Below are 449,890 nucleotides of genomic sequence, written 5' to 3' on the forward strand. Positions count from 1 at the left end.
CGTCAGGAAGGGTCCGGTCGAGGAGGGCGAGGTCGAAAGACGCCATGGCGATGGCTTCGTGCGCCGCCGCCAGATGATCGGCGAGATCCACGATCATCCGCTCTCTCACCAGCGCCGACCGCAGCGTTTCGGCAAGCCAAGGTTCGTCCTCGACGATCAGCACTCTCATTCGGTTGTCTCGCAGAGGAGCTTCTGGGCCGCCTTCGGTCCGCTATGGCAAAAACGGTCGCGTATCAGACCCGGGACGGTGCAGGCCTTTGACGGTCTTGACTAGACGATCACTGGGAAACCCTCTGTTACTCATCCAGAAACACCGCAACCGCTTCAAGCCGTGGAAAGGCCATGCGGCACATGGTCGAGCAATCGGAAGATGCGGCGGCGATCGTGACGACCGAAGTCGAACTGTGTCGAGCCTAACAAGAGCCGAGTGTGCAAACTCGGCCACGCGATCTGGCGCTGCGCCCCCTCGCGGGGCGCGGCTGCTCCGTACGTTCTCCTAAATGCGTCTCGGAACGCCTGGCCCGTCCGGACTCTCTGCTCGTCGGAAACGTAGAGGCTCAGGCCCTCCCCCGACCAGGAAGGCGCGATTGGCGCATATGAAGCTGAACAGGACCGGATCGAAGAGGCGAAGCCCTTCCAGCGCCAGCATCCTGGGCGTCGATCTCACCGTCGAGCGCGGCCCATGAGAAGTTGACCGCGTTCGACAATCGCGCGACGTCGCGAGGCCCTGCAGCGACGGCTCCTTCGGCCGGTCGTCCAGGATCGCCGTGACGCCTCGCGCGGGGCGTTGACGGCTTCGGAAGACGCGAGGGGCGCCGATCTCGCAACGCAGCGTTCACGCGGACACGCCTTGTGAGCGCCACGCTCGTTTCGAAATTGTCGGGACACATCGCGGGACCCTGTCGGATGGACCGAGGCGCCCTCTGCGACCCTGCTGGAGGATCCGACCATGTCGTCACGATCGATCGATCGCATCACCGCCATTCCGCCTCTGGGACCCGGATTCGACGGGGACCACCACAGGGCCGCGCTCGTGATCGCGCCCGGCGATATGCCGCGTACCGACCCCTTCTTCCTGATGGCGGACGACCACATCACGGTCGAGGGCGGCTTCGGCGAGGCTCATCCGCATGCCGGGCTTGAGACCGTCACCTTCATGCTCAACGGGACCATGGCCGACACCGGCGGGCGCCTCGACGAAGGCGATGTGGAGTGGATGACGGCCGGCAGCGGCATCGTCCATTCCGAACAGGCCAAGGTTTCCGAGGGCATGCGGCTATTTCAGCTGTGGCTCACCCTGCCGGAGGCGCAGCGCAACATGGATCCCCGCGTTCAGATCATTCGCGGCGCCACCGCTCCGGCGCACCGGGAGGAGGGCGTCGAGGCAACGGTCTACAGCGGCCGTCTGGGCGATGCCGTTTCGCCTACCCTGAACGCCGTCCCGGTCACGTTGGCGGATATCCGGCTGGAGCCTGGCGTGGTCTGGGAGCCCGAACTGCCATCCGTCTTCAACGCCTTCGTGGTGGTGATTGAGGGGCAGGCCGCCGTGGGCGAGACTTCGGCGGAACTGAAGGTCGGAACGGTCGGCTGGTCGGGGCCGGTCGGGGACGGCGACGGCGCCCTGGCGCTGCGCGCAGGACAGGGCGGCGTGCGGCTTCTCCTCTATGCAGGCGCGCCGCAGAAAACGCCTGTAGTCTCGCAGGGCCCTTTCATCGCCGGCTCCCGTGAAGAACTGGCCGGCTATTACGCCGCCTATCGCAACGGCGCCTTTCCGCATGCGGGCAACATGAGGCCGCTTGTGTCCTGATCCCAGACGCCGGTCGGTCACGGTGGACCTTCGGGTCCGCTGCGGCTGTGCGGCCGCTTCGGAGCCATACCATGTCCAAAGCCATCCAAATCCAATCCACCGGCGGACCCGAAGTTCTCCAACTCATCTCCCGCGACGTCGATCGTCCCGGCCTCGGTCAGGTCCGGCTGGCCCAGACCGCCATCGGGCTCAACTACGTTGATGTCATGGTTCGGACGGGCCTCTTCCCTGTCGGCCTTCCGGCCATCCCCGGGTTCGAGGCGGCCGGCACGGTCGAGGCCGTCGGTCCCGGCGTTTCAGGCATCGCGCCTGGCGATCGGGTCGCCTACTTCTTTGCGGACGGCGCCTATGCCGAGGTTTCGAACGTTCCGGCCGCAGCCCTGATCCTGCTTCCGGATGACATCCCGGACGAGACGGCGGCGACATTCCTCGCCAAGGGTCTGACCGCCTGGATGGGTCTGCACGCCCTGGCGAAGCCGGCGCCTGGCGACACCATTCTTGTGCTCGGCGCGTCAGGAAACGTCGGCTCGATCCTTTCGCGCTGGGCTACCGCCGAAGGGATCAATGTGATCGGCGTGGCCGGCTCGTCGTCGAAGCTCGACAAGGTCGCGGCCGGGGCGACCCATGCTCTGCTGGCGGGCGACAACGATGTTTTCGGGGACATCCGTCAGATCGCCCCGGACGGGGTGGACGTGGTGTATGATTTCGTCGGGCAATCGACCTTCGACCTGGCTGTCGCGGCGGTTCGCGACGGCGGCGTGATCGCGACCATCGGCGCTGCATCGGGTTCGTCCACACCGCCTACCGAGGCCTTGCGCCGTCGTGGCGTGGAGGTCCGGGGCGGCGGCACGCCTCAGTATGTTCGGGACGGCACAGTCGAGATCGCCGCAACCGCGCTTTGGGATCGACTGCGCTGCGGCGTGTTCGAGGACCTCTCTGTGGAACGCTACGCATTCGAGGACGTGGCCCGGGCGCACGCGGCCATGGACAGTCGGCGCCTCGGCGGATTGCCGGTGCTGATCGTCTGAATCCCGGTCGGCTCAGATCTCGCGGGCGATGCGTTCGGTGAGGAAGTTCACCAGCGCCCGAACGCGCGCGATCCCGGAGCGGGCGGCGGGCAGGAAGAGCTGAAGGTCCGCGCCCTCGTGTGTGTAGTCTGGAAGCACGACCTCCAGCCTGCCGTCGGCCAAGGTGTCCTGGACCATGAAGCGCGGCACCAGAACCACGCCAAGCCCGGCCTTGGCGGCGGCGAGGAGCATCTGTCCGTTGTCGGCACGGAACCGCGTGTCCATGCGTACCGCCTCCCAGTCGCCGGACTGTCTGAATCGCCATCGCCCGGTATCGTGCAGATAAAGGACGGCTTCATGCTCGGCCAAGTCGTCGGGCGTTTCCGGTCGTCCTCGCGCCTCGAGGTAGGCCGGGCTGGCCAAGACCACCCAGCGCACCCGGGCCAGCTTTCGGGTAATCAGGACCGAGTCGGGCACATTGCTCGTCCAGACCGCCAAGTCGTACGCCTCACGCACCATGTCGACCTGACGATCCTCGAAGCGGACATCCAGGTGGACCTTGGGATGGAGCGCCGCGAACTCGGCCAGAAGCGGAGCCAGGCAGTATTCGCCGAAGGCGACCGGAACCTGGATGCGCAGCTGCCCGGAGATTTCCGCCGTCGACGTCGTGACCGCCTCGTGCGCGGCCTCCAGCTCCGCGAGGCCGGCGGAGGCGCGGGCGTGATAATCGCGACCGATGTCGGTCAGGGTCGTACCGCGGGGAGTGCGGGTCAGCAGCCGCGCGCCCAGTACGGTCTCGAGCCTGCTGATGCGTCGGCTGACGATCGACTTCGCGACATCAAGACGGTTTGCGGCGTTGGCGATACTGCCGGTCTCGACGACCTGGACGAAGGCGACCACGTCCAGCAGATCGACGGAGGCGGGTTTCGACATCAGCAACACTCCGTTGCAAGGGCGCGGTCTTCTGGAACACTAGGTCAGGTCTATCTTCTGGAAAAGCGACACGGTGTCGCTTGTAGATCGTTCTTCTAACGCCCGCCTTGGAGATGCTGATGATCGTCAGGGCTATCCCCGTCTCCGGCTAAGTCCCGTGGCGCCGCCATTGCGACGGCGCTCCGGGTCGCCGCCGGCCCTCCCTGTCCTTCACCTTGGCCCTGATCGCCTTGCGGCGTTGCGGCCCCGCCTCACCGATCGGATGAGCGCCCGTGCGGCCGTCGCCGCGCGGATCGTCCGGTCATGTCATGGAGACATCGATGCTCGATGGTCGAATTGCGGGTTCCGCCCCAAGCGCCGACCGCGCCGCCTGGCCTGCGGTCTATGCTCTGGCGTTCGGCGCCTTCGGCGTCGTCGCGGCGGAACTGCTCCCGGTCAGCATCCTGACGCCTATGGCGGTGGATTCGGGCGCGTCACTGGGCGCGGTCGCTCAATCCGTTGCCATGACGGCGGCGGTCGCCGCCATCACCGGCCCCCTGCTTGTGCTCGGCGCGGGACGGGTTGACCGTCGGACCCTGATTTGGATGTTGATGGCTCTCCTGATCGTATCCAGCCTTGGTGGCGCCTTCGCGCCCGACCGGGCCGAGAGCGCGGGAGCCCTGATGGCCGTCGCCTTGCAGGTGGCCATCGCCAGCGGCGCCGTTATGGGCGGCGTGCTCATCGACAATATCGGCCCGACCGGCGTGATGGCCTATGGGGCCGTCGCCGTCCTCGGCGGCGCCCTGACCATCCTGACCTTCGGTCGGGCGGAAGAGCGCAGGAGGGTCTGTGATGGCTGTCCTGCCTGACCCCGACCTCGCTTCACGCCCGGGAGCGGCCCCGCTGCTCCGGACGCAAACCAGCGCCGGACCTGACCGGCGCCGCCCCCCGATCCCGTCGCGCTCGGCCGAACTCCCGGTCTGTCAACCGCGCCTCGACCCGTCCCTAGAAAAGGAGATTCTCTCATGCCTGCAGTTCTCGTTCACGGCGTTCCCGACACCCATCGTCTGTGGGATCATGTTCGCGCCCGCCTGCAACGGCAGGACATCGTAGCCCTGTCCCTGCCGGGCTTCGACTCGCCGATCCCGGAAGGCTTCCAGTCCACCAAGGAAGAGTATCTGAACTGGCTGATCCAGCAGCTGGAAGCCTTTGGCGAGCCCGTCGATCTGGTCGGTCACGACTGGGGCTGTCTGCTGACCGCCCGCATCGCTTCGAACCGTCCCGATCTCGTCCGCACCTGGACCGGGATCAGCGGTCCGCTCGATCCCGAGTACGAGTGGCACTATCTCGCCGAGATATGGCAGAAGCCGGGTGAGGGCGAAGCTTGGATGGCCTCTCTGAATCGCGACGAGTTCGCCCAGAACCTCATCGACGCCAGGATGCCGCCGGAAGACGCCCGCGAGTCGGTCCGCCACATCGACGACCAGATGAAGGCCAGCATCCTGGCCCTGTACCGGTCGTCGATCAATGTCGGCGCGGAATGGAAGCCGGGCCTGGCCAATGTCACCGCGCCGGCCCTGGTCATCTGGGGCATCGACGACCCGTTCCTCCCAAACCGTTTCGCCGATCTGCTCGGCGAGGCCACCCGCGCTCGCGCCATCGTCAAGCTACGCGCCACGCACTGGCCCTTGCTCAATGTGCCCGGCGACGTGGCGCGCGAGCTGGAAGCCCATTGGGCGACCGTCAGCTGACCCCCTCCCGCCCCGTCGTCGGTGGACGACGGGGCGCCGACCATGAGCGCCCGGCGGCGGTCCCGTTCCCGAACCGCCGCCGTCGTTCACAATCCCAGGGACGCTCGCCGGGAACCGCTCCTCGCGACGCCGTCCGCAGACACCAAGCAGGAAAGACCTTGCGATGACCCAGACCTCCACGCTCAGCCGACGCAAGATCATGCTCGGCGCTTCCGCCAGCATGGCGGCCATGACCGCTCTCCCGGCCCTCCTGGCGCGCCCGGCGGCCGCCGCCGTTGTCCCGGCCGCTCGCGCCGCCAGTTCCGCGCCCGGCGCCAGCGCGCTCGGGGCCGGCTGGTGGTGAGCGCGAGCCCGCCCGTTCCTCCCAGGCTCACCGCGTCGCCCCGCTGCCGGACGAGGCCCCCTCCGGTTTTGACCGGAGGTCGCTCAGAGACCCGGTTTCGGAAATCCGGACGTCCCGACGTGAGAGCGGGGCGCCCCGGCCGGCAGGCCGGCCAGCATGCGAGCGCTTAACCCATGACGATCGCCGAGGTCTGCGCGACCGGCGCTCGCCGCCTGCTCCGGACATCTTTCCCAACCCTGAAAAGGAAACTGCAATGAGCCGAACTTCTTTGCCCGCCAAAGCGACCCGCGTTGGCCCCAACTATGTCGCCACCGGCGATGACGTCCTGATCCATTTCAAGGACTGGGGCCCCAGCGACGGTCCCGTCGTGACCCTCAGCCACGGCTGGCCGCTGAACGCGGACAGCTGGGAAAGCCAGGCCCTGTTTCTGGCCGACAACGGCCTGCGCGTGATCGCCCACGATCGACGCGGTCACGGTCGTTCGAGCCAGCCGTGGGACGGGAACGACATGGACCACTACGCCGACGATCTGGCGGCGGTGATCGAAGCCCTGGATCTGAAGGGCATCTCGGCCTTCGGCTTCTCGACCGGCGGCGGCGAAGTCGCCCGCTATGTCGGCCGTCACGGCACAGGCCGTATCGCGCGCCTGGGGCTCATCGCGGCCGTTCCGCCGCTGATGGTGCAGACCCCGGCCAATCCCGGCGGGCTTCCTATCGAGGTGTTCGACGGTCTCCGGTCGGGTTCGCGGGCGAACCGGTCGCAGCTTTACAAAGATATCGCCTCCGGGCCGTTCTTCGGGTTCAACCGCGATGGCGCGACCCCCAGCCAGGGTCTGATCGACAGCTTCTGGGCGCAGGGCATGCAGGCCGGGCACAAGAACACCTTCGACTCGATCAAGGCGTTCTCGGAGACCGATTTCACCGAGGATCTGGCGAAGTTCGACCGACCGACCCTGATCGTTCACGGCGACGACGACCAGATCGTTCCGATCGACGCTTCGGCGCACGCGGCGGGTCGCCTCGTGCCGCACGCCGTGCTGAAGGTCTATCCGGGCGCGCCCCACGGCCTGGCGGACACCCACAAGGACCAGCTTAACCGCGATATGCTGGAGTTCATTGGAAGCTAGCGCCCGAGGTCGACCTTTCATCCCCGGCGCCCTGACGGCGTCGCGGGGTTACGGGATGAAGGCCCGGATGACGAGCGCCACACCGCCCGCCGCAACGCCGCACAGGACGATCGTCTCCGCGAGCGATGCGGCGGGCGGTCGCCATTGCGAGGGGGCGGCGGCGACCGGCGGGGGCGGGGAGGGGGCTGCGCCCGCCTTGAGTTGCACGAGCCTGGCCCGGATGCGGATCGACAGAAGAACTCCGAGATAGACGGCGGTCGCCGTCGCCAGCATCGCCGCCAGGCGCAACGTATCCCGATAGGCGAGGACGATGGCGTCATCCGCCAGCGCCGCCTCGTGACGGGCGCGGGACCAGTCTAGGACGGTGGCGAGAAGGGCATGACCGAGCAGTGCGCCCACGGCGTTGATCAGACCGAACAGCACGATGAAGCTGATGAGCTCCCGGCTTCCGCGCTGCAACGCCTGGGTGACGCCCATCAGCAAGGCTGGTCCGAGGAAATAGGCGCCGGCGAAACCGATGACGAACTGGGAGCCGTAGAACCGCGGCAGGGCGTCCAGGTCGGCCGGCGCGCTCTCGACGAAGGCTGCGACCGCTACGACGGCGACGGCCAGCATCATGGGCCGCGCCAGCTTCTCGACATTGATGGACACCGCGCTGGCGGCGACGCCGGCGGCGGCGCCCATGAGAATGAGACCCGCCAACGCCTCCAGCTGATCCGGCCGGGCCCCCAGGGTGCGCAGCAGATCCATCGCGATCTGCTGCTCAGCCAGAACCAGCCGGGCCATCAGCACGGCCAGGGCGAACCGGGCCGCCTCGCTGCGCGCGAGCCAACGCAGGTCGATCAGAGGCTGTGGCCGCTTCAGCTCGATCCCCACGCCCAGCCCGATAAGGGGGACGGCCGCCGCGAGCGCCAGGGGGATCCAGCCGGGAGACCATCCGGACTCAAGACCCAAGCCAGCTACGGCCGCGACGAGGGCCAGCCCGCCGCCCATCAGGCCGAATGTCGCGGCGTCGAGCGTCTGGAAGACGCGGGTCCGCTCGGTGGGGGGCAGGCGAACCAGCGCGACAGCCGCCAGCGACAGAAGGGCGAGCCCCGCCTCGAACTCGAACAGGGACCGTCGCTCCGACGCCGCGAGCAGGGCGGGGGAAAGGACCATCGCCAGCGGTAGGGCGCACTGAACCACGCCGATGCCGAGGACGAGTCCCCGGATGCGCCATTTCGCGGGCAATGCCTGCGTCATATAGAATAGGCACAACGGAATCAGCGCCGCCGCGGCGATCCCGCTGGCGGCCCGAAGCGCGATGGCGTGTCCGAGATCGGTCGCGGCCAGATGACCGAACGCGAACATCGCATAGAGGCCCAGGAACAGGATGGCGAATGGCCGCAATCCGTACTGCTGACGGAATTTGATCAGAACCAGGTTGGCCGAGATGCTCGTCATCACATAGGCGGTCGGCAGCCAGGCGACCTCGACTGCGGACCAGCCCATCGCCTGCTGAATGGTCGGGGCGTTCACCAGCACGAACGCGCTTCCTAGGCCGGCGGTCAGACCGAGCAGCACCGCGATCACGGCATAGGCGGCGCGCAGCGGCGCCCCGTGCTGCGGGGACGCCGGCGACCCCGAGACAGCCGGCCGCTCTCCCGGTCCGAACAGGCGGTCCTCTTCGGCGAAGAAGCATCCGATGCGATGCGCCAGGCGTCCGGCGCGCGTGAGGGGGCGGTGACTGGACATGGGGCTCAGCTTAAGGGCGGCGCGGCGACGCTTCTCCCCCCAAATGGTTCCGCCAAAGCCAACTCAGCGTAGCGTATCACGCAATGCTCGGACTGCGGACGATGCCGCCCGGGCAGCGCCGGGTTGAGGCGGGGGAACGCCTTTCGCGCCGGCCTTTCGGGGTGATGAGGGCGCCCGCCCGGCCCCGGGAGCCAGTTGGAAAGACCCGTTTTCGGGTTTCCGGATAAGCAACGCTCCGTTCCCGCGCGACCGGCTTCAGTAACGCCGATCCTCATGTTCCTGTGAGGGCCAAGGCGTCGACAGGCGGTTCCCGCAACCCTGATGACGCCGCCCCGCCCGGGTGTCGGAGAAGGACGGCGCCCGCCAGACCCATCACCGGATCGACCGTCGCCCGCCCGGCGCGGCCGGCCCCAGACGAGAGGAGTCGTCGCATGAGCATCGCATCCCGAGCCGCAGTGGTGGATCGGAAGGACGCCCCCTTCGTGATCCGCCCGGTAGTCGTCGAGGAGCCGCGCGCCGACGAGGTGCTGGTCCGGATGGTCGCCACCGGAATCTGCGCGACTGACGCCCACGTCCAGCATCAGCTGATGCCCGCGCCGCTGCCGGCCATACTCGGCCATGAAGGCGCCGGGGTGGTGGAGCGGATCGGCTCGACCGTCACCCATGTCGAGCCCGGCGATCACGTCGTCCTGTCCTATCACTCTTGCGGCCACTGCAAATCGTGTGCGAGCGCCCACGCGGCCTATTGCGACAGGGTCTGGGACGCCAATTTCGCCGGCGCTCGCCTGGACGGGACCTCCGGGGTCCGCGGCGAGGACGGCGAAAGCCTGCACGCCCACTTCTTCGGTCAGTCGTCCTTTTCCACCTATGCGCTGGCCCATGCCCGCAACACCATCAAGGTGGCCCGCGATGTGCCGCTGGACATCCTCGGTCCGCTCGGCTGCGGCTTCCAGACCGGCGCCGGCGCGGTGCTCAAGGCCCTGGATGTCGGGGTCGGCGCCTCCATCGCGGTCTTCGGCGTCGGCGCCGTGGGCCTGGCCGCCATCATGGCGGCGCGGGTCGCCGACGCCATGACCATCGTCGCCGTGGATGTGAACCCCGACCGGCTCGCCTTGGCGCTGGAGCTGGGGGCCACCGACGTGGTCGACGCCCGCGAGGTCGCGGATGTCGCCGCGGCCATCCGGGCGATCGCTCCGCGCGGCGTCGAATATGTGCTCGACACCAGCGGTCGCAAGGAGAACCTGGATGCCGGCGTCGGCGCCCTGGCGCCCATGGGCCATTTCGGTTTCGTCGCCTTCAACGATCATTCCGGCGCCGTGCTGGACGCCTCGCGCCTGACCCTTGGTCAGAGCCTCACCGGCATTATCCAGGGCGACGCTGTCTCGACCCTGATGATCCCGGAGATGATCGACCTGTATCGCGCCGGCCGGTTCCCATTCGATCGCCTGATCAGCTTCTACGATTTCCAGGACATCAATCAGGCATTCGAGGACGCCGGCTCGGGCCGAGTCATCAAGGCCGTCCTCCGCTTCCCCGTCTCGTGACCGCCCGACCGTGTCTTCGGGCGCGGCCCCTTCCACCTCAGACAAGGACGATCGCCATGTGCGACAACCACCAGAAGCCCATCGTGGCCTCCGACACCCCGGCCTTCTTCGGCATCGACCACTACGGGTTCCCCGAAGCCGGCGAACACCCGGCCGATCCGCCGAGCTACTATCCGCCGTATTTCTTGAGCGAGCGCTTCCAGCGGCTGGGTTACCACGTCGAGGAGCTGCGCGACGGCTTCCACTGGGTGACGAGCGGCGGCTATGACGCGGCCTTCGTGGTCACTGCCGACGGGGTGATCGCGATCGACGCCCCGCCGACCCTGGGCGAGAACATGCTGGAAGCCATCCGGGACGTGACCGACAAGCCGGTCACCCATGTAATCTACAGCCACTGGCATTCGGACCATATCGGCGCCGCCGAGGTGTACGGATCGGATGTAGAGATCATCGGCCACGAGATCACCAAGGAACTGCTGGAGCGGTTTCCAGATCCGAAGCGTCCCGTCCCGACCCTGACCTTCGACAAGGCCTACACCTTGATCGTCGGCGGGGTGACCCTGGAGCTGTCCTACAAGGGCGAGAACCACTGCCCGGGGAACATCTTCATCTGGGCCCCTGCCCAGAAGGTGCTGACTGTGATCGACATCATCAGCCCCGGCAGCGCGACCTTCATGCACTGCGACGCCTCGCAGAACATCTCGGGCTGGTACGAGGCCCAGGCCCAGCTGATGGAGTACGACTTCGACTTCCTCGTCGCCGGCCACCACATGAGCTACGGCACGCCGGACACGGTGAAAGCGTCCATCGAGTATTTCGCCGATGTGCTGGAAGGCGCCCAGGCGGCCATCGACCGCTTCTCCCGGTCCGACGTCCTGATCGACATCCTGATCGAGCCGGGCCTCGACAAATTCTGGGTCGGCACCGAGAACTGGATCAACTCGATGACCAACTTCGCGACCAAGCACGTGCTTGAGAAGCGGAGCAGCAACGGACAGCTGTGGTCCGAACGTCTGGCCGGCGTCACCACCCAGACCAAATACCACGCCTACACCGTGCTGGAATCGATCCGCCTCGAGCGGAACCGGCCCAACTACCGTCTCAAGGGCGAGAACCCACCCCCGTTCTACGCCTGACCGGTCGGCCGACCCCCGTCGCGAAACATCCCCACCCGCGCGGCGGAGGCCGAACAGGGCGGGGCGCCCCGTCCCTTCCCCCCGAGCGCCCCGCCCACACCGGCCCCAAGCCCACAAGGGAGACCTCTCATGTCATCGTACAATGGACGCAACTGGATCGGCGGTCGGCACGTCTCGGCGTCGCGCCTGACGACCTCGATCGACCCGGCGACTTATCAGCCGATCGGAGATTACCCGGACGACGGAGCCAAGGCGGCCGCCGCCTCCATCTTCGCGGCGAGGACGGCCTTCGCGCGCTCGGCGTGGCGGCATGACGCCGAACTGCGCGCCCGGGTTCTGTTCCAGATGGCCGACGCCGTAGAGCGCAATCTCGATCGGTTGATCTCGGTCCTCTCCCTGGAGAACGGCAAGATCCGCGGCGAAGCCAGCTTTGAGGTCGCCGCCGTTCCTGGCAAGCTGCGCTACTGGGCGTCGATGGCCCTGACGGAGAGCGGCCGGGCGATCACACCCCGTCCCGGCAGCCTGTCGGTGATCCTGCGCCAGCCAATGGGTGTCGCGGGGGTCATCGTCCCCTGGAACTCACCCGTCATCCTGGCGGCGCGCTCCTTCGCTCCGGCGCTCGCCGCCGGCTGCACCGTCGTCATGAAGATGCCGGGGCAGACGGCGCAGACCGCCAGCGTCCTGGCCGAGGTCCTCGCCGAGGCTGGCGACCTTCCCGCCGGGGTGATGAACATGTTTGTCGAGAGCGGCGCCGAGGGCTCCGCCCTGCTCGTCGAGAGCCCCGACGTTCCCACCATCAGCTTCACGGGCAGCACCCGCACCGGCGCCGCCATCGGCGCCGTTGGGGCCCAGCGCATGAAACGGATGGGACTGGAACTCGGCGGCAAGGCGCCGATGATCGTCTTCGACGACGCGGACCTCGAGCCCATGCTGCCGGTGTTGGAGAAGGCCCTGACCATCTTCGCCGGCCAATTCTGCATGACGGGCTCGCGCCTGCTCGTCCAGGACAGTCTCTACGAGGTCGTTCGCGACCGACTGGCCGAACGGTTGCGCAAGGTCCGCGTCGGTCCGGCCTCGGATCCCGACAGCGACATGGGTCCCCTGATCGACCACCAGAACGTCGAGCGCGTCGACGGCGTGGTGCGCGCCGCGCTCGCGGCCGGGGCCGGGGCCGTCGTTCGTGGCGGGCCCATCATCGAGGGGCCGCTCGCCTCCGGCGCCTTCTTCCGACCCGCCATGCTCGAGGTCGCGGACAACAGTCTGGCCATCGTGCAGCAGGAGACCTTCGGACCGGTGATCACCGTCCAGAGGTTCGCCGACGAGGCCGAGGCCATCGCCCTGGCCAATGACAGCGTCTTCGGCCTGTCCGCCAGCGTCTGGACCCGGGACCTGGACCGCGCCCTGCGCGTCGCCCAGGCGCTCGAGGCGGGCAGCGTTTTCGTCAACGACTGGGCCAAGATTTTCGACGGCGCCGAGGAGGGTGGCTTCAAACAGTCCGGGCTCGGCCGCCTCAATGGTCACGCCGCCATCGAAGATTTCATTGAATACAAACACATCGCTCTGAAGCCTGGAGTCGCGTCATGACCGCCGTCGATTTTGAACCGGGAGACGCCGCCGGCGCGCAGGTCCCTGGCGTGGACTGCCTCTTCGACAAGGTGAAGCTTGGACCGAACCGTCTGTCCAACCGGCTCGTCATGGCGCCCATGACCCGCAATCGGGCCGAACCGGACGGGACGCCGGGCGCGCTGGCCGCCGAATATTACAGCCAGCGTGCGGGCCTGGGCCTGATCATAACCGAGAGCACCCAACCGTCCGAAAACGGTCAGGGCTATATGACCACGCCCGGCATCTACACCGACGCCCATGTGGCCGGCTGGCGCCGCGTGACCGACGCCGTGCACGATCGCGGCGGCCGAATCGTGATCCAGCTGGCCCATGCCGGCCGGATGTCGCACCCGGACAACACGCCCCACGGCCGGCCGGGTCTGGCGCCCAGCCCCGTCGGACCGGGCACGGGCATCTTCACCCCGTCGGGCATGCAGCCGATCCCGACCCCTCTGGAGATGTCCGACGATCAGGTCCGGGCGGCGGTCGAGGAGTTCCGACACGCCGCCAGACGGGCGATCAAGGCGGGAGCCGACGGCGTCGAGATCCATGGCGGCACAGGATATCTGATCCATCAGTTTCTCGGCGTGAGCTCCAACTACAGGACGGACGACTGGGGCGGCGCGATCGAACGGCGCGCTCGGTTTGCTGTCGAGGTCGCTCGCTCGGTAAGCGCCGAGATCGGCGCGGAGCGCACCGGCATCCGCCTGTCGCCCGGCGCCAACATCTTCGGGATCGACGAGGGCGTGGAGGCCGAGGCTCTCTATCAACATCTCGTCGTGGAGCTCGATCATCTGAATCTGGGCTACCTGCACATCACCCAGTTCGGCGAGGACGCCGTGGTGCGCGCCCTGCGAAGGCTCTGGGGCGGCGCCTTAATACTCAACCGGCCCGGCAGGCCGCGAGAGGCGATCGGCTCCGACGTCGAGAGCGGGCTGGCGGACTTCGAGGCCTATGGGCAGCTTGTCCTCGCAAATCCCGACTTCGAGCGCCGGCTGCGCGAAGGCGCCCCGTTCAATGACGCCGACCGCGCCACCTTCTACGGGGGCGGGGCGGCGGGCTACGTCGATTACCCACGGCTTCCGGATTGATCCTCCGAATGGGTATATCGTTGCGATCGATGGCAGGGGTCTTTAAAAATCCAGACTATGGATTTGCACGGCATCGACCTCAACCTTCTCGTGGCGTTCGACGCCCTGATTTCGGAACGGAGCGTGACGCGGGCCGGCATGCGGATCGGACGCACTCAGCCGGCGATGAGCGCCGCCCTGATGCGTCTACGACGTCTGATGGACGACGAGCTGTTCGTGCGCGGGCCGCAAGGGCTTCAGCCGACCCAAAGGGCGCTCGAGCTTGCCGAGCCCATCTCGGTGGCGCTCGGCGATATCCAGCGGACCCTGGAGTTCACCCAGGGGTTCGATCCGGCCCGCTCGGGCATGAGCTTCACACTGGGTTTATCCAGCCATGCCGAGACGGTGATCCTCCCGCGGCTCATGGCGATCCTCAGCGATCGCGCGCCGGGGGTCGATCTGCGCGTCCGATCCTTCACCGGCCGCGACGACGCCATCCGCATGCTCGACGCGGGGGAGGTGGACGTCTCGGTCGGAATTCCACCCTCGGCCACGGCGCGCATCCTGACCGCCCGACTGTTTCAGGAACGGTTCGTCTGTGTGGTGCGCAAGGATCATCCCTTCGCGCTTCGTCCTCTGGATCCGAAGACTTTTCAGGCCCTGGCCCACGTCGTGGTCTCGCCCGAGAACGAGGGAATCGATGTCGCCGATGCGGCGCTGGCCAGCAAGGGTTGGTCGCGACGGGCCGCCGCGACGGTCGGGCAGATGTCGACCGCCCTGCAACTCGTGGCCGGGTCCGACATGATCGCCACGGTGATGGAAAGCGCCGTCACCCAGTCGGCGCAGGCCGATCGTCTCGCCATGCTGGAGTTTCCGCTCGCCCTGAACGCCGTGCCTTTCGTGCTGGCTTGGCACCGGCGCAACGACGTCCATCCCGCCCAGACCTGGTTGCGAAGCTGCTTCCTGGGCGCCTTCCCCCACGTCTGGCAACCATCGCATCCGGTCTGCGCGGATCTGCGCCAGCAATACTACTGACGGCCGTTTCCGCCCACGGGGCCAGTGACGGGCTGATCATCCATCGCGTGGATGTATTGACATCCCAGATATCGATTTCCCCGACCTCGAGCGGCTCCCTAGATCGATCTGCGAGACGCGGCATCGCGCTCACCGTTCTTTCCGGAGCTGATCAATGACCAAACCGAACTTTCGTGTCGGCATCATCGGGGCGGACACCGCCGCGAGCTGGGCGGGGGCCTCTCACGTGCCCGCGCTGGCCGCCCAGCCGAACCTCGAGCTAACCGCCGTCGCCACCCGTCGGGAGGAGAGCGCCCGGGCTGCGGCCGAAGCCTTCGGCGCCGAGCGCTGGTACGCCGACCCCTATGCCCTGATCGCCGACGAGACCATCGACATCGTCACGGTATCCGTGAAGGTCCCTGCCCACCGCGATCTCGTGCTGGCCGCCCTCAAGGCCGGCAAGGCCGTCTACAGCGAATCTCCCCTGGGCGTCTCGGTCGCTGAGACGGAAGAGATGGCCGCCGCCGTCGGCGACCTGCACACCGCCATCGGTCTGCAAGGGCGGCACAATCCGGCGGTCAGGCGCGCGGCAGAACTGGTCGAGACGGGCGCGATCGGAAGACTGATGTCGGCCCGGGTTCTCGCCACCACCTTCGGCTATGGACCGCAGTCGCCGAGCGTCTACGACTATTTCAACAAGGCGGTTTCGGGGGCGAGCTTCCTGACAATCACCACGGGTCATGTGGTGGATGTAATCGAGGCGGTGCTGGGCAGGGTGACCGAGGTCGACGCTCGCACCGAGCTTCTGTGGCCCGATATCGAGATCGTCGACACCGGCGAGACGTCGCGCCGCGAAATCCCGGATCATCTCGACATGATCGCCAAGACCACGAGCGGAGCGCCTGTGTCGGTGCAGGTCCTCGCCGGCGTCCCTGCCGATCAGGCCAATTTCACCTTCGAGATCCGCGGCTCGGAGGGGTGGATTAAGCTGACGGGCTCTCATTTCGCGGGCGTCCAGGTCGGCGACCTCACCCTGGCAGCCAGTGTTCCATTCGACGCGCCGGACGCGCAGGTCGCCAATGGCGAGGGGCCGACGGCCGCCGAGTTCTGGGCCGGGGCGTCGATCAATGTGGGCGAGGTCTACGCCTCGCTCGCCAGAGACCTTCAGGCGGGGACCTATACGACCCCGGGTTTCGCCCACGCCCTGCACAACAGCCGCCTTGTCGCCGCGATCGAACGGGCGGCTCAGACCGGAGAGAGGCAGCGCATCGACAGCTGATCGCCCACCTGCGGTCGTCGCGGCGCGCGCCGTGGCGACCGGGACCGCAGTATTTTCGAAGCTTCAGGGAGACGCGCGATGAAGATGCGCAAACTGGGCGGAAGCGGACTGTTCGTGTCGGAGCTGAGCTTCGGCGCCATGACCTTCGGCGGAACCGACGGCCTGTGGGGCCAGGTCGGCCGATTGGGGCAGGACGACGCCAACACCCTCGTGCAGGCGGCGCTCGAGGCGGGGATCAATACCTTCGACACCGCCGACGTTTACGCCAACGGACGCAGAGAGGAGATTCTCGGGCGCGCGCTCACGACTATCGGCGTGTCGCGGGACGATGTCGTGATCGCCACCAAGGGCTTCAGCGCCATGGGGGAGGGCCCCAATCGTCGCGGGGCGTCCCGTCGACACCTGATCAGCGCATGCCGGGCGAGCCTGCAGCGCCTCGGTCTGGATCATATCGACCTTTATCAGGTGCACGGCTTCGATGCGTTTACGCCGATCGAGGAAACAGTAGAGGCGCTCGACACGCTCGTACGCGCCGGCGATGTTCGCTACGTCGGCCTGTCCAACTGGGCTGCCTGGCAGATCATGAAGGCGATCGGCATCTCGCAGGCGCGCGGTCTCGCTCCGGTGACTTCCCTGCAGGCTTACTACACCCTGGTCGGGCGTGATCTGGAGCGGGAGATCGTGCCGATGCTGACCGCCGAGCGGGTCGGTCTTATGGTCTGGAGCCCTCTGGCGGGCGGCTATCTGACCGGGAAATACGCCAATGGCGGCGACGCGACCGGTGGGCGGCAGACCGAGCTCGACTTCCCGCCGATAGACAGGAGTCGCGGAGAACCCCTTATCGAGACGCTCACGGGCGTCGCCGCCAAACACGAACGGCCACAGGCCCAGATCGCCATCGCCTGGCTGCTGCATCAGCCCGTGGTCTCCACCGTGATCGTCGGCGCCAAACGGGTCGAGCAGTTGCAGGACAATGTCCGGTCCACCGAGGTCAAGCTGGACGCCGAGGATTTGGCCGCGCTGGACAAGGTCAGTCGATTGCCGAGCGAGTACCCCGGCTGGCTGCTCAACCCGTCCAAATGGCCGTCGCAAGGATGAGTATGATGTCTTTCGCCGATGTCCCGCTCCGTCTGCTGGAGACGGATGTTCGATTATCACGATGTCGTCGGGATGAGCCTCGCACGTCAAATCCCCGACGGCGACCTTGTTCTGACCGCTCAGCGCCAGCTCTACGCTACGACGCGCCGGGCTGCTGCTCTTCGGCAACATGGCGGCGTACGAGTTTCACGACGATCACATCCGCATTTTTTGGGACTGTTTGCAGCCCCAGGACGTTGAAGCATTGGATGCGGAAGTATTGGCGCCGTCTGCGAACCGCCCGTTGGTGAGCCATGACCAGCCGATCCCTTAATCGAAGGAAGGACATCTCATGAAGGTCAGCAAGCTTAGGCGCGAAGACGCAGTCATGGAACGGGCGCCCGACCAGTCCGGCGACATATTCAACGGCGATCTAGTGAACGACAAGGATGGCGGGCCCATCACGATCGGGTTCGGCCGCTACGAGCCCCATCAGCGGCTGGAGATCACCTTGAAAGTCCATGACGTAATGATCGTCCAGGAAGGACGACTGACCGTCACCTTCGACGACCGTACGGAAGAGGTGGTTCCGGGTGAGATCGTCTACATGCCGACCGGGCAGACGGTGATCATCCAAACGGGGGAGGAGCGGGCTCTGACAGCCTATGTGACCCACCCGCACTGGAATACGCCGGAATGATCTGAATGATCGTTCCGCTATAAACCGCCGACCGCTCAGGGGCTCTCCAGCGGCAGACGTGGGGCGATCGCTGTTCAAGTCGGGGTTACAGCCACACCCCGGCAGAGTCATCTTTCGCCCGAGATAGGGAGTTCTCGCGCCCACATTGGGGGAACATCACGTCTCCCGAAAATGGATCAGGCGGTCGTCTGGCGAACGGCCAGCGGAAGGTGGATAGAGACATCGGCGCCTCCGCGCGGTCCCTCGCCGATGGAAACCGTTCCGCCATGCAGCTGGGCGATCTCCTTGACCAGCGCCAGCCCCAGTCCCGAACCCGTGCTGCGCGGCTTGAGACGATGGAAGGGCTCGAATACCTTACGCCGGGCTTCAGGGCGGATGCCTTGGCCCTCATCGGCGACGCTCATCGTTCCGCCCTTCACCGTGACCGTGATCGGACCGTCGCCATGCTGCAGGGCGTTCATGATGAGGTTGGACAGGGCGCGGCCGAGTGCTGGCCCATCCCCCGCAACGACGCTCGATCCGATCAACTCCAGCCCGATCTCCCGGTTGGCCGAAATCGCCAGGGGGGCCAGATCGGCGGCGCATTGGCGCGCGAGCTGTCCGAGGTCGACGGCGGTCCGCTGGCCGACGCCTTGGTTGATCCGCTGCAGATCCAGGAGTTGCTCGCATAGTAGCGCCAGCCGCGTGACGTCCTGGGTCAGGGCGGTTCGATCCATACCGGCGGAGAGGGACTCGATGCGGGTCTGTAGGATGGCCACTGGCGTGCGCAACTCATGCGCGGCGTCGGTCATGAACCGCGCCTGCGACGCATAGCCTTCCTCAAGCCGGTCGAGCGCACTGTTCACAGCCGCGATCAGCGGCGCGATCTCGCGCGGAAGGCGCCCCTCGGACAGACGGACGCCCGGCGATCGCACGTCGATGCGGCTCGCCTCATCGAGGACGACCTCGAGCGGCGCCAGGGTCCGGCGCACGGCCAGCACGATCAGGGGAGCGGCGCCCAGGGCCATGAGGATGGTCAGCGGCAGGCCATAGACCGCAAAGACCACGAGGGAACCCCTGAGGCTCTGCCAGACGGTCAGCTTTTGGCCGACGCCGATGATCAGGGCGGCCGGGCGGCCATCGACCTCCGTCTTGAGCATCCGCGCCGAGGGAAACCGGCGATCGGGGTCGGTCCAGTATGAGATGCGGTGGGCGAACTCCAGTTCGCCGATCCGAGCCTCAAGCGCGGGATATTCCGCGGGAAGGACGCCGTGCCGCAACTCCCGACCGTCCGCGTCCCGGAGCACGAACCAGAAGTCCCTGGTCGCCTTCATCGCCGCCACAGCCCGTGTTTCCCGCAGGGCGAGGCGACCGTTCGCATCGACGTGGATCGCCTTCTCGATGGCGACGATCTGTTCGGCGGACGCCTCGTCCACGACGATCCCGGAGATCGCCAGACCCGTCAGCACGACGGCCGTCATCAGGGCGGCCAGGACCACATGGATCAACACCACCCGACGGATCAGACGCCAGCCCAGCGAAGAGGATTTCAATGCGGGGTTTCCTTCACAAGATGGCCCACGCCCGCCCGACGGCCTCGAGCTTCTGTCTGAGCCGGGAGATATGGGCGTCCAGGATGTTCGAAGCGATTTGATCGTCATAGCCGTAGACCGCCGTCTTCGACGGCGGCGCGCATTAGCACCCATTCCGCCCGACGGCGATCTGGAGGCCGGCAGGATCCGCACCCTGGTGCCCGCCGACGCCGACGCTCTGGCGGATCAGCCCTATGTCGACAGCGTGACCCCGACGGTCTCGACCAACGTGACCGTCAAGCGCGCGGCCGTCGCCGTGGACGCCGCCGTGACCGGCGTCGGCGCCGACTTCTTCCGTGCGCGAGGTCTGGAACTGGCCAAGGGCCAGGCCTTCGACGCCCAGGACGTCCAGAGCTACAGCCAGAATGTCGTGATCGACGCCAACACCGCGCGCGACCTCTTCCCCGATGGTGTCGATCCCCTGGGACAGGTCATCCTGCTGGGCGCCATGCCGGCCCGCGTGGTCGGGGTGACCGAGCCGGAGAACTCGCTGGGGCCGGCCAGCGACACCCTGACCATATACGCCCCCTACACCACCGTCATGGGCCGGATGCTAGGGCGGCCGAATGTGGACGGCATCACCGTGCGGATCAGCGACGACGTTGATCCCGGGAATGTCGAGAGCGCCATCTCACGCCTGATCGAGCGACGGCACGGAGCGAAGGACTTCTTCCTCACCAACTCCGCCACCATCCGCGAGACGATCGAACAGACGACGCGGACGCTGACCCTGCTGATCTCGTCGGTGGCCGTCATCTCCCTCGTCGTCGGCGGCATTGGGGTGATGAACATCATGCTCGTCTCTGTCACCGAACGAACCAAGGAGATCGGCGTGCGGGTCGCCGTCGGCGCACGACGCAGCGACATCCTCTCCCAGTTCCTGATCGAGGCGGTTCTGGTCTGCCTGGTCGGCGGCTTCATCGGCGTGATGCTGGCGCTCGGCATCGGCTTCCTGTTCGGCCTCGTCAGCCCGGACTTCAAAATGATCTTTTCTCCCGGATCCATCATCATGGCCTTCACCTTCTCGACCCTGATCGGCGTGGTCTTCGGGTTCATGCCGGCCCGCAACGCGGCGAAACTCGATCCCATCGAAGCCCTCGCGAGGGACTGAGGTCATGACGCAGTCCTCGATCTTGTCCCTGACAGCCGTCGCCCTGACCCTGTCGGCCTGCGGAGCCTCGCGCTCGGTCTATGAAACCCCGACGCCCGTCGGTCCCGTCCAATCCAGCTGGAGCCAGCCGAGCCTTCCCGTCACGCCCGCCGACCTGTCCGGCCCTTGGTGGTCGCGCTTTGACGATCCGGCGCTGGACGCCCTGGTCGCGGACGTGCTGGAGCGCAATCAGAACCTGGCTGCGGCGGGCTGGCGTCTTCGACAGGCCAGGGCGCAGGCCGATCTGGCCGCCAGCCGTCGGACGCCGATCCTGTCAGGCGGCGCCAACGCCTCGGCCAGTCGTCCTTTCGACAGCGGACCGACCATTCGGGCTCACGATGCGAGTCTGGGCGTCGCCTATGAGGTCGATCTGTGGGGACGGCTCGCGGCCCAGACCGATGCGGCCGGCTGGGCGGCGTCGGCGACCGAGGAAGACCTGGCGGCGACACGGCTGTCCCTGATCGGTTCGACCGTCGATCTCTATTTCCAACTGGCCTACCTCAACGAGCGCCTGGCCCTCGCGGGCGCCAATCTCGCCGCCGCCGAACGCCGCCAGGGGCTGGTCGACGTTCGCTATCGGGCGGGCGAGGAATCCGGCCTGGCGGTCCAGGAAGCCCGCGAAAGTCTGCTCGCCCAGCAGACCGTCATGTCGCAGTTGACCCAGCAGCGGGTGGAGGCGCGCAACGCATTGGGCCTGTTGCTGGGCTCCGGTCACGGCGCGGCCCTGGACGACGAACCCGTTCGCGTGTCGGATCGCATCGCGCCCGTGCCGGACGCCGGGCTGCCGGCGGAGTTGCTCGCCCGTCGTCCCGATCTGCGGGCCGCCGAGGCCCGGCTTCGATCCCTGCTGGCGGAAGCCGATGCCACCCGCGCCAGCTTCTATCCGACCCTCTCCCTGACGGGCTCGGCAGGAGGATCGAGCGAGAGCCTGAGCGACCTGCTGTCCAACCCGGCTGGGACGATCGCCGGCGCCCTGACCCTGCCGTTCCTTGATGCCGCCGGCCAGCGGCTGACGAACACTTCCGCACGCGCCGGTTACGAAGCCGCGCGCCTCGAATTCCAGCAGACGCTGGTTACGGCGCTGTCGGAAGTTGAGGAAACCCTTTCCAGCAGCCGGGAACTGGCGGTGCAGGGCGCGCTTCGAGAAAAGGCGCTGGACGTCGCGCGTCGGGCCGAGGCGATCAACGAGGCGCGCTATCGCGCCGGAGAGATCGCACTAAGAGACGTCCTTGAAAGTCAGGATCGTCGCCGCGCCGCCGAGGTGGCGCTGATCGACAATCGCTTGGCGCGATTGGCGGAGGTCGTCGATCTGCAGTCGGCGCTGGGTGGAGAGGCCAGAGGGGTGGGAACTTTGGATTGAAGATGTCCTCCAACTGAACTCGAACTGAAGCCCTGCGACCGAGGTCATACATCTGCTTCGTCGCGCTTTGGAACCTGCGTTACATCCGTAGGCATGCGGGCGTCGCTGCCCGCCCACGCAAAATGCTGACGTATCGCGTAGCCTCCCGCCCGCCGGGCCGCTGGCTTACCAAGCGATACCGAACCCGCTAGCGCGATCCTCCGTTGTTCTCGCCGTTCTGAAACGGAAAAACGGCGCCTCTGGCTACACTCTCTATTGTCTCGGCAAGATCAAAGAGACGATGGTGGGTGATCACAGGTTCGAACTGTGGACCCGCTGATTAAGAGTCAGCTGCTCTACCGACTGAGCTAATCACCCACACCGATCGTCATGTCTTCGGCGGCGATTGCCCTTGCCGAAGGGCGCTCCTACTACCCAGCGGTTCGGGGGTTGGCAAGCGCTTTCGCAAACTTTCTTTCGCGGGCTATGGTCCCTGCGGAATCAGTCGCGGGGCGGCTGTGTGGGGAGTGAGCATCATGGCCTTCTGGAACCGGCGTCGATCCATCGACGCCATGCTGACGCCTCACGACGGGCCGCGACTGAAGCCGACGCTGAGCTGGCCGCACCTGCTGGCCCTGGGCGTGGGGGCCATCGTCGGCACCGGCATCCTGACGCTGATCGGGGTGGGGGCGGGGCTGGCGGGGCCGGCGGTGCTGATCAGCTTCGGCCTGGCGGGTCTGGTCTGCGCCTGCGCGGCCCTGGCCTATGCCGAGCTGTCGACCATGATGCCGACGGCGGGCAGCGCCTACACCTATTCCTATGCCGTGCTGGGCGAGATGATCGCCTGGGTCGTGGGGTGGAGCCTGATCCTGGAATATTCGCTGGTCGTCTCGGCCGTGGCGGTGGGTTGGTCCGGTTACGCCGTCGGCTTCCTGAGCGGGCTGGGGATCGACCTGCCCACGGCCCTGACCGCCGGGCCGCACGCGGGCGGGATCGTCAACCTGCCGGCCGTGGCCATCATCGGGGTGGTGACGGGCCTGCTGCTGTTGGGCACCAAGGAGAGCGCGACGCTGAACGCGGTGCTGGTGCTGATCAAGATCGCGGCCCTGGTGGTGTTCGTGGCCATCGCCCTGCCGGCGTTCAAGCCCGAGCATTTCACGCCCTTCATGCCCAACGGCTTCGGCGCGCCCTTCGTCCAGACGGGCGTGATGGCGGCGGCGGCGATCATCTTTTTCGCCTTCTATGGGTTCGACGCCATTTCGACGGCGGCCGAGGAGACCAAGCGGCCCGAGCGCGACCTGGCCATCGGCATCGTGGGATCCATGCTGGTGTGCACGGCGCTTTATCTGGTGGTGGCGGCCGCCGCCATCGGCGCGCGGCCCGTCGCGACCTTCGCCAGCAGTCCCGAGCCGCTGGCGCTGATCCTGCGCCAGATGGGGCAGGGGACGGCGGCCCAGTGGATCGCGGCGGCGGCGGTCGTGGCCCTGCCGACCGTGCTGCTGGCCTTCCTGTTCGGGCAGAGCCGCATCTTCCTGGGCATGGCGCGCGACGGCCTGCTGCCGCGTCGCCTGGCCAAGGTGTCCAGCCGGGGCGTGCCGGCGGTGGTGACGGTCTTCACCGCCATCGTGGTGGCCATCCTGGCGGGCCTGTTGCCCCTGGACGAGCTGGCGTCGCTGGCCAACGCCGGCACGCTGGCGGCCTTCTGCTCGGTCGGGGTGTGCCTGATCGTGCTGCGCATCCGCGAGCCGGGCCGCAAACGGGTGTTCAAGGCGCCGCTGTGGCCGCTGGTGGGGGCCATCAGCGTGATCGGCTGCATCGTCTTCTTCCTGAGCCTGAAGTCGGTGACGCAGATCGGCTTCGTGGTCTGGAACGTGATCGGGGTGGCGATCTATCTGCTGTGGTCGTCGCGGAACTCGCGCCTGGCCAAGGGCGAGGAGACGGCGGCCTGATGGCGTTGCGCGATCTGTCGGGCGCGGTCGATTTCGCCGTGCTGGAAGGCATGACGGGCGGCGACGACGCCATCAACGAGGAGGTGTTGGGCCTGTTCGTCAACCAGTCCGGCCTGTGGTCCGTGATGCTGGACCCCAAGGCCGAGGGCTGGCGCGACGGGGTCCACACGATCCGGGGCGCGGCGGCGGGAATCGGCGCGCGCGATCTGGCGGCGACCTGCGCCGAGGCGGAAGGCGTGGATCAGACGCTGGCCGCGCCGGCGCTGGAGCGGGTGCGCGATGCGCTGGAGGCGGCGCTGGCCGATGTGGCGGCCTATCGCCACGAACTGATGCTGCGCGGCCTGAAGGGCTGAGGCTGCCGGGCGGAAGTTGGACTCGGAAAAAACAGTCCAAGTGTCCAAGTGAGTCCAACTTCGGCAAACGAGGCGCGCAGCGATGTCAAAGACCGGACGGCCATTATAGGGCGCCTGGACAGGGTGTTGGGTCGATTGACGCTGCTGGCGCCTAAGAGGCTGAAATCACACGACGACGATACTGAGAATACGATGGCTGAGGCCTTCGAGGACATCGCGCTAAGCTGCATTCTCCGCGGCATGGCGAACGTCCAGAATGAAGACGCGCGGTCCGACGATCTTGTAGCGAAGCAGATAGGGCGGGATGTGCGTCAGTTGCCGCCGGCCGCCGGGGATGGGCGCGCCTCGTTCAGGATGTTCAGCCAGGCTCGCGCCGGCTGACATGAGACGTAGCGCCATGCGCTGACTGGCCAGCGGACTGAACTGAGCGATGTAGGTTCGGATGGCTTCGACGTTCCGAATGGCTTTCGCCGTCCAGATGACCTCAGCCATCAATGTTCCATTTGGTCGGAGGCGGACCTTCGTCAGCCGTTCCCCAGGTCTTCAGCCATTCGACCACGTCTTCGTGCGGGACGACCCTGCCGGCCGTGATGTCGGCCTCAGCCTCCGCAAGCGAACGCGCATCCGCTTCTTCGTCGTGGTCGTTGAAGATGGAGGGTTCCGGTCGAGCCATGACCGAACCTACCATTTTGCCGACCTAGCTGCGAGTCCGGTCGTAGGTGGCGAACTCGTGGGCGATGCAGCGGTCGATGAGCAGGCGCCAGACGGGTTCGGCGATATCGGGCGACAGATTGTGAGCTTCCGCTGAGACCAGCACCTTGGCCACCACGTCGTCGATGCGGGCCTGGTCGAAGACGGCGTCGCGGTCGGGCTTGATGCGGGCGGCGGCGTCCATGTAGCGCTGGCGCTCGGCCAGCAGGGCGACCAGGGCGCGGTCCAGGGCGTCGACGCCCTGACGGACGTCGGCCATCGACTGGCATTCGGCGGGATCGACGCGCGGATCGACGGCGACAAGGGCAGGCTTGGACATGGCCGTGGGTTAGCGGGTCAGACCGTTCAAGCCAAGACGTTCAACCGACGAAGGCGCGTTCCAGGACGTAGTCGGCCGGTTCGGCGTTGGAGCCTTCCTTCAGCCCGTAGGTCTCCAGCAGTTCGCCGGCTTCCTTGATCATGGCCATGGAGCCGCACAGCATGGCGCGGTCGCGGGCGGGATCGAACCCCTCGGGCAGGCCCAGGTCGCGGAAGAAGTCGCCGGACTTGATGCGGTCGGTGATCCGTCCCGGCGTTTCGAAGGCCTCGCGGGTCACGGTGGGGTAATAGGTCAGCTGGGCCTTGGCCTCGTCGCCGATCAGGGGATCGTCGTGGATCTCGCGGGTGAAGAAGTCGCGGTAGGCCAGGTCGGCGACGCTGCGGACCGTGTGGATCACATAGACATGGCCGAAGCGGGCGTAGGTGTCGGGATCGCGCGCGACGCTGAGCCAGGGCGCCAGGCCCGTGCCCGTGCCGATCAGGAACAGGCGCTCGCCGCCGGTCAGGGCGTCCAGGACCAGGGTGCCGGTCGGCTTCTTGCCCATAAGCACCGTGTCGCCGGGCTGGATCTTCTGCAGGCGCGAGGTCAGGGGGCCGTCGGCGACCTTGATGGAGAAGAACTCCAGCTCCTCGGCCCAGCAGGGGCTGGCGATGGAATAGGCGCGCAGGACCGGCTTTGCGCCGTCTTCGCCCGGCAGGCCGATCATCACGAACTCGCCCGAGCGGAAGCGGAAATCCTCGGGCCGTTTGACGCCGAAGCTGAACAGGCTGTCGGTCCAGTGGCGGACCCACAGAACCTCCAGTTCATTGAACGGGCTGGCCTTGCCAGGAACCTTGGCGGGGGCGGGGGATACGGCGGCGTCTGTCATCGTGCGGTCTCTCTAAGCTGAGAGCCGGTCGCAGGAAAGAAAAAGCGTTTCGCCCGGCGACGACATTTCCTCGTGACGGCTTGCAGAAGCGCGGTTAGCGTCCCCGGCCATGCGCACCGTCCTTCTCGCCTCGACCATCCTCCTGTCCGCCACATCGGCGCTTGCCCAGGAGACGCCCTCCAACATCCTGACGCCCGAGCGGGTGTTCGCCAGCCCCAATCTGAACGGGCCGGTGGCCAAGGGCGTCAGCCTGTCGCCGGATGGGCAGTTGGTCGCCTTCCTGCGCTCGCGGCCGGACAATGTGGATGTTCAGGACCTGTGGGCCGCGCCGACCGGGGCGGGCGAGCCCTACAAGCTGATCGACGCGCGGGCCCTGGTCCCCGACGCCGGCGAACTGTCGGAGGCCGAGAAGGCGCGGCGCGAGCGGATGCGGATCAGTGCGCGCGGCGTGGTGGAATATTCTTGGGACCAACAGGGCCGCTACATCCTGGCGCCGCTGGAAGGCGACATCTTCCTGGCGAACCGGGCGGACGGCAAGGTGCGCCGCCTGACCGAGACGCCCGCCGACGAGATCGACGCCAAGGTCTCGCCCAAGGGCAGCTATGTCTCCTATGTCCGGGATCAGAATCTGATCGTCTATGATCTGGCCAGCGGCAGGGAGACGCCGATCACCGACGACGGCGCCGGCCTGATCACCTGGGCCACCGCCGAGTTCATCGCTCAGGAGGAGATGGACCGCGATACGGGCTATTGGTGGAGCCCGGACGAACGCTACATCGCCATGACCCGCGTGGACGAAAGCCCGGTCGACGTCGTGCCGCGCTTCGAGATCACCGGCGGCGGCGCGACCATGGTCGAGCAGCGCTATCCCCGCGCGGGCCGACCCAATGCGGTGGTCGAACTGTATGTCCGCGACCTGCAGAGCGGGGCGCGGGTCAAGGTGGATTTGGGCGCCAACACCGACATCTATCTGGCGCGGGTCAACTGGTCCGGCGACGGCAGAACCCTGTATGTCCAGCGTCAGTCGCGCGACCAGAAGACGCTGGACCTCTTGAGCGTCGATCCGACCACCGGCGCCTCGCGGGTGATCCTGAGCCAGAAGGCCCAGGCCTGGGTCGATCTGAACGACGATTTCCGCGTGCTGTCGGACGGGCGCTTCATCTGGTCCAACGAGGATTCGGGCTGGCGGCACCTGTATCTGTACGATCGCAACGGCCGACGTCTGCGGGCCATCACGCGCGGCGACTATCCGGTCAAGCACCTGGACGGGGTCAACGAACAGACCGGCGACGTCTATTTCACCGCCTCGATGCGCGACGGCAAGGAACTGCAGATCGAGCAGCAGATGTTCCGCGCCAATCTGAACCGCACGGTCGATCCGGTCGCGGTGACGCCGGACGGCGGCTGGTGGACCGTGTCCGTGAACGGGCCGGCGACGGCCTATGTCGGCAACTATTCCGATCCGGCGACGCCGCCGCAGTCGGCGCTGTACCGGATCGACGGGACGCGGGTGCGCTGGATCGAGGAGAACAGGCTGGACGCCGGCCATCCCTTCGCCCCCTACGCCTCGCGCCTGCGCGCGCCCGAGTTCGGGACGATGCAGAGCCATGGCCAGACCCTGGTCTGGCGCATGACCACGCCGCCCGACTTCGATCCGTCCAAGACGTATCCGGTGGTGATGCAGGTCTATGGCGGCCCCGGCACCGGCGCGGGCGTGCAGAAGAGCTGGCAGCCCCTGACCAACCAATTGCTGACCGAGGCGGGCTATATCGTCTTCCGCGTCGACAATCGCGGCGAGGGGGATCGCTCGCAGGCGTTCGAGACCAGCATCTATCGGCGTCTGGGCATTCCGGCGGTCGAGGATCAGGCCCAGGCCGCGCAATGGCTGAAGACGCTGCCCTATGTCGATCCCGACCATATCGCGGTGATGGGCTGGAGCTTCGGCGGCTTCCTGAGCCTGCTGACCCTGACGGACAAGGACGCGAACCTGGCGGCGGCCCTGGCGGGCGCGGCGCCGACGGAGTGGAGCCTGTACGACACCCACTACACCGAACGCTATATGTCCACGCCCCAGGCCAACCCGGAAGGCTACGCCGCCACCGACATCCTGCCGCGTCTGGACGACATGACCGGGCGGCTGTTGATCCTGCACGGGATGGCCGACGACAATGTCATCTTCGGCAATGCGACCCGCGTCATCGACGCCCTGCAGGCCAAGAGCCAGCCGTTCGAGATGATGCTGTATCCCGGCCAGCGGCACGGCGTCCGCGGCGATCCGAGGCAACTGCAGCAATGGCGCACCTATCTGGACTTCCTGGACCGCACCATCGGCAAGCGGGCCGCGCCCAACGCGGACTGACGGTCGGACCCGCCGGTCGAGCATCCTTTCGCTCCGCCGCGCTTTCGGAGAGTGGGGCCGAAGGCCGCGGGTGAGGGTTCAAGGATGGCGAGACAGGGCGAAAGCACGCGGAAGGTCGCCCCATGAGCGACCTGATCGCCAATGTCGTCGGTTCGGCGGCGGCGGTGTGTTCCATCACCAGTTTCGCGCCCCAGGCGATCAAGATCTGGAAAGAGCGCGATGCGTCGTCGGTCAGTCTGAAGACCTATTCGCTGACGGTGACCTGTTTCGTGCTGTGGGTCGTCTATGGGGTGATGACCAAGGCCTGGCCGGTCACGGTCGCCAACGCCTGCGCCCTGGTGATGGCGTCGGGGGTGCTGGTCATGAAGTGGCGGTTTCGCGACGGCGACCCCGACGCCTGACGGTTTGATCCTGATCAAGGCGGCCGTGGGCGTTCGCGCGCACACGTTCGGCAAAGGAGATTTCCGATGCCCGAAGCCGCCGTTCCCTTCATCGCCGCCATCGTCGCGGCCTTCGTCTTCTTCATGGTCGCCGTGGGCGCGACGGCCCTCTATGCACGCGAGCCCGAGGAGAAGTGATCCAACCTTTCCCCGACGTGATCTTGGCGCCCCCGCCGATGCGGGCTAACCCGTAACGACAACGTCCAACAGGGAGACGCCCCAATGCCCGATCTCGCACAAGTCACCGAACACATCCGCGGCGCCGTCGGCGACAACTCCGGCCTCGGCAAGACCGTCAAGCTCGACCTGGGCGACCAGGGCAAGATATTCATCGACGGCGCCTCCACGCCGAACACGGTGACGAACGAAGACAAGCCCGCCGACGCCACCGTCTCGATCAAGTGGGATGACTTCATGGCGCTGTCGGAAGGCAAGCTGGACCCGATGATGGCCTTCATGCAGGGCAAGCTGAAGATCGCCGGCGACATGATGATCGCCCAGAAGCTGGCGCCGCTGCTGAAGCGCTGATGCCGGTCTGAACGACCATTTAGGGCGGCGCGGCTCCCGACCAGGGGCCGCGCCGTTTTCGTATCGAGCGCTCGGCAGAAGCGCGAACGGGAAGAGGAAACGACATGGACTTCAAACATTCCGACCGCGCCCTGGACTGGCACGCCCGCGTCCGCCGTTTCCTGGACGAGCAGGTGATCCCGCGCGAGCATGACTATTTCGCCCAGGTGCGCGAGGATTCGACCCGCCAGCCGCCCGTCATGGAGGCGATGAAGGCCGCCGCGCGCGAGGCGGGCCTGTGGAACATGTTCCTGCCCGGCGAACACGGGGCGGGTCTGACCAATCTGGACTATGCGCCGCTGGCCGAGATGATGGGCCGGCATCTGTGGTCGGCCGAGGTGTTCAACTGCAACGCCCCCGATACCGGCAATATGGAAGTGCTGCATATGTACGGGAATGCGGCCCAGCAGGATCGCTGGCTGAAGCCGCTGATGGCCGGCGAAATCCGTTCGGCCTTCCTGATGACCGAGCCGGAGGTCGCCTCCTCGGACGCCACGAACATCCAGACCCGGATCGAGCGCGACGGCGATCACTACGTCATCAACGGCCGCAAATGGTGGTCGACCAACATGGGCCATCCGAACGTCGCCATGACCATCGTCATGGGCAAGACCGACCCGGACGCGGCGACCCACGCCCAGCAGTCGCAGGTCATCGTGCCGGTGGATGCGCCCGGATTCCGCGTCGAGCGGATGCTGTCGGTGTTCGGCTATGACGAGAAGCCCATCGGCCATGCCGAGGTGGTGCTGGAGAATGTGCGGGTGCCAGTCGAAAACCTGATCGCCGGCGAGGGGCGGGGCTTCGAGATCGCGCAAGGGCGGCTGGGGCCGGGCCGCATCCACCACTGCATGCGCGTGATCGGGGCGGCGGAACGGGCGCTGGAGCTGATGGTGACGCGGCTCTTGAACCGCACCGCCTTTAGAAAACAGCTGGCCGAACATTCGGTGTGGGAGCAGCGCGTCGCCGACGCCCGCACCAATATCGAGATGTGCCGCCTCTTGGTGCTGAAGGCCGCGTGGATGATGGACGAGGCGGGGGCCAAGAACGCCCGCTCGGAGATCGCCCAGATCAAGGTGGCCGCGCCGAAGATGGCGCTTCAGGTCATCGACGACGCCATCCAGGCGTTTGGCGGGGCCGGCGTGTCGGGCGATACGCCTCTGGCCGAGCTGTATGCCGGGGTGCGCACCCTGCGCATCGCCGACGGCCCGGACGAGGTTCACAACCGCACCATCGCGCGGCTGGAATACGCCAAGCACGGAGGGCGTCCGGCGCGCTGAGCGAGAGCGGCCGGAAAGTCGTTTCGACCCAATCGGTTGGGAACCTTCACGGGAAAACCACGTTCGGGATTCCTGGGAACGACAGGGCGTATGGTCGGGGTCGTCGAGCGGTCTTGCCACGGAACGGCTGACATGAATGCGCGCTTTGAACCCGTTGTCGGGGCAGCGTCCGATGTGGCGCGTTACCGCGACGTGCGGGCCGCCATGGTCGATCTGGCGCAGGGTCTGTCGGTCGAGGATCTGTCGGCCCAGTCCATGCCGGATTGCAGCCCCGGCAAATGGCATCTGGCCCACACCAGCTGGTTCTTCGAGGCGATGATCCTGGGCGACGACCCGGCCTATCGGCCGGTCGATCCGCGTTTCCAGCAGCTGTTCAACTCCTACTACGAGGCGCTGGGCGAGCGGGTGGCGCGTCATCAGCGCGGCTTGATGACCCGGCCCTCGGTCGAGGAGGTGCTGGCCTATCGCCGAGAGATCGACCGGCGCATGGTTGACTGGCTGGCCCAGGCGCCGTCGGGCGGACAGCACCGCTATCTGCTGGAGCTGGGCCTGCATCACGACCAGCAGCATCAGGAGCTGTTCCTGATGGATATGCTGAACCTGATGTCGCGCTCGCCGCTGGACCCGGCCGCCTATGAGGTCGAACCGCGCGCCCGGCCGGTCGAGACCGCGCGCGGCGGCGCGGTCGCCTTCGACGGCGGCCTGGTCGCGATCGGCCACGACGAAGCGGGCTTCGCCTTCGACAACGAAGGTCCGGCGCACAAGGTCTGGCTGGAGCCGTTCGCCCTGGCCGCCGATCTGGTGACGAACGACGACTGGATGCGGTTCATGGCCGACGACGGCTATGGGCGCGCCGACCTGTGGCTGTCGGACGGCTGGGCGGTGGTGAAGGCCGAGGGCTGGACCGCGCCGCATTACTGGCGGCGCGACGGCGAGGACTGGACCGTGATGGGCCTGACGGGCCGCGCGCCCGTCGATCCGGCCGCCCCGGTGCGACACATCAGCTTCTACGAGGCCGACGCCTATGCGCGTTGGGCCGGCAAGCGTTTGCCGACCGAGGCGGAGTGGGAACACGCGGCCGCGACGAAGGGCGACGCCTTCTCCAACCTGTCGGGCGAGGTGTGGCAGTGGACCGCCAGCGCCTATGCCCCCTATCCGGGATTCCAGCCCACGCCGGGCACGGCCGCCGAATACAACGGCAAGTTCATGGCCAACCAGATGGTGCTGCGCGGCGGCGCCTTCGCCACGCCGCCCGGCCATGCGCGCCTGACCTACCGCAACTTCTACTATCCCCAGCAAAGGTGGGCCTTCATGGGTCTGAGACTAGCCGAAGACGCCGCCGGGCGTCGCGCCGCGCCCCATGCGGACGACGCCCAGACCAGGGCCTTCCGCCGCGACATGATCGACGGCCTGTCGCAGCCGCAAAAGGCCGTGCCGCCCAAATGGTTCTATGACGCCGAAGGGTCGCGCCTGTTCGAGGACATCACCGCCCTGACGGAATATTATCCGACGCGCCAGGAGACGGCTCTGCTGCGCGAACGGGCGGCGGAGCTGACCGCCGACTTCGGACCGGACGCGGTTCTGGTGGAGTTCGGTTCGGGCGCCAGCGAGAAGACGCGCATCCTGCTGGACGCCGTGCCGGACCTGGGCGCCTATGTGCCGCTGGACATCAGCGAAAGCGCCCTGGTGGACGCCGCCCATCGGATCGGCGCCGACTATCCGGGGCTGCGGGTGCAGCCGGTGCTGGGCGATTTCGAACATCTGTCGCCGCTGCCGGACGACCTGCCAAAGGGGCGGCGGATCGGCTTCTTCCCCGGATCGACCATCGGCAATCTGCAGCCGGACGAGGCGGTGCGCTTCCTGGCGGCGGCGCGTCGGATGCTGGGGGAGGGCAGCCTGTTCATCCTGGGGACCGACCTGGTCAAGGACGCCGGCGTGCTGGTGGCCGCCTATGACGATGCGCAGGGCGTGACGGCGGCGTTCAACATGAACCTGCTGGTCCGGGCCAACGCCGAGCTGGACGCCGATTTCGACCTGGACGCCTTTGCGCACCAGGCCGTCTGGAACCCGCAGGCGTCGCGCATGGAGATGCATCTTCGCGCGACCAAGCCCACCATCGCCCACATCGACGGCCGGACCTTCCGCTTCATGGAGGGCGAGACGATCCACACCGAAAGCTCGCGCAAGTTCACGCCCGAGACCATCACGGCCATGGCCGAGGCGGCGGGGTGGACGGTTTCCCGCCTGGACGTGTCGCCGGAACCCAGCGTGGCCCTGTCGCTGCTGCGCGGCTGATCGGCCGCCTCTGCGGCTGTCGCAACAAGAAAGGGCGGCTCATCCTGCGATGAGCCGCCCTTTGATGTGGAGTGGGATAGAGACCCTCAGTCCGGCTTTTCCGCCGGATCCTTTTTCACGCCATGCGACGCCTCGCCGCCCTTGCGGCCGGCCTGGGCGGCCAGGCTGCGATCCTGGGAGAAGCTGCGCTTCTCGCTGGGGACGCTGGCGCCGCCCTTGCGGGCGATCTCGCGCTGACGTTCGGGGTCCATTGAAGCAAAGCCTCGCTTGGAAACGCCTGAGGGTCGGGTGGGTTGGCTGTCCATCGGTCTTCCTTTCAGTGTCGCCGTTGCGCTTGCTGAAGTGAACCCAGTGACTCGGTGACGGTTCCGTTCGGAACCCTGTTTTACTGTCACGGCTCTGAGCATCTCTTCGCGCCTCGACTTCGGCCATCAGCCATAGGGGCGCGAATCACCTTCATCGCCGCCGCCGGGTTCCATGGGCGGAACTTCGTCGGGCGTATCCGACGGCAGGATTTCGGGTTCGGGCGAGGGGGCAGGCGGGATTTCGGGCTGCGGGGCGCCCGACGGCGTCGGCTCGATATAGGTCATGACGATCTCCTTGCGTTGAGCAGACAACGCCCGGCGCGACGCCGCGTTCGCCCGACTTGCGCGCCTTCATGCCGCAGGGGAACCTCGGGGGTCGCGGCTGGTTTGATCTGCGAACCCGGAGACCGACATGACACAGAGCCCCATCGCCGCCCCGACCCCCGACGACATCGTCATCGAAGACGACAGCCTGAACCAGCGGCTGGATCGCCAGGCGGACGCCATACTGGCCTCGGACGAAGGCGACAGCTTCGCCCCGACCACCTCCGTGCGTCAGGCGGTCAAGGACGACGCCGAGCGGGTGCGCCAAAAGGTCTCGCACCAGATCGACGATGCGCGCGACGGCATCCGCGACGAGCCGATCCGCATGACCCTCTACGCCCTGGGCGTCGGCGTCATCATCGGCCTGTGGCTGCGTCGCTGATCGTCAGGCGGGGCCGACCGGCTCTCGCCGGATCGGGGCCTGGCTGAGCGCGGCGTCCGAGACGAACGGATTGGTTCGACGTTCCTCGCCGAAGGTCGAGATCGGCCCGTGTCCCGGCACGAAGGTCACGTCGTCGCCCAGCGGCCACAGCTTTTCGACCACGGAACGGATCAGGGCGGGCGGATCGCTCATCGGGAAATCGGTGCGCCCAACTGACCCCTTGAACAGAACATCGCCGACCTGAGCGAATCGCGCCGCGCGGTTGAAGAAGACGACGTGACCGGGCGTGTGTCCGGGACAGTGGCGCACCTCCCACTGTGTCTCGCCCAGGCTGACCGTGTCGCCGTCTTCCAGCCAGCGGTCGGGGGTGAACGGGCGCGCGTCGGGCAGGCCGTACATCCGGCCGCTTTCGACGATGCGGTCGATCCAGAACTGATCGGCCTTCTGCGGTCCGACGATCTGGACGCCGCTCTTTTCCTGCATCTCGGCCGCCCCGCCCGCGTGATCCAGATGGCCGTGGGTGATCCAGATCTGGTCCAGCGTCAGGCCGCGCCGCGCGACCTCGTTCAGAATCACATTCACCGATCCGCCAGGGTCGATGACGGCGGCCTTGTTCGTGGCCGTGCACCAGACGGTCGTGCAGTTCTGCTGAAGCGGGGTGACGGGCGTGACGAAGACGCCGATGGGGGAGGCGGGCTGGCTCATCGCGCCAATATAAGGCCGGCCGATGCGCGAAACCACCGGCGGCGATCACGCTCGCGTTGACCTTTGGGGCCCTTCTCGACATAAGGGCGGGCTTCGAGGCGCCGCTCCACACGGGGCGGCCTTCTTGCTTTATCCATTCCGCGCCGGCCGTCCCGATGGCTCATGCGCCCCAGAGCGTCAGAAGTCCCGACCATGCAAGTCGTCGAAAAGTCGAACGAAGGCCTCAGCCGCGTGATCGCGGTCACCATTCCCGTCGCGGAGCTGAACGAAAAGCTCGAGGCCCGCGTCAAGGAAGTCGCCCCGCAGGTGAAGCTGAAGGGCTTCCGTCCGGGCAAGGTGCCGGTCGCCCACGTCAAGAAGACCTTCGGCCGCGAGTTCATGGGCGAGATCATCAACGCCGAGCTGAATGAAACCAGCCAGAAGGCCCTGGACGAGGCCAAGATTCGTCCGGCCGCGCCGGCCGAGATGAAGCTGACCAGCGACATGGACAAGGTCATCGCCGGTCAGGAAGACCTGGCCTATGAAATGTCGCTGGAGATCATGCCGGAGTTCGAGCCGGTCGATCCCAAGACCCTGAAGCTGGAACGCCCGACCTATGAAGCGTCGGACGCCGATCTGGACGAAGCCCTGACGGAACTGGCCGGTCAGGCCAAGACCTACGAAGACAAGAAGGGCAAGACGGTCAAGGCCGCCGAGGGCGACCAGCTGACGATCGACTTCCTGGGCAAGCTGGACGGCGAACCCTTCGAAGGCGGCGCCGCCGAGGACGCGGACCTGGTGATCGGCTCGGGCCGCTTCATCCCCGGCTTCGAGGAGCAGCTGACCGGCGCCAAGGTCGGCGAGGAAAAGACCATCGAGGTCACCTTCCCGGCCGACTATCAGGCCGCCCATCTGGCCGGCAAACTGGCCACCTTCGACATCAAGGTGAAGGCGATCAAGGCCGAGGCCGAATCCAAGATCGACGACGATTTCGCCACCCGCATCGGTCTGGAATCGCTGGACAAGCTGAAGGAACTGCTGAAGTCCAATCTGGACCAGCAATACGCCGGCGCCGCCCGCTTCAAGCTGAAGCGCGCCCTGCTGGACCAGCTGGACGAAGCCCACGACTTCCCGCTGCCGCCCAAGATGGTGGACGCCGAGTTCGACGGCATCTGGCAGCAGGTCGAGGCCGACAAGGCCGCCGGCCGTCTGCCGGAAGAGGACGCCGCCAAGTCCGACGAGGACCTGAAGGCCGAATACCGCAAGATCGCCGAGCGCCGCGTGCGCCTGGGCCTGGTGCTGGCCGAGATCGGCCGCGCCAACAACGTCCAGGTCACGGATCAGGAGCTGAACGCCGCCATCCTGCAGGAAGCCCGCAACTATCCGGGCCAGGAACAGGCCGTCCTGAACTTCTACCGCCAGAACCCCAACGCCGCCGCCCAGATGCGCGCCCCCATCTATGAAGAGAAGGTCGTCGACCTGATCGTGGGCGTCGCCGACGTGACCGACAAGCCGATCACCAAGGAAGAGCTGCTGAAGGAAGAGGACGAAGAGGGCTGAGCCCAGGATTACAATCGTTTAACTGGCGGTTGTGTCACATTCTTCTGTAAAGCTTGAAGGGTCCGCGATGCGGGCCCTTTTTGCTTTCCGAGGCTGATCCCCATGTCCCTGTCCGTCGCGTTCCTGGCCGCTCTTCTCGCATCCGGCGTCCAGGCGCAGGATCCCGCGCCCACACCCCCGCCAGTGGATCTTGAGGACATCACGGTCGAGGGGCGTTCGACACGCCAGGCGGCGCAGCAGTTCGTCCAGCGGGTCGCGGCGGCGCCGGCCGGCGCCCGATTGGGACGGTGGAATACGCCCATCTGCGTCAGCGTGGCCAATATGAAGGCGCCCTACGGCCAGATGCTGGCGGATCGGATTGGCGATATCGCCACGGAACTTGGCGTGAGCGTCGGGGCGCCGGGGTGTACGCCCAATGTGCTGGTGATCGCCGCCGACGATGGCTCGGCCGTCGCCTCCGCCTTGGTCGAAGGTTGGCGTCGTCGATTCCGGCCGCCCATCGACAACACCAACATGGGGCTGGCGGCGCTGGAACGGTTCAAGACCAGCGATGCGCCTGTGCGATGGTGGCATATTTCATTGCCCGTATCCGTCGATACAGGACAGCTGGCGGCGCGGGTCGCCGGAGAGGATCCGCCGAGCATCGGCTCAAGAACGGTCAGCCGGATGCGTTCGCCGCTTCGTTACGATCTTCGCTCGGCCACGGTCGTCATCGATATGGCCAAGGCCAACGGCGTGATGTTGCCGGCGCTGTTGGATTACACGGCCATGGTGGTGCTCGCTCAGGTCGATCCACGCTCGGATTATTCGGATCAGCCCACCATCCTGAACCTGTTCAACGCACCGGAGGGGATTACGGGGATGACGGACTGGGACCTGGCCTATCTGCATGCCCTGTACGAAGCCGAACCGGATCGCGCCTCGGCCCGCGCCCAGGAGGCGGCGGTGTCGGACAGGCTGGAAGCCCGGCGTCGCCGCTCGTCCGGCGAGCCGGAAGAGTCACAGCCGCGCTGACCGGGCGCTTGCATACGCAGGCGTCGAACGCGATATGCTGAGTGCAAAGCCGTCGCATCCACTGCGGCCGCAGTCCGTAAGACCAAAAAGGCATCCATGCGCGATCCGATCGAACTGATGAATATGAACCTCGTGCCGATGGTGGTGGAGCAATCCAGCCGGGGCGAGCGGTCCTTTGATATTTTCTCGCGTCTGCTGCGCGAGCGGATCATTTTTCTGACGGGGCCGTTCGAGGACGGCATGGCGTCGCTGATCTGCGCGCAACTGCTGTTCCTGGAATCGGAAAATCCGAAGAAGGAGATCAGCATGTACATCAACAGCCCCGGCGGTCAGGTGACCTCGGCGCTCGCGATCTACGACACCATGCAATACATCAAGTCGCCGGTGTCGACCGTGGTGATGGGCATGGCCGCCTCGGCCGGATCGTTGATCCTGACAGCGGGCGCGGCCGGCCAGCGGATCGCCCTGCCGAACGCGCGGGTCATGGTGCACCAGCCGTCGGGCGGGTTCCGGGGCCAGGCGTCGGATATCGAGCTGCACGCCGCCGACATCCGCTACACCAAGAAGCGTCTGAACGAGATTTACGTCCACCACACCGGCCGCACCTATGAGGAGGTCGAGAAGACGCTGGACCGCGACCACTTCATGTCTGCCGAGGAGGCCAAGGCCTGGGGCATCGTGGACCACGTCTATGATCGCCGCGAACAGGCCGACGCCGACGGCGTGAAGACGCCCGGCCACTGATCCGACCGGATCGAAACCGGAAGGGCGCGCCCATCGCGGCGCGCCCTTTTCATTTGTGCTATCGGAACCGTCATGCAGTTCACGCGAGATCAAACCGGCCAGGTCGAGGTCGACGGCGAGGCCTATGTGTGGGAGCTGCGTCGCCAGCCCCGGCCCAAGGGCGGCAATGTCTGGGAGGGGATGGCCGTGTCGCTGCGCCACCTGGACTACAAGCGCGAGGCGATCGTGCAGTTTCCGCCGCCGCTGCGCCCCAACGGCCGGCCGGACGTCGAGAAGCAGCGGGTCAATGTCGATGCGGTGCGCACCGCCGTCGCCTCCATCATTGCGGCGGGCTGGGACCCGACGACGCGCGGCAAGCCGATGGTGTTCGACGTCGACGCCGACGGCAACTAAGGGTCAGGGCTTCTCGCGAAAGACGCGGAAGCCGGCCTCCTGGGCCATCGCCAGCATTTCGGCGTCGCCCGAGGTGTCGCCATAGGCGGCGGCCAGCGTCATGGTGTCGCCATAGGCCGCCTTCAGCCGCCGCACCTTTTCCGCGCCGCGACAGTTGGGGCCGGCGAAGTCGCCCGTGATCCGATCCTGGGCGTCGAAGACGAACTCGGTCCCCAGCAGGGCCTCGGCGCCCAGGCGTTTCGCGAAGGGGGCGACCGTGGCGACGGGCGAGGCGGTCACGATGACGCGGTGGGCGCCGCGCCGGCCCCAGTCGTCCCAGACCTTCAGCGCATCCGGTCGCATGAAGCGGGGCCAGACCTGATCGGCGAACCGGGCGGCCTCCACCTCCAGCGTGTGGCGGTCCACGCCGTGCAGAAACTCGCGCACCGAGGCGGCCTTGATGCGTCCCCGGTCGCGGTCGCGGGCATAGGCGGCCAGGGCGGGCGCCAGCTTGACCAGGCCCAGCGCCCAGCCGCCTGGTCCGACACGCCAGCGCAGGAATTCGGTGAAACTGTCGCGAATCGTCAGTGTGCCGTCGAAATCGAAGGCCACGATCGGCTGGTCGGGGCGAGGGGACTGGCGCTCCGCACCCGCATTTCCCATGTCAGACATTCGCCTTGATCCCCGTCGACACTGATCCATCCACGCACTGCAACAATCCCCCGTCGCCTTCGGGGTTGTCGTGGAACGTGTGATGGGTGATTGTCATTTTTTGAAGACCTTCGCGTCCAGAGTGCTGGAATCAACGTGAGGGAAGCGCGTTACGGGCCATTTCGGTCCGCACCGCGGGAGTGAGATAAGGGTCTATGACCAAAGCAGCCGGCTCTGACGCCAAAAGCACCCTGTACTGCTCGTTCTGCGGAAAGAGCCAGCACGAGGTCCGCAAACTGATCGCGGGCCCGACCGTGTTCATTTGCGACGAGTGCGTCGAACTGTGCATGGACATCATCCGTGAAGAGCACAAGATCGGCTTCAAGAAGACGACCGACGGCGTGCCTTCGCCCAAGGAAATCCGCGACGTGCTGGATGACTATGTCATCGGCCAGGCCCACGCCAAGAAGGTGCTGTCGGTCGCGGTGCACAATCACTACAAGCGTCTGAACCACGCGACGAAGAACAACGACGTCGAACTGGCCAAGTCCAACATCATGCTGATCGGGCCGACCGGCTCGGGCAAGACGCTCTTGGCCCAGACGCTGGCGCGCATCATCGACGTGCCCTTCACCATGGCCGACGCCACCACCCTGACCGAAGCCGGCTATGTGGGCGAGGATGTCGAGAACATCATCCTGAAGCTGCTGCAGGCGTCGGACTACAACGTCGAACGGGCCCAGCGCGGCATCGTCTACATCGACGAGATCGACAAGATTTCGCGCAAGTCCGACAATCCCTCGATCACCCGCGACGTGTCGGGCGAGGGCGTGCAGCAGGCCCTGCTGAAGATCATGGAAGGCACCGTCGCCTCCGTGCCCCCGCAGGGCGGCCGCAAGCACCCGCAGCAGGAATTCCTGCAGGTCGACACCGCCAACATCCTGTTCATCGTCGGCGGCGCCTTCGCCGGGCTGGAGAAGGTGATCTCGGCGCGCGGCGCGGGGGCCTCCATCGGCTTCGGCGCCCAGGTCAAGGAAATCGACGAGCGGCGGACGGGCGACATCCTGAAGGGCGTCGAGCCTGACGACCTGATGCGGTTCGGCCTGATCCCCGAGTTCATCGGCCGTCTGCCGGTTCTGGCGACGCTGGAGGACCTGGACGAAGCCGCGCTGGTCACCATTCTGACCGAGCCGAAGAACGCCCTGGTCAAACAGTACAAGCGTCTGTTCGAGATGGAGAATGTCGAACTGACCTTCACCGACGACGCCCTGACCGCCGTCGCCAAGAAGGCCATCACGCGCAAGACCGGCGCGCGCGGTCTGCGCTCCATCCTGGAAGGCATTCTGCTGGAGACCATGTTCGAACTGCCGACCTTCGAAGGCGTCGAAGAGGTGGTGGTCAACGCCGAGGTCATCGACGGCAAGGCCCAGCCTCTGCTGATCTATTCGGAAGCGTCGAAGAAGAAGGCCGACGGCGCGGCCTGAACCGTCAGCCGACAACACGATGGATGAAGGCCGGAGCGTGATCGCTCCGGCCTTTTTCTTTGGGTCAGGCCGCGAGACTCGGGCCCGGCAACACCAGCAAGTGGCCGGGGTGAGCCTCGACCTCATCTCTCGCGCAGCGAACCGCACTTCTGGCGTCGATGAAGACGCCTTCGAACAGCCCATCGCTGGACGTGACGCGCCAGCGATCGCCAAGGGGTTGGATCGTCAGCGTCTCGACGGCGGGCGGGGCGGGCAGGGCGATCATTGGGTGCGCCTGTGCTGGTCGCGGTCCAGCCGGTCGACCTCGGCCTGAAGGCGTGCGGCGAGACGCTCAGCGGCGCTGCGGTCGGGCATGGGGCGGGTGGAGGCGTTGTCGATCGCCACCGCCCAGCCGCTACCACGCGGAACGACCCTGTATCGTTTGGGAAGGGCGCGGTGCGCCGCCCCACCCTCCATATAGCCCTGCATCATCGCGACGGCCCCCGGGGAATCGGCGCGCCGAACAGGGCGCCGATGAATGTCATCGCCATCTGGACGGTGGACGGCTTTGGCGCTGGACGTTTGAGGGTTTCCGCCAGCAGGTGTGAACGGCTCATGGTCATCTCCTCGGACCCGCAGAAGACGCCCGAACCCAGTAAAGCCGCCATGTCGAAAGCGCCGCGCGGCATAATGGGGGCATAAAGCGCGCGCGGAGCGGGTCACGGACCCACGCAGATGTGGGCCGTTCGCCCGTCACGCTTGAACCGCGGGTCTTTCAAACCACATACTCATCCGAACGCCGTCGGAATCGACGGGTCGTCACGCGCTGTCCGGGCCTGTTGTCCGGGCGACCGTGGCGGCGGGCCGGAGATACGCAATGGCCCGGGAGTATGTGCATCATGACTGAATCCAAGATCCTGCCCGTCCTGCCGCTGCGGGACATCGTCGTCTTCCCGCACATGGTCGTGCCGCTGTTCGTCGGCCGCGAGAAGTCGGTGAAGGCCCTCGACGAGATCATGAAGGGCGAGAAGCAGATCCTTCTGGCCACCCAGAAGAACAGCGTGGACGACGACCCGTCGCCGGACGCCATCTATCCCATCGGGGTCCTGGCCTCGGTGCTGCAACTGCTGAAACTGCCTGACGGCACCGTCAAGGTGCTGGTCGAGGGCAAGGGCCGCGCGCGCCTGACCCGCTTCACCGACCGCGAGGAGTATTTCGAGGCCGAGGCTGTCGAGATCGAGGACGAGCCGGGCGAAACCTCCCAGGCCGAGGCCATGCTGCGCGCCGTGGTCGAGCAGTTCGAAAACTATGTGAAGCTGAACAAGAAGGTGCCGCCCGAGGCCCTCAGCTCCATCCCCCAGATCACCGACGCCTCCAAGCTGGCGGACTCGGTCGCGGCCCATCTGTCGGTCAAGATCGCCGACAAACAGGGCCTGCTGGAAACTTTCGACGTGCCCAAGCGGCTGGAGAAGGTCTATGGCCTGATGGAGGGCGAGATCAGCGTCCTTCAGGTCGAGAAGAAGATCCGCTCGCGCGTGAAGCGCCAGATGGAGAAGACCCAGCGCGAATATTATCTGAACGAGCAGATGAAGGCGATCCAGCGCGAGCTGGGCGAGACGGACGACGCGCGCGACGAGATCATGGACCTGGAGAAGCGCATCCGTAAGACGCGCCTGTCCAAGGAGGCCCGCACCAAGGCCGAGGCCGAGGTCAAGAAGCTGCGCAACATGTCGCCGATGTCGGCGGAATCGACCGTGGTCCGCAACTATCTCGACTGGCTGCTGTCCGTGCCGTGGGGCAAGGCCAAGCAGAAGCCGATCGACTTGCAGAAGGCCGAGGACATCCTGGAAGAGGATCACTTCGGTCTGGAGAAGGTCAAGGAACGGATCATCGAATATCTGGCGGTCCAGGCCCGCACCGGCAGCCTTAAGGGGCCCATCCTGTGCCTGGTCGGCCCTCCCGGCGTCGGCAAGACCTCGCTGGCCAAGTCCATCGCCAAGGCGACGGGGCGTGAATACGTCCGCATGTCGCTGGGCGGCGTGCGGGACGAAAGCGAGATCCGGGGTCACCGCCGGACCTATATCGGCTCCATGCCCGGCAAGATCATCCAGTCGATGAAGAAAGCCAAGACGACCAACGCCTTCGTCCTGCTGGACGAGATCGACAAGCTGGGTTCCGATTGGCGCGGCGATCCATCTTCGGCCCTGCTGGAGGTGCTGGATCCCGCGCAGAACTCGACCTTCGGCGACCACTATCTGGAGGTGGACTACGACCTGTCGCAGGTCATGTTCGTGACGACCGCGAACAGCCTGAACATGCCGCAGCCGCTGATGGACCGGATGGAGATCATCCGGGTGTCGGGCTACACCGAGGACGAGAAGGTCGAGATCGCCAAGCGTCACGTCCTGCCCAAACAGTTGGCGGACCACGGCCTGAAGGGCGGCGAACTGATCGTGCCGGACGAGACGATCCGCGACCTGATCCGCTATTATACCCGCGAGGCCGGGGTGCGTTCGTTGGAGCGCGCTCTGGGCGGACTGGCGCGCAAGGCCGTGCGCGAAATGGCCAAGACCGGCGCCAAGTCGATCACGGTCGACGAGGCCAAGCTGGCCGACTATGCGGGCGTCAAGAAGTTCCGCTATGGCGAGACGGACGAGGAGGATCAGGTCGGCATCGTCACCGGCCTGGCCTGGACCGAGTTCGGCGGCGACATCCTGACCATCGAGGCGATAAAGATGCCCGGTCGCGGCCGCATGACGGTGACCGGCAATCTGAAGGATGTGATGAAGGAGTCGATCTCGGCGGCGGCCTCCTATGTGCGGTCGCGGGCCCTGGCCTTCGGCGTCAAGCCGCCGGTGTTCGAGAAGACCGACATCCACGTCCACGTGCCGGACGGCGCCACGCCCAAGGACGGCCCGTCCGCCGGCGTCGCCATGACGGTGGCCATGGTCTCGGTCCTGACCGGCATCCCGATCAGGAAGGATATCGCCATGACCGGCGAGATCACCCTGCGTGGTCGCGTCACCGCCATCGGCGGCTTGAAGGAGAAGCTGCTCGCGGCCTTGCGCTCGGGCGTCAAGACCGTGCTGATCCCGCAGGAGAACGAGAAGGACCTGGCCGAGGTGCCGGACAATGTGAAGTCGGCGCTGGAGATCGTGCCGATCTCCACGGCGGACGAGGCGCTGAAATGGGCCCTGGTCGGCACCCTGACCCCGGTCGAATGGGACGAGGCGGCCGAACCGCTGCCGGCCCCCGTGCCCCCGCTGGACGGACCTGCCGCGACCGTCAGTCACTGACGCCCGGTTGAAGAGGAGGCGCCGCCGGTCAGCAGCCGGCGGCGTTTTCGTTTTTGACGCAACCGCCGATCTGCCCTTTACTGATTCGGCGTGGAGGGCAGGATGACCAAGGCAGAACTGATCGGCCGCATGGCCGCAGCGGCGAACATCAGCCGCGACCAGGCGAAATCCGCGCTGGAAGCCTTCACCGACGGCGTCGCCGAGGCCCTGACCAAGGGACAGGACGTCAAGCTGATCGGCTTCGGCAGCTTCGTCGCCGTGGATCGCAAGGCGGGTGTGGCCCGCAATCCCCAGACCGGCGCGGCCGTGGCCCGGCCGGCGTCCCGCACCGCGCGCTTTCGTCCCGGCGAAGGTTTGAAAAGCGCCTTGAACGGTTGAGGCGGGAAGGGCATAAGCCCGTCTCCGATTTGAGGGCGGCTAGCTCAGCTGGTCAGAGCATCTCGTTTACACCGAGAGGGTCGGCGGTTCGAACCCGTCGCCGCCTACCATAACAAAAGGCCGCCGGATCGCTCCGGCGGCCTTTCGTGTTTCTGGCTGTGTGTCTTCCGATCAGAAGCGGAAGCTGGCCCGCAGCAGCAGCGAGTAGCGGACGTAGTCTTCCAGCAGTTCCGCGTCGCCGGTCAGCGACAGCATCCCCAGCTCGTTGCCGAAGTTCAGGCGGAAGCCCAGGATCGGCCCGCCGCCTTCGATGGCGTCCGGCGACAGGATGAAGTCCGGGCCGCCGCTGGCGAAGCGGGCGATGGTCTCGCCGGCGTCCACCGAGATGTTCTGGCGATAGCCGACGCGCAGTTCGGGCCGGATCCAGCCGTTGCGGCCGAAGCCGTAGCCGATGTTCATCGCCGCCACGGCCGAGAAGATGTGGCTGTCGCGCGAATCGATGTCCAGATCGAAGCCGTCGCCGCCGCCGCTCTCGCTGCGGGCGCCTTCCGACAGGCGGAAATACTCGCCGTACAGTTCGGGACGAATGTTCAGGCGACCGAAGTTGCGCTCGTAGCTGGCGCCGCCCGCGACGGCGGCGGTCCAGCCGTGCCAGTCGGACTTGTTGTTCAGATAGACGCCGCTGGCCACCAGGGAGCGGTCGGCGCTGAAGCTGGCGTAGCCGCCGGCCGCGCGGGCCCAGGTCGTCCAGTACTGGCCCTGGGCGCGCCAGTAGAGGCCCAGCTCCAAGAGGTTAGCGGACAGGACTTCCTCGGCCTCGGACTCGGGGTCCTTGATGTCCGAGGAGGTGAAGGCGGCCGAGATGCCGACGGCGCCGAGGCCGGTGCCCTTCTCCACGCCGCCCGCGACGCCGAACCCTTCGGAGCGGAAGCCGTAGGAATCTGTCTTGTCCTTGTCGGCGTAGAAGTTGATCTCCTGCACCCAGGCGCTGGTTTCGCCCGGGGCGGCGACGGCGTTGCGGCCGGTCAGGGCGCGGGTCACGGCGTCGACGCCGGCCGACAGCGACATCAGCGGACCGCCGGAGTGGTCGGGCAGCATCTGCTCATAGGCGTCGATGAAGCCGTCGCGCGTCGTCTGAGACAGGAACAGATTGCGCACCGTCTCATTGGACCCCAGGGCCGCATAGACGGCGTCGTAGGCGGACGCCTCGACCGGGATCAGATTGGCCTCGGCGGCCGTGCGGCGACGGGCGTCGACATAGACGGTGTTGGCCGCCTGATTGACGCCGGCCTCGACCACATAGAGGTAGGGCGAATTGTCGGTCAGCTGGCTCTGGTTGATCTGGCCCACGTTCAGCGAGCCGGCGGTGATGATGTCGAACCGCTCGGGCCCGTCCAGCAGCGAGGAGAAGCGCACGCCCAGCGTCGAGCCGGTCGCCAGGGTGGCGTTACCGCTGACGTTGAAGCCGCCGGCGCGGTCGTTGGCCGGGTCCAGATTGACCAGCAGCGAACCCTCGGCGCCGACGTTCAGGCTGGAAATGTTCACGGCGCCGGCCTGGGTCGCATTCAGCGTGCCCTTGCCGATGTTGATGTCCAGCAGGTTGTCGCCGTTCTTGATCGCGCCGGTCACCACGGCGCCGCCGCTGATGTTCAGCCTGTCCGCTCCGGCGCCGAAGTCGATGTCGCCGTTGACGACGCCGTTCTCGATATTGAGCGTGTCGGCGCCCGAGCCCAGCTTGATCGCGCCGACGATGGCCGGCTCGTTGGCGTCCGGCACGCCGTCCTTGTCGGTGTCGACCGCCGTGCTGCCGGCGGCGGCGGGAATGCCGTACTGGCGCAGGGTGACGCCGCTGGTGTTGGCCGACAGGTCGATGGCGGTGACGGTTCCGGTCACAGGGTTGGTGTCGGTTGTGTTGGGGGTCAACGAACCGATGATGGAGCCGGCGTTGTTCAACTGGGTCAGGGTGCCGGACTGGTCGAGGATGACCACGGCCGAGCCCTGATTGCCGCCGAAGGAGGCGACCAGATTGCCGGTGTTGGTCAGGGAGCCGACGTTGGCGCCCGCGCCGATCAGAATGCCCGTCGCGCTCTGGGTCTGCTTGCCCGAGGCCACGGCCTGGATGGCGCCGGTGTTGACGATGGCGGGGGCGGTCACGCCCGAACCGATCCACAGGCCGGTGGCGTTGGCGTCCACCGCGGTCGAGGACACGCCGCCCTCGTTGCGCACGCCGCCGGCGACGTTGACGGCCTGGCCGCCCGTGACGCCCAGCTGAACGGCGCGCGACTCGACGCCCGAATACAGGCCCGACGCCGTGATGGAGCCGCGATTGATCAGGCCATAGGCCGCGTCGCCCGTTCCGACGGCGCCCAGGTTCACCGCCTGGGTGGTCGAACCGACCAGCAGGGCGGGCGCGCCGCCCAGCGAGGTGATGGAGGCGGTCGTCTCGCTGGCGTCGGGGATGCCGTTGCCGTTGCGGTCGGGGTCGTCGCGGTTCTTGACGCCGTCGCCGTCGTCGTCCTCGTCGCCGTTCTTGATGCCGTCGCCGTCGTCGTCGCCCTCGATGCCGGCGGCGGAATAGGCGAGCGCCTTGTCCAGCAGGACGCCGCCCGCGACGTTCGCGCCGACGCGGACCGCCGGTCCGCCCTGCAGCAGGTCGTCGGCGTCCAGTTCGTCCAGGAACAGGGTGGTGGCGTTGTCGAATGTGCCGGTCGTCGGACGCGCGGGCGGCGGGGTCGTGTAGCGATAGCCGGTGGCGACGACGGAGGAGTGGATCTTGACCGCCCCGCCCACATCGCCCTCGATCGACACGCCGGTCGCATTGGCGCCCAGGGCCGAAATCGCGCCCGACAGCTCGACATTGCCGGAGATCGGGCCGGTCGTGCGGACGCCGGCCGTGTTGTCGCCGGTCACGCGGATGGTGCCCAGGCTCTGCAGCTTGCCGTTCAGGCCGGTCTCGACCGCCAGGCCGTAGGAGTTGTTACCCTCGACCGTGATCGCGCCGGTGCTTTCGACCAGGACGTTGCCGGTGAAGGGCGCGGGGCCGACCACGCGCACGCCATAGCGGCCGGTTCCCGTGGCGAAGGGACCGTCCAGGTCGCCGTCGCCGTCGGTGTCCTTGACATCCGCCGATTCCTGCGTGTCGTTGACGGTGATCGAGCCGCCGACGATGACCGAGCCGGTGTTGCCGCCGTTGACCAGGAGGCCGGTCGAGCCGTCGGCCGACTTGTCCATGGTGATGGAGCTGCCGCTGTCCAGATCGACGGTGTGGTTGGAGTTCAGCGTCACCGCCGCGCCGGATGTCACCGCGACGCTGCCGCCGCTGGCCAGGCGAATATTGTCAGGGCCGGTCCCGGTCGCGTTGGACGTCTGGATCGGCGTGGTGCGGGCGTTCGAGATCACGATCTCGGCCTGAGAGCCGGTGGCGACCATCAAAGGGGCGATCGCCACGGCGCTCGCGAGCAGAATACGCATTCGGTAGAAACCCCTGGTGGTCACGCACAACGGTACAGGCGACCCCTTAGCAGGGTCTGCGGCAGCCTTCCTCAAGTTTATCGAATTTGAGGCGAATACAAGGCCACAACCGCCGGATCGCCTGTCTAAGACGTGACTGACGTTTTGCGAAATCCAAGCTTTGCAGCGAATACGGAGCGATTTGGCGGGGCCGCTCTTGAGCTTTGCCACGGCCGGGTTTACGGGCGACGAAAGGCTTGGCGCCGCGTCGCGACGACGCATCCAACGAACCCCTTCGGCGTTCGACAGCCCAAGCCAGACGAGAACGCCCCATGAGCATGACCGACCTCGACGTCCAGGAAAGCGAACTCCGGTTGATTCCGGGGCTGGACGTGGAAGTCGCCGACACGTTGCGCGCCCTGAAGGCGGCGGCGATGGACGACCGACCGCGGCTGGTGGACACCACCATGCTGTATGCGCCCCGTTCGGGCGGCGTGAAACGCTATCTCCTGTCCAAGAAGGCGTGGATCGAGACCAATCGGCCGGGCGTCAGCCATTCGCTGATCGTGCCGGGCGCGCGGCACAAGGCGGGCGCGGACGGGGTGGTTCGGCTGCGCGCCACCAAGCTGCCGTTCGGCGACGGCTACCGCTGGCCGACGTCGGTCAAGCGCTGGAGCGCCTGGGTCGCGGCGATGAAGCCGTCGATCATCGAGGCGGGCGATCCCTATACGCCAGGGCAGGGCGCCCTGGAGGCCGGCCAGCGCGTCGGGTGCCCCGTCGTCGGCTTCTGTCATTCGGACCCGGCGGGTCTGGCGGCGCTGCATTTCGGCGAATGGGCCAAGAAGCCGGTCGAGAAGCGCTGGGCGCGTCTGTTCTCGCAGTTCGACCGGGTGGTGTCGCCCAGCCGCTTCATCGCCCGGCGGCTAGAAGAGGCGGGCGTGGACAATATCGTCATCCGGCCTTTGGGGGTCGAGATCGACACCTTCCGGCCCGAGCGCCGCGACCGGCAATGGCTGCTGGACCGACTGGGCCTGGACCAGGATGCGCGCCTGCTGTGCTTCGCCGGACGGCCGGCCAAGGAAAAGAACGTCGACGTGCTGATCGAGGCGGTCCAGAAGCTGGGTGCGCCCTATCATCTGGTCTTGGTCGGCGCCGGGTCGGGGATGCCGGACGAGGACCGGGTCATCTCCCTGCCTTACGAGACCGACCCCCGCGCCGTGGCCAAGATCATCGCCAGCTGCGACGCCTTCGTTCACGCCAACGACAAGGAGCCGTTCGGCCTGATCGTGCTGGAGGCCATGGCCTGCGGGCGGCCGGTCGTGGGCGTCAACGCCGGCGGCGTGGCCGAGACGGTGGACGATACGGTCGGGCAACTGGCCGCGCGCGCCGAGGCGGCGGACTACGCCGAGGCGGTCGAGGCTCTGTTCGCGCGCGACATCGAGGCCATCGGCCGGGCGGCGCGCGAAAAGGCGGTCAGCCAGTTCGCCTGGAACCGGGTGTTCGAGGATCTGTGCGCCGTCTATGGCCAGCTGACGGGCGAGGCGGCCTTCATGACGCCCGACGCGGAACTGCAGCTGCACTGAGGACGCCGTGCGACCCGCCCGCGCAGGCGGGGCGCGCCACTTCTTTATAACGATGTCTGGAAAAGAAGTGGCGCGAGTGACGGGGCTCGAACCCGCGACCTCCGGCGTGACAGGCCGGCACTCTAACCAACTGAGCTACACCCGCGTACCTGCGACGAAACTTTTGAGCTGTTTCGAAAGCTGTTTGGGAAGGCGGCGTGCGCCACTCTTTCTATCTCTAGAGAGAGTGGCGCGAGTGACGGGGCTCGAACCCGCGACCTCCGGCGTGACAGGCCGGCACTCTAACCAACTGAGCTACACCCGCGTTTCCCGGCCGAAGCGGCTGTGCGCCCCGGCGAGGGGCGTCGTTTAGGCGGCCCGACCCAGCGCGTCAAGCGACCTTTTCGGAGAAAGACGCCGGTCAGCGCGACGGGGCTGTGGACGGCGCGACGACGGCCGCCTGAGGCGGACTGTGCGGACCGGCCAGGCCGCCCGCCGCAGGCTCCTGAGCGGCGACGGCGGAGGCGGGCGGCTCATAGTGGACGCCGACGCCCGGCCCCAGCGGCAGGTCGAAGGCGACCCAGGCCGCCACCATGCAAAGCCCCGCGATCAGGAAGGCCCCGGCGTAGGGCAGCATGGTGGCCATCAGCGACCCCAGGCCGAATCGCGGGTCCCACCGCTGGGCGAAGGTCAGGATCAGCGGGAAATAGCTCATCAGCGGCGTGGCGATGTTGGTGACCGAATCGCCCATGCGATAGGCGGCGGTCGTCATCTCGGGCGAGATGCCCAGGAGCATGAACATGGGCACCACGATGGGCGCCAGCGCCGACCACTTGGCCGAGGCCGATCCGATGAACAGGTCGAAGAAGCACGAGACGAAGACCACGCAGATCAGCAGCAGCGGGGCGGGCAGGGCGATGCTCTTCAAGCCCGCCGCCGCATGGACCGCCAGGATCGGCCCCAGCCCCGACCAGTTGAACATGGCCACGAAATGGGCGGCGAAGAAGGCCAGAACGATATAGGGCGCCAGCTGGGCGATGCCGTCGCGCATCATGGCCACCAGATCGCGGTGCGACTGGATCGCGCCCGATCCCGCGCCGTAAGCCCCGCCGGCCACGAAGAAGGTGACGGCGAAGAAGGCGACCAGGGATCGGTACAGCGGATTGAAACGCTGTTCGGGATCGGCGTCGGGGTCCACGAAGGGCGAGCCGGGCAAAAAGGTGATCAGCGCCCACAGCGCGATCATGCCCAGCACCGCCAGGCCGGCGAAGGCCAGGCCGCGCTTTTCGGCGGCGGTCAGGGGCTGTTTCTCGTCGGCGGCGGGGGCGGCGACGCCCTGGGCCGGCTTCCATACCCCAAGGCGCGGCTCGATGACCCGGTCGGTCAGGAACCAGACGATGGGGGTGAAGACGAAGACGACGCCGACGATGAAGAACCAGTTGCCGGCGATGTTGACAGAATAGGACGGGTCGATCAGCCGGGCGGCCGGCTCGGTGATGCCCAGAATCAGGGCGTCGCTGGCCCCTGGAAACAGATTGCCGGCGTATCCGCCCGACACGGCGGCGAAGCCTGCCGCAAGGCCCGCCAGCGGATGACGCCCCGCCGCGGCGAAGATCACCGCCGCCAGAGGAATGACCACGACATAGGAGGCGTCCGACGCATGGTGGGACACCATGCCGGTGATGACCACGACCGGCGTCAGGATCATGCGCGGCGCATTCAGCAGGGCGCCGCGAATGGCGGTGGCGAACAGCCCTGTCCGCTCGGCGACCGAGGCCCCGTATATGATGGTGATGACGATGCCCAGCGGCGGGAAGTCGGCCAGGGTGCGCGGCATGCCGATGATCAGCCGCTCAAGATTCTCGCCCGACAGCAGGCTTTGCGCCGCCAGCCGGTCGCCGGTGACGGGATTGACCGCCGACCACCCCAGGCCCGCCCCGATCAGGCTCAGCACGATCAGCCCGCCGATCAGCCACAGGAACAGGAAGACCGGATCGGGCAGGCGGTTGCCGATCCGTTCGACGGCGTTCAGGGCGCGGCTGGCGACGCTCATTCGGATGACTTTCGGTTACGCGAGAGAGGTCGCCATAGGGCTTTGACCGCGCGGGACGCGCAAGCGCCGGGCCTGCGACATATGGCGCGCAAACTTGCGATCCATTCTCAATGAAAAGCCAATGTCCGCAGGGGTTTGAACGGCGACGTTGTTGGGTCTAAGAAGCGCCGAATCCCGCCTCTCCCCGGCGGACGAGGTTCTTCGAATGAACGCATTTCTTCTAGAATATCTGCCCGTGCTGGTGTTCGCCGGCGTCGCGGCCTTCATCGGCATTCTGTTCATCGCGCTGCCGCTGCTGCTGGCGCCGAAGAGCCCCGACAGCGAGAAGCTGTCGGCCTATGAGTGCGGGTTCAACGCCTTCGACGATGCGCGCATGAAGTTCGACATCCGCTTCTATCTGGTGTCGATCCTGTTCATCATCTTCGACCTGGAAGTGGCCTTCCTGTTCCCGTGGGCGGTGTCGATGTTCGACCTGTCGCACGCCGGCATGGTGTTCGCCTTCTGGTCGATGATGGTTTTCCTGGGCGTGCTGACCATCGGCTTCATCTACGAATGGAAGAAGGGAGCCTTGGAATGGGAGTAGTCGCCGCTTCCAAGCCCGTCGGGCTGGTGTCCGCATCGGGCGCGCCGCTGGTTCCGGCCGGCGCTGCCGCGCGTTCGACCGTCGAGGGCTATGATCCCAAGGTCCACGACAAGTTTTTCGAGGCCGTGAACATGGAGCTCGGCGAGCGCGGCTATCTGGTCGCCGCCGCCGACGACGTCATCAACTGGGCGCGCACCGGCTCCTTGATGTGGATGACTTTCGGCCTGGCCTGCTGCGCCGTCGAGATGATCCAGATGTCGATGCCGCGCTTCGATGTCGAGCGCTTCGGCATGGCGCCGCGCGCCAGCCCGCGCCAGTCGGACCTGATGATCGTCGCAGGCACCCTGACTAACAAGATGGCCCCGGCTATCCGCAAGGTCTACGACCAGATGCCCGATCCGCGCTATGTCGTGTCGATGGGCAGCTGCGCTAACGGCGGCGGCTATTATCACTACAGCTACAGCGTCGTGCGCGGTTGCGACCGCGTGGTGCCGGTGGACGTCTATGTGCCGGGCTGCCCGCCGACGGCCGAGGCGCTGCTGTACGGCCTGCTGCAACTGCAGAAGAAGATTCGTCGCACGGGGACCATCGACCGATGACCTCTTTGGCTGTTCAGGCCCAGCACGAGGCCGTTCTGACGCCGCTGGGCGCAGAAATGGTCGGCGCTTTGGGCGTCGAGGCCCAGGTGGCCTTTGGCGAACTGACGCTGGTGGCGCCGCGCGAGCGGATCGTCGAGGTGCTGACGGCGCTGCGGGATCAGTTCGGTTTCCAGCAGTTGCTGGACCTTTGCGGTGTGGACTACCCGGATCGCAAGGAGCGGTTCGAGGTGGTCTATCACCTGCTGTCGCTGACCCGGAACGCGCGCCTGCGCGTCAAGGTGTCGACCGACGAGACCCAGCCCGTGCCTTCGGTCATCTCGGCCTATCCGGCCGCCAACTGGTTCGAACGCGAAGCCTACGACATGTATGGGATGCTGTTCTCGGGCCACCCGGACCTGCGTCGCCTGCTGACGGACTATGGTTTCGAGGGGCATCCGCTCCGCAAGGACTTCCCCATGACGGGCTATGTCGAGGTTCGTTACGACGAGGAACAGCGCCGCGTGGTCTATGAGCCGGTCAAGCTGACGCAGGAATTCCGCACGTTCGACTTCCTGTCGCCGTGGGAAGGCGCCGAATACCCCGCGCCGGTCCTGCCGGGCGACGAAAAGGCGGGAGGCCAGGCGTAATGGCTGACGGAAACCCCACCGTGGCGCCGCTGGGCGTGGATGTGTTCGACGACGAACTCGACACCCGCACCGCCCACGCGCGCGAAATGGAAGACCGCAAGTTCACCATCAACTTCGGTCCGCAACACCCGGCCGCGCACGGCGTGCTGCGCCTGGTGCTGGAGCTGGACGGCGAGATCGTCGAGCGCGTCGATCCGCACATCGGCCTGCTGCATCGCGGCACCGAAAAGCTGATGGAGGCGCGCACCTATCTGCAGAACGTGCCGTATCTGGACCGGCTGGATTACGTTTCGCCGATGAACCAGGAGCATGCCTTCTGCCTGGCGATCGAGAAGCTGCTGGGCGTCGAGGTTCCATACCGGGCGCAGCTGATCCGCGTCCTGTATTCGGAAATCGGCCGCATCCTGTCGCACATGCTGAACGTGACGACCCAGGCCATGGACGTCGGCGCCCTGACGCCGCCGCTCTGGGGCTTCGAGGAACGCGAGAAGCTGATGGTGTTCTACGAGCGCGCCTGCGGCGCCCGTCTGCACGCCAACTATTTCCGTCCCGGCGGCGTCCACCAGGACCTGCCGATGGACCTGATCGACGACATCGGCCGCTGGTGCCACGAGTTCCCGCCGGCGCTGAAGGACATCGAAAGCCTCGTTACCGAGAACCGCATCTTCAAGCAGCGCAACGTCGACATCGGCGTGGTGTCCAAGCAGCAGGCCCTGGAATGGGGCTTCACCGGCGTCATGCTGCGCGGCTCGGACATCGCCTGGGACCTGCGCAAGTCGCAGCCCTATGAGTGCTACGCCGAACTCGAGTTCGACGTTGTTGTCGGCAAGAACGGCGACTGCTGGGACCGCTATCTGGTGCGCATCGAGGAGATGAAGCAGTCGGTGCGGATCATGGAGCAGTGCATCCATAAACTGCGGAACTGCCCCGGCGAGCCGGTGATGGTCGAGAACAACAAGATAGTCCCCCCGCGTCGCGGCGAGATGAAGCGGTCGATGGAATCGCTGATCCACCACTTCAAGCTCTACACCGAAGGCTTCTCGACGCCCGAGGGCGAGGTCTATGCCTCGGTCGAGGCGCCCAAGGGCGAGTTCGGCATCTATCTGGTGTCTGACGGAACCAACAAACCCTATCGCGTGAAGATTTCGGCGCCGGGCTTCCGCTCGCTGCAGGCGATGGACTGGATGAACCGGGGCCACCAGCTGGCCGACGTGTCCGCCATCCTGGGCTCGCTCGACATCGTTTTCGGAGAAGTGGACCGATGAGCGTTCGTCGTCTCGCCAAGGACCAGCCCGCCGCGTTCGCCTTCTCGGCCGACACGATGGCCAAGGCCGAATGGTGGATCAAGAAATACCCGGAAAGCCGTCGCCAGTCGGCGGTGATCCCGATCCTGTGGCTGGTGCAGAAGCAGGAAGGCTGGGTCTCCGAACCCGCCATCCGCGCCATCGGCGAACTGCTGGGCATGGCCTATATCCGGGTGCTGGAGGTCGCGACCTTCTACACCATGTTCATGCTGGAGCCGATCGGCAAGACCGCGCTGATCCAGGTGTGCGGCACCACGCCGTGCATGCTGCGCGGCGCCAATGAGCTGATGCGCGTCTGCAAGGAGAAGATCGGTCCCAAGGATCATCTGTCCGCCGACGGCCGCTTCACCTGGCAGGAGGTCGAATGCCTGGGCGCCTGCTCCAATGCGCCGATGGCCCAGATCAACGACTACTATTTCGAGGACCTGACGCCCGAGACCATCGGCCAGATCATCGACGACTTCGCCGCCGGCAAGACGCCGGAACGCGGTTCCTACATCGATCGCACCAATGCGGCGCCGGCCGGCGGGGCCAAGACCCTGCTGGACGCCAAACTGTATGACGGCTCGGCCGCCAAGCCGATCAAGAAACTGCCGAACAGCGATCCGGCCCCGGTCGAGAAGGCCCCGGCCTGATGTCGCCGCCCGATCTGAACACCGACGAGGGCCGCGCGGCCTATCGCAAGGAACTGCGGGGCGTGGGACGTCCGTTGCGCGCGGGGGGCCTGGCCATGGTCGTCGGCGCCGCCATGCTGATCCTGATCTCGCGTCAGGGCGTGGTCGGGCCGTGGGCGGTCAACGTCTCCTACTTCATGCTGGCGGCTGGCTGGGCGATGGTCATCGCCGCCATCTGGATGCGCACCCGCCACCACAAACGCCGTCTGGCGGAAGGACTCTGAGGGCCATGGTCGGCATTCTCGAAGACAAGGACCGGATCTTCACCAACCTGTACGGCTTCCATGACTGGGGCGTAGAGGGGGCGAAGCAGCGCGGGGCCTGGAACGCCACCAAGGACATGCTGGACCTTGGCCGCGACTGGATCATCAACAACGTCAAGGCCTCGGGCCTGCGCGGCCGTGGCGGCGCCGGTTTCTCGACCGGGCTGAAGTGGTCGTTCATGCCCAAGGAAGTGAAGGATCGCCCTCACTATCTGGTCATCAACGCCGACGAATCCGAGCCCGCGACCTGCAAGGACCGCGAGATCATGCGTCATGATCCGCACCTGCTGATCGAAGGCGCGCTGATCGCCAGCTTCGCGATGCAGGCCCACGCCTGCTACATCTATCTGCGCGGCGAATATGTGCTGGAGCGCGAGCGGATGGAAGCCGCCGTCAAGCAGGCCTATGAGGCCCGGCTGATCGGCGACGACAACGTCCACGGCTGGGATTTCCACGTCTATATCCACCACGGGGCAGGGGCCTATATCTGCGGTGAAGAGACGGCCCTGCTGGAGTCGCTGGAAGGCAAGAAGGGCCAGCCGCGCCTGAAGCCGCCGTTCCCGGCCGGCGCCGGCCTGTATGGCTGCCCAACCACGGTGAACAATGTCGAGTCGATCGCGGTCGTGGGCACGATCCTGCGTCGCGGCGCCGACTGGTTCGCCGGCTTCGGTCGCCCGAACAACACCGGCACCAAGCTGATGTCGCTGTCGGGGCATGTGAACACGCCCTGCGTGGTAGAAGAGGCCATGTCGATCCCGCTGCGCCAGCTGATCGAGGATCACGGCGGTGGGGTGCGCGGCGGCTGGGGCAATCTGAAGGCCATCATCCCCGGCGGCGCGTCCTGCCCGGTCATCACGCGCGAACAGGCCGAGACGGTCTTGATGGACTTCGATTCCATGCGCGAGATGCGCTCTTCGCTGGGCACCGCCGGCGTGACGGTGATGGACGAGTCGACCGACATCGTGAAGGCCATCGCTCGCATCAGCTACTTCTTCAAACATGAGAGCTGCGGCCAATGCACGCCGTGCCGCGAGGGCACCGGCTGGATGTGGCGGGTGCTGGAGCGGATGGCGGTGGGCGAGGCCGATCCGTCGGAAATCGACCTGTTGCTGGACGTCGCCGGCCAGGTCGAGGGCCACACCATCTGCGCCCTGGGCGATGCGGCTGCATGGCCGGTTCAGGGCCTGATCCGTCACTTCCGTCACGAGATCGAGGAACGCATCGCCAACTATCGCAGCCGCCGCGCGAACTTCGCCGGCCACGCCATCGCCGCGGAGTAGGGATGCGCCTTTCGCCCGCCATCGTGATCGGAGCCTTCGCTCTCGCCGCCTGCGGCGAGCGTGACGCTGCGCCCACGCCTGCGGAAAAGGTCTCGGCCGAGGTCAAGACGTCGGACGCCGTGCAGACCGCGCCCAAGGTTGTGACCGCCGGCGAACTGCGCCGCGTGTGCCGTGCGGGCCTGGCCCAGATTCACGGCCAGACGCCGTCGGCCATCACCCTCGACGGGGTGCAGGACGGGGTGGTGCGCGCCTCGTGGCGGGCGCCGGTCGATGGCGGCCGGATGCGCGCCGAGTGCCGCGTGGAAAACGATCTGATCGTGTGGAAGCCGCTCGATCTGCCCGATGCAACGCTCGTTCGCTGGATGAACCAGTCGGGCGACCCGGTGATCCGCTACGTCATGGACGGCGAGACGATCACCATCACACAGACGCTCCCGGATGGGACGACGGAACGCGCCGATCTGGCCGTTCCCGCTGAAGAAGAGGCCCGCTGATGCCAGTCGCCAAGGTCAACGGCGTCGAAACCGAGTTCGAGCCCGGCATGACCGTGCTCCAGGTCGCCGAACGCGCGGGGCAGGAAATCCCGCGCTTCTGCTATCACGAACGCCTGTCCATCGCCGGCAACTGCCGGATGTGTCTGGTCGAGGTGAAGCCTGGGCCGCCGAAGCCGCAAGCCTCTTGCGCGCTGCCGGCTGCCGATGGCCAGGAAATTTTCACCGACACGCCGATGGTCAAGAAGGCCCGCGAAGGGGTGATGGAGTTCCTGCTCATCAACCACCCGCTGGATTGCCCGATCTGCGATCAGGGCGGCGAGTGCGACCTGCAGGACCAGTCGGTCGGCTATGGCCGCGACGGCTCGCGCTATTCGGAGAACAAGCGCGCGGTCGAAGAAAAGGCGATGGGTCCGACCATCAAGACCTTCATGACGCGCTGCATTCAGTGCACGCGCTGCGTCCGCTTCATCACCGAAGTCGCCGGGGTGCCGGACATCGGCATGATCTCGCGCGGCGAGGACGCCGAGATCACGACCTATCTGGAGAAGTCGGTCGCCTCGGAATTGTCGGGCAATGTTAACGACCTGTGCCCGGTCGGCGCCCTGACGCACCGTCCGTGGCAGTACCACTATCGTCCGTGGGAACTGAAGAAGACCGAGACCATCGACGTCATGGACGCCCTGGGCTCGAACATCCGCGCCGACTACCGCGGGTCCGAGGTCATGCGCGTGCTGCCGCGCGTCAATGAGGGCATCAACGAGGAGTGGCTGTCGGACAAGAGCCGCTACGTCGTCGACGGCCTGACCGCGCGTCGTTTGGACCGTCCGTGGATCCGTGAGAACGGACGCTTGCGCGCCGCATCGTGGAACGAGGCGCTGGACGCCGTGGCCGCCAAGCTGAAGGCGGCACCGGCCGACCGCATCGGCGTGATCGCCGGCGATTTGCAGGACGCCGAGTCGATGAAGGCGACGCTGGACCTGTTCCGCGCGCTCGGCTCCAACAACACCGACTGCCGCCAGGACGGCGCGGCCGTGGGCTACGGCCCGCGTGAGGGATGGCTGTTCAACTCCGGCCTGGAAGGCATTGAAAAGGCTGACGCCATCCTGATCGTCGGGGCCAATCCCCGGATCGAGGCGCCGCTGCTGAACGCGCGCCTGCGCAAGACCTGGCTGAAGGGCGACGTCGAGATCGGCGTCATCGGCGAACAGGCCGACCTGACGTTCGACTACGCCTATCTGGGCGCCGGTTCGCAGACCCTGGGCAAGCTGCCCAAGTCGGCGATGGACTTCCTGACCAAGGCCGAGCGTCCGGCGATCATCGTCGGCTCCGGCGCTTTGAGCGGGGAGGGCGGCGCGGCCGTCCTGAACGCCCTGGGCGCCCTGGCGAAAAAGGTCGGCGTCGTCGCGGATGGCTGGAACGGCTTCAACGTCCTGCACCACGCCGCGTCGCGCGTCGCCGGTCTGGACATGGGCTTCGTGCCTGCCGAGGGCGGACTGACCGTCGCCGAGATGCTGAAGCCGGACGCGCTGGACGTTCTGTTCCTGCTGGGCGCCGACGAGGTCGATCCGACCGGCTCCAACGCCTTCCGCGTCTATCTGGGCAGCCACGGCGACCGGGGCGCGCACGGCGCCGACGTCATCCTGCCGGGCGCGGCCTATACCGAGAAGTCGGGCCTTTACGTCAATACCGAGGGCCGGGTGCAGATGGCCGAACGGGTCGTCTTCCCGAAAGGCGAGGCCAAGGAAGACTGGGCCATCATCCGCGCCCTGTCCGCCCGGGTCGATCATACCCTGCCTTACGACACGCTGGAGCAGTTGCGCACCAAGCTGATGGGCGAGCATCCGACCTTCGGCCGGATCGACTATCTGCCCGCGCCGGCGGCGTTCGACGTGGCGTCGCTGGGCGCCAAGGGCGATCTGGGCGACCGCGCCTTCGTCTCGGTCGTGGCCGACCCCTATCTTTCCAACCCGATCGCGCGCGCCAGCGCGACGATGGCCGAGTTGTCCGCCTTGCGGATCGCCCCGGTCGCTCTGGCGGCGGAGTAAACCATGGACCCCGTTTCCTTCTGGGCCACCCCGCTGGGCTGGACGCTGATCACGCTCGGTCAGGTTCTGCTGATCACGGTCGGCGTGCTGATCGCCGTCGCCTTCCTGCTGCTGGCCGACCGCAAGGTCTGGGCCGGCGTGCAGATGCGGAAAGGTCCCAACGTCGTCGGCCCCTTCGGCCTGCTTCAATCCTTTGCGGACATGATCAAGTTCGTGCTGAAGGAGGTCGTGATCCCGGCCGGCGCGGACAAGGCCGTCTTCATCATCGCCCCGATCATCACCGTGATCCTGGCCTTCATGGCCTGGGCCGTCATTCCGTTCGCGCCCGGTTGGGTGGTGTCGGACCTGAACGTCGGCATTCTGTATATCTTCGCGGTGTCGTCGCTGGGCGTTTACGGCATCATCATGGGCGGCTGGGCTTCGAACTCGAAGTATCCGTTCCTGGGCTCGCTGCGTTCGGCGGCGCAGATGGTGTCCTACGAAGTCTCGCTGGGCCTGATCATCATCAATGTGATCCTGCTGGCGGGGACCATGAACCTGTCGGCCATCGTCGAGAGCCAGAAGGGGATGTTCTGGAACTGGTACGGCTTTGGCGGCGGCGCCGACACCTGGCCGCTGGTGGTGATCCTGTTCCCGATGTCGATCATCTTCTTCATCTCGGCCCTTGCCGAAACCAACCGTCCGCCGTTCGACCTGCCCGAGGCCGAGTCCGAACTGGTCGCCGGTTATCAGGTTGAATACAGTTCGACGCCGTATCTGCTGTTCATGATGGGCGAATACGTCAACATCGTCTTCATGTCGGCGATGATCAGCCTGCTGTTCTTCGGCGGCTGGAACCCCGGCGTGCCGCAGGCCTGGATGGACGGGCTGCCGGCCTGGATCGCCTATGCGATCTACCTGCTGACTTTCATGGCCAAGACCGTCTTCTGGTTCGTCATGATCTCGATGGTGAAGGCCTTCGTGCCGCGCTATCGCTACGATCAGCTGATGCGCCTGGGCTGGAAAATCTTCCTGCCGACCTCGCTGGTGGCGGTCGTCATCGTCTCGGCCTGGCGCGTGTTCGTGGTGGGGTCGTGATGGTCGCGCCGAAGACGCCTGCTCTCAAGGATAAGTGCTGATGTTCACCCGTATCGTCCAGGCGACCAAGGGCGCGATGATGCTGGACGTCATCGGCGCCATCGGCCTGTCGCTGAAATATATGGCGCGGCCGAAGATGACCGTGAACTATCCGTTCGAGCGCAATCCGCAGTCGCCGCGCTTCCGTGGCGAGCACGCGCTGCGCCGCTATGCGAACGGCGAGGAACGCTGCATCGCCTGCAAGCTGTGCGAGGCGATCTGCCCGGCCCAGGCCATCACCATTGAGGCCGAACCGCGCGCCGACGGCAGCCGCCGCACGACCCGCTACGACATCGACATGGTCAAATGCATCTACTGCGGCCTGTGCCAGGAGGCCTGCCCGGTGGACGCCATCGTGGAGGGGCCGAACTCGGAGTTCGCCGTCGAGACGCGCGAGGAGCTGCTCTACGACAAGCAACGCCTGCTCGATAACGGCGACCGCTGGGAACGGCAGATCGCCAAGAATCTGGAACTCGACGCGCCTTACCGCTAAGGCGCTCACGCTAACGGGTCGGCGATTCCTGAACGGGGGTCGCGGCCGATACGAAAGGGGCTTCGTCCCGACATGCTGCAAGGCATAGCCTTCTATCTGCTGGCGGCGGTCGCCACGGTTTCCGGCCTTCTGGTCGTGACCGCGCGCAACCCTGTTCACAGCGTGCTGTGGTTGATCCTGGCCTTCTTCTCGTCGGCGGGTCTGTTCGTGCTGCTGGGGGCCGAGTTCCTGGCGATGCTGCTGGTCGTCGTCTATGTGGGCGCCGTCGCGGTGCTGTTCCTGTTCGTCGTCATGATGCTGGACGTGGACTTCCTGAAGCTGCGCGAGGGCTATGCGCGCTATCTGCCGCTGGGCGCCGTGATCGCCGCCGTGCTGCTGGCCGAGATGATCATCGTCTCGGTCGCCGTGGTGCAGGGCGGGGCGGCGGCGGGCCTGCCGGCGCCGGGCGCGCCGGACGCCAGCGTCACCAATGTCGAGGCCATCGGTCGCGTGCTCTACACGGACTACGTCTACTTCTTCCAGGCGGCCGGGATCGTGCTGCTGATCGCGATGATCGGCGCCATCACCCTGACGCTGCGCCACAAGCCGCACATCAAACGCCAGAACCCCGGCGATCAGGTGAACCGCGACCGTCTGAAGTCGGTCGAGATCAAGCCCGCCGCCACGGGCGAGGGCGTCAGCGCCGAGGAGCTTCTCTGATGATCGGTCTGACCCACTATCTGACGGTCGCCGCGATCCTGTTCACCATCGGGGTGTTCGGCATCTTCGTGAACCGCAAGAACGTCATCATCATCCTGATGTCGATCGAGCTGATCCTGCTGGCCGTGAACATCAACTTTGTCGCCTTCTCGACCTATCTGAACGAGATCAGCGGGCAGATCATGGCGATGTTCGTCCTGACCGTCGCCGCCGCCGAAGCCGCCGTCGGCCTGGCCATCCTGGTGACCTTCTTCCGTAACCGCGGCGACATCGCCGTCGACGACGCCTCCGTGATGAAGGGTTGAGCGTGACTTTCCATACCCTCGTCATTCTCGGGATCTTCGCCCCGCTGCTGGGCGCGGCCATCGCCGGCTTCTTCGGCCGCCGGATCGGCAATATCCCGTCGCAGGCCGTCACGACCGGCCTGCTGTTCTTCTCGTGCGCCGTGGCCTGGACGGTGTTCGGCCAATGGACCTGGGGCCATCTTGAGCCCTTCACGATCCGCCTGGCGCCCTTCATCAATGTGGGCGACTTCCAGTCGGCCTGGTCGATCCGCATCGACGCCCTGTCGGCGACCATGCTGATCGTGGTCACCAGCGTGTCGTCGCTGGTTCACCTGTATTCCTGGGGCTATATGGCCGAGGACGACAGCCGGCCGCGCTTCTTCGCCTATCTGTCGCTGTTCACCTTCATGATGCTGGCGCTGGTGACGGCGGCCGACTTCATGCAGATTTTCTTCGGCTGGGAAGGGGTGGGGCTGGCGTCCTATCTGCTGATCGGCTTCTGGTTCAAGAAGCCGACGGCCAGCGCCGCCGCCATCAAGGCCTTCGTCGTCAACCGCGTCGGCGACTTCGGCTTCGTCCTGGGGATCATGACGATCTTCTGGATGTACGGCACCATCAACTTCGCCGAACTGTTCCCGCTGATCGCGACCAAGGCCGGCACGACGTGGGAGTTCCTGGGCGTCCAATGGTCCGCGCTGGATCTGGCCGGCTTCCTGTTGTTCATCGGCGCCATGGGCAAGTCGGCCCAGTTCTTCCTGCACACCTGGTTGCCGGACGCCATGGAAGGCCCGACGCCGGTGTCGGCGCTGATCCACGCGGCGACCATGGTCACCGCCGGCGTCTATATGGTCTGCCTGCTGAGCCCCATCTATGAGTATGCGCCGGGCGCGTCGCAGATCATCGCCATCATCGGCGCGATCACGGCTTTGTTCGCCGCGACGGTCGGCCTGACCCAGAACGACATCAAGCGGGTCATCGCCTATTCGACCTGTTCGCAGCTGGGCTACATGTTCTTCGCGGCTGGCGTCGGCGCCTATCAGTCCGCCATGTTCCACCTGTTCACCCACGCCTTCTTCAAGGCCCTGCTGTTCCTGGGCGCCGGTTCGGTGATCCATGGCATGCACCACGAGCAGGACATGCGGAAGATGGGCGGTCTGTGGAGGCTGCTGCCCGTGACCTATGCGGTCATGACCATCGGCACCATCGCCATCACCGGCCTGGGCATTCCCGGGGTCGGCGGCTTCGCCGGCTTCTACTCCAAGGACTCGATCATCGAGAGCGCCTATGCCTCGGCGGCCTCGGGTCACTCGGCCATCGGCCTGTTCGCCTTCTTCGTCGGCATCATCGCCGCCGGTCTGACCGCCTACTATTCGTGGCGCCTGGTCTTCATGACCTTCCACAACAAGCCGGTGTGGAAGGAAGAGGGCGATGCGCATCACGCCGCGCATCACGCTGACGACCACGCCTCGCACGCCCAGCTGGAAACCCATTCCGAGCCGGTCACCGACGCCCACGCGCACGACGATCACGCCCATGACGACCACGGCCATCACGGCCCTCTGAAGCCGCACGAGAGCCCGCCGGTCATGCTGATCCCGCTGATCCTGCTGTCGGTCGGCGCGGTCGCCGCCGGCTTCGTCTTCGCGCCGCACTTCATCGGCCACCACGAGGGCGAGTTCTGGCGCGGGGCCATCTTCACCGGCGCGCACAACCACGTCCTGCACGAGAGCCATTCGGTCCCGACCTGGGTGAAGTGGTCGCCGCTGATCCTGACCCTGATCGGCACGGCCTTCGCCTACTGGATCTATGTCGCCCGCGAAGGCATGGGCCGTCGCATGGCCGAGCGGAACGGCGTCATCTACCGCTTCCTCTACAACAAGTGGTATTTCGACGAGCTGTACGACTTCGTCTTCGTGCGCGGCTTCCGCGCCATCGGGAACTTCTTCTGGAAGATGGTCGACGTGAAGATCATCGATGGTCTGGGCCCGAACGGCGCCGCCTGGGTGTCGCTGAAATCCGCCGCTCGACTGGCCAAGATCCAGTCCGGCTATGTCTATCACTATGCCTTCGTGATGCTGCTCGGGGTGGCTGGCCTGCTCACCTTCGCCATCCTCGCGTGGGGAGCCTGATCTCGTGCCCTACATCCTGAGCCTCGTTACATTCCTGCCCCTGGTCGGGGCCCTGGCGATCTTCGTCGCCCGGCTGACGTCAAAGTCGGCCGATGCGGCCGCGCCGGCCGCCCGCTGGATCGCGTTGATCACGACCCTGGTCGTGCTGGCGGTTTCGGTCGTGCTGGTTTCGGGCTTCGATCCGGCCAACACCGGCTATCAGTTCGTGGAGCTGGTGCCGTGGTTCGCGGGCGCCAGCTATCACCTGGGCGTCGACGGGATTTCGGTTCTGTTCGTCCTGCTGACCGCCTTCCTGATGCCGATCTGCATCCTGGCCAGCTGGAAGTCGGTCGAGACGCGCGTCGTCGAATATATGATCGCCTTCCTGGTGTTGGAGACGCTGGTCATCGGGGTGTTCACCTCGCTGGACCTGTTCCTGTTCTATATCTTCTTCGAAGGCACCCTGGTGCCGATGTTCCTGATCATCGGCATCTGGGGCGGCCAGAACCGGATCTACGCGGCCTACAAGTTCTTCCTCTACACCCTGCTGGGGTCGGTGCTGATGCTCCTGGCCATGCTGTGGATGGCGCATGAAGCAGGCACCACCAGCATTCCCGAGCTGAAGCGTTTCGCCTTCGATCCGGCCGTCCAGCCGATCCTGTGGCTGGCCTTCTTCGCCTCGTTCGCGGTCAAGATGCCGATGTGGCCGGTCCACACCTGGCTGCCCGACGCCCACGTTCAGGCGCCGACGGCCGGTTCGGTCATCCTGGCGGGCATTCTGCTGAAGCTGGGCGGCTACGGCTTCATCCTGTTCAACGTGCCGATGTTCCCGATGGCGTCGGAGATGTTCCGCCCGCTGGTCTTCACCCTGTCGGTCATCGCCATCGTCTATACGTCGCTGGTCGCCTGGCGTCAGACGGACATCAAGAAGCTGATCGCCTATTCGTCGGTCGCCCACATGGGCTTCGTGACCCTGGGCATCTTCGCCGGCAACGACGTCGGCATGCAGGGCGCCATCTTCCAGATGATCAGCCACGGCCTGATCTCCGGCGCGTTGTTCCTTTGCGTCGGCGTCGTCTATGACCGGATGCACACCCGCGAGATCGCCTTCTACGGCGGTCTGACGTCGAAGATGCCGTGGTATGCGGCCATCTTCCTGATGTTCACCATGGCCAACGTCGGCCTGCCGGGCACCTCTGGCTTCATCGGCGAAGTTCTGACCATGACGGGCGCCTATCACGCCTCGACCTGGGCGGCGCTGGTCGCGGCGTCGGGCGTGATCTTCTCGGCGGTCTACGCCCTGACCCTGTACCGCGCGGTCATGTTCGGCGAGATCACCAATCCGAAGCTTGAGACCATCACCGACATCGACAAGCGCGAACTGCTGCTGTTCGTGCCGCTGATCGTCGGCACCATCTGGCTGGGGGTCTATCCGGCCGCCGTCCTCGATTACACCGGGCCTGCCGTCGAGGCCCTGACCAGCGCGTATCGCGCCGCGATCGGCGGGTGAGACCTAAAGATGCCTGATCTATCCTCTGCCCTGCATCTCGCCGCCTCGGAAGTCACCCTTGCGGTCGGCGCCCTGGTCCTGCTGATGGTCGGCGCCTTCATCGGCGACAAGAGCGCCCGTCTGGTCTCGATCCTGTCGGTCCTGCTGCTGATCGCCGCGTCGGTCATCTCCATCGTCGGCCCGTGGGGCGTCGCCTTCAACGGCGCCTATGTCGCCGATCCGCTGGCCATCTACGCCAAGAGCCTGATCTATCTGTCGGCCGCCGTGGCGGTCGTGCTGGGCGACGGCTGGATGAAGCGCACGCGCATCGCCAAGTTCGAATATCCGGTCCTGATCGTGCTGGCGTCGGCCGGCATGGGGATGATGGCGTCCTCGGGCGACCTGATCTCCATGTATGTCGGAATCGAGCTGCATTCGCTGGCCCTGTATGTTCTGGCCGCCTTCCATCGCAACGAAATCAAGGCGTCGGAAGCGGGCCTGAAGTATTTCGTCCTGGGCGCCCTGTCGTCGGGCCTGCTGCTGTATGGCTCCAGCCTGATCTATGGTTTCGCCGGGTCGATGCGGTTCGAGGACATCGCCGCCTTCGCCGCCGACAACCCCGGCCCGGGCCTGATCTTCGGCCTGGTCTTCCTGATCTGCGGCCTGGCGTTCAAGGTTTCGGCCGCGCCGTTCCACATGTGGACGCCTGACGTCTATGAGGGCGCGCCGACGCCGGTCGTGGCCCTGTTCGCCACGGCGCCCAAGGTGGCGGCCATGGTCCTGATCGCCCGCGCGCTGGAGCATGGCTTCGGCGACGCCCACGCCCAGTGGTCGCAGGTCCTGATCGCCATTTCGCTGATCAGCTTCGTCGTCGGGGCCTTCGGCGGTCTGGCGCAGAAGGACATCCAGCGCCTGCTGGCCTATTCGTCGATCGCCAACATCGGCTACGCCCTGCTGGGCATCGCGGCGGGCACGGCCGAGGGGCTGCAGGCCATGCTGATGTTCATGACGCTGTATGTCATCGACCAACTGGGCTTCTTCGCCATCCTGCTGTCGCTGTCCAAGTCGGGCCGTCCGATCCGCCGCATCGCCGATCTGGCCGGATTGAAGAAGGATCGTCCGCTGACGGCCGTCGCGCTGACCATCCTGTCGCTGTCGGTGCTGGGGATGCCGCCGTTCTCGGGCTTCTGGGGAAAGTATTATGTGTTCGGCGCCGCCGCCGACGCGGGCCTGTGGCCGGTCGCGGCCGCCGGTCTGGTCGCCTCGGTCGTCGCCGCCTTCTACTATCTGCGCATCATCAAGCTGATGTGGTTCGATGCGCCGGTCGACGACATCGCCACCGACGCGGCGCCGGTCGAGGCCAAGTGGATCGGCTGGGCCTGCGCGGCCTTCGCCTTCCCGCTGGTGATCGTGGGCCTGACCTGGCTGGAGCCGCTGACCAAGGCCGCGAGCGCCGGCTTCGGGAACGGGTAGGGCGTTGACGCCCGCCCCCTTGGTCATTTTCGACGAGATCGACTCGACCAACGCCGAGGCGCGACGCCTGGCCGAGGCCGGAGAGACCGGGCCGCGATGGATCGTGGCGCGCCGCCAGACCGCCGGTCGTGGGCGGCGCGGTCGCAGGTGGGAGACCGAGCAGGGCAATCTGGCCGCCACGCTTCTGGTCACGACGCCGCGCTCCGCCGCCGAGGCGGCCCAGGCCACCTTCGTCGCGGCCCTGGCCGTGGCGGACCTGCTGGACGTGTTCGTGTCGCCGGCGCTGGTGGCGATCAAATGGCCCAACGACGTGCTGCTGGACGGGGTGAAGGCCTCGGGCATCCTGGTGGAGTCCGGGCGTCATGCGAATGGCGATCTGTGGCTGGCCGTCGGCATCGGCGTGAACCTGGCCCATTCGCCGGAGGGGACCGAGCGGGGGGCCACATCCGTCGCCGATCGCCTGCGCGCCGACCTGACCTATGTTCCGCCCATCGAGGCCGCCGCAGAGATCCTGGCCGAAACCTTCGCTGTCTGGTGGGGACGCTGGCAGACGCTGGGGTTCGAGCCGGTGCTGGACGCCTGGACCAGCCGGCTGACGGGGCTGAACGGCCCGTGCGTCGCGCGTCTGGACAATGAGACCCTTGAGGGGGTGGCCGAGGGTGTGGAGCCGGACGGCGCCTTGCGCCTGCGTCTGGCCGACGGTTCGGTGCGGCTGATTTCGGCCGGCGACGTCTTCTTCGGCAAGGCGAGCTGATGCTTCTGGCCATCGAGCAGGGCAACACCAATACGCTGTTCGCCGTTCACGACGGGTCTGAATGGATCGCCCAATGGCGCGCGGCCACCGAGGCCACGCGGACGGCCGACGAATACGCCGTCTGGCTGAACCAGCTGATGCTGATGAAGGGGCTGGCGGTCGCGAACCTGACCGGCTGCATCATCTCCAGCGTGGTTCCGCAGTCGATCTTCAACCTGCGCAACCTGGCGCGCCGCTATCTGAACATCGAGCCGCTGGTGATCGGCGAGAACGTCGATCTGGGCATCGACGTGCGGATCGCCAAGCCCAGCGAAGCCGGGGCCGACCGTCTGGTCAACGCCATCGGGGCCAAGCTGCTGTATTCGGGCGACCTGATCGTGATCGACAGCGGCACGGCGACGACCTTCGACATCGTGGCGGACGACGGCGCCTTCGAGGGCGGGCTGATCGCGCCGGGCATCAATCTGTCGCTGCAGGCCCTGCACGAGGCGGCGGCCAAACTGCCGCGCATCGCCATCCAGCGGCCCGAGCACGTGATCGGCCGCGGCACGGTCGAGGCCATGCAGTCCGGCGTCTTCTGGGGCTATATTTCGTTGATCGAGGGGCTGGTTGGGCGCATCAAGGCCGAGTGGGGCCGACCCATGACGGTCATCGGCACCGGCGGCGTCGCCAGCCTGTTCGAAGGCGCGACCGACAGCATCGACCACTTCGATTCCGACCTGACCATTCGCGGCCTCCTCGCAATCTGGCGTCGTAACGCCCATTTGACTGACTGAATGAAAAAGCAAAACCAAGACGAACTCGTTTTCCTGCCGCTAGGCGGCTCGGACGAGGTCGGTATGAACCTGAACGCCTACGGCTTCGGCCCAGAGGCCAACCGTGAATGGTTGATCGTCGATGTCGGCGTCACCTTCGGCGACCTGTCCACGCCCGGCGTGGACGTGATCGTGCCAGATCCCACCTATCTGCAGGGCGAGACGATCAAGGGCATCGTCCTGACCCACGCGCACGAGGACCATATCGGCGCCCTGGGCTGGCTGTGGCCGCGCATCAAGGCGCCGATCTACGCCACGCCCTTCACCGCCTATCTGATCCGCGACAAGCTGCGCGAGCGCGGCATCCTCGATCAGGTCGAGCTGATCGAGGTGCCGCTGGGCGGCACGGTCGACATCGGTTCGTTCGGCGTCACCTTCGTCAACATGACCCACTCGATCGCCGAGCCGAGCGGCCTGGCCATCGACACCCCGCTGGGGATGGTGTTCCACACCGGGGACTGGAAGATCGACGACCAGCCGGTGATCGGGACAAAGACCGACGCGGCCGCCATTCGCGCCCTGGGCGACGAGGGCGTGCTGGCCATGGTGTGCGATTCCACCAATGTCTTCGTGCCGGGCGTCGCCGGGTCCGAGGGCGATGTCGCCGTCGCCATCTCCAAACTGATCGCGAGCCTGAAGGGCCGCGTCGCCGTGGGTTGTTTCGCCTCCAACGTCGCACGGATGGACAGCGTGATCCGCGCGGCCGAGGCCTGCGGGCGTCGCGTCGCCCTGGCCGGGCGTTCGATGCACCGGATCACGGCGGCGGCCAAGCACGTCGGCATGTTGCAGGACGTGAAGCCCTTCCTTTCCGATGAAGAGGCTCGCGTCTGGCCCGCCGACCAGATCCTGTATCTGTGCACCGGCAGCCAGGGCGAGGCGAGGGCGGCCCTGTCGCGGGTCGCCGACGGCACCCACCCGACCGTCAAACTGGGCCTGGGCGACCACTGCATCTTCTCGTCGCGCCAGATTCCCGGCAACGAACTGGCCATCGGCAATCTGCAGGACAGGCTCGCGGATCGCGGCGTACGCCTCTACACCGAGAAGGATCACCCGGGCATCCACGTCTCGGGCCACCCCTGCCGTGACGAGCTGAAGCAGATGTATGAATGGGCCCGGCCGCAGATCGCGGTGCCGACCCACGGCGTGCGACGTTTCCTGCTCGAACACGCCAACTTGGCCAAGGAAGTCGGCGTTCGGGAAACGGTCACGCCGCGCAACGGCGACATGGTGCGCCTGGCGCCCGGACCGGCCCAGATCGTCGACGAGGTGCCGAACGGTCGCCTTTATGTCGATGGCGGGATGCTGGTCACCGAACAGGGCGAGGCGCTGAAGGAGCGTCGGCACGCCTCCACCAACGGCGTGCTGATCGTCAGCTTCGCCCTGGACAAGCGCGGCCGGATCGTCAGCGACATCGACATCCGCAGCGTGGGCTTGCCCGGCGATCTGCAGAAGCCGCTGGGCGATGTGCTGGACGACCTGGCCGAGCGCGTCGAGCAGGTGGTCAAGAACCTGAAGGGCGAGGCGCTGGAGGACGAGATGGTGGTCGAACAGGCCATCGCCCGCGTGCTGAAGAAGGCCAGCCAGCAGGTCTGGGATCGCCGTCCTATCGTCGAGACCGTCGTCCTGCGGGTCTGATGCAACCTTGACCGTTCGGGCGCATTTTTGCGCTCGAACCGTTGGGGCGACCGATGTCGAACAAGCCGAGGCGCGCGCGCCGTCTGTTGCAGCGGGTGCGCCACGCCCGCCATCCATTGCACGGCTGGCGGCGCTGGGCGGTGATCGCGGGGCAGGGGCTGGCCGGCTTCGTCGCCCTGTTCGCCGTGGTCAATTTGGGGCTCAGCCTGTCGACCTTCCGGGGCGAGGACCCGCTGGCGCGCACGGTTCAGGAGCTGCGCGTCCTGTGGTTCAGCCCGCCGCCCGGCCAGCCGATGTCGCCAGACGCCTTTCCCACCGTCTATGGCCGCGATCTGGGGCCGGCGCCCGACACCGCCGCCATCCATGCCTTTCTGGAGCGGGAGGCCGAGGACGGCGTCTTCCTGCTGGACCATGTGATGGTCGATCGCATCCTGGCGCTGAACGGTCGGATCGACGCCCGCAGTCTGCCGGTCGGCGTCTATGTCGGCGCCCATGCGCTGGGGCCGGACGGCCTACCCTTCGTGCCGGTGACCAAGTTCCTGGCGCAGTATCTGCTGTTTCCGCGTCACGCCTATATCCTGGTCGTGCCCGCCGAGGGGCCGGCCATCGCCTTTTCGGCCAGCCAGAACGCCAAGTTCGGCATCGCCGTGCATCCCGACCGCCTGTCGGCCGAGGTCGCGCCCTTCACCCCTGACGCCTACGACTTTCCCGGTTCGGGCGAGGCGCTGCATGAGATGACGCGCATCACCGACGATCCCGTGCGCGTCGCAGGCGCCGTCGAGGCGTTGAAGGGCGCCCAGGCGCGGCTGGCGCAGGAGGGCCTGACCTATGGTCTGCTGGCGCCCAACTCCAACACGGCGGTCGGCTGCGTGCTGCAGGGCTCGGGCGCCATCACCCAGCAGGCGCGCGCCTCCATCCTGCTGGCCCTGCGCGCGCCGGGCTTCGGGGCGACCTGCGATTAGCGGTCGCGACAGGCCGTCCGCATCGGCTATAGGCTGAGACATGGCCGAGACGCTCTTTCTGCTGAACCCCGACTGGCATGACGATCAGGGCGGGCCGTGGTTCTGCCCGCCCGGCGCCTATATCGAAGGCGTCCTGGCCTTCTATCCGCAACTGCGCGAGGCGCTGGACGTGGTCTATCTGGACCATGCCAGGCCGCGACCGCCGGTGATCGAACAGGTGGGCGAGGCGCATCAGAGCTGTCCGATCCTAATTCTGGACGGCGAACTGGACTGGCCCGACGCGCAGGTCAGCGCGGCGACCGGGCGGCGGTTCCTGCAGGATCAGGCCATCGCCCCTTATCTGGCGGCCCGCTACGGCGTCGGCCGCCCGCATCCCTGAAGCAAAGAGGCCCGTCATGCCCATCGGCCCCCTGACCATGATCGGCATCTACATCATCGTCTGGTGGACGGTGTTGTTCGCCGTCCTGCCGCTCGGCACGTCGCAGGAAACGCACGAGCCGCCGACCGACGGCGCCCAGTGGGGGGCGCCCCGCACGCCGAACCTGAAGAAGAAGTTCCTGACCACCACCTGGGTCTCGGCCATCGTCTGGGCCTTCGTCATGGTGCTGATCTTCACCGGCTGGCTGCCGCTGCCTGACTTCTCGCACGCGCCCGCGGTCTAAACCGAAACCGGGCCTAGCTTTCGCCCCGGTCCAGCGGCTAAAGCCTTGTTCCGTCTATACGCCTAGGATTCCCGATCATGCGCCTGTCGCGCTTTTTCCTGCCCACGCTGAAGGAAGCCCCTTCGGACGCCCAGATCGTCTCGCACCAGCTGATGTTGCGCGCCAGCATGATCAAGCAGGAGGCCGCCGGCATCTACGCCTGGCTGCCGCTGGGTCTGAAGGTGCTGCGCAAGATCGAGCAGATCGTGCGCGAAGAGCAGGCGCGGGCAGGGGCGGTCGAACTGCTGATGCCGACCTTGCAACTGGCCGATCTATGGCGCGAGAGCGGGCGTTACGACGCCTATGGCCCCGAGATGCTGCGCATCACCGACCGGCATGAACGCGAACTGCTGTACGGACCCACGAACGAGGAGATGGTCACCGACATCTTCCGGGCCTATGTGAAATCCTACAAGTCGCTGCCGCTGAACCTGTTTCACATCCAGTGGAAGTTCCGCGACGAGCGACGTCCGCGCTTTGGCGTGATGCGCGGACGCGAGTTCCTGATGAAGGACGCCTATTCGTTCGATCTGGACGAGGCGTCGGCCCGCGTCGCCTACAACCGGATGTTCACGGCCTATCTGAACACCTTCGCCCGGATCGGTCTGAAGGCCGTGCCGATGCGCGCCGACACCGGCCCCATCGGCGGCGACCTGAGCCACGAGTTCATCGTTCTGGCCGAAACGGGCGAGAGCGAAGTCTTCTGCGACCGCAAGCTGGTCGAGATGGCGCCGCCCGGACATGACCTGGACGCCGAGGCGCTGCAGGCCGTGTTCGACGAGCGCACGGCGCTGTACGCCGCGACCGAGGAAATGCACGACCAGGCCCAGTTCGAGGCCCAGACCGCCGAGAGCGACCGCCTGTCGGCGCGCGGCATCGAGGTCGGGCACATCTTCTATTTCGGAACGAAATACTCCGCGCCGATGAAGGCCAAGGTCGCCGGGCCGGACGGTCAGGACACCGAGGTCCATATGGGCAGCTATGGCGTCGGGGTGTCGCGTCTGCTGGGCGCCATCATCGAGGCCAGCCACGACGAGGGCGGCATCATCTGGCCTGACGCCGTGGCGCCCTTCGATGTGGTCGTCATCAATCTGCGCGCCAATGACGAAGCCGTCTCGGCCGCCTGCGAGGATGCGGTCGCGCAGCTGGAAGCCCTGGGCAAGGACGTGCTGTACGACGACACCGACGAGCGTCCGGGCGGCAAGTTCGCCACCGCCGACCTGATCGGAGTGCCTTGGCAGCTGACCATCGGGCCGAAGGGGCTGGCGGACGGCGTGGTCGAGCTGAAGCGCCGCGCCACCGGCGAGAAGGTCTCCGTTCCCCTGGCCGAAGCCATCGAAAGGCTGACCGCTTGAGCCTGCCGTCCCGCCCGTCCGGCGCCTTCTCCTCGTGGGAGATCGGCCTGGCCCTTCGCTATCTGCGCGCCAAGCGCAAGGAGGGCGGGGTGGCCACCATCGCCGTCATCAGCTTCATTGGCATCATGCTGGCCGTCGCCGTACTGATCAGCGTCATGAGCATCATGTCCGGCTTCCGCAGCGAACTGCTGGGCCGGATGCTGGCCTTCAACGGTCACATGTATGTGCAGGGGCCGGTGCTGACGTCGCCGGATCGGGATGCGGTCCTGAAGAAGATCGAGGCCATTCCCGGCGTCTATAGCGTAAATCCGCTGAACGAGGCGCAAAGCCTGATCCGCGTGGGCAGCTATACGACCGGCGTGATGGTCAAGGGCATTCGCCCAGAGGACCTGGCCAAGACCCAGTATGTGTTCGACAGCCTGTCGCCGCAGGAGCGCGAGAGCTTCGGCAAGGGCGCCTATGGCGGCGACCGCGTGTTGATCGGCGCGGCGCTGGCGAACTCGCTGGGCATCCGGGTCGGCGACGCGATCACCGTCTATTCCCCGACCGGGGCGGACAGCGCGTTCGGAAATCTGGGCGGGCTGGAGAAGACCTATTTCGTGGGCGGCCTGTTCCGCTCGGGCGCCGCCGATTACGACCGCGCCTTCATGTTCATGCCGTTGGAGCAGCAGCAACTGTTCTTCGGCAAGGAAGGCGTCTGGGACGCCATCGAGATCAAGGTGGACGACCCCGATCAGGTCGGCGCCCTGACCCCCGCCATCCGCGCCGCCGCCGGCCCCGGATCGGTCGTGAGCGACTGGCGCGAACGCCTCGCCGCCTTCTATGGCGCGCTGAAGGTCGAGCGGGTGGCCATGAGCATCATCCTGGGCCTGGTCGTGGCCATCGCCGCCATGAACATCATTTCCGGCATCGTCATGCTGGTGAAGAACAAGGGCCGCGACATCGCCATCCTGCGCACCATCGGCGCCAGCCCCTCGGCGATCCTGCGCGTCTTCTTCATGGCCGGCGCCATGATCGGCGTAGCGGGCACCCTGGCCGGACTGCTGCTGGGCCTGCTGTTCTGCTGGAACATCGGCGCGATCCAGCATTTCCTGGAGTGGGTGCTGCAGACCAAGCTGTTTGATTCCGACGTCTATATGCTGGACGCCATTCCCGCCCTGGTCGACCCGGTCGACGTGACCTGGGTCGCCTTCTGGTCGTTGCTGATGAGCTGTGTCGCCAGCCTGCCGCCGTCGTGGAATGCCTCGCGCATCGATCCCGTGGAGGCGCTCCGCTATGAGTAAGGCTCCCATCCTGTCGGTGCGCGGCCTGACCCGCACCTATCCCACAGCCCAGGGCGGTCTGACCGTTCTGAAAGGCGTCGATCTGGACGTGTTTCCGGGCGAACTGGTCGGGCTGATCGGCCCGTCGGGTTCGGGAAAGTCGTCGCTGCTGCACGCCGCCGGCCTGCTGGAGAAGCCGACCAGCGGCACGGTGGCCATTGATGGCGAACAGGTCGGCGATCTGGACGAACGCGCCCGTACGCGCCTGCGCCTGGGCCGGATCGGCTTCGTCTATCAGTTCCACCACCTGCTGCCCGAGTTCGACGCACGCGACAACGTAGCCCTGCCGATGCGGATCGCCGGCCTGGCGCAGGACGAGGCCCGCAAGCGCGCCGAGGTCACCCTGACGGCGCTGGGCCTGAGCGAACGGCTGACGCACCAGCCGGCGCAACTGTCGGGCGGCGAGCAGCAGCGCGTCGCCATCGCCCGCGCCCTGGCCAATGGTCCGCGCCTGCTGCTGGCCGACGAGCCGACAGGCAACCTGGACCCGACCACCAGCCAGTCTGTGTTCGAATCCCTGCGCGACCTGGCCAAGACAACGGGCGTCGCCGCCCTGATCGCCACGCACAATATGGAGCTGGCCGGCCATATGGACCGGGTCTTCGCCCTGCGCGACGGCCATCTGGAAGAGCGCGCGGCCGAAAGCCACGCCTATTGATCAGCTGACGGCGGCGTCGCCCCAGATGGCGCGCAGCCGTTCGGGGCGGCGGCAACCGATCCGATAGGCCTGATAGCTGGCGGCGTGGCGTTTGGCGTAGTTCTGATGCGCCTCGCCCGCCGGCCAGAAGCGTTGGACGCCCACGACCGGGGTGGTGAAGCTCTTTCTCAACACCCGCATCGCCGCATCGCGCGAGGCGACCGCGTCGGCCCGCTGCTCGCTCGTGGCGAAGACGGCCGAACGATAGGACGGACCCTGATCGCAGAACTGGCCGTTCGGATCGGTCGGGTCGATGGTGCGCCAATAGCGATCCACCAGGGCGCGATAGCTGACGACGCGCGGATCGAAGGTGACCTGCACCGCCTCCATATGGCCGGTCCCGCCACGCACGACCTGTTCATAGGTCGGATTGGCCGTATGTCCGCCGACAAAACCCGACACGGCGGATCGCACGCCGGGCACGTCGTCGAACGCCTTTTCCTCGGACCAGAAGCAGCCGCCGGCGAAGACGGCTGTCTGCAGGCCCGGCGCACGCGCTTGGGCATAGACGACCGGCGCCGCCAGCAAGGCCGCCGCCGTCAGAATGGAAACCCCGAACCGCATCGCCATGACCCTTCGTTGTCTGGTCAGGAATACGTCGGCGAAAGGAAATCGGTTTCAGGCGTCGGATCCGGCTGGTCGGTCGCCGCGCGCTCGAACGGCGACCAGGCTTCCGCCTGCACAGCCTCCGCCGAGTAAAAGCCCAGGTCCGCTTCGGTCTGGCGCAGCGCTGTCCAAGATAGAAAAGCCAGCAGGCTTTCGCCGTCTGGCGGCTCACGCCGCATCGCCGCGTCCAGCCATGCCGTCTCGCCGGGTCTTAGTCGCGGTCCGACCAGGCCCCGTTGTGCGAACAGCGGCCGTTCGACCGTCCGTTGAAGCAGAATGGCGGGGGCTAGCGTCGAACGATCTTCGATCAGCGGCTCAAAGAAGCGGGCGATATCCGCGCCGGCGCCCTCGACGCCCACCAGAGATGTCCGACCCAAGCGGACCGCGGCGCCTGACAAGCCGATTCGCCGAGCCTGGTCATGTTGCTGTTTCCGCACGGTTCGGGCAGAGCGAAGTGACAACTGTTCGACATGCGTTGTCACAATCACCGCCGCCACCCTGTGGTCGGCCATAGAGGCGGGGGCTTTGGAGGGCGGCGTCATCCGACATCGCTTAACCAAGCATAACAGTTGTTCAACTGCGTGTGACTACGAGGTTTCTCGGGGGAATAGGCGCTGTATCCTGTCGGTATGCGAAGGATGACGAACGCCATGGCGGGTTCCATGGCGCCAAAAGACAAGCCGGCCAAGCCCGACGCCGAACCGGTTTTCGCTCCAAGCAGCCACGGCGATGCGGGCTTCGAGATCGTCGTGATCGATGACGACGCCCTGATCCTGGAGATGACGCTGCTGACCTTCCGCGAGGCGGGTTACGCCGCCGTGGGATTCGCAGATCCTCTGGATGCGCTGATGTGGGCGTCCGACGCCGACCCGACCCTGGTCGTCGTCGATCTGAAACTGCCGGGCATCGAGGGGCTGGACCTGGTCAGCGCCTTTTGCGCCCTCGGTCGCCATGCCGTCATCCTGGTCAGCGCCTACGTCGATGTCCTGACGACTGTGGATGCGATGCGTTTGGGCGTCGATAATGTCCTGACCAAACCGACCTCGCCGGAGCGGCTGCTGGCGGCGGCCGAACACGCGCTGGACGCCCTTTCGCGCGCGCCGCATCAGGATATCCTGACCTTCACGCGCCGCGAGCGACAGGTCGCGGAGTTCCTGGTGGCGGGTCGAACGACGAAACAGATCGCTCAGGCCTTGAGCCTGAGCCCGCGCACGGTGGAGTTCTTCCGCGCCAGCCTGCTGCGAAAGACCCAGTCGCCGAACACCGCCGCCCTGGCCTCGGCCCTCACCCGTCTGGGCTTTGTCGCGACCGACGCTTGACGAGAACGCATAGGGAACATAGAACAGACGGAGAACAGTTGCGAGGTCAGGAAAGCCATGCCGCGTTTGATAAGGGATATGTTGTCGCTGGCCTGCTGCGGCGGCTTTGTCTGGATGGTCTGGACCCTGGCGTTCAGCGTCACCGCCGTCTGAGCGTTCAGACGTTGGATGCGACCGTCTGAATTGCGTTGGGGTAGAATCAATAGGTTGGGCGAATCTCAGACGATTCAGACTCTGTTTTTTCCAAGCGCGCGACCGTGGGTTCGCCGCTCTTCTGGGGATGATGGAGCGCCGCATCTGGTTTGCGATGGTCGTCCGGCGCAGGATGTGAGACTCGCATCAGGGTGATGACGGGCGCGGACGTCGCGCCGCCCGAGGTGGAGATTCAGTGAGCCAACCGATGAACAGCCAGGGTTTCGTCCATCTGCGGGTTCGTTCGGCCTATTCGCTGCTGGAAGGCGCGATCAAGGCTGGGAAGGTCGGCAAACTGGCGGCGGACGCGGGAATGCCCGCCGTCGCCGTGGCGGACCGCGCCAATCTGTTCGGGGCGCTGGAGTTCAGCCAGACGGCCAAGGATGCGGGCGTCCAGCCCATCGTGGCCTGCGCCCTGCCGATCGTGGGTATCGGCGGCCAGATCAATGCCCGCTGGGCCAAGACGCCGACCGTGGTGCTGCTGGCCCAGGACATGACGGGCTGGCTGAACCTGTGCGCCCTGTCGTCCTCGGCCTATCTGGACGCGGGCGAAATGGCCGAGCCGGGTGTGGCCTGGGATCAGGTCGTGGCGCGCGCCGAAGGCTTGATCCTGCTGTCCGGCGGCCCGGACGGCCCGGTCGACCCGCTGTTCGCCCAGGGCAAGACCGCCGAGGGCGTCGCGACGCTGGAGGCGATGAAGGCCGCGTTCGGCGACCGTTTCTACGTCGAGCTTCAGCGTCACGGCCTGGATGACGAACGCCGGGCCGAGCCGGGGCTTGTCGAATGGGCCTACGCCAACGACGTCCCGCTGGTGGCGACCAACGACGTCTATTACGCCAAGGCCGCTCAGGCGAAGTCGCACGACGCCCTGCTGTGCATCGCCGACGGGGCCTTCACCGGCCAGGAGGATCGTCGCCGCATCACCGGCGAACACTGGTTCAAGTCGGCCGAGGCGATGCGCGACCTGTTCGCCGACCTGCCCGAGGCCTGCGACAACACCATCGACATCGCCCGGCGCTGCGCCTTCCTGGTCCAGACCCACGCCCCGATCCTGCCGCGCTTCGACACCGGCGCCGGGCGGTCCGAGGCCGACGAACTGGCCCACCAGGCGCGCGAGGGGCTGAAGGTCCGCCTGACCCAGGTCGATCCAGCCGTGCCCGAGGAAGAGTATTGGGCGCGCTTGGAGTGGGAGGTCGGGATCATCCAGCAGATGGGGTTCCCCGGCTACTTCCTGATCGTGTCGGACTTCATCAAATGGGCCAAGACCCACGGCATTCCTGTCGGGCCGGGGCGGGGCTCCGGCGCCGGCTCGCTGGTGGCCTGGTCCCTGACCATCACCGATCTGGATCCGTTGCGGTTCGGTCTGCTGTTCGAGCGGTTCCTGAACCCCGAACGGGTCTCCATGCCCGACTTCGACATCGACTTCTGCCAGGAGCGGCGCGAAGAGGTGATCGACTATGTCCAGGCCCACTACGGCAAGGACCGGGTGGCCCAGATCATCACCTTCGGCACCCTGCAGGCGCGCGCGGTGCTGCGCGACGTCGGCCGCGTGCTGCAGATGCCGCTGGGCCAGGTGGACCGGCTCTGCAAGATGGTGCCGAACAATCCGGCCAACCCCGTCACCCTGGCCCAGGCCATCGATCTGGAGCCGCGCCTGAAGGAGGCGAGGGATGCCGAGCCGGCGGTCAAGACCCTGTTGGAAACGGCGCTGGAGCTGGAAGGGCTTTACCGCAACGCCTCGACCCACGCCGCCGGCATCGTCATCGGCGACCGGCCGCTGACCGAGCTGGTGCCGCTGTATCAGGACCCGCGTTCGACCATCCCGGCCAGCCAGTTCAACATGAAGTGGGTCGAGCCGGCGGGTCTGGTGAAGTTCGACTTCCTGGGGCTGAAGACCCTGACCGTGCTGGACCGGGCGCGGGGGTATCTGGAACGGCGCGGCGCGGCGCCGGAATGGAACCAGCTGCCGCTGGACGATGCGCGCACCTATGAGCTGATGGCGTCGGGCCAGACGGTTGGGGTGTTCCAGCTGGAATCCCAAGGGATGCGCGACACCCTGCGCAAGATGCGGTGCGGCTCCATCGAGGAGATCACCGCCCTGATCTCGCTCTATCGGCCGGGGCCGATGGAGATGATCGACACCTATATCGACCGCAAGTTCGGCCGGGCCGAGGTGGACTATCTGCACCCCAGTCTGAAGGAGGTGCTGACCGAGACCTATGGGGTCATCATCTACCAGGAACAGGTGATGAAGATCGCCCAGATCCTGGCGGGCTACAGCCTGGGCGAGGCCGACCTGCTGCGTCGCGCCATGGGCAAGAAGAAGAAGGAGGAGATGGATTTCCAGCGGGCGCGCTTCGTCAAGGGCGCGCTGGAAAAGACCGTGCCGGAAAGCCAGTCCGGCTCCATCTTCGACCTGGTGGCCAAGTTCGCGGGCTATGGCTTCAACAAGTCCCACGCCGCCGCCTATGCGCTGATCTCGTTCCAGACGGGGTGGCTGAAGGCCAATCAGCCGGTCGAATTCTTCGCCGCGTCGATGAGCCTGGACCTGTCGAACACCGACAAGCTGGCGGTCTTCTATCAGGATGCGCGCCGCTTCGAGGTGCCGGTGCTGTCGCCCGACATCAACCGCTCGTCCGCCGACTTCGACGTGGCGTGGGACGATGCGAAGGGCGCGGTCCTCTATGCCCTGGGCGCCATCCGCAACGTGGGCCTGGAGGCGATGAAACACGTCATCGAGGTGCGCGAGACCGGCGGCCGGTTCGCCGACATCTTCGACTTCCTGGAGCGGGTGGATCCGCGCAGCGTCAACAAGCGCGCGCTGGAGGGCCTGGCCAAGGCCGGCGCCTTCGACAGCATCCATCCCAATCGGCGCCAACTGGTCGAACAGGCCGATGTGCTGATGGCCTATTGCCAGAGCGTGGCGGCCGAGCGCGCCTCGTCGCAGGTGTCGTTGTTCGGCGGCGATCAGGCGCACGCGGCCCGCCCGCGCCTGAAGACGGTCGAGCCGTGGGTGGGACCGGAGCGGCTGGATCACGAACTGGCCGCCGTGGGGTTCTACCTGTCGGGCCACCCGCTGGACGAGATGACGTCGGCTCTGAAACGCAAGCGCGTCACCTTCGTCGCCGAGGCCATCCCTCTGGCCGAGGGCGGGCACGAGGCGTTCCAGATGGCCGGGGTGGTTCGTCGCAAGCAGGAGCGCGCCAGCGCTCGCACCGGCGAGAAGTTCGCCTTCGTCACCTTCTCCGATCCGACGGGCGAGTTCGAATGTCTCTTCCCGCCCGAACAGCTGCGCAAATGCCGCGAGGTTCTGGAGCCGGGGGCCTCGGTCATGGTGCGGGTTCGCGCCAAGGCGTCCGAGGGCGAGGTGCGCTTCTTCGGGGACGATGCGTCGCGCATGGACAATCTGCTGGACGACGCCAACATCGGGCTGCGCATCCATGTCTCTGCCCGATCCGCCGACGCCGACGCCCTGAAAGGCCGGCTTGAGCGCGCCCGATCCGGCGCCATCGGCAAGGGTGGCGAGATTGCCCTGATGATCGCCGGGCTGGAGCAGGGGCGGGAGGTCGAGGTCAAACTGCCCGGCCGCTATCGGCTGGACGGCGCCTTGCGCGGCGCGCTGAAGTCCGCGCCGGGCGTGGTCATGCTGGAGGATGCATAGGCGGGTTCAGGTGCCGGCTTATGGTCGCGCTATGGATTTTTCGGAACCTCACGACTGCGTGATGGGTTTCGTCAGTCCATAGGGAGACTGTTCCAATGAAATATCTCGCCATCGCCAGCGTCGCCTCGCTGGCCCTTCTCGCAGCGTGCAACCAGGGCGGCGACAGCGCCGGCCAGAACGCCAGCGAAGCCGTCAACGCCACTCAGGATGCGACCTCGGGCGTCGTCGGCCAGACCTCGGCCATGACCATGGGCGCCAACACCGTCGACGGCTTCGTGACGGGCCTGGGCACGAGCAATATGTACGAACTGGAAGCGGCAAAGATCGCCGCCGCCAAATCGACCAACGCCGACGTAAAGGCGCTGGCCGCCATGATCACCAAGGACCACACCGCCGCCGGCGAGAAGCTGGGCGCCGCGGTCGCGACCGCCGGTCCGAACGTGGCCATTCCGACCACGCTGGACGAGCGCCGCAAGGGTCTGATCGACAATCTGAACGCCGCCACGCCGGGCGATTTCGACAAGGTCTATCTGAACCAGCAGGTCGCCGCCCATAACGAGGCCCTGACCCTGCTGAACGGCTTCGCCGGCAACACCGATGCGCCGGCCCTGTCGACGCTGGCCCGCGAGCTGGTCGCGCCCGTGACCATGCACCGCGACCGCGCCCAGGCGCTGCTGGACGCGATGAAGTAGGATCACGCCTCAAGGCTGATCGGGAAAGGCGGTCTCGGCAGAGGCCGCCTTTCTGCTGCGCGCGACGCAGCGCTTGCTATTTGGGGCCATCCCGCCTACATGGCCCCCGCATTTCGCAACGCGGGTGAGGCGCGGTTCGGGGAGAAATCCCGGCACGCACCATTCCGAGGGTCGAACGACCTTTAATCCCCCGCGCCACGTTTGATCGGAAAAAGGACTGAACGATCATGGCTCTGCCTGAATTCTCGATGCGCACCCTGCTGGAAGCGGGCGCTCACTTCGGCCACCAGACGCACCGCTGGAACCCGAAGATGGACCGCTACATCTTCGGCTCGCGCTCGAACATCCACATCATCGACCTGTCGCAGACGATGCCGCTGTTCCACCAGGCTCTGGTGGCCGTGCGCGACGTCGCCGCCAAGGGCGGTCGCGTCCTGTTCGTCGGCACCAAGCGCCAGGCCTCCGAGCCGGTCGCCGAAGCCGCCAAGCGCTGCGCCCAATACTACATGAACAACCGTTGGCTGGGCGGCACGCTGACCAACTGGCGCACCGTCTCGGGCTCGATCGCTCGTCTGCGCGAACTGGAAGGCATCCTCGAGAACGGCGGCGAAGGCCGCGTCAAGAAGGAGCTGCTGACCCTGCAGCGCGAGAAGGACAAGCTGGAACTGTCGCTGGGCGGCATCAAGGACATGGGTTCCATCCCGGACATCATGTTCGTGATCGACACCAACAAGGAAGCGATCGCGATCCAGGAAGCCCGCAAGCTGAACATCCCGATCATCGCCATCCTGGACACCAACTCGGACCCGGACGGCATCACCTATCCGGTGCCCGGCAACGACGACGCCGCGCGTGCCATCCAGACCTACTGCGACCTGATCGCGGACGCGGTTCTGGACGGTCTGGCCGCCGGCGCCTCGGCCTCGGGCGTGGATCTGGGCGCTTCGGAAGCCCCGGTCGAGCCGATGCTGCGCGAAGCCTCGGCTCCGGTCGCCGCTGACGCCGCTCCGGCCGGCACGGAAGGCGCCGCCGCCGAACTGGAAGCCGCCGCTCAACCGGCCGTCGCCGACGAAGCCGCTCAGGCCGCCACCTCGGAAGCCAACGACGCGGTCGAAACCGAGAAGGCCACGGGCTGATGGCCCGCAGGGCGGCGCTCGGGCTTTCGAACGCCGCCTGACGAACTGACACACGGCCGGGCTAAGTCAGTCCGGCCGTTCCCACATACGAATCCCCCAAGGAGAAGAACATGGCCGAGATCACTGCCGCCCTCGTGAAGGAGCTTCGCGAGCGTTCGGGCGTCGGCATGATGGACTGCAAGAAGGCCTTGCAGGAAAACGACGGCAACATCGACGCCGCCATCGACTGGCTGCGCGCCAAGGGTCTGTCCAAGGCCGCCAAGAAGGCCGACCGCGTCGCCGCCGAAGGCCTGGTCGCCGTGGCGTCCAAGGAAGACGGCAAGGGTGAAGTCGCCGCCGCCATCGAATTCAACGCGGAAACCGACTTCGTCGCCCGTAACGATCTGTTCCAGAACGCCGCCAAGTCGTTCGCCCAACTGGGCCTGGAGCACCACTCGGTCGAGGCCCTGCACGGCGCCGAACTGGAATCCGGCAAGACGGTCCAGGACGAAGTGACCAACATGATCGCCACCATCGGCGAGAACATGCAACTGCGCCGCGCCGCCCGCCTGTCGGTCGAAGAGGGCGTGGTTTCCACCTACGTCCACAACGCCGTCTCGCCGGGCGTCGGCCGCATCGGCGTGCTGGTGGCCCTGGAAGGCGAGGGCGACAAGACCGCCCTGCGCGAACTGGGCCGCAAGATCGCCATGCACGTCGCCGCCACCGCGCCGCTGTCGCTGAACACGGACGACCTCGACCCCGCCGCCATCGAGAAGGAACGCGCCGTTCTGACCGAAAAGGCCAAGGAAGAAGGTCGCCCGGAAGCCATGATCGCCAAGATCGTGGAAGGCCAGATCAACAAGTTCCAGAAGGACGTGGTGCTGTCCAAGCAGCCGTTCGTCATGGACCCGGACGTGACCATCGAACAGCTGGTCGCCAACTCGGCCAAGGAACTGGGCTCCTCCAACCTGCACCTGGCCGGCTTCGTCCGCCTGGCGCTGGGTGAAGGCGTCGAGAAGGTCGAAGGCCCCGACTTCGCGTCGGAAGTCGCCTCCATGATGGGCGGCAACTAACCAGTCTTCCCCTCATTCGTGAGGGTTTTGTATCAGAAGGGCGCGTTCGGCTTTGATGGCCGGCGCGCCCTTCGTCTATAAGAAGCCGCCTGATTCAAGGGCGCAGCAGCCAACGGACCCTCCGCACATGCCCGACGCCCCCACCGCCTTCCGCTACAAGCGCGTCCTGCTGAAGGTCTCCGGCGAGGTGCTGATGGGCGATCAGTCGTTCGGCGTGGACATGAAGACCGTGGACACGGTCGCCAAGGCCGTCGCCGACGTGGCCGCCGAAGGGATCGAGATCTGCCTGGTCATCGGCGGCGGCAACATCTTCCGCGGCCTATCCAAGGCGGCGGCGGGAATGGAGCGCGCTCAGGCCGACTATATGGGCATGTTGGCCACCATCATGAACGCCCTGGCCATGCAGTCGGCGCTGGAGAAGATCGGCGTCTCGACGCGGGTGCAGAGCGCCATTCCGATGGCCGCCATCGCCGAACCCTACATCCGCCGTCGCGCCCTGCGTCACCTGGAAAAGGGCAGGGTGGTGATCTTCGCCGCCGGCGTGGGCGCGCCCTTCTTCACGACGGACTCGGGCGCCGCCCTGCGCGCCGCCGAAATGGGTTGCGACGCCCTGCTGAAGGGGACCAGCGTCGATGGCGTCTATACCGCCGACCCCAAGAAGGACCCCACCGCCACCCGCTACCAGACCCTGACCTATCAGGACGTGCTGGCCAAGGATCTGCGGGTCATGGACGCCTCGGCCATCGCCATGATGCGCGACACGGGCATCCCCATCGTGGTCTTCTCGATCCGGGAAGACAATTCGCTTCGCCGGACCCTGACCGGCGAAGGCACGTTCACGGTCATTCAGGACGTCGCCTAGGCGTCCGCGCGACCAGGAAAAACGAAGAGAGACCAAGACCATGGCAAAACCCGACCTCAAGACCTATCGCGACCGGATGGACCGTTCCGTCGCCGCCCTGAAGGAAGAGTTCAGCGGCCTGCGCACGGGCCGCGCCAACGCCGGCCTGCTGGAGCCCGTGCGGGTCGAGGCCTATGGTTCGGCCTCGCCCCTGACCGCCGTGGCCGCCATCAGCGTGCCCGAACCGCGCATGATCAGCGTCAGCGTCTGGGACAAGGGGATGGTCGTCGCCGTCGAGAAGGCGATCCGCAACGCCAACCTGGGCCTGAATCCCATCGTCGACGGCCAGACCCTGCGCATCCCCGTGCCGCCTCTGACCGAGGAGCGCCGCAAGGATCTGGTCAAGCTGGCCGGCAAATACGCCGAGCAGCAGAAGATTTCGGTCCGCAACGTTCGCCGCGACGCCAACGACGACCTGAAGAAGGCCGAGAAGGCCGGCGAGATGAGCCAGGACGAGCAGAAGAAGATGGAAACCGAGGTCCAGAAGGACACGGACGCGGCCATCAAGCGCATCGACGAGGCCTTGAAGACCAAGGAACAAGAGATCATGCAGGTCTGAGGCGAAACGGCTTGGGCCTGAAGGGATCGCACGACAGATGACGGCAGACAGCGCCGCCTCTTCAGGGCCGAGCCTCGCGGGTCCGCGCCATGTCGCCATCATCATGGACGGCAACGGCCGCTGGGCCAAGGCGCGGGGCCTGCCGCGCGCCTTGGGGCATCGCGAAGGCGTGCAGGCGTTGAAACGCACCATCCAGGCGGCGCCGGACCTGGGCATCGAATGCCTGACCGTCTTCGGCTTCTCCACCGAGAACTGGAGCCGGCCCGAGGACGAGGTGTCGGACCTGATGGGTCTGGTGCGGACCTATGTGGCCAGCGACCTGGCGCGGCTGGAGAAGGCGGGCGTCCGCCTGCGGATCCTGGGCCGGCGCGAGGGCCTGCCCGCCGACATCGCCGCCATCATCGACAAGGCCGAGGCGCAGACGGCGCACAACGATCGTTTCCTGTTGCAGGTCGCCTTCAACTATGGCGGCCGGGCCGATCTGGTGGACGCCGCGCGTCGGCATATGGCGCGTCTGGCGTCCGGCGAGACGACCGAGCCCCTGAGCGAACAGACTTTCGAGGCCGGACTGGCCACGTCGGGGTCGCCGCCGCTGGACCTGATCGTGCGGACATCGGGCGAGCAGCGGCTGTCGAACTTCCTGTTGTGGGAGGCCGCCTACGCCGAACTGGTGTTTCAGGACATCCTGTGGCCCGACTATGGGCCCAAGGCCCTGGCCGAAGCCGTGCAGGCGTTCGGCCAGCGTGACCGACGCTATGGCGGCCGCGCCGTCTCGCCTTTGCGCGAAACAGCCTGATGGCGGTCAAGGCCCGCGACATCGCCCTGCGCGGCGCTTCCGCCGTGGTCCTGGCGCCGGCCGCCGTGGCCGCGACCTGGGCCGGGGGCGTCTGGTTCCTGGCGCTGATGGTGGCGGCCAGCATCGTCCTGGCTTTCGAATGGGCGGCGATGAGCGCGCCGCACGCCCGGCGCGTCATGGGCGGGGCCGTCGGCTTCGGCGTCGTGGCGGCGGTGATCAGCGCGCATTTCGGCGTGATGTCTGTGGCCTTCATCATGCTGGTGTTCGGGGCCGCCGCCGCCGGCGTCTATGCCCGCAGCCGGGGGCAGGAGGCGTTGGATGCGGCCTATGGCGTGCTCTATCTGGGCTGGCCTTCCGTCCTGCTGATCTGGCTGCGCGGGGTGGACAGCCCCATTGGGCTGCACTGGACGGTGCTGGTCTTTGCGGTGGCCTGGTCCGCCGACATCGTGGCCTATCTGGCCGGTTCGACCTTCGGCGGCCCCAAGCTGTGGCCTCGGTTTTCGCCCAACAAGACCTGGTCCGGCTTCATCGGCGGCATAGTGGCCGGCGCGGTCGCGGGCGGCTTGATGACGGCCTGGGTCGACATGGGCGCCTTGACCGTGGTCTGGGGCGCAATCCTGGGCCTGGCGGCGGCGCTGGCGACGATGGCCGGCGACCTGTGGGAATCGGCGCTGAAGCGGCGGTTCGGCGTCAAGGACGCCGGCAACACCATTCCCGGCCACGGCGGCCTGCTGGACCGCGTGGACGGCCTGATGTTCGCCGTGGTCGTGGTGGCGGCCGGGCGACTGCTGGTCCTGATGCTGGAGCGTGGCGCGTGATCCGTCGCCGCGTCACGGTGCTGGGCGCCACCGGATCGGTCGGCTCCTCGACCCTGGACCTGATGGCGCAGGCCGAGGCGTCGGGAACCGGGGCCTTCGAGGTCGAGGCCCTGACGGGCGGCGCCAATATCGAAAAGCTGGCCGAACAGGCCCGACGCTGGACACCGAAGGTGGCGGTCACCGCCGATCCCGCGCGACTGGACGATCTGCGGGCCGCCCTGGTCGGAACCGACATCGCGGCGGCGGCCGGGGAGGCGGCCGTCGTGGAGGCGGCGACCCGCCCCGCCGACTGGATCATGGCCTCCATCGTGGGGGCCGCCGGTCTGAAGTCGGCCTGGGCGGCGGCGGGGATGGGCGCGACCCTGGCCCTGGCCAACAAGGAAAGCCTGGTCTGCTGCGGTCCCGCCCTGATCGAGCGGGTCAGGCGGGCAGGGGGACGGCTGATCCCGGTCGATTCCGAACATTCCGCCATCTTCCAGGTCTTCCCGGCCGAGGCGCCGGAGCGGGTGTCCAAGCTGGTCCTGACCGCCTCGGGCGGCCCGTTCCGCCAGACCCCGCGCGAGCGAATGGGCGCGATTACGCCGGAGCAGGCGGTGGCCCATCCGAACTGGAGCATGGGCGCCAAGATTTCGGTCGACAGCGCCACCATGGCCAACAAGGGCCTGGAGATGATCGAGGCGGCCTATCTGTTCGACATGCCGCAGGATCGGATCGACGTGGTGGTCCATCCCGAATCGATCATCCACAGCCTTGTGGAATATGTGGATGGATCGACCCTGGCGCAGATGGGGCAGCCGGATATGCGCACGCCGATCGCCTGCGCCCTAGCCTGGCCGGACCGCATCGCCTGGCCGGCGCCCCAACTGGACCTGGCCCTGCTGGGCCGACTGACGTTCGAGGCGCCCGATCTGGCGCGCTTCCCGGCCCTGGATCTGGCGCGTCAGGCGCTGAAGGCGGGGGGGGCGGCGCCGGCCGTATTCAACGCCGCCAACGAGGTCGCGGCCTTCGCCTTCCTTGACCGGAAGCTGGCCTTTCTCAATATTGCCGCAGTCGTCGCCGAAACCCTTGAACGTGCGACGAAAGCGGGGATGGTTTTCGGCTCTGGAGACGCCTGCAGCGCGGCCCTTTCGGTCGACGCCGAGGTTCGTCTGATGGCCGGTTCCATAATCGCCGGACTGGCGAACGCGGCCTGATCGGTCGGGGGAGACGATTTTCGAATGCTGGGCGTCCTGGGTCAGATCCTGATCTACATCGTGCCTTTCCTGCTGGTGCTGACCTTTATCGTCACCATCCATGAACTGGGTCACTTCCTGGTCGCGCGCGCCTTTGGCGTGAAGGTGGATCGTTTCGCGGTCGGCTTCGGCAAGGCCGTGTTCAGCCGAACGGATCGGCATGGCATCGAGTGGCGGCTGGGTTGGCTGCCGCTGGGCGGCTATGTGAAGTTCTCGGGCGATCTCGATGCGTCCAGCGTGCCGGATCAGGCGGGGCTTAACGAACTACGCCAGCGTGTCGTCGCCGAGCGTGGGCCTGGGGCCGAACGCGACTATTTCCACTTCAAGCCCGTGTGGCAGCGCGCCCTGGTCGTCGCCGCGGGACCGATCGCCAACTTCATCCTGGCCATCACCATCTTCGCCATCGTCTTCATGGCCGTGGGCGTTCAATTGCGTCCGGCGCGCGTGGCTCAGGTGCAGGCGGGATCGCCGGCCGCCGCCGCCGGTTTCCAGGTCGGCGACCTGATCACCGGCGTGAACGACAAGGCGATCAAGGACGGCAGCGCGGTGACGCGCACCGTCATGCTGTCGACCGGCGATCCCGTGCGGTTCACGGTCGAACGCGGCGCGCAGACGTTGCACCTGACGGCGGTGCCCGAGCGGCGCGAGGAGAACGACCCCGTCGCCGGCCGCGTCAAGGTCGGCCGCATCGGTCTGGGCCTGGGATCGACCGCCGCCGACGTGCGTCATGTGCGCTATGGCCCGGTGGGCGCCGTGGTCGAGGGCGTGCGCCAGACCGGCGACGTCATCGGCTCGACCCTGACCTATCTGGGGCGCCTCGCGACCGGCCGAGAGTCCGGCGATCAGTTCAGCGGCCCGCTGGGCATCGCCAAGGCCACAGGCTCGTTGACGACCGCCGCGGTCGAGGCCAGCCCGGCGCCCGGCCAGATGGCGATCAATCTGCTCCTGACGCTGACGACGCTGGCCGCCATACTTTCGATCGGAATCGGCTTTCTAAATCTGCTTCCCATTCCGATCCTCGACGGCGGGCATCTGCTTTTCTACGGCTATGAAGCCGTGGCCAGGCGACCTGTGTCGGCGCGGTTCCAGGAGATGGGCTATCGCGCAGGTCTTGCGCTTTTGGCGGGATTTATGTTGTTCGCGACGTGGAACGACCTACAGAAGCTCAACCTCTTCCAATTCCTCGGCGGGCTCGTCTCGTGAGCCGACGCCAGCCCCCGATGGTTTCCCGAATGAATGACATGACCTCTCGCGCCGCCGTTCGATTGAGCGCCCGTTCCAGCCTGCTGGCGCTGGCCGTCGCCGCCGGTCTCGGCGCGCCCGCCCTGGCCCAGACCGCGCCGGCGCAGGGTGCGCCCGCAACGCCTGCACCGGCGCCTGCCCCTGCCCCTGCCCCTGCCCCTCAGGGCGCCGCCGCCGAGCAGACCCCGCGCGTGGAAATCGCCGCGCCCCAGACGATCACGATCAACCGCATCATCGTGCAGGGCGCCCAGCGGATCGACCAGACGACGGTGCTGTCCTACCTGCCGATCCGTCCGGGCGATGCGGTTGACGCCTCGGTCCTGGACGTCGCCGTGCGCACCCTGTCGCGCACCGGCCTGTTCGCCGACGTGCAACTGGGCGTGCAGAACGGGGACCTGATCGTTCAGATCAAGGAAAACCCGATCATCAACCAGGTGGTGTTCGAGGGGAACAAGGCGCTGTCGCAGGACAAGCTGACCAAGGAGGTCACCCTGGCTCCGCGCGGCATCTACACCCGCGCCAAGGTGCAGGAAGACGTCGGCGCCATCGTCGAACTGTATCGCCTGCAGGGCCGCATCTCCGCGACCGTCACGCCCAAGCTGGTCCAGCTGGATCAGAACCGCGTGGACGTGATCTTCGAGATCAACGAAGGCCCGCAGACCGGCATCAGCGCGATCAACGTCCTGGGCAACCACGCCTTCTCCGACCGGGACGTGCGCGGGGTGATGGTGACCGAGAAGTCGACCTGGTGGAAGTTCTTCTCCAACAACGACAACTACGATCCCAATCGCCTGGAATATGACCAGGAGCAGCTGCGCAAGTTCTACACTAACCGGGGCTATTACGACTTCCGCGTCGTGTCCTCGGTCGCCGAACTGCAGCCCGACGATCAGGCGTTCCAGCTGACGCTGACGCTGAACGAAGGCGACAAATACAATTTCGGCGAGGTCAAGGTCGTCACCCAGAACGACCGTCTGAACGCCGACTTCCTGCAGCGCCTGATCCCGATCCGCTCGGGCGACCTGTACGAAAGCGACAAGATCGAACAGGCGGTCGACGCCCTGACGTTCGCGGCGGGTTCGGCCGGCTACGCCTTCGTCGAGATCAATCCGACCTATCGGGCCAATCCCGACACCGACACGGTGGACGTGACCTTCAACGTCTCAGAGGGGCAGCGGGTCTATATCGACCGCATCAATGTGGTCGGCAACACCCGCACCATCGACCCGGTAATCCGGCGCGAACTGATGCTGACGGAAGGCGACGCCTTCAATCGCGCCTTGATGGAGCGGTCGCGCAACAATCTGCGCGCCCTGGGCTTCTTCAAGGACGTGAAGGTCGAGGAGACGCGCGGCAGCGCGCCGGACCGTTCGGTGATCAACGTCAACGTTCAGGAACAGCCCACCGGCGAACTGTCGGTCGGCGCGGGCTTCAGCTCGGTCGACTCCTTCACCGTCAACCTGGGCATTTCCGAGCGGAACTTCCGTGGACGCGGCCAGAACGTGGTGGCCCGCCTGGAGTGGGGCTCGCTGCGTCAGCAGGTCGACTTCCGCTTCACCGAGCCGAAGTTCCTGGGCCGCGACCTGCGCGCCGGCTTCGACCTATTCCACTCGCGCTACGACCTCAGCCAGTATTCGTCGTACGACTACCGCTCGACCGGCGCGGGCCTGCGTCTGTCCTATCCGCTGAACGGCAATATGCTGCTCAGCACGCGCTACTTCCTGAAGTCGGACGAGATCATTGTCCCGTCCGGCTATTGCTCGGGCGTCGGCCAGGGTTCGTCGGCGCTGTGCGACCAGGTCGGCAGCTTCATCAACTCGTCCGTCGGCTATACGTTGCAGATGAACTACACCAATGACCCGGTGCGCCCGACGCGCGGCTGGGCCGGCTCGCTGCGTCAGGACCTGGCGGGTCTGGGCGGCGACGTGAACTATGTGAAGACCGAGGCGGACGCCAGCTGGTATTATGGCTTCACCCCGGCGTGGGTGGTCAGCGTGCAGGGTTCGACCGGCTATGTCAGCGGCTGGAACGGCGATCCGATCCGCATCAACGACCGCTTCTTCAAGGGCGGCAACAGCTTCCGTGGCTTCGAGACCGCCGGCATGGGGCCGCGCGATCTGAACACGACCGACGCGCTGGGCGGCAACTTCTACGCCATCGGCACGGTCGAGCTGACGGTGCCGAACTATCTGCCCGAGCAATATGGCATCAAGACCTCGCTGTTCGCCGACGTCGGGACGCTGGGCGTGCTGGACGATCGCTACAAGCTGACCTCCACCGGCACGGTGAACCCGAACATCGCCGACGAGCTGTCGCTGCGTGCGTCGGCCGGCGTCAGCATCCACTGGAAGTCGCCGATGGGTCCGATCCGCTTCGACATCTCCAAGGTCCTGTCCAAGGAAGACTACGACAAGACCGAATCCTTCCGCTTCTCGACCTCCACCCAGTTCTAATCGCGGCGTTTCGACCGCACGAGGAAATCCCATGAAAGCTCTGATCATCGCGGCGACCGCAGCCGCTTCGCTTCTCGCCACCGCAGCCTCGGCCGCCACGGCCCAGCAGGCGTCCGCCGCCCCCGCCAACCCCGGCCCGGTGATCCCCGGCGTGTGCGTCTATTACAACGCCCGTCTGCTGGCCCAATCGTCGGCTGGGCAGGCCGTCGAAGCTCGGATGCAGCAACTGGCCCAGGAAGTTCAGGGCGAGCTGCAACCCTACGCCACGGCGATCCAGAGCGAAGCCCAGCAACTGCAGACGTCGGGCGCCAGCCTGCCGGCCGATCAGCTGCAACAGCGTCGCCAGGCCCTGCAGCAGCGCGCGCAGGAAGCCCAGCAGCTGGAAGCCACCCGCGAGAACGAACTGCGCTATACCCTGGGCATGCAGCGCCAGGCGATCACCGAGGCGGTCTCGCCCATCCTGACCGCCCTGTATCAGGAAAAGGGCTGCGGCCTGCTGCTGGACCGCGAAAGCGTCTTCATGATGAACCCGGCCATGGACGTGACCGATCTGGCCATTCAGCGTCTGAACACCGCCCTGCCGACGCTCAGCTTCAACCGCATGACCGTGCCGGCTCAGACGCAGGCCCAGCCGGCCGCCGCCCGCTAAGTCTCGATGCCTGATCCCCGCTTCTTCGAGACCCTGCCGCCCCTCAGCGTCGCCGATCTGGCGGCCAGGATCGGCGGGGAGGTCGAACGGGGCGGTGATCGCATGATCGCCTCCGTCGCGCCCCTGTCCTCGGCGGACGGGGGCGCGATCGCGTTTCTGGGCGACCGCAAATTCGCCGGGGCCCTGAAGGAAACCAAGGCCGGCTGCGTGATCGTGCCGTCCGAGGCCGTGGACGCGGCGCCGGCGGACGCCGCCGTCATCGTCTGTCGCACGCCCCAGGCCGCCTGGGCCAAGGCGTCGATGCTTCTGCATCGCCCGATCCTGCTGGACGCCGCCATCGGAAGCGAGGAGGCGGCCGAGGACGACAGCGTGGTGATCGAGCCGGGCGCCGTTCTGGGCGCGGGCGTTCGCATCGGGCGCGGCTCTCGCATCGGGGCCAACAGCGTGATTGCGCCGGGCGTCCAGATCGGGCGGGACTGCGTGATCGGCGCCAACGTCAGCGTCGGCTTCGCCCTGATCGGCGACCGGGTGAAGTTGTACGCCGGCGCGCGGATCGGAGAGGCCGGCTTTGGCGCGACCGGAACCCAGGCCGGGGTGATGGACATTCCGCAGCTGGGCCGGGTCATCCTGCAGGACGGGGTGACGGTCGGCGCCAACAGCTGCATCGACCGCGGCGCCTATGACGACACCGTCATCGGCGAAAACACGAAGATCGATAATCTGGTCATGGTGGGCCACAACTGCGTCATCGGGCGCAACTGCCTGCTGGTCGCCAATACGGGCATTTCCGGCTCGGTCACGGTCGGCGACAACGTCATCTTCGGCGGCAAGGCGGGGATCGGCGACCACATCACCATCGGCGAGGGCGCGCGCGTGGCGGCGGGCGCCGGCGTGCTGGCCGATGTGCCGGCGGGCGAAACTTGGTCGGGCTATCCGGCCCGTCCGATCCGACAGTTCTTGCGCGAGACCGTCTGGCTCGCCAAACAGGCCTCATCAAAGAAGGCCCCGAAGGAATCATAGGGATGAGCGAAGACGGCAAGATCGATTACGCCGAGGTGATGCGGCGGCTGCCGCACCGCTATCCTTTCCTGCTGGTGGACAAGGCCGAGGACTTCGTGCCCCGCACCTCCATCGTGGGCGTCAAGAACGTCACCCATAACGAACCCTTCTTCCCCGGCCATTTCCCGATCGACCCGGTCATGCCGGGCGTTCTGATCGTCGAGGCCATGGCCCAGACCGGCGCCCTGCTGATGTCCAAGACGCTGGACGTCGCGGTGGCCGACAAGGTCATCATGTTCATGTCCATCGACGGCGTGCGGTTCCGCAAACCCGCCCGGCCCGGCGATCAGCTGCGCATGGAGGTCAAGGTGATCAAGGCGCGCGGCGACGCCTATAAGTTCCGGGGCGAGACCTTCATCGACGGCAAGCTGGCCGCCGAGGCCGAGTTCATGGCCATGGTGGTGACCGTGCCGGAGCCGGCCGCCTGATGACCATTCACCCGACCGCCATCGTCGATGCGTCCGCCGTGCTGGCCGACGGGGTCCAGGTCGGGCCGTGGTGTACGGTCGGGCCGAGCGTGACGCTGGGCGAGAATGTGCGGCTGGTCAGCCATGTCGTGATCCAGCAGGACACGACGGTCGGGGCGGACACGACGATCCATCCCTTCGCCGTCATCGGCGGCGACCCTCAGCACAACGGCTACAAGGGCGAGCCGGTGCGGCTGGAGATCGGGCGCAAAAACCTGATCCGCGAGCATTGCACCTTCAACCGAGGCACGCGGCAGGGGACGGGCGTCACGGTGATCGGGTCGAACAACCTGTTCATGACCGGCGCCCACGTCGGTCACGACTGCATTGTGGGCGATAACGTCGTCATGGCCAATAACGCGACCCTGGGCGGTCACGCCCAGGTCGGGGACAAGGTTTTCCTGGGCGGTCTTTGCGCGGTTCACCAGAACGGACGGGTGGGCCAGGGCGCGATCATCGGCGGTCTGGCCGCCGTGACGCGCGACGTCATTCCCTATGGCTCGGCCTGGGGTAATCATGCCCGGCTGAGAGGGCTGAATCTGATCGGCCTGAAGCGCAAGGGCTATGGCAAGGATCAGGTGCGGCGTCTGCTGGCCGCCTATCGCGAACTGTTCGAAGGCGGAGGTGAGTTCGCCGGGCGCGTCGATCAGGTCGCGGCCGACTATTCCGACCTGCCCGAGATCGTCGAAATCCTGACCTTCATCCGCGAGGGCGGCAAGCGGCCGCTGTGCCTGCCGAACGCGGAATGAGCGTCAAGCTGGGGCTGATCGCGGGCGGCGGCGACCTGCCCCAGGCTGTGGCCCAGCGGTGCGAGGCCGAGGGGCGGGCGGTCTATGTCGTGCGGCTGGAGGGGTTCGCCGATCCGCATCTGGCGCGCTGGCCCGGCGACGATTTCGGCATGGCCCAGATCGGCGCGATCCTGAAGGCGTTGAAGGCCAACGGCTGCGGCGCGGTCTGTCTGGCGGGCATCGTCAGCCGGCCGGATTTCAAGACGTTGAAGCCCGATTTCAAAGGCGCGACCCTGTTGCCCGGCATCGTGGCGGCGGCGACCAAGGGCGACGACGCCCTGCTGCGCAAGATCCTGTCTGTGTTCGAGGCCGAAGGATTTGCGGTCGAGGGCGCCGACGACATTCTGGGGGGCGAGACGCTGGGCGCCGGCGCCCTTGGCGCGTTTAGGCCGACGCCTGAACAGCTTTCGGACCTGAAGAAGGCGCTGCATATCGCTGAAAAATCAGGCGAACTGGACATTGGTCAAGGAGCTGTCGTCTGCGACGGTCTGGTGCTGGCGGTCGAGGCTCAAGAGGGCACGGACGCCATGCTGGGACGGGTCGCCAATCTCCCGGCCGACCTGCGGGGTTCGGCTGGCGACAGAAAGGGCGTCTTGGCCAAGGCGCCCAAGCCGATCCAGGATCTGCGCGTCGACATGCCGGTGATCGGGCCGCGCACGGTGGAGATGGCGGCGGCGGCGGGATTGGCGGGCATCGGCGGGGTCTCGGGCCGGCTTATCCTGATCGACAGGCCCGGCATCGTCGCGGCGGGGGACCGGCTGGGCCTGTTCGTCTGGGGCGAGGATCAATGAGCCGCCCGCTGAAGATCATGCTGGTGGCGGCCGAGGCGTCGGGCGACGCCCTGGGCGCCGGTCTGGCCCAGGCGCTGCGGGCGCGGCTGGGCGACGATGTGGCCTTCGTCGGCGTCGGCGGACCGCGCATGGCGGCAGAGGGCGTGGTCAGCCCGTTCGACATCGCCGAACTGTCGATCCTGGGCTGGATCGAGGGTCTGCGCGCCTATGGCAAGGTCAAGCGCCGGGTCGCGGAGACGGCGGCCCTGGCCGAGCGCGAAAGGCCGGACGCCGTGGTCCTGATCGACAGCTGGGGCTTCACCATCCGCGTCGCCCAGGCCATCCGCGCCGCGCGACCCGACGTGCCGCTGATCAAATATGTCGGCCCCCAGGTCTGGGCCTCTCGCCCCGGCCGGGCCAAGACGCTGGCCGGGGCGGTCGATCATCTGCTGGCGCTCTATGGCTTCGATGCGCCCTGGTTCGAGCGCGAGGGGCTGGCGACGACCGTGGTCGGCGCGTCCGCGCTGCACATCGACATGGCCCATGCGGACGGGGCGGCGTTTCGCGCGCGACGCGGCATAGCGGCGGACGCAAAACTGCTGCTGGTCTTGCCGGGCAGCCGACCCAGCGAGATTTCGCGAATGACGCCCGTCTATGAGGAGACGGTGCGCAAGCTGAAGGCCATCGATCCCGCGCTTGAGATCGCCGTGATCGCCGCAGGCACGGTCGCTGGCGACGTCGCCGGTCGCATCGCGACCTGGCCCTTCCGCGTGCATCTGGTGGACGAGGCCGAGAAATACGGCGCCATGCGCGCCGCCGACGTGGCCCTGGCCACCAGCGGCACGGTCTCGACCGAACTGGCCCTGGCCGGCGCCCCCATGGTCATCGCCTATAAGATCGACGGCCTGTCGTATCAGCTGATGAAGCGGATGGTGACGGCCAAATACATCACCCTGTTCAACGTCGCCGCCGACGACCAGATCGCGCCGGAATACATCCAGCACGAGGCCACGCCGGCCCTGCTGGCCTCCGCCGTGGGTCGGCTGCTGTCCGACCCCGAAATGGCCGGGGCGCAGGCGCGGCGCCAGACGGCGGCGCTGGACCTGATGGGGCGCGGCGGGCCCGATCCGTCGGAACTGGCCGCCGACGCCGTTTTGCGCGTCATCGCCGCCAAGGCCGGCGCGGAGCCGAGCTGACCGTGGCCCGCGCCCTTAGCCCCCGTCGTGCGGCCGAGGTGCGAGCGGCCTTGCAGATGGCGGTGGCCGCGACGGCCGCGCTGTATCTCGCCACGCTTCTGCGTCTGCCCCATCCCTATTGGAGCGTGATTTCCGCCATCGTGGTGGTGCAGGCCAGCGTCGGGGGCGGGGTGGTGGCCATCGCGCGCGACCGGGCCATCGGCACCGTGACAGGCGCGCTGGCGGGGGCGGCCTTTGCCTTCGTCCGGCCGCCGGGGATGGAGAGCCTGGCGCTCAGCATCGCCGTCTCGACGGCGGTCCTGGCCTTCCTGGGAACCGGACGCCCCTGGTTGAAGATCGCCCCGGTGACGGCGACCATCGTCATCGCCGGCGGTGCGGGATCGGAGGGGCCGGCGTCCCTGGCGCTGGACCGGGTGATGGAAATCCTGGTGGGCAGCGGCGTCGGGGTGGTGGCCATTCTGGCCCTGTTCCCTCGTCATGCGCGCCAGGCTTTCAAACTGCATGCGCGCGAAGCGGCGGGCGAGGCGGCCGTGCTGCTGGCGCTGGTCGCCAAGGGTGACGCCAGGGACGCGGCCGAGATCACCCGCCGACACGCCGATCTGAAGCGGCGGCTGGACGCCCTGGGCCAGACCGCCAAGAATGTGGTGGATTTCCCCGGCGCGCAGCGCGAGACGGCCGACCGCGCCGCCCTGGCCCGCGCCTTCTGGCGGGTGCGCAGCGACATCGTCATCCTGGGGCGTGGTTTTCACGACGAGGGGGCGGACGGGCGGCTGACGCCCTGGTCTCAAGACGCGGCGCGCGCCGTCGAACGACTGGAAGCCCTGTCGCGCGGCAAGGCCGCCGATCCCATGGGCCCGATCGACCAGAGCCTGGCCCTGTCCATCGCGGTCGAAGGCGACGACATGGCCCTGGGCGCCGCCGCCATCGGCGCGGCCCATATGCACCGCGACCTGGACGATCTGGCCGCGCGCTTCCGCGATCTGCGTCTGGTCTGATCCGCCAAACAAAAACGCCGGGGAGGTCCCCGGCGTTCTGCATTTCGTACTGGCGTTTCGATCAGCCGCGCTGATCGATGGGCACATAGTCGCGCTCGGTCGGGCCGGTGTACAGCTGACGCGGGCGGCCGATCTTTTGCGACGGGTCCGACATCATTTCCTGCCACTGGGCGATCCAGCCCACGGTGCGGGCCAGGGCGAACAGGACGGTGAACATGGTGGTCGGGAAGCCCATCGCCGACAGGGTGATGCCCGAATAGAAGTCGACGTTCGGGAACAGCTTGCGCGAGGTGAAATATTCGTCCGACAGGGCGACCTTCTCCAGCTCCTTGGCGACCTGGAACAGCGGATCGTTCTCGCGGCCTGTGGCGGCCAGCACTTCATAGGCCGACTGCTGCATGACCTTGGCGCGCGGATCGTAGTTCTTATACACGCGGTGACCGAAGCCCATCAGCTTATACTTGCGGTCCTTCACACCCTGAATGAACTCAGGAATCTTGTCGGGCGTGCCGATTTCCTTGAGCATGTTCAGCGCCTCTTCGTTGGCGCCGCCGTGCGACGGGCCCCACAGGCAGGCGATGCCGGCCGCGATACAGGCGAACGGATTGGCGCCCGACGAACCGGCCAGACGAACGGTCGAGGTAGAGGCGTTCTGTTCGTGGTCGGCGTGCAGGGTGAAGATGCGGTCCATGGCGCGAACCAAGGCCGGATCGACGTGATAGTCTTCGGCCGGCACGGCGAAGCACATCCGCAGGAAGTTCTCGGCGTACGACAGGTCGTTGCGCGGCGAGATGAAGGGCTGGCCGACGTGATACTTGTAGGCGCGGGCCGCGATGGTCGGCATCTTGGCGATCAGGCGGATGGCCGAGATGTCGCGCTGCACCGGATCATGGATGTCCAGGCTGTCGTGATAGAAGGCCGACAGGGCGCCGACCGTGCCGACCATGATCGACATCGGGTGGGCGTCGCGGCGGAAGCCCTCGAAGAAGCGGTCGAACTGGGCGTGCAGCATCGTGTGGGTGGTGATGCTGTTCTCGAACTTCTCGAACTGAGCGGCGGTCGGCAGTTCGCCGTGCAGCAGCAGGTGGCAGACTTCCAGGAAGTTCGACTTCGACGCCAGCTGGTCGATGGGATAGCCCCGGTGCAGCAGTACGCCTGCATCGCCGTCGATATAGGTCAGGGCCGATTCACAGGCCGCCGTGGAGGTGAAGCCGGGATCGAAGGTGAAGGCGCCCGTTCCCGCATAGAGCTTGCGGATGTCGATGACGTCCGGGCCGGTGGAGCCCGAAAGGACCGGCAACTCGATGGTCTTGTCCTCGAAGGACAGGGTCGCCGAGCCGGCGGTTTTGGCTTGTTCAGTCATGAATGCCCCTTTGCATCATACGTCCAGGCGCGGGGAGGCGTCGGCCGCTTTTTGGTTTGTGGGTGATCACTTAGTCTGTTGCAGCGCATCATCCAAGCGTCCGAGACTTTCGTCGCGGCCGAGAGCGGATAAAGTTCGTGCGATATCGGGCGAAGCTGACCCTGCGGTAAGCGCCGCGCGCATCGGCGGACCGATCTTTCCAAAGCCCACGCCCTCTGATTCGGCGAAGGCCTTCAGCTCCGCATCCAGGGCGAAAACGTCCCAGGACTGGAACAGGGCCAGCCGGTCGCGCAGTCGCGAGAGGCGGTCCAGCGTCTCGCCGGCCAGAAGGGCGTGGCCCTTGTCGTCGAGCGTCAGAGGGCGGGCTTTCAGCACGAATGCGGTCTGATCGGCCAGGTCCAGCACCGTCTTGGCGCGGTCCTTGACGAAGGGCATGGCGCGCTGGAGCCGGGCTTCGTCCGCCTCTGCCAGGGCGTGCCCCTTCTGCAGGTGGGCGTCCAGCGCCAGCTTGGCCAGACGCTCGTCGTCGGCCAGGCGCAGCCAGTGGGCGTTGACGTGGGCCAGTTTGTCGAAGTCCAGCCGCGCCGGGGCCTTGCCGATGCCGGCCAGGTCGAACCAGGCGATGGCCTGGGCGTCGCTGAACAGTTCGTCGTCGCCGTGCGCCCAGCCCAGGCGGGCCAGATAATTCCGCATGGCCTCGGGCAGATAGCCCATCTCGGCGTATTCATGCACCGCCTGGGCGCCGTGCCGCTTGGACAGTTTGGCGCCGTCCGGCCCGTGAATCAGCGGGATGTGGGCGAAGACAGGGCGCGCCCAGCCCAGGGCGTCGTAGATCAGGCTCTGACGTGCGGCGTTGTTCAGATGGTCGTCGCCGCGAATGACGTGGGTCACGCCCATGTCGTGATCGTCCACCACCACGGCCAGATTATAGGTCGGGGCGCCGTCCGAGCGCAGCAGGACCAGATCGTCCAGATCGTCGGTCGACCAACTGACCGCGCCTTGAACCTCGTCGGGCACCGTCACCGTGGTCGATTGCGGGCGGCGGAAACGCACGACGTGGGGCAGGGCCAGATCGTCCACGGTGGGCTCGCGGTCGCGCCACGGCGATTCGAAGCTGCGTTTCTCGGCCTTGGCTTCGTCGCGCAGACGGCCGGTCTCTTCGGCCGAGGTGAAGTCGCGATAGGCATGGCCGGTTTCGAGTAATTGATCGACCACCTCCCGGTGGCGGTCGGCGCGGCTGAATTGGAACACCGGCTCTTCGTCGGCGAACAGCTCCAGCCAGCTCAGGCCGTCGAAGATCGCCTTGACCGCTTCGTCGGTCGAGCGTTCCCGGTCGGTGTCCTCGACCCGGATCAGGAAACGTCCTGCGTGTCGCTTGGCGTACAGCCAGTTGAACAAGGCGGTTCTCGCCCCGCCGATATGCAGATAGCCTGTCGGCGAGGGGGCGAAGCGGGTGACGACAGTCGAGGAAGGTGAGGTCATGGGGGAGGGGTCCGTAGGCGAGGCCCTTATACGCCCCGACGCGGCAAAGCCTACCCCCGGCGCGCGATTGCGGATGTGGCTGGCCGATCAGGTCGCGGCCCAGGCGTTGCGATGGCGGCTGTGGGGGCCGGTGGCTTTCGGCGGCGGGTGCGCCCTCTATTTCGCCCTGCGGTTCGAGCCGCCGTTCTGGCCGCTGGGACTGGCGACGGTCGCTGCCTTCGCGGTTTGGGGCCTGGCCAAGGCGCGGGGGCGGACGCGGCGCGTCACCTGGCCCCTGCTGATGATCGCCTGTCTGGCGGGCGGCCTGGCGGCGGCTAAGGCGCGCACCGTCTTCGTCGCCGCCCCCATCGCGCCGGCGCTCGGCGAGCCAACGGTGATCGAGGCCTGGGTGGTCGATGTGGACAGCCCCGGCCAGCGCGGCGCGCGTGTGGTGATCGCGCCCGTCTGGATTCGCGGCCTGGCGCCGGATGAGACGCCGGTGCGCCTTCGCGCCACGGTGCGGGGCGAGCCGCCCGAACCCGGCCAGGCCATACGCCTGTTCGCCATCCTCAATCCGCCGCCCGCGCCGGCCAGCCCCGGCGCCTATGATTTCGGGCGCAACGCCTTCTTCCAGGGCATGGGCGGGGTCGCCTTCGCGCTGGGAGAGACGCGACAGGCCGACCTGCCGCGCCCGCCGTGGCGCCTGCGATTGGAGATGGCGGTGAACGGCGCGCGCTACGCCCTGGCGCAGCGGATCGTGACGCGGCTGGGCCAGCGGACGGGCGGCATCGCAGCCGCCATGACCACCAGCCACGAGACCTGGATCAGTCAGGCGGACATGGACGTGATGCGCGATTCCGGTTTGGCGCACATCCTGTCGGTGTCGGGTCTGCACATGGCCATCGTCGGCGGCTTCGTCTTCTTTGCGGTGCGGCTGGGCGTCGCGGCATGGCCTTGGTTGGCGCTGCGGGTTCCGGGCAAGAAGATCGCGGCTTTGGCGGGCCTGGTCGCGGTCGGGGTCTATCTGGTGGTGTCCGGTGCGCCGCCGCCGGCGGAGCGGGCCGCCATCACCGCATCCATCGCCTTTCTCGCCATCCTGCTGGATCGACAGGCGGTGACCATGCACGGTCTGGCGGTTGCCGCCTTTGTCGTGCTGGCCATCCAGCCCGAGGCTGTGGTGACGCCCGGCTTTCAGATGTCGTTCGCGGCGACGGCGGCCTTGGTGGCCCTGGTCGAGGCCTGGCCCAAGCGACCGCGCGAGATCTCCGCGCCCTGGCCGATCCTGGCCATCCAGCGGTTCGCGGGCTGGATCACGGCGGCGGTGGCCGCCAGCCTGGTCGCGGGCATGGCGACCGGCCCCTTCTCGATGCAGCATTTCAACCGCACCGCCGTCTATGGCCTGCTGGCCAATCTGGGCACATCGCCGGTGGCGGACTTCATACTGATGCCCGCCCTGGCGCTGGGCGCGGCGTTGGAGCCGCTGGGCCTGGGCGGTCCGTTCCTGGCCGTGGCGGGATGGGGTGTGGATCTGATGCTGGCGATCGGGTCGTGGACGGCCGGCTTGCCCGGCGCCGTGCGAACCATACCGAGCGCGCCCGACTTCGTTCTGCCCATCGCCTTCATCGGCGTGCTGTTCATCTGCCTGTGGCACGGGCGGCTGCGCTGGCTGGGTCTGCCGTTGGCGGCGGCGGTGCTGATCTGGCCCCGTCCTCCGGCGCCGGACCTCTGGATCGGCGACGGGGGGACGAACGCGGCCTTCCATCGGCAGGGCGAGGCAGTCGTCGTGCGGCCGGGCGTGAGAGAATTCGCCGCCGACCTGTGGTCCCGCCGAAGGGGGCTGGCCCTGATCGGGCGAGACGTGGACGGCTGGACCTGCGATCGCTTCTCGTGCCGACCTCAAAGCCCCGCCGCCGGGCCTATCGCGCTGTGGTGGGGCAGGCGCGCACCGGACTTGGAGCGTCTGGCGGCGCTGTGCGAAACGGCCGAGGTCATCGGGGTGCGCGCCGTCGTCTCGGATGTTCCCGCATCCTGCGCCGGCCGTCTGGTTCTGGACGGCGTGGATTTCGCCAGGGGCGGGGCGGTGGAGCTATGGCGCGACGACGACCGCTGGCACGCGGTCTGGACGACCGACGTGCGTGGAAACCGTCCCTGGACGCGCCAACCCGACCCCGACGTCAGTGATAGCGGCGCATGAGCCCAACCAGCTTGCCCTGAACCTCGACCTGATCGGGACCGAAGATGCGCGTCTCATAGTTGCGGTTGGCCGGCTCCAGCGCGATGGAGCCGCCCTTGCGGCGCAGGCGCTTCAGGGTGGCTTCCTCGCCCTCGACCAGGGCCACGACGATCTCGCCATTGGTCGCCGTGTCGCCGCGCCGGATCACCACCAGATCGCCATTCAGGATGCCGGCCTCGATCATCGAATCGCCCTCGATCTCCAGAACGTAGTGATCGCCCTTGCCGAGCATGGATTCAGGCACAGGCAGACGGTCCTGCTCGTGCTGAATGGCGGCGATGGGCGTGCCGGCGGCGATCTTGCCCAGCAGCGGCAGTTCGCGCGTGTCGTTGGCCGCCATCGGCGCGGCCTCGCGGACGGGTGCGCCGCCCTCGATCACGTCGGGCTTGAACCCGGCCCGGCCGCGCGGCGCGCCGGCGGTCGCCTGTTCGGGCAGTTTGGTCACTTCCAGCGCGCGGGCGCGGTGGGCCAGGCGGCGGATGAAACCGCGCTCCTCCAGCGCCGTGATCAGCCGGTGGATGCCCGACTTCGAGGCCAGATCCAGCGCCTCCTTCATCTCGTCGAACGAGGGGGAGACGCCCGTCTCCTGAATACGTTCATGGATGAACATCAGCAGTTCGTGCTGTTTGCGCGTGAGCATCGCCAAGCCCTCATGCGCCCTTTTCCGCAGAATCGGAACGGGCCGTGAACATTGACGATGTTCTGTAAGTGTTCCTTCCTAATGTCAACTTAACGGCCGCGCTGGCCTACATCGGATCAGGAAAGGCGTGTCTCAGGCCGCCAGCAACGCCCGCGTCGCCCCCTCGACGTCGGCCTGGCGCATCAGGCTCTCGCCGACCAGTATGGCCTGGGCGTGGGCGGCGGAGACGCGCGCGACATCGTCTGGCGTGAAGATGCCGCTCTCCGCGACCAGAAGCGCGCGCACGGGGCTGAGCATCGACAGGCGCTCGGTGACTTCCAGATCGACCTCGAACGTCCGCAGCGAGCGGTTGTTGACGCCCACCAGATCGCCCCCCAATGCGCAGGCGCGGGCCATCTCGTTCTCGTCGTGCGTCTCGATCAAGGCGTCCATGCCGAACCGTTCGGCCTCCGCCAGCAGTTCGGCCGCAAGCCTGTCGTCGATCATGGCCAGGATGATCAGGATGCAGTCGGCTCCCAACGCGCGGCTTTCGGCCACCTGCCACGGATCGACTAGGAAATCCTTGCGCAGGCAGGGCAGGGCGACAGCCTCGCGCGCGGCGGCCAGATAGGCGTTGTCGCCCTGGAAGCTGGGACTGTCGGTCAACACCGAAAGACAGGCGGCGCCCCCCGCCTGATAGGCGCGGGCCAGAACGGGAGGATCGAAGTCGGGGCGAATCAGGCCCTTGGACGGGCTGGCCTTCTTGATCTCGGCGATCAGGGCGGGGCGACCCGTTTCTTCTTCGACCCGCTCCAGGGCGGCGCGAAACCCGCGCGGCGCCGAGGCGGTCCTGGCCATAGCCTCGATCGCGTCCTGGGACGTGGCTGCCTTGCGGGCGGCGACGTCCTGGCGCTTATAGGCGGCGATACGGTCGAGAACGTCGGTCATGCGTCGGCTTCGGGGTCCAGCGGGGTCGTGGTGATGCGGGCCAGACGCTCCAGCGCCTGTGCGGCCCGGCCGTCGTCGATGGCGGCGGCAGCCAGCGCGGCGCCCTCTGCCAAGTCGGCCGCCTTGTCCGCCACGACCAGGGCGGCGGCGGCGTTCAGCAGGACGATGTCGCGATAGGCGCCGGCCTGACCGGCCAGCAGGGCGCGCAAGGCGGCGGCGTTCTCCTCGGCGTCGCCGCCGCGAATGGCGTCGATGGAGCTTCGGGGCAGGCCTGCGTCCTCTGGCGTGACCTGGAACCGTCGGACGTCGCCGTCCGTCCACTCGGCCACCTCGGTCGGGCCGGAGGTCGCCAGTTCATCCAAGCCCTGACCATGGACGGTCCAGGCGCGCGCCGCGCCCAGCCGCCCCAGAACCTCGGCCAAGGGCTCCAAAAGACGCGGATCATAGACGCCCATCACCTGACGTCGTGCAGACGCCGGGTTCGAAAGCGGGCCCAGGAGATTGAATACCGTGCGGAAACCGATCTCGGCCCGCACGGGTCCGACGTGACGCATGGCCCCGTGATAGGCGGGCGCGAACAGGAAGCAGATGCCCGCCTCGTCCAGCGCCTTCCGTTGCTGGGCCTGGCCCGCCATCAGGTTCACGCCCAGGATCGACAGAACGTCCGAAGAGCCTGATTTGGAAGACATGGCTCGGTTGCCGTGCTTGGCCACCTTCAAGCCCGCGCCGGCCAGCACCAGGGCGGCGGCGGTGGAGATGTTGTAGGTGTGCTGGCCGTCGCCGCCGGTGCCGCAGGTGTCGATGACGTCGTAAGGGTGATCCAGCGTCAGGGCGGCCTCGCGCATGGCCGAGGCGAAGGCGGCGATCTCGTCCACCGTCTCGCCGCGCATCCGCATGGCGGTCACGGCGGCGGCGACCTGGGACGGGGTCGGCTCCCCCCGCAGACAGGCGGCGAAGAAGTCGTGCGCCTGTTCCGACGTCAGCGGTCGGCCCTCGACCAGCCGGGCCAGGATCGGCTTGAACCCTTCCGCCATCGTCAATCCGTCACGATCAGGCGGCCGCGAGGCGCTTCACGCCGGCGATGTCGAGGAAGTTGGCCAGCATGTCGTGGCCGTGTTCGGTGGCAATCGATTCCGGGTGGAACTGCACGCCGTGGATCGGGCGGCTGCGGTGTCGCAGCCCCATGATCTCGCCGTCGGCCGTCCAGGCGGTGACCTCGAGGTCATCGGGCAAGGTCTCGCGCCTGACGGCCAGCGAATGATAGCGGGTGGCGGTGAAGGGCGAGGGCAGGCCGGCGAAGACGCTCTGGCCCTCGTGCAGGATGGGCGACGTCTTGCCGTGCATCAGCGTCTTGGCGCGGATCACCTCGCCGCCGAACGCCTGGCCGATGGCCTGATGGCCCAGACAGACGCCCAGGATCGGCATGGAGGCCGGCGCCGTCTGGATCAGCGGCAGGCAGATGCCGGCTTGGTCCGGCGCGCAGGGGCCGGGGGACAGCAGGACGGCGGCGGGGTTCAGCGCCCACGCCTGGTCCACCGTCAGGTCGTCGTTGCGCACCACATGCGTCGGCGCGCCCAACTCCGCGAGGTAGTGGACGAGGTTGTAGGTGAAGCTGTCGTAGTTATCGACGACGAGGATCATGCCTTGGCTTCTAGGCGCGACGCGCGTCCGCGCCAAGCCAGCGCGGCGGTAAAGCGCATTTTAACCCGCCCAGGCGCAGGATGTGGGCGTGAAACTGACCGCCGAAAAAGACATCGCCGCCAAGATCGCCGCCGCCAAGGCGCAACTGATCGTGGTCGAAAGCCCGCCGAGCGCGGCCGCCGCCCTGGGCGCCGCCGCCCTGGCGGCGATGGCGGCGCTGCTGATGGCCGGGGTGGTCATCGTCGGGCCTGGCGTCCAGTTCGAGGATCCGACGACGACGCTGACCCGTTAGCGGTTGCCGGTGCGAAAGCGCCAGGCTTCCTCGGCCGCCCGCATCGGCGCGCGGGCCTTGTGCTGGGTTTCGGCGTATTCGGCGGCCGGATCGCTGTCGGCGACCACGCCGGCCCCCGCCTGGACGAAGATGCGGTCGTCCGCGAACAGGGCAGTGCGCAGGGTGATGCAGATGTCCGCCTCGCCCCCGGCCGAGATATAGCCGACGCCGCCGCCGTAGCCGATGCCGCGCTTTTCGCTCTCCAACTCGTCGATGATCTCCATGGCGCGAACCTTGGGCGCGCCCGACAGGGTGCCGGCGGGCAGGGCCGCCAGCAGGGTGTCGACGGCGTCCAGACGCGGATCGGCCTTGCCCCGCACGTTCGAGACGATGTGCATGACCTGGCTGTAGCGTTCGACGACGAAGCTTTCCGTCACCTCCACCGTGCCAGGCGCGGCCACGCGGCCCACGTCGTTGCGGCCCAGGTCCAGCAGCATCAGATGCTCGGCCCGCTCCTTCGGATCGGCCAGCAGTTCGACTTCCAGCGCCTTGTCCGCCTCTGGCGTCTCGCCACGCGCCCGTGTGCCGGCCAGCGGACGAATGGTCACGTCACCGTCCTTCAGCCGAACCAGAATCTCCGGGCTGGATCCGGCCAACTGGAAACCGTCGAAGTTCAGATAGAACAGATAGGGCGACGGGTTCTGACGGCGCAACGACCGATAGAAGGCGAAGGGATCGGCCGACCAGGGCGCGGAGAAGCGGTGGCTGAGCACGACCTGAAAGATGTCGCCGGCGGCGATATAGTCCTTGGCCCGCGCCACCATTTCGCCGAATCCGGCTTCGTCCACCGGAGAAGCGAAGGCCGGCGCCTGGGTTTCCTGGGGCGCGGCGCGGACCGGCAGCGGGTCGCGCAAGGCGGCTTCGAAGGCGTCGAGCTGGCCAACCGCCGCGTCGTGGGCGGGCTGCGCGTCCAGGCCTGCGTCCGGGTAGGCGGCGGAAATCAGGACAATCTCGTGCCGCACCGAATCGAAGATGGCGACCAGGGACGGGCGGGTCAGAACGGCGTCCGGCAGGTCCAGCGGATCGGGGTTGGGCGCGCCCAGCGGCTCCAGCAGCCGCACCATGTCATAGCCGAACACCCCGAACAGGCCCGCCGCCATGGGCGGAAGGTCGTCGGGCAGGTCGAACCGCGAGGCCGCGATCAGGGCGCGCAGCGACTGAAGCGCCGGTTGGCTCTCGGGCGTGAAGGCGCCCTGGGCGATGGCGGGACCGCGCGCCAGTTCGGCCACGTTCGCCCGGCAACGCCAGACCACGTCGGGGTCCAGCGTCAGGATCGAATAGCGGCCGTTGACCGCCCCGCCTTCCACCGACTCCAGCAGGCAGGCGTAGGGGCGGTGCAGGCCCAGCTTCAGATAGGCCGAAACCGGCGTTTCCAGATCGTCGATGATCCGACGCACGATCACCTGCGGCCGACCGGCCCGAAGGCCGGCGGCGAAGGCGTCGAAGTCGGCGTCGGCGGGCGTCGCCGTGGTCATTGCGCCGGGGCGGCGGGCTTGGCGTCGGCCGACAGGCCAAGCGCCGAAAGCGCCTGGGCCGGGTCGTTCTTGGCCTTGGAACGCTGGGCGCCGGCGGTGAAGGACGACTGAACCATGGCCTGGACCAGTTCCTGGGTCAGGCGCGGACGGACCTGTTCGGCCAGCGGGCCGGCGGCGGCGGGATTTGCGGCATGGATGTTGTCCACGCGACCGACGACATAGGCGGTCTGCGACGCCGGCTGCGAGAAGGCCTGGCCCTTCGACTGGCCGAACAGACCCTGCAGCACGCCCTGTCCCAACGATTGCTGGGTTTCCTGATTGCGGACCACGCCGGTGCGCACCGTCAGGGGCGCGTTCACCGAGCGGGCCACGGCGGCGATGTCCTCGCCGTTGCGGACGCGGGCGGTCAGCTCCTCGGCCTTGGTGGACAGACGGCGCATGGTCTCGCGCTGGATCCACTGTTCGGCCAGGGGCGCGCGGACTTCGGCCAGGGTCGGCAGGGCCGAGGGGCGGATGTCGTTGACGCGGATGGCGAAATACTGGCCTTGGCCGGCGTCGACCACGTCGCTCTCGCCGCCCTTGGTCAGGCTCCAGGCCGTCTCGAAGATTTGCGGCGGGGCGTTCAACGCCTGACCGTTCGGCAGCTTGCCGTCCTTGGTGAAGGGCGGCAGGTCGACCACGCGGCCGCCGGCTTCACGCGCGGCGTCGGCCAGGTTCTTGCCGGCCGTGCGGGCGGCTTCGTACTTCTCGACCTTGGCGTAGGTCTGGGTCTTCACGTCCTCGGCGCGCAGCTCCTGGATCAGCTCCTGGCGGGCGCTTTCCAGCGAAGCCGGGGCGGCCGGCTGGATGGCCGTGACCTTGGCGACGGCGAAGCCCACGCCGGCCTGAACGGGATCGGACACCTGATTGGCCTGCAGGCCGAAAACGGCGCCGGCCGTGGCGGCGTCGCCGATGGCGGCGCGCGGCGTGGCCTCGAAGCTGGCGGGGGCGATGTTGTTGGCGCGGCCCACGTCGGCCGGCGACTGACCGGCGCGCAGGGCGGCGGCGATCTTCTGGGCCGTCTCACGGTTCGGGGCGGTCAGGGTGACGAAGGTGCGGGTCTCGGGCTTGCCCAGCGTGTCCTTCTTGAACTCGAAACGCTCGCGGATGCGATCTTCCGAGATCGGCGCATTGCCGGCGTTGTCGGGCGTGAACAGCACGACCGAGACCATGCGGAACTCGGGCGCGCGCAGACGCTCGGCATTCTCCTGAATGAAGGCGTTCAGCTGGGCGTCGGTCGGGGCGGGAACCTGGCCCGCCATGGCCGAGGTCACTTCGAACCAGCGACCGTCGCGCGTTTCAAGCGCCGAACCGGCCAGCAGGGCGCCGTAGATGCGCGGCACGCGGGCGCCGGCGAAGACGGCGGCGCCGAAATGCTCGGTGGCGTATTGGTCGCGCAGGTCCTGCTCCAGCATGGCCGGCGTCAGGTTCTGCTGGGCCAGGGCGGCCTGATAGGCCTGCTGGTCGAACTGACCCGTCACCGAGTTGAAGAAGGCCGGAATCTTGCGGATCTGTTTGACGACCAGCTCCTGACCGGGGCGGATGCCCGCCTTCCAGGCCCAGTTCAGGAACCCCAGCTGTTCGGTCTGTTCGGCCAGGAAGCGGGTGTGGATGTTCTCGGCGACCAGGTCCTGATTGGTCAGGGGGCGGCCCACCTGCTGCTGCAGCCGCTCGCGCACCTGATCGAAGGCGGTCTTGAACTCGGCCTCGTTCATCGAACGCTCGCCGGCGTCGATCACGTGTTTCGGACCCAGGTTCGAGAACACGTCCATGCGCGCGCCGACGATGACGAAACTGATCGCGATCAGGACAAGCAGGGCGGCCGCCCATTTGGATCGAGAGAAGGCGCGGAAGGCGGTGAGCATTCGAAAACCCGGGACAGGCCGATATTGGCGTCAGCTGTCGCGTATAGTCGCGCCGGGCACGCCCCCGCAAGGATGGCATGATGTCCAGATTGCGGCGCGCCTCTTGGCTTCGCGGTTTGCGCCCCCTAGACAGGCGGCCATGAAACAATCCGTGAAGATGATCGTCGGCAATTGGAAGATGAACGGCCTGGCCGGCGCCTTGGATGAAGCCCGGGCCATCGCCGAAGCCGCAAAATCCGTCGATGGCGCCTGTCGCGTCGCCCTGTGTCCGGCCGCGACGTTGGTCGAGCGCATGGCGGCTGTGCTGAAGGACGGGGCGGCGGCGGTCGGCGGTCAGGACTGCCACGCCAAGCCGTCGGGCGCCTTTACCGGATCGGTCTCGGCCGAGATGCTGGCGGACGCAGGCGCGACGCTGGTGATCCTGGGCCACTCCGAACGGCGGGCCGGATTCGGTGAAACCGACGCCGAGGTGGCGGGCAAGGTCGAGGCGGCCGTGGCGGCGGGCCTGGAACCCATCGTCTGCGTCGGCGAGACCCTGGCGCAGCGCGAGGCGGGCGACGCCATCGCCGTGGTGTCGGCCCAGGTCGAGGGTTCGCTGGCCGACAGCCTGTCGGAACGGCCGTTCGCCGTGGCCTATGAGCCGGTGTGGGCCATCGGCACGGGCCTGACGCCTACGCTGGACCAGATCGCAGAGGTTCATGCGGCCGTCCGCGCCGCCATCGTCAGGCGATTGGGGGAGGGCGCGCGCACCGCGCCGATCCTCTACGGCGGTTCGGTCAAGCCGGACAACGCCCGCGATATCCTGGCCACGCCCGAGGTCGGCGGGGCCCTGGTCGGCGGCGCCTCGCTGAAGGCGGCGGATTTCATTCCGATCATCCAGGCGGCCGTCTGAGGATGGTTTGCCCCCGGCGCGCTTCGATGATAGAGGCCGCCGCTTGATCGGCGCAGATCCGCGCCCACATGATTGACACCATGCTCCAGACCATTCTGCTCGTCGCCATTATCATCGTCGCCGTCGCCCTGACGGGGGTGGTGTTGCTTCAACGGTCCGAGGGCGGCGCCCTGGGCATGGGCGGCGGACCTTCGGGCTTCATGACGGCGCGGGGCGCGGGCAATCTGCTGACGCAGATCACCTGGATTCTGGCGGCCCTGCTGTTCGGTCTGACCATCGTGCTGACCGTGGTCGGCAACATGGATCGCGCCTCGGTTTCGGGCATCGACGCCGACGCGGTCGGATCGCTGGCCACGACGCCTCAAACCCCGGCTCAGCAGCAACCCGCGCAGCAGCAGCCCGCCGCCCCGGCGAAGCCGGCAGCGCCGTCGCTGGACGATCTGGAAGCCAGCCTTCCGTCGGCGGGCGCCCGGCCGGCGCCGGCCCCAGCCCCAGCCCAGCAACCCGCCCAGTAAGGGTCGGAAACCCGACCAGAGTTTTGGAAAGCGCGCCGCAGGGCGCGCTTTCTTCTTTTGATCAACAGTTCGATTCGCCGCGGGCCATGCGCCGTTCGCGAATCATGGAGTAAGGTGTTCGCCCATGGCTCGCTATGTGTTCATCACCGGCGGCGTGGTTTCCTCGCTAGGAAAAGGCCTCGCCTCCGCCGCTCTCGGCGCTCTTCTGCAGGCGCGCGGCTACAAGGTCCGCCTGCGCAAGCTGGACCCCTATCTGAACGTCGATCCGGGCACCATGAGCCCGTATCAGCACGGCGAGGTCTTCGTCACCGACGACGGCGCCGAGACCGACCTGGACCTGGGCCACTACGAGCGGTTCACCGGCGTGTCGGCGGCCAAGTCCGACAACATCACGACCGGCCGGATCTATTCGACCATCCTGGAAAAGGAGCGTCGCGGCGACTATCTGGGCGCGACCGTCCAGGTCATCCCGCACGTCACCGACCAGATCAAATCCTTCTGCCTGACCCCGGCCCTGACCGACGATGGCGACGACGTCGACTTCGTTCTGGTCGAGATCGGCGGCACGGTCGGCGACATCGAGGGCCTGCCCTTCTTCGAGGCCATTCGTCAGCTGGGCCAGGACCTGCCGCGCGGCCAGTCGTGCTTCGTCCATCTGACGCTGCTGCCCTTCATCAAGACCGCCGGCGAGATGAAGACCAAGCCGACGCAGCACTCGGTCAAGGAACTGCGCTCGATCGGCATCCAGCCCGACATCCTGCTGTGCCGTTGCGAACAGCCGATCCCGGCCGACGAGAAGCGCAAGATCGGCCTGTTCTGCAATGTGCGCGAAAGCGGCGTGATCCAGGCGATGGATTCGGCCGACATCTACGCCGTGCCGCTGGACTATCACCGCGAGGGTCTGGACCGCGAAGTCCTGGCCCATTTCGGCATCACGGACGCGCCGGAGCCGGACCTGACCCGCTGGCAGGAAATCTCACGCCGTCGCCTGCACCCCGATGGCGAAGTCACCATCGCCGTGGTCGGCAAATACACGGTCCTGAAGGACGCCTATAAGTCGCTGATCGAGGCGCTGCATCACGGCGGCGTGGCCAACAACGTCAAGGTCAACATCGACTGGGTCGAGGCCGACACCTTCGAAGGCGATCCCGAGGCCTGCGAGGAGCGGCTGCAGGGCGCCCACGCCGTTCTGGTGCCCGGCGGTTTCGGCGAGCGCGGATCGGAAGGCAAGATCGAGGCGGCCCGCTTCGCCCGGGAACGCAACATCCCCTATTTCGGCATCTGCTTCGGCATGCAGATGGCGGTGATCGAGGCAGCGCGGAACCTGGCGGGCTATCCCAAGGCGTCCTCGACCGAGTTCGGCCCGACGGACGAGCCTGTCGTCGGCCTGATGACCGAATGGACGCAGGGCAACCAGCGTGTCCTGCGTCAACAGGGCGGAGACCTGGGCGGCACCATGCGACTGGGCGCCTATGATTCGACCCTGACAGCAGGGTCGAAGATCGCTGAAATCTATGGCGCGACCGCCATCAGCGAACGGCACCGCCACCGCTACGAGGTCAACATCAACTATCGCGAAGCGATCGAGGCCAAGGCGGGGCTGGTCTTCGCCGGTTTGTCGCCGGACGGCGTGTTGCCCGAGACGGTGGAACGGCCCGACCACCCCTGGTTCATCGGCGTCCAGTATCACCCCGAGCTGAAGAGTCGCCCGTTCGCGCCGCATCCGCTGTTCGCCAGCTTCATCGGCGCGGCCGTGGTGCAGAGTCGCCTGATGTGACATAACGTCGTTCACGGACCTGCGATTCCATCAGGCGCGGCTTTTGCGTTAAGATGGCCGGGACGGATCGATTTGGCACGATCCGAGATGTCGCGGAGCGGTCGATGATCGGCGAGTTGCTCTATCACCTGCACCGGCACGTCCGCCTGGTGCTGATCGCCGGCGGGCTGATGTTCGTCATCGGCGCGGCGCTGCTCGGCTATGAGGCCGTGTGGCACATGGACGATCAGTCGAACCGGCCCGTGGCGTCGTCGCTGACCTAGCCGCGCTTCTTGTCCACCAACGGCATGCCTGGCGCGTCGGGCGACGCATAGGCGCCCTGGCCCAGGGGCCGCTGCATGAAGACGACATCGCGCCAGTCGTCGTGCTTCCAGCCGGCCGCCTTGAAAACGCCGGCGTCGATGAAGCCGCGGGTTCGGTGCAGGGCGATGGAGCCGACGTTTTCCGAATCGCCGATGACCGCCACCATCTGACGAAGTCCCATCGCCTCGCAGCGCTGGACCAGGACATCGAGCAGGGCGCCGGCGACGCCCTGTCCGCGCGCCCAGGGCGCGACATATATCGAATCCTCGACCATGTAGCGATAGGCCTGGCGCGTGCGGAACGGCGCGGCGTAGGCGTAGCCGGCGACCCGCCCGCCGATTTCGGCGACCAGGCCGGGCAGGCTCAGGGTTTGGACCGCCGCCAGACGCGACGCCATCTCGGCCTCGTCAGGCGGTTCCAGCTCGAACGTGCCGCGCCCGTTGGCGACGCTCTCGGCGTAGATGGCGGTGATCGCCGCGATGTCGTCGGGACGGGCGTCGCGAACCGTCTGGGCGCTCACGCCGTCTCCCACCCCTTGTCGACGGCCCAGACGGCGAAGGCGTAGTCGTGGGCGACCTCCTTCAGATAGTCGAACCGCCCCGCCGCCCCGCCGTGGCCGGCCTCCATGTTGATCTTCAGCAGCACCGGCTTGCCCGAGGTGGTGGCGGGCCGCAGCTTGGCGACCCACTTCTCCGGCTCCCAATAGGTGACGCGCGGATCGGACAGGCCGCCGGTGGCCAGCACCGCCGGATAGGCTTTCGGCGCGACCTGATCGTAGGGGCTGTAGCTGAGCATATAGTCGTAGGCCGCCGCATCCTCGATTGGGTTGCCCCATTCGGGCCATTCCGGCGGCGTCAGCGGCAGGGAGGTGTCGCTCATGGTGTTGATGACGTCCACGAACGGCACCTGACCGATCACGCCGGCCCACAGGTCGGGCCGCATATTGGTGACGGCGCCCATCAGCAGGCCGCCCGCCGATCCGCCCTGGGCCACGATATGGCCAGTCGTCGAGTATTTGCGGTCGATCAGATGTTCGGCGGCGGCGATGAAGTCGGTGAAGGTGTTCTTCTTCGTCATCTTCCGGGCGTCCAGGAACCAGCCCCAGCCCTTGTCGGAGCCGCCCCGGATGTGGGCGATGGCGTAGATCCAGCCGCGATCGACCAGCGACAGCCTGTTCGTTGAGAAGCTGGCGGGCATGGGAATGCCGTAGGATCCGTAGCCGTAAAGCAGCAGCGGCGCCGAGCCGTCGACCGGCGTCGACTTGTGGCGCAGCACCGTCACCGGCACCAACTGACCGTCGGACGCCGGGGCGTTCAGCCGTTCGACGACATAGTCCTCGATATTGTGACCGGACGGAATCTGCTGGGTCTTGCGCAGCGTCCGCTCGCGCGTCGCCATGTCGTAGTCGAAGGTCTGGGTCGGGGTGGACGGCGAGTTGTAGGCGTAGCGGGTCGTCGTCGTGTCGAACTCCGACGCGCCCGATAGCGACAGAGCGAAGGCGGGTTCATCCACCGCGATCTCATGCTCGGCGCCGGCCCGGTCGCGGATGATGATACGGGTGTTGGCGTCGGCGCGTTCTTGGCGGGCCAGATGGCCGCTCGTCAGGTCGAGACCTTCGATGAAGCGGCCGGGCGCGTGGGCGACCAGGTCGGTCCAGTTCGCCTTCGACGGCGTCGCGGTCGGGGCCTGGACGATCTTGAAGTCGTTGGCGTCGTCGGCGTTGGTGCGGATCACCCAGCGGTCGCCCCAGTGATCGGCGTCGTAGCGAATGGCGACGACGCGCGGCTCCAGAACCACCGGCTCGGCCGTGGGCGTCGCGGCGGGGATGTATCGGGCCTCTGACGTTTCCTGATTCTGGATGCCGATCAGGATGAACTGGTCGTCGGCGGTTCGGCCAACGCCGATGAACATGCCGTCGTCGGCCTCTTCATAGACCAGGGTGGTTTCGCCGCCGCGCGCCGGGCGACGGAAGATCTTGTCGGGGCGGCCGTTGTCGTCGCGGTTGGTCCAGAAGATCCACTGGCTGTCGGGCGAGAAGACGAAGTCGCCGGTGGCGCTGTCGATCACGTCGGGCAGAACCTCGCCCGTGGCGATGTCCTTGACGTAGATCTTGTGGACTTCGGACCCCTGGGCGTCCTCGGCATAGGCGAACAGGGCGTGGTCGGGGCTGTGCGAGGCGGCCGACACTTCCGAATAGGCCTTGCCTTCGGCCAGGACATTGGCGTCCAGCAGCAGTTGCGGCGTCGGGGCCATGACGAAATTCTTCGTCACCGGCTTGCCGTCCACCATCCATGTGCCCTGGCGTTCGACCCGCATGTAGCGCGGGTGCTGATCGCCGGTCTTGTATTCGACGTAGTAGTTCCAGCCGCCGTCCGGCGCGGGGACCGAGCTGTCGTCTTCCTTGATGCGGCCGCGCATCTCGGCGAACATCGTCTGCTGCAACGGAAGGGTGGAGGCCATCATGGCCTCGCGATAGGCGTTCTCGGCCGTCAGATGTTCTTTGACCTCGGCCTTGATCAGGGTCGGATCGCGTAGAACCGCCTGCCAGTTATCGTCCTTCATCCATTGATAGTCGTCGGTGCGGGTGCGGCCCAACTGTTCGATGACGACGGGAATCTTCTTGGCGACGGGCGGTTGGGGCATCGAGGCTCCGGCAGGTTGGCGGGCGAGGGCAGGGACGGCCGAGGCGGACAGGGCCGTGGCAGCCGTGGACATGATCACTTGCCGACGGTTCATCGGTCGCTCCCTGCATTTGAAGGTCGAAGGCCGCACCTTGCGGGCGACCGACGACGAAGGTCAATGAGGCGCCACGCGGTCAGCCCGCCAGCGCCTCGACCGACAGACGTTGCAGCACGGCGCCGCCTTGGCCCACGGCCGCCAGGCGGCTGGACACGTGGCCCAGCACATTGGCGGCGTAGATCTCGTAGAGGTCCAGCTTGCCCTGCAGCCAGGCCGGATCGCCGTCGTCAGCGCTCAGCCGAGCCTTGGCCGCCAGCGCGCTCTTGGCCAGCATCCAGCCGCCGACGACGTCGCCCAGCAGTTTCAGATAGGCGTCTGCGGCGGCCAGAACGTCGGCGGCCGCATTCGCATCGGCCTTCTGGTCCAGCAGCCACAGGGTCGCGTCCTCGACCGCCTCGATGGCCGTGGCGAAACGTTCGACGGGCTTGCCGGAATAGAGGGCGCCGAGATCGGCGAGGGTCGTCTTCATGTCGGCGATCAGGGCCTTGGCCGATTCGCCGCCATCCATCGACAGCTTGCGCCCGACCAGATCCATGGCCTGGATGCCATTGGTGCCTTCGTAGATCGGGGCGATGCGGGCGTCGCGATAGTATTGGGCCGCGCCGGTTTCCTCGATGAAGCCCATGCCGCCGTGAACCTGCACGCCCATCGAGGCCACCTCGCAGCCGACGTCGGTGGACCAGGCCTTGGCGATGGGGGTGAACAGGTCTTCGCGGCCCTTCCAGCGGCGGCGCTCCTCTTGCGTCGCGGCATGTCGGGCCAGATCGGCGGCGACGCCGGTGGACAGGCAGATGGCGCGAGCGGCGGAAATCTTGGCCTTCATGACGCCAAGCATCCGGCGCACGTCGGGGTGATCGAAGATCTGCGCATTGGCCTCTCCGGTCCAGACCGAACGGCCCTGACGACGGTCCAGCGCATAGGCCAGGGCGTGCTGATAGGCGCGTTCGGCGACGCCGACACCCTCCACGCCGACGGCCAGGCGCGCGGCGTTCATCATCACGAACATGTGGGCCAGGCCCTGGTTCGGTTGGCCGACCAGTTCGGCGCGGGCGCCCTCATAGCTCATGACGCAGGTGGGCGAGGCGTGGATGCCCAGCTTGTGCTCGACGCCGACCGGGCGGAAGGCGTTGCGGTCGCCCAGGCTTCCGTCGTCCTTGACCGCGAACTTGGGCGTCAGGAACAGGCTGATCCCCTTAGGCCCCTTGGGCGCGTCGGGAAGCCGGGCCAGCACCAGATGGACGATGTTGTCGGTGGCGTCGTGGTCGCCCCAGGTGATGAATATCTTCTGGCCGTTCAGCGCATAGGTTCCGTCGCCGTTCGGCGTGGCGGTGGCGGTCAGGGCGCCCAGGTCGGACCCGGCGCCGGGCTCGGTCAGAACCATGGCCCCGGTCCATTCGCCGCTGACCAGCTTGGTCAGGTATTTCGACTTCTGGTCTTCGGTGCCGACCTGCTCCAGCGCCTCGATGGCGGCCAGCGACAGCATGGGGCACAGACCGAACGCCATGTTGGCGGCGTGAACGGTCTCATAGGCGGCCAGCTCCAGCGCCTTGGGCAGGGCCTGGCCTCCGGCCTCGGTCGAGGCGGACAGGCCGGTCCAGCCGCCGGCGGCGAACTGGCGATAGGCGTCGGCAAAACCAGGCGCGGCGGTGACGGCGCCGTTGGCGTAGGTCGAGCCCTGCTGGTCGCCGATGCGGTTCAGGGGCGCCAGCACCTCTTCGGAAAACTGGCCGGCGGCCTCGATCACGGCGGCGGCGACATCGGCGTCATAGTCGGGAAAGGCGCCGGTCGCGGCGACGTCGGCCATGCCGGCGACAGCCTCCAGGGTGAAGGCCAGGTCTCGAACGGGCGCGCGGTAGGTCATGGGTTTCCTCAATCGTCTTTGCGGCCTAAGTGCCGCGTCGAGGCAGGGTGTCGCAAGCGTCTTGGCGACGCGCCCCGTCTCTGCGCAAGGTGACGTAGTGCCGTCACGGAAGGGAAGCCATGGGCGAACCGCGAAATCGATATTCGACCGTGTCCCTGGTCCTGCACTGGGGGATTGCGGCGGCGGTCCTGATCCAGGTGCTGCTGATCACGGCGCACGAGAATACCGAGGGGCCGCTGTCGGGCCAGTTCGTCATGCTGCACAAGTCGCTGGGTCTGACGATCCTGGTGGCGACGCTGGCGCGCATCGGCTGGCGTCTGGCCCATCCCGCCATCGCCCTGCCGTCCGACCTGCCGCGCTGGCAGAGGCTGGCGGCGCGGGCGACCCATGTGCTGTTCTATCTGGCGCTGATCGTGATTCCGATGACCGGATGGCTGGCGTCTTCGGCCGGCGGTCGCGCCATACAATGGTTCGGCCTGTTCGAATGGCCGTTGCTGCCCATCGGAGGAGGGCGAGAGGCCGCGCGCGGCCTGATGGCCGTCCATGGTCTGGCGGTGAAGGGGCTGTATGTACTGATCGCCCTGCACGTCCTGGCGGCGCTGAAGCATCAGTTCATCGACCGGGACAATGTGCTGCACCGGATGATCCCGCTGATCCCGCGCCGACCATGAGCGCGACGCCGCAAGAGGCTGCCGACGCCCTGAAGGCCGGGGCGCTGATCCTGCTGCCGACCGAGACGGTCTATGGCCTGGGCGCAGACGCCGGGAACCCGCAGGCGGTCGCGGCCATCTTCGAAGCCAAGGGCCGGCCGCGATTCAATCCGTTGATCTCGCATGTCGCCGATGCGGCGGCGGCGGCCGAGATCGCCGTCTTCGACGCCGCGGCTCAGGCTCTGGCCGACGCCTTCTGGCCGGGACCGCTGACCCTCGTGGCGCCTGTTCGGGATGCAGGGCGGGTCTGCGATCTGGCTCGCGCCGGGCTGGACAGCGTGGCGATCCGGGTTCCGGCCCATCCGATGGCTCGGGCGGTTCTGGCGGCCTTCGGCGGTCCGGTCGTGGCGCCGTCGGCCAACCGATCGGGACGGCCCAGCCCGACGACTTTCGACGATGCGGTGGAGGAGACCGGTTTCGCCGTCGCCGCCGCCGTCGATGGCGGGCCGTGTCAGGTGGGGCTGGAAAGCACGGTCGTGTCGGTGGTGGACGGCCGTGTCGCCTTGTTGCGGCCCGGCGCGGTGACGCGGGCCCAGATCGAGGCCGTGGTCGGACCGTTGGCGGAAAACGGGGAGGGGCGGCGCTCTCCGGGGCGATTGACGCTGCATTACGCGCCGGACGCCCCGGTGCGGATCGAGGCGGCTGCGGCGCGGCCGGGCGAAATTCTGCTGGGGTTCGGCCCCGGCGTGGGCGAGACGCGCTGGAGCCTGAGCCCCAGCGGCGACCTGGCGCAGGCGGCGGCCCGTCTGTTTCGGCTGCTGCGCGAGGCGGATCGCACCCGGCCGGTCGGCATCGCCATCTCGCCGATCCCGGCGACAGGACTGGGCGAGGCCATCAACGATCGTCTGCGCCGCGCCGCCGGCTTCGTCGGCTAACCGAAGCGGGCCTGCATATCGACGCTGGCGTGACGCCCCACGGCGCCCAGACAGCTTTCCAGCCATTCGTCGGCGGCGGCGCGACCGCGCGTCTTCAGATCGTTCAGGAAGCTCCATTCGGTGTTGAACTTGGTCCGCAGCGACAGGTCCGACAGCCAACGATCCGCCTCGATGGCGTGCATCCGAACGTGGCGATAGGGGCCCTGTCCGCCCACGTCGATCTGGCCCTGGCCGATCATCTCGCCCGCGATGGCGATGGCGCGAAGTTCCGCGACCAGGGGGGCGTTGAAGACGATCTCGTTCAGCCGATCCATGATGTCGGCGGCGCTGCGCGGCGTTTCCTCGCGGGCCATGGGGTTCAGCGTGATCAGAAGCACGTCGTCCGGCGTGTCCTCGCCCGTCAGGGGCCACAGCGGCGGATTTGTCAGATAGCCGCCGTCCCAATAGGGCTCGCCCTCGATCTCGACCGCCTGGAACAGGTGGGGCAGGCAGGCCGACGCCATCAGGACGTCGGCGTTGATCTCGCTGGCGGTGAATATCCGCGCCCTGGCCTGACGCACCGCCGTGGCGGCGACGAACAGTTTGATGTCGGACGCCTGGACGGCGCCGAAGTCGACGGCGGCCTTCAGAACCCGTTTCAGAGGATTGTGGTTCAGGGGATTGAATTCATAGGGGCTCATCGACAGGGCCAGCGTCTCGCCGGCGCGCCAGAAGGGGTTGTCCTTCATCCAGTCCGGCGGCTGGGCGGCATTCCAGATGGCGCTGTCGCCAAAGACGTTGCGACCGCCCGACTGGTTCACCTCGCGCCACAGCTTGTCCAGCGCGGCCCGGCCGTCGCCGGCGGCCAGGCCGGACACCAGGGCGGCGGCGTTCATCGCACCGGCCGAGACGCCCGATATTGCGCGAACGTCCAGCCGGTCGTCCTCAAGCAGTCGGTCCAGCACGCCCCACTGGAAGGCCCGTGGGCGCCGCCGCCCTGAAGCGCCAGGCAGATCGGTCGTTTGCCGGGCGGCTGAGCGCCCGTGTCCGCCGGTTGGGGGGTCTTGCGTCTGAAGATCGCCATGTCGCCCCCGTCGCCCCTGCCTGTCAGGCCCTTACTGGGCGGTCCAGCCGCCGTCGATGGAGAAGCTGGCGCCGTTGGCCGAGGCGCCCAGGTCGCTGACCAGATAGAGGAAGATTCCGGTCAGCTCCTCGGTCTTCACGAACCGCTTGGTCGGTTGGGCGGCCAGGATCACGTCGGTCAGCACCTGCGCCTCGCTCATGTTGCGGGTGCGGGCCTGGTCGGCGATCTGTTTCGACACGATGGGCGTCTCGACGAAGCCGGGGCAGATGGCGTTGCAGGTGATGTTGTCGCGCGCCAGCTCCAGCGCCACGGTCTTGGTGAAGCCGACGATCCCGTGCTTGGCCGCGACATAGGCGGATTTGAACGGACTGGCGACCAGGCCATGGGCCGAGGCCATGTTGACGATCCGACCGCGCCCCTGCGCCTTCATGATCGGGATGGCGGCGCGTGTGGCGTAGAAGGCCGAGGACAGGTTGATGGCGATGATCTTCTCCCACTGATCGGCAGGGAAGTTCTCGACGGATTCGACGTGCTGAATGCCGGCGTTGTTGACCAGAATGTCCAGCCGACCCAGCTCGCGATTGGCGAAGGCGACCATGTCCGCGATCTGGTCGCCCTGGGTCATGTCCGCCGGATGATAGAGGACGCGCCGTCCGGACGAAGCCTCCAGATCGGCGCGGGTGCGTTCGATCTCGGCTGGATCGCCCAGGCCGTTCAGCACCACGTCGCCGCCGGCCGCCGCCACCGCCCGCGCCAGGGCCAGGCCGATGCCGGAGGTCGAGCCGGTGACGACCGCGACCTGACCGGACATCTCGCCGATCTGGCGAACCGGCGAGGCCTGGTCTTCGGTCGAGGAGTGAGGCCGTTCTGACATGGGTCCGCCCTTTATGATCTTTCGGTCGAGACTAGCGGCATGACGCGCCGGGGATCAAGAATTTCCCGACCTGATGAATATCCAGTCGCTGTCGGTCGATGCGGCCTTGTCGAAACGATAGCCGTCGCGGTCGAAAGCCTTCAGATCCTCGACCCGTTCCACCCGCTCGTCGATGGCGAAACGGGTCATGGCGCCGCGCGCCTTCTTGGCGAAGAAGGAGACGATGCGGGTCTCGCCGTTCTTTTCCTCGCGAAACTGGGGCGTGACGACCGGCAGGTTCAGCGCCTTGGCGTCCACTGCGCCGAAATATTCCTGGCTGGCCAGGTTCACCAGGGTCGGATCGGCCTGGTCGGCCGCGTCCGCGTTCAGCTGTTTGGAGATGCGGTCGCCCCAGAAGTCGTAGAGGCTGTTGCCGCGCCCGGTCTTTAGGCGGGTGCCCATCTCCAACCGATAGGGCTGGATCCGGTCCAGCGGCCGCAACAGGCCATAGAAGCCCGACAGGATGCGGACGTGCGCCTGGGCGAAGTCCAGGGCCTCAGCGCCCAGTTCGCGCGCCTTCAGCCCCTCATAAACGTCGCCGGCGAAGGCGAAGGCGGCCTGGACGCCGTCGGTCGATTCGGACTCGAAGGCCTTGAACCGTTCGACGTTCAGGGTCGCCAGATCGTCGGAAATCCCCATCAACCGACGCAGATCCGCCTTGGTCTGGCGCCGGGCGGTCTTGGCCAGGCTGTCGGTGTCTTCCAGAAAGCGGCGGTCGGAGCCGGGCAGGGCCGGGTCGGCCGGGGTGAAGTCCAGTCGCTTGGCGGGGGAAAGAACGATCAGCAAGACAAGGCTCCGTGACGAAGCCGCCCACATAGGCCGCTTCGACGACGATTTGAACCGGGTGCGGCGACGGGGCGCCGGGCCTTCGCCCAGAGTGTGATGAAAGATTACCGTTTCGACGAAGTTCGACGCTCCGCGCGGAAGGTTGGCCTGCTGATCCTCGGGGCAAGCCCGAGGACGGGGCGTCGAGCGATGGCGGTCTTATCGCCTAACCCCATAAGCCTGCGACGGGTCGACGGGGTCTGCGAACCCCGTCCCGAGTGCGATCGAGTATCCCCCTCGATCCTCCGACACCGCTCCATGAGTCGATGTCGGCGCTGGCCGTTTCGGACCCGCTCCCGTTCCATCCGCTCCAGCCGCCGCAAGATCGCAGGCCAAACGAGCCCTCCGGTGTGACGAAACGGGGAGTAGAATACGCGCGTTTTGGAGGGGGGACATAATTCGGCAAGCGGTTGGATTCTCTGACTATGAACCAGCGGCATTGCGATGGCTGTGGCGATATCCCCCCCGCCGTCATCCTCGGCCTTGTGCCGAGGATCCATACGCTCGGTGTTCCCAGATCGTGGCGCGGCGGCTGACACCGGGATTATGGATCCTCGGCACGAGGCCGAGGATGACGAAGTGGGGTGGCGTGGCGGGGCATCGTCTCCTCCCTGCGGAGCGGGGAGGTGGCTCGAAGCGCAGCGGAGAGACGGAGGGGCTCTTGGCCGCATCACAGGCGCCTGTGGGACTTCGATACCCCCTCCACCACGCTACGCGCGGTCCCCCTCCCCATTGCATGGGGAGGAGACGGTTTGGTCAGAAAAGCACCGCGGGGTTCATGATGCGGTTGGGGTCGATGGCGCGGCGGATGGCGGCCATGGTCTCGATTTCGAGGGGGGACTTGTAGCGGCGCACTTCCTCGGTCTTCAGGCGGCCGAGGCCATGTTCGGCCGAGATCGAGCCGTCGTAGCGGGCGACGACGTCGTGGACGACCTGGGAGCCTTCCTTCCAACGGCCGATGAAGGCGGGAATGTCCTGGCCGACGCCCGGCAGGATGTCGTAGTGCAAATTGCCGTCGCCGACGTGGCCGAAGACCGAGATGCGGGCGCCGGGGTGGAAGCGGTCGACGGCGGCTGAGGCTTCGTCGATGAAGTCGGCGATGCGGCTGATGGGCACGGAGACATCGTGTTTCCAGCCGCCGCCCTCGGGCTTGAGCGCCGCCGAATGTTCTTCGCGAAGACGCCAGAAGGCCGCCCGCTGGGCGTCGTTCTGGGCGATGGCCGCGTCGTTGATCAGTCCTTCCTCGAAGGCGACCTCGAGCAGGCGTTCAAGCTGGGCCTCGGCGCCGCCGGGTGTGCCCGAAGCGATCTCGATCAGGACGTACCAGCCGGGGGTCGACTCCAGCGGCTCGCGGGTGTCGGGGATGTTCTTGAGGACAAGTTCCATGCCCAGACGCTTCATCAGTTCGAAGGCCTCCACGCCGCCGCCGGTCTCGGCCTTGGCGCGGGCCAGCAGTTCGACCGACGCGGCGGCGGTCTCCAGACCGACGATGGCCACGGCGCGCGACCGCATGATCGGAAACAGCTTCAGGGTGGCGGCGGTGACCACGCCCAGGGTGCCCTCGGCGCCGATCAGCAGCTGCTTCAGATCATAGCCGGTGTTGTCCTTGCGCAGCCGTTTCAGGCCGTTGAACACCTCGGCATTGGGCATGACCGCCTCGATCCCCAGCACCAGATCGCGCATCATGCCGTAGCGCAGAACCTGGGTGCCGCCCGCATTGGTGGAGATGACGCCCCCGATGGTGGCCGAGCCTTCGGCCGCCAGGCTGAGCGGGAAGTAGCGGCCCGCCGCCGTCGCCGCCTGCTGCGCCTCCAGCAGGGTCAGACCGGCCTCGACCGTCATGGCGTCGTCCAGCGGTGTGACGTCGCGGATGGCGCGCATCTTCTTCAGCGACAGCAGGACTTCGCCGAAAGGAACCTGACCGCCGACCAGGCCGGTGCCGCCGCCCTGGGGCGTGATGGCGACGCCCTCGCGCGCGCAGATGGCCACGGCGTGGGCGACCTCCTCCGTCGAACGGGGTGTCAGCAGGATCGGCGTATTCCCGGTCCAGCGATTGCGCCATTCGGTCAGGAAGGGCGCGACGACATCAGGGTCTTGCGTCCAGCCGCCGGAACCCATGGCGGCCTTCAGGTCGTCGAGGACGGCGGATGAGGGGGCGGTCGTGCTCATGCCCCCTTGTGTCAGGCGTCGCCGTGCGTTGGAAGGGCCGCGATGGCGTCAGACGTCCAGTTCTTCCTTCACGAACTGCGCGTTCTCCTGAATGAACTGGAAACGGGCGTCGGCGCGCTTGCCCATCAGGCGTTCGACCAGATCCTCGACGCTGGATTCGGCGTCGGGCACGGTGATGCGCGCCAGGGTCCGCTTCTTCGGGTCCATGGTGGTTTCCTTCAGCTGGGACGCCATCATTTCGCCCAGGCCCTTGAACCGGCCGATCTCGGTCTTCTTGCCCTTGAAGACGGTGGCCAGCAGTTCGTCGCGGTGGGCGTCGTCGCGGGCGTATTCGCTCAAGGGGCCGGCGGAAATCCGATAGAGCGGCGGCAGGGCCATGAAGACCCGGCCCTGACGGATCGTCTCGGGCATGACGCGATAGAAGAAGGTGATCAGCAGCGCGGCGATGTGGGCCCCGTCCACGTCGGCGTCGGTCATGATGACGATCCGCTCGTAGCGCAGGTCGTCGATGTTGAAGCGATTGCCGGGCTGGACGCCAAGGGCCAGGGCCAGGTCGGACAGTTCGACGTTCTGGCGCAGCTTGTCGGCGGTCGCGGACGCCACGTTCAGGATCTTGCCGCGCAAGGGCAGGATGGCCTGGGTCGTGCGGTCGCGCGCCTGTTTGGCCGAGCCGCCGGCCGAATCGCCTTCGACGATGAACAGTTCTGTCCCTTCGGCGGCCTGGCGGCTGCAATCCGACAGCTTGCCGGGCAGGCGCAGCTTGCGCGTGGCGGCGGCGCGCTGGACCTCCTTGTCCTTGCGGCGGCGCAGGCGATCCTCGGCGCGGTCGACGACGAAGCCCAGCAGGGCGTTGGCCTGTTTGGGGCTCTCGGTCAGCCAGTGGTCCAGGGGGTCGCGCAGCAGCTGTTCGACCAGACGGGCGCCTTCGGGCGAGGACAGGCGGTCCTTGGTCTGACCCTGGAACTCGGGGTTTCTGATGAAGACGCTGATCAGGGCGCCGGCGTTGGCGATGACGTCTTCGGCGGTGATGATGCCCGCGCGCTTTTCGTTGGTCAGTTCGCCATAAGCCTTAAGTCCCTTGACCAGGGCGGCGCGGAAGCCGGCCTCGTGCGTGCCGCCGTCCGGCGTCGAGACGGTGTTGCAGTAGGACTGGATGAAGCCGTCGGCCTCGCCAAAGCCGATGGGCGACCAGGTGACGGCCCATTCGAAGGCGCCCGCCTCGCCCTGACGCTCGGCGCGGCCGGCGAAGGTGGGTGTGACGGTCTCAAGCTGGCCGATGCGGTCGGTCAGGGCGTCGGCCAGACCGCCGGGGAAGTGCAACAGGGCCTGGGCCGGGGTGGCGTCGGTGATCCGATCCTGCGCGCAGGTCCATTTGATCTCGACGCCGCGGAACAGATAGGCCTTGGACCGCGCCATGCGGAACAGGCGCGCGGGCTTGAAGGCCGCGCCCATGCCGAAGATTTCCTCGTCCGGCTTGAACCGGATCAGAGTGCCCTTCTTCTTTGACGGCTGGACCTGCTGGATGGGGCCCAAGACGTGGCCGCGCGAGAAGGACTGCTTCCACTCGAACCCGTCGCGCCAGACGGTGACGTCGAGATGTTCCGACAGGGCGTTGACGACCGAGACGCCGACGCCGTGCAGACCGCCAGAGGTTTCATAGGCCTTGCCCGAGAACTTGCCGCCCGAGTGGAGGACGGTCATGACCACCTCCAGCGCCGACTTGCCGGGATGTTTCGGGTGGGGATCGACCGGGATGCCGCGTCCGTCGTCGCGCACGGACAGATAGCCGTCGGCGTCCAGATCGACCGTGATCAGCTTGGCGTGGCGGGCCACGGCCTCGTCCATCGCATTGTCGAGGACTTCGGCGAACAGGTGGTGCAGGGCGCGTTCGTCGGTGCCGCCGATATACATGCCGGGGCGTTTGCGGACGGGCTCCAACCCCTCCAGCACTTCGATCGATGAGGCGGAATAGCCGGTGGCGGCCGCCGTGGTGGCCGTGGCCTGAACAGGGGGCGGCGCAGGGGTCGGGACGACAGCGGGCGCAGCCGCAGGCGGCGTCATCACAGCGGGCTGCGACGCCTTTTGGGGCGGCTCGGGTTTGCGAGCTTCGGGTTCGTCGTCAAAAGCGAAGAGGTCGGCGGCCATTCACATAGTCTGAGGCGATTCGGGAGCGGGTCTGGTAGGCCCGCAACGCCGGCCGAGCAAGCGGGGCGCGCACGGGGGCCGGATCGAAGGTCACGGCCCGCGCCGCAATGGCCAACATCAGCACCCAGGGCAGGTTGGCGTGGGTCAGCAGCACGCTCTCCGACAGGCTCAGCGCGGTGAAGCCGGCCATATAGGCGATGCTCCAATAGCCTTCGCGCGCGCCAAGACCGTTCAGCCGCGCCACGATCAGCACGGCCGAGATCGCCATCAGGGCGCCGACGGCGACGGCGCCAGGCCAGCCCAACTGCACCAGAAGGTCGATCCAGCCGTTGTGGGCGCTGGGCACCGGCCATTGGGTCTCGATGCGGATTTCGCGCGCGGGAATGGAATCCACCCCCCAGAAGGCGCTGAAGCCATAGCCGGTCCAGGGGCGTTCGGCGACCTTTCGCATCAGCGCCTCCCAGATCAGGGTGCGGCCGGTCAGGGACGGATCCTTGCCCAGGGCCTCCAGGATGGCGGCGGAATCGGAGTTCCACAGCCAGGTCGCGGTGGCGACCGTGACCACGCCCAGCCAGACGCCGACGACGGTGATGACCGCGCCACCCTGTTTCAGCGCCCACCAGCCGCCCACCATGCCGACCCCCAGCATCCAGCACAGCAGCGAGGTCTTGGACTGGGTGGCCAGAACCAGCAGCGTGGTCAGGGCCAGGGCGATCAGGGCGGTCCAGACGCCGTCCCGGCGGCCCGCGATGTGATCGGCGGCCAGGGCGGCGGCGGCCGAGACGGCGCCGACCACCATGACCAGGCCCATCTGGTTCTTCTCGTACCACAGGCCGCGCCACAGGCCGGCGTTGTCGAACTGGTGCACCCCGACCTTGGGATAGGCGAAGACCATGATCAGACTGCCGACCGCCATCACCAGGCAGGTATGCATCAGAAGGCGCGGCAGAGCGGCGTCACGGAAGCGCGCGCCCAGATAGACGGCGAAGGCGCTATTTATCGCCATGGCGATGACCCGCCGTTCGGTCACGCCCGGGTCGATGGACCAGTACTGGGACGCAAAGGCCAGGGCCACCAAGCCGAACATCATCAGCCAGGCCGGCCAGGCGCGGATCACCCGATCGAAGCGGAAGACGATCAGTCCGGCGATGATCGCATAGACCGGCAGCCACATCAGGCGCAGCACGGGCGTCTCGGCCTGGTCCGGCGCGATCACGGGTGCGATCAGGGCGCCGGTCAGCATGAAGACGACGAAGCCGGCCGCCAGCTGTTCCCACAGCGGCGGCGAATCGTTCGGGACCTGGACGGGCGATGCGCGCACGGGCGGACAGTCCGTCGGGGCGCTTAAGGAAGGGTGAGCGCGGCGCGGAAGGCGGCCAGGCCGATCTCCAGATCGGCGATCAGGTCTGCCGGGTCCTCCAGTCCGATGTGCAGGCGGATCAGTTCCCCCTCCAGCGCCGGGGGATGGGCGCGATAGACCATCTGGTGCGTCTCTTGCGTGATCAGGCTTTCGAACCCGCCCCAGGAATAGCCCAGGCCGAACAGGGTCAGGGCGTCCAGGAACGTCTCGCCCGCCGCCGCGTCGCCGCCGTTCATCACGACCCCCATCAGGGAGGCGGCGCCGGTGAAGTCGCGCGTCCAGAGGGCATGACCGACGGCGCCGGGCAGGGGCGGATAGAGGACGCGCGAGACCTCGGGGCGCGCCTGAAGCCACTCGGCGACCCTCAGGGCCGAACGCGCCTGTTCGGCATAGCGCAGCGGCAGGGTGCGAAGGCCCCGCAAGGCCAGCCAGGCGTCGTCGGGCGAGACGTGCCAGCCCAAATCCTCGATGGCGTCGGCGATGGCGCGGCGATAGGCGGGGGCGTTGGCGGCGATGCTGCCCATCAGGATGTCGGAATGGCCGCCGACATATTTCGTCACGGCCTGGACGCTGACATCGACGCCGTGGGCGAGGGGACGATAGGCCAGGCCCGCCGCCCAGGTGTTGTCCATGACGGTCAGCACGCCGCGCGCGCGGCAGGCGCTCGCCACCGCCGCCACATCGACCATGTCGAAGGTCAGGGACGCGGGCGATTCCATCAGCACCAGCCGCGTCCGGTCGCCCAGCGCCGCGATGACGGCCCTCGCATCGGCGTCGGCGGGCAGGAACCGGGTCGTGACGCCCCGCGCGGCCTGATAGCGGCCGAGGAACCGGCGGGTCGGCCCATAGACGGCGTCGGTCGTCACCACCTCGTCGCCGGGGCGCAGCAGGGCCAGCAACGGAACCGTGACCGCGGCCAGGCCAGAGGGAACCAGAAAAGCCTCGTCGGCGCCTTCAAGATCGGCCAGGGCAAGACGAAGCTGCCGCGCCGCGCTGGTCCCCGAAAGGCCGTAGGTCGGCCCGTCCGTCTCGTCGCGCATGACGCCGGCGGTGTCGCTGAGCATCGTCGAGGCGCGTTCCAGCGGCGGATTGACCGGGCGGCGGCCCTGGCCCCGGCGCGTGGCGGAGGCGATCAAGCGGGTGCGGTCCGAATGCGTCGGCATGGGGAATCCATGGGTTGCGGTTCAGGGCCTAAAGGCCTCTAAAGCCTGCGTGGGCGCAAGCGGCGAGGGACCAAACGCGATGCGGTGCTGGATGATCGGGACGATGGCCCTGGCCCTGGCCCTGCTGGCCGCCGGTTGCGGACGCCAGGATGCGCCGCCCGCCACCCCCGAACCCGCCGCGACGCCCGTCGCCAACGGCCCCGCGGCCTTGCCGGAGAGCCCGACCGTGAAGGCGATCAAGCGTCGCGGGCGTCTGAACTGCGGCGTTCACCAGGGGCTGGTCGGCTTCGCCTATACGGACAACCGGGGCCAGTGGCGCGGGTTCGACGTCGACTTCTGCCGCGCCACGGCGGCGGCGGTGCTGGGCGACGCCAATGCGGTGCGGTTCGTGCCCCTGTCGGCGGCCGAGCGCTTCGCCGCCCTGAACGACGGGCGGATCGACGTGCTGTGGCGCAACTCGTCCTGGACGATGACGCGCGACGCGGGCGAAGGCTTAGTGTTCGCGGGCGTCAACTATTACGATGGTCAGGGTTTTCTGGTCCGGCGCGCGCTGAACCTGAACAGCGCCACGGAGCTGACAGGCGCGCGGGTGTGCGTGCAGTCCGGCTCGACCTCCCAGGCCAACGCGGCCGACTATTTCCGCTCGCGCGGCATCGAATACCGGCCCGTGGTCTTCGACACCGAAGAGGCGGCGCGCGACGCCTATAACCGCGAGGACTGCGACGCCTTCAGCGCGGACATCTCGGCCCTGGCGGCGGCGCGCACGGTGCTGAGCAACCCCAACGAACATGTGATCCTGTCGGACGTGGCGTCCAAGGAGCCGTTGGGGCCAGTGCTGAAGGCGGGCGACGAACGCTGGGCCGCGACCGTGCGATGGACGCTGAACGCCTTGATGCTGGCGGAGGAACTGGGCGTCACGCGCGAGGGCGCCGACGATCTGGCCAAGACCGCGACCGACCCGCGCGTGCGGCGATTGCTGGGGGCGGAGGGCGATTTCGGACCGATGCTGGGGCTGTCCAAGACCTGGGCCCGGGATGCGGTGTCGGCGGTCGGCAACTATGGTGAGATTTTCGAGCGGAATCTGGGTTCGCAATCGGCGCTCGACCTGGACCGCGGTTTGAACGCACAATGGAACGCGCGCCCGGCCGGCTTGATCTATGGCCTGCCGATCCGATAAGCGCCGAAAGCAGCATTGCTTCCTGGGGGAAAGATGACCGAGACGAAACGCGGCCTCGCGCTGCATTGGCTGATGCTGATCGGCTTTTCCGTGGGGTTGGTCGGGGGGCTTCTGGTCAATCTGGCCGTCGGCGCCGATGCCGCCTGGGTCGTCTGGCTGACGGACAATGTGACCGGACCGATCGGTCAGATCTTCCTGCGCCTGCTATTCATGATGGTGATCCCGCTGCTGTTCTCGGCCCTGGTGGTCGGGGTGGCCGAGATGGGCGACCTCAGCGCCCTGGGGCGTGCGGGCATCAAGACCCTGCTGCTGACCATCGTGGTGTCCAGCATCGCCGTGGTCATCGGCCTGGTGATGGTCAATGTCTTCCAGCCCGGTCGCGGGGTCGATCCGGCGGTGGCGCAGCAGCTGCTGGCCCAGGGCAAGGACGGCGCGGCCAGCATCGTTCAGACCGGCCGCGACAGCTCGATCCAGCTGGGCGACTTCTTCCTGGATCTGGTGCCGTCCAATGCGGTCGCGGCGGCGGCGGAGAACGCCATCTTGCCCCTGATGATCTTCGCCCTGTTCTTCGGCATCGGCCTGGTCATGGCCAAGAGCCCGGCGACGGATAGACTGCAGGAGGTGATCCAGGGGATCTTCGAGGTCTCCATGACCCTGATCAACCTGTTCATCAAACTGGCGCCGCTGGCCATCGCCTGCCTGATGTTCAACCTGGCGGCCCTGTTCGGATGGGATCTGCTGGTGCGGCTGGCGGCCTTCGTCGGCGTCGCCGTGGGCGCGATGGCGATCCATATGTTCGTGGTGTATCCGCTGGTGATCTGGCTGCTGGCCGGGCGTTCGCCCATCGCCTTCTTCAAAGGCGTGCGCGAGCCGATGGTGGTGGCCTTCTCGACCGCCTCGTCCAACGCCTCCCTGCCCGTGTCGTTGAAGGCGGCGGAAGAGCAGCTCAAGCTGCCGCGCAGGATCGCCCGTTTCGTCCTGACCGTGGGGGCGACCGCCAACCAGAACGGCACGGCCCTGTTCGAGGGGGTGACGGTGCTGTTCCTGGCGCAGTTCTTCGGCGTCGACCTGACGATCACCCAGCAGGTGGTGGTGATGCTGGTCTGTATTCTGGGCGGCGTGGGCACGGCGGGCGTGCCGGCCGGCTCCCTGCCGGTGGTGGCCATGATCCTGGTGATGGTGAAGGTGCCGCCCGAGGGCATCGGCCTGATCCTGGGCGTCGACCGCTTCCTGGACATGTGCCGCACCACGCTGAACGTGACGGGCGATCTGGTTCTGGCGACCGTGGTGTCGCGCGGGGAGGTCGACACGTCGGACGCACAGGCCCTGAGAGAAGAGGAAGGCCTGCCTGGCGCGGCTCGCCGCGGCCTGACGCACGAAACGGTCTGAAGGGATCAGCCGGTCTGGACGGGCGTGTCCGCGCGCCCGCCCCATTCCGACCAGGAGCCGTCGTAGAGGCGCGACGCTCGGCCCAGTTCGGCCAGGCCCAGCGTCAGAATGGCGGCGGTGACGCCGGAGCCGCAGGTGGTGATGGCGGGCTGGTCAAGATCCACCCCGGCGTCGACGAAGGCCCGGGCCAGGGCGTCGCCGCGCTTCATCCTGGCGTCGGGGTCGAGCAATCGGCCGAAGGGCAGGTTGACGGCGCCAGGCATATGGCCGCTGCGAACGCCAGGGCGCGGTTCGGCCGCCTGGCCCGCGAAACGGGCGGTGCCGCGCGCGTCTATGACCTGAGCGCCCCCATCCAGCGCGTGTCGAACATCGTCCAGCCCGGCGACGACGGCGGGCGTCGCGACGGCGTCGAACATGGCGGGCCGGGGGTCGGCGGCCCCTCGCTCCACCGCAAACCCCTGAGATTGCCACAGCGGAAGGCCGCCATCCAGAACGCGGACGTCGCGCGCGCCCATTGTCCTGAACATCCACCAGACGCGGGCCGCCGAAAACAGGCCGGCCGTGTCATAGACCACGATCAGATCGTCCGCCGCCACGCCCAGCGCGCCGACCGCTTCGGCGAAGTCCGCAGGGGCGGGCATCATATGGGGCAGGGGGCTGTCGGGGTCCGACACGGCGTCCAGATCGAAGAAGACGGCCCCCGGAATATGCGCCTGCTCGAAATCGGCGCGGGCGTCGCGGCCGTCCAGATGCCAGCTGGCGTCGACGACCCGCAAGTTGGGCTGGCCCAGCCGGTCCGCCAGCTCTTCGGCCGAGATCAGAAAGCTCATGCGCGCGCCAGGGTCAGTTGGATCACATCGGTGCGGGCCGAGCGAAAGCCCGCCTCGCAATAGGCCAGGTAGAAGCGCCACAGACGCCGGAAACGCTCGTCGAAACCGTTCATGCGGCTGATGTCGCCCCAGGCGGCCTGGAACCGCTCGTCCCAGAGCTTGAGCGTCTCGGCGTAATCCTGACCGAACCGCTCCACGGCCTGCCAAGTCAGGCCTGCGGCCTTCGTCACCGGCGCCAGCCGCTCTTCGGACGGCAGCATTCCGCCGGGAAAGACGTATTTCTGGATGAAGTCGGTGCGGGCGTTGTATTCGTCGAACAGGGCGTCCTGGATGGTGATGATCTGCAGGCCTGCCACGCCGCCAGGCGTCAGGACGTCGTGGATCTTGCCGAAATAGGCGGGCCAGTATTCCTTGCCCACCGCCTCGAACATCTCGATGGAGGCGACGCGGTCGAAGCGGCCCTGAACGTCGCGATAGTCGATCAACCGGATGTCGGCGCGATCCGACAGACCGGCGTTGAACAGCCGCGCCTGGGCGAAGTCGTGCTGCTCCTTTGAGATGGTGATGCCCGTGACGCGAGCGCCGATGTCGCGCGCCACGAACTCGGCGAAGCCGCCCCAGCCGCAACCGATCTCCAGCACGGTCATGCCGGGCTTGATGTCCATCATACGGATCAGCGCGGCGTATTTCTCGCGCTGGGCGGCCTCAAGCGGTTCGCCCGCACGACCGAAACGGGCCGAGGAATAGGTCATCGAGCCGTCAAGCCAGCTGGCGTAGAAGGCGTTGCCCAGGTCGTAGTGGGCGTGGATGTTCTTTTTCGAACCCGTGCGGCTGTTGCGGTTGCTGCGATGGGACAGCCAGTTGACGGCCATCATCAGCCAGTTGCCGTCGAACAGGCGGCGGATGTGGTCGTAGTTGTCGACCAGCGTCTCCAACAGGGCGGCCAGATGCGGGCTATCCCATTCGCCCGCCATATAGGCCTCGGCGAACCCGATGTCGCCGGCGGCCAGGACGCGACGGGCGAAGCGATAGTCCTTGACGTTCAGAATGCCGCACGGGCCCGGACGGTCGCCCTGCAGAACATGCACCTCGCCGTTCGGCAGTTGGACGGTCAACCGGCCGAAGGTCCAGTTCCTGGCCAGCAGGCGCAGCATCATCGCAAACACCCGAGGGGTCTGGCGGGCGACGGCTTCGAGATCGGCGCTGGCGACGCTCATGCTTGGACTTTCGGCTTGAAGGACATGTCGGTCAATCGCGATCGCTATGATCGTCGCCGCGACCGGAGACGGCTTTCAGGGCGTCGAGCGCGCGGGCGCGGGCCATTTCATGTTCGACGATGGGGCGGGGATAGTCGTGGCCCATGCGCACGCCCGCCTCGTGCAACACCTCTGCGGGCGCCGTCCAGGGGGCGTGGAGCCAGCGGTCGGGCAGGCGGGCCAATTCGGGAACCCAGCGGCGCACATAGCCCCCCTTCGGATCGAACTTCTCGCCCTGGGCGATGGGGTTGAAGATGCGGAAATAGGGCGAAGCGTCGGCGCCGGAACCCGCGACCCACTGCCAGTTCTGCACATTGCTGGCCACGTCGGCGTCCACCAGCGTGTCCCAGAACCAGGCCTCGCCTTCGCGCCAGTCGATCAGCAGATGTTTGATCAAGAAGGAGGCGACGATCATGCGCACCCGATTGTGCATCCAGCCGGTGGCCCACAGCTGGCGCATACCGGCGTCCACCAGCGGATAGCCGGTGCGGCCGCGCTTCCACGCCTGGAGCCCCTTGGGATCGTCACGCCAGGGCATGGCGTCGTATTCGGGGCGGAAGGCGTGATGGACGATGTAGGGGAACTGGTGCAGCAGGTGGGCCGAGAACTCGCGCCAGCCGATCTCGGCGACGAACTTTTCGGCCTCGGCGGGCGAGACCTTGCCGGCCTCGGCGGCCTGGCAAGCGCGTTCGATGGCGCGCCACGGACTGATCTCGCCCCAGTGCAGATGCGGGGACAGGCGGCTGGAGGCGGGGCGGTCCGGGAAGTCCCGGTCCTTTGCATAGGTCGCCAGTCCGTCGGCGAGGAAAGTCGACAGCGCCTCCAACGCGCCCGCCTCGCCGGGCGTCCAGTCGAAGCCGCCGGACCAGTCGGGGAACGCGGGATGCAGACCCCAGTCGTCCAGATCGTCGCTGGCTATCCGTCCAGGCGTCTCGATTTGCCGTGGGCCGGTCGTATGCGGCGGCGGCTCCGACATCGATAGCAGCGTCTTAAGAAAGGGCGTGAAGACCTTGTATGGATTGCCTGACCCGTTCAGCACGGCGCCCGGTCGGCACATCAGAGTTCCGTTAAAGCCCCGGCATTCGACACCGTCGGCCTTCAGGGTGTGGGCGATCTCCGCATCCTGTTCGAAGGCGCCCGGCTCGAACAGGCGGTTCAGGAAGACGGCGTCGGCGCTGGTCTCCGCGATCAGGGCCTGCAAGGCGGCCAGGGACCCGCCACGCCGCAGGATCAGTCGCGCGCCGCGATCCGTCAGCGCGGCGTCCAGGGCCCGCAGAGACTTGTCCAGCCACCATTTCGATGCCGCGCCGATGGGCCGGTCGTAATGGTCGTCCAGGATGAAGACCGGCATGATGGGCCGACCCGTCTCGACCGCATGATTCAGGGCCGGATTGTCGTGAAGCCGCAGGTCGCGCCTGAACCAGAGGATGACGGGCTTATTGGCCAAGCGGGCGAACTCCGTGATAACTTGCGCTCATCGCCGACGAGCGCCAACTGATGGCCTCAGGTTTGCGGCATCCCGCACGCCAGACCCACTAAATGCAGAAAGCCGTACCCGTGAGCCGACCCAATGCTGTCATTACGTTGTCCGAAGGTCTTCGGACGCCTGTCGTCATCGGCGGCGGCGCACGAATCGCCTTCATCGCCGGACCGTGCCAGATGGAAAGCCGCCAGCACGCGCTGGAAACGGCGCATCAGCTGAAGGAAATCGGCGAGCGGCTGAACGCGGGCATCATTTACAAGACCAGCTTCGACAAGGCCAACCGCACCAGCGCCAGCGCCGCGCGCGGGATCGGCCTGAAGGAGGCCCTGCCCATCTTCGCCGAGATTCGCGAGGTCACCGGCCTGCCGACCTTGACCGACGTCCATTCCGAGGCGCAATGCGGGCCGGTGGGCGAGGTGGTGGACGTGCTGCAGATTCCCGCCTTCCTCAGCCGCCAGACCGATCTGCTGCTGGCCGCCGCCGCCACGGGCAAGGCGATCAACATCAAGAAGGGCCAGTTCCTGGCGCCGTGGGACATGAAGAACGTCATCGCCAAGGTCGTCGGCGCGGGCAATCCGAACGTCATGGCCTGCGAACGCGGCGCCAGCTTCGGCTACAACACCCTGGTCAGCGACATGCGCGCGCTCCCGGTGCTGCGCGATATCGGTTGCCCGGTCGTGTTCGACGCGACCCACAGCGTCCAGCAGCCGGGCGGGCAGGGCACGTCGTCGGGCGGCCAGCGCGAATTCGTGCCGGTTCTGGCGCGCGCCGCCGTCTCGGTGGGCGTGGACGCGGTCTTCATCGAGACCCATCCCGACCCTGACCACGCGCCGTCGGATGGCCCGAACATGGTGCCGCTGGGTCAGTTCGAGGCCCTGGCCGCGCAACTGATCGCCTTCGACGACCTGGCCATCAAGCTGGGCGCCAAGGCGCCGGTGGCGCAGGCGGCGTGAATCCTCTAGGTCGGGCGAATGTCTGACACCCTGGATCTGGGCGCCCTGCAAAGCCTGCTGGAGCGCGTGCGCGGCCTGAAGATCGCCTGCGTCGGCGACCTGATGCTGGATCGCTACGTCTATGGCGAAGTCAGCCGTATTTCGCCCGAGGCGCCGATTCCGGTCCTGCGCGCCGCGCGCACCGTCGCCATGCCCGGCGGCGTGGGCAATGTGGCGCGCAACATCGCGGCCCTGGGGGGCGTGGCCCGGCTGGGCGCCGTGGTCGGAGACGATGCGGCGGGGGCGGAGTTGACCGCGCTGATCGCCGCCGAAGCGGGCATCGAGGATGTGCTGGTCAGGCCGGCGAGGGCGGCGACCATCGTCAAGACGCGGTTCGTGTCGTCGGGACAGCAGTTGCTGCGGCTGGACGTCGAGGCGGCGCCGGTTGCCGTCGAGGATTCGGACGCCTTTTCCGACGCTTGTGTCTATCTTCTGTCGGACTATGCGAAGGGCGTCGTCGGGGACGCCTTGATCGAGGCGGCCCTGACGGCGGCCAAGGCCTCGGGCGCGCCGGTCGTGGTTGATCCCAAGGGGCGGGATTTCGCCCGCTACGGCGCGGTGGACGTCATCAAGCCCAACGCCTCGGAGCTGGCGGCGGCGACGGGTCTGCCGGTCGGAACGGACGCAGAGGTGGAGGCGGCGCTGGAGGCCCTGCTGGCCGCCACGACCGCCAAGGCCGTTATCGTCACGCGCGCCGGCAAGGGCATGAGCCTGGCCAGACGGGGCGCGCCGGTGAAGCATTTCCCCGGCCGGGCGCGCGAGGTGTTCGACGTCTCCGGCGCCGGCGACACCGGTCTGGCGGCCATCGGCCTGGCGCTGGGCGCCGGCGCCTCGCTGGAGACGGCGGTGCAGTTCGCCATCCTGGCCTCGGGCGTGGTGGTCGGCAAGGCGGGCACCGCCGTGGTCACGCCGGCCGAGCTGATCGAGGCCGAGGTGAGCCAGCACGCCAGCGCCGCCGTCGCCAAGGTCACGCCGCTGGACGAACTGGCCGCCGAGGTCGAGACGTGGCGGCGTCAGGGGCTGAAGGTCGGCTTCACCAACGGCTGTTTCGACATTCTGCACCGGGGCCACGTCGCCTATCTGGCCCAGGCGCGCGGCTGGTGCGACCGGCTGGTGGTGGCGCTGAACACCGACGCCTCCGTCCGGCGATTGAAGGGCGAGGGGCGACCGGTCAACGATCTGGACAGTCGCGCGGTCGTCATCGGCGGCCTGGCCAGCGTGGATCGCGTGACCAGTTTCGACGATCCGACGCCGCTGGCGCTGATCGAACGTTTGCGGCCGGACGTGTTGATCAAGGGTTCGGACTATAGGCGCGAAGGCGTGGTGGGCGGCGATCTGGTGGAAAGCTGGGGCGGCGAGGTGAAGCTGGCCGATTTCAAGGACGGTTTCTCGACCACCCGGACCATCGAGAAGATGACCACCGGCGCCCCGGCCGCGCCGGCGACAGGACAACAGCAATGACCCCGCGCATGATCGTGGTGACCGGCGGCGCCGGCTTCATCGGCTCCAACATCGTGGCGCGCCTGACGGCCGAGACGGCCTATGACGTCGTGGTCTGCGATCGTCTGGAAACGGCCGATCTGGCCAAGTGGAAGAACCTGGCCAAACATCCCATCGCGGATTTCTGGGCGCCCGAAGAGCTGTTCGAACAGCTGGAACGCCACGCCGAGCGGATCGAGGCCGTGGTTCATATGGGCGCGATCTCTTCGACGACGGAGCCGGATGCGGACCTGATCCTGCGGACCAACTTCACCCTGTCGCGCGAACTGTGGGACTGGTGCGCCATCCGTGACGCGCGGATGATCTACGCCTCGTCGGCGGCGACCTATGGCGATGGAGAGACCGGCTTCAACGACGACGACGATGCGGAGTCCCTGTCTCAGCTTCGACCGCTAAACGCCTATGGCTATTCGAAGATGCTGTTCGACCAATATGCGGTGCGACAGGCGGATCGGGGGCAGGCGCCGCGCCAGTGGGCCGGGCTGAAGTTCTTCAACGTCTATGGCCCGAACGAGGGCCACAAGGGCGGGATGAAGTCGGTCGTGGCCCAAATCTGGCCCAGGGTGCAGGCGGGCGAGACCGTGACCCTGTTCCGCTCGCACAATCCGAACTACGCCGACGGCGGGCAGATGCGCGACTTCGTCTATGTCGACGACGTGGTCGACATCATCGAGTTCCTGCTGCAATCGCCCGAGGTGTCGGGCGTGTTCAACGCCGGGTCGGGACAGGCGCGGTCGTTCGCGGACCTGGCCAAGGCGACATTCGCCGCCGCGGGCAAGGATCCGTCCATCGACTATGTCGACACGCCGGTCTCGATCCGGGATCGCTACCAGTATTTCACCCAGGCGCGCATGGACCGCATTCGCGCCGCCGGCTTCCTGGGACAATCGACGCCGCTGGAAGAGGGCGTGCGCCGCTACGTCCAGAACTTCCTGTCCACGGCCGATCCGTACCGCTGATGCGCCGGCTGACCTTCAGACAATGGGTCGGCTATGCGGGGTTCGCCGCCGTCTTCGTGATGACCGCCGCTGTCGCCGTCTGGAGCGGAGATATCCTGAGGGCCGGGCTGGACCCCCAGGTGCCGTTCCAGACCTACGAGCCGCCGGCCGAGCCGGACTATCGTTCGGCCCTGTCCTGGGCGTTGCAGGACGACGGGCGGTCGGATCAGGCCTCGGTCTTCTTCGTCATGCCGACGACGTTCGACGGCGGTTCGGGCTGGAACGGGGCCATCGATGACGCGCGGGCGAACGCCTATATGCGCCGGGTCGTGCTGCCGAACTACGCCTCGCCGTTCGCGCGCGAAGCCAAGGTCAGCGCGCCGCTGTATCGACAGGCCAGCCTCTATACTCGCCTGACGCTGCGCGACGACGCGCGCGAGGCCCGGGCCTTCGCCTATGGGGACGTAAAGCGGGCCTTCGATCTGTGGCTGCAGAACCATCCGACGGGACCGATCGTCATCGCCGGGGTGGAGCAGGGGGGCGAATTGGCGGCTCGACTGGTGCGCGAGGAGTTGCAGGCGCGGCCGGCGCTGAAGGCCCGTCTGGCCGCCGCCTATCTGATCGAGACGCTGGTCAGCCGCGAGATGTTCGATGGACGGATCGCGCCGTGCGACGCCGCCGACCAGACGGGCTGTCTGGTGGCCTGGATGTCGGTGCAGGACGGCGATGATTCGGCCGCCCGCCGCGCCCTTCGTCGCGCGCTGGAATGGAACGACCGAGGCGAACTGGTGGGGCTGGAAACAGCGCCGATCTGCGTCAATCCCGTCACCGGCGCGACCGCTTACCCGCCCGCCGAGGCCCGACAGCACAGCGGCGCGACCAACGCGACCGGCCTGGAATGGGGCGCGCGGCCGGCCCTGACCGGGCGGCTGATCTCGACCGAATGTCGTGGCGGCCTGCTGTGGCACAGCGCACCGGACGCCGACTTCCTGACGGCTGGAGGAAGCTGGGCGGATCGGCGCAAGATCGAGCCCTACAACCTGTTCTATGGCGATATCGAGCGCGACGTGGCGACGCGGGTCGGCGCTTGGCGGCGGCGAAACGGCGCCTGAGACAACAGGCGCCGCCGGTTTCTGTGGCGCCGCTCGCGCGCAGCGGGTAGGCTTGACGCCTCAGGGAGGATCCGAATGGACGTGACCACCATCTTCGCCGGCGTCGTGCTGCTGCTGGCTATCGTGCTCTTGATCAGCGTGATCAAGATTGTGCCGCAAGGCTGTGAATTCACGGTCGAACGTTTCGGCAAATACACCAAGACGCTGAGCCCCGGCATCGGCTTCCTGACGCCGTTCGTGGAGCGCGTCGGCCGTCGCATGAATATGATGGAACAGGTGCTGGACGTCCCGACCCAGGAGGTCATCACCAAGGACAACGCCATGGTGAAGGTGGACGGCATCGTCTTCATCCAGGTGATGGATTCCGCCCGCGCCGCCTATCGCGTCGACGATCTGCCCTACGCCATTTCGCAGCTGTGCATGACCAATCTGCGGACCGTGGTCGGTTCGATGGAGCTGGACGAGGTGCTGAGCCAGCGCGACAGCATCAACACCCGCCTGCTGCACGTCATCGACGCCGCGACCGAACCCTGGGGCGTCAAGGTCAACCGCATCGAAATCAAGGACCTGACGCCGCCGACCGACATCACCAACGCCATGGCCCGCCAGATGAAGGCCGAGCGGGAGCGCCGCGCCGTCATCACCGAGGCCGACGGCGAGAAGTCCGCCGCCATCGCCCGCGCCGAGGGCGCCAAACAGGCCGCCATCCTTCAGGCCGAGGGGCGCAAGGAAGCCGCCTTCCGCGACGCCGAGGCGCGCGAACGCGAAGCCGAGGCCGAAGCCCGCGCCACCGCCATGGTGTCGGAGGCCATCGCGCGCGGCGACGTGAACGCCATCAACTATTTCGTGGCGCAGAAATACGTCGAAGCCTTCGCCGAACTGGCCCGCAGCCCGCAGCAGCGCACCGTCATCGTGCCCGCCGAAATGGGCGCCCTGGTCGGCACCATCGCCGGCATCGGCGAGATGGTCGGCCTGGCCAAGCAGCAGAACGGACCCACGGCCGCGCCCGCGCGTCCGGCCCCGCCGCGTCGTCCTGCGCCCGGCAGCGTCCCGCCCTCCGCCTGATCCCCTTAGGAAGCTGATCGATGACTGCGCTCGCCGATTTCTACGTCGCCCAGCCGTTCTGGATATGGCTGGCCGTGGGCGTGCTGCTGCTGGCGGTGGAGGCGATGTTCTCGACCGAATGGCTGCTGTGGCCCGCTGTCTCGGCCGGGGTCGTCGCGGTCATGACGGCGGCGGGCGTGCGGCTGGGCCTGCCCGGCGAAGTGGCGGTGTTCGCCATTTTGACTGTCATCTCAACCCTTCTGTCGCGCCGACTGATCGCCAAGGCCAATCCCGACGGTCCCGACATCAACGACCGCGACAGCCGCCTGATCGGCCAGAGGGCCAGGGTGGTCCAGGCCTTCGTTGACGGACGCGGCCGGGTCTTCGTTTCCGGCGCCGAATGGTCGGCCGAGATCGAGGGCGAGGCGCCGGGCGAGGGGCAGGACGTCGTGGTCAAGCGTGTCGACGGCTCGCGCCTGACGGTTCACGCCGGCGTCTGAACCGTTACGCTGTCGCGGCGTTGGCGTGAGATGACCAGCCAGAATGTCGCAGTCGACGGCCTGCCCACGCCCCGGCGCTATTGGGCCATCGTCTCCATCGGCCTGGGCATCACCCTGGCCGTGCTGGACGGCGCCATCGCCAACGTGGCCCTGCCATCCATCGCCCAGGACCTGAAAGCGTCTGCGGCGGCCTCGATCTGGATCGTCAACGCCTACCAGATCGCCATCGTCGTGGCCCTGTTGCCGCTGGCGTCGCTGGGGGAGATCGTGGGGTATCGCCGCGTGTCCCAGGTCGGTCTGGCGGTCTTCACCCTGGCGTCCATCGCCTGCGCCCTGTCCGATTCGATCCTGATGCTGAGCCTGGCGCGGGTGCTGCAGGGATTCGGCGCGGCCGGCATCATGAGCGTGAACGGCGCGCTGGTGCGCTTCACCTATCCGCAGCGATTGCTGGGACGGGCGGTCGGCATCAATGCGGTGATCGTGTCGATGGCCGCGGCGGCCGGCCCGACCATCGCCAGCGCGATCCTGGGCTTCGGCGAATGGCGGTGGCTGTTCGCGCTGAACATTCCGTTGGGCGTTCTGGCGGTGTCGATGGCGGGGTTCACCCTGCCGCACAATCCGCTGCAGAAGCGGCGGCTGAACATCGTCGGCGCGCTGTTGAGCGCGGCCGCCTTCGGCTTCGTCATCACCGGGATGCAGGCGCTGGCGCATGGCGAGGCGTCGATCTTCGGTTTCGGCCTGACGGGATTGGGACTGGCGGCGGGCGTCCTGCTGGTCCGGCACGAGAAGCCCAGCAAGACGCCGTTGATCCCGCTGGACCTGCTGGCGCGACCGATGTTCGCCCTGTCGGTGGCGACGTCGATCATTTCCTTCACCGCCCAGATGATGGCCTTCGTGGCCTTGCCCTTCTTCCTGCAGGGATCGCTGGGGCTGAGCGCGGTGCAAACGGGGCTTTTGATGACGCCGTGGCCGCTGGGGACCATGTTCGCCGCACCGCTGGCCGGAGCCTTGTCGGACCGATATTCGGCCGGCGTGCTGGGGGCCGTGGGGCTGACGCTGTTCGCCTGCGGGCTGATGGCGCTGAGCCTGTTGGACGCCGACGCATCGCATTTCGACATCGTCTGGCGCATGGCCCTGTGCGGGGCCGGATTCGGCTTCTTCCAGTCGCCCAACAACCGCGCCATGCTGTCGGAGGCGCCGCGCGAGCGGGCCGGGGCGGCCGGCGGCGCCCTGGGCACCGCCCGCGTCCTGGGTCAGTCGATGGGCGCCGTGGTCGTGGCCTTTCTGCTGTCGGCCGCGCCGCAGACGGGCGTGCGGCACGGATTCCAGATCGCCGCCATCGCCGCCCTGTTCGGCGCGGTCATGAGCGGATCGCGCATCCGCCGCCGCCCGTCCGAGCCGGAGAAAGAAGTCGAGGTTGTCTAGCGCGCCTTCAGCTCCGCCACGCCGCGATTCGCCAGTTGGTCCGCGCGTTCGTTAAGCTCATGGCCGGCGTGACCCTTGACCCAGCGCCATTTGACGTCGTGGCGCGCGCGGGCGGCGTCCAGTCGCTGCCACAGGTCGGCGTTCTTGACCGGCTTCTTGTCCGCCGTCAGCCAGCCGCGCACCTTCCAGCCGCGCATCCATTCGGTGATTCCCTGCATCACATATTTGCTGTCGGTGTGCAGTTCGACCTTGCAGGGCCGTTTCAGGGCCTCCAGCGCCATGATGGCGGCCATCAGCTCCATGCGGTTGTTGGTGGTGTTGGGCTCGCCGCCCCACAGTTCCTTCTCGTGACCGCCGCCCGCCTGAAGCACGGCGCCCCAGCCGCCGGGGCCGGGATTGCCCTTGCAGGCGCCGTCGGTGTGGATGATGACGTGATCGGAGGGACTCATGGTCGCGCAGGCCTACAGCCTCCCTTGGCGAGACGCCATGACTGCGCCTATATGCGGGTCGAATAAGAGTGGATGGGATCGGATGACCGATCCCCGCGAGGAGAATACGCCATGGGCTCGCTGAGCATCTGGCACTGGGCCATCGTCATCGTCGTTGTCGCGCTGCTGTTCGGCGGGCGCGGCAAGCTGTCCGGCATCATGGGCGACGCCGCCAAGGGCATCCGCGCTTTCAAGGACGGCCTGAAGGACGAGGACAAAAAAGACGGCCCGCACGAGGGCGTCAGCTCGCTGCCGCGCACCGAGGCGGAGAAGGAAGAGCTGAAGCGCTAGTCGTCATCTGTAAGGGTTGACGCATGGGCGGGCTCGCCCCCGGAGTGGGGGGTTTCGAATTAGTGGTGATCGGCATCGTGGCCCTGCTTGTCGTGGGGCCAAAGGATCTGCCGATCCTGATGCGTCGCGTCGGCCAGATGGTGGCCAAGGCGCGCGCGATGGCCAATGAGTTCCGCACCAGCTTCGACGAAATGGCGCGACAGTCCGAACTGGACGATCTGCGCAAGGAGGTCGAGGCGCTACGGACCGGGCAGGGGGCGATGTATCCGCTGGGGCCTGAGGCCGATGCGGCGTTCAAGGACATCAACGCCGGGCTGACTGGGCCGACGACATCGACGCCCCTGCCGGCGCCCGCGCCCGAAGCGCCGGTGATGACGCCAGCAGCCGACGAATGGCCCGATGTCGGCGCGTCGACGAGCGCCGAACCCGCAGTCGCGCCAGCAGCCAGGCGCACGCCGGCCGCGAGGAAGGCTGCGGCGAAGCCCGCGACTGTCGCCAAGACCAAGGCGCCGAAGACGGCCTCGGACAAACCCAAGAAGGCGGCCGGACCGGCTGCGACCAAGACCGTCAAGACCGCTGCGGCCAAGGCCGCCAAGCCCAAGGTCGCGCGCAAGAAGGCTGTCGATCTTTGACCCTGTCCGATCGTGACGAAGCCGAGATCGAGGCGTCGCGGGCGCCTTTGATGGACCACCTGATCGAGCTGCGTCGGCGGCTGCTGATCTGCGTCGTCGCCTTTGCGGTCGGCTTCATCGGCTGTTTCGCCTTTTCCGAGCCGATCTATCTGTTTCTGGTCAAGCCGTTCGTGGCGGCCCAGGCCTTCTATTCGTCGGTCGGTCCGCATGGCCACGTGTCGCCGCTGGACCTGATCCTGGGCACGGCCGGGCTGAAGGCGCTGCCGCACGTCAACGGCCACACGGTCAATCTGATCTATACGGCGCCGCTGGAAATCCTGTTCACCAAGATGAAGCTGGCCGGGTTCGGTGCGGTGTTCGTGGCCTTCCCCGTGCTGGCCTGGCAGCTGTATCGCTTTGTGGCGCCCGGGCTTTATCGCAACGAGCGGGGGGCCTTCCTGCCGTTCCTGGTGGCGGCGCCGTTGCTGTTCCTATTGGGAGCGGCGCTGGTCTATTTCGTCATGCTGCCCTTCGTGATGTGGTTCTCGCTGAGCCAGCAGATCGTCGGCGACGGGGTGGCGGCCAATCTGCTGCCCAAGGTGTCGGACTATCTGAACCTGGTGACGGCGCTGCTTCTGGCGTTCGGCCTATGCTTCCAACTGCCGGTCGTCATGACCCTGCTGGGGATGGCGGGCCTGATCAACTCAAAGCTGATGTCGTCGGGGCGCCGCTACGCCATCGTCGCGGTCGTGGTGGTCGCCGCCGTCGTGACCCCGCCCGATCCGATCAGCCAGCTGATGCTGGCCGTGCCCATGGTGCTGCTCTACGAGGTCTCCATCTGGTGCGTGCGGCTGATCGAACTGCGGCGCAGCAAGGCTGACGCGCTGGAAGCCGAGATCGCCTGAGGATCCGATAGAGAGGCGCGGGCGTCGCATTCGCCAGCCCATCCGAGACATGAAAAAGGGCCGGGGAGCGATCCCCGGCCCTTCGTCTTTCACGCCGATCCTGCGATCAGCAGCTGTAATACATGTCGAACTCGACCGGGTGCGGATGCAGTTGCAGGCGCATCACCTCTTCCATCTTCAGCTCGATATAGCTGTCGATGAAGTCGTCATCCATGACGCCGCCCTTCTTGAGGAAGGCGCGGTCCTTGTCCAGATTCTCCAGCGCTTCGCGCAGCGAGCCGCAGACCTCGGGGATCGAGCCGCGCTCTTCCGGCGGCAGGTCGTAGAGGTTCTTGTCGGCGGGCGCGCCCGGATCGATGCGGTTCTCGATCCCGTCCAGACCGGCCATCAGCAGGGCCACGAAGGTCAGATAGGGGTTGCCCATCGGATCGGGGAAGCGGGCTTCCAGACGTTTGGCCTTGGGCGACGAAACGTGCGGGATGCGGATGGAGGCCGAACGGTTGCGGGCCGAATAGGCCAGCTTCACCGGAGCTTCGTAGCCGGGCACCAGACGCTTGTAGGAGTTGGTGGTCGAGTTGGCGAAGGCGTTGATGGCCTTGGCGTGTTTGATGATGCCGCCGATGTACCACAAGCATTCCTGGCTCAGGCCGGCGTACTGGTCCCCGGCGAACTGGGGCTTGCCGTCCTTCCAGATCGACATGTGGACGTGCATGCCCGAGCCGTTGTCGGCGAACATCGGCTTGGCCATGAAGGTCGCCGACTTGCCGTAGGCGTGGGCCACGTTGTGGATGACGTACTTATAGAGCTGAAGGCGGTCGGCCATGGTCAGTAGGTCGGAGAACTTCAGACCCAGTTCGTGCTGGGCCGGGGCCACCTCGTGGTGGTGCTTCTCGGGCTGCAGGCCCAGGTCGCGCATGACGCCCAGCATCTCGCCGCGCAGGTCCTGCCCGGAATCGACCGGGTTGACCGGGAAATAGCCGCCCTTGGGTCCGGGGCGGTGGCCCATATTGCCCTCGGAGTATTCCGCGCCGGTGTTGGCGGGCAGTTCGGTCGAATCGTAGCTGTAGCCGGTGTCGTGCGGCTGGGTGGACCAGCGCACGTCGTCGAAGATGAAGAACTCGGCTTCCGGGCCGAAGAAGACCTGGTCGCCCACGCCCGACGACTGCACATAGGACAGGGCCTTTTTGGCCATCGAGCGGCTGTCGCGGTTGTAGGGTTCGTTGGTGTCCGGGTTCAGCACGTCGCAGAACAGGAACATCGTGGTCTGCTGGTAGAACGGATCGATGTAGGCCGTGGTCAGGTCCGGCTTCAGCAGCATGTCGGACTCGTTGATGGCCTTCCAGCCGGCGATGGACGAGCCGTCGAACATCGTGCCTTCGTTCAAGAAATCCTCATCGACCAGATCGACGTCGAAGGTGACGTGCTGCAGCCTGCCGCGCGTGTCGGTGAAGCGGACGTCGACATATTGGACGTCCTTTTCCTTGATCTCCTTGAGGATCTTGCTGGCGCTCATTCTCGGAAGTCCTGTTTTCTTGTCGTTTTGGGGAGGAGACCGGACCACGACCCGAGGGCCGAGGCCGGGGAGGGGTAGTCGAAGTCAGACGGCCTGTGCGCCCGTTTCGCCGGTTCGGATGCGGATCACCTCGGCGACGTCGGACACGAAGATCTTGCCGTCGCCGATCTTGCCCGTGCGGGCCGAGGTCTGAATGGCCTCGACCACGGCGGGCGCCAGGTCGTCGGCGACGACGACCTCGATCTTGATCTTGGGCAGGAAGTCGATGACGTATTCGGCGCCGCGATACAGTTCGGAATGACCCTTCTGGCGGCCATATCCCTTGGCCTCCAGCACAGTCATGCCTTGCACGCCCACATCCTGGAGCGCCTCTTTGACGTCATCCAGCTTGAAGGGCTTGATGATGGCTTCGATCTTCTTCATGGCGACCCCTGAGCGGCGCACGAAATGCAGCGGCGCTCGGGCCTGAATGGGACACACCAAGGGCGCTTAAAGCAAGCGGTTTTCGCAGAAAAGCCACGGATAATCGGAAGGCGGACAATGCAGACCAACGACCCCGCGCTGTGGCGCAGTTTTCTGCCCTGGCCGAGCGCCGAAACGCATAAACATGCTCGGGGGCGTTTAGTGGTGGTGTCGGGTCGGGCGCATCACACGGGCGCGGCGCGGCTGGCGGCGCGGGCGGGTCTGCGCATGGGCGCGGGCGTGGTGCGAATCCTTTGCCCGCCGGACGCCGCAGCGGTGATCGCTCCGGCCGTTCAGGCGATCATGCTGACGCCCTTCGCATCGGCTGAGGCGCTGGGACGCGAGGCGAGCAACGCCGATGCGGTCGTGGTCGGCCCGGCGGCCGGCGCCGACGAGGCGACCGTGGCCAACATCCATGCGCTGGCGTCCACCGGCGCGGTGCTGGTGATCGACGCCGACGGCCTGTCGGTGTTCAAGGGAGGGACGGCCGAGTTGATCGGTCTGCTGGACCGGGACGACATCCTGACGCCGCACGAAGGCGAGTTCGAACGGCTGTTTCCAGGGTTGCTGAAAAACGGGCGCGAGGCCGCCGCCGTCGAGGCGGCCCGTCGAACCCAGGCGGTGATCGTGCTGAAGGGGGCCGAAACCCTGGTCGCGTCGCCCGATGGGCGGGTGCGATCCAATCCGAACGGTTCGCCCTGGCTGGCCACGGCCGGCAGCGGCGACGTGCTGGCCGGGATGATCGGCGGGCTGACGGCGCAACGGATGGACAGCTTCGAAGCGGCCTCGGCGGCGGTCTGGATCCACAGCGATGCGGCGGATCGATTCGGGCCGGGGCTGATCGCCGACGACCTCAGCGAGATCCTGCCCCGCGCCCTGGCGGCGTTGCGCTAGATGCGGGTGTAGATGAAGCGCGGAATGTGGAAGCGGCGCATGTTGAGGATGACGCCCGCCACCGTCCCGCCCGCCGCCGCGACCCGTTCGATCAGATTGGCGGCGACAGCCGTGCGCGTCTCTTCGGCCTCGATCACCACCAGCGACAGGTCCGTCAGCGGCGCAAGCAGCAGGGCGGCGGAGGATCGGTGCAGCGAGGGCGTGTCCACGATCACGACCGGGAAGCGCGTCTTGACCCCATCGACGAAGTTGCGCCAGCGCGCCTCGGAAATGTTCGAGCCGGTGCGCGTCATCGGCGTGGTGACATACAGATTGCTGTCCTCGACCCGCAGCACATAGGGGCTGTCGGGGATGTTGGTCAGCCGCCCGCCCAGGCCGTGGATAGCCATGGCGACGCTGGCGTCCTCTCGGGGTTCGGCGTCGATCAGCAGGGTCTCGACCCCGGACCGGAAAGCCGAGGCCATGGCCAGGTCCAGCGCGATGCTGGTGACGCCCACGCCGTCCTCCGGACCGATGACCGCAAGCGCGGCCTGGCCGTCGGCGGTCTCGCGCAGACGACGCAGGATCAGCGCCGCCTGATCCGCCGTCAGTCGTGACGTCAGCGGACGCCAGCGGGGCAGGGGGCTGTCGTCGTCCTCGCCCAGCGGCACGGTGGCCAGGACCGGGGCGCGCAGACGCACCTCCGCATCGCGCGGCGTCAGAATGACCGGCGAGGCGGCGGCGGACACGATGATCACGGCCAGCGCCGCCAGGGTTCCGACGACCAGACCTGCGGCCAGGATCAGCAGGCGGCCGGTGCGGGCCCTGGTCGGCGGTTGGGCCGCCTCGATGACCCGCACATTGGCGTTGGCCCCGGCGATGGAGCTTTGCAGCCGCGAATCCTCGGCGTTCTCGGAAACGCTGCGATAGGCGGTTTCGGTCAGGGTGCGCTGGCGCGTCAGTTCGCGATAGCGCGGCCCGATCTCGACCAGGCTGGCCAAGCGTCCGCGCGCGGCGCCGAGGGCGTCGGACAGTTGGGCGCGTCCAGACTGCAGACCGGCCAGTTCGCCGCGCGTGGTGGCCAGCTGGGTCTCGATCTGCTGGCTGACGGGGTTGGGGCCGCTGCGGACCAGCGTCGTTTGCGATTGGGGCGCGGCGGCGATCTGGGTTTCGAGGTCGGCGATCTGACGATCCAGTTCGACGACGAGCGGATAGCCGTCGGCATAACGGGCGGCGGCGACCCGACGACGCTCGCGCAGCAGCATCAGATTGTCGGTCAGGGCCGTGACCTGTTGAGAGCGGGTGTCGTCGGTGTTCAGCGCGATCTGAGCCGAGGCGTTGCGCAGCTGCTGGGCCAGGCGGTCGGCGCGCGCGGCGGCGGTGGCGATCAACTGGTCCTGTGCGGCCAACTGAGCGGTCAGGGCGGTCTGCTGCGACTGGACGCCCTGGATTTCCTGATCGTAGTCGCCGATGGCGTAGCGGTTCGACAGGTCGGCGATCTGGGCCTCGGTGGCGGCCAGTTGATCGGACAGGCCGCGTTGCTGATCGTTGACGGCCGCGCTGTCGGCGCGCTGGAAGATTTCGCGTCGGCTGGCGATGTAGTTCTGGACCAGGCGATTGACGAAGTCGGCCGCCACCTTGGGATCGCGATGGCGCAGCCGCACCTCGATGGTGTTGGACTGGGGCACGTTTTCGATCGTCAGGTCGCGGCCCAGCTGTTCCAGGGCCGCATTCATGCCCGCCGGGCCGGCCTTCGCCTTGGGATAGACGCGCGTCAGGCCGATGTCAGTCAGGGTCTTCTCGCGGATCTCGCGCGAGCCCAGGATTTCCATTTCGGCATGGACGATCTGGGCGCGGTCGAAGGTTTGCGGATTGCCGGTCGCGTCCTCGCCCACGGAGCGGCGGAACACATAGTCGTCGCCCAGCAGGATCAGCAGGCGCGATTGGGCGGTATAGATCGGCTGGGCCAGGGTCGCGGCGGCCAGGGCCAGCAGAACAGGGATCAGAAAGGCGATCAACGCCTTGCGCCAGTGATAGAAGACCGGCGTCGCCAACTCGCGAATCGTGATCGCCGCCCCGGCGTTTCTGGGGCGTTGGTCGTCTTCGAGTTTCAGCGTCTGGTCGGTCAATACGCGGCTCTGAGCAGGACGATCCCGCCGACGGGGGGCGAGGCTGCCGGTCAGCCTGCCTCATAAAGCCCTGAGTCGGAGCCGCAACGCCAGTCCGGCCTTGGCATTGTCGGTGAAAAACAGAAAGATGGCGCAGGCGGCGGCGTGCGAGTCGGTCCGCGACAAGGAACCCCGATGGCCGTCTGGCGCACGATCGCGATCGCCCTGGTGCTGTTTTTGGCTGCCTGCGCCTCCGGCGGCGGCGTTCGGGGGCAGGCCCAACCCTATGATTTCGCACCCTGGGGCCAGGACGACTATCAATACCGGCTGGCGGCGGGCGACGCCCTGCGGCTGGGCTTTCTGGTCGAGGACGGGCTGAACGCCGACGTGGTGCTGGGGCCGGACGGGCAGGGCGTGTTTCCCGTGATCGGGCCGGTTCCGGTCGGCGGTATGACCGTGCGCGACGCCAGCCAGAGGCTGACGGAGGCCTATGCCGGCGTGCTGCGCAATCCGCAGGTTCAGATCAGCGTGTCGACCTATGGCGCGTCGCAGATCTATGTCGGAGGCGAGGTGAAGACGCCGGGCGTGGTTCAGATTCGCGGCGAGATGAACACGGCCCAGGCCATCTTCGCGGCCGGCGGATTCGCCGAGACGGCCGGGACGGGCAAGGTCGTGGTGCTGCGGCGCGTGGCCGACGGCCGGCTGACGTCGCGGACCGTGGACGCCAAGGCCCTGCTGAACACCGACCCGCAGCAAGACTTCCTGCTGCATCCGGGCGATCTGATCTTCGTGCCGCGCAGCGCCATCGCCGAGGTCAATCTGTTCGTCCGGCAATATTTGAACGGCATCCTGCCCTTCAACTTCGGCTTCAGCTACGACCTGAACCGCTTCCGATGAGGGCGCTGGCGGGGCGGATCGGCCGCGCGTCGCCCTATCTGACGGCCATCGTCGAACAGGGCCTGTTCTCGCTGCTGAACCTGGGCGTGGTGCTGGTCCTTGGGCGGGTGATGACGCCCGACCATTTCGGGGCCTGCGTGCTGTGGTTCTCGGTCGCCTATGTGTTGGCCAGCGTGCAGAACGCGGTCAGCGTGGCGCATCTGCAGGTTCTGCCCAACGGGCGGGGCTTGGACGCCGTGCGGTTCGAGACCGAGCGGCTGATGCTGGGCGCCACGGTGTGCTTCTGGCTGGCGGTCGCGGCCGGCGCCGCCGTGGCGGTGGGGCTGATGACCGGCGATGGGCCGTTCGGGGTGTGGACGGCGGTGCTGTTCGTGCCCGCCTATCTGTTGCAGCAATATGTGAGGTTGACTCTGTTCAGCCGAGGCGAACCGGCCGCGGCGACGGTCCAGACGGGCGCGGTGCTGGCGGTCGCGGCGGCGTTTCTGGCGCTGGGAGCCACGGTTTTTCGGCCCTTGCAGGCCGAACATGTGCTGGCCCTGATGGGCGCGGCCTATGCGGTCGTGGGGCTGGTCGGGTTGGCGCGGGCCAGCAGGGGGTTGTGGGCCGGGCTGATCAGCGCCTTGCCCGGCTATGTCGCGTATGGCCGGCAATCCGGCTGGCTGTTCCTGGGGGTGTCGAGCACCGAAGTTCTGGCGCGGTTCTATGTGTTCGCCGCAGGCGCCGCCTACGGGCCGGGCGTTCTGGCGGCCCTGTCGTTCAGCCAGACGTTTCTGCGGCCCGTTCCCCTGCTGGCCTCGTCCTGGAGCATGGCGGCGAGAAGCGATCTGGTGGCGCGGCGCGAGGCCGACGACTGGCGCGGCTATGTTCGGCTCTTGACGATGTCGGGCATGGCGGGCGCGGCCTTCGCCCTGATCTGGGCGGGCTTGGTCTGGGCGGCCTGGCCCATGATCACCGGCCTGGCGTTCGACGGCAAATACGCCGACGCCCGCTGGATGTTGCCGCTGTGGGGGCTCAGCGTGGCGTTCGGCTTCGTCCAGGTGGTGGTCAGCACGGGCCTGCAGATCCTGAAGGCGTTCAAGGCCCTGGCCATCGCCAACGCCTCGGCCTCGGCCGTCGCGGCGGTCGGGGTCCTGTGGGGCATCGGCCGGCTGGGACCGGCCGGCGCGATCCTGGGTACGGCGGCGGGACAGGCGCTGGAGGCGGCGGCCATGCTGGCGGTACTGATCGTGTTGATCCCGCGTCTCAGGCGCGGATGAAGCGCCGCTCAATCTCCACCCCCAGCAGCAACAGCACCGTGCCGAAGATGGAGTTGGCGGTGAAATAGCTGCTTTCCATGAAGTTGTGGCCGAACACCATCAGCGGAAAGACCCCCAGCAGAATGGCGGCGCCAAGTCGTCCACGATCGCCGCCCACGGCGTCGCGGATCAGGATCAGCCCGCCGAAAATCCAGCGCATGAGAACGACGACGGCCCCCGTCAGACCGATCAGGCCGGTCGTGACCGCCAGGTCCAGGAAGCCGTTGTGGGCTTCGTTGGTGTAGGCGTCGGGCTGGGCGAACCAGGCGTCGGTCTGCAGGCTGGGTTGGACGGTCGGGTCGATGTCCCAGAACGAGCCGAAACCCCAGCCCTGGATCGGCCGCTTGACGAACTCGTCCCAGACGAAGGCCCAGACTTCGGTGCGTTGGGTGAAAGTGATGCCGGCGAAGGGCGCCCAGGGATCGGCGCCGACTACGAGGCAGTAGGCCAGCCAGCCGAAGGCGACGCCCGCCACCATGAGGGCGACGACGGCGATCAGACCCCACCGCACCATACGGCGCTGAGCCATCAGGGAAACAATGACCGGCGTTGCGCAGGCCAGGGCGGCGAACAGACCCATGCTGGTCTTGGACAGGCTGGCGACCAGCAGCACCAGGGCCAGGACGGTGACGCCCCACCAGAAGGCGCCCCCCCGCCAGTCGATCCGTGACCAGGCGTAGGTTCCGCAGACGAAACCGGCCAGCAGCATGACGGCGCCCAGGGTGTTCTTGTGGGAATGGATGGCGGCCAGACCCAGCGGCGTCATCGACACGCCGGGAGCCGCGATCCAGGACAGGATGTCGACGCCGACCAGCACCGCGCACCCTGTCGCCATCGCCAGATGCAATCGCCGACTGTCGCCCATACCGACCGCTATGGCGACGCAGATCAACAGATTGATGGCATAGAGGATCAGCCGGCGCGTGGAGACGGCGGGGTCCAGGGCCCAGCGGGTCGTCAGGGCGAACCAGGCGAACAGGACCAGAAGCGGCAGCAGCTTCAACATCATGGCCGGCAGGGCCTGACGACGGAACCACAGCAGCGGCGCCGAAAGGCCGAACAGCCCGAGCCAGACGAGCCGGTTCACCGGCGACGCCTCTGCCCCGCCGGTCAGGGGATCGACGAGGATTTCGTGCTGATAGGGATTGGGGCCGATGCAGATATAGAGCAGCATCAGGACCAGCACTGCGCCGGCCCACAGGGCGATGAGGCGGTCGACCTGCACGCCGCGTCGGCGCGCGTCCTGATCCAGACGCCCCTGCCAATCCTGAAGGCGAGCGGTGTCAGTCACGCGCACTGGGGGACTTGAGCCGCAGGCGGAAGGCAAGGGAATCGATCAGACCGAGGCCCAGCCCATAGAGGCCGCGCACCAGATAGCGGCGCCACAAACGACCCGGCTCGCGCAGCAAACGATAAAGCCAGACCAGTCCGCGATCCTCCATCCACTGGGGCGCGGGCGGGGTGCGGCCGATCAGGGTGGTGATCGAACTGCCGATGCACAGGCCAAGGCCCGTCGATCGCTCGTCTTCGATGACGCGCAGACACAGCTTTTCCGACTGGGGCGGCCCCATGGCGATGAAGACGAAGCGGGCAGGGTGGGCGACGACGAATTCCACCGCCGTCTGAACCGCTGCAGCATCGTGGATGAAACCCATCGGCGGATTGTGGTGGGCGACGCGCGTCAAGCCGAACTGACGGACCAGGTCGGCGATGACCGAAGCGTCTCCGCCGATGATGGTGATGGGGTCGGCGGGGGCGATCACGGTCTTGAACAATCGCTCGACCACATGGGAGCCGGGTGCGAAGCCCAGGTCGACGCCGCCGATGGCGGCGGCCTTGCGCAACACGCGGCTATCATTGGTGCTGAGCCAGGCGCGGGCGCTGATGCGGTCGAACGCCGCGTCCTTGCGGCGCAGCCAAGCGTGTTCGGCGTTCGGCGTGATCAGGATGTCGAAGGGCAGGTCTGCCGGACGCGCCGCCAACGCCGCCACCGTCTGGTCCGTCGTCATCGGATGGAACCGCAGGCCGGCGAAGCGCAACTCGGGCTGCGGCTGAAGACGGCTGGTGGGCGACAGGCTGTTCATGATGCGACCGTTCTGCGTTGCGCCGGAGCAAACTGCAATTCGCTTGCCGCGTTAACGGCGACGCGCGGCTTGGCGTGGTTCTTGATATAGGGGCGGCATGAGCGACGCCGCCTTGCCATTGTCGAACGAAAAACCCGCCCTGCCGCGTCTGGCGGGCGGACGCGACGTGCGCCTGGGACTGGCGTTGAAGCGGCTGATGGATATCGGGATTTCCGTCGTCCTGCTGGTCGCGCTGTCGCCGTTGCTGCTGGCCATCGCCGTCCTGGTCAAGGCCACGTCGCCGGGACCGGCGCTTTATGGCGTGGACTGGGTGGGGCAGGGCGGCCGCCGTTTTCGAGGCTACAAGTTCCGAACCATGGGGATCGACGCCGACCGCCAGGAAGAGGCGCTGCAATCCCAGAACGAGATGCGTGGCCCGGCCTTCAAGATGGAGAACGACCCCCGCATCACCCCGCTTGGGCGTGTGCTGCGGCGCTATAGCTTGGACGAGTTCCCGCAGTTATGGAGCGTGCTGAAGGGTGACCTGAGCCTGGTCGGGCCGCGCCCGCCGCGCGTGCATGAATATGAGCGCTTCACCCCGTTCCAGATGAGCAAGATGGCGGTCAAGCCCGGGATCACCTGTCTGTGGCAGGTCGAGGGGCGCCATCGGATCAACGACTTCGACGAATGGGTGCGGCTGGATATCCGCTATATCGAGACCTGGTCGCTGGGTCTGGATGTCTGGATCCTGATCCGCACGGCCGGGGTGGTGCTGCGGGGGACCGGCGCATGAGCGTGGACATCAGCGTCGTCATCCTGAGCTATGACCGGGTGCATCTGCTGGAGCGTACGCTGCGCGGCTGCGTGGTTCAGGGTGGCGACTGGGGCGGATTCGAGATCATCGTCGTCGACAACCACCCCGATCAACTGGCGCGGGGGTTGGTCGAGCGGCTGACGGTCGAGACGGGCGTGGCCATGACCTATCTGGCCGATCCGCGCCGCAACATCTCCATTGTTCGCAACAAGGGGATCGCCGCCGCGCAAGGCCGCTACGTCGCCTTCATCGACGACGACGAAGAGCCGCAGACCGGCTGGCTGGCGGCCCTGACGGCCTGTCTGGATCGCACCGGCGCCGATGCGGCCTTCGGTCCCAAACTGCCTGAGTTCGAGGGCGGACGCGCGCCGGATTGGGACCCGGAAGGGTGGCGCTATACCCTCGATTTCCAGATGCTGGCGGACGAGCAAATCCATATGTTCGGACGGCTGCGCAAGCGTGGCAAGGGATTGGGCAGCGGCAACGCGGCCTTCCGGGTCGCGACGTGTCTGGAGGGGTCAGAGCCGTTCAGCGTCGCATTCGGCGACGCCAACGGCGAGGACACGCAGTTGCTCTTTCGCCTGGCGATGGCGGGGCGCCGCTTCGTCTGGTGCCCCGACGCCGTGGTGCGGGAGTTCATCGAGACCAGCCGCGCGCGGCCGGACTATATGATCACGCGCATGAAGCGCGGCTCGCAGCATTATGCCGTGTGCCGGATCGACACGAGCGACAACAAACCTCTGACCACGGCCAAGGTAGCCCTGCTCGGTCTGGCGCAGACGACGGTCCACGCCGGCCTCTATGTGGTGACGGGCGAGTTTTTGGACCGCAAGCATCGCTACGATCACCGGATCGGCATGGCCAAGGGCCTGGGCAAGCTGACCTGGCGCGCGCCCATCGGCTTCATCGCGGAGACGTCGGCGTGAGCCAGGCGGCGCCCGACCTGACGCTGGCCATACTGACCTATGATCGGCCCAAGGGGCTGGAGGCGACGCTGCGGTCGTGTCTGGCGCAGACGAACAGCCTGGGTCTGGCGATGGAAATCGTCGTGGTGGACAACCATCCGGCCGGGGCAGGGGAGAAGGTGGTCGCGGCGCTGGCCCCCGGTTCACCCTGGCCGATCCGCTACGTTTCGGACCTGACGCGCAACATGGCCGCTCTGCGCAATCGCGGCTTCAGGGAGGCGCGCGGGCGCTGGCTGGCGGTCATCGACGACGACGAGACAGCCGATCCCGACTGGACCGACGCCCTGGTCGGCGCGCTGAAGGCCACGGACGCCGACATCGCCGTGGGCCCCCGTTTCGCCGTGTTCGAGGACGGCGCGCCGCCGGCCTATGATCCGCAGGGTCGCCAGTTCGTGCGAGATCTAGGTCTGGCCGATCTGGCGGAAATCGAATTGACCGGACCGTCCGGGCGACCACGCTATGGCCTGGGCACCGGCAATTCCATCTTCGATATGAAGCGGTGTTTTCCTGACGGCCAGGCCGCCATGCGCGAGGCCTTCGGCGATGCGGGGGGCGAGGACGCCGAACTGTTCGTGCGGCTGCATCGTCAGGGGCGGCGCATCGTCTGGGCGGCCCGCGCGCGCGTCACCGAAATGGTGTTCCGAAATCGGACGGCGATCCCCTATCGGCTGATCCGCACCCGTCGCGAAACGCAACACTACGTCTCGATCTACGTCGATGGGGCGCGGCGTCCGGCGCTGGCGCGGACGGAATTATTCGTCAAAGGGTTAATCCAGACGGCCGTCGGCGGCGTCTTGTCTTGGCTGACGCTGGAGCGCGGCTCGACCTCTCGCCTCAGGTGGCGACTGCTGACCCAGCATGGATTGGGCAAGCTGACGTGGCGCCGGCCAGTCGGTTTCATCGACGAGACGAGCGGCTGACGACCATGGCGAGCCTTAACCTTTTACGTTAAGGCGGCGTCGTTTGACGGCCGATACAGTCGGCCTACGGCACGCATCTTGGACGATGCAGGGCCGAACCGTTTTCCGAAGGATTCCCCCCATGCTGACCCAGGTCGATCGCCCCATCGTCTCGAAGGCCGCGCCGATGCCGTCCATCGAGGGGCTGAAGCTGTTCGGAGATGGGGCCAGTCTGGCCGACTTCTCGCGCCTTCATGCGCAGGGGATGGTGACGGGCTTCACGACCAATCCGACCCTGATGTTCAAGGCGGGCGTCAAGGATTACGCCCAGTTCGCCGGGCAACTGATCGCGCTGATCCCCGACATGCCGTTGTCGTTCGAGGTCTTTTCCGACGATTTCGTCGAGATGGAGCGACAAGCCCGCCTGATCGCCAGCTGGGGCGACAATGTCTATGTGAAGATCCCGATCACCAACACGAAGGGCCAGTCCAGCCTGCCGATGGCCAAGGCTCTGGCCGCTGACGGCGTGAAGCTCAACATCACCGCCATGCTGACGCTGGAACAGGTGGCCGAGGCCATCGAAATCCTTGCCGACGACACCCCCGCCATCCTATCGGTCTTCGCCGGGCGGATCGCCGACACAGGCGTCGATCCCGTTCCTGTCATGCGGGCCGCCGTGGCCATGGCAGCACGCAAGCCGCTGGCCGAAGTATTGTGGGCCTCGACCCGCGAAGTGCTGAACGTCTTCCAGGCGGCCGAATGCGGTTGCCACATCATCACCGCCACGCCGGACATCCTCAAGAAACTGGATATGGCGGGCAAGGACCTGGACGCCCTGTCGCTGGACACCGTGGCCATGTTCCGCGCCGATGCGGTGGCGGCGGGATTCACCCTGTAGTCATGCCCGGTCGGCCCGCCATTTTCCTGGACCGCGACGGCGTTCTGAACGACGTGGTGTGGCGCGACGGCAAGCCGGCGTCCCCGCGCACCGTGGATGAGCTGCGGATTGCGGACGGGGCGGCCGAGGCCGTGCGGGCGCTGATGGAGGCGGGCTATCTGACCTTCGTCGTCACCAATCAGCCCGACGTGCGACGCGGCAAGATGAGCGCCGAGGCGCTGGACGCCATCCACGCCGCCCTGGTCCAGTCCGTGCCGGTGGACGAGGTGCGGGCCTGTCTGCACGACAACGCCGACCTGTGCGATTGCCGCAAGCCCAAGGCCGGAATGCTGCTGGACCTGGCCGCACGCTGGGACATCGATCTGGCCGACAGCTGGATGGTTGGGGACATGGACCGCGACATCGCCTGCGGCCGCGCCGCCGGCGCGCGAACCGTACTGCTGACGCGACCCTACAACAGCCAGGCCGGGGCCGATGTGGTCGCCGCCGATCTTCGCCAGGCCGTGGCCTGGATTCTTCAAACCACGCCGGTCGAGCCGGCGCCCGCCTTTCAGGACTGAAACCCCATGTTCGTCGATCATTTCTTCGCCGCCGCCGAAAAGGCCATGGCCGCCATCGACCGCAACGCCGTCGAAGCCATGGCCCAGCGCCTTGCCGAGGTGCGCGAGCGCGGCGGACGCCTGTTCCTGATCGGCGTCGGCGGCAGCGCGGGCCACGCCAGCCACGCCACAAACGATTTCCGCAAAATCTGCGGCTTCGAGGCCTACTGCCCGACCGACAATGTCTCGGAACTGACGGCCCGCATCAATGACGAGGGCTGGGAAGGCACCCTGTCGACCTGGCTGGAGACTAGCCGCCTGAAGCCCGAAGACGGCCTGCTGATCTTCTCGGTCGGCGGCGGCAGCATCGAACCGCCGGTCAGCGCCAACATCGTGCGCGCGATCCAGCTGGCCAAGACGCGCGGCGCCATGGTCACGGGGATCGTCGGGCGCAACGGCGGCTATACGGCCCAGGTCGCCGACGCCTGTGTCATCGTGCCGACGGTCGATCCGCAACTGATCACGCCGCTGGTCGAGGGTCTGGCCGCCGTGGTCTGGCACCTGCTGGTGTCCCATCCGGCCCTGGCGCTGCACAAGGGCCACTGGGAGCAGATCGCACCCGTCGCCGCGCCGGTCGTTTGAGCCGTCGCCCGATGATCACAACCCGCACCCCGCTGCGCGTCACCCTGGGCGGGGGCGGCACCGATCTGGAAAGCTATTACCGCAACGACGGCGGCTTCATCTTCGCCATGGCGCTGGACAAATACATCCGCGTCGTCGCCCATCGTCCGGCCTTCGACGACCGGGTGGTGGTGTATGGCCCCCAGCCCGAGGTGTCGCCGCGCGCGACCGAGGTGCAGCATGAACTGGTGCGCGCCGCCCTGATGGCGCACGGCTTTGACGACCGTCTGGAGACCGCATCCCTGGCCGACATCGCCGGCGGCACGGGACTGGGGTCGTCGTCCAGCTTTCTGGTCGGCTTCCTGAACGCCCTGCACGGCATGAAGGATCAGCAGCCGTCGCCTCAGGCCCTGGCCGAGGAAGCCTGCGATCTGGAGATCCGCGTCCTGAACAAGGGCATCGGCAAGCAGGACCAATATATGGCGGCCTTTGGCGGGCTGACCACGCTGGACATCGCGCCGGACGGGCAGGTGGCGGTCAAGCGGGTCGATCTGGACGCCGAGGTCGAGGCGGCCTTCATTGCACACACCCACATCTATTACACCGGCCTGCGCCGCGACGCCGCCGTGGTTCTGGCCGACCAACACACGGCCATGTTGTCCGAGGCCGCGCCGCGCCGCGAGACGGTCAGCGACAGCCTGGGGTTTATCAAGGATCTGGGCTACCGCATCCGCGACGCCTGGACGGCGGGTGATCTGGACGGCTGGGGCCGGATGCTGGACGAACACTGGACCCAGAAGAAGAAGCTGTCGGGCAAGATCAGCTGGTCCGCCGTCGATGACCTGTATGACCATGTGAAGCGGGACATGGGGGTGACCGGGGGCAAAGTGATCGGCGCGGGCGGCGGCGGCTTTCTGATGCTGTTCCAGCCCGGCGACGGCGCCGCGCTTGAGGCCTATATGGCCGGCCAGAACATGCCGCGTCTGCGCTACGGCATCGACCGAACCGGCTCGCGCCAGATGGTGGAAACGCCCCTGTGATGGTGCGCGCTGGGCAGACGCCGAACTGGGGCGTGCGGGCGCGTGCGCCGCTGCGGCTCGGCCTGGCCGGCGGGGGCACCGATCTGTCGCCCTATTGCGATCAGTTCGGCGGCGCGGTTCTGAACGCCACCATCGACCGTTTCGCCTTCGCGCACATCGAGCAGAACCCTGAAGGCCGCCTTGCCTTCCGCGCGCGCGACATCGGCGTCGAGGAGGTGATGGACCCGGTCTTGCCGCCAGTCGACGGGGGTGATCTGGCGCTGCACCGCGCGGTCTATCGTCACGTCGCCGAACATTGGCTGGGCGGGGCGACGCCGCCCTTGACGGTCTCCACCACTTCGGACGCACCGGCCGGTTCAGGGCTTGGGTCGTCATCGGCCCTGGTCGTGGCCTTGGTCGAGGCGTTTCGGGTGGCGTTGGATCTGCCGCTCGGCCCCTATGACGTGGCGCGTCTGGCCTATCGGATCGAGCGGGTCGAACTGGGTCTTTCCGGCGGGCGGCAGGACCAGTATGCGGCGGCCTTCGGCGGCGTGAACTACATCGAGTTTCTGGCCGAGGAACGGGTGGTCGTGAACCCGCTGCGCGTCCGTCGCGCCTATCTGAACGAGCTGGAATCCTCGCTGGTCGTCTGTTTCACCGGCCAGTCGCGGCGGTCCGAAACCATCATCAACGAGCAGGTGAGGGGGCTGACCGACCTGGACGTCGGCGTTCTGGACGGCATGCATCGCCTGAAACAGGACGCGACGGCGATGAAGGAGGCTGTGCTGGAAGGCGACATGCGCCGCGTCGCCCGCGTGCTGATGCGCTCGTGGGAGGCCAAGAAGATGACGGCCTCGGGCATCGCCACGCCCATGGTCGATCAGTTGTTCGACCTGGCGCTGCGCGAGGGCGCATGGGGCGGCAAGGTGTCGGGCGCGGGCGGCGGCGGCTTCCTGATGTTCTGCACCGATCCCGAAAACCGCTATCGGCTGACCGCGGCGCTGAACGAGGCGGGCGGGGCGGCCAGCGCCGTCAAGTTCACCCTGGACGGCGCCGAGGCGTGGAGCGTGCCGCGATGAGCGCGGGGCAGGCGGTCTTTCTGGTCGGCGGTCGGGGTTCGCGCCTGGGCGACCTGACGCTCGACACGCCCAAGCCGCTGTTGCCGGTGGCCGGACGACCCTTCATCGAACACCTGCTGGACAAGGCCGTCCGCGAAGGGTTCGACGAGTTGATCCTGTTGGCCGGCTATCGGCATCAGGCGGTCGAAGCCTATGCCGGGGCATGGCGCGGCGTTCCGTTGCAGCTTTCCATCGAGCCCGAACCGCTCGACACGGCCGGCGCCGTCGCCCACGCCGCGTCGCTGCTGCGCGACGATTTTCTGCTGGTCAACGGCGACACCTGGTTCGATTTCGACTGGTCCGGCCTGCGGCTTTCCGACGGATTTTCCAGCTTGATCGCCGCGCGCGACGTTTCGCCGGCGGATCGCTACGAAACCCTCGACATCCGTGACGGCCGCGTCGTCGCCATCCGCCCGCGCGCCGACCTGCCGTACGGCGTCATCAACGGCGGCGTCTATCGTCTGAGGCGAGGCGCCTTCGCCGATGTTCGTGGCCGCGCCTCGCTGGAAAAAGACACGCTGCCAACATTGTGCGCCGAAGGCCTGCTCGGCGCCGAAATCAAGACCGGCGCCTTCATCGACATCGGACTGCCGCAGAGCCTGAAGGCGGCGGAAACCATCTTGGGCTTGATGTAGCTAGATTTATTGCGCGACACATCGAACTGCAGTCTCGCGAGCTCAAACGAGTTTGCTCCGTCATTGAGGCGTACCGCAAGTCGGTGCGCTATCGCGATCCTACCACCCGCCGAGGACTGTGCTGCCGCAGCGGTTGTATGGGGCCAGGAGATGACTTTGAAGAGCACAGGCTGACCAAAGACGACGGCGTTCGGTGTCATGCGTCCATCATTTATTTGGAATAAGGGTGCGCTCAGTACGGTTTCTGGATGACGGCAGGGCCGAGGCGGGGCGGGCATGTCGGCGGAAAGGCGCTCCATTGGTCGGGATCGTGGGCTGACGCTGGCCTATTGCGCCGCGCATTTCGGAAAGAGCCTGTTCTGGAACTGCGGAACGCTGTTGCTGGCGTTCTTCCTGACCGAGGTCGCGGGACTGTCGCCGCTGATGATGGGAGGGGTTCTGGCGGGCAGCCTGCTGCTCAGCGCCGCGACCGACGTGGTGATAGGCCGGACCCTGCGACGCCGGTTGTCGTTTACACGCTCCGCCGCCGTCTTGCAGGTCGTGGGATGTGTGCTGGCCAGCATGGCGTTGGTGGGGCTGTTCTTGACGCCGCTGGCGCCGGGCGACGTGCGGTTGGGCTGGGTGATCGCGACCCTGTTGACGTTTCGGGCGGCCTACAGCCTTTATGACACGCCGCAAAACGCCTTGATGACCCTGGCCACGACGGACGCCTGGTCGAGGTCGCGGGTCGCGGCCCTGAGGGTGGCGACAAGCGGTCTGGCGGCGCTGCTGTTGGCTGCGGCGATCCTGCCTGTTCTCGCTTCCGAGGCGTTCTCGGGTGCGGATCGACGCGCGGCCCTGTTCGTCTGGCTGGGGGCGGCGATGACGGTCATCGGGCTGGGCACGGCGCTGTGGCTGCAGCACGCGCTTTCCCGCCAATGGTCGGACAACGCCTCTTCCTCGCCGCGCGAGACGAGGGTGCGGTCGGGCGACTGGTCCGCGATGATCGCCCTTGCGCCGCTCTACGGCATGGCGTTCGCTTTTCTTTTGGCCGTGTCGGCCTTCGCAAAGTTGGAACCCTATTACGTCGCCTATGTGCTGGGGTCGCCTGTATGGGCGGGCGCGCTGGCGATCGCCGGCGCGTGCGGGGTGATGCTGTCCCAGCCGGTGTGGGAACGGGTGATTGCAAGTCTGGAGCGGGGCAGGGCGTTAGGGATAATGAGCCTGGCCCTGATGGCCGGCGCGCTGGCTTTCGGATTGGCGGCGCGGACGCCTTGGGCCGCGACGGCGGCGGCGGGCGTCATCGGCATCGCCAGCGGAGGGCTGAACCAGTTGATCTGGTCCACGGCGGCCGAGGAGGCGGCGATGCGGCCAAGGGCCCAAGTCGGGCTGATCTATGGCGCGCTGACCGCGGTGTCCAAGACGGCGCCGGCCGTAAGCGCGCTGGGGCTGGGCGCGTTGCTGGGGCGGTTCGACTATCGGGCGGCCGATACGGACGGGCTGCTGCTGCTGATCGCGGGCTCGCCCATGTTCGGTGCGGCGATCTGCGCCCTCATCGCCGTGTCATGGCGTGCATCGAGAGCGGCGTAAGGCGCAGGCGGGGCTTTTCGCTCCACCCTTGGCCGCCTAATACCGCCCTGGTTCGCGAGCCTGCGCACTGACTTTCGGCGGAAACCATGGCGTCTGATCCCGATTTGCGTCCTTCCTCGTCGCCGCCGGCGTCGGAGCGGATGATGGAGGCGGCGCGTCGCGAGTTGGCCATGGGCGGCCTGCGCTCGATGAGCTTTCGCCGATTGGGCGAGGCGGCAGGCACGACCGCCGGCGCCCTGACCTATCACCTCGGCGCCAAGGCCCAAATCCTGTCGGATGTCGTTGAAGCCGAAAGAGCGCGGGATCGCGCCTGGCACGGGGCCTGGTTGGCGCGGTTCACGGCGCTGGATCGGCTGGATGCGACCGCGGTTGCGACACTGCTGGAGCATTATCTGGAAGCGATCTCGCGCGACGACGCGCGATTGACGCAAATGATCTGGACGGACCTGCTGTTGCGGGCGCCGCAGGATGGCGACCTCCAGGCGTTGATGCGGCCGTGGTTTCTGGAGAGACGGGCCTTCTGGTCGGACCTGTTCGAGGGCCGCATCGCGGACGCCGCGATGTGGGGGCTTGCCAGCTTGGCCTACACCGTCGACGAGGGCGTCCATAGCCTGGCCCTGGGTCACGATGCGGATTACCGGATGCTGCGTCGCCTGGCGGTGGAGCGGCTTTCTCATCGACTGGACCCTGCGCGGCGCGGCCCGCTCGCACGCGCCTTTTCCGGTCTGGTCGAGCGTCTGGATCCCGGTCTGGATCTGCCAGGACGAGACCGGGTTTCAGATCTGCAGGCGCACGGCCGCCGGCACGATATCGCCCTGGCGGCGTGCGGCCTCCTGCTGGACGAGGGTGTGGACGGCGTCACCCACAGGGCCGTTGGCGAACGGGCCGGCATTCCCGGTTCGACGGTCGCCTACCATTTTCGAGCGGCTGCGGACCTGACGCGCTCGGCGCTCGCCATGGTCTATCTGGTGGCCCAGGGCCGGGCGCCCGCGCCCGCGCCGGATTCGTTCGAGCGAAGGGGGGCCGTCGTCGTTCGCGGCACGCTCTACTTCGCCCTGGCCGCGGCGAGAAACGAGACCCTGGCGGCGCAGGCGATCGACTTGCGACGTCTGCGCGGAGAAAACTACGTCCACACTCTGCGGGAAGAAGGCTGGATTCATGTCGACGGTCTGGATGGGCAGGTGGCGGCCCTTGCCGGCATCGGCGCCGCCGCCCTGAGCAGCGTGGATGGCGAAAACAGGTTCGACGCTCTGCGATCCTGGCTGCTGGTCAATCTGAGAGGCTGAACAACCGTTCGCACTTTTCGGGTTTGTGCCGTCGTGTCGGCGTCAAGTTTCGTACAAGTGTTATGTTGGCGTCATCATCGCCCGTCATAAGCCCCCCGCGTGGTTGTCCAGCAGGGGGTTTTTCAAGTGTCGTTCCGGTTTTCTCAGGCGGCGTTCCGTCTTCTTCTCATGTGCGGCGTCAGCGGCCTGGCGGCTGAACAAGCGTTCGCTCAAGACGTCGGCGCCGGACAGGCGAGCGTCGTCGACGAGGTGATCGTCACGGCTCAAAAGCGCGAGCAGCGCTTGAAGGATGTGCCCATCTCCATCGTCGCCTTCGGCGCCGAAGCCCTGGATCGCGAGAATCTGACCGATTTCGAGCGGCTGTCTCTGCGCACGCCGGGCTTCTTCGTGCAGCAGCAGACGGACAGTTCGGCCAGTTTCGTCATGCGCGGCGTCGAGGCGGCCAGTGCGGGCGCGGCGTCGGAGCCGGGCATCTCGTTCTTTCTTAACGATGTCGACACCAGCCGGTCGCGCGGCGCGCTGAAGGAGCTGTTCGATATCGAGCGGGTCGAGATCGCCAAGGGGCCGCAAGGGGCCCTGTATGGCCGTGGATCACAGACCGGCGCCATCGCCGTCTATACCCGTCGCGCCGATCCATCGGAAACGGCTTGGTCGATGGAAGGTCAGCTCGGCAACTACAACCTCTATGGGGTGACGGGCGTTCTGAACGTGCCGATCGTCCAGGACGAGCTGGGGCTGCGTGTCGCCGTGCGCCGGCGCGAGCGTGACGGCTATGCCCGCAACATCGTCGATGGCCGGATGTTGAACGACGACGACCTGTGGGCCGCGCGGGCTTCGCTGCGTTGGCTGGCGACGCCGAACGCCTTTTTCGACCTGATTATCGATCATCAAACCGACGCCGACGCCGCGGCTATGACCAAGGCGATCAATATCGCCTCGCCCGGCGGAGACACCAATCCGTTCAGCGACGCGGCCCAGAACTATTACGACCCGCCCCAGCATCGCAGCCAGACCGGCGCGACCCTGATCGGCCAGTGGGACGTCAACGACGCCTGGAGCGTTCGCTCCATCAGCGCCTGGCGCAAGGTCGATTTCGAGGAGTCGTGGGATATCGACGGTACTTCTTATGAGTTCGCCATCGGCCGCAACCTGGCCGACGACCAGAAGATTCTCAGCCAGGAACTGCGCCTGAACTACGACGACGGTGGTCGCTTCCGCACCGCCTTCGGCGTCAGCTACTACAACGACAAGACCTATAATCTGGTCGATCTGACCTTGAACGAACAGCTGCTGCTGGCGGGTTTCCCGAAAGCCACCACGCCCGTCACCCGGCTTCAGGTGGCGCCGGCCGTGTTCCTGCCGGTGACGAAGGGCGTCACCAATCTCAACTCCACCCGCAATGACCGCGACAGTTGGTCCGCCTATGGCAATGTCAGCTATGATCTGGCGCCGCGACTGACCCTGGATGTGGGCCTGCGCTACACCTACGATCAGGCCACGGTCAGCAACTCGGCCCGGGTGTCGACGATCGACGGCGTTGCGCCCATCGCCCTGCCCAATGGTCTGGGCAATTCCTTCGGGCAGGCGTTCTCCAACACCGGCGAATACAATCTGGTCCAGCCGCGCGCCTCGGTGACGTGGCGGGTGACGGACGCAGTCAACGCCTATGCCGGCGTGTCGCGCGGACTGCGTTCAGGCTATCCGCAGGTGAGCTTCGCGGCGCCGCTCGCGGGGTCTGCACGGCCGATCTACAGCGAACTGAAGACCGAAGAGATCGTCAACTACGAGATCGGCGCCAAGGGCAATCTGGGCCGCAACCTGTATTTCGAAGCGGCCGCCTTCACCTACGACTACAACGACTTCCAGACCCGCGCGATCGACATCACGGTCGGCACCGTCAATGCGGGCAAGGCTTCGGCCTATGGGCTTGAGACCAATACGACCTGGCGGGTTTCGCCTGACCTCAAGCTGACGGCCGCCTACGCCTATCTGCACAGCCAGTATGACGAATTCTATGAAGTCGTCGGCGGGGTGCTGACCGACCGTTCGGGCAACGTCTTCAGAATGGCGCCGAAACACACCGCCTCGATAGGCGCCGATTGGCGCCGGCCGGTGGCGTCCGGCTGGGAGGTGTTCGCGAACGGCAACTACGCCTGGCGGTCCAAATTCTACATGAACAACGACAACCTCGAGACGGAGATGCAGAAGGCGTTCGGCCTGTTCGATCTGCGCGTGGGCGTGGAGCGCCAGGACGGTCTGCGCATCGAACTGTATGGCGAGAACCTGTTCGATCAGGACTGGGTCCGCGATGTGGGCAACGGCGGCAAGAGTTTCGGCGTGCCGACGGCGATCCGCGCTAATCCGCGCTTCTTCGGCCTGCGCTTCCGTATCGAGGGATGAGCGTCATGAAAGCCCTTCTGTCAGCCTCCGCCGCATTGGCGGCGATCGCCATCGCCGCCTCCGCCGCCGCGCAAACGCCGCAGCCCCGCCTGAACCAGATTCAAGTGATCGGCACGCACAACAGTTACAGCCAGCCGGCGGACCCTCGGGTCTTTTCGGTGATGAAGCCCATGCTTCAGCCCATGCTGGACCGCATATTCTCAAGCCTGCCCGCCGAGGCGATGGCGGTGCTGCGCGACGAGCACCCCAACGCGATCTTCGAGGATCTGCAGTCCGGGCTGGAATATATCCATCCGCCGATCGAGGCGCAGCTGCGGGCGGGGCTGCGCAGTCTGGAGTTCGATCTGAACGTCGACCACGAGGGGGGGCGGTTCAGCAATCCGCTGCCCTATCGCATCCTGCGCGAACAGGGCGCTAAGGATCTGGCCCCCCTTTACGATCAGGCTCTGGCCCAGCCGGGGCTGAAGGTCATGCACGCCGTGGACGTGGATTTCCGCAGCCACTGTCCGACCTTCCGACTGTGTCTGCAACAGGTCCGGGCCTGGTCGGACGCCAATCCCGGGCATTCGCCGGTGTTCATCCTGCTGGAGCCGAAGTTCCAAAGCCTGGCCGCCTTCGCGCCGGGCGCCACGCCGCTCGATCCGTTCGACGCCCGCGCCTTCGCCGAGATGGACGCCTCCATCGCGGAAATCATAGGACGCGAGCGGGTCATCACGCCCGACGACGTGCGCGGCGATCATGCGACGCTGGAAGCCGCTGCGCTTGATGGCGGCTGGCCCACGCTGGAGGCGGCGCGCGGCAAGATCGTTTTCCTGATGATCGTGCCGGGTCTGAATCTGGCGACCTTCGCGCCCTATATGGAGGGCCATCCGAACCTGGAGGGGCGAATGGCCTTCGTTCAGGGGCGGCCCGGCATGCCCCACGCCGCCTTTGTCATGATCGACAACGTCCTGACGCACAGCGACGAAATCCGCGACCTGGTTTCACGCGGCTATCTGGTGCGCACCCGTTCCGACATCGACACCGGCGAGGCGCGCACGAACGATGTGACGCGGCGCGACGCGGCCCTGGCCAGCGGCGCCCAGATCATCTCGACCGACTATCCGTTCGCCCCCAACATCTTCGCCAACGATTATGTCGTCAAACCCTTCCCCGGCGGATCAAGGGCCAACCCGGTTTCGTCGCCTCGCAGCCCCGAAGGGGGACGCGGGCGTTGACCTCGAACGTCCGTCAGGCCCTCGGAGGCGCAGCCGTTCCGACGGCGCTCGCCCCGGCTGTCGTGCGCGGTGAAAACGGCTCTCACTGAAGCCGAAAGCGTAGCAGGCGACCAAGGTCTAGGCATCCAACGGCCGGGCCGCGACCTCGATCTCGACGCCGCGAACACGGCTTTCGAGGAGCATGCCAACTCCGGTAGATCGACCAGTGTGGCGTGATCAGATGCGTCAGCCCTGCCCACGCTAAGAACGGCCGGTGGGTGCTGCTGACGCCCGGACCGATGAAGTGGGCGGTGAAGGCGTAGGTCTTCACCGCCTCCGGCCGCGTGCACTCGGCAATGGGCCTCAAGTGTTCGAGGCGATCCTATCCTGAACACAGAGACTGGTCGCGATGTAGTCGTAGCGGCTGTCTCAGACGGGCAGATAATCGGTCGAGCCTCCTTTGCTGACGGGATCGAGCAAATCGAGCGGCAAGTCAAAAAGGCCGGAACCCGTCGCCGCCTAGGCGCTACGGCGGCGCTTCGAGCACGCCAACCAGATCTATAGGGGCTGCGTTACATGCTCAGGCCGCAGTCCAATTGCTGGCTGACCTGCAGACCGAAGCCCGCCCAGGCGTCCTGCACGGTCAGGACAGACGTCTGGGTCGGTGCTGAACGGGTTTTAATGCCGCATCCTTAGAAGGACGGCCTCGGAGTTTACGCTGACGCCGTCTCACTGGCGGATAAAATGAGGCACGAAGCGGGAGGTGTTGCGGGTGATGCGCCCCACATCCTCGCGCAGGCTAATGCCGGCAGGTTCGGTTCCGACTACCCATGACCCGACGATCACATGATTGCCGTCGAAGTTCGGCGGGTTGTGCAGGGCCTGGCGGATGTAGCGGCCTTCGCCATAGCCGCCGTCAACAACCTCGGCGGCGCTTTGGCCCTGGTCGATCAGCTCGACATTGTCGCCCTCGCGCGAGAACAGGGGTTTGCGCACATAGGACGATCCCAGCGCGCTTTCGGCCGGATCGCCCTCGAAATAAGCTTCCAGTAGGTTGGGATGGCCCGCGTGGCGTTCCCACAACAGGGGCAGGATGGCCTTGTTGGACAGAATGCTCTTCCACGCCGGTTCCAACACCGTCACATCGGCGGTGGGCAAGGGGGCGGCGTATTCGTCACGCAGCATCTGCTCCCACGGATACAGTTTGAACATCGCCTGGATGATCCAGTTGTCGTGGTCCACGAACCGTCCATCGGCGTTCAGGCCGATCTGGTCGATGGCGACGAACTGGGGCTCCAGCCCGGCCTGCTGGGCCAGGTCTTCGAGGAAGCGCACGGTCTGGCGATCCTCGACGAAATCGGCGTCCGAGGCGAAATGCACGAAGCCGCCGTTCGGGAAGATGGCGCGGAACCGGTCGACCAGCTTCTCGTGCAGGCTGTTGAACTGATCCGCATCGGCGGGCAGGGCGCCGGCCTTGATCTGATCTTCCAGCCACAGCCACTGGAACACCGCCGTCTCATAGATGCTGGTCGGGGTGTCGGCGTTGTATTCATACAGCTTGGCCGGACCTGTCCCGTCATAGGCGAAGTCGAAACGGCCATAGAGGGACTGATCGCCCCGCTTCCAGCTGTCGGCCACATAGTCCCGCATGGCCTCGGGAATATCGAGCTGCTCCATCAGTCGCTCGGACTGGACGGCCTCGTCGACCAGTTTCAGGCACAGGCCGTGCAGTTCCTCGGTCGGCGCCTCGATCCCGTCCTCGATCTCGGCCAGCGAGAAGGCGTAGGCCGCCGTCTCGTCCCAGTACGGTTTGCCGTCGGTGTGGCGCCAGGTGAAGCCGAGTTCCTCGGCCTTGGCGTCCCAGTCGGTGCGGGGATCGAAGCGCAGACGCTCCATGGATCAGGCCGGGTCTTTATCGGGCGTGGATTGGCCGATGCGCGGCGTGACCACGGTTACGTCCGGCTGGCTGAGGCGGGCCAGGACGTCGTCGGCCGACGAATGGCCGGGCAGGATGCCGGCCTCGCGCAGCTTCGCGTCCAGGTCCGCGCCGGTGCGGCGATCCTCCAGCGCCTGGCTGGCGTTCAGCTTCTCTTCCTGGATCGCCTGGCGCTGCTTGATGCGCTGCAGGCTGTCAGCGGCCGAGCCGATGCGCGACTGGGCGCCGGCCGAGTTCAGGGCGACGGAGGTCTGGGCGCGCTGGACGGAATCGTTGACCTTGACGATGTCGATCTCGCGACGAAGCGTCTCGATCTTCTGGTCGGTCGAGGCGATGGCGGTGCGCAGGCGCGTCTCGGCCGTCTTCATGTCCTCGATCAGCGGACCACGGCTGTTGATTTCGACCTCCAGCTCGGCGATGCGGCCGGCGACTTCGCGCGCCAGATCGGTCTTGCCCTGACCCAGGGCGGTGCGGGCCGAGCTTTCGTATTTGGCGATCTGGTCCCTGAAAGATGCAACTTCGTTCTCGGCCATCCGGCGGCGCGCCACCAGGCCGGCCAGGTCGTCGCGCGCCTTGCCCTGAGCGTTGTCGGCGTCGCGGATTTCCTGGTCGAGAATCTTCAGCGCGTTGGCGTCGACGACGCCCTGGGCCGCGTCATGGGCCGAGCCCCGAAACAGGGCGGACAGTTTTCTGAGCATGGACATGGTCGGTCTTCCGGGATCAGGCGGCGTCGGCGCCGAAGGTTTCACGCAGTTCGGTGGCGTCGATCGCATTCTCGGCCAGGGTGCGCAATTCGATGAGGATGGTCTGCAGCGTCGTCTTGCAAGAGAGTTCGCCCATCAATTCGTACACATCCTCGCCGCCAACGTTGGTGATGGCGAAGTTGGACAGGGGCACCACACGCTGGGCCTTCAGCAGGAACTCGTTGAAGGCGTGACGGTCCGCCTGTTCCGACACGGGCCACAGAAGCACCGAACAGACGATCTGCGCCCCGCCGACGCTGAGATAGACCGGCAGGTCGCCGTATTCATGCATGGTCGCCAGCAGAACGGGCTCGGCGCCCTCGACCACGCGCAGGGTCATTTCGCCGTCGCGCAACAGGGCGGAGCCGTCCAGCGCCGCCTTGATGGCGGGCACGGTCCAGGGGGTCTCGATCACGGCGTCCATATGATGGTCGTCTCCAGAGGTGATGGAATCGGAAGTGGTGCGGCGCGGCCGGCCGGCAAGGGCGGGTCCGCGTGTGGAATCGGTAACGATGGCGCGGACGGCCGCCTTTACGTCGTCGCGGGCGGAGGCCGGCACCCAAAGCTCCAGCTTGACCAGGCCCGCCTCGCGACGCGCCTGTCGCCACGCACGGATGCGGTCGTTGGCGGCGGAGGAGGGCGATGTGTCGTTCGGCATGGCGTTACATGAAACACGTAACATGAACGCTTGACTTGACGCAAGATCGGAGGGAATGTTGCGCCATGAACCGCCTCATTCGGTCGCATCGTCGCTGTCCACTCGCCGTCGGCGTGGATCGGGCCTAGATAGTCGCCCATGTTCAAGAAGCTTTTCGGATCGTCGGAGAAGACTGGGCCCGCCAATCGGCTGGCGACGGTGCGCAACATCACCGTGGGGCGCACCGTGTCGCTGGACCCGCTGGCCTGGCGCCGGCTGGGCGGGGAGACGCAGTTCAGCCTGGATCGCGACGTGCTGGACATCTCGGCGCAAGGGTTGGTCAGTCTGGACAGCGGTCAGTTCGTTCATCGCTTCTATACCGACGACCACGTCATGCTTCAGGCCATGAGCGACGACGAGGCGGGGTTGGAAAGCTATGATTTCAGCCTGTTCGCGCCCTGGACCTCGGCCTATCCGCCGGGCGAGCGCGAACGCCGCATCTGGCGCGACCGGCTGTCGGCGCCGGTCTTTCATGGCGCGGCCGAGGACCTGCCTGACTATCCCCGCTTCTGGTTCGCCGAGAGTGACGCCATCCAGCCGCCGGTCACCTTGTGGGAGACGATCTGGGACGATCGCGCGGCGACCACGCCCTATGCCAGGATTTTCCAGACCTGCATGTTGTATGCACGGGAACTGGGCGGCGGGCGCGAACTGATGCTGGCGCTCGAGCAGCAGCCCGACGGCGGCGACACCACGCACGAAATCATGATCGGCATTCCGCTGGAATTGGCCGAGTTCCGCGCCTGAGCGCGCAATCCGAGGGGGCAAGACCGATGTTCGACTGGTTCATTTTTCAGCAGGGTGCGATCGCCTTTCTGATCGCCTTCGCCATGGCCGGCGCCTTCACCCTGGCCTTCAAGCTGATCTACCAGTGGGTCACGCCCTATCACGAACATACGCTGATCCGCCAAGGCAACACGGCCGCCGCCATCGCGCTGGGCGGCGCCCTGATCGGCTATGTCCTGCCGCTGGCCTCGGCCCTGTCGCACACCGTCAGCCTGATGGAGTTCGCCGCCTGGGCCTTGCTGGCCGGCGTGATCCAGATCGTGGTGTTCGTCACCATCAGCCGCATGGCCTTCCGCAATCTGGTCGTTCGTATCGAGGCGGGCGAGATCGCCGCAGCCGTCTATCTGGCCTCCATCTCCATCTGCGTCGGCTTGCTCAACGCTGCCTGCATGACGTCGTGAACCCATGACCGATCTTCCCAAGACCGACACCATGCGCCGGCTGAAGCGGTCGCGCGTCCTGCACGTCAGCAGCCTGATGGCGACCGCCAGCTTCTCGCTGGCCGCCTGCGGCTCGCCCCAGCGGGTCCCGGCGCCCGAGCCTGAACCGACCCTGGCCTATCAGTCGCTGGACGAATGCAAGGCCGCCAACGACATTCCCGACAACGAATGCGACGCCGCCCTGACCAAGGCTCAGCAGGAGGCCGCCAAGACCGCCCCCCGTTATGCTACGCGCGAGGAATGCGAAGGTCAGTGGGGACCGTCTCAATGCCAGCCGAACAATAACGGCGGCTCCTTCTTCACGCCGCTGCTGACCGGCTTCATCGTCGGCCAGATGCTGAACGGCGGCGGCTATCGCGGCGGCGGGCCGCTGTATCGCGACCGAGAGGGTCGGCTGTCGAACGGCTACGGCGGAGGCTACGCCTACCGCGACTATCGCACCGGCAAGACCCTGACCAATGCGCGCGAGCATGGCGATGTCGCCCGCCAGGCCCCGACGCGGGTCCAGAGCCGCACCACCGTCGTCTCGCGCGGCGGCTTCGGCGGCGGCGGCCGGGGCTACGGCGGCTGAAATAGTCGTCCCGCTTGCGGTGACTTCTCAAGCCTCCGGTCCCGGTGGAGCGTAGGCTTTTCATGTTTCGTCGACCGGCCCCGGCTTTTATATTTTCTTTATGCCCGGGCCAGGAATCCACATCGCGCCGTTACGGCCGCCCGTGATCTTTTCACGCTTCATCTGAGCTTGAGGAGGCCGGCTTGGCCGATGTGGTTTTTCTGGCGACAGGGGCGGGGGCGTTCGTCGTCTTTGCGGCCCTGGCCGTTGCGTTGAAGCGGGTATGACGATGATCGCCATGCTCTGGGGGGCGGGGGCGGTGGTCGTCGCCGTCTATATGGTCGCGGCCCTGCTGCGGCCCGAGCGGTTCTGACGGACCGGGACGAAACTCATGAACATTCAAGGATGGGGCGAGATCGCCCTGACCCTTGGGCTGGCCGTTCTGCTCGGCTGGCCCATCGGCATTTACATGTCGCGCGTCTGGAACGGCGAGCGGACCTGGCTGGACCCGGTGCTGAAGCCGGTCGAGGCTGTCTTCTATGGCGCCGCTGGCGTCGATCCGAAACGCAGCCAGGGCTGGCTGGGCTATGCCGGGGCGCTGCTGGCCTTCAACCTGGCGGGCTTTGTGCTGCTGTATGCGATCCTGCGGCTGCAGGGCATGCTGCCGATGAACCCGCAGGGGTTCGCGGGCGTCTCGCCGCACCTGGCCTTCAACACCGCCGTCAGCTTCGTGACCAACACCAACTGGCAGAGCTATGGCGGGGAGGCGACGATGTCGACCTTTACGCAGATGGTCGGTCTGACGGTGCAGAACTTCGTCTCGGCCGCGACCGGGGCGACCATCGCCGCCGCCCTGGCGCGGGCCTTCGTGGCCCATCGCGGCGAGGGGGTCGGCAACTTCTGGGCCGATCTGACGCGGAACACCCTCTATTTCCTCTTGCCCGCCGCCCTGATCCTGGCGGTCGCCCTGGCGGGGCTGGGCGTGGTTCAGAGCCTGACGGCCAATGTCCACGCCGTCGGCGTCGAGGGCGGGTCGCAGACCTTGCCGCTGTTCCCGGCCGCCAGCCAGGTGGCGATCAAACAGCTGGGCATCAACGGCGGCGGCGTCTTCAACGTCAACGGCGCCCATCCGTTCGAGAACCCGAACGCCATCACCAATCTGCTGACCGCCGTGGCGATCAACGTCATGGGTTGGGCCGCCTTCTTCGCCTTTGGTCGCACGGCGCTGGCGGGACGCGACATCAGGGCCCTGGCGACGGCGGCGCTGATCCTGCTGAGCGTCTCCTCGGCCGCCATGTATGTGATCGAGACGCAAGCACCGCCGTCCCTGGTCGCGGCCCAGGTGGACGCCTCCGTGAACATGGAGGGCAAGGAGGTTCGCTTCGGCGCCCCCGCCTCGACCGTCTGGTCCGTCGTGACGACCGGGGCCTCCAATGGCTCGGTCAACGCCATGCACGCCAGCTTCATGCCGTTGGGCGGCGGGTTGCAAATGTTCCTGATGCAGCTGGGCGAGATCCTGCCCGGCGGCGTAGGGTCGGGCATCGCCATCATGGTGGTCATGGCCCTGCTGTCGGTCTTCGTCGCCGGCCTGATGGTCGGGCGCACCCCGGAATATCTGGGCAAGAAGATCGAGGCGCGCGAGATCCAGTTCGCCATGATCGCGGTGCTGATCCTGCCGCTGGCCATACTGGGCTTCACGGCGATCGCGGCCGTCTTCCCCACCGCCCTGGCCGGTCTGCTGAACAAGGGATCGCACGGCCTGTCGGAGATGCTTTACGCCTACACCTCGGCGGCGGCGAACAATGGGTCGGCCTTCGCGGGCCTGAGCGCCAATACGCCCTGGTGGAACACGACCCTGGGCCTGGCCATGCTGTTCGGGCGGTTCATACCGGCCGTCGCCGTCCTGGCCATCGCCGGCAGTCTGGTCGCCAAGCCCAAGCTGGCGCCCAGCGTCGGCGCCCTGCCCACCGACAGCGGCCTGTTCATCGGTTTGCTGATCGGCGTGATCCTCATCCTCGGCGGACTGCAGTTCCTGCCCGCCCTCGCGCTGGGACCGATCGTCGAGCACTTCCAGGTGCTGGCGGCGGTCGCCGGCGCCTGATCCCCCGGACATCCTGACATGACACAACTCACTCTCGATCCCCGCGAGGGCGGCCGTGCGTCGCCCCTCGCGGGCGGGCTCTCCGGGGCGATGATCGGTCGCGCCGTGGGCGATGCGGTGGTCAAGCTGAACCCCGTCAAACTGATCAAGAACCCGGTCATCTTCACCACCTGGATCGTGGCGCTGCTGTCCACCATCTCGGCGGCCGCGGCCATCGCGAGCGGACAGTCGGCCGGATTTGCGGTGCAACTGGCCCTGTGGCTGTGGGCCACGGTCCTGTTCGCCAATGTCGCCGAGAGCGTCGCCGAGGGGCGGGGCAAGGCGGCGGCCGATTCCTTGCGCGCCACCCGCGTCACGACCAAGGCCAAGCTGATCGTCGACCCCGCGACCGGCACGGTGGTCCCGACCAATGCGTCGGAGCTTGAGGTCGGCTCGATCATCCTGGTCGAGGCCGGCGACGTGATCGCCTCGGACGGCGAGATCGTCGAGGGCGTCGCCTCGGTCAACGAGGCGGCCATCACCGGCGAAAGCGCCCCGGTGATCCGCGAAAGCGGCGGCGACCGCTCGGCCGTGACCGGCGGTACCACCGTCGTCTCGGACTGGATCAAGGTGCGCATCACCGCAAAGCCAGGCTCGACCTTCCTGGACCGCATGATCGCCATGGTCGAGGGCGCGGACCGTCGAAAGACGCCGAACGAACTGGCCCTGGCCGTGCTGCTGGCCGGCCTGACCCTGATCTTCCTGATCGCGGTCGTTACCCTGGTGGGCCTGGGCGCCTATTCCGGCGTCGATCTGGACCCGATGGTCCTGGGCGCCCTGTTCATCACCCTGATCCCGACCACGATCGGGGGGCTGCTGTCCGCCGTCGGCATCGCGGGCATGGACCGGCTGTTGAAGGTGAACGTCCTGGCCACCTCGGGCCGGGCGGTCGAGGCGGCGGGCGACGTCGACACCCTGCTGCTCGACAAGACCGGCACCATCACCTTCGGCAACCGCATGGCGACCGAGGTCATCCCGGTTCCGGGCGTCCGTCCCGAAGCCGCCCTGGCCGCCGCCGTCATGGCGTCCCTGGCCGACGAGACCCCGGAAGGTCGCTCCATCGTCGAACTGGGCCGCAACGCCGGCGTCTCGGTCGATCAGCCGGTCGGCGCCGTCGCCATCCCCTTCACCGCCGTCACCCGCCAGTCGGGCCTGGACGTCGGCAAGGACAGCTGGCGCAAGGGCGCGGTCGATGCGGTGCTCAAGGACCTGGGCCTGGCCGACGGCGCGGCTCCGGCCGAGTTCCGTCAGGCGGTGGACAGGATCGCCCGTTCGGGGGGCACCCCTCTGGCTGTCACCCAGAACGGCGTCCTGGCCGGCGTCATCCACCTGAAGGACGTGGTCAAGCCGGGGGTGAAGGCGCGCTTCGCCGACCTGCGCCGGATGGGGCTGCGCACCGTCATGATCACCGGCGACAATCCGGTCACGGCGGCGGCCATCGCCTCGGAAGCTGGGGTGGACGACTTCCTGGCGGAGGCCACGCCCGAGGACAAGATGCGCCTGATCAAGGCCGAACAGGCCAAGGGCCGTCTGGTCGCCATGTGCGGCGACGGCGCCAATGACGCGCCTGCGCTCGCTCAGGCCGATGTCGGCGTGGCCATGCAGACCGGGGCCCAGGCCGCGCGCGAGGCGGGCAATATGGTCGATCTGGACAGCGACCCGACCAAGGTCATCGAGATCGTCGAGGTCGGCAAGCAGTTGCTGATCACGCGCGGCGCCCTGACCACCTTCTCGGTCGCCAACGACGTGGCCAAATATTTCGCCATCATCCCGGCGATGTTCGTGGTGGCCCTGCCGTCGCTGGGCGCGCTGAACATCATGCGGCTGCACAGCCCCGAGAGCGCCATCCTGTCGGCGGTCATCTTCAACGCCCTGGTCATCGTCGCCCTGATCCCGCTGGCGCTGAAGGGCGTCAGATACCGGGCCATCGGCGCCGGCGCCCTGCTGGGTCGCAACCTGCTGATCTACGGCCTGGGCGGCCTGATCGCGCCCTTCGTCGGCATCAAGCTGATCGACCTTCTCATCTCCGCGCTCGGCCTGGCCTGATGCGCGTTTCCAAGGACATCCTCATGCGTAAACCTCTCTCAAGGGCCACGGGCCGCAACGACGCCTGGTTCGCCGCCGCCTGCATCTTGGGCCTTTCCGGCCTTGGCCTGTGCAGCGAAGCCAGGGCTCAGGACGTGTCGGCAAACGTCTCCGTCACCTCCGACTACGTTTTCCGCGGCGTCAGCCAAACGCAGGAAAAGCCCGCGATATCGGCGGGCGTCGATCTGACGAAAGAAGGATTCTACGCCGGCGCCTGGGCCTCCAACGTCGATTTCGGCGACAGCACGGACGCCGAGGTCGATCTCTACGCCGGCTATCGGCCCGAGGTCGCCGGCTATGCGCTGGACTTCGGCGTGGTCGGCTATCTCTACCCCGGTCAGCCCGAGGGCGCGGACTATGACTATGTCGAGCTGAAGGCTGCGGCCTCGCGCGCCGTCGGTCCCGCAACCCTGGGCGCCGCAGTCTATCATTCGCCGGATTTCTTCGGCGCGGCCGAGGATCAGGCGACCTATGCCGAGATCAACGGCGCCGTCCGCCCCGCCGACAAGTGGACGATATCCGGCGCGGTCGGTCGTCAGTGGGTGTCTTCGGACCTGGACTATACGACCTGGAACCTGGGCGCGGCCTATCAGCTGACCCGCAATCTGGCGCTGGACGTGCGCTATCACGACACCGACCAGCACGGCTTCGGCGAGGGCTATGGCGCGCGCGCCGCTGCCACGCTGAAAGCCGCCTTCTGAGGCGACGATCATGGTCAATCAACTTCGTCCGGCCGTCGTCATGATGGCCCTGTTCACCCTGCTGCTGGGCCTGGCCTATCCGCTGGCGGTCACCGGGATCGCACAGGCGGTCTTCCCCGATCAGGCCGACGGCAGTCTGGTGCGCGATGGACGAGGCCAGATCGTCGGCTCGGTCCTGATCGGTCAGCCCTTCGCGGGCGCCGCCTATTTGCACCCCCGCCCTTCGGCGGCGGGCAAGGGCTATGACGCCGCCGCCTCGTCCGGCTCGAACCTGGGGCCGCTGAACCCGGACCTGGCCGCCCGCGTCGCCGAAAGCGCCAGGGCGATCCGCGCCGAGGACGGGCCGGGGATCATCCCCGCCGATGCGGTGACGACCTCGGGTTCCGGTCTCGACCCGGACGTGTCCCCGGCCTACGCTCGACTTCAGGCCGCGCGGATCGCCCGCGCCAGAGGCGTTCCCGTGCAGCAGGTCCAGAGCATCATCGAGGCGCACATCGAGGGGGCCTTCCTGGGCTTCATCGGCCAGCCGCACGTCAATGTCCTGATGACCAACCGCGCGCTGGACGCCCGCTTCGGCGCGGAGGGCTGATTGCCCGAGACGTCGAGCGAAACCACGCCCGGCCCTTCAGCCGCTCCGCGCCGCAAGCGCGGGCGGCTGAAGGTGTTTCTGGGCATGTCGCCCGGCGTGGGCAAGACTTATGAGATGCTGCGCGCCGCGCGCCGCCGAAAGGCCGAGGGGCTGGATGTCGTCGTCGGCGTGGTCGAGACCCACGGCCGCAAGGAGACGATGAGCCTGCTGCGCGGGCTGGACGTCATGCCGCGCGCGCCCATCGAACACCGCGACCGCGCCTTGATGGAGTTCGACCTCGACGGCGCCCTGGCGCGGCGGCCCGAACTGCTGTTGGTGGACGAATACGCCCATTCCAACGCGCCCGGTTCGCGCCATCCCAAGCGCTGGCAGGATGTGGAGGAACTGCGCGACGCCGGCATCGACGTCTGGACCACGCTGAACATCCAGCATCTGGAAAGCTTGTCCGACGTCATTCTGCGCATCACCGGGGTTCGCCAGCGCGAGGCCGTGCCCGACAGCGTACTGACCGGCGCCGACGACATCGAGGTCATCGACATCACGCCCGAGGACCTGCGGGCGCGTCTGGCCGAGGGCAAGGTCTATGTGCCCGAGACGGCGCGGGTCGCGTCCGAGAACTTCTTCAGGATCGAGAATCTGACGGCCCTGCGCGAACTGGCCCTGCGCCGCGCGGCCCAGACGGTGGACGATCAACTGCTGTCACACCTGCGCGAGCGGGGCGTGTCGGGGCCGTGGGCGGCTAACGAGCGGATCCTGGTCCTGGTCGGCGGCGACGCGATGACCGCCTCCCTGGTGCGGACCGGGCGGCGGATGTCGGACATGATGATGGACGCCCCCTGGTCGGTGGCCCACGTCGAACGGCCCAGCGGATCGCGCGCCGACGCGCGGTCGGCAGGACGGTTGTCCGAAGCCTTCAAGCTGGCGGAGCAGTTGGGCGGACGGCCCGTCACCATCAGCGGCGACGATGTGGTGCGCGCCGTGCTGGATCACGCCCATCGCAACAACGTCACCCAGATCGTCATCGGCAAAACGCGCGGCGGGCGGTTCGCCGAATGGACCGGCCGGGCCCTGGCGACCGAACTGCTGCGCAAAGCGCAAGGAGTCGCTGTCCACGTGGTGACCGAGGGCGATCTGACCGCACCCGATCCCCCGACCCGGTCGGGCGTCCGGGCGGCGCTGGACTGGCGCGGCTATCCGGTCGGGGCGGGGTTCGTGCTGGCGGCGACAGGGGCGGCCCTGTTGCTGGACGCCCGGTTCGAGCGGGTCGATCTGGGCGTCATCTATCTGGCGGCGGTGGTGGCGGCCGGGGTGCTGAACGGGCTCAGGCCCGCTCTGGCGGCGGCGACTCTGGCCTTCCTGACCTACAACTTCCTGTTCCTCCAGCCGCGCTACAGCTTCCTGATCGGTTCGCCGACGGATGTTCTGACCCTGATCCTGTTCTGGGGCGTGGCCCTCGGCACGGGCGCCCTGGCGGGGCGGGTGCGCGAACAGGCCAGGGCGGCCCAGCGTCGCGCCGCCGCCGTTTCGGCCCTGCTGGCCGCCAGCCAGACCCTGTCGGCCGGTCAGGATCGCGCGACCACGGCCCGCAGCCTGGCCGAACAGGCCTCGGCCGCCGCCGGCGCGGGCGCCGTCGTCCTTCTTCCGGACGGCGAGGACATCGTCCTGACCGCCGCCAGCCCCGAGGGCGTAACCCTGGCCCCCGACGCCATGGCCGCCGCCCGCTGGGCCTGGACCCACGGCGAGGTCACGGGCCACGGCACCGGCACCCTGCCGCAGACCCATTGGCGGTTTCAGCCCCTTCAGGGCGTGCGCGGCCGGGCGGGCGTGGCGGGCATAGACGCCTCGGCCGTGGCGGCGGGCTCGGACGAAGAACGTCTGGCCATGGCCTTGCTGGATCAGGGCGCCGTGGCGCTGGAGCGGGCCGATCTGGCCGGGCAGGCGCTGGAGACCGAGACCCTGCGCCGCGCCGATCGTTTCCGCGCCGCCCTGATGAACTCGGTCAGCCACGACCTGCGCACGCCCCTGTCCACCGTCCTGGGCTCGGCGACGACCCTGATCGACTATGGCGCGACCCTGAAGCCCGAGGTCCGAGACGACCTGCTGCTCAGCATCCGCGAGGAGGCCGAACGCCTGTCGCGCTATGTCGGGGATTTGCTGGACATGACGCGGCTGGAGGGTGGGGGGCTGAACGTCCGCACGGACTGGACCGATGTGCGCGACATCCTGAACACTGCCGCCGACCGCGTATCGCGTCGCCTGGGCCGGCGCAAGGTCACGCGCGACTTCCCGGCCCAGCTCAGCCTGGTCGAGGCCGATCCGGGCCTGCTAGAACAGGCGGTGGTCAACATCCTCGAGAACGCCATCGCCTACAGTCCCGACGGCACGACCATCGAACTGGCGGCTTATGAGGATCGCGGCGCCGTCGTCATCTCCATCGAAGATCAGGGGCGCGGCATTCCGACCGCCGAGCTGGAACGGGTGTTCGACAAGTTCCGCCGCATGGAGGAGCCGACCGACCGCGCGAAAGGGGCGGGCCTGGGCCTGGCCATCGCCAAGGGCTTCGTCGAGGCCATGCGCGGCCGCATCGCCGCCGCCAGCCCGATCCAGGACGACGCCGACGGCAGACGCGGAACCCGCATCCTGATCCGCCTGCCCAAATCCATCGCCACCCACCCGGATCTGCTGTGATGTCCGCCGTTCGCCCCCAGGTTCTGGTCATCGACGACGAACCCCAGATCCATCGTTTCCTGGCGCCCGCCCTGGACGCCGCCGGCTACGAACCCCGCCGCGCCGACAGCGGGCAGGAGGGCCTGCGCGCCATCGCCCTGTGGAGCCCCGACGCCGTGGTTCTGGACCTGGGACTGCCCGATATGGACGGCAAGGATGTGCTGACCCGCGCGCGGGAATTCTATCCGGGGCCGATCATCGTCCTGTCCGCCCGTGACCGCGAGGCCGAGAAGATCACGGCCCTGGACCTGGGCGCCAACGACTATGTCGAAAAGCCGTTCGGCGTCGGCGAACTGCTGGCACGCATCCGTGCCGGCCTGCGCCAGGGCGCGCTGACGCCGGTTGTCGGGGGCATGATCACGGCGGGCGATGTGGTGATCGACCTGGACCGTCGCATCGTCACCCGCGCCGGCGAACGGGTGAAGCTGCGCCCCAAGGAATACGACGTCCTGGCCTACCTCGCACGCAACGCCGGCAAGGTGCTGGGCCACGCCGATCTGCTGAAGGCCATATGGGGCGCCGGCCATGCCGACGACGTGCAATATCTGCGGGTCGTCGTGGGCCAATTGCGGCATAAGCTGGAGACGGACCCGGCCCAGCCGGTCATGCTGGTGACCGAGCCCGGCATTGGGTATCGGCTCGTTCAACTTGACCAATCTTCATCTCCAACCAGTGGAGGGCCGGCCGGATAGTCGGTTTCGCTTTTGCGCAGGGGAGCAAACGAAGGCTTGTCAGGAATGGGGCTTCCGTTCGGCCTGTTCGTTTCCTAGCTAGACGGCGGATCATTGCTGAGGAGAACGAGAATGGTCACCGCCCGTGAGAAGCGCTTGGCGCCGTTGAGAACGCCCACCAGCCTGTCGGAAGAGGCGACGCGGGATATTTCCGCCGCGCTGACCGCGCTGTTGGCCGATACGTTCGCGCTCTACATCAAGACCAAGAACTTCCACTGGCACGTGTCGGGGCCGCATTTCCGGGACTATCACCTGCTGCTGGACGAGCAGTCGGCGGAAATTCTTGCCATGACGGATCCGATGGCCGAGCGGGCGCGCAAGATCGGGGGGACGACGCTGCGCTCCATCGGTCAGATCGCGAAGGAATCGCGGATCGCCGACAACGATGCGGACTATGTCGATCCGCTGGATATGCTGGCCGAGCTTCGCGACGACAATGGCGAACTGATCGGCCGGATGCGCGAGGCGCACGACCTATGCGACGAGCATAATGACATCGCCACCGCCAGCCTGCTGGAGAACTGGATCGACGAGAGCGAGAAGCGCGTCTGGTTCCTGTTCGAATCGGGCCGTCGCGGCAACGGCTGACGACGGAACCATTCCGCTTGCGCTGTCTTGTGTATCGTCGATAGTCGATGCTGGGGACAGCGCAGGAGGGACGGGTTGAAATACGGCATCTGGATCGGCGGATTGGCGCTGGCGGGCTTGGCTGCGGCGTCGACGGCCAGCGCGGGCATGTCCAACGCCTTTGGCAACACCATCGTGTCCCACTATCCCAACGGGCAGTGGGTGAAGCATTTCTTCGAGCCTGACGGGCGTTACACGTCGCAGTTTTCGGACGGGCGGCGGCTGAACGCGCGCTGGACGGCCGAGAACGGCCGAATCTGTCTCAGCGATTTCGCGCCGCGCCAGATCTTGCCCCGCTTCTGCAGCCGCATGGTCGAGGCGGACGTCGGCGACAGCTGGCAGGCGCGCGATCCGCTGGGGCGCAATATCCGCAATGAACTGGTGGCGGGGCGTCGTTGACCCTTGCCCTGACGGTCGCCAGCCTCTAGAGGCGACGGCCTACCTGAATGCGGATGTGGCGGAACTGGTAGACGCACTGGATTTAGGTTCCAGCGCCGAGAGGCGTGGAGGTTCGAGTCCTCTCATCCGCACCACAATAAAAAAGGCCCCGGATCGCTCCGGGGCCTTTCTTCTTACTTGATCGGCGGAACAGGCGGAGGCGGTGCGTCGCTGTCCGTCTCGTGAACCTCGACCAGACCGCGTCCGACGTGGCTCTTGCGATAGCCGTAGGCGAAATAGACCACCAGGCCGACGGCGCCCCAGATTGGCAAAACCAGTTTGGATTCCGTCGGCAGGTTGAAGAACAGGCCCAGGGTGCCCAGCACCGCCAGCGGGGCGATGATCCACACCAGGGGCGTCTTGAACGGGCGGTGACGGTTCGGCTGGGTCACGCGCAGGATCATCACCGCGATCGCCACCATGAAGAAGGCGAACAGGGTGCCGGAGTTGGAGATGTCCGCCAGTTGGCCGACGGGCAGGAAGGCGGCGAAGACGGCCACGGCCGCGCCGGTGATCATGGTGACGATGTGCGGCGTCTTCCACTTGGGGTGGATGGTGGCCAGGAAGCCGGGTAGCAGGCCGTCACGCGCCATCACGAAGAAGATGCGGGTCTGACCGAACAGCATGATCAGGATGACCGACGGCAGGGCCAGGAAGGCGGCGATGCCGATCAGGTCGCCGATGCGCTCATGACCGACGACGCGCAGGACGTGGGCCAGGGCTTCGCGCGAGCAGACCAGAGGCTCCTGCATCGACGAGAAGGTGGAGCACTGCGCGGCCAGGGCCGACGAACCGGCGTGCAGCACCTCGCCGTTCGGACCGAGCAGCGGTTGGGCGCCGATGGCGCCGATCGCGCCGGCGGCGACCAGCAGATAGAAGATGGTGCAGATGCCCAGCGACGCGATCAGGCCGATGGGCACGTTGCGTTGCGGGTTCTTGGTTTCTTCGGCCGCCGTCGAAACGGCGTCGAAGCCGACATAGGCGAAGAAGATCGAGGCCGCGGCGCCGACGACGCCAAGGCCCGCGCCATGGCCGTCGCCGAACCAGCCGTTCGGCGTGAAGGGCGTGAAGTTGGCGCCCTTCAGCACCGGCACGGTCAGGACGATGAAGACCGTCAGGGCCGTGACCTTGATGGCGACCAGAACGGCGTTGACGCGCGCGCTTTCGCTGGTCCCGATCATCAGCAGGCCGGTGATGAGAAGCGCGATCAGCAGGGCCGGCAGGTTCATGACGCCGCCGGCGTAGGGGCCGACGGCTATGGCCTGTGGCAAGCTTATGCCCCAACTCTGCAGGAGGCCGATGAAATAGCCGGACCAGCCGACGGACACCGCCGAGGCCGCGACGGCGTATTCAAGAATGAGCGCCCAGCCCACCATCCAGGCCAGCAACTCGCCCATCACCGCATAGGTGTAGGTGTAGGCCGAGCCGGAGACCGGCACCATCGAAGCGATTTCTGAATAGCAAAGCGCCGCCACGGCGCAGACCGCAGCGGCGATGACGAAGCTCCACATCATGCCGGGGCCGGCCTTCTGGGCGGCCTCGGAGGTCAGGACGAAGATGCCGGTGCCGATGATCGCGCCCACGCCCAGCAAGGTCAGCTGAACGGGGCCCAGGGTTCGGGTTAGCGATTTTTTCTCCGCGGATGCGAGAATCGCATCCAACGATTTGACGCGCCACATAGATTTATTCCCCACATTATAAGCCAGCCCCTCGGCTGGGTTTGGGCGGACGCTAGCGGCGGATGGGACGGCGCGCAACGCGCATGACGGCGCAGTAAAGGCCGGACGACGCTTTCGTGATCGCCCCAGGGTCGGCTACAGGCCGGATATGTTGCCGATCCACGCCGTTCTGGACCCGCTGAAGGCCGCCTTGGGCGCCGGAAACACGGCCGTGCTGGCCGCGCCGCCCGGCGCGGGCAAGACGACGGTCGTGCCGCTCGCCTTGCTGGATCAGCCGTGGCTGGGCGACGGCAAGATCCTGGTGCTGGAGCCGCGACGGCTGGCGGCGCGGGCGGCGGCGGATCGGATGGCGGCGACGCTGGGCCAACAGGCCGGGGGGACGGTCGGTTATCGCACAAGGCTGCAAAGCCGTATCGGGGCGACGACCCGGATCGAGGTCATCACCGAGGGCGTGTTCACGCGCATGATCCTGGACGATCCGGGTCTGGAGGGCGTGGGCGCGGTCCTGTTCGACGAGTTTCACGAACGCAGTCTGGACGCCGACCTGGGCCTGGCGTTGGCGCGCGAGACCCAGGGGCTGTTGCGCGACGATCTGCGGCTGCTGGTCATGTCGGCGACGCTGGATGTCGTCGGCGTCTCGCGTCTGCTGGACGGCGCGCCGGTGATCGAGGCCGAGGGGCGGGTGTTTCCGGTCGAGACCCGATACCTGGGCCGCAATCCGGCCGAGCGGTTCGAAGACGCGGTGACGCGGGCCTGCCTGACGGCCTTGGGCGAGGAGAGCGGGTCGATCCTGGTCTTCATGCCGGGGCAGGGTGAGATTCACCGCGTCGCGCGTCTGGTCAGGGAACGGCTGCGGCTGGCCGATGTGGACGTTACGCCGCTTTACGGCGGCCTGGACCGCGCCGAACAGGACCGCGCCATCGAACCGGCGGCGCAGGGACGGCGCAAACTGGTGCTGGCCACCTCGGTCGCGGAGACCAGCCTGACCATCGAGGGCGTGCGGGTGGTGATCGACGGCGGCCTGTCGCGCGTGCCGCGTTTCGAACCGTCCAGCGGCCTGACGCGACTGGCGACGGTCAAGGTCAGCCGGTCCTCGGCCGAACAGCGGCGCGGGCGGGCGGGGCGCACGGCGCCGGGCGTCTGCTACCGCCTGTGGGACGAGGAGCAGACGCGGGGGTTGGTCGCGCACCAGCGGCCCGAAATCCAGGAGGCGGACCTGACCGGCCTGGCGCTGGATCTGGCGCGATGGGGCGCGCGGTCGGTCGAGGGGCTGGCGCTGCTGGACCCGCCACCCGCCGGCGCAATGGCCGAAGCGCGCAATGTGCTGACCCGCCTGGGCGCGCTGCGGGCCGATGGCGGATTGTCGGCACATGGGATGCGGCTGACGAAAATCCCGCTGCCGCCGCGTCTGGCCCATATGGTCGCTGTCGCCTCGGATCGGGGCGACGCCCTGGCCGGCGCTCGGATCGCGGCGGTGTTGAGCGAGCCGGGGCTGGGCGGATCGGGCGTCGATCTGTCGGACCGTCTGGTCGGCCTGACGCGGGATCAGTCGCCGCGCGCGCGCGATGCGCTGAAGCTGGCGGATCGCTGGGCCAGGGCGGCGGGCGGCGGGTCGGGCGAGACGGTCCATCCGGGACTGTTGCTGGCCGAGGCTTTTCCCGAACGGATCGCGAAGGCGCGGGGCAGGTCCGGCGAGTTCCTGCTGGCCAGCGGACGCGGCGCCATGCTGGAGGCGTCGGATCATCTGGCGCGCGCGCCTTGGCTGGCGGTCGCCGAACTGGGTGGCGGCGATGTGCGCGATCGGGTGCGGCTGGCGGCGGCGTTGGATTCGGAGGCGGTGGAAACCGAGCTGGCGCGTCTTATCACCACCGAGGACCGGATGGCGCGCGAACCGTCCGGTCGGGCGGTGATCCGGCGGTCGCGAAGGATCCGCGCCATCGTTCTGGACGAGAAGGTGGTCGGCGCGCCGGACGCAAAAATGCTGAACGCCGCCCTGCGCGCCGAGGTGGAGGCCGAGGGGCTGGGCGCGCTGCGTTGGGGCGAACAGGCGGAAGGCCTCAGGGCGCGGCTGGCCTTTCTGCACGACCAGGACGTCGCCTGGCCGGATGTATCGGACGCAGCCCTGCTGGCGGCGCGCGAAGACTGGCTGTGGCCGTTGCTGGAGGGTGCGAAGGCTTTGGACGCCATCGGCGACGCGCGACTGGCGGAAGCGCTGCGCGGGCTGATCCCATGGGACCTGCAGCGTCGGCTGGACGAACTGGCGCCGGCGCGGTTGGTGACGCCGCTGGGATCGGCTGCCATCGATTATTCGGCCGAGGGCGGGCCGCGCGTGGACATTCGCGTGCAGGAACTGTTCGGGGTGACGACCCACCCGACCGTGGCGAACGGCGTGCCCCTGACCCTGGCGCTGCTGTCGCCCGCGCGCCGGCCGGTGCAGGTGACAAAGGACCTGCCGCGCTTCTGGTCGGGGTCGTGGGCGGCGGTGCGAGCCGAGATGCGGGGCCGCTATCCGCGCCACCCCTGGCCCGAGAACCCGGCCGAGGCGCAGCCGACAAACCGGGTGAAGCCGCGCGGGACCTGATCGGCTTGACGGCAGGGCCGCCTTGCGGGCATCGCAGCAGGTTGCTGGGAGCCGAAACCATGTCCGAAGTCCTGCCCAAGAACTCCACCGGCCGCGTGCTGTTCGCCAGCCTGATCGGCACGACGATCGAATTCTTCGACTTCTACATCTACGCCACGGCGGCGGTGCTGGTGTTTCCGATCCTGTTCTTCCCGGGCGACGATCCGGGCACGGCGCTGCTGTCGTCGTTCGCCACCTTCTCCATAGCCTTCTTCGCACGGCCTATCGGCGCCCTGGCGTTCGGCCATTTCGGCGACCGGGTGGGGCGCAAGGCGACGCTGGTGGCGGCCCTGATGACCATGGGGCTGTCGACCGTGGCCATCGGTCTATTGCCGACGCACCAGCAGGTCGGCCTGCTGGCGCCCCTGCTGCTGGCGGTTTGCCGCTTCGGACAGGGGCTGGGCCTGGGCGGCGAGTGGGGCGGGGCGGTCCTGCTGGCGACCGAGAATGCGCCGCCCGGCAAGAAGGCCTGGTTCGGCATGTTCCCCCAACTGGGCGCCCCCATCGGCTTCATCCTGTCCACTACCGCCTTTATCGCCCTGACCTCGACCCTGAGCGAAGCCGCATTCGAGAGCTGGGGCTGGCGCATCCCCTTCCTGGCCAGCGCCGTCCTGGTGTTCGTCGGCCTGTGGGTGCGGCTGAAGATCACCGAGACGCCCGAGTTCCAGAAGGCCGTAGACCGCGACGAGCGGGTCAAGGCGCCGGCCGTGACCCTGTTTTCGCATCACAAGGCCGCACTGGTGCTGGGCACCTTCAGCGGCGTGACGACCTTCACCCTGTTCTATCTGATGACGGTCTTCGCCCTGGGGTGGGCGACGACGGGGATGGGGCTGGCGCGGGCCGACGTGCTGCCGATCCAGTTGATCGGCGTGCTGTTCTTCGCCGCCTTCATTCCGGTGACGGCCCTGCTGGCGGATCGGTACGGGCAGGTGAGGGTGCTGATCGCGTCGTCCATCGGGATCGGCCTGTTCGGTTTTCTGTTCGCCACCCTGTTCGGGGGCGGGCTGACCGGGCTGCTGATCTTCTTCGCCCTGGGGTTCGCCCTGATGGGCTGCACCTATGGCCCCATCGGCGCGGCCATGGCCCGACCGTTCCCGACGGCGGTGCGCTATACCGGGGCGTCGATGGCCTTCAATCTGGCGGGCATTCTGGGCGCGTCGCTGGCGCCCTATATCGCGCTGAAACTGGCCGAGCGGTTCGGGCCGGCGGCGGTCGGCGGTTATCTGGCCGTGTCCGCCCTGATCACCATCGTCGCCCTGTGGGGCATGGGTCGGGTGGCGCCGGAAGAGAAGCGCTAGGCTTCGTCGGTGGCGGCATAGACCATTATGCCGGTGGCGATGGCTAGGTTCAGACTGTCGGCCCGGCCGCGCATCGGGATCTTGACGTTGACGTCGCAGGCGGCGGCCAGTTGGTCGGTCAGGCCGGCCTGTTCGTTGCCCATCAGGATCAACGACGGCTTCTGCATCACCGCCGAGCGATGGCTGACCGTGGCGTCCAAACGGGTGCCGACGACACTGCCGGGCCAAGTCTTGCGCCACGCCAGGAAGGCGTCGGGCGTGGTCTTGGTGATCGAGACAGCGAAGACCGAACCCATGGTCGCGCGCACGGCCTCGACCGAATAGGGATCGACGCAGTCGCCGATCAGGATGACGCCGCCGCAGCCCGCCGCGTCCGCCGTGCGGATGATGGTGCCCAGATTGCCGGGATCGCGCACCTGCTCCAGCGCGACCCAGCAGGGCGCCGAGGCGGGGTCCAGGCTGTCCAACGGCGCATAGGCCTGTTCGAACACGCCCAGCACCGTCTGGGGATTGTCGCGTCGGCTGATCTTTTCCAGGATGGCGTGGGTGACGATGATGATGTCGCCGCCCGCCTTGCGCGTTTCCGCCTTGGCGCGGTCCAGCAGCGGATGAGGGCGGGCGTCTTCGCCGACCAGCAGCATTCTAGGCGCGCGGCCCTGATCCAGCGCCTCGCCGATGAACTTCAGACCCTCGGCCAGGAAGGTCCCGGTCAGGTCGCGTTCCTTGCGCATATGCAGGGCGCGGACGGCCTTGATGGTGTCGTTCGTCAGCGAGGTGATGACGCGGTATTCGTCCCGCGCGCTCATCGCGACCACCGCGCGAAGAAGGACAGGCCAATGGCGCGGGCGTCCTGGCCATCTTCGGACAGGGCCAGTTCGCCCCAGTCGATGCGCCCGCCGCGATCATGGGTCGCCTCGGCCATCAGGTGCGCCAGCGACAGACCGGATACGCGCGCCGCATAGGCGTTCAGCAGCAGGAAGTCGGCGTCGTCGGCCAACAGGGCGGCGCAGTCCTTCAGCAGACCCGGCATGTCCTCGAACAGCCGCCAGACCTCGCCGGTCGGTCCACGACCGTATTTTGGCGGGTCCAGAATGATGCCGTCGTATTTGGAGCCGCGACGAACCTCGCGCGCCACATATTTGCGGGCGTCCTCGACGATCCAGCGGATCGGATGCTGAGCCAAGCCCGACTGTTCGGCGTTCTCGCGGGCGTAGGCGACGGACTTCTTGGAGGCGTCGACGTGGGTGACCTCGGCGCCGGCCGCAGCCGCGGCCAGACTGGCCACCCCGGTGTAGCCGAACAGGTTAAGCAGCTTGGGGGCACGGCCGGCTGATTGCGAGAAATCCCGCACCCGCTTGTCCAGCCATTCCCAGTTTGCGGCCTGTTCAGGGAAGAAGGCCAGGTGGCGGAAGGGGGTGAAGCGGCCCGTGAACTTCACGTCGCGCCATTTCAGCGGGAAGGCGTCGACGGGGCCGTGCTTGTCGAACTTCCAGCGGCCGGAATCCTCTTCCTCCTGCTGCGGATCGAACAGGGCGGTCGCGGCGTCGAAGGCGGCGGGATCACGCGGGGACCAGAAACACTGCGGCTCGGGCCGGACGACCGTATAACGGCCGTAGCGTTCCAGCTTCTTGCCGTCGCCGCTGTCCAGCAGGGCATAGTCGGACCAGCCGCGGGTCACGAGAGTTTCGGGTGTCTTGGAAAGAACGGGCGCCATCGTCGGGCTGATAGGCGTTCAGGCGGCCTCGCGTCCAGCGTCGTCGGCGATTACGACCAGTTCCAGCGGCTGAACCTCGCTGTCGTGCGGGGTCTTGTCCCAGACGTGCGGCTCGATGATCAGCCGCCAGGCGGCGTGAACGAAGGCCAGGCTGAGCAGCGACCAATAGGCGGGCGCCGCCAACATGTCGCCGAGGCGATAGTCCAGCCCCGCGCGCCGCGCGCCGACCGCGCATCCCATCCAGGCGGCGATCACCCCGGCCCCCAGGACGGCGATGGAGGCCAAAGGCGTCGCCGGCGCGATCCCGGCGTGCAATCCGACCAACACGGCAGAGGCCAGCCAAGCCAGGGTGGGCGCATGGGCCCCCGCCGCCAGGATGGCCGCCCCCAGGGTCATGACCAGCGACAGCAGGCCGCGCCGCCCCAGCCGGCGCGGACGTCGGGTATGGACGCCCCAGGTCTGCATATAGCCCTTCAGCCAGCGCGTACGCTGGGGCAGCCAACGGTCCAGGCCGCCGGGCGGCGTCTCCCAGGTCGGGCAGTCGATGACGTCCAGCGTCCAGCCCAGCGACCACAGGCGAAAGCCCAGGTCGGCGTCCTCGGTGACATTGTGTGCGTCCCAGCCGCCCGCCGCGCGCAGCGCCGTCATGCGGATGTGGTTGCTGGTGCCGCCCAGCGGAAAGGGCAGGCCAAGGCGCGCCATGCCTGGCAAGGTCACCTCGAACAGAGCCGCGTATTCGAAGGCGAACTGGCGGTCCAGAAAGGCCGATCCCGCTCGGCCCGAGGGCCTGATCCGCAACGGCGCCTGCAGGCAGCCCAGCCGGGGTTGGGCGACAAAACGTGCAGCGGCGCGGCGCAGTTGCTGCGGATGGGGGCGATCTTCCGCATCATAGATGGTGACAAGGTCGCCGCGCGCCTGGGCCAGCGCGTGGTTCAGCGCGCGCGGCTTGGTCAATGGATGGCCCGGCGGCACAATGCAGGTCTTCAGCCACGCCGGCTTGGGCGCCGCCTCGACCGCCGCCAGGGTCGCGGCGTCGTGGGCCTCCAGCACGATGAAGGCCTCCAGCCGATGAGCCGGATAGTCGATGCGCGCCAGATTTGCGATCAGGTCCGGTGCCACCGCCGCCTCGTCGTGCAGGGCGACCAGTATGGTGTAGCGGGGCCATTCGATGGGCACGGGCGCCGGGCTGGGGCGGCGCAGGCTGGCGATGGCGATGACCGTCTTCCATACGGCGGACAGGACGAAGGCCGCCTGGACGATCAACAGTCCGGCCATGAAGGCCGTCTCCGGCCAGCGGATCGCCGCGAAGGCGTAGCTGCCGATGAATACCGTCGCCGCCAGCACCTGAAATCCGCTGGGCGCACGCCGCCATGCACCGCTGCTGCGCGGCGTGATGCCCGGATGTGTCCAGTCCTTCGCCACCTCGCCCCCGCGCCGCGTTCAACCTGTAATCGCTATGGCAACCAACCGCGTTCGGCAAGCCGGTTGGCGCCTTGGACGGATTGTCGCTATTCAGGACGCCCGATCTGGAGCAACCGTTTGTCCGACGCCTCGACATCCTCGCGCACGACCCGAAAGCCGAAGGGCGAGGGCCATTCGCGGCGCGGCGAAATCCTGGCGGCGGCCGAACGGATTTTCGTCGAGCACGGCTATGAGGGCGCCACCATCCGCAAGATCGCGGACGAGGTCGGCCTGTCTTCGACGGCCCTCTATATGCATTTCCCCGACAAGGGCGCGATCCTGCAGGAAATCTGCCGCGACGCCTTCGCCCGCCTGATCGCCGCCAATGCTGCGGTCGCCGACGAGGATTGGCCGCCAATCCAAAGGTTGCGTCGCATGATCGACGGCTATGTCGCGTTCGGCTTCGCCCATCCCAACGCCTATCGCCTGATCTATCTGACGCGGCCGGTGGAGGCGCGCGAGGGTGCGCAGGACATGGCGCGCGAACTGGGCGCCGGTCTGTTCACGACGCTGCAGGCGACCGTGGCCGACGCGGTGACGGCGGGCGAGCTGAAGGGCGATCCGAGCGTTCTGGCCCAGGCCATATGGGCGACGGCGCATGGGGTGGTGTCGTTGATGATCACCAAGCCCTATTTTCCGTGGGCGGATCGTCAGCTGCTTGTGGATACGATGTTGGACGCCGTGTTCGCCGGTTTGCCTCGACCATGAGGCGGACCTGGGGGGCGCTGGCGGGCCTGATCCTGATCGGCGCTGCGGGCGTCACCGAGGCCCAGCCATTGCGCATCATGGCTCTTGATCAGTGTGCAGATCAATATGTGCTGGCGCTCTCGCCGGATTCGCAGCTGGCGCTGTCGCCCCGCGCCGACGATCCCGACGCCTGGCTGCGGCGCGAGGCCGCCGGGCGGTTGCGTTTACGGCCGACGCTGGAGGCGGCTGTCGGGTTTCGGCCCGATGTCGTGGTGCGCTATTGGGGCGGCGAGCCTCGGCTGTTGACAGCGCTTGAGCAGCGCGGGGTCAAGGTGATCACCATCGAGGACGCCGTGGATCTGGAGGGCGTTCGGCGCAACATTCGCACGGTGGCCGGTGGGCTGGGCCAGGTCGAGCGCGGGCGCAGGCTGGAACAGCGGATGGACGCCAAACTGGCGCGGGCCGCGCCCGCGCGACGTGCGACCCAGGCGCCGGGCGCGGTCTATCTGACCTCGGGCGGATTTACGTCGGGGCCCGGCACCTTGATGGAAGCCATGATGCGGGCGGCGGGTTTCCGCAATCTGACGACGGCGCCCGGATTCGGCGCGATCAGCGTGGAAAGGATCGCCATGAACCCGCCGGTCCGGTTCATCCTGGGCTTCTTCGATCAGTTGCGGGCCGACCTGCGCGGGCCGGGCCGGCATCCGGTGGTTCGTCGGGCGGCCGAGGGACGGACGGCGGCGCGATTGCCGGCCGCGACCCTGACCTGCCCGGCCTGGTTCGCGGCGGATGCGGTGGCGCTGATGGCCGAGGGTCGGCCATGAGCGGAACGGTGCGACTGTGCCTGATCCTGGGCTTGCTGATCGTGGCGGCCCTGGCGCTGGCGATCCTGATGGGTGAAACGCAGTTTACGGGCGCGCTGTATGGCGCCGCCTTTGGCGATCCGGCGTCTGGACCGGCGGAAGTCCTGTGGCAGGTGCGCGCGCCGCGCGCGGTCTGCGCCTTGGTCGTCGGCGCGGCTCTAGGGCTGGCGGGGGCGGTGATGCAGGGGCTGTTGCGCAATCCGCTGGCCGATCCGGGTGTGCTGGGCGTGTCGGCGACGGCGGCGCTGGGGGCGGCGTTAGCCATCGTTCTGGGCGCGGCGGCCGTGCCCGGCCTGATCGAGATGTCAGCTTTGGCGGGGGCTGCGCTGGCGGGCGGCCTTCTGATCGTCGCGTCCAGAGCGATGCGGGCGCCCGAGGCGTTGATCCTGTTCGGCGTGGCCGTGTCCAGTTTCGCCGGCGCGGCCACCGCCCTGATCTTCAACCTGTCGCCGTCGCCCATCGCGCAGGCTGAGGTCATGTCATGGTTGTTGGGATCGGTGCAGAACCGAAGCTGGATCGACGTGGCCTGGGTGACGCCGGCGGTGATCGTCGCGGGCGTGTTCGCCATCCTGTCTGGCGACGGCCTGAGAATGCTGACCCTGGGCGACGAAGGCGCGGCGGCGTCCGGCCTGAGTATGGGGCGGCTGCGGGCGTTCGCCCTGATTGCGGCGGCGGTGGCGACCGGGGCGGCGGTCGCGGCGGCAGGCGTCATCGGCTTCGTGGGTCTGGCGGCGCCCCATCTGGTGCGGGCGTTGGTGCGGGGGGATGCGAAGCGGATACTGGCGCCGTCGGCGCTGGCCGGCGGGCTGATGCTGATCGTTGCGGATCTGCTGGCGCGGCTGACGCCGACGGATCAGGAGCTGAAGCTGGGCGTGTTCACGGCCCTGATCGGTGCGCCGCTGTTCGCCTTGATCGCCTGGCGCGCGGCGCGGGAGTGGCGGCTGTGAGCCTGCTGTCGCTGGAGCGTGTTCGGGCGCTGCTGGGCCAGGCCGTCGTGCTGGATGGGATCGATCTGTCGGTTTCGGCCGGGGAGGTCGTCGCCCTGTGCGGGCCGAATGGGGCGGGCAAGAGCAGCGCCATTCGCGCGGCTGTGGGCCTGCTGGCGACCACCGGCGGTCAGGTCAGGCTGGGCGGAACGCCGATCGCGGACCTGTCCCACCGTCAGCGCGCGGAACGGGCGGCCTATCTGCCACAGGAACGACGCATCGCCTGGAACCTGCCGGCCGTCGAGGTGGCGGCCCTTGGCGCGCCCTTCCTTTCGGGCGCGGAGGCGTTGGCGCGGGCCGGCGCTGCGCTGAATGAGGTGGGCGCCGGTCATCTGGCGGATCGCGGCGTGGCGGAAATGTCGGGCGGGGAGCGGGCGCGCGTCCTGCTGGCGCGGGCGCTGGTGGTCGATGCGCCGCTGCTGCTGGCCGACGAACCCATCGCCGGTCTGGACCCGGACGCCCAGCGGCTTGTGCTGGAGCGGTTGAGGGCGCGGGCCGACAGGGGGGCGGGGGTGCTGGTCAGCCTGCACGACCTCACCCTGGCCGCGACCGTCGCCGACCGCGTGGTGGTGATGGACCGGGGCCAAATGGTCGCCGACGCTCCGCCGATGCAGGCGCTGGCGCCCGACGTCCTGCGTCGGACGTTCGGGCTGGACGGCGGCTGGGTCGAAGGGCCGAACGGACCGCTGCTGGCGGCCCGCCGCGCTCAGTAGCCCGCGTAGGGCCTGGGGCCTGCGGCCGCGCCGCGCGATATGTCGGCCGAGGGCGTCAGTGGGGCGGTGCCGCCGTTCAGGCGCGCCTTGTAGACCGCCATGTTTTCCATCACCCGCATCATATAGTTGCGCGTCTCGGTGAAGGGGGCGCATTCGATGAAGTCGATGGTCTTGATCGCATCGCCGCGCGGGTCGCCGCAGCGCGCGATCCACTGGCTGGGACGCGCCGGGCCGGCATTGTAGCCCACCGTCGCCAGCAGCATGGAGCCGTTGTTGGCGGCCATCAGCTCGCCCAGGTGATAGCTGCCCAGGGTCATGTTGTAGTCGGGGTCCCACAGCTGTTCGGCCGAATAGCTCATGCCGAGGCGACGAGCGACGCCCGAGGCGGTGGACGGCAGGAACTGCATCATGCCGCGCGCGTCGGCGCCGGAACGGGCGCGCGGATCGAAGCTGGATTCCTGGCGGGTGATGGCCTGGGTGAATTCCAGCGGGGCCGCGCCGGCGACTTGGGGCGGGATGCGCACCGGATACATACGCTCGGGCATGACGAAGCCGCGCTGGCTGGCGGCGCGTCCCACCATCATGGCGGTGAAGCCCTCGCCATAGCCGCGCGACAGGTCCATCAGCAGGGCCAGATCGTTGATTGTCGGCAGGTCGTTGTCCAACTGATAGGCGAAGACGCGCAGCAAGCTCATCTCGCCCGTCTCGCCCAGAATGCGGGTGGCGCGCACGATCTCATTGCCTTCGAAACGCGCGATATCGGCCTGGGACGGGACGGGTTCGCCCGGCAACTGGAGCGTGGTCATGCCCGCCTTCTCGGCCGCCAGTTGACCATAGAAGGTCTGCCAGTGCTGGGCGCCGTTGCGATAGTAGCCCAGCGCCGCGTCGCGTTCGCCGCGGGCCTCGGCCGCCCGCCCCAGCCAGTAGTAGGCACGGCCCTGGGTGATGGGCGTGGACGATGCAGTGCGCAGCGCCTCGAAATGGCGGGCGGCGACCTCGGGCTGGTTCAGCTTGGTCAGGGCGACCCAACCGGCGAAGAACTCGGCGTCCACCATCCGGTCGCCCGAGGTGAAGCCGTGGCCGTTCATGGCGTCATAGGCGGCGCGCCAGTTGCCTTGCTGCAGGGCGTCCAAGAAATAGTTGCGACGCTCGCTCCACAGGATGTTGTCGCCGGTCGTATGGGCCGGGGCGGGCGGCAGGTTGGCCAGCAGGGCGAAACCCTCCGACTGGCGATTCTGCGACCGCAGCAGGCGGACGCGCTCCAGCACCACGGCCGGATCGGCCGCCTGGGCGGGCGTCAGATTGGCGATGACAGCGTCAGGGCTGTAGGCCGAGCGCAGGGTCATGACCGTGTTGGCGATAGCGGCGCGCTCGGGCGACACCAGATTGACCATGCTGCGCGTCGCCGGGCCGTGCGGGCCCAGCAACAGCATGTTCAGCCGCGCCTCGTGATCCGCCGGCGTCAGCCACGCGCCCCAACGGGCCAGGATCCGCGATTGCGGCGCGTCGTCGAACGACCGCGTGCGCCACCAGTCGCGCACCAGATCGCGGGCCTGATCCTGGCGGCCGCGTTGCTCCAGCGCCGAGGCGTAGGCGATGGCGCCCTCGACCGTCGTCGGCTTGCCGTCCGACATCAGCGACAGGGCCGCGTCGGCGCCCAGGCCGGACCGGTCCAGAACCTTTTCGGCGGCTGCACGACGTGATTCGCCGCGCGGCCAGTTGGCCAGGTCGCTCTGGCCCCGCGCGAGGTCGGCGTAGGCCAGTTGCTCGCCCGAGGTGTCGATCAGCGCCCATTCGACCAGCTTGCGCGCCGAGGCGTCGCGGATCTGGGACATGGCGGATTGGGCGCCGAACACGTCGCGCGCGCGGGCGGCCGCCAGCCCCTGGCGAAACAGCGCCGTGTCCTGATCGTTCAGCACGCGGCCCTGATAGGTGGCGGAATAGCCGGGCACGGACGAGGAAGCCGACGCATAGGGCACAGGCTGGGTGGGCAGGACGTCCTGCGGGTTCGGCGCAAGGACGGCGAGGGCCGCCGCCAGACTGGTCGCGATCATGATCTGTCCTGTTCCCATTCAATCCCGGTTGCGGCGGAGCCGCTGGCGACCTAACGTCCCGCGCTCATTGCAAAGGCGATGAACATCCGTCCATCGTCGCTCCCCACGCAGGCCAGCTTAGTCTCATGAACGCCCCCTTGTTCAAGGGCGTGATCACCGCCCTGATCACACCACTTCGTGACGGAAACGTGGACGAAGCCGCATTCGCCAAACTGCTCGAGCGTCAGATCGCCGCAGGGGTTCACGGCGTCGTCCCGATGGGCACGACGGGCGAGGGCGCCAGCATGGATCTGGACGAGCACAAGCACGTCATCGAGCTGTGCGTGCGTCTGGTCGCCGGCCGGGTCAGCGTCATCGCCGGAACGGGGTCGCCCTACACCAAGGAAGCCATCGACCTGACCCGTCACGCTAAGACGGTGGGCGCAGACGGCGCTTTGATCGTGACACCCTATTATATTCGCCCATCCCAGGCGGGCATGGCGGCTCATTTCGAAGCGGTCGCCGACGCGGTGCAACTGCCGATCCTGCTTTACAACGTGCCGGGGCGGACGGGGGCCGATCTGGCAAATGAGACCGTCGCGCGCCTGGCGGCCCATCCGAACATCGTCGGCATCAAGGACGCCACCGGCGACATGAGCCGCGTCAGTTGGATGCGCGCCAACATCGCGGACCAGTTCGATCTGATCTCGGGCGATGATCCCAGCTATCTGGGCTATCACGCTCACGGCGGCGTGGGGCTGATCTCGGTGGCGTCGAACGTCGCGCCCGAGGCCATGGTCGCGCTTCACAACGCCATGACGGCCGGCGACTACGGCACGGCGCGGGAATGGCAGGGCCGGTTGATCGGCCTGTGCAAGGCGCTGTTCCTGGACAATTCGCCAGCGCCGACCAAATACGCCCTGGCCAAGTTGGGCCTGTGCAACGAGGAGGCGCGCCTGCCGCTGTCGCCGACGTCGGACGCGGTCAAGCCGATCATCGACCGCGCCATGGCGGATGCGGGCGTCGGCTGATGGCGCCTCAACCGCAATCCAAATCCAAGCTGATCGCCGAGAACCGACGCGCGCGCTTCGACTATTTCCTGGAGGACAATATCGAGGCCGGGATCCAGCTGCTGGGCACCGAGATCAAGGCGCTGCGTGACGGCCGGGCCAATATCGCCGAAAGCTATGCGGCGGTGGAGGGGCGCGAGATCGTGCTGATCAACGCCGACATTCCCCCTTACAAACAGGCGTATCGGTTCAACCACGAGCCACGCCGGCCACGTAAGCTGCTGCTGCACAGAAAGCAGATCGACCGGCTGATCGGGGCGGTTCAGCGCGACGGCCAGACGATCATTCCGCTGAGGCTGTATCTGAACGACGCCGGCAAGGCCAAGCTGGAGATCGCCTTGGCCAAGGGCAAGAAGCTGCACGACAAGCGCGAAGCCTCGGCCGAGCGCGACTGGCAGCGCGACAAGGCCCGGCTGATGCGCGACAAGGGCTGATCCGCGGAGGTCAGCTTTCGATCAAGGTGCGGACGCGCGCGAAGATGTCCTCGAACATCTCGGGCGTCAGCCGGCCGGTGTTCGTGTTCAGCCGCGAGCAGTGATAGCTGTTCAGGATGATGTAGCCGCCCGCTTCGCCCTGTGCTCCGTGGCCCGTCGGCATGGCCGACGCGGGTCGTCCGAAGGCCTTCAGGATGTTGCGGCGCGACACGTCGCCCAGGGTCACGATCACCTTCAGATTGGGCAGCAGCTTAAGCCGGTCGATCAGGAAGGGTCGGCAGGTCGTCTCCTCGATCGGCAGGGGCTTGTTGCCGGGCGGCGCGCAGCGCACGGCGTTGGTGATCATGCAATCCGTCAGCGTCAGGTCGTCGTGCCCGTTCGGGTCGTAATGGCCATGTGCGAATCCGGCCTTCTTCAGCGTGTCGTACAGCAGCCAGCCGGCATGGTCCCCGGTGAAGGGCCGGCCTGTGCGGTTGGCGCCCATGCGGCCCGGCGCCAGGCCGGCGATCAGCAGCCGCGCATTCGGATCGCCGAACGAGGCGGCCGGACCGTTCCACCAGTCGGGGTTCTGGCGCGCGTTCTCCCGGCGGTATTCGACCAGGCGCGGGCACAGGGGGCAGTCGCGGGGCGGTTCGGGCGTCAGGCTCATTGCGCGGCCTTCGGGCGGCCGAACTCTGCCATCAGATCGTTCAGGTCCAGGAAGGCGTCGGCCTGGCGACGCAGTTCGTCGGCGATGTGCGGCGGCTGGGTCTTCTGGGTCGAGATGACCGTGACCCGCACGCCCTTGGCCTGGATCGCCTGAACCACGCGGCGGAAATCGCCGTCGCCGGAAAACAGGACGGCATGATCGATGTGTGGGGCCAGCTCCATCATGTCCACCGCGATCTCGATGTCCATATTGCCCTTGATCCGGCTGTGGCCCGCGCCGTCGGTGAAGCGTTTGACCGGCTTGGTCACGACCGAAAAGCCGTTGTAGTCCAGCCAATCGACCAGCGGCTTCACCGGCGAGAACTCTTCGCCCTCGACTATGGCCGTGTAATAATAGGCGCGGGTCACGACCGATTTCTCGCGGAACCAGTCCAGCATCCGCCGGAAGTCCATGTCGTGTTGAAGCGCGCGAGCGGCGGAATAGAGGTTGGACCCGTCGATGAAGATCGCCAGGCGGTCGGTGGAATGAAACATGGTCGAAGCCGACAAAAGGAATGAAGAAAATGGCGCCCCGGCGAACGCCCGCGTCGATGTGGGAATGGACGAGACGCTGAACCTGGACCAGGCAGTCATCGTTGCGCTGGGCTGCAATGACAAGGGGGTATGGGCCTCTTGCCGCGAGGCGCTGGAGGCGGCGCTGGCGCGGTTCCGCAGCGAGGGGATCGATGTCGTCGCGTGTTCCTGCTGGTGGTCGTCGCTGGCCTGGCCCGACCCGTCCGATCCGCCGTTCCTGAACGGGGTCGCGATTGTGCGCACAGACCACGACCCGCACGCCCTGATGACGACCCTGGGCCGGATCGAGGACGCCTTCGGCCGCCGGCGTTCGGTCCGCAACGCCCCGCGCACGCTGGATCTGGACCTGATCGCCTATGGCCGGCTGAGCGGCGATCTGAACGGGCTGATCCTGCCGCATCCTCGCGCCGCAGAACGACGGTTCGTGATGGGGCCGCTATCTGAAATCGCGCCCCAATGGGTGCATCCGACTGTTGGAAGAAAAGCCCTTGATCTGGCCGCCACGGCTTCGGTCGGATCGGGCGCGCGCCCCACGACATGAGCCGGGCAGGGCGGCTGCGCCGCACTTTCGCCCCTGTGGCGTTGCAAAAAGCAGTCTCCATCTGTATTTGACGCGGTTCTCCCCCGCGTTCGAGGAATTTCATGGCCCGCGTCACCGTCGAAGACTGCATCGAGAAGGTTCCGAACCGCTTTGGCCTGGTGCTGATGGCTGGCCACCGCGCCCGCAGCATCGCCAACGGCGCCGCCCTGACCATCGACCGCGACAACGACAAGAACCCGGTCGTCGCCCTGCGCGAGATTGCTGACGACACCGTGGCGCCGGACGAACTGCGCGAGACCATCATCACCACGCTGCAGCGCGTCGATGAGCGTACGGAAGCCGAGGACGAGGCGGAAACGGTCGCCCTGCTGGCCGAACCGCAGCACATGAACATGGCCGAGGCCGAGCTGATCCGCGCGCTGCAAAGCGACCGCGACGGCGGCCAGGAGGAGCGGTACTGACGCCCGAGGGAGCCCCTGGCGTCACTATCCTGCCGGCGCGGACCGACGCGGTTCCGCCGGCGCCCCAAGCTGCAAACAAAAACGAACCCCAGACGGCGCCCGCCGATTCGGCGCCGCAGCCGAAACGCGCGCCCATTCTGCGCCAGTTCGAGCTGATCGAGGCCGTCAAGGCCTATGACCCCACCGCTGACGAAGCGCTGCTGAACCGCGCCTATGTCTATGCGATGAAGATGCACGGCTCGCAGCTGCGGGCCTCGGGCGATCCCTATTTCGCCCACCCGATCCAGGTCGCGGGCATACTGACCGACTACAAGCTCGACACCGCCACCATCGTCACCGCCCTGCTGCATGACGTGGTGGAGGACACCTCCGCGACGCGCGACGACATCGCGGGCATGTTCGGCGAGGAGGTCGCGGTCCTGGTCGAGGGCGTGACCAAGCTGTCGCGGCTGGAGCTTCAGGCCGAGCACACGCGCCAGGCCGAGAACCTGCGCAAATTCATCCTGGCCATCAGTCGGGACGTGCGGGTGCTGTTGGTCAAGCTGGCCGACCGTCTGCACAATATGCGCACGCTCCAGTACGTGAAGCCCGAGAAGCGCGAGCGGATCAGCCGCGAGACGCTAGAAGTCTATGCGCCGCTGGGCCGGTCCATCGGCATCCACTCGATCGCGTCCGAGCTGGAAGAACTGGCCTTCACCCATCTGAACCCGACCGCCAAGACCGCTATCGAACGGCGGCTGGAGGCGTTGAAGCTGGAGCATGGCCGCGCCATCGAGGGCGTGGCGGGCGAGGTCGAACGGGTGTTGTCCGAGGCCGGGCTGAAGGCCAATGTCTATGGCCGGCAGAAGACCCCCTATTCGATCTGGCGCAAGCTGCAGAGGAAGTCGGTCGGCTTTTCGTCACTGTCCGACATCTACGGCTTTCGCGTCATCGTGGAGGCCGAGGACGACTGCTACCGCGCGCTGGGCGTCATCCACCGCGAATGGCCGATGGTGCCGGAACGGTTCAAGGACTTCATCTCCACGCCGAAGTCGAACAACTATCGCTCGCTGCACACCACGGTCGTCGGCCCGCGCGGCCTGCGGATCGAGATGCAGATTCGCACCGAGGAGATGGACCGCGTCGCCGAGGATGGGGTCGCCGCCCACTGGCGCTACAAGAACCAGTCCTATGGTTTCGACCGCGAGGCGATGGAGCAGGGCGGCGGTCGCGATCCGCTGCAGAACCTGCGCCACCTGGTTCAGGTGATCGAGCACGGCGAGGGCGGCGAGGACTGGGTCGAGCACGCCAAGCTGGAAATGTATCTGGACCAGGTGTTCGTCTTCACGCCGAAAGGGCAGCTTGTCACCCTGCCGCGCGGGGGGATGCCGCTGGACTTCGCCTACGCCGTCCACACCGAGGTCGGGGACACCGCCGTCGGGGTCAAGGTCAACGGCGAGCTGAAGCCGATGCGCACCCCGCTGCAGAATGGCGACGTGGTCGAGATCATTCGCGGCTCCAAGCGCGAAGTGCCCGCCGACTGGCGCAGCCTGACCGTCACCGGCCGCGCCCGGTCCGCCATCCGTCGCCACATCCGCACGTCGGAGCGCGAGGAGTTCATCAAGCTGGGTCGGGTCGCCCTGGATCAGACCCTGGGGCGGATCGACAAGTCACTGGCCGACGTGTCGCTGAAGCCGGTGCTGGAAACCCTCGCCACGGCCAGCGAGGACGATCTGTTCGAGGGTCTGGGGCGCGGGCGTCTGTCGCCGACCGCGACAGCCGAAATCCTGTTCCCCGCGCTGAAGGGACGGCTGAAGGCCGGGCCGGAGAAACAGCGGATCGAGGGCGACAAGGCGCGTCTGTTCGTGCGCGGCGGCGGTCTGACGCCCGGGGTGTCGGTCCATTTCGGCCAATGCTGCACCCCGGTGCCGGGCGACCGGATTGTGGGTATTCTGGAGCCGGAAGCCGGGCTGACGGTGCATACCATCGACTGCCAGACCCTGGCGGCCTTCGCCGACGACGATTCGGTCTGGCACGATCTGCAGTGGACGCCTCAGGCCGAGACGGATGCTGTGGCCGCCGCCCGCATTCGCGCCACCATCCGCAACGCGCCGGGCGTGCTGGGCCAGGTGACCACCCTGATCGGGGAGGCCGGCGGCAACATCATCAATCTGTCGATGGCGCATCGCCAGCAGGACTTCTTCGACGTGGACGTGGATGTCGAGGTCGAGGACGCCAAACACGCGACCATGATCATGGCCGCCCTGCGCGCCAATCCGTCCGTCGATTCCGTGGAACGCGCGCGGGGCGAATGACCGAGACGACCAAGCCGAACGCCGCCCAGATGGCGTCGCCGTCCTATCGCATGGCGGCGATGGATCAGGATTTCCTGATGGGTGATTCCATGCGCGGCGTCCGTTTCCTGATGGAATACGCCAAGGCCGAAGAGGCGCTGAGGGCCTGGGGCGTGCGCTCCACCATCGTCGTCTTCGGCAGCGCCCGCATCCGCGAGGGCCATCGTTGGTACGAACAGGCGCGGACCTTTGGTCGGCTGGCGTCCGAACGGGGCGGCGCGTTTCGGGGATCGGTCGGCGAACCGCGCGACAACGTCATCGCCACCGGCGGCGGGCCGGGCATTATGGAGGCGGCCAATCGCGGGGCGCTCGACGCCGGCGCGCCCTCCGTCGGCTTCAACATCACCCTGCCGCATGAGCAGGAGCCGAACGCCTATTCCACGCCCGAACTGACTTTCCTTTTCCACTATTTCGCAATGCGGAAGATGCATCTGGCCATGCGCGCCAATGCTCTGGTGGTGTTTCCGGGGGGCTTCGGCACCTTCGACGAGATGTTCGAGATCCTGACCCTGCGCCAGACGGGCAAGGCGCCGCCGGTTCCCGTCGTTCTGGTGGACAGGGCCTATTGGACCTCCGTCATCGGTTTCGACGCCCTGGTCGAGCATGGGATGATTGCGGCCTCGGATCTGGACCTGATCGGTTTCGCGGAGGATGCGGAGGATGCGGAGGGCGTCTGGGCCGAACTTCTGGCGCGCGGTCTCAGGCCGAACGAAAACATCGACTGAAGCGCAGCCGGAGGGTTCATCCGGGCGCGATCCGGGTCTAGAACGGCGTCATGAACACCCAAGACGTCCTCAACGAGTTCCGCGACGCCGGCGCCCTGCGCGAAGGCCATTTCGTTTTGTCTTCCGGTCTGCACAGCCCGGTCTTCCTGCAGAAGAACCTGGTCTTCATGGACGGCGCGCGCTGCGAGCGGCTGTGCAAGGCCCTGGCCGAGAAGGTCGTGGCCACAGTCGGTCCGGTGGATGTCGCCATTTCGCCCGCCGTGGGCGGCATCATTCCCGGCTATGAGACGGCCAAACACCTGAAGGTCCGGTCGATGTATGTCGAGCGCGAAGGCGGCGCCTTCAAGCTTCGTCGCGGCTTCTCGGTCGAGCCGGGCGAGAAGGTCGTCATGGTCGAGGACATCGTCACGACCGGCCTGTCGTCTCGCGAATGCATCGCGGCCATCCAGGCGGCGGGGGGCGAGGTGATCGCGGCGGCCTGTATCGTGGATCGGTCGGGCGGAAAGGCGGATGTCGGCGTGCCGCTGATCGCCCTGGCCTCGCTCGACGTGCCGGCCTATCCGGCCGACGCCCTGCCGCCAGAACTGGCCGCGCTGCCGGTGGAAGATCCCGGCAGCCGGCGTTTGTCGAAGTGAATTCCTCTTTCCGCTCATCCCGGCGCAAGCCGGGACCCAGCACTTTGGGCGATGGGCGGAACCTAGAGGCGCAGGCCGTCGGCCAGCGCATGGTGGTGCAAAAGAACTGGGTCCCGGTTTCCGCCGGGATGAGCGGGAGTTGAGATGACCCAGCGCGTTCGCCTCGGTATCAACATCGACCACGTCGCCACCGTGCGAAACGCGCGCGGCGGCATTCATCCCGATCCTGCCCGCGCGGCCGAGGCGGCGCTGGCGGCCGGCGCCGACGGCATCACCGCCCATCTGCGCGAAGATCGTCGCCATATCACCGACGCCGACATCGACGTGCTGAGCGCTCTATGCGCCCGCGCGGGCAAGCCGCTGAACTTCGAGATGGCGGTGACGGAGGAGATGATGGCCATTGCCCTGCGCCACCGGCCGTACGCCGCCTGTCTGGTGCCCGAACGCCGCGAGGAGGTGACGACAGAGGGCGGACTGGCGGTCGCCGGTCATGAGGCCCGCATCGCCCCCGTCGTGAAGACGCTGGCCGAGGCCGACATCCGGGTCTCGCTGTTCATCGAACCGGCCGAGGCCCAGGTCGAGGCCGCCGCCGCCGTCGGCGCCCAGGTGGTCGAGTTTCACACCGGCCGCTACTGTCATCTGACCGATCCCGGCGAACGCGAGGTCGAGTTCGAACGTCTGGCAGCCGCGGCCGCCCAGGCCGACATCCTGGGGCTGGAGGTTCATGCGGGGCATGGACTGGATTACGACACGGCGCCGCGAATGCTGGCCATCCCGGAAATCCGCGAACTGAACATCGGCCATTTCCTGATCGGGGAATCGATCTTCATCGGCCTGGACGCCGCCATCCGCCGGATGCGCGCGGCGATGGACGCGGCATGATCATCGGGGTCGGCGCCGATCTTTCGGACATCCGCCGCATCCAGACCTCGCTGGATCGGTTCGGAGATCGCTTCAAGAACCGCTGCTTCACCGAGTTGGAACGCACGCGCTCTGACCGCAAACCGGACCCGGCCTGGAGCTACGCCAAGCGGTTCGCCGCCAAGGAGGCCTGCGCCAAGGCCTTGGGCACGGGGATGCGGGCCGATGTCTATTGGAAAGACATGGGGGTGGTGAACCTGCGCTCCGGCCAGCCGACGATGGCGCTGACCGGACACGCGGTCGAGCATCTGGCGCGTCTGACGCCGCCCGGACACGAGGCGAAAATCCACCTGACGCTGAGCGACGAACATCCCTATGCGCTGGCCTTCGTGGTCATCGAAGCCTTGCCGCAGTCGTAATCAGGTTATAGGCGTGCGCGATGACCGCGCGGACGCGGCGAGGATGCCTGATCGCATGAGCGAAGACCAAAAGCCCGACGACGCTGAGCGCGACGCCATCCCCGAGGAACGTTTTGCGGCGTCGGAAGCCGACGCTCCGGTCAAGTCGGTTCAGGAACCGACGACGGCGAACCAGAAGGTCTATGCCAACACGCCCGGCGAGCGCGGCAAGAAGGCGTCGGCGGCCAGCGAGACCGGCGAAATTTTCAAGACCATCGTCTTCGCCCTGCTGATCGCCATGGTGCTGCGGATATTCCTGTTCCAGCCCTTCACCATTCCGTCGGCCTCGATGGAGCCGAACCTGTACGAAGGCGACTATATCGTCGTGTCGAAATGGTCGTACGGCTTCTCGAAACACTCCATCCCGTTCAGCCCGCCGCTGTTCGACGGTCGGATCATGGGTTCGCCGCCCAAGCGCGGCGACATCGTCGTGTTCAAACTGCCGCGCGACAACAAGACCGACTTCATCAAGCGCGTGATCGGCCTGCCCGGCGACCGCATCCAGATGATCGCCAACAAGCTGTATATCAACGACAAGCCCGTGCAGGACGTGGTCGTCAGCCGCACCGAGATCGAGGACATCTTCGGTCCGCGCCCGGTCACCGAGGTCCGCGAGACCCTGCCCGAGGGCAAGAGCTTCATGACCCAGGACTTCGGCCCCGGAAACGATCTGGACGACACGCCCGTCTATGAGGTGCCGGCCGGCCATTACTTCATGATGGGCGACAACCGCGACAACTCGATCGACAGCCGCGTCGAACAGTCCAGCGGCGTGGGCATGGTCCCGGCCGAGAACCTGGTCGGCAAGGCGCAGATCATTCTGTTCTCGTGGAAGCCCGGCTCCTCGCTGTGGAACCCGGTCAGCTGGTTCAACGTGCGTCTGGACCGGTTCTTCAACGTCCTTCACTGATGGCCAATCTGCGGGCCGAGGCGGTCGTCGCGCTTGAGCGCCGGATCGGCCATGCGTTCACGGACAAGGCGCTGCTGGAGCGCGCCCTGACCCACGCCAGCGTGGGCGAGGGGGCGCCGGCGGGCGTGCATGGCCCGCGCGACAACGAGCGGCTGGAGTTCCTGGGCGACCGGGTGCTGGGACTGCTGGTGGCCGATCGGCTGTCCAGCGACTTCCCCACCGCCGACGAAGGCCAGCTGTCGTCCAGCCTGCACGCCCTGGTCGACAAGAACGCCTGCGCCCGCGTGGGCGAGGCCCTGGGCGTCGGCCCGGCGCTCAGGCTGTCGCCGGGCGAGACCAAGACCGGCGGGCGTCGCAAGGCGGGCGTCATCGCCGATGCGGTGGAAGCCCTGCTGGCGGCGGTCTATCTGGACGGCGGCCTGGACGCGGCGCGCGCCTTCTTCGAGCACGCCTGGGCCGATGAACTGTCGGCGCCGCCGTCGCGCACCGTAACCAATCCCAAGTCGGCCCTGCAGGAGTGGGCGCAAGGGCAGGGACGACCGCTTCCAACCTATCGCGTCGCCGATCGGACGGGTTCGGATCATGCACCGACATTCACCGTCGAAGTTTCGGTGCAGGACGTGCAGCCCTTGACCGCGCAAGGGCGATCGCGTCAGGAGGCGGAGAAGGCGGCCGCAACGGCTCTCCTCAAACGTGAAGGCGTCATTTGACCGATATCGAAAACCAGCGCGCGGGCTTCGCCGCCATCATCGGCGCGCCGAACGCCGGCAAGTCCACGCTGGTCAACCGGCTGACCGGGTCCAAGGTCTCCATCGTCACCCAGAAGGTGCAGACGACCCGCTTCCCCGTGCGCGGCATCGCCATGGAGGGCGACGCCCAGATCGTTCTGGTGGACACGCCTGGCATCTTCACGCCGCGCCGTCGCCTGGACCGGGCCATGGTGGCCTCGGCCTGGGGAGGGGCGGAAGACGCCGATGTGGTGGTTCACCTGATCGACGCCCAGTCGCACATCGATTCCGAAGGGCGGGAGGGCACGGCGGCCGACCGGCGCTCGGCCGAGGACACCGAGACCATCATCGCCAATCTCCAGGCCACCAAGACCAAGGTCATCCTGGCGCTGAACAAGATCGACGGGATGCGTCGCGACACCTTGTTGGCCCTGTCGCAGAAGCTGTTCGAGAGCGGCGTCTATGAAGAGGTCTATATGATCTCGGCCGCCAACGGCGACGGCGTCGAAGACCTGAAGCAGCGTCTGGCGCGCTCGATGCCCAAGGGGCCCTGGCTCTATCCCGAGGATCAGGCGGCGGACGTTCCGGTGCGGGTGCTGGCGGCCGAGATCACGCGCGAGAAGGTCTATCTGCGCGTCCATGAGGAGCTGCCCTATTCGGCGGCGGTGGAGACGACCAGTTTCGAGGACCGCGCCGACGGCTCGGCCCGCATCGAACAGACCATCTATGTCGAGCGCGAGAGCCAGCGGCCCATCGTCCTGGGCAAGGGCGGCCAGACGCTGAAATGGATCGGCCAGAAGGCGCGCGAGGAGCTGAACGAGATCCTGGGTCGCCAGGTCCATCTGTTCCTGACCGTCAAGGTCGATCCGAAATGGCAGGACAGCCGCGCCCTATACGCCCAGTTCGGTTTGGATTTCGACGTCTGAGTTCCCGTGTTTGAAGTGCCGCGTACCGCCGGAGGACATCCCCGGCTCGTTCTGGGCGTCCTCGGGGCGCTGATCCTCGGCGCGGCGGTGTGGGCGGGCGTCGCCACGACCGTCGCCCCGAAAAGCGACGCGGCCCTGATCGCGGAACGGGCGGACGCCCCGCCGCGTCCGCCCGTCGTTGTGGTCCAGGACCTGCCGCAACTGGCCGCCCGCCTGGATCGCGAAGCGGCGGCGGGGCGCTTCATGGGCGCCGTCCTGGTGGCCAAGGGCGACCGGGTTCTGTTCCGGCAGGTGTATGGCAAGGCGAACTACGAACAGGATCGGCCGCTGAAGCTGGATTCGCGCTTTCGCCTGGCCTCGATCTCCAAACAGTTCACCGCAACGGCGATCCTGAAGCTTCAGGACGAGGGCCGGCTGAACGTCTCCGATCCGGTCTGCAAATGGATCCAGCCGTGCCCGGCGGCGTGGCAGGGTGTTCGCATCGGCCATCTGCTGTCGCATACTTCCGGCATCCCCGACCTGATGGCGCGGCCCGGCTGGGGCATGCGTCGCACGACCCCGGCCACGCTGGACGAACTGACCGAGGATTCGAAACGGTTCGGCCTCCAGTTCGAACCGGGAACCAAGGTCCAATACGACAACGCCGGCTTCAATCTGGCCGCCGCCATCGTCGAGAAGGCCAGCGGCAAACCTTTTCTGACCTATATGCGGGATGCCTTCTTCAAGCCGCTGGGCATGAAGGAGACCGGGCTGGATCTGGATGGCGGCGATCACGGCGTCATCATGGGTTACGCCAACTTCCCCGGCGGTCTGGCGGCCCAGCCGAACGCAAACACCTCTATCGTGGCGGGGGCGGGCGCCGTCTATTCGACGCTGGACGACCTCTTGGTCTGGCAACGAGCGCTGCATCGTGGATCGCTGTTGAAGCCGGCCAGCTATCAGCAGATGCTGGCCGACCACGCGCCCGCAGACACCAAACCGAACGAGCGCAGCCATCCGCGCCGCGACTGGGGTTACGGCATCTTCTCGAACCGCCTGGGCGACCAGGTTCGGCCCAGCTTCCAGGACCGCCAGATCTATCACACAGGCAGCTGGGGCGGCTTCCGCAACCTGATGCTCTATCAGCCGGATCAGGACGTGACGGTGATCGTCCTGTCCAACAATTATCACCTGCGCGATCAGGTGTTCCTGATCGCCGAGCAGGCCATGGCCGAGGCCCTGGGCCGCGACTTCCCCACGACCCTGGCGCGCTAGGTCGGCTTCATCGACCCCGTTTCGATGAAGCGCTGGTGCCAGGACAGGGCCTCGTCCAGCAGATGCGGCGACTGCAGGCCGTACGATCCCTTCAGCGCCCGCGCATAATAGTCGACCAGGGCGTCGCGATAGTCGGGGTGGGCGCAGTTGGCGATGATGACCCTGGCGCGCTGCTTGGGCGACAGGCCGCGCAGATCGGCCAGACCCTGTTCTGTGACCAGCACCTGCACGTCCTGGGTGATGTGATCGACATGGCTGGCCATCGGCACGATGGCGGAAATCTTGCCGCCCTTGGCCGTCGAGGGCGTCACGAAGCACGAGATGAAGGCGTTGCGCGCGAAGTCGCCCGATCCGCCGATGCCGTTCTGGATCCGCGATCCCATCACCTGGGTCGAGTTGACGTTGCCATAGATATCGGCCTCGATCAGACCATTCATGGCGATGCAGCCCAGGCGGCGGATCAGCTCCGGGTGGTTCGAGATTTCCTGCGGGCGCAGAATGATCTTGCCTTGGAACTGCGCCATCCGACCGTTCAGGTCGGCCGCCGCCTCGGGGCTGAGCGAAAAGGCGGTGGCCGAGGCGACGGTCAGTTTGCCGGCGTCCAGCAGGTCCAGCATCCCGTCCTGGATGACTTCGGTATAGGCGGCCATCCGCTCGAACGGACTGTCCATCAGGCCCGCCAGCACCGCATTGGCGACATTGCCTACGCCGGATTGCAGCGGCAGCAGACCGGCCGGCAGCCGCCCGACCTTCACCTCGTGCTTCAGAAATTCGATCAGATGGCCTGCGATGGCGCGCGCCGTGGCGTCGGGCGCGGCGAAGGGCAGGTTGCGGTCCGGCGCATCGGTCTCGACGATGGCGACGATCTTGTCGGGGTCGCAACGCAAGCTGGGCTGGCCGATCAACTGGTCGGGCCGGGTCAGGGGAATGGGCACGCGGTCGGGCGGCAGGGCGGTGCCGTAATAGATGTCGTGCATCCCCTCCAGCGCCGCGTTCTGCCAGCGGTTGACCTCAAGGATCACGCGGTCGGCGCGGTCCAGCCAGGTCTTGTTGTTGCCGATGGACGACGACGGCGTCAGCGAACCGTCGTCGTTGATGGCCGACACCTCGATCACCGCCGTATCCAGCGGCCCCAGCACGCCCTGCCAGACGGCGGGGGCCAGCTGGCTGAGGTGCATGTCGAGATACTCCATCTGGCCCGCGTTGATCTTCTCGCGCGCGATGGGGTCGGAGTTGTAGGGCAGGCGCAGTTCGATCCCGTCGGCCTTGGCCAGGGCGCCGTCCAGCTCCGGCCCTGTCGATGCGCCGGTCCACAGGTTCAGGCGAAAGGCGTCCCCGGCGCTGTGGGCGTCTTCGATCCGCTGGGCCAGCTGGGGCGGCACGGCCTTGGGATAGCCCGATCCGGTGAAGCCGCTCATGCCGACGGTCGAGCCGGGTGGAATCAGGGCGGCGGCGTCGTGGGCCGACATGATCTTGGATTTCAGGGCCTGGCTGCGGATACGCGATGACATGGACGGCTGGGGCTGCGGCCGGGGAGGGCCTGGGGCCGCCCGGTGCTAGTCGGGGCGACGACGGTGATCCATTCGACCTTGGTCGAGGCGACGCCTCCCGTCCATGATCTCGATCAAGGCGGGAACGCCGGATGCGGCCATCGGTTAGCTGGAGGCCCATTAAAAGGACCCGCCGATGAAAGCCCTGATCCTGAACTGCACGCTGAAGCCGTCGCCCGAGACGTCCAGCACCGAGGCCCTGGCCCAGGTGGTGATCGACGAACTGAAGAAGGGCGGTGCGGAGACCGAACTGGTTCGCCTGGTCGATCTGAACCTCAAGCCCGGCGTGAAGACCGATCAGGGCGAGGGCGACGACTGGCCCGCGGTCCACGACAAGATCATGGCGGCGAACATCGTCGTCTTCGCCACGCCGACGTGGGTCGGCCAGATGTCCAGCGTCTGTATGCGCGCCCTGGAGCGGATGGACGCCCTGTTCGAGGAGACGGACGACAGCGGCCGACCCGTCGCCTTCGGAAAGGTCGGCGGCATCGTCATCACCGGCAACGAGGACGGCGCCCACCACATCGTCGCCACCGTGTCCCAGGCCCTGATCGACATGGGGTTCACCATGCCGGCGCAAAACTGGACCTACTGGCACCTGGGGCCGGGACCGGGGCCGGACTATGTGGAGACGAACCAAGGCCACGACTACGCCGACCGGGTGGGCCGCAACGCCGCGCGCAACCTGCTGGCCCTGGCCAAGGTGCTGAAACCGGAAACCTATCCCGTGCCGGAAAGCGCGGACTAGGCGCCCGATTGCGGATTGCGGCTTGCGGCAGAGCGGTGGGGGCTTCACCCGTCTGGACCAACGAAGGGAGATCGCCATGTTGACCGCCTTGATCGCCGCCCTGGCTCTGTCACAGGCCGCGACGGCCGCCCCGACCGCCGAGGCGCAAGTGGCGTCGGTGCTGGATCGCCTGAATCAGGCCTCGTCCACCGCAGACGAAGCCACCTATTTCAGCCTGTTCGCCTCCGACGCCCGCTTCGTCGGCACGGACGCCAGCGAACACTGGACGTTGGCGCAACTGCGCGCCTATGCCGAGCCCGCCTTCAAGCGCGACAGCGCCTGGTCGTTTCCAGCGACCTCTCGAACCATCACCATCGCGCCGATCGACTGTCGCTGCATCGCCTGGTTCGAGGAAAAGCTGGCCAGTCCGTCCTATGGCGAGACGCGCGGCTCGGGCGTCATGCGCCTGATCGACGACGGGTGGAAGATCGAACAATATGTGCTCAGTTTCGCGGTGCCTAACGACAAGGCCGATGCGGTCGTGGCCCTGATCAAGGGCGAGGCGGCGCCCGCGCATTGAAGCGGAACGTATGGCCAACTTCGCGGGGCCGCGCTAAGCCGTGGCGATGGATTTCCACGAAGAAGCCTTTGTTCTGTCGGCGCGCGTCCACGGCGACACGGGCGCGGTCGTCGATCTGCTGACCGAGGGGCACGGGCGGCGTTCGGCCTATGTGGCAGGCGGGGCGTCGCGCAAGATGCGGCCCTTTCTGCAGGCCGGGGCGCGGGTTGTGGCGGACTACCGGGCGCGCACATCGGACCATCTGGGCGCGGCGCGGCTGGAGCCGGTGGGCGAGGGGCCTAGCGCCTTGTTCGACGACGCCCTGGCCCTGACCGGCCTGGCCGCCGCGGCCGGCGTAGCGCAAGGAGCCCTGCCGGAGCGCGAGCCGCATCCCGGCGTCTTCCTGGCGTTCGAGGCCCTGATGGCGGCCTTCGCCCTGCCGGACGTGTGGCCGGCCATCTTCGTGCGGTTCGAGGCCGGGCTGCTGGAAGATCTGGGCTTTGGCCTGGACCTGTCGAAATGCGCGGCGACCGGCACGGCGGACGACCTGATCTATGTCAGTCCTCGCACCGGCCGGGCGGTCAGCCGCGAGGCCGGCGCCCCCTATGCCGACAAGATGCTGACCCTGCCGCCCTTCATGCTGGGCGCCCAGGCCGGTCTGATCGAGGGTGACGTTCGGGCCGGGTTCGACCTGACCGGCCATTTCCTGGAGCAGTTCGTCTTCCACCCGCAGAACCGGCCCCTGCCGCCCGCGCGCGTATGGATGCTGGACAAGCTGGCCGAGGCGGGCCGGCTCTAGCCGAAGGTGAAGGCGAAGACCTGAACGCCGGGGTCCAGGAACTCGATCTCGAAGGTGCGTTCGCGCACCGGCCCCACCTGGCGGATCAACTGATAGAGCCTTTCACCTTGGATGCGGCCCAGGCCCTGGGCGTCGATGTCCGATCCGGCGTCGATGCCCGGCGCCGCGCCGTCGATAGTGACGCGAAAGCGAGGCATGGCGCCGGTCTGGCTGGGCCCCATGACCAGATGCAGGTCGCGCGCCTTGAACCGGAAGGCGACGCGACCGCCGGCCTTCTGCAGATCGGCGTGTTCGCGCGTAACCCGCCAGTCGCCGGCCAAGCTCCAGTCGTTCAGTTGCAACGGCGCGCCCGCATAGGTCTTGACGCCGTCGCGGGCCAAGCCGCTGGGCGAGCGGAAGTTTTCGGCGCGCGCATAACCGACATAGGTTTCGGGCGAGGCGACCTGTCCCATGTCGGCGGCGGCTTCAGCCCCGCTGGCCTGAACCCTGACCACATCGTTGGCGACGCCGGCCGCCCCGGCCTCTTTCAACAGTTGCTGGATGACACGCTCGGAACCGGCATAATCGCCTTCGCCGAAGTGGTGGTGGCGGATCTGGCCCTTGGCGTCGATGAAATAGTGGGCGGGCCAGTACTGGTTCTTGAACGCGCGCCAGATGGCGAAATCATTGTCCATCGCCACCGGATAGGCGATGCCCAGCCTCTGGATGTTCTGACGCACATTGGCCTCGGACTTCTCGAAGGCGAACTCGGGCGTGTGGACGCCGATCACCACCAGCCCCTGATCCTTGTATTTCGCGGCCCAGGCGCGGACGTAGGGGATGGAGCGGATGCAGTTGATGCAGGAGTAGGTCCAGAAATCGACCACCACGACCTTGCCGCGCAACTGCTCGGTGGTCAGCGGCGGGGTGTTGATCCATGTCGTCGCGCCGGTCAGCGGCGGCATCACGCCCTCGACGGGCAGGTCGGCTAGGTCCGTCGGCGCCGCGTTCATCGGCATGCCGCGCCCTATCCCACCCAGCAGCGCCTGTTCGATCCGGCCCGTGCTGGCGGCCGAGATGCGGGTCAGCAAGCCGGTGTCGGCCCCCAGGCCGATGACGACGACGCCGATCAGGACCAGAACACCCAGGCCCCGCCGCACCCATTCGCCGACGCCCAGCGCGCCCTTCATCGCCTTGAACACCCGCCCGCCGACCAGCAGGGCCAGGGCCAGCGAGGTGGCCGCGCCCGCCGCATAGGCCAGCAGCAGGACCGTGGTGCCGACGCCCGCGCCCTGGAGCGCGGCGCCGGTCAGGATCACGCCCAGGATCGGACCCGCACACGGCGCCCACAACAGGCCCGTGGCCACGCCTAGCAACAGGGAGGCGCGCACCTCGCCCTGGTCCCCGCTATGCCGCTCAGCCTTGTCCGTCAGCCAGGACCCCGCCGCCACGAACGGGCGCATCAGCCGGTCGCCGACCGCCGGCAGAAGCAGGCTGAGGCCCAGCACAGCCATGACCGCCAGGGCGATCCAGCGCCCCACCTCATTGGCCCGCACGGCCCAGCCCCCGCCCAGGGCCGCCAGGGTGGCGACCCCGGCGAAGGTGACGGCCATGCCGACGAGCAGAGGAAAGCCGTTCCTCAAGAACGGCCGGTCCGCCCGGGCGAACACGAATGGCAGAACGGGCAGAATGCAGGGGCTGACGATCGTCAGAACGCCAGCGAGATAGGACAGCAGGAACAGGATCATCGGACGGCCTGACGCAGAGTGAGTGACTTCATACGAACGGCGCAGGCTTTCGGTCACCTTCCGCGTCGGCTTATCCCCCAAACTGCAGCCGGGCGGGCTAGACTTATCGCTTCCGATCCCCGATTCGCAGAGCCATGACGATCCACGCCCCGCCGCCGGAAGGCGGCCGCATCATCGACGAGCCGATGGAGACGGCGCTCAGCCGCCGCTATCTGGCGTACGCCCTGTCGACCATCACCAACCGCGCGCTGCCTGACGTGCGCGACGGCTTCAAGCCCGTGCACCGGCGCATCCTGTACGCCATGCACCAGATGCGGCTGAACCCGCAGGCGGCGGCGCGCAAATGCGCCAAGGTCGTCGGTGAAGTCATGGGTGGCTATCACCCGCACGGCGACGCCTCGATCTATGAGGCCCTGGTGCGTCTGGCTCAGGATTTCGCCCAGAGGTATCCGCTGGTCGACGGTCAGGGCAATTTCGGCAATATCGACGGCGATAGCGCGGCGGCCATGCGCTACACCGAGTGCAAGCTGACGCCCGCCGCCGTCCTGCTGCTGGACGGCATCGATCAGGACGCCGTCGATTTCCGCCCTACCTACGACGATCAGGACGAAGAGCCGGTCGTTCTGCCGGCCGGCTTCCCCAATCTGCTGGCCAATGGATCGTCCGGCATTGCGGTCGGCATGGCCACCTCGATCCCGCCCCACAATGTCGGCGAACTGATCGACGCCTGCCAACTGTTGCTGGAGCGGCCCGAGGCGACGACCGCCGACCTGGTGCAACTGGTGCCTGGCCCCGACTTCCCCACCGGCGGCGTGTCGGTGGAGGGCGCGGCCTCGATCCTGGACGCCTATGAGACGGGGCGGGGCGGGGTGAGGGTGCGCGCCAAATGGATCGAGGAGAAGCTGGATCGCGGCGCCTATCAGATCATCGTCACCGAGATGCCCTATCAGGTGCAGAAGTCGCGCCTGATCGAAGCCCTGGCGGACCTGATCGAGCACAAGAAAGCGCCGCTGCTGGGCGATGTGCGCGACGAATCGGCCGAAGACATCCGCCTGATCCTGGAACCCAAGAACCGCACCATCGAGCCTGAAATGCTGATGGAAAGCCTGTTCAAACTGTCCGATCTGGAGGTGCGCTTCCCGATCAACATGAACGTGCTGGACGCCAGCGGCACGCCGCGCGTCATGGGCCTGAAGGACTGCCTGCGGGCCTTCCTGGATCACCGCCGCGAAGTGCTGACCCGCCGTTCGGAATGGCGGATCGCGCGGGTCGAGAAACGGCTGCACCTGTTGGAAGGTCTGCGGATCGTCTTCCTGAACCTGGACGAGGTCATTCGTATCGTCCGTGAAGAGGAACAGCCCAAGGCCGTCCTGATCGCGCGGTTCGGTCTGACGGAGGTTCAGGCCGACTTCATCCTCGACACCCGGCTGCGTCAGTTGGCGCGTCTGGAAGAGATGACGATCGAGAAGGAATTCAAGGAGCTGTCGGAAGAGCTCGCCAACCTGAAGGCGCTGACGTCTTCGGAAGGCAAGCAGTGGAAGGCGATCTCCAAGGAGTTGGAAGCGGTCTGCAAGGCGGTGATTTCGCCCCGCCGCACCCTGATCGCCGAGGCGGTGGATGCGTCGGCCTTCGTTGCGCCCGAGGCCTTCATCCCGCGCGAGCCGATCACCGTCATCCTGTCGGAACGCGGCTGGATCCGCGCCGCCAAGGGCAAGGTCGAGGACCCGTCCGAGCTGAAATTCAAGGAAGGCGACCAACTGGCCTATCTGGTCCCGGCCTATACGACCGACAAGCTTCTGGTCGGGGCGTCGGACGGCCGCATCTTCACCATCGGCGCCGACAAGCTGGCGTCCGGTCGCGGGCATGGCGAGCCGCTGCGCCTGATGATCGATCTGGACGAGAAGGCCGAGATCATCGCCGTGCTTGCGCATCAGCCGGGCGCAAAGCTGCTGATCGCGTCCAAGGCCGGGTACGGCTTCATCGCGCCGGAAGACGACACCCTGGCCCAGAAGCGCGGCGGCAAACAGGTGCTGAACGGCGAAATGCTGGCCATGCTGCGGGTGAATGGCGATCACGTCGCCACCATCGGCGAGAACATCAAGACGCTGATCTTCCCGCTGGCCGAACTGCCCGAGATGGGGCGCGGCAAGGGCGTGCGCCTGCAGAACTTCAAACAGGGCGGCCTGGCCGATGTCGCCGTGTTCAACGCCGAACAGGGGCCGGAATGGGCGGACGGCGGCGGGCGTCGCCGCAACTGGCCCGACTGGAAAGACTGGCTGGGCAAACGCGCGGGCGCCGGTCGTCAGGGACCGCGTGGCTTGAGGAAGTTCAGGTAGGCGGCCGTCAGGTCGCCTGATCCTCCAGCGGGATCCAGCCCAGCTTGCCCAGCATCTCCATCGGGCGGAAGTCGGCCTTGTAATCCATCTTGGCCGAACCGCTGACCCAGTAGCCCAGATAGACATAGGGCAGACCCACGATGGCGGCCTGGCGGACATGATCCAGGATGGCGAACCGCCCCAGGCTGCGCCGCTCCATCGTCGGATCGTAGAAGCTGTACACCATCGACAGCCCGTCCTTCAGCAGGTCCGTCAGGGTCACGGCGACCAGATCGCCGGGCCCGCCGTCGGTCGAAGGCAGGCGATACTCGATCAGATGGGTGCGGACGGCCGTGTCCTCGACCATGGCGACATAGTCCAGCCAGCCCATGTCGCTCATCCCTCCGGTCGGGTGGCGGGTCGTCAGATAGCGACGCAGCAGTTGGAACTGCTCGGTCGTGGCCTCGGCCTCGACTAGGCTGCGCGACAGGTCGTCGTTGCGGGCCAGCACCTTGCGCTGCGACCGGCTGAAGGCGAAGTCCGGCACGGGCAATCGCACGGACACGCAGGCGTCGCAGGCCTCGCACGCCGGGCGATAGGCGATGTTCTGGCTGCGGCGAAATCCGGCCAGGGTCAGTTCGTCGTTGACGTGGGCGCCGTCGGAAAAGGGCAGGTTGGCGAACACCTTCCGCTCGGTCTTTCCGGGCAGATAGGGGCAGGGCGCCACCGAGGTCATGAAGAAGCGAAGCTGTCGTGTCGGAACGTGCTGGGTCACGGCCTCAGGTCCGCATCCGATCTTGCCGATTTTGCGACATCAGGCTCATGGCGCGATTTGCCGTCATTCGCCGGCGGGCTGCAAGCGTCGGCGTTGCCGCCGGGCGGGTCACAGCGAGGTGTCCGTGGGCAGGACCGGCGCCTCGCGCAGCAGGACGATGGCGATGCGGCGGTTGCCGGCCAGGCTGGGATCGTCAGGATACAGCGGATCGGAACCCGCCTTGCCCGCCACCGAATAGATGCGGTCGGCGTCGACCCCGGCCGATTGCAGCACCAGACGCGAGGCGTTGGCGCGCTCGGACGACAGGCTCCAGTCCGCCGGCGCGCTGGCGCGATTGGAACCGGCCGTGGCGCTGGTGTGGCCGGTGATGGAGATGCGGTTGGGCAGTTGATTGATGACCTTGGACACCGCGCGCAGCAGGACCTGGGCGCGGGCGTTGGGGCGGGCCGAGTTGTTGTCGAACATCGACCGGCCTTCCTGATCGACCAGCTGGATGCGCAACCCCTCGGGCGTCTGGTCCACGATCAGCTGTTTGGACAGTTCGGCCAGTTCCGGCATCGACTGCATCGCCTGACGCAGGGATTCGGCGGCGCTGGCGAACTCGGCGGCCTCGCGCTTCTGCATTTCGGCCTGGAGCGCGGCGTCGCTGGCCGACGACAGGTTTGCGCTTGGCCCGGTCTGGTCGGTCGCCGGCGCCTCGGGCGCCAGTTCCTGCAGCACGGATTGCGAGCCGGAGCTTTTCGGACCGTCGTCGCCCAGCGCCGTGCCGCCCAGGATGCCGCCCGAGCCGGAGGTGGTCTCCGACACGCTGGCCGGGGCGAAATATTCGGCGATGCCGCGCTTCTGTTCCGGGTCGGTCGTGTTGATCAGCCACATCAGCAGGAAGAAGGCCATCATGGCGGTCACGAAGTCCGCATAGGCCACCTTCCACGCGCCGCCGTGGTGGCCCCCGCCGGAGACCTTCTTGACCTTCTTGATGAGGATCGGACGATCGCTCACGGACATGGATGCGCATCCCGAGGAGTGGTGTCCCATTCTGGCCCGGCAAGGTTAACCGGGCGTTGACCTTGAACCCCGGCGCGACGCGGCCTAGTCGGGCGCAAACGCTTTCAGGAGCCTGACATGAAGATCGCTTTCGCCGGCCTGGGCGTCATGGGCGCCCCGATGGCGCGTCACCTAGTGAATGCGGGCCACGACGTGACCGGCTTCAATCGCACGACCGCGAAGGCTCTGGCCTGGGCCGCCGCGACCGGCGGACGGGCGGCGGCGACAGTGGCGGAGGCGGCGCAGGGCGTGGACCTGTTCATCCTGTGCGTCGGCAATGACGACGATGTGCGCGCGGTCGTGAGCGAGGCCTTGCCGCACCTGGCCGAGGGCGCCGTCATCGTCGACCACACGACCACTTCGGCCAAGCTGGCGCGCGAGATGGCCGATCTGGCGGCGGGGCAGGGGCGCCGCTTCATCGACGCCCCCGTGTCGGGCGGCCAGGCCGGAGCGGAAAACGGTCAGCTCAGCGTCATGGCGGGCGGCGACGCCGAAGCCCTGGCCAAGGCGGAGCCCGCCCTGAACGCCTATTCCAAGGCGATCAAACACATGGGGCCGGCGGGATCGGGCCAACTGACCAAGATGGTCAACCAGATCGCCATCGCCGGCGTGGTTCAGGGGCTGGCCGAGGCGGTGCATTTCGCCCAAGTCGCGGGTCTCGACACCGACGCCGCCTATGAGGCCGTATCGAAGGGCGCGGCCCAGAGCTGGCAGATGGACAACCGCTGGAAGACGGCGGCCAAGGGCGAGTTCGACTTCGGCTTCGCGGTCGACTGGATGCGCAAGGATCTGGGTCTGGTGCTGGACGAGGCGCGGTCGAACGGCGCCAAACTGGCCCTGACGGCTCTGGTCGATCAGTTCTATGCCGAGGTGCAGGGCATGGGCGGAAACCGCTGGGACACCTCCAGCCTGGCGGCGCGGTTGCAGCCGCGCGACTGACGGTTCAGAGGCGGCGATACATGACGTGCAGCCCGACCAAGCCGTGCGTCGGGTGATCGAATGCTTCGGGCGCCGTCCCGACGATGTCGAAGCCCAGCTTTCGCCACAGGGCGACGGCGACCGTATTGGTTTCCACGACCGCATTGAACTGCATGGCCTTGAAACCGGCGTCGCGGGCGAAGACCAGGGCGGCCTCGCCCAGGGCGCGGGCCACGCCGCGTCCACGCGCCTGGGGCGCGACCATGAAGCTGCCGTTGGCGACGTGGGCGCCGTTCCCCTGCTGGTTCGGGATGATCTTGGCGGCGCCCAGCACCTGGCCATTCTCAACCGCCACCAAGGTTCCGCCCGGCGCGGGCGGCGTCCACAAGTCGCGCGCCTGCACCTCGTCCATGTCCAATGGATAGGTATAGGTCTCGCCCGCGCGGGTGACAGCCTCGATGATCGGCCAGAGCCCCGGCCAGTCGGCGTCCGTGACCGGCCGAATCTCGACGGTCATCGGCCCAGCAGCCGTGCGGCCTGCGGTGCGAAATAGGTCAGCACGCCCGCGCAGCCGGCGCGCTTGAACCCGTGCAGGGTCTCCAGAATGGCGCGATCCTGATCCAGCCAGCCATGGGCGATGGAGGCCTGCATCATCGCGTACTCGCCCGACACCTGATAGGCGAAGGTGGGCACGCGGAAGGTTTCCGATACGCGCCGCACGATGTCCAGATAGGGCATGCCTGGCTTGACCATCACCGCATCGGCGCCTTCCGACAGGTCCATGGCCACCTCCTTCAGCGCCTCGTCGGAGTTGGCGTAGTCCATCTGATAGGTCTTCTTGTCGCCCTTCAGCATGGCGGACGACCCCACGGCGTCGCGATAGGGACCATAGAAGGCCGAGGCGAACTTGGCAGCGTAGGACAGGATCAGCGTGTCCTGAAATCCGTTGGCCTCCAGCGCCTCGCGCACCGCCTGGATGCGCCCGTCCATCATGTCGGAGGGCGCCACGACGTCGGCCCCGGCGTGGGCGTGGATAAAGGCCTGTTCGGCCAGGCGGTCCAGCGAAGCGTCGTTGACGATCCGCTCGCCCTCCATCACCCCGTCGTGGCCGTGGTCGGTGTAGCAGTCCAGCGCCACGTCGGTCATGACGCCGATCTCGGGCGCCGCGTCCTTGATGGCCCGGATCGCCTCGGGGATCAGGCCGTCGGGGTCGGTCGCGCCGGTTCCGACCGCATCCTTGAGGGCGCCGTCGACGTTCGGGAACAGGGCGATCATCGGAATGCTCAGGTCGCGGGCCTCCACGGCCGCGGCGGCGGCGGCCTTTGGCGACAGGCGGAACACGCCCGGCATGGAGGCGACCGGGATACGATCATCGTCTCCGTCATGCACGATCAGCGGCCAAATCAGATCGGCGGGCGTCAGGGTGGTTTCGGCGACCAGGCGGCGCACCCAGGGGCTGGCGCGCAGGCGGCGCGGCCGGGCGAGCGGGAAGGGGGCGGGCTGATACGGAAGCATGGCGTGACCTTGCGAAATCTGGCGTGGGACTAGCGCCGCAGGGCGAACGGCGCAAATCGCGAGATGCGTCGGATCGTTTCGGTCGTGATCGCGGCTTGCGCCGATCGGTGAAATGCGGGCCTATCGCCGTCAAATCCTGGGAGATGAAGATGATCAGACGTTTGGCGGCCGGCGCGGCGGTCCTGGCCTTGGCGACCGGGCTTTCGGCCTGCATCATCGTGTCTTCGGAAGGCGGATCGCGCACCGTGGTCACCAGCGATGCGGCCATGGCGACGCCATCCAATACCGCCCTTTACGCCGATGCCGTCGCCGATCCCAGGCGTCCCGCCGAAGAGGTCGCGCGCGATGCGCTGCGTCATCCGGCCGAGGTTCTGGCCTTCGCCCAGCTCGCGCCCGGCGACAAGGTCGCCGACATTCGTCCCGGCGCCGGCTATTTCACCCGCCTGTTCTCCGACGTCGTCGGCCCGACCGGCCGCGTCTACGCCTTCGTGCCAGAGCGGACGATGGCGCGCGAGAATGCGGGCGCCGACGCCCTGGCCGCCGCTTATCCGAACGTGACGCGCGTCAACGGCCTGTTGGACACCATGACCTTCGCCGAGCCGCTGGACATGATCTTCATGAGCCAGGAATACCACGACTTCCACATCCCCGGCTTCAACACCGACGTCGCCCGGATGAACGCCGCCGCCTTCGCCGCCCTGAAGCCGGGCGGCCGCTACATCCTGATCGACCACCAGGCGGCCCCGGGAACCGGAATCTCGGCGGTTCAGACCCTGCACCGGATCGAGGGCGACTATCTGAAGCGCGAGGTCCAGGCGGCCGGCTTCGTCTATGAGGGCGAAAGCACAGCCGTCGCCAACCCGGCCGACGATCACAGCCTGAACGTCTTCGACGAGAAGATTCGCGGTCGAACCGACCAGTTCGTCTATCACTTCCGCAAGCCGGGCTGATCCAGCCCAGCTACTGAGAACCGTTATCAATTAACGGTTTGGGTCGTTTTGTCCATGTCGCGGACATGGACAAGGCGGCGCGGGGAGAGCAGAAAACGCTCAGCCGTCGCCATAAGCGAAAGACCCCGCGTTGTTCGATTACAAGGCCGCCTTCAGCCGCTCCGTTGAGCAGGTTCGCAGCGAAGGACGCTATCGCGTCTTCGCCGATCTCAAGCGCGTGCGCGGCCAGTTCCCGCTCGCCGTGCGTCGCCGTGAGGACGGTTCCGAACAGGACGTCGTCATCTGGTGCTCCAACGACTATCTCGGCATGGGCCAGCACGACGCGGTTCTGTCGGCCATGCACGAGGAGATCGACGCCGTGGGCGCGGGCGCCGGCGGCACGCGCAACATTTCCGGCACGACCCGCTCGGCGGTCGATTTGGAGGCCGAGCTGGCCGACTGGCACCAGAAGGAGGCGGCGCTGCTGTTCACCTCGGGCTATGTGGGCAATGAGGCGACGCTGTCGACGCTTCAGAAGATCCTGCCGGGCCTGATCGTCTTTTCCGACTCGCTGAACCACGCCTCGATGATCGCCGGTATCCGCCATGGCGGAGGCGAGCGCCATGTGTTCACGCACAACGACCTGGCGCATCTTGAAAGCCTGCTGGCCGCCGCGCCCGCCGAGGCGCCCAAGCTGATCGCCTTCGAAAGCGTCTATTCGATGGACGGCGACATCGCCGACCTGGCAGGCACCATCGCCCTGGCCAAAAAGTACGGCGCCATGACCTATCTGGACGAGGTCCACGCCGTGGGTCTGTATGGCCGGACGGGGGCGGGCGTGGCCGAACGCGACGGCGTTCTGGACCAGATCGACATCATCGAATGCACCCTGGGCAAGGCCATCGGCGTGATGGGCGGCTATATCGCCGCCGACGCCGTGATCGTGGACGCGGTCCGCAGCTGGGCCTCGGGCTTCATCTTCACCACCAGTCTGCCGCCGGCCTTGACGGCGGGGGCGCTGGCCTCGGTGCGTCATCTGAAGAGCCACCCGGAACTGCGTGAAAAGCATCAGGAACGCGCCGCGACGCTTAAGGCCCGCTTCGCCGCCGCGGGAATTCCGGTGATGGAAAGCGAGAGCCACATCGTGCCCGTGCACGTCGGCGATCCGATCCACTGCAAGATGATCTCGGACATGCTGCTGGACGAATACGGCGTCTATGTTCAGCCGATCAACTATCCGACCGTGCCCAAGGGGACCGAGCGCCTGCGCTTCACCCCCTCGCCGAACCACACCGACGCCATGATGGACCATCTGGTCCAGGCGATGGACAAGCTGTTCGCCCACTGCAACGTGGCGCGCCGTCCCGTCGCCGCATGACGACCGGCGACGACCTCGGCGAGGTCATCGTCGAGTTCACTCGCAACGGCCCCTACGTCAAATGCTCGGCCATCCACGTCGCCACTGGCCGCGAGGTCAGCGCCATGGGGCCGGTTAACGAGCCGAAGTCGGTCGAGCGAGTGGCGATCGCCAAGTTGCGACGGGCCTTGGGCAATGGCTGACCACAAGATGTTGTGGTCGGGCGCGGCTGGGGATAGATAGGCCAGCTTCTGATTTCCGGGGATTCCAGCGTGACGGCCTTCACCCACGACGCCTATTTCACCAAGACGCTCGCTGACGCCGACCCGGACGTCTTCAAGGGCATTCAGGGCGAGCTGGGCCGTCAGCGCGAACAGATCGAACTGATCGCGTCAGAGAATATCGTCTCCCAGGCGGTTCTGGATGCGCAGGGGTCGGTCCTGACCAACAAATACGCCGAAGGCTATCCCGGCCGCCGCTATTACGGCGGCTGCGAATTCGTCGACATCACCGAGGATCTGGCGCGCGAGCGCGCGAAAAAGCTGTTCGGCGCCGCCTTCGCCAACGTCCAGCCGCACTCGGGCGCCCAGGCCAATCAGGCCGTCTTCTTCACCCTGCTGCAACCCGGCGACACCTTCCTGGGCATGGACCTAGCCTGCGGCGGTCACCTGACGCACGGTTCGCCGGCCAACCAGTCGGGCAAGTGGTTCCGCCCCGTGACCTACAAGGTTCGCGAAGACGATCACCTGATCGACTACGATCACGTCGCCGAAATGGCCGAGCGTGAGAAACCCAAGCTGATCCTGGCCGGCGCCAGCGCCTACAGCCGCCACATCGACTTCAAGCGGTTCCGCGAAATCGCGGACAGCGTGGGCGCCTATCTGATGGTGGACATGGCTCACTATGCGGGTCTGATCGCCGGCGGCGCCTATCCCGATCCGATCCCGCACGCCCACGTCGTGACGACCACGACGCACAAGACCCTGCGCGGCCCGCGCGGCGGCATGATCCTGTCCAACGACGTGGACCTGGGCAAGAAGATCAACTCGGCCGTCTTCCCCGGCCTGCAGGGCGGCCCGCTGGAACACGTCATCGCCGGCAAGGCCGTGGCCTTCGGCGAGGCGCTGAAGCCCGAGTTCAAGCTTTATGCCCAACAGGTCGTCAAGAACGCCCAGGCCCTGTCCGGCGTGCTGATCGAGCGCGGCCTGGCCATCGTCTCGGGCGGCACCGACAGCCATCTGGCCCTGGTCGACCTGCGGCCCAAGGGCGTGACCGGCAAGGCGACCGAGCACGAGCTCGAAAAGGCGCTGATGACCTGCAACAAGAACGGCGTGCCGTTCGACACCGCGCCCTTCACCGTCACCTCGGGGGTCCGCCTGGGCACACCGGCGGGCACCACGCGCGGCTTCGGCGAGGACGAGTTCAAGCAGATCGGTCACTGGATCGCCGACGTCGTCTCCTCGATGAACGGCGGCGACGAAGCCGATCCGGCCGTCGTGTCGGGCGTGGCGGCCCAGGTGCGCGAGTTGACGCACCGCTTCCCGATCTACGGGTAAGTCACTGATGAAGTGCCCTTTTTGCGGTCATCAGGATACGCAGGTCAAGGATAGCCGACCGTCGGACGACGGCTCGGCCATTCGCCGCCGCCGGTCCTGCCCCAACTGCAACGGGCGCTTCACCACCTTCGAGCGGGTGCAGTTGCGCGAACTGGTCATCCTGAAGCGCAATGGACGGCGCACACCGTTCGAGCGTGACAAGCTGGAACGGTCGCTGGGCGTGGCCCTGCGCAAACGCCCGGTCCAGGCCGATCAGGTCGAGCAGATGGTCAACCGGATCGTGCGCCAGTTGGAGAGCCTGGGCGAAACCGAAATCCCGTCCAGCACCGTCGGCGACTTCATCATGAAGGCGCTGAAGGGCGTGGATGAGGTGGCCTATGTCCGCTACGCCTCGGTCTATAAGGACTTCCGCCACACCGGCGATTTCGCCAAATTCCTGGGCGACGAAGGCTTGGACGAGCCGACCGGCAAGGTCTGATGCGGATCACGCTGAAACTGGCGACCTCGCTGGACGGGCGGATCGCCACGGCCTCGGGCGAAAGCCAGTGGATCACCGGCGAGGCGGCGCGACTGGAAGGTCATCGGCTGCGCGCCGCCCACGACGCCATTCTTGTCGGCGTGGAGACGGTGCTGCACGACGACCCCAAACTGACCGCCCGTCTGCCGGGCCGGACCGTGGACCAGCCGCTGCGGGTCGTGCTGGACAGCCGATTGCGGACCCCTGGGACGGCGAAGCTGGCCCGCGAAAACACCCTGATCCTGACCGCCGCCCAGCCCCACGCCATCGGTTCGGCCAAGGTGCGCCGGGTTGACGCGGAAGACGGCCGTCCGGCCATTTCCGCTGTCCTGAAGGCCCTGAAAGACGCGGGCGCGACCTCGGTTCTGATCGAGGGCGGCGGCCAGGTTGCGGCGTCCTTCCTGCGCGCCGGCGCCGTCGATGCGCTGGAGTGGTTCCGCGCGCCCATACTGCTGGGCGGGGAGGGGCGGCCCTGCGTCGCCGCGCTGGCTCTTGCAAAGCTGTCCGACGCCCCCAAGTTCCGTCGCCTGGGCGTGGAGCCCGTCGGCGACGACCTGTGGGAACGCTACGTCCGTCTCTGACGTCGATTTCAGACGATTGAGACTATTCAGACTGTATTTTTCGGGTCCGAAGGGGGCCAGCGTCCAAATGTTCACCGGCATCGTCACCGACATCGGCCGCGTCCGCGACGTCCGCGCGACCGACCGCGACCGGCGCTACGAGATCGAGACGGCCTGGGACACCGCCGACATCGACCTGGGCGCCTCCGTCAGCCATGCGGGCTGTTGCCTGACAGTAACGGAGAAGGGCGGCGGCTGGTTCGCCGTCGAGGTGTCGAACGAAACCCTGTCCAAGACGACGCTTGGCTCCTGGGCCGCTGGGGACAGCGTCAACCTGGAACGGGCGGCGAGACTGGGCGACGAGATGGGCGGTCATGTGGTCTCGGGCCACGTCGACGGCCTGGGGCGCGTCGTTTCCATCACGCCGGAGGGCGGATCGCACCGGATCGCGGTCGAGGCGCCGTCGCCCCTTCATCGCTACATCGCCGCCAAGGGCTCAATCACCGTCGATGGCGTGTCCCTGACCGTGAACGTGGTCGAGGGGCGGGTCTTCTGGCTGAACATCATCCCCCACACCTGGACGGTGACGACGCTGGGCGGGCTGAAAGTCGGCGATACGGTCAATCTGGAGATCGACATGCTGGCGCGTTACCTCGCGCGGTGGCAGGAGACGGCATGATGCAAGTCCCGGCCGCCAATGTGAACGACAGCCCGATCAGTCCGATCGAGGACATCCTGGAGGACGCCCGCAACGGCCGCCCCTACATCCTGGTGGACGCCGAGGATCGCGAGAACGAGGGGGACATCATCATCCCCGCCCAGTTCGCCACGCCGGATCAGATCAACTTCATGATCCGTCAGGCGCGGGGCCTGGTCTGTCTTGCCCTGACGGCCGAGCGGGCGCAGCAACTGCGCCTTCCGCCGATGGCCGCCGACAATCGCGAGAGCATGAAGACGGCCTTCACCGTCTCCATCGAGGCCAAGGAGGGCGTCACCACCGGCATTTCCGCCGCCGACCGCTCGCGCACCATCCATGTGGCGACCGATGCGTCCAAGGGCATGGACGACATCGTTTCGCCCGGCCACATCTTCCCCCTAGTGGCGCGCGATGGCGGCGTTCTGGTCCGCGCCGGACACACCGAGGCGGCCGTGGACATCAGCCGCATGGCCGGCCTGACGCCCGCCGGGGTGATCTGCGAGATCATCAAGGACGACGGCGAGATGGCGCGAATGCCCGACCTGATCGCCTTCGCCCAACTTCATGGTCTCAAAATCGGCACCATCGCCGACCTGATCGCCTATCGCCGCCGCACCGAACGCTTCGTCGAGCGGATCATGGACACCCCGTTCGACAGCGTGCACGGCGGCCCGTTCCGCCTGATGCTGTACAAGAACACCATTGAGGGGGCCGAGCACGTCGCCCTGGTCCACGGCCGGATCGACCCGTCCAAGCCGACCCTGGTGCGGATGCATCAGGTCGATTTCGCCTGCGACCTGCTGGGTCATGTGGAGGCGCGCCAGGACTATGTGCCCAGCGCCCTGCGCCAGATCACCGATCATGACGGCCCCGGCGTGGTCGTCTTCCTGCGCGACCCGTCGCTGACGTCTCTCGCCGAGCGGCTGGCGGGGGCGGACCGGCCGGCGGCGGTGGATCGGTCGCTGCGGGCTTACGGCGTCGGGGCGCAGATCCTGCTGGACCTGGGCGTCAAGGACATGATCGTGATGAGTTCGACGCGACCCGAACCGACCGCGCTGGAAGGCTACGGCCTGCGCATCGTCGGCTGGCGCGACATGGATGGAGAGACCAAGGCGTGAGCGAAGCCCCCCGTATTCTGATCGTCGAGGCCCGGTTCTATGACGACCTGGCCGACGCCCTGCTGGAGGGCGCCAAGGAGACGCTGAAGGCGCGCGGCGCCGACTTCGACGTGGTCACCGTGCCCGGGGCGCTGGAAATTCCGCCCGCCATCGCCATGGCCGAGGAGGCTGGCCGTTTCCCGACCGCGCCCCGCTATGACGGCTATGTCGCGCTCGGCACGGTCATCCGTGGCGAGACCTATCATTTCGAGATCGTGTCGGATCAGTCGGCGGCCGGCATCATGGCCTTGGGGGTCAAGGGGCTGGCCATCGGCAACGGCGTGCTGACGACCGAGGACGAGGACCAGGCCTGGTATCGGGCGCGGCTATCGGAAGGGGATAAGGGGGGCGGGGCGGCGAAAGCCTGTCTGGAACTGATTGCCTTGAAGAAGCGATTGCGCGTAGGCGTCGGCGCATGACTGAACCGAACAGCGTAAAAGCCGTCCTCGAACAACTGGCCGAAGCCGAAAGGCAGCGCGCCGAGCCGAACCTGACCTCCAAACAGCGTCGCGCCCGCACCGTGTCGCGCCTCGCCGCCGTGCAGGCCCTGTATCAGATGGAGTTGGCGGGCGAGGGCGTGGAGACGGTGATCACCGAATTCTCCAACTTCCGCTTCGACGCCGACATCGAGGGCGAAGCCCTGGCCGAGGCCGACGAGGCCTATTTCGCCGACATCGTGCGCGGCGTGATCGAAAGCCAGCGCGATATCGACGCCGCGATCAAGGCGCGCCTGGCGTCCAACTGGAAGCTGGAGCGGATCGACGCCACCCTGCGCGCCCTGCTGCGGTCGGGCGCCTGGGAGCTGATGAAACACCCCGAGACGCCGCGCGAGGTCGTGATCGACGAATATGTCGAACTGGCCAAGGCCTTCTTCGACGACGCCGAGGCGCGCTTCGTGAACGCCGCGCTGGACGGCGTGGCCAAAGACACGCGCAAATAATGCCGGCGCTCGACGTCGCGGGCGAGTTCGAGACGATCGAGAGGCTGCTGAGGCCCCTGGCCCATCCCGAGTGGGCGAGGGGGCTGATGGACGACGTGGCGGTACTGCCGTCGCGCCCCGGCCATGACCTCGTCCTGACCAAGGACGCCATGGTCGAGGGCGTGCATTTCCTGCCCGACGATCCGCTGGACACCGTGGCCAGAAAGCTGTTGCGGGTGAACCTGTCGGATCTGGCGGCCAAGGGCGCGGAGCCGTTCGGCTATCTGCTGTCCTGCTTCTGGTCCGAACGCTGCGGCTGGCCCGAGCGGGCGGCCTTTGCGGCAGGTCTGGCCGAGGATCAGGCCCGGTTCGGCGTGGCCCTGATGGGCGGCGATACGGTCAGGACGCCGGGACCGGCCGGCTTCTCCCTGACCGCGCTGGGCTGGATTTCGGCTGGCGGAGCGGTGTCGCGGGCGGGGGCGCAGGTCGGGGATCTGGTCTTCGTCACCGGCGCCGTCGGCGACGGGTTGCTGGGACTGCGAGCGGCCCGGGGCGAACTGTCGCTGGACGAGGTGCGCCTCGCCGCTCTGATCGACCACTATCGGACGCCGACGCCGCGTCTGGACTTCGCGCCGGCGATCCGAGAGTTCGCGACCGCATCGGTGGATGTGTCGGACGGTCTGGCGGCGGACCTGGCCCACATAGCGCGCGCCAGCGGCGTCGGCGTCACACTCAACCTGAACGTCCTGCCGCTGTCGGCCGCCGCCCAGGCTTGGTTCGACGACCGCGTCGATGCGCAACTGTCGTTGGAAGACCTGGCCAGCGGCGGCGACGACTATGAGATCGCCTTCACCGCCCATCCCCGCCATGAGGAGGCGCTCCGTCGCGAGGCCGACAGGCGACTGGTTCGGCTGACGCGAATAGGGGAGGTCACGTCCGGCGTCGGCTTGACCGCGATCCACGACGGCCGTCCGATCGAAATGGCGCGTCGCGGCTGGACCCATGGTTGAGGCGGCAAGGGAATCCTAACGCCCATGGGCTAAAGAGCCTATCATGGATCGCAGAACCTTGATCGTCGCCGGGACCGTCTCCCTCACGGGCGGCCTGCCGCGCCCCGCCGCCGCGTCCAGCGAAGCATCCGCCGCGCCTGCGTCCTTGAGCATCGCCGGGTTGGGCCTGCCGGTCATCGACGGCGGCCGGTTGCGCAACTACGTCTTCGTCGCCCTTCGACTGGAACTGGGCGCGGGCAAGACCATGGAGCAGATCAAGCCCAAGGAGGCCTTCTTCCGCGACGCCTTGGTCCGCGCGGCGCATCGCACGCCCTTCACAGTCCCCGGCGACTGGACCCGCCTAGACGAACGCGCCCTGTCCGCCGCCCTGGTTTCCGCCTCGGCCGCGATTTCAGGGCGTGGATCGGTGCGTCGGGTTGAAGTCGTCAGCCAGACGCCCCGTCGTCGAACGGGTATGCAACGACCGCAATGAGCGGTTTGGCGACCCCTGTTGCGCCACTTCCGAACGCATGACACGCTCCACCTGCAAATCCCAAAGGACGCACTGACGCGTTCGCCGCGTGCGGGGGGACCGGAAGGCGGACAGAGGCGATAACCCCGACCGCCGCCCATGGCCTGCGCGCCTGTTTGCAAGGGCATGGAAACGCCAATGACGAACTCACTCACGCTGGTCTTCGCGGCCGGCCTTCTGGCGGTGCTTTACGGCGCCGCTCAGACCGCCGTGCTGATGAAGGCGAGCACTGGCAACGACAAGATGCGAGAGATCGCAGCCGCCATTCAGGAAGGCGCCTCTGCCTATCTGAAGCGGCAGTATCTGACCATCGGCCTGGTCGGGATCGTGATCCTGATCGCGGCCTATTTCCTTATCGGCGTATATGCCGCCGTCGGCTTCCTGATCGGCGCGGTCCTGTCCGGGGCGGCGGGCTATGCGGGAATGCTGATTTCCGTGCGCGCCAATGTCCGCACCGCCCAGGCGGCGTCCGAAGGACTGGCCAAGGGGCTGGATCTGGCGTTCCGCTCGGGCGCCATCACCGGCATGTTCGTGGCGGGCGGCGCCCTGATCGGGGTGTCGGGCTACTATATAGTCCTTACCCAGCATCTGGGTCTGGCGTCGACCGGGCGCGAAGTGATCGACGGGCTGGTGGCTTTGGGCTTCGGCGCCTCGCTGATCTCGATCTTCGCGCGTCTGGGCGGCGGCATCTTCACCAAGGGCGCCGACGTCGGCGGCGATATGGTGGGCAAGGTCGAGGCGGGCATCCCCGAGGACGATCCCCGCAACGCCGCCACCATCGCCGACAATGTGGGCGACAATGTCGGCGACTGCGCCGGCATGGCCGCCGACCTGTTCGAGACCTATGCGGTGACGACGGTGGCGACCATGGTGTTGGCCGCCATCTTCTTCCGGGGCCAGCCCTATGTCGATGTGATGATGGTCCTGCCGCTGGCGATCTGCGCGGTCTGCGTGGTCACATCCATCGTCGGCAGCTTCTTCGTGCGGCTGGGCAAGAGCCGCAACATCATGGGCGCGCTGTATCAGGGCCTGATCGTGACCGGTGTCTTGTCCATCGGCGCGGTCTGGTGGGTCATCAACCAGATGATGACGGGGCCGATCGTTACGGCCGGCGGGTTGGAGATCCAGCCCATGGCGTTGTTCTGGTCGGGCATGGTGGGTCTGGCGGTGACGGCGGCGATCGTCGTCGTGACCGAATACTACACCGGGTCGGGCTTCCGGCCGGTTCGGTCGGTGGCCAATGCCTCGGTCTCGGGCCACGGCACCAATGTCATCCAGGGTCTGGCGGTGTCGCTGGAGGCCACGGCGCTTCCGGCCCTGACGATCATCGTCGGCATCGTGGTCAGCTTCCAACTGGCGGGCCTGTTCGGCATCGCCATCGCCACCACGACCATGTTGGGCGTGGCGGGGATGATCGTGGCGCTGGACGCCTTTGGACCCGTCACCGACAACGCCGGCGGCATCGCGGAGATGGCGGGTCTTCCGGCTGAGGTGCGCCATTCGACGGATGCGCTGGATGCCGTGGGCAACACGACCAAGGCCGTGACCAAGGGCTACGCCATCGGTTCGGCCGGTCTGGGCGCCCTGGTGCTGTTCGCGGCCTATACGTCGGACCTGCAGTATTTCTCGGCCAATCCGGCGGACTATCCGTTCTTCGCCAATATGGGAGCGGTCGCCTTCGATCTGACCAACCCGTATGTCGTCGTCGGTCTGTTGTTCGGGGGGCTGCTGCCCTTCCTGTTCGGCGGCATGTCGATGATGGCGGTCGGACGGGCGGCCGAATCGGTCGTCGCGGAAGTACGGCGCCAGTTCCGCGAGAACCCCGGCATCATGACCTATCAGGTCAAACCGGAATACGGCCGCGCGGTCGATATCCTGACCAAGGCCGCGATTCGCGAGATGATCGTGCCATCGCTGCTGCCTGTGCTGTCGCCTATCGTCCTGTTCGTCGCGGTGCTGGGCATTTCGGACAAGGCCAACGCCTTCGCCGCCCTCGGCGCCATGCTGATGGGGGTGATCGTGACCGGCCTGTTCGTGGCCATTTCGATGACCTCGGGCGGCGGCGCCTGGGACAACGCCAAGAAGGTTATCGAGGAAGGGTTCACCGACAAGAACGGCGTCGTTCACGGCAAGGGGTCGGAGGCCCACAAGGCGGCCGTGACCGGCGACACGGTCGGCGATCCCTACAAGGATACGTCCGGCCCGGCGGTGAACCCGATGATCAAGATCACCAACATCGTCGCCCTGCTTCTGCTGGCGGTGCTGGCCAGCGGAAACATCGGCTAGCTCGAACGGCTACGATACGAAAACGCCCCGGAGAGCAATCTCCGGGGCGTCTTTGTTTGCGAGGGGATGTCTGGCCTTAGTCGGGGCGGCGCTGGCCAGGCGTATCGTCTTCCGTGCGGGGCAGTTGACCGCGCCCGACGTTGCCCAGCAACTGCTCCAGCACCGTCAGGGAACGACCGCGCGTCGGGGTCTCGTTGCGGTTCATGGCGACGTCCTCGCCATCGGTCAGACCCAAGGTCCGCACCGCCGCCACCTGATCGCCGCCAGGCGCGAAGGTGATCTCCGTCACCGTGCGGCTGGAAACCTTGGGCAGGTTGTAGGTGTATTTCTCGGTCGTCTGGCTGATGTAGTACCAAACCTGGTTCGGCTCGAACGTCGAGGTGGTCGAGGGCGAGCCCAGCTTGGCCAGCACCGTCTCCTTGGTGTCGGTCCCGGCGACAACGTCCTGGGGCTTGGCGTCGATGGCCTGGAAGCCGTTGGAGCCGATGACGGGCGCGCAGGCGGCGCTGAAACCGGCCAGCGAAACGGCGGCGAGAAGCGGGACGAAACGGGACATGGTCGGGCGCCTGCGAGAGAACAAGGTCTTTGACCTAGACGGACCTGCGTCCTAGTTCAACGGCGCGGCGGAAAAGGGGCCGTTGGAACCCATGCTGAAAAACCTGTTCAAACCCCGATCCGGCCCGCGCATAGGCGACGATCTGTACGCCAAGGCCGTGGCGCAGGCGCGAAATCCCGCCTTTTACACGCAGATGGGCGTGGCCGACCGCATCGACGCCCGATTCGAGCTTTATACGCTGCACGTGCTGCTGCTGGTTCTGCGCCTGCGCGATGAAGACACGGCCCAGGGACGAGATGCGGCCCAGGCGGTGTTCGACGTCTATGTCTCGGCGCTGGACAATGCGTTGCGTGAAGAAGGCGTGGGCGACGTGTCGGTGGGCAAGAAGATGCGCAAGCTGGGCGAAGCGGTTTACGGCCGCATGAACGCCTATGAGGCCCCGCTGAGGGGCGGGGACGTCGCGGCCCTGGCCGAGGCCATGGCCCGCAATGTCTATGGCGAGCCGCAGGCCGAATACGCTGGCGCCCTGGCGGATTACGCCCTGGCCAGCCGATCGGCGCTGGGCCAACAGGATTTCAAGGCCGTGCTGGCGACGCCGGCCTGGGCCGAGGTTTGACGAGATGAGCATGACGCAGCCCTTCAGCGACGTAGTTCGCATCAACCAGATCGGCGCCGGTCTGAACCGTCGGCTGGAACCGGACGCCGAAACGCGCAAACGAATCGCCCGGTCCCTGGACCTGCAGGGACTTGAGAATTTCGTGGTCGATCTGGAGATCAAGCCCACGCCGTCCACCAGCGAGTGGACGATGAAGGGTCGGGTCGTCGCTCACGCCGTTCAGACCTGCGGTCTGACGCTGGAGCCGCTGCCGGTCGATGTGGACCGACGCTTCTCGATCCAACTGGCCGAGGCGGCGGCCGAGGAAACCGACGAGATCGAGATTACGCTGGACGAGGAAGGCGCCGACCTGATCGAAGACGGCAAGATCGACCTGGGCCAATACGCCGTCGAACAGCTGGTGCTGTCGCTGGACCCGTTCCCCCGCAAGCCCGGCGCGGAGTTCGTGCAACCGGAAGAGCCCAACGAAATCTCGCCGTTCGCCGCCCTGAAGGCGTTGAAGGATCGCGAAGATCCGGCCTGAGGCGCGGCCGAGGTTGACGTAGGGACCGGGTGGTTGCATCCCCCGGCGTCGGCGCTATCGTCCAGCGCCCAATCCGAAGCGTCGCGCGACAAGACGACGCGGCCACACGAGGTCCATTTGCCCACCCCAGTTACGATCTCGCTTGACGCCATGGGCGGCGATCACGGGCCCTCCGTCGTCGTTCCCGGCATCCGCAGCTACCTCTCAGCCCACGACGGCGAGGGCGTGCGGTTCCTGCTGCATGGCGACGAGACCCAGATCCGGGCGCATCTGGCGCGCTGCAACCTGCCGGCCGACATCATCGACATTCGCCACACCGAAAAGGTCGTGGCCATGGACGAAAGGCCGGCCCAGGCCATGCGGCGCGGCAAGGGCTCCAGCCTGTGGAACGCCATCGAGGCCGTGAAAACGGGCGAGGCGGGCGGCGTGGTCTCGGCCGGCAACACCGGCGCGCTTATGGCCATCGCCAAGCTGATCCTGCGGATGTCCGCGCCGGGCCTGGAACGGCCCGCCATCGTCGCCAGCTGGCCGACCTTCAAGGGGCATACCGCCGTTCTCGACGTGGGCGCCAACATCGGCAGCGACGCGGAACAGTTGGTCGAGTTCGCCATCATGGGCGAGGCCTTCCAGGCGGCGGTGCGCGGCGTCGCCCGTCCGACCATCGGCCTGCTGAACGTCGGCTCCGAGGACATGAAGGGCAACGAACAGGTCAAGGAGGCGCACGCCATCCTGCGCGACGGCCCGTTCGACCTGAACTATCACGGCTTCGTGGAGGGCGACGACATCGCCAAGGGCACGGTGGACGTGGTCGTCACCGACGGCTTCACCGGCAACATCGCCCTGAAGACCGCAGAGGGCACGGCGCGCTATATCTCGGCCCTGCTGAAGGAGGCGCTGACCTCCAATCTGCAGTCCAAGCTGGGCGCCGCCATCGCCATGCCGGCGCTTAAGAAGATGCGTCAGAAGATCGACCCAAGCGCCATCAACGGCGGCCCCTTGCTGGGTCTGAACGGCATCGTGGTGAAGAGCCACGGCGGCGCGGACGCCAAGGGGTTCGGCAACGCCATCCGCATCGCTGTCGATCTGGCGCGCAGCGACTATATGAGCAAGGTGGGGGACAATCTGGGCAAGCTGGACGCCGTGTTCGATCACGCCAAGTCCGCCGCCCCCGTGGGAGAAACCATCCAGTGAGCGTCACCCGCAGCGTCGTCACCGGCGTCGGCTCCTTCCTGCCGGAGCAGATCGTCACCAACGCCGACCTGGCCAAGATCGTCGACACCTCCGACGAATGGATCCAGGAACGCACCGGCATCAAGCAGCGCCACAAGGCGCGCGACGACCAGCCGACCAGCGACCTGGCCGTCGAGGCGGCCAGGAAAGCCCTGGCGCACGCGGGCAAGACGCCGACGGACGTCGATCTGATCATCGTGGCGACCACCACCCCGGACATGACCTTCCCGGCCGTGGCCTCCATCGTCCAGAGCAAGCTGGGGGCCGGCGTGGGCGTGGCCTTCGACGTCCAGGCCGTCTGTTCGGGCTTCGTCTATGCGCTCAGCGTCGCCGACGGTTTCGTGGCGCGCGGCCTGTCGAAATGCGCCCTGGTGATCGGGGCCGAAGAGATGACCCGGCTTATGGACTGGACCGACCGGACCACCTGCGTCCTGTTCGGCGACGGGGCTGGCGCGGTCGTGCTGGAGCCGCGCGAAGGGCAGGGGACGTCCGACGATCAGGGGATGCTGGGCTTCGCCCTGCGCGCCGACGGCTCCAAGACCGACCTTCTCTACGTCGATGGCGGGCCGGCGACGACCGGAACGGTCGGGCATCTGCGCATGGCCGGAAACCAGGTCTTCCGCCATGCCGTCGTCAATATCGCCGAGGGCATCACCGCGGCCTGCGCGGCGGCGAACATCCAGATTTCGGACGTCGACTGGTTCGTGCCACACCAAGCCAATCAACGCATCATCAAGGGCGTCGGCGATCGCCTTGGTCTGGACGAGAACAAGGTGATCTCCACCGTCGCCACCCACGCAAACACCTCGGCCGCCTCCATCCCGCTGGCGCTGGACGCCGCGATCCAGGACGGGCGCATCAAGAAGGGCGACATGGTGCTGCTGGAGGCCATGGGCGGCGGCCTGACCTGGGGCGCGTGCGCCCTGCGTCTCTAAAGTCGCCTGGCGGCATTGATTTTTCGGGGCCTTTGCGGCCCTATGGCAACGAGTTGATCGCGCGAGCGGGGGATATGATGGCCGTCCAACAGACTGTGACCCGCGCCGATCTGTGCGAGGCGGTCCACGACGAGGTCGGCCTGTCGCGTCAGGAATGCTCTGCCCTGGTCGAGCGGACGCTGGAGTTGATCGTCGAATCTCTGGAACGCGGCGAGACGGTGAAACTGTCGGGCTTCGGCGTCTTCCAGGTTCGTGAAAAGCGCGCCCGCATGGGTCGCAACCCCAAGACGGGCGAGCCGGCGGCCATCAATCCGCGCCGGGTCATCAGCTTCCGCGCCTCCCAGATCATGAAAAGCCGGGTTCACGACGCCGTCGTCGAGGCCTGAATCCGGTGGCCAAAAGCCCCGGCGCCTTTCGCAGCATTTCCGAGGCGGCCGAAGAGGTCGGGGCGCCGCAGCACGTGCTGCGTTTCTGGGAAACCAAGTTCGAGTTCGTGACGCCGGTCAAACGCGCCGGCGGGCGTCGATTCTATCGACCGCAGGACGTTCTGGTGCTCAAGACGGTCAAGCGGCTGCTGCATGACGACGGTCTGACCATTCGCGGGGTCCAGCGGCTGCACAAGGAGCAGGGGCTGAAAAAGCTGGTCGGGGTCGAAGCCGCCGAACTGATCGAGGACGGGCCGCGCGAACAGACGCCGATCCCCGATGCGACGCGACGCGAGACCTCCGGTTTGCAGCGACTTCTGGCCGATCTGGAACAGGCCAAGGCCCGGTTGGACGCCATTCTCGCACGGTAGGTGGATAAGTCGTTTTAGCGTTTGCGATCCCGGAATCCCCCGTCTATAGGGAGCGCCTTCGGAGCGTGGCGCAGCCTGGTAGCGCACTTGACTGGGGGTCAAGGGGTCGCAGGTTCGAATCCTGTCGCTCCGACCATTCTTGAAAAACAGAATGATGATGGTGGGGTCGTCCTTGCGGGCGGCCCCATCGCCGTATCTGGATGCGATTGCGTGGCGGATGATTTCGCGCGACCGGGGCCCTGTCGGTTTCGAATGAGGTGGCAGATGATCGCTGTGACGTTCGCCGTTCTGCTTGCCATCCAGGCTGTCCCTTCTCAAGCATCGCCGCCTGCAGCAGACGAAGCGCAGCAGGCTGCAGGCCAGGCTGCATTGGCTGGCATGGTGCGGATATTCACCGCCATGGGGTCTTGCGAACGGCATTTCACACCCGAACGGGTGCGCGGGGTGAAGCGGGCCTTCACCCCTGAACCAGGACAACAACCGTCTGCTCTGGAGGCCTATATCGCCGCCGCGTATGAACGCGGAAAGGCGGACACCGCGTTGTCAGCGCCCGCTTGCCAGGAAATCATGCGCGCCCTGGCTCAGTCTAAGGCACGGTCGGGACAATAGGGACCGTCAGTTCCGCTCGGCCCATTTCAGCAGCGGGATCAGCGGCAGGCCCCAGGCCGTGCCGCCCACGCCGAAGAAGACGAAGTCGATCCAGGCGGAGGCTGGGAACAGGCCGCGCAGCGCGATCAGCCCCCAGATCCAGAAAACCAGGAAAGCCAGCACGCCGATCGCGGCGACGAATCGACGCGCGCGCGGCGGCATCAGCGCTTGTTCCTGAACAGGAAGAAGGCGACCAGGCAGACCCCCGATCCGACCAGGGCCCAGGGCGCCCAGACCCAGCTGTCCATCGTGCTGATCGCAAAGACCCGCACCGCCAGGAACCAGCCGCAGGCCAGGCCCACCCCGGACACCAGCGACGTCCCGCCGAATCCGCGACGCCCGGTCAGCAGGTCCGCGATCCAGGCCAGAAGCAATCCGCCTGCGATGGCGGCGGCGATATCGGCGTACTGCAACCCTGATCTCCTGCGGCGTCAGCGCCATTAACTCAATCCGACTCGATCTTGCGTCGAGACCGGGGCATACCGCCACGGTCGCGATTTGATCATGGTCGAGCGCGACAGCATATCCGGGTCAGCGTCGGGCGTCGAATGAACCGTTTCGGAAATCCAGATCGCAATCGCGCCGTGACCGTGTGGCTGTTCGCCACGGCGGTCATCGTGTTCCTGATGGTCGTCATCGGCGGCATCACGCGCCTGACGGGTTCGGGCCTGTCGATCACCGAGTGGAAGCCCATCATGGGCGCCGTCCCGCCGCTGAACGACGCCCAGTGGAACGAGGCGTTCGAAAAGTACAAACAGATTCCCCAGTACGCCCAGATCAACGCCGGCATGAGCCTGGGCGAGTTCCAGGGCATCTTCTGGTGGGAATGGCTGCATCGGCTGATCGGTCGGCTGATCGGGGTGGTGTTCGCCCTGCCGCTGGCCTTCTTCCTGCTGTGCCGCGTCGCGTCGCCGCGCTCGGTCTTCCGTCAATGGGCCATGCCGGATCGGCTGATCTGGCGCTGCGTGGTGCTGCTGGGCCTGGGCGGGCTGCAGGGATTGATCGGCTGGTGGATGGTGTCCAGCGGCCTGTCGGAACGGGTCAGCGTCGCGCCCGAGCGGCTGGCGACGCACCTGGGCCTGGCCTTCGTCCTGTTCGCCGCCCTGATCTGGACCGGGCTGGAGGCCTGGAACGGCGAGGATCACGGTCGTCCGCCCGCCGGCTGGGCGCGGGGCGCCGGTTTGCTGCTGGGTCTGGTGTTCCTGCAGTGCCTGTTGGGCGCCCTGGTCGCAGGCGGGCACGCCGGGCTGGTCTATACCGATTGGCCGCTGATGAACGGCCAAGTCCTGCCGCCGGCCGACTGGAGTTTGGGGGCGGGCGCCCTTCTGCACGATCAGGCCCTGACCCAGTTCAATCACCGACTGGTCGCCTACGGGCTGCTGATCGCCATTAGCGTCTACGCCTTCCAGGCCTGGCGCTGGCGCGTGGCCGAAGGCATGGGGTTCGGCGCCTTCGCCCTGGCCGGCGTGATCTGGGCCCAGGCCCTGCTGGGCGTCGTGACGCTGATCAACGCCGTGCCGGTGTGGCTGGGCGTGCTGCACCAGGGCGGGGCTGCCGTCGTCCTGGCCGTGGCGACGGCGAACCTGTGGCTGGTGCTGCGCGCTCAGCCCCGCATCTTCATGTCCGGGCCGCGCGCCATGGGCCGGTGATGGCCAGGGTCATGCCGGGGTACTGGATGTTGACGAACAGGGTCGATCCGTCCGGCGAGAAGACCGCGCCTGCGAACTCCGAGTTTCCCTGAAACACATTGCGGCCCAGGGTGTAGATCTTGCCGTCCGGCGTCACCCCCTTCAGGTGGTTCCTGATGTCGCTGGAATAGTTGTCCTCGCACACGATCAGATGGCCCCAGGGCGCGATGGTGATGTTGTCGCCCATGTTCAGGGTCTTTTCGTTCGTGCTTTCGACGAACAGCTGAAGCCGGCCCGGCCGACGCGCCTCGCCCGCGCGGCCTTCGTCGGGAGAGGGGACGTAGCGCAGGATCTGCCCCCGCTGGATCGGCCCGCCCGAGGTGGCGGTCAGGTAAAGCTCGCCGTCGCCCCACCAGACGCCTTCGCCCCGCGCGACCAGGGCGGCGCCGTCGGCGTGGCCGCGCTGGCGCAGGTCGCCCCTGGGGCTGTCGACCTCGGCCATGTCGATCCAGTCCACGTCCAGCCAGTCGCCCACCGACCACAGCCGATCCTGGTGATTGGAGGTGTCGGCGCCCTGGCGCGCACGCACGACCATGGCCTGTAACCGGCCGCCCTTGACCAGTTCGCCCGGCGTCTCGGGGATGAAGCGATAGAACAGGCCGTCCTGCTTATCCTCGGTCAGATAGACAATGCCGGTGCGCGGATCGACGCAGACGGCCTCATGGTCGAACCGACCCATGGCGGTGAGGGGAACGGGATCCACCAGTCCCTCGGCGCGCGACGGCACTTCGAACACATAGCCGTGCGCCTTGGTCACGTCGGCGTCGGCAGGCGTCTCCTCCGTCTCCTCGCAGGTCAGCCACGATCCCCACGGCGTCGGCCCGCCGCAGCAGTTGGTGCTGGTGCCCGCCAGGCTGAGGTGCTGACGCTCGGTCCTGCCGGTCGCCAGATCGTAGATCACCGTGGTCGTGCCGCCGGGCAGGGGGCGGCCGTCCTTGTAGGTGTCGTAGGCCCGCGTCGCATCCACAAGGCCGATCCGCTGCTGATTATAGCCCCCCGGTCCCCAGTTGCGGTGCGCGGCGGACGACCCCTTCAGTTCGTGGTTGCGGACCAGGACGACGCGCGTCCCGCCCAGGCCGAAACAGCCCATGCCGTCGAACTGACCGGGGACCAGCAGACCGTCCGCCATGGTCTCGCCGCCCTGGGACACGATGCGGTAGGAAAAGCCGTCTGGCAGATCCAGCAGGCCGTTGGGATCGCGCTTCAGCGGACCATAACCCTCGACCTCGTTCAGATAGGTCTCCTCGGCCGCCTGAACGCTGCGGGCCAGACCCGAGAAGGCGAGGGCGGCGCTGGAGGCGATAAGGCCGCGACGATGAAGATGCATGGGAGGCTCCGAAAGGCTTGGCGCCCCGGATGGCGGCAAAACGTCATGGTTTGATGACGAAATCTGTTATTTCGTAACGTTCATAGTGGTTCTGCGTCCGGGTATTTTAATACCGCGTTATAAATATCGTTGTAAATCAGTTTCTTGCGTCACTCACGCGCCACGCTTGCGCATTGACGCGACCGATCGTCTCCGGTATCAGCGCGCCTTCATTCGGTTCCTTCGGGGGCCGGACCCGATTTTCGTCTCCAGGAACCCCCTCATGCTGAAGAGCACCACGGCTTCGTTGAAGCCGGCCGAGGTCGAGAAGAAGTGGATCCACATCGACGCCGAAGGCGTCGTCGTGGGCCGTCTCGCGACCTTCATCGCCAACCGTCTGCGCGGCAAGCACCGCGGCGACTACACCCCGCACGTCGATTGCGGCGACTATGTCGTCGTCACCAACGTCGACAAGGTGGTGTTCACCGGCAAGAAGAACACCGACAAGATCTACTATCGCCACACCGGCCACCCCGGCGGCGTCAAGTCAACGACCCCGGAAAAGGTTCTGGGCGGTCGCTTCCCCGAGCGCGTCCTTGAAAAGGCCGTCGAGCGCATGCTGCCCAAGGAAAGCCCCCTGGCCCGCAAGCAGATGACGCACCTGCGCCTGTTCGCCGGCAGCCAGCACGACCACGAAGCCCAGCAACCGGAAACGATCGACTTCAAGTCGGCGTCGCCCAAGAACACCCGGAGCGTCTGAGCATGACCGACGTGACCAACACCGAAACCGCCACCGGCTTCGACGCCCTGAAGGGCCTGTCGGCCTCGGCCGAGAACGACGCGCCCGTCTATGTCCAGAAGCTGGACGCCCAGGGCCGCGCCTATTCGACCGGCAAGCGCAAGAACGCCATCGCCCGCGTGTGGGTGAAGCCCGGCGCCGGCAAGATCACCGTGAACGGCAAGGACGTGGCCGCCTATTTCGCCCGTCCGGTCCTGCAGATGATGGTGGCCCAGCCGCTGAACGTCGCCGACCGCGCCACCCAGTATGACGTGATCTGCACCGTCGAGGGTTCGGGCCTGTCGGGCCAGGCCGGCGCCATCCGCCACGGCCTGTCGCACGCCCTGACGCATTTCGAACCGGAACTGCGTAAGGTTCTGAAGCCGCACGGCTTCCTGACCCGCGACAGCCGCGTCGTCGAGCGCAAGAAGTACGGCCGCGCCAAGGCTCGCCGCAGCTTCCAGTTCTCGAAGCGCTGATCGCGTTTACGCGGTTTGGATTTTGGGCGCTTCGGGGACACCCGGAGCGCCCTTTTTCTTGCTCTGCATCAGGGAAGTCACGGAGACGTGAGGACTGAAGTGGAATTCGAACCCATGATCGGTCATTGGCTTTGAGGAGGGCTTTGAGGTTCCGCCCTAAGCACCAATCCCTCAAAGCACCTCGGTTCTGCGGTTCTGCCGTTGACCGCCTTACCCGTTTGCGCCCTTATACCCGAAGGGATTGCACATCAGTTTCGCCAATGCGGAGATGTGCCCCGGTGTCCAAGAATAGAAATGCGCCGGTCCATTCGGTTTCTCTCAAGGTGCTGGGCCTCAGCATTGACGGCAAAGGCTTGGGCGGCGTGATCGTAGTTCCTGTCATTCTGCTGATCATATGTTTGGCTGGAATGACTCTAGGGAACGGGGCGGCATGGCTTGCCCGATTGTCCGCACAGTCCAACGGCATTAGTGAAACCGCACCGGCGCCGACCGGCGCGAAGGATTGAGTAGTTGACCCACACCATCTTCATCGACGGCGAGGCCGGCACCACGGGGCTTGAGATCCGCGAGCGGCTGGAAGCGCGCCCGGATCTGGACCTGGTCCTGCTGGGCGAGCGTCGTCGCGATGTGGAGGCGCGGCGCGAGGCGTTGAACGGCGCGGACGCCGTGATCCTGTGCCTGCCCGACGATGCGGCGCGGGAAGCCGTGGCGATGATCGAGAACGTGTCCGTGAAGGTGATCGACGCCTCGACCGCCTATCGGGTCGCGCCGGGCTGGGCCTATGGCTTTCCCGAAATGGATGCGGGGCAGCGCGCGCTGATCGCGCGGTCGCAGTTCGTGTCGAACCCTGGCTGCTATCCGACGGGTTTCATCGGCCTGATGCGGCCGCTGGTGAAGGCGGGTCTGGTTCCGGCCAACTATCCGGTCACGGTCAATGCGGTGTCGGGCTATTCCGGCGGCGGCAAGGCCATGATCGCCGAGTTCGAAGCGCCCGGCGCCGCGACCGCCTATCGCGCCTATGGCCTGACGCTGAAGCACAAACACGTTCCCGAGATGACCCGACATGCGGGTCTGAGCCGCGACGTCCTGTTCACGCCCGCCGTCGGCGCCTATCGCCAGGGCATGTTGGTCGAGGTTCCGCTGCATCTGGCGGCTCTGCCGGAAACGCCCTCGGTCGAACGGCTGCACGGCGCCCTGGTCGAGGCCTATGACGGCCAGCGCTTCGTCGAGGTCGCGGACCTGGAAGAGACCGAAGCCATGACCGGCATCGAGCCCGAGGGCCTGAACGGCACCAACCGCTTGCGGCTGCATGTATTCGGCGATCGCAATGGCGAACAAGCGCGGCTGGTCGCCCTGCTCGACAATCTGGGCAAGGGCGCCTCGGGCGCGGCGGTGCAGAACCTGAACATCATGCTGGGCCTGGACGAGGCGACGGGCCTGATCTGAGCGGCTGAAACCATTCGGCGGCCTTCGTCGTATCAGGGGCATGACCCAGTCCCTGATCCTGCATCGCCGGGGCCTTCTGATGGGCGCCGGCGCGCTCGCCCTTTCCGCCTGTTCACCCGAGACGTCCGAAGCCGGGGAGGGGCAATATGCCGCCTCGCCCTATCGTCGGGTGTCCGATGCGGATTGGCGACGACGCCTGGGCGACGCCTCCTGGCGCGTCATGCGGCACGAGGGGACCGAACGCCCCTATTCCAGTCCCCTGAACGACCAGCACGCGCGCGGCGTCTTCGCGTGCAAGGGGTGCGACCTGCCGCTGTTCCGATCGGAGTGGAAGTTCGATTCCCACACGGGCTGGCCCAGCTTCTATGACGTGATCGCCGCCAATATCGGCAAGAAGCGCGATCTGGCTATCGGCGTTCCGCGCACCGAATACCATTGCGCCCGCTGCCTGGCGCACCAGGGCCATGTCTTCCCGGATGGGCCGCGCCCGACGGGCCTGCGCTACTGCAACAACGGCGTGGCGCTGAAGTTCTCAGCCGCCTAGAGGCTGCGCGCCCTGATCGCGGACTCCACGGTCGCGCCGAAGATGACCGATGCGATGATGACCAGCAGACCGTAGTCGTGGCTGGCGAAGAAGACCGGCGCGCAGGCCATGGCGATGACCATCAGCGGAAACAGGCCCGACCAGACGGCCGTGCCGGGGGCGTCGGCGTGGATCATCGGCTGGACCGCCGGCCGCTTCATCATCCGCGCCACCCGCCCGTTCAGCAGCACGAAGGCGCCGGCGCAGATCACGGCCGACAGGACATATTTCAGCGTATTGCCCGGCGCCCCGAACACGCTGGCGGTCATGAGCAAAAGCGCCAGGGCGACGCCCGTGCTGAGGGCCAGAAGGGCGTTCGGTTCGATACGGCTCAAGACTTCACTTTCACATAGCTGCCGGGCGCCGGCTCGATGGGCTTTAGCGGGCCCTTCGTCGGATCACGAGCGGGAATCGGCTTGCCGGACCGTTCGCGCAGCCACGCCGCCCAATGGTCCCACCAGCTGCCGGGATGCTCCGTCGCGCCCGCCTGCCATTCCGCCAGGGTGTCGGGCAGGGCGGGGTTGGTCCAATGCTGATATTTTCGCGCCGCCGGGGCGTTGATGACGCCGGCGATATGGCCCGATCCGGCCAGGGTGAAGGTCACGTCCGGCCCGCCGAACAGCCGCGCCGAGCGATAGACCGAGTTCATCGGCGCGATATGGTCCTCGCGGCTGGCCTGGAAATACAGCGGGATCTTGACCTTCGACAGGTCGGCGGTCAGGCCGCCGATCTCGAACACGCCTCGGGCCAGGGCGTTGGCGCCGTACATCTGGCGCAGATAGGCCAGATGCAGCGCCTTTGGCATTCGCGTCTGATCGGCGTTCCAGAACAACAGGTCGAAGGCCGGCGGATCCTTGCCCAGCAGATAGTTGCTGATGAAGAAGGACCAGATCAGGTCGTTGGATCGAAGCGCGTTGAACGTTTCGGCCATCGCCGCGCCAGGCAAGACGCCGCCCGCCGCATCCATCTGACGCTCGATCTCGGCGATCCAGTGTTCGTCGGTGAACAGAAGCAGGTCGCCCGCCTCGGCGAAATCGTGCTGGGCGGCGAAGAAGGTGGCGGCGGCGACGCGCGTGTCGCCCTTGGCCGCCATATGCGCCAGCCCTGCGCCCAGCAGGGTGCCGCCGATGCAGTAGCCGACGGCGTTCAACCGATCCGCGCCCGCCTGTTCTAGCGTCTTCTCGACGGCGCGATAAACGCCCTTCTCCAGATAGTCGTCGAAACCGAAATCGGCCTTGTCACGATCCGGGTTGACCCAGGAACAGACGAAGACGGTGAAGCCTTGCGCCGACAGCCAGCGGATCAGCGAGTTCGCCGGCTGCAGGTCCATGATGTAGAATTTGTTGATCCACGGCGGGAAGATCAGCAGCGGGACATCATGCTGGGTCTCGCCGGCCGGCGCGTACTGGATCAGTTCGAACAGCTCGTCGCGCCAGACGACCTGGCCCGGCGCCGTCGCGACGTTCTCGCCCACGACGAACTTGCCGTAATCGGCCTGGCTGATGCGCAGCGATCCTCCGCCCCGTTCCAGGTCGGCGGCGAAGTTCTCCATTCCCTTGACCAGGGATTCGCCGCTGGTCTCGGCCAGGGCCTTCAGCGCCACCGGGTTGGAGGCCAGAAAGTTCGACGGCGAGAAGGCGTCGGTCAGCAGGCGGGTGAAGAACTGGGCGCGGCGTTTCACCGCCGGATCGACGTCCTCGACCCCCGCGACCAGTCCGTTCATCCAGTCCGACGTCAGCAGATAGGAGCGCCGCATCATGTCGAACATCGGATTTTCCGACCAGGCCGGGTCCTTGAACCGCTTGTCGGCCGGGGCGGGATCGGGCGTCTCGCCCGCCGCCTGACGCGCCGTGCTGCTCCACAGATCCATGTAGCGGCCGAACAGATCGGCCTGGGCCTGAAACAGTTTCTCGGGCCGCGCGGCCAGGCTGGTCATCACCGACGTCATGGCCGGGCCGACGTTGAACGGGTCGGGCGTCAGCGTCGCCGGGCCGTCCGGGTTCCTGGCCGCCTGGCTCAGGGCGGCCTCGGCCATGGCGCCTTGGGCCATCATCGCCGCCTTGGCCAGATTGAGCGACAGCGTCTCGATCAGCGCGGCCTGTTCGGCGCCCGCAAAGGCGGGCTGGGGTTCGTCGGCCGGCGGCGGCGCTTGGGGCGGCGTCTGCGGCTGTTCCTTGGGCCGACGCGGCGGGCGAGGCTTGGCGGAGGTGGGGCGGCCGGCCTTTCGCGCGGGCTTCTCGGTCGTGTCTTTCGGGGGCGGGGGAGGCTTGGCCATGATCGTCCTTCGCGCTTCCTGCGCCGCGGGCCGGTTCATCCGCCCTTCCGCGCGGGGCCATGATGGCATAAGACCGATCGGGAAATGAACGCGCCGCTCTCGAAAAAGATGATCCTGATCGCCGCAGTCGCGATCACGGGCGCGCTGGGTGCCTGCTCCAGCGGCCTGTCCGCCAAGACCGACGCCGCCTCGCCGCTGGCCCCGCGCGTGCAGGAGCTGGTCGAGGCTAACCGCCACTATCCCCGCTGGGAGGACTTCCCCGCCGCCCCGACCGGCCTGCCGGACGTGCGACAAGTGGCGACGAACGCCCGGCGGCTTCAGGCCGACAACGCCGCTCTGAATGGCGAAATCGCACGGATCGACTGGACCCTGAACGATCCAGAGGCTTTGGCCGCCCAGATCACCGCCAAGGTCGCCGCCGCGCCCGTATCGCCGGACGCCGCGCGGACCCAGGCCGAGATCGAGGCCTTCGCCCAGAGCCTACGCGACCGGGCCAAGGCGCCGCCGCCGCTCGACCGCCGCCCCGCGCGTTGAAATCCACACGGGCGGTCGCCTCGGCGGCAGAATCCGCCGATGATGCGCCGATGGCTGACGACAGCGCCGCAAAGACCCTGAACGCCTTCCTGGGCGTGTCCCGATCCTTGTCCGGTCGCGCATGGCGACAGAGGCCGGCCGATGCGGCGGTCGTGCGCGCCCATATGCAGACCTTGGGGTTGGACGAGGTTCTGGCCCGCGCCCTGGCGTCGCGTGGCGTGCGGGTCGATCAGGGCGCGGACTTTCTGGCGCCGACGCTGCGCGCCCTGTTCCCCGATCCGTCCAGCTTCATGGACATGGACGCGGCGGCCGAAGCCGTCCTGGACGCGCTCCAGGCCCAGGCCAGCATTCACGTGTTCGCCGATTACGACGTGGACGGCGCCTCCAGCGCGGCCCTTCTGGTGCGCTGGTTCCGGGCCATGGGCCATGAGCTGCCCATCTATGTGCCCGACCGCCTGACCGAAGGTTACGGCCCCAGCGCCAGGGCCTTCGACACCTTGAAGGCGTCGGGCGCGGATCTGGTCATCACGGTCGATTGCGGCGCGGCGGCGAACGAGGCGCTGGCCCACGCCGCCGCCATCGCCCTGAACGTCGTGGTGATCGACCACCATATGATGCGCAGCGAGCCGCCCACGGCCCTGGCGGTCGTCAATCCCAATCGGCCAGGCTGCAACTCGGGCCAGGGCAATCTGGCGGCGGCCGGGGTGGTCTTCGTGCTTCTGGCCGCCCTGAACCGCGAGGCGCGCAGACGCGGCCTGTTCGCCGACAGGCCCGAGCCCGACATCCGCCAATGGCTGGACCTGGCGGCCCTGGGCGCGATCTGCGACGTCACCGGCCTGACCGGCTTCAACCGGGCCCTGACGGGCCTGGGGCTGAAAGTGATGAGCGACTGGCGAAATCCGGGCCTGCGCGCCCTGCTGGCGGCGGCGGGCGCCGAGCCGGGACCGGCCAAGAGCAACCACGCGGGCTTCATCCTGGGACCGCGAATCAACGCCGGCGGACGGATTGGGCGGTCGGATTTGGGCGCGCGCCTGCTGTCGACCGACGATCCCAGAGAGGCCGAAGCCCTGGCCATCGAACTGGACGCCCTGAACCTGTCGCGGCGCGAGGTCGAGCGGGCGGTGACGGAGGCCGCCGTGCGCCGCGTCGAGGCGACCGGCGCCCACGCCGACGACAGCGCCGTGGTCGTGGTGGCCGGCGACGACTGGCACCCGGGCGTGGTCGGCATCGTTGCAGGGCGTCTGCGCGAACGGTGGCGCAAGCCCGTCATCGTCATTGGCGTCGATCCCGTCACCGGCGTCGGCAAGGGATCGGGCCGATCCCAGCCCGGCATGAACCTGGGTCGCGCGATCCAGGCGGCGTGGGAAGGCGGCGTCCTGATCGCCGGCGGCGGGCACGCCATGGCGGCGGGCCTGACGATGGACGGCGCGCGTCTGGCGGAACTGACCGCCTTTTTGAACGACCGGCTGGCGCAGGAACGCATCCAGGCGGTCGCTCAGGATGCGTTGGAGATCGACGCCCTGATCGATCCATCCGCCGCGACCCGCGCCCTGTTCGAATCGTTCGAACGCCTGGCGCCCTTCGGTCCCGCCAATCCAGAACCGACATTCGCCCTCAGCGGCGTTCAGGCGCGCGAGCCGGTCGCGATGAACGGCGGCCACGTTCGTTGCCGGCTGGTCGGGCCGGATGGCGCCTCGGTCCGCGCCATCGCCTGGCGCTGCGCCGATCTACCGACCGGCCAAGCGCTTTTGGCGGGGCAGGGGGGCTTGAGCGTGGTCGGTCGGCTGAAGGCCGACGACTGGAATGGCCGCAAGGGCGTGCAGTTCGAGATCGAGGACGTGTCCGATCCCCGGATGATCTGACCGCGTCTCAAAAAACTGAAAATCCAAGCTTGCACCGCTTCGAGGGCGCGGCTATATCGCCGGCTCTCCCGCGCAGCGGTCCCTTCGTCTATCGGTTAGGACGTCAGGTTTTCAACCTGAAAAGAGGGGTTCGACTCCCCTAGGGACTGCCACGCGGGGCAGGACGACCATCGAACCGAACGGTTCTGGCGACCCTCGAATTTCACCGACGACCATTGTTGATGTTCCACATGGCGGAACCATGCCGCATGCGTTTGTCGTTCGCGGTCATTGACCCATAACGTTAATCTTCGCCCCTTGCGTGCATTTTCCGCTTTTCAAAGTTTCGCGGAACGGTGTTAAACATAGATCGAGTCCGCTAGAGGCGCGGACGGGGGTCTTAAGTTGTCTGACTACAGCGAGATGGAGACGGTGCAGACCGTCCGCGTCATCGGCCGGGTGAAATGGTTCGATGCGGTAAAGGGCTACGGCTTCATCGTTCCTGACGATCCGACGCTGACCGAAATGCGCGACGTGCTGCTTCACATCAGCAGCCTCCGCGACCTCGGGCGCGATGTGGCGGACGAGGGTGCGCCGATCACCTGCGATTGCGTCAAACGTCCAAAAGGGTGGCAGACAGTGGCGATCCACGATCTGGGGAATGGCGAGGCGGCGCCGCCTGTTCGTCGCGCCCCGCCGCCAGTCGCCCCGTCCGACGCATCGGACGACGTGATGGAGACCGCCCTGGTCAAATGGTTCAATCGCACCAAGGGCTACGGATTCGTCGTGCGTGATCGCGAGCCAGGCGATATCTTCGTCCATATCGAAACGCTGCGTCGCTGCGGTCTGGACGATCTGATCCCTGGCGACACGGTGCGGGTGCGATTCGCCAATGGTCCCAAGGGACTGGTGGTCGCGGACATCAGAACGGGCGGCTGAGGTCAGGCGCCCAGGAGAGGCGCATGATCGACGCGACCAGACGACTGATTCTGGCTGGAATGCTGATGCTGACCGTCGCGGGCTGCGCGGCCAAGGCGCCGACCGGCCCGAATGGCGAGCCGCTGCAGCGTCTGGCCATCGTCACCACCTCGGGCGAGCATCCGTTCTGGGTCGAGATCGCCGATGACGAACCGGAGCGTCAGCGCGGTCTGATGTTCCGACCGCCGCTGGATGCGGATCGCGGCATGCTGTTCCAATGGCCCGGCGAAGCGCCGCGCGAACAAAGCTTCTGGATGCGCAACACCCCCAGTTCGCTGGACATTCTCTATATCGACCCCAAGGGGCGCATCGTCTCCATCGCCTCGCACGCCACGCCGTTTTCCGAGGCGCCGATCCCGTCGAACGGGGCGGCCAATGGCGTGTTGGAACTGCGCGCCGGTCGCGCCGCCGAGATCAACGCCCAGCCCGGCGACAAAGTTTTACACCCTTATTTCAAGCCTTGATTGCGGTTTGCCGCGCGAAGTGCCAATAGGGCGCTCCGTTCGGTCCGGGGTGTAGCGCAGCCTGGTAGCGCATCTGGTTTGGGACCAGAGGGTCGGAGGTTCGAATCCTCTCGCCCCGACCAACGGAAGGCCGCTGGATTCCGCATCCGGCGCGCGTTATGGCAAGAGCGAAAGCCCGCCGTCACTGAGGACCCGCCCCATGCTCGCTCGCATCTACCGCCCGGCCAAGACCGCGATGCAGTCGGGCAAGGCCAAGAGCCGCGACTGGCGGCTGGAGTTCGAACCCGCCTCGGCGCGCACCATCGACCCGCTGATGGGCTGGACCAGCTCCAGCGACATGAACGGTCAGGTCCGCCTGAACTTCGATTCGAAGGAAGAGGCCGTCGAATACGCCGAGCGCCACGGCATCGCCTTCCGCCTGCATGAGCCGAACGATCCCCCGATGATCATCAAGGCCTATGCCGACAACTTCGCCACCAACCGCAAGCAATCCTGGACGCACTGACGCCTGCGTCCGGCCAGAAGCGCCCATAGCTCAACCGGATAGAGCACCCGCCTTCTAAGCGGGATGTTGCAGGTTCGAGTCCTGCTGGGCGCGCCATCCCTGGCGCGGCGCGTACTGGGTCCGCACATGACCGACATCCCCACCTCGCCCGAACAGACCGTCCGCGTGGCGGCGCTGTATCGCTTCGCGCCCGTCGCCGATCCGGCGGCGGTTCGCGACAGGCTGCAGGTCGTGTGCGACGCCGGGCAGGTGAGGGGCACGCTGCTGGTCGCCCATGAGGGGCTGAACGGCACCATCGCCGGGCCGGTCGATGGCGTGGAGGCGGTGCTGAGCGCCATCTACGCCCTGCCGGGCTTCGATACGCTGGAACTGAAATACGCCTGGACCGACGTCCTGCCGTTTCATCGCATGAAGGTGCGGGTGAAGGCCGAGATCGTCACCATGGGCCAGCCGAACCTGGACCCGGCGCGCGACGCCGGCGTCTATGTCTCGCCCGCCGACTGGAACGCCCTGATCGCCGATCCGGAAACCTTGGTGATCGACACGCGCAACGCCTACGAAGGCCAGATCGGCGCGTTCGAAGGCGCGGTGCAGCCCAATACAGAGAGCTTCCGCGACTTCCCCGATTGGTTCCGCACCGAAGGCCGCGCCCTGCTGGCGCAGACCGGCGCGCGGCGGGTCGCCATGTATTGCACCGGTGGAATCCGCTGCGAAAAATCCACCGCTTTTCTCAAGGCCGAAGGGATCGAGAACGTTCACCATCTGGAGGGCGGGATCCTGCGCTATCTTGAGACGACGAACGAACACGACAGCCTATGGCGCGGAGAGTGTTTCGTTTTCGACGAGCGCGTCTCTGTCGGTCACGGCCTGAGCCAGGGGCCGCACACCCTGTGCCGCGGCTGCCGTCTGCCGGTGGACGAGGCTGGTCGCGCCTCTGCACGCTACGTGGAGGGCGTCTGCTGCGCGCGCTGTCACGACACGCGCGACGAGGGCCAGCGCGCCCGCTACGCCGAGCGCCATCGCCAGATCGAAATCGCCCAACAGCGCGGGCAGACGCACATCGGCGCAGCGCCCAAGCCTTAGCGGCGTGGCGTGCGAAGAAAGAAGGCGCTGGGCGTCTTCTCGACGTAGGCGGCGAAGGCGGCGGGCCGCGACCGCTTCATATGCGCCTCCAGCAACGGCACGCCCGAGACCTGAGTCAGCAGCCAGTACATATAGGCCGGCCCGGTCAGCGCCAGCCAACCCCAGGGCCAGTCGCCGCCAAGGCTGATGGCGAAGACGGGCCAGGCGCACCAGCCCAGCCATTCGAAGAAATAGTTCGGGTGCCGCGACCAGGCCCACAGCCCTACATCGCACACCTTGCCCCTGTTGGCGGGGTCGCGCTTGAACGCCGCCAACTGTCGGTCGGCCACGCCTTCGCCGAACAGGGCGCCGACGAAGATCAACGTCGCCAGAGCGTCCTGAAGCGTCAGGCCGGGCGCCGGATTGCGCGCGGCGACCAGAACGCTGAGCGAAAGCAAAGCCGCGGCGCCGGCCTGCAACATCAGGAAACCAAACATCTTCGCCTGAAAGCCGCGCCCCCAGTCTTCGCGCAGCCGCGCGTAGCGGGCGTCCTCGCCTTCGCCCGCCGCACGCTTGGCGATGTGTAACCCCAAGCGCAGACCCCATACGCCGATCAGCAAGGCCGCCAGCAATTGGCGAGGGGAGGGGGCGGCGCCGTCGATCGGGAACAAGGCTACGCCGACGCCGGCGGCGCCCAGGCCCAAGGACCAGAAGGCGTCGGCCCATCCGCCTTGCCCCGTCCCACGCTGAACGCCCCAGGCGGCCGACATCACCGCGACCATGAACAGGGCGGCCACGCCCCAGAGACCGATCAGCTCCGTCACAGGCGCACGAACGGCTGCATCAGCCATCCCAACCAGCCGTCCAGCTTGATCTGGCCATCCAGAGCGACCACGCACAGACAGGCCTCGTCGGACACCACGCGCGGCTGGTGCAAAACGTCGTCGTTCGCCTCCTCCAGATCGCCGACATCGAACCGTTGCGTCTCGGTGGCGTAAGCGCCGGAGATGACGCAGGTCAGTTCGACCCCGCCGTGGGTGTGTTTCGGCGTCTCGCGACCCGGTTCGATCCGCAACAGAATGACGCGGCAGTCGCCGTCGCGCGGCGCATGGACGTCGCGAACCCGCATGCCCGGCCCGATCCAACGCCAGGGTCCGAGCGCATAGCGGCGAAGCGGTTCGGGCAGTTCGGGCATGTCGTTCAGCGGGGCGGGCGACCGGACCGCGCCCGCATCCGTCTCGATCCGCGCCAGGGCGTGCGTCAGCGCATCCTCTGACAAGTCGGCGGGCGAAGCGTCGTTCAGGAAAGCGCCGCCGACGGCCTGCAACTCTCGCACCCAGGCGTCGTTGGCCGGACGCATGGCCAGATGAGCGGCGACCACCACGGCCTCCGGCGCGCTCAACGACCCGGATGCGTAGGCCAGCAGCCGCTCTTCGGATGGATTGCGGCGCGCGTTCATAGCGACGCCTCCTCGGATGGGGCTAGGATCAGTCGAAGCTTGGTCATGGCGTTTCGAATGCGGGATTTCACGGTGCCCAGCGGCAAATCCAACTGGCGCGCGATTTCGGAATGGGAACTGTCGACGAAGAAGGCCAGGCGCAGCACTTCGACATGTTCAGGGGTCAGACGGGCCAGGGCGTCACGCACCCGATCCGCATCCTGCGACATGGCCAACAGCTCGTCCGGACGCAGAACGTCTTCCCCCGCCAGTTCGATCTCCGGCGTCGGCAGCGCCCGGGCGTCGCGACGCAGGATGTCCAGCCGGCGATTGCGTGCGATGGTGAAAATCCAGGTCGCCGCCCGCGCCTTGCGGCCGTCGAACAGATCGGCCTTGCGCCACACCGTCAGCATGGCGTCCTGGGCGAAATCCTCGGCCGCGCCCGGCGTCGCCCCCGACTTGATCAGCCAGGCTTTCAGGCGTGGCGCGAAATACTCGAACAGACAGGCGAACGCCGCCCGGTCGCGCCGCAGCGCGATCGCCTCGATCATCTGATCGTGCAACCGGGAATCCAGGGGCGCGTCAGGTCGTGTCATTCGCCCAGCGCGAGAAGTGTCGGACCGGGAAGCCGTAGCTGCGGACCGTGTCGATGCGAAGGATTGGGGTTCGCCATGCATGAACCCTAATACGGCGCGCGGAAATGTCTGGATCAATCGCGATCCGATCATGACGCAGGGCCGTAAATCCTCCATGCGTCGTCGCCGCGCCTGCGAGCGCGCCCTGGAGCCTACATGTCCGTCTCGCCCGCAAGATCGTCTCTCGAACCCCTGAAGATCGCCGTCGTCGGTTCGGGCGTCGCGGCCCTGTCCTCGGCCTGGCTTCTATCGCAGAAACACCGGGTCACGCTCTATGAAAAGGCGGACCGTCTGGGCGGCCACACCAACACGGTGACGGCGGGCGTGCCGTCCGGCGAAATCGCGGTGGACACCGGCTTCATCTGTTTCAACGACGCCACCTATCCCAATCTGATCGCCCTGTTCGCGCATCTGGGCATTCACACCCGCGCCACCGACATGTCGTTCGCCGTGTCGCTGGACGATGGAAAGTTCGAATACGCCGCCCCCGGCCTGTTCGCCCAGCGTAGCAATGCGCTGAGGCCGCGCTTCTGGTCGATGCTGACCGAAATCCTGCGCTTCTATCGCGAGGCGCCGCGCGATCTGGTCGGCCTGAACGATCCGTCCCTGACGCTGGGCGACTATCTGAAGCGCGAAGGGTTCAGCGAGGCGTTTCGCGACGATCACCTATTGCCGATGGCCGCCGCCATCTGGTCGTCGCCGGCCCATACGCTGATGGATTATCCGGCCGAATCCTTCATCCGCTTCTGCGGCAATCACGGTCTGCTGAAACTGGTGGGTCGCCCGCTGTGGCGCACGGTGGAGGGCGGCAGCCGTGTCTATGTCGAACACCTGGCCCGCGCGCTTCAGGACGTCCGGCTGGATCACGGCGTCGTCTCGATCCGCCGCACCGACGACGGCGTGATCGTTCATGACAGCCACGGCGGCGTCGAACGGTTCGACCACGTCGTCATCGGCGCCCACGCGGACCAGACGCTGGCCATGCTGGATCAGCCCACGCCCGCCGAGCGATCGCTGCTGGGCGCCTTCCGCTACAGCCGTAATCTGACCGTGCTGCATACGGACGCCTCCCTGATGCCGCGTCGGCGCCGCGCCTGGGCCAGCTGGAACTATATCGGCGCGGACGACGGCCTGTGCGTCACCTACTGGATGAACCGGCTGCAGGGCCTCGCCGGCGACGACCTGTTCGTCACCCTGAACCCGCCGCGTCCGCCACGCCCCGACACCCTGCTGCGCAGCGAGATCTACGAACACCCGATCTTCGATCCGGCCGCCGTCGCCGCCCAGAAGCAGTTGTGGAGCCTGCAAGGGCAGGGGGGCATATGGTTCTGCGGGGCGCATTTCGGCGCCGGCTTCCATGAGGACGGCCTGCAATCCGGCCTGGCCGTCGCCGAACAGCTGGGCGGGGTGCGCCGGCCCTGGACGGTCGAGAACGAGAGCAGCCGCATCCATCTGACCGCCAGCCCGATCCCGGATCTCGAGCGCGCGGCATGAGCCAGACTTCGGCCCTCTACCGCGGCCGGGTCATGCACCGTCGGCTGCGACCCAAGGTTCACCAGCTGGATTACCGCGTCTTCTGGCTGTTTCTGGACCTGAGCGAGATCGACGCCGCAGCGGGGCGGCTGCGTCTTTTCTCCCGCAATCGTTTCAACCTGCTGTCCTTTCACGACCGCGACTATGGCGACGGATCGGGCGATCTCAGGCCCCAGGTTCAGAGGTGGCTGGTGCGCGCCGGGATAGATATCGGCGCGGGGCCGGTCCGCCTGTTAACCATGCCCCGCGTTCTGGGCTACGTCTTCAACCCGATCAGCCTGTATTACTGCCATCATGCCGACGGCAGGCTGGCGGCCATGGTGTATGAAGTCACCAGCACATTCGGCGTGCGTCACGCCTATGTCATTCCCGTGCCGGCCGCCGACCAGGCCAAGGGCCTGATCCGCCAGGGCGCGGCCAAGGCGCTGTATGTCTCACCCTTCATGGGCATGGAGATGGACTATCGGTTTCGTGGCCACGCGCCGAGCGATCAACTGGACATGACCATCGACGGCCTGGACGCCGAGGGCGTCCTGATCACCGCCGCCATGCAGGCGCAGCGCCAACCGCTGACAGACCGCGCCATCGCATCCGTCACGGCGTCAATTCCGCTGATGACCCTCAAGGTCATGGCAGCGATCCACTGGGAAGCGCTCAAGCTCTGGCTCAAAGGCGTCCGCCTGACCAAACAGCCGCCGCCAGCCGCGGCGCCGGCCACATATCAGGCGACGGCTGAGGAAAGTCGGCTGGGCCGCTGAATCGATGCGCAAGAGCTGAAACAAATCTGAGATTGGATACGCTTCGTAGATCGCACATATTCGCCATCCGTTGCGATGATAACTCCCTGAGCATAAATGACTATTTATGGATTTTGCAGGATACTATTGTTGCAGGCGCGCATCTAACTTCCGTTGCGAGCCTGAAGCCACTTGTCGCTGTGGGGGCGCGATGCCTAGTCGCTGCCTGAAACCTGATTAACCTGTGGATAAACGCCAGGAGAAGAGCGGAGTTGGGCCCGCGCGGCGTATTTTGCGGCACCGGCACGGCATTGCATCTAGTTCGCCGGGCGCAACTCACTAACCGAGGCATTATGGCGCGGCGGTTCACTAGACAAGCTTTCCACGACCTCGTCTGGACCAAGCCAATGGTTCAACTCGCCAAAGAGTTCGCGATGTCCGATGTCGCGCTCCACAAGATTTGCCGCAAGCACGCTGTCCCAACCCCACCTCTTGGCTGGTGGGCAAAAAAAGCTGCCGGCAAGGCTGTCGAGCGGACGCCTCTGCCAAGACTGGAATTCGAGGCCGAGATCGTCATTACGGGCGCAGACCTGACCTCCACAGATGCCGCTCTGGCGGAGACGCGCGAGCAAGCCCGTATCCTCGCTTCGTCTGGCGAGATCAGCTCGGCGGCTGTGAGTGTGCTGAAAATCTGAGATTCCAACTATCTGTTTTATAGCGGCATCTGTGCTCCGATATCTGAGATTCTCATTATGAGCGTCGAGGAAGCTCGGTTCATCGGCAAGTGGCCCAGAGACGCAGTGACGGGGGGGCGACAGCGACAAATGTTGCGCGTCTACGCTGGACGGGACATCCTCCGCCCAGATTGCGTAGGGTTCTCTAATGGCTGGCAGTTTCGACACAATGCCGGATCCCATCTCCGACTATGCTGCCGCTGTTGCTCGGTACGGGGAGACACTGGGCGTCCCAACATCTCTGGCGAAGATCGATACAGTCCTCGATATGATTGCTGGCGACGCTGTTGACGTTTTCGGGTCTGAGGATGCCGCAAGGCAGTTCCTCGCCAACGCACCGATCCACGACGGAAAAGTCGCGAGAGATGTCGCGCTTGAGATTGGGATCAGCCGGATATTGTCTCGTATCGATGGTCTGAGGTTTGGTGTCTTTAGCTAGAAGGTACTACCTCGTTAGAAACCAGTCTGCTCGATGACCGTATAGCGCTCCTCGTTATGCGACCTGGCGAGATCCTGTTCGGCGTCAGCGCCTTTGGCACAGATCTGGGGTTGCGGATAATGGAGGGATTGGGTCTCGTCGCAGTGACGTAAGGAACGCAGATGAGACCCAATCCCTCCAGCCCAAAATTGGCTGCCAAGCCCACCAAGAAGCCCGCCGAGGTGGTGGTGAAAGATATTCGCCGTGCCACACGCCGGCATTTCTCGGCCGAGGATAAAATCCGCATCGTGCTCGAAGGCCTGCGCGGCGAGGAGAGCATCGCTGAACTGTGCCGCCGCGAAGGCATCGCCCAGAGCGTGTATTATTCCTGGTCAAAAGAATTCCTTGAGGCTGGCAAACGCCGTCTGGCCGGGGACACGGCCCGTGCCGCCACCAGTGACGAGGTCAAGGATCTGCGCCGTGAAGCACTGGCTCTCAAGGAATGCGTGGCCGACCTGACGCTCGAGAACCGCCTGCTTAAAAAAAGCATGATCGCGGATGGGGGCGACCAAGAATGAGGTATCCCGCCGCAGAAAAGCTCGAGATCATCCGCCTCGTCGAGCAATCCCATCTGCCCACCCGACAGACGCTGGAGAAACTGGGCATCCCACGCCGCACCTTTGCCCGCTGGTATGCCCGCTACCTTGATGGTGGGCCTGAGGCGCTGGAAGACCGCCCCTCGGCGCCAAGCCGGGTATGGAACCGGCTGCCCGAGAATGTGCGCAAACAGATCATCGACATGGCGCTGGAGGAAAGCGAACTCTCGCCCCGCGAGTTGGCCACCAAATTTACCGATGAGAAGCAGTACTTTGTCTGCGAGGCCACGGTTTATCGCCTGCTCAAGGCACAGGATCTGATCGCCAGCCCAGCCTATATCGTCATCAAGGCCCGCGACGAGTTCCACACCAAGACGATGCGACCAAACGAGATGTGGCAGACCGACTTCACCTATTTCAAGCTGATCGGTTGGGGCTGGGTTTACCTCTCAACCGTGCTCGACGACTATTCCCGCTACATCATCTCGTGGAAGCTGTGCACCACCATGACGGCGGGCGATGTCACCGACACGCTGGACTTGGCGCTGGCCGCATCAGGTTGTGACAGCGCCACCGTGCTGCACATGCCGCGCCTGCTCTCGGACAATGGCCCGAGCTATGTCGCGGGCGAACTGGCCGCCTATATCGAGGCCCAGTCCATGAGCCACGTGCGCGGCGCCCCCTTTCACCCCCAGACACAGGGCAAGATCGAGCGCTGGCACCAGACCTTGAAAAACCGCATCCTACTGGAGAATTATTACCTGCCCGGCGATCTCGAAGCCCAGATCGAAGCCTTCATCGAGCACTACAACCACCAGCGCTATCACGAAAGCCTGGGCAATGTGACGCCCGCAGATGCCTACTTTGGCCGCGATCGGCAGATCCACGCCCAGCGCGCCGCCATCAAGAAACAGACCATCGAACATCGCCGCTTGCAGCACCGCAAGCTCGCCGCCTAAAAGCCAACCCCTGACGAGGCCCGCTCTCCGTTAACGCCACGCCAAACCTGCGCCAAATGTTTCGACGACGGACACACCTACAAGATCTTCGACCGATGGCCGGAGACGCGGGCTTACCCCGAGCCCTTCGACGCCGACGCCGATCCCGACGAGCAACTGCCGCGTCGGCTGGAGGTCGAGGTCTATGAGAAGCGGGTCGGGGACAAAGACTATGTCTTCCAGCGCTGCAACGCCCTGTTCATCGGCGACCGTCTGACCGACAATTCGCTGGAGCAGGATGACTACCGGTTCCACGACGTCTTCCACTACGCCTTCGTCGCCGTGCTCGGCTGGTCGCCGGTGACGCGGGCGCTGATGCGGCTGAAGCGCAAGAGCCAGCCCCAGATCGATGACGCCGAGGACGGAGCCCGGGCGATCCTGATAGAGGAAGGCGTCTCGACCTGGGTGTTTGGCCAGGCGCAGCGGCTGAACTATTTCGAAGGAGTCGGGATCGGCAAACTTCCCCTAGATCTGCTTAAACAAATCAAGCAGTTCGTGGCCGGCTACGAGGCGGACCGTCTCCCGCTGTGGCTTTGGGAGGAGGCGATTCTTCAGGGCTATGAGGTCTTCCGATATCTGCGTCAGCACCGACGCGGACGGGTAATCTTGGATTTCGAGACTCGGTCTTTGCGTGTAGAGGCCCTCGCATCATGACGCCCACCGCCTTTGTCGATGCGCTCCAGAGCGCCTCCCTGCCCAATGTGTTCAATCCCTGGCGCGACCAGTGCGCCGTCTGCGACCGGGCCGACGCTCCCTCGCTGCGCCGGGAAAACCTGCGTCTCTTCCTCGAGCGCGCGGTAGAGGTGGACGGCGCGACCCTTTGGATCGGACGAGATCTCGGCTATCGGGGCGGCCGCCGGACCGGCGTGCCCCTGACCGACGAGGTTCATCTCGCCTCGGCTTCGGCCCTGATGGGCGACATCGCCCTGGTCAGAGCTACCGAAGGACCGGTCATGGCGGAACGGACGGCGGCGGTCGTCTGGAGTGTTCTGCGGCGGGTGCAACGCCCGACCATGCTGTGGAACGTTTTCCCCTTCCATCCGCATCTTGCCCAAGACCCAATGTCGAACCGGCCGCATACTCGCGCGGAGCGGGATGCGACATGGCCCTTGCTGGAGGCCCTAATCGAGATGGTCCAACCAGCCCGGATCGTGGCCATCGGCCGGGACGCCAGCCAGGCCCTAACGAATCTCGGCGTCGCCTCCGATGCGGTGCGTCATCCCAGCTATGGCGGTCAGGCCGAGTTCGTGGCGGGCATGCACGCGCTGTACGAGGTCGCCGACGCCCAGCTCAGCTTCGCCGGGCTGGAGCCGCCCTCAGCGCTCAACTAGGGCGTCGCAGGCCGCCAGCATGGCCTTGATAGCGGTGCGCGGCGCGGTTTGCTTCGCATCGTTGCGAGGCTGATCGATGATCGCGTGCGACGACAGGACGGTCAGGGCGCCGACCTGAAGCCCCGCTTCCTGGGCCACGAAGGCCATCAGCCGCCCCAGGCCGATGAGGTTCCCCAGCAGCTTCTCGATATAATAGTGATTGCGGTACATCACCGTCAGATGCAGCCGATCGCCCGCGGCGGTCCGTTCGGGCTTGAAGCTGGCGTGGCTCAGACACTGACCGCCGTAAGGGGACCGGTCGACGTCGCGCAGGGGGTCGAAGACAGAGAGCTCGAACTTGTTGAGCGCCTTGACCGAGGGATCCTTCAGACGATCAACGATGTCGGCCAGCTGATTGAAGGCGACGCCTCCGCCCGGACGCGGCAGATTGATCATCCGCTCGAAATAATAGCCCGACCAACGGTCTCCGCCGCGCGATGCGGCGGGAAGGACATGGTCCCTAAACCGATCATAGAAGGCCGGTGATCCGTGCCGGCGATGGAGGGCGGCGGGAAACAGGGTGTTGGCCACCGTCTCGATCGGCTTGGCGTCCCACTGTCTGAGGAAGTCGTCCACGAGGGTCACTGCGGGATCGCCGAGGGTGGCGCGCGCCAGGGGATCGGCGACGTCGATGATGACGTTCTGGGCCTCGTGGCCCGGACGATCATCGACCGTCTGGACTGCGGCGCGCCAAGCGCTGAAGCAATCAGGCTGCGACGGAATGGGGAGATACATGATCGTCCTCTTCGAGAAGGGCGGCCCCGTAAAGACGGGGCTCGACATATGTCCGGGTCAGCCAGGCGTGACCGGCGACACCCCAACCGGCTCCCCAGCTGTTCCGGACCAAGAGGACCGGGGCGTCGGCGATCTCGCCATGGCCAACCGCCAGCACGGCATGGCCCAGCGCTGGATCCCCGACCTCACCGGGCACCGGTCGGACTACCCCCGCGGCGTCCGGTCTGTAAAAGCTGGCGGAAAGCCTCAGCAGGATCAGCACCGGCCGCCCGGCCTGGAGGGCGTCGATGATCTCCACCCAGCCGAAAGGCAGGGGCTGTCCCTTGCGGGTGAACCGGACGCCGTCCGCCGGCGGCGTGCTCCAGGCGTCGTTAGCCGGCGGCGTCGGGACATAGGGCCAATGTTCTTCGGCGGGCTGGCCATCCTCGCGCAGCGCGTCCAGCATGAACCCCAGACCCGCGCCGGAAGACGGGGGGCGACCCGCGCGATTCTGGGCATGGTGGAAGGCCGCCTCGCAAGACAGGGGCGTCCAGCCCGGACGCACCGCGGCGTGAAGATCGCTGGCGGCGAAGGCCAGGCAGGTCGGCCGCGGACCCTGGTCGCGAGCCGGTCCGAGACGGTGGCGCAGATCCGTGCTGATGTCCAAGGCCGCCATCCTCAAGCCGCAGCCAGCCAGCGGCGACGTTCGGCGCGGGAAAGGCCGGACGTCTCGGGGCCGGAGAGGTCGAAGGCCACGGCCAGGGCGGCGATCGGCGGCTCCTCGAGCCAGGGGCGGCTCTGGCGCAGATCCAACGCCCCCTCGACGTCCTCGCCGTCAGGGCCCGCTAGGACCTCGCGTTTCACCGGATCGCCGACACTGTCCCGCGGGCCGACGAACCGGGTGTCACGCAGGACGACCAGGCCGCTGGCCTGAAGGGTGTCGAAATCCCAAAGATAGCCGGCCGACCCCAGTTCCCGGACCCGGATGACGAATAGGTCCCCGCGGCTGCCGTCGATCCGTCCGCCCTGGTCCTTCTCCGTCAGAAGCCAGACGTCGCCGTGATAGGTTGGCGGGGTGAAGTCGCCGAGGAGCTCGACCTTCAAGGTCCGGGGTCTTGTCGCCAGGACGGTTTGGCGCCGTCCGGCGTCGAGCAGGTCGTAGCGCTCCAGGGTGCGCGTCATGGCCTCGAAGCTCACTCCGAGGCGAAGCGCCAGCTGATAGACAACCTGCGGGCGTTCGAGATCGACGGCCCGCCAGCCCTGCCGGGCGCAGTGGGCTGTGATCAACCAGCGGGGCATCAGCAGGGCGGCGGCGAAGGCGTCGGCCTCCGTCTCCTGGAAGCCGGGGCTGAGATCGCGACCTGGCGCGCGTCGCAGGACCTGGGCCTCGTCATCGAGGCTGGGCTGATGCCGGAGGGTCGAATGGCCGAGCTCATGGGCGGCGGTGAAGCGCTGGATGCTAAGTGGGCGTTGGGTGGTGATCATGATCCCCGGAATAGGGACGTTGACGAAGGCGCCCAGCAGCCCGTCGAGGGGGCGGACCATCAGGGGAGTGTCGAGCGCCGCGATCAAATCAAACACATCCACCGCGCCGGGTTCGGCTTCCAGCCGGGCGCGAAGATCGAACTGGCGATGCAACCGGCCAGCGGCCGCCACCCCGTTCCGGACGGCCTCCTGATAGGTCCGCGCCATCCGTCAGTCCGTCTTCCGGGCGCGCGCCAGTAGAAACTCAGTGAAGCGGCCCAGTTCCTCCCGGTCTCTTTGCGATAGGTCGGCCGCCTGGCGCGCCAGATGTGCCACATCGGGTGGCAGATCAGGCGGCCCCTCGATTCCGGTGAGATAGCCCACGGATTGCCGGTAGAGACGCGCTAGGCGGGTGAGTTCGATCGCTTCCACGCGCCGCTGTCCACTCTCGATCCCGGTCAGGGCCGTGCGGGGCAGCTTGAGATGTGCGGCCACCTCTTCCTGCTTCAGACCGAGATATTCCCGCGCCTCGCGAAGCCGTTCCCCCAGACTGCGCCGGGCCTGTTCGTCGTCGTCGATCATGCGCTGGCCGGATGGGTTTTCTTCCAGGCCGCCTCAAGCCGGGGCATCATATGGTCCAAAGCAGCTTGGATGGAATCGTAGCCGCCGGTCTTGACGATATTCTTGGGCTCGAACCCGAGAATGTCCTCTAGCGCCAAGGTCACGTCGACGACCGTCAGGGAATCTAGCCGAATCTTGGTGGTAAGCAGGGTTCTCGAGTCGGCGGGAGGCGTTACGCCCTGCAGGGCAAACTCGCTTTCCGCCAGTGAGGTCAGCTCCGCCAAGAGGCAGGCGCTCACCTCCTTGACGGGAAACGGCTTGGTCTCCGGCTTGTCCTTGATCTGTGTCATGGCTGATCCTCCGACATTCGATCAATGTAATGTTAGAATATCGAACATTCAACCCGCGCGTCAGCAACGGGGAAAGAAGATCGGAGGGTCAGCCTAATTCCTCTCGTTAGGCGGCGCAGTCATCGACTCGGGGATCGCCTCTGCGCTTGAGAGGGCCCGGTAGCCTGTCCAACTTCGTTTCCTCGGCGAAGGCCAGTGCCCACCGCGCGCGCAAAGGCAGACTCGATGAGCGAGAAGGAGCATAGCGCGTTGCGCCTAAGCGGCATTCTGCGCAGCGGTTTACGGTCCGGTCGGACAATCTGCCCCATCGTCGCCCCATTGCCGAAACTCCGCGTTCGACGTATTCGGAGATCCTCGGGGTATTCTATTGTCTCACCTTGCTCGCCAGTTTTGCGTCGGACTTGCCGTGACCCTTATGGTCGCGCTGCAAGCCTTTGGCGCGATCAGCGCCGAGCACAAGATCGAGCACGCGGTTCAATTCCCAGGCGTCGCCTATGTTGAAATCGCGGCCGATGATCACGATCACGATCATCAAGTCGTCGACGCCAGCCCTGGCGACACGCTTGTCGACGCGAATGACGACGACTTCGACGGACAGCCGATCAAACCGCATCACCACCATGGCGGCGCCGATCAGCACCTGGTCATCGGCGACGAACTGCCGCCGATCGACGCCTCTATCGCCTATGTTGTGCGCCTGGGTCCGACCCCGGAATCCGTCCCGCCGGGCGCGTTGATCGACGCCCCGCACCAGCCTCCAAAACAGAACGCCTGATCGCCTGAAAAGCTGATCCTGCGCGGCCGTGCGGCCGTGCGCGTCCTGTTGGAGAAATTCCTTGATATCTTCCATGTCCGGCTCCGCCGGATGGCGGGGGCGAGGCGCGGTCATGTCCGCCCTTGCTCTCGTCCTAGCGGCGACCGTGTCGCTGCCTTCATCGGCGCTCGCCCAGGCGACGCCATCCGCTGAAGCCGTCCAAGCCTCGCCTGTCCTGTCGCTCGAAGAGGCGCTGCGGCGTTCGATCGTCGCCGACCCGGCGCGTGCGGGTTACGAAGCGCGACTGCGCGCTGTCGAAGCCGGTGTGCGCCAGGCCGGGGTGCGCCCCAATCCGACCCTCGGACTGATGGTCGAGAACCTGCCGACGTTGGGCGGGGGCGACATCCTCGATCGCACCGAGACCACCCTGACCTATGAGCAGAGGATCGAGCGTGGCGGGGACCGTCCTGCCCGTTCCAGCCTGGCGCGTAGCGAAGGCTTGTTGGTCGCCGCACAGGCGCGGGTCGCCCAACTGGATCGTCTGGAACAGGTGCAGCGCGCCTGGTCAGACGCCATGGCGGCTCAGGCCCAGGTCGAGATCGCCAGAGAGCGGCTCACCATGGCGGAGCGCTTCCAGAACGAGGTGCAACGGCGGGTCAACGCCGCGCGCGATCCTCTGTTCGCCGGAGCACGCGCCGAGGCTGAACTGGCCCAGGCCCAGATCGAGTTCGATCAGGCCGAGGTCGCCGCGCGTATGGCGGCGATCATGATCGGCAAATACTGGGACGGGACGGTCAACTTCCGTCTGGATCCGACCGCCTTCGAAGACACCAGCGCATCGCGTGTGGTCGCCGGCGAAGTCGCGGAAGCCGATCTCGACGTGTTCCGCGCGCGTCAGGCTGCGGCAGTCGCCCAGGTGCGGGTCGAAGAGGCGAGAGCCGTTGCCGATCCCACCGTCAGCGTCGGCGTTCGCCACTTCTGGAACAACGACCTGTCGCTGGTCGTCGGCGGATCCATCCCCTTGCAACGCTACGACCGGAACCAGGGCGCTATCGACCGCGCCAGGGCCGAAGGCATAGCGGCGCAGGCGGATCTCGGCGCGAGACGGATCGAACTGGATCGCGAAATCGCTCGCCTCCAGGTTCTGTTGTTGTCCCAGGCCAATGAGGTCCGGCGCATCAGCGAAGAGACCCTGCCGCAGGCGGAGCGGGCCGTGACCCTGGTCCGTGACGGGTTCGCGCGCGGCGGCTTCACCTACAACGACGTCATGGCCGCCCAGACGGCCCTTCTGCAGAGCCGAGCCCGTCGCGTGACGGTGCTTCAGGCCTTCCACAATGACCGCGCCCGCCTTGATCGCCTGACCGGCGCGCACGCCGACCTGCTCGGCATGGAGACCCCACAATGAGACAGATCAGAACTCCGCTCATCGCCTATGGCGCGGCGGTATCGGCCTTCGCCCTGGCCTTGGCCTCGTGCGGCGGCGGCGCCGAAAAGGCGGCGCCCGAAAGCGAGGCGGAAGCCGCTGCGGCGGCCGACTACGAGCGCGGCCCCCATAACGGCCGGCTGCTCCGTGACGGCGATTTCGCTCTGGAGGTGACCATTTACGAGGAAGGGCCGGAGCCGCTGTTCCGCCTCTATCCCTATGTGAACGACAAGCCGGTCGATCCGCGCCAGGTCCAGGTCACCATGGCCCTCACGCGTTTGGGTCCGAAAGTCGATCGCTTCATCTTCGCACCGGAGAACGACTACCTCGCCAGCCCCGGCGTGGTGTTCGAACCGCACTCTTTCGACGTGGCGGTCAATGCCGTGCGCGCCGGGAAGCGGTCGAACTGGACCTACCAGTCCTACGAGGGGCGCACGATCATCTCGTCCCAGGCCGCGCAGGCGGGCGGGGTGACGACCGAACAGGCCGGCCCCGCCGTGCTGGGCGAAACCTTGCCCCTGTCGGGTCGGGTGGAGATCACGCCCGAAGGTCAGGCGGAGGTGTTTGCGCGCTATCCGGGCCGCATCGTTTCGCTGAACGTTCAGCTCGGCCAGCGGGTGTCGCGCGGACAGGTTCTGGCGCGGGTGGAATCCAGCGAGAGCCTGCAGACCTATTCGGTGACGGCGCCGATCTCGGGCGTGGTCACGACCAAGAACGCCAACCCCGGCCAGATCACCGGCAACGGCCCGCCGATGTTGACGATCGGCGACCCGACACGCCTCCATGCGGAGTTCTTCCTCTATCCGCGTGACGCGGAGCGTGTGCGCGTCGGGCAGCGGGTCGAGCTCAAGAGCCTGGCTGGCGAACACACGGCGACGGGCGTGATCGAAGCGATCCTGCCCTCGGACGACGTTCTCAGCCAGACACTCGTCGCCCATGTGGAACTGCCCTACCAGGGCGGCGTCTGGCGGCCGGGGCTCGGCGTCGAGGGCGTGGTCCAGGTCGGGGCCGGCGAAGTGCCGCTGGCGGTCAAGACGAAGGGGCTCCAGCCCTTCCGCGACTTCACCGTAGTCTACGCCAAGGTCGGCGACACCTACGAGGTGCGGATGCTCGAGCTAGGGCGTCGTACCGATGAGTGGACCGAGGTTCTCGGCGGCATCGAGCCCGGCACGACCTATGTCGTCGACGGCGCCTTCCTCATTCGCGCGGACATCGACAAGTCCGGCGCGAGCCACGATCACTAGGGGGCTCGCGCATCATGCTTGAACGCATCATCGCGCTGTCGATCCGGTTCCGCTGGGTCGTCATGGCGCTTGTCCTGGTCGCGGCGGCGGTCGGCGTCTGGAGTTTCCAGAAGCTGCCTATCGACGCGACGCCGGACATCACCAATGTCCAGATTCAGATCAACACGGAGGCGCCCGGCTATTCGCCGCTCGAAGCCGAACAACGCATAACCTTCCCGGTGGAGACGGCGATCGCCGGCGTGCCGGGCCTGTCCTACACCCGGTCGGTCTCGCGCTACGGCCTGAGCCAGGTCACGGTCGTCTTCGAGGACGGCACGGACGTCTACCGGGCGCGGCAACTGGTCAATGAACGGCTTCAGACCGCCATCGGTCAGTTGCCGCCGGGCCTGTCGCCGGAGCTGGGGCCGATCGCCACCGGCCTGGGCGAGATCTTCATGTACACGATTGAGGCCGAGCCGAGCGCGCGCAAGCCCGACGGTTCGCCCTACACCTCGGAAGATCTGCGCACGCTTCAGGACTGGGTCATCCGTCCGCAGATGCGCAACACGCCCGGCGTCACCGAGGTCAACACCATCGGCGGCTTCGTGCGCGAGTATCACGTCACCCCGCGTCCCGAACGGCTCGCCGCCTATGGCGTGACCATGAGCGAAGTGGTTGAGGCGTTGGAACGCAATAACGCCAATGTCGGGGCCGGCTATGTCGAACGCTACGGCGAGCAGTGGCTGATCCGGGTGCCCGGTCAGGCCGCGACGCAGCAGGATCTCTCCAATGTCGTGATCACGACGCGCGGCGGCGTGCCCATCCGGGTCGCGGAAGTCGCGGAAGTCGGGCTGGGCGAGGAACTGCGCACCGGCGCGGCGACGGAAAACGGCAAGGAGACGGTGCTGGCCACCGTTCTGATGCTGGCCGGCGAGAACAGTCGGGTCGTGGCCCAGGCGGCGGCGGCTCGACTGGAGGAGGCGTCCAAGGCCCTGCCCAAGGGCGTGGTCGCCTCGCCGGTCTATGACCGCACCAATCTGGTCGAACGTGCTGTCGCCACCGTCGAGAAGAACCTCGTCGAGGGCGCGCTTCTGGTCATCGTCGTGCTGTTCCTGCTGCTCGGCAACATTCGAGCGGCCCTGATCACGGCGGCGGTCATTCCGATCACCATGCTGCTGACCATCACCGGCATGGTCCAAGCCGGGGTGTCCGGCAATCTGATGAGCCTCGGCGCGCTGGACTTCGGTCTGATCGTCGACGGCGCCGTCATCATCGTCGAGAACTGTCTGAGGCGTTTCGCCGAGGCGCAGCATCACCACGGTCGACTGCTGACACGCGACGAGCGGTTCAAACTGGCGGCCGAGGCCTCCAGCGAAGTGATCCGTCCGTCCCTGTTCGGCGTGTTGATCATCACCCTGGTCTATGTGCCGATCTTCGCCCTGGACGGGGTCGAGGGCAAAACCTTCCACCCGATGGCCATCACCGTGGTCATCGCCCTGACCGGCGCCCTGATCCTGTCTCTGACCTTCGTCCCGGCTGCGGTTGCGATGTTCGTCACCGGCAAGGTTCAGGAGAAGGACAGCTTCCTGATGCGCTGGGCGCGTGTGGGCTATCAGCCTGCGCTCGACTTCGCGTTGAAGGCGCGTGTGCTGATGATCGGCGCCGCCGTCGCTCTTGTGGCGATTTCGGCCGTGGTCGCTTCGCGGATGGGTTCGGAGTTCGTGCCGAACCTGGACGAGGGCGACATCGCCATGCACGCCCTTCGTATTCCCGGCACCAGCCTGAGCCAGGCCATCGAGATGCAGACCGCGCTTGAAGCCCGGTTGGCCAAGTTCCCGGAAGTGGAGCGGGTCGTCGCCAAGATCGGCACCGCCGAAGTGGCCACCGATCCGGTGCCGCCTTCGGTCGCCGACACCTTCATCCTGTTGAAGGATCGTGACGAATGGCCGAACCCCAGGAAGCCGAAGCTCCAGCTCGTCCGCGAGATGGAAGAGGCGGTGAACGAAATCCCCGGCAGCAAGTACGAGTTCACCCAGCCGATCCAGATGCGGTTCAACGAACTGCTCTCCGGGGTCCGCGCCGATGTGGCCATCAAGGTTCACGGCGACGACCTGGATCAACTGGTGGCGCTCGGTTCTCAGATCGAAGAGATCGTCGGCGCCATTCCCGGCGCGGCCGATCCGCAGTCCGAACAGGTCACCGGCCTGCCGATGCTGCAGATCACGCCGAACCGGGCGGCCATCGCGCGTCTGGGATTGAGCGTCGACGACGTCCAGTCGGTGATCGCGACCTCGATGGGCGGCACGACCGCCGGTCAGATCTTCGAAGGCGACCGTCGCTTCGACATCGTCGTGCGCCTGCCCGAAGATCTGCGATCCAACACCGACGCCATCGGCCGCATCCAGGTGCCGCTGCCGGCGGCGGACGGTCAACCGCGCGGCTTCGTACCGCTCAGCGAGATCGCCACGATCGCGCTCGAAACCGGTCCGAACCAGATCAGCCGCGAGGACGGCAAGCGCCGCATCGTCGTCACAGCCAACGTCCGTAACCGCGACCTGGGCTCCTTCATCGGAGAGGCCCGCGAGCGGATCGAACGGGAGGTGGAGCTGCCGGCTGGATATTGGGTCACCTATGGCGGCACCTTCGAACAGCTGATCTCCGCCGCCAAACGGCTTCAACTGGTCGTGCCGGCGGTGCTGCTGCTGATCTTCGGTCTGTTGTTCGCCCTGTTCCGCTCCTGGAAGGACAGCGCCATCGTCTTCTCCGGCGTGCCTCTGGCCCTGACGGGCGGCGTGGCGGCCCTGGCGATGCGCGGTCTACCCATGTCGATCTCGGCCGGCGTCGGCTTCATCGCGCTTTCGGGCGTGGCCGTGCTGAACGGGGTGGTGATGGTGACCTTTATCCGGTCGCTGATCGCCGAGGGACAGCCTGTGCCTCAAGCCATTCGGGAAGGGGCGCTCACCCGCCTTCGCCCGGTGCTGATGACCGCTCTGGTCGCCAGCCTCGGCTTCGTGCCGATGGCGCTGAACGTGGGCGCCGGCGCGGAAGTGCAGCGTCCGCTTGCCACCGTGGTCATCGGCGGCATCGTCTCCTCGACGGTGCTGACGCTGCTGGTCCTCCCGGCCCTCTACAGCCTCGTTCACGGTCGCACGTCTTCGGGCGATCGGTCAGGGCGCGGGCTTCTGGATCATCTGCCGTTCCGTCGGCGCTAAGCGCCCTGATCGAGACCCTAGCGAGGGCGTCGTTACCGCACGACGCCCTCAAGCCTCTTCAAATTGAAGGATGCCAATGACGTCATCGACATTCACGCCCGCCAGATCGGCGTGGCTCCGATCGCCCTGGACCCTCGCGCTCCTCGTGATCGGATTCCTCTTCATGGAGGGCCTGCTCAGCCAGGTCCTCGCTCATGGCGTCGCCGAAGGCGACAAGGGCTATATCCAGGAAACCTCGGGCGTCCTGTTCTGGCCGTTCGTCTATCTCGGCGCCAAACATATGGTCACTGGCTACGACCACCTGCTGTTCCTGTTCGGGGTGATCTTCTTCCTCTACCGGATGAAGGATATCAGCATCTATGTGACCCTGTTCGCCATCGGTCACTCCTCCACCCTGCTGCTCGGCGTCCTGACCAATATCAGCGTCTCCAGCTATGTGGTGGACGCCATCATCGGCCTGTCGGTCGTCTACAAGGCGCTCGACAATATGGGCGCCTTCCAGAGATGGTTCGGCTTCCAGCCCTCGACCAAGGGAGCGACCCTGATCTTCGGTCTGTTCCATGGCTTCGGCCTGGCGACCAAGCTTCAGGACTTCCAGCTCTCGCCTGACGGCCTGTTCCTCAATCTGGTCGCCTTCAATATCGGCGTCGAGATCGGGCAACTGCTCGCCCTGGGCGGCATCCTCATCCTGATGGGCTTCTGGCGGCGTTCAAACAACTTCTGGGAACACGCCTATCTGACCAACGTCGTGCTGATGACCCTCGGCTTCCTCCTGACGGGCTATCAGCTCGTCGGCCTCTTCGTCATGTGATCGGAGACCTTCCATGTACAATGCAAACCGTCCCGCCCGTTCCGACCTGCCTTCGACCGGGCAGTTGCTCAAATCGACCGGCATCGCCGCCGTCGTCGCCTCCGTGCTTCTGGTCACCATCGTCATGCCGTCCGAATACGGGGTCGATCCGACCCGCGTCGGCTCCATTTTCGGCCTGACCGAGATGGGGCGTATCAAGGTCCAACTTGCAGCCGAGGCCGAAGCGGACGCCGCCGCCGGATCGGGGCTTTCCGCCGCGCCGCCGCTCGATGTGGCGACACCTGCCGCCGGGGCGACCGCTCCCGCAGCCAGCCCTTCGCCGACTGCGCCGGCCGCCCAACCTGCGCCGACCGCCGAGGTGCGAACCGATGAAACCGTGCTCACGCTCGCACCCGATCAGGGCGCGGAGATCAAGCTGGTGATGGTCGAGGGCGCCAAGGCGCGGTTCACCTGGACCAGCAGCGGCGGCAAGATCAACTTCGACACCCACGCCGACCGTCCAGGCCTTTCCTATCACGCCTACGGCAAGGGCTCGGCGCAGCAGCAGTCGGGCGAACTGACCGCCGCCTTCACCGGCGCCCATGGCTGGTTCTGGCGTAACCGCACCGGTGCGCCGGTGACCATCACCCTGCAAACCCAGGGCGCTTATACGGAGATCAAGCGGGTCGTGTGACCTGGCTTGTATGACGTGCCGGTCGAAGGCGCGTCATGGGTTCTGGTGGAGCGTTGTCCTGCTTGCGCTCCACCAGCGCCTCATGATTTCGGCCAACGCCGATGCTGGTCGTCGATGACGACCGGGTGGGCGTGGACGATGCCGCCGTCCTTGAGCCTTACACCCTCGGCAAGGTGAGGATCGTCCGCCGTCAGTCCATCGTGGCTGTGCACCACATTCAACGGGTCATGCGCCGGCCAAACGACCAGGCCCAGCACAAGACCGGCGGCGCACAGCGCCGAGAGGACGAGGAAGGCCGCCGTGGGGTTCGCTTCGGCCGAGACGAGACCCGCAACCGGATAGGCGATCAGCCAGCAGGCGTGCGACAGGGCGAACTGTGCGGCGAACAGGGCAGGTCTGTCCCCCGCGCTCGACGACCGGCGAAGCGCGCGACCGGCCGGCGTGATGGTGAGCGAGTAACCGAAGCCCATCACGATCCACAGTCCGATCAGGATCGGATAGGACCGGGCAATCAAGGCCCCCGCCAGAAGCACACAGGTCATGATCCCGGCCCCCATCAGCATGGCCGTGCGGTCGTTCAGCCGGTTCAGGATGCGCGGCAGAACGACGGCCGCCGTCATGGATCCGACCCCGAACGCCGCGAGCGCCCAGGCCGTTGCCTGCTGCGGCAGATCGAATACGGACTGCACGATGACCACGGTGTTCACGAAGACCATGGCCCCGCCCGCCGCCGTTGCCAGGCTCACCGCGAGCAGGCCACGCAGCCGAGGCGTGAAGGCGAACAGCCGCACGCCGCCGGTCAGTCGCTTGAGGAACGGCAGGGGCTGAGCCGATGACGGTCGTGGCAAAAGCGCCGTCACCACGAAGCCCGCCGAAAGTACGAAGCCGATCGCCGTTCCGACGAAGAGATTGTTGTAGCTGATGACGGCCAGCAGCAGGGCGGCGACCACAGGGCTCGCCACGCTCTCCAGATCGGCGGCGAGACGCGAGAGCGACAAGGCCTTCGTATATTCGGCCTCGTCCGAGAGAAGGTCGGGGATCATGGCCTGGAACGCCGGTGTGAAGGCGGCGGAGGCGACGTAAAGCACGGTCATCAGGGCGTAGACCTGCCAGGCCTGTCCGACGAAGGGCAGGGCGATCGCCACGCCGGCGCGAACGAGATCCAGACAGACCAGCAGCGTCTTGCGCGGCAAGCGCGCGGCAAGCGCGCTCGCGAACGGGGCGACGCCGATATAGGCGATCATCTTGATGGCCAGGGCTGCGCCGAGGACCTCGCCCGCGTTCGCGCCCGCGAGGTCGTGCGCCAACAGTCCCAGGGCCACGGTCGCCATGCCGGTCCCCAGCAGGGCGGCGACCTGAGCGATGAAGAGATGCCGATATGCGGCGTTTCGAAGCGGAGAGAACATCTTTCAATGCCTGACTGACAGGGGTAAATGTTACGACGTAACATTGGAGAATATTGTTGTCGGAAGCCCTCACACCTCGCCGTTCTGGAGACGTCCTGGGCGCCGGCTTGTCCGTGGTGTGCCTGCTCCACTGTTTGACGGCGCCAGTGTTGGCGAGTGTTCTTCCGCTGGTCGGCCTGGCCACGACGGAGTGGCTGCATGGGCTTTTCGCCCTGGTGGCGGCGACGTTCGCTTATCTGTCGATCCTGCGTCGCCCAAGCGTCGGGACCGCTGTCAAAGCCGTCGCCGTTCTGGGGGTGGGATCGCTGGTGTTCGGTGCGACGGAAGTCGCGGGCCATGGCTGGACCGTCTGGAGCACGGTGTTTGGCTCTATTCTCCTGATCTCCGCCCACATCGTTTCGATGCGCCGCATGTGAAGCTGATCGCCGGTCGGTCAGCATGATTTCATCTTGCCGTATCCCCTCCAGGGGGATAGGTCAAATTCCATGGCTCATGTTTCTCACGCATCCCACCCGGACGTCATCAAGCGGCTCAAACGCGCCGAAGGTCATTTGCGGACTGTGATCGGAATGATCGAGGCGGAGCGGTCGTGCCTGGACTTGGCGCAGCAACTGCACGCGATCGAGAAGGCCGTCGCCGCAGCAAAGAAGACGCTCATCCACGACCACATCGACCACTGCCTCGCCCACGCGGCCGAGGGCGATCCCGCCGAGGCGCGTCAGGCCATGGGCGAGTTTCGTGAAATCACGAAATATCTTTGAAGGGCGTTAGGGCGGTGACACGTCTTAGCGTTGCGAAAGAACGCTGGCTCTCAGCTGTTGCGGAACTTTTCGGCTGCAGCACCTCTTGCGATTGCTCGATAAAGCGTGCTGCGAGAGACGCCTAAGGATGAAGCGACCCCTTCCATAGTTTGATCAGGGTGGCCGAGAAGCAGCTTCGCCTGCTTCAACTGCCTTTCGGACAAGATAGGGCGGCGCCCGCCTTGCTTACCCCGAGCGCGAGCGGCCGCTAGTCCGGCCATTGTCCGCTCGCGAATGAGGTCCCGCTCCATCTCTGCCAATGCCGCCATCATATGGAAGAAGAAGCGACCAGCAGGGGTCGTTGTGTCGATACCGTCAGTAAGGCTTCGAAACTCGACACCGCGTTCTCGTAAATTTCGCACGAACTCGACGAGCTGACCAACGGTTCGCCCCAAACGGTCGAGCTTCCACACGACGAAGACGTCGCCCGAGCGCGCATGGGATAGCGCGTCCCGTAATGCTGTTCTTTCCGAGCGCACCCCTGAGGCCGCTTCTGAAAAGACACGCTCGCAGCCGGCCTTTTCGAGGGCGTCGATCTGGAGGTCGAGTTTTTGATCCGGGGTGGACACCCGCGCGTAACCTAACAGCATGTGTCAGAACTCATTGGCGCTCATGGAAGTGACCCATTGAATCAGCGACAGGGTTTTGACACAAGCCGCGCATTGTAATGGCTGAGTGTAGCTAGACGGCCAGCCGCCATGTCAGAAACGGTCGTTTTTGACATCTCCTGCAGACAGACTGGCCAAGCTTGATTCCTAGCTTGGGTCTCAGATCACAGGGGAGGGGCATTGATTCCAAGCGCTGCTGTCACCCGACCGCGACGGAGCCTACTTCGTCTCGCGCTCTTCATCTTCGAGGCGTTTGATGCGCTCGGCGAAAACCTTCTCGAAGATCATGCGAAGGCCTTTGAGCGCCAGACCACCGAGTAGGAAGGCAGTTATGCTCGTGGCGGCCATAGCCAGAAACCTAAGGGATAAATCATCCATACTGCGGATCCTCTCATCGCCCGGTTTACACCATAATGCGCGAGGCAACCGCCCAAGACCACCTTGGTGTTCGCGCCCAACACCGATGACATGTGGCGCCACCGCTTATAGCCGGCCCCAGCGCGGTCAGTTCTCGGGGCGGGGGCTCGATGGACTAATCCAGATTGCTGCGTGGAACCTAGGTCGGAGCGCACTCTGACTCCAGGAATATCCAACAGCATTTCAACCTCGCCTGCATCCCGGGGGTAGCACCCGGGCATTGGACTTGACGCCTACGCCCCTCGGAAATGCCTTGCAGAGCACGATTTTAGCAGCAACCTTTCGAAACCTTGGGTTTCAGGTTCCTAGAGACGCCGAATGTCGGTCGACTTGCTAGACGCCGAAGAGCCGGACGAACCGGACGCCGCGTGGCGAGCCGCCGCCGCAGCGCGGTCCGCGCTCCTGCCGTTGGCGCAAATGGTCAGGAAGCGCCGAGGGGCGGTCGATGCAGCCGCGGCCCAGCTGAATATATCTACGGCTAAAGCTTACCGGATGATCGCTCGTCTGAAAGAGGACGAACGGGCATCTGCGCTTCTACCCCAAAAGGGCGGACGAGCGCCTGGATCCTCAATGTACGAGGCCGCGGTCGAGGCAATCATTCTGGAGGTTCTCCAGAAGGATTATATGTCCGGACAGCAGCCACGCGTGGCCTACGTCTTGGAGACGGTTCGCGCGCGGTGCCGAAAGGCCGGTTTGAAACAGCCTGGCCGCAAGGGTCTGATGGCGCGCGTACAAGCGCTGGATTTGCACGACCGCCTAAAGGCGCGTCGAGGAAAGAATGCCGCCGAAATCGCAACGCCCAGGCCAGGCGAATTCGTCGCCGAACGGCCAAACCAAGTCTGGCTCATCGACCACACCGAAGGCGACATCATACTCGTCGATCGCCGATTCCGCCTGCCTATCGGCCGCCCCACCGTTACCCTGATCATCGATGCATACACTCGCATGTGCGTGGGTTGTTACGTCAGTCTGGGCAAACCATCTCGCATCCAATCCGGCATGGCGCTGCTCCGAGCATTCCTTCCTAAGGAGGGGCTCCTAGAGCAAGCCGGGCAAGATTGGGACTGGCCGTGCCAGGGCTTTCCCGAAATCGTTCACTCCGACAACGGTGCAGATTTTCGATCGGACGCCTTCAGGCGCGGCCTCATCACATACGGCATCACCCCCAAGTTCCGGCCCGTCAGGGAGCCCCGATACGGTGCACTGATCGAGCGCTACATTGGGACAACGATGGGTGAACTGCACCTCGTACCCGGCACAACCTTTTCCAATGTGTCCGACCGCGGCGAGTACGACAGCGAAGCGAAAGCCGTTATGTCGCTGGACGGCTTCGAGAGGTGGCTGTTCCTTCAGATAGGCCGCTATCACATCTCGCCGCATCGAGGAATTGGCGGCTTCACCCCCATATCCCGCTGGAAAGAGAGTGTGAACGCAGGGTTCCGGCAAAAAGACGCGCCACCGGGTGCAGCCGTGGATATCATGCTCGCCTTCTTGCCAAGCGATCGTCGCAAGCTGCGCAATACCGGGATCCACTTCAAAAGCCTGCGCTATTGGTCGGCTTGGTTGGGCGCAGCGGTACGGCGCGGCGGAGTGACAGTCGATCTCAGATACGATCCCAGAGACATGTCTTTCGTTTGGGTCGAGTGGGAAGGGCGATGGGAAAGGGTGCATCTGTACAAGCGCCAAGCGCCTTTCACATTGCGCGAGCATGAACTCGCTCTAAGGGCCCTCCGCGAGGCGGCGGCGGCGACCGTGGACGAGGACATGATCCACGCCAAGCGCGAGGAAAGCGAGGCGCTAGTCGCATCCGAGGCCGCAATCACCAAGCGGGCTCGCCGGCGCCTGGAGCATGGGGAGCGCTCATTGGAAGTTGCCCAGACCATCTACGGCGAACCCGAGCCAGCCAAACCGATCATCACCGATCTGGTCGTTTCTAAGCCGGCCAGATCGAAACGGATCGTGGAGGAATGGTGAGCTCCCTACCTGCCGGCTCCCCGACGAACGAGATGCACCGTCTCGACGACATTCTCCGAGATAGATGGCTTTCGAATCCGGTCAGCGATGCAGCATTGGAGAGGGCCCTGATGGCTCTCCTCAGCGCGGGGCGCATCCGTCCCCGCGCCCTTTTGTTCACCGGTCCGCCGAACTCCGGAAAGTCGGCTCTTCGTCAGAAATTAATGATGGAGATAGGCAGGCTAGGAACGCTTCCTGGACGCGGCCGACCGCCGGTAACACTGGAGATTGAGGCGCCGACAGAGGCAGACGAAGGTAGGTTTTACGAAGCGATCCTGGAGGCCGGTCACCGCTACATTCCAAGCGGCGTGACGTGACCCCCTGAAACTCCTCCAGGAATAGCTAGAGTCCGCCCAACGAAGGACGGACAGAATGAAGCGATCGAGGTTCACGGAAGAGCAGATCATCAGGATCCTGCGGGAGCAGGAGGCCGGTGTAGCGACGGCGGAGGTGTGCCGACGCCACGGGGTCAGCTCGGCGACCTTTTACAAATGGAAGGCCAAGTTTGGCGGGCTCGACGTGTCGGAGGCTCGGCGGCTCAAGGCGCTCGAGGATGAGAACGCCCGGCTGAAGCGGATGCTGGCGGACGCGATGCTGGACAACGTGGCCCTGAAGGACCTGCTGGGAAAAAAGTGGTGACGCCCGCCGGCTATCGCGAGGCGGCTGGCCATCTGCAGGCCGCCTACGAGATGAGCGAAAGGCGGGCGTGCCGTGTTCTGGGCGTCGATCGGACGAGCGTGCGCTATCAGGCGACGCGCCCGGACGACGGCGCTCTGCGCGACCGGCTGAAGGCCCTGGCCCAGGAACGTCGACGGTTCGGCTATCGTCGCCTGCACGTGCTGCTGCGGCGCGAGGGCCACCGGACACATCGGCCGGCCTGCTGCGCTGGTTGATGGCTGCGCAGACCGGCCTCTTGCCAACCCAGCCGATCACAGCTCAGATCAACCTAGGACTCTCGTTATGGCTGGATGAGAAACGGGGGTCACGTCACTTTCCGCTGCTGCACGTACAAGGTCGTCATAAGTACTGCTGGCTAAGGGAACGCCTATCGTCGTGAGGTTGCCAACCGAGGAGTTATGAGGAGCTGACGCCATGAAGTGCTACTTAACGGCTGTCGACGTAAAGTCATCACCCATCGACTCTCGATCGGATGTCAGCCGGGAGAGGAAATGCGCTACGCGCCATAGTGGCAGCGAACGTGAGGCGTATTCGACACGAACGTCGGCTTAGCCAAGAGGACCTTGGCGCTGCCTCCGAACTGCATCGCACCTATGTTGGCTCTGTGGAGCGATCAGAACGCAACCTGTCCATCGACAGTATCGCGTCGTTGGCAGCGGGGCTGGGTGTCGAGGCCTGGTTGCTCTTGCGTCCGGTAGCAGATTCAGACACAGAACTCAGCTGAGTAACCGTCGCGGACGGAATCGCGTCCAGTGCGTTTAACTCCTTGAAGGCGGCCGAGTACGTTGGAAAATGCTCCTGCCAAGCAGCGGCGCCTCCGACCCGCCCAATGGCAAGCAGCGATGCTCTCATCCCGGCGACAAGTAGTTTGTTTTGATGTTCGAGTATGCGTACCCGCGCTTCCGCAGCCTGCAACCTTGTCGCGACACTCACAGGTCCAGATTTAGTGAGTTTTGATGCGTGCGCTCTCACAGCTGATTGCTTAGTTCGAGCTTCGGTTACCAGCCGTGCCATGGCAGGTCGCCGGGACAGCGAAGACGCGAAAGGGAAGAGGTGAGGGGCCTTGCGCGATACGGCATTCAGCGAAATTGACTCGTCGCCTTCGATCATCGCATCAAGAATGCTGCGCAGGTCAAATTCAGTCGGCGATCTTTTAGACTTCATCGAGGTGCCAAGTAGCGGCTTCCGCCTGTTGGGAAAACAGCTTCGTTCGGGGGCGTAGCTAAAGCCGCCTCCACGCCAGAGAGGCGCGTCATCGCATGCTCCAGGTGAGCTTCGAAATTTGGGGCCTTGCTGGGACTGGCTCGAAGTTGGCTGATATGAAGCTCGAACTGTCCCTTCAGTTTCTGAAGGTGCATCTCCTCTGAGGGTGAAGATGTGCGAACAAGTTGCGAGCATGTGTTAAAACACTCAAGATGTTTCAAGCAAGGACTGGCCGCGAAGCTGTTAAGGCAAAAACCGTAGGGGGTGAAATGTAACGCCCCAGCTTCAGCATTAAGATAGCGAAATGCAACCTCGTCACCTTGCTCGTCTTGAATTGTCAGAAACTTTTTGACTATTGGACCTTGGATGCCCTTCGCCCTTATGAGATCGAAAGCTTGGCGAGCCTTCGGACCCAAAAGATCGTCCGCGAGGGCCATCTGACGAGGCTCCATTTCCTCGAGGCGTTCCGATGTCGACCGATGATCGTAATGGTAGCTTTGGGCCACCGACGTGCGATTGAATCGCTTGGTTATGATAGTGTCAGCCACTCCCATCCGGAACAATTCGTTGGTCTGTAAGTGGCGCAGCGAGTGGGCATTAGCTGACAACTGCTTGGCGTTCTCATCCATTCCATACTTTCGGAACATCAGTCCGGCATTCCTTCCGCCGAGCTGAAGTTCAAGATCGGCGCGATCTGCTCTTTTGACCGAAAAGTAAGTATCAACATCTACTATCGATCCATATTTTTCTTCAGCAATAACCTTCCCTGGCATTAGAAACAAAAAGTCATAGCCGTGCAGCGTGCGACCGCCTGTGCTTACAGTTCTGGTATCAGGGAGTTTGATTTGAAGATGCTGCTTGGCGAGTTGCTCCATATCTCCAGCTCGCAGGTATACGCCAAAGCCATCGTTCCGCTCCCAATTGGTAAAGCGAAAAACCTCGCCATTAGCCCTCCTAAGAATGGGCCGCTGACACGCGTCTTCCAAACGTCGAAAATACTCCCGTACTTGCCTGTGAGGGCCGACGCTCGCAACCTTGTAGTCTTGATGCGCGCGCATTTCCGCAAGGAGCGTCGGATCGTATGTACTCCGATACGCCGCCTGGAGCTCGGCAGGGATCGGCTCCTGAGAAATCTGCATCATCCCCGACATGCGACGATAGGCCTGTGCCCACGGCACTAGGTCGTCATCTTGAAGGCCGACAAAAAGCCGCTTCTCCGCATGTTGGCGCTTAAGCATCTGCCGCTGCGGGGCCGTCACCTTGAGAACTGCGGTCACGGCCTCTCGAACAATAGGCGCAAGAAGATTTGGAACATGATGAGTCGCCTCAACGAACTCCTGCCCCGGTCCGTCTTGATGCTGTTTCTCCGCAAAGTGCGCGAGGCTCGTGATGGGCTCTGGTGGTCCGAGCCGGCGGCCGGGCATCATACCGTCGTCCCTGACGATGAGCGTTTCCGCGGGCAGGTGCACCATTTCACCTAGTCGGAACCCAGTGGCCGCCAAGATTCGCACCTGATGGAAACGGATGAAGTCGGACGTCGTACGAGGGCTCTCGTTAAAGATGATGCGCGCCAACTCAACCATCGCTTCCGGGCGAGGAAGCTTCTCTTCGTAATGCCGCCTGCTAAGGTCGGATCGAAGACTGTCTGGGCGCTTAGCGTCCAATTGGCGTCGTAGTGTTGTCGTCAGCTTGTCTGCTTGGGAGCGAGACTGTGCATTGTCTGGGAATGGCACGCAGTAAGGTGCCAGGGGCCGGATGTCGGCAAGTTGGAAGGTGTCGAACCAAGTGGCGATGAGCCCCTTCAGCAGACGCGCCCATTGACCTGAATCACTGGCTCCTAGGGCAACGTTAAAGCTCAACTGAACGCGGTCAGGAGTAACTTGTGACGGGCCGGACACCCCTGCGCATCCTGCGAGCAAGCGGTAGGGATTTCCGAGATTGGACAAGCCGTTGCGAGGTTTGTTCCGCTTCACGAATAGATCGTGCAGGAGGATGGCTTTATACAACTCGATCCAGTCAGAGCCCATAACGAGAGGCATGGACCTGCCATCAAGGCGTTCGAGCATGTCCGAGCCGGACGCAAGCGTTGCAAAGGAGGTCATGAGCGCTGCTTGTCCAGCACCGTGCCCGGCCGCTGCCGACAGATCCCACCTCGCCGGTCGCGGTATTTTCCCGGTCGAGGGGTCGTAAGGTACGTCCCAACTAAGGCCGCGATCGTCGGCGATCTGTCGAGCCCGCTCGATAAAGCTACCGATCTCAGATGTCATTCGTCTTGCCCGTTGCAGCTTCGGCAACCTCCGCGATGGCTTCTAGCGTGGTTCGAAGTTGCATCATGGCCGGGCTCACGCGAACTAGCTGCTCGGGCTGATCAAAGTCCGACACGACCTGCCTCAAATTGTCGAGCAACGCGGTGTGGACGCCTGGGTCGCTGACAGGGAGGAATTTGTGACAAGTGTAGCAAGCGAGGACGGGATTCCGCTGGCATGACGACTGCCCTGATTGACACGCCCCAATGCCGGTAACCGGAATACCGTGGGGCATCCCGGCGATCTGCCGATCCCCCGGCTCCTGCAAGAGCTGAGCGGCCGTGATCATGTCGCCTCGAGCTGCGGCAGCGACGCCCTGGTAGGTAGGGGAGTAGCCTAGCGCCATGTTGATTTGCGCAACTTGCCGAGTGGATGCGGAGAAATACACCTGAGCCGCCGTTGTATCTGTGTGTCCCAGGAAATCGCTTAGGCTCTCGTTGGAGATACCGGCATCGGCTAAGCGTTGAGCGCTAGTGTGCCGAAGCGCCCCATTGGGGTATGCAGTCCCAGTAATATCCTCCAGTGCGTCGCGGACCAATCCGCTCAACTCATCAGGACGAAGCGCAAAGTACTTTTGATGCGCTGGCCTGACCTCCAACCAGCGCCGGAATATCGGCACCCATCCAAGTTGTATCTTCCGCGTTACAATCCGCCGGACTTTGCTGTGGCGCTGCTTCAACAGTTCCACTTGCATGTGCAACACATCGGCGTCGTGAAAGGTGAAGTCCGCCGGCTCGAGTGATGCCAGTTGTTGTCGCCGCAATCCAAATTGGAAAGCGAGAGCCAGCACGGCAGCAATTTGCAGCTCTTTGCGGCCTGCCTCCATGGACCTCCCGGCCGTGACATCGAGAAACTCGACCACACGGCTCTGAGCCGATGCGGATAAAAAACTCGTTCCGTTTCGGACGCCGGCGTACTTGTCCAACGCATGCCCCGGAAGAGCTCTGACAATCTGCGTGTCGCTCTCACGCCAAAGGCCAATCTCCCAGCGACAAGCGAACTGTGCGGCCGACCTGACAGCGATGGCCTGGTGGCGGGAAAGGGTGTCGCGAAACTCGTCGATCCAGCGCTTCTGGAACTCTATCGCTGAACTCTGTCCAATCGCAGTGATGATTGTAATCAATAAGTTCTTATGGTGGAGCGCCTGATAAACGTGCGCGAAGTTCACCACGGTCGTCACCGATCCGAGCAGCTTCTCGCCGAGGTGAGCCCGCAAAAAATGATCAACCCACGGATCGCCAAAACTCAACGATAAGCTGGCTACCCCTCCGTTATTATGGAGGCGCCACTCGCCCGCTCCAGGCTGATGCAACGTAGCATCGCATCGTCTGAACTGATCTCTGTATCGGATCAGCGATGGCAGAGTGGGAAGTGAGGGCAGGGGGGCTGTCGGTTCCTCATGATGGAACAGATCGTACTGATCCATTAGCAACCTATCCCTTCGCGAAGGGCAGCCAGCGCATCGTCGAACGTTTCGTCCCACAACTTCGCGTAACGCGGCTCGAAAAACTTCCGCGCGTAGTGGAACGGCATTTCTGATCCAGGTGCCCAACCCATGAAAGGCCGGATTCTACGGCTCATCTCCTCGTGATCCATCCCGCTCGAAGAAAACCTCTGATATCTAACGACGCTAGCGGTATGGCGCAGACTGTGCGGCGAAAGCTGATTGCCTGCGCGCGCAGCCAAGCTTTCGCGGGCCGAGGGACTGAGGTTGCGCTTGATCACCTGGAATATCTCTTCAACGGATTGTTCAGAGAGCGGCAACCGCCGAGAGGATGAAAAAAGGAAGCCGTGGTCCGCATCCTCCCTGTACTGCGAAGTGTAAATATCAATCGCAGAGAGCAAAGTGCGAGATAAAGGCAAATCTCGCACTGCCCACCCGTTCTTCAACCGTGGCGGGCTTGCTCGAGTATCCTCAAGATCGGGTTGAGTTATTTTAAGCCAGTGAACTTGACACCCCAAACGAAAGTCAAACTCAGAATGAATGCTATCCGGCGTCAAGAGAAGCATTTCGCCCCGCCGGAGACCTAGCTGAAAAAGCAGCAGGACCATCGTGTAATTTCGCCACCGAGCCGTCGCCGTTCTGAAAGGATTCCGACAGCTCGTGGGATCAACAAGCACGAACATGTCTTCGAGAACGTCCGCCGGCAACGACCTTGATGTCTGGCTGGTGGGCCTCGCAGCTGGCGCATTTCGCAGTTGAGAATATGACCTTTGGAGCGCTTTAAGCTGCCGCGACAACTCATGCGCCTGTCCGGCGTTAACCATGTCCAATATGCCGAAAACAAACCGCTTCTGAAGCGCCCAGCGCTTATCAGCCGCGTGGCGCGACTGGTGGCCTAATAGCGCCGAGGAGAGGACTGCTCTTATATCCCGTAGGTTCGTCTCGATGAGCGCCTTATCGAGATCCACCGGTGGCTGCATAGCTTCTGCATCCCGATAGAGACTGGAGACCGCCCGCGCATACTTCTCACGCGTTGCATTCGCCGCATGCGCATTTAGGAAGTCGAGCCAGATGGTGGCTGCGTACCTAGGGAAACCTAGTGCGTCGACACACGCAGGTCCGCATAGCGACGGCGGTATCAAACTCATTCTGGAGACAGCGGGAGAATGCATAGCTTGCGGAAGCTACAGCAGTTTTAGTTCAGTTCGATCAACCCCAATATGTGTCGATGCGGTCCGCTCAAACCCACGTCGCTGCGCCGTTTGGATAGCTGCGCGCCGTGGGTTTGCGCTACAGCTGCAACAGAAATGAAACTGGTCGGCCTTCGCATAATATATGTTAGGCGATTCTTGTTGCATCGCATTGTTGTCGGTTTTCCTTCGCGGTGCGAATTTGGTGCGAATGCGATTCTCAACGGGGAAATTGCGACGATTGTCGTCTGATGTTCCCCCTGAACTGAGAATCCTGAGCTGTCCTATCGGATTGTTTCAATCCTCCGAGATTGAAACAATCCGCCCTTTAAGGGTCATGGTGACACTACGACCGTCAGGGAAATCCGCGACAAGACGCAGCTTTCCCCCGACCCTAGAGAGCCTTTTTTGGAGGTTTGAGAGCATCTTCTCGCGGAGCAGATCGCTTCCCGAACCAACAGACTTCGACGCTCGAACGGCAAAGCGGATTTGGCTGCGGATGTTCGCGGGCCGGGCTGCTAAATCTGAGCTCACACTGCCGTCTCCTGGTTTTCCAGTTTCATCACCGTTATCAAGGCTGGTGAGGATGGAATATGCCCCCCCCTGCCCGCCTAATCTAAACCCAACGCGGTCATACGTGGTTATTAAAGGCGAAGCTGACGGTGCGGGCATTATGCCCCTTTGAAAATCTCTACAACAACCCGTGTACGTTCAGTTGTTGAAGTGTTCTCGCGACATCCAAACGAAGCTGAGTATGGTCAAGGCCGACAACATTACGGATTGACACCCCCACTCGCCCATCATCAAAGTTTAACGCAACGGCTCATTCAAGGCTGTCTTCGCCGCTGCGTTGGATCCGCTCAAGTTCCAGCCTCACAGACGTCAAAAACTGGAAGATTTCTCCGATTACGACTTGGGCTGCTTCGCGCCCGGGGCGACGTAAAACCTCAAGCCGGGTGAGCCGCGTGGTCGACAGAAGTGCCGTTCTTGAGACCGGGATCAGAGTTTCGAGCCGCGTCCCAATCCGACTGCAAAGTGCGGAAACGACACCCTGGGGCGTCGGACGTCCGGCAGGTAGGCTCAGCCCCCTGATCACAGCACCCGCTGTTTCGCGCAGCGTCGACCGATCAGCATTAAACCATCCATAGACCAGCACCACGCTCCAGAGATTATATAGGCTCTCCGGATCGTTTCCCGCGCCCGTCGTGTGGTCGATAATGGTTCCGACATCGGCGTTCGTGACCGACCAGTCGGCCTGATCGATGATCGCGCCGACAAGCCAAGCCGGAACCATAGTGAATACGCTTTTAGCGTGGATAAAGGCCAAGGTCGCCTGAATGATCTGAGGTGTCGTCAAACGCCCCGCCTGAGCGGACGCCGCCACCGCGGCCTGAGACCACACCGCCGTGATCAGGCCTGCGGTTTCCGCGAGCAGCCGCATCGCGCGGTCGTCGCAGAGCAGGACGCGCCCCGGCACCTGAGCCGCAAAGACGGTGTCTACATAGGCGGGCGGCAACGACATGAAGATCGCCTGCGCCGCCTCGGCGATCGGCTGGATCGCCTCCGAGGGATAGATCGGCAAGGTCTCTGCGAAGGCCAGAATTTCCGCAGCCTCGTCTATCCTGGCCTTCTGATCCGCCTCGGTGCTTTCGAGGAGCGCGAACCTCTCGCCGACCGCCTGGAGCGAGCCGCCGCCGTTCCGGGCGGCCTCGACGCAATCCTCGTAGTGCGTCCGCAGCAGATCGAGCGTTCCTTGGACAAGACCGACTTCGTCAAAACCTGCAATAACATTCCCTACAATCCCCAGGCGCGCCAGACCATAGAGGGTGACCGGATCCACCACGGCAGACTTGGCCGCCGCCGCCCGTTCCACGCCGCCGACCGATTCCTCGACCGTGCCCACAGCGGTCATGAAGATCAGGTCGCGGCTCGCGCGGATCCCCTCCCAAACGTCGAAGGCCGATGTGCCGGTCAGTTGGCCGAGCACGGCGACAGGGAGCGCGCCGGACATATAATGCTGCTGCAGGGTCTCGCCCCGCGTCCGCCGGTCCCGCACGTCGTCGAGCAGCGGCCGCAGGCTTTCCATCGGGGCGTCGGGATCGAAGGTGAACTGGCCGAGCGTCTTGTCCGAGGGGAAGAGGCTTCGGAAATCGTTCAACGAGCGGAAATGGGCATGGAGGTATTTGTCCATCAGGCCCGTGACGGTGAAATAGGACGCGTCACGGCCCAGATTGGACAGCTCGATCCGGTCGCCAATCCGAACGCCCGTCAGCTGTTTGGCGAGATCGCCGTCCCAGGCGATCTCCTGGCGCTCTATACGGGGATCCGGCGCGGTTTCGAGCACATAGACCAGGGTGCGATCGCCCGCGACCTCTTCCAGGGTGACGGCCACGTCCGGTCCCGCGACCTCCGGCGTCGTCCGCTCCGCCTTGCCGGCGCGCCCGATGATGAACAGACCGAGCGTATAGGAGGTATGGATGCGCGGATTGCTGTAACCGGCGCGTAGGGCCCGATAGGCCAGAGGCAGAACACCGCCGTGGACACCGAGCCGATCCATGGTGCCGGCCAGGGTCATCAACTGTTCCGGCCGCCCCTCCAAAGTCGGCGGAACCTGTTTCAGCCAGTCGGCGACCTCGCCGCCGCGCCCGCTCCGCTCGGCGGCGTTGATCCATTTTAGGCGCAGTTCAAGGTCGAACGGTTCGACGGCCAGGGCGATTTCCAGCGAGGCCTTGGCCTTGGCCAGCAAACCCGAGCGTTCATAGATGGCGAAGCCGAGTTCGGCGTAAGCGGGCTGGCTGCGCACGGCGACCGGCAGGCGTTCGAACAGTTTGCGCGCCTCTCGGCGTCGATCCGCATTATAGAGCGCGACCAGTCGCCGTCGCAGCGGTAGGCTCGCCTTGTCGGGCGATGACACCGTCGCGTAGAGATCGGCCGCCCGAGAATAATCCCCGGTCGCAAACAGGGCTTCGGCGGCATGAAACCGGTCCCGCGGATCGGTGATCTCGTCGATCAGCCCCTTCAATTCCTCAAGCGCCGTGGCTCTCAGCGGCGCAGTCTCCGGCAGAAAGCCTACCGCTGCAGATCGAATGGTGATCGAGGCCGGATAGGCGCGCATCAGCCGTTCTGCGGTCTCCACCGTCTCGCCCAGACGGGCGGCACCTTCGATCTGCAGGCCCGCCGCCAACTCCTGAATACGCAGGGACGCCGTTTCGCGCTCCAGGGCGCGCGCCTTCTCCAGCCCCGCTTCGACGGCGTCGAGGTGGAGATCGGCCTGAATGGCCATTGCGCGATCTGTCTCCTCCAGGTCGTCCGGCGCAATGCGGTCGACGGCGCGCCTTACGCTGGCCCAATCGTCCTTGCGGACAGAAGTGTGAGCGTGTTGTCGCAGAAGGGGGGCGTAGTCCGGGACCGCCCGCAACCCCTCGTCCAGAACCGCTTCGCTGTCTTCCAAACGCCCGGCCACTTCGAGGACGGCGACGAGGTTCGACGCGACATGGACGCCGCGGATGACGTCCGCTCGGTCCCTCATGATGGCCCAAGCCCGTTCGAGCATTTCGACGGCGCGCTCGAAGCGCGGCGCCTCGCTCGCCAGGACATGATGGCTGAGAGAAATTTCCGGTGCGTCGAGCAAGGGACGCAAGCTGGTCTCCGCCAGTGCGGACAGGGAGCGCCAGTCCTCTGCATCCAACTCATAGGCCTGCTGCGCATAGGCTAGCGCAGCCTTGTGGTCTCCCAGACGCGTCGCCCGCACGGAGAGGCTCACGGCAATATGCACCTGTGAGCGCAGCGCCTGCGGGACTCTGGCTTCCACAGCCGATAGATCCATGGCGTCCGGCGCCGCGTCAATCAGGACCGAAACGGCCTGAACGCATTCCGCATCGCGCGCCAAGGCCGCCACAGCCTGCGCATAGGCCCCCTCGCGATCGCCGCCGACCAATCGGGCGGTCGCCAGGATCGCGATCGCGTTCGGCCATTCTGGATCCATCTCATAGGCGTCCTCGAACGCCTTGATCGCCTCGGAGAAGCGGCCGAGGTTCAACAAGGCCGAACCGATGTTCGCCCTCAACCGATACCGAGTGCGCATCGACACATCCGGCTCGAGTTCCGCTTCGAGGCGTGTGAGCGCCTTCAGCGCCGCCGCCGCGTCCCCATCGACGATCAGGGCGGCGATGACGTCGATCTTGCGACCGATCGGATCCTCGGCCGCCCCGGAATCGCGCCCGTTCCCCTCGACCACGGCCTCGAAGGTCGCCTTTACGACCTGCACCGCTTCCGTCAACTGGCTGCTGAGGAACTGGGTTGATGCGGCGATCTGATCTTCCACCGCCGTTGGGGCGAGATCGGGAAAATGCTTGCGGACGACGTCCAGATGATCGGTCAGGATCTGTTTGAGCGTTCCCCATCCCTGGACGCGGACTTCGAACAGGCCTTGCGCCTTATGGCTGCGGCTGATCTCGCGCGCGACGATCTGCAGGGCGGCGTCATCCGGCGCGCTGGTCGCCAGGATGAAGACCTCCAACGGGGGGATGAAGCGCTTCGCCTTTTCGATTTCGGCGAGGAGTTCCGCCCGTGTCAGTGCGACGCCGTAGTCGCCGTCCTTGCCCTTGCACTGCACCCCGGTGAACCGGTCCTCGACCCGATCCGTGCCATAGACATCGACGCCAGCCTGGGCCTGACCGCTGCGACCATTCAAAGCAGCGTCGCTGGTCCTCCAGGATCGCGCGTAAAGGTCGAAACACAGCCGCTCAAAATCCTGCCAGTTCGCAGGCGGCGGCAGGGCACGGCTCAGTACGGTCGTCATCTCTTCGCCCCCATCGCCGCCCTGAGGACGCCCCCGACCGCCTGCCAACGGGTCTGTAGCGGCCAGACAACGGGTCGGTCCCGATCACATCGCGGATCAGATTCGATCTTGTGTCGTCAACGAATCAGGGAGCGTCAATGGTGCCGGCGAACCTGCGCGGCAAGAAGCGCCCCAAGGGTCAGAGCAGCGTCGGGGCCGGCGCGCCGACCTCAGTCAGTTCGCGCCCGGACGATAGAGGCGAAGTCCAGGCCTCGTCGCCGGACGGCGGGTCGGGCGCGGTGCCTTCACCAGAGCCTGTGCGGAGAGCTTCGCGCACGCGCCATGGCGCGCTCGAAAGCGGCCACCCTCCGTTCGGCGTCCTCCTCCAGGCTCGCGTCGTAAAAGGAGAGCCGGAACGGCAGGCCGACCACCACGGGCCTGGAAAGGTTGGATGCGCTGAGCCGGGCCGTAATCATCCCGCGCAGAGGCGCCGCATCCTCACCAGCGATCTCGAACACGAAGCTTTCCGTGTCGCGCTGATGGCGCCAGGCACCGGCCTCCCAGGCCAGGAGGTTCGTCGGTGCGTCCCCCTCCCCGCGGGCATAGAACCGATCGGGTTTTCGCTGCGCATAGAGCGAGGCGAGGCGCGTCGTATCGAAACGCTGTTCCGGCCGGGCGAAATTCATACGGTTCAACGCGCCGAACATGAGGTCCATCCGCGTGGCCCGGGGGCGGGTCGGAGGAAAGGGGACATTCCGCTCCTCGCGACGTTTCTGCGCATCGACCTCGGCCACCGCACCGGTCCAGACCTCGGGGCGCGCGAGAAGGGCGTCGCCCTGGAGGTCGATCTCGATCAGGACGTCGCTGGCCGGTCTCGCGCCGTCGTTCGAGGCGCGGAGGCTGAGTTTCGGCCACGCCCGTCGCTTCAGCTTCAACAGGTGGAGATCTTCGAGTTGGCCTCGGGCCGTAACCCGCCACGCCTCATAGGCCGCATCATAGTCCTCGATCTGACGCGCCGTGAGATGGGTCGTGGCCGGATCGAACCTGTGTCGCGGCGCGGCCCGCTCGATCCGTCTCATCCAGTCCTCGACCTGATCCGGTTGCAAGGGGATGAAGCGAGGAAGGTCGCGCTCCACGCGCGTGAGCGCTGCGCCCGCCTCGTCGACGAAGGCGGCGCGCAAATCCGGTTCCGCCCGCGACAAGGCCAGATTCTCCGCCTTGAGCCGAGAGATTTCCTTCTGGGCCTCGTCGGTTTCCGCAGGCCGACGCCATTCCGGCGGCATCAGCATGAAGGGGGCCCCGAAATCATCCGCCCTTCCTGCGGCCAGGACATCGTCGGTCAGAAACAACACCCTCTCTCCCTGATCCTGCAGCCAGAGCACCTGATTGAGGATCGCCTGATCGCCGTGCGTCAGATCCAGACCGTCGCGAACCGCAGACTTGGTCTCCTGCCGCCCGATCCAGAGCCTGCGCGTCACCACCGGAGCGGCGCGCCGGATCGTGTCGGTTCTATCCGGGGCAGAAAGCAGGCCGCGGAGCGCGGCGCTGAAGTCGCGGGCGTATTTGGATGGCCGCCCGGTCTTGTTCTTCAGCCTGTCCAGCTCATCGACGACCTGACCGACGATACGGACCTCGATCCGGTCGACCCCGAAGCTCTCCCACGGTAACTCATGGAGCGACCGGCCATGGACCAGCACATTGCAGTCGGGAACGACGATCAGATCGCGCCGCTCAGCAGAAAGCCCCCCGGGGCTATCCGTCATATCGACCTCATCCGTGATCCCGCCCGCACTCATACGCCCTGCCCCTTCTGGATCCGGTCCTGGAACTCGACTGCTCGCTGGGCCTCTTCCAGATCATGCCCTCCCCCGATCCGGACCAGTCGTGCAGCGATGTTTTCAGGGTTGAAGAAGGCCTTGAGCAGCGAGGCCGAGATGAACAGATAGCCGCCCCGGGAACTCGACGTCGCCACCGTGCTCATCATCTCCAAAGCCTCGAAAAGGCCCTGGGTCCGCACCACCGACCGCCTCATCACCTCCACAGCCGCCTCCCCCGCCACATCCTTCCAAAGCCACAACAGGTTCACCACCTGCGGCCGTCCAGCCAGACCTTTGATGCGATGCCGAACCAAGCGCGCTGCAAAGGCGGCTAGAGCCTGATCCAATCCCTCGGGTGACAATTTCCGCGTGGTTTCGTCGATGTAGCGGTCCGTGAATTTGCCGTGAGCGAAACATTCGGCCCGCAGCTGGCCGGCGAGCCAACTCAGCGCCTCACCCTGTTTGACGCAGCTCAACATGATCGCGTCCATGTCGCCCTCCGCGGCGATCCGTCGCGCCAGCACCGGCGCGACCATGGCGGCCTCCCGCTCAATCTCGACCGTGAAGCCCTGCGGCGCCCGCACCATCACCACCTCGTCCATGATCTCCGCCAGAGCGCGGAATACCGCTTCGGCCTGTACGCCCGTCAGATCCACGCCGTCAGTGGTGCGGACCTGATCGAGAACGGCGGCGCCCTTTACGACGCCCGCGCCGCTTCTTTCGGCAAACCATGTCGCGAGAAGCCGCCCGACTTCGGCCACACCCGCTTCCGCAGCACCGACCAGGGCTTCGATATCCGACGGTCGCGCCGCCCCGTCAGAGAAATCGAGGGCGAAATACAGGCGCCAATGGTCCGGGCTGGATAGGCGTCGCGTGCTCAGAGCGCGATCCCGTTCGATATCGTCGCGATGGCCGTAAAGCTCCGCTTCCGCCTCGACTGCTCCGCTATGCGGCGGAATACCGGGAAGTCGCTGCGCGAGATCGCGCCTCACATCGTCGAACACCAGACCGTCTCTTTTCAGGGCTGCAACGAGATCCAACCGGCCCAGGCGCAGCAGCCCGCGTGAGCCCACAGGCTGGTGGCGCACGCCGGCATAGCGCCCCAGATAGCGCTCGATCCAACGATACAGAGCTGGATTGCCGACCTTGATCATCTGGATCCAGACGAAGTCGGCGGGATCGACCTTGTCCGCGACGGTGGGCCAGAGCAGTTGCAGGGCGTTGAGCGAGCGCACCACGTCGCGCGGCGTCTTCAGATAGCGATCCCCCTCCTGCGCCACGACCGTGTCCACCGCGGCGGCGGCCGCCGGGTCGTCGAAGGTCATCAAGGCCGCCAAGCCCGCCTGGAACCAAGTCCGCAGGCGATAGGCTTCAGGCAGCGGCACCTCGACTGTGACCTGGAGGATTTTTTCGAGGAAGGCTTCGCCGTCTGGCACGCGCGCCGAGGTCTCGATCCCGGCGGAGAGCACATGGCGGTCGTAGCAGAGCAGATAGACGACATGCGGGAAGTCGGCGACGGATCGAACCAGACGCAGCAATTCCAGGGCTTCGGACGGCTCGAGGCGATCCACATCGTCGATCGTGACGACAATGGTCCGCTGCAGATCGCGCAGCAGGCCGTCGATCCTGGTCTTCAACTCGACAAGCGAAGGGGCTTTGACGTCAGCGGCGACCTCGCTTACGGCCACGAGACCGGATCCGATCGCCCCGAGGCCCGGCACGAAATCGCCGCCCAGCTTGACGAGTTTCCCGACCCCGCCCAGGCGCGCGGCAAAGGCGCGCAGTTCCTTGCCCGCCGCCTCGGCTGCAGAAAGTTTGCCCCGCGCAGGGCCAGCTTCCTCGGCGCCAAGTCGCTCGAGCGCGTTGGCGAACTCTGAGAACAGCGCCTGCAACAGGGCGTCCCTGTCGCCGATCAGCCAGGGCCGAAACTCGATCACCGCCGGAGGTCGCTTCGCCCCGCCCTGAGCCAGTTGCTCCAACGTCAGACGCAGGAGGCTGGATTTGCCGGATCCCCAGTCACCCTCGACACCGATTACCAAGCCCTCGGGCGCAGCCTGGTTCAGGATAGCCCGGCTGAGCGCCGCCGCCACCTGAGAAAATCCGAGTCGGTCGTCCTGCGACCGCAGGAGCGGCCGGTCCCCGTCAAGCGTTCGCGTTTCGGGCTGTCGATCAATTGCAAACGGCGCAGTCGTCATGCCGGTCCCAAGTCGGCGACAGCCGCTGTCTCGACCGCCTCGGCCTCCAGCCGGAACAACTGGTTCAACAGCAGGAACTCGGCCAAGGCGGCGGGGTCCGCACCGGCCGGCCGATGCATGCGCGGATTGCGAAATGCCATGAAGGCGTTGGCGAAGAGCTGGGCCCGCCCCTCCCGTTCGGCCTCGTGCGCGACCGGCCAGCCGAGACGGCTATTGAAGGCTTCCCGAAACAGTCGCGCGCCATGACGATCGAGGCCGGACCGTCTCCGGACCGTGTCTTCCAGCAACCGGTAGCCGTCGACGAGAGCCTGATCCGGATTGGCCCAGAACCTCAGGGCCGAAGCCGCCAGCCGTCGATCCAGAATGGCGAAGGGCATCACCGCTGGCATCATCGCGACCCAGTATCCCTCGGTCACCCAGCGATGATGCCGCTCCTGGATATAGTCCGCCCATCGCGCCGGTCGAATCTCCTGAGCGAGGCTGAGCGTTTCGAGATCGCCGAGGGTCAAGGCCGCGTCGTCGATCCGGCTGATATAGTCGGGCTCCACAGCATGCTCGCTGATCGTCGCGCCATGAGCGACCAGAGCGCACAGCGCCCTGGACAAGGCGGTGGGGCCTTCTCCGCTGTAGCCGGACGTAAAGCCGGATTTGATCGCGATCAGGTCGTCGAACTCGGTCGAGAGCAGAAGCGCATGGCTGCCCACCGCCGACAGCAGGCGAACCTGACGGATCGCCGAGCGTCCCATCAGCAGATTGAGTACCGCATCCAGACAGTCCTGCGACACCCCCGCCACGCCGTGATAGGCGATCCCCGCAGGCCGCCCCCTGCGTCCCGGTCCAACCGACACCATAGACTGATCCTCCCGTTCTTTCCGGCTCCTGCGAAGAGGGCCCTCTCGCCGAGCGTCTCCCAACCGGAACGCGCAGGCCTGATCATTTAGACGTGAGTCGGCTCAGGGCCTTAGCAGATCGGACGAACCGCGCTATGCGATCTCGAACCGTGCGGACATTCCGGTCCGCTCCTTGAGCGAGAGCCGACCATCCCCGCCCGTTCCGACCTGAAGCGCACCTTTGAAACGGTCGATCCCACAGCGCCCGAAGAGCGCGACCTTCTGCGCTATCTGCGCCGCCGTAACGGCGAAATCCAGGACTGGGCCTGGCTTCGCCAGTCTCGCGTCGTCGTTCTCCTCAACGAAGCCGGCGCGGGCAAAACGGCCGAGCTGATGGACGAGGCGGCCCGCTCGTCGACCGACCGGCCGGGCCTGTTCATCCGTATCGAGCGGCTTTGCGCCCATGCCTTCGACGACGCGCTCGAATCCGACGCCGATCGCCAGATCGCGAAGAGGTGGCGGCGCGGCAAGACCGATTTGGTGGTGTTTCTCGACGCAGTGGACGAAGCCAAACTGCCGCGAGACCTGGACAAGAATCCGCTGCGCACGGCGATCCGAAGCGTCGAGGCGGCGGCCGGACGCGATATCGACCGTCTGCGCTTCGTCATCTCCTCGCGCCCGTCGGCCTGGACCACGGAGATGGAACTCGCCGAAGTCAAGCGCCTGACCGAGCGCTTCACGAGCCGAGGCCAGGTCGCCGACGGGGACGCGCCGCTGTCTCGGTTCGTCCGGCTCGACCCTCTGGACGACCGTCAGGTTCAAGTCCTCTGCGACCATGTTCAGGCGCCGACGACCTTTCTGCCGACCCTTTACGACTCCGGCCTCGCGCACCTGGTCCAGACACCGCTCGATGTCCTCGATTTCATCGAGGCGTTCAAGGCGGCGACGTCGGACGGCGCATCCGGCGGCGACGCCTTCGGCAGTCTGAAGACGGTCACGGACCGGGCCATCGAACGGCGCTGTCAGGATCACGGCAGTCCCACGCCCCGCAATATGATGGCCGTAGAGCGCACCCGTGAAGGCGCTCGCCGCCTCGCCCTCGCTTGCGTGCTCGGCCAGCAGCTGGTGATCCGCACCCCCGGAACCGACGGGGACGGGATCGATCCTCTCGCCGCCCTTCGCGACGACAGTCTCGCCGCCTGGTCTCGCCCAGAAGTCGACCAGTTGCTGGGCTCCGGCCTCTTCACCTCGGCCTGGCAGGGCGTCGTCCGCTTTCAGCACCGCCGCACCATGGAGCGGCTGGCCGCAGAGGCCCTGGACGCCCTGCTCGAGGCTGGCATGTCGATCTCGGACCTGGTTTCCGCAGTGACGCCGTCTGCCTTCGAGGTCACCATTCTGCCGGACCATTTCACCGAGACGGCCGGCTGGCTCGGGACGTTAAACGCGCGATATCGGCAATGGCTGGTCGAGGCGGCACCGACCATTCTCGTCGACGGCGGCGATCCGGCCAGTCTTCCGATCGCCACCCGTATCGCCGCGCTTGAAAGCCTCGTTCGCAGCTACAGCGAAGACGAATGGCGCGGCTATTATGTCCACCACAGCTTCCTCAGCCGCTTCATCGCGCCCGAACTGGAAGGCGTCTGCCCCCGATTGCTGGCTGAGGCCAAGGCCGATGAACCCCGGCGTATCCTCATCACCTTGATCTGGCTCGGGCGATTTCTCTCTGGTTTGCCCGCCGTCTACGCCGTGGTCGAAGACCGTTCGCTCACACCGGACATCCGCGCGGCGGCTCTCCGCTGCGCCTTCGAATTCGGCGAGGCGGCGGATCTGCCGCGCCTGCGCCTCGCCGCACTGCGGTTCCGACCCGATCCGGCGAATACGGACATCGAGGCCCGTCAGAGCGCCAATCGGTTCCGTCTCGTCGCCAGCGCGCATGCCCCGCCCGGCGCCCTATCGACGGCGGAACGGCTCGGCTTGATCAGCCGTGTGCTCCCGGCCAGACACCATTCGGGCAGCGAATACGCCAAGCCCCTGACCGAGGCCCTTGTCACGACCTGCGCGGCGGAACATCGGCTCCGACTGCGACGCTGGATCAGCCGCCTGAGCTGGCGTGACCAGGATCGAACCCTGTTCAGTTACGAGCCTCAACATTACACCGCCGCCGCACCGTATCTGCTGCCCTCGCTCCAGGTCCTGATCCTGCGGCTTCTGACGGAAACGCCCGTTCATCAGGGGGACGCAGAGATCATCGCGGATCTCGACCGCTTGCTCAGCGTCCGCGAGACTGGCGGAGGACCGCTCAGCGACACAGAAGGCCGGGCCGATCGCGACGCCCTGTTCGAGACCTTAAACACGGCGGCCACGCTTCGGGCGGCGATGTTCCGTCTCGCCACCGAAAAAGCCTCCGACGATCGCCTGAAGCAGGTGCATTTCGTCCTTGATCGCTACGTCAGTCGTCATCGGCGGGCCTACACGCCTGAAACCGCCGATCAGGACCTCGACTGGTTATCCGCGCTGTATCTGAGATCCGACGATCCCAGATTGCAGGTCGCGGCCGGGGCGGGGGCGGCCAGCGCCTTGAGGCTCGGCTCGAAAGCGGATTTCAAGCGCTGGAGCTGCCCCTTGATCAAACGGGCGCAGACCCTGGATGATCAAGCCACCCTCGACGCCCTTCGCCATCACAAACCCGGCCTAAAACAGAAGGCGCGCTGGTGGATGATGCGGCATCGACGCGACATCCCGTGGCTGAACCGCCATCAGCGTCGGCAGGCCCTGCGTGACCTGCGCTGGCGCCTCGCCCTGATCCAGCATTCTAGATCGGTCAGAGATGGCACGCGATCCGGTCTGATCTGGAACATGCTGGTCGTCGGCGCCCATGCAGGAACGGACCTCGCCAACGCCGTCAAACTCTATGGCGCACGCAACACGGAGCTTCTGGTCGAGGGCGTGAAGGCGTTCGCCCTGTCCCATGAGCCCTCGCCGCACAGATGGTCGTCTGCAGACCGGCTGGCGGTGATCGGCTGGCAGAGGATCGCCGCCGACGCGCCTTGGCTTCTAGAGGCCATCGACGCCGCCTCGGCCCGCCGCGCGCTCGGCGTCATGATCGACGAGAACAGTTTTCCGTCTTGGGCGAGCGAACTGGCCGAACGACATCTTGACGTCTGGTGCGGGCTTCTCGCCCCGCGCCTGAAGGCGGAGCTCGCCCGACGAGACAACGGTATGCCCTGGCATCCCGGATCACTGGCCCTCATTCGGCGCCAGTCGCCGGCTTTAAGCGCCCCTTTCGCCGTCCACGCGCTTACAGTGCTGAAGGCCGCCCAGGCTCCCCATCCCTATGCGATCGGCTACGCCGCCGCCCTCGTCGCATCCGACGCCGCCCTAATCCCCGCTCTGGTTCGCCTGGCGTCCAGACGGTTCCACGAACACATGTGCGAAGGTGCCGGCGCCTTCGCCAGCGACTGGTTGGCCGTATGGATGTCCCATGCCCCGGATGATGCCTGGGCCGCCTTCGAAGCCTATCGCACCCGCCCGTCGTCAACGCCCCTCTGTCGCGACGTCCTGATCGGCCTGGGCGAAGCCCCGCCCCTCGCCGCCGCGACGCCAAAGCTGCTGGCCGAGGTCGCTCTGGCCTATATGCGGCTCCTGCCGACGACCGAGGACGTCGACGAGGACAGCGACTACACCACCGGCCGTCGGCAGGCCGAACGTACGCGCGGCGCCATTCCCGGTCTGATCACGGACCACCCGACATCGGAGGCGCGTTCGATCCTCCAGGATCTCAGCCGCACGCCAGAGTTCGCCCCTCATCCCGGCTGGATCAGAAACCTCCTGAACCGTCAGGCCAGACAGGCGGCCGCGCCTCGGCCCTGGACCGAGGCCCAAACCGCCGCCTTCCTCGCCTGTTATCTGAAACAGCCCGCATCCGCGGCGGAGCTTCACGCCCTGATCGAACGCCATCTCAGGTCGATCCTCGCCGATCTGGCGACCTCGGAATTCGATCGACGGGGGCTTCTGCGCGACGCGACCGAGCACGACGTTCGCGCCTTCCTCGGCGAAGCGCTGCGCCAACGCGCCCGCGACTGGTACAGCGTCACCCAGGAAACCGTGACCGCCTCCGAAAAGCGGATGGACCTACGGATAGAAGGGCGTCCGAACCGCGACGAGGTGGTTGTCATTGAACTGAAGATCGCTGGCGCGAGCTGGAGCGGTGACCAATTGGTCGATCACGTCGAGACGCAACTCGCCGGGCAATACCTTCTCTCAAAGCGCGTCCGGCGGGGCATCTATCTGGTGCTCGACCTGGGTCGAACGTCATCATGGTCGATGAAGGACGGTGACAGGCTCGATTTCTCCCAACTCACCGTCAAACTAAGTACGGCAGCGGCCGCAGCTCAGCGAGCCCACACGCATATCGACGGCCTGACAATCCTAGCAGAAACCATCACCGTGCCACCAAGGTTGAAACGGAACCCACACATCAAGTCCTAAAGCCAGCTTCACTCCAATCCGTCGCATGATCGTGCCACGAGGCGCCGTCGAATTTTAAAGTGACTGTTTCTGCAACGCGGACATTACGAAGGTCAGCCATGAGTTGGGAGCGGACTAGCCTTTCTTTGTATGAGCACCAAGATGCGCTGCTGGGCCAAGGCCTATTCCGCTGTCCGAGCAGCTGCACGAATGCGGCTGATCATCGCTTCACTCACGTTGTATAGACGGGCCAGCTGAGCGGCGGTCCTACGCCCCGCTTCAAGGTTCTCGAGAATATCCGTGCGCTGCGTGGGGGTAAGCTTGCGCCGCCGCCCACCGACCCTCCCCTCCGCACGAGCCGCCGCGAGGCCGGCCGAAGTTCGCTCCCGGATCATCGCGCGCTCGAACTCGGCGAAAGCACCGACCATCTGCATCATCATCCGACCGGCCGAAGTAGTCGTATCAATCGCTTCTGTCAGAGACCGGAAGCCAGCCCCAGTTCCCTCGATCTTCTCCAAGATGTGGATCAGGTCTTTCAGGGACCGTGATAGCCGATCAAGCTTCCACGTCACAACGATGTCCCCTGGTCGCAGATGGTCGATCATACGGAGCAGTTGGGGTCGATCCCACCGCCCCCCGCTCGCGGCCTCCTCGAATATCCGCTCACACCCGGCATCTTTCAGCGCGCGAAGCTGGCCGGAGGTGGACTGGTCATCGCCTTTGGACACTCGGGCATATCCGATCAGCATCGGCGGCCTTTCAAAAACGGTCGTTTACGCAAGACGTGGCTGCCTCCCGCAGATGAACGGGTACGACCTTGCAATTACCTCTTGCGAATATCGTTCGCAAGGTAAGTGATTTATGCAAGCAGCGCGTGGCAAGCTTTGCCTTATCGCAGTGGATTGGTTGCTCTTCGAGATCTTTGGCGCCATCGTGACCATGCAAGCATCAACGCTGAGGATGGGCTTTGCAGGGCTGCGTCCTCACGCGCTGAATCGGCCGAGCGTTGGCTAGCTCCCGTGGTAGGGGCCGCCCGGTTCGCCGGGCGGCTAACCGTCATTAGGTGCTGTATCCGCCAACAATCCCGGCGCCGACGCGCTGAGTGGCCCAACATGCCTAGCGGCACGCCGGACATCGCGCCCTTAACGAACAGGCTTGAGCAGTCTGCGACGGTCTATGAAAGTGCGCACCTGCCGCGCGATTACGCCAGATTGGCCAGCGAACCGATCACGACAGCCGCTCCCATACGGCGTCTAAGATCAGCAGGCCACGCGCTTGCCCTGCGCCCCAATTGGTCTGCAGCGACCCCGTTCAAACGCGCTAACAAATAGAAAAGGTGATCGGCCGCTGCTCCATTCAAGCTTCGCTGATGGGTGACGCCAGGTCGGCGCACTAATTGATTCAACCAGGCCGGCGGCTCCTCATTCAGGGGCGGTGGCCGCGTCAATCCAGACAGGTATCGGAGCAGTGTCAGGCGGGTCGTCGCGGGAACGCCCCAAAGCGCCGCGAATGGGAGGCGAGTCGATCCAACGTGGTCCCCGCTGGCCGACAGGCCCAGCAGGTCACGCAACATTGGCGCCCCTTGCGCCTGCGGTCCGGTCCGGGTCATCAGTGCATCGGTGAGATCGAAGACGGCGCGGGCCATGGGCGCCCAGTCGACCCGCCCCGGGGACAGCAGTAGCCGGCCAAAGGCCAAATCATCGTCGCTCGCGGCCTCAGCTCCCAACAGATGGCCGGCGAACGGTTCGAAGCTCGTGTGTCCGTTCGCTAGCCTCATTTCGCGATCCCTGGGCCACGGCCGCAGGTAGACGGCATGCTCGAGGCAGATCAACGCCAAGGGCTGACACCAGTGCGCTAAAAGCCGGAGCATCCCTTGGGCACCGCCGGTCGTCAGGCAGGACGGACAGTACGCCCACCAATCCTCAGCGCTCAGCTTCGGCGGTTTTTCTGGCGTCAACCCGATCTCGCGCAGGCCGTCCACCACGTCGCTGGGCGCCGGCCAAGTCCGGCATGGCGCACCGACAGCGATGTGATGGAGGATGGTCTCGCCATAGCCAGCGTCAAACTCCGAAGCGGTGCAGCCTTGGAGCTGGACTAGCTCGGCTGCCGTGAGGTCGTGGGCATGGGCGACGCGACAGATCCAGGCCGACGGCGCTTCACCGGCAAAGGGGTCGGGCGCAGCCGGGTAACGCCCCTTGCGGTCGGGCAGATCCGGCGCGTTCATGAGCCCGTCCCTTTCGCTTGTCTGCGAGTTGCGATGCTAGAGAAGGGTGGCTCTGCTGCCCGCAAGGTGTCTGCGGTGATGTGCTCCGCGCCGGACTCGATGGCGTGGGCGGCCGCCGCCTTGAGCATCCCGAACACGCCGCCGGGCAGCCCTCGTGTGCGGCCGAACAGCACCGTCATCAGCTCCGGCGTCACCGGACTGGCTTGGCGCAGGGGATAGCGTCGTAACGCCGCTTCAACCACCTCGACGACCCACAAAGCCTGAGGCCAAGCCTTGAACTCGAACACCCGCGTTCGGGCCGCTAGGTCGGCGTCGCCAGCGAGCACACGGACATCCGGCGTGGACGATGTGAGGCCGAGGTGGAAGTCGCCGCGGACGCTGAGGGCGTGGAGATAGCGGACCAGTTGTTTAATCTGCTTATCAGGGAGTTGATCGACCTTGCGCACCAAGAGCAATCGCGTGCCCGCGTCGCGAATGGCGCGCAACGCCTGCTGCTCGCCCTCGATGCTGCTTCGAGGCCGCCTGCCCGCAGCCTCCAGCACGACGCTGATGAGATGAGTGAGCCGCGCCTCCGAGAAGGTCAGCAATCCATCGACAATCACGGCCCGTCGTTTCCGGCCGGAGCCCAGCGCGCCCCGTCGCTCGATCTCCCGAAGCACAGAGCCGACGCCACATAGCGGCGGCGCGGAGAGTAGCAGATGAGGTGGCCCGAAGACCGCCTCATCGTTGATCCGCCTCTCGCATTCGGCAATGTAGGTCATGGCGTCGGGCCACGGCACGAAACCGGACTCCCGCAGGAATGCCAAGCGGGTTCCCCTGCCCTCCAGAGCGATGTTGGCCACGTCCCGGTCCAGGTGAGAGAGATTCACTGGCTGCCCCCCATCAGACGGGTCCAGGAGCTCAAATTGTTCGGACCCTGGCCTGCCGGACCCTCGACGGCGGTTGTCATCAACGCCCTCTCGCGTTCGACGCGCTCGCCTTTGGTGAGCCTCAGGGCGTCCGTTTTGGCAGCTCGGCGGCGGACGATCTCGGTGATGATCATCCAGCCGCGCGCCGGGCCGAGCTCAAGAATCCGGCGGCGTCGCTGCTCGGCTTCGACCTCCCACAGGGATATGTGCGGACAGTCCGGATACCGGCTCGGCACCGGTACCCAGAGACCGTCCAAGTTCTGGACGAACACCCTCGACAGGTCATGCGGGTCGTAACGAAGTTCAACCTTCTCCACCATGTGGCGGCGAAGCTCCTGCAGGACCGGGCCGCAGTACTCCAGGGTGAACAACTGGACGCCTTGCCGCTGGATGGTGGCCCGGCGCCGGGGGAGGAAACTCAGATAAAACTGCTCAAGGTTGGCCGGCCAGCGCGGGGCGATCTCCTGGTCGCGGCACATCGCCTCCCAAGCCTGGCGGGGCGAACAGCCTAGCCCGCCATGCCGCCGTTCGTGATAGTCGAGAATCTGTTCGACCAGCCACTTTTCCAACTCCTCGATCGTCAGCGTCGCGTTGCCGGCGCTGTCGTACTTCTCCCGGTGGCGGATGTTGGAGAATGTGGTTCCAGGCAAGAAATGACACCGCGCCATCATGCTCCCAATGAGGCGCTCGATGTGGGCCCCGTCCCGTGGCTTGCCGATATCGCGCAGTTGCCGCTCAATATCGGAGTTGTCGCAGGCACGACGATAGGCGACGGACTTGGCGAATTCGGCCGCGTTGTCGGAGTGCAGGGCGACGGGGAGTCCGCAGATAGGCCAGTCGCCCGTTAACCCAAGCCGCTCTAGCAACGGGCCCTTCGCCTGTACCGCGCAAAGGAGCGCCATGGCGACGCTGCGGGCCCCGGGCTGGTCCCACGAGATGAAATAGCCGGCGACCATTCGGCTGGCGACGTCGATGATCAGCGTCAAGTAGGGCCGGCCCAGAACCTCGCCATCAATGGCGCTGACGAGGAGGACGTCGACCGGGGTGTGGTCGATCTGCCATCTCTCCATTGGCGCGCAAACGTCATAGCTGCCGGGCCGCAAGGTCAGGTCTTCCGCTTTCAGCAGTTCTCCTCGCCTGACCGCCACCATGTGCTGGTCAAGACGGTCGATCCGAGCTTGAACCGCCTTGCGGCTCACCGGCTTCAAGCCCTTCGCGTCGCAGGCCTTCTCGATCCGCCGCACCAATTCGGCCACCGAAATCTTCTGCTTGGTCAGGTAGTCTCGGTGCAGGACGGTTTGGATCGCGGCCTCGCGCGCGTTCGATAGGCAAGCGATACCCTGGGAGGGACCAGGCCGCCGTGGAAAGAGGTGAACGATTTCTCCGTCGAACTTCTTGAGCAACCGGTAGACCGTAGATCGGTCCATATCGAGTATGAACGCGGCCTGCTCGGTCGCGAGGCTCCGCGCCCGACTGCGGGGTTCAAGCCGTTGGATGCCCCTGAACAGCCCGGCGGCCTGGCGCCTATGAGCCCAGTCCTCTTCTGAGTAGATGAGCATTCGGTCGAATACCGGCCCGCCTTCAATTGCGTTGCTCAAGCCGTCGGATGAGATGATGGAATTGGTCATCGAGCCCTCCCTGGGGCTGGCCAAGCCGCTCGTGGGCCACGCGCAGCCGTATCCGGCCAGCGTAACTGCGCCGCTTGACATGATCTGAGATTGGGGGGAGGCTCAGTTGCTGGTCTGAGCCACGAAACTTTTGAGAGCCCCGTCGCGCCAACGACGGGGTTTTCGTTTTTCAGCCGCTGGGCATCGGTATCCTCCCGTGCAGGATGGACGTCGTCTGCGAGTATTCAATGGCAGGCAATCTCGCGCAATACTACGCCAAACTGTCGCGGGATCAGGCGGGCTGTCCACACGACTAGCATTTTATTGGTCGTGTAAAATTTATTTAGTAGATCGAATATTCTAAGTAACGTCTGGCAGATGCGAGGCTGACGTCGCGTCCACCACGATGCGAATTTGGCTATCCGGGCAGGAGATCGCCCGGACCGCCGCTGCCGTTATGCCTAAATGCAGTAATCGGGTGCGACAGCTTCGCCCAGATCGCAGATTCCGGCGCGGCCGGGCCTCGTGAGGCTGGCGAGCTTGAGTAATATCCAAGGCGGCGCAACTTGCCCCATTCATCGCCCGATTTACGCGAAGGCGGCTCGTCGCGCGATCCTGGCCACGACAAGCCGATGTTCAAGGAGCAGGGAACAGTCGACACGGCTTCGAGATTAGGAATCAATGCCCCGGAATCGCGGTGATCTGGAAAACCGACATTGTTGTCGGTTTCCCCAGTCGCTGCGACTCCCGCGCGACTCGTGGTACGCTACTGCCGGCCGAGACGGCCTGCGGTTCCACGACCTGCGCGGCACTGCCGCGACCAGCTACATCCTGGCGGGCCTACCGCTCGACGACGTGGCGACGATTCTGGGCTGGGAGCTGAAGCGGGTGAAGGAAATCGCCCGGCGCTACGTCACAGGGGAAGCCATCGGATTGGGCATGATCGCGCGGCTCCAGGAGACCCAGAACAGAAGGCCAACTGTAAAACCCAGTGTAAAACCCGCCTCCCTCAGGAGGGGGCAAAAGCGCTCAAATGCAGTGAGGGCGGTGGCTGGGGAACTAGGACTCGAACCTAGAATGACGGTACCAAAAACCGTAGTGTTACCATTACACCATTCCCCAGCAGGACCGGCGTTTCCGCAGCGCTCTGTGCGGCGGAGGCGGTCAGATAGGCCAAACCGATTTGGGATGCAACACCCTCTTTCAGGACTATTTTCGGTCTGTGCGAAGAAGGTCGAAATGGGTGCTTGCGGCCTCTCGAACCCATGGCTATAAGCCGCGTCCTCACTTCGGGGCGACGCCTTGCGGCCCGTCCCCACGGTCGGAGTGTGGCTCAGCCTGGTAGAGCACTGCGTTCGGGACGCAGGGGTCGGAGGTTCGAATCCTCTCACTCCGACCATCTTCTCCTTCGAGATTTCTGGCGATCAGGCGGTGAACAGTCACCGCCGACCCCGACGCGCGGTCAATCGTCGTTCGCCGCCGTCTCCATCGCCTGACGCGCCACCGCATTTAGGTGCGCTCCGACCGATTCGATGGTTCTCAAACCCAGCGCCTTTCGACGCGCGGTCAGATCGGGCGAACCGGCGTCGTAGTCGGCCATAAGCCGACCCACGAAATCGCCGCCCTGAACCTCGGCCAAGACCTGATCCATCGCCTGCCGAGACTCTGGCCCGATGATGCGCGGGCCGGTCAGATAGGCGCCGTATTCCGCCGTGTTTGAAATCTTGGCGAAGGCGCCCGCGATCCCGCGCTCGTACATCAGGTCGGTCACGAGCTTGGTCTCGTAGAAACATTCGAACCACGCCACCTCGGGCGGATAGCCGGCGGTCACCAACTTCATGAAGGCGGCGTCGATCAGTTCGGCGATCCCGCCGCACAGCACCACCTGTTCGCCGAACAGATCGCTTTCGCACTCGTCGCGCATGGTGGTTTCCAGAATGCCCTTGCGCCCGCAACCCAGCGCCGCCGCATAGGACAGGCCCAGCGCGTGGGCGTCGCCCGTCGCGTCCTGCTGAACCCCGAACAGGCAGAAGACCCCTTCCCCGGCTTCGTACAGGTCGCGAATGCGCGGCCCTATGCCTTTGGGCGAGGCCAGGATCACGTCCAGATCGGCGCGCGGTTCGACCAGGCCGAATCGCACCGAAAGACCGTGAGCGAACACCAGGGCCGCGCTCGGTCGCGCGTTCGGCTCCAGCTCGTCGCGCCAAAGGTCGCGATGCGCCTCGTCGGACGTCATCACGGCGATCACATCCGCTCCCCTCGCCGCTTGCCCGGCCGTCATCACCTCGAATCCATCGGCGCGCGCCAGCTCTCGCGTCTTAGAGCCCTCCTTCAGCCCCACCACGATGTCGCTGACGCCCGAATCGCGCAGGTTCAGGGCATGGGTGCGTCCCTGGCTGCCGTAGCCGATCATGGCCACGCGCTTGCCGCGAATGATCGAAAGGTCGCAGTCGCGGTCATGGAAGACGGGCAGCGGATTGGATAAGGTCTGGGTCATGGCTGTCTTCATAACCCCTTCCTCCGTCGTCGCCTTCTGGAAAGAGGCCGGGCCCGAAAAGTGGTTCGCCAAGGACGAGGCGTTCGACTCCCTGTTCCGCGACCGGGGCCGCGCTGTTCACTGGGCCGCCGCGCGGCGCGAACTGGACGACTGGATGGCGACGGCCGAGGGCGCCCTGGCCCTGCTGATCCTACTGGACCAGTATCCGCGCAACAGCTTTCGCGGCACGGCGCACCAGTTCGCCACCGATCCGCTGGCCCTGATGTTCGCCAATCAGGCGGTGGCGCGCGATCTGCATCTGGCGGTCGAACCGGAGTTGAAGAACTTCCTCCTGCTGCCGTTCGAGCACTCCGAACGGATCGAGAATCAGGACCGCTACATGGCCCTGGTCGCCGGCGACGAAGAGCTGGAGAAATGGGGCAGGCTGCATCGCGACATCATCGTCCGCTTCGGCCGCTTTCCCCATCGCAACCGCGCCCTGGGGCGCGAAACGACGCCCGAAGAACAAGCCTTCCTGGACGACGGCGGTTTCGGCGGCTGACCAGACCGTCTCCTCCCCATGCAATGGGGAGGGGGACCGCGCGTAGCGTGGTGGAGGGGCTGTTGAAGTCCCACAGGCGCTGGTGATGCGGTGAAGAGCCCCTCCGTCTCTCCGCTGCGCTTCGAGCCACCTCCCCGCTTCGCAGGGAGGAGACGATGCCCGGACGCCCCACTTCGTCATCCTCGGCCTTGTGCCGAGGATCCATAATCCCGGTGCCCAGCGCCGTGCCCCGACCTCAGGACCGAGCGTATGGATCCTCGGCAAAAGGCCGAGGATGACGGCGGGTGTGGAGCATCGAGCCCTCCCCCCTTCGCTGCGATAGTGCGAGGACGAACCGGCTTGTCCGCCCGAATCAATTCTGTGGAAGACGCCGATTTGCCAGGACCGCGAATCGGAAATCTGATGCACCTTGAACCCATGACCGTCCAGATGATCCACGCCACGCTCAGCGCCGACGTTCAGGCCCGCATCTCCGCGCCGGCCGATCATCCCGAGCGTCAGTATCTGAACCTGTTGCGCGACATCCTGGACAACGGCGTGCGGCGCGATGACCGTACCGGCACCGGGACGCTCGGCGTATTCGGTCGCCAGATGCGGTTCGACCTGGCCAAGGGCTTTCCGGTCCTGACGACCAAGAAGCTGCACCTGCGCTCCATCATCGTCGAACTGCTGTGGTTCCTGCGCGGCGAGACCAACATCGCCTATCTGAAGGACAACGGCGTCCGCATCTGGGACGAATGGGCCGACGCCGAGGGCGAGCTGGGGCCGGTCTATGGCAAGCAGTGGCGGTCCTGGACCGCGCCCGACGGCCGCGTCATCGACCAGATCGAGAAACTGGTCCATGGATTGAAGACCAATCCCAACAGCCGGCGCCACATCGTCACCGCCTGGAACCCGGCGGACGTGGACGACATGGCCCTGCCGCCCTGCCACTGTCTGTTCCAGTTCTTCGTCGCGGACGGCAAGCTCAGCTGCCAGCTGTATCAGCGCAGCGCCGACGTCTTCCTGGGCGTGCCCTTCAACATCGCCTCCTACGCCCTGCTGACGATGATGCTGGCCCAGGTCGTGGGGCTGGAGCCGGGCGATTTCGTTCACACCTTCGGCGACGCCCATCTGTATCTGAACCATCTGGAACAGGCCGAGCTTCAGCTGACGCGCGAGCCCCTGCCCCTGCCGGTCATGCGGATCGCGCCCAAGACCGACCTGTTCGGCTTCGAGCTGAGCGACTTCACGCTGGAGGGCTATGAGGCCTGGCCGCATATCAAAGCGGCTGTCGCGGTTTGATGAACCTCAAGGACCTGCAGGCCGACGTCCTGCGCATCTCCGACATCTATGCCGCCGAACATGACATCGACCGGGATCGGGATTGGGCGCTGCTGAAATTGCAGGAAGAGTTGGGCGAACTGACCGCCGAACATCTGCGTCTGACCGGCCGCGCGCGGGGAGCGCCCGATACCCAGGCGCTGGGCGACGAGGCGGCGGACGTGCTGGGGATGCTGCTGATCTACTGCGCTCGATCAGGCGTGGATTTGGAGCAGGCCATGCAGCGCAAATGGCTGAAGTGGCTAGAGCCTCAGGCCGCGCCTTAAGCCTCCGGCGCGATCATGATCATCGGCTTGAGACGCTGAACCAAGTCTTGGTCGGCGGAAATCCGATCCACCACGATGCGGTTCTTGGTCATGCCCATCTGCATCGTGGCGCGGAAGGCGATCACCTCGCCGGGCGCGGCGATGAAGCCTTCCAGCGTCGGCTTGTTCTGCTTGCCCGCCAGACCGCCGAACGCCATCGACAACTGGTGGCCGCCGGGCGCGACGGAGACGGCGGTGAAGCGCGGGCTCTTCAGCTGGGCCACGAACCGATCGTCCAGCGACAGGTCCAGCCCCGCCGCCTTGCCCACGAAGCCCTCGCGATAGACAATCAGCAGAGCCTTGTCGGCATCGGGCCGGAAATCCAGCGCGGCCTGCTTCTGCTCCGGCGTCGCGGCCTTGCCTCGCTTCGTCCCGACCAGATTGGCCATGATGTAGGCGGTGAACACGCCGAAGAAGGCGCCGGCCATGATCGGCAGGAACCCGGAACGCGCCCCCAGCGACGCGAAGAAGAAGGCCAGGCCGAAGCTGACGGCGAAGCCGACCACCAAACCGACGATGATGGAGGGGATATACTTGCTCATGGCGGGGCTCGCGTTCATGGGTGGCCCACCTCAACGCAGCAGTACGGTCAAGGTTCTTGCCCCAGCCCCTCATTTCCCTTGTCGTCGCGCGTGGACGCAACGGCGTCATCGGCCGGGACGGCGACCTGCCCTGGCGGCTACGCAGCGATCTGCAGCGCTTCAAGGCCATCACCGTGGGCAAGCCCTGCCTGATGGGTCGCAAGACCTGGGAAAGCCTGCCGCTGAGGCCCCTGCCCGGACGGCTGAACCTGGTCATGACCCGAGACGAATCCTACGAGGCCGACGGTATGGCCAAGGGCGCCCTGGTTTGCGCCACACTGGACGAGGCCATCGAGATCGGGCGTGAAACGGCCGAGGACGACGGCGTGGACGAAATCTGCGTCATCGGCGGCACGGCCCTGTTCGAGGCTGCCCTGCCCCGCGCCAAGCGCCTCTATATCACCGAGGTCGACGCCGCGCCCGAAGGAGACGCCGTCTTTCCCCCATTCGACGAAACGGCCTGGGTCGAGGTATCGTCTGAACCGCATCCGGCAGGCGAGAAGGACGATCACGCCTTCACCTTCCGCGTTCTCGAACGTCGCTAGGAGACACCCATGTATGTGACCACGACCAACGACCTGCCCGGCTTTCGCGTAACCCGCCACATCGGCCTGGTGCGCGGCGTGACGGTGCGCTCGCGCAACGCCATCTCGGACGCCATCGGCGGGGTGCAGTCGATGCTGGGCGGGCGCGTCGGCGCCTACGTCAAACTGGCCGAAGCCGGTCGCCAGGAGGCTTATGACGAACTGGTCAAACACGCCGAGGCCCACGGCGCCAACGCCATCCTGGCCGTCCGCTACGACGCCACCGAGATCATGCCCGGCGTGACGGAGGTCCTGGCCTATGGAACGGGGGTCATCGTCGAGCCGGCCTGACCGGCTCGACGACGCTGAACGATCAGGACAGGCTCATCAGGGCCGATCGTTCGAAGTTCTGAAGCTCGTCGGTGCGGCCGTCGCGCACCTTGGCCACCCATTGCGGATCGGCCAGCAGGGCGCGGCCCACGGCGACCAGATCGAACTCTTCCGCCTCCAGCCGGCGCAGCAGGCCGTCCAGCGACGCCGGCTGCGACGCCTCGCCGCCGAAGGCCGCGATGAACTCCCCGTCCAGCCCGACCGAACCCACGGTGATCGTCGGCTTGCCGGTCAGCTTCTTGGCCCAGCCGGCGAAGTTCAGATCGGAACCGTAGAACTCCGGCTCCCAGAACCGGCGTTGCGAACAGTGGAAGACATCGACCCCGGCCTCGGACAACGGCGACAGCCATTCGGACATCTGATCCGGCGTCTCGGCGATGCGGGCGGCGTAATCCTGCTGTTTCCATTGCGACAGACGCAGGATGACCGGAATGTCCTCGCCCACGCCGTCACGCACGGCCTTGACGACCTCGACCCCGAACCGGGCGCGGTCGGCGATGGTCGCCCCGCCCCAGCGGTCTTCGCGCGCATTCAGCCCGCCCCAGAAGAACTGGTCGATCAGATAACCGTGGGCGCCATGGATCTCCACGGCGTCGAAGCCCAGATCACGCGCGGCGCGGGCCGAGCGGCCGAAGGCGGCGATCACGTCGGCGACGTCCTCTTCGGTCATGGGCTCGAACTTGTTTTTGCCGGGGGCGGTCATGCCCGACGGGCTGTCGACCTTGCCCAGCGGCTCCCATTCCGCGCCCTGACCGCGCGCCGAGCCGACGTGCCAGATCTGCGGCGCGATCAGGCCGCCGGCGGCGTGAACCTCGTCGACCACGGTCTTCCATTGCGGCAGGGCCTCGCCGTGGAAGACCGGCACATTGACGTCGTTACGCGCCGCCGGCCGCTCGATCACCGTGCCCTCGGTCACGATCAGCCCGACGCCGCCCTCGGCCCGCCGACGATAGTAGCCGGCGACATCGGACGTCGGCACGCCGTTGGGCGAGAAGGACCGCGTCATGGGGGCCATGACGATGCGGTTGGGCAGGGTCAGCCCCTTGACGGTGAAGGGGCGGAACAGGGCGTCGACGCTCATTGGATGTCCTTGGCGATTGGCAGCACCCAAGGTGGCGAATAGGGTTGCCTTTGAAAACCCCCGGCCCGACGGATTTTTCTAAAGGCCGAGCGCAGAGGCCGTCGCCGCAGCGATGACGTCGAACCGTTTGGCCACGTCGCCCGAAGGATCCGCCGCCGCCAACGGTCGTCCCGCATCGCCGGCCTGACGCAAGGCGGCGTCCAGCGGCAGGTCGCCGAGGAAGGGAACGGACAGCCGCGCCGCCTCGGCCTCGCCGCCGCCGCGACCGAAGACGTCGCCGCTCATGTTCTCGATCAGGCCCAGGGTCGGCACCCCGACCTTCTGAAACAGGGTGTGCGCGCGACGCGCGTCGGCCAGGGCCACCTCCTGCGGGGTGGAGACGATCACCGCCCCGTCCAGCGGCGTCTTCTGGATCAGCGTCAACTGGACGTCGCCCGTGCCGGGCGGCAGGTCGATGACCAGAACGTCCAGCGGCGCCTCGGCCGTGCCCCATCGCGTCTGGCTCAGCATCTGGGTGATGGCCTGCGACGCCATGGGCCCGCGCCAGATCATGGCGTCGTCCATCTTGGTCAGCAACCCGACCGACATGGCCTTGAGCCCATGCGCCTGATGCGGAATGATGGCGCCGTCCTCATAGGCCGGCTGACCGGAGACGCCCAGCATGGTCGGCAACGACGGCCCATAGACATCGGCGTCCAGAACGCCGACCGACAGACCGCGCCGGGACAGGGCGACGGCCAGATTGACCGCCACCGTCGACTTGCCGACCCCGCCCTTGCCGCTGGCCACGGCCAGGACGCGACGCACATGGGCGGGACGGTCGGTCGGAACCGGGGCCTTGGGCCGCCCCTGATCGACGGCGGCTTTCGACAGGCCGGCCGTGCGCGGCGCGGGCGCCGACGCCGCCTCGGCCGTCAGGATGACCGACACCCGCGCCATGCCGGGAATGGCCTTCAGCGCGGCTTCGGCCGCATCGCGCACCGGGGCGTAGGCGGCCGCCTGGCGACGATCGACCTCCAGCGCGAAGCCCGCGCGGTCCTCGGCCACGACCAGACCCTGGACCAGGCCGGCGGCGACCAGCCCCTGGCCCGACACGGGGTCGATGACGGCGTCCAGCGCGGCGATGACGGCGGTGCGTTCGACCAAGACGATCTCCCAGAAGGCTTGCAGGCGATAAGGCGCGCGTTCTATCGCCGTCCCAGCCTTGCCGCGAGCCTCGATTTGTCCAAACCGCCATCCGTCATCCTGCTTGCCGGCCCCACCGCATCGGGCAAATCCGCGCTGGCCCTGAAGATGGCGCGCGAAACCGGCGGGGTGATCGTCAACGCCGACAGCCAGCAACTCTATGCCGACCTGCGCATCCTGACCGCCCGCCCCTCGTCCGAAGAGGAGGCGACGGCCGACCATCGGCTGTACGGCGTGGCCGATGCTGCCGAGGCTTGGTCCGTCGGCAAATGGAGCCGCGTCGTTCTCGACCTGCTGACCGAACTGCGTGACGAAGGCCGCCCAGCCATCCTGGTCGGCGGCACGGGCCTCTACTTCATGGCGCTGACGCGCGGCCTGGCCGACATTCCCACGGTGCCGTCATCGGTGCGCGATACTATCCAGGCCGACTATCTGCAGGACGGTGAGACCGCCTTCCGCCAGCGGTTGGCCCAGATCGACCCGGCCTCCGCGTCTGCCATCGAACAGGGCGACCGCCAGCGGCTGGTGCGGGCCATGAGCGTCCACGCCGCCACCGGCCGCACCCTCAGCGCCTGGAAGGCGGACACGCAGCCGCTTCTGTCGCCAAGCGACTGGACCGGCCTGGTGATCGAACCCGATCGGGCGCGGCTGTATGACAACTGCGACCGCCGCGTGGACCAGATGATGGATCAGGGCGTGCTGGCGGAAGTTCGGGCCTTGATGCAGCGGAATCTGAACCCTGCGCTTCCCGCGATGAAGGCCGTCGGCCTGCGGGAACTGGCTGCGCATCTGTCAGGCGTGACGGACCCTCCGACCGCCGTCGCCGCCCTGAAGCAGGCGACCCGCAACTATGCCAAGCGCCAACTGACGTGGTTCCGAAACCAGACCCCCGACTGGTCTCGGGTTTAAAGCCTATTCGACAACGCGCTTGGAAAGCGTCCACCGTCGCCCTATATTCGAACCGTTCGGTTTCGGCCGGACTATGGCGATAAACGCGCTTGTAATAAGCGGACCGGACCCGGGTGCGATTCCCGGCGGCTCCACCAACTTTCTCCCCGCGTTATCGGCGGAGGCAGCATGGGGCCGACTAGCATCGACGGACGTGTAAAGAGGATTGCTTTCGCTCGTCCTGGCCCACCGTATCGGGCCATTTTCTAACTGCGAACGATAACTTCGCTGGAGAAGTCGCTCTCGCCGCGTAATGCGGTTCGGGTGATTTCGAACCTTAAGTCCTAGGGGTTCAGATCCTTGGGCGGGGCCTGTCGGGAGCCTGGCAACAGAATCCCGGCGCTTTACCGTAATGACATCTATCGTCCACGCCTTGGCGCCGCTATCAGTCGCGCTCTGTTGCGAGGTGACGATGAGCGACCAGACCCCTCCGGTCGATGAGATGCAGTATGAGCGACTGGCGCACGAGGCCCTTCGCGGCGTCATGCGCGCGGCGCTGGAACGGGTGCTGTCCGACGGCCTGCCCGGCGCGCATCATTTCTACATCACCTTCAAGACCCGCGCCTCGGGCGTCAGCGTCGCGCCCGACATCCTGGCGAAATACCCCGACGAAATGACCGTCGTGCTGCAGCATCAGTACGAGGACCTGCGCGTCGAGACGGACAAGTTTTCCGTCAAGCTGCGCTTCGGCGGCATGCCCAAGAGCCTGGTCATCCCCTATTCGGCCGTCACCCGTTTCTACGATCCCAGCGTGCAGTTCCTGCTGCAGTTCGAGGAGCCGGAGATCGTCGAGGTGGTCGAGGAGACGCCGGACCCGTCCCACGATCCGTCGCCCGCCTCGGACGGCCCAAAGGTCGTCTCGCTGGACCAGTTCCGCAAGAAATAGGCGTCAGGGCCGACGCGGATAGGCGCGGATCACGATCCGCTCTCTGTCGCCCTCGTGCCGTTCGACCAGCAGCCGCGCGACCTGGGCGTCGTCGTGGAACAGATAGCCCTTGATCGAATCCAGCAGGGCCTTGGCCAGATTGTCCAGGTCCATCCACGGCGGTTCGCCGACGTGCTCCATGCGGATTTCCACGACATGGTCGCCCCAGGACGGCCGGGCGCCGCGCCACTCCTTGCGCATGAACTCATAGACCAGCGGCTTGTAGTATTTGGCCTGAGTGGTCAGGCCGTCGATCACGATCTCGACCGCATCGCCATCCTCGCGCGCCCGGACCTTGCCTGTCCCGATCCAGCCGGCGGTCATGCGACGCCTACCGTTGTGAGGATATCCGTGCTCGCCTTGCCCTGCATGACGACCGTGCTACACCGCCGCGCAACCCATCGCCACGCCTGACAGACGAGATTTCCGCCCATGAGCAACGTCCGTATCGAAACCGACACATTCGGCCCCATCGAGGTCGCCGCCGATCGTTACTGGGGCGCTCAGGCGCAGCGTTCGCTGGGCAACTTCAAGATCGGCTGGGAGAAGCAGCCCCTGCCCGTCGTGCGCGCCCTGGGCATCGTCAAGCGCGCCGCCGCCGAGACCAATCGCGACCTGGGCAAGCTGGACCCAGCCTTGGCCGACGCCATCGTCAAGGCCGCAAACGAAGTCATCGAAGGCAAGCTCAACGACCACTTCCCGCTGGTCGTCTGGCAGACGGGTTCGGGCACCCAGTCGAACATGAACGCCAACGAGGTGATCTCGAACCGCGCCATCGAGATCCTGGGCGGCGAGATGGGCTCCAAGAAGCCGGTCCACCCCAACGACCACGTCAACATGAGCCAGTCGTCCAACGACACCTATCCCACGGCCATGCACGTCGCCTGCGCCGAACAGGTGGTCAACGACCTGCTGCCCGCGCTGAAGCACCTGCACGCCGCGCTGAAGGCCAAGTCGGACGCCTGGGCCCACATCATCAAGATCGGCCGCACCCACACCCAGGACGCCACGCCCCTGACCCTGGGCCAGGAGTTCGGCGGCTACGCCCAGCAAGTCGAGAACGGCATCAAGCGCATCGAACAGACCCTGCCCGCGCTGATGGAACTGGCGCAAGGCGGCACCGCCGTCGGCACGGGCCTGAACGCTCCCATCGGTTTCGCCGAGAAGGTCGCCGCCCAGATCGCCGAGATCACCGGTCTGCCCTTCACAACGGCGCCGAACAAGTTCGAGGCCCTGGCCGCCCACGACGCCATGGTCTTCAGCCACGGCGCGATCAACACGGTCGCCGCATCGCTGTTCAAGATCGCCAACGACATCCGCTTCCTGGGCTCCGGCCCGCGTTCGGGCCTAGGCGAACTGGCCTTGCCGGAGAACGAGCCGGGTTCGTCGATCATGCCGGGCAAGGTCAACCCGACCCAGTGCGAGGCCCTGACCCAGGTCTGCGTCCAGGTGTTCGGCAACAACGCCGCCCTGACCTTCGCCGGTTCGCAAGGCCACTTCGAGCTGAACGTCTATAATCCGGTGATGGCCTACAACTTCCTGCAGTCGGTGCGTCTGATCGCAGATGCGGCCATCAGCTTCACCGACAACTGCGTCGTCGGCATCGAGGCGCGCGAGGACAATATCGCGCGCGGCCTGAACAACTCGCTGATGCTGGTCACGGCGCTGAACGGCAAGCTGGGCTATGACATCTGCGCCAAGATCGCCAAGACCGCGCACAAGAACGGCACCACCCTGCGCGAAGAAGCTGTCGGCGGCGGCTATCTGACCGACGCCGAGTTCGATGAAGCCGTCCGCCCCGAGAAGATGATCTCGCCGGGCTGAGCCTCGACACTGATCACACAAGGAAACGGCCGGTTCTCGCAGGAGACCCGGCCGTTTTCGTTTTTGATGCGTCTAACGCTTGTCGCGGATCGTGCGTCCGACCGGCGCCAGCGCCAGCTTGGCCAGTTCGAGGTCCTTCAGCGCGAACGGAATGCCGATGATCGAGATGAACTCGGCGACCGCGATCATCAGGTGCGACAGGGCGATGTACCAACCGGCGAATACGAACCAGATCACGTTCAGCACCACGCCCATACAACCCGCCACCGGGTGCGCCTCCTGCCAGACGATCTCGCGGCCAAACGGCCAGAAGGAATAGCTGGCGATGCGCCACGCCGCGAAGGTCCACGGCAGACCGACCACGGTCAACGCCAGGATCGCGCCACCCAGCAGCCACAGGAGGCCCGACAGCCAGCCCCCGAATACGAACCACAGAATATTCAGGATCAGTCGGATCACGGTCAGCTCCAGCGTGGCGGTTCTGCATGGCTAAATACAGAAAAGGCCCCGCCGGCGACAGCGGGGCCTTCGTCCAAAACTCTGTCCTTGGCGCTTAGTGCGGCTTTTCCGACCAGCGCGCCTTGGCGTCTTCCTGCGTCAGGTTCAGGTGGACATGTTTGTCGTCGACCCGCGCCACCCAGCTGACCGGGATGAGATGGTGTTTGAACCCGCCGGCCAGATCCAGCTTGGCCAGTTCGATCTGGTCGCCCAGCACGTGGTCGACGCGACCGACGTGACCGCCGTCCGAACCGACGACTTCCAGATGTTCCTTGATGAGCGAAACGTCGACCATGGTGTCTCCAATGCAGAGGTTTTTCCTGTCGCTGAGAACGTGAGCGTGCGCCGGGAGTTTCAAACGGCGACGCTTGGAAATCCAGGTCGTGTCTGGCGGCCGACGGCGCGAGCCTGTATGTGACGCGCGTTTATACACGGTGGAACTGAGCGAATGCGGCGGATCGGATCGGGTCTTTTCGGCATCGTCATGGCCTTGGCGCTGACCGCGTGCGGCACGCTGGATCGGCCCACGGGTCCGCTCAGGATTACGGACGGAACCTTGGTCAAGGCCGAGGATCCCCGCATCCGCAGCAACGACCAGGCGCGCCTGCAGGCCTTCACCCAGGAAATCGCCGGCCGGCTTCGCCCCGATCATCCCACCGCTATCCTTGCCCTGTCGGGCGGCGGGGCCAACGGCGCCTATGGCGCCGGTCTCCTGACCGGCTGGAGCGAACATGGCGACCGCCCGACCTTCGACGTGGTCACGGGGGTCAGCACCGGCGCCCTCGCCGCCCCCTTCGCCTTCCTGGGCTCGGATTGGGACGACGAACTGCGCCACGCCTACACCAGCGGCGGGGCCAGCAACATCCTGAGCTGGCGCAGCTTCGCCGCCTTCCTGAACCCCAGCCTGTTCTCGTCCCAGGTCCTGCGCAATCTGGTCAACGACAATGTCACGCCGGAGCTGCTGCAAGCCGTGGCGCGCGAACACGCCAAGGGCCGTCGCCTGCTGGTCGCGACCACCGACCTGGACAGCGAACAGACCGTCATCTGGGACATGGGCCTGCTGGCCAGCCAAGGCGACGAGAATGCGCGCGAGCTGTTCAAGGAGGTGCTGGTCGCCTCGGCCAGCATCCCCGGCGTCTTTCCTCCGGTCCTGATCGCGGGGCTTCAGGACGATGACAAGGTGGTGCTGGAGATGCACGTAGACGGCGGTGTGAACACGCCGTTCCTGGCCATTCCAGAAGACCTGATGCTGTGGACCCGCCCTCGGGACGAGGGTCGTGTCGGCGCTCTCTACGTCATCATCAACGGCCAGACGGGCCGCAACGACGGCGTCACCCCCGGCCGTCTGTCGGGCATCCTGTCGCGCACCTATGACAGCATGAGCAAGGCGTCGCTGCGCACACATCTGGCGATCACCACAGCCTTCGCTCAGCGGAACGGCCTGGACATGTCGCTGTCGGCCATTCCAGACAATGTCGAGGCCTCCAGCCTGAAGTTCGATCAGGAAACCATGTCCGCCATGTTCGAACTGGGCCGCCAGCGCGGTCGCGGCCCGGACGCCTGGACCCGCCTCGATCAGAAACAGGCCGACCAGCCCTTCATCCCTCAGACCCGCGTGGACGAAACTCAGGTGCCGGCCGTCCTGGCGCCGGAGCCGTCCAGCAAACCTGAACAGGCCGAAGCGCCGAAGACCTGACCATGGGCGAGATCGTCAATCTGAACCGCGCCCGGAAGTCGCGCGCCAAGGCGGGCCAGAAGGCCGAGGCCGTCGCCAATCGCATCGCTCATGGCCGCACGAAAGTCGAGAAACAGGCAGCCGACCTGGATCAGGCCCGCGCGGCCCGCCTGCTGGACGGCAAGAAGCGCGACACGCCCGGCGAGGATTGATCGTCAGGTCTTGGGCGCGCGGATCAGCATGACCTGACCAGCCAGCACCAGGGCCAGACCGATCAGGGCGCTCCAGCCGAAGCGCGCGCCTTCGAACAGCACCGACACCAGCATGGCGATGGGCGGCGTCAGGGCCGAGATGTAGCTGGCCAGGGCGTATCCCCTCTGGCGGGCGATGGTGAAATAAAGGCCAAAGGCGATTACCGACCCGAACAGCGACAGGTGCAACAGCGACAGCAGATAGGCGGGCGTCGGCTCGATCCGCCACGTAACACCCGTCGCAAGGCCGTACACCGCCAGCATCGCCGTGCCGTTAGCCATGGCCCAGGCCGTCGCGGGCAGAACCGGCGCCCCCGCCTGTTGCGACCGCCAGGCGAACCAGTTGCCGAGCGCCGAAGCCATCACCGCCGCCAGGGCGAAGGCCACGCCCAGTCCCGGATTAAGACCCGCGCCGTTCGTCGCCATCTGCCCATAAGACAGGACGCCGACCCCGATCACGCCGAAAACCGCCCCCAGCCAGGCCGCCGGCGCCGCCTTCTGTCCCGCCAGCACCCGGAACAAGATCAGGTTCACGAAAGCCAGGGCCGCGAAAATGACCGCCACGACCGCCGAGGCCACCTGCCCTTCGGCCGCATAGACGAACCCGTAGCTGACTGCGAAGACGAAGGCGCCCTGGCCGATGGCGGCCATATGCTGCGGCCGTGTCAGCCCAAGCGGGCGGCGCGTGGCCGCGCAGAAGCCAAACAGCACGACGGCGGCCAGGCCAAACCGCCAGACGATGGAGACGACCGAATCCACCGGCCCCAACTGAAGGGTGATCGCATACCAGGTGGTGCCCCAGATCAGGGCGCAGGCGGCGATGGCGGCGATGGCGAACGGTCGGCTCAAGCGCGGTCTCCAGACAGGCGCGCCCCGCTTACCACCCCGAAAGCGCGTCCGCCCCTCACGTCTTGCGCCCGAGTGTGACATGCTGGCCCTCAAACAGGAGATCGCCATGCGAAACGCCGCCCTCGTTCTGCCCGCCGCCCTGGTGCTGGCCGCCTGCGCCACGCCGGGCGAAACGCCGCCGCCGGTGACGACGGGCACGACCGTCGTCAACGTCACCGCCCTGTATCGCGAACGGATCATGCTGCCGCCCGGCCATGTGCTGACGGTTCGTGTCGAGGACGTCAGCCTGGCCGACGCCCCGGCCCAGGTTCTGGCCGAGACGCGAGAGACCCTGACCGGCGGACCGCCCTATTCCGTGACGCTGGGCTTCCCCACGTCGCAGATCGATCCGCGTCACACCTATGCCGTGCGCGCCGAAATCCGCGATGCCGCCGGCGCCCTGGTCTTCACGACCGATACGCGCCACGCCATCCTGACCCATGGCGCGCCGGCGTCGGCCGAGATCGTGTTGAAGTCCGCGCGTTGAGCGGCCTGTCGAAACGCTCCGTCGCCCTGGCGGGCCATGCGACATCGGTAGCGCTGGAGCCTGAGTTCTGGGCCGTGCTGGACCGGATCGCGGCGACGCGCAGCCTCAGCAAGGCCCAACTTCTGGCCGAGATCGACGCCGGGCGCGGGCGACGTCCGTTGGCCTCGGCCTGTCGCCTGCTGGCGCTGGACTGGGTGGCGGACAACGGGCGCGCGGCCTAATCTGGCGCGAATGGAGAGGCGATCATGAACCTGGTCCCCGCCGCCGTGTTCGGCGGACTGCTCGCCCTGGGCTTCATTGGCGCGGGCGCCTTGATCGGCCAGGGCGTGATCCATGCCCGGGCCGGCGACCGCACGGTGACAGTGCGCGGCCTGTCCGAGCGCAACGTGAAGGCCGATCTGGCGGTGCTGCCGCTTAGGTTCACCGCGTCCGGCGACGTTCTGTCTGAAGTGCAGGGCAAGATCGACAATGATCTGGGCCTGGTCCGCCGCTTTCTGAGCGGCCAGGGCTATCCGGCGTCCGCCATCGAACTGGGGCGGCTGGAGGTCGCCGACACCCGATCGCGCGAATACGCCGCGCAGAATGGCGGCCCGCGCTTTATCCTGGCTCAGACGGTGGTGGTGCGGATCAACGACGTGGCCCGCGTCCAGGCCACGACCCGCGCCCTGAACGACCTGGTTCGCCAGGACGTCGTGCTACAGGACTTCCAGGGTCCGTCCTACATCTTCACCAAGCTGAACGACGTGCGGCCGCAGATGATCGCCGAGGGCACCGCCGCCGCCCGCACCGGCGCAGAACAGTTCGCCAAGGACAGCGGAACGCCGCTGGGGCCGATCCGTCAGGCGACGCAGGGTTCCTTCGAAATCCTGCCGCGCGATGGCTCCGGCGACAATGAAGCCGCCTCCATCGACAAGAAGGTGCGCGTCGTGACGACGATCACCTACAGTCTGAAGTAGCGCCGCGCCGACAGGCGTCTTGCGACATCAGCGGGCTCGCCTCCGACCCGTGCGCGCCGCCCATTTCGACCAGCACCACCCAGACCGCCAGCAAGGCGAACATCGCCGCCATGCCGATCATGAAGGCGATCCAGCCTCTACGGCCCGCCTTTCGCTGACGGTTCGGGGCCGCCCTGTTGATGTCGGTCGTGGTTTGCATCGCAATAGGGGAACCGGCCGTCGAACCGGCAGGTTCCGTGTTTTCATTGGGGCGGCGGCCCTGACATTGCCTCGCGGTCCCCTTATGTTCCGCTCTCGATTCTGCCAGATACCTTCTGAATGACGGATAGTTCTTCGCCCGTGACCGATCTCCCCGCCCCCCGCATCTCCGACCTCGCCCGCGCTCGCGCGCCCGAGGAGGGGCATGCGCGCGACTATCTGGCCGGTCTGAACCCGGAACAGCGCGAGGCGGTGGAGACGACCGAGGGGCCGGTGCTGGTGCTGGCGGGCGCGGGCACGGGCAAGACGCGGGTTCTGACCACCCGACTGGCCCACATCCTGGCGACGGGCCGGGCCAAGCCGTGGGAGTTGCTGGCCGTCACCTTCACCAACAAGGCCGCGCGCGAGATGCGCGAGCGGATCACCCATCTGATCGGCCCCTCGGCCGAAGGTTTGCGCTGGCTGGGCACCTTCCACTCCATCGCCGCCCAGATCCTGCGCCGCCACGCCGAACTGGTCGGGCTGAAGTCCACCTTCACCATCCTGGACACCGACGATCAGGAACGGGTGCTGAAACAACTGCTGGAAGCGGCCAATATCGACACCAAACGCTGGACGCCCAAATCGCTGTCGGGCCTGATCGACCACTGGAAGAACCGCGGCTGGACGCCCGAGAAACTGCCGCCCGGGGAGGATTTCGCCAACGGCAAGGGCCAGGGCCTTTACGCCGCCTATCAGGCGCGGCTGCGGTCGCTGAACGCCTGCGACTTCGGCGACCTTCTGCTGCACAACATCACCATCCTGTCGCAGCACGCGGACCTGGCCGAAGAATACCGCCGCCGCTTCCGCTACATCCTGGTCGACGAGTATCAGGACACCAATGTCGCCCAGTATCTGTGGCTGCGGTTGCTGACGGCCTCGACAGGCAATGTCTGCTGCGTGGGCGACGACGATCAGTCGATCTATGGCTGGCGCGGGGCCGAGGTGGACAACATCCTGCGGTTCGAGCGCGACTTCCCCGGCGCCAAGATCGTCAAGCTGGAGCGGAACTATCGCTCGACCCGTCATATCCTGGGCGCGGCGTCGGGCCTGATCGCCGCCAACCGCGACCGTCTGGGCAAGACCCTGTGGACCGAGGACGACGGCGGCGACAAGGTGCGGGTGCGCGGCGTCTGGGACGGCGAGGCCGAGGCCCGGCTGATCGGCGACGAGATCGAGACCGCGCGCCGTCCCCACGCCGGCGAACCCGGTTTGAAATACAAGGACATGGCCATCCTGGTCCGCGCCTCGTTCCAGATGCGGGCGTTCGAGGAGCGGTTGGTCATGCTGGCCATCCCCTATGCCGTCATCGGCGGCCCGCGCTTCTTCGAACGGGCTGAAATCCGCGACGCCCACGCCTATCTGCGCCTGATCCTGTCCGAAGACGACGACCTGGCGTTCGAGCGGATCGTCAATGTGCCGAAACGCGGGATAGGCGACACCTCGGTGCAGAAGATCCTGCAGATCGCCCGCGAACACGGCCTCTCGGCCCTGACCGCCGTGCGCGGCCTGATCAACACCGACGAGCTTCAGGCCCGCACCCGCACCGCCCTGTCCAACTTCGTGCGCGACATCGACCGCTGGCGCGTGCTGTCCGAGACCACGCCCCACTGGCAGGTCATGGAGACGGTGCTGGAGGAGAGCGGCTATACCGACATGCAGAAGGCCGACCGCACCAGCGGCCAGACGCGACTGGAGAACCTGAAGGAACTGGTGCAGTCGATGCAGCAGTTCGAGACGCTTCAGGCCTATCTGGAGCACGTCTCCCTGGTCATGGACCTGGATCGCGGCGCGGGCGACGATCCCAATGGCGACGGGGCGGTGCAGATCATGACCCTGCACGGCGCCAAGGGGCTGGAGTTTCCTCTGGTCTTCCTTCCCGGCTGGGAGGAAGGCGTCTTCCCCAGCCAGCGCAGCATCGACGAAAAGGGCGAAAAGGGTCTGGAGGAGGAACGCCGCCTGGCCTACGTCGGCGTCACCCGCGCCAAGCGGGACGCGCGGATTTCATTCGCCGCCAACCGGCTGGTCTATGGCCGCTGGACCTCGCAACTGCCCAGCCGCTTCGTCGACGAACTGCCCATCGCCCACGTCGATCCGCAATCCGACACCGGCTACTACGGCGCCTCGACCGGCATGAAGGAGGCCAAGAGCCGCTGGGACGACGCGCCGTCCTTTGGCAGCGGCTATTCCTCGCCGGGCTGGAAACGCGCCCAATCCTTCACCGCCGCCCAAACGCCGGCGCGCATCCCTGCCCGCAAGGCCGTCATCGAAGGCGACGGCCGCCTGATCGCCACGGCAGATCCCAAGTCCAGTTCCGGCTGGAAAAAGGGTCAGCGCGTCTTCCACCAGAAGTTCGGCTACGGAAACGTCCGCGTCATCGAAGGCAACAAGCTGGTGGTCGAGTTCGAGAAGGCCGGCGAGAAGCGCGTGATCGACAGTTTCGTGGAAAAGGCGGACTGACCTTTCAGGTCACGCGCGAGCGCAGGCTCTCCCATACGCCGACCGCCATCAGGACCGCTGTGGAGGCCAGGCTGAGGATCAGCGGCGTCGTCCAGGGCGCGACCAGCCACCCCGCCGCCAGGATGACGCAGCACGCCAACCGTCCCCAGGCGACCCTTCGCCAGATCGCCCACATGGCGACCGCCGTGCCGATCAGGAACAGGATCGGCCCGCCCAGCAGGGTCAAGGCCGCGGCTGTCGAGACATGGCCGTCGGGGTGGGCCAGGGCCAGTTCGTCGCTGACCGCCACGACCATGATCCCGGCGATGACCAGGATCGGCGAATAGGTATAGGCCCGGCGCGCCAAGCGTCCCGGATCGGCGGCGTACATGATGGCGTGCGACGCCGATTCATGCGCTTGGCTGAAGAACAGTCCACATGGCGACGGTGGACAGGACCGCCGAAACGAAGGCGGCCCATACGGCGCCCGAGGACCAGTCCAGTTTGGCGAAAGTCGCGCTGGAGATCAGCAGGGTCTCGCCCAGGCAGATGATGACGAACAACCCGACCCGTTCGGCCATGTGACCGCCCTCGATCGTCCAGTCGTCGGTGTGCGACCGCCCCAAACCGGGCACGAAGAAATACAACGCCGGCGATGCATATTCGACCGCCAGGGCCGCCAACCACAACCACAGCCTCTGCTCGGGCTCGGCCAGACCGCCGGCGATCCACAGCACGGCGGAGGCCAGAAGCCAGACGAGAATCCGCAGGAAGTTTCGCCTCAGGCTGTCGTCGTCGCGAACGGCCCACAGCATGAAGACCGTCCGCCCGACCTGTATGCCGACAAAGGCCAGGGCGAAGACTAGCCCCTTGTCCTCGAAGGCGTGCGGCAGGGCGGCCGACATCACCAGGCCGATCCCCATCAATACGAACAGGGCGACCTGAACAGGCCCGGTCTCGGGATCGAGCCAGTTCGTCACCCAGGACGTGTAGATCCACGCCCACCAGATCGCCGCCAAGGCCATCGCGGCCTGCAGTGCGCCCAGCGGGGTCAGATGGGCCAGCAGATTGTGGCTGACCTGGGTGATGGCGAAGACGAAGACCAGGTCGAAGAACAGTTCGACGAAGCCCACCCGGGCGTGCTCGCCCTCGACCCGTTCCCGCAACAGCGACGCCATCCGCCCCTCCTCGTCTCGAGGACCAGGTTATCGAACGATTCCGAGCCTGTCGCGGGTCGGCTTATCGAAGGGCGTCAGAGGTGGATCGTGCGCCCATAGGCGTCCAGAGCCGCCTCGTGCATGGCCTCCGACATGGTCGGGTGCGGATAGACGATGCCGTGGATGTCCTCTTCCGTCGCCTCCATGGTGATGGCGGTGACATAGCCCTGGATCATCTCGGTGACTTCGTGGCCCATCATGTGGGCGCCGATCAGGGCGCCGGTCTTGGCGTCGAAGATCACCTTGACGAAGCCGTCCGGCTCGCCCGCCGCCACGGCCTTGCCGTTCACGCGGAAGGGGAAGCGGCCGATCTTGACGTCGCGCTTCTCGGCCCGGGCGGCCTGTTCGGTCACGCCGACCGAGGCGACCTGCGGCTGGGCGTAGGTGCAGCCGGCGATGGGCGAATGGACGTTCGGTGTCTTGTAGCCGGCGATATGTTCGGCGGCATGGATGCCTTCATGCGACGCCTTGTGCGCCAGCCACGGCGCCCCGGCGCAGTCGCCGATGGCGTACAGCCCCTTCACGTTGGTCTGGCAGTGGCTGTCGGTTTTGATGTGGCCGCGGTCCAGTTCGACGCCCAGCGCCTCCAGGCCGATGCCGTCGGTGTTGGCGGTGATGCCGACCGCCGAGATGCAGACCTCGGCCTCCAGCGTCTCGGCCTTGCCGCCGATCTCGACATCCACCTTCACGCCGGTCGCGCTCTTGGAGACCTTGGTCACCTTGGCGCCGACCTTGAACTTGATGCCGCGCTTTTCGAACGACTTTTGCGCGGCCTTGGAGACCTCTTCGTCCTCCACCGGCATGATGCGGTCCACGGCCTCGACGACCGTCACCTCGGCGCCCAGGGCGCGATAGAAGCTGGCGAACTCGATGCCGATGGCGCCCGAACCGATGACCACGAAGGTCTTGGGCAGGCTCTTCGGCGCCAGGGCGTCACGATAGGCCCAGATCTTGTCGCCGTCGGCCTCCAGACCGATCTGCGGCAGGGCGCGGGCGCGGGCGCCGACGGCCAGCATGACCGACTTGGCCTCGACCGTACGCGATCCGCCGGCCTTCAGGACGATCACGACCTTGGGCGCAGCGGCGCCCTTCTCCAGCTTGGCCGCGCCTTCGATCACCTCGATCTTGTTCTTCTTCATCAGGAAGGCGACGCCCTTGTTCATCGTCGCCGCGACACCGCGCGAGCGCTGGATGATGGCGTCGAAGTCGAACGACGCGCCGGACGCCGACAGGCCGTAGTCCTTCAGGTGCGACAGGCTCTCGAACTTCTCGCCCGACTTCAGCAGGGCCTTGGTCGGGATGCAGCCCCAGTTCAGGCAGATGCCGCCCAGGTTCTCGCGCTCGACGATGGCGACCTTCTGGCCCAACTGGCTGGCGCGAATGGCCGCGACGTAACCGCCGGGGCCCGAGCCGATGACGACGAGATCGAATTCAGCAGCCATTAGATCAACTTCTCGATGTCGGCCTTGATGGCCTCGGGTTCAGTCTGCGGGGCGTAACGGGCGACCACCCTGCCCTCGCGGTCGGTCAGAAACTTGGTGAAGTTCCACTTGATGGCCTGGGAGCCCAGGAAGCCGCGCTTCTGTCGGGTCAGCCAGGCGTAGAGCGGATGCCGGTTCGGCCCGTTGACCTCCACCTTGTCGAACAGGGGAAAGGTCACGTCGAAACTGGTGGCGCAAAAGGCGGCGATTTCCGCCGCCCGGCCCGGCTCCTGATTGCCGAACTGGTTGCAGGGAAAGCCCAGCACCTCGAACGGCGCATCCGCGAAATCCCGGTGCAGCTTCTCCAGACCGTCATACTGGCCGGTGAAGCCGCATTTGGACGCCGTATTGACGATCAGCAGCGCCTGACCGCGAAAGCGGTCCAGCGAGACGTCCGCGCCGTCGATGGCCCGGGCGGAGAAGTCATAGACCGAGGTCATGACCTCACCCTCCCCTTACGCCAGCATCGCGACGGGGTCTTCGATCAGCGGCTTGAACGCCTGCAGGAAGCGGGCGCCGGTCGCGCCGTCCACCACGCGGTGATCGCAGGTCAGGGTCACGGTCATGACGGTGGCCGCGACGATCTGGCCGTCCTTGACGACGGCGCGCTGCTCGCCCGCGCCCACGCTCATGATGCAGCCCTGCGGCTCATTGATGATCGAGGTGAACTGCTTGATGCCGAACATGCCCAGGTTGGACACCGAGAAGGTGCCGCCCTGGAACTCTTCGGGCTTCAGCTTGCGGTCGCGGGCGCGCTTGGCCAGATCCTTGGACTCGGTGGCGATCTGCGCCAAGCCCTTGGTCTCGGCCTTCCTGATGATCGGCGTGATCAGGCCGCCGTCGATGGCCACGGCCATGGAGACGTCGGCGTTGTGATGCATGGCGATGCCTTCCGGCGTGTAGGAGGCGTTCGCCTCCGGCACGGCCTTCAGCGCCAGGGCGGCCGCCTTGATGACGAAGTCGTTGACGGAGACCTTGATCCCCTGCGGCTCCAGCATCTTGTTGACCTTGGCGCGCACAGCCATCAGCTGGTCGATTTCGACATCGATGAACAGCGGGAAGTGCGGCACGTTCTGAACGCTGTCGACCATGCGACGCGCCACGGCCTTCTTCATGCCGTCCAGCGGGATCAGGTCGTAGCTGCCGTCCGGAATGCCCATCTGAGCAAGGGAGAGCGCCTTGCGCTGCTCGGCTGCGGCGCTGGCGGGCGTCGTCGCGGTCGACGCGGCTGCGGGCTGGGCCGAACCCTTGCCGGCGGCCTCCACGTCGCGCTTGACGATGCGGCCGTGCGGGCCGGTGCCCTTGATCGACTTCAGATCGACGCCGTTCTGCGCGGCGATGCGACGCGCCAGAGGCGAGGAGAACAGGCGTTCGCCGCTGTCGGATTTAGGCGCAGCCGGCGCCGGCGCAGCGGCCGCCTTCGGAGCCTCGGCGGCAGGTGCAGCCTTGGCGGCCTCCTGCGGCTTGGCGGCCGGCGCGTCTTCGGACTTGGCGGCGGGCTTGGGTGCAGCGGCGCCGCCCTCGTCCTTCAGGCGGGCGATGGGCGTGTTGACCTTCACGCCTTCCGTGCCCTCGGCCACCAGAATGTCGGTGATCTCGCCCTCGTCCACGGCCTCGACTTCCATCGTGGCCTTGTCGGTTTCGATCTCGGCGATCACGTCGCCGGCGGACACGACGTCGCCGACCTTGACGTGCCACTTGGCCAGCACGCCCTCTTCCATGGTCGGAGACAGGGCCGGCATCAGGATATCGGTCATCAGGCGTTCCCCCCGGTTTGCGTGGTCGGCTCGGCGACGGTGCGGACATCGTTCGCCTTCACCACTTCGCTGAGGCCTTCGAGGATGCGGTGGTAGGCCGCAGTTTCATCGTGGTTGTGACGCACGGCGTAGCCATGAGCCATGTGACGCGCCGCATAGGCCAACAGACGGCCGAACTGGATCGGATCGTTGAAGGCGGGCTTGACCGCCATCACCGGCTCCTCCTTCGACCACCACATCCGCAGCAGCTCGATGGCCTGGGGATCGGCCGCGACGCTGTCGGGCGTCGTCAGCATGAACTCCGACGCCTCGGTCACGCCATCACCTGCTTCACGGCCGCGATGATCTTGTCGGAGCCCGGCAGCGACAGGGCTTCCAGATTGGCGGCGTAGGGCAGCGGCACATCTTCCTGGTGAACCCGCAGCGGCGGCGCGTCCAGATAGTCGAAGGCGTGTTCGATCACGCGGGCCACGACCTCGGCGCCCACGCCCATCGGACCCCAGCCCTCTTCGGCCGAAACCAGGCGGTTGGTCTTCTTGACGCTCTCGACGATGGTCTCGTGATCCAGCGGACGCAGGGTACGCAGGTCGATCACCTCGGCCTCGATTCCCTCTTCGGCCAGCTTCTCGGCGGCTTGCAGGGCGAAGCCGACCATGCGGCTGTGCGCCGTGATAGTGACGTCCTTGCCTTCACGACGAACCTTGGCCTTGCCGATCGGCAGGACATAGTCCTCGACCTCCGGCACGTCGAACTCCAGGCCGTACATCATCTCGTGTTCGAGGAAGACGACGGGGTTCGGGTCGCGGATGGCGGCCTTCAGCAGGCCCTTGGCGTCGGCGGCGTCATAGGGCGCGATCACCTTCAGGCCCGGAACCTGGGCATACCAGGCCGAATAATCCTGGCTGTGCTGGGCGCCGACGCGGCTGGCCGCGCCGTTCGGGCCGCGGAAGACGATGGGCGCCTTGATCTGACCGCCCGACATATAGAGCGTCTTGGCAGCCGAGTTGATGATGTGGTCGATCGCCTGCATGGCGAAGTTGAACGTCATGAACTCGACGATGGGCTTCAGGCCCGACATGGCCGCGCCAACGCCCAGACCGGCGAAGCCGTGCTCGGTGATCGGGGTGTCCACGACGCGCTGGTCGCCGAATTCCTGCAGCAGGTCGCGGCTGACCTTGTAGGCGCCTTGATACTGAGCGACTTCCTCGCCGATCAGGAAGACGCGGTCGTCGCGGCGCATCTCCTCGGCCATGGCGTCGCGCAGGGCGTCGCGCACGGTCGTCTTGACCAGTTTGGCGTCAGACGGAATTTCCGGGTCGCGCAGTTCGACCTTGGGCGTCGAGGTTTGAGGCGGCGCCTTTTCGGGATCGCCGGTCTTGCCTTCGGCGGTCGCCTTGGGCGCGTCGGTTTCGGCGGCCTTGGGCGCCGGCGCCGCTGCGCCGTCCTCGCCGGCCAGACGCGCGATCGGCGTATTGACCTTCACGTTCTCGGAACCCTCGGCGACCAGGATTTCCAGCACTTCGCCTTCATCCACGGCCTCGACTTCCATCGTGGCCTTGTCGGTTTCGATCTCGGCGATCACCTGGCCGGCCGACACGGTGTCGCCCGCCTTGATGTGCCATTTGGTCAGCGTGCCCTCTTCCATCGTGGGGGACAGCGCCGGCATCAGAATGTCGGTCACGGATCAGGCCTCCACGTAGACGTCGGTATAGAGCTCGGACGGATCGGGTTCCGGGCTCTCTTGGGCGAATTGAACAGCTTCGGCGACGATCGCCTTGATTTCGTTGTCGATGGCCTTCAGCTCCTCTTCGGTCGCCTTGGCGGCCGACAGCAGCATCTTCAGGTGATCGATCGGGTCGCGGGTCTTCTTGACCTCGTCGACCTCTTCCTTGGTGCGGTATTTCGCCGGGTCGGACATCGAGTGGCCGCGATAGCGATAGGTCTTCACTTCCAGGATGAAGGGGCCGCCGCCCTCGCGGGCGCGCTCCACCGCGCGGGCCGTGGCGTCGCGCACGGCCAGAACGTCCATGCCGTCCACCTGCTCGCCCGGAATGCCGAAGCTGGCGCCGCGCTGGTACAGTTCGGTCGTCGAGGACGAGCGTTCGATGCTCGTGCCCATGGCGTACTGGTTGTTCTCGATGATGTAGATGGCCGGCAGCTTCCACAGCTGCGCCATGTTGAAGCTCTCGTACACCTGACCCTGGTTCGAGGCGCCGTCGCCGAAATAGACGAAGGCCACCGAATCGTCGCCGCGATACTTGCCCGCGAAAGCCAGGCCGGTGCCCAGCGCCACCTGGGCGCCGACGATGCCGTGACCGCCGTAGAAGCCGGTCGGCACATCGAACATGTGCATCGAGCCGCCCTTGCCCTTGGACGACCCGCCGCTGCGGCCGGTCAGCTCGGCCATGACCTCTTTCGGATCCATGCCGGCGGCCAGCATATGGCCGTGGTCGCGGTAGCCGGTGATGATCTTGTCGTGGCCCTGTTTGACGCTCTCCTGAACGCCCACCGCCACGGCTTCCTGGCCGATATACAGGTGGCAGAAGCCGCCGATCAGACCCATGCCGTACAGCTGGCCCGCGCGCTCCTCGAAGCGGCGGATCAGAACCATCTCGCGATAGAAGCGAAGCAGGTCTTCCTTGGACGCCGTCGGCGTGTTGGGCAGTTTGTCAGGCGTGGTCGTCTGAGCGGATTTGGCTGGGGCTTTTGCCATCCGGTATCTCCCGGCTAGGCGTCAGGAAGCGACGCCTTCTTATCGTTACGGAAGGGGGCTTTAGCAGCCTTCCTTCCCGGAACGCAAAGGGGTGCGGGCCGGGCTGTAACAATAGTTCAAGTGGCCGCTGCGGCTTCAGCCCTGCGCAGCCGGCGCCGAGACGCGGATCACATAGTCGCGCGGATCGGAAAAGCCCAGGACGGCGCGCGCGCGTTCCTCAAGCAAGTCGCGCGACAGGCTGTCGCTGCGCAGATATCGGACCCGGGTCTCCAGGTCGCGCCTCTGTTCGGTCAGATGCGCCAACTGATCTTCGCGCTGACCCAGCAGCGCATCGCGCGAGGCGCCGCTCAGCAACCCGCGTTCACCCGTCAACGCCTGCACGCCAAGATAGGCGAGCAACAGCAGCAGGGCACAGGACACGCGGTAAGGTTTCATCCGTTCGGGCACTTAAGACGCTCCTTCTGAGCGCGAGAACACAGTTCATGAACCGTGCCCGAAAATGCCTAACGAAATGTAGCTTGACCGTAAGAAAGTCGGCGAAGAACGCTGATTCTCCGCCGACAATTCCGGCGCTTACTTCAGCAGCATGCCGTCGCCGAAATAGACGCCCTGGTCGCCCAGCATCTCTTCGATGCGCAGCAGCTGGTTGTATTTGGCCACCCGGTCCGAACGGGCCAGCGAGCCGGTCTTGATCTGTCCGCAGTTGGTGGCGACAGCCAGGTCGGCGATGGTCGAATCCTCGGTCTCGCCCGAACGGTGGCTCATCACGGCGGTGTAGCCGGCGCGCTGGGCCATATCGACCGCATCCAGCGTCTCCGAAAGCGTGCCGATCTGATTGACCTTGATCAGGATCGAGTTGGCCAGCCCCTCGCCGATGCCGGCCGCCAGACGCGCGGGATTGGTGACGAACAGATCGTCGCCGACCAGTTGCACCCGGTCGCCCAGACGCTCGGTCAGCAGGCGCCAGCCGTCGAAATCATCCTCGGCCATGCCGTCCTCGATCGAGACGATGGGGAAGCGCTCGCACAGATCGACCAGATAGGCGGCCATGCCGTCGGCGTCGACGGTCTTGCCCTCGCCGGCCATGACGTATTTGCCGTCCTTGAAGAACTCGGTCGAGGCGACATCCAGACCCAGGTGGAAGTCCTCGCCCGCCAGATAGCCGGCGGCCTGCCCCGCCTTGGTGATGAAGCTCAGCGCCTCTTCGGCCGAGGCCAGATTGGGGGCGAAGCCGCCCTCGTCGCCGACGTTGGTGTTGTGGCCGGCGTCCTTCAACTGCTTCTTCAGCGCGTGGAAGATTTCCGTACCCATGCGCAGGGCGTCGGTGAAGGTTTCTGCGCCGGTCGGCAGGATCATGAACTCCTGGATGTCGATCGGATTGTCGGCGTGGGCCCCACCATTGATGATGTTCATCATCGGCGTCGGCAGAACGCGGGCCGAGACGCCGCCGATGTAGCGATACAGCGGCAGGCCCGACGAAATGGCGCTGGCCTTGGCCGCCGCCAGCGACACGCCCAGGATGGCGTTGGCGCCCAGACGGCCCTTGTTGGGCGTGCCGTCCAGTTCGATCATCGCCTCGTCCAGGCGGCGCTGGTCTTCGGCGTCCATGCCGGACAGGGCGTCGAAGATTTCGCCGTTCACGGCGTCGACGGCCTTCTGAACGCCCTTGCCGCCCCAGACGTCCTTGTCGCCGTCACGCAGTTCGACGGCCTCGTGCGCCCCGGTGGAGGCGCCCGAGGGCACGGCGGCGCGGCCGAACGACCCGTCGTCCAGAGTCACATCCACTTCGACCGTCGGATTGCCCCGGCTGTCGAGGATCTGGCGGGCGACGATGTCGGCGATGTCGGTCATGGCTCGGCTCTTTGGCTCAAGGCGGAAGTTAAGTCAGACGGGTTTAGCCGCCCGTCCGCCAAAGGCCAATGCCGCCGTGCGCCGTCAGGTCAGGAACAGCCCTCGACCAACTGAATCGACGGGCCGCCGGCGTGGATGGCCATGACCTTGCCGTCCGTGCCGATCTCGTAGCGGACGCCGCGCGCCGAAGGATCGGTGACATAATTGGTGGAGCCGCCCTTCGACCAAGCGAACAGATCCTCGGCCGGCGCGGCCTGATACTTGTGCGGCTCGGCGAAGATCGACCCGCCATAGGCCTGTTTGACCGCCATGGCCGTGTCGCCCAGACCGAAGCCGCGGTCTGTCTTGATCCTGGCGTCGCGCATCAGGGTGATTCGCGTCAACTTGCCGTCCTGAATCATGACGTTGACGCCTTGCGGCGCGCGGGCGGGATGGAACTGGTCGCAGACCTCGGGTTCCGCGCCGCCGACGGCGTTCGGGTTGGCCCGGTCGCCCCAGGCCGCGATCAGATCGGCCTTGCTCATGCCGATCCGCGCCGCGCCTAACCCTTCTGCGGTCAGGATGTTGGGATCGGCCGCAGGCGTCGCGGCCGGGGCCTCCACAGCGGGCGTCATGGCCGCCGGAGCCTCGGTCGCCGGCGCTCCTGCCGCCGGTCGGTCGTCGCGCCCGCAGGCGGCAAGGGTCAGAAGCGCGCAGGCGCTGACGGCTGTGAGACGAATCATCATGCAGTGATCTCCAATGGAAACTTCACCGCACGGAACGCACGAAAACGGCGCGCGGATCACCGCGCGCCGTATAAATTCTCGTTCGACCCTCGGGCCGACGTCCGTGAAAGACCTAGTCTTCCTTGGGCGTGATGACCTGACGACCGCGATAGGTGCCGGTCTTCAGGTCGATGTGGTGCGGGCGCTTCAGCTCGCCCGTGTCCTTGTCCTCGACGTACACGTTCGAGGTCAGGGCGTCGTGGGCGCGGCGCATGTTGCGACGCGAGGGGGATACTTTGCGCTTCGGAACGGCCATGTCCGTCTCAATCTTCTAAGTCGGGCGCCGCTCAGAGCCTAAGCCTGTCTGGCGCGAAAACGATAGCGGCGGCCCCCACCCCTCATCAGAGGTATGCAGAGCCGCCACGCGAGGCGCGGCTTATGCATGAACCGCGCGACGATTTCAAGGCGTTTAAGCAGGCGTCAGACGACGCACGATCCTGGCCGGATTGCCGACCACCACGGCGTCGGAAGGCACATCCCTGGCGACCACCGCGCCGGCCCCGATGACCGAGCGATCCCCAATGGTCACGCCGGCCAGAACGATGGCGCCGCCCCCGATCCACACGTCGTCGCCGATGAAGATGGGCCGGGCCGTCTCCTCGCCCCGGCGGGCGACCGCATCCAGCGGATGCTCGGGCGTCAGCAGCTGAACGCCCGGCCCGGCCTGGAAGTTGTCGCCGATTCGAATCTCCGCGCAGTCCAGGAAGACGCAGTTGGCGTTTGCGAAGGCCCGCGCACCCAGATGGATATTGACGCCATAGTCGCAGAAGAAGCCCGGCATGATCACCGCCTTGCCGTCCGCGGCCTTCACCAGTTGGTTGACCAGGGCGCTGCGACGGTCGCGATCCGGCTCGGCGTTGATGGCGACCGTCAGGCCAACCGCCCGCGCGCGTCCGTCCCGCAGGTCCGCGTCGCCCGGATCATAGGGCAGGCCCGCCAGCATCTTCTCGCGCTCGGTCATTGCGTCTCCGTCAGGGCGTCCGCCACGGCCTCGCCGATGGCCAGGGAACTGGTCAGGCCGGGGCTTTCGATGCCGAACAGGGCCATCAGGCCGTCGATGCCGTGTTGGTCGCGGTCATGCAACTGAAAGTCCGGCTGCGGCTCGCCCGGACTATGCAGCTTGGGTCTGATCCCCGCATAGTCCGGCGTCAGGGCGCCGTCGGGCAGGCCGGGCCAGAAGCGGCGGATATAGCGCGCGAATTCGTCGGCCTTGGCCGGATCGACCGAATAATCCTCGACCTCGACATAGGCCAGATCGGGGCCGAACACCCCCTGCCCTCCCAGGTCCTTGCGATAGTGGGTGCCCAGGGCTCCGGGAATGGGCGGAGGATAGATCAGCCGATCGAACGGCGCCTTGCCGACCAGCCGGAAATAGACGCCCTTGCCGAAATGACCGGCCGGGATGTCCTGGGCCGGATAGCCTTCGATCTGCGCGGCGACGGCTTGCGCCGACAGGCCGGGCGCGGTGACCAGAAGGCGGCTGGTGACGGTCATCGCCCCCTCCCCGCCGACACGAACGGAAAATCCGCCGCCCGGCATCGGCTCGGCGCCGTCGAACGGGGCGGATGTCACGACCGACCCGCCCGCATCCTCGATCTCGCCCTGCAAAGCCAGCATGTAGCCGTGACTGTCGAACAGGCCGCTCTCGGGCGAGAGGATGGCGGCATGGGCGTTCAGTTCCGGCTCCAGCGCCCGTGCTTGGGCGCCGGTCAGATGCTCCAGCCCCTCGACGCCATTCGCCGTCGCCTGTTCGAAGATGGCCTCGATCCGCCCGACCTCGGCCTCTTCGGTGGCCACGACCAGCTTGCCGCATTTCCAGTGGTCGATCTTGCGACTGGCCAGAAAGTCATACAGGGCCCGCCGTCCCTCAACGCAAAAACGGGCCTTCAAAGAGCCGGTCGGATAATAGAGCCCGCCGTGGATCACCTCGGAATTGCGCGACGAGACGCCCTGGCCGATGTGGCCTTCCTTCTCCAGCACCAGCACCGTCAGGCCCCGTTTCGACAACGCCCGACCGCAGGCCAGGCCCACAGCGCCCGCGCCCACGACGGTCGCGTCGAAATCAAACACGCTCAGCAAAACTCAGCCATCTTCGGGCTCAAGAACAGCAACAGAGGCCACAACGGCAGGATCGCAAAGCCCCACCAAGCGCGTGGCTCATTGCGGACAGCAAACGCTTGCCAGCCATTTATCAGAACGCCGATGATGGCGATCGGCAAGGTCAATGCGCTCATGATGAAGAGATGTGCTGGCCATCCTGTACATGAATCGCTCGCCATTCCGGACATGGCCGCGAACAGCAACAGCATGGGAGAGGCCAAGACAAATGCACATGTCGACAGAATAAGAACCGTGAGCAGAATCCAACTGCGACGTTTGTATAATACAGGCTTGGTTCCGACATCGGGCGTCCTCAGCCAAAACGCCTGGCGGCTTCGCTTTCAAAACACCCTATCAGCTTTTCCACCGCCCGGTCGAAGTTGGCCGACAGCATCAGGTCCAGCATTCGCGACTTGAAGGCGAAGTCGATCATGAACTCCAGCCGCGTGCCCTCGGGATGCGGGAAGAACTCCCAGCGGTTCTTCAGGTGTTTGAACGGCCCGCGCAGCAAGCCGACCTCGACCTTGGGCGCATTGCGATCATGCCGGACCCAGGTCGAGAACCGCTCTTTCAGCACCGCAAACCCGACGCCCGCCTCGGCGTCCACCACGGTCACGCCCTCGCCCTCGACCCGGTCGTTCCAGACGCGCATCGACGTGACCCAGGGCACGAAGTCGGGATAGGCCCGCACGTCGGCGACCAGATCGGCAAGCTGTTCTGGCGCATAGGGAAGAATGCGCGTGACGCGGTGGACGGCCATGAAGGACTTAGCGCTTCAGCTGCGCCTCGCGCGCGGCCTTCAGCCGGGCGAAGTCGTCGCCGGCATGGTGCGACGAGCGCGTCAGCGGCGACGAGGACACCATCAGGAAGCCCTTGGCCCAGGCGATCGCCTCATAGGCCTTGAACTCTTCCGGCGTGACGAAGCGGTCGATGGCGGCGTGCTTGCGCGTCGGCTGCAGATATTGGCCGATGGTGATGAAATCGACGCCGGCGGACCGCATGTCGTCCATTACCTGCATGACCTCTTCCTTGGTCTCGCCCAGGCCGACCATGATGCCGGACTTGGTGAACTGCTCGGGGTCGCGTTCCTTGACCATCTGCAGCAGACGCAGGGAATGGAAGTAACGCGCGCCCGGCCGGATCTTCAGATACAGGCGCGGCACGGTCTCCAGATTGTGGTTGAAGACGTCGGGCTTGGCGTCGATCATCACCGCCGCCGCACCATCCTTCCTCAGGAAGTCAGGCGTCAGAATCTCGATGGTGGTGTTCGGCGCCTGCAGGCGGATCTGACGCACCACCTCGGCGAAGTGGGCGGCGCCGCCGTCGGCGACGTCATCGCGATCTACCGAGGTGATGACGACGTGGTTCAGGCCCATCTGATGGACCGCCAGACCCACCTTGCCTGGCTCTTCGGGGTCCAGAGGCTGGGGCAGACCCGTCTTGACGTTGCAGAAGGCGCAGGCCCGCGTGCAGGTGTCGCCCATGATCATAAGGGTGGCGTGCTTCTGGCTCCAGCACTCGCCGATGTTCGGGCAGGCCGCTTCCTCGCAGACCGTCACCAACCCCTTGGAGCGGACGATGTCCTTGGTGGCGTTGTACTGGCCCGAACCGGGCGCCTTGACCCGCAGCCAGTCGGGCTTTTTCAGAACCACCGATTCCGGCCGGTTCTGCTTTTCCGGGTGACGCAGCTCCGACGGCTTGCGCTGCAGGGTGTCGATCAGGGTGACCATGGCCGGTATTTCGGCTTTCCGCGCCCGGAAGGCAAGGCACAGCCGGTTACAGACCGCGACCGCACGGGAACTCACGCGACGTTACGCATCTTTTCAAGAAGACGCGGCGTCATTAATGACTGACGCCCGAACAACAGAGAGGGCCCTTTGCGCCCTCCATAGGAGACGCGCTTGCGCCAGGCCCTGGATCCGTCGCTGTACGAACAAACCCTGATCGACGCCCTGATCGAGGCGCGCGCGCGGTTCGGCGACAAGGAAATCCTGGAAGACCAGGACCGTCACCCCCTGACCTACACCGGCCTGATCCGCGCCGCCTTCGTGCTGGGCCGCAAGATCGCGCAGATGACCGAACGGGGCGAGCGGGTCGCCATCCTGCTGCCGTCGTCGATGGGCGTGGTCGTCACCTTCTTCGGCCTGCACGCCCATGGCCGCGTGCCGGTGATGCTGAACTTCACCGCCGGAGAAGCCAATCTGAAGGCGGCCATCAAGGCGTCGGGCGTCAAGAAGGTGCTGACCGCAAAACGCTTCATCGACCAGGCCAAGCTGGACGACCTGATCGTGGAGTTGAAGAAGGTCGCCGACGTCGTCTGGCTGGACGATGTGCGAAAGACCATCGGTCTGGCCGACAAGCTGTATGGTCTGGCCGCCGGCGCCGCCCCCAAGCGGTTCCGCGTCAGGACCGACCCGGATGCGCCGGGCGTTGTCCTGTTCACCTCCGGCAGTTTCGGCACGCCCAAAGGCGTGGTGCTGAGCCAGAAGAACCTGGTCGCCAATGCCCGACAGGTCGCGGCCCATATCGACCTTGATCCGGCCTGGGTCATGTTCAATCCCCTGCCGACCTTCCACTGTTTCGGCCTGACCGGCGGCGTCATCCTGCCGCTGCTGCAGGGGCTGAAGGCGTTCCAGTATCCGTCGCCGCTCCACGCCAAACAGATCACCGACCTGCTGCCCCAGGTGAACGCCTCGATCCTGTTCGCGACCGACACCTTCCTGAGCCAGTACGCCCGCGTCGCCGAACCGAACGACTTCGCCACCCTGAAGTTCGCCGTCGCCGGGGCCGAGAAGGTGCGCGAGGAGACCCGCGCCCTGTTCAATACCAAGTTCGGCGGCGTCGAACTGCTGGAGGGTTACGGCGCGACCGAGGCCTCGCCCGTCATCGCCGTGAACCACCCGGACCGCAACGCGCCGGGCACCGTGGGCCAGATGCTGCCGGGCATCGACTGGAAGCTGGAACCAGTCGAGGGGATCGAGGGCGGCGGCCGCCTGTTCCTGAAGGGCCCGAACGTCATGAGCGGCTATGTCACCTCGGCCGAACCGCTGGCCTGGGATGCGGTCGGCGACGACTGGCTGGACACCGGAGACATCGTGGACGTGGACGCCGAGGGCTACGTCACCATAAAGGGACGCGCCAAACGCTTCGCCAAAATCGGCGGCGAGATGGTGTCCCTGACGGCGGTGGAAGGCATCGCCGGCGCGGTCTGGCCCGAGCGTCGCCACGCCGTCGTCGCCATCCCCGACAGCCGCAAGGGCGAGAAACTGGTGCTGGTGACGGACCATGACGCGGCCGAGGTCGCGCCGCTGGCCGAATGGGCCCGCAACAACGGCGCGCCGGAACTGATCGTGCCCAAGAAGATCGTCAAGGTCGCCGAAGTGCCCGTCCTGGGCACCGGCAAGACCGACTATGTCGCCATCCAGAAGATGGTCGAGGCGGAAAAGGCGGCCTGATCGGGCCGCCCCTCGACGTCAGCCGATCCGCACGCCGGTCATCGAGATCGAACCGCCGTCGATGTGGTCGTTGAAGAAGCTGACGGGTTCGCCCGGCTGCTGCTGGGCGGCGATATAGAGGACGGGCAGATAGTGTTCGTCGGTCGGCACGCTCAGTTGCGCGTCCTCGGCCAGGTCCACCCAATCGATCAGGGCGTCATGGTCCCTGCGTTCGAACGCCGCCTTCACCGCCTCGTTAAAGCCGGTCGCCCAGCCATAGGGCTCGGCCCCGCCCTCGCGCTTCCAGGTGCGCAGATTGTGCACGAAGTCGCCGGACCCGGCGATCACGATCCCCTCGTCCCGCAGCGGCGTCAGCGCCTTGGCCAGATCGTAGTGCTGACGCGCCGTCAGGTCGCGGTTCAGCGACAGTTGCACCACCGGCACGTCGGCCTCGGGCCAGACGTGGCACAGCACCGACCAGGTTCCGTGATCCAGACCCCACTGTTGAGTCTGGACCGCGCCGGTCAGCGCCGACACCTGAGCCGCCAGTTCGGGCGAACCGGGCGCCGGATACTGCATCTCGTGAAGTTCGCGCGGGAAGTTGCCGAAATCGTGGATGGTTTCAGGCTTGTGTTGCGCTGTGACGCCCAGCCCGCGCGTCTCCCAGTGGGCGGAGATCATCACAACGCCCCGGGGCTTGCCGATGGCCTGGCCCAGGTCGCGCCAGGCGGCCCCATAGGGACCGCCCAACGCATTCATGGGCGAACCGTGGCCGAAGAAGACGGCGGGCTGGCGCATGGGTTCAGCCGTGCAGCTTCTTGGCCAGTTCGGCGATGTGCTTGCCCTGGAAGCGCGCGCCGCCCAGGTCGATGTCGCTGGGCTGACGCGAGCCGTCGCCGCCGGTGATGGTCGAGGCGCCGTAGGGCGAACCGCCGTGGATCGCATCCAGCGTCATCTGCGCCTGATACGAATAGGGCAGACCGACCACCGGCATCCCGTGGTGCATGAAGAAGTTGTGCAGCCCCTGGAAAGTGGTTTCCTGGCCGCCGTGCTGGGTCGCCGTGGCCGTGAAAGCGCCGCCGATCTTGCCGATCAGCGCGCCCGAGAACCACAGGCCGCCGGCCTGATCCAGGAAGGCGCGCATCTGCGACGCGGCCGAGCCGAAACGGGTGCCGGCGCCGATGATGATAGCGTCATAGTCCTTCAGATCGTCGATCTTGGCGACCGGCGCCTTCTGATCCAGCTTGTAGTGCGAAGCCTTGGCCAACTCCTCCGGCACGGTTTCCGGCACGCGCTTGATGTCGACCACCGCGCCTTCGACCTCGCGCGCGCCTTCGGCGACGGCTTCGGCCATGGTTTCCAGGTGGCCATAGGTCGAATGATAGAGGACCAGGATTTTCGGCATCGGGGGAGGCTCCATTGAATGACAGGGGCCGTTATTTGCAACAACGACCGTTGCTAACTTGGCGCGTCATCCGGCTTGGCGCAAGTCCCATGCGCGGTTTCCGGCTCGAACGGACACACGGCCGCGTAGAAGGCCGCCGATCCCGGCGCGATGCGACCGCCCTGGCGATGAAAGCGATGCTCCATCACCATCGCCTGCTGCTCGATGTTCAGGTCTTCCCAGCGACAGGTCGTGACCGCATCATAGGCGTAGGACGCGGCCGTGTCGCCGGCCTTCAGCTTGGCCCACAGCAGATTGACGCCCTGTTGCGCCTGCCAGACGTGGGTCAGTTCGTGGATCAGCACGCCTTGCGCGCGCACCGATGCGTCGGTGAAATCCGCGATCAGGTCTCGGCGTGGCCAGACGATCCAGTCGCGCCCGAACCAGCGCCCGGCGACGAAGGCGCGCCGGAACGGCCAGCCGATCAGCCGCACCGTGTCCAGCCGCAGCGCGGCGCCGAACGCCGCGCGCGCCAGCGCCGCCTCGGCCGGCGTCAGGACGCGAACGATGGATCCCACGGCCGCACATACTCCCAATGCCACGGTTCATAGACGTAGGGGACGAAGCCGAACCGGCCCGCATTCTCGACCAGCCAGCGATAAGTCGCCGTCCGCGCCATATATTCGCGACTGGCCGGGGTCGTGGAATCCACCCCCAGGCCCGGCGCCCGGCCGACATAGAGATCGACCGCCGTTCCGGTCCGGTGCGGCGAACAGACGGCGCGACGCAGGCCATCGCAGTTCCCCTGCTGGGCGCAGCGCGCCGCATCCGCCTCAGGATCGCGGAAGCCGGAAAAGATTTGCAGCAGTTCGGGGTCGGCCGCGACCTCTGGAACCTCGGCGCGGGCGGCGGCGACCAGCCGGCGATAGGCGTCCAGCACGTCGCGCCGCAACAGCCGCGTCAGCCGGTCGGCGTGTTCCTCTTCCGCGACCAGATAGCCCAGTTGGTTGATCGGCGGCGGCTCGGGGCACAGGCCGCCGACGCGCGCCATCACGAACGGCCGCCGCTCCTGCCACAGACCGCGAAACACCTGAAAGGTCTCGGCGTCCAGCAGGCCGGTCGGCGCCAGCCCGTGCGTCTGCTGGAACCCCGCCAGTTGCGAGGCGAAGATCGGCGTGCCCGCACCACAGCGCGTGTGCAGCTCCTGCTGGATCAGCGGCAGATAGGGCCGCCACCCCCATTCCATCGCCCCGAACGGCGTCCACGGCATGGCGTAGGCCGCCTCGGCGTTGGCCAGCCCTTGCGCACGCCAGACGTCGGCGTTGGTGTGGCAAGGCCCCGCCGCCCTGGCCTGCCCGGCGAAGAGCGTTCCCAGGGCCAGACCAAACAGGGCGAACAGGCGAAGCGACATGACCTCAGAAGGCCCCAAGCCGACCGCGAAGTCCACCATACCGCTGACGCGCCAAAGCTGCGATGGTGCAACAGGTCCGACTCATCCGGGCCGTTTCGGACCCTCTTTCATGACCGCCCGATCCGCGCCCGCCCGCGCCACGCCCCGCAGCTCCAACGCCGTTCTGGCCGCCTTTTCCGGCCCCTGCCTGCCCCTGGCGGCCTTCGGCGTGGCCCTGCCCGTCACCCTGCCCGAGTTCTACGCCACCTTCGTCGGGCTGGAGCTGGGCGTGGTGGCGGCCGTCTTCATGGCGGTGCGCCTGATCGACATCGTCTTCGACCCCTTCATCGGCTGGGGCATGGACCGGACCAGGACACGGTTCGGCCGCTATCGTCCGTGGATGGCGCTGTCGACGCCCATGCTGATGCTGGCCGCCTATATGATGTTCGTCATGGTCCAGCCGGGCGCGCCGCCCATCTATCTGTTCGGCTGGCTGCTGTTTCTCTATCTGGGCTTTTCGATCGGCACCCTGGGCCAGCTGGGCTGGGCCGCCGTCCTGGCGCCGCAATACGATCAGCGCAGCCGCGTCTACGGCTGGTGGCAGGTGTTCAACATCATCGGCGTGGTGCTGATCCTGGTGCTGCCGACCGTGGTGGTCCAGACGGGGATCGGGGCCTATGCCGACGGCGTGCGGATCATGGGCTGGGCCATCGTGATCGCCCTGCCCGTCACCATCGGCCTGGCCATGGTCGCCGTGCCCGAGCCGGTCACGACCGGCGGCCAGCCGCACGGCAGCCTGGGCGCCTATCTCAGCCTGTTCAAGAAGCCGGTGGTCAGGAAGCTGCTGCTTTCGGACCTGTTGCTGGGCGTGGCGCCGGGCATCACCGGCTCGCTGCTGTTCTTCTTCTTCGGCCAGATCAGGGGCTACGATCACACCCAGGCCGGGCTGTTCATGCTGTTCTATTTCGTCGCGGGCCTGTGCGGCGCGCCCTTCTGGGCCTGGTATGCGACCCGCGTGGGCAAGGATCGCGGCCTGGCGGTGGCCAGCGTGGTGTCCGCCGTCCTCTATGTCGGCGCGACCCTGGTTCCGGGCGGAAACTTCGTCCTGACGGCCGTGGTCATGTTCATCGCCGGCCTGCCCTATGCGGCGGGCCTGTTCCTGACGCGCGCCATGATGGCCGACGCCGGCGACGAAGAGCGGTTCGAGACCGGCGTGGACCGCACCGGCCTGATGCTGTCCATCCTGTCGGCCACTACCAAGATCGGCCACGTCGTCGCTCTGATCCCCTATCTGATCCTGCAGGGCGTCGGCTTCCGCGCCCTGCCCGGCCCCGCCGGCAACAGCGACATGGCCCTGCTGACGCTGCAGATCCTGTTCATCGCCGTGCCGGGCGTTCTGCTGGTCCTGGCGGGCGTGGTGCTGAAGAACTATCCGCTGACCGCCAAACGCCACGACGAGATCCGCGCGGCTCTGGAAGCCCGCGACGCCGGGGCCCAAGCCGGAGCCAGGGCATGAGGCCGATCGACCGTCTGCTGGGCGTGATGGCGCGGCTGCGCGACCCGGACGGCGGCTGCCCCTGGGACGTGGAGCAGACCTTCGCCACCATCGCCCCCTATACGATCGAGGAGGCCTATGAGGTCGCCGACGCCATCGAGCGCAACGATCTGACCGAACTGAAGGGCGAACTGGGCGACCTGCTGTTCCAGGTCGTCTTCCACGCCCGCATGGCCGAGGAACAGGGCCTGTTCGCCTTCGACGACGTGGTCACGGCCATCGCCGACAAGCTGGAACGCCGCCACCCCCACGTCTTCGGCGATGAGGCCCAGCGGTCGTCCAGGGAACAGACCGTCGCCTGGGAGGTCATCAAGGCCGCCGAGCGAAAGGACCGCCAGAAGCCCGGCGTTCTGGACGACGTGCCCGTCGGCCTGCCCGCCCTGACCCGCGCCGCAAAACTCACGAAACGCGCCGGTCGCGTCGGCTTCGACTGGCCCTCGACCGACGAGGTGTTCGACAAGCTGGCGGAAGAGGTCGAGGAGCTGCGTGTCGAGATCGCCGCCGGCGACCAGGCCAAGGCGCGCGAGGAGCTGGGCGACCTGCTGTTCGTCGTCGCCAACCTGGCGCGCAAGCTGGATGTCGAGCCCGAGGATGCGCTGCGCGCCGCCAACGCCAAGTTCGTTCGCCGTTTCGGCTTCATCGAGGCTGAACTGGCCAAGGGCGGCCGCACCCCCGACCAATCGACCCTAGACGAGATGGATCGCCTCTGGGACGCCGCAAAGGTCGCGGAGAAGGCCGCGCTTCATATTTGAACGGCGCCTGCGTGACATACGACCTGATCATCTTCGACTACGACGGCGTCGTCGCCGACAGCGAGGTGCTGAACAGCACCGTCATGGCCGAGCAGTTGACCGCTCTCGGCCTGCCGACCTCGCTGGACGAGGTGCTGGGCGCCTATATGGGCAAGCGCTGGCGCGACAATCGCCCGGCGGTCGAGGCCCGGCTGGGCCGCCCCTGCCCGGACGACTTCCACACCACCTGGTTCGCCACCTGCCGCCAGCGCGCGCCGCATCAGCTGGCGCCGGTGCCCGGCATGATCGACTTCGCCCACGCCCGGCCAGAGGCGCGCTGCATCGCCTCGTCCAGCGGCCCGGACTGGATCGGCGTCGGGCTGGACCTGTTCGGCCTGACCGATCATTTCGACGGCTCCGTCTTCACCGGCCTGGCGGTCGAGCGCGGCAAGCCGCACCCCGACCTGTTCCTGCACGCCGCCCGGACCATGGGCGTCGATCCGGCCCGCACCCTGGTCATCGAGGACTCCGAGGCGGGCGTCACCGCCGGCGTCGCGGCGGGCATGACGGTGGTCGGCCTGCTGGCCGGGGGCCACGTGCGCGACGGCCATGCCCAGCGTCTGGCCACGCGCGGCGCCCATTATCTGGCCCACAGCTACGCCGACGTCGCCGCCTTCATGGATCGCTGACCCCGATCAGGAGTAGCGCAGTTCCTGCAGGTCCACTTCGCGGATCAGCTTCTTGGCCGTCTCCTCGTCCAGTCGACGTAGGCGCGCCAGCCGCCCCAGTTCCTCGCGCTCGGCCGCCAGACCGGCCATCCGCAGATGCCGTTCGATGGCGTCGCTCAGGCGCGCGGCTTCGACATCGTCCTCGTCGGTGCGGGTGCGGCTTTCGATCCGCTGGCGATACAGTTCCATGATCCGGCCGGCGACATCGGAATAGAGGTCGGGATTGGGCTTGCCCTCGGCCATGGCGTGCGACGCATCCTCCACGGCCCGCAGGGCAGCCGAGGCGGCGGCGACGCGGCCGCGATCCTCCTCGCGCTCGTGCGACGGCTCGGGCGGCAGCTCAACCCCCTTCAACAGCCGCGGCAGGGCGAAGGTCGCCACCAGCAGCGAAACGATGATCACCGCCGCCGCCAGGAAGATGGCCAGGTTGCGCGACGGCATGGGCGACCCGTCCCCCAGCACGAACGGCAGCGTCAGAATGCCTGCCAGGGTGATCGCGCCCCGCACCCCGGCCAGCGACATCACCAGCGTCAGCCGCAAGCCGACGCGCGACGGCGGCTGGCGATTGCGCCGCCGATACAGCGTCAGCTTCAGCGAGGTCCAGACCCAGATGAACCGCAGCGCCGCCAGGGCCGCAACGATGGCCACGACATAGACCGCCAGCCACCAGACCTCGGGCCGGCTGGTCCCGCGCACCACCTCGGCCGCGCGCGACAGGATCGACGGCATCTGTTCGCCCAGGATCACGAAGATGATGCCGTTGGCGACGAACTGCACCGTGTCCCACACCACGCTGCGCCGGATGCGGGTCATGGCCATCGACTGGCCGGGAATGGCGCCACGCTCGGTGAAGCTCATGGTGATGCCGGCGGCCACGGCGGCCAGAATGCCCGACGCCTCCAGCTCTTCGGCGATCAGATAGGCGGCGAACGGGATCAGCAGGCTGACCAGGATCTGCGCCCCGACATCCTCGCCCCAGCGTCGGCTGATCATGGTCTTGGCGTAGCTGATGGCCATGGCGCTGGCCACGCCGACCGCCACCCCGACCAGGGCCAGCCACAGGAAGGTCCCGATGGCGTTCCCGACGGAGAAGGCGCCTGTCGTCGCCGCGATCACCGCGATCCGCATACAGGTCAGGCCCGTCGCATCGTTCAGCAGCGACTCGCCCTCCAGAATATGCATCAGCCGCTTGGGGATCGGCGCGCGGGCGGCGATGGCCTGGACGGCGATGGGGTCGGTCGGCGACAGGATGGCCGCAAGCGCAAAGGCCACCGGCAGCGGCATTTCCGGGATCATCCACCACAGCAGGAAACCCAGCCCCAGCACGGTGAACAGCACCAGGCCCAGCGCCAGCTCCAGGATCACCGCCCGGTCGCGGAACAGGTCTTCCTTGGGGATGCGCCACCCGTCCAGGAACAGCAGTGGCGGCAGGAACAGCAGGAAGAAGATGTCCGGCTCCAGATCGACCGTGGACCCGGTGATCAGCACCAGCGCCGCCCCCAGCGCGATCTGCACCAGCGGCAGGGCGATCCGGGTCATGCGCGCGATCGAACCCGACACCACGACAGCCAGAAGCAGCAGCAGTATGGTTTCGATCAGATGCATTGAAACCTAGCCGGCCAGATCGGGATACAGACGCTCGAATCGTCCGAGCGCCCCTGGATGCAGCCGCACCGTGACATGAGTGCGGCCAAGCTCGTCCGTATCGCGCGTCGTCACCCGCCCGTGTTCATACAGCCAGGCCAGCGCCTCGCCCTGATGCGGCGCCAGCGTCAGCTGGGTTTCCGGGTCGTCGTCGATCAGGCCGGCGATGGTCTGGCGCAGGGGCTCGATCCCCTCGCCCGTCCAGGCCGACACGGCGACCGCCTCGCCTTCCCTGGCCAGACGTTCGGCCTGACCCAGCACGGCCTCGCGCGCTTCGTCGTCCAGCAGGTCGATCTTGTTCCAGACCTCCAGAACCCGGCGGGTCTTGCCCTCGGGCGTCTCGATCTGTTTCAGCACCGCCTCCACGTCCTTGGCCTGGGCGTCGCTGTCGGGCGAAGCGATGTCGCGCACGTGCAGGATCAGATCGGCCTCACCGACCTCTTCCAGTGTGGCGCGGAAGCTTTCGACCAGTTCGTGCGGCAGGTCCGAAATGAAGCCGACGGTATCCGCCACAATGGCCGGGCGGCCCTGCGGCAGGCGGATCGTGCGCTGGGTCGTGTCCAGCGTCGCGAACAACAGGTCCTTTGCGAAGACCTCCGACCCCGTCAGTCGGTTGAACAGGGTCGACTTGCCCGCATTGGTGTAGCCGACCAGGGCGATGGTCGGGAACGGAACCTTCTGACGCTGTTTGCGGTGCAGGCCGCGCGTGCGGCGCACCTCTTCCAGTTCGGCCTTCAACCGCACGATCCGGTCGGCGATCAGGCGCCGGTCCAGTTCGATCTGGGTTTCGCCGGGACCGCCGGTCGAGCCGGTGCCCCCGCGTTGGCGCTCAAGGTGGGTCCAGGTCCGCACCAGACGCGAGCGTTCGTAATCCAGCCGGGCCAGTTCGACCTGAAGGCGGCCTTCCTTCGTGCGCGCCCGGCGACCGAAGATTTCCAGGATCAGGCCGGTGCGGTCGATGACCTTCACCTCCCACGCCTTTTCCAGATTGCGCTGCTGCACCGGCGTCAGGGCGTCGTCGATGATGACCGCTTCGGCATCAGCGGCGCGGACCAGGGCGGCCAGTTCCTCCACCTTGCCGGACCCGAACAGGGTCGCAGGCGTGGTCCCGCGCAGCCGCACGATCTCCTCGGCGCGCACGTCGAGATCCAGCGCGCGGGCGAGGCCCGCCGCTTCCTCAAGGCGCTCGCTCGCCAGCCGAGGGCTGTCGGAGCGTCGGTCGGGATGGAGGACGACCGCCCGGATCAGCGGGACGGCGTGGTCGATCAATTTTTGGGTCAATCAGTCTTCTTCGGCGTCGGGCTCGTACAGTTGCACGGGCGCGGACGGCATGATGGTGGAGATGGCGTGCTTGTACACCAGCTGGGACTGGCCATCGCGGCGCAGCAGCACACAGAAGTTGTCGAACCAGGTCACGATGCCCTGCAGCTTGACCCCGTTGACCAGGAAGATGGTCAGCGGCGTCTTGGTCTTGCGGACCGAATTGAGGAAGGTGTCCTGAAGGTTCTGACGTTTGTCTTGCGACATGGCAGGTTTTTCCTGTTCTTCGTTGTTCGTCGCCGGTTGACCGGCGCGGGGCCGATGCGGCCGACCACGACCTTAGCCGCCGCTCGCCCGCAGGGGCAACGGCCTAAATGGCCTCTCTGCGCGCCTGTTCAAGATAGACGTCGCGCAGACGTGTGGCGACCGGGCCCGGCCTGCCGTCGCCGATCTTCACGCCGTCCAGCGAGATCAGCGGCATGACGAAGGCGCTGGCGGCGGTGACGAAGACCTCGCGCGCCCGCTTGGCCTCCTCGACCGAAAAGGGGCGTTCGTCCAGCGCCATCCCCTCGGCCGCGACCAGTTTCAGCACCGCCTCGCGGGTGATCCCCCGCAGAATATTGGCCTGGGTGTCGCGGGTCCGCAGACGGCCGTCCTCGTCCACGATCCAGGCGTTGGTCGATGCGCCCTCGGTCACCAGACCCAGGTCGTCGTACATCAGACATTCGTAGGCGCCGCGTTCGCGCGCAGCCTGTTTGGCCAGTACATTGGGCAGCAGGCCCACCGTCTTGATGTCGCAGCGGCCCCAGCGGATGTCGGGTTGGGTCACGCCCGCCGCGCCCTTGGCCGCCATCGCCTGTCCCCGCGCCCGGTCGACCGACTTGGCCGTCACGATCACGCTGGGCGCCGCGTCGGTCGGAAAGGCGTGGTCGCGCGCCGCCGTGCCCCGCGTGACCTGCAGATAGACCATGCCCTCGCGCACCCGATTGCGCCGAACCGTCTCGCGCAACACCAGACCCAGCGCCGCCGCCGTCATCGGGGTCTCGATCTTCAGCGCGTCCAGGCTGCGATTCAGCCGCGCCATATGGCCGTCGAAATCGGCCAGCCGGCCGTCCATCACCGACCAGACCTCATAGACCCCGTCGGCGAACTGAAAGCCGCGATCCTCGATATGCACCACCGCCTGCCCATGCGGGCTATAGGCGCCGTTGACGTAGGCGATGCGCGACATCAGGCCGGCTCGTCCTCTTCGCCGCCGCGCGCGGGCGACACGCCTAGCGACTTCAACTTCCGGTGCAGGGCCGAGCGCTCCATGCCGATGAAGGCGGCGGTGCGCGAAATATTGCCGCCGAACCGCATGATCTGGGCCGCCAGATACTCGCGCTCGAACACCTCGCGCGCCTCGCGCAGCGGCAGGGCGATGGTGCGCTCACCGCCCAGGTTCGCCCCGCCGCCGTTCGATGTCGCCACCTCCTGCGGCAGCATATCGGCCGTGATCGTCTCGGCCGGGTCGCCGGTCGCCAGGATCAGCAGCCGTTCGATATTGTTGCGCAGTTGCCGGATGTTGCCGGGCCACGGATGAACCTGCAGCACCGCCACCGCATCGTCGCCGACGATCCGTTTGGGCAGGCCTTGCGAGGCGCTGATGGTGTCCACGAAATATTCGACCAGTTCGGCGATGTCCTCGCGCCTTTCCGACAGGGCCGGCACGCGGATCGGCACCACGTTCAGCCGGTGGAACAGATCCTCGCGGAACCGCCCTTCGGCGATTTCCGACTTCAGGTCGCGCGAGGTCGAGGTGACGACGCGCACATCGACCTGAACGTCCTGCTCGCCGCCGACGCGGCGGAACCGCTGATCGACCAGGACGCGCAGGATGCGGCTCTGGCTCTCGCGCGGCATGTCGCTGATCTCGTCCAGATACAGGGTGCCGTTGTGGGCGCGTTCGAACACGCCGATCTTGCGCGGCCGCCCGTCCTGTCCCTCCTCGCCGAACAGCTCGACGTCCAGGCGTTCCGGCGTCATGCCGGCGGCGGAGATGGCCACGAACTCGGCCCGCGCGCGCGGGCTGCCTTCGTGAATCTGGCGCGCGACCAGTTCCTTGCCCGAACCGGCGGGGCCCGAGATCAGGACGCGGCTGTTGGCCTGGGCCACCTTGGCGATGGTGCTGCGCAGCGCCTGGGCCGCCTGCGACCGGCCGATCAGGCCCGACGGCGTCATGGTCTGGGCGCGCAGGCGGCGGTTCTCGCGCCTCAGCGTCGCCGCCTCGATGGCGCGCTCGACCACCACCACCAGCCGGTCCGACTTGAACGGCTTTTCGATGAAGTCATAGGCGCCGCGTTTCAGCGCCGTCACCGCCGTCTCGATATTGCCGTGGCCCGAAATCATCACCACCGGCAGGTCGGGATCCAACTCCTTGACCACCTCCAGCAGCTCCAGCCCGTCCAGCCCGCCGCCCTGCATCCAGATGTCCAGGATGGCCAGCGAAGGCTTCCTGGCCCGGATCGCGGCCAGCGCCTCGTCGGAGTTGGCGGCGACGCGCACCGCATGGCCCTCGTCCTCCAGAAGGCCGGAGACCAGGTCGCGGATGTCGGCTTCGTCGTCGACGACCAGAATGTCGGAACCGGTAGGTCGCATCTTGCCTCGCTATTCGGCGGCGACGGTCTGGAGCCTGCGCTCCACGCCGTCGCCGGCCTTGCCGTGGGGGTTCAGGGGGAAGATCATGCACACGCGCGCGCCGCGCAGCGTCTGGGCGTCGGCCAGCTTCAGCTCGCCGCCGTGATCCTCGCAAATGCGTTTGACGATGGCCAGACCCAGGCCCGTGCCCTTCTCGCGCGTGGTCACATAGGGTTCGGTCAGCCGGTCGCGGTCGCGCGCCGGCAGGCCCACGCCATCGTCCTCTATGACGAAGGTCGCGTGGCCGTCCTCGACGACCAGAGAGGCCATCACGCCGGTATCGTCCGACGCCGCATCCTCGCCCGCCGCCGCCCGACGCGCCGCGACGGATTCGCCGGCGTTCTTCAGGATGTTCAGCAGGGCCTGCCCCACCATCCGCCCGTCGCTTTCCAGCACCACCTGCGGCAGCGGCTCGACGATATTCACAACGATGTCCGGCGCGGCCACGCGCTGGGCGAACACCGCCTCACGCAGCATCTCCGACGGGTTCGACGGGGCGAACCGCGGCGCCGGCATCCGGGCGAAGGACGAGAACTCGTCCACCATCCGACCGATATCCCCGACCTGGCGGATGATGGTGTCGGTGCAGCGGTCGAAGATCTCGACATCCTCGCCGATCCGCGCGCGATATTTGCGCTTCAGCCGCTCGGCCGACAGTTGGATCGGCGTCAGGGGGTTCTTGATCTCATGGGCGATGCGGCGAGCCACGTCGCGCCAGGCGGCATTGCGCTGGGCCGTCACCAGGCGGGTGATGTCGTCGAAGGTCAGGACCATCTCGCCCCCCTGCCCGCCCTCGATGCGAACGCGCAGGCGCCGGGTGTCGCCGCCCCGGCTGACGTCGATGTCCTCCTCGATATGGGCTTCGGCCCGACGCACCAGATCGCTGAGTTCCGGCGACAGGGCCGCCAGTTCGTGCCCCAGCACTTCGCCCTCTTCGATGTGCAGCAGTTGCAGGGCGCTGTCGTTGATGGCGGACACGCGACCACGCCGGTCCAGGCCGATCACGCCGGCGCTGACGCCCGAAAGCACGGTCTCGATGAAACGGCTGCGGTCCTGCGCCTCGTCGCTGGCGGCCTTCAGGGCGCTCTGCTGGTCCTGCAGATCGCCGGTCATGCGGTTGAAGGCGTCCGACAGGGTGGCGATCTCGGCCGGGGCGCCGGCGCTGTCCACCCGTGCGGTGAAGTCGCCGCCCGCGATCTGGCCCGCCGCCTTCACCAGCCGTCCGATGGGGGCGGAAATGCTGCTGGCCGCCGACATCCCCAGCCAGACCGCGCCCACCAGCACCAGCAGCGCCGTCTCCAGATAGCTGAGAATGAAGGCCGACTGAATCCGCGCCCGGCTTTCCTGCGCCTCGCGATAGGCCTGGATCGACTGGATCGACGTGTTCATCCGCGCAACCAAGCCATCCTGCAGCGGCCGCACCAAATAGAGGAAGGCGTCGCCATAGTCCGGCAAGGCGATGATGGACCGCACAGCATCGGGATGTTCGGTCACCGTTTGCGGCGGCTGACCGCCCTCGGCCGCCGCTTCTATGATGTCTTTAGGCGGCGCCAGATAGGGGGGCGCGCCCACCTTTTCGGCGCGCGCCAGCACCTCGCCGCGATCAGTCAGAATGTAGATCGCGGGATACCCGAAAATTTCGCCGACCTGAGCCAGGGCGGCGTTGAACTGGATGCGGTCGTCGAACAGGCCCCTTGCGCTGCCCAACTGTTCCGAAATCGTCCCGAGATCGGCGTCCATCGCCGACGACACATCCTGAATATAGGCCCTGCCGACGATCGCGCCGTTTTCCACGGACGCCTGCACGTTCTCGCTGAACCACTGGTCCACCCCCCGATTGACCAGCACGCCGAACACCAGGGCGATCAGCACCGAAGGGATCAGGGCCACCATCGAGAACAGGGCCACGAAACGCAGATGCAGGCGCGACCCCGCTTCTTCCGTGCTGCGCGCCAGGGTCAGCACGCGACGCCCCACGATGAAGGCCAGCCCGCCGATCAACACCAGATTGGCGATCAGCACGATCAGGGCGATTTCGCTGCTGGACCCGCGCGCCGCGCCGCCGCCGCTGCCGGGGGCCACGGCCACGAGCCAGATCGCCGCCGCCGTGATCGCCACGGCCAGGAAATAGGCGACCCCGAACCCGGTCCGCGCCCGTTCCGTATCGACCCACCCCCAGAACGACTCATCGTCCGGCGTACGGCCGGGCGCAGATGTCGTCGCTGAAGGCGTATCCGTCATGCCACAGCACTCTCCATCACCTGTGGCGCATTTTCAACAACGGACTTGTCGATCTGTGGCAAATCCGATCGCCAGAGATCATGCATGGCGGCTTCGACGGCTTGCGGCTCATCCAATCGGCAAATTCTTGCCTTCGCCTCGCGGCGGTGTTGCGGATCGGCCGGCCACGGCGCTTGCTCGATGTACCAGCCCAGATGTTTGCGGAACATCTTCAGGCCCAGAGGCATCCCGTAAAACGCGATGGACGCCCGCAGATGCTCCACCACGATGGCCAGGCGCGCCTCCGGGCCAGGCTCGGCCAGATCGACGCCGTCGCTCAGCGCCCGCTCCAGATGCGCCGCCAGCCAGGGTCGCCCATAGACGCCGCGTCCCAGCATCAGTCCATCCGCCCCGGACTGCGCCAGCGCCTGGCGCGCCGCCTCGGCCGTGATGATGTCGCCATTGACGATGACCGGAATGGCCACCGCCGCCTTTACCGCCCCCACCGCGTCCCAGTCCGCATGGCCGGTATAGAACTGTTTGCGGGTGCGGCCGTGGACCGTCACCGCCTTGACCCCGATCTGCTCGGCGCGCGCGGCCAGATCGGCGGCGTTGCGGCTGTCGTCGTCCCAGCCCAGCCGCATCTTGACCGTCACCGGCCGCGCGGTCGCCCCGACCACGGCCTCCATGATCCGACACGCCAGATCCGGCGTCCGCATCAGGGCGGAACCGGCGGCCGATCCCGTCACCTCCTTGGCCGGACAGCCGAAGTTCAGATCGACGATGTCGGCCCCGGCCTTTTCGGCCATGCGCGCGCCCTCGGCCATCTGTTCGGGATCGCGCCCCACCAGTTGGATCACCGTCAGCGGCAACCCCGCCCCAACCGCCGCGCGCCGCACCACATCGGGCCGGGCGCGCGCCAGTTCCTTGGCCGCCACCATCTCGGTCGCGACATAGGCGGCGCCCAGTTTGGACGCCAGCACGCGGAACGGCAGGTCGGTCACGCCGGTCATCGGCGCCATCAGCACCTGGCCGGGCACGGTCACATCGCCGATCTGAAGGGTCTTGGCCATCCGCGCCTTTCGCAGCATCACTCCCCCCTTCGTCAAGCATGACCGGGGCCGATTGATGGTTTCGCCTGGTCGCGGCGCGCATTATCAAGGCCGCCATGACTTTTTCGGGCATCATCGTCGCGGCCGGTTCCGGTTCGCGCGCCGGGGGCGACAAACAGTGGCGGCGGCTGGGCGGCAAGCCCGTGCTGCGCTGGTCGGCCGAGGCGATGCTGGGCGCCGGGGCCGCCGAACTGATCGTGGTGGTGGCGCCGGGCGCGGAAGGCCGCGCGGCCGAGGCCCTGAACGGCCTGAGCGGCTGGCGCGCCATCGCCGGCGGCGACGCCCGCGCCGATTCTGTGCAGGCCGGCTTGGCCGCCCTGACCTGCGCCCCGGATCGACCCGTCCTGATCCACGACGCCGCGCGCCCGCTGTTGAGCACCGAGATCATCGCGCGCCTGGTCGCGGCGCTTGACGACGCCGACGGGGCCTTGCCCGCCCTGGCCGTCGCCGACAGCCTGCGTCGCGCCGACGACCGCACGATCACCCAGGCGGTGGCCCGCGACGACCTGTGGCGCGCCCAGACCCCCCAGGCGTTCCGGCGCGGCGTGATCGAATCCGCCTACGCCGCCTGGGCCGACGCTGAACCGCCGACGGACGAGGCCATGGTGGTCCAGCGCGCCGGCGGCCGCGTCATTCTGGTTCCCGGCGATCCTCGCCTGTTGAAACTGACCTTCCCCGAGGATTTCGCCATGGCCGAGACCCTGCTGTCGCAAGACGCCCCCCGCTACCAGACCCGCATCGGCTCGGGTTACGACGTCCATCGCTGGGGCCCGGGCGGTTCGGTCTGGCTGTGCGGGATCGAGGTGCCGCACGATCAGACGCTGATCGGCCATTCCGACGCCGACGCGGGCCTTCACGCCCTGACCGACGCCATCCTGGGCGCCATCGCGGCCGGCGACATCGGCGACCATTTCCCCCCGACCGATCCGAAGTGGAAGGGCGCCTCGTCCGACCAGTTCCTGGTCCACGCCGCCGAACTGACGGCCCAGCGCGGAGGCCGGATCGTCAATGTCGACGTCACCCTGATCTGCGAACGTCCCAAGGTGAAGCCGCACCGCCAGGCCATGCGCGACCGGATCGCCGCCCTGCTGGACCTTCCGCTGGACGTCGTCAGCGTCAAGGCCACCACGACCGAGGGCCTGGGCTTCACCGGCCGCGGCGAGGGGCTGGCCGCCCATGCCGTGGTCGCGGTGGAAATGCCCGTCCGCTAGCGCGAATATCGCATCTGGCGCACCAGCGAGCCGAACAGATTGACGTAATCGTCCGTCCACGGACGGACGTCGGTCTTGTCCAGCACGCGCCAGCGGCCGTCGTCGCGATAGGGCTGCACCGCCGCCTCGCTCTTGCCGATCAGCAGGGCCTCGGTCGAGGCCTCGGCCATCTGGCCCTGCCCCGACTTCTCCAGATAGACCTGATGCAGGTGTGGCGAGCCCAGCGCCTGCGCCGCCGCCTCGGCCGGCCGGGTGATCTCCAGGTTTCTGTTCGACAGATGCAGCACCACTACCCCGTCCGGCGCCAGCAGCCGCAGATAACCTCTGATCGCCTCCACCGTCAGCAGATGCGTCGGCACGGCGTCCGAGGAAAAGGCGTCGATGATCAACAGGTCATACGACCCGGCCGGCTCTCGATCCATGGTCAGGCGCGCATCGCCGATCACTGTGCGCACACGCCCGTCGGCGCACCCGTCGATGAAGCTGAACCAGCGCGGATCGCGCGACAGCCGGTCCACCATCGGATCGATCTCGAAGAAGGTCAGCCGATCCTGCTCGCGCTTATAGGCCGCCATGGCGCCCGATCCCTGACCGACCACCCCGACCCGCGCCCCGTCCAGATGACGCGCCTGGGTCTGCAACATGGCCTGCCCCAGCGGCGTGGAAGTGGCGTAATACAGGGTCGGCTGGCACAGCCGCGCCGGCGCTTGCGCCTGCGCCCCATGCAGGGTCGTGCCGTGCATCAGAACATGGACCGGCCCGCCCATCAGCGGATCGTCGATCTGGGCCACACGCATGACGCCAAAGAAGCTGCGCTCCGACAGGGCCCAGTCATAGCCTCTCGCCAGGTGATACCCCGACCAGACGATGGCCCCCAGCACCACGGCGAACATCACCGCCCGGTCCCGCACCAAAAAGGCGAACATGGCCGCGATGCCCAGGATGGCTTGAGCTATGCGGATCAACTGCGCGTCGGGCACCGCCGCGCGGATGTCGGGCGCGTAACGCACCGCCTCCATCGACAGCGGCCCCAGGAAGGCGATCACGACGCCGGCGACGCCGCACATGATCTCCCACGGCCGTATCTCGCGCCGGCTCCAGGGCCTCAGCAGGGCCGCGGCCACCAGGACCAGCGGATATTCCCAGACCATGTTGAACACCATCGGCGCGATCAGGCCGTTGAAGGCCCCGCCGACCACCCCGCCCAGCGACAGCAGCAGATAGAATTCGGTCAGCCGATCCGGCGGCGGCCGCCGGGCCGCCAGCCGCTGATGGCACATCAGGGCCGTGAAGAAGAAGGCCGCCAGATTGACCGTGAAGACCAGCACCCACTCGCCGGTGCGAAAGGCGATCAGGGCCGCGCACGCCGCCGCCATCGCCCCTTGCAGGCTCAGCGCCAGAACCGGCGAAACGGCCGGCCGCGTCTGGAAGGCGATCACGAAGGTCAGCAGATACAGCGCCAGCGGGATCACCCACAGGAAGGGCGCAGAGGCCACATCCGTCGCCAGATGCGCCGTCACCCCCAGCATCAGACTGGACGGCGCGGCGGCCAGCAGCACCAGCATCCCCTTTTCGCGCCACGGAATGGGGGCGCTGACGGCCAGGGGCGCCGGCTCGGCCGCCCCGACCTGGCGCCGGCGCCAGACCAGCAGCCCCAGGCCGATCACCATCGCCACGAACAGGCCATAGCCCAGGCTCCACCCCAGCCGCTGACCCGACAGGCTGGCCAGGGGCTCGATCAGGATCGGATAGGCCAACAGCGCCAGAAAACTGCCCAGGTTGGACGCGGCGTAAAGGACATAGGGGTTGGCCCCGTCCGCATGACCCGCCCGCACCCGCGCGTACCAGGCCTGCAACAGAGGCGCGGTCGCCGACAGCACCGCAAACGGCGCGCCGATCGAAACGGCCAGGGTCGCCAGCAGCCACAGCGCCGGCTGCGCCGCATCGGGATCGCCGAACACCCCGTTTATTCTCAGCGGCAGGAACAGCGCCGCCAGCGCCAGCAGGGCCAGATGCGCCCCCACCTGCGCCCTCAGGCTCGGCAGGCGCTGCAACAGGTGAGCATAGGCGTATCCGGCAAGCAGCGCGGTCTGGAAGAAGACCATCGAGGCGTTCCACACCGACGGCGACCCGCCCAGCGTCGGCAGGATCAGCTTGGCCGCCATCGGCTGCACCACGAAGACCAGACAGGCCGAGGTGAAGATGGCGACGGCGAACAGGATCGGCGCCAGGGGATCGGCCTTCCGGCCGGCGGGACGCAGCGGTTCGACGGCCTCGGTCATGCCTCTGGTTAGAGCCGGGTTCGCGGCCTATGAAAAGACCATGTTCCCCCAAGACATCCAGCGCCTGGCGCAACAGATCGTCGCAACCGCCAGCGAACGCGGCCTGATGCTGGCGACGGCCGAAAGCTGCACCGGCGGCCTGGTCGCCGCCGCCCTGACAGCCGTGCCCGGATCGTCCGCCGCCCTGGACCGCGGCTTCGTCACCTACAGCAACGCCGCCAAGATGCAGATGCTGGACGTGCCAGAGGACACTCTGGCCCGCCACGGCGCGGTGTCGGAGGCGACCGCCCGCGCCATGGCGACCGGCGCGGCGGCCCGTTCGGGCGCCCGGGTTTCGGTCTCCGTCACCGGCATCGCCGGTCCCGGCGGCGGATCGGCCGAGAAGCCGGTCGGCCTGGTGCATTTCGCCGCTTCGGGACCTTTGGGCGTCGTCCACCGCGAGATGCGATTCGGCGACATCGGCCGCGACGCCGTGCGTCTGGCCAGTGTGCGCGTGGCGCTGGAGCTGCTGGCGGATCGGCTGGGGTGAGCGATCCCATCGTCGTCGATGCGCGCGGCCATCGTTGCCCCGTCCCCAGCCTGAAGCTGATGAAGGCGATGCAGGACGCAGCCCCCGGCGCCCGCTTCGTCCTGCTGGCCACGGACCCGATGGCCCGGATCGACGTGCCGTTCCTGATGTCTCAGAAGGGCGGGAAGGTGCTCGCCATAGAAGAGGCCGACGGCGCCCTGCGCCTTACGATCGAGACCGGCGGCTGGCCCGACGCTCCGACAGATTGACCACGCTGGCCGGCGCGGCGTCCAACTCGGCCTGTTTCTTTGCGGCCAACTCCATTTCCGTGGCGAAGGCTCCGCCATAGAAGATGGCGTTGACGTTCCACGACAGCCAGATCAGCAGCACCACCACCGCGCCGACCGATCCATAGGTAGCCCCCAGCGGCGCGATCTGTTCGACATAGATGGCGCACAGCCAGGACGACACCACCGACATCAGCGTCGCCACCAGACCGCCCACCGCCGCCGGCAGCCAGGCGACCGGCGTCCGGTGGCTCATGGCGTAGCGGTAGAGCAGCGTCATCCCGATCACCAGGCCGATGGCGGGCAGGAAGGAATCCAGCGGCGCCATGGCCCTGGCCTGAGATTCGGCCGCCGCCGAAGAGGCGTGGGCCAGGATCCGCACCGTCACCACGGCGCCCGACACCACGGTGAACAGGGCGAAGGCGAAGACGGCGACGAAGAAGGCCAGCAGGTTGAACTTGAAGAAGCCGTGCGGCTCCGTCTCGTCATGGATCAGGTTCAATCCGGCCAGCAAGGCCTTGAATCCGCGATGCGCCGCATAGGCGCCCACGAACAGGGCGAAGGCGCTCTGGGCGGAAACTGTCCGCGCCGAGGCGTTGCTCAACCGGGCGATCTCGTCCTGAAATATGGTCTGGGCGGCGTTGGGCAACAGGTCCGACAGGGCGGCCGCCTGGGCGCTGACCTCGCTGATCGACAGGCCCAGCTTGTAGAAGCCGATCAGGATGGCGATGGCCGGAAACACCGCCAGCAGGGCGAAGAACGACACCCCGCCCGTATAGAGCATGACGTCGCGCCCCCAGCTGCGGGTGAAGGCCCTGACCGCCAGTCCGCCCCAGAATTTGGGCGCCTTCAGCACCGATCGTGTCAGCTGTTCGCTCAAGCCGGTCCCCACAACCGTTACTGCAAGCGGCGGAACCTAGCGGATTCCGCCGTCGGTTAAAGTCTCATCCGCGTGAGGACGGTCTTTCCACCATCACGCCGCGATGCGACGGCTCGTGACATTGCATCCTTAACACCCTCGTCGTTATGGTCCGCCCGCTTCACGCCCAGCTTGGGCTTAAGGGGCTACGGAGACGACCGGCTTGGATTTCGACGCGCGTGTATTGATCCTGGCGGCCGACGACGGCCGGATCGGGCCGCTCGCCGCCGGGCTGGACGCCCTGGGATGGCGCACGGTGACGGCGCGCGACGTCGTCTCGGGCGAGATGACGCTGAAGGACTTCCCGCTTGAGGCCGCCGTCGTAGACATCGAGGGTCTGGGCGAGGACGTCGCCCTTCGCCTGCGCGCCGCCGCCGAACCGCGTCGTCTGCCCATCCTGGTGGTCGGCGCCCGGCCCGACAGCATCGGCGGCGCCGACATGACCATGTCCGTCCCGCCCCATCCGGCCCAGGCGGCGCTTCGACTGGAGCAGCTGGGCCGCGCCGCCATCGCCGAGGAGGAGTTTCGCCTGCGCGTCACCACCTTCGCCACGCGCGGCGTCACGCTGGACGCCCGCACCCAGGACGACGGTCCTCTGCGCGTCCTGGCCGCCGGGGTCGCCGACCGCCGTTTCCTGGCCCTGTCCAACGCCCTGACGGCGGCGGGCGTCGAGGTGATCGCCGCCCCCACCCCCTACACCGCCTTCGACTATCTGCACGAAAGCCCCTTCGACGCCGCCGTCCTGTGGGGCGCCCAGGATCACGCGCCCGCCCTGTCCATCGCGGCGGGCATGAAGCGCAACACCCGCCTCTATCACATCCCCCTGATGCTCTATCTGCGCGGCAAGAACGAGATCAGCCTGTCGGAACTGTTCAATCGCGGCTTCGCCGACGTCGCCTCGGTCGATACGCCGGAAGGCGAGACGGCCGAGCGAATCCTGGCCCTGGCCGGCGCGCACCGCACCCACCTGGGCATCCGAAAGACGCTCGATTCGGTGCGCAGTCTGGAGCTGATGGACCCCGAGACGGGCCTGTTCACGCCCGAACTGTTCGCCAGCCACCTGGCCCGCGTGGCAGAGGCGTCGCGCGCGCGCAAACGCCCTCTGTCCGTCTGCGTCCTGCGGGTGCGAGAGACCGAGGCGGTCACTTGGGCCCGTCAGGGCGGCTGGCTGGACCGCGCCATGCCCCAGATCGGCGCCATGGTCTCGCGCCTGGTCCGGGTCGAGGATACGCCGGCGCGCCTGGCCAAGGAGGTCTTCGTCCTGGCCCTGCCCGCTACCCATGCCGAGCCCGCGCGCCTGGCCGCCGAACGGATCGCCGCCGTGATCGGCTGCACCGCATTCGACGCCGGCCCCGACCGTTCGCCGTTCGTGGCCGAGTTCGATGTCGGCGCCGCCGAGATGCGCCCCGACGAAAGCGCCGCCGCCCTTCTGGAACGCGCCTCCGCCGACCTGTTCGAGAAGACTCGCTGACGGCGGGCGGTTACGCCCCCGCCACCCGCGCCAGATCGGCGGTGATCCGCTCGGCCACCTTCAGCCGATCTTCCGCCGTGGGCCAGTCGCCCGACACCACGATCTTCTGATCCGGCCGGATCTTCCAGAAGGCCTGGTTCTTTTGAATCAGCCCCACCAGTCCGACGGGATTGGGGAAGCTGTTGTCGCGCAGCGTCAGCACCGCGCCGCGCGGACCGATGTCGATCTTCTCGATACAGGCTTTGCGGCAGTTGGCCTTGATGCCGACGATCTTCAGCAGTTGCTGCGCCTCGTCCGGCAGCGGGCCGAACCGGTCGATCAGTTCCGCCGCCAAGGCTTCGCGGTCCTCGCTCTGCTCGGCGTCGGACAGACGGCGGTAGAGGCTCAGACGCACGTTCAGGTCCGGCACGTAATCCTCTGGAATCAAGACGGAAGCGCCGACGTTGATCGACGGCGACCAGCCGCGATCCACGGTCGTTCCCTCGCCCTTCTCCTTCAGCTCGGCGACCGCGTCTTCCAGCATCTGCTGGTACAGTTCGACGCCGACCTCGCGGATATGGCCCGACTGTTCGTCGCCCAACAGGTTGCCGCCGCCGCGCTGATCCAGGTCGTGGCTGGCCAGTTGGAAACCGGCGCCCAGATTGTCCAGCGACTGCAGCACCTGCAGACGCCGCTCGGCCGACAGGGTCATCGGCTTGATCGGATCGGTGGTCAGATAGGCGAAGGCCCGCGCCTTGGACCGCCCGACCCGGCCCCGGATCTGATAAAGCTGGGCCAGGCCGAACATGTCGGCCCGGTGCACCACCAGCGTATTGGCCGTCGGAATATCCAGCCCGCTCTCGACGATGGTGGTCGAGACCAGCACGTCGTACTCCCCGTCGTAGAAGGCGCTCATCACCTCCTCCAGCTGGGTCGCGCTCATCTGGCCGTGGCCAACGACGAACTTCACCTCCGGGACCTGTTCGCGCAGGAACTTCTCGATGTCGGGCAGGTCCTTCAGGCGCGGCGCGACGTAATAGGCCTGACCGCCGCGATATTTCTCGCGCAGCAGGGCCTCGCGCACCAGCACCGGGTCCCACGGCGTCACATAGGTCCGCACCGCCAGGCGGTCGACCGGCGGGGTGGCGATGATCGACATTTCGCGAATGCCGGTCAGGGCCATTTGCAGCGTGCGCGGGATCGGCGTGGCGGTCAGGGTCAGCAGATGGACGTCGGCCCGCAGCGTCTTCAGCTTCTCCTTGTGCTTGACGCCGAAATGCTGCTCCTCGTCCACGATCACCAGGCCCAGATCGCGGAACCCGACCTGTTCGGCCAGGACCGCGTGGGTGCCGATCACGATCTCGACCGAGCCGTCCTTCAGGCCCGCCCGCGTCTCGGTCGCCTCCTTGCCCGTCACCATCCGCGACAGCTGACGCACCTTGACCGGCCAGCCGGCGAACCGTTCGGTGAAGGTCTTGAAGTGCTGGCGCGCCAGCAGGGTGGTCGGGGCCACCACCGCCACCTGCTGCCCGGTCATGGCCACCACGAAGGCGGCCCGCAGCGCGACCTCGGTCTTGCCGAAGCCGACGTCGCCGCAGATCAGACGGTCCATCGGCACGCCCTTGCCCAGGTCCTCCAGCACGTCGCCAATGGCGTTCAACTGGTCGTCGGTTTCCTCATAGGGGAAGCGCGCGCAGAATTCGGCGAACAGGCCCGGCGGCGGGGTGACGGCCTCCGTCTCGCGCAGCGCGCGCTTGGCGGCCAGGGCGATCAGCCCCTCGGCCATGGCGCGCAGCCGCTCCTTGGCCTTGGCCTTGCGCGCCTGCCAGCCCGCCCCGCCCAGCCGATCCAGCTGCGCCCCTTCGGAATCCGAGCCGTAGCGGGTCAGAAGGTCGATGTTCTCGACCGGCAGATACAGTTTGCTCTCCCCGGCGTACATCAGCTCCAGGCAGTCGTGCGGCGCCTGCTGGATATCCAGCGTCTTCAGCCCCTCGTAACGGCCGATGCCGTGATCCAGGTGGACCACCAGATCGCCGGTCGTCAGGGCCGAGGCCTCGGCCAGGAAGTTCGAGGCCCGGCGCTTCTTCCGTGGCCGCGCCAGCCGGTCGCCCAGGATGTCGGTCTCCGAGATCACGGCCACGTCGTCTGTGACGAAGCCATGTTCGACCGGCAGGACGCCCCGCAGATACAGGTCCTTGGGCGCCGCCTGCACATCGGCCCAGTCGCGCACGGCGACGATGTGATCCAGCCCGTGATCGGCCAGCATGGTCGCCAGCCGCTCGGACGAGCCTTCGGTCCAGCTGGCGAACAGCACCCGCTTGCCCTCGCCTTTCAGCGTCTGGGCGTGGGCGGCGACGGCCTCGAACAGATTGACGCTGTCCTGCGCCCGTTCGGCGGCGAAGGTCCGCCCCAGCCGTCCGCCCGCATCCTCGCCGCCGTTAGAGAAGGGCGTGAACCGCCGCACCGCCCGGCCCGCCAGCGCCTGGTTCCAGTCGCCTGCGTCCATATAGAGTTGCTTCGGCGGCAGGGCGCGATTGGCGACCGCGCCGCCCCCATTCTTGGCTTTCTGGCCCTTCGCCGCCTCGGCCCGCGCCTCATAGGCGTCGGCGATCAGGTCCCAACGCTCGCCACGGGCCGTCTCGACCTGATTGTCCAGGAAGACCTGCGCCTGATCCGGCAGATAGTCGAACAGGGTGTCCAGGCCGTCGTAGAACAGCGGCAGCCACTGCTCCATGCCCTGACGCCGCGCGCCCTCGCTGATCGTCGCATACAGCGGATCATCGCCCGGCGCCCCGAACAGGTTCAGATAGCCGGTGCGGAAGCGCGAAATGGCGGCGGCGTCCAGCAGGGCCTCCGACACCGGCGCCAGCGAAACGGCCTTCATCTGGCCCGTCGAACGCTGCGTCTCGGGATCGAAGGTGCGGATCGATTCCAGTTCGGAGCCAAACATGTCCAGCCGCACCGGCTCGGCGAAACCGGGCGGATAGACGTCCACCACCCCGCCGCGCACCGCGAACTCCCCGCGTTCCGACACGGTGGAGGCGCGGACATAGCCGTTGGCGGCGAAATACCGCTCCAGCGCCTGGATATCCGGATCGCGCCCGACCTTGGTCTCGAACCCGGCCTGCAAGGTCACGGACCGGGGCGGCGTCCGCTGCATGGCCGCCGAAATCGTCGTGACGACCAGCACTGGCGCGTCGTCCGGCTTGCGTTGCGCCAACCGCGTCAGGGTGGCCATCCGCTGCGCCGCGATGCCCGCCGTCGGGCTCAGCCGATCATAAGGCAGGCAATCCCACGCCGGATACTCTAACACTTCAATATCTTGCGAGAAAAATTGAAACGCCTGAACGAAGGCGCCCGACCGCTGATAATCCCGCGCGACGAACAGGGCCACCCCGCCCGCCGCCTTCAGACGCTCGGCCGTGATCAGGGCGTCCAGCCCCTCCGGCGCCCCGCCCAGGTCGGCGTCGGTCCGCATCACCTGCTGGTCCATCAACCGATACCCTTGCTGACTTCGGCGGCGACATGGGCGCGCATGAAGGCCCGCACCTTGGCCATCACCGGCGTCTCGAACTCGGGCGGCGTCGGCTCACGCTCGATGATCCAGCCATAGAGCCACTGATCCTCCTCCTCGATCAGCCGCTCATACTCATCCAGCTCAGCGTCGCTCAACGTCGGCGCAACCTGGTCCGAGAACGGCCCCAGCACCATGTCGGCCTCGCGGAACCCCCGCCGCCACGAGCGGAACTGGATGCGGCCCAGGCGCTGCTTGCGGTCCTGGGTCGTTTCGCCTTCGGGGCGCGCTTCGATTTCGGCCACAAGAATCCTTGCCCGTTGAATATGCCGGTGCGCTCAAGCAGCGATCCGCCGCGCGGCGAGCGATGGCGCACCCGAAATGGAAGAAGCGCAGATAGCGTTCCTCGCCCTGTTTCGCCACCCGTCATGGTCACGCTATGTTCCCGGCGATGCGCCCGCCGAGTCTCTTTCCCCTGTTCGCCGAGGTTTCGACCCTGAAGGGCGTGGGTCCGCGCGCCCTGCCTCTGGTGCAGAAGGTCGCCGGGCCGCTGGTGCGCGATCTGGTCTTCCTGTCGCCGTCGGGCGTCATCGTCCGCCGTCCGATGCAGGCCGCCGACGCCGTGGATGGCGAGGTCGGCGTCTTCGAGGTGACCATCGACCGGATGTTCGTCCCCAGCCGTCCCGGCGCCCCGCTCAAGGTGCGGGCGACCGACCCCACCGGCTTTGTCCATCTGGTCTGGTTCGGCGGCTCGGCCCAGCACATCGACCGACTGCTGCCGCGCGGCGAGACGCGGCTGGTCTCGGGCAAGGTCGAACGCTTCAACGGCGAGGTCCAGATCGTCCACCCCGACATCGCCGCGCTGGACAAGGCCGCCGACATCCCCGCATCCGAACCCGTCTATCCGGCGACCCAAGGTCTGACCTCGCGCCAGCTTCGCAAACTCGTTCAGGCCGCCCTGCCCGCCGCGCCGGATCTGGCCGAATGGCAGGACGCGGCCTGGCTGAACAAGCAGGGCTGGCTGTCCTGGCGCGCCGCGCTGGACGCCCTGCACGCCCCTGCGGGCGAGCCTGACCTGTCGCCCGACGCGCCCGCGCGCCAACGCCTGGCCTATGACGAGTTCCTGGCCCACCAGCTGGCCCTGGCCCGCCGTCGCCGCGCGCGAGAGATCAAGCCCGCGCCCGTCATCGCGCCCGGAGCGGCGTCCGACCATCTGCTTCAGGCCCTGCCCTTTCAGCTGACCAACGCCCAGGCTCAGGCCGTGGCGGAAATCCGCCGCGATCTGGCCGGCGGCAAGCAGATGGGCCGTCTGCTGCAGGGCGACGTCGGATCGGGCAAGACCGCCGTCGCCGCCTTGGCCCTGGCCGACGCGGCGTCCAGCGGTTTCCAGTCCGCCCTGATGGCGCCGACGGAAATCCTGGCGCGCCAGCACTACGAGAAGCTGGGCCCGGTGTTGGAAAGCGCGGGCGTCGGCGCGGTCCTGCTGACCGGCCGCGACACCAATGGCCAGAGGCGCGAGAAGCTGGCCGCCCTCGCCTCGGGTCACGCCCAGGTCGCCATCGGCACCCACGCCCTGTTCCAGGACGCCGTCCGCTTCGACCGGCTGGCCCTGGCCGTCATCGACGAACAGCACCGTTTCGGCGTCAGCGAGCGCCAGCGTCTTCAGGCCAAGGGCGACCCGCGCCTGGGCGCCGTTCACCTGCTGACCATGTCGGCCACCCCGATTCCCCGCACGCTGGAGCTGACCCAGTACGGCGAGCTGGAAGTCAGCCGCCTGATGGAAAAGCCGCCCGGCCGCACCCCCGTCACCACCGCCGTCCTGCCCCTGGCCCGCATCGGCGAGGTCGCCGCCCGACTGAAGACCGCCGTCGAAAGCGGCGCCCAGGCCTATTGGATCTGCCCCCTGGTCGCGGAATCCGAAGCCATAGACCTCGCCGCCGCCGTCGACCGCGCCGACGACCTGCGCCGCCTGCTGGGGGTCGAGATCGGCCTGGCCCACGGCCAGATGCCTGGCGCCGAGCGCGAGGCGGTCATGGCCGATTTCGCCGACGGCCGCCTGCCGGTTCTGGTGGCGACCACGGTGGTCGAGGTAGGCGTGGACGTGCCCAACGCCTCGATCATGGTGATCGAACACGCCGACCGCTTCGGCCTGGCCCAGTTGCACCAGCTTCGCGGGCGCGTCGGTCGCGGCGCCAAGGCCAGCGCTTGCATCCTCCTGTATGGCGGACAGGACGGCGGGCTGGGCGACACGGCGAAAGAGCGGCTCGAAACCCTGCGCCGGACCGAGGACGGCTTCGTTATCGCCGAAGAGGATTTCCGCCTGCGCGGCGGCGGCGACCCTCTGGGCCTGAAACAGAGCGGCTTTCCCGCCTACCGTTTCGCCGACCCGATCAAGCACCGCACCCTGATGCTGGCCGCCGCCGACGACGCCCGGCTGATGCTGCACCGCGACCCCGACCTCACCTCCAAACGCGGCCAGGCGGTGCAAGTGCTGGAGGAGTTGTTCGACTGGAAGGGCCACAAGGCGGGGTCGGACTGACAGGCGACACGGCTCGCCATCCTAATCGAGCAGAAAAAGCCAAATCCAATCAGGGACGTGCACCGCAGCAGCGTCATTTGACCTAACCTAGCGCCAGACCGTGTTAGTCTTGCGGCTCGGTCTTTGACATCGCGGGAAACTTGGACTCGTTAGACTCTTTTTTTCGAGTCCAACTTCGCGCCTGGGAACAACCCGGCCCTAACCGATCACCCGGCTCCACCCATCGAAACCGACTTCGACATTCGCTGGAACAAGCGCCGACAATGCCTTGTAATCCATGTCGATATGCAGATTCGTCAGCACCGCCTGCTCCACATCGGCGGCGGCGATCCATTCCAGCGCCTGGTCCAGGTGGGCATGGGTCGGATGGGGCGTGTAGCGCAGGGCGTCCACGATCCACAGCCGGCAGCCCGCCACGGCTTTCAGCGCCGCCTCGTCCAGATCCGACACGTCGCTGGAATAGGCCATATCGCCCAGCCGGTATCCCACCGAACGGATCGGTCCGTGCGCCTGATCGAAGGTCTTGACCGGGATCGCGCCGCCCGCCCCCTCCACCGACCATGTTTCGCCATGCGGCGGAATCGTATGCGCCTCCAGCAGCGGCGGATAGCCCAGCTTGGTCGCGAAGATATAGTCGAACCGATGCGTCAGCGACGTCCGCGTCGCTTCGTCCATCCAGGCCGGAATCCGCTTTCGCGCCCGCGCGGCGAAGGTGCGCAGATCGTCGATCCCATGCGTCTGGTCGGCATGATCGTGGGTGTAGAGCACGGCGTCGACGTGCGTCGTCCCGCTGGCCAGCATCTGCTCGCGCAGGTCCGGCGAGGTGTCGATCAGGATGTTGGTCACGCCGTCCGGCCCGGCTTTGCGGGCCAGCATCGAACAGCGCGTGCGCCGGTTCCTGGGCTCGGCCGGATCGCAGGCGCCCCAGTCGCCGTCGCCGCGCGGCACCCCGCCCGACGATCCGCTGCCCAGGATGACGACCTCGAATCTCATGCCGGCCTCGGTATCCGGTCAAAAAGGCCGAAGAAGGCCTCGGTCGTGATCCGGTCCGCCTCCTCGACGCTCCAGCCCCGGATTTCGGCCAGCTTGTCCAGCACATGGACGATATAGGCCGGCTCGTTGCGCCGTCCCCGGTGGGGAATGGGCGCCAGATAGGGGCAGTCCGTCTCCACGATGATCCGGTCGCCCGGCATGTCGCGGATCACGGCCCGCACATCCTCGGCCGCCTTGAAGGTGGCGATGCCGGACACTGAGAACCACGCCCCCATTTCCGCAGCGATTTTCGCCAGTTCCACCCCGCTCGTATAGCAGTGCATCAACATCTTGAACGGCCCGGCGGCGTATTCCTCGCGCAGGATACCCGCCATCACATCGTCCGCCTCGCGCGTATGGATCACCAGCGGCAGGCCCGTCTCGCGCGCCGCCGCCACATGCTGGCGGAACACCGCCGCCTGCACCTCGCGCGGGCTGAGGTCATAGTGGAAATCCAGGCCGCACTCCCCGATCCCCACCACCTTGGGCCGCTGGGCCAGTTCGATCAGGGTCGCCGCCGTCAGGTCCGCCGCATCCTTGGCCTCGTGCGGATGGACCCCGACCGTGCACCAGATGTCGTCATGCGCCATGGCGATCCCATGGGTCGCCTCGAAGGTGGTCAGCTTGTCCGAAATCTCGACCATCAGCCCGACGCCCGCCTCGCGCGCCCGCGCGATAATGGCGTCCCGGTCCTCGTCGAACTGGGGCGCGTGCAGGTTCACATGGCTGTCGATCAGCATCAGCCCATCCTCTCCTGCTGGACCTGAACCCGGCGGATGTCCGCCAAGGCGCCCGCCAGCACGTCGCCGCGATCCAGGTTCAGACCCGCCGTCCGTTCCGGCAGGGGCTGCAACCGTTCCCACAGATCGGCCCAGCGATGGCCGCTCGATCCGCCGCCCAGCGCGCGCATCTTCACCGCCGAAATCAGCCGGTCCATCAGCACTTCGAACCGTTCCTGCCCCTCGGCGCCCCGGAACTTGTCGGCCACCGCCAGGGCCTCGGCCCGGTCGATGTCGCCCTCCACCCAGCGCCGCGCCAGTTGATCCATCTCGAACGTCGCTCCCGACGCCAACGCCAGGGCCGCGCCCGGCGATCCGCCCGCCATGGCCGCCGCGTGTTCGGCGTCCTCTCGCTCCACGCCCGTCCGGTTGCGCACCAGGGTCTCCAGCCGATCCGGCGTCCAGATCGGAAAGCTCAGCCGCCGACACCGCGAGCGGATGGTGGCCAGAAGCCGCCCTGGCGCATGGGTCACCAGAAACAGCACCCCACGCTCGGGCGGCTCTTCAAGAACCTTCAGCAAGGCGTTGGCGGCGTTGATGTTCAGGTCGTCGGCCGCATCGATGATCGCCACCCGATGCTGGGCCTGAGACGGGCTTTTGGAGAAGAATTCCGGCAGTTCGCGCGACTGGTCGACCGAGATGGACTTCTTGGTCTTGCCCCCTTCGACCAGCCGCTCCAGCACCAGCAGATCGGGATGGGCCTGGGCCGAAATCAGGCGACTGACCGGATCGTCGCGCCGCGCCCCCAAGGGCCCGCGCCCCGGATCGGCCGCCGCCCCCAGCAGGCGCCGCGCCGCGCGATAGGCGAAGGTCGCCTTGCCCACCCCCTCGACCCCGCACAACAGCCAGGCGTGGTGCAGCCGCCCCCGCTCCCAGGCGTCCAGAAACGCCGTCTCGGCCGCCGCGTCGGGGACCAGATCGAAACGGTCGCGGGGATGATCCTCGCTCACAGCAGCCGGTCCTGAACCGCCCGCCAGACCCGCGCCTCCACCTCGTCCAGCGACCCCACCGCATCGATCAGCACGCACCGTTCGGGATGGGCCTCGACGATCCTCAGGAACCCCTCGCGCAGACGCTGATGGAAGGCCAGCCCCTTGGATTCGAACCGCGTCTCGAACAGGCCGCGCCCGAACGCCCGCTCCAGCCCCACCTCGACCGGCAGGTCGAACACCAGGGTCAGGTCCGGCTGGTCCGCGCCGACCACGCCGGCGTCGATCTGTTCGATGAAGCTCTGGGCCACGCCGCCGCCCGCGCCCTGATAGGCGCGGCTGCTGTCGGCGAACCGGTCGCACACCACCCAGTCGCCGGCCTCCAGGGCCGGCCTCACCGTATGCTCCAGATGATCGGACCGGGCCGCATACATCAAAAGGGTTTCGGTCATGGCCGACCACGGCTCGGCCTCGTTGGCCACCACCAGGTTGCGGATCACCTCGGCGCCCTTCGACCCGCCCGGCTCGCGCGTGCGCACCACCTGCCGGTCGCCCAGCAACGGCTTCAGCCGCTCGACCAGTCGCCCGACCTGGGTCGACTTGCCGGCGCCCTCGCCGCCTTCGAAGCTTATGAAACGTCCACGGGTCACGGGCGCACTAATGGCGTCCAGCGCGCGGGTGGCAAGCCTTAGCCGCCGGATATCAACAGGGCGTCGGCATATCCGCGCGCCATGACCGCCTGACGGGCGCTCTCGGCCGCCGCCTGATCGATCCAGGGCCCGACCAGAACGCGATATCCGCCGCCGGTCTCATCCACCTTGGCGCGCGCGCCCAGCCGTTCGGCGATTCGCTGGGCCGCGCCCGGATCGCGGAAGGCGCCCGCCTGCACCCAATAGGACCCGCCGATTGGGGCGACCGGCGTCGGGGCGGCCTGCGGCGGCGCATAGGCCGGCGGCGGCGTATAGGCGGGTTGCGGCGCGTAATAAGGCTGGGGCGTCGTCTGGATCGGCGCGGGCTGAACGACGGCCATCTGCACGGGTTGAGGCTCGACCGTTCTCGCCGCCTCGGCCCTCAGGACAGTCCCGCCGCCAAGACGCGGCGCCTGGCCCAGATAGCGCACCCGCACCCGGGCCACGCCGTCGCGCCGCATATCCAGTTCGTCCGCCGCCTCGCGCGACAGGTCGATGATCCGCCCATCCACGAACGGTCCGCGGTCGTTGACCCGCGCCACGATCCGCCGCCCGTTGGTCAGATTGGTCACTTCCACCAGGCCGGGCAACGGCAGGGTCTTATGCGCCGCCGTCAAGGCGTGCATGTCGAACCGTTCGCCGGTCGAGGTCGGGCGGCCGTTGAAGGCGTCGCCATACCAGGACGCCATGCCGACCTCGTCATAGTTCGGCTGGTCCTTGGGCGTGTACCAGCGCCCGCGCACCTGATAGGGCCGCATCGTGCCCGAAACGATGGGCGCCGGATCCTTGACCGCCGGGATCCCGCCCGCCCCGCGCCCGCCGCCCAGGCTGGAACAGGCCGCCAGCAGCGAGAACAGCCCCAGCACCAGGGCGCCGCGCATCCATCGTCCAGCCGTCATCCGCTTCGCCTTCGTCTCCGACACTGTCGAAAACAGGATGAACGAAGACATTTCCGCTTTGGTTAACGCCCCCTTCCCCTGCTATGGCGTCCGCTCCCGCTCGACGCGGCGAGGAAGTGTGGCCGAGTGGTTTAAGGCACTGGTCTTGAAAACCAGCGACGGTGTGAGCCGTCCGTGGGTTCGAATCCCACCGCTTCCGCCGCCTCCGATGTCTTAACCCCTTGCGTCTGCGCGCCCGGACGTTAGGAACCGGCTCCCCTTTCAGGAGCGCGGCCATGACGGCGACGAAACCGATGACCATCGGCATCGACTTCGGCACGACCAATACGGTCGTGGCCCTGAGCGATGCGGACGGGGTGGCGCATCTGGCGACGTTCGACGCGGTGGAGGGCCAGACCACCACCTTCCGTTCGGCGCTCAGTTTCCAGACCCATCCCGGCGTGGACGGTCAGCCGCCGGAGCGGGTGGTCGAGGCCGGGCCCTGGGCCATCGCAGCCTATGTCGAGGATCCGCTGGAGACCCGGTTCATCCAGTCGTTCAAGACCTTCGCCGCCAGCGCCGCCTTCACCGAAACCCGCATCGACAACAAGCGCTACGCCTTCGAGGATTTGCTGGCGGCCTTTCTGCTGCGGTTGCGCCATCATGCGGGCGAGGCGCTGGACGCCATGCCGCCGGCCGTGGTCGTGGGTCGTCCCGTCACCTTCGCCGGCGGCAATCCCGACGAGGCGCTGGCCTTGGGGCGCTATCAGGCGGCGTTTCAGCGGCTGGGCTTCACCGACATCCGCTATGCGCACGAGCCGGTGGGCGCCGCCTTCTATTTCGCGCGCAAGCTGACGCAGGACGCCACGGTCCTGGTCGCCGACTTCGGCGGCGGCACCAGCGACTTCTCCATCATCCGGTTCGAGCGGACGGACGACGGCCTGCGCTCCACGCCCCTGGCCCGCTCGGGCGTCGGCGTGGCGGGCGACGCCTTCGACTATCGGATCATCGACCAGCTGGTGTCGCCCGAACTGGGCAAGGGCGGCCTATACAGTTCGGTCGGCAAGCAACTGCCGATCCCGCAGCGCTACTATTCCGCCTTCGCCCGCTGGGACCAGTTGGCCCTGTTGCGCGCATCGCGCGACATGCGCGACATCCGGGCCCTGGCCCGCACGGCGCTGGACCCGGAAAAGATCGAGCGCCTGATCGAGGTGCTGGACGACAACCACGGCCACGACCTGTATCGCGCCGTCTCGGCCCTGAAGATGGCCCTGTCCGCCAGCGACACGGCCACCTTCCGCTTCCACGCCGGCGACGTGCATATCGAAAAGCCGGTCGCGCGCGCGGACTTCGAGGGCTGGATCGCGCCGGAACTGGCCGCCATCGAAGGTGCGGTGGATCAGGCGATGGCGCGCGCAGGCCTGGCGCCGGACGGCGTCGACCGGGTCTTCCTGACCGGAGGCACCTCCTTCGTGCCGGCCGTTCGCGCCATCTTCCAGAACCGCTTCGGCCAGGACCGCATCGAAACCGGCGGCGAGTTCGAATCCATCGCCGCTGGTCTGGCCCTGATCGGCCGCGAACCCGATCTGGACCTTTGGAGCGAAAAGGTCGGCTAGGTCGGAAGCAAACCCTCTTCATCGTCATTCCGGGGCGTCCGCAGGACGAACCCGGAACCCAGGGGGACAGCGCCGACGCCTGATGCGGCAAGAACCATGACGCGCGCTCTTGGGTTTCGGGTTCTTCGCTGCGCTCAGGCCCGGAATGACGGCCTGTACAAGATGGCTGCGTCTTAGAACCCCTGCGCCCGCGCCATGCGTTCGGCGTGGAAGCCGGCGTCGCCCAGCAGTTCGTTCAGCACCCGGACCCGCTTCATGAACAGACCGACGTCGAACTCGTCGGTCATGCCGACGCCGCCGTGCATCTGGACCGCCTCCTGCACGGCCAGTTCGGCGACGCGGCCGGCCTTGGCCTTGGCGATGGAGGCGGCCAGCGAGGCGTTGTCCCGCCCCTCGTCGATGGCCAGTTGCGCGCCCAGCGTCGCGGCCCGCGCCAGCTCCAGTTCAGAGAACAGGTGCGCCGCCCGGTGCTGCAGCGCCTGAAACTCGCCGATCAGCTTGCCGAACTGTTTGCGGGTCCGCAGATAGTCCATCGTGACCTTGAAGGCCTGGTCGCCCGCGCCGGTCAGGGTGGAGGCCGCGCAGGCCCGGCCCAGCGTCAGGGCGCCGTCCAGCAGCGCCTCGCCCTGCCCCACGTCGCCGATCACCGCATCGGCGTCGACCGCCACGTCGGTCAGGGTGACGCGCGCCGCATTGTGCGCGTCGAGCATGGCCGTGCGTTCGACCGCCACGCCCGCCGTCGCCGGATCGACCAGGAACAGGGTCACGCCCTCCTCCGTACTGGCGACCACGATCAGGGCGTCCGCCACATGGCCGTCCAGCACGAAGGCCTTGGCGCCGTTCAGCCTGAAGCCGTTGCCCGCCCGCTCGGCCCGCGTGGTGATCCGCGACGGCGCGTGTTTCGCGCCTTCGTCGACGGCCAGGGCCAGGATCGCCTCGCCCGCCGCGATCCGGGGCAGCCAGCCCTGCTGCGCCTCCGATCCGGCGTCGATCAGCACCTTGGCCGACAGGACCGACGATCCCAGATACGGCGACGGCGTCAGGGTGCGCCCCAGGCTCTCGGCGATCACCCCGGCCTCGACGGCGCCCAGGCCCATGCCGCCCATCGCCTCGGGAATGATGACGCCGGCGAAGCCCATCTCTCCGAACGCGCGCCAAAGGTCGCGCGACACGCCGTCGGGATCGCGGTCATCCCTCAGCTTTCGCAGATGAGCGATGGGGGCGTTCTCGTTCAGAAAGCCGTCGGCGGCGTCCTGCAACATCGTCTGTTCTTCGGTCAGGATCAGCGGCATCGTCTCACGCTCCCGGAAGTTGCAGCAGGTGTTTGGCGATGATGTTCAACTGAACTTCGCTGGTTCCACCCTCGATGGAGTTGGCCTTGGTCCGCAGCCAGTCGCGCGCCGTCTTGCCGTCATGCGACCGTTCGCCCTCCCATTCCAGGGCGTCGGCCCCGCCCGCCGCCATCAGCAGTTCGTGCCGCCGCTTGTTCAGCTCGGACCCATAGTATTTCAGCATGGAGGCGATGGCGGGGTGCGCCTGTTTGGCCTTCACCTGATCGCCCACCCGCTCCATCGCCAGACGGAAGGCGGCGGCGTCGATCTCCAGGTCCGCGATCCGGGCGCGCAGCATCGGCTCGTCCAGCCGCCCGGCCTCGTCCGCGCCGATGGCGTCCAGCGCCACCTGCCCCACCGGCCGCCCGCCCCCGACCTCGCCCATGGCGCCGATCATGGTCCGTTCGTGCGCCAACAGATATTTGGCCACGTCCCAGCCCCGGTTCAGCGTGCCGACCAGGTTTTCCTTCTCCACCCGCACATCGTCGAAGAAGGTCTCGCAGAAGGGCGACTTGCCGCTGATCAGGGTGATCGGCCGCGTCGTCACGCCCGGCGTCCTCATATCGAACAGCACGAAGCTGATGCCCAGATGCTTGGGCGCCTCCGGGTCGGTCCGCACCAGGCAGAAGATCCAGTCGGCCTTGTCGGCATAGGAGGTCCAGATCTTCTGGCCATTGACGATCCAATGGTCGCCCCGGTCCTCGGCCCGCGTCTGAATGGACGCCAGATCGGACCCCGCGCCCGGCTCGGAATAGCCTTGGCACCAGCGCACTTCGCCGCGCACGATTTCGGGCAGGAAACGCTTCTTCTGCTCTTCGGCGCCGAAGGCCAGCAACGCCGGGCCCAGCATCCAGACGCCGAAACTGGCCAGGGCCGGCTGCGCCTTGATGCGCCGCAGTTCCGAGGCCAGCACCTTGGCCTCCTCACGGCTCAGCCCCCCGCCGCCGTATTCCTTGGGCCATTCCGGCGCCGTCCAGCCGCGCGCGCCCATCCGCTCTAGCCATTGCTTGTGCGCCGGCGTCTTGAACTGCGGGTTTCGCCCGCCCCAGATCATCTCGTCGTCGGCCATCGGCCCGCGACACTCGGCCGGGCAGTTGTCGGCCAGCCATGCGCGGGTCTCGGCGCGGAAGCGCTCCAGGTCGGTCATGCATCGTCTCCCATTCGTCCCCGCTGACGGCCGCAGCCGCCGCGAAGGGATCGTTGGAAACGAGCTTATCTTCGAAATCGTCCGCTTAGGAAGCGAAACCTGAATGCCGATCACTTAGCTGACGTAACGTCAGATCAACCCATGCCCCTTGGGCAGTTCGGCATAACGGTGGACCCGGGTGGCCATGACCAGCCCAAAGCCGATCATCACCGTAAGCATCACCGTGCCGCCATAGGACAGCAGCGGCATCGGCACCCCGACCACGGGCGCCAACCCCATCACCATCGCCCCGTTGATCAGCACATAAAGCGCGAAGGTCGCCGTCACCCCCGACGCCGCCAATCGCCCGAAGTGACTGTGCGACAGCGACGCGATCCTCAGCGAGATCAGGATAATGGCCGCGTAACAGGCCAACAGGGTGAAGGTGCCCACGAAGCCGAACTCTTCGGCGAAGGCGGCGAAGATGAAGTCGGTCTGGCGTTCGGGCAGGAACTCCAGCTGGCTTTGACTGCCCAGGCCGAAGCCGCGTCCCAGCGGACCGCCCGATCCCATGGCGATCTTGGACTGCACGATCTGATAGCCCTTGTCCGCCATATCGGCCTCGGGGCTCAGGAAGGTCAGCACGCGGTGGCGCTGATAGTCGTGCATCCCGAACATCACATAGGGCGGCACCAGAACCGCCGCCGCCACAATCAGCGGCACGATGATCCGCCAGCTCAGGCCCGCCACGAACATCATCGCCGCCCCCGTCAGGCCGATCAGCATGGCCGAACCCAGGTCCGGCTGGTGCGCGACCAGCAGGAACGGCAGGCCGATGATCCCCACGGGGAAGATCAGCTTCCAGTGGAAACTCGCCTCCTTGGCCGAGGCACCGTGATACCAGCGGGCCAGGGCCAGAACGACGCCGATCTTCATGATCTCGGACGGCTGGATGCGGGTGAAGCCCAGGTCCAGCCAGCGCGTCGCCCCCAGCGCATGATACCCCAGCGGCGTCTCCACCAGCGCCAGCAGGAACAGCGCCAGCCCATAGATCGGATAGGCCAGCGCGAACCAGTAGCGGATGGTGATCAACGACAGCGCCAGCATCAGCGCCAGGCACATGCCGAAGCGGATCAGGTGTTTGGCCGCCCACGGCGACCACGATCCACCCGCCACCGAATACAGCATCATCGCGCCGGTGCCGGCGACCACGCACAGCAGCGCCGTCAGCCGCCAATCGATCTGGCCCAGCTTGGTCGAGACGCGCTCGCGCTCGCCGGGTCGCGACAGGGCCGAGGCGGTCAACGGCCCGGCTCGGACAGATAGGGGCGCGGGCCGCTGGTCGTGCTGGGGGTCGCGCGCGCCGGCTCCGGCGGGGCGACCACGTCCGGCTCGGGCGCTGCGCCGACCACGCCGTCCTCGACGATGGCGTCGCCGGTCGGCTCGGGCGGCGGGGGCCGCTCGATACGCGCGCGCATGTCCGGGTCCTTCAGCAGGACGGTGCGCATCACCTCTCTCGCGCGCGGCGCGCCGGCCGTGGCCCCGCCCTTGCCGCCGTGCTCGACGATGATCGCGACCGCATAGCGCGGCGCATCCACCGGGGCGAAGGCGACGAACAGATTGTGGTCCTTCAGCGCCCAGATGTCGCTCTTGCGCGACCCGGTGCCGTAGTTGCGCACCTGGGCCGTGCCGGTCTTGCCGGCCATCTGGATGTCGCCCAGGCCCAGCTGGCTCTGGCGATAGGCGGTGCCGGATCGGTCGTTGGCCACCGCGATCATGCCCTGGCGCACATATTCGATATGTTCGGGCTTGAACGGCAGGTCGGGCGCCTCGGCCCCGCTGGGCTGTTCGACCCCGCCGATGGACTTGATCAGACGCGGCTGCAGCGCCTTCTTGCCGTTGGCCAGCCGCGAGGTCATGACCGCCAGCTGCAGGGCGTTGACGGTGATCGCCCCCTGGCCGATGGCGACCGAAGTCGTCTCGCCGGGGTGCCAGACCGGATCGCGCGGGAAGGTCCGCGCCTTCCATTCGGTCGAGGGCAGCAGCCCCTTCTTCTGATTGTCCACGCCGATGTCGAACGTATGCTCGAACCCGACGGCCAGCGCCGCCTTGCGGATGTTGTCCACGCCCGCCCGGTTGCACATGGCGTAGAAATAGACGTCGCACGAGTTCTTGATGGCGTTGTGCATGTTTTGCACGCCATGCCGCCCCCAGCAGCGCTGCACCCTGTTGCCGGTGCGATAGGCGCCGGTGCAGACCACGGTGAGATTGGGATCGACCCCGGCTTCCAGCAGGGCCAGCGCCGTGGTGGGCTTGAACGTCGATCCCGGCGGGAAGGTGCCGTTGATCGTCTTGTCCAGCAGGGGCTTGCGCTCATAGTCGGCCAGGGCGCGATAGGTCTTGGTCGGCACCCCGCCGACGAACAGGTTCGGATCGAACGACGGCGCCGACATCATGCACAGGATGTCGCCGTTGCGGACATCCATCACGACGCAGGCGCCGGACTCGTCGCCGAACACCTCCAACGCCCGGTTCTGCACGTCGGCGTCCAGCGTCAGCACGACTTCCTTGCCGGGCACGGCCGGGCGCGACCCGCCGATGTCCTCGGCCACCACGCGCCCGCGCGCATCCACCTCGACCCGGTTGCCGCCCGGTTCGCCGCGAAGCGACACGTCCAGCGCCTTTTCGACGCCCTGACGCCCGATGCGGAAGCTGGGATTGAACAGCAGCGGCGGCGGCTGCTGGCCCTTGTCGCGCAGCGCCTTCACGTCGCGGTCCGACACCTTGGCCACATAGCCGACGACGTGGGCGAAGGCCCCGCCGAACGGATAGTATCGGGCCTCGTTCATATCCACCATCACGCCGGGCAGTTCGTTGGCGTACTGATTGACCTTGGCGAACTCCTCCCAGGTCAGGTCGCTCTTGACCGGCACGGGATTGAACTTGGAGGCCGCATTGACGTCGCGGATGATGGCGCGTCGGCGCTCCAGCGTGTCGGGCAGCACCTGGCCCAAGAGGTCCAGCGTCTGGTCCAGATCCTTGGTCTCGTCGCGCACGACCAGCACGCGGAAGCTGGGCCGGTTGCCGGCGATGACGACGCCGTTGCGGTCCTTGATCAGGCCGCGCGGCGGCGGCACCATGCGGAAGTTAAACTGGTTCTGCGACGACAGGGTCGCATATTCCTGGGCCTGCACGACCTGCAGCTGACCCAGCCGGCCGATCAGCGCCGTGATCCCCAGCGCCGTGGCCCCGCCCACGATGAAGGTGCGCCGCAGGAAGGAGCCCTGCCGCTCGTTGACGTCTTCGAAGAAGATGGAGGGTTCGCCGCTCATCGGAACCGAATATCCCCGTCGTCGAACCGATCCAGCATCCAATTGGCCACGGGATACAGCATCAGCGTCGGCGCGATCTGCGCGACCAGCGGCGCGATGGCCGGCGCATTGGCCGCCCGCACCGCCACGATCATATAGGCCAGTCCAAAGGCGCCCAGCGTGCAGGCCGCATAGGCGCCGAACCGGATCAGCCCCTCATGCCCCGCCATCAGATTGCGCGACATCAGGACCGTGAAATAGACCGCCATCAGACACAGCGCCCACAGGCCCAAGGGCGCGTTCCAGAACAGGTCCAGAAACAGTCCCAGGGCGAACAGCACCGCCGGCGCCGTCATCGACGGCCGGATCAGCGGCCAGGCGAAGGCCAGGATCATGGGCGCGACCGGCTCGGGCAGATGCAGGCCGAACAGCTGCACCGGCGTCGCTAGAACCACGGTGGCGGCGACGGCGGCCAGGGCCGGATAGACGATCCACTGCAGGGGCCCGACGACCCGAACCGCGACCGGCCGTCTCACAGCGCGCCCCCCGGCGCTGGTGCGGGCGCGGGCGTCGCGGCCGGAACGGTGGGGCCGGCGGCCGGCGTCTGGGGCGCGCGCGCGGCCGGCCGAGGCGTCGCCGGCGCAGGACGGGTCGTGGCTGCGGCAGGCGGCGTGGCCGCAGGGGTCGCAGCGACGGCGGCGGCCGCCCTCGCCCGCTCAGCCTGTTGCTGGGCCTGGGCCTGTTGCGCGGCCTGACGACGCGCGGCGGCGTCGCGAATGGCGCTCAGTTCGGCCGCGTTCGGCTCCGGCGCCGTGGTCAGGCCCGCCAGCGGCGGCGCGTTCAACGCCTCGGGACTGACCAGCTGGCCGAAGCTCTGGAACAGCAGCACCCGCACATAGTCCACCGCGCCGTGATCGCTGAACAGCTTGACCCGCCAGGCGCCGTCCACACCCTTGGCCGCCACGCCGACGGGCAGGCCGCGCGGCAGACCGCCGCCGTCGCCCGAACTCAGAATCCGGTCGCCCGCCTGAACGGCGCCCGCGCCGCGAATGAACTCCAGGCGCGGGCTGTCGCCGCCGTCGCCGGTCAACATGGCGCGCGCATCGGTGCGTTCGATCATGACCGGCGTGCGCGACGCCACGTCGGTCAGCAGCACCATCCGGCTGACGCCCGAGGTGACGCCCGTAATCCGTCCGACCAGGCCATGTTCGCTGATGACCGGATTGCCGATCCGCACGCCCTGGGCCGAACCGACGTCCAGCAGCTTGGCGCGATTGAACGGCCCGCGCGCGTCCGAAATCGCCCGCCCCGTCGCCATGGCCACCGCCGGCTCGACCCGCAGGCCCAGCATGGCTTCGTAGCGGCTGTTGACGTTCTTCAGCGCGATCGCCTGGTCGCGCCATTCGCGCAGTTCGGCGTTCTCGGCCTTCAGCCGCCGGTTCTCGCCGATGGCGAAGAAATAGCCGCCGATATAGTCGCGCACGCCTCCGGCCCAGCGCACGGGCGCCGCCAGAACGCCGCCGACCGGCCCGGCCGCCGTCTCGAACCCGCCGCGCGCCGCGCCGACGCTGGAGCCGCCCTCGGCCGTCGGCCGGTCGCCCAGCAACAGCACGACGGCCGCGACGATGGCCACGACTGCGACCACCGCGGCGGTCCAGACCAGCGGCACCTTGATGTTCTCAAAAGGTCCGTCGCGAAACGCCACGGGCGACCTTTCACTCAAAAGGATTGGAATCGGCGGGACGCCACCCGCCGCACGCCCTGCCTATCGCAAAATCAAGGCCGGAATGGAACCGTGATCGTGCAGGCGGGGCAAGGATTTGCGGCCAAGCTTTCGCCTGGCCGCCAAGGGGTCGAACGGCGCGATCAGAGCGCGGAGTCGAGCACGCCCTTCATCCAGCGCGGATGTTCCAGCACGCGGCCGCAGCCGATGGCCACGCACGACAGCGGATCGTCCGCCACCGAGACCGGCAGGCCGGTGTGGTCGCGGATCTCGACATCCAGGCCGCGCAGCAGGGCGCCGCCGCCCGTCAGCATGATGCCCTTGTCGGCGATGTCGGCGGCCAGTTCCGGCGGGGTGGCTTCCAGCGCGACCTTCACAGCCTCGATGATCTGCGTCACCGGCTCGGCCAGGGCTTCGGCGGCCTGGCGTTCGGAAATGCGGACTTCGCGCGGCACGCCCTGCATCAGGTCGCGGCCCTTGACCTCGATCGACAGGCCTTCGCCGTCGGCCGGGATGCGGGCCGTGCCGATGTCCTTCTTGATGCGTTCGGCGGTCGTTTCGCCGATCAGCAGATTATGATTGCGACGCATGTAGCTGATGATGCTGTCGTCCATCTTGTCGCCGCCGACGCGGACCGAACGCGAATAGACGATGCCCGACAGCGACAGGACGGCGACTTCCGTCGTGCCGCCGCCGATGTCGACGACCATCGAGCCGGTTGGCTCGTGGATCGGCAGGCCGGCGCCGATCGCGGCGGCCATCGGCTCGTCGATCAGGCCCACGCGGCGGGCCGAGGCGTTCAGGCAGCTGTCGTTGATCGCGCGGCGCTCGACCGCCGTGGCGCCGGACGGCACGCAGACGATGATCTTGGGGTTCACGAACCCTTTGCGGTTATGCACCTTGCGGATGAAGTGCTTGATCATCTCTTCGGCGACTTCGAAGTCGGCGATGACGCCGTCGCGCATCGGGCGGATGGCTTCCATGTGGCCCGGCGTGCGGCCCAGCATCTGCTTGGCCTCTATCCCGACGGCGTGGACGACCTTGCGCCCCCCGACGTTTCTCAGCGCCACGACGGACGGCTCGTTCAGGACGATGCCCTTGCCCTTCATGTAGATCAGGGTGTTGGCGGTGCCCAGGTCCATCGCGATGTCATTCGAAATCGCGCCGAAAAGGGAAAAACTCATGGGAATCGATACCGTTGTTAGCTGGCCAGGGCGTCTTCAGTGTTCGCAGTCGACCTGGCGACGCCCAACTGCCTCGACATCCCCACGCCGGACAGTTCCTGATCGTATTCGCCACGCCTACCGACGGCGGGTTTGCCTGTAAGAAAACGGGAATACAAGCCCCGATGACGGTCTCGTCATAACAGAACCCTGCGCCGGCGCCGCCGGACTGGGGATACCGAACCGCAGCGCCCGGCTCCCAGCCGTCGGATCGTCAGACGGCGGACAATCCCTCGGCCGCCAGCACGCGCTGCACGGCCGGCCGGGCCTGCATCCGGTCCAGGTGATCGTTCAGCCTGGGGAACCGCGCCGGGTCCAGGAAGCCGGCCTGACGCCCCCAGCGGGTGAAGACGCTCAGATAGCCGTCCGCCACCGTATAGGCCTCGCCCATCGCCCACGGCCCCTTGAACAGGGCGTCCTCGACCAGCCGGTATTTGACCAGGGCGGCCTCCAGCGCCGCGGCCTTGGCCTCGCCCTGCAGCGGAGGCCGTGCGAACAGGGCGCGCGACACCGCCGGATGCAGCGACGCCCCGAGGAAGCCGTTGAAGGATTGCATCTTGCCGAAGTTGAAGCTGGAGCCGTTGTCGGCCAGCTTCGCCTCGGGATGGGTCTGGGCGACATAGCCCATGATGACGAGGTTCTCGGTCAGCACGCCCTCGTCCGTCACCAGGGCAGGGGTCACGCCCGCCGGATTGATCGCCAGATATTCCGGCGTCTTCTGCTCACCGGCCTTCAGGTCGATCCTGACCGTCTCATAGTCCGCGCCCGCCTCTTCAAGCGCGATATGCGAGGCCATGGCGCAGGCGCCGGGCGAATAATAGAGCTTCAGCATCGCCTTCAGTCTCCTCTGGCGGCTTCGCGCCGCTTGACCAGTTCCCGCACGACCAGCATCAGCCCCAGCCACGCCAGGGCCACGCCCGCCAATATGGCCGACGTCCAGATCCCATCGCCGCTGACCGCCGTCATGAACGATCCGCCGAAGAAGGCCACCAGCGCCGTCTTGGGCAACACGCCCAACGCGCAGCCGGCCAGAAAGCCCATGAACGACGCCCGCGCCGCGCCGAACGCCATGTTCACGACGATGAAGGGCGCCGAGGGCACATTGCGGATCATGAAGCTGGCGTAGAAGGCGTTCTTGCCGACGAACCGCGTCAGCCGCCCCACCGTCTTGCCGCCGTGCCGTTCCAGCAGCCGCGCCGTCGGCCCGCGCCCCAGCCAATAGGTCACGCCCGCCGACACCACGGTCGCGATCCAGCTGTAGAGGAAGCCGAACCACGGTCCGAACGCCACCACGCAGGCGGCGATCAGGATGAACTGCGGCGCGCCGAAGAAGGCCGAAACGGTGAAGACCACGATGGCGGCGACCAGCCCCCACGGCCCATGGCGAAACCCGGCCAGCCAGGCTTCCAGCCGTCCCTCGGCGTCCAGGCCCAGCTGGCTCTTGCCCACCGCGAACAGGGCGATCATGGCGCCCAGCAGCAAGGCCGTCGCCAGCACCGCGCGCCAGCGACGCGCCTCCATGTTCGACAGGAAATCGATGATCCAGCGCATCAGACCGGCCGCTTATCACCCGCCGCCTGTATTAGCGAGCGTCAGCGCATTGTCCCGCGCGGCGACGGCGCGTAAACAACCCCGCCTCCCCGGCATGAATCTTTCAAATCGACGGGATTACGATGTCCAGCCTGCAATCTTCCGCCCTCGCCCGCGTCAAGCCTTCGGCCACCATCGCCGTCACCGCGCAGGCCCGGAAGCTTAAAGCCGAAGGCCGCGACGTGATCGGCCTGGGCGCCGGCGAGCCCGACTTCGATACGCCCGACAACATCAAACAGGCCGCCATCGTCGCCATCAATCGGGGCGAGACCAAATACACCGACGCCGACGGCATGCCCGAACTGAAGGCCGCCATCGTCGCCAAGTTCAAGCGCGAGAACGGGCTCGACTACACGGCCGCCAACATCCACGTCGCGCCGGGCGGCAAGCCCGTCATCTTCAACGCCCTGGTCGCCACCCTGAACCCCGGCGACGAGGTCATCGTGCCCGCCCCCTATTGGGTCAGCTATCCCGACATGGTTCTGCTGGCGGGCGGCGAGCCTGTCACCGTGATCGGCGAGGAGAAGGACGGCTTCAAGCTGCTGCCCGCCGTGCTTGAGGCCGCGATCACGCCCAGGACGCGCTGGCTGATCCTGAACAGCCCGTCCAACCCCACCGGCGCCGCCTACACTCGCGCCGAGCTGGAAGCCTTGGCCGAGGTGCTGCGTCGTCACCCCCACGTCTGGGTGCTGACCGACGACATGTACGAGCACCTCGTCTATGGCGACTTCGAATACACCACCATCGCCCAGGTCGCCCCGGACTTGATCGATCGCACACTGACGGTCAACGGCGTGTCCAAGGCCTATGCCATGACCGGCTGGCGCATCGGCTACGCCGGCGGCCCCAAGGCGCTGATCGACCTGATGCGCAAGGTGGCCAGCCAGACGACCTCCAACCCCGCCAGCATCAGCCAGTGGGCGGCCGTCGAGGCCCTGAACGGCCCGCAGGACTTCATCCCCGAGCGCAAGGCCGCCTTCGAGCAGCGTCGCGATCTGGTCGTGTCGATGCTGAACCAGGCGACCGGCATCACCTGCGCCACGCCCGAGGGCGCCTTCTACGTCTATCCCTCCATCGCCGGCCTGATCGGCAAGACGACGGAGGGCGGCGCGGTCATCGACGGCGACAGCACCTTCGCCGCCGAACTGCTGAACGCCGAGGGCGTGGCCGTGGTCCAGGGCGAGGCCTTCGGCCTCAGTCCCTATTTCCGCATCAGCTACGCCACATCGGATGCGGTGCTGGAAGAGGCCTGCGCTCGCATCCAGCGCTTCACCGCCTCGCTGCGCTGATCAAATCCAGGGCGGAGGCTCCGGCCTCCGCCCGCTATCGCCGATCTCGGCCTATTTGACCGGCTGCACATAGACGACCCGGCATTCGCCATCGACGGTCGTATAGCGGTTGTTGGCGGCGTCGACGAAGGCGATCCGGCCGCCGTCGTTGTATTCGACCTTGCCCGTCGACCGCCCCTTGAAGGTCTCGACCCCATAGGTCCAGCAGGTGATGTCCGCCGGCTTGTCGCCCCAGGTGGCGTCGTTGCGCGCGCGCCGGCTGTCGGTGCAGGCGGACAGGGCGCTGGTCAGGGCGAAGGCGACGATGGCGGAGGCGAGAGCTTTCATAAGCCTAGCCTTGAATGGACGCCGGCCAAGGAAAAGGCCGCCCGAGCGATGCCGGGGCGGCTTGGTTTTCCAGCGATCGCGCGCGGGCCTAGGGCCGGCTGGCCATGCCCAGCTTGATCGGCTTGGCGTCGTCGGACGCGCCGCCCCCGCGTCGCACGCCCCACAGCAGGATGATCGGCGCGCCGACATAGATCGACGAATAGGTGCCGATCACGATGCCGAACATCAGGGCGATGGAGAAGCCGAACAGCGCCTCGCCGCCAAAGATGGCCAGGGCCGCCAGCACCATGACGGCGGTGACGCCGGTGATGATGGTCCGCGACAGGGTCTCGTTCAGCGACAGGTCGATCACGTCGCGCAGCGGCATGGTCTTGTATTTGCGCAGGTTCTCGCGAAGGCGGTCGAACACCACGACGGTGTCGTTCATCGAATAGCCGATCACGGTCAGCACGGCGGCCACCATGTTCAGGCTGAATTCCAGCTTGAACAGCACGATCAGGCCGAACGTCAGGATCACGTCGTGCAGCAGGCCGACCACGGCGCCGAAGCCGAACTGCGGTTCGAACCGGAACCAGATGTAGAGGAACATCAGGCCGATCGCGACGCCCAGCGCCAACAGGCCCGAGGTGAACAGCTCGCCCGACACCTTGGAGCCGACGACGCTCACGCCCGAATAATTGACCTGGCCCACCGCATTGCTGATGGCGCCTTCGACCTGCTGGACCACCTGGGTCTGGTCGCGGCCTTCCGGCACCTGGAAGCGCAGGATGGCGGTCGATCCGTCATCGGCGTTGGTGTCGCGTCGCGCGATGCCCTGCACCTGGACGTCGCCCAGGTTCAGGCCGTTCACGGCCTCGCGCACGCGGTCCAGCTGGATTTGCTGGCCGGCGGGCTTGGACACCTCCATCGAGGCGCCGCCCCGGAAGTCGATGCCCATGTTCAGGCCGGGCACGAAACAGGCCACGATCGAGGCCACGCACAGGATCACCGAGACGATGCCCGCCGCGCGCGAATATTTGACGAAATGGAAGTTTGTCTTCTGCGGCAGCAGTTTGATAAGGGGCCATCCACGCATCGCCATCACTCCGCGATCGGCAGTTTTTTGGGCTTGGCCTTCTTGAGCCAGTAGCCGAGCAGGACCTGGGCGACCAGGACCGAGGAGAAGACCGAGGTGAACACGCCGATGGTCAGGGTCCAGGCGAAGCCGCGCACAGGCCCCTCCCCGAACACGAACATGATGCCGGCGGCGACCAGGGTGGTCAGGTTGGCGTCGACGATGGTGCCCATGGCCTTGTTGAAGCCGGCGTCCATCGAGGCGATCACGCTGCGGCCCGCCCGGGCCTCGTCGCGCATCCGCTCATAGATCAGGACGTTGGCGTCCACGGCCACGGCGAAGGTAAGGATCAGACCCGCGATGCCCGGCAGCGTCAGCGTCGCCTGCGTCAGCGACATGGCCGCCACGATCAGCACGCCGTTCAGCACCAGACCGACCACCGACACGCCGCCGAACAACAGGCCGTAGGCCAGGATCATGAACAACACGATGATGGCGAAACCGACCGCCGTGGACAGGGCGCCGGCGGCGACCGCGTCCGCGCCCAGTTCGGCCGTCACGGTGCGGCGCTCCTCCACGTTCAGCGGCGCCGGCAGGGCGCCCCCGTTCAGCAGGTTGACCAGGGTCGAGGCTTCCTGAATCGAGAAGTTGCCGGTGATCTGGCCCGAGCCCGAGGTGATTGCACTCTGGATCGTCGGGGCCGAAATGACCTTGCCGTCCAAGATGATGGCGAAGGGCTTCTGCAGGTTCGCGGCCGTGGCCTCGCCGAACCGGCGCGCGCCGGCGCCGTCGAAGCGGAAGTCGATGGCCGGACGGCCGCTCTGGTCCGAACCGACGCCCGCGCGGGTCAGGTTCTCGCCCGACACCAGCACGCGCTTCTTGACCAGATAGGGTGTGCCGTCCTCGCCTTGCAGCAGTTCGGAATCCGGCGGCACGCGGCCGGCGATGGCGTCGTTGACCGAGTTTTCGACGTCCACCATCTGGAAGGTCAGTTGCGCCGTCTGGCCGATGACCTCCTCCAGCTTGGACGGATCGCTCTCGCCCGGCGCCTGGACCACGATCCGGTCGGCGCCCTGGCGGGTGATGGAGGGTTCGCGCGTGCCCAGGCTGTCGATCCGGCGGCGCACCACCTCGATGGACTGATCCACCGCCGTCGCGCCCATGCCGTTCAGCGCGGCGTCGGTATAGGCGAAGCGGATGCGGCCGTCGCCCAGGCGGGTCGCGGCGCGCTCGACCTGACCGCCCGGTCCGGTCTGTCCGCCCAGTTGCTGCAGCGCCTTGAACGCCGCGTCGGTCTGGGCCGGATTGGCCAGGGTGGCGACCACGCCGCCCGCTTCACGCTGGAAGCCGTTGGTGGCGATGCCCGCGCCGCTCAGCGTGACGCGCACGTCTTCGATCAGGTTGGTGACGCGCTTTTCGCGCATCTTCGGCACGTCGACTTCCAGCAGCAGGTACGACCCGCCCTGAAGGTCCAGCCCCAGGTTCAGCGCGTTCTTCGGCAGCCAGCCGGGCAGCGCCTCGCGCTGGGCCGGGCCCAACAGGTTGGGATAGGCCAGCAGGCAGCCGATGATCGCCGAGGCGACGACGAGGATGACTTTCCAGCGCGACAGCTGAATCATGAGGCGGTCCGGGTCTCAGCGATACGAGCGCGTATCAGGCCTTGGAATCGTTGGCGGCTATGGCGGTGCGGTTGCGCACCTCGGCGATCATGGACTTGACCACCCGCACATTGACGCTGGGCGCGATCTCGACGTTGACCTCGGCGTCCTCGACGCGGGTCACCTTGCCGATCATGCCGCTGCCCAGAACGACCGTGTCACCGCGCTTGACCGCGCCGATGGCGGCGGCGTGTTCCTTGGCGCGCTTCTGCTGCGGACGGATCAGCAGGAAGTAGAACAGGATGAAGATGCCGATGATGGGCGCAAAGCCGATCAGTTGCGCCATCAAGCCGCCGTCAGCCGCTCCGCCCATGGTAGTCTCCGAATACGAAAAGGGCGGCCCTCGTCGGCCCCCCATTAAAACGAGGCGCGGAACGTAGTGCGCGATCCCGAAAAGTGAAAGCCGGTTTTCGGAATAGATCGCGCCTAAGCAAATATGTCACGCCAGGACGCAAGGCGTCCTGGCGCTAGCCGCGCCTTGCGGATTGCAACGCGGCTAAAAGCGTCAGCGCGGCAATACGGTCAGGGGATCGACCGCGACGGGGTCGTCGCCGCGCATCTGGCGCGTCTCGAAGTGGATGGAGGGGCGTCCGTCGCCGGCCGTAAGGCCCACGGTGCCGACCTGCTGGCCAGCCCGCACGTCGTCGCCGTCCTTCACCGTCGCCGAGCCCAGATGGCCATAGACGGTGCGCCAGCCATTGGCGTGGACGATCAGGACCGTCAGACCCTGGCCGACCAGATCGCTGCCGACATAGGCCACGCGGCCCGGCGCCGAGGCGCTGACCGCCGCGCCGGCCGAGGCGCCGATGTTGATGCCGTTATTGCGCTCGCCCATGCCGACGGGGCCGAAGCGGCGAACGATGTCGCCCCGCACGGGCCACAGCAGATTCGGCTGTCCCGCAGCGGCCGCGCCCGGCGCGGCCGGCGCCTGGGCGGCGCCGGGCGAAAACGGCTGCGTCACCGGCCGCGTCTGCACCGGCAGGGCCGCATTGCCCGAGGGCGGCGGCGGCGGCGGCGGGATCACGCCGTTGTTGGGCACCAGAACCCCGACGGGCGAGGCGCCGGTCGCATAGGGGTCGCTTCCCGTATCCACCGCCGCTTGCGGCAGGATGATTCGCTGGCCCGAGGTGATGGCGCCGCGCGGCCCCAGGCCGTTCAGGTCGATCAGGGTCTGCACCGGCGTCTGGAACCGGCGCCCGACGCCCGAGATGGTGTCGCCCGGCTGAATCACATAGGCCGCGCCGGGCCGAACCGGCCCCGACGGCGCGGTGGACGGCGCCGGGTACGACGGCTCATAGGCGGGCGGTGCAGAGGTCGGCTGGCCGGGCGTCACCGTGACCGGCGGCGGCAGGGCCCCGCCCTCCACCTGACCGATGGGCGCCGTCGCCGGCGGCGGCGATTCATAGGGTGCTGGGCGCGCGGGCTGGCCCTGCGGCCCGCCGGGATAGGCCGACTGCTGGCCGCCTGCGGGCGGATAGGCCCCGCGATCCGGCGCCGGGGCGGGCGCCGCATGGGTGGAGTACCTCGGTTCGGACGGATAGGTCATGCAGGCCGCCGCGCTCAGCGAAGCTCCCGCGATCAACGCCGCTCTCATCCAGCCCGAAATCACCGCCACCGGCCGCTCCTCGCATGGTTAAACTCGCCCGCCCGGTGTGCCCGCTCGCGCCCCATAAGCCAACCCCGCAATCGTCGCGGAATTGGGGCGGAGGCCGGTCGTGAGCGGTGAGCCGTGAGTCGTGACTGGGATTTTCGCTTCCTCTGATCACGCTTCACGCCTCACCACTCACGATCCGCTACCCCTCCTTCGCCGTCCCTTCGACCAGCGGCACGAACCGCACCTCCGTCAGGCTTTCGCGGCGGAAGGAGCCGTCGCCCTGGCCCACATAGCGATGCAGCATCTGCACCGAGGTCCGGCCCACCGGCGCGACCAGCACGCCGTTCGGCTTCAGCTGTTTCAGCAGTTCGGTCGGCTCGGTCGGCGAGGCGGCCGTGACCATGATCCGGTCGAACGGCGCCTGTTCGGCCCAGCCCAGGCCGCCGTCGCCATGTTTGGTGATGACGTTCTCGATCTCCAGCGTGCGCAGGCGGCCTTCCGCCTCGACCAGGAGGCTGCGGTAACGCTCGACAGAATAGACATAGCGCGCCAGGCGGCTGAGGACCGCGCACTGGTATCCGCTGCCGGTGCCGATCTCCAGCACCCGGTGCCGGGCCTGGACCTCCAGCGCCTGGGTCATCAGGCCGACGATATAGGGCTGGCTGATCGTCTGGGCGCAGTCGATGGGCAGGGCCTGGTCTTCCCAAGCCTGGTCCAGGAACTTCTCGTGCACGAAGACCGCCCGGTCGATGCTCTCCATCGCCTTCAGCACGCGCGGGTCCGTGACCCCCTGCTGACGCAGCGACAGGATCAGGCGGCCGGCGCGGTCGTCGTGCAGGTTCATGCGGCGGCGGGCGCCGTCTTGGGCGGCGCCCCGCCCAGCACCTTCTTCAGGTCGTAGACGCTGGACATATGGGTCAGGTCGATATGCAGCGGCGTGACCGAGATCCGCCCCTCGTCGATGGCGCGCAGGTCCGTGCCCTCGGCGTGTTCGCGCTTTTCGCCGCGGAAGCTCATCCAGTAATAGTCGCGTCCGCGCAGATCGGTGCGGCGCACGGCGTGCATCTCGCCCACGTCGCGGAACCCTTGCGTCGTCACCTCGATCTGATCCACCTCTTCGGGGCGGCGGTTGGGGAAGTTCAGGTTCATCACCACGCCCGGCGCCCATTTCTGCGCCAGCAACCGGCCGATGATGGCGGGCGCAAAGGCTTCCGCCGTCTCCCAATGCGCCACAACCTCGTCGTGGAACCGCTCCAGGCTCTGGCTCAGGGCGATGGAGCGAATGCCGAAGGCCATGCCCTGCAAGGCGCCGGCCACCGTGCCGGAATAGCTGACGTCCTCGCCGATATTGTGCCCGCGATTGACGCCCGAAAGCACCAGGTCCGGCTTCTCCGGCATCAGGTCGTTGACGGCCAGCACGACGCAGTCGGTCGGGGTTCCCGTCACCGCGAACCGCTTTTCGCCCAGGTTCAGCACGCGCAGCGGCTCAGTCAGGGTGATCCCCCGCCCCTTGCCCGACTGTTCGACGGCGGGCGCGCACACCCACACATCGTCGCTGATCGTCCGCGCGATCCGCTCCAGACAGGCCAGACCCTCGGCCTCGATCCCGTCGTCGTTGGTCAGAAGAATTCGCACTCTAAACTCCGCTCATCCCGGCGAAAGCCGGGACCCCGTTCTGTCGCTCGGCAGTGCGTTGGATCGAAGGCGCGCGAACATCGTCCGCCCCTCGCCCAAAGCACTGGGTCCCGGCTTTCGCCGGGATGAGCGGAAAGATCATTGACCGCCGCCAACGAACTGAAGACCGCCCATATAGGGCTGCAGCACCGTCGGCACGGCGATCCGCCCGTCGTCCTGCTGATAGTTCTCCATGATCGCCACCAGCGTCCGGCCGACCGCCAGGCCAGAGCCGTTCAGCGTATGGACGAACTCGGTCTTCTTCTCGCCGGCGCGCTTGAACCGCGCATCCATGCGCCGCGCCTGGAAGTCCCCACAGTTCGAGCAACTGCTGATCTCGCGATAGGTCCCCTGGCTGGGCAGCCAGACCTCCAGGTCGAAGGTCTTCTGCGCCGAAAAGCCCATGTCGCCCTTGCACAGCAGCATCCGCCGGAACGGCAGCTCCAGCGCCTTCAGCACCGCCTCGGCGCACTGCGTCATGCGCTCATGCTCGGCGTCTGAGTCTTCCGGCCGCGTGATCGACACCATCTCGACCTTGCTGAACTGGTGCTGGCGGATCAGCCCGCGCGTATCGCGCCCCGCCGACCCCGCCTCGGCCCGGAAGCACGGCGTCAAAGCCGTCATCCGCATCGGCGTCGCCAGTTCGTCCTCGGGCAGGATGGTCTCGCGCACGAGATTGGTCAGGGAGACTTCGGCGGTGGGGATAAGAAAATATCTATGCCAGTGCTCCACAGCCTCTTGCGGGTATTTAGCAAAGATGAGTTCAGCCCATCGCTGTTTATCGGTGCGCTCATCTTTCGATATGGTGATCAGTTCTTCGATGGCGCTTTGGAACTCCGCGCCTTTCGAAGGATCCAGGCCGGCCGTGGCATTGTTGACGAGATGCGCAACGTCGAGCAGCCTTTGAAAATAAGGAGATTGGGCTGCTTTCGCGCGCATTTCTTGGAGATCTGCCGTCTTCTTTCGGTTCTCTCCGTGGATTTCGAACAAATCCTCTTCGAACTTTGGCAACTGCCCGGTCCCGAACATCGCCTCGTCACGCACCAGATACGGCGGGTTCACCTCCAGATACCCGTGCTGATCCGTCTGCAGGTCCAGCATGAACTGCCCCACGGCCCGTTCCAGCCGCGCCAACTGTCCCTTCAGCACCGCGAACCGCGCGCCCGACATCTTCGCCGCCGCCTCGAAGTCCAGCACCCCCAGGGCCTCGCCCAGGTCGGCGTGATCCTTGGCCGGCCCCGTCCGACGCGGCTCGCCCCAGGTCGAGACCTCGACATTGCTCGCCTCGTCCTCGCCGTCCGGCACATCCTCTGCCGCCAGGTTCTTTTGCGCCGCCAGCAGGTCGCGCAGTTCCTTGCCGACGCGCGCCTCGACCTCGGCCGCCGCCGCGATGTCGCCCTTCAGCGCCTCGACCTCGGCCTTCAGCCGGTCGGCCTCGGCCATGTCCTTGCGCCCCATGGCGGCGCCGATCAGCTTGGAGGCCGCATTGCGCTTGGCCAGGGCGTCCTGCCCCGTCGTCTGGGCGTGACGTAGTTCGCCGTCCAGCCGCAGGATGTCGGCTGTCAGCCCGTCGGCCTCGTCCACCCCGCGCGACGACCAGCCCGCCACGTAAACCTGGGGGTTCTCGCGAATGGCTCTGATGTCGTGCATGGTCTGAAACTTCGGTCAGGCGGGAGAAGCCGAACGCTCTACCCGCCCGCGCCGTCACGAGCAACGCGAGAAGCTCGCTCGACCGTCTCCTCCCCGCTCTGCGGGGAGGGGGACCGCGAAGCGGTGGAGGGGCTCTTGAAGTCCCACAGGCGCTGGTGATGCGGTGAAGAGCCCCTCCGTCACGGCGCGAAGACGCGCCGCGCCACCTCCCCGCTCCGCAGGGAGGAGACTATGCCCCTCCCCCCATTCCACCCGCCCCGGAATCTCGCCTACAACCCCTGACATGGCCACGGTTCGTCCCGATACGCTGGCGGCGTCGCTCGCGCGCATTTTCGAAGGTCGCATGATCGACCGCGCCAGCTGGTTCGCCCTGACCGGCGGAGAGCCGCTGTTCGCCGAAGGCGATCCGGCCGACACCCTTTATCTGCTGCGCTCGGGCCGCCTGGGCGTCTTCAAGCTGGAGCCGGATCAGCCCGCCCAGCTGCTGGGCGTGGTCAAGGCGGGCGAGCCAGTGGGCGAAATGGCCATGCTGGCCGGCACGCCCCACACCGCCACCGTCGTCGCCCTGCGCGACAGCGAAATCCTGGCCCTGCCGCGCGAAGCCTTCTTCGAGGCCGCCCGCACCGAGCCCGACCTGATGGTCGAGCTGTCGTGCCTGATGATCCACCGAGCCCGCGAACGCACCGCCGGCGCGTCGGAACCCAGCGTCTTCGGCTTCGTCTCGGCCCGCCCCCGCCCCATCCGCGCCTTCGTGGAGCGGATCGGCGCGGCCATCCAGGCCATGGGCTTCACCTGCCAGGTCATCGACCAGTCGGCCCTGGCCTCGGCGTCCGAATGGTTCAGCCGGGTCGAGGGCGACCACGATTACGTCCTCTATGTCGCCGAGCAGGATCAGCCCGCCTGGGCCAATCTGTGCGCGCGTCAGGTGGACCGGATGTTCATCGTCGGCAGCGGGCTTCTGGCCCCGCCGTCGTCCGTGCCGCGCCGCCACGGCTTCGGCGACGGGCGCCGGCTGACCGATCTGATCCTGCTGCGCGATCCCCGGATGCATCATCCGGCCAACACGCGGGTCTGGCTGGACGCGCTTCAGCCCGACCGTTGGTTCCACTGTGTCGAGGGGCTGGCGACCGACGCCGAGCGGATCGCTCGCGTCGTCACCGGCACGGCGGTCGGTCTGGTGCTGTCGGGCGGCGGCGCGCGCGCCTATTGCCACATCGGCGCGGTCAAGGCCTTGCAGGACGCCAGGGTCCCCATCGACTTCGCCGGCGGCGCCTCCATGGGCGCCGTGGTCGCGGCCGGCCCTGCCCTGGGGTGGGATCATGAGCGGCTGGATTTCGAAATCCGCCGCGCCTTCGTCGAATCCGACCCCCTGTCGGACCTCGCCGTGCCGATCATCGCCATGTCCCGCGCCCGCAAGGTCGCGGGCCTGCTGCAACGCGCCTATGGCGAGATCGACCTGGCGGACCTGGCCCTGCCCTTCTTCGCGGTGTCCTCCAACCTGACCTCGGGGCGGATCGAGGTGCATCGCACCGGCCTGATGCGCCGGGCCATGCGCGCCTCCATCGCCATTCCCGGCGTCCTGCCGCCCGTCGTCATCGACGGTCAGGTGCTGGTGGACGGCGCCGTGCTGAAGAACTTTCCCACCAGCGTCATGCGCCAGTTGAACAGCGGCCCCATCGTCGGCGTGGACATGTCCCAGACGCGGGGCGTCGATCCCCAGGCGCTGGAGAATCCGCCGTCCTGGTGGAAATGGATCCTGTCGGGCGCCTGGAAGAGCGGGCCGCCCATCGTCTCCATCCTGATGCGTTCGGCGACCATAACCACCGACACCGAAATGGAGCAGGCGCGGGCCGACGCCGACGTCCTGGTTCTGCCCCAGGTCGCCGGCAGCGACATCCGCGACTGGAAGACCTACGACGCTCCGGTCGCCACCGGCTATGCGGCCATGACCTCGGCGCTCGACGCCCTGCCCTGCCCCGTCGCGCAGATCAGGCATTGTCCCAAGGACGCTTCCCGGCCAGACGAAACGGAGGTCTAAAGCGGCGCGCAGGCCGCCTTCAGCCACTCGCCCGCCGCGCCGTCCACCAGCGGCCCGACCTTGGCCAGGGTCTCGGCGTGATAGGCGTCGACATAGGCCCGTTCGTCCGGGGTCAGCATCTCGACCGCGATCAGTCTGCGGTCGATGGGGGCGAACGTCAGCTGTTCGAACCCGTGCATCGGCCGCTCGCCGCCCTCGGGAACCACGGCCGGCGTCACCACCTGCAGGGTCTCGATGCGGATGCCCCAGTGGCCTTCGCGGTAATAGCCCGGCTCGTTGGACAGGATCATCCCTTCCAGCAGCGGCTGGCTGGTGCCCCATTTGGCGATCCGCTGCGGCCCCTCGTGGACGCCCAGATAGCTGCCGACGCCGTGACCCGTCCCATGGTCGTAATCCAGGCCCGCCGCCCACATCGGGGCCCGCGCGATGGCGTCCAGCGCCATGCCGCTGGTCCCGGCGGGAAAGCGGATAGTGGCCATGGCGATATGGGACTTCAGAACCAGGGTGAACTTGCGCTTCTGGTCCTCGGTCGGCTCGCCGATGGCCATGGTGCGGGTCACGTCGGTCGTGCCGTCCAGATACTGGCCGCCGCCGTCCACCAGCAGCAGCGAGCCCTTCTCCACCTTGCGGATCGTGACGCCGACCGGCTTGTAATGCGGCAGCGCCCCGTTCGGCCCGGCCCCGGCGATGGTGTCGAAGCTGAGGTCCTTCAGCGCGCCCGTCTCTTCGCGGAACCGCTCCAGCGTCTCGACCACCTCGCGCTCGTCCGGCAGGGTCTCCTGCGCGACCGTATCCACCCAATGCAGGAACCGGCTCAGCGCCGCCCCGTCGCGGATATGGGCCTGACGGCTGCCCTCGATCTCGACCGCGTTCTTGGCGGCGCGCGGCACGGCGCACGGGTCCATCGCCCGCACCACCGTCGCCCCCGCCGCTTCCAGCCGGTCGAAATACCAGGCCGAGGACAGGGACGGGTCGATCATCACCTTGCGCCCGGCCAGACCGTCCAGGGCCTCGCCCAAGCGCTCCGGCGCCTCAAGCTGAACCGCGTCGCCCAGCCAGGACGGCAGAGCGTTGGTCACCTTGGCCGGGTCCAGGAACAGCCTGGCCCGACCATCCGCCTCGACCACGGCCTGGCCGATGGGCAGGGGCGAGCGGATCACGTCCCCGCCCCGCACATTGAACAGCCAGGCGATGGACATGGGCGCGGTCAGGACCACGGCGTCGGCGCCGGCATCGGCCACGGCCTTGCCGATCCGCGCCCGCTTGGACGCATGGCTTTCGCCCGAATAGACATCCGCGTGCGGAACGACCGGCGCGGTCGGCTGGGCCGGGCGATCCGCCCCCCAGGCCAGGTCCAGCGGATTGGCGCTCACCGCCCGCAACTCGGCCCCCGCCTTCTTCGCCGCCGCCTTGAAGGCGACCAGGGCGTCGGGGCTGTGCAGACGCGGATCATAGCCGATCACCGCCCCCCTGGCCGCCGTCTCCAGATAGGCGGCGACCTCGGTCAAATCGCGTCGTTCGAACAGGGCCGGATCGGTCTGGGCCTTCACCTGCACCGTATAGCGGCCGTCGGTGAACATGCTGGCCCGATCCTGAAACACCACCGCCGCCCCGGCCGAGCCGGTGAAGCCCGTCGCCCAGGCCAGCCGCTCGTTGGCGTCCGGCAGATACTCGTTCTGGTGCTCGTCCTCGTGCGGGATCAGAAAGCCGTCCAGACCCTGTTTCGCCATCTCGGCGCGAAGCAGCGGCAGGTGCTTGGCCCCAAAGGACGGATCGGTGGTTTCGTCAAAGGTCTGGCGCATCGTCTTTCCTCAGGCCTTTCGCAGTTGCAGGGCGCTCCAGGCGTCGTGGTGGATGGTCTGCTCGACCTTGAAGCCCAACGGCAGATAGGCCTCCAGCACCCGCTCCTCCTGCGTGCGTAGCAAGCCCGACAGGATGGCGACCCCGCCCGACTTCAGCGCGGCGCCGATTTCGGGCGCCAGATGCACCAGCGGCGCGGCCAGGATGTTGGCGAACACCAGATCATAGGGCGCGTGCCGGGCGATGCGCGGATCGCTCAGGCCGTCGGCGAAATAAAAGTCGCACTTGGCGTCGTTGATCTCGGCGTTCTCATTGGCGATCCGGGCCGAGGGCTCGTCGATGTCGGTGCCGACGGCGATCGGCGATCCGGTCTTCGCCGCCGCGATGGCCAGGACGCCCGTGCCGCAGCCGACGTCCAGAACCTTCTCGAACGTCTCGGTTTCCAGCAGTTTGTCGAACGCCTCCAGACAGCCGACCGTCGTGCCGTGGTGGCCCGTGCCGAAGGCGGCGCCGGCGTCGATCTTCAGCGTCACCCGCCCTTGCGGCACCTTGCCCTGATCGTGCGCGCCATAGACGAAGAACCGCCCGGCCTCGACCGGCGGCAGGCCCGACAGCGACATGGCCAGCCAGTCGGCGTCCGCCAGCTTCTCGACCTCCACCGTCACCGCATGGTCGGCCAGGACCGCCTTCAGCCCCTCGACCTCGTCGTCGGTCGTGGGGAAGGCGTCGATGCGCCAGATCTCGCGATCCTCGTCCTCCTCCAGAATGGAATAGGTCGCGCCCTCCAGTCGGGGATCGAGGTCGATGGCGGCGGCGGCGGCCTCGGCGGCGGCGCGGGGGCCGCGGGCGATTATCTGAAGAGCGGACTCGGACATTTCTCAAACACCGGTATCATGGCGAATCATTGCGGCCCGGCGCTGTGCTGGCCCGTTTGTCGCGTTCGTCTAAACCGAGGGGTCGGGGAAATACATGGCCAAAGCACCATCCGCGTCTAAACCTGCCGCCGAAAAGTCGGCGACCGCCAAACCGGCGGCCAAGAAAGCCGCAACCAAGGCCGCCGCTTTGAAAGCCGTGAAGCCTGCCGAGCCGGCCAAGGCTGCGCCCAAGCCCGCCGCCGCCAAGACCGCGACCGCCAAGGCCGCCGCGCCAAAGACTGCAGCCCCCAAGGCGGCTGCGCCGAAGGCCGCCGCCAAGCCCGCCGCGTCCAAGGCGGCCGCACCGAAGGCTGCGTCCGCCCAAAAAACTGCGCCTGCCAACACCGCAGCGCCTAAACCCGCAACCAAGGCGCCGGCGGCGAAGTCGGCTGCAGCTAAGCCGGCCGCCAAGGCCGCGCCCAAGGCGACTGCAAAGCCCGCCGCATCCAAGACCGCCGCGCCCAAGGCCGAACCCAAGGCTCCGGTCGCCGCCGCCCCGACGCCCGCGCCTGCTCCGGCTCCGGCTCCGGCTCCTGCGCCTGCGCCGAAGCCTGTCGAGACGCCCAAGCCGACCGAAGCCGCCAAACCCGTAGAGGCGGCGAAGCCCGCCCCTGCCCCCACACCCAAGGCGGAAGCCCCCAAGGCGGAAGAGAGCAAGGGCTTCTTCGCCAAGCTGGGCGACATGATCTTCGGCAAGCGCTGATCTCGGACACCCCGCGAACCGGATCGCCGGACGGAGCCTCCGTCCGGCGATTTGCGTCAAGGCCACCCCAGGCGCTCATGCGCCGCACCCGGACTGAGATGGAGATCGCCCGTGGCGGGACTGAAGGACAAGCGCGGCTTCATCGACAAGGACCGGCTGGACCTGTCCGAACGTCAGGCGGTCGAATACTGGATGAAACGCTGGGGCGTGACGCGCGATCAGATCACCGCCGCCCACCGCAAGGTCGGCCGCATGACCAAGGACATCGCCGTCGAACTGGGCAAGAAGCGCTGATCCACGGCGGCCGGAACCAGCGCGCGCTTCGTCACGCTGAACAGCGCGCCAGAACCATGAATACTTGACTTCTACGCAGGGGCTTCTATATGCCCCCCAGCCTCGGGACAGGTCTGCGATACGCGCCGCCCGCTCGCCCAAAGAGGGGCGGTTCCGTCGCTGCTATGCACGCAGACGCTTTTCTTCCCTAGGATTCATGACCGAATTTTCCCAACTGGGCCTTTCGCCCACGACCCTGAAGGCCGTCGCCGAGACGGGCTACACCACCGCCACCCCCATTCAGGAGCAGGCCATTCCGGTCGCCCTGGCCGGACGCGACGTTCTGGGCATCGCCCAGACCGGCACCGGCAAGACCGCCGCCTTCACCCTGCCCCTGGTCGAGCGGCTGGCGACGGGCCGCGCCCGCGCCCGGATGCCACGCGCCATCGTCCTGGCGCCGACCCGCGAACTGGCGGATCAGGTCGCCGAAAGCTTCGCCAAATACGCCAAGGGCACCAAGCTGAGCTGGGTGCTGCTGATCGGCGGCGTCTCCATGGGCGACCAGGTCGCGGCGCTGAACAAGGGCGTCGACGTCCTGATCGCCACGCCCGGCCGTCTTCTGGACCTGTTCGAGCGCGGCAAGATGCTGCTGACGGGCGTCGAGATCATGGTCGTCGACGAAGCCGACCGGATGCTGGATATGGGCTTCATCCCCGACATCGAACGCATCTTCAAACTGACGCCGCCGCGTCGCCAGACCCTGTTCTTCTCGGCCACCATGCCGCCCGAGATCACGCGCCTGACGACCGCCTTCCTCAAGGATCCGACCCGGATCGAGGCCTCGCGCCCGGCGATGACCGCCGACACCATCACCCAGTATCTGGTCCGCATCCCGACCAGCGACCCCAAGGCCAAGCGCACCGCCCTGCGCGCCCTGGTCGAACGCGCCGACGTCAAGAACGGCATCGTCTTCTGCAATCGCAAGTCCGAAGTCGATATCGTCGCCAAGTCGCTGCAGAAGCATGGCTTCGACGCCGCCCCCATCCACGGCGACCTGGACCAGTCGCACCGGATGAAGACCCTGGCCGATTTCCGCGCCGGCAATCTGAAGATCCTGGTCGCCTCCGACGTCGCCGCGCGCGGCCTGGACATCCCCGACGTCAGCCACGTCTTCAACTACGACGTCTCGCACCACGCCGACGACTATGTTCACCGCATCGGCCGCACCGGCCGCGCAGGCCGCCTGGGCCAGGCCTTCATGATCGTGACCCCGTCCGACGACAAGTCGCTGGATAAGGTGCTGAAGCTGATCAAGAAGGACCCCGAGGAACTGGTTCTGGGCGACATCGACTTCGACGCCATCAAGGATGGTCCGCGCCGTGATGACAAGCGTGGCGGACGCGAACGATCCGGCGAACGCGGTCGCGGGCGCTCACGCAGCAGCAGCGGCGCCCCTGCCGAACAGGCCGAAGTCGCCGTCGCAGCCGATACCCAGGACGCCGAGGCTCCGCGCAGCCGCAGCCGTCGCAAGGCCCGCCCGGACGTCAGGACCGAGGTCGAAGCCCCCGCCCCGACGCCGATCGCCGCCGCCCCTGCCCTCGCCGTCGAGGCCGCCGATCCGGTCGAGACGCCGCGCGCCGCACGCGCCGACCGCGAACCCCAACTGCTTCAATCCGACCGTCGCGGCGACCGCAAAGCCGCCCGCGAAGACAGCCAGCGTCAGGGCGTGCGCGGTTTTGGCGACGACATCCCGGCCTTCCTGCGTCGCCCTGTGGTTGTTCGCGCCTGACCGAACGATGAGAGACGGCGCGCAGAAAGTCCGCGCCGTTTACCCTGCATTACGGAACAGCCCTTAGTGTCCGCCCCGAAGACGTCCTCAGAAGGGGACAGGGGGAAAGAAGAATGTCCAAACAGGTCGAGACGGCGCTAAGGGGTCCTCAAGCCTACGCCCTGGCGCGCAATGTCATCGCCGAGATGGAAAAGGCGGGCGTCTGGCCGACGCCGCTGAACTTCGAGCTTTGGCTTCATTACGTCAGCGATCCCGACGGCGCCCTGGCGCGCGAGATTCGCTTGCTTCTCGAACAATCGGTCGCCATCTCCGACAAGACCGCCGAGATGCTGGCCGCCGAGTTCCTACCGCGCGGCCGCCTGCCCGACCAGATCCGCGACGTCGGCGCCGTGCTGGACCGCGAACTGGCCAGCGTCGCCAACGCCATCGCCATGGCCCACAAGACCCAGGCCGACTACGGCGAGACCCTGGCCGACGCCTCGCACACCATGGAGAACGCCGAGGATGCGTCGGCGCTGAAGTCGCTGGTCGGCGGCCTCTCCACCGCGACCAAGCGGGTGCGCCGCGAGACGGCCATCCTGGAAAAGCGGCTGGAGAAGTCGAACAAGGAAGTCATCCGCCTGCGCGAAAACCTGGAGCAGGTTCGTCGCGACGCCATGACCGACGCCCTGACCAACCTGGCCAACCGCAAGGCGTTCGACGAGCGGCTGGAGGCCGCCTGCGCGCCCGACGACGCCTCGCCGCTGGCCCTGGCCATCCTCGACATCGACCATTTCAAGCGGTTCAACGACACCTGGGGCCATCAGACCGGGGATCAGGTTCTGCGCTACGTCTCCACCGTCCTGTCCAACATCTGCGGCAAGCACCGATTCGCCGCCCGGTTCGGCGGCGAGGAGTTCGCGATCATCTTCCCAGGCGAAAGCGCCGGCGTGGTGATGGCCGCCCTTGAAAGCATCCGCAGCGACGTGGCCTCGCGCGCCCTGCGCCGCCGCTCGACCAACGACGACCTGGGCTCCGTCACCGTCTCGGCCGGTTTCGCTCAGCGCCGCAAGGGCGAGACGGCCGCCAGCCTGCTGGAGCGCGCCGACGCCGCCCTCTACGATTCCAAGCGCAAGGGCCGCAACTGCATCACCGCCGCCCCTGCGGCGGACCCGGCGCCGCGACAAGTCGCCTGACAAAGGGCCTGACAAGGCCAAGCTTTCTGCCATAGTCGCCCGATGCGCAGTTTCGCCTTCAACATCGCCTACTGGATCCTGTCGATCGGCTATGGCCTGACCGCCGCCTTCGCGGCGCTGGCGCCCGGTCGCGGGCCTGCCAGCTGGGTCATCCGCCGCTATGTGATGCGCATGGTCCAGGCCATGGCGATTTTCGCCGGCATCCGCCTGCGCGTGCTGGGCAGGGAGCGACTGCCCGCCGGGGCCTTCATCATCGCCTCCAAGCACCAGAGCTGGGGCGACGGCTTCGCGACCTATGACCAGTTCGACGACCTGGCCTTCGTCACCGGCGACCATCTGGAGAAATTCCCCCTGCTGGGCGGGGTGCTGAAGAAGCTGGGCGCCATCGTCGTCAACTCCTGCGGCGGCCATGAGGCCCGCAAGGCCCTGGCCATGCGGGCCGCCGAAGCCCGCGCCGAAAACCGCAGGATCCTGATCTACCCCGAGGGTCACCTGGCCCCGGTCGGCAAGAAGTTCAAATACCGTTCCGGCGTCTGGCACATGTATCGCGACTTCGACATGCCGGTGGTGCCCCTGGCCACCAATCTCGGCCTGTTCTGGCCCGAGGAGAAGTACGAGAAACACGCCGGCACGGCCACGCTCGACTTCCTGGAACCGATCCCGACCGGCCTGCCCAAGGACGAATTCCTGGCCCGCCTGGAAGCCGTGATCGAGGCCCGCACCGCCGAACTGGTCGCCGAGGCTGCGGGTCAGCCCGTGTCGCCTGCCATGCTGATCGACACGCCGACTAAGTAACGGGTCTCGGCTTCTTCCCCGAGGCCTTCTTCACCGCCACCTCCAGCGAGCGCCGCGCCCAGGCGACCGCTTCCTCGGGATCGTCCAGCGCGGTCTCCGGCAGGGTCCAATAGCTCATGCTCATCGTCCGCCCATCCTTGGTCGGAAAGGTGAACGGTCGCGACCCGGCCGCCACGAACGCCTCGCCCAGACCGTCATCGCCCTTCAGCCACACCACGCCGTCGTCCAGCAGGGCGAAGATCACGCCCGAGGCGTATACCCCCGCCCCGCCGAACATCCGCTTGATCTCCAGCCGCCCCAGGCCCGCGAAATGCTCGCGCACCCATTCGCCGAAGTCGGCATCGTAGGCCACGTCAGGCGCTGGCGGCCGGAACGATGGTCACGCTCTCTCCACAGCCGCAGGCGTCGGTCTGGTTCGGATTGTTGAACACGAATTTGGACGAAAGCCGCGTCGTCTCGTAGTCGATCTCGGTGCCGATCAGGAACAGCACGGCCTTGGGCTCGATCAGTACGGTCACGCCCTTGTCCTCGACCACCTCGTCCAGCGGCTCGACCGCATCGGCATAGGCGAAGGTGTATTCCTGCCCCGCGCAGCCGCCGTTCTTTATGCCGATCCGCAGGCCGATGTGGGCGTTCTCGGCGTTGTCCAGGATTTCGCGCACGCGCTCGGCGGCGGCCTCGGTCAGAGTGACGGCCTTGGGCCGCGGACGACGCGGGCGGGATGTGGCTTGAAGCTGGGTCATCAGAACATGTTCAGGGCCAGCTTGGCCTCGTCGCTCATCTTGGAGGCGTCCCACGGCGGGTCGAACACCAGATTGGCCTTGGCGCTGCGCACGCCCTCGACCTTCTCCACCGCCGTTTCGACCCAGCCCGGCATCTCGCCCGCCACCGGACAGCCCGGCGCCGTCAGCGTCATATCCACCACCACGTCGCGGTCGTCATTGACGTCCACGCGATAGATCAGACCCAACTCATAGATATCGACCGGAATTTCCGGGTCATAGACCGACTTCAGCGCCTCGATCAGCTGATCGGTCAGAATGTCGAGCTCGGCCTGCGACAGGGCGCTCTTCTGGGGTTCGTCCCAGGCGTCCTTGAAGGTGTCGCTGTCCTGAATGGTGTTGTCTGTCATCGGCTTACACGAAGAAGTTCCGCGCCTTGATCAGCGCATCCACGAAGGCGTCGGCATCCTCCATGGTGTTATATAGGGCGAAGGAGGCGCGGGTGCTCGACGCCACGCCCAATCTTTTCGCCAGCGGCTCGGCGCAGTGGGTTCCGGCCCGCACGGCGACGCCGTATCGGTCCATGATCTGAGCCACGTCATGGGCGTGCGCCCCCTCGACGGCGAAGGTCAGGATCGCGCCCTTGCGTTCCGTCTGGCCCAGAATCCGCAGCCAGTTCTGACCCTGCAGCCGATCCACGGCCCGCCGATACAGGGCATGCTCGTGCGCCTGCACCGCCGCGCGATCATACTGCGCCAACCAGTCCAGCGCCGCGCCCAGACCGATGGCTTCCAGGATCGGCGGCGTGCCGGCCTCGAACCGATGCGGCGGCTTGGCATATGTGATCCGGTCCTGCTCGACCCGTTCGATCATCTCCCCGCCCCCCTGATAGGGCGGCAGGGCCTCCAGCGCCTCGGCCTTGCCATACAGGGCGCCGATGCCGGTGGGGCCGAACAGCTTGTGACCTGTGATCACATAGAAGTCGCAGCCGATGGCCTGAACATCGGGCGTCGCATGGACCGCGCTCTGACAGCCGTCGATCAGCACCTGCGCGCTAACCCCATGGGCCAGTCGCGTGATCTCGGCGACCGGATTGATCGTCCCCAGCACGTTCGACATGTGGGTGACCGCGACCATGCGCGTCCTGGGCCCCAGCAGATCGGCGTAGGCCGCCATGTCCAACGCGCCGTCATCCGTGATCGGCGCCCATTTCAACACCGCCCCGTGCTGCTCGCGCAGGAAATGCCACGGCACGATGTTGGAGTGGTGCTCCATTTCGGTGACGATGATCTCGTCGCCCGGCTGGATCGACAGGCCCAGCCCATGTGCCACCAGATTTATCGCCTCAGTCCCGCCCTTGGTCCAAACGACCTGTTCCGAGGTTTCCGCATTCAGGAAGCGAGCGACGATTTCGCGCGCCTTTTCGAACGCCTCGGTCGCCTCGTTCGACAGGGTGTGCAGGCCGCGGTGGACGTTCGCGTAGCCGCCCTCCATCGTCGCCACCAGAGCGTCGATCACCGCGCGCGGCTTCTGGGCCGAGGCCGCATTGTCCAGATAGATCAGCGGCTTGCCGTTCACCTGTCGCGACAGGATCGGGAACTGCGCCCGAACGGCGTAGGGATCGAAGGTGTTCACAGTCGCGCCGTCAGCCATTCCCGCGCCACCTCTCTCGCGCCGTCGTGCTCGATCCGGTCGATGACCTCGATGAGGAAGGCTTGGGTCAGCAGGGCGCGGGCCTCGTCGGCCGGAATGCCGCGCTGCTGCATGTAGAACAGGGCGCTTTCGTCCAGCGTCCCCAACGTATTGCCGTGCGCGCACTGCACGTCGTCGGCATAGATGATCAGTTCCGGCTTGGCGTCGATCTCGGCCCGCTCGCTGGCGATCAGGGCGTGATGGCCCATCCGCGCATCGGTGCCGTCCGCCCCGCGCTCGACCACGATCTTGCCCTGGAAGACGCCGCGCGCGGTATCGCGGGCCACGCCCTTGATCAACTGGCTGGTCGCGCCGTCATGCTCGACGTGGCGCACCACGCTGGTCAAATCCGCATGACGCGATCCGTTCAGCAGATACAGGCCGTCGGCCTGGACCTTCGCGCCCTGGGCATAGTGGGTGATGCGGGTCTCGATCCGCTGCAGCTTGGCGCCGGTCGTGATGACAGTCTGGCGATAGACGCCGCCCGCCTCGACCTTCACATGGGCCTCGGCGATGGAGATGGCGTCCTCCGGCTCCTCTACAAGGACGACGCGCGTGACTTCAGCGCCGGCGGCCACGTCCAGCTCCAGCGTATTGTGGGCCACATAGGCCGAGCCGGCGCCTTCATGGCTCTCCAGCAGCAGTAGCCGCGCCCCGGCCCGTGCTGACACCCGCGCGCTGGCGGTGTGGCCAGTCCCAACGGCGTCAGACACATAGCGCAGCCGCAGCGTTCGCTCGCCCGAGGCGATGAAGTCGGTCACGCCCACCGCGCGCCCATTGGCGAAAACAATGGCCTCGCCGCCGAGGCCGTCGAATGCGCCCGTAGACGCGATTTCAGCCGCAGCCGACGGCTCCGGCGCCTCACGAAGATAGCGCTTCAGATCGCTGTACTTCCACGCTTCTGCCCGCCGCGACGGAAAGGTGTCGGCATCGGCCAAGTCGATGTTGAAGGCGGCGCTCATGCAGCCTCGGGAAGATATTTGTCGTACCCTTCCGCCTCCAGTTGCAGCGCCAGTTCCGGCCCGCCCGAGGCCACGATGCGGCCGCCGGCCAGCACATGGACCCGGTCGGGTTTGATGTAGTCCAGCAGGCGCTGGTAGTGGGTGATGACCAGCATGGCGCGGTCGGGACGACGCAGCGCGTTCACCCCTTCCGACACGATGCGCAGGGCGTCGATGTCCAGGCCGGAATCCGTCTCGTCCAGGATCAGCAGCGACGGCTCCAGCAGGGCCATCTGCAGGATTTCCATCCGCTTTTTCTCGCCGCCGGAGAAGCCGACGTTCAGCGGCCGCTTCAGCATGTCGAAGTCCATCTTCAACGCCTTGGACGCTTCGCGCACCAGCTTCAGAAAGGCCGGCGCCGCCACCTCCTCCTCGCCCCGCGCCCGTCGCTGGGCATTCAGCGCCGTCCGCACAAAGGTCAGAGCCGGCACGCCAGGGATTTCGATCGGATACTGGAAGGACAGGAACACCCCCTTGGCCGCCCGCTCGGCCGGGTCCAGCTCCAGCAGGTCCTCGCCCGCCCATTCGACCGACCCTTCGGTCGCCTCATAGCCGGGCCGACCCGACAGGGCATAGCCCAGCGTCGACTTCCCCGCGCCGTTCGGCCCCATGATGGCGTGCACCTCGCCGGCGGGAACGTCGAGCGTCAGTCCCTTGAGAATCGGCTTGTCGCCGACGGAGACGTGGAGGTTGTTGATGGAAAGCATGGTTCTCACAGGTCCGAACGAGTGGACACAAAGCCGTTGTAAGCGATGATCAAAATGGCCAGTGCGCCGAGGATGATCTGGCCGAAGGTCTTCTGCCCATTGAAAAGCAAGGCGAAGCCGGTTGCGCCAAGAGTAAGGAAAGCGCCGAGGCCGATAAGACCAAAACGACGCGCCTTCGGTCCCTTGGAGTAAAAGCCGGTTACCCGACGATTGAAAAAGCGCTGGTGGAAGCTGGTCACCCCACACTCCCCTCAAGGCTGATCGCCACCAGCTTCTGCGCCTCGACGGCGAACTCCATCGGCAGCTTCTGCATCACGTCGCGGACGAAGCCGTTGACCAGCAAGGCCACCGCCTCCTCTTGCGACAGACCGCGTTGCTGGGCGTAGAACAGCTGGTCGTCGGACAGGCGCGTCGTCGTCGCCTCGTGCTCCAGCTGGGCCGAGCCGTTGCGGGCCTCGATATAGGGGATGGTGTGTGAGCCGCAGTCCTTGCCGATCAGCAGGCTGTCGCACTGGGTGAAGTTACGCACCCCCGTCGCCTTGGGGTGCACCGAGACCAGACCGCGATAGGTCGAATCCGATTTCCCTGCCGACACCGCCTTGGCGATGATCCGCGATTTCGAATTCTTGCCCAGGTGGATCATCTTGGTGCCGGTGTCGGCCTGCTGATGCCCATTGGTGATGGCGATGGAATAGAACTCGCCCGACGACTCCTCGCCCTTCAGGATGCAGGACGGGTATTTCCAGGTGACCGCCGAGCCGGTCTCGACCTGCGTCCACGACACCTTCGACCGATCGCCCCGGCAGTCGGCGCGCTTGGTCACGAAGTTGTAGATGCCGCCCTTGCCCTCGGCGTCGCCCGGATACCAGTTCTGGACCGTCGAATATTTCACCTCGGCGTCGTCCAGCGCCACGATCTCGACCACCGCCGCGTGCAGCTGGTTCTCGTCGCGCATCGGCGCGGTGCAGCCTTCCAGGTAGCTCACATAGCTGCCCTTGTCGGCGATGATCAGGGTCCGTTCGAACTGGCCCGTCTGGCTGGCGTTGATGCGGAAATAGGTCGACAGCTCCATCGGGCATTTGACGCCCGGCGGGATGTAGACGAACGAGCCATCCGAAAAGACCGCACTGTTCAGGGCCGCGAAATAGTTGTCCGAGACCGGCACCACCGACCCCAGATATTGCCGCACCAGATCAGGATATTCGCGCAAGGCCTCGGAAATCGGCATGAAAATCACGCCCACCTTGGCCAGTTCCTCCTTGAAGGTGGTAACCACCGACACGCTATCGAACACGGCGTCCACGGCGACCTTGGGCGCGCCCTGCACGCCCGCCAGCACTTCCTGCTCCTTCAGCGGAATGCCCAGCTTCTTGTAGACTTCCAGTATCTCGGGATCGACCTCGTCCAGAGACTTCGGGCCTTCCTTCTGCTTGGGCGCGGCATAGTAGAACAGGTCCTGATAATCGACCGGCTCGTATTTCACGGCTGCCCAGGTCGGTTCCTCCATCGCCAGCCAGCGCTCATAGGCGGCCAGACGCCATTCCAGCATCCACTCCGGCTCGCCCTTCTTCTCGGAGATGAAGCGCACGATGTCGGCGTTCAGGCCACGCGGCGCGAACTCCTGCTCGATGTCCGAGGTGAAGCCGTGCGCATACTTTTCCAGCGCGGCGACGGCGTCGATGGTTTCCTTGACGGCGGCCATCAGGCGACCTCTCTCACACGCTCGGCGGCGCGTGTCTTATGCTTGGTGTAGGCGGCGACCCAGGCGTCGGCGAACCTTGCCCAGTCATTTTCACTCGTGCCCCAGCCGCCGGAGACGCGCACGCCCCCGGTCGCCAGGGTGTTCAGGCCCATGGCGCTGATGGTCTTTGACGGCTTGACCTTGCCCGACGAACAGGCCGAGCCGGCCGACACCATGACGCCGGTCAGGTCCAGCGTGATCAACTGCTGCGGACTGTCCCAGCCCTCGACCGCCATGAACAGGGTGTTGGGCAGGCGCGGAGCCGCGCCGCCGATGATGACGGCGCCCGCCGCCCTGACCTTGGCCTCGGCCGCATCGCGCCAAGCGGCGTGCGATTGCATCGCCTCCAGATCACGCGCGGCGCAGTCGGCGGCGACGCCGAACCCGGCGATGCCCGGCACATTCTCGGTTCCGGCGCGCAGGCCGCGCTCCTGTCCGGCGCCGTGCAGAATGCGGACGCCCGACACGCCTTCCTTCAGGATCAGCGCGCCCACGCCCTGCGGCCCGCCCAGTTTGTGCGCCGACAGGGTCAATGTGTCCGCGTCCCATGCCCGGATATCCACGGCGATCTTGCCCGCCGACTGGATCGCATCGACGTGCAGCCAGCCGCCCGCCGCCCGCACCAGCACGGCCGCCTCGGCGATCGGCTGGATCACGCCGCTTTCATTGTTCGCATGATGGATGGCCACCACGGCCCGGCCCGGACGGTTCAGCGCCTGCGCCAACCACTCCAGATCGACCACGCCGTTCGCATCGACCGGCAGCATCTCGACTGGCGCCCCCGCATTCGCGGCAGCCTCGGCCACGCACGGATGCTCGGTCGCCGACACGATCAACCGCTCGCAGCCCGCCGCCAGCGCACTGGCGATGCCTTGGGCGTTGGCCTCGGTGCCGCCGCTGTTGAACACCACCGCCGTCGGGTCCGCCCCGACCAGTTCTCCGACCTGCGCCCGCGCGGTTTCGACCCGCGCCCTTGCACGCCTGCCCGCCGCATGGACCGCCGAGGGGTTGCCGTTGTCGGCCAGGGCCTTAGCCATGATCTCCAGCACTTCCGGCCGCACCAGGCCCGAGGCGTTGTAATCCAGATAGACGCCGGTCATGCCGCGACCCCCACGGCGGACGCCGCGACATTGCGACGACGCTGGCTGGTGCGGTTCATCACCACATCCTCCAGCGACACGCCTGCCAGATAGCGATGGATCTCGTCGCCCAGGTCTTCCCACAGATTATGCGTGATGCAGCGTTCGCCGGCCAGCATACAGCCCTTTGGCGAGCCATGGGCCACGCAGCGCGTCGCCCGGATCGGCTCATCCACCGCCAGAACGATTTCCGCCACCACCGTCTCGTGCGCCGCCTTGGCCAGACGGTATCCGCCGCCCGGTCCGCGCACGCTTTTGACCAGTTCGCTCTTCCTCAGTCGGGCGAACAACTGTTCCAGATAGCTCAGCGAAATCTCTTGGCGCGCGGCGATTTCGGCCAGCGACACGGCCCGGATTTCGCCGCCCTCGCCGCGTCCGTTCTTGGCCAGATCGGCCATCGCCATCACGGCGTATCGTCCCTTGGTCGACAGACGCATTTCGCACCTTCAAAAATTGCGCGCTTTTCGGGGCTCCTGTGCTAGAACCCGCGCCTTCGCAAAGGCGGCGCGCTTGCGGAGGGACTTATAAAGTCCCACCTCCGCGGTCAAGTATTACGCACTCGCGAAATGACAGTTGAACGGATTCCAGAGCCCCTATGCCTGAAGTCATCCTGCCCGGCGCCTCCGGTCGCATCGAAGGCCGCTATTCTCCGGGCAAGCGCCCGAACGCCCCCATCGCCCTGATTCTGCACCCGCACCCCAAGGCGGGCGGTCATATGAACAACCCGGTCGCGGTCACCCTGCACCAGCTGTTCCAGCAGCGCGGCTTTGCGACCCTGCGCTACAACTCGCGCGGCGTGGGCAAATCGCAGGGCGAGTTCGACAGCGGCATCGGCGAGCTGGCGGACGCCGCCACGGCGCTGGACTGGCTTCAGTCGAACAACCCCGGCGCCAGCCAGACCTGGGTCGCCGGCTATCAGTTCGGCGCCTATATCGGCATGCAACTGCTGATGCGCCGCCCGGAGACGGACGGCTTCATCTCGGTGTCGCCGCCGTCGAACATGTACGACTTCAGCTTCCTGGCCCCCTGCCCTGCCTCGGGCCTGTTCCTGCACGGCACGGCCGACACCATCGTTCCCCCGGTCGAGGTCGAGCGCGTCGTCAACAAGCTGCGCACCCAGAAGGGCATCGTCATCGACTACGAACTGGAAGAGGGCGCCAGCCACTTCTGGCAGGACCACATGAGCGCCGTCGAGCGCCGCGTCGGCGCCTATCTGGACAAGCGCCTGGAAGAAAAGCCGGCCTGACCCTAGATACGGGATCGCCTTCAGGAGACCCCGTATGCGGCAAGACATCGTCATCATCGGCGGCGGCGCGGGCGGGTTGGAGCTTGCCGCGCGCCTGGGTCGTCGGTTCGGGCCGCGCGAGGGGCGTCGGCGCGTCCTGCTGATCGACCGATCCATCTTCCACCTGTGGAAGCCCAGCCTGCACGAGGTCGCGGCCGGATCGCTGGATTCGCACCAGGAGGGTCTGTCCTATCCGGTCCTGGCGCGCCGCAACCATTTCAGCTTCGCCTTCGGCGACCTGACCGGGCTTGACCCCGCGGCCCGGACCCTGCGCCTGGCCGAAATCCGCGACGACGACGGCGAGGTGCTGGTCGCGCCCCGCACCCTCGGCTTCGAGACCCTGGTTCTGGCCATCGGCAGCGGCTCCAACCTGTTCGGCACGCCGGGCGCCGCCGAACACGCCCATCTGCTGGAGAATGTGGCGGACGCCGAGGCTTTCAACCGACGTCTGACCTCGGCCTTCCTGGCGGCGGCCTATTCGGACGAGCGGACGCTGAACATCGCCATCGTCGGGGCCGGCGCGACGGGGGTGGAGCTGTCCACCGAACTGATCGAGGGGCATGACGAATTGTCCGCCGGCCTGACGTCGGACCAGAAGTTCGACCTGGCCGTCACCCTGGTCGAGGCCGCGCCCCGCATCTTAGGCGGCCTGCCCGAGCGCGTCTCGGCCAAGGCGGCCCATGCGCTTGAAGCCAAGGGCGTGCGCCTGCTGACCGACGCCAAGGTCAACGCCGTCCATGCCGACCGGCTGGACACCTCGAAGGGCGATGTTCCCGCCGACCTGATCGTCTGGGCCGCCGGGGTCAAGGCGGCCGAGGCCAATCCGAACCTGGGCCTGACGACGGGGCGGCTGAACCAGTTCGTCGTGGACAACCATCTGCGCGCCTCGGCGCCGGGTATCTACGCCATGGGCGACTGCGCCGAGGCGCCCGGCCCCGATGGCCGCCCCGTCCCCGCCCGCGCCCAGGCGGCGGCCCAGCAGGCCGCCTATCTGGCCAGGGCCCTGTCCAATCCCGCGCGCGATCCCGGCCCCTACGTCTATCGCGACAAGGGTTCGCTGGTGTCGCTGGGCGGGGACAGGGGCGTCGGCGCCTTGATGGGCGGCCTGGGCGGTCCGAACTTCCTGATCGAGGGGCTGGTGGCCAAATGGGCCTATATGGCGCTGCACCTGGATCATCACCGCGCCATTCTGGGGGTGCGCCGCACGATCCTGCTGGCCCTGTCGCGCCTGCTTCATCGCCGCGTTTCCGGCCGGCTTAAACTGCACTGATACGGGCGGTTAAGGCCTGATCGCCATGATCGCGCCGAACCTGTCGCGAGCCGTCCCATGCGCCTGATCCCGTCCGCCCTTCTCCTCGGCGCCTTTCTGCTGTCGTCGCCTGTGGTGGCGCAGGATCGGGTGCAGCGCGACTTCTGCGCCGACCGTCCGGGCCAGGGCACGCCCGCCTGCGTTTTGGACCAAGGTCGCTGGCAGGTCGAACTAGGCCTGTTCGACGTCAGTCGTCAGAGCGACGACAGCGCAAAGACCCGCGCCTGGGACGCGGGCGACCTGCTGGTCCGTTACGGCCTGACCGGCCTGACCGAACTGCAGATGGGCCTGACCAGCTGGAACCATCAGACCGTCACCGACCGCGCCAGCGGCGCGCGCGAGGTGTCGAAAGGCGTCGGCGACCTGACGCTGGCGCTGCGTCATTCGCTCGCCAATCCCGACGGTTCGGGTGTGTCCGTCGCGGTTCAGGGGTTCGTGACCGCCCCGACCGGCGCCCGCGACATCCGCGCCGACGGGTTCGAAGGCGGCGTGATCCTGCCGGTTTCGCTACCGCTCGACGCCGACTGGAGCCTCAGCCTGTCGCCCCGCGTCGGCTGGGTGTCAAATGCGGACGGCGAGGGCCGCCATGCCGCCTATACGATGGTCGCCGGTCTGGGTCGCGACATCGGCCAGTGGAACCTGGGCGCCGAACTCTGGATCAGCCGCGACGACGATCCCGCACAGCCGACCACCCAATCCACCTTCGATCTGACCGCCGCCTGGTCGCCGCCCGCTCTGCCCGACACCCAGCTGGATTTCGGCGTCGACCTGGGCCTGAACGACGACAGCCCCGATGTGGCTTTCGGCGTGGGCGTCGCCCCGCGGTTCTGAGACGATTGCGGACGCGCCCGTTCGCTGCGACAAGCCCTGATGTCCGAGCCGACGAACATCGCTGGCGGCGTCGTCCATGATTTGCCGGACGATCTGCGGTTCGCGCTGACGCGCAGTCCTGCGGCCATGGCGACCTGGGCGGACATCACGCCCCTCGCCCGTAACGAATGGATCTGCTGGATCGAGTCCGCCAAGAAGCCCGAGACGCGGCGAAAGCGCATCGATTGGGGCTGTTCGAACCTTCAGGAAGGAAAGCGGCGCCCGTGCTGCTGGCCCGGATGTCCGCACCGCGGAACTTCGGCTGCCCCCGTGCAAACCCCATGAGCAAGGCCCCGTTCGGCGGCGGCTTGATCCGGCTGATGCGCCGCCTTCCGGTGTGGCCCTATCTGCTGCTGACCCTGCCGATGTTCGTGGTCGCGCTGATCCTGCGCGCCGTCACGCATTCCAACCTGCCCTATTATATCTGGGCCGCATTATGGGCGGTTCCGCTGCTGATCGTGTTGGCCGCGCGATGGCTATTTCGTCGTCACCCTGGCCTGGGCGATCCTGATCGAGATCGGGCGGGCCGTGCGCAGTCTGTTCTCACGACCCCGTTAGGGCCAATCGACATTCGTTGGACAGGCTTGCCGTTTCGTCATTCCGGGGCTGAGCGGAGCGAGGAACCCGGAACCCAGGGCCGCATGCGCGCCGTTGGATGCCCCGCGCCCCCTGGGTTCCGGGGTCCTCCTTCGGACGCCCCGGAATGACGTTCCTAGGCCGAATATCGATTGAACCCAGGCATTAAGCCGCCTCGACCACCGCCTCATCGGCTGGAACCGTGCGGATCATATAGTCGAAGGCCGACAGGCCCGCCTTCGAGCCTTCGCCCATGGCGATGACGATCTGCTTGTAGGGCACGGTCGTCACGTCGCCGGCGGCGAACACGCCCGGCTGGCTGGTCTCGCCGCGATGATCGACCTCGATCTCGCCGCGCGTGGTCAGGGCGACCGCGCCGTGCAGCCATTCGGTGTTCGGGACCAGACCGATCTGCACGAAGACGCCCTCCAGATCGACGTCGTGATGGGCGTCGGAGTTGCGGTCCTTGTAGGACAGGCCCGTCACCTTCTCGCCGTCGCCATGCACCTCGGTCGTCAGAGCCGAGGTCACGATCCGCACGTTCGGCAGGGTCGCCAACTTACGCTGCAGCACCGCATCGGCCCGCAGTTCGCTGTCGTATTCGATCAGGGTCACATGGGCGACTATGCCCGCCAGGTCGATGGCCGCCTCGACGCCGGAGTTGCCGCCGCCGATCACCGCCACGCGCTTGCCCTTGAACAGCGGCCCGTCGCAGTGCGGGCAATAGGCCACGCCCTTGTTCTTGTACTGGTCCTCGCCCGGCACGTTCATCTGACGCCAGCGCGCGCCGGTCGACAGGATCACCGTGCGCGACTTCAGCGACGCGCCGTTCTCCAGCACCACCTCATGCAGACCGCCCGGAACCTTGGCCGGAAGCAGCTTGGCCGCCTTCTGCAGGTTCATGATATCCACCTCGTACTCGCGGACGTGCTGCTCCAGATGGGCGGCCAGTTTCGGCCCCTCGGTATGGGGCACCGAGATGAAGTTCTCGATGGCCATGGTGTCCAGCACCTGACCGCCGAAACGCTCGGCCGCGATGCCGGTGCGGATGCCCTTGCGCGCCGTGTAGATGGCGGCTGCAGCGCCAGCAGGGCCGCCGCCGATCACCAGAACGTCGAACGGGTCCTTGGACTTGATCTTCTCGGCGGCCTTCGCCTCGGCGCCCTTGTCGATCTTGGCGACGATCTGCTCCAGCTCCATCCGGCCTTGACCGAACAGTTCGCCGTTCAGAAAGACGGTCGGCACGGCCATGACCTTGCGCGCCTCCACCTCGTCCTTGAACAGACCGCCCTCGATGGCGACGTGTTTGATGCGCGGATTGATGACGCTCATCAGGTTCAGGGCCTGCACCACGTCGGGGCAGTTCTGGCACGACAGCGAGAAATAGGTCTCGAACAGATAGTCGCCGTCCAGGTCCTTGACCTGCTGGATCACCTCCTGCGCCGCCTTGGACGGGTGGCCGCCGACGTGCAGCAGGGCCAGCACCAGAGACGTGAACTCGTGGCCCAGCGGAATGCCCGCGAACCGCACGCCGATGTCCGTGGCCTTGCGCCGGATCAGGAAGCTGGGCTGACGCTCGTCGTCATAGTCGCGGCCCATCTCGACCTTGCCGTGCGAGACCGAGACGATGTCTTCCAGCAGGGCCTTCAGCTCCTGCGACTTCGGGCCGGCGCCCAGCGAGGCGACCAGTTCCACCGGATGGACGATGTTCTTGAGGTAGCCCTCGAGCTGGGATTTCAGATTGGCGTCGAGCATGGGGTCCTCGTGAATTCTGGGATTGGACGTCGCCCTCGAGCCGCCTTGGCGAGGGCCGAACGCAAAAAGGCCGTGGGGTTGAAAGCTACGCACCCCACGGCCTCTGCAGGCGCCGGATCGGGTCCGGCTCCGATGACCGGCGGCGCTTGAACCGCGCCGCCGATCGAACCTGGGGTCTTAGATCTTGCCGACGAGGTCGAGCGACGGCGCCAGGGTGGCCTCGCCTTCTTCCCACTTGGCCGGGCAGACTTCGCCGGGGTGCGAACGCACATACTGGGCGGCCTTGACCTTGCGCAGCAGTTCGGCGGCGTTGCGGCCGATGCCTTCCGAGGTCGTCTCGGTGAACTGGATCACGCCGTCCGGGTCGACCAGGAAGGTCGCGCGGTCGGCCAGGCCCACGCCCGGACGCATGGCGTCGAAGTTGTTAGTCACGACGCCCGAGGGGTCGCCCAGCATGGTGTAGGTGATCTTGCCGATGGCCGGCGACGAATCATGCCACGCCTTGTGCGAGAAGTGGGTATCGGTCGACACCGAATAGATTTCGACGCCCAGCTTCTGGAACTCGGCGTAATGGTCCGCCAGGTCTTCCAGCTCGGTCGGGCAGACGAAGGTGAAGTCGGCCGGATAGAAGAAGAAGATCGCCCACTTGCCCGCCACATCGGCGTCCGTGACCGTCAGGAACTTGCCGTCCTTATAGGCTTCGGCCGTGAACGGCTTGAGGGTCGTGTTGATGAGGGCCATGCGGAAAATCCAATGCAGGTGGTTGGGAGGCCCCTTCCCTACCGCACCGCAACACATAAGCCCAATCACTTATTTGCAGATGCGTGATAGATTTTGATTATAGAAACAGAGACGCCCTTGGACGTCATCCTCGGGCTTGCCCGAGGATCGGACTATCGGCCGCTTTGCGTCGAATAAAGCGCACCATCGCTGTCGCAATCGATCCTCGGGTCAAGCCCGAGGATGACGAAAACCAGCGTCAATACAGAAGGAACGGGCGCTTGGCCTCCTCCCACGCCGCCTCATCCGGCTTGGTCGCCGCATCCAGATCGGCCGGCGCCGCGCCCGCGTCGTCCACCCATTCCCGCAAGGCCGGCCCGCCGTTGATCACGTCGATGGGAAGCTTGCCGAACGCATATTCATACGGAAAATCGCGCCACAGATCGTAGTCGGGGTACAGCCGCCGGATCGCCTTGAACCCAAGCGCCTGCACCCGCCACGGCCTGAAGGCGGCGTGGTCATAGGCGGGGTCGTCGACGTGGATCTGTACCCCGCTGCACAGTTTCCCGACATGCTTGTGGAAGGTCGGCTCGAACCACATGGGCCGAAGCACGCAGCCCGCCAACCAATCCGGCGCCAGCGCCTGCATCTCGGCGATCACCGCCCGCGCGTCGATGTCCGGCGCTCCGAACAGCTCCAGCGGCCGCGTCGTGCCCCGCCCTTCCGACAGTGTCGCCCCCTCCAGCATCACCGTCCCGGCATAGGCCCGCGCCATAGAAAGATTCGGGGCGTTGGGGCTGGGGTTGACCCACGACCGTTCGCCCAGCGGCCAGCCGAAGCCCGGCTCCTGATCGGGCGCCCAGCCCTGCATCTCGATCACGCGGTAATCGACGTCCAGTTTGAAGTGATCGACGAACCACAGGCCCAGTTCGCCCATGGTCATGCCGTGCCGCATCGGCATCGGCCCGGCGCCGACGAAGCTCTCGTATCCCGGCTTCAACGTCAGCCCCTCGACCGGCCGTCCCGCCGGATTGGGCCGATCCAGCACCCACACCGCCTTTCCATGTTTCGCCGCCGCCTCCAGCACATAGAGCAGCGTCGTCACATAGGTGTAGATGCGGCACCCAAGGTCCTGCAGGTCGATCAGGATGACGTCGAACGTTTCCATCCATTCGTCCCTGGGCCTGCGCACCTCCCCATACAGGCTGAACACGGGAATGCCGTGGACCGGATCGCGATAATCCGGGCTCTCCATCATATTGTCCTGCAGATCGCCCTTCATCCCGTGCTGCGGCCCGAAGGCGGCGCTCAGCGTGATCTCGGGACAGGCGGCCAACGCATCCACGCCATGGGTCAGGTCCTTGGTCACCGACGCCGGATGCGCCAGCAACGCGACGCGCCGCCCTTTCAGGGGCGCCCGCAGCGCAGCGTCGGACAACAGGCGGTCGAGGCCGAAGTTCATAAGGGGCTCCTGAGACTCATTGCGACAGCCATGCCCGAGGCCACGACCCGCCACAACTCCCGCTCCCGCTTGCTCCGTCATCCTAGGCTTTGTGCCTAGGATCGAGAATCCCGGTTTATGGGGCGTGGCCCACCTGCTGACACCGGGCGTATGGATCCTAGGCACAAGGCCTAGGATGACGACCTAAAGCATGAGCGCGAACGAGTCGGGATGATGAAAGTCCGGCTTATCCGAAGGATGCGCCAGCGCCCAATAGCCCATCGCCCCGTCCAAGCCTTGGATCACCGCCGCCCACCCCACGGCGTCGTCCGCGTCGTCAGGGAGGGTCACGTCGGCCGTCAGCACGAACCGCCCCGGCGCCGTCCGTGTGACGATGAAGGGCGCCGGCGTCTCCAGCGCCCGCATGCCCTCGCGATAGCCGTCGAACCGATAGGCCGCCCACGCCCCCGACGGCGACAGATTGTATTCGACATAGCCGTCCGCCGTCCGCGCGAACGCCTCGAAACAGGTCGCGCGCCACAGGTCGTCCGTCCGCACCCGCGCCGCGCCTTGCGGCCACCGCACCATCTCCACCGGCCCGGCCAGTACATATTCCAGGCTCAGCACCTGCCCCGCCCGCCGCGCCTCGACCTCCAGCGTCAGTCCGCCATGCGGCGAAGTCGGGTGCGGGATCAGGGGCAGACGCATCCCGCCTTCGTATCGCACGCCAGGGATGCGTCAAAGCCTGCAGTCTATACCGATTTGCCGGCGATCGCTGTCACCCCTGGCGTCACGGCCCGCCTCGGCCGTGATCGCCCAGCCATCGCATTTCCACGCAACATATCCCGCTGAAACAACGCCCTGAGCCGGAGCAGCGGCGCCTGGCCTGTCGCCCCTGAAACGGCTGTATAATGGCCGTCGCCATGCCAGAACGCTTCGCCGTCCAATTGCACCTTCTTGTATTTTGCATGCGTTTTCGGGGCGCAGTGCAATTTCACCCCCGCCTGATTTCAGACGATTGAGACTCTTCAGACGGTGTTTTCATGAGGACCGTCTGCCCCCCTCCGCCTCTCATTGCGCCACCAAAGGGAAGACGCCCGACGGCATCTTTGCTAACGGAGCTTCGCCATGACCGAACACGCTTACAAATCCGACTTCCTCCGCACCATGCAGGCGCGCGGCTATATCCATCAGATCACCCATCCGGCCGAGTTGGATGAGGCGGCGACCCAAAACGTGGTGACCGGCTATATCGGCTTCGACGCCACGGCCGCGTCGCTGCACGTCGGGCACCTGATCCAGATCATGCTGCTGCGCCGTCTTCAGCAGGCGGGCCACAAGCCCATCGTGCTGATGGGCGGCGGCACGACCAAGGTCGGCGACCCCAGCTTCAAGGACACCCAGCGCCCCCTGCTGACCGAGGAGCGGATCGCCGAGAACATCGCCGGCATCAAGGGCGTGTTCGAGAAGTTCCTGACCTTTGGCGACGGTCCGTCCGACGCCATCATGGTCGACAATGACGAGTGGCTGTCCAAGCTGGGCTATCTCGAGTTCCTGCGTGACTACGGGACTCACTTCACCGTCAACCGGATGCTCAGCTTCGATTCCGTCAAGCTGCGCCTGGAGCGCGAACAGCCGCTGACCTTCCTGGAATTCAACTACATGCTGATGCAGGCCACCGACTTTCTGGAGCTGAACCGCCGCTATGGCTGCACGCTTCAGATGGGCGGATCGGACCAGTGGGGCAATATCATCAACGGCGTCGAACTGACCCGCAAGGTTGACCAGAAGGCCGCCTTCGGCCTGACCACGCCGCTCTTGTCCACCGCATCCGGCCAGAAGATGGGCAAGACCGTGGGCGGCGCCGTCTGGCTGAACGCCGACGCCCTGTCGCCCTATGACTACTGGCAATACTGGCGCAACACCGAGGACGGCGACGTGGGTCGCTTCATGCGCCTGTTCACCGACCTGTCGGACGCCCAGATCGCCGGTTACGAGGCGCTGGAAGGCGCCGCCATCAACGACGCCAAGAAGGCGCTGGCCGACGCCTGCACCACCATGCTGCACGGCGCCGAAGCCGCCGCCACCGCCCGCGCCGCCGCCGAAACCGCCTTCGAAAAGGGTCAGGTCTCGGCCGACTTGCCGACCGTCGAACTGCCTGCGTCAGAGGTTTACGGCGCCATGATCGCCGCCGTCGTGACCAAGGCCGGCCTGACCGCCTCCAACGGCGAGGCCCGCCGCCTGGCCCAGGGCGGCGGCCTCCGCCTGAACGACGCCGCCGTGTCCGACGGCGCCCAGCCGCTGACCGAGGCCGACCTCAAGGACGGCGTCATCAAACTGGCGGCCGGCAAGAAGAAGATCGTGTTGGTGAAGCCGGTCTGATTCGTTCCCAAATCCCGCTCATCCCCGCGAAAGCGGGGACCTAGAGGGTGTCAAAGCGTGGCCTTCTTCACCTACATCGTGGCCAGTCGTCGAAACGGGACCCTTTACACGGGTTCGACCGACGATCTGATCCAGCGCGTGAACCAGCACAGAAACAAGACCTTCGCCGGCTTCACGGCCAAATACGACGTTCATATGCTGGTCTGGTTCGAGGTTCACGAGACTCGCGAAGGCGCCTTCCGTCGTGAACGGCAGATCAAGAAGTGGAACCGCAGTTGGAAACTCGAACTGATCGAGAAACAGAATCCAGACGGGCTTGATCTCTTCGACCCTTTTCGTCTTGGCGGACTGAAGGACGCTGAAGACTGGGTCCCCGCGTCCGCGGGGATGAGCGGAAATGAAGAAAGCACTTGCGATGATTGAACAAGGCCACCCCGCCCCCGCCCTCGACCTGCCCACGGACGGCGACGGCCGCGTCTCGCTCACCGCCCTGCGCGGCAAGCCTGCCGTCGTCTATTTCTATCCCAAGGACGACACGACCGGCTGCACGCGCGAGGCGCAGGATTTCACTGCCTTGGCCGCCGACTTCGCCGCCCTTGGCGCGACCGTCATCGGCGTGTCGAAGGACACGGTGAAGAAGCACGACCGCTTCAAGGCCAAATACGACCTAGCCGTCGTCCTGGCCTCCGACGAGGACGGCGCGGCCTGCGAGGCCTGGGGCGTCTGGGTGCAGAAGAAGCTGTACGGCCGCGAATATATGGGCATCGAGCGCGCAACGTTCCTGGTCGATGCGGATGGCCGGGTGGCCCGCGTCTGGCGCTACGTCAAGGTCGCCGACCACGCCGCCGCCGTGCTGGAGGCCGTAAAGGCCCTGTGATCGGCGAGCGGCGTTCGGAAGCGGCGCTTGACCTGGGCCGCTCGCCCACGGCCTAGTGGCGCCTGAGGGCTATAGGGGCTTGGCCGGCCTTGGCTGGCAGATGCGGAGCGCACCATGTTCACCAAGAGCAAATCCTACGACAACGGATCGCAGGGGCTGGGCATCCCCCCGGCGCCCGAACCTGCCCCGGCGCCTGCGCCCGCCCAAACGGCCCTGCCGACGGCGGCCCCCGCTCCGCGCGCGCCGGAGCCTTCTCGGCCGGCGCCGCGATCCAGCAACCTGTCCACCCTGTCGGCGGGCGTGAAATATGAAGGCAACATCTCCGGCGCCGGCGAGCTTCAGGTCGACGGCTCGCTGAAGGGCGACGTGCGCGTCTCGCGCGTGGTCATCGGCGAAGGCGGCTCGGTCGAGGGCACGGTCCATGCCGACGTGCTGGACGTGCGCGGCCGCGTCTCGGGCGCCATCGTGGCCAAACAGGTCAAGCTCTACGCCACCGCCCGCGTCGAGGGCGACATCACCCAGGAGCAGCTGGCCATCGACCAGGGCGCCTGGTTCCAGGGCCGCTGCAACCAGGCCAAGCGCGACACCCCCGGCGCCGCCATGCTGGAAGCCCCCAAACCCGACAAGGCGGACAAGACCGAGACCAAGTCGCCAGCCTGAACCTGCGATCAACGCGGGCGCAAGTCGGCCGAAGGCCGGCAGCCAAAAAATGAAAGGGGCGGTCCATCGGACCGCCCCTTCTGCTTAATCGACGCTGGACCCCCGCGTCTCGCCGACCCGGGCGGCAAGGGCGGCGCCCATGAAGGCGTCCAGATCGCCGTCCAGCACCCCTTGGGTGTCCGACGTCTCCACCTCGGTCCGCAGGTCCTTCACCATCTGATACGGTTGCAGGACGTAGGATCGGATCTGGTGACCCCAGCCGATGTCGGTCTTGGCGTCGGCCAGCGCCTGGGCGGCGGCCTCGCGCTTCTGCAGCTCCAGCTCGTACAGGCGCGCCCGCAGCATCTTCCAGGCCATTTCCCGGTTCTGGTGCTGCGACCGGCCCGCCTGGCAGGCCACGACCGTATTGGTCGGGGTGTGGGTCAAACGCACCGCAGAGTCGGTCTTGTTGATGTGCTGACCGCCCGCGCCGGACGCGCGATAGGTGTCGGTGCGCACGTCCGAAGGGTTGATGTCGATCTCGATGGCGTCGTCCACGACCGGCGACACCCCGATGGAGGCGAAGCTGGTGTGGCGCTTGGCCGCCGCGTCATAGGGGCTGATGCGGACCAGGCGGTGGACGCCCGATTCCGACTTCAACCAGCCATAGGCGTTCGGCCCCTCGATCAGGATGGTGGCCGACTTGACCCCCGCCTGTTCGCCCTCTTCGTGGGCCTCGATGGTGACCTCGTAGCCGTGCGCCTTGGCCCAGCGCGAATACATCCGCAGCAGCATTCCGGCCCAGTCGTTCGATTCGGTGCCGCCGGCGCCGGAATTCACTTCCAGATAGGCGTCGTTGCCGTCAGCCTCGCCGGACAACAGGGCCTCCAGCTCGGCGCGGGCGGCGCGGTCCTTGATGCCGCGCAGCGACGCGCGCGCGTCTTCCAGCGCGCCCTCGTCGCCCTCCTCGTCCGCCATCTCGGCCAGCATCACCCCGTCTTCGAGGTCCTGCTCCATCGCCTTGACGGTGTTGATCTTGCCTTCCAGCTGCGAGCGGTCGCGGCTGACGGCCTGGGCCTCGTCGGGCTTGTCCCACAGCGTCGGGTCCTCGACCCGCGCGTTCAGCTCATCGAGCTTTCTTAGAGCGACATCCCAGTCAAAGACGCCTCCTGAGCAGAGCGACGCTCTGCTCGATGTCGGCCTTCATGGCCTCGACATCCGGTCTCATCGCAATCTCCGCGACACAACGCCCTCAAGTCGCAAAGCCCGCAGGCCGCGCGATAGGGCAGGATTAATGGAAAACGGCGCGCCACGAGGACGCGCCGTTCGATGGGCCTACCTAGAGCCTCAGTACAATCCGCTCAAGTCCTCGGCCGGCGCCTTCTTCGGCGGCGGGGGCGCGGTGGGCGCGGGCGCAGCCGCCGGCGCGCCGCTCGCGGCCTCCTGCTCGCGACGGATCACCTCATAGTAGTTCTGGGGTCCGACGGGCTGGGCAGGGCCGGTCGGCGCCGGCGGCGGGGCCTGGCGTTCGGTGCCGGGACGGAAGGCTTCTTCTATGCCGTTGACAGTGCGGAAGATGGCGTTCTTGGGCCGCACAAAGGGACGCGCGGGCCGCTCCTTCAACGCCGTCTGCATGAAGTCGGTGAACACCGGCACGGCGGCCGAGGCCCCCGCCTCGCCGGACCCCAGCGAGCGGTTGTCGTCGAAGCCGATGAAGACGCCGACCACGATGTCGGTCGTGAAGCCCACGAACCAGGCCGAGCGGTATTCATTGGTCGTGCCGGTCTTGCCCGCGACCCAGGGGCCCAGGCCGCGCGCGCTGGCGGCGGTGCCGCGCTGAACCACGCCTTCCAGCATCGAGCTCATCTGATAGGCGGTGATCGGGTCGATCACCTGCGTCCCCCGCTGTTGCAGGCGTGGCGATTCCTGGCCCGAGAAGCCACGGCCACACTCGCGGCAACTGCGGCTGTCGGCGCGGAAGATGGTCTCGCCGTCGCGGTCCTGCACATAGTCGATCAGATAGGGCGTCACCCGCCGGCCGCCGTTGGCGAAGGCGGAATAGGCGGCCGTGATGTCCAGCGGCGTCACCTCGCCCGCGCCCAGCGACACCGACAGGTTGGGCGTCATCCCGGGCAGACCCATCCGATCCGCCTGATCCACGATCTTCTTCATGCCGACCGACTGGGCCAGGCGCACCGTCATCACGTTGCGCGACAGCTCCAGTCCGCGCCGCAGGGTCTGCGGGCCATAGTATTGGCGGCTATAGTTCTCGGGCGTCCAGCGCTGGCCGTTGGCGCCGCCGGCGAAGCTGATCGGCGCGTCCAGCACGATGGAGGCCGGCGTGAAGTCGCCTTCCAGCGCGGTCGCATAGACGAAGGGCTTGAACGCCGATCCGGGCTGGCGCTTGGCCTGGGTCGCCCGGTTGAAGCTGGACAGCGCATAGGAATAGCCGCCGACCATGGCCAGCACCCGGCCCGACTGCGGCTCGATCGCCACCAGGGCGCCGTTGACGCGCGGCACCTGTTTCAGGGCGTACTGGCCGCCCTTGGGCTCCACGAAGATCAGTTCGCCGCGTTTCAGTTGGCGATTGGCGTTGGCCCAGGCGGCGTCGGCGGCCAGCAGGGTTCCGGTCTTGTCGGTCTTGGCGGTGCGGATGCGAACGGTGTTGCCGCTGACGCTCTCGATGGCGGCCGCTTCCCAGGAACGGCGCTCGGGCGGGATCTGGCCCCGCAGGGCCTCGGCCTGCCAGCCCGGCTCGAACTCGGTCGTGCCCCAGCCGCCCCGCCAGCCGTGACGCCGGTCATAGTTCTCCAGCCCCTGCATCAGGGCGCGTCGCGCCGCCGTCTGCAGCGTCGGATCCAGCGTCGTGCGCATGTAGAAGCCGCCGGCGCGCAGCTGTTCGCCGAACTGCGGATTAGCCGCCGCCTGACGCCGCGCCTCCTCCACGAAGAAGTCTGCGTCCTTGTAGTCCGAACGCTGGGGCGCATCGCGCGTGACCAGCGGCTTGGCGCGCGCCTCGACCAGCTGCTGCGGCGTCAGCCAGCCGCTCTGCTCCATTTCGCCCAGCACCCAGTCGCGCCGCCCCTTGGCCGCGCCGGGGTGGCGTTTGGGGTGATAGTTGTTCGGCCCCTTGGGCAGCGACGCCAGGAAGGCCGCCTCGTCCGGCGTCAACTGGGCCAGCGACTTGCCGAAATAGTTGTAGGCCGCAGACGCGATGCCGAACGACCGATACCCCAGGAAGATCTCGTTCAGATACAGTTCCAGGATCTGCTGCTTGGACAGGGTGGCCTCCAGGCGATTGGCCAGGATGGCTTCCTTCAGCTTGCGGTTCAGGCTGGATTCGTTGGTCAGCAGGACGTTCTTGGCCACCTGCTGGGTGATGGTCGAACCGCCTTCAAGCCGCCGGCCCGAGGCCAGGTTGAACACGTTCTTCAGCGACGCCCGGCCGATCCCGCCCACGTCGATGCCGCCATGCTGGAAGAAGTTGCGATCCTCGGCCGCCAGGAAGGCGTGGATCACCGGCGTCGGAATCTGGTCGTAGGACACATAGATTCGGCGCTCATCCGAGAACTCGCCGATGAGAGTGCCGTCGCCGGCATAGACCCGCGTCGCGGTCGGCGGACGATAGTCCGCCAGCTCCGACGCATCGGGCAGGTCGTGGAACAGCCACGCCGCATAGACGGCGACCACCAGCCCCGCCAGGGCGATGGCGCCCAGCAGAACCATGCCCGCCCACACGAACCAGCGTTCGGCAATCTTCACTGCGTACTCCGACGACGCGCCCCGAAAGGCTGCTTTAGCCCGCGTCGCCCGTGGATTGCTAGAGCGGGGATGCAACGCCCCCTTCCCGTCTGCCGTTTGACACCCATCTCAAGCCCTCACCCTCAAGGAGCCCACCATGGAAGTTCTCTATCGCGCCCAGGCCACCGCGTCCGGCGGAGGCCGCGAGGATGGCCGTTCGGCCACCGACGACGGCAAGATCGACGTCAAACTGTCCACGCCCAAGGAAATGGGCGGCAAGGGCGGCGACGGGACCAATCCCGAACAGCTGTTCGCCACAGGTTACGCCGCCTGCTACCTCGGCGCCCTGCGCCTGGTCAGCGGCAAGGCCGGCACGCCGGTCGGACCCGACACCAAGATCACCGCCGGCGTCGGCTTCGGCAAGAACACCAAGGGCGAAGGGTTCAATCTGGACGTCGATCTGACCGTCACGGACCACGGCCTGGACCAGGCCGTGATCGAGGACCTGATCGAAAAGGCGCACCAGGTCTGCCCCTACTCCAACGCCACGCGCGGCAACGTGGAGGTTCGGCTGACGGCCGAGTAAGATGTCCGCTCGTCCCCGCGAAAGCGGGGACCCAGCGCTTTGGGCGACGACCGCGACCGTTTCCAGATGGTCGTCGCCCAACGCATGTCCGGGCAAAAGAACTGGATCCCCGCTTTCGCGGGGACGAGCGGGGGTTTAAGTGATCCCGAACGTGCGCTAATCGCACAGTCATGACCTCCCCGCTCGACGCCTCCCCCGACAGCCTGCTGACGCTCGAACCCGCCCGCCGCGTGACCCTGCGCGAGGCTTTCGGCGTGGACAGCGACATGACCGTGCCCACCTTCGCCGAGCGCGATAGCCATGTGCCCGAGATCGACGAGGCCTATCGCTTCGATCCGCAGACGACCATCGCCATCTGCGCCGGATTCGCCTTCGACCGTCGCGTCATGGTCCAGGGCTATCACGGCACGGGCAAATCGACCCATATCGAACAGGTCGCCGCCCGCCTGAACTGGCCGCTGGTGCGCGTGAACCTGGACAGCCACGTCAGCCGGATCGACTTGATCGGCAAGGACGCCATCGTCCTGAAAGACGGCAAGCAGATCACCGAATTCCGCGAAGGCATCCTGCCTTGGTCGCTGCAACGCCCCGTCGCCCTGGTCTTCGACGAATACGACGCGGGCCGCCCGGACGTGATGTTCGTGATCCAGCGCGTGCTGGAGGCGCAGGGCCGACTGACCCTGCTGGATCAGAACCGCGTCATCCGCCCCAATCGCTATTTCCGCCTGTTCGCCACGACCAACACCATCGGCCTGGGCGACACCACGGGCCTGTATCACGGCGCGCAACAGATCAATCAGGCCCAGTTGGATCGCTGGAACATCGTCACCACGCTGAACTACCTGGATCACGACGTCGAGGCCGAGATCGTCGCCGCCAAGGTGCCCGAGTGGAAGGACGCCGAGGGCCGCCGCCGCATCGCCGCCATGGTCCGCGTCGCCGACATGACCAGGAACGCCTTCATGAACGGCGACATCTCCACCGTCATGTCGCCCCGCACGGTCATCACCTGGGCCCAGAACGCCATCATCTTCGGCGGCGACCTGGCGCTGAGCTTCCGACTGACCTTCCTGAACAAGTGCGACGAACTGGAACGCCCGACCATCGCGGAATTCTACCAGCGCGCCTTCGGCGAAGATCTGCCGGAAGCGGCGACGCGGGTGAAGGTGGGCTGACTTCTATCGGCGCGCCTCTTCGCCGCCGATGAAGGCGCCGGCGATCCAGCTGACGACGCCGGTCACGATGGCTGCGCCGACGCCGGCCCACAGGCCGTCGACCACGAAGCCGCCCAGGAAGACGGACGTCAGGCCGATCATGGCCGCGTTCACGACCAGCAGGAACAGGCCCAAAGTCACGACGGTGATCGGGAAGGTCAGCACGACCAGGATCGGCCGAACGAAGGCGTTGACCAGGCCCAGGATGACGGCCGCCGCGATCAGCGAGCCGGTGCTGGTGAAGGCCACGCCCGGCACGACCTTGGCCGACAGCCACAGCCCCGCCATGGTGACCAGGGCCTGGATGATGAAACGGATCATGACGTCCCTCGCTGTGTTCAAGCGTGACCATAATGCATGACGCAGACGAAGGCTCCCCCTTAGACCTGCCCGCTGCTATCGAAAGCCATACCGCACGGAGACCGCCCATGAGCCTGCACGGCGCCTATGACCAGAACAACATCTTCGCCAAGATTTTGCGCGACGAAATCCCCTCGGTGCGGGTGTGGGAGGACGACCACGTCCTGGCCTTCATGGACGTGTTTCCCCAGTCGGAAGGCCATGTTCTGATCATCGCCAAACAGTCCCAGGCCCGCAACCTGCTGGAGGTCGAGCCGGAGGTTCTGGCCCGGATGACCGCCGCGCTTCAACGCACGGCCAAGGCGGTGGAGAAGGCGCTGCAGCCCGAGGGTCTGGCCGTGATGCAGTTCAACGGCGACGCGGGCGGCCAGACGGTCTTTCACCTGCATTTCCACATCGTGCCGCGCTGGGCCGACCGGGAGATGAAGGGTCACGGCCATGCGCCGATGGCCGATGCCGCGACCCTGCGCGCCCTGGCCGACCAGATCGCGGCCGAACTGGACTGACGCCTCAGTTTACGCGGCGCTTTTCCAGCTTCCGGGCCAGGGTGCGGCGATGCATTCCCAGGCGGCGGGCGGCCTCGGAGATGTTGAAGTCGGTCTCGACCAGGGTCTCGTGGATCCGCTCCCACTCCAGGGTCTTGATCGAGGTCGGCCGGGCGCCCAACGGCGTCTCGGCGTCCCCGTCGGCGCGGGCGAAGGCGGCCTCGATGTCGTCGGTGCCGGCGGGCTTGGCCAGATAGTGGCGCGCCCCCAGCTTGATGGCCTCGACCGCCGTGGCGATGCTGGCGAAGCCTGTCAGCACCACGATGTTCATGGCCGGGTCGAAGGCGTGCAGCGCCTCCACGCAGGTCAGGCCGGACGCCCCGCCCAGCTTCAGGTCCACGACCGCATAGCCGGGCCGATGCACCTTCAGCACATCGGCCATCTGGTCGGGATTGGCGGCGCTGACGACCGTATAGCCGCGCCGTTCGAACGAACGACGCAGGGTGGCCGAAAAGGAGTCGTCGTCCTCGACGATCAACAGCAGGCGGTCGTGATTGTCGGCGTCATCGGTCATGGGCGATCCTTTGGCGACAGCGCCGACAGCGGCAGGGTCAGACGCACCTCTGCGCCGCCTGCGGGCGGATTGGAAGCATCGACCCGTCCGCCCAGCGACCGCACCACATTCATCAGCAGAAACAGACCCAGGCCCGCGCCGGCCCTGGGCTTGGTCGAATTATAGGGCTTGCCCCACGACTTCAGCACCACGGGCGCAAAGCCCGGCCCGTCGTCGCGCACGGCGATGACAAGATCGTCTTCGGTTCGGGCAGTCGTGACCAGGACCCGTCTCGCCCCCGCCTCGACCGCATTGTCGAAGACCACGCCCAGCACCTGGCGCAGGGCCGGATCGGCGATGATCAAGGGGTCGTCGTGCAACTCGTCGCGGATATCGACCGCCATCCCGTCACGGCTCCAACTGGCGACGACGTCGGCCAGGAAGGTGCGCAGGGCCGTGCGCTGGGGCGCCAGCCCCCTCGCCTCGCCCGCCGACAACAGTATGCCGGTCACGATGGCCTTGCAGCGCTCGACCTCGGCCCGCATCGTCTCCATGTCCTGGGTCAGATCGGCGTCCTGGGTCACGGCCGGCATCCGCTTCCAGTCGCTGAGAATGACCGACAGCGAGGCCAGTGGCGTGCCCAGTTCATGCGCCGCGCCCGAGGCCAGCAGCCCCAGGCGGACGATGTGATCGTGTTCGGCAGTCTGCTGGCGCATGGCGGCCATGGCGGCGTCGCGGTCGCGCAGGTTCTGGCTGATGCGGGTGACGAACAGCACCAGCAGCACCGCCATCAGCACGAAACAGATCAGGCTGCCCTGCAGATAAAGGCCCAGCAGCGATCCCTCCCGCGCCGGCGGCAGGTTCAGCGGCAGCGAATGCAGACCTAGCCCGGCGAAGCACAGGGTCGTCACCGCGATCAAGGCCCAGGCATAGACCGGCGCCAACAGCACCGCCCCCAGCACCACCTGCAGCAGATAAAGCGCCGCGAACGGATTGGCCGCGCCCCCGGTCAGGAACAGCAGCCAGGTCAGGGCCGCCACATCGGCCAGCAGGGCGATCATCAGGGCGCGGTCGTCGACCTCAGCCTGCCGCGCGGCCAAAGGCGCGCTGACCAGATTGACCAGCACCAGCCCGGCCGGCGCCGCCAGCAGCCACAGGATGGGCAGCGGAATGCCCATCACATATTCGACCATCACTATGGTCGCCATCTGCCCCGCGACCGCCAGCCAGCGCAGCTGGATCAGCAGCAGCATGTTGCGGCGGTTGGCCCCGCCATGGGTCGCGACCTCGCCGCGCAGTCCGCCCAGGCCCAGCAGACGCTGGAGCGAGGTGGTCACGTTTCGCCCCGATCCGCGGGCCGCCGCCACTCGCGACGGAAAAGCGCTAGGCCGACCAGGGTCAGAAGCGCCATGCCGAACCAGGTCAGGGCGTAGATCAGGTGGCTGTTGGGAAAGCGGATGACGGTCAGTCCGCCCAGCGGCCAGCCGCCCGGATTGGGCGTGGCGTCGGCATCGACGAAATAGGGCGCAACGTCCCCTAGGCCCCGCCGCGCCGCGATGGCGGCGACGTCGCGCGATCGCCAGCGGTCGTGCTGGGGATCGTTGGCGCGCAGGAAGCCGCCCTTCGGCTCGGTGATCCTGACCAGGCCCACGACCGTCTGCGGCCCGGCGCTCTGACCATCGGCGCGCGTTTCAGGCGTTTTGCGGCCCGGCGGCGCGAAGCCGCGATTGACCAGAACCGTGAAGCCGCGCGCATCGACCAGCGGCGTCATCACCCAGAAGCCGGCGCCCGCATCGGTCACCGCCTGAACCAGGGTCTCCTTGTCGTGCAGATAGGTCCCGCGCAGGACAACGCGGCGGTATTGATCGTCCTGACGGGTGACGACGGGCCACTGATCCGGTCCCGGCGCGGGGGTCGGCGCGGCATGGACGCGCGCATCGACCTGGGCGATCAGCGCGGTCTTCCAGGCCAGACGCTGGACCTGCCAGACGCCCAGCGCCACGAAGCCGACGAACAGGACCAGCAGAGCGACCGACACGGCCAGCCGCATCGGTCGTCGGGTCCTGTCTGGAGAAAGCGCGCGGATGTCGCCCTCGTCAGCCGATCATCTGGGTCATGTCGTGCGTCGCCGGCATCATGTTGGTGTTCAGGTGGTACATGACCCACAGCGAACCCGACAGGGCGATGACCACCACGATGATGGTGAAGATCAGCGCCAGCATGGTCCAGCCGCCCTCGGACTTGGAGTTCATGTGCAGGAAGTAGATCATGTGGACCACGATCTGCACCACGGCGAAGGCCATGACGATCAGCGCCGTCGCCTGGGCCGGCAGGGCGCCGGTCATGACCAGGGCGAACGGAATGGCCGTCAGGATCACCGACAGCACGAAACCGATCATATAGCTCTTGAACGAGCCGTGATTGTGGGCCTCGTGACCCAGGTGATCGGTCTCGTGCGAGTCCGGGCTGTGGTCGTTCTTGTCAGCGCTCATCGCACCATCCCCAGCAGATAGACGAAGGTGAAGACGCCGATCCAGATGACGTCGAGGAAGTGCCAGAACATCGACAGGCACATCAGCCGGCGCTTGTTGGCGGGGATCAGCCCCTTCATGCCGACCTGCACCATCAGCGTCACCAACCAGATGATGCCGAAGGTGACGTGCAGGCCGTGGGTGCCGACCAGGGTGAAGAAGGCCGACAGGAAGGCGCTGCGCTGCGGCGTGGCGCCCTCGTGGATCAGGTGGGCGAACTCGTAGAGTTCGATGCCCAGGAAGGCCAGGCCGAACAGGCCCGTGATGGCCAGCCAGACCAGGGTCTGGCGCGTGTTGTTCCGGTCCATCGCCAGCATGGCGAAGCCGTAGGTGATCGACGAGAACAGCAGCATGGCGGTGTTGACCGCCACCAGCTCCAGATCGAACAGCTCCTTGGGCCCAGGTCCGGCGGCGTAGTTGCCGCCCAGCACGCCGAACACGGCGAACAGCATCGCAAAGATGAGGCAGTCGCTCATCAGATAGAGCCAGAAGCCCAGCATGGTGCTGGAGCCTTCCTCGTGGTGCGGCTCCTCTTCCAGGTGGAAGACGGTGGGGTCGTCCAGCTTGATCGCGGTCGCGCTCATGATCAGGCCTCCGTTCCGGCCAGGGCGCGCGTGCGCGCCTCTTCGGTCGCGCGCACCTCATCCGCGGGGATGTAGTAGTCGCGCTTGTAGTTGAAGGTATGGCCGATCGAGACCGCCAGCACGCCGACGAAGCACAGGGCCGCCAGCCACCAGATGTACCAGACCAGCGCCAGGCCCATCACCAGGCACAGGCCAGATATGATGATCCCCGCTCCCGTGTTCGACGGCATGTGGATCGCCTTGTAGCCGGTCAGAGGCCGCTGATACTTCTTGTTCTTCATGTCCCACCAGGCGTCGGCGTCATGGACGACCGGCGTGGAGGCGAAGTTGTAGTCCGGCGGCGGCGAGGACGTGGCCCACTCCAGCGTGCGGCCGCCCCACGGATCGCCCGTGGTGTCGCGCAGCTTGTCGCGGTTGATGATCGACACGGCGAACTGGATGAACATGGCCGCGATGCCCAGGGCGATCACGCCCGCGCCGATGGCTGCGATCACGAACCAGATCTGCAGCGACGGATCGTCAAACACCCGCATCCGGCGCGTCACGCCCATCAGACCCAGGACGTAAAGCGGCAGGAAGGCCAGCCAGAAGCCGGGCACCCAGCACCAGAAGCTGATCAGGCCCCACGTCTTGTCCAGCTTGAAGCCGAAGGCCTTGGGCCACCAGAAGTTGATGGCCGCGAACAGGCCGAACAGTACGCCGCCGATGATGACGTTGTGGAAGTGGGCCACCAGGAACAGCGAGTTGTGCAGCACGAAGTCGGCGGGCGGCACCGCCAGCAGCACGCCCGTCATCCCGCCGATCACGAAGGTCAGCATGAAGGCGACCAGCCACATCATCGGCAGTTCGAACCGGATGCGCCCACGATACATCGTGAACAGCCAGTTGAATATCTTGGCCCCCGTCGGGATCGAGATGATCATCGTCGTGATGCCGAAGAAGCTGTTCACCGAGGCGCCCGAGCCCATGGTGAAGAAGTGGTGCAGCCACACCAGGTACGACAGCACAGTGATGACGACCGTGGCGTAGACCATCGAGGTATAGCCGAACAGCTTCTTGCTGGAGAAGGTCGAGGCGATCTCGGAGAAGACCCCGAACAACGGCAGGATCAGGATGTAGACCTCCGGGTGGCCCCAGATCCAGATCAGGTTCACGTACATCATCGGGTTGCCGCCGAAGTCGTTCGTGAAGAAGTTGGTGCCGACGTAGCGGTCCAGCGTCAGCAGGGCCAGCACGGCGGTCAGGACCGGGAAGGACGCCACGATCAGCACGTTGGTGCACAGAGAGGTCCAGGTGAAGACGGGCATCTTCATCATGCCCATGCCGGGCGCGCGCATCTTCACGATGGTGGCGATCAGGTTGATGCCGGACAGGGTCGTCCCCACCCCCGCGATCTGCAGCGCCCATATGTAGTAGTCGACCCCGACGCCGGGGCTGTACCCGATGCCCGACAGCGGCGGATAGGCCAGCCAGCCGGTGCGCGCGAACTCGCCCACGAACAGCGAGGCCATGACGATGATCGCGCCGGCCGTCGTCATCCAGAAGCTGAAGTTGTTCAGGAAGGGGAAGGACACGTCGCGCGCGCCGATCTGCAGCGGCACGACATAGTTCATGATGCCCGTCACCAGCGGCATGGCCACGAAGAAGATCATGATCACGCCGTGGGCGGTGAAGATCTGGTCGTAGTGGTGGGCGTTCAGATAACCCTCGGACCCGCCGAAGGCCATGGCCTGTTGAATCCGCATCATGATGGCGTCGGCGAAACCGCGCACGAACATGATCAGACCCAGGATCATGTACATGATCCCGATCTTCTTGTGATCGACCGTGGTGAACCACTCTTTCCAGAGATAGCCCCACAGTTTGAAATAGGTCAGCGCGCCCAGCAGGGCGACGCCGCCCAGGGCCACGACGATCATGGTCACGACCAGGATCGGCTCGTGCAGGGGCAGAGCCTCAAGCGTCAGGCGCCCGAAGATCAGCGGAAGGATTTGGTCAGCGTTCATCGAACTCGATCGCTCAGGCGTTGGGTGCGGAGCGGACGCCGGTCGGCGCCGCAGCGAAGGCGCCGGGCGCCACGGGGGTCAGAGCGGCCAGAGAGGCCAGAGAGGCCCGCTTGGGCGACAGCCCCTGCCCGGTCAGGCGATCCAGGCTGGAGGGCGCGACGACGGTGTCCAGCGCGGCGCGGCGAACGCGGTCGGCGGCGGCCGCCTCGGCCTGCAGAGGCGTGCAGATGGTCATGACGTAGCTGTCGTTGGAGCCGAAATAGGCCGGCGACTTACCGCGACCGGCGTATTTGTCATACACTAGCGGCATGGTGTTGCGCACCGAGGCCATGGTCATGCCGCCCTGTTTGTCGATGGCCATCATCTCGCCCATGCACATCTTGCCCGGCTCGACGCACATGTTCAGGATCGCGTCCCACAGCATCCCGTCGACGCTGGAGAAATGCATGGCGGGGACCTTCTCGCTGGGCTTTTCAAGCTCCAGATAGCGGTCGCGGTCCAGCGTCTGGTTTCCCTGACGCACGCCGGCGATCCAGCGGTCGAAGCCGGCCTGGTCCAGGCCGTGGAAGGCGAAGCGCATGTGCGAGAAGCCGTCGCCGGAATAGTTGGCCGAGAAGCCTTCGTATTCGCCCGCGCGGTTGATGACGGCGTGCAGCTTCGTCTCCATGCCCGGCATGGCGTAGATCTGGCCGGCCAGGGCGGGAATGTAGAAGCTGTTCATCACCGAGGACGAGGTGATGTGGAAGCGGATCGGGCGATCCACCGGCGCGGCCAGTTCGTTGACCGTGGCGACGCCGTACTGCGGATAGATGAACATCCACTTCCAGTCCAAAGCCACGACATTGACCTGCAGCGGCTCGACGTTCTCGGCGACGGCCTGGCCCGGCTTGATCCGGTCGATGGGGCGATAGGGGTCCAGCAGGTGGGTGCCGGCCCAGGTCAGGGCGCCCAGGCAGATGATGATCAGCAGCGGCGCGGCCCAGATCACCAGCTCCAGCGAGGTGGAGTGATCCCAGTCGGGCTGATACTCGGCGTCCTTGTTGGACGCGCGGTACTTCCAGGCGAAGAAGACGATCAGCGCCATTACCGGCAGGATGATGATCAGCATCAGCAGGGTGGAGATCATCAGCAGGTCGCCCTGCTGGGCGGCCACATCGCCGGCGGGCTTCAGGACGACCAGGTCACAGGCCGACAGCAGGGCCATGACGGGCGCGAGCAAAAGTAGGCGCAGACGGCGCAAGGCGGATCCAATCGGAAAGCGTCGGGCAAGGGGGAGGCGCCGCGACGGTTGGCGTTCGAACTGCGCCCGATAGTCAGCTTCGATCTGGAACGACATTGGACAATCTGTCCTATCCTCTTGAGGCCGCTTTCATCGCAAAGGGCGCCCGTTCATAATGCGGCGATCCGCCGTACGCCTTTCCAAGCCTACTGTCTCACACGGAGCGACCAAGCCCATGTCCGCCTCGACGACCCCTTCGTCCGAGTCGCTGGAACGCGACGCCGCAGCCCTTCACACGGGGCACGGCAAGGTCGACGCCGGCGAGATCGCCATCGGCGTCATTATCGGCCGAACGTCGGAGTTTTTCGACTTCTTTGTTTACGCCATCGCCTCGGTGGTGGTTTTCCCGCAATTGATCTTCCCCTATGCGGGCGCCGTGGGCGGCACCCTGCTGTCGTTCGCCATCTTCGCCCTCGCCTTCCTGTTCCGTCCGCTGGGCACGATCCTGTTCATCGCCATCGACCAGAAGTTTGGTCGCGGCGCGAAACTGACCACGGCCCTTCTGCTCTTGGGCACCTCCACCGTGTCGGTCGCCTTCATCCCCAGCTATGAGAGCATCGGCATGTGGGCGCCGGTCCTTCTGGCCCTGACGCGCATCGGCCAGGGCGTGGCCCTGGGCGGCACCTGGGACGGCCTGGCCTCGCTGCTGGCCCTGAACGCACCCGAGAAGAAGCGCGGCTGGTACGCCATGATCCCGCAACTGGGCGCGCCCATCGGCCTGCTGGTCGCCTCGGCCCTGTTCGCCTTCTTCCTGAACACCCTGTCGGCGCCTGATTTCCTGGATTGGGGCTGGCGCTATCCGTTCTTCGTGGCCTTCGCCATCAACGTGGTGGCCCTGTTCGCCCGCCTGCGCATCGTGGTGACGCCCGCGTTCCAGAACCTGTTCGAGACGCGCGAACTGCAGCCGACGCCCGTCAGCCAGGCCATCCGCGCCGAAGGTCCCAAGATCGCCATCGGCGCCTTCGCCCCCCTGGCCAGCTTCGCCATGTTCCACATGGTCACCGTCTTCCCGCTGTCGTGGGTGTTCCTGTTCACCAACGAGACGCCGGTCCGCTTCCTGCTGATCGAGATGGTCGGCGCCGTCTTCGGCCTTATGGCCATTCTGGCGTCGGGCGTACTGGCCGACCGCTATGGCCGACGCACCCTGCTGGCCATCACAGCCGCCGGCATCGCCGCCTTCTCGGGCTTTGCGCCGCAACTGCTGAACGGCGGCCCCATCGGCGAACTGGTCTTCATGATCTCGGGCTTCATCCTGCTGGGCCTGTCGTTCGGTCAGGCCTCGGGTCCGGTGGCGTCCAGCTTCAGCCTGACCAACCGCTACACCTCCTCGGCACTGACCTCGGACCTGGCCTGGCTGTTCGGCGCCGGTTTCGCCCCGCTGGCGGCCCTGTGGATCTCCAGCCAGTTCGGCCTGATCGCGGCCGGCGCCTATCTGCTGTCGGGCGCGATCTGCACCCTGATCGCCCTGTGGCTGAACCGCGAGCTGGCGCGCAGTTCGTCGGACAAGACCCGCGCCAAGCCGGTCTGATCCCGGCTCGAACGCCACTTGAAAAGAACAGGGCCCGCAGCGACTGCGGGCCCTGTTTTCGTTTCGGCTTCGGCGCCCTGATCAGGCTTCGGTCAGATCGCCGTCCGGCGTGACGACGAAGGTCTTCAGCCGCTTCAGCTCATAGGGCTTGGCCATGATGGTGGACACGGCCCACAGTTCGCCGGTCATCCGCTCGCGCGTGACGTTCAGCAGCACATAGCCCTTGGCCGTCTGGTCGCAGAACTTGACCTCCGGGTTGGCCACGGACAGTGCTGCGCCGAGCGGCAGACCGCCGACATGATCGCCCGGCGACGGGCTGGAGATGGACGACGTGCCGAACTCCACGGCCCGACGCGCGCCGGCGTTGTCGTGCAGTTCGTTGACCCAGAAGGCGTGGCTGTCGCCCGCCAGCACGACCGGCGACACGCCCGCCGCCGCAAAGGTCTCGTACAGGCGCTCGCGCCCGGCCGGATAGCCGTCCCAGCTGTCCAGATTGAACGGCAGGCCCAGTTTGAACAGCTGGATCGCCGCCTCGACCTGGGGCCGCACGTCGGCGGGCAAGGTCGCCACCATCTGCTGCACCTGTTCGGCCGGCATCATGCGCGAGATGTCCGGTCCCTTGACCCGCGCCATCACCACCTGATTGCCGATGATCTGCCACGGACGGCCGGCCGCCTTGGACCGGCTCAACGTCTCGCCGACCCAGCGCCGCTGCGCCTCGCCCAGCAGGTCGCGATCCGGCGCCTGGCGCAGGGCCTCGAACGCCGCGACGTCCGGCGCGCCCTCGGCCGTCTTGGGAATGGCGGCGAAGGTCATCTGCTCGCCCCGCGCCAGCAAGCGCGTCTCGACCATCGTCAGACTGGCCAGATCGCCGAAGTCGAAGCTGCGGTTGATCGCCTCCTTCAGCGTGCTCGCCTTGGGCTCGCGGATCGGCATCCATTCGTAATAGGCGCGAAGCGCGGCGGCCTTGCGCGTGGCGAAGTCGCCTTCGGTCGCGGACTGATGGTTTTCCGCGCCCGTCATCCAGGTGTCGTTGGCCACCTCGTGATCGTCCCACACGCAGATGAAGGGCGCGCGGGCGTGGGCGGCCTGCAGGTCAGGATCGGTCTTGTACTGGGCGTGACGGGTCCGGTAGTCGGCCAGGGTCACAATCTCATGCGGCGGCTGGGGCGCGCGGTTCAGCGCCGCCCCGGACGTCATGCCGTAATCGTCGGCCGCCGCGCCATATTCGTAGATGTAGTCGCCCAGGTGAACGACAGCGTCCAGCCGTTCCAGCTTCGACAGGGCGTCATAGGCGTTGAACAGCCCGCCCGGATAAAGCTGGCACGACACGACCCCCAGTGTCAGCTCCGGCGTCGCTCCTTCCGGCAGGGTCCGCACCCGGCCGACCGGCGAGACGACCTCGCCCGCGACGAAGCGGTAGAAATAGTCCTGGCCCGGCGCCAGCCCCTGGCCGTCCAGGTCGTGTTTGACGGTGAAATCCCGCTCGGCCGACGCCTTGAGGCCCGCCGCGCGGCGAACGATGTCGCGGAAGTCCGCATCGCGCGCGACCTCCAGCACCACGGCCACCTCGCCGCTCGACGCCTCGGCCGGGGTAATGCGCGTCCAGAAGACGGCGGAGCGAGTGTCGGGATCGCCGCTGGCCACTCCATGCAGGAAGGCGACCCGGCCCGTGGCGGCGCCTTGGGCCAGGGCGGGCGACGCGGCCCCCGCCCCCATCAGGCCCAGAAGACTGCGGCGATCCACTTTCATCGTCAGGTCCTCAGAGCTTCAGCTTGAACGTTAGGCCGTACGACGCGGGCCGTCCGGCGATGAAGGTCGGCATGCCCAGGCCGTCGCCGGTGTTGCCGGCGTCCTTGATGTATTTCTCATCAAGGATGTTGTCGCCAAAGGCCTCCACGCCCCAGTTGGCGCCGTTCGGCGTGTAGCGAACGCGCAGGTTCAGCAGGCCGTAGGCGTCCTGATATTCGTCCTGGATCAGGTCGGCGATGATCGCGCCGCCGGCCACCGTCTGCAGGTCCGGGCGGTCGTTGTCGTCGTCGAAGAATATCTTGGACTGCCAGGTATAGTTCGGCTGAACCTCGATCTCGCCGCCGGCCGTGGGCAGGCGCCAGGTCGCGCCGATGGAGGCGGCGTGGTCCGGCGACAGGCGGAACTGATTGCCGTCATAGATGCCGTTCTCGAACCGCGAATGATTGTAAGCATAGGTGGCGAACAGGTCGAACGTGGGCGACAGGGCGAAGTTGGCCTGACCCTCGAAGCCGTAGGACTTGGCCTCGCCGGCGTTGGTGGTCACGAAGGTCGTGCCCTGCTGAACCGTCGTCTGGAAGTTCTCGTAGTTGTAGAGGAAGACCGCCCCGTCCAGCCGCAGCCGCCCGTCCATCAGGGCCGACTTGGCGCCGACCTCGTAGCTGTCGACCGTTTCGGCGTCGACCGGGGTGAAGCGCGCAGCCCCGCCCGGCGCGGACGGCGGACCGGCGCTGATCACCTCGGGCCGGCGGCCGCGCGCATAGTTGGCGTAGAGATTGGTGGCGTCCGTCAGGGCGTAGCGCGCCGTGACGCGCCAGGTCACGCCGTCGTCCTTGGAGTCGAAATAGCCGAAGTCGCCGTTGTTAGACGTGGGCTGCGACGTCAGGCCGAACAGCGGGAACAGGTTGGCCGGCAGGGCCAGATAGGCCGGGTTGGCCAGAGCTCCCAGGAAGGCCGGAATCTGCGCCGCCGGAATGGCGCCCGCCTGAAGCGCCAGCAGACCACCCAACGTCGAGCGGCTCTGCACCGAGCTGGTGAAGCCGGTCGTCTTGTCGTCGCGGGTGTAGCGCACGCCCGCCGACATCTCGAACCGATCGGTGAAGGCGTAGGTCACGTCGGCGAAGACATCATAGGACGTCAGTTCCGAGCTGTTGATCGGCGTCTCGATGTGCGCGGGCTTCAGATTGGCGGCGATAGGGCCCGCAAAGGCGCCGGCGCCCAGCGGCGTCAACAGACCGCCCAACGCGGCCTGGGCGATGCCCGGATAGAGGGACAGCGGCAGGGTGCGATCTCCGACCGTCGTGGCCGAGCCGTCCAGCAAACCGGCCAGCTGGACCAGCAGCAACCGTTCGTCGAACTGGGTCGGGGTGCGCTGATAGCCCTTTTCGTGGAACCAGCCCGCGCCGACGAAGCCGCTGAGCCGCCCGCCGTTGTCGAAGCCCAGGCGCAGGTCCTGGCTCCACTGTTCGCCGTGCGTGTCCTCGGCCGCCGTCAGGATCGGCAGGGAGACGCCGTCCGCGTCGAAGGTCTCATAGTTGGTGAACTCGCGATAGGCGGTGGTCGAGTTCAGCGTCCAGTCGGCGTTCAGATTGAAGCGCGCCAGCCCTGTCACACCCCAGACCTCGCGGTCCAGGCCCAGCGCCTTGCCGCCGTCGAAGGCCGCGCCCGGCGTCAGCGCCGCCCCTTCCCACGGCGCCTTGCCGCCCAGGACCGCGCCGGTGTTCGGATCGGCCGGGGCATAGGCGATGGATTTGAACGAGGTGCCGGACGCATTGTCCTTCTGATAGTTGCCGATCACGTCGAAGCGCATGGCGTCGGACGGCGTCCAGGCGCCGGACAGACGCAAGGCCCGCGTCTCGATGGCGTTGTAGTCCTCGCCGCCCAGCAGATTGTCGACCGACCCGTCGCGGGTCTTCAGCCGCGTGGCCAGACGCAGGCCGGCCGTTTCGCCGACCGGCAGGTTCAGCGCGCCCTCCACCATGCGGTAGCCTTCGTTGCCGGCCTCGATGTTGGCGTAGGCGTCGGTCACGCCCGGCCGCGCGCGGTTCTGCACCAGATTGACCGCGCCGATCAGGGCGCCGCGTCCGTACAGGGTCGATTGCGGCCCCTTGGCCACCTCCACCCGCTCAAGGTCGAACAGCTCGACGTAGGAGCCGCGTGACTTGGAGATCGACACCCCGTCCTGGAACACCGACACGCGCGGCTCGGCGGTGGCCGATCCCGAGTCGGAGGTGATGCCGCGCATCACGAAGCCCGGGTTGTTCGGCGACTGGTTCTGGACCAGGAAGCCGGGCACGAAAGCCGACAGCTGGTCGAACTCCTGAATGCCCAGGTTCTCCAGGAACTGACCGGAATAGGCGGTCAGGGCGAAGGGCACGTCGATGGTCTTCTGCTCACGCAGCTGGGCGGTGACGATAACCTCGTCCACGGTGCTGACCGGCGCGGCCTCCTGCGCCCAGGCGGCGGTTCCGCCCATCATGGCGCCCGTCAGGGTCGCGGCGGCCAGCAGGCGCGCCTTCAGCGTGGTCTTGAACATCGGATTCCCCAGATTCGGCTAAGCTGGGGCCGTGCCTACGCGCCGGCCATGTCGGCCGAACGACGCCGCCGCGTCGTCTTCGCAACGCCGCGAAGACAGACTGGCGACGATTGATCCGTCTACCGACGAGGCGACGCGGCGTCCGTGGAGGGATGGAAGTCCGGGTCGAAATGGCAGCCGCCGTCATAACGCGCCGCCGCCGCCTGACACAGGGTCGCGACACTGCCGGGCGTCGGCTTCGCCCCCTCGTCCAGCCAACGCATCATGGCCTGGAACAGGCCGACATATTCAGGCGTCGCCAGCCGGCTGTGCTGATCCTCGTCGGTGAAGGTCTGGACCAGCAGGTCGGACCGACCGGCGGCGGCGACCGTATCGCGATATAGCGCCTCGTTCGACACGAAGGCCGTCGGGTCGTTCTTGGCGTGGATCGTCAGGGTCGGCGCCACGATCAGACCGCTGAGGTCGGCGTCATAGGCCAGGCGCGCCACGCCCATCGGATCCGCCGTGAACCGCGTCACACCGGCGTTCAGCGCCGCGTCGTCATGCGACCCCTGATAGACTGTCCGGCTGTTGTCGAACGGGTTCAGCCCGTCCAGGCGGCGTTGAACCATGTCGCGGAACAGGAAGGTGGCCCAGGACAGATGGGCTACCAGCTGATCCTCGCGGATGCCGGTCACCGCCAGGATGTCGGACAGATTGCGCTTCTGTTCGGCGGTGCGCCGGGCTTGCGGCAGGCCGACGCCCGTGCAGGTCTGGACCCGCTCTTCCAGTTGCGCGCGGGTCATGTCGCTGTCCGCCGGCAGGCCTTGCCAAAGAGGATACTGCATTTCGTCCGGGCGCGGATGGTTACGGCAATAGAACTGATAGACCGCCCTCAGATCGGCGCGGAACCGATAGGTGCGCGTGCCCCCGCCGATCACGCCATTGGTCAGGACGACGCCATCCCAGACCCCCCGCCCCTCGGCGTCGCGGGCGTATAGTTCAGCCGCCTTGGCCGCGACATTGCCGCCCCACGACTGGCCGTGCAGCAGGGTGCGGCGCGGCCGGCCGAAGGCGTCCCAGAAAATCTGACGCAGATCGTCGGTGTCCTCGGCCGCCATCCGTGCGCCGTAGCCGCCGCGACGATAGGTCGATCCGGCCCAGGCGAACCCCTCCTGAACCGTCATGGAGAACCGCTCAAGATCCTCCAGCGGGTCGTTCGCCTCCGGCGCGCCGGTGCGCGGCCCGCCGTGGGCGTGCACGATCAGGGCGCCGTTCCAGGTCTTGGGAACGGCGATCCAGTAGAAGCCGCCCTTGGCCGCCCTGCCCGTCCAGCACCGCGTTTCGGCAGGCAGGAAGTCGGGACAGGTCGCCGTCGCCGGCGCGGAATCGGCGGCGACAGGCGCCGCCAGCGCCGACGTTGTCGGCGCGACGACGGCCGCGACCAGGACCGCCAGGGTCCGAACGGTAAGAGCCTTCATCGCGCCGACCTTCTTTCCTCAGAACGTCTTGGAGACGTTGACGTACCAGTAGCGGCCATAGGGATTGTAGAGCGCCCCCAGATAGCCGGACGAGGTGAGCGGCGGCTGCTCGTCGGTGATGTTGCGCGCGCCGACGCGGATGGTGGTGTCCGACGCCAGGCCGGCGGCCTTGCCGAACTCGTACTGACCATACAGGTTGGCGGTGATCTGGCTGTCGACCTGCCAGGGATCGCCCTGGGCGCTCAGGAAGCCGGTTTCGGTCACGGCGCTGTTGTACTGGGTGAAGGCGCCGACCTGCCACGGACCTTGCGACCAGGTGAAGGAGCCCGTCACCCGCCATTCCGGCCGACCGTTGCGGGCCAACAGGGTCTGCGACAGCGGCAGGGGCGTATTGGCGTTGATCTGGCCCGCCTGGCGCGCCTGGAACAGGCTGTCAACCAGCGGCCCCGGCGACCGATCGAAGGTGATCAGGTGCGCGGCGTTCAGGCTGGCGCGGAAGTTGCCCCACGGCGTGCCGCGCAGGCGCCACTGCATGCCGATGTCCAGTCCCTCCACCGTCTGGGGCAGCAGGTTGATGAACTGATCCTGGATGGAGACGATCTGCCCCACCGGCGTGATGCCGCTGCCCGCGAAGAAGGCGACGTCGTCGGCGGTGACGGCGCTGCGGTTCACATTGGCGTTCCGCGCGCCCTGTAGGATGTTCAGATAATCCAGCACCACGTTCGGCTGAGCGCCCAGCAGGCCGACGATCTTCTCCTGCTCGATCTTCCAGCGGTCCACGGTGAAGGTGAAGCGGCCGAACTGCTCGGGAATGAACCAGGGTTGCAGAACCAGACCGATCGACTGGTTGGTGCTTTCCTCGGGCTTCAGATCGGGATTGCCGGACACCAGCAGCGATGCGCTGGCGGGCTGGGAGCATTGATTGAAGTTGGTGATCCGTCCCAACCGCAGGTCCGCCTCGCAGCGGATGTAGTCGTTATTGGTCGACAGGCGGCCGTACTGGGCCGCGTTCGTCTGTTCCAGGTTCGGCGCGCGGAAGCCTTCGGAATAGGAGCCGCGGATCCGAACCCCCTCGATCACGTCCCACGCCATGGCGATCTTGGGCTTGGCGACGTCGCCGAAGTCCGAATAGTGCTCGTAACGACCGGCCAGCTGCAGATCCAGGCTGCGCACCAGAGGGATGTTCATCTCGGGCGAGACTACCGGCACGGCGAACTCGACATAGGCCGAATAGACCTCGCGCTTGCCATAGGTGTCGGGGTTGGAGCTGACAGCGGCGATGTTGGACTGGCTGACGTCGCCCGACACGCTGTCGCGGAAGATGTTGGTTCCGTCCAGATCGGCGTCGCGGTCGTCACGCTGGGTCTCGCGGCGCGCTTCGACGCCCAGAGCCATGCCCACCGGCCCGCCCGGCAGGGTGAAGACGTCGGGCCGGCTGATCTTGAAGTCCCACAGGGCCAGGGTGGTCTTGGACACCCGCGTCAGATCGGTGGTGATGGCGTCGATGGCCGCCTGGGAACTGGGCGTGCAATCGCCATAGCTGGTGTCGTTCACGCACCCGCCGCTGAACGGATTGTAGGCGTCCGGCGTCGACAGGGCCAGATTGGCCTGAAGCGCGGTCAAGTTCACGGCGTTGGAGCTGTCGGTCGCCTCGGCCTCCCAATAGAGCAGCGCGCTTTCCGGCGACGGCGTCCGCGCCGTAGATGGCGGCGGCCCCGTCCAGCAGCACCTCCAGCCGTTCCAGCCCCGACACCGGAATGGCGTTGGAGTTGTAGCTCAGGACCGGCACCGTGCCGGTGTCAGAGGTGCCCTGGCTGGTGGGGTGCTGAACGATGCGGCGTCCGTTCAACAGCACCAAGGTGTTGCCCACGCCGAGCGAGCGCAGATTGACGGAGTTGACGTCGCCACGCGCCGCATTGGAAGTCTGCGGATTGTTGGCGCTGGAGAAAAGCACGTCGCCCATCTGGGGGATGGAGCGCAGCAGGTCGTCGCCGCTGACTGCGCCGGTGGCGACGATCTCCTCCTGCGTCACGACCGTGACCGGCAGGGCCGCCGTGGTCGAGGCGCCGCGGATCTGCGAGCCGACGACGACGATGTCCTCGACCTGGGTCGTCTGGGCGTCGTCCTCGGTCGATGACGGCTGGGGCGCCGTCTGCTGCGCGGCCGCGGCGGTCGAGATCATCAGCACGGCCGAGGCCGCGCCCGCCATCAGGGCGAACTTGGATTGGGTCTTCATGGTTTCCTCCTCCCGGGCCGTCGTTATGTCGGCGGTCCCGTCTCCTGTTGTTTGTCGTCCTCGCGCGTTCAGTCTTTGGCGAGGACCAGATCGTCTCCCGGTCCGGCCGCCGGATCGGGTCCGACGGCGATCGGTTGGGGGTGTCCGTTCAGCGCAGCGGCCAGGGCGTCGCGATCCAGCGCCTTCTCCCAGCGGGCCACCACGATGGTCGCCACGGCGTTGCCGATGAAGTTGGTCAGGGCCCGGCACTCGCTCATGAAGCGGTCGATGCCCAGGATCAGCGCCATGCCGGCGACCGGCACGTCCGGCACGACCGACAGGGTCGCCGCCAGGGTGATGAAGCCAGCGCCGGTTATGCCCGCCGCGCCCTTGGAGCTGAGCATGGCGACCAGCAGAAGCGTGATCTGCTGCCAGATCGTCAGATCGATGTTCAGCGCCTGGGCGATGAACAGGGCCGCCATCGTCATATAGATGTTGGTGCCGTCCAGATTGAACGAATAGCCGGTCGGCACGACCAAGCCGACAACCGATTTGGCCGCGCCCGCGCGCTCCATCTTGGAGATCAGGCTGGGCAGAGCGGCCTCGGAGCTGGAGGTGCCCAGCACCAGCAGCAGCTCTTCCTTCAGATACCGGATCAGCTTCAGGATCGAGAAGCCGTTGGCGATGCCCACCAGCCCCAGCACGCCGACGACGAAGATGATCGCCGTGACGTAAAAGGTCACGATCAGCGCCGCCAGATTGGCGATGGAGGCGATGCCATAGGCGCCGATGGTGAAGGCGAAGGCCCCGAAAGCCCCGATGGGCGCGGCCTTCATGACGATGGCCACCAGTTTGAACACCGCCACGCTCAGCGTCTCGAACAGGTCGAGCACCGGCTGGGCGCGCTCGCCGATCAGCGCCAGGGAGACGCCGAACAGGATGGAGACGAACAGCACCTGAAGGATGTTGCCGGTTGCAAAGGCGCTGACCAGGGTGTCGGGAATGACGCCAATCAGGAAGCCGACGATGGTGCTCTCATGGGCGGCGGCGGCGTATTGTTCGACCGCGCCCGCATTCAGCGTCGCCGGATCGATGTTCAGCCCGTGGCCGGGACGCACGATATTGGCGATGATCAGTCCGACGATCAGGGCCAGGGTCGAAAAGACCAGGAAATAGGCGAAAGCCTTAGCCGCCACCCGCCCGACGCTGCCGAGGTCGCGCATCCCGGCGATGCCGGTCACGATGGTCAGGAAGATCACCGGCGCGATGACCATCTTCACCAGCTTGATGAAGCCGTCGCCCAGCGGCTTCAAGCTCTCGCCGAAGGTCGGCCAGAAATGGCCGATCAGCGCGCCCAGCGCGATGGCGATCAACACCTGGAAATACAGGTGCCGATAGAACGGCCGGCGCACGACCGGCGCGGTCTCTGACGGAACTGGGATCACGAAAGGCTCCTGATGTGCGGCGGCGCCGCAGTCTCCTCGATGGGCGCGATCTTCGCCGCGCTCCGGTCCGCCAGACAATTCCGCACGTCGTGGCCGCTGCAAAGCGGAGAGCTTGAAACGGATCATTTTGTTGATTTTGCTGATATATCTTTAACGCCGACGGATAATTTCGTCCGAGCCAGTGCGATATTTCGCGCGGGCAGCTAGCATTGAAGTGCGATTATCCGCACAGTCTGAACCATGACCTCGTCATCCTCATTTGGCTCAGAATCGCGCAAGCGCCCTCGAAAGGCGTTTTGGCTGGCGCTGGCCGCATGGCTGGGCGCCGCCGTTCTCGCCGCCTTCCTGACGGGCGAAGTGGCGCGTCGCGACGCGGAGGCGGAGCTGTCGCGTCAGGCCCAGTCGGCTGCGGCCCTTCATGCCGCCGTGCTGCGCAGCGAACTGGAGAAGCACCGCTCCCTGCCCCTGGCCCTGTCCGGCGATCCGGACATCTCGAGCCTGCTGAGATCGCGTGCCGACGCCGCCTATCCGGTCAATGCCAAGCTGGAGGGCCTGGCGCGTCAGACCCGCGCGGCGGTGATCTATGTCATCGACGCGGGCGGTCGCACGCGCGCGGCCAGCAACTGGCGTCTGCCGACCAGTTTCGTCGGGGCCGACTACGGCTTCCGGCCCTATTTCATCAATGCGATGCGAAGCGGCCAGGCCGAGTTCTTCGCCCTGGGCACCGTATCCGGCCGTCCCGGCCTGTATCTGGCCCGCCGCGTCGACGCCGCCGATGGTCGGCCGCTGGGCGTCGTCGTGGTGAAGGTCGAGTTCGACGCCCTGGAGGCCGAATGGCGTGCGTCGGGCGAGCCGGCCTATGTCGTCGATCCGACCGGCGTCGTCCTGATCACCAGCGTCCCGGACTGGCGGTTCAGAACCCTCGATCCGCTGGACGAAACGCGCCGTCGCCTGACCCTGACCGGCCAGACGCTGCGGCCCGAGGCCCTGAGCCCCCTGCCCTTCGACACGCCGCCGGACGACCGGCCGCGTCCGGTGCGGACGTCGCCCATCGGCGGGGAGCAGCGCTGGATGCACGCCGCCGTCGCGACCGACACGCCGGGCTGGACCCTGCACCTGCTGTCGCCCAGCCGTGGCGCGGTCGAGGCCGCCGTGGCCAGCGCCCGCGCCCTGGCGGCCCTGATCGTGACCCTGTTGGCGGGGCTGGCCGCCTTCCTGCTGCGCCGACGTCACCAGGCCCTGATCCGCGCCCGCGCCGAGGAGGACGCCCGGCACGAACTGGAGCGTCGCATCGACGAACGCACCCGCGAACTCAGCGACGCCAACGTCGCCCTCAGCGGCCAGATCGAGGAACGTCGGCGCGCCGAGGCGGCCCGCGAACTGCTGCGCGACGAACTGGTGCAGGCCAGCAAACTGGCCGCCCTGGGCCAGATCGTGGCCAGCGTGGCCCACGAGATCAACCAGCCCGTCGCCGCCATCCAGACCCAGGCCGAAACCGCCGCCGTCCTGCTGGATCGTCAGGACGCCGCAACGGCGCGCACCGCCCTGTCGCGCATCGGCGATTTGACCCAGCGGATCGGGTCGATCACCGAAAACCTGCGCACCTTCTCGCGCAAGACCGACCCCAAGATCGGCGTGGTGCGGTTGGAGGACGCCATCCACGGCGCCCTGCTGCTGACGCGCGGCCGCCTGGACGAGGGCGGCGTCATTCTGGTTCGCGAAGGCGACGCCGACGTGGCCGTGCGCGCCGACCGCTTCCGTCTGGAACAGGTCATCGTCAATCTGGTCAAGAACGCCGCCGAGGCGCTGGAGGGCCGGCCCGGCGCCCGGTTGACGCTGCGAGTGGAGCGTTCGGCGGATCGCATTCGCCTGATCGTGGCCGACAATGGGCCGGGCGTGCCGGCCGAGGTTCGCGCCCAGTTGTTCACCCCCTTCGTCACAACCCGCGCCAACGGCCTGGGCCTGGGTCTGGTCATCTGTCGTGACCTGATGGCCGGGTTCGGCGGCGAACTGGATCTGGCCGACGCCGGCGACGGCGCCGCCTTCGTCGCCACACTGAGGATCGCCTGATGCAGTTCGCCCGCCTGACCGCCGTCGCCCTTATCGAGGACGACGCCGATTTCCGCCAGGCCCTGGTCGAGCGGCTGACGCTGGAGGGTCTGGACGTCCATGCCTTCGCCGGCGCCGATGCGGCGTTGAAGGCTGTCGATGCGGACTTTCCCGGCGTGGTCGTCACGGACCTGCGGATGCCCGGCCTGGACGGGCGTCAGGTGCTGGATCGGCTTCAGGCGCTGGATGCGGCCCTGCCGGTCATCATGATCACCGGCCACGGCGACGTCGCCGATGCGGTCGCGGCCATGCAGGCTGGCGCCTACGACTTCGTGGCCAAGCCCTTTCCTTTCGAGCGGCTGCAGGACAGTCTGAACCGGGCGCTGGAGAAGCGCGGTCTGGTGCTGGAGAACCGCCGCCTCCTGGCCATGGCGTCGGACAGCGGTCAGGAGTTGCCGCTGGCCGGAGCCTCGCGCGCCATCACAGCCCTGCGCGCCACCATCGCCCAGATCGCCGACGCCCGCATGGACGTACTGATCGAGGGCGAGACCGGCACGGGCAAGGAGGCCGTCGCTCGCGCCCTGCACAATGGCGGCCGGCGGCGGCTGGCGCCCTTCGTCGCCGTCAACTGCGGCGCCCTGCCCGACGGCCTGATCGAAAGCGAACTGTTCGGACATGAGTTGGGCGCCTTCGCCGGCGCCCTGCGTCGTCGCGTCGGCCATGTGGAACGCGCCCACAACGGCTCGCTTTTCCTGGACGAGGTCGAGAGCATGCCGCTGGCCGTTCAGGTCAAGATGTTGCGGGTGCTGGAGGAGCGCGAGGTTCATCCCATCGGCGCCAACGAGCCGCGCGCCCTGGATCTGCGCGTGCTGGCCTCGTCAAAGATCGATCTGGAGGCAGCCGCACGCGCGGGGACCTTCCGCGAAGACCTCTACTACCGTCTGAACGTGGTGCGGCTGCGCGTGCCGCCGCTGCGCGAACGGCGCGAGGATATTCCCCTGCTGTTCGCCCACTTCCTGCGCCGCGCCGCCGACCGTCATGGGATCGAGCCGCCCGCCGTCTCGGACAGCGTGCGTCGGCGCCTGGTCGAGGCCGACTGGCCCGGCAACATCCGCGAACTGGCCCATTTCGCCGAGCGGGTCGCCCTGTCGCTGGACGACGCCGCGCGCCCGGCCGACGACGGCCTCAGCCTGCCCGACCGCCTGAATCGGTTCGAGGCGGAACTGCTGCGCGACGCCTTACAGGCCCACCAGGGCGACATCGCCGCCGTCCTGGCCGAGATGCGCGTCCCGCGAAAGACGCTGTATGACAAACTGGCCCGCCACGGCCTGAAGCCCGCTTCCTTCCGCTAGACGCCTCAGCCGGCCGGGGCCTGCACGTCTCCGGTGCGCTTCAGCTTGCCCCAGGTCTGGCCCAGGCCCGACAGGGCCCGCTCCAAAGCGCGCCAGACGACCACATACATGATCTGGCGATAGACGAACCGCTGGGTAGGCAGCAGCCACAGGTCGCCGCGCCTTTCCCGGTCGAAGCCGAAGGCGACCCATCCCGCCGCAAGCTCCAGCAGGGTGAAGGCGACATAGACCCCCAGGGTGAACCACAGCGTCGGATTGGGCGCCGCGTCCACATCGGCGTGCTGCGCCGCCGCCAGCCAGGCCAGGCCCTGCATCAGGATCGCCGCCGCCAGCTGCAGGTCGATCAACGGCGCCAGCACCTGGCCCACGATCTGGAACAGCCACAGGCTGGGCAGGGCCAGCCCGCCGAACCAACCGTGCCGGAACGTCGAGCGCCGGTGTTTCCACAGGCATTGCAGGGTGCCGAAGCTCCAGCGGAATCGCTGCTTCAACAGACCGCCCAGCGACGACGGCGCCTCGGTGAAGGCCAGGGCGGTCGGCTCGTTGGCGATGACCCAGCCCGCCTCGCGCACCCGCCAGGTCAGGTCCATGTCCTCGGCCAGGGTGTCGGAGCGGTAGCCGCCCAGGCTTCGCAGGGCCTCTGTGCGCCAGGCCCCGATGGCGCCCGGCACCACCGTCACGGCATTCAGCAGGGCCAGGGCCCGCCGGTCGATGTTCTGGCTGGTGATGTATTCGATGGACTGCCAGCGGGTAACCAGGTTGCTGCGGTTGCCGACCTTCACATTGCCCGCAACGGCCCCGACCTTGGGATCGGCGAACCAGGCGGCCAGCCGGGCCAGGGCGTCGCCAGACAGCTGGGTGTCGGCGTCCACGCCCACCACCACCGGGGCCGTCGCCTCCGTCAAGGCCAGGTTCAGGGCCGAGGCCTTGCCGCCATTCGCCTTGCGCCTCAACCGAACACGCGGATCGTTGCCGAAGGCCGCCTTCACCACGTCGTATGTGCCGTCGCTGGAGCCGTCGTCGACCACGATGACCGACACATCGACATCCCGGCTGGCCAACAGACTGTCCAGCGTTCGATGGATCACCGTCGCCTCGTTATAGGCCGCGACCAGCACGTCCACGCGCGGCTTCGGCGCGGCCGGATCCAGCGGCTCGGCCCGACGCCTGCGCCGCGACGCCAACGCCAGCATCAGCACGATCCGGGCCAGACCCAGGCCGATGGCCAGGTTGAAGCCGACGAACAGCACCACCCCGACCGCGTGCGAGAAGCCGAACGCCGCCGAGTCCGCCGCGATCAGCGACCGCTCGCCCTTCGGCAGGGCCGGCATGGTCTGATCCGGGGTTCGCCCGACCAGGCCGCCGATGGTGGTCAGGCGATAGCCGCGCGCGCGCAGGGCGTCGATCAGCACCGGCAGGGCCTTGACCGTGGCGGACCGGTCCCCGCCGGCGTCGTGCAGCAGGATGGCGTGGCCCGCGTCGGCCTGGGCCAGCACGTCCGCCACGATCTCGTCGGGGCGCAGGCGGTGGGTTCCGCCGTCCGGGTTGGGGCGGCTCAGGTTCCAATCGTTCGGGTCGATGGATTCGCCGGCCGTCGTGTAGCCCAGCTTGGACGCCACCGCGATCGGCAGGATTTCACCATAGGATTCGGGTTCGGAATCGGCGTTGTAGGGCGGTCGGAACAGGGTGACCTGACGCCCCAGAATGCTCTCCAGCGCCCGGTCCGTCGCGGTCAGCTCCAGCCGCACGCGCTCCTCGTCCACATGGGCCATGTTGGGGTGGGTGAAGGAGTGGTTGCCGATCTCATGACCCTCGTCGCGCACGCGCCGAACCAGGTCGGGGTTGGCCGCCGCCGACCCGCCGATCATGAAGAAGGTCGCTTTCACGCCCTTGGCCTTCAGCACATCCAGGATTTCGGGCGTCCATTCGGGATCGGGGCCGTCGTCGAACGTCAGGGCCAGGGTGCGGTCCGGCGCCCCGGTGCGACGCACGGTCCAGGCCGAGGGCCAGCGGGTCCAGACCTCGTCGCTGATCAGGCCGCTGACGGGATCGACTTCGATGCGCCGGTCGCCGGCATGGGGGGTGTCGATCACGTTCAGCAATTCGCCCTGGCCGGTGAAGGCGATCTGCTGGGTCAGGGCCACGTGTTCCAGCGCCGGGATCACGGTGATCGCGGGCGCCGCCTGACGACCGAACACCTTCCAGCTGGCGGGGTCTTCCTCGCCCAGCGCCCACAGGGCCGCGCCGCGCAGTCTCCTGCCCCGGCCCATCGTCATGGCGTTGGCCACCGATGCGGCGTCCTGCATCCAGACCTCGTGCGCGCGCCCCTGATCATCGGTGTAGCGGAAGGTGGGCTGCAGCGCCTGGGGATCGAAATCGACCACATTGGCTGGATTGTCCTCGGGCCGATAACCGCGCGCCGTCGCCAGCGCCGCCGTCGTGGTCAGGGATTCGGCCGAACGGTCGCCGTCGCGCCAGTCATAGGAATAGGCCCCGATCCCCAGGATCAGCTTGTCCGCCGGCGCCAGTTGCGTGAAGCGCGTCAGCGCCTTGTCCACGAACAGGGCCGAAGAAATCGGCCCGGGCAAGCTGTCTTCGCCGTGTTCGTCATAGGCCATGATGGCGGCGTAATCGACGACGCTGGACAGGGCGCGGATGTCGTGATCGCTCAAGCCCACCTCCAGCGCGATGGACAGTTCGCCCCCTTGGGCGTGCAGCCTTTGGTGCAGCTGTTCCAGCCACGGCGTCAGGCGCTCGATCTGCTGCGGCGTCACCTGTTCGAAGTCGATCTGAAGACCGGAGAATCCGTTCGCCTGAAC

Annotated in this window: 424 protein-coding genes, 12 tRNA genes, 1 other RNA gene and 5 pseudogenes (2 of these 442 cut by a window edge); 252 read left to right on the forward strand and 190 right to left on the reverse strand. The window is 66.7% G+C overall.

What is annotated here, in order from left to right; translation table 11 throughout:
- Nucleotides 1–169: the 5' end (the start) of a response regulator transcription factor gene (locus B3Z70_RS08940; RefSeq protein WP_292020376.1), read on the reverse strand. It extends 506 nt beyond the left edge of the window; 169 of the gene's 675 nt are visible here — the first part of the coding sequence; its start codon is at nucleotides 167–169; its stop codon lies off the left edge, out of view.
- Between the two features lie 864 nt (nucleotides 170–1,033).
- On the opposite strand from B3Z70_RS08940, the gene B3Z70_RS08945 reads away from it, so the two are divergent.
- Nucleotides 1,034–1,807 (forward strand): pirin family protein, encoded by a 774-nt coding sequence (locus B3Z70_RS08945; RefSeq protein ID WP_292045395.1) that lies wholly within the window; start codon nucleotides 1,034–1,036, stop codon nucleotides 1,805–1,807.
- Nucleotides 1,808–1,878: 71 nt separating this feature from the next.
- A complete protein-coding gene (locus tag B3Z70_RS08950; protein ID WP_292020374.1) occupies nucleotides 1,879–2,835 on the forward strand; it encodes a zinc-binding dehydrogenase in 957 nt (318 codons plus the stop codon).
- A gap of 12 nt (nucleotides 2,836–2,847) precedes the next feature.
- Here the strand turns inward: B3Z70_RS08950 and B3Z70_RS08955 are convergent, their stop codons facing one another.
- Nucleotides 2,848–3,747, reverse strand: a complete 900-nt coding sequence (locus B3Z70_RS08955) for a LysR family transcriptional regulator (protein ID WP_292020372.1) — start codon at nucleotides 3,745–3,747, stop codon at nucleotides 2,848–2,850.
- 320 nt (nucleotides 3,748–4,067) lie between these two features.
- Between B3Z70_RS08955 and B3Z70_RS08960 the strand changes: the two genes are divergently transcribed.
- The 4 genes from B3Z70_RS08960 (at nucleotide 4,068) to B3Z70_RS08975 (ending at nucleotide 6,946) form a co-directional block, all read left to right on the forward strand.
- Entirely contained in the window at nucleotides 4,068–4,595 is a 528-nt protein-coding gene (locus B3Z70_RS08960) for a hypothetical protein (protein ID WP_292020371.1), read from the forward strand.
- Between the two features lie 156 nt (nucleotides 4,596–4,751).
- The gene (locus B3Z70_RS08965; protein ID WP_292020370.1) at nucleotides 4,752–5,477 is read left to right on the forward strand and encodes an alpha/beta fold hydrolase; all 726 of its coding nucleotides are present in this window, start codon (nucleotides 4,752–4,754) and stop codon (nucleotides 5,475–5,477) included.
- Between the two features lie 163 nt (nucleotides 5,478–5,640).
- A complete protein-coding gene (locus tag B3Z70_RS08970; protein WP_292045396.1) occupies nucleotides 5,641–5,820 on the forward strand; it encodes a hypothetical protein in 180 nt (59 codons plus the stop codon).
- Nucleotides 5,821–6,073: 253 nt separating this feature from the next.
- Nucleotides 6,074–6,946, forward strand: coding sequence for an alpha/beta fold hydrolase (locus B3Z70_RS08975; RefSeq protein WP_292023187.1), 873 nt, complete (start codon nucleotides 6,074–6,076; stop codon nucleotides 6,944–6,946).
- A 48-nt stretch (nucleotides 6,947–6,994) separates the two neighbouring features.
- Here the strand turns inward: B3Z70_RS08975 and B3Z70_RS08980 are convergent, their stop codons facing one another.
- Complete coding sequence (locus tag B3Z70_RS08980; RefSeq protein WP_292045397.1) at nucleotides 6,995–8,518, reverse strand: MFS transporter; 1,524 nt, start codon at nucleotides 8,516–8,518, stop codon at nucleotides 6,995–6,997.
- Nucleotides 8,519–9,111: 593 nt separating this feature from the next.
- Here B3Z70_RS08980 and B3Z70_RS08985 point away from each other — a divergent pair.
- The 8 genes from B3Z70_RS08985 to B3Z70_RS09020 all read left to right on the forward strand — a co-directional run bounded on the left by B3Z70_RS08985 (nucleotide 9,112) and on the right by B3Z70_RS09020 (nucleotide 18,105).
- Nucleotides 9,112–10,224: an NAD(P)-dependent alcohol dehydrogenase gene (locus B3Z70_RS08985; RefSeq protein ID WP_292023191.1), complete on the forward strand. Its 1,113-nt coding sequence runs from the start codon at nucleotides 9,112–9,114 to the stop codon at nucleotides 10,222–10,224.
- Between the two features lie 56 nt (nucleotides 10,225–10,280).
- Complete coding sequence (locus tag B3Z70_RS08990) at nucleotides 10,281–11,360, forward strand: MBL fold metallo-hydrolase (protein ID WP_292023193.1); 1,080 nt, start codon at nucleotides 10,281–10,283, stop codon at nucleotides 11,358–11,360.
- A 129-nt stretch (nucleotides 11,361–11,489) separates the two neighbouring features.
- Entirely contained in the window at nucleotides 11,490–12,944 is a 1,455-nt protein-coding gene (locus tag B3Z70_RS08995) for an aldehyde dehydrogenase family protein (protein ID WP_292045398.1), read from the forward strand.
- Nucleotides 12,941–14,056, forward strand: a complete 1,116-nt coding sequence (locus B3Z70_RS09000) for an alkene reductase (protein WP_292023197.1) — start codon at nucleotides 12,941–12,943, stop codon at nucleotides 14,054–14,056. Before B3Z70_RS08995 ends, B3Z70_RS09000 begins: the two co-directional genes overlap by 4 nt.
- A gap of 57 nt (nucleotides 14,057–14,113) precedes the next feature.
- Entirely contained in the window at nucleotides 14,114–15,070 is a 957-nt protein-coding gene (locus tag B3Z70_RS09005; RefSeq protein WP_292023200.1) for a LysR family transcriptional regulator, read from the forward strand.
- 154 nt (nucleotides 15,071–15,224) lie between these two features.
- Nucleotides 15,225–16,328, forward strand: coding sequence for a Gfo/Idh/MocA family protein (locus B3Z70_RS09010; protein WP_292023202.1), 1,104 nt, complete (start codon nucleotides 15,225–15,227; stop codon nucleotides 16,326–16,328).
- A gap of 78 nt (nucleotides 16,329–16,406) precedes the next feature.
- Nucleotides 16,407–17,426 (forward strand): aldo/keto reductase, encoded by a 1,020-nt coding sequence (locus B3Z70_RS09015; protein ID WP_292023204.1) that lies wholly within the window; start codon nucleotides 16,407–16,409, stop codon nucleotides 17,424–17,426.
- Between the two features lie 331 nt (nucleotides 17,427–17,757).
- Nucleotides 17,758–18,105 (forward strand): ethanolamine utilization protein, encoded by a 348-nt coding sequence (locus B3Z70_RS09020; protein WP_292023206.1) that lies wholly within the window; start codon nucleotides 17,758–17,760, stop codon nucleotides 18,103–18,105.
- A gap of 176 nt (nucleotides 18,106–18,281) precedes the next feature.
- Here B3Z70_RS09020 and B3Z70_RS09025 read toward each other — a convergent pair whose 3' ends face one another.
- Both B3Z70_RS09025 and B3Z70_RS17245 read right to left on the reverse strand, forming a co-directional pair.
- Nucleotides 18,282–19,637 (reverse strand): sensor histidine kinase, encoded by a 1,356-nt coding sequence (locus B3Z70_RS09025; RefSeq protein ID WP_292023208.1) that lies wholly within the window; start codon nucleotides 19,635–19,637, stop codon nucleotides 18,282–18,284.
- 13 nt (nucleotides 19,638–19,650) lie between these two features.
- Nucleotides 19,651–19,746, reverse strand: a pseudogene (locus B3Z70_RS17245) (hypothetical protein); the annotation flags it as partial.
- Between B3Z70_RS17245 and B3Z70_RS09030 the strand changes: the two are divergent.
- The gene (locus B3Z70_RS09030; RefSeq protein WP_292023211.1) at nucleotides 19,708–20,787 is read left to right on the forward strand and encodes an ABC transporter permease; all 1,080 of its coding nucleotides are present in this window, start codon (nucleotides 19,708–19,710) and stop codon (nucleotides 20,785–20,787) included. The pseudogene B3Z70_RS17245 and the gene B3Z70_RS09030 overlap by 39 nt on opposite strands.
- A gap of 4 nt (nucleotides 20,788–20,791) precedes the next feature.
- The gene (locus B3Z70_RS09035; RefSeq protein ID WP_292023214.1) at nucleotides 20,792–22,186 is read left to right on the forward strand and encodes an efflux transporter outer membrane subunit; all 1,395 of its coding nucleotides are present in this window, start codon (nucleotides 20,792–20,794) and stop codon (nucleotides 22,184–22,186) included.
- 281 nt (nucleotides 22,187–22,467) lie between these two features.
- Here B3Z70_RS09035 and B3Z70_RS09040 read toward each other — a convergent pair.
- Nucleotides 22,468–22,543 (reverse strand) — tRNA-Lys (locus tag B3Z70_RS09040).
- A 158-nt stretch (nucleotides 22,544–22,701) separates the two neighbouring features.
- Here B3Z70_RS09040 and B3Z70_RS09045 point away from each other — a divergent pair.
- Both B3Z70_RS09045 and B3Z70_RS09050 read left to right on the forward strand, forming a co-directional pair.
- Nucleotides 22,702–24,114 carry an amino acid permease gene (locus tag B3Z70_RS09045; RefSeq protein WP_292023216.1) on the forward strand — a complete coding sequence of 471 codons (1,413 nt, stop codon included), beginning with the start codon at nucleotides 22,702–22,704 and terminating at the stop codon, nucleotides 24,112–24,114.
- Nucleotides 24,114–24,467: an Hpt domain-containing protein gene (locus tag B3Z70_RS09050; RefSeq protein ID WP_292023218.1), complete on the forward strand. Its 354-nt coding sequence runs from the start codon at nucleotides 24,114–24,116 to the stop codon at nucleotides 24,465–24,467. The genes B3Z70_RS09045 and B3Z70_RS09050 overlap by 1 nt, the downstream gene beginning before the upstream one ends.
- A 219-nt stretch (nucleotides 24,468–24,686) precedes the next feature.
- Here the strand turns inward: B3Z70_RS09050 and B3Z70_RS09055 are convergent, their stop codons facing one another.
- The 4 genes from B3Z70_RS09055 to B3Z70_RS09070 are packed head-to-tail and all read right to left on the reverse strand — an operon-like array spanning nucleotide 24,687 to nucleotide 26,365.
- A complete protein-coding gene (locus B3Z70_RS09055; RefSeq protein WP_292023220.1) occupies nucleotides 24,687–24,959 on the reverse strand; it encodes a type II toxin-antitoxin system RelE/ParE family toxin in 273 nt (90 codons plus the stop codon).
- Entirely contained in the window at nucleotides 24,952–25,140 is a 189-nt protein-coding gene (locus B3Z70_RS09060; protein WP_292023221.1) for an antitoxin, read from the reverse strand. The genes B3Z70_RS09055 and B3Z70_RS09060 overlap by 8 nt, the downstream gene beginning before the upstream one ends.
- A 24-nt stretch (nucleotides 25,141–25,164) precedes the next feature.
- Nucleotides 25,165–25,497, reverse strand: coding sequence for a chorismate mutase (locus B3Z70_RS09065; protein WP_292023223.1), 333 nt, complete (start codon nucleotides 25,495–25,497; stop codon nucleotides 25,165–25,167).
- Nucleotides 25,498–25,537: 40 nt separating this feature from the next.
- Nucleotides 25,538–26,365, reverse strand: coding sequence for a ferredoxin--NADP reductase (locus B3Z70_RS09070; protein WP_292023225.1), 828 nt, complete (start codon nucleotides 26,363–26,365; stop codon nucleotides 25,538–25,540).
- A 109-nt stretch (nucleotides 26,366–26,474) separates the two neighbouring features.
- Here B3Z70_RS09070 and B3Z70_RS09075 point away from each other — a divergent pair, with 109 nt between their 5' ends.
- From B3Z70_RS09075 to egtB, 5 genes are all read left to right on the forward strand, one after another.
- The gene (locus B3Z70_RS09075; protein WP_292023228.1) at nucleotides 26,475–28,724 is read left to right on the forward strand and encodes a S9 family peptidase; all 2,250 of its coding nucleotides are present in this window, start codon (nucleotides 26,475–26,477) and stop codon (nucleotides 28,722–28,724) included.
- A gap of 122 nt (nucleotides 28,725–28,846) precedes the next feature.
- Nucleotides 28,847–29,125: a SemiSWEET family sugar transporter gene (locus B3Z70_RS09080; protein ID WP_292023230.1), complete on the forward strand. Its 279-nt coding sequence runs from the start codon at nucleotides 28,847–28,849 to the stop codon at nucleotides 29,123–29,125.
- 261 nt (nucleotides 29,126–29,386) lie between these two features.
- Nucleotides 29,387–29,692 carry an SCP2 sterol-binding domain-containing protein gene (locus B3Z70_RS09085; protein ID WP_248116252.1) on the forward strand — a complete coding sequence of 102 codons (306 nt, stop codon included), beginning with the start codon at nucleotides 29,387–29,389 and terminating at the stop codon, nucleotides 29,690–29,692.
- Nucleotides 29,693–29,796: 104 nt separating this feature from the next.
- A complete protein-coding gene (locus B3Z70_RS09090; protein WP_292045399.1) occupies nucleotides 29,797–31,008 on the forward strand; it encodes an acyl-CoA dehydrogenase family protein in 1,212 nt (403 codons plus the stop codon).
- Between the two features lie 132 nt (nucleotides 31,009–31,140).
- Complete coding sequence (gene egtB, locus B3Z70_RS09095) at nucleotides 31,141–33,303, forward strand: ergothioneine biosynthesis protein EgtB (protein WP_292023233.1); 2,163 nt, start codon at nucleotides 31,141–31,143, stop codon at nucleotides 33,301–33,303.
- An 86-nt stretch (nucleotides 33,304–33,389) separates the two neighbouring features.
- Here the strand turns inward: egtB and B3Z70_RS09100 are convergent, their stop codons facing one another.
- Both B3Z70_RS09100 and B3Z70_RS09105 read right to left on the reverse strand, forming a co-directional pair.
- Nucleotides 33,390–33,608, reverse strand: a complete 219-nt coding sequence (locus B3Z70_RS09100; protein WP_292023236.1) for a general stress protein — start codon at nucleotides 33,606–33,608, stop codon at nucleotides 33,390–33,392.
- A 126-nt stretch (nucleotides 33,609–33,734) separates the two neighbouring features.
- Entirely contained in the window at nucleotides 33,735–33,893 is a 159-nt protein-coding gene (locus B3Z70_RS09105; RefSeq protein ID WP_292023238.1) for a hypothetical protein, read from the reverse strand.
- 127 nt (nucleotides 33,894–34,020) lie between these two features.
- Here B3Z70_RS09105 and B3Z70_RS09110 point away from each other — a divergent pair, with 127 nt between their 5' ends.
- Entirely contained in the window at nucleotides 34,021–34,314 is a 294-nt protein-coding gene (locus tag B3Z70_RS09110; protein WP_292023240.1) for a hypothetical protein, read from the forward strand.
- 3 nt (nucleotides 34,315–34,317) lie between these two features.
- On the opposite strand, the gene B3Z70_RS09115 is transcribed toward B3Z70_RS09110, so the two are convergent.
- Nucleotides 34,318–35,019: an MBL fold metallo-hydrolase gene (locus B3Z70_RS09115; protein WP_292023242.1), complete on the reverse strand. Its 702-nt coding sequence runs from the start codon at nucleotides 35,017–35,019 to the stop codon at nucleotides 34,318–34,320.
- Nucleotides 35,020–35,211: 192 nt separating this feature from the next.
- On the opposite strand from B3Z70_RS09115, the gene tig reads away from it, so the two are divergent.
- The 4 genes from tig (at nucleotide 35,212) to B3Z70_RS09135 (ending at nucleotide 38,709) form a co-directional block, all read left to right on the forward strand.
- On the forward strand, nucleotides 35,212–36,558 hold the full coding sequence (gene tig, locus B3Z70_RS09120; protein WP_292023244.1) for a trigger factor: 1,347 nt from the start codon (nucleotides 35,212–35,214) through the stop codon (nucleotides 36,556–36,558).
- Nucleotides 36,559–36,660: 102 nt separating this feature from the next.
- Nucleotides 36,661–37,572 (forward strand): hypothetical protein, encoded by a 912-nt coding sequence (locus tag B3Z70_RS09125; RefSeq protein ID WP_292023246.1) that lies wholly within the window; start codon nucleotides 36,661–36,663, stop codon nucleotides 37,570–37,572.
- A gap of 96 nt (nucleotides 37,573–37,668) precedes the next feature.
- A complete protein-coding gene (locus tag B3Z70_RS09130; RefSeq protein ID WP_292023248.1) occupies nucleotides 37,669–38,316 on the forward strand; it encodes an ATP-dependent Clp protease proteolytic subunit in 648 nt (215 codons plus the stop codon).
- A 72-nt stretch (nucleotides 38,317–38,388) separates the two neighbouring features.
- Nucleotides 38,389–38,709 (forward strand): hypothetical protein, encoded by a 321-nt coding sequence (locus tag B3Z70_RS09135; protein WP_292023250.1) that lies wholly within the window; start codon nucleotides 38,389–38,391, stop codon nucleotides 38,707–38,709.
- A 3-nt stretch (nucleotides 38,710–38,712) separates the two neighbouring features.
- Here the strand turns inward: B3Z70_RS09135 and B3Z70_RS09140 are convergent, their stop codons facing one another.
- Nucleotides 38,713–39,360 carry an HAD-IB family hydrolase gene (locus tag B3Z70_RS09140; RefSeq protein ID WP_292023252.1) on the reverse strand — a complete coding sequence of 216 codons (648 nt, stop codon included), beginning with the start codon at nucleotides 39,358–39,360 and terminating at the stop codon, nucleotides 38,713–38,715.
- 194 nt (nucleotides 39,361–39,554) lie between these two features.
- On the opposite strand from B3Z70_RS09140, the gene clpX reads away from it, so the two are divergent.
- Nucleotides 39,555–40,823, forward strand: coding sequence for an ATP-dependent Clp protease ATP-binding subunit ClpX (clpX, locus tag B3Z70_RS09145; protein ID WP_087119136.1), 1,269 nt, complete (start codon nucleotides 39,555–39,557; stop codon nucleotides 40,821–40,823).
- 64 nt (nucleotides 40,824–40,887) lie between these two features.
- Here the strand turns inward: clpX and B3Z70_RS09150 are convergent, their stop codons facing one another.
- From B3Z70_RS09150 to B3Z70_RS09160, 3 genes are read right to left on the reverse strand one after another with little or no spacing between them, the layout of a single operon-like run.
- Nucleotides 40,888–41,088, reverse strand: coding sequence for a hypothetical protein (locus B3Z70_RS09150; protein WP_292023254.1), 201 nt, complete (start codon nucleotides 41,086–41,088; stop codon nucleotides 40,888–40,890).
- Nucleotides 41,085–41,294: a hypothetical protein gene (locus B3Z70_RS09155; protein WP_292023256.1), complete on the reverse strand. Its 210-nt coding sequence runs from the start codon at nucleotides 41,292–41,294 to the stop codon at nucleotides 41,085–41,087. The genes B3Z70_RS09150 and B3Z70_RS09155 overlap by 4 nt, the downstream gene beginning before the upstream one ends.
- The gene (locus B3Z70_RS09160) at nucleotides 41,291–41,419 is read right to left on the reverse strand and encodes a hypothetical protein (protein WP_292023258.1); all 129 of its coding nucleotides are present in this window, start codon (nucleotides 41,417–41,419) and stop codon (nucleotides 41,291–41,293) included. The genes B3Z70_RS09155 and B3Z70_RS09160 overlap by 4 nt, the downstream gene beginning before the upstream one ends.
- Nucleotides 41,420–41,701: 282 nt before the next feature.
- On the opposite strand from B3Z70_RS09160, the gene lon reads away from it, so the two are divergent.
- From lon to B3Z70_RS09175, 3 genes are all read left to right on the forward strand, one after another.
- Nucleotides 41,702–44,098, forward strand: coding sequence for an endopeptidase La (lon, locus tag B3Z70_RS09165; protein WP_292023259.1), 2,397 nt, complete (start codon nucleotides 41,702–41,704; stop codon nucleotides 44,096–44,098).
- 102 nt (nucleotides 44,099–44,200) lie between these two features.
- Entirely contained in the window at nucleotides 44,201–44,476 is a 276-nt protein-coding gene (locus B3Z70_RS09170; protein ID WP_248116274.1) for an HU family DNA-binding protein, read from the forward strand.
- 33 nt (nucleotides 44,477–44,509) lie between these two features.
- Nucleotides 44,510–44,586: transfer RNA gene (locus B3Z70_RS09175), tRNA-Val, on the forward strand.
- Between the two features lie 61 nt (nucleotides 44,587–44,647).
- On the opposite strand, the gene B3Z70_RS09180 is transcribed toward B3Z70_RS09175, so the two are convergent.
- Complete coding sequence (locus B3Z70_RS09180) at nucleotides 44,648–47,947, reverse strand: autotransporter outer membrane beta-barrel domain-containing protein (protein WP_292023260.1); 3,300 nt, start codon at nucleotides 47,945–47,947, stop codon at nucleotides 44,648–44,650.
- Between the two features lie 311 nt (nucleotides 47,948–48,258).
- Here B3Z70_RS09180 and B3Z70_RS09185 point away from each other — a divergent pair, with 311 nt between their 5' ends.
- Entirely contained in the window at nucleotides 48,259–49,509 is a 1,251-nt protein-coding gene (locus B3Z70_RS09185) for a glycosyltransferase (protein ID WP_292023262.1), read from the forward strand.
- Nucleotides 49,510–49,577: 68 nt separating this feature from the next.
- Here B3Z70_RS09185 and B3Z70_RS09190 read toward each other — a convergent pair.
- The 3 genes from B3Z70_RS09190 to B3Z70_RS09200 all read right to left on the reverse strand — a co-directional run bounded on the left by B3Z70_RS09190 (nucleotide 49,578) and on the right by B3Z70_RS09200 (nucleotide 51,541).
- Nucleotides 49,578–49,654, reverse strand: a tRNA-Asp gene (locus B3Z70_RS09190).
- Between the two features lie 82 nt (nucleotides 49,655–49,736).
- Nucleotides 49,737–49,813, reverse strand: a tRNA-Asp gene (locus B3Z70_RS09195).
- A gap of 96 nt (nucleotides 49,814–49,909) precedes the next feature.
- On the reverse strand, nucleotides 49,910–51,541 hold the full coding sequence (locus B3Z70_RS09200; protein WP_292023264.1) for an AbgT family transporter: 1,632 nt from the start codon (nucleotides 51,539–51,541) through the stop codon (nucleotides 49,910–49,912).
- A 205-nt stretch (nucleotides 51,542–51,746) separates the two neighbouring features.
- Here B3Z70_RS09200 and B3Z70_RS09205 point away from each other — a divergent pair, with 205 nt between their 5' ends.
- The 25 genes from B3Z70_RS09205 (at nucleotide 51,747) to B3Z70_RS09325 (ending at nucleotide 75,273) form a co-directional block, all read left to right on the forward strand.
- Complete coding sequence (locus B3Z70_RS09205) at nucleotides 51,747–52,124, forward strand: NADH-quinone oxidoreductase subunit A (protein ID WP_205680889.1); 378 nt, start codon at nucleotides 51,747–51,749, stop codon at nucleotides 52,122–52,124.
- The gene (locus B3Z70_RS09210) at nucleotides 52,094–52,723 is read left to right on the forward strand and encodes a NuoB/complex I 20 kDa subunit family protein (RefSeq protein ID WP_292023265.1); all 630 of its coding nucleotides are present in this window, start codon (nucleotides 52,094–52,096) and stop codon (nucleotides 52,721–52,723) included. Before B3Z70_RS09205 ends, B3Z70_RS09210 begins: the two co-directional genes overlap by 31 nt.
- Entirely contained in the window at nucleotides 52,720–53,349 is a 630-nt protein-coding gene (locus tag B3Z70_RS09215; RefSeq protein WP_409410585.1) for an NADH-quinone oxidoreductase subunit C, read from the forward strand. The genes B3Z70_RS09210 and B3Z70_RS09215 overlap by 4 nt, the downstream gene beginning before the upstream one ends.
- 86 nt (nucleotides 53,350–53,435) lie before the next feature.
- Nucleotides 53,436–54,614 carry an NADH-quinone oxidoreductase subunit D gene (locus B3Z70_RS09220; protein ID WP_292023331.1) on the forward strand — a complete coding sequence of 393 codons (1,179 nt, stop codon included), beginning with the start codon at nucleotides 53,436–53,438 and terminating at the stop codon, nucleotides 54,612–54,614.
- Complete coding sequence (gene nuoE, locus B3Z70_RS09225; RefSeq protein ID WP_292023266.1) at nucleotides 54,611–55,288, forward strand: NADH-quinone oxidoreductase subunit NuoE; 678 nt, start codon at nucleotides 54,611–54,613, stop codon at nucleotides 55,286–55,288. The genes B3Z70_RS09220 and nuoE overlap by 4 nt, the downstream gene beginning before the upstream one ends.
- A complete protein-coding gene (locus B3Z70_RS09230) occupies nucleotides 55,288–55,551 on the forward strand; it encodes a hypothetical protein (protein WP_292023269.1) in 264 nt (87 codons plus the stop codon). The genes nuoE and B3Z70_RS09230 overlap by 1 nt, the downstream gene beginning before the upstream one ends.
- A gap of 5 nt (nucleotides 55,552–55,556) precedes the next feature.
- Nucleotides 55,557–56,870: an NADH-quinone oxidoreductase subunit NuoF gene (nuoF, locus tag B3Z70_RS09235; RefSeq protein ID WP_292023272.1), complete on the forward strand. Its 1,314-nt coding sequence runs from the start codon at nucleotides 55,557–55,559 to the stop codon at nucleotides 56,868–56,870.
- A gap of 2 nt (nucleotides 56,871–56,872) precedes the next feature.
- On the forward strand, nucleotides 56,873–57,364 hold the full coding sequence (locus B3Z70_RS09240; protein ID WP_292023274.1) for a hypothetical protein: 492 nt from the start codon (nucleotides 56,873–56,875) through the stop codon (nucleotides 57,362–57,364).
- Nucleotides 57,364–59,409, forward strand: a complete 2,046-nt coding sequence (gene nuoG, locus B3Z70_RS09245; RefSeq protein ID WP_292023276.1) for an NADH-quinone oxidoreductase subunit NuoG — start codon at nucleotides 57,364–57,366, stop codon at nucleotides 59,407–59,409. The genes B3Z70_RS09240 and nuoG overlap by 1 nt, the downstream gene beginning before the upstream one ends.
- 3 nt (nucleotides 59,410–59,412) lie before the next feature.
- On the forward strand, nucleotides 59,413–60,486 hold the full coding sequence (gene nuoH, locus B3Z70_RS09250; protein WP_292023278.1) for an NADH-quinone oxidoreductase subunit NuoH: 1,074 nt from the start codon (nucleotides 59,413–59,415) through the stop codon (nucleotides 60,484–60,486).
- Between the two features lie 40 nt (nucleotides 60,487–60,526).
- Nucleotides 60,527–61,018, forward strand: coding sequence for an NADH-quinone oxidoreductase subunit NuoI (nuoI, locus tag B3Z70_RS09255; protein ID WP_017503987.1), 492 nt, complete (start codon nucleotides 60,527–60,529; stop codon nucleotides 61,016–61,018).
- 72 nt (nucleotides 61,019–61,090) lie between these two features.
- The gene (locus B3Z70_RS09260; protein WP_292023280.1) at nucleotides 61,091–61,717 is read left to right on the forward strand and encodes an NADH-quinone oxidoreductase subunit J; all 627 of its coding nucleotides are present in this window, start codon (nucleotides 61,091–61,093) and stop codon (nucleotides 61,715–61,717) included.
- Complete coding sequence (gene nuoK / locus B3Z70_RS09265; protein WP_017503985.1) at nucleotides 61,717–62,022, forward strand: NADH-quinone oxidoreductase subunit NuoK; 306 nt, start codon at nucleotides 61,717–61,719, stop codon at nucleotides 62,020–62,022. The genes B3Z70_RS09260 and nuoK overlap by 1 nt, the downstream gene beginning before the upstream one ends.
- A gap of 2 nt (nucleotides 62,023–62,024) precedes the next feature.
- Nucleotides 62,025–64,130, forward strand: coding sequence for an NADH-quinone oxidoreductase subunit L (nuoL, locus tag B3Z70_RS09270; protein ID WP_292023282.1), 2,106 nt, complete (start codon nucleotides 62,025–62,027; stop codon nucleotides 64,128–64,130).
- A gap of 4 nt (nucleotides 64,131–64,134) precedes the next feature.
- Complete coding sequence (locus tag B3Z70_RS09275) at nucleotides 64,135–65,619, forward strand: NADH-quinone oxidoreductase subunit M (RefSeq protein ID WP_292023284.1); 1,485 nt, start codon at nucleotides 64,135–64,137, stop codon at nucleotides 65,617–65,619.
- A gap of 9 nt (nucleotides 65,620–65,628) precedes the next feature.
- Entirely contained in the window at nucleotides 65,629–67,071 is a 1,443-nt protein-coding gene (nuoN, locus tag B3Z70_RS09280; RefSeq protein WP_292023288.1) for an NADH-quinone oxidoreductase subunit NuoN, read from the forward strand.
- A 4-nt stretch (nucleotides 67,072–67,075) separates the two neighbouring features.
- The gene (locus B3Z70_RS09285) at nucleotides 67,076–67,825 is read left to right on the forward strand and encodes a biotin--[acetyl-CoA-carboxylase] ligase (protein WP_292023290.1); all 750 of its coding nucleotides are present in this window, start codon (nucleotides 67,076–67,078) and stop codon (nucleotides 67,823–67,825) included.
- On the forward strand, nucleotides 67,822–68,601 hold the full coding sequence (locus B3Z70_RS09290; protein ID WP_292023333.1) for a type III pantothenate kinase: 780 nt from the start codon (nucleotides 67,822–67,824) through the stop codon (nucleotides 68,599–68,601). Before B3Z70_RS09285 ends, B3Z70_RS09290 begins: the two co-directional genes overlap by 4 nt.
- Complete coding sequence (locus B3Z70_RS09295) at nucleotides 68,602–70,275, forward strand: ribonuclease J (RefSeq protein ID WP_292023292.1); 1,674 nt, start codon at nucleotides 68,602–68,604, stop codon at nucleotides 70,273–70,275.
- Between the two features lie 53 nt (nucleotides 70,276–70,328).
- A complete protein-coding gene (locus B3Z70_RS09300) occupies nucleotides 70,329–71,237 on the forward strand; it encodes a hypothetical protein (RefSeq protein ID WP_292023293.1) in 909 nt (302 codons plus the stop codon).
- Nucleotides 71,238–71,277: 40 nt separating this feature from the next.
- The gene (locus tag B3Z70_RS09305) at nucleotides 71,278–71,616 is read left to right on the forward strand and encodes a DUF3088 family protein (RefSeq protein ID WP_292023295.1); all 339 of its coding nucleotides are present in this window, start codon (nucleotides 71,278–71,280) and stop codon (nucleotides 71,614–71,616) included.
- Between the two features lie 16 nt (nucleotides 71,617–71,632).
- The gene (locus tag B3Z70_RS09310) at nucleotides 71,633–71,899 is read left to right on the forward strand and encodes a DUF1467 family protein (protein WP_248116312.1); all 267 of its coding nucleotides are present in this window, start codon (nucleotides 71,633–71,635) and stop codon (nucleotides 71,897–71,899) included.
- Nucleotides 71,900–71,976: 77 nt separating this feature from the next.
- Complete coding sequence (proS, locus tag B3Z70_RS09315) at nucleotides 71,977–73,293, forward strand: proline--tRNA ligase (protein ID WP_292023297.1); 1,317 nt, start codon at nucleotides 71,977–71,979, stop codon at nucleotides 73,291–73,293.
- On the forward strand, nucleotides 73,290–74,576 hold the full coding sequence (locus B3Z70_RS09320; protein WP_409410536.1) for a lipoprotein-releasing ABC transporter permease subunit: 1,287 nt from the start codon (nucleotides 73,290–73,292) through the stop codon (nucleotides 74,574–74,576). The genes proS and B3Z70_RS09320 overlap by 4 nt, the downstream gene beginning before the upstream one ends.
- Nucleotides 74,569–75,273: an ABC transporter ATP-binding protein gene (locus tag B3Z70_RS09325; RefSeq protein ID WP_292023299.1), complete on the forward strand. Its 705-nt coding sequence runs from the start codon at nucleotides 74,569–74,571 to the stop codon at nucleotides 75,271–75,273. Before B3Z70_RS09320 ends, B3Z70_RS09325 begins: the two co-directional genes overlap by 8 nt.
- On the opposite strand, the gene msrA is transcribed toward B3Z70_RS09325, so the two are convergent.
- Together msrA and B3Z70_RS09335 are read right to left on the reverse strand one after the other, a co-directional pair.
- Nucleotides 75,274–75,882 (reverse strand): peptide-methionine (S)-S-oxide reductase MsrA, encoded by a 609-nt coding sequence (gene msrA, locus B3Z70_RS09330; RefSeq protein WP_292023302.1) that lies wholly within the window; start codon nucleotides 75,880–75,882, stop codon nucleotides 75,274–75,276.
- Between the two features lie 17 nt (nucleotides 75,883–75,899).
- Entirely contained in the window at nucleotides 75,900–76,460 is a 561-nt protein-coding gene (locus tag B3Z70_RS09335) for a hypothetical protein (RefSeq protein ID WP_292023304.1), read from the reverse strand.
- Between the two features lie 108 nt (nucleotides 76,461–76,568).
- Between B3Z70_RS09335 and B3Z70_RS09340 the strand changes: the two genes are divergently transcribed.
- From B3Z70_RS09340 to B3Z70_RS09430, 19 genes are all read left to right on the forward strand, one after another.
- Nucleotides 76,569–77,237, forward strand: a complete 669-nt coding sequence (locus tag B3Z70_RS09340; protein ID WP_292045400.1) for a response regulator transcription factor — start codon at nucleotides 76,569–76,571, stop codon at nucleotides 77,235–77,237.
- 400 nt (nucleotides 77,238–77,637) lie between these two features.
- Nucleotides 77,638–81,090: a DNA polymerase III subunit alpha gene (gene dnaE / locus B3Z70_RS09345; protein WP_292023336.1), complete on the forward strand. Its 3,453-nt coding sequence runs from the start codon at nucleotides 77,638–77,640 to the stop codon at nucleotides 81,088–81,090.
- Between the two features lie 95 nt (nucleotides 81,091–81,185).
- Nucleotides 81,186–81,782, forward strand: a complete 597-nt coding sequence (locus B3Z70_RS09350) for a DUF4142 domain-containing protein (RefSeq protein ID WP_292023307.1) — start codon at nucleotides 81,186–81,188, stop codon at nucleotides 81,780–81,782.
- A gap of 227 nt (nucleotides 81,783–82,009) precedes the next feature.
- Nucleotides 82,010–82,918 carry a 30S ribosomal protein S2 gene (gene rpsB, locus B3Z70_RS09355; RefSeq protein WP_292023309.1) on the forward strand — a complete coding sequence of 303 codons (909 nt, stop codon included), beginning with the start codon at nucleotides 82,010–82,012 and terminating at the stop codon, nucleotides 82,916–82,918.
- 110 nt (nucleotides 82,919–83,028) lie between these two features.
- On the forward strand, nucleotides 83,029–83,970 hold the full coding sequence (gene tsf, locus B3Z70_RS09360) for a translation elongation factor Ts (protein WP_292023311.1): 942 nt from the start codon (nucleotides 83,029–83,031) through the stop codon (nucleotides 83,968–83,970).
- 127 nt (nucleotides 83,971–84,097) lie between these two features.
- A complete protein-coding gene (gene pyrH / locus B3Z70_RS09365; RefSeq protein ID WP_292023313.1) occupies nucleotides 84,098–84,832 on the forward strand; it encodes a UMP kinase in 735 nt (244 codons plus the stop codon).
- A gap of 40 nt (nucleotides 84,833–84,872) precedes the next feature.
- On the forward strand, nucleotides 84,873–85,430 hold the full coding sequence (frr, locus tag B3Z70_RS09370) for a ribosome recycling factor (protein WP_292023315.1): 558 nt from the start codon (nucleotides 84,873–84,875) through the stop codon (nucleotides 85,428–85,430).
- 37 nt (nucleotides 85,431–85,467) lie between these two features.
- Nucleotides 85,468–86,226 carry a polyprenyl diphosphate synthase gene (gene uppS, locus B3Z70_RS09375; protein WP_292023318.1) on the forward strand — a complete coding sequence of 253 codons (759 nt, stop codon included), beginning with the start codon at nucleotides 85,468–85,470 and terminating at the stop codon, nucleotides 86,224–86,226.
- Nucleotides 86,226–87,044 carry a phosphatidate cytidylyltransferase gene (locus tag B3Z70_RS09380; RefSeq protein ID WP_292023321.1) on the forward strand — a complete coding sequence of 273 codons (819 nt, stop codon included), beginning with the start codon at nucleotides 86,226–86,228 and terminating at the stop codon, nucleotides 87,042–87,044. Before uppS ends, B3Z70_RS09380 begins: the two co-directional genes overlap by 1 nt.
- Nucleotides 87,041–88,237, forward strand: a complete 1,197-nt coding sequence (gene dxr / locus B3Z70_RS09385) for a 1-deoxy-D-xylulose-5-phosphate reductoisomerase (RefSeq protein ID WP_292023324.1) — start codon at nucleotides 87,041–87,043, stop codon at nucleotides 88,235–88,237. Before B3Z70_RS09380 ends, dxr begins: the two co-directional genes overlap by 4 nt.
- A 24-nt stretch (nucleotides 88,238–88,261) precedes the next feature.
- Entirely contained in the window at nucleotides 88,262–89,479 is a 1,218-nt protein-coding gene (locus tag B3Z70_RS09390) for a M50 family metallopeptidase (protein WP_292023326.1), read from the forward strand.
- Nucleotides 89,480–89,508: 29 nt separating this feature from the next.
- Nucleotides 89,509–91,971 carry an outer membrane protein assembly factor BamA gene (bamA, locus tag B3Z70_RS09395; RefSeq protein WP_292045401.1) on the forward strand — a complete coding sequence of 821 codons (2,463 nt, stop codon included), beginning with the start codon at nucleotides 89,509–89,511 and terminating at the stop codon, nucleotides 91,969–91,971.
- A gap of 31 nt (nucleotides 91,972–92,002) precedes the next feature.
- Nucleotides 92,003–92,620: an OmpH family outer membrane protein gene (locus B3Z70_RS09400; RefSeq protein ID WP_292022806.1), complete on the forward strand. Its 618-nt coding sequence runs from the start codon at nucleotides 92,003–92,005 to the stop codon at nucleotides 92,618–92,620.
- Nucleotides 92,621–92,626: 6 nt separating this feature from the next.
- On the forward strand, nucleotides 92,627–93,640 hold the full coding sequence (lpxD, locus tag B3Z70_RS09405) for a UDP-3-O-(3-hydroxymyristoyl)glucosamine N-acyltransferase (protein WP_292022808.1): 1,014 nt from the start codon (nucleotides 92,627–92,629) through the stop codon (nucleotides 93,638–93,640).
- Nucleotides 93,641–93,642: 2 nt separating this feature from the next.
- Complete coding sequence (gene fabZ, locus B3Z70_RS09410; RefSeq protein WP_292022810.1) at nucleotides 93,643–94,107, forward strand: 3-hydroxyacyl-ACP dehydratase FabZ; 465 nt, start codon at nucleotides 93,643–93,645, stop codon at nucleotides 94,105–94,107.
- The gene (lpxA, locus tag B3Z70_RS09415) at nucleotides 94,107–94,895 is read left to right on the forward strand and encodes an acyl-ACP--UDP-N-acetylglucosamine O-acyltransferase (protein ID WP_292022812.1); all 789 of its coding nucleotides are present in this window, start codon (nucleotides 94,107–94,109) and stop codon (nucleotides 94,893–94,895) included. The genes fabZ and lpxA overlap by 1 nt, the downstream gene beginning before the upstream one ends.
- The gene (gene lpxI, locus B3Z70_RS09420; RefSeq protein WP_292022813.1) at nucleotides 94,892–95,725 is read left to right on the forward strand and encodes a UDP-2,3-diacylglucosamine diphosphatase; all 834 of its coding nucleotides are present in this window, start codon (nucleotides 94,892–94,894) and stop codon (nucleotides 95,723–95,725) included. Before lpxA ends, lpxI begins: the two co-directional genes overlap by 4 nt.
- Nucleotides 95,722–96,900, forward strand: coding sequence for a lipid-A-disaccharide synthase (gene lpxB / locus B3Z70_RS09425; RefSeq protein WP_292022815.1), 1,179 nt, complete (start codon nucleotides 95,722–95,724; stop codon nucleotides 96,898–96,900). Before lpxI ends, lpxB begins: the two co-directional genes overlap by 4 nt.
- A gap of 2 nt (nucleotides 96,901–96,902) precedes the next feature.
- Nucleotides 96,903–97,895 carry an FUSC family protein gene (locus B3Z70_RS09430; protein ID WP_292022817.1) on the forward strand — a complete coding sequence of 331 codons (993 nt, stop codon included), beginning with the start codon at nucleotides 96,903–96,905 and terminating at the stop codon, nucleotides 97,893–97,895.
- Between the two features lie 61 nt (nucleotides 97,896–97,956).
- On the opposite strand, the gene gltA is transcribed toward B3Z70_RS09430, so the two are convergent.
- The gene (gltA, locus tag B3Z70_RS09435; RefSeq protein ID WP_292022819.1) at nucleotides 97,957–99,258 is read right to left on the reverse strand and encodes a citrate synthase; all 1,302 of its coding nucleotides are present in this window, start codon (nucleotides 99,256–99,258) and stop codon (nucleotides 97,957–97,959) included.
- Nucleotides 99,259–99,324: 66 nt separating this feature from the next.
- Nucleotides 99,325–100,740: a glutamate--tRNA ligase gene (gene gltX, locus B3Z70_RS09440; RefSeq protein ID WP_292022821.1), complete on the reverse strand. Its 1,416-nt coding sequence runs from the start codon at nucleotides 100,738–100,740 to the stop codon at nucleotides 99,325–99,327.
- Nucleotides 100,741–100,813: 73 nt separating this feature from the next.
- On the opposite strand from gltX, the gene B3Z70_RS09445 reads away from it, so the two are divergent.
- On the forward strand, nucleotides 100,814–102,913 hold the full coding sequence (locus B3Z70_RS09445; protein ID WP_292045403.1) for a ComEC/Rec2 family competence protein: 2,100 nt from the start codon (nucleotides 100,814–100,816) through the stop codon (nucleotides 102,911–102,913).
- Here B3Z70_RS09445 and lexA read toward each other — a convergent pair.
- From lexA to B3Z70_RS09465, 4 genes are all read right to left on the reverse strand, one after another.
- A complete protein-coding gene (gene lexA, locus B3Z70_RS09450) occupies nucleotides 102,894–103,592 on the reverse strand; it encodes a transcriptional repressor LexA (RefSeq protein ID WP_292045405.1) in 699 nt (232 codons plus the stop codon). The two genes, B3Z70_RS09445 and lexA, sit on opposite strands and share 20 nt — an antisense overlap.
- 132 nt (nucleotides 103,593–103,724) lie before the next feature.
- Nucleotides 103,725–104,519 (reverse strand): indole-3-glycerol phosphate synthase TrpC, encoded by a 795-nt coding sequence (gene trpC / locus B3Z70_RS09455; RefSeq protein WP_292019811.1) that lies wholly within the window; start codon nucleotides 104,517–104,519, stop codon nucleotides 103,725–103,727.
- Entirely contained in the window at nucleotides 104,516–105,553 is a 1,038-nt protein-coding gene (gene trpD / locus B3Z70_RS09460) for an anthranilate phosphoribosyltransferase (protein WP_292019809.1), read from the reverse strand. The genes trpC and trpD overlap by 4 nt, the downstream gene beginning before the upstream one ends.
- Before the next feature lie 16 nt (nucleotides 105,554–105,569).
- A complete protein-coding gene (locus B3Z70_RS09465; RefSeq protein WP_292019807.1) occupies nucleotides 105,570–106,160 on the reverse strand; it encodes an anthranilate synthase component II in 591 nt (196 codons plus the stop codon).
- Nucleotides 106,161–106,248: 88 nt separating this feature from the next.
- Here B3Z70_RS09465 and B3Z70_RS09470 point away from each other — a divergent pair, with 88 nt between their 5' ends.
- On the forward strand, nucleotides 106,249–106,452 hold the full coding sequence (locus B3Z70_RS09470; RefSeq protein ID WP_292045407.1) for a peptidoglycan-binding protein: 204 nt from the start codon (nucleotides 106,249–106,251) through the stop codon (nucleotides 106,450–106,452).
- Here B3Z70_RS09470 and trpE read toward each other — a convergent pair.
- On the reverse strand, nucleotides 106,449–107,966 hold the full coding sequence (gene trpE, locus B3Z70_RS09475; RefSeq protein WP_292045409.1) for an anthranilate synthase component I: 1,518 nt from the start codon (nucleotides 107,964–107,966) through the stop codon (nucleotides 106,449–106,451). The two genes, B3Z70_RS09470 and trpE, sit on opposite strands and share 4 nt — an antisense overlap.
- Nucleotides 107,963–109,870, reverse strand: a complete 1,908-nt coding sequence (locus B3Z70_RS09480; protein WP_292019802.1) for a peptidyl-prolyl cis-trans isomerase — start codon at nucleotides 109,868–109,870, stop codon at nucleotides 107,963–107,965. Before B3Z70_RS09480 ends, trpE begins: the two co-directional genes overlap by 4 nt.
- Before the next feature lie 139 nt (nucleotides 109,871–110,009).
- Between B3Z70_RS09480 and tpiA the strand changes: the two genes are divergently transcribed.
- The 4 genes from tpiA (at nucleotide 110,010) to B3Z70_RS09500 (ending at nucleotide 113,317) form a co-directional block, all read left to right on the forward strand.
- The gene (tpiA, locus tag B3Z70_RS09485; RefSeq protein WP_292019800.1) at nucleotides 110,010–110,762 is read left to right on the forward strand and encodes a triose-phosphate isomerase; all 753 of its coding nucleotides are present in this window, start codon (nucleotides 110,010–110,012) and stop codon (nucleotides 110,760–110,762) included.
- A gap of 80 nt (nucleotides 110,763–110,842) precedes the next feature.
- Nucleotides 110,843–111,277, forward strand: coding sequence for a preprotein translocase subunit SecG (gene secG, locus B3Z70_RS09490; RefSeq protein WP_409410535.1), 435 nt, complete (start codon nucleotides 110,843–110,845; stop codon nucleotides 111,275–111,277).
- 124 nt (nucleotides 111,278–111,401) lie between these two features.
- Complete coding sequence (locus B3Z70_RS09495) at nucleotides 111,402–113,054, forward strand: CTP synthase (protein ID WP_292019795.1); 1,653 nt, start codon at nucleotides 111,402–111,404, stop codon at nucleotides 113,052–113,054.
- A gap of 104 nt (nucleotides 113,055–113,158) precedes the next feature.
- Nucleotides 113,159–113,317, forward strand: a complete 159-nt coding sequence (locus B3Z70_RS09500) for a hypothetical protein (RefSeq protein ID WP_292045411.1) — start codon at nucleotides 113,159–113,161, stop codon at nucleotides 113,315–113,317.
- Here B3Z70_RS09500 and B3Z70_RS09505 read toward each other — a convergent pair.
- The 3 genes from B3Z70_RS09505 to B3Z70_RS09515 form a co-directional block, all read right to left on the reverse strand.
- On the reverse strand, nucleotides 113,314–113,877 hold the full coding sequence (locus B3Z70_RS09505; protein WP_292019791.1) for a GNAT family N-acetyltransferase: 564 nt from the start codon (nucleotides 113,875–113,877) through the stop codon (nucleotides 113,314–113,316). The genes B3Z70_RS09500 and B3Z70_RS09505 overlap by 4 nt on opposite strands.
- Nucleotides 113,874–116,093 (reverse strand): S9 family peptidase, encoded by a 2,220-nt coding sequence (locus B3Z70_RS09510; protein ID WP_292019789.1) that lies wholly within the window; start codon nucleotides 116,091–116,093, stop codon nucleotides 113,874–113,876. The genes B3Z70_RS09505 and B3Z70_RS09510 overlap by 4 nt, the downstream gene beginning before the upstream one ends.
- Nucleotides 116,094–116,172: 79 nt before the next feature.
- Nucleotides 116,173–117,957, reverse strand: a complete 1,785-nt coding sequence (locus B3Z70_RS09515) for an acyl-CoA dehydrogenase (protein ID WP_292019786.1) — start codon at nucleotides 117,955–117,957, stop codon at nucleotides 116,173–116,175.
- Between the two features lie 149 nt (nucleotides 117,958–118,106).
- Here B3Z70_RS09515 and B3Z70_RS09520 point away from each other — a divergent pair, with 149 nt between their 5' ends.
- A complete protein-coding gene (locus tag B3Z70_RS09520; RefSeq protein WP_292019783.1) occupies nucleotides 118,107–118,628 on the forward strand; it encodes a cytochrome b in 522 nt (173 codons plus the stop codon).
- Nucleotides 118,625–119,542 carry an L-threonylcarbamoyladenylate synthase gene (locus B3Z70_RS09525; RefSeq protein WP_292019781.1) on the forward strand — a complete coding sequence of 306 codons (918 nt, stop codon included), beginning with the start codon at nucleotides 118,625–118,627 and terminating at the stop codon, nucleotides 119,540–119,542. Before B3Z70_RS09520 ends, B3Z70_RS09525 begins: the two co-directional genes overlap by 4 nt.
- Here B3Z70_RS09525 and B3Z70_RS09530 read toward each other — a convergent pair.
- From B3Z70_RS09530 to metC, 7 genes and pseudogenes are all read right to left on the reverse strand, one after another.
- Nucleotides 119,539–120,605 (reverse strand): annotated as a pseudogene (locus B3Z70_RS09530) (patatin-like phospholipase family protein). The gene B3Z70_RS09525 and the pseudogene B3Z70_RS09530 sit on opposite strands and share 4 nt — an antisense overlap.
- Before the next feature lie 31 nt (nucleotides 120,606–120,636).
- On the reverse strand, nucleotides 120,637–121,416 hold the full coding sequence (locus B3Z70_RS09535; RefSeq protein WP_292019815.1) for a 3-hydroxybutyrate dehydrogenase: 780 nt from the start codon (nucleotides 121,414–121,416) through the stop codon (nucleotides 120,637–120,639).
- A 117-nt stretch (nucleotides 121,417–121,533) separates the two neighbouring features.
- Nucleotides 121,534–122,304 (reverse strand): peroxide stress protein YaaA, encoded by a 771-nt coding sequence (yaaA, locus tag B3Z70_RS09540; protein ID WP_292019779.1) that lies wholly within the window; start codon nucleotides 122,302–122,304, stop codon nucleotides 121,534–121,536.
- A gap of 795 nt (nucleotides 122,305–123,099) precedes the next feature.
- Nucleotides 123,100–124,512: an FAD-binding oxidoreductase gene (locus B3Z70_RS09545; protein ID WP_292019777.1), complete on the reverse strand. Its 1,413-nt coding sequence runs from the start codon at nucleotides 124,510–124,512 to the stop codon at nucleotides 123,100–123,102.
- Between the two features lie 48 nt (nucleotides 124,513–124,560).
- A complete protein-coding gene (locus B3Z70_RS09550) occupies nucleotides 124,561–126,657 on the reverse strand; it encodes a DNA topoisomerase IV subunit B (protein ID WP_292019776.1) in 2,097 nt (698 codons plus the stop codon).
- On the reverse strand, nucleotides 126,632–127,978 hold the full coding sequence (locus tag B3Z70_RS09555) for an O-antigen ligase family protein (protein ID WP_292019774.1): 1,347 nt from the start codon (nucleotides 127,976–127,978) through the stop codon (nucleotides 126,632–126,634). Before B3Z70_RS09555 ends, B3Z70_RS09550 begins: the two co-directional genes overlap by 26 nt.
- A gap of 23 nt (nucleotides 127,979–128,001) precedes the next feature.
- Nucleotides 128,002–129,180, reverse strand: a complete 1,179-nt coding sequence (gene metC / locus B3Z70_RS09560; RefSeq protein ID WP_292019772.1) for a cystathionine beta-lyase — start codon at nucleotides 129,178–129,180, stop codon at nucleotides 128,002–128,004.
- A gap of 79 nt (nucleotides 129,181–129,259) precedes the next feature.
- Between metC and B3Z70_RS09565 the strand changes: the two genes are divergently transcribed.
- Both B3Z70_RS09565 and B3Z70_RS09570 read left to right on the forward strand, forming a co-directional pair.
- A complete protein-coding gene (locus tag B3Z70_RS09565) occupies nucleotides 129,260–130,357 on the forward strand; it encodes an amino acid ABC transporter substrate-binding protein (RefSeq protein ID WP_292045414.1) in 1,098 nt (365 codons plus the stop codon).
- Between the two features lie 33 nt (nucleotides 130,358–130,390).
- Nucleotides 130,391–131,746: a dicarboxylate/amino acid:cation symporter gene (locus B3Z70_RS09570; RefSeq protein WP_292019768.1), complete on the forward strand. Its 1,356-nt coding sequence runs from the start codon at nucleotides 130,391–130,393 to the stop codon at nucleotides 131,744–131,746.
- A 5-nt stretch (nucleotides 131,747–131,751) separates the two neighbouring features.
- Here B3Z70_RS09570 and sseA read toward each other — a convergent pair whose 3' ends face one another.
- Genes sseA through B3Z70_RS09585 form a run of 3 tightly spaced genes read right to left on the reverse strand, consistent with a single transcriptional unit; the run spans nucleotide 131,752 to nucleotide 135,279 of the window.
- On the reverse strand, nucleotides 131,752–132,576 hold the full coding sequence (gene sseA / locus B3Z70_RS09575) for a 3-mercaptopyruvate sulfurtransferase (protein WP_292019766.1): 825 nt from the start codon (nucleotides 132,574–132,576) through the stop codon (nucleotides 131,752–131,754).
- On the reverse strand, nucleotides 132,573–133,793 hold the full coding sequence (locus B3Z70_RS09580) for an SAM-dependent methyltransferase (RefSeq protein WP_292019764.1): 1,221 nt from the start codon (nucleotides 133,791–133,793) through the stop codon (nucleotides 132,573–132,575). The genes sseA and B3Z70_RS09580 overlap by 4 nt, the downstream gene beginning before the upstream one ends.
- Nucleotides 133,794–133,824: 31 nt before the next feature.
- On the reverse strand, nucleotides 133,825–135,279 hold the full coding sequence (locus B3Z70_RS09585) for a cryptochrome/photolyase family protein (protein ID WP_292019762.1): 1,455 nt from the start codon (nucleotides 135,277–135,279) through the stop codon (nucleotides 133,825–133,827).
- Between the two features lie 92 nt (nucleotides 135,280–135,371).
- On the opposite strand from B3Z70_RS09585, the gene kdsA reads away from it, so the two are divergent.
- The 7 genes from kdsA to B3Z70_RS09620 all read left to right on the forward strand — a co-directional run bounded on the left by kdsA (nucleotide 135,372) and on the right by B3Z70_RS09620 (nucleotide 142,826).
- Nucleotides 135,372–136,268 (forward strand): 3-deoxy-8-phosphooctulonate synthase, encoded by an 897-nt coding sequence (kdsA, locus tag B3Z70_RS09590; RefSeq protein WP_292019760.1) that lies wholly within the window; start codon nucleotides 135,372–135,374, stop codon nucleotides 136,266–136,268.
- Nucleotides 136,269–136,286: 18 nt separating this feature from the next.
- A complete protein-coding gene (rfaE2, locus tag B3Z70_RS09595; protein WP_292019757.1) occupies nucleotides 136,287–137,768 on the forward strand; it encodes a D-glycero-beta-D-manno-heptose 1-phosphate adenylyltransferase in 1,482 nt (493 codons plus the stop codon).
- Nucleotides 137,765–138,766 (forward strand): ADP-glyceromanno-heptose 6-epimerase, encoded by a 1,002-nt coding sequence (gene rfaD / locus B3Z70_RS09600; protein ID WP_292019755.1) that lies wholly within the window; start codon nucleotides 137,765–137,767, stop codon nucleotides 138,764–138,766. The genes rfaE2 and rfaD overlap by 4 nt, the downstream gene beginning before the upstream one ends.
- Entirely contained in the window at nucleotides 138,766–139,857 is a 1,092-nt protein-coding gene (locus tag B3Z70_RS09605; protein WP_292019754.1) for a DUF3089 domain-containing protein, read from the forward strand. The genes rfaD and B3Z70_RS09605 overlap by 1 nt, the downstream gene beginning before the upstream one ends.
- A 75-nt stretch (nucleotides 139,858–139,932) precedes the next feature.
- Nucleotides 139,933–140,922, forward strand: coding sequence for an SPFH domain-containing protein (locus B3Z70_RS09610; RefSeq protein ID WP_292019752.1), 990 nt, complete (start codon nucleotides 139,933–139,935; stop codon nucleotides 140,920–140,922).
- 20 nt (nucleotides 140,923–140,942) lie between these two features.
- A complete protein-coding gene (locus B3Z70_RS09615) occupies nucleotides 140,943–141,401 on the forward strand; it encodes an NfeD family protein (protein ID WP_292019749.1) in 459 nt (152 codons plus the stop codon).
- A 30-nt stretch (nucleotides 141,402–141,431) separates the two neighbouring features.
- Nucleotides 141,432–142,826, forward strand: a complete 1,395-nt coding sequence (locus B3Z70_RS09620) for an MFS transporter (protein ID WP_292019747.1) — start codon at nucleotides 141,432–141,434, stop codon at nucleotides 142,824–142,826.
- On the opposite strand, the gene rnhA is transcribed toward B3Z70_RS09620, so the two are convergent.
- Nucleotides 142,823–143,275, reverse strand: a complete 453-nt coding sequence (gene rnhA / locus B3Z70_RS09625) for a ribonuclease HI (RefSeq protein ID WP_292019745.1) — start codon at nucleotides 143,273–143,275, stop codon at nucleotides 142,823–142,825. The genes B3Z70_RS09620 and rnhA overlap by 4 nt on opposite strands.
- Nucleotides 143,276–143,386: 111 nt before the next feature.
- Between rnhA and B3Z70_RS09630 the strand changes: the two genes are divergently transcribed.
- The 3 genes from B3Z70_RS09630 to tatC are packed head-to-tail and all read left to right on the forward strand — an operon-like array spanning nucleotide 143,387 to nucleotide 145,121.
- Nucleotides 143,387–143,605 carry a twin-arginine translocase TatA/TatE family subunit gene (locus B3Z70_RS09630; protein ID WP_292019743.1) on the forward strand — a complete coding sequence of 73 codons (219 nt, stop codon included), beginning with the start codon at nucleotides 143,387–143,389 and terminating at the stop codon, nucleotides 143,603–143,605.
- Nucleotides 143,606–143,628: 23 nt separating this feature from the next.
- Entirely contained in the window at nucleotides 143,629–144,237 is a 609-nt protein-coding gene (gene tatB, locus B3Z70_RS09635) for a Sec-independent protein translocase protein TatB (protein WP_292019741.1), read from the forward strand.
- Nucleotides 144,234–145,121: a twin-arginine translocase subunit TatC gene (gene tatC, locus B3Z70_RS09640; RefSeq protein ID WP_292019739.1), complete on the forward strand. Its 888-nt coding sequence runs from the start codon at nucleotides 144,234–144,236 to the stop codon at nucleotides 145,119–145,121. The genes tatB and tatC overlap by 4 nt, the downstream gene beginning before the upstream one ends.
- A gap of 106 nt (nucleotides 145,122–145,227) precedes the next feature.
- Here tatC and glnA read toward each other — a convergent pair whose 3' ends face one another.
- Both glnA and B3Z70_RS09650 read right to left on the reverse strand, forming a co-directional pair.
- Nucleotides 145,228–146,634: a type I glutamate--ammonia ligase gene (glnA, locus tag B3Z70_RS09645; protein WP_292019737.1), complete on the reverse strand. Its 1,407-nt coding sequence runs from the start codon at nucleotides 146,632–146,634 to the stop codon at nucleotides 145,228–145,230.
- Nucleotides 146,635–146,718: 84 nt separating this feature from the next.
- Complete coding sequence (locus tag B3Z70_RS09650) at nucleotides 146,719–147,057, reverse strand: P-II family nitrogen regulator (RefSeq protein WP_008261682.1); 339 nt, start codon at nucleotides 147,055–147,057, stop codon at nucleotides 146,719–146,721.
- A 117-nt stretch (nucleotides 147,058–147,174) separates the two neighbouring features.
- On the opposite strand from B3Z70_RS09650, the gene B3Z70_RS09655 reads away from it, so the two are divergent.
- Complete coding sequence (locus tag B3Z70_RS09655; protein WP_292019735.1) at nucleotides 147,175–147,990, forward strand: NAD(P)H-hydrate dehydratase; 816 nt, start codon at nucleotides 147,175–147,177, stop codon at nucleotides 147,988–147,990.
- Here the strand turns inward: B3Z70_RS09655 and B3Z70_RS09660 are convergent.
- On the reverse strand, nucleotides 147,987–150,098 hold the full coding sequence (locus tag B3Z70_RS09660) for a GumC family protein (RefSeq protein WP_292019733.1): 2,112 nt from the start codon (nucleotides 150,096–150,098) through the stop codon (nucleotides 147,987–147,989). The two genes, B3Z70_RS09655 and B3Z70_RS09660, sit on opposite strands and share 4 nt — an antisense overlap.
- Nucleotides 150,099–150,272: 174 nt before the next feature.
- Between B3Z70_RS09660 and B3Z70_RS09665 the strand changes: the two genes are divergently transcribed.
- Both B3Z70_RS09665 and B3Z70_RS09670 read left to right on the forward strand, forming a co-directional pair.
- Nucleotides 150,273–150,974, forward strand: coding sequence for a polysaccharide biosynthesis/export family protein (locus B3Z70_RS09665; protein WP_292019731.1), 702 nt, complete (start codon nucleotides 150,273–150,275; stop codon nucleotides 150,972–150,974).
- Nucleotides 150,971–152,230, forward strand: a complete 1,260-nt coding sequence (locus B3Z70_RS09670) for a lipopolysaccharide biosynthesis protein (RefSeq protein ID WP_292019729.1) — start codon at nucleotides 150,971–150,973, stop codon at nucleotides 152,228–152,230. Before B3Z70_RS09665 ends, B3Z70_RS09670 begins: the two co-directional genes overlap by 4 nt.
- On the opposite strand, the gene B3Z70_RS09675 is transcribed toward B3Z70_RS09670, so the two are convergent.
- Both B3Z70_RS09675 and B3Z70_RS09680 read right to left on the reverse strand, forming a co-directional pair.
- The gene (locus tag B3Z70_RS09675; protein ID WP_292019728.1) at nucleotides 152,217–153,560 is read right to left on the reverse strand and encodes an O-antigen ligase family protein; all 1,344 of its coding nucleotides are present in this window, start codon (nucleotides 153,558–153,560) and stop codon (nucleotides 152,217–152,219) included. The two genes, B3Z70_RS09670 and B3Z70_RS09675, sit on opposite strands and share 14 nt — an antisense overlap.
- Nucleotides 153,553–154,353, reverse strand: coding sequence for a WecB/TagA/CpsF family glycosyltransferase (locus tag B3Z70_RS09680; RefSeq protein ID WP_292019727.1), 801 nt, complete (start codon nucleotides 154,351–154,353; stop codon nucleotides 153,553–153,555). The genes B3Z70_RS09675 and B3Z70_RS09680 overlap by 8 nt, the downstream gene beginning before the upstream one ends.
- A gap of 97 nt (nucleotides 154,354–154,450) precedes the next feature.
- Between B3Z70_RS09680 and B3Z70_RS09685 the strand changes: the two genes are divergently transcribed.
- The 13 genes from B3Z70_RS09685 (at nucleotide 154,451) to B3Z70_RS09745 (ending at nucleotide 168,312) form a co-directional block, all read left to right on the forward strand.
- The gene (locus B3Z70_RS09685) at nucleotides 154,451–155,125 is read left to right on the forward strand and encodes a sugar transferase (RefSeq protein ID WP_292019725.1); all 675 of its coding nucleotides are present in this window, start codon (nucleotides 154,451–154,453) and stop codon (nucleotides 155,123–155,125) included.
- Nucleotides 155,122–156,072, forward strand: a complete 951-nt coding sequence (locus B3Z70_RS09690) for a glycosyltransferase family 2 protein (protein WP_292019723.1) — start codon at nucleotides 155,122–155,124, stop codon at nucleotides 156,070–156,072. The genes B3Z70_RS09685 and B3Z70_RS09690 overlap by 4 nt, the downstream gene beginning before the upstream one ends.
- Nucleotides 156,069–157,031, forward strand: a complete 963-nt coding sequence (locus B3Z70_RS09695; RefSeq protein WP_292019720.1) for a glycosyltransferase family 2 protein — start codon at nucleotides 156,069–156,071, stop codon at nucleotides 157,029–157,031. Before B3Z70_RS09690 ends, B3Z70_RS09695 begins: the two co-directional genes overlap by 4 nt.
- Nucleotides 157,032–157,152: 121 nt before the next feature.
- Nucleotides 157,153–157,908, forward strand: a complete 756-nt coding sequence (locus B3Z70_RS09700; protein ID WP_292019718.1) for a transaldolase — start codon at nucleotides 157,153–157,155, stop codon at nucleotides 157,906–157,908.
- A 2-nt stretch (nucleotides 157,909–157,910) separates the two neighbouring features.
- Nucleotides 157,911–158,468 carry a D-glycero-alpha-D-manno-heptose-1,7-bisphosphate 7-phosphatase gene (locus B3Z70_RS09705; RefSeq protein ID WP_292019716.1) on the forward strand — a complete coding sequence of 186 codons (558 nt, stop codon included), beginning with the start codon at nucleotides 157,911–157,913 and terminating at the stop codon, nucleotides 158,466–158,468.
- A gap of 6 nt (nucleotides 158,469–158,474) precedes the next feature.
- Nucleotides 158,475–159,089 carry an SIS domain-containing protein gene (locus B3Z70_RS09710; RefSeq protein ID WP_292019714.1) on the forward strand — a complete coding sequence of 205 codons (615 nt, stop codon included), beginning with the start codon at nucleotides 158,475–158,477 and terminating at the stop codon, nucleotides 159,087–159,089.
- A gap of 11 nt (nucleotides 159,090–159,100) precedes the next feature.
- Nucleotides 159,101–160,108, forward strand: a complete 1,008-nt coding sequence (locus B3Z70_RS09715) for a hypothetical protein (RefSeq protein ID WP_292019712.1) — start codon at nucleotides 159,101–159,103, stop codon at nucleotides 160,106–160,108.
- Nucleotides 160,108–161,166: a dehydrogenase gene (locus B3Z70_RS09720; RefSeq protein ID WP_292019711.1), complete on the forward strand. Its 1,059-nt coding sequence runs from the start codon at nucleotides 160,108–160,110 to the stop codon at nucleotides 161,164–161,166. Before B3Z70_RS09715 ends, B3Z70_RS09720 begins: the two co-directional genes overlap by 1 nt.
- Entirely contained in the window at nucleotides 161,163–161,840 is a 678-nt protein-coding gene (locus tag B3Z70_RS09725) for a sugar phosphate nucleotidyltransferase (RefSeq protein WP_292019709.1), read from the forward strand. The genes B3Z70_RS09720 and B3Z70_RS09725 overlap by 4 nt, the downstream gene beginning before the upstream one ends.
- A gap of 276 nt (nucleotides 161,841–162,116) precedes the next feature.
- Nucleotides 162,117–163,409, forward strand: a complete 1,293-nt coding sequence (locus tag B3Z70_RS09730) for an MFS transporter (RefSeq protein ID WP_292019707.1) — start codon at nucleotides 162,117–162,119, stop codon at nucleotides 163,407–163,409.
- 86 nt (nucleotides 163,410–163,495) lie between these two features.
- Nucleotides 163,496–164,695 (forward strand): TetR family transcriptional regulator, encoded by a 1,200-nt coding sequence (locus B3Z70_RS09735; protein WP_292019705.1) that lies wholly within the window; start codon nucleotides 163,496–163,498, stop codon nucleotides 164,693–164,695.
- Between the two features lie 168 nt (nucleotides 164,696–164,863).
- A complete protein-coding gene (locus B3Z70_RS09740; RefSeq protein WP_292045416.1) occupies nucleotides 164,864–167,095 on the forward strand; it encodes a TonB-dependent receptor in 2,232 nt (743 codons plus the stop codon).
- Between the two features lie 5 nt (nucleotides 167,096–167,100).
- Nucleotides 167,101–168,312 (forward strand): Ca2+-dependent phosphoinositide-specific phospholipase C, encoded by a 1,212-nt coding sequence (locus B3Z70_RS09745; RefSeq protein ID WP_292019703.1) that lies wholly within the window; start codon nucleotides 167,101–167,103, stop codon nucleotides 168,310–168,312.
- A 708-nt stretch (nucleotides 168,313–169,020) separates the two neighbouring features.
- Here the strand turns inward: B3Z70_RS09745 and B3Z70_RS09750 are convergent.
- Genes B3Z70_RS09750 through B3Z70_RS09760 form a run of 3 tightly spaced genes read right to left on the reverse strand, consistent with a single transcriptional unit; the run spans nucleotide 169,021 to nucleotide 171,628 of the window.
- Nucleotides 169,021–170,187, reverse strand: a complete 1,167-nt coding sequence (locus tag B3Z70_RS09750) for a glutathionylspermidine synthase family protein (RefSeq protein ID WP_292045418.1) — start codon at nucleotides 170,185–170,187, stop codon at nucleotides 169,021–169,023.
- Nucleotides 170,188–170,190: 3 nt separating this feature from the next.
- Nucleotides 170,191–170,931 carry a PspA/IM30 family protein gene (locus B3Z70_RS09755; RefSeq protein ID WP_292019698.1) on the reverse strand — a complete coding sequence of 247 codons (741 nt, stop codon included), beginning with the start codon at nucleotides 170,929–170,931 and terminating at the stop codon, nucleotides 170,191–170,193.
- Between the two features lie 16 nt (nucleotides 170,932–170,947).
- Nucleotides 170,948–171,628 (reverse strand): YjfI family protein, encoded by a 681-nt coding sequence (locus tag B3Z70_RS09760; RefSeq protein ID WP_292019696.1) that lies wholly within the window; start codon nucleotides 171,626–171,628, stop codon nucleotides 170,948–170,950.
- Nucleotides 171,629–171,766: 138 nt separating this feature from the next.
- Between B3Z70_RS09760 and B3Z70_RS09765 the strand changes: the two genes are divergently transcribed.
- From B3Z70_RS09765 to B3Z70_RS09825, 13 genes are all read left to right on the forward strand, one after another.
- Complete coding sequence (locus tag B3Z70_RS09765; RefSeq protein WP_292019693.1) at nucleotides 171,767–172,414, forward strand: DUF2491 family protein; 648 nt, start codon at nucleotides 171,767–171,769, stop codon at nucleotides 172,412–172,414.
- Nucleotides 172,415–172,440: 26 nt separating this feature from the next.
- Complete coding sequence (locus B3Z70_RS09770; RefSeq protein WP_292019692.1) at nucleotides 172,441–172,854, forward strand: DUF350 domain-containing protein; 414 nt, start codon at nucleotides 172,441–172,443, stop codon at nucleotides 172,852–172,854.
- 4 nt (nucleotides 172,855–172,858) lie between these two features.
- Nucleotides 172,859–173,464: a DUF1190 domain-containing protein gene (locus tag B3Z70_RS09775; RefSeq protein WP_292019690.1), complete on the forward strand. Its 606-nt coding sequence runs from the start codon at nucleotides 172,859–172,861 to the stop codon at nucleotides 173,462–173,464.
- 262 nt (nucleotides 173,465–173,726) lie between these two features.
- Entirely contained in the window at nucleotides 173,727–173,816 is a 90-nt protein-coding gene (locus B3Z70_RS09780) for a potassium-transporting ATPase subunit F (protein ID WP_196066341.1), read from the forward strand.
- Nucleotides 173,817–173,834: 18 nt separating this feature from the next.
- A complete protein-coding gene (gene kdpA, locus B3Z70_RS09785; RefSeq protein ID WP_292019688.1) occupies nucleotides 173,835–175,544 on the forward strand; it encodes a potassium-transporting ATPase subunit KdpA in 1,710 nt (569 codons plus the stop codon).
- 18 nt (nucleotides 175,545–175,562) lie between these two features.
- Entirely contained in the window at nucleotides 175,563–177,629 is a 2,067-nt protein-coding gene (gene kdpB, locus B3Z70_RS09790) for a potassium-transporting ATPase subunit KdpB (RefSeq protein ID WP_292019686.1), read from the forward strand.
- Nucleotides 177,630–177,652: 23 nt separating this feature from the next.
- Nucleotides 177,653–178,369, forward strand: a complete 717-nt coding sequence (locus B3Z70_RS09795) for a TorF family putative porin (RefSeq protein WP_292019684.1) — start codon at nucleotides 177,653–177,655, stop codon at nucleotides 178,367–178,369.
- A 10-nt stretch (nucleotides 178,370–178,379) separates the two neighbouring features.
- Nucleotides 178,380–178,958 (forward strand): K(+)-transporting ATPase subunit C, encoded by a 579-nt coding sequence (kdpC, locus tag B3Z70_RS09800; RefSeq protein WP_292019682.1) that lies wholly within the window; start codon nucleotides 178,380–178,382, stop codon nucleotides 178,956–178,958.
- Complete coding sequence (locus B3Z70_RS09805; RefSeq protein WP_292045421.1) at nucleotides 178,959–181,646, forward strand: sensor histidine kinase; 2,688 nt, start codon at nucleotides 178,959–178,961, stop codon at nucleotides 181,644–181,646.
- Nucleotides 181,646–182,377, forward strand: a complete 732-nt coding sequence (locus tag B3Z70_RS09810) for a response regulator (RefSeq protein ID WP_292045423.1) — start codon at nucleotides 181,646–181,648, stop codon at nucleotides 182,375–182,377. Before B3Z70_RS09805 ends, B3Z70_RS09810 begins: the two co-directional genes overlap by 1 nt.
- A gap of 111 nt (nucleotides 182,378–182,488) precedes the next feature.
- Nucleotides 182,489–183,004, forward strand: a complete 516-nt coding sequence (locus tag B3Z70_RS09815; protein WP_292045424.1) for a Dps family protein — start codon at nucleotides 182,489–182,491, stop codon at nucleotides 183,002–183,004.
- Nucleotides 183,005–183,079: 75 nt separating this feature from the next.
- Nucleotides 183,080–183,442, forward strand: coding sequence for a hypothetical protein (locus B3Z70_RS09820; RefSeq protein ID WP_292045425.1), 363 nt, complete (start codon nucleotides 183,080–183,082; stop codon nucleotides 183,440–183,442).
- A gap of 49 nt (nucleotides 183,443–183,491) precedes the next feature.
- A tRNA-Leu gene (locus B3Z70_RS09825) sits at nucleotides 183,492–183,576 on the forward strand.
- 39 nt (nucleotides 183,577–183,615) lie between these two features.
- Here the strand turns inward: B3Z70_RS09825 and B3Z70_RS09830 are convergent.
- Complete coding sequence (locus B3Z70_RS09830) at nucleotides 183,616–185,160, reverse strand: amino acid permease (protein WP_292021383.1); 1,545 nt, start codon at nucleotides 185,158–185,160, stop codon at nucleotides 183,616–183,618.
- Nucleotides 185,161–185,308: 148 nt separating this feature from the next.
- Between B3Z70_RS09830 and hrpB the strand changes: the two genes are divergently transcribed.
- Together hrpB and B3Z70_RS09840 are read left to right on the forward strand one after the other, a co-directional pair.
- On the forward strand, nucleotides 185,309–187,741 hold the full coding sequence (gene hrpB, locus B3Z70_RS09835) for an ATP-dependent helicase HrpB (protein WP_292021381.1): 2,433 nt from the start codon (nucleotides 185,309–185,311) through the stop codon (nucleotides 187,739–187,741).
- Nucleotides 187,742–187,800: 59 nt separating this feature from the next.
- Nucleotides 187,801–189,078, forward strand: coding sequence for an MFS transporter (locus B3Z70_RS09840; RefSeq protein WP_292021379.1), 1,278 nt, complete (start codon nucleotides 187,801–187,803; stop codon nucleotides 189,076–189,078).
- On the opposite strand, the gene B3Z70_RS09845 is transcribed toward B3Z70_RS09840, so the two are convergent.
- From B3Z70_RS09845 to B3Z70_RS09855, 3 genes are read right to left on the reverse strand one after another with little or no spacing between them, the layout of a single operon-like run.
- Nucleotides 189,075–189,884, reverse strand: coding sequence for a TrmH family RNA methyltransferase (locus B3Z70_RS09845; protein ID WP_292021377.1), 810 nt, complete (start codon nucleotides 189,882–189,884; stop codon nucleotides 189,075–189,077). The genes B3Z70_RS09840 and B3Z70_RS09845 overlap by 4 nt on opposite strands.
- Entirely contained in the window at nucleotides 189,881–190,792 is a 912-nt protein-coding gene (locus B3Z70_RS09850; RefSeq protein WP_292021375.1) for a class I SAM-dependent methyltransferase, read from the reverse strand. The genes B3Z70_RS09845 and B3Z70_RS09850 overlap by 4 nt, the downstream gene beginning before the upstream one ends.
- Before the next feature lie 18 nt (nucleotides 190,793–190,810).
- On the reverse strand, nucleotides 190,811–192,214 hold the full coding sequence (locus B3Z70_RS09855; RefSeq protein ID WP_292045427.1) for a glycosyltransferase family 2 protein: 1,404 nt from the start codon (nucleotides 192,212–192,214) through the stop codon (nucleotides 190,811–190,813).
- Nucleotides 192,215–192,331: 117 nt separating this feature from the next.
- Between B3Z70_RS09855 and B3Z70_RS09860 the strand changes: the two genes are divergently transcribed.
- Genes B3Z70_RS09860 through B3Z70_RS09875 form a run of 4 tightly spaced genes read left to right on the forward strand, consistent with a single transcriptional unit; the run spans nucleotide 192,332 to nucleotide 195,502 of the window.
- Nucleotides 192,332–192,961: a TetR/AcrR family transcriptional regulator gene (locus B3Z70_RS09860; protein WP_292021371.1), complete on the forward strand. Its 630-nt coding sequence runs from the start codon at nucleotides 192,332–192,334 to the stop codon at nucleotides 192,959–192,961.
- Nucleotides 192,958–193,764 (forward strand): ABC transporter substrate-binding protein, encoded by an 807-nt coding sequence (locus B3Z70_RS09865; protein ID WP_292021368.1) that lies wholly within the window; start codon nucleotides 192,958–192,960, stop codon nucleotides 193,762–193,764. The genes B3Z70_RS09860 and B3Z70_RS09865 overlap by 4 nt, the downstream gene beginning before the upstream one ends.
- Nucleotides 193,761–194,750, forward strand: coding sequence for a FecCD family ABC transporter permease (locus B3Z70_RS09870; protein WP_292021366.1), 990 nt, complete (start codon nucleotides 193,761–193,763; stop codon nucleotides 194,748–194,750). The genes B3Z70_RS09865 and B3Z70_RS09870 overlap by 4 nt, the downstream gene beginning before the upstream one ends.
- On the forward strand, nucleotides 194,747–195,502 hold the full coding sequence (locus tag B3Z70_RS09875; protein ID WP_292021364.1) for an ABC transporter ATP-binding protein: 756 nt from the start codon (nucleotides 194,747–194,749) through the stop codon (nucleotides 195,500–195,502). The genes B3Z70_RS09870 and B3Z70_RS09875 overlap by 4 nt, the downstream gene beginning before the upstream one ends.
- Here B3Z70_RS09875 and B3Z70_RS09880 read toward each other — a convergent pair.
- Nucleotides 195,496–197,556 (reverse strand): lytic transglycosylase domain-containing protein, encoded by a 2,061-nt coding sequence (locus B3Z70_RS09880; RefSeq protein ID WP_292021362.1) that lies wholly within the window; start codon nucleotides 197,554–197,556, stop codon nucleotides 195,496–195,498. The two genes, B3Z70_RS09875 and B3Z70_RS09880, sit on opposite strands and share 7 nt — an antisense overlap.
- 125 nt (nucleotides 197,557–197,681) lie before the next feature.
- Here B3Z70_RS09880 and dapA point away from each other — a divergent pair, with 125 nt between their 5' ends.
- Both dapA and smpB read left to right on the forward strand, forming a co-directional pair.
- Nucleotides 197,682–198,566: a 4-hydroxy-tetrahydrodipicolinate synthase gene (dapA, locus tag B3Z70_RS09885; RefSeq protein WP_292021361.1), complete on the forward strand. Its 885-nt coding sequence runs from the start codon at nucleotides 197,682–197,684 to the stop codon at nucleotides 198,564–198,566.
- A complete protein-coding gene (gene smpB, locus B3Z70_RS09890) occupies nucleotides 198,566–199,039 on the forward strand; it encodes an SsrA-binding protein SmpB (protein WP_292021359.1) in 474 nt (157 codons plus the stop codon). The genes dapA and smpB overlap by 1 nt, the downstream gene beginning before the upstream one ends.
- 10 nt (nucleotides 199,040–199,049) lie before the next feature.
- Here the strand turns inward: smpB and B3Z70_RS09895 are convergent, their stop codons facing one another.
- Nucleotides 199,050–199,688 (reverse strand): uracil-DNA glycosylase, encoded by a 639-nt coding sequence (locus B3Z70_RS09895; RefSeq protein WP_292021356.1) that lies wholly within the window; start codon nucleotides 199,686–199,688, stop codon nucleotides 199,050–199,052.
- Nucleotides 199,685–200,221: an NYN domain-containing protein gene (locus B3Z70_RS09900; RefSeq protein ID WP_292021354.1), complete on the reverse strand. Its 537-nt coding sequence runs from the start codon at nucleotides 200,219–200,221 to the stop codon at nucleotides 199,685–199,687. The genes B3Z70_RS09895 and B3Z70_RS09900 overlap by 4 nt, the downstream gene beginning before the upstream one ends.
- Here B3Z70_RS09900 and folK point away from each other — a divergent pair.
- The 11 genes from folK to B3Z70_RS09955 all read left to right on the forward strand — a co-directional run bounded on the left by folK (nucleotide 200,220) and on the right by B3Z70_RS09955 (nucleotide 210,092).
- Nucleotides 200,220–200,801 carry a 2-amino-4-hydroxy-6-hydroxymethyldihydropteridine diphosphokinase gene (gene folK, locus B3Z70_RS09905; RefSeq protein ID WP_292045429.1) on the forward strand — a complete coding sequence of 194 codons (582 nt, stop codon included), beginning with the start codon at nucleotides 200,220–200,222 and terminating at the stop codon, nucleotides 200,799–200,801. The two genes, B3Z70_RS09900 and folK, sit on opposite strands and share 2 nt — an antisense overlap.
- A gap of 101 nt (nucleotides 200,802–200,902) precedes the next feature.
- Entirely contained in the window at nucleotides 200,903–201,262 is a 360-nt protein-coding gene (gene rpoZ, locus B3Z70_RS09910; protein ID WP_054765722.1) for a DNA-directed RNA polymerase subunit omega, read from the forward strand.
- Between the two features lie 224 nt (nucleotides 201,263–201,486).
- Nucleotides 201,487–203,556: a RelA/SpoT family protein gene (locus B3Z70_RS09915; protein ID WP_409410554.1), complete on the forward strand. Its 2,070-nt coding sequence runs from the start codon at nucleotides 201,487–201,489 to the stop codon at nucleotides 203,554–203,556.
- Nucleotides 203,553–204,320 carry a TIGR00730 family Rossman fold protein gene (locus B3Z70_RS09920; protein ID WP_292021349.1) on the forward strand — a complete coding sequence of 256 codons (768 nt, stop codon included), beginning with the start codon at nucleotides 203,553–203,555 and terminating at the stop codon, nucleotides 204,318–204,320. Before B3Z70_RS09915 ends, B3Z70_RS09920 begins: the two co-directional genes overlap by 4 nt.
- Before the next feature lie 50 nt (nucleotides 204,321–204,370).
- Complete coding sequence (pyrE, locus tag B3Z70_RS09925) at nucleotides 204,371–204,955, forward strand: orotate phosphoribosyltransferase (RefSeq protein ID WP_292021347.1); 585 nt, start codon at nucleotides 204,371–204,373, stop codon at nucleotides 204,953–204,955.
- A gap of 144 nt (nucleotides 204,956–205,099) precedes the next feature.
- Nucleotides 205,100–205,837, forward strand: a complete 738-nt coding sequence (locus tag B3Z70_RS09930) for a pyridoxine 5'-phosphate synthase (protein WP_292021346.1) — start codon at nucleotides 205,100–205,102, stop codon at nucleotides 205,835–205,837.
- A complete protein-coding gene (gene acpS, locus B3Z70_RS09935) occupies nucleotides 205,834–206,235 on the forward strand; it encodes a holo-ACP synthase (RefSeq protein WP_292021345.1) in 402 nt (133 codons plus the stop codon). The genes B3Z70_RS09930 and acpS overlap by 4 nt, the downstream gene beginning before the upstream one ends.
- Before the next feature lie 55 nt (nucleotides 206,236–206,290).
- A complete protein-coding gene (gene lepB / locus B3Z70_RS09940) occupies nucleotides 206,291–207,184 on the forward strand; it encodes a signal peptidase I (RefSeq protein ID WP_292021343.1) in 894 nt (297 codons plus the stop codon).
- Nucleotides 207,184–207,894 carry a ribonuclease III gene (rnc, locus tag B3Z70_RS09945; RefSeq protein WP_292021341.1) on the forward strand — a complete coding sequence of 237 codons (711 nt, stop codon included), beginning with the start codon at nucleotides 207,184–207,186 and terminating at the stop codon, nucleotides 207,892–207,894. Before lepB ends, rnc begins: the two co-directional genes overlap by 1 nt.
- Nucleotides 207,891–208,838, forward strand: coding sequence for a GTPase Era (era, locus tag B3Z70_RS09950; RefSeq protein WP_292021340.1), 948 nt, complete (start codon nucleotides 207,891–207,893; stop codon nucleotides 208,836–208,838). Before rnc ends, era begins: the two co-directional genes overlap by 4 nt.
- Before the next feature lie 6 nt (nucleotides 208,839–208,844).
- The gene (locus tag B3Z70_RS09955; protein ID WP_292045431.1) at nucleotides 208,845–210,092 is read left to right on the forward strand and encodes a serine hydrolase domain-containing protein; all 1,248 of its coding nucleotides are present in this window, start codon (nucleotides 208,845–208,847) and stop codon (nucleotides 210,090–210,092) included.
- Here the strand turns inward: B3Z70_RS09955 and B3Z70_RS09960 are convergent.
- Nucleotides 210,089–211,603 carry an acetyl-CoA hydrolase/transferase family protein gene (locus tag B3Z70_RS09960; RefSeq protein ID WP_292021335.1) on the reverse strand — a complete coding sequence of 505 codons (1,515 nt, stop codon included), beginning with the start codon at nucleotides 211,601–211,603 and terminating at the stop codon, nucleotides 210,089–210,091. The genes B3Z70_RS09955 and B3Z70_RS09960 overlap by 4 nt on opposite strands.
- 175 nt (nucleotides 211,604–211,778) lie before the next feature.
- Between B3Z70_RS09960 and B3Z70_RS09965 the strand changes: the two genes are divergently transcribed.
- From B3Z70_RS09965 to recO, 3 genes are all read left to right on the forward strand, one after another.
- Entirely contained in the window at nucleotides 211,779–212,390 is a 612-nt protein-coding gene (locus tag B3Z70_RS09965) for a flavodoxin family protein (RefSeq protein WP_292021333.1), read from the forward strand.
- 76 nt (nucleotides 212,391–212,466) lie between these two features.
- Nucleotides 212,467–212,949: a nuclear transport factor 2 family protein gene (locus B3Z70_RS09970; protein WP_292021331.1), complete on the forward strand. Its 483-nt coding sequence runs from the start codon at nucleotides 212,467–212,469 to the stop codon at nucleotides 212,947–212,949.
- Nucleotides 212,950–212,995: 46 nt separating this feature from the next.
- Nucleotides 212,996–213,727, forward strand: coding sequence for a DNA repair protein RecO (gene recO, locus B3Z70_RS09975; RefSeq protein WP_292021329.1), 732 nt, complete (start codon nucleotides 212,996–212,998; stop codon nucleotides 213,725–213,727).
- Here the strand turns inward: recO and B3Z70_RS09980 are convergent.
- Nucleotides 213,724–215,454 (reverse strand): cytochrome c biogenesis protein DipZ, encoded by a 1,731-nt coding sequence (locus B3Z70_RS09980; protein ID WP_292045433.1) that lies wholly within the window; start codon nucleotides 215,452–215,454, stop codon nucleotides 213,724–213,726. The two genes, recO and B3Z70_RS09980, sit on opposite strands and share 4 nt — an antisense overlap.
- A gap of 134 nt (nucleotides 215,455–215,588) precedes the next feature.
- On the opposite strand from B3Z70_RS09980, the gene parC reads away from it, so the two are divergent.
- Nucleotides 215,589–217,790 (forward strand): DNA topoisomerase IV subunit A, encoded by a 2,202-nt coding sequence (parC, locus tag B3Z70_RS09985; protein ID WP_292021325.1) that lies wholly within the window; start codon nucleotides 215,589–215,591, stop codon nucleotides 217,788–217,790.
- A gap of 7 nt (nucleotides 217,791–217,797) precedes the next feature.
- Here parC and B3Z70_RS09990 read toward each other — a convergent pair whose 3' ends face one another.
- Both B3Z70_RS09990 and B3Z70_RS09995 read right to left on the reverse strand, forming a co-directional pair.
- The gene (locus B3Z70_RS09990; protein ID WP_292021322.1) at nucleotides 217,798–218,544 is read right to left on the reverse strand and encodes an arginyltransferase; all 747 of its coding nucleotides are present in this window, start codon (nucleotides 218,542–218,544) and stop codon (nucleotides 217,798–217,800) included.
- A 108-nt stretch (nucleotides 218,545–218,652) separates the two neighbouring features.
- A complete protein-coding gene (locus B3Z70_RS09995; RefSeq protein WP_292021321.1) occupies nucleotides 218,653–219,549 on the reverse strand; it encodes a flagellar motor protein MotB in 897 nt (298 codons plus the stop codon).
- Nucleotides 219,550–219,666: 117 nt separating this feature from the next.
- Between B3Z70_RS09995 and B3Z70_RS10000 the strand changes: the two genes are divergently transcribed.
- Nucleotides 219,667–220,527 carry an NAD(P)-dependent oxidoreductase gene (locus tag B3Z70_RS10000; RefSeq protein ID WP_292021319.1) on the forward strand — a complete coding sequence of 287 codons (861 nt, stop codon included), beginning with the start codon at nucleotides 219,667–219,669 and terminating at the stop codon, nucleotides 220,525–220,527.
- A 4-nt stretch (nucleotides 220,528–220,531) separates the two neighbouring features.
- Here B3Z70_RS10000 and B3Z70_RS10005 read toward each other — a convergent pair whose 3' ends face one another.
- The gene (locus B3Z70_RS10005; RefSeq protein WP_292021317.1) at nucleotides 220,532–221,023 is read right to left on the reverse strand and encodes a GNAT family N-acetyltransferase; all 492 of its coding nucleotides are present in this window, start codon (nucleotides 221,021–221,023) and stop codon (nucleotides 220,532–220,534) included.
- Nucleotides 221,020–222,021, reverse strand: a complete 1,002-nt coding sequence (hemB, locus tag B3Z70_RS10010; protein WP_292021315.1) for a porphobilinogen synthase — start codon at nucleotides 222,019–222,021, stop codon at nucleotides 221,020–221,022. The genes B3Z70_RS10005 and hemB overlap by 4 nt, the downstream gene beginning before the upstream one ends.
- A 149-nt stretch (nucleotides 222,022–222,170) precedes the next feature.
- Between hemB and B3Z70_RS10015 the strand changes: the two genes are divergently transcribed.
- From B3Z70_RS10015 to B3Z70_RS10075, 13 genes are all read left to right on the forward strand, one after another.
- Nucleotides 222,171–222,971, forward strand: a complete 801-nt coding sequence (locus tag B3Z70_RS10015) for a class I SAM-dependent methyltransferase (protein ID WP_292021313.1) — start codon at nucleotides 222,171–222,173, stop codon at nucleotides 222,969–222,971.
- 130 nt (nucleotides 222,972–223,101) lie between these two features.
- Entirely contained in the window at nucleotides 223,102–224,328 is a 1,227-nt protein-coding gene (gene hemA / locus B3Z70_RS10020) for a 5-aminolevulinate synthase (RefSeq protein ID WP_292045435.1), read from the forward strand.
- Entirely contained in the window at nucleotides 224,325–224,510 is a 186-nt protein-coding gene (locus B3Z70_RS10025; protein WP_292021309.1) for a DUF6898 family protein, read from the forward strand. Before hemA ends, B3Z70_RS10025 begins: the two co-directional genes overlap by 4 nt.
- A 69-nt stretch (nucleotides 224,511–224,579) precedes the next feature.
- Nucleotides 224,580–225,863, forward strand: a complete 1,284-nt coding sequence (gene glyA / locus B3Z70_RS10030; RefSeq protein WP_292021307.1) for a serine hydroxymethyltransferase — start codon at nucleotides 224,580–224,582, stop codon at nucleotides 225,861–225,863.
- A 7-nt stretch (nucleotides 225,864–225,870) separates the two neighbouring features.
- The gene (gene nrdR, locus B3Z70_RS10035; protein WP_248116548.1) at nucleotides 225,871–226,341 is read left to right on the forward strand and encodes a transcriptional regulator NrdR; all 471 of its coding nucleotides are present in this window, start codon (nucleotides 225,871–225,873) and stop codon (nucleotides 226,339–226,341) included.
- Entirely contained in the window at nucleotides 226,341–226,961 is a 621-nt protein-coding gene (locus B3Z70_RS10040) for a RibD family protein (protein ID WP_292021305.1), read from the forward strand. The genes nrdR and B3Z70_RS10040 overlap by 1 nt, the downstream gene beginning before the upstream one ends.
- A 67-nt stretch (nucleotides 226,962–227,028) precedes the next feature.
- Nucleotides 227,029–227,619 (forward strand): riboflavin synthase, encoded by a 591-nt coding sequence (locus tag B3Z70_RS10045; RefSeq protein WP_292021303.1) that lies wholly within the window; start codon nucleotides 227,029–227,031, stop codon nucleotides 227,617–227,619.
- Nucleotides 227,616–228,755: a 3,4-dihydroxy-2-butanone-4-phosphate synthase gene (gene ribB / locus B3Z70_RS10050; protein WP_292021301.1), complete on the forward strand. Its 1,140-nt coding sequence runs from the start codon at nucleotides 227,616–227,618 to the stop codon at nucleotides 228,753–228,755. Before B3Z70_RS10045 ends, ribB begins: the two co-directional genes overlap by 4 nt.
- Complete coding sequence (gene ribH / locus B3Z70_RS10055) at nucleotides 228,752–229,213, forward strand: 6,7-dimethyl-8-ribityllumazine synthase (RefSeq protein ID WP_292021300.1); 462 nt, start codon at nucleotides 228,752–228,754, stop codon at nucleotides 229,211–229,213. The genes ribB and ribH overlap by 4 nt, the downstream gene beginning before the upstream one ends.
- Nucleotides 229,210–229,734 carry a transcription antitermination factor NusB gene (gene nusB, locus B3Z70_RS10060; protein WP_292021298.1) on the forward strand — a complete coding sequence of 175 codons (525 nt, stop codon included), beginning with the start codon at nucleotides 229,210–229,212 and terminating at the stop codon, nucleotides 229,732–229,734. The genes ribH and nusB overlap by 4 nt, the downstream gene beginning before the upstream one ends.
- Complete coding sequence (gene thiL, locus B3Z70_RS10065; protein ID WP_292021296.1) at nucleotides 229,734–230,723, forward strand: thiamine-phosphate kinase; 990 nt, start codon at nucleotides 229,734–229,736, stop codon at nucleotides 230,721–230,723. Before nusB ends, thiL begins: the two co-directional genes overlap by 1 nt.
- A 43-nt stretch (nucleotides 230,724–230,766) precedes the next feature.
- The gene (locus tag B3Z70_RS10070) at nucleotides 230,767–231,195 is read left to right on the forward strand and encodes a hypothetical protein (RefSeq protein ID WP_292021294.1); all 429 of its coding nucleotides are present in this window, start codon (nucleotides 230,767–230,769) and stop codon (nucleotides 231,193–231,195) included.
- Nucleotides 231,196–231,372: 177 nt separating this feature from the next.
- On the forward strand, nucleotides 231,373–233,520 hold the full coding sequence (locus B3Z70_RS10075) for a sodium-translocating pyrophosphatase (protein WP_292021292.1): 2,148 nt from the start codon (nucleotides 231,373–231,375) through the stop codon (nucleotides 233,518–233,520).
- Nucleotides 233,521–233,596: 76 nt separating this feature from the next.
- On the opposite strand, the gene B3Z70_RS10080 is transcribed toward B3Z70_RS10075, so the two are convergent.
- Entirely contained in the window at nucleotides 233,597–234,076 is a 480-nt protein-coding gene (locus B3Z70_RS10080; protein ID WP_248116528.1) for an outer membrane protein assembly factor BamE, read from the reverse strand.
- Between the two features lie 91 nt (nucleotides 234,077–234,167).
- Between B3Z70_RS10080 and B3Z70_RS10085 the strand changes: the two genes are divergently transcribed.
- From B3Z70_RS10085 to B3Z70_RS10120, 8 genes are all read left to right on the forward strand, one after another.
- On the forward strand, nucleotides 234,168–234,692 hold the full coding sequence (locus B3Z70_RS10085) for a ubiquinol-cytochrome C chaperone family protein (RefSeq protein ID WP_292021290.1): 525 nt from the start codon (nucleotides 234,168–234,170) through the stop codon (nucleotides 234,690–234,692).
- 10 nt (nucleotides 234,693–234,702) lie between these two features.
- On the forward strand, nucleotides 234,703–235,215 hold the full coding sequence (locus tag B3Z70_RS10090; RefSeq protein WP_292021288.1) for a YceD family protein: 513 nt from the start codon (nucleotides 234,703–234,705) through the stop codon (nucleotides 235,213–235,215).
- A 117-nt stretch (nucleotides 235,216–235,332) separates the two neighbouring features.
- The gene (gene plsX, locus B3Z70_RS10095; protein ID WP_292021286.1) at nucleotides 235,333–236,406 is read left to right on the forward strand and encodes a phosphate acyltransferase PlsX; all 1,074 of its coding nucleotides are present in this window, start codon (nucleotides 235,333–235,335) and stop codon (nucleotides 236,404–236,406) included.
- The gene (locus B3Z70_RS10100) at nucleotides 236,403–237,380 is read left to right on the forward strand and encodes a beta-ketoacyl-ACP synthase III (RefSeq protein ID WP_292021284.1); all 978 of its coding nucleotides are present in this window, start codon (nucleotides 236,403–236,405) and stop codon (nucleotides 237,378–237,380) included. Before plsX ends, B3Z70_RS10100 begins: the two co-directional genes overlap by 4 nt.
- Nucleotides 237,381–237,457: 77 nt before the next feature.
- Complete coding sequence (locus B3Z70_RS10105; protein ID WP_292021387.1) at nucleotides 237,458–237,766, forward strand: integration host factor subunit alpha; 309 nt, start codon at nucleotides 237,458–237,460, stop codon at nucleotides 237,764–237,766.
- Between the two features lie 5 nt (nucleotides 237,767–237,771).
- Nucleotides 237,772–238,176, forward strand: coding sequence for a MerR family transcriptional regulator (locus B3Z70_RS10110; RefSeq protein WP_292021283.1), 405 nt, complete (start codon nucleotides 237,772–237,774; stop codon nucleotides 238,174–238,176).
- Nucleotides 238,177–238,235: 59 nt separating this feature from the next.
- Nucleotides 238,236–238,312 (forward strand) — tRNA-Pro (locus tag B3Z70_RS10115).
- Between the two features lie 128 nt (nucleotides 238,313–238,440).
- Nucleotides 238,441–238,785: a hypothetical protein gene (locus B3Z70_RS10120; RefSeq protein ID WP_292021281.1), complete on the forward strand. Its 345-nt coding sequence runs from the start codon at nucleotides 238,441–238,443 to the stop codon at nucleotides 238,783–238,785.
- Between the two features lie 6 nt (nucleotides 238,786–238,791).
- Here the strand turns inward: B3Z70_RS10120 and B3Z70_RS10125 are convergent, their stop codons facing one another.
- Together B3Z70_RS10125 and B3Z70_RS10130 are read right to left on the reverse strand one after the other, a co-directional pair.
- Nucleotides 238,792–238,986: a DUF2842 domain-containing protein gene (locus B3Z70_RS10125; protein ID WP_292021279.1), complete on the reverse strand. Its 195-nt coding sequence runs from the start codon at nucleotides 238,984–238,986 to the stop codon at nucleotides 238,792–238,794.
- Nucleotides 238,986–239,237 (reverse strand): transglycosylase, encoded by a 252-nt coding sequence (locus tag B3Z70_RS10130; RefSeq protein WP_292021277.1) that lies wholly within the window; start codon nucleotides 239,235–239,237, stop codon nucleotides 238,986–238,988. The genes B3Z70_RS10125 and B3Z70_RS10130 overlap by 1 nt, the downstream gene beginning before the upstream one ends.
- 135 nt (nucleotides 239,238–239,372) lie before the next feature.
- Between B3Z70_RS10130 and B3Z70_RS10135 the strand changes: the two genes are divergently transcribed.
- Complete coding sequence (locus B3Z70_RS10135; protein WP_292021275.1) at nucleotides 239,373–240,473, forward strand: COX15/CtaA family protein; 1,101 nt, start codon at nucleotides 239,373–239,375, stop codon at nucleotides 240,471–240,473.
- Here B3Z70_RS10135 and B3Z70_RS10140 read toward each other — a convergent pair.
- The gene (locus B3Z70_RS10140; protein ID WP_292021273.1) at nucleotides 240,442–241,839 is read right to left on the reverse strand and encodes an alkaline phosphatase PhoX; all 1,398 of its coding nucleotides are present in this window, start codon (nucleotides 241,837–241,839) and stop codon (nucleotides 240,442–240,444) included. The genes B3Z70_RS10135 and B3Z70_RS10140 overlap by 32 nt on opposite strands.
- A gap of 262 nt (nucleotides 241,840–242,101) precedes the next feature.
- On the opposite strand from B3Z70_RS10140, the gene rplM reads away from it, so the two are divergent.
- The 4 genes from rplM to msrB all read left to right on the forward strand — a co-directional run bounded on the left by rplM (nucleotide 242,102) and on the right by msrB (nucleotide 245,065).
- Nucleotides 242,102–242,578, forward strand: coding sequence for a 50S ribosomal protein L13 (gene rplM / locus B3Z70_RS10145; protein ID WP_054765955.1), 477 nt, complete (start codon nucleotides 242,102–242,104; stop codon nucleotides 242,576–242,578).
- Between the two features lie 2 nt (nucleotides 242,579–242,580).
- Nucleotides 242,581–243,075, forward strand: a complete 495-nt coding sequence (rpsI, locus tag B3Z70_RS10150) for a 30S ribosomal protein S9 (protein WP_292021270.1) — start codon at nucleotides 242,581–242,583, stop codon at nucleotides 243,073–243,075.
- Between the two features lie 510 nt (nucleotides 243,076–243,585).
- Nucleotides 243,586–244,521 (forward strand): N-acetyl-gamma-glutamyl-phosphate reductase, encoded by a 936-nt coding sequence (argC, locus tag B3Z70_RS10155; protein ID WP_292021268.1) that lies wholly within the window; start codon nucleotides 243,586–243,588, stop codon nucleotides 244,519–244,521.
- Nucleotides 244,522–244,561: 40 nt separating this feature from the next.
- Nucleotides 244,562–245,065 carry a peptide-methionine (R)-S-oxide reductase MsrB gene (gene msrB, locus B3Z70_RS10160; RefSeq protein WP_292021266.1) on the forward strand — a complete coding sequence of 168 codons (504 nt, stop codon included), beginning with the start codon at nucleotides 244,562–244,564 and terminating at the stop codon, nucleotides 245,063–245,065.
- Here the strand turns inward: msrB and B3Z70_RS10165 are convergent.
- Both B3Z70_RS10165 and phaC read right to left on the reverse strand, forming a co-directional pair.
- Nucleotides 245,062–245,439 (reverse strand): hypothetical protein, encoded by a 378-nt coding sequence (locus B3Z70_RS10165; protein ID WP_292021264.1) that lies wholly within the window; start codon nucleotides 245,437–245,439, stop codon nucleotides 245,062–245,064. The two genes, msrB and B3Z70_RS10165, sit on opposite strands and share 4 nt — an antisense overlap.
- On the reverse strand, nucleotides 245,436–247,379 hold the full coding sequence (gene phaC, locus B3Z70_RS10170; RefSeq protein ID WP_292021262.1) for a class I poly(R)-hydroxyalkanoic acid synthase: 1,944 nt from the start codon (nucleotides 247,377–247,379) through the stop codon (nucleotides 245,436–245,438). The genes B3Z70_RS10165 and phaC overlap by 4 nt, the downstream gene beginning before the upstream one ends.
- A gap of 84 nt (nucleotides 247,380–247,463) precedes the next feature.
- Here phaC and B3Z70_RS10175 point away from each other — a divergent pair, with 84 nt between their 5' ends.
- The 9 genes from B3Z70_RS10175 (at nucleotide 247,464) to B3Z70_RS10215 (ending at nucleotide 252,784) form a co-directional block, all read left to right on the forward strand.
- A complete protein-coding gene (locus B3Z70_RS10175; RefSeq protein WP_292021260.1) occupies nucleotides 247,464–247,913 on the forward strand; it encodes a hypothetical protein in 450 nt (149 codons plus the stop codon).
- 50 nt (nucleotides 247,914–247,963) lie between these two features.
- Entirely contained in the window at nucleotides 247,964–249,775 is a 1,812-nt protein-coding gene (recJ, locus tag B3Z70_RS10180) for a single-stranded-DNA-specific exonuclease RecJ (protein ID WP_292021258.1), read from the forward strand.
- A 77-nt stretch (nucleotides 249,776–249,852) separates the two neighbouring features.
- Nucleotides 249,853–249,927 (forward strand) — tRNA-Glu (locus tag B3Z70_RS10185).
- 250 nt (nucleotides 249,928–250,177) lie between these two features.
- The gene (locus tag B3Z70_RS10190) at nucleotides 250,178–250,693 is read left to right on the forward strand and encodes a cold-shock protein (protein ID WP_292021385.1); all 516 of its coding nucleotides are present in this window, start codon (nucleotides 250,178–250,180) and stop codon (nucleotides 250,691–250,693) included.
- A gap of 23 nt (nucleotides 250,694–250,716) precedes the next feature.
- On the forward strand, nucleotides 250,717–251,196 hold the full coding sequence (locus B3Z70_RS10195) for a DUF192 domain-containing protein (RefSeq protein ID WP_292021256.1): 480 nt from the start codon (nucleotides 250,717–250,719) through the stop codon (nucleotides 251,194–251,196).
- 45 nt (nucleotides 251,197–251,241) lie between these two features.
- Nucleotides 251,242–251,318, forward strand: a tRNA-Pro gene (locus tag B3Z70_RS10200).
- 77 nt (nucleotides 251,319–251,395) lie between these two features.
- The gene (locus tag B3Z70_RS10205) at nucleotides 251,396–251,701 is read left to right on the forward strand and encodes an ETC complex I subunit (protein WP_292021254.1); all 306 of its coding nucleotides are present in this window, start codon (nucleotides 251,396–251,398) and stop codon (nucleotides 251,699–251,701) included.
- A 19-nt stretch (nucleotides 251,702–251,720) separates the two neighbouring features.
- Nucleotides 251,721–251,797: transfer RNA gene (locus B3Z70_RS10210), tRNA-Arg, on the forward strand.
- A 30-nt stretch (nucleotides 251,798–251,827) separates the two neighbouring features.
- The gene (locus B3Z70_RS10215) at nucleotides 251,828–252,784 is read left to right on the forward strand and encodes a rhodanese-related sulfurtransferase (RefSeq protein WP_292021252.1); all 957 of its coding nucleotides are present in this window, start codon (nucleotides 251,828–251,830) and stop codon (nucleotides 252,782–252,784) included.
- Here the strand turns inward: B3Z70_RS10215 and B3Z70_RS10220 are convergent.
- Genes B3Z70_RS10220 through B3Z70_RS10230 form a run of 3 tightly spaced genes read right to left on the reverse strand, consistent with a single transcriptional unit; the run spans nucleotide 252,781 to nucleotide 254,797 of the window.
- Nucleotides 252,781–253,614 carry a DUF1295 domain-containing protein gene (locus B3Z70_RS10220; RefSeq protein ID WP_292021250.1) on the reverse strand — a complete coding sequence of 278 codons (834 nt, stop codon included), beginning with the start codon at nucleotides 253,612–253,614 and terminating at the stop codon, nucleotides 252,781–252,783. The genes B3Z70_RS10215 and B3Z70_RS10220 overlap by 4 nt on opposite strands.
- Entirely contained in the window at nucleotides 253,584–254,222 is a 639-nt protein-coding gene (locus B3Z70_RS10225; protein WP_292021249.1) for a ChrR family anti-sigma-E factor, read from the reverse strand. The genes B3Z70_RS10220 and B3Z70_RS10225 overlap by 31 nt, the downstream gene beginning before the upstream one ends.
- The gene (locus B3Z70_RS10230; RefSeq protein WP_292045438.1) at nucleotides 254,219–254,797 is read right to left on the reverse strand and encodes a sigma-70 family RNA polymerase sigma factor; all 579 of its coding nucleotides are present in this window, start codon (nucleotides 254,795–254,797) and stop codon (nucleotides 254,219–254,221) included. The genes B3Z70_RS10225 and B3Z70_RS10230 overlap by 4 nt, the downstream gene beginning before the upstream one ends.
- Before the next feature lie 195 nt (nucleotides 254,798–254,992).
- Here B3Z70_RS10230 and B3Z70_RS10235 point away from each other — a divergent pair, with 195 nt between their 5' ends.
- From B3Z70_RS10235 to B3Z70_RS10260, 6 genes are all read left to right on the forward strand, one after another.
- Nucleotides 254,993–256,330, forward strand: a complete 1,338-nt coding sequence (locus tag B3Z70_RS10235) for an NAD(P)/FAD-dependent oxidoreductase (protein ID WP_292021245.1) — start codon at nucleotides 254,993–254,995, stop codon at nucleotides 256,328–256,330.
- Nucleotides 256,327–257,127: a DUF1365 domain-containing protein gene (locus tag B3Z70_RS10240; protein WP_292021244.1), complete on the forward strand. Its 801-nt coding sequence runs from the start codon at nucleotides 256,327–256,329 to the stop codon at nucleotides 257,125–257,127. Before B3Z70_RS10235 ends, B3Z70_RS10240 begins: the two co-directional genes overlap by 4 nt.
- Before the next feature lie 386 nt (nucleotides 257,128–257,513).
- A complete protein-coding gene (locus B3Z70_RS10245; RefSeq protein WP_292045440.1) occupies nucleotides 257,514–257,801 on the forward strand; it encodes a hypothetical protein in 288 nt (95 codons plus the stop codon).
- A 639-nt stretch (nucleotides 257,802–258,440) separates the two neighbouring features.
- Nucleotides 258,441–259,813 (forward strand): IS3 family transposase gene (locus B3Z70_RS10250; RefSeq protein ID WP_095046155.1). Its coding sequence is split into 2 segments (ribosomal slippage): nucleotides 258,441–258,798 and nucleotides 258,798–259,813, totalling 1,374 coding nucleotides; the frame shifts between segments, so codons are not numbered across the junction.
- A 168-nt stretch (nucleotides 259,814–259,981) separates the two neighbouring features.
- Nucleotides 259,982–260,506 (forward strand): hypothetical protein, encoded by a 525-nt coding sequence (locus B3Z70_RS10255; protein WP_292045642.1) that lies wholly within the window; start codon nucleotides 259,982–259,984, stop codon nucleotides 260,504–260,506.
- Nucleotides 260,503–261,183, forward strand: coding sequence for a uracil-DNA glycosylase (locus tag B3Z70_RS10260; RefSeq protein WP_066551536.1), 681 nt, complete (start codon nucleotides 260,503–260,505; stop codon nucleotides 261,181–261,183). The genes B3Z70_RS10255 and B3Z70_RS10260 overlap by 4 nt, the downstream gene beginning before the upstream one ends.
- Here the strand turns inward: B3Z70_RS10260 and B3Z70_RS10265 are convergent.
- The 6 genes from B3Z70_RS10265 to B3Z70_RS10290 form a co-directional block, all read right to left on the reverse strand.
- The gene (locus tag B3Z70_RS10265; RefSeq protein WP_292045446.1) at nucleotides 261,169–261,957 is read right to left on the reverse strand and encodes a hypothetical protein; all 789 of its coding nucleotides are present in this window, start codon (nucleotides 261,955–261,957) and stop codon (nucleotides 261,169–261,171) included. The two genes, B3Z70_RS10260 and B3Z70_RS10265, sit on opposite strands and share 15 nt — an antisense overlap.
- Nucleotides 261,929–262,603, reverse strand: a complete 675-nt coding sequence (locus tag B3Z70_RS10270; RefSeq protein WP_292045448.1) for a C1 family peptidase — start codon at nucleotides 262,601–262,603, stop codon at nucleotides 261,929–261,931. Before B3Z70_RS10270 ends, B3Z70_RS10265 begins: the two co-directional genes overlap by 29 nt.
- A gap of 11 nt (nucleotides 262,604–262,614) precedes the next feature.
- Entirely contained in the window at nucleotides 262,615–263,628 is a 1,014-nt protein-coding gene (locus B3Z70_RS10275) for an ImmA/IrrE family metallo-endopeptidase (protein ID WP_292045450.1), read from the reverse strand.
- Between the two features lie 3 nt (nucleotides 263,629–263,631).
- The gene (locus tag B3Z70_RS10280; protein ID WP_066551539.1) at nucleotides 263,632–263,982 is read right to left on the reverse strand and encodes a helix-turn-helix domain-containing protein; all 351 of its coding nucleotides are present in this window, start codon (nucleotides 263,980–263,982) and stop codon (nucleotides 263,632–263,634) included.
- Nucleotides 263,979–264,311 carry a hypothetical protein gene (locus tag B3Z70_RS10285; RefSeq protein WP_292045452.1) on the reverse strand — a complete coding sequence of 111 codons (333 nt, stop codon included), beginning with the start codon at nucleotides 264,309–264,311 and terminating at the stop codon, nucleotides 263,979–263,981. The genes B3Z70_RS10280 and B3Z70_RS10285 overlap by 4 nt, the downstream gene beginning before the upstream one ends.
- Nucleotides 264,312–264,675: 364 nt before the next feature.
- Nucleotides 264,676–265,161, reverse strand: a complete 486-nt coding sequence (locus B3Z70_RS10290; protein ID WP_292045455.1) for a hypothetical protein — start codon at nucleotides 265,159–265,161, stop codon at nucleotides 264,676–264,678.
- Nucleotides 265,162–265,198: 37 nt separating this feature from the next.
- On the opposite strand from B3Z70_RS10290, the gene B3Z70_RS10295 reads away from it, so the two are divergent.
- The 5 genes from B3Z70_RS10295 (at nucleotide 265,199) to B3Z70_RS10315 (ending at nucleotide 272,407) form a co-directional block, all read left to right on the forward strand.
- A complete protein-coding gene (locus B3Z70_RS10295; protein WP_292045456.1) occupies nucleotides 265,199–266,470 on the forward strand; it encodes a TolC family protein in 1,272 nt (423 codons plus the stop codon).
- Entirely contained in the window at nucleotides 266,467–267,732 is a 1,266-nt protein-coding gene (locus tag B3Z70_RS10300; protein WP_292045458.1) for an efflux RND transporter periplasmic adaptor subunit, read from the forward strand. The genes B3Z70_RS10295 and B3Z70_RS10300 overlap by 4 nt, the downstream gene beginning before the upstream one ends.
- A 14-nt stretch (nucleotides 267,733–267,746) precedes the next feature.
- Nucleotides 267,747–270,923, forward strand: coding sequence for an efflux RND transporter permease subunit (locus B3Z70_RS10305; protein WP_292045459.1), 3,177 nt, complete (start codon nucleotides 267,747–267,749; stop codon nucleotides 270,921–270,923).
- Between the two features lie 163 nt (nucleotides 270,924–271,086).
- Nucleotides 271,087–271,734, forward strand: a complete 648-nt coding sequence (locus tag B3Z70_RS10310) for a HupE/UreJ family protein (RefSeq protein WP_292045644.1) — start codon at nucleotides 271,087–271,089, stop codon at nucleotides 271,732–271,734.
- Nucleotides 271,735–271,747: 13 nt separating this feature from the next.
- Nucleotides 271,748–272,407: a transmembrane anchor protein gene (locus tag B3Z70_RS10315; protein ID WP_292045460.1), complete on the forward strand. Its 660-nt coding sequence runs from the start codon at nucleotides 271,748–271,750 to the stop codon at nucleotides 272,405–272,407.
- Between the two features lie 80 nt (nucleotides 272,408–272,487).
- Here the strand turns inward: B3Z70_RS10315 and B3Z70_RS10320 are convergent, their stop codons facing one another.
- Nucleotides 272,488–273,813, reverse strand: a complete 1,326-nt coding sequence (locus tag B3Z70_RS10320; protein ID WP_292045461.1) for an MFS transporter — start codon at nucleotides 273,811–273,813, stop codon at nucleotides 272,488–272,490.
- A gap of 56 nt (nucleotides 273,814–273,869) precedes the next feature.
- Here B3Z70_RS10320 and B3Z70_RS10325 point away from each other — a divergent pair, with 56 nt between their 5' ends.
- Both B3Z70_RS10325 and B3Z70_RS10330 read left to right on the forward strand, forming a co-directional pair.
- Complete coding sequence (locus B3Z70_RS10325) at nucleotides 273,870–274,229, forward strand: MerC domain-containing protein (protein WP_292045462.1); 360 nt, start codon at nucleotides 273,870–273,872, stop codon at nucleotides 274,227–274,229.
- Between the two features lie 69 nt (nucleotides 274,230–274,298).
- Complete coding sequence (locus tag B3Z70_RS10330) at nucleotides 274,299–274,574, forward strand: metal-sensing transcriptional repressor (RefSeq protein WP_066551548.1); 276 nt, start codon at nucleotides 274,299–274,301, stop codon at nucleotides 274,572–274,574.
- A 50-nt stretch (nucleotides 274,575–274,624) separates the two neighbouring features.
- Here B3Z70_RS10330 and B3Z70_RS10335 read toward each other — a convergent pair whose 3' ends face one another.
- Complete coding sequence (locus tag B3Z70_RS10335) at nucleotides 274,625–275,203, reverse strand: recombinase family protein (RefSeq protein ID WP_292045464.1); 579 nt, start codon at nucleotides 275,201–275,203, stop codon at nucleotides 274,625–274,627.
- Between the two features lie 237 nt (nucleotides 275,204–275,440).
- Complete coding sequence (locus B3Z70_RS10340; protein WP_292045466.1) at nucleotides 275,441–275,569, reverse strand: hypothetical protein; 129 nt, start codon at nucleotides 275,567–275,569, stop codon at nucleotides 275,441–275,443.
- 387 nt (nucleotides 275,570–275,956) lie between these two features.
- Between B3Z70_RS10340 and B3Z70_RS10345 the strand changes: the two genes are divergently transcribed.
- The 4 genes and pseudogenes from B3Z70_RS10345 to B3Z70_RS10355 all read left to right on the forward strand — a co-directional run bounded on the left by B3Z70_RS10345 (nucleotide 275,957) and on the right by B3Z70_RS10355 (nucleotide 279,053).
- The gene (locus tag B3Z70_RS10345; protein WP_292045468.1) at nucleotides 275,957–277,612 is read left to right on the forward strand and encodes a Mu transposase C-terminal domain-containing protein; all 1,656 of its coding nucleotides are present in this window, start codon (nucleotides 275,957–275,959) and stop codon (nucleotides 277,610–277,612) included.
- 32 nt (nucleotides 277,613–277,644) lie between these two features.
- The gene (locus tag B3Z70_RS17250) at nucleotides 277,645–277,968 is read left to right on the forward strand and encodes a TniB family NTP-binding protein (protein WP_409514358.1); all 324 of its coding nucleotides are present in this window, start codon (nucleotides 277,645–277,647) and stop codon (nucleotides 277,966–277,968) included.
- Nucleotides 277,969–278,023: 55 nt separating this feature from the next.
- A pseudogene (locus B3Z70_RS10350) lies at nucleotides 278,024–278,511 on the forward strand (transposase); the annotation flags it as partial.
- A gap of 290 nt (nucleotides 278,512–278,801) precedes the next feature.
- Nucleotides 278,802–279,053 (forward strand): helix-turn-helix domain-containing protein, encoded by a 252-nt coding sequence (locus tag B3Z70_RS10355; RefSeq protein ID WP_292045470.1) that lies wholly within the window; start codon nucleotides 278,802–278,804, stop codon nucleotides 279,051–279,053.
- A gap of 436 nt (nucleotides 279,054–279,489) precedes the next feature.
- Here the strand turns inward: B3Z70_RS10355 and B3Z70_RS10360 are convergent, their stop codons facing one another.
- From B3Z70_RS10360 to B3Z70_RS10390, 7 genes are all read right to left on the reverse strand, one after another.
- On the reverse strand, nucleotides 279,490–281,799 hold the full coding sequence (locus tag B3Z70_RS10360) for a hypothetical protein (protein ID WP_292045472.1): 2,310 nt from the start codon (nucleotides 281,797–281,799) through the stop codon (nucleotides 279,490–279,492).
- Nucleotides 281,789–283,264, reverse strand: coding sequence for a site-specific integrase (locus tag B3Z70_RS10365; RefSeq protein ID WP_292045474.1), 1,476 nt, complete (start codon nucleotides 283,262–283,264; stop codon nucleotides 281,789–281,791). Before B3Z70_RS10365 ends, B3Z70_RS10360 begins: the two co-directional genes overlap by 11 nt.
- On the reverse strand, nucleotides 283,264–284,262 hold the full coding sequence (locus B3Z70_RS10370; protein WP_292045476.1) for a tyrosine-type recombinase/integrase: 999 nt from the start codon (nucleotides 284,260–284,262) through the stop codon (nucleotides 283,264–283,266). The genes B3Z70_RS10365 and B3Z70_RS10370 overlap by 1 nt, the downstream gene beginning before the upstream one ends.
- A gap of 1,033 nt (nucleotides 284,263–285,295) precedes the next feature.
- Nucleotides 285,296–289,273, reverse strand: a complete 3,978-nt coding sequence (locus B3Z70_RS10375) for a PIN domain-containing protein (protein WP_292045478.1) — start codon at nucleotides 289,271–289,273, stop codon at nucleotides 285,296–285,298.
- Between the two features lie 284 nt (nucleotides 289,274–289,557).
- Nucleotides 289,558–291,048: a PIN domain-containing protein gene (locus tag B3Z70_RS10380; RefSeq protein WP_292045480.1), complete on the reverse strand. Its 1,491-nt coding sequence runs from the start codon at nucleotides 291,046–291,048 to the stop codon at nucleotides 289,558–289,560.
- Nucleotides 291,045–293,264, reverse strand: coding sequence for a KAP family P-loop NTPase fold protein (locus tag B3Z70_RS10385; RefSeq protein WP_292021238.1), 2,220 nt, complete (start codon nucleotides 293,262–293,264; stop codon nucleotides 291,045–291,047). The genes B3Z70_RS10380 and B3Z70_RS10385 overlap by 4 nt, the downstream gene beginning before the upstream one ends.
- A complete protein-coding gene (locus B3Z70_RS10390; protein ID WP_292045481.1) occupies nucleotides 293,261–294,115 on the reverse strand; it encodes a TIGR02391 family protein in 855 nt (284 codons plus the stop codon). The genes B3Z70_RS10385 and B3Z70_RS10390 overlap by 4 nt, the downstream gene beginning before the upstream one ends.
- A 372-nt stretch (nucleotides 294,116–294,487) precedes the next feature.
- Here B3Z70_RS10390 and B3Z70_RS10395 point away from each other — a divergent pair, with 372 nt between their 5' ends.
- Nucleotides 294,488–298,582, forward strand: a complete 4,095-nt coding sequence (locus tag B3Z70_RS10395) for a hypothetical protein (RefSeq protein WP_292045483.1) — start codon at nucleotides 294,488–294,490, stop codon at nucleotides 298,580–298,582.
- Between the two features lie 161 nt (nucleotides 298,583–298,743).
- Here B3Z70_RS10395 and B3Z70_RS10400 read toward each other — a convergent pair whose 3' ends face one another.
- The 5 genes from B3Z70_RS10400 to B3Z70_RS10420 form a co-directional block, all read right to left on the reverse strand.
- On the reverse strand, nucleotides 298,744–299,310 hold the full coding sequence (locus tag B3Z70_RS10400) for a recombinase family protein (protein WP_292021232.1): 567 nt from the start codon (nucleotides 299,308–299,310) through the stop codon (nucleotides 298,744–298,746).
- Between the two features lie 452 nt (nucleotides 299,311–299,762).
- Entirely contained in the window at nucleotides 299,763–300,785 is a 1,023-nt protein-coding gene (locus B3Z70_RS10405; protein WP_292045485.1) for a TniQ family protein, read from the reverse strand.
- The gene (locus tag B3Z70_RS10410; protein WP_292024272.1) at nucleotides 300,782–301,627 is read right to left on the reverse strand and encodes a hypothetical protein; all 846 of its coding nucleotides are present in this window, start codon (nucleotides 301,625–301,627) and stop codon (nucleotides 300,782–300,784) included. The genes B3Z70_RS10405 and B3Z70_RS10410 overlap by 4 nt, the downstream gene beginning before the upstream one ends.
- A 23-nt stretch (nucleotides 301,628–301,650) precedes the next feature.
- Entirely contained in the window at nucleotides 301,651–303,321 is a 1,671-nt protein-coding gene (locus B3Z70_RS10415) for a Mu transposase C-terminal domain-containing protein (protein ID WP_292024276.1), read from the reverse strand.
- A 1,027-nt stretch (nucleotides 303,322–304,348) separates the two neighbouring features.
- A tRNA-Gln gene (locus B3Z70_RS10420) sits at nucleotides 304,349–304,422 on the reverse strand.
- A gap of 200 nt (nucleotides 304,423–304,622) precedes the next feature.
- On the opposite strand from B3Z70_RS10420, the gene B3Z70_RS10425 reads away from it, so the two are divergent.
- A tRNA-Pro gene (locus B3Z70_RS10425) sits at nucleotides 304,623–304,699 on the forward strand.
- Between the two features lie 63 nt (nucleotides 304,700–304,762).
- Here the strand turns inward: B3Z70_RS10425 and ilvC are convergent.
- Nucleotides 304,763–305,797 carry a ketol-acid reductoisomerase gene (gene ilvC / locus B3Z70_RS10430; RefSeq protein WP_292024278.1) on the reverse strand — a complete coding sequence of 345 codons (1,035 nt, stop codon included), beginning with the start codon at nucleotides 305,795–305,797 and terminating at the stop codon, nucleotides 304,763–304,765.
- Here ilvC and B3Z70_RS10435 point away from each other — a divergent pair.
- The 3 genes from B3Z70_RS10435 to B3Z70_RS10445 all read left to right on the forward strand — a co-directional run bounded on the left by B3Z70_RS10435 (nucleotide 305,796) and on the right by B3Z70_RS10445 (nucleotide 307,927).
- On the forward strand, nucleotides 305,796–306,338 hold the full coding sequence (locus B3Z70_RS10435) for a DUF924 family protein (RefSeq protein ID WP_292024281.1): 543 nt from the start codon (nucleotides 305,796–305,798) through the stop codon (nucleotides 306,336–306,338). The genes ilvC and B3Z70_RS10435 overlap by 2 nt on opposite strands.
- Before the next feature lie 429 nt (nucleotides 306,339–306,767).
- Entirely contained in the window at nucleotides 306,768–307,622 is an 855-nt protein-coding gene (locus B3Z70_RS10440; RefSeq protein WP_292024295.1) for a thymidylate synthase, read from the forward strand.
- Nucleotides 307,622–307,927 carry a phosphoribosyl-ATP pyrophosphohydrolase gene (locus B3Z70_RS10445; RefSeq protein WP_292024285.1) on the forward strand — a complete coding sequence of 102 codons (306 nt, stop codon included), beginning with the start codon at nucleotides 307,622–307,624 and terminating at the stop codon, nucleotides 307,925–307,927. Before B3Z70_RS10440 ends, B3Z70_RS10445 begins: the two co-directional genes overlap by 1 nt.
- Here B3Z70_RS10445 and B3Z70_RS10450 read toward each other — a convergent pair.
- Nucleotides 307,924–308,508: a hypothetical protein gene (locus B3Z70_RS10450; protein WP_292045487.1), complete on the reverse strand. Its 585-nt coding sequence runs from the start codon at nucleotides 308,506–308,508 to the stop codon at nucleotides 307,924–307,926. The two genes, B3Z70_RS10445 and B3Z70_RS10450, sit on opposite strands and share 4 nt — an antisense overlap.
- Nucleotides 308,509–308,564: 56 nt before the next feature.
- Between B3Z70_RS10450 and B3Z70_RS10455 the strand changes: the two genes are divergently transcribed.
- Together B3Z70_RS10455 and B3Z70_RS10460 are read left to right on the forward strand one after the other, a co-directional pair.
- On the forward strand, nucleotides 308,565–309,092 hold the full coding sequence (locus B3Z70_RS10455; RefSeq protein ID WP_292024290.1) for a dihydrofolate reductase: 528 nt from the start codon (nucleotides 308,565–308,567) through the stop codon (nucleotides 309,090–309,092).
- Between the two features lie 9 nt (nucleotides 309,093–309,101).
- Nucleotides 309,102–309,422, forward strand: coding sequence for a YbjQ family protein (locus tag B3Z70_RS10460; RefSeq protein WP_292024292.1), 321 nt, complete (start codon nucleotides 309,102–309,104; stop codon nucleotides 309,420–309,422).
- Between the two features lie 22 nt (nucleotides 309,423–309,444).
- Here B3Z70_RS10460 and B3Z70_RS10465 read toward each other — a convergent pair whose 3' ends face one another.
- Together B3Z70_RS10465 and B3Z70_RS10470 are read right to left on the reverse strand one after the other, a co-directional pair.
- Nucleotides 309,445–310,542, reverse strand: coding sequence for an NADH:flavin oxidoreductase (locus B3Z70_RS10465; protein ID WP_292024294.1), 1,098 nt, complete (start codon nucleotides 310,540–310,542; stop codon nucleotides 309,445–309,447).
- A gap of 78 nt (nucleotides 310,543–310,620) precedes the next feature.
- The gene (locus B3Z70_RS10470) at nucleotides 310,621–311,688 is read right to left on the reverse strand and encodes an Mrp/NBP35 family ATP-binding protein (protein ID WP_292045489.1); all 1,068 of its coding nucleotides are present in this window, start codon (nucleotides 311,686–311,688) and stop codon (nucleotides 310,621–310,623) included.
- Between the two features lie 75 nt (nucleotides 311,689–311,763).
- On the opposite strand from B3Z70_RS10470, the gene miaA reads away from it, so the two are divergent.
- From miaA to B3Z70_RS10485, 3 genes are all read left to right on the forward strand, one after another.
- Nucleotides 311,764–312,636, forward strand: coding sequence for a tRNA (adenosine(37)-N6)-dimethylallyltransferase MiaA (gene miaA / locus B3Z70_RS10475; RefSeq protein WP_292022589.1), 873 nt, complete (start codon nucleotides 311,764–311,766; stop codon nucleotides 312,634–312,636).
- Nucleotides 312,637–312,651: 15 nt separating this feature from the next.
- Nucleotides 312,652–313,019: a transfer-messenger RNA gene (ssrA, locus tag B3Z70_RS10480) on the forward strand.
- Nucleotides 313,020–313,087: 68 nt separating this feature from the next.
- A complete protein-coding gene (locus B3Z70_RS10485) occupies nucleotides 313,088–313,561 on the forward strand; it encodes an SspB family protein (RefSeq protein ID WP_292022591.1) in 474 nt (157 codons plus the stop codon).
- Between the two features lie 3 nt (nucleotides 313,562–313,564).
- On the opposite strand, the gene B3Z70_RS10490 is transcribed toward B3Z70_RS10485, so the two are convergent.
- On the reverse strand, nucleotides 313,565–313,924 hold the full coding sequence (locus B3Z70_RS10490; protein WP_292022594.1) for a RusA family crossover junction endodeoxyribonuclease: 360 nt from the start codon (nucleotides 313,922–313,924) through the stop codon (nucleotides 313,565–313,567).
- Nucleotides 313,925–314,032: 108 nt separating this feature from the next.
- On the opposite strand from B3Z70_RS10490, the gene fumC reads away from it, so the two are divergent.
- The gene (gene fumC, locus B3Z70_RS10495) at nucleotides 314,033–315,424 is read left to right on the forward strand and encodes a class II fumarate hydratase (RefSeq protein WP_219354105.1); all 1,392 of its coding nucleotides are present in this window, start codon (nucleotides 314,033–314,035) and stop codon (nucleotides 315,422–315,424) included.
- Nucleotides 315,425–315,496: 72 nt separating this feature from the next.
- On the opposite strand, the gene B3Z70_RS10500 is transcribed toward fumC, so the two are convergent.
- Nucleotides 315,497–315,883, reverse strand: a complete 387-nt coding sequence (locus B3Z70_RS10500) for a YccF domain-containing protein (protein WP_292022596.1) — start codon at nucleotides 315,881–315,883, stop codon at nucleotides 315,497–315,499.
- Between the two features lie 94 nt (nucleotides 315,884–315,977).
- Nucleotides 315,978–316,217, reverse strand: coding sequence for a DUF2171 domain-containing protein (locus B3Z70_RS10505; protein ID WP_292022598.1), 240 nt, complete (start codon nucleotides 316,215–316,217; stop codon nucleotides 315,978–315,980).
- A gap of 153 nt (nucleotides 316,218–316,370) precedes the next feature.
- Between B3Z70_RS10505 and B3Z70_RS10510 the strand changes: the two genes are divergently transcribed.
- Nucleotides 316,371–317,618: a patatin-like phospholipase family protein gene (locus tag B3Z70_RS10510; protein ID WP_292022600.1), complete on the forward strand. Its 1,248-nt coding sequence runs from the start codon at nucleotides 316,371–316,373 to the stop codon at nucleotides 317,616–317,618.
- A 2-nt stretch (nucleotides 317,619–317,620) separates the two neighbouring features.
- Entirely contained in the window at nucleotides 317,621–317,809 is a 189-nt protein-coding gene (locus tag B3Z70_RS10515) for a DUF4169 family protein (protein WP_292022602.1), read from the forward strand.
- 3 nt (nucleotides 317,810–317,812) lie between these two features.
- On the opposite strand, the gene B3Z70_RS10520 is transcribed toward B3Z70_RS10515, so the two are convergent.
- Nucleotides 317,813–318,697, reverse strand: a complete 885-nt coding sequence (locus tag B3Z70_RS10520; protein ID WP_292022604.1) for a DMT family transporter — start codon at nucleotides 318,695–318,697, stop codon at nucleotides 317,813–317,815.
- 79 nt (nucleotides 318,698–318,776) lie between these two features.
- Here B3Z70_RS10520 and B3Z70_RS10525 point away from each other — a divergent pair, with 79 nt between their 5' ends.
- The 3 genes from B3Z70_RS10525 to B3Z70_RS10535 are packed head-to-tail and all read left to right on the forward strand — an operon-like array spanning nucleotide 318,777 to nucleotide 320,179.
- On the forward strand, nucleotides 318,777–319,223 hold the full coding sequence (locus tag B3Z70_RS10525; protein ID WP_292022606.1) for a YbaY family lipoprotein: 447 nt from the start codon (nucleotides 318,777–318,779) through the stop codon (nucleotides 319,221–319,223).
- Nucleotides 319,220–319,444: a ribbon-helix-helix domain-containing protein gene (locus B3Z70_RS10530; protein WP_292022608.1), complete on the forward strand. Its 225-nt coding sequence runs from the start codon at nucleotides 319,220–319,222 to the stop codon at nucleotides 319,442–319,444. The genes B3Z70_RS10525 and B3Z70_RS10530 overlap by 4 nt, the downstream gene beginning before the upstream one ends.
- 24 nt (nucleotides 319,445–319,468) lie before the next feature.
- Nucleotides 319,469–320,179 (forward strand): SIMPL domain-containing protein, encoded by a 711-nt coding sequence (locus tag B3Z70_RS10535; RefSeq protein ID WP_292022610.1) that lies wholly within the window; start codon nucleotides 319,469–319,471, stop codon nucleotides 320,177–320,179.
- On the opposite strand, the gene B3Z70_RS10540 is transcribed toward B3Z70_RS10535, so the two are convergent.
- Complete coding sequence (locus tag B3Z70_RS10540) at nucleotides 320,160–320,378, reverse strand: hypothetical protein (RefSeq protein WP_292022612.1); 219 nt, start codon at nucleotides 320,376–320,378, stop codon at nucleotides 320,160–320,162. The genes B3Z70_RS10535 and B3Z70_RS10540 overlap by 20 nt on opposite strands.
- A 119-nt stretch (nucleotides 320,379–320,497) precedes the next feature.
- On the opposite strand from B3Z70_RS10540, the gene B3Z70_RS10545 reads away from it, so the two are divergent.
- Nucleotides 320,498–322,876 (forward strand): ATP-dependent helicase, encoded by a 2,379-nt coding sequence (locus B3Z70_RS10545; protein WP_292022614.1) that lies wholly within the window; start codon nucleotides 320,498–320,500, stop codon nucleotides 322,874–322,876.
- A 4-nt stretch (nucleotides 322,877–322,880) separates the two neighbouring features.
- On the opposite strand, the pseudogene B3Z70_RS10555 reads toward B3Z70_RS10545, so the two are convergent.
- From B3Z70_RS10555 to lipA, 16 genes and pseudogenes are all read right to left on the reverse strand, one after another.
- Nucleotides 322,881–324,033 (reverse strand): annotated as a pseudogene (locus B3Z70_RS10555) (low temperature requirement protein A).
- 74 nt (nucleotides 324,034–324,107) lie between these two features.
- Nucleotides 324,108–325,514 (reverse strand): dihydrolipoyl dehydrogenase, encoded by a 1,407-nt coding sequence (gene lpdA, locus B3Z70_RS10560; protein WP_292022619.1) that lies wholly within the window; start codon nucleotides 325,512–325,514, stop codon nucleotides 324,108–324,110.
- Nucleotides 325,514–325,993: a glutathione peroxidase gene (locus B3Z70_RS10565; RefSeq protein ID WP_292022621.1), complete on the reverse strand. Its 480-nt coding sequence runs from the start codon at nucleotides 325,991–325,993 to the stop codon at nucleotides 325,514–325,516. The genes lpdA and B3Z70_RS10565 overlap by 1 nt, the downstream gene beginning before the upstream one ends.
- A gap of 15 nt (nucleotides 325,994–326,008) precedes the next feature.
- Nucleotides 326,009–327,310, reverse strand: coding sequence for a pyruvate dehydrogenase complex dihydrolipoamide acetyltransferase (locus B3Z70_RS10570; protein WP_292045495.1), 1,302 nt, complete (start codon nucleotides 327,308–327,310; stop codon nucleotides 326,009–326,011).
- A complete protein-coding gene (locus B3Z70_RS10575) occupies nucleotides 327,310–327,627 on the reverse strand; it encodes a DUF5076 domain-containing protein (protein WP_292024435.1) in 318 nt (105 codons plus the stop codon). Before B3Z70_RS10575 ends, B3Z70_RS10570 begins: the two co-directional genes overlap by 1 nt.
- On the reverse strand, nucleotides 327,624–328,991 hold the full coding sequence (locus B3Z70_RS10580; RefSeq protein ID WP_292024433.1) for a pyruvate dehydrogenase complex E1 component subunit beta: 1,368 nt from the start codon (nucleotides 328,989–328,991) through the stop codon (nucleotides 327,624–327,626). The genes B3Z70_RS10575 and B3Z70_RS10580 overlap by 4 nt, the downstream gene beginning before the upstream one ends.
- A gap of 3 nt (nucleotides 328,992–328,994) precedes the next feature.
- Entirely contained in the window at nucleotides 328,995–330,023 is a 1,029-nt protein-coding gene (gene pdhA / locus B3Z70_RS10585) for a pyruvate dehydrogenase (acetyl-transferring) E1 component subunit alpha (protein WP_292024431.1), read from the reverse strand.
- 135 nt (nucleotides 330,024–330,158) lie between these two features.
- Complete coding sequence (locus tag B3Z70_RS10590) at nucleotides 330,159–330,458, reverse strand: FtsB family cell division protein (protein ID WP_292024436.1); 300 nt, start codon at nucleotides 330,456–330,458, stop codon at nucleotides 330,159–330,161.
- Nucleotides 330,459–330,596: 138 nt separating this feature from the next.
- Nucleotides 330,597–331,874: a phosphopyruvate hydratase gene (gene eno / locus B3Z70_RS10595; RefSeq protein ID WP_292024429.1), complete on the reverse strand. Its 1,278-nt coding sequence runs from the start codon at nucleotides 331,872–331,874 to the stop codon at nucleotides 330,597–330,599.
- 89 nt (nucleotides 331,875–331,963) lie between these two features.
- Nucleotides 331,964–332,599, reverse strand: coding sequence for a hypothetical protein (locus B3Z70_RS10600; protein ID WP_292045496.1), 636 nt, complete (start codon nucleotides 332,597–332,599; stop codon nucleotides 331,964–331,966).
- Nucleotides 332,600–332,711: 112 nt separating this feature from the next.
- Complete coding sequence (gene rpmF / locus B3Z70_RS10605) at nucleotides 332,712–332,894, reverse strand: 50S ribosomal protein L32 (RefSeq protein WP_026108365.1); 183 nt, start codon at nucleotides 332,892–332,894, stop codon at nucleotides 332,712–332,714.
- A 153-nt stretch (nucleotides 332,895–333,047) separates the two neighbouring features.
- Nucleotides 333,048–333,599, reverse strand: a complete 552-nt coding sequence (locus tag B3Z70_RS10610; RefSeq protein ID WP_292020920.1) for a sugar O-acetyltransferase — start codon at nucleotides 333,597–333,599, stop codon at nucleotides 333,048–333,050.
- On the reverse strand, nucleotides 333,596–334,714 hold the full coding sequence (locus B3Z70_RS10615) for an NAD(P)/FAD-dependent oxidoreductase (RefSeq protein ID WP_409410513.1): 1,119 nt from the start codon (nucleotides 334,712–334,714) through the stop codon (nucleotides 333,596–333,598). Before B3Z70_RS10615 ends, B3Z70_RS10610 begins: the two co-directional genes overlap by 4 nt.
- The gene (locus B3Z70_RS10620) at nucleotides 334,711–334,947 is read right to left on the reverse strand and encodes a hypothetical protein (RefSeq protein WP_292020918.1); all 237 of its coding nucleotides are present in this window, start codon (nucleotides 334,945–334,947) and stop codon (nucleotides 334,711–334,713) included. Before B3Z70_RS10620 ends, B3Z70_RS10615 begins: the two co-directional genes overlap by 4 nt.
- Before the next feature lie 104 nt (nucleotides 334,948–335,051).
- Nucleotides 335,052–335,498 carry a type II toxin-antitoxin system RatA family toxin gene (locus tag B3Z70_RS10625; protein ID WP_292020917.1) on the reverse strand — a complete coding sequence of 149 codons (447 nt, stop codon included), beginning with the start codon at nucleotides 335,496–335,498 and terminating at the stop codon, nucleotides 335,052–335,054.
- A gap of 7 nt (nucleotides 335,499–335,505) precedes the next feature.
- Nucleotides 335,506–336,468, reverse strand: coding sequence for a lipoyl synthase (gene lipA, locus B3Z70_RS10630; RefSeq protein WP_349677232.1), 963 nt, complete (start codon nucleotides 336,466–336,468; stop codon nucleotides 335,506–335,508).
- 171 nt (nucleotides 336,469–336,639) lie between these two features.
- Here lipA and B3Z70_RS10635 point away from each other — a divergent pair, with 171 nt between their 5' ends.
- A complete protein-coding gene (locus B3Z70_RS10635) occupies nucleotides 336,640–338,193 on the forward strand; it encodes an AMP-binding protein (protein WP_292020916.1) in 1,554 nt (517 codons plus the stop codon).
- A gap of 18 nt (nucleotides 338,194–338,211) precedes the next feature.
- Here B3Z70_RS10635 and ygiD read toward each other — a convergent pair whose 3' ends face one another.
- From ygiD to B3Z70_RS10655, 4 genes are read right to left on the reverse strand one after another with little or no spacing between them, the layout of a single operon-like run.
- The gene (gene ygiD / locus B3Z70_RS10640) at nucleotides 338,212–338,970 is read right to left on the reverse strand and encodes a 4,5-DOPA dioxygenase extradiol (RefSeq protein ID WP_292020915.1); all 759 of its coding nucleotides are present in this window, start codon (nucleotides 338,968–338,970) and stop codon (nucleotides 338,212–338,214) included.
- Nucleotides 338,971–338,974: 4 nt separating this feature from the next.
- Complete coding sequence (gene wrbA / locus B3Z70_RS10645) at nucleotides 338,975–339,577, reverse strand: NAD(P)H:quinone oxidoreductase (protein WP_248116732.1); 603 nt, start codon at nucleotides 339,575–339,577, stop codon at nucleotides 338,975–338,977.
- A 53-nt stretch (nucleotides 339,578–339,630) separates the two neighbouring features.
- Nucleotides 339,631–340,134, reverse strand: coding sequence for a hypothetical protein (locus B3Z70_RS10650; protein ID WP_292045497.1), 504 nt, complete (start codon nucleotides 340,132–340,134; stop codon nucleotides 339,631–339,633).
- Nucleotides 340,110–340,967 carry a D-alanyl-D-alanine carboxypeptidase family protein gene (locus tag B3Z70_RS10655; protein WP_292045499.1) on the reverse strand — a complete coding sequence of 286 codons (858 nt, stop codon included), beginning with the start codon at nucleotides 340,965–340,967 and terminating at the stop codon, nucleotides 340,110–340,112. The genes B3Z70_RS10650 and B3Z70_RS10655 overlap by 25 nt, the downstream gene beginning before the upstream one ends.
- Before the next feature lie 109 nt (nucleotides 340,968–341,076).
- Here B3Z70_RS10655 and B3Z70_RS10660 point away from each other — a divergent pair, with 109 nt between their 5' ends.
- From B3Z70_RS10660 to B3Z70_RS10670, 3 genes are read left to right on the forward strand one after another with little or no spacing between them, the layout of a single operon-like run.
- Entirely contained in the window at nucleotides 341,077–342,462 is a 1,386-nt protein-coding gene (locus B3Z70_RS10660; protein WP_292024708.1) for an MFS transporter, read from the forward strand.
- The gene (mazG, locus tag B3Z70_RS10665) at nucleotides 342,459–343,253 is read left to right on the forward strand and encodes a nucleoside triphosphate pyrophosphohydrolase (RefSeq protein WP_292024706.1); all 795 of its coding nucleotides are present in this window, start codon (nucleotides 342,459–342,461) and stop codon (nucleotides 343,251–343,253) included. Before B3Z70_RS10660 ends, mazG begins: the two co-directional genes overlap by 4 nt.
- An 11-nt stretch (nucleotides 343,254–343,264) precedes the next feature.
- Nucleotides 343,265–343,921 (forward strand): HAD family hydrolase, encoded by a 657-nt coding sequence (locus B3Z70_RS10670; RefSeq protein WP_292024703.1) that lies wholly within the window; start codon nucleotides 343,265–343,267, stop codon nucleotides 343,919–343,921.
- Nucleotides 343,922–343,927: 6 nt separating this feature from the next.
- Here the strand turns inward: B3Z70_RS10670 and B3Z70_RS10675 are convergent, their stop codons facing one another.
- From B3Z70_RS10675 to dusB, 7 genes are all read right to left on the reverse strand, one after another.
- Complete coding sequence (locus tag B3Z70_RS10675) at nucleotides 343,928–345,565, reverse strand: Na+/H+ antiporter (RefSeq protein ID WP_292024700.1); 1,638 nt, start codon at nucleotides 345,563–345,565, stop codon at nucleotides 343,928–343,930.
- A 6-nt stretch (nucleotides 345,566–345,571) separates the two neighbouring features.
- On the reverse strand, nucleotides 345,572–346,885 hold the full coding sequence (gene hflX, locus B3Z70_RS10680) for a GTPase HflX (protein ID WP_292024698.1): 1,314 nt from the start codon (nucleotides 346,883–346,885) through the stop codon (nucleotides 345,572–345,574).
- A complete protein-coding gene (gene hfq / locus B3Z70_RS10685) occupies nucleotides 346,886–347,131 on the reverse strand; it encodes an RNA chaperone Hfq (RefSeq protein ID WP_003164861.1) in 246 nt (81 codons plus the stop codon).
- Nucleotides 347,132–347,234: 103 nt separating this feature from the next.
- The gene (locus tag B3Z70_RS10690; protein WP_292024696.1) at nucleotides 347,235–348,095 is read right to left on the reverse strand and encodes a D-amino-acid transaminase; all 861 of its coding nucleotides are present in this window, start codon (nucleotides 348,093–348,095) and stop codon (nucleotides 347,235–347,237) included.
- Nucleotides 348,095–349,501: a sigma-54-dependent transcriptional regulator gene (locus tag B3Z70_RS10695; RefSeq protein WP_292024695.1), complete on the reverse strand. Its 1,407-nt coding sequence runs from the start codon at nucleotides 349,499–349,501 to the stop codon at nucleotides 348,095–348,097. The genes B3Z70_RS10690 and B3Z70_RS10695 overlap by 1 nt, the downstream gene beginning before the upstream one ends.
- A 9-nt stretch (nucleotides 349,502–349,510) precedes the next feature.
- Entirely contained in the window at nucleotides 349,511–351,781 is a 2,271-nt protein-coding gene (locus B3Z70_RS10700) for a sensor histidine kinase NtrY-like (protein ID WP_292045501.1), read from the reverse strand.
- The gene (gene dusB / locus B3Z70_RS10705; RefSeq protein WP_292024692.1) at nucleotides 351,778–352,833 is read right to left on the reverse strand and encodes a tRNA dihydrouridine synthase DusB; all 1,056 of its coding nucleotides are present in this window, start codon (nucleotides 352,831–352,833) and stop codon (nucleotides 351,778–351,780) included. Before dusB ends, B3Z70_RS10700 begins: the two co-directional genes overlap by 4 nt.
- Before the next feature lie 95 nt (nucleotides 352,834–352,928).
- On the opposite strand from dusB, the gene B3Z70_RS10710 reads away from it, so the two are divergent.
- Nucleotides 352,929–354,083 (forward strand): bifunctional 2-C-methyl-D-erythritol 4-phosphate cytidylyltransferase/2-C-methyl-D-erythritol 2,4-cyclodiphosphate synthase, encoded by a 1,155-nt coding sequence (locus B3Z70_RS10710; protein WP_292045503.1) that lies wholly within the window; start codon nucleotides 352,929–352,931, stop codon nucleotides 354,081–354,083.
- Here the strand turns inward: B3Z70_RS10710 and B3Z70_RS10715 are convergent.
- Nucleotides 354,080–356,365, reverse strand: coding sequence for a spermidine synthase (locus B3Z70_RS10715; protein ID WP_292022229.1), 2,286 nt, complete (start codon nucleotides 356,363–356,365; stop codon nucleotides 354,080–354,082). The two genes, B3Z70_RS10710 and B3Z70_RS10715, sit on opposite strands and share 4 nt — an antisense overlap.
- Before the next feature lie 40 nt (nucleotides 356,366–356,405).
- Between B3Z70_RS10715 and B3Z70_RS10720 the strand changes: the two genes are divergently transcribed.
- Together B3Z70_RS10720 and B3Z70_RS10725 are read left to right on the forward strand one after the other, a co-directional pair.
- Nucleotides 356,406–356,894, forward strand: coding sequence for a CinA family protein (locus B3Z70_RS10720; protein ID WP_292045646.1), 489 nt, complete (start codon nucleotides 356,406–356,408; stop codon nucleotides 356,892–356,894).
- Nucleotides 356,891–357,142 (forward strand): sulfurtransferase TusA family protein, encoded by a 252-nt coding sequence (locus B3Z70_RS10725; protein WP_292020343.1) that lies wholly within the window; start codon nucleotides 356,891–356,893, stop codon nucleotides 357,140–357,142. Before B3Z70_RS10720 ends, B3Z70_RS10725 begins: the two co-directional genes overlap by 4 nt.
- Here the strand turns inward: B3Z70_RS10725 and B3Z70_RS10730 are convergent.
- A complete protein-coding gene (locus tag B3Z70_RS10730; RefSeq protein WP_409410512.1) occupies nucleotides 357,099–357,944 on the reverse strand; it encodes a YihY/virulence factor BrkB family protein in 846 nt (281 codons plus the stop codon). The two genes, B3Z70_RS10725 and B3Z70_RS10730, sit on opposite strands and share 44 nt — an antisense overlap.
- 298 nt (nucleotides 357,945–358,242) lie before the next feature.
- Here B3Z70_RS10730 and B3Z70_RS10735 point away from each other — a divergent pair, with 298 nt between their 5' ends.
- Nucleotides 358,243–359,550 carry a diguanylate cyclase domain-containing protein gene (locus B3Z70_RS10735; RefSeq protein ID WP_292020346.1) on the forward strand — a complete coding sequence of 436 codons (1,308 nt, stop codon included), beginning with the start codon at nucleotides 358,243–358,245 and terminating at the stop codon, nucleotides 359,548–359,550.
- Nucleotides 359,551–359,560: 10 nt separating this feature from the next.
- Here B3Z70_RS10735 and mfd read toward each other — a convergent pair whose 3' ends face one another.
- Together mfd and B3Z70_RS10745 are read right to left on the reverse strand one after the other, a co-directional pair.
- Complete coding sequence (gene mfd, locus B3Z70_RS10740; RefSeq protein WP_292020348.1) at nucleotides 359,561–363,022, reverse strand: transcription-repair coupling factor; 3,462 nt, start codon at nucleotides 363,020–363,022, stop codon at nucleotides 359,561–359,563.
- Nucleotides 363,022–363,348, reverse strand: a complete 327-nt coding sequence (locus tag B3Z70_RS10745; RefSeq protein ID WP_292020351.1) for a succinate dehydrogenase assembly factor 2 — start codon at nucleotides 363,346–363,348, stop codon at nucleotides 363,022–363,024. Before B3Z70_RS10745 ends, mfd begins: the two co-directional genes overlap by 1 nt.
- 146 nt (nucleotides 363,349–363,494) lie before the next feature.
- On the opposite strand from B3Z70_RS10745, the gene recG reads away from it, so the two are divergent.
- On the forward strand, nucleotides 363,495–365,582 hold the full coding sequence (gene recG / locus B3Z70_RS10750; protein ID WP_292020353.1) for an ATP-dependent DNA helicase RecG: 2,088 nt from the start codon (nucleotides 363,495–363,497) through the stop codon (nucleotides 365,580–365,582).
- A gap of 198 nt (nucleotides 365,583–365,780) precedes the next feature.
- On the opposite strand, the gene B3Z70_RS10755 is transcribed toward recG, so the two are convergent.
- The 5 genes from B3Z70_RS10755 to B3Z70_RS10775 are packed head-to-tail and all read right to left on the reverse strand — an operon-like array spanning nucleotide 365,781 to nucleotide 369,910.
- Nucleotides 365,781–366,575: an MBL fold metallo-hydrolase gene (locus B3Z70_RS10755; RefSeq protein ID WP_292020355.1), complete on the reverse strand. Its 795-nt coding sequence runs from the start codon at nucleotides 366,573–366,575 to the stop codon at nucleotides 365,781–365,783.
- The gene (locus tag B3Z70_RS10760) at nucleotides 366,572–367,354 is read right to left on the reverse strand and encodes a TatD family hydrolase (RefSeq protein WP_292020357.1); all 783 of its coding nucleotides are present in this window, start codon (nucleotides 367,352–367,354) and stop codon (nucleotides 366,572–366,574) included. Before B3Z70_RS10760 ends, B3Z70_RS10755 begins: the two co-directional genes overlap by 4 nt.
- A complete protein-coding gene (locus B3Z70_RS10765) occupies nucleotides 367,354–368,343 on the reverse strand; it encodes a DNA polymerase III subunit delta' (protein WP_292020359.1) in 990 nt (329 codons plus the stop codon). Before B3Z70_RS10765 ends, B3Z70_RS10760 begins: the two co-directional genes overlap by 1 nt.
- Entirely contained in the window at nucleotides 368,340–368,972 is a 633-nt protein-coding gene (gene tmk / locus B3Z70_RS10770) for a dTMP kinase (protein ID WP_292020361.1), read from the reverse strand. Before tmk ends, B3Z70_RS10765 begins: the two co-directional genes overlap by 4 nt.
- A 38-nt stretch (nucleotides 368,973–369,010) precedes the next feature.
- Complete coding sequence (locus B3Z70_RS10775) at nucleotides 369,011–369,910, reverse strand: septal ring lytic transglycosylase RlpA family protein (protein WP_292020362.1); 900 nt, start codon at nucleotides 369,908–369,910, stop codon at nucleotides 369,011–369,013.
- Nucleotides 369,911–370,022: 112 nt separating this feature from the next.
- Here B3Z70_RS10775 and B3Z70_RS10780 point away from each other — a divergent pair.
- Together B3Z70_RS10780 and B3Z70_RS10785 are read left to right on the forward strand one after the other, a co-directional pair.
- Nucleotides 370,023–370,109: transfer RNA gene (locus tag B3Z70_RS10780), tRNA-Ser, on the forward strand.
- A 76-nt stretch (nucleotides 370,110–370,185) separates the two neighbouring features.
- A complete protein-coding gene (locus tag B3Z70_RS10785; RefSeq protein ID WP_292020363.1) occupies nucleotides 370,186–371,505 on the forward strand; it encodes an Hsp70 family protein in 1,320 nt (439 codons plus the stop codon).
- A gap of 173 nt (nucleotides 371,506–371,678) precedes the next feature.
- Here the strand turns inward: B3Z70_RS10785 and B3Z70_RS10790 are convergent, their stop codons facing one another.
- The 9 genes from B3Z70_RS10790 to B3Z70_RS10830 form a co-directional block, all read right to left on the reverse strand.
- On the reverse strand, nucleotides 371,679–372,797 hold the full coding sequence (locus tag B3Z70_RS10790) for an acyl-CoA dehydrogenase family protein (protein ID WP_292020364.1): 1,119 nt from the start codon (nucleotides 372,795–372,797) through the stop codon (nucleotides 371,679–371,681).
- A gap of 4 nt (nucleotides 372,798–372,801) precedes the next feature.
- A complete protein-coding gene (locus B3Z70_RS10795; protein ID WP_292020366.1) occupies nucleotides 372,802–373,983 on the reverse strand; it encodes an acyl-CoA dehydrogenase family protein in 1,182 nt (393 codons plus the stop codon).
- A 129-nt stretch (nucleotides 373,984–374,112) separates the two neighbouring features.
- Nucleotides 374,113–375,267 (reverse strand): rod shape-determining protein RodA, encoded by a 1,155-nt coding sequence (gene rodA, locus B3Z70_RS10800; protein WP_292020368.1) that lies wholly within the window; start codon nucleotides 375,265–375,267, stop codon nucleotides 374,113–374,115.
- Nucleotides 375,264–377,294 carry a penicillin-binding protein 2 gene (gene mrdA, locus B3Z70_RS10805; RefSeq protein ID WP_292045505.1) on the reverse strand — a complete coding sequence of 677 codons (2,031 nt, stop codon included), beginning with the start codon at nucleotides 377,292–377,294 and terminating at the stop codon, nucleotides 375,264–375,266. The genes rodA and mrdA overlap by 4 nt, the downstream gene beginning before the upstream one ends.
- Nucleotides 377,291–377,809 carry a hypothetical protein gene (locus tag B3Z70_RS10810; RefSeq protein ID WP_292045507.1) on the reverse strand — a complete coding sequence of 173 codons (519 nt, stop codon included), beginning with the start codon at nucleotides 377,807–377,809 and terminating at the stop codon, nucleotides 377,291–377,293. Before B3Z70_RS10810 ends, mrdA begins: the two co-directional genes overlap by 4 nt.
- The gene (mreC, locus tag B3Z70_RS10815) at nucleotides 377,806–378,978 is read right to left on the reverse strand and encodes a rod shape-determining protein MreC (protein ID WP_292045509.1); all 1,173 of its coding nucleotides are present in this window, start codon (nucleotides 378,976–378,978) and stop codon (nucleotides 377,806–377,808) included. The genes B3Z70_RS10810 and mreC overlap by 4 nt, the downstream gene beginning before the upstream one ends.
- Before the next feature lie 161 nt (nucleotides 378,979–379,139).
- The gene (locus B3Z70_RS10820; protein ID WP_017504801.1) at nucleotides 379,140–380,180 is read right to left on the reverse strand and encodes a rod shape-determining protein; all 1,041 of its coding nucleotides are present in this window, start codon (nucleotides 380,178–380,180) and stop codon (nucleotides 379,140–379,142) included.
- A gap of 253 nt (nucleotides 380,181–380,433) precedes the next feature.
- Nucleotides 380,434–381,051, reverse strand: a complete 618-nt coding sequence (locus B3Z70_RS10825) for a glutathione S-transferase family protein (protein ID WP_292024216.1) — start codon at nucleotides 381,049–381,051, stop codon at nucleotides 380,434–380,436.
- A gap of 5 nt (nucleotides 381,052–381,056) precedes the next feature.
- Nucleotides 381,057–381,770, reverse strand: coding sequence for a TVP38/TMEM64 family protein (locus B3Z70_RS10830; protein WP_292024217.1), 714 nt, complete (start codon nucleotides 381,768–381,770; stop codon nucleotides 381,057–381,059).
- 122 nt (nucleotides 381,771–381,892) lie between these two features.
- Here B3Z70_RS10830 and B3Z70_RS10835 point away from each other — a divergent pair, with 122 nt between their 5' ends.
- On the forward strand, nucleotides 381,893–383,098 hold the full coding sequence (locus B3Z70_RS10835) for a pyridoxal phosphate-dependent aminotransferase (RefSeq protein ID WP_292024218.1): 1,206 nt from the start codon (nucleotides 381,893–381,895) through the stop codon (nucleotides 383,096–383,098).
- A 51-nt stretch (nucleotides 383,099–383,149) separates the two neighbouring features.
- Here B3Z70_RS10835 and B3Z70_RS10840 read toward each other — a convergent pair whose 3' ends face one another.
- The 8 genes from B3Z70_RS10840 to serS all read right to left on the reverse strand — a co-directional run bounded on the left by B3Z70_RS10840 (nucleotide 383,150) and on the right by serS (nucleotide 391,055).
- Complete coding sequence (locus tag B3Z70_RS10840; protein WP_292024219.1) at nucleotides 383,150–383,425, reverse strand: hypothetical protein; 276 nt, start codon at nucleotides 383,423–383,425, stop codon at nucleotides 383,150–383,152.
- Between the two features lie 88 nt (nucleotides 383,426–383,513).
- Nucleotides 383,514–384,506, reverse strand: a complete 993-nt coding sequence (gene secF / locus B3Z70_RS10845) for a protein translocase subunit SecF (RefSeq protein ID WP_292024220.1) — start codon at nucleotides 384,504–384,506, stop codon at nucleotides 383,514–383,516.
- Complete coding sequence (gene secD, locus B3Z70_RS10850; RefSeq protein WP_292024221.1) at nucleotides 384,506–386,098, reverse strand: protein translocase subunit SecD; 1,593 nt, start codon at nucleotides 386,096–386,098, stop codon at nucleotides 384,506–384,508. The genes secF and secD overlap by 1 nt, the downstream gene beginning before the upstream one ends.
- A 34-nt stretch (nucleotides 386,099–386,132) precedes the next feature.
- Nucleotides 386,133–386,450, reverse strand: a complete 318-nt coding sequence (gene yajC / locus B3Z70_RS10855) for a preprotein translocase subunit YajC (RefSeq protein WP_248116815.1) — start codon at nucleotides 386,448–386,450, stop codon at nucleotides 386,133–386,135.
- Nucleotides 386,451–386,642: 192 nt separating this feature from the next.
- On the reverse strand, nucleotides 386,643–387,752 hold the full coding sequence (locus B3Z70_RS10860) for a peptidoglycan DD-metalloendopeptidase family protein (protein WP_292045511.1): 1,110 nt from the start codon (nucleotides 387,750–387,752) through the stop codon (nucleotides 386,643–386,645).
- 178 nt (nucleotides 387,753–387,930) lie between these two features.
- Nucleotides 387,931–388,575 carry a protein-L-isoaspartate(D-aspartate) O-methyltransferase gene (locus B3Z70_RS10865; RefSeq protein ID WP_292020279.1) on the reverse strand — a complete coding sequence of 215 codons (645 nt, stop codon included), beginning with the start codon at nucleotides 388,573–388,575 and terminating at the stop codon, nucleotides 387,931–387,933.
- The gene (surE, locus tag B3Z70_RS10870) at nucleotides 388,572–389,366 is read right to left on the reverse strand and encodes a 5'/3'-nucleotidase SurE (protein ID WP_292020281.1); all 795 of its coding nucleotides are present in this window, start codon (nucleotides 389,364–389,366) and stop codon (nucleotides 388,572–388,574) included. The genes B3Z70_RS10865 and surE overlap by 4 nt, the downstream gene beginning before the upstream one ends.
- A 138-nt stretch (nucleotides 389,367–389,504) precedes the next feature.
- The gene (serS, locus tag B3Z70_RS10875; protein ID WP_292020283.1) at nucleotides 389,505–391,055 is read right to left on the reverse strand and encodes a serine--tRNA ligase; all 1,551 of its coding nucleotides are present in this window, start codon (nucleotides 391,053–391,055) and stop codon (nucleotides 389,505–389,507) included.
- 283 nt (nucleotides 391,056–391,338) lie between these two features.
- On the opposite strand from serS, the gene B3Z70_RS10880 reads away from it, so the two are divergent.
- Nucleotides 391,339–393,093, forward strand: coding sequence for a patatin-like phospholipase family protein (locus tag B3Z70_RS10880; RefSeq protein ID WP_292045513.1), 1,755 nt, complete (start codon nucleotides 391,339–391,341; stop codon nucleotides 393,091–393,093).
- Here the strand turns inward: B3Z70_RS10880 and B3Z70_RS10885 are convergent.
- Both B3Z70_RS10885 and B3Z70_RS10890 read right to left on the reverse strand, forming a co-directional pair.
- Nucleotides 393,090–394,895 (reverse strand): aminopeptidase P family protein, encoded by a 1,806-nt coding sequence (locus B3Z70_RS10885; protein ID WP_292020288.1) that lies wholly within the window; start codon nucleotides 394,893–394,895, stop codon nucleotides 393,090–393,092. The genes B3Z70_RS10880 and B3Z70_RS10885 overlap by 4 nt on opposite strands.
- Before the next feature lie 9 nt (nucleotides 394,896–394,904).
- A complete protein-coding gene (locus B3Z70_RS10890; protein WP_292045515.1) occupies nucleotides 394,905–395,768 on the reverse strand; it encodes a 50S ribosomal protein L11 methyltransferase in 864 nt (287 codons plus the stop codon).
- A 187-nt stretch (nucleotides 395,769–395,955) separates the two neighbouring features.
- Between B3Z70_RS10890 and B3Z70_RS10895 the strand changes: the two genes are divergently transcribed.
- The 5 genes from B3Z70_RS10895 (at nucleotide 395,956) to B3Z70_RS10915 (ending at nucleotide 400,542) form a co-directional block, all read left to right on the forward strand.
- Entirely contained in the window at nucleotides 395,956–396,510 is a 555-nt protein-coding gene (locus B3Z70_RS10895; protein WP_292045516.1) for a hypothetical protein, read from the forward strand.
- Between the two features lie 111 nt (nucleotides 396,511–396,621).
- A complete protein-coding gene (locus tag B3Z70_RS10900; RefSeq protein ID WP_292045518.1) occupies nucleotides 396,622–396,804 on the forward strand; it encodes a DUF3606 domain-containing protein in 183 nt (60 codons plus the stop codon).
- Between the two features lie 196 nt (nucleotides 396,805–397,000).
- The gene (locus B3Z70_RS10905; protein ID WP_292045519.1) at nucleotides 397,001–398,572 is read left to right on the forward strand and encodes a DEAD/DEAH box helicase; all 1,572 of its coding nucleotides are present in this window, start codon (nucleotides 397,001–397,003) and stop codon (nucleotides 398,570–398,572) included.
- Between the two features lie 113 nt (nucleotides 398,573–398,685).
- Nucleotides 398,686–399,747: a GGDEF domain-containing protein gene (locus B3Z70_RS10910; RefSeq protein ID WP_292022804.1), complete on the forward strand. Its 1,062-nt coding sequence runs from the start codon at nucleotides 398,686–398,688 to the stop codon at nucleotides 399,745–399,747.
- A 42-nt stretch (nucleotides 399,748–399,789) separates the two neighbouring features.
- On the forward strand, nucleotides 399,790–400,542 hold the full coding sequence (locus tag B3Z70_RS10915; RefSeq protein WP_292022802.1) for a lysophospholipid acyltransferase family protein: 753 nt from the start codon (nucleotides 399,790–399,792) through the stop codon (nucleotides 400,540–400,542).
- Here the strand turns inward: B3Z70_RS10915 and B3Z70_RS10920 are convergent.
- The 10 genes from B3Z70_RS10920 to B3Z70_RS10965 are packed head-to-tail and all read right to left on the reverse strand — an operon-like array spanning nucleotide 400,535 to nucleotide 407,981.
- Nucleotides 400,535–400,894, reverse strand: coding sequence for a TfoX/Sxy family protein (locus tag B3Z70_RS10920; RefSeq protein ID WP_292022800.1), 360 nt, complete (start codon nucleotides 400,892–400,894; stop codon nucleotides 400,535–400,537). The genes B3Z70_RS10915 and B3Z70_RS10920 overlap by 8 nt on opposite strands.
- Nucleotide 400,895: 1 nt before the next feature.
- The gene (locus B3Z70_RS10925; protein ID WP_292022799.1) at nucleotides 400,896–401,285 is read right to left on the reverse strand and encodes a HesB/IscA family protein; all 390 of its coding nucleotides are present in this window, start codon (nucleotides 401,283–401,285) and stop codon (nucleotides 400,896–400,898) included.
- The gene (locus B3Z70_RS10930) at nucleotides 401,285–401,674 is read right to left on the reverse strand and encodes an SUF system Fe-S cluster assembly protein (protein ID WP_292022798.1); all 390 of its coding nucleotides are present in this window, start codon (nucleotides 401,672–401,674) and stop codon (nucleotides 401,285–401,287) included. The genes B3Z70_RS10925 and B3Z70_RS10930 overlap by 1 nt, the downstream gene beginning before the upstream one ends.
- Nucleotides 401,675–401,678: 4 nt before the next feature.
- On the reverse strand, nucleotides 401,679–402,917 hold the full coding sequence (locus B3Z70_RS10935) for an aminotransferase class V-fold PLP-dependent enzyme (RefSeq protein ID WP_292045520.1): 1,239 nt from the start codon (nucleotides 402,915–402,917) through the stop codon (nucleotides 401,679–401,681).
- Nucleotides 402,896–403,918, reverse strand: a complete 1,023-nt coding sequence (gene sufD, locus B3Z70_RS10940; RefSeq protein ID WP_292022796.1) for a Fe-S cluster assembly protein SufD — start codon at nucleotides 403,916–403,918, stop codon at nucleotides 402,896–402,898. The genes B3Z70_RS10935 and sufD overlap by 22 nt, the downstream gene beginning before the upstream one ends.
- Nucleotides 403,915–404,664 (reverse strand): Fe-S cluster assembly ATPase SufC, encoded by a 750-nt coding sequence (gene sufC / locus B3Z70_RS10945; RefSeq protein ID WP_292022795.1) that lies wholly within the window; start codon nucleotides 404,662–404,664, stop codon nucleotides 403,915–403,917. The genes sufD and sufC overlap by 4 nt, the downstream gene beginning before the upstream one ends.
- A 5-nt stretch (nucleotides 404,665–404,669) precedes the next feature.
- The gene (locus B3Z70_RS10950) at nucleotides 404,670–404,903 is read right to left on the reverse strand and encodes a hypothetical protein (RefSeq protein ID WP_292022794.1); all 234 of its coding nucleotides are present in this window, start codon (nucleotides 404,901–404,903) and stop codon (nucleotides 404,670–404,672) included.
- Nucleotides 404,900–406,366 carry a Fe-S cluster assembly protein SufB gene (gene sufB, locus B3Z70_RS10955; protein ID WP_292022793.1) on the reverse strand — a complete coding sequence of 489 codons (1,467 nt, stop codon included), beginning with the start codon at nucleotides 406,364–406,366 and terminating at the stop codon, nucleotides 404,900–404,902. Before sufB ends, B3Z70_RS10950 begins: the two co-directional genes overlap by 4 nt.
- Nucleotides 406,366–407,505, reverse strand: a complete 1,140-nt coding sequence (locus tag B3Z70_RS10960) for a cysteine desulfurase family protein (protein ID WP_292022792.1) — start codon at nucleotides 407,503–407,505, stop codon at nucleotides 406,366–406,368. Before B3Z70_RS10960 ends, sufB begins: the two co-directional genes overlap by 1 nt.
- Nucleotides 407,502–407,981, reverse strand: a complete 480-nt coding sequence (locus tag B3Z70_RS10965) for an Rrf2 family transcriptional regulator (protein WP_292022791.1) — start codon at nucleotides 407,979–407,981, stop codon at nucleotides 407,502–407,504. The genes B3Z70_RS10960 and B3Z70_RS10965 overlap by 4 nt, the downstream gene beginning before the upstream one ends.
- A 158-nt stretch (nucleotides 407,982–408,139) precedes the next feature.
- Here B3Z70_RS10965 and B3Z70_RS10970 point away from each other — a divergent pair, with 158 nt between their 5' ends.
- The 5 genes from B3Z70_RS10970 (at nucleotide 408,140) to B3Z70_RS10990 (ending at nucleotide 411,715) form a co-directional block, all read left to right on the forward strand.
- Complete coding sequence (locus tag B3Z70_RS10970; protein ID WP_292022790.1) at nucleotides 408,140–408,790, forward strand: alpha/beta hydrolase; 651 nt, start codon at nucleotides 408,140–408,142, stop codon at nucleotides 408,788–408,790.
- Nucleotides 408,791–408,824: 34 nt separating this feature from the next.
- Nucleotides 408,825–410,099, forward strand: a complete 1,275-nt coding sequence (locus B3Z70_RS10975) for an NAD(P)/FAD-dependent oxidoreductase (RefSeq protein WP_292045523.1) — start codon at nucleotides 408,825–408,827, stop codon at nucleotides 410,097–410,099.
- Nucleotides 410,100–410,156: 57 nt separating this feature from the next.
- A complete protein-coding gene (locus tag B3Z70_RS10980) occupies nucleotides 410,157–410,969 on the forward strand; it encodes a transporter (protein ID WP_292023824.1) in 813 nt (270 codons plus the stop codon).
- 126 nt (nucleotides 410,970–411,095) lie between these two features.
- A complete protein-coding gene (locus tag B3Z70_RS10985; RefSeq protein WP_292023826.1) occupies nucleotides 411,096–411,293 on the forward strand; it encodes a YdeI/OmpD-associated family protein in 198 nt (65 codons plus the stop codon).
- Nucleotides 411,290–411,715, forward strand: coding sequence for a hypothetical protein (locus B3Z70_RS10990; protein ID WP_292023823.1), 426 nt, complete (start codon nucleotides 411,290–411,292; stop codon nucleotides 411,713–411,715). The genes B3Z70_RS10985 and B3Z70_RS10990 overlap by 4 nt, the downstream gene beginning before the upstream one ends.
- A 34-nt stretch (nucleotides 411,716–411,749) precedes the next feature.
- Here B3Z70_RS10990 and ahpF read toward each other — a convergent pair whose 3' ends face one another.
- The 4 genes from ahpF to B3Z70_RS11010 all read right to left on the reverse strand — a co-directional run bounded on the left by ahpF (nucleotide 411,750) and on the right by B3Z70_RS11010 (nucleotide 416,208).
- Nucleotides 411,750–413,339, reverse strand: a complete 1,590-nt coding sequence (gene ahpF / locus B3Z70_RS10995; protein WP_292023821.1) for an alkyl hydroperoxide reductase subunit F — start codon at nucleotides 413,337–413,339, stop codon at nucleotides 411,750–411,752.
- A 177-nt stretch (nucleotides 413,340–413,516) separates the two neighbouring features.
- A complete protein-coding gene (ahpC, locus tag B3Z70_RS11000) occupies nucleotides 413,517–414,080 on the reverse strand; it encodes an alkyl hydroperoxide reductase subunit C (protein ID WP_248116866.1) in 564 nt (187 codons plus the stop codon).
- A gap of 238 nt (nucleotides 414,081–414,318) precedes the next feature.
- Nucleotides 414,319–415,521 carry an exo-beta-N-acetylmuramidase NamZ family protein gene (locus B3Z70_RS11005; RefSeq protein ID WP_292023820.1) on the reverse strand — a complete coding sequence of 401 codons (1,203 nt, stop codon included), beginning with the start codon at nucleotides 415,519–415,521 and terminating at the stop codon, nucleotides 414,319–414,321.
- 183 nt (nucleotides 415,522–415,704) lie between these two features.
- Complete coding sequence (locus B3Z70_RS11010; protein WP_292023818.1) at nucleotides 415,705–416,208, reverse strand: DOMON-like domain-containing protein; 504 nt, start codon at nucleotides 416,206–416,208, stop codon at nucleotides 415,705–415,707.
- A gap of 420 nt (nucleotides 416,209–416,628) precedes the next feature.
- Between B3Z70_RS11010 and tyrS the strand changes: the two genes are divergently transcribed.
- From tyrS to B3Z70_RS11030, 4 genes are all read left to right on the forward strand, one after another.
- Complete coding sequence (gene tyrS, locus B3Z70_RS11015) at nucleotides 416,629–417,882, forward strand: tyrosine--tRNA ligase (protein ID WP_292023817.1); 1,254 nt, start codon at nucleotides 416,629–416,631, stop codon at nucleotides 417,880–417,882.
- 57 nt (nucleotides 417,883–417,939) lie between these two features.
- Nucleotides 417,940–418,305 (forward strand): GIY-YIG nuclease family protein, encoded by a 366-nt coding sequence (locus B3Z70_RS11020; protein ID WP_292023815.1) that lies wholly within the window; start codon nucleotides 417,940–417,942, stop codon nucleotides 418,303–418,305.
- Nucleotides 418,298–418,759 (forward strand): peroxiredoxin, encoded by a 462-nt coding sequence (locus B3Z70_RS11025; RefSeq protein WP_292023813.1) that lies wholly within the window; start codon nucleotides 418,298–418,300, stop codon nucleotides 418,757–418,759. Before B3Z70_RS11020 ends, B3Z70_RS11025 begins: the two co-directional genes overlap by 8 nt.
- Before the next feature lie 114 nt (nucleotides 418,760–418,873).
- Nucleotides 418,874–419,419 carry a bactofilin family protein gene (locus B3Z70_RS11030; protein WP_292023811.1) on the forward strand — a complete coding sequence of 182 codons (546 nt, stop codon included), beginning with the start codon at nucleotides 418,874–418,876 and terminating at the stop codon, nucleotides 419,417–419,419.
- 84 nt (nucleotides 419,420–419,503) lie between these two features.
- Here the strand turns inward: B3Z70_RS11030 and prfB are convergent.
- Nucleotides 419,504–420,626 (reverse strand): peptide chain release factor 2 gene (prfB, locus tag B3Z70_RS11035; protein ID WP_292023809.1). Its coding sequence is split into 2 segments (ribosomal slippage): nucleotides 419,504–420,556 and nucleotides 420,558–420,626, totalling 1,122 coding nucleotides; the frame shifts between segments, so codons are not numbered across the junction.
- 119 nt (nucleotides 420,627–420,745) lie between these two features.
- Nucleotides 420,746–423,160 (reverse strand): penicillin-binding protein 1A, encoded by a 2,415-nt coding sequence (locus B3Z70_RS11040; RefSeq protein WP_409410595.1) that lies wholly within the window; start codon nucleotides 423,158–423,160, stop codon nucleotides 420,746–420,748.
- A 136-nt stretch (nucleotides 423,161–423,296) separates the two neighbouring features.
- Between B3Z70_RS11040 and B3Z70_RS11045 the strand changes: the two genes are divergently transcribed.
- Nucleotides 423,297–423,725, forward strand: coding sequence for an organic hydroperoxide resistance protein (locus B3Z70_RS11045; RefSeq protein ID WP_292045525.1), 429 nt, complete (start codon nucleotides 423,297–423,299; stop codon nucleotides 423,723–423,725).
- A gap of 170 nt (nucleotides 423,726–423,895) precedes the next feature.
- Nucleotides 423,896–424,900: a cobaltochelatase subunit CobS gene (gene cobS, locus B3Z70_RS11050; protein WP_292045527.1), complete on the forward strand. Its 1,005-nt coding sequence runs from the start codon at nucleotides 423,896–423,898 to the stop codon at nucleotides 424,898–424,900.
- A gap of 3 nt (nucleotides 424,901–424,903) precedes the next feature.
- Here the strand turns inward: cobS and B3Z70_RS11055 are convergent, their stop codons facing one another.
- Entirely contained in the window at nucleotides 424,904–425,260 is a 357-nt protein-coding gene (locus tag B3Z70_RS11055) for a phage holin family protein (protein WP_292045529.1), read from the reverse strand.
- 107 nt (nucleotides 425,261–425,367) lie between these two features.
- Here B3Z70_RS11055 and B3Z70_RS11060 point away from each other — a divergent pair, with 107 nt between their 5' ends.
- Nucleotides 425,368–425,805, forward strand: coding sequence for an HIT family protein (locus tag B3Z70_RS11060; protein ID WP_292045531.1), 438 nt, complete (start codon nucleotides 425,368–425,370; stop codon nucleotides 425,803–425,805).
- Nucleotides 425,806–425,809: 4 nt separating this feature from the next.
- Here the strand turns inward: B3Z70_RS11060 and B3Z70_RS11065 are convergent, their stop codons facing one another.
- The 7 genes from B3Z70_RS11065 to cyoA are packed head-to-tail and all read right to left on the reverse strand — an operon-like array spanning nucleotide 425,810 to nucleotide 432,698.
- A complete protein-coding gene (locus B3Z70_RS11065) occupies nucleotides 425,810–426,358 on the reverse strand; it encodes a response regulator transcription factor (RefSeq protein WP_248116886.1) in 549 nt (182 codons plus the stop codon).
- The gene (locus B3Z70_RS11070) at nucleotides 426,355–427,674 is read right to left on the reverse strand and encodes an ATP-binding protein (protein ID WP_292045534.1); all 1,320 of its coding nucleotides are present in this window, start codon (nucleotides 427,672–427,674) and stop codon (nucleotides 426,355–426,357) included. The genes B3Z70_RS11065 and B3Z70_RS11070 overlap by 4 nt, the downstream gene beginning before the upstream one ends.
- Complete coding sequence (locus B3Z70_RS11075) at nucleotides 427,671–428,387, reverse strand: SURF1 family protein (protein ID WP_292045536.1); 717 nt, start codon at nucleotides 428,385–428,387, stop codon at nucleotides 427,671–427,673. The genes B3Z70_RS11070 and B3Z70_RS11075 overlap by 4 nt, the downstream gene beginning before the upstream one ends.
- A gap of 46 nt (nucleotides 428,388–428,433) precedes the next feature.
- Complete coding sequence (cyoD, locus tag B3Z70_RS11080; RefSeq protein ID WP_248116892.1) at nucleotides 428,434–428,829, reverse strand: cytochrome o ubiquinol oxidase subunit IV; 396 nt, start codon at nucleotides 428,827–428,829, stop codon at nucleotides 428,434–428,436.
- On the reverse strand, nucleotides 428,826–429,452 hold the full coding sequence (cyoC, locus tag B3Z70_RS11085; protein WP_292045540.1) for a cytochrome o ubiquinol oxidase subunit III: 627 nt from the start codon (nucleotides 429,450–429,452) through the stop codon (nucleotides 428,826–428,828). Before cyoC ends, cyoD begins: the two co-directional genes overlap by 4 nt.
- A 2-nt stretch (nucleotides 429,453–429,454) precedes the next feature.
- Nucleotides 429,455–431,458 carry a cytochrome o ubiquinol oxidase subunit I gene (gene cyoB / locus B3Z70_RS11090; protein ID WP_292045542.1) on the reverse strand — a complete coding sequence of 668 codons (2,004 nt, stop codon included), beginning with the start codon at nucleotides 431,456–431,458 and terminating at the stop codon, nucleotides 429,455–429,457.
- Nucleotides 431,459–431,471: 13 nt separating this feature from the next.
- Nucleotides 431,472–432,698, reverse strand: a complete 1,227-nt coding sequence (gene cyoA, locus B3Z70_RS11095; RefSeq protein ID WP_292045544.1) for a ubiquinol oxidase subunit II — start codon at nucleotides 432,696–432,698, stop codon at nucleotides 431,472–431,474.
- Between the two features lie 214 nt (nucleotides 432,699–432,912).
- On the opposite strand from cyoA, the gene B3Z70_RS11100 reads away from it, so the two are divergent.
- The gene (locus B3Z70_RS11100; RefSeq protein ID WP_292045546.1) at nucleotides 432,913–434,265 is read left to right on the forward strand and encodes an MFS transporter; all 1,353 of its coding nucleotides are present in this window, start codon (nucleotides 432,913–432,915) and stop codon (nucleotides 434,263–434,265) included.
- An 81-nt stretch (nucleotides 434,266–434,346) separates the two neighbouring features.
- Here the strand turns inward: B3Z70_RS11100 and B3Z70_RS11105 are convergent, their stop codons facing one another.
- The 5 genes and pseudogenes from B3Z70_RS11105 to B3Z70_RS11130 form a co-directional block, all read right to left on the reverse strand.
- A complete protein-coding gene (locus B3Z70_RS11105; protein WP_292045547.1) occupies nucleotides 434,347–436,017 on the reverse strand; it encodes an alkaline phosphatase D family protein in 1,671 nt (556 codons plus the stop codon).
- A gap of 10 nt (nucleotides 436,018–436,027) precedes the next feature.
- A complete protein-coding gene (locus B3Z70_RS11110) occupies nucleotides 436,028–438,550 on the reverse strand; it encodes a TonB-dependent receptor (RefSeq protein WP_292045549.1) in 2,523 nt (840 codons plus the stop codon).
- A gap of 119 nt (nucleotides 438,551–438,669) precedes the next feature.
- The gene (locus tag B3Z70_RS11115) at nucleotides 438,670–440,010 is read right to left on the reverse strand and encodes a hypothetical protein (protein WP_292045551.1); all 1,341 of its coding nucleotides are present in this window, start codon (nucleotides 440,008–440,010) and stop codon (nucleotides 438,670–438,672) included.
- An 18-nt stretch (nucleotides 440,011–440,028) separates the two neighbouring features.
- Nucleotides 440,029–442,192: pseudogene (locus B3Z70_RS11120) on the reverse strand (TonB-dependent receptor plug domain-containing protein).
- A 122-nt stretch (nucleotides 442,193–442,314) separates the two neighbouring features.
- Complete coding sequence (locus B3Z70_RS11130; RefSeq protein ID WP_292045555.1) at nucleotides 442,315–443,670, reverse strand: dicarboxylate/amino acid:cation symporter; 1,356 nt, start codon at nucleotides 443,668–443,670, stop codon at nucleotides 442,315–442,317.
- Between the two features lie 240 nt (nucleotides 443,671–443,910).
- On the opposite strand from B3Z70_RS11130, the gene B3Z70_RS11135 reads away from it, so the two are divergent.
- Nucleotides 443,911–445,740 carry a sensor histidine kinase gene (locus tag B3Z70_RS11135; protein WP_292045556.1) on the forward strand — a complete coding sequence of 610 codons (1,830 nt, stop codon included), beginning with the start codon at nucleotides 443,911–443,913 and terminating at the stop codon, nucleotides 445,738–445,740.
- A complete protein-coding gene (locus B3Z70_RS11140; RefSeq protein ID WP_292045557.1) occupies nucleotides 445,740–447,071 on the forward strand; it encodes a sigma-54-dependent transcriptional regulator in 1,332 nt (443 codons plus the stop codon). Before B3Z70_RS11135 ends, B3Z70_RS11140 begins: the two co-directional genes overlap by 1 nt.
- Before the next feature lie 5 nt (nucleotides 447,072–447,076).
- Here the strand turns inward: B3Z70_RS11140 and B3Z70_RS11145 are convergent, their stop codons facing one another.
- Nucleotides 447,077–449,890, reverse strand: the 3' portion of a protein-coding gene (locus B3Z70_RS11145; protein ID WP_292045558.1) for a polysaccharide deacetylase family protein. It continues 612 nt past the right edge of the window; only the last 2,814 of its 3,426 coding nucleotides appear in the window; its start codon lies off the right edge, out of view; its stop codon occupies nucleotides 447,077–447,079.

It is taken from the genome of Brevundimonas sp. UBA6550 (assembly GCF_002434505.1).
Classification (GTDB): Bacteria; Pseudomonadota; Alphaproteobacteria; order Caulobacterales; family Caulobacteraceae; genus Brevundimonas.

Bases quoted from the DNA above. Each gene is read 5' to 3' on its own strand.
- B3Z70_RS08950 (WP_292020374.1), top strand. From the start codon at position 1,879: ATGTCCAAAGCCATCCAAATCCAATCCACCGGCGGACCCGAAGTTCTC.
- B3Z70_RS08955 (WP_292020372.1), bottom strand. From the start codon at position 3,747: ATGTCGAAACCCGCCTCCGTCGATCTGCTGGACGTGGTCGCCTTCGTC.
- B3Z70_RS08960 (WP_292020371.1), top strand. From the start codon at position 4,068: ATGCTCGATGGTCGAATTGCGGGTTCCGCCCCAAGCGCCGACCGCGCC.
- B3Z70_RS08965 (WP_292020370.1), top strand. From the start codon at position 4,752: ATGCCTGCAGTTCTCGTTCACGGCGTTCCCGACACCCATCGTCTGTGG.
- B3Z70_RS08970 (WP_292045396.1), top strand. From the start codon at position 5,641: ATGACCCAGACCTCCACGCTCAGCCGACGCAAGATCATGCTCGGCGCT.
- B3Z70_RS08975 (WP_292023187.1), top strand. From the start codon at position 6,074: ATGAGCCGAACTTCTTTGCCCGCCAAAGCGACCCGCGTTGGCCCCAAC.
- B3Z70_RS08985 (WP_292023191.1), top strand. From the start codon at position 9,112: ATGAGCATCGCATCCCGAGCCGCAGTGGTGGATCGGAAGGACGCCCCC.
- B3Z70_RS08990 (WP_292023193.1), top strand. From the start codon at position 10,281: ATGTGCGACAACCACCAGAAGCCCATCGTGGCCTCCGACACCCCGGCC.
- B3Z70_RS08995 (WP_292045398.1), top strand. From the start codon at position 11,490: ATGTCATCGTACAATGGACGCAACTGGATCGGCGGTCGGCACGTCTCG.
- B3Z70_RS09000 (WP_292023197.1), top strand. From the start codon at position 12,941: ATGACCGCCGTCGATTTTGAACCGGGAGACGCCGCCGGCGCGCAGGTC.
- B3Z70_RS09005 (WP_292023200.1), top strand. From the start codon at position 14,114: ATGGATTTGCACGGCATCGACCTCAACCTTCTCGTGGCGTTCGACGCC.
- B3Z70_RS09010 (WP_292023202.1), top strand. From the start codon at position 15,225: ATGACCAAACCGAACTTTCGTGTCGGCATCATCGGGGCGGACACCGCC.
- B3Z70_RS09015 (WP_292023204.1), top strand. From the start codon at position 16,407: ATGAAGATGCGCAAACTGGGCGGAAGCGGACTGTTCGTGTCGGAGCTG.
- B3Z70_RS09020 (WP_292023206.1), top strand. From the start codon at position 17,758: ATGAAGGTCAGCAAGCTTAGGCGCGAAGACGCAGTCATGGAACGGGCG.
- B3Z70_RS09030 (WP_292023211.1), top strand. From the start codon at position 19,708: ATGGGCGTCCAGGATGTTCGAAGCGATTTGATCGTCATAGCCGTAGAC.
- B3Z70_RS09035 (WP_292023214.1), top strand. From the start codon at position 20,792: ATGACGCAGTCCTCGATCTTGTCCCTGACAGCCGTCGCCCTGACCCTG.
- B3Z70_RS09045 (WP_292023216.1), top strand. From the start codon at position 22,702: ATGGCCTTCTGGAACCGGCGTCGATCCATCGACGCCATGCTGACGCCT.
- B3Z70_RS09050 (WP_292023218.1), top strand. From the start codon at position 24,114: ATGGCGTTGCGCGATCTGTCGGGCGCGGTCGATTTCGCCGTGCTGGAA.
- B3Z70_RS09055 (WP_292023220.1), bottom strand. From the start codon at position 24,959: ATGGCTGAGGTCATCTGGACGGCGAAAGCCATTCGGAACGTCGAAGCC.
- B3Z70_RS09060 (WP_292023221.1), bottom strand. From the start codon at position 25,140: ATGGCTCGACCGGAACCCTCCATCTTCAACGACCACGACGAAGAAGCG.
- B3Z70_RS09065 (WP_292023223.1), bottom strand. From the start codon at position 25,497: ATGTCCAAGCCTGCCCTTGTCGCCGTCGATCCGCGCGTCGATCCCGCC.
- B3Z70_RS09070 (WP_292023225.1), bottom strand. From the start codon at position 26,365: ATGACAGACGCCGCCGTATCCCCCGCCCCCGCCAAGGTTCCTGGCAAG.
- B3Z70_RS09075 (WP_292023228.1), top strand. From the start codon at position 26,475: ATGCGCACCGTCCTTCTCGCCTCGACCATCCTCCTGTCCGCCACATCG.
- B3Z70_RS09080 (WP_292023230.1), top strand. From the start codon at position 28,847: ATGAGCGACCTGATCGCCAATGTCGTCGGTTCGGCGGCGGCGGTGTGT.
- B3Z70_RS09085 (WP_248116252.1), top strand. From the start codon at position 29,387: ATGCCCGATCTCGCACAAGTCACCGAACACATCCGCGGCGCCGTCGGC.
- B3Z70_RS09090 (WP_292045399.1), top strand. From the start codon at position 29,797: ATGGACTTCAAACATTCCGACCGCGCCCTGGACTGGCACGCCCGCGTC.
- egtB (WP_292023233.1), top strand. From the start codon at position 31,141: ATGAATGCGCGCTTTGAACCCGTTGTCGGGGCAGCGTCCGATGTGGCG.
- B3Z70_RS09100 (WP_292023236.1), bottom strand. From the start codon at position 33,608: ATGGACAGCCAACCCACCCGACCCTCAGGCGTTTCCAAGCGAGGCTTT.
- B3Z70_RS09105 (WP_292023238.1), bottom strand. From the start codon at position 33,893: ATGACCTATATCGAGCCGACGCCGTCGGGCGCCCCGCAGCCCGAAATC.
- B3Z70_RS09110 (WP_292023240.1), top strand. From the start codon at position 34,021: ATGACACAGAGCCCCATCGCCGCCCCGACCCCCGACGACATCGTCATC.
- B3Z70_RS09115 (WP_292023242.1), bottom strand. From the start codon at position 35,019: ATGAGCCAGCCCGCCTCCCCCATCGGCGTCTTCGTCACGCCCGTCACC.
- tig (WP_292023244.1), top strand. From the start codon at position 35,212: ATGCAAGTCGTCGAAAAGTCGAACGAAGGCCTCAGCCGCGTGATCGCG.
- B3Z70_RS09125 (WP_292023246.1), top strand. From the start codon at position 36,661: ATGTCCCTGTCCGTCGCGTTCCTGGCCGCTCTTCTCGCATCCGGCGTC.
- B3Z70_RS09130 (WP_292023248.1), top strand. From the start codon at position 37,669: ATGCGCGATCCGATCGAACTGATGAATATGAACCTCGTGCCGATGGTG.
- B3Z70_RS09135 (WP_292023250.1), top strand. From the start codon at position 38,389: ATGCAGTTCACGCGAGATCAAACCGGCCAGGTCGAGGTCGACGGCGAG.
- B3Z70_RS09140 (WP_292023252.1), bottom strand. From the start codon at position 39,360: ATGTCTGACATGGGAAATGCGGGTGCGGAGCGCCAGTCCCCTCGCCCC.
- clpX (WP_087119136.1), top strand. From the start codon at position 39,555: ATGACCAAAGCAGCCGGCTCTGACGCCAAAAGCACCCTGTACTGCTCG.
- B3Z70_RS09150 (WP_292023254.1), bottom strand. From the start codon at position 41,088: ATGATCGCCCTGCCCGCCCCGCCCGCCGTCGAGACGCTGACGATCCAA.
- B3Z70_RS09155 (WP_292023256.1), bottom strand. From the start codon at position 41,294: ATGATGCAGGGCTATATGGAGGGTGGGGCGGCGCACCGCGCCCTTCCC.
- B3Z70_RS09160 (WP_292023258.1), bottom strand. From the start codon at position 41,419: ATGAGCCGTTCACACCTGCTGGCGGAAACCCTCAAACGTCCAGCGCCA.
- lon (WP_292023259.1), top strand. From the start codon at position 41,702: ATGACTGAATCCAAGATCCTGCCCGTCCTGCCGCTGCGGGACATCGTC.
- B3Z70_RS09170 (WP_248116274.1), top strand. From the start codon at position 44,201: ATGACCAAGGCAGAACTGATCGGCCGCATGGCCGCAGCGGCGAACATC.
- B3Z70_RS09180 (WP_292023260.1), bottom strand. From the start codon at position 47,947: ATGCGTATTCTGCTCGCGAGCGCCGTGGCGATCGCCCCTTTGATGGTC.
- B3Z70_RS09185 (WP_292023262.1), top strand. From the start codon at position 48,259: ATGAGCATGACCGACCTCGACGTCCAGGAAAGCGAACTCCGGTTGATT.
- B3Z70_RS09200 (WP_292023264.1), bottom strand. From the start codon at position 51,541: ATGAGCGTCGCCAGCCGCGCCCTGAACGCCGTCGAACGGATCGGCAAC.
- B3Z70_RS09205 (WP_205680889.1), top strand. From the start codon at position 51,747: ATGAACGCATTTCTTCTAGAATATCTGCCCGTGCTGGTGTTCGCCGGC.
- B3Z70_RS09210 (WP_292023265.1), top strand. From the start codon at position 52,094: ATGGAAGAAGGGAGCCTTGGAATGGGAGTAGTCGCCGCTTCCAAGCCC.
- B3Z70_RS09215 (WP_409410585.1), top strand. From the start codon at position 52,720: ATGACCTCTTTGGCTGTTCAGGCCCAGCACGAGGCCGTTCTGACGCCG.
- B3Z70_RS09220 (WP_292023331.1), top strand. From the start codon at position 53,436: ATGGAAGACCGCAAGTTCACCATCAACTTCGGTCCGCAACACCCGGCC.
- nuoE (WP_292023266.1), top strand. From the start codon at position 54,611: ATGAGCGTTCGTCGTCTCGCCAAGGACCAGCCCGCCGCGTTCGCCTTC.
- B3Z70_RS09230 (WP_292023269.1), top strand. From the start codon at position 55,288: ATGTCGCCGCCCGATCTGAACACCGACGAGGGCCGCGCGGCCTATCGC.
- nuoF (WP_292023272.1), top strand. From the start codon at position 55,557: ATGGTCGGCATTCTCGAAGACAAGGACCGGATCTTCACCAACCTGTAC.
- B3Z70_RS09240 (WP_292023274.1), top strand. From the start codon at position 56,873: ATGCGCCTTTCGCCCGCCATCGTGATCGGAGCCTTCGCTCTCGCCGCC.
- nuoG (WP_292023276.1), top strand. From the start codon at position 57,364: ATGCCAGTCGCCAAGGTCAACGGCGTCGAAACCGAGTTCGAGCCCGGC.
- nuoH (WP_292023278.1), top strand. From the start codon at position 59,413: ATGGACCCCGTTTCCTTCTGGGCCACCCCGCTGGGCTGGACGCTGATC.
- nuoI (WP_017503987.1), top strand. From the start codon at position 60,527: ATGTTCACCCGTATCGTCCAGGCGACCAAGGGCGCGATGATGCTGGAC.
- B3Z70_RS09260 (WP_292023280.1), top strand. From the start codon at position 61,091: ATGCTGCAAGGCATAGCCTTCTATCTGCTGGCGGCGGTCGCCACGGTT.
- nuoK (WP_017503985.1), top strand. From the start codon at position 61,717: ATGATCGGTCTGACCCACTATCTGACGGTCGCCGCGATCCTGTTCACC.
- nuoN (WP_292023288.1), top strand. From the start codon at position 65,629: ATGCCTGATCTATCCTCTGCCCTGCATCTCGCCGCCTCGGAAGTCACC.
- B3Z70_RS09295 (WP_292023292.1), top strand. From the start codon at position 68,602: ATGAAAAAGCAAAACCAAGACGAACTCGTTTTCCTGCCGCTAGGCGGC.
- B3Z70_RS09300 (WP_292023293.1), top strand. From the start codon at position 70,329: ATGTCGAACAAGCCGAGGCGCGCGCGCCGTCTGTTGCAGCGGGTGCGC.
- B3Z70_RS09305 (WP_292023295.1), top strand. From the start codon at position 71,278: ATGGCCGAGACGCTCTTTCTGCTGAACCCCGACTGGCATGACGATCAG.
- B3Z70_RS09310 (WP_248116312.1), top strand. From the start codon at position 71,633: ATGCCCATCGGCCCCCTGACCATGATCGGCATCTACATCATCGTCTGG.
- proS (WP_292023297.1), top strand. From the start codon at position 71,977: ATGCGCCTGTCGCGCTTTTTCCTGCCCACGCTGAAGGAAGCCCCTTCG.
- B3Z70_RS09325 (WP_292023299.1), top strand. From the start codon at position 74,569: ATGAGTAAGGCTCCCATCCTGTCGGTGCGCGGCCTGACCCGCACCTAT.
- msrA (WP_292023302.1), bottom strand. From the start codon at position 75,882: ATGGCGATGCGGTTCGGGGTTTCCATTCTGACGGCGGCGGCCTTGCTG.
- B3Z70_RS09335 (WP_292023304.1), bottom strand. From the start codon at position 76,460: ATGACGCCGCCCTCCAAAGCCCCCGCCTCTATGGCCGACCACAGGGTG.
- B3Z70_RS09340 (WP_292045400.1), top strand. From the start codon at position 76,569: ATGGCGGGTTCCATGGCGCCAAAAGACAAGCCGGCCAAGCCCGACGCC.
- dnaE (WP_292023336.1), top strand. From the start codon at position 77,638: ATGAACAGCCAGGGTTTCGTCCATCTGCGGGTTCGTTCGGCCTATTCG.
- B3Z70_RS09350 (WP_292023307.1), top strand. From the start codon at position 81,186: ATGAAATATCTCGCCATCGCCAGCGTCGCCTCGCTGGCCCTTCTCGCA.
- rpsB (WP_292023309.1), top strand. From the start codon at position 82,010: ATGGCTCTGCCTGAATTCTCGATGCGCACCCTGCTGGAAGCGGGCGCT.
- tsf (WP_292023311.1), top strand. From the start codon at position 83,029: ATGGCCGAGATCACTGCCGCCCTCGTGAAGGAGCTTCGCGAGCGTTCG.
- pyrH (WP_292023313.1), top strand. From the start codon at position 84,098: ATGCCCGACGCCCCCACCGCCTTCCGCTACAAGCGCGTCCTGCTGAAG.
- frr (WP_292023315.1), top strand. From the start codon at position 84,873: ATGGCAAAACCCGACCTCAAGACCTATCGCGACCGGATGGACCGTTCC.
- uppS (WP_292023318.1), top strand. From the start codon at position 85,468: ATGACGGCAGACAGCGCCGCCTCTTCAGGGCCGAGCCTCGCGGGTCCG.
- B3Z70_RS09380 (WP_292023321.1), top strand. From the start codon at position 86,226: ATGGCGGTCAAGGCCCGCGACATCGCCCTGCGCGGCGCTTCCGCCGTG.
- B3Z70_RS09390 (WP_292023326.1), top strand. From the start codon at position 88,262: ATGCTGGGCGTCCTGGGTCAGATCCTGATCTACATCGTGCCTTTCCTG.
- bamA (WP_292045401.1), top strand. From the start codon at position 89,509: ATGAATGACATGACCTCTCGCGCCGCCGTTCGATTGAGCGCCCGTTCC.
- B3Z70_RS09400 (WP_292022806.1), top strand. From the start codon at position 92,003: ATGAAAGCTCTGATCATCGCGGCGACCGCAGCCGCTTCGCTTCTCGCC.
- lpxD (WP_292022808.1), top strand. From the start codon at position 92,627: ATGCCTGATCCCCGCTTCTTCGAGACCCTGCCGCCCCTCAGCGTCGCC.
- fabZ (WP_292022810.1), top strand. From the start codon at position 93,643: ATGAGCGAAGACGGCAAGATCGATTACGCCGAGGTGATGCGGCGGCTG.
- lpxA (WP_292022812.1), top strand. From the start codon at position 94,107: ATGACCATTCACCCGACCGCCATCGTCGATGCGTCCGCCGTGCTGGCC.
- lpxI (WP_292022813.1), top strand. From the start codon at position 94,892: ATGAGCGTCAAGCTGGGGCTGATCGCGGGCGGCGGCGACCTGCCCCAG.
- lpxB (WP_292022815.1), top strand. From the start codon at position 95,722: ATGAGCCGCCCGCTGAAGATCATGCTGGTGGCGGCCGAGGCGTCGGGC.
- gltA (WP_292022819.1), bottom strand. From the start codon at position 99,258: ATGACTGAACAAGCCAAAACCGCCGGCTCGGCGACCCTGTCCTTCGAG.
- gltX (WP_292022821.1), bottom strand. From the start codon at position 100,740: ATGACCTCACCTTCCTCGACTGTCGTCACCCGCTTCGCCCCCTCGCCG.
- B3Z70_RS09445 (WP_292045403.1), top strand. From the start codon at position 100,814: ATGTGGCTGGCCGATCAGGTCGCGGCCCAGGCGTTGCGATGGCGGCTG.
- lexA (WP_292045405.1), bottom strand. From the start codon at position 103,592: ATGCTCACGCGCAAACAGCACGAACTGCTGATGTTCATCCATGAACGT.
- trpC (WP_292019811.1), bottom strand. From the start codon at position 104,519: ATGACCGACGTTCTCGACCGTATCGCCGCCTATAAGCGCCAGGACGTC.
- trpD (WP_292019809.1), bottom strand. From the start codon at position 105,553: ATGGCGGAAGGGTTCAAGCCGATCCTGGCCCGGCTGGTCGAGGGCCGA.
- B3Z70_RS09465 (WP_292019807.1), bottom strand. From the start codon at position 106,160: ATGATCCTCGTCGTCGATAACTACGACAGCTTCACCTACAACCTCGTC.
- trpE (WP_292045409.1), bottom strand. From the start codon at position 107,966: ATGACCACGGCGACGCCCGCCGACGCCGACTTCGACGCCTTCGCCGCC.
- B3Z70_RS09480 (WP_292019802.1), bottom strand. From the start codon at position 109,870: ATGCTCACCGCCTTCCGCGCCTTCTCTCGATCCAAATGGGCGGCCGCC.
- tpiA (WP_292019800.1), top strand. From the start codon at position 110,010: ATGAAACAATCCGTGAAGATGATCGTCGGCAATTGGAAGATGAACGGC.
- secG (WP_409410535.1), top strand. From the start codon at position 110,843: ATGCTCCAGACCATTCTGCTCGTCGCCATTATCATCGTCGCCGTCGCC.
- B3Z70_RS09495 (WP_292019795.1), top strand. From the start codon at position 111,402: ATGGCTCGCTATGTGTTCATCACCGGCGGCGTGGTTTCCTCGCTAGGA.
- B3Z70_RS09500 (WP_292045411.1), top strand. From the start codon at position 113,159: ATGATCGGCGAGTTGCTCTATCACCTGCACCGGCACGTCCGCCTGGTG.
- B3Z70_RS09510 (WP_292019789.1), bottom strand. From the start codon at position 116,093: ATGAACCGTCGGCAAGTGATCATGTCCACGGCTGCCACGGCCCTGTCC.
- B3Z70_RS09515 (WP_292019786.1), bottom strand. From the start codon at position 117,957: ATGACCTACCGCGCGCCCGTTCGAGACCTGGCCTTCACCCTGGAGGCT.
- B3Z70_RS09525 (WP_292019781.1), top strand. From the start codon at position 118,625: ATGAGCGCGACGCCGCAAGAGGCTGCCGACGCCCTGAAGGCCGGGGCG.
- B3Z70_RS09535 (WP_292019815.1), bottom strand. From the start codon at position 121,416: ATGTCCGGTCAGGTCGCGGTCGTCACCGGCTCGACCTCCGGCATCGGC.
- B3Z70_RS09545 (WP_292019777.1), bottom strand. From the start codon at position 124,512: ATGAGCACGACCGCCCCCTCATCCGCCGTCCTCGACGACCTGAAGGCC.
- B3Z70_RS09550 (WP_292019776.1), bottom strand. From the start codon at position 126,657: ATGGCCGCCGACCTCTTCGCTTTTGACGACGAACCCGAAGCTCGCAAA.
- metC (WP_292019772.1), bottom strand. From the start codon at position 129,180: ATGCCGACGCATTCGGACCGCACCCGCTTGATCGCCTCCGCCACGCGC.
- B3Z70_RS09565 (WP_292045414.1), top strand. From the start codon at position 129,260: ATGCGGTGCTGGATGATCGGGACGATGGCCCTGGCCCTGGCCCTGCTG.
- B3Z70_RS09570 (WP_292019768.1), top strand. From the start codon at position 130,391: ATGACCGAGACGAAACGCGGCCTCGCGCTGCATTGGCTGATGCTGATC.
- sseA (WP_292019766.1), bottom strand. From the start codon at position 132,576: ATGAGCTTTCTGATCTCGGCCGAAGAGCTGGCGGACCGGCTGGGCCAG.
- B3Z70_RS09580 (WP_292019764.1), bottom strand. From the start codon at position 133,793: ATGAGCGTCGCCAGCGCCGATCTCGAAGCCGTCGCCCGCCAGACCCCT.
- kdsA (WP_292019760.1), top strand. From the start codon at position 135,372: ATGCAGAAAGCCGTACCCGTGAGCCGACCCAATGCTGTCATTACGTTG.
- rfaE2 (WP_292019757.1), top strand. From the start codon at position 136,287: ATGTCTGACACCCTGGATCTGGGCGCCCTGCAAAGCCTGCTGGAGCGC.
- rfaD (WP_292019755.1), top strand. From the start codon at position 137,765: ATGACCCCGCGCATGATCGTGGTGACCGGCGGCGCCGGCTTCATCGGC.
- B3Z70_RS09605 (WP_292019754.1), top strand. From the start codon at position 138,766: ATGCGCCGGCTGACCTTCAGACAATGGGTCGGCTATGCGGGGTTCGCC.
- B3Z70_RS09610 (WP_292019752.1), top strand. From the start codon at position 139,933: ATGGACGTGACCACCATCTTCGCCGGCGTCGTGCTGCTGCTGGCTATC.
- B3Z70_RS09615 (WP_292019749.1), top strand. From the start codon at position 140,943: ATGACTGCGCTCGCCGATTTCTACGTCGCCCAGCCGTTCTGGATATGG.
- B3Z70_RS09620 (WP_292019747.1), top strand. From the start codon at position 141,432: ATGACCAGCCAGAATGTCGCAGTCGACGGCCTGCCCACGCCCCGGCGC.
- rnhA (WP_292019745.1), bottom strand. From the start codon at position 143,275: ATGAGTCCCTCCGATCACGTCATCATCCACACCGACGGCGCCTGCAAG.
- B3Z70_RS09630 (WP_292019743.1), top strand. From the start codon at position 143,387: ATGGGCTCGCTGAGCATCTGGCACTGGGCCATCGTCATCGTCGTTGTC.
- tatB (WP_292019741.1), top strand. From the start codon at position 143,629: ATGGGCGGGCTCGCCCCCGGAGTGGGGGGTTTCGAATTAGTGGTGATC.
- glnA (WP_292019737.1), bottom strand. From the start codon at position 146,634: ATGAGCGCCAGCAAGATCCTCAAGGAGATCAAGGAAAAGGACGTCCAA.
- B3Z70_RS09650 (WP_008261682.1), bottom strand. From the start codon at position 147,057: ATGAAGAAGATCGAAGCCATCATCAAGCCCTTCAAGCTGGATGACGTC.
- B3Z70_RS09655 (WP_292019735.1), top strand. From the start codon at position 147,175: ATGCAGACCAACGACCCCGCGCTGTGGCGCAGTTTTCTGCCCTGGCCG.
- B3Z70_RS09665 (WP_292019731.1), top strand. From the start codon at position 150,273: ATGGCCGTCTGGCGCACGATCGCGATCGCCCTGGTGCTGTTTTTGGCT.
- B3Z70_RS09670 (WP_292019729.1), top strand. From the start codon at position 150,971: ATGAGGGCGCTGGCGGGGCGGATCGGCCGCGCGTCGCCCTATCTGACG.
- B3Z70_RS09680 (WP_292019727.1), bottom strand. From the start codon at position 154,353: ATGAACAGCCTGTCGCCCACCAGCCGTCTTCAGCCGCAGCCCGAGTTG.
- B3Z70_RS09685 (WP_292019725.1), top strand. From the start codon at position 154,451: ATGAGCGACGCCGCCTTGCCATTGTCGAACGAAAAACCCGCCCTGCCG.
- B3Z70_RS09690 (WP_292019723.1), top strand. From the start codon at position 155,122: ATGAGCGTGGACATCAGCGTCGTCATCCTGAGCTATGACCGGGTGCAT.
- B3Z70_RS09700 (WP_292019718.1), top strand. From the start codon at position 157,153: ATGCTGACCCAGGTCGATCGCCCCATCGTCTCGAAGGCCGCGCCGATG.
- B3Z70_RS09705 (WP_292019716.1), top strand. From the start codon at position 157,911: ATGCCCGGTCGGCCCGCCATTTTCCTGGACCGCGACGGCGTTCTGAAC.
- B3Z70_RS09710 (WP_292019714.1), top strand. From the start codon at position 158,475: ATGTTCGTCGATCATTTCTTCGCCGCCGCCGAAAAGGCCATGGCCGCC.
- B3Z70_RS09715 (WP_292019712.1), top strand. From the start codon at position 159,101: ATGATCACAACCCGCACCCCGCTGCGCGTCACCCTGGGCGGGGGCGGC.
- B3Z70_RS09720 (WP_292019711.1), top strand. From the start codon at position 160,108: ATGGTGCGCGCTGGGCAGACGCCGAACTGGGGCGTGCGGGCGCGTGCG.
- B3Z70_RS09725 (WP_292019709.1), top strand. From the start codon at position 161,163: ATGAGCGCGGGGCAGGCGGTCTTTCTGGTCGGCGGTCGGGGTTCGCGC.
- B3Z70_RS09730 (WP_292019707.1), top strand. From the start codon at position 162,117: ATGTCGGCGGAAAGGCGCTCCATTGGTCGGGATCGTGGGCTGACGCTG.
- B3Z70_RS09735 (WP_292019705.1), top strand. From the start codon at position 163,496: ATGGCGTCTGATCCCGATTTGCGTCCTTCCTCGTCGCCGCCGGCGTCG.
- B3Z70_RS09740 (WP_292045416.1), top strand. From the start codon at position 164,864: ATGTGCGGCGTCAGCGGCCTGGCGGCTGAACAAGCGTTCGCTCAAGAC.
- B3Z70_RS09745 (WP_292019703.1), top strand. From the start codon at position 167,101: ATGAAAGCCCTTCTGTCAGCCTCCGCCGCATTGGCGGCGATCGCCATC.
- B3Z70_RS09750 (WP_292045418.1), bottom strand. From the start codon at position 170,187: ATGGAGCGTCTGCGCTTCGATCCCCGCACCGACTGGGACGCCAAGGCC.
- B3Z70_RS09755 (WP_292019698.1), bottom strand. From the start codon at position 170,931: ATGTCCATGCTCAGAAAACTGTCCGCCCTGTTTCGGGGCTCGGCCCAT.
- B3Z70_RS09760 (WP_292019696.1), bottom strand. From the start codon at position 171,628: ATGCCGAACGACACATCGCCCTCCTCCGCCGCCAACGACCGCATCCGT.
- B3Z70_RS09765 (WP_292019693.1), top strand. From the start codon at position 171,767: ATGTTCAAGAAGCTTTTCGGATCGTCGGAGAAGACTGGGCCCGCCAAT.
- B3Z70_RS09770 (WP_292019692.1), top strand. From the start codon at position 172,441: ATGTTCGACTGGTTCATTTTTCAGCAGGGTGCGATCGCCTTTCTGATC.
- B3Z70_RS09775 (WP_292019690.1), top strand. From the start codon at position 172,859: ATGACCGATCTTCCCAAGACCGACACCATGCGCCGGCTGAAGCGGTCG.
- B3Z70_RS09780 (WP_196066341.1), top strand. From the start codon at position 173,727: ATGACGATGATCGCCATGCTCTGGGGGGCGGGGGCGGTGGTCGTCGCC.
- kdpA (WP_292019688.1), top strand. From the start codon at position 173,835: ATGAACATTCAAGGATGGGGCGAGATCGCCCTGACCCTTGGGCTGGCC.
- kdpB (WP_292019686.1), top strand. From the start codon at position 175,563: ATGACACAACTCACTCTCGATCCCCGCGAGGGCGGCCGTGCGTCGCCC.
- B3Z70_RS09795 (WP_292019684.1), top strand. From the start codon at position 177,653: ATGCGTAAACCTCTCTCAAGGGCCACGGGCCGCAACGACGCCTGGTTC.
- kdpC (WP_292019682.1), top strand. From the start codon at position 178,380: ATGGTCAATCAACTTCGTCCGGCCGTCGTCATGATGGCCCTGTTCACC.
- B3Z70_RS09810 (WP_292045423.1), top strand. From the start codon at position 181,646: ATGTCCGCCGTTCGCCCCCAGGTTCTGGTCATCGACGACGAACCCCAG.
- B3Z70_RS09815 (WP_292045424.1), top strand. From the start codon at position 182,489: ATGGTCACCGCCCGTGAGAAGCGCTTGGCGCCGTTGAGAACGCCCACC.
- B3Z70_RS09830 (WP_292021383.1), bottom strand. From the start codon at position 185,160: ATGTGGCGCGTCAAATCGTTGGATGCGATTCTCGCATCCGCGGAGAAA.
- hrpB (WP_292021381.1), top strand. From the start codon at position 185,309: ATGTTGCCGATCCACGCCGTTCTGGACCCGCTGAAGGCCGCCTTGGGC.
- B3Z70_RS09840 (WP_292021379.1), top strand. From the start codon at position 187,801: ATGTCCGAAGTCCTGCCCAAGAACTCCACCGGCCGCGTGCTGTTCGCC.
- B3Z70_RS09845 (WP_292021377.1), bottom strand. From the start codon at position 189,884: ATGAGCGCGCGGGACGAATACCGCGTCATCACCTCGCTGACGAACGAC.
- B3Z70_RS09850 (WP_292021375.1), bottom strand. From the start codon at position 190,792: ATGGCGCCCGTTCTTTCCAAGACACCCGAAACTCTCGTGACCCGCGGC.
- B3Z70_RS09865 (WP_292021368.1), top strand. From the start codon at position 192,958: ATGAGGCGGACCTGGGGGGCGCTGGCGGGCCTGATCCTGATCGGCGCT.
- B3Z70_RS09870 (WP_292021366.1), top strand. From the start codon at position 193,761: ATGAGCGGAACGGTGCGACTGTGCCTGATCCTGGGCTTGCTGATCGTG.
- B3Z70_RS09880 (WP_292021362.1), bottom strand. From the start codon at position 197,556: ATGATCGCGACCAGTCTGGCGGCGGCCCTCGCCGTCCTTGCGCCGAAC.
- dapA (WP_292021361.1), top strand. From the start codon at position 197,682: ATGAACGCCCCCTTGTTCAAGGGCGTGATCACCGCCCTGATCACACCA.
- smpB (WP_292021359.1), top strand. From the start codon at position 198,566: ATGGCGCCTCAACCGCAATCCAAATCCAAGCTGATCGCCGAGAACCGA.
- B3Z70_RS09895 (WP_292021356.1), bottom strand. From the start codon at position 199,688: ATGAGCCTGACGCCCGAACCGCCCCGCGACTGCCCCCTGTGCCCGCGC.
- folK (WP_292045429.1), top strand. From the start codon at position 200,220: ATGGTCGAAGCCGACAAAAGGAATGAAGAAAATGGCGCCCCGGCGAAC.
- B3Z70_RS09900 (WP_292021354.1), bottom strand. From the start codon at position 200,221: ATGTTTCATTCCACCGACCGCCTGGCGATCTTCATCGACGGGTCCAAC.
- rpoZ (WP_054765722.1), top strand. From the start codon at position 200,903: ATGGCCCGCGTCACCGTCGAAGACTGCATCGAGAAGGTTCCGAACCGC.
- B3Z70_RS09915 (WP_409410554.1), top strand. From the start codon at position 201,487: ATGAAGATGCACGGCTCGCAGCTGCGGGCCTCGGGCGATCCCTATTTC.
- B3Z70_RS09920 (WP_292021349.1), top strand. From the start codon at position 203,553: ATGACCGAGACGACCAAGCCGAACGCCGCCCAGATGGCGTCGCCGTCC.
- pyrE (WP_292021347.1), top strand. From the start codon at position 204,371: ATGAACACCCAAGACGTCCTCAACGAGTTCCGCGACGCCGGCGCCCTG.
- B3Z70_RS09930 (WP_292021346.1), top strand. From the start codon at position 205,100: ATGACCCAGCGCGTTCGCCTCGGTATCAACATCGACCACGTCGCCACC.
- acpS (WP_292021345.1), top strand. From the start codon at position 205,834: ATGATCATCGGGGTCGGCGCCGATCTTTCGGACATCCGCCGCATCCAG.
- lepB (WP_292021343.1), top strand. From the start codon at position 206,291: ATGAGCGAAGACCAAAAGCCCGACGACGCTGAGCGCGACGCCATCCCC.
- rnc (WP_292021341.1), top strand. From the start codon at position 207,184: ATGGCCAATCTGCGGGCCGAGGCGGTCGTCGCGCTTGAGCGCCGGATC.
- B3Z70_RS09960 (WP_292021335.1), bottom strand. From the start codon at position 211,603: ATGTCATCGCGTATCCGCAGCCAGGCCCTGAAATCCAAGATCATGTCG.
- B3Z70_RS09965 (WP_292021333.1), top strand. From the start codon at position 211,779: ATGAAAGCCCTGATCCTGAACTGCACGCTGAAGCCGTCGCCCGAGACG.
- B3Z70_RS09970 (WP_292021331.1), top strand. From the start codon at position 212,467: ATGTTGACCGCCTTGATCGCCGCCCTGGCTCTGTCACAGGCCGCGACG.
- recO (WP_292021329.1), top strand. From the start codon at position 212,996: ATGGATTTCCACGAAGAAGCCTTTGTTCTGTCGGCGCGCGTCCACGGC.
- B3Z70_RS09980 (WP_292045433.1), bottom strand. From the start codon at position 215,454: ATGATCCTGTTCCTGCTGTCCTATCTCGCTGGCGTTCTGACGATCGTC.
- parC (WP_292021325.1), top strand. From the start codon at position 215,589: ATGACGATCCACGCCCCGCCGCCGGAAGGCGGCCGCATCATCGACGAG.
- B3Z70_RS09995 (WP_292021321.1), bottom strand. From the start codon at position 219,549: ATGTCCGTGAGCGATCGTCCGATCCTCATCAAGAAGGTCAAGAAGGTC.
- B3Z70_RS10000 (WP_292021319.1), top strand. From the start codon at position 219,667: ATGAAGATCGCTTTCGCCGGCCTGGGCGTCATGGGCGCCCCGATGGCG.
- B3Z70_RS10005 (WP_292021317.1), bottom strand. From the start codon at position 221,023: ATGACCGTCGAGATTCGGCCGGTCACGGACGCCGACTGGCCGGGGCTC.
- hemB (WP_292021315.1), bottom strand. From the start codon at position 222,021: ATGCTTCCGTATCAGCCCGCCCCCTTCCCGCTCGCCCGGCCGCGCCGC.
- B3Z70_RS10015 (WP_292021313.1), top strand. From the start codon at position 222,171: ATGATCAGACGTTTGGCGGCCGGCGCGGCGGTCCTGGCCTTGGCGACC.
- B3Z70_RS10025 (WP_292021309.1), top strand. From the start codon at position 224,325: ATGACGACCGGCGACGACCTCGGCGAGGTCATCGTCGAGTTCACTCGC.
- nrdR (WP_248116548.1), top strand. From the start codon at position 225,871: ATGAAGTGCCCTTTTTGCGGTCATCAGGATACGCAGGTCAAGGATAGC.
- B3Z70_RS10040 (WP_292021305.1), top strand. From the start codon at position 226,341: ATGCGGATCACGCTGAAACTGGCGACCTCGCTGGACGGGCGGATCGCC.
- B3Z70_RS10045 (WP_292021303.1), top strand. From the start codon at position 227,029: ATGTTCACCGGCATCGTCACCGACATCGGCCGCGTCCGCGACGTCCGC.
- ribB (WP_292021301.1), top strand. From the start codon at position 227,616: ATGATGCAAGTCCCGGCCGCCAATGTGAACGACAGCCCGATCAGTCCG.
- nusB (WP_292021298.1), top strand. From the start codon at position 229,210: ATGACTGAACCGAACAGCGTAAAAGCCGTCCTCGAACAACTGGCCGAA.
- thiL (WP_292021296.1), top strand. From the start codon at position 229,734: ATGCCGGCGCTCGACGTCGCGGGCGAGTTCGAGACGATCGAGAGGCTG.
- B3Z70_RS10070 (WP_292021294.1), top strand. From the start codon at position 230,767: ATGGATCGCAGAACCTTGATCGTCGCCGGGACCGTCTCCCTCACGGGC.
- B3Z70_RS10075 (WP_292021292.1), top strand. From the start codon at position 231,373: ATGACGAACTCACTCACGCTGGTCTTCGCGGCCGGCCTTCTGGCGGTG.
- B3Z70_RS10080 (WP_248116528.1), bottom strand. From the start codon at position 234,076: ATGTCCCGTTTCGTCCCGCTTCTCGCCGCCGTTTCGCTGGCCGGTTTC.
- B3Z70_RS10085 (WP_292021290.1), top strand. From the start codon at position 234,168: ATGCTGAAAAACCTGTTCAAACCCCGATCCGGCCCGCGCATAGGCGAC.
- B3Z70_RS10090 (WP_292021288.1), top strand. From the start codon at position 234,703: ATGACGCAGCCCTTCAGCGACGTAGTTCGCATCAACCAGATCGGCGCC.
- B3Z70_RS10105 (WP_292021387.1), top strand. From the start codon at position 237,458: ATGGCCGTCCAACAGACTGTGACCCGCGCCGATCTGTGCGAGGCGGTC.
- B3Z70_RS10120 (WP_292021281.1), top strand. From the start codon at position 238,441: ATGATCGCTGTGACGTTCGCCGTTCTGCTTGCCATCCAGGCTGTCCCT.
- B3Z70_RS10125 (WP_292021279.1), bottom strand. From the start codon at position 238,986: ATGCCGCCGCGCGCGCGTCGATTCGTCGCCGCGATCGGCGTGCTGGCT.
- B3Z70_RS10135 (WP_292021275.1), top strand. From the start codon at position 239,373: ATGAACCGTTTCGGAAATCCAGATCGCAATCGCGCCGTGACCGTGTGG.
- B3Z70_RS10140 (WP_292021273.1), bottom strand. From the start codon at position 241,839: ATGCATCTTCATCGTCGCGGCCTTATCGCCTCCAGCGCCGCCCTCGCC.
- rplM (WP_054765955.1), top strand. From the start codon at position 242,102: ATGCTGAAGAGCACCACGGCTTCGTTGAAGCCGGCCGAGGTCGAGAAG.
- rpsI (WP_292021270.1), top strand. From the start codon at position 242,581: ATGACCGACGTGACCAACACCGAAACCGCCACCGGCTTCGACGCCCTG.
- msrB (WP_292021266.1), top strand. From the start codon at position 244,562: ATGACCCAGTCCCTGATCCTGCATCGCCGGGGCCTTCTGATGGGCGCC.
- phaC (WP_292021262.1), bottom strand. From the start codon at position 247,379: ATGGCCAAGCCTCCCCCGCCCCCGAAAGACACGACCGAGAAGCCCGCG.
- B3Z70_RS10175 (WP_292021260.1), top strand. From the start codon at position 247,464: ATGAACGCGCCGCTCTCGAAAAAGATGATCCTGATCGCCGCAGTCGCG.
- recJ (WP_292021258.1), top strand. From the start codon at position 247,964: ATGGCTGACGACAGCGCCGCAAAGACCCTGAACGCCTTCCTGGGCGTG.
- B3Z70_RS10190 (WP_292021385.1), top strand. From the start codon at position 250,178: ATGGAGACGGTGCAGACCGTCCGCGTCATCGGCCGGGTGAAATGGTTC.
- B3Z70_RS10195 (WP_292021256.1), top strand. From the start codon at position 250,717: ATGATCGACGCGACCAGACGACTGATTCTGGCTGGAATGCTGATGCTG.
- B3Z70_RS10205 (WP_292021254.1), top strand. From the start codon at position 251,396: ATGCTCGCTCGCATCTACCGCCCGGCCAAGACCGCGATGCAGTCGGGC.
- B3Z70_RS10215 (WP_292021252.1), top strand. From the start codon at position 251,828: ATGACCGACATCCCCACCTCGCCCGAACAGACCGTCCGCGTGGCGGCG.
- B3Z70_RS10220 (WP_292021250.1), bottom strand. From the start codon at position 253,614: ATGGCTGATGCAGCCGTTCGTGCGCCTGTGACGGAGCTGATCGGTCTC.
- B3Z70_RS10225 (WP_292021249.1), bottom strand. From the start codon at position 254,222: ATGAACGCGCGCCGCAATCCATCCGAAGAGCGGCTGCTGGCCTACGCA.
- B3Z70_RS10230 (WP_292045438.1), bottom strand. From the start codon at position 254,797: ATGACACGACCTGACGCGCCCCTGGATTCCCGGTTGCACGATCAGATG.
- B3Z70_RS10235 (WP_292021245.1), top strand. From the start codon at position 254,993: ATGTCCGTCTCGCCCGCAAGATCGTCTCTCGAACCCCTGAAGATCGCC.
- B3Z70_RS10240 (WP_292021244.1), top strand. From the start codon at position 256,327: ATGAGCCAGACTTCGGCCCTCTACCGCGGCCGGGTCATGCACCGTCGG.
- B3Z70_RS10245 (WP_292045440.1), top strand. From the start codon at position 257,514: ATGGTTCAACTCGCCAAAGAGTTCGCGATGTCCGATGTCGCGCTCCAC.
- B3Z70_RS10260 (WP_066551536.1), top strand. From the start codon at position 260,503: ATGACGCCCACCGCCTTTGTCGATGCGCTCCAGAGCGCCTCCCTGCCC.
- B3Z70_RS10265 (WP_292045446.1), bottom strand. From the start codon at position 261,957: ATGTATCTCCCCATTCCGTCGCAGCCTGATTGCTTCAGCGCTTGGCGC.
- B3Z70_RS10275 (WP_292045450.1), bottom strand. From the start codon at position 263,628: ATGGCGCGGACCTATCAGGAGGCCGTCCGGAACGGGGTGGCGGCCGCT.
- B3Z70_RS10280 (WP_066551539.1), bottom strand. From the start codon at position 263,982: ATGATCGACGACGACGAACAGGCCCGGCGCAGTCTGGGGGAACGGCTT.
- B3Z70_RS10285 (WP_292045452.1), bottom strand. From the start codon at position 264,311: ATGACACAGATCAAGGACAAGCCGGAGACCAAGCCGTTTCCCGTCAAG.
- B3Z70_RS10290 (WP_292045455.1), bottom strand. From the start codon at position 265,161: ATGGAAGATATCAAGGAATTTCTCCAACAGGACGCGCACGGCCGCACG.
- B3Z70_RS10295 (WP_292045456.1), top strand. From the start codon at position 265,199: ATGTCCGCCCTTGCTCTCGTCCTAGCGGCGACCGTGTCGCTGCCTTCA.
- B3Z70_RS10300 (WP_292045458.1), top strand. From the start codon at position 266,467: ATGAGACAGATCAGAACTCCGCTCATCGCCTATGGCGCGGCGGTATCG.
- B3Z70_RS10305 (WP_292045459.1), top strand. From the start codon at position 267,747: ATGCTTGAACGCATCATCGCGCTGTCGATCCGGTTCCGCTGGGTCGTC.
- B3Z70_RS10310 (WP_292045644.1), top strand. From the start codon at position 271,087: ATGGAGGGCCTGCTCAGCCAGGTCCTCGCTCATGGCGTCGCCGAAGGC.
- B3Z70_RS10315 (WP_292045460.1), top strand. From the start codon at position 271,748: ATGTACAATGCAAACCGTCCCGCCCGTTCCGACCTGCCTTCGACCGGG.
- B3Z70_RS10320 (WP_292045461.1), bottom strand. From the start codon at position 273,813: ATGTTCTCTCCGCTTCGAAACGCCGCATATCGGCATCTCTTCATCGCT.
- B3Z70_RS10330 (WP_066551548.1), top strand. From the start codon at position 274,299: ATGGCTCATGTTTCTCACGCATCCCACCCGGACGTCATCAAGCGGCTC.
- B3Z70_RS10335 (WP_292045464.1), bottom strand. From the start codon at position 275,203: ATGCTGTTAGGTTACGCGCGGGTGTCCACCCCGGATCAAAAACTCGAC.
- B3Z70_RS10340 (WP_292045466.1), bottom strand. From the start codon at position 275,569: ATGGCCGCCACGAGCATAACTGCCTTCCTACTCGGTGGTCTGGCGCTC.
- B3Z70_RS10345 (WP_292045468.1), top strand. From the start codon at position 275,957: ATGTCGGTCGACTTGCTAGACGCCGAAGAGCCGGACGAACCGGACGCC.
- B3Z70_RS17250 (WP_409514358.1), top strand. From the start codon at position 277,645: ATGCACCGTCTCGACGACATTCTCCGAGATAGATGGCTTTCGAATCCG.
- B3Z70_RS10355 (WP_292045470.1), top strand. From the start codon at position 278,802: ATGTCAGCCGGGAGAGGAAATGCGCTACGCGCCATAGTGGCAGCGAAC.
- B3Z70_RS10360 (WP_292045472.1), bottom strand. From the start codon at position 281,799: ATGACATCTGAGATCGGTAGCTTTATCGAGCGGGCTCGACAGATCGCC.
- B3Z70_RS10365 (WP_292045474.1), bottom strand. From the start codon at position 283,264: ATGGATCAGTACGATCTGTTCCATCATGAGGAACCGACAGCCCCCCTG.
- B3Z70_RS10370 (WP_292045476.1), bottom strand. From the start codon at position 284,262: ATGCAGCCACCGGTGGATCTCGATAAGGCGCTCATCGAGACGAACCTA.
- B3Z70_RS10375 (WP_292045478.1), bottom strand. From the start codon at position 289,273: ATGACGACCGTACTGAGCCGTGCCCTGCCGCCGCCTGCGAACTGGCAG.
- B3Z70_RS10380 (WP_292045480.1), bottom strand. From the start codon at position 291,048: ATGAGTGCGGGCGGGATCACGGATGAGGTCGATATGACGGATAGCCCC.
- B3Z70_RS10385 (WP_292021238.1), bottom strand. From the start codon at position 293,264: ATGACGACTGCGCCGTTTGCAATTGATCGACAGCCCGAAACGCGAACG.
- B3Z70_RS10390 (WP_292045481.1), bottom strand. From the start codon at position 294,115: ATGGTGTCGGTTGGACCGGGACGCAGGGGGCGGCCTGCGGGGATCGCC.
- B3Z70_RS10395 (WP_292045483.1), top strand. From the start codon at position 294,488: ATGGACGAGGCGGCCCGCTCGTCGACCGACCGGCCGGGCCTGTTCATC.
- B3Z70_RS10400 (WP_292021232.1), bottom strand. From the start codon at position 299,310: ATGCTGATCGGATATGCCCGAGTGTCCAAAGGCGATGACCAGTCCACC.
- B3Z70_RS10405 (WP_292045485.1), bottom strand. From the start codon at position 300,785: ATGAACGCGCCGGATCTGCCCGACCGCAAGGGGCGTTACCCGGCTGCG.
- B3Z70_RS10415 (WP_292024276.1), bottom strand. From the start codon at position 303,321: ATGACCAATTCCATCATCTCATCCGACGGCTTGAGCAACGCAATTGAA.
- B3Z70_RS10435 (WP_292024281.1), top strand. From the start codon at position 305,796: ATGGCTGTCTTCATAACCCCTTCCTCCGTCGTCGCCTTCTGGAAAGAG.
- ilvC (WP_292024278.1), bottom strand. From the start codon at position 305,797: ATGACCCAGACCTTATCCAATCCGCTGCCCGTCTTCCATGACCGCGAC.
- B3Z70_RS10440 (WP_292024295.1), top strand. From the start codon at position 306,768: ATGATCCACGCCACGCTCAGCGCCGACGTTCAGGCCCGCATCTCCGCG.
- B3Z70_RS10445 (WP_292024285.1), top strand. From the start codon at position 307,622: ATGAACCTCAAGGACCTGCAGGCCGACGTCCTGCGCATCTCCGACATC.
- B3Z70_RS10450 (WP_292045487.1), bottom strand. From the start codon at position 308,508: ATGAGCAAGTATATCCCCTCCATCATCGTCGGTTTGGTGGTCGGCTTC.
- B3Z70_RS10460 (WP_292024292.1), top strand. From the start codon at position 309,102: ATGTATGTGACCACGACCAACGACCTGCCCGGCTTTCGCGTAACCCGC.
- B3Z70_RS10465 (WP_292024294.1), bottom strand. From the start codon at position 310,542: ATGAGCGTCGACGCCCTGTTCCGCCCCTTCACCGTCAAGGGGCTGACC.
- B3Z70_RS10485 (WP_292022591.1), top strand. From the start codon at position 313,088: ATGAGCGACCAGACCCCTCCGGTCGATGAGATGCAGTATGAGCGACTG.
- B3Z70_RS10490 (WP_292022594.1), bottom strand. From the start codon at position 313,924: ATGACCGCCGGCTGGATCGGGACAGGCAAGGTCCGGGCGCGCGAGGAT.
- fumC (WP_219354105.1), top strand. From the start codon at position 314,033: ATGAGCAACGTCCGTATCGAAACCGACACATTCGGCCCCATCGAGGTC.
- B3Z70_RS10505 (WP_292022598.1), bottom strand. From the start codon at position 316,217: ATGGTCGACGTTTCGCTCATCAAGGAACATCTGGAAGTCGTCGGTTCG.
- B3Z70_RS10510 (WP_292022600.1), top strand. From the start codon at position 316,371: ATGCGGCGGATCGGATCGGGTCTTTTCGGCATCGTCATGGCCTTGGCG.
- B3Z70_RS10515 (WP_292022602.1), top strand. From the start codon at position 317,621: ATGGGCGAGATCGTCAATCTGAACCGCGCCCGGAAGTCGCGCGCCAAG.
- B3Z70_RS10525 (WP_292022606.1), top strand. From the start codon at position 318,777: ATGCTGGCCCTCAAACAGGAGATCGCCATGCGAAACGCCGCCCTCGTT.
- B3Z70_RS10535 (WP_292022610.1), top strand. From the start codon at position 319,469: ATGAACCTGGTCCCCGCCGCCGTGTTCGGCGGACTGCTCGCCCTGGGC.
- B3Z70_RS10540 (WP_292022612.1), bottom strand. From the start codon at position 320,378: ATGCAAACCACGACCGACATCAACAGGGCGGCCCCGAACCGTCAGCGA.
- B3Z70_RS10545 (WP_292022614.1), top strand. From the start codon at position 320,498: ATGACGGATAGTTCTTCGCCCGTGACCGATCTCCCCGCCCCCCGCATC.
- lpdA (WP_292022619.1), bottom strand. From the start codon at position 325,514: ATGGCTGCTGAATTCGATCTCGTCGTCATCGGCTCGGGCCCCGGCGGT.
- B3Z70_RS10565 (WP_292022621.1), bottom strand. From the start codon at position 325,993: ATGACCTCGGTCTATGACTTCTCCGCCCGGGCCATCGACGGCGCGGAC.
- B3Z70_RS10570 (WP_292045495.1), bottom strand. From the start codon at position 327,310: ATGACCGATATCCTGATGCCGGCCCTGTCTCCGACCATGGAAGAGGGC.
- pdhA (WP_292024431.1), bottom strand. From the start codon at position 330,023: ATGGCAAAAGCCCCAGCCAAATCCGCTCAGACGACCACGCCTGACAAA.
- B3Z70_RS10590 (WP_292024436.1), bottom strand. From the start codon at position 330,458: ATGAAACCTTACCGCGTGTCCTGTGCCCTGCTGCTGTTGCTCGCCTAT.
- eno (WP_292024429.1), bottom strand. From the start codon at position 331,874: ATGACCGACATCGCCGACATCGTCGCCCGCCAGATCCTCGACAGCCGG.
- B3Z70_RS10600 (WP_292045496.1), bottom strand. From the start codon at position 332,599: ATGATGATTCGTCTCACAGCCGTCAGCGCCTGCGCGCTTCTGACCCTT.
- rpmF (WP_026108365.1), bottom strand. From the start codon at position 332,894: ATGGCCGTTCCGAAGCGCAAAGTATCCCCCTCGCGTCGCAACATGCGC.
- B3Z70_RS10610 (WP_292020920.1), bottom strand. From the start codon at position 333,599: ATGACCGAGCGCGAGAAGATGCTGGCGGGCCTGCCCTATGATCCGGGC.
- B3Z70_RS10620 (WP_292020918.1), bottom strand. From the start codon at position 334,947: ATGCTGTTGCTGTTCGCGGCCATGTCCGGAATGGCGAGCGATTCATGT.
- B3Z70_RS10625 (WP_292020917.1), bottom strand. From the start codon at position 335,498: ATGGCCGTCCACCGCGTCACGCGCATTCTTCCCTATGCGCCAGAACAG.
- lipA (WP_349677232.1), bottom strand. From the start codon at position 336,468: ATGGTCACCCTGATCGACACCCTGCAGCGCAAGCCGTCGGAGCTGCGT.
- ygiD (WP_292020915.1), bottom strand. From the start codon at position 338,970: ATGCGCCAGCCCGCCGTCTTCTTCGGCCACGGTTCGCCCATGAATGCG.
- wrbA (WP_248116732.1), bottom strand. From the start codon at position 339,577: ATGCCGAAAATCCTGGTCCTCTATCATTCGACCTATGGCCACCTGGAA.
- B3Z70_RS10655 (WP_292045499.1), bottom strand. From the start codon at position 340,967: ATGTCGCTTCGCCTGTTCGCCCTGTTTGGTCTGGCCCTGGGAACGCTC.
- B3Z70_RS10660 (WP_292024708.1), top strand. From the start codon at position 341,077: ATGACCGCCCGATCCGCGCCCGCCCGCGCCACGCCCCGCAGCTCCAAC.
- mazG (WP_292024706.1), top strand. From the start codon at position 342,459: ATGAGGCCGATCGACCGTCTGCTGGGCGTGATGGCGCGGCTGCGCGAC.
- B3Z70_RS10675 (WP_292024700.1), bottom strand. From the start codon at position 345,565: ATGCATCTGATCGAAACCATACTGCTGCTGCTTCTGGCTGTCGTGGTG.
- hfq (WP_003164861.1), bottom strand. From the start codon at position 347,131: ATGTCGCAAGACAAACGTCAGAACCTTCAGGACACCTTCCTCAATTCG.
- B3Z70_RS10690 (WP_292024696.1), bottom strand. From the start codon at position 348,095: ATGTCGCGCATCGCCTACGTCAACGGCGCCTATAGCCCGCATGGGCAG.
- B3Z70_RS10695 (WP_292024695.1), bottom strand. From the start codon at position 349,501: ATGCGACCTACCGGTTCCGACATTCTGGTCGTCGACGACGAAGCCGAC.
- B3Z70_RS10700 (WP_292045501.1), bottom strand. From the start codon at position 351,781: ATGACGGATACGCCTTCAGCGACGACATCTGCGCCCGGCCGTACGCCG.
- dusB (WP_292024692.1), bottom strand. From the start codon at position 352,833: ATGGCCAAGACCCTTCAGATCGGCGATGTGACCGTGCCCGGCCAGGTG.
- B3Z70_RS10710 (WP_292045503.1), top strand. From the start codon at position 352,929: ATGACTTTTTCGGGCATCATCGTCGCGGCCGGTTCCGGTTCGCGCGCC.
- B3Z70_RS10715 (WP_292022229.1), bottom strand. From the start codon at position 356,365: ATGACCGAGGCCGTCGAACCGCTGCGTCCCGCCGGCCGGAAGGCCGAT.
- B3Z70_RS10720 (WP_292045646.1), top strand. From the start codon at position 356,406: ATGTTCCCCCAAGACATCCAGCGCCTGGCGCAACAGATCGTCGCAACC.
- B3Z70_RS10730 (WP_409410512.1), bottom strand. From the start codon at position 357,944: ATGCTCTATACGGGCGGGGTGTCGTTCTTCGCCCTGCTGGCGGTGTTT.
- mfd (WP_292020348.1), bottom strand. From the start codon at position 363,022: ATGGACCAGCAGGTGATGCGGACCGACGCCGACCTGGGCGGGGCGCCG.
- recG (WP_292020353.1), top strand. From the start codon at position 363,495: ATGCGCCCGCCGAGTCTCTTTCCCCTGTTCGCCGAGGTTTCGACCCTG.
- B3Z70_RS10755 (WP_292020355.1), bottom strand. From the start codon at position 366,575: ATGAGATTCGAGGTCGTCATCCTGGGCAGCGGATCGTCGGGCGGGGTG.
- B3Z70_RS10760 (WP_292020357.1), bottom strand. From the start codon at position 367,354: ATGCTGATCGACAGCCATGTGAACCTGCACGCGCCCCAGTTCGACGAG.
- B3Z70_RS10775 (WP_292020362.1), bottom strand. From the start codon at position 369,910: ATGACGGCTGGACGATGGATGCGCGGCGCCCTGGTGCTGGGGCTGTTC.
- B3Z70_RS10785 (WP_292020363.1), top strand. From the start codon at position 370,186: ATGACGGCGACGAAACCGATGACCATCGGCATCGACTTCGGCACGACC.
- B3Z70_RS10790 (WP_292020364.1), bottom strand. From the start codon at position 372,797: ATGCCGCTGATCCTGACCGAAGAACAGACGATGTTGCAGGACGCCGCC.
- B3Z70_RS10795 (WP_292020366.1), bottom strand. From the start codon at position 373,983: ATGACCGACCTGGAGCGCTTCCGCGCCGAGACCCGCGCATGGCTGGCC.
- mrdA (WP_292045505.1), bottom strand. From the start codon at position 377,294: ATGAGCGGCGAACCCTCCATCTTCTTCGAAGACGTCAACGAGCGGCAG.
- B3Z70_RS10820 (WP_017504801.1), bottom strand. From the start codon at position 380,180: ATGAGTTTTTCCCTTTTCGGCGCGATTTCGAATGACATCGCGATGGAC.
- B3Z70_RS10825 (WP_292024216.1), bottom strand. From the start codon at position 381,051: ATGCTGAAGCTCTATTATTCGCCCGGCGCCTGCGCCATGGCCTCGCAT.
- B3Z70_RS10830 (WP_292024217.1), bottom strand. From the start codon at position 381,770: ATGCGCTGGATCATCGATTTCCTGTCGAACATGGAGGCGCGTCGCTGG.
- B3Z70_RS10835 (WP_292024218.1), top strand. From the start codon at position 381,893: ATGTCCAGCCTGCAATCTTCCGCCCTCGCCCGCGTCAAGCCTTCGGCC.
- B3Z70_RS10840 (WP_292024219.1), bottom strand. From the start codon at position 383,425: ATGAAAGCTCTCGCCTCCGCCATCGTCGCCTTCGCCCTGACCAGCGCC.
- secF (WP_292024220.1), bottom strand. From the start codon at position 384,506: ATGGCGATGCGTGGATGGCCCCTTATCAAACTGCTGCCGCAGAAGACA.
- secD (WP_292024221.1), bottom strand. From the start codon at position 386,098: ATGATTCAGCTGTCGCGCTGGAAAGTCATCCTCGTCGTCGCCTCGGCG.
- yajC (WP_248116815.1), bottom strand. From the start codon at position 386,450: ATGGGCGGAGCGGCTGACGGCGGCTTGATGGCGCAACTGATCGGCTTT.
- B3Z70_RS10865 (WP_292020279.1), bottom strand. From the start codon at position 388,575: ATGAACCTGCACGACGACCGCGCCGGCCGCCTGATCCTGTCGCTGCGT.
- serS (WP_292020283.1), bottom strand. From the start codon at position 391,055: ATGCACGACATCAGAGCCATTCGCGAGAACCCCCAGGTTTACGTGGCG.
- B3Z70_RS10880 (WP_292045513.1), top strand. From the start codon at position 391,339: ATGGCCACGGTTCGTCCCGATACGCTGGCGGCGTCGCTCGCGCGCATT.
- B3Z70_RS10885 (WP_292020288.1), bottom strand. From the start codon at position 394,895: ATGCGCCAGACCTTTGACGAAACCACCGATCCGTCCTTTGGGGCCAAG.
- B3Z70_RS10890 (WP_292045515.1), bottom strand. From the start codon at position 395,768: ATGTCCGAGTCCGCTCTTCAGATAATCGCCCGCGGCCCCCGCGCCGCC.
- B3Z70_RS10905 (WP_292045519.1), top strand. From the start codon at position 397,001: ATGACCGAATTTTCCCAACTGGGCCTTTCGCCCACGACCCTGAAGGCC.
- B3Z70_RS10910 (WP_292022804.1), top strand. From the start codon at position 398,686: ATGTCCAAACAGGTCGAGACGGCGCTAAGGGGTCCTCAAGCCTACGCC.
- B3Z70_RS10915 (WP_292022802.1), top strand. From the start codon at position 399,790: ATGCGCAGTTTCGCCTTCAACATCGCCTACTGGATCCTGTCGATCGGC.
- B3Z70_RS10925 (WP_292022799.1), bottom strand. From the start codon at position 401,285: ATGACCCAGCTTCAAGCCACATCCCGCCCGCGTCGTCCGCGGCCCAAG.
- B3Z70_RS10930 (WP_292022798.1), bottom strand. From the start codon at position 401,674: ATGACAGACAACACCATTCAGGACAGCGACACCTTCAAGGACGCCTGG.
- B3Z70_RS10935 (WP_292045520.1), bottom strand. From the start codon at position 402,917: ATGGCTGACGGCGCGACTGTGAACACCTTCGATCCCTACGCCGTTCGG.
- sufD (WP_292022796.1), bottom strand. From the start codon at position 403,918: ATGAGCGCCGCCTTCAACATCGACTTGGCCGATGCCGACACCTTTCCG.
- sufC (WP_292022795.1), bottom strand. From the start codon at position 404,664: ATGCTTTCCATCAACAACCTCCACGTCTCCGTCGGCGACAAGCCGATT.
- sufB (WP_292022793.1), bottom strand. From the start codon at position 406,366: ATGGCCGCCGTCAAGGAAACCATCGACGCCGTCGCCGCGCTGGAAAAG.
- B3Z70_RS10960 (WP_292022792.1), bottom strand. From the start codon at position 407,505: ATGACCGGCGTCTATCTGGATTACAACGCCTCGGGCCTGGTGCGGCCG.
- B3Z70_RS10965 (WP_292022791.1), bottom strand. From the start codon at position 407,981: ATGCGTCTGTCGACCAAGGGACGATACGCCGTGATGGCGATGGCCGAT.
- B3Z70_RS10970 (WP_292022790.1), top strand. From the start codon at position 408,140: ATGCCTGAAGTCATCCTGCCCGGCGCCTCCGGTCGCATCGAAGGCCGC.
- B3Z70_RS10975 (WP_292045523.1), top strand. From the start codon at position 408,825: ATGCGGCAAGACATCGTCATCATCGGCGGCGGCGCGGGCGGGTTGGAG.
- B3Z70_RS10980 (WP_292023824.1), top strand. From the start codon at position 410,157: ATGCGCCTGATCCCGTCCGCCCTTCTCCTCGGCGCCTTTCTGCTGTCG.
- B3Z70_RS10985 (WP_292023826.1), top strand. From the start codon at position 411,096: ATGGCGACCTGGGCGGACATCACGCCCCTCGCCCGTAACGAATGGATC.
- B3Z70_RS10990 (WP_292023823.1), top strand. From the start codon at position 411,290: ATGAGCAAGGCCCCGTTCGGCGGCGGCTTGATCCGGCTGATGCGCCGC.
- ahpF (WP_292023821.1), bottom strand. From the start codon at position 413,339: ATGCTCGACGCCAATCTGAAATCCCAGCTCGAGGGCTACCTCAAGAAC.
- ahpC (WP_248116866.1), bottom strand. From the start codon at position 414,080: ATGGCCCTCATCAACACGACCCTCAAGCCGTTCACGGCCGAAGCCTAT.
- B3Z70_RS11005 (WP_292023820.1), bottom strand. From the start codon at position 415,521: ATGAACTTCGGCCTCGACCGCCTGTTGTCCGACGCTGCGCTGCGGGCG.
- B3Z70_RS11010 (WP_292023818.1), bottom strand. From the start codon at position 416,208: ATGCGTCTGCCCCTGATCCCGCACCCGACTTCGCCGCATGGCGGACTG.
- tyrS (WP_292023817.1), top strand. From the start codon at position 416,629: ATGACCGAACACGCTTACAAATCCGACTTCCTCCGCACCATGCAGGCG.
- B3Z70_RS11025 (WP_292023813.1), top strand. From the start codon at position 418,298: ATGATTGAACAAGGCCACCCCGCCCCCGCCCTCGACCTGCCCACGGAC.
- B3Z70_RS11030 (WP_292023811.1), top strand. From the start codon at position 418,874: ATGTTCACCAAGAGCAAATCCTACGACAACGGATCGCAGGGGCTGGGC.
- B3Z70_RS11045 (WP_292045525.1), top strand. From the start codon at position 423,297: ATGGAAGTTCTCTATCGCGCCCAGGCCACCGCGTCCGGCGGAGGCCGC.
- cobS (WP_292045527.1), top strand. From the start codon at position 423,896: ATGACCTCCCCGCTCGACGCCTCCCCCGACAGCCTGCTGACGCTCGAA.
- B3Z70_RS11055 (WP_292045529.1), bottom strand. From the start codon at position 425,260: ATGATCCGTTTCATCATCCAGGCCCTGGTCACCATGGCGGGGCTGTGG.
- B3Z70_RS11060 (WP_292045531.1), top strand. From the start codon at position 425,368: ATGAGCCTGCACGGCGCCTATGACCAGAACAACATCTTCGCCAAGATT.
- B3Z70_RS11065 (WP_248116886.1), bottom strand. From the start codon at position 426,358: ATGACCGATGACGCCGACAATCACGACCGCCTGCTGTTGATCGTCGAG.
- B3Z70_RS11075 (WP_292045536.1), bottom strand. From the start codon at position 428,387: ATGCGGCTGGCCGTGTCGGTCGCTCTGCTGGTCCTGTTCGTCGGCTTC.
- cyoD (WP_248116892.1), bottom strand. From the start codon at position 428,829: ATGAGCGCTGACAAGAACGACCACAGCCCGGACTCGCACGAGACCGAT.
- cyoC (WP_292045540.1), bottom strand. From the start codon at position 429,452: ATGAGCGCGACCGCGATCAAGCTGGACGACCCCACCGTCTTCCACCTG.
- cyoB (WP_292045542.1), bottom strand. From the start codon at position 431,458: ATGAACGCTGACCAAATCCTTCCGCTGATCTTCGGGCGCCTGACGCTT.
- B3Z70_RS11100 (WP_292045546.1), top strand. From the start codon at position 432,913: ATGTCCGCCTCGACGACCCCTTCGTCCGAGTCGCTGGAACGCGACGCC.
- B3Z70_RS11105 (WP_292045547.1), bottom strand. From the start codon at position 436,017: ATGAAAGTGGATCGCCGCAGTCTTCTGGGCCTGATGGGGGCGGGGGCC.
- B3Z70_RS11110 (WP_292045549.1), bottom strand. From the start codon at position 438,550: ATGTTCAAGACCACGCTGAAGGCGCGCCTGCTGGCCGCCGCGACCCTG.
- B3Z70_RS11115 (WP_292045551.1), bottom strand. From the start codon at position 440,010: ATGAAGGCTCTTACCGTTCGGACCCTGGCGGTCCTGGTCGCGGCCGTC.
- B3Z70_RS11135 (WP_292045556.1), top strand. From the start codon at position 443,911: ATGACCTCGTCATCCTCATTTGGCTCAGAATCGCGCAAGCGCCCTCGA.
- B3Z70_RS11140 (WP_292045557.1), top strand. From the start codon at position 445,740: ATGCAGTTCGCCCGCCTGACCGCCGTCGCCCTTATCGAGGACGACGCC.